Here is a 461,373-nt window from a genome sequence, read left to right as displayed (position 1 = left end):
GATATAATCAGGACGTCTGTTCTGATATTTCAGGTAGTAAGCATGCTCCCATACGTCCATTCCTAAAATTGGTGTTCCTTTAACCTCAGCAATGTCCATTAAAGGGTTATCCTGATTAGGAGTTGAAGAAACAACTAATTTTTTATCAGCACCAACGCTTAACCAAGCCCATCCTGAACCAAAACGAGTTGCACCAGCTTCAGCAAATTTAGTTTTGAAATCAGCGAATGAACCAAATGCAGCATTGATTGCATCAGCAAGCTCACCTTTAGGTTCGCCACCTTTGTTCGGGCCAATTACTTCCCAGAATAAAGAGTGGTTGTAATGACCACCACCATTGTTTCTTACCGCCGCAGGCTGTTTAGAAATATTTTTAATGATTTCTTCAATACTCTGATTTGCATCAGGCTTACCTTCTAAAGCTTTATTTAGATTTGTAACATAAGCCTGGTGATGTTTACCATGGTGAATTTCCATAGTTTGTTTATCGATATGCGGTTCTAATGCGTCTGTAGCGTATGGTAACGCAGGTAATTCAAAAGCCATATTATTATGATTTAAGTTTAAATATTTATTTAATTTATGTCTTATAGATCTTCACCTACAAGGCTTCAACAGCAAATATAACAAACGGGAGTTAAGTTTTGTTCAATCCTATGTCAAGTTTAGCTTCTTTTATTTTCGAAAAACTTTTTCATTAAAGTTCCACATTCCTGTGCCAAAACTCCACTCCGCAATACTGTCTTAGGATGCAGCAGGTTAGCATTTTTTGTAGTAAACCCTCTTTTAGGTTCGGGTGCACCATAAACTATTTTCCCAATCTGAGTCCAGTAACTTGCACCAGCACACATCACGCAAGGCTCAATGGTCACATACAAAGTACATTCTTTCAAATATTTCCCTCCAAGGGTTTGTGCCGCCGCTGTAAAAGCTTGCATTTCTGCATGAGCAGTTACATCATTTAACTGTTCGGTCAAATTGAAACCACGGCCTACAATACGGCCTCTACACACGACTATCGCGCCTATTGGAATTTCCTCGGCATCAAACGCCTTTTGTGCTTCTTGCAGAGCCAATCGCATGTAATGTTCATCTTCTGCACCAGGATTCTCTTCCTCTGAAAAATTGTAAAAACTCATGCTCCAAAGATAGCATTATATCATTTTACTCCCATTAGGCACTTTACCATTTAAGGTAGTCAAAACGATATCTCCATTTTCGTCTGCGAAACCGGTAACCAAAAACTCTGACATGAATTTACCAATCTGCTTTTTAGGGAAATTTACCACTCCTACAATCTGCCTTCCTATCAATTCTTCTTTTGTGTATAATGCAGTAATCTGCGCACTACTCATTTTAATACCAAAGTCTCCAAAGTCAACCTTTACTTTATAAGCCGGTTTACGTGCTTCCGGATAGTCTAAAACTTCTAAAATTGTACCTGCTCTTAGTTCGACCTTCTCAAAATCATTCCATGTTATTTCATCCATGAGCTAAAATTACAAATGCAAAAGCAATTAACCTAGGCTCAAAGCCGAACGGAACACAACGCTATCTGATACCAGTTTTTTTCCTTTTCAAAAAATTAGTTTCTCAGAGGAGACCTAGGCACTGTTGCCCTTCAGCAACAGATGCCAGACTCCGAAGAGAATACTAATTTTTTCTATTACTTTTGCTCCATGATCGATGTAATACTAAAAAAAGGCAAAGAGAAAGCTGCCGTACTGCGCCACCCATGGATTTTTTCTGGTGCTATTGATAGAATTAAAGGGAAACCAGTTAACGGTGAAATTGTGACAGTAAGATCGGCAGAAAGAGAATTCCTTGCCTATGCTTATTACAACGATCAATCAAGAGTTGCCTTACGCTTATTGGAATGGGATGAAAATACTACAATAGACAAGACGTGGTATGCACAAAAAATAAAAGATGCAATTGCAGCTCGTTCCCATATATTGGACTTTCAAACAAATACCTGCAGATTAGTTTTTAGTGAAGCGGATTTTCTACCTGGACTTATTGTAGATAAATATGCAGACTTTTTATCCTTACAGGTGCTGAGCGCAGGGATAGAAGCTGTACAAGGCGACATTATTGATATTTTAAGACAAGAGTTAAATCCTAAAGGAATATTCGACAAGAGTGACGCTGGCGCTCGTAAACACGAAAATCTGGAGCCTGTGCAAGGCTTATTATGGGGAGAAAATCCTCCTGAATTTATTGAAGTAAAGGAGAATGGGATTCTTTATCACATCAACATCGCTGATGGACAAAAATCTGGCTTTTATTGTGATCAGCGTGAAAACAGGCAAATCCTTGCGGCCTACACAAAAGACAAAATAGTCCTTGATTGTTTCTGCTACAGCGGAGGTTTCAGTTTAAATAGCTTAAAATATGAGGCGGCACATGTAACCAGTGTAGACAGCTCTGCTCTGGCTATTGAAACATTACAACATAATCTTGAGTTAAATGGCTTTAATAAGGAAAAGCAAGAATGCATTCAATCTGATGTAAACAAACAACTTCGTTTGTTTAAGGAAGAAGGAAAGACTTTTGATGTACTGGTACTAGACCCACCTAAGTATGCACCATCAAGATCAGCTTTAGACCGTGCTGCAAGAGCTTATAAAGATTTAAATAGGTTAGGCATGCATTTACTTAAAAAGGGGGGTATACTTGCTACATTCTCGTGCTCTGGCGCTGTAGATCTGGAAACTTTTAAGCAAATCATCGCATGGGCAGCATTGGACGCCGGCAGAGAGGTCCAGATCATTAAACAATTTCACCAACCCGAAGATCACCCTGTAAGAATTTCCTTTCCAGAGGGTGAATACTTGAAAGGATTATTATTAAGAGTATTGTAAGCTAAATGCTCCAATAAAAAACCCCTTTATCATTATGATAAAGGGGTTTTTTATTGGAGTCCTAAAGACTTTCATCATCAGGTAATTTATCATACTCTCCTTTTAAGGCATAATAGCCAAATATCACTACTCCAGCACAAATTGGGATGAAGATAAATAATATAATCCCCCATTGTAATGCTGTATTCGTTTTATTTACTCCTTCTTCTGCCAATCCTATTTTTTCAAAGGCCTGAAGAAATAAAAATATAATTGATGCCGGACCAAGTATGATCCAAACTAATCCTAATGCTTTTTTTAATGCGTTCATGAGCTGAATGTTTAATGGTTTTCTGAATCAGCCTCGTTATGATCAGGCCTTTTATTAGATAAATATACTGCACCAATTACTAAGCTTAATGCGGCAATACCAATCGGATACCATAAACCAGATAAAGGTGTAGAACCTGAGAAACTTGCGATAAGCGTAGCAATGAATGGAACAAGTCCACCAAATACACCATTGCCAATATGATAAGGTAACGACATAGATGTATATCTGATCTTAGTAGGGAACAACTCTACCAAAAACGCTGCTATTGGACCATACACCATTGTTACCAACAAAATCTGGAAGAAAATCAGGAAAACAAACTTCCAGAAAACAGGTGATGAAAGCTTCTTGTCTTTATGTACTTCGGGCAACTCAACTGCAGTTTTAGTCGCGTCTGCAAATTTAGTGTGAGATTGTACCTTTTGAAATGATGCTCCATTTAATAAGGTAACAGTAGAAGTAGTTGTAATCAAGCTATCGGCCGTTCCTGCAACAGCAGTCCGGGTTACTACAGGGTTTGTTACTTCAGCTATATCTCTTTGTTCGATTTTAGTAAAATCTGTATCGTCAAGAAACATCTGATATATTGGACGGTAAAATATTACGCCCAGTAACATACCAGTGAGCATAATCCACTTTCTACCTACCTTATCACTCCATGAACCAAAGATTACAAAGAAAGGTGTTGCAAATGCAATCCCCCATAAAAGGATGTATCTGGAATCATTAAAATCGACATGACAGGTGTTTTCAATAAAGGATTGTGCATAAAACTGCCCTGTATACCAAATCACCCCCTGACCCATCGTTGCACCAAAGAGCGCAAGAAGCACCATTTTAAAATTCGCTTTATTATTGAAACTCTCTTTCAGTGGGTTTTTGGATACTTTTCCTTCCGACTTTAACTTGCTGAAAGCAGGAGATTCGTGCATTTTCATCCTGATGTATATAGATACACCTACTAATGCAATTGAAAGTAAGAAAGGAATTCTCCAACCCCAGTCGGCAAAATTCTCAGCACCTACAATATTCTTAGTTAAAACAATAACTCCCAATGACAAGAATAATCCACCAGTTGCTGTTGTTTGAATCCAACTGGTAAAAAAGCCTCGTTTATTGGCAGGAGCATGTTCTGCAACATATGTAGCTGCACCTCCGTATTCTCCACCAAGGGCAAGTCCTTGAACTAATCTAAGAATAAGCACCAGAATTGGGGCTGCATATCCAATACTTGAATAAGAAGGAATTAGTCCGATCAGGAATGTAGAGCCACCCATCAATACTAGCGTAAGCAGAAAAGTATATTTTCTACCAATAAGATCTCCTAAGCGACCGAAAAATAACGCTCCGAATGGCCGCACAATAAATCCGGCGGCAAAAATGGCTAATGTGTTAATTAATGCAGATGCTCCAGCATCTGCGGGAAATAATTGTGATCCGATAATAAGGGCAAGACTTCCAAAAATATAAAAATCATACCATTCAATTAGCGTCCCCAAAGAGGAGGCGCCAATAACTTTAAAAATACTGCTTTGTTGTGGTTCTTGGCTCATACTTGGTTTAAAAGGTTTACTTAAAAAATAAATCTACAATTTATTCACCAATGATAAGCATAGCATTTTCATAAAAGTATTAAAGTTATTTTATTATTTTTCGGATTGTCGAAATAATCACCCTCTTTCTTTAACAATTTCGTATTATTATAAGGATCTCTTAAAATAGATTCCTTAAATTTTACTCCTCTTCTCTAAAAAATACTTTGTAATAGTTCATGGATTTATCATCATCAAAGCCTTTTTCAATGAGTTCCTTATCACCATGAATATAAATATGGAAGTTCTTATCTAGCTTTAAAACACTTTTATATGCTCTTGTCTGTTTTTTTACAGCAGCTCCTGAAATATCAAAGCTATCTGGAATCGGCTGATCAAACTCCTCTTCGAAGTTCTTCTTGTAATTCTTAAAAGACTCAATACCTTCGGCATTACCAATAACTTCATTAGAAAATTCATCCAGATCAAAGCTTTCCTTTTCTTTGAAATATTTCATGGATTTATTAAGTAAATCAATTTTATCCGCCTTTGAGATGTCAAACTCTTCGTCCAGTTTCTCTGTTACAAAGTTTTTGTATACTCCTAAAACACTTGCCGTCTGGTTAAAACTATCATTTCTGATTTTGAGTTTCAAAAACTCATCTTTCCAGTATATAGCATCCGCACTTCTCTGATCAATTACCGCAACTTTAAAACCTTCTTCCTTATCTGTGTTGAAGATTAAACATCCTTTATCCAGTTTATTAATATTGATCGCTTCTTGCTCATAACTTAATCCAAAACCATCCTGCTCGGGAAAAACCTTAAGGTAACTCTCCTTTGTTTCTGATTTGAAAATCCCAATAGCATCATGAAGCTCTCCTTCGATCTGTACATTCTCAAAGTAGGCTACGTAAAGCTCACCTGGTTTAATTTTGGGATGCCCTGAAACATCATACAGATATTTAGCCAGCTGTTTACTATTCTCGTGAAAAGTCTCGCCATTGGCAAATATCTCTGAAGCAAAATGATAAGCTTCGTTCAGATTTAAATCTCCGTTAGGATGGATAAAGCGGTATACTTCATTTACCTTCTCATATGGACTTAAAAAGTATTGTTGTAATAAATTACTTAAAGTAATGTCTCTGATCGCAATTGATTTCTCAGACAATACATAAAACTCATCCTCGGATTTGTTTCCGATACGGTGTATAGATAATTCGGCCAAAGAGGCCTCAAAAAAAGAAATCATTCAGAAAATTTACGCGTTGGTTTCGTTACTATTCGGTGTATTACGAAGTTCAACTGGTTTCTTCGCATTTTTCTTCATCTTCAAGTTCAACATTTCTACCAAAATAGAGAAAGCCATTGCAAAATAGATATATCCTTTTGGTATGTGTTGGTCAAAGCCTTCTGCCAATAGCGAAACGCCTATTAGTAAAAGGAAAGATAAAGCCAGCATTTTTACTGTAGGGTGGTTATTTACAAAATTACTAATAGCACTTGCCGAAATCATCATGATAATTACCGCGATAACAACAGCTGCAATCATAATTTCAACGTGGTCTGCCATACCAACAGCTGTAATTACTGAGTCTAAAGAGAATACAATGTCCAATAAAAGGATTTGTACAATCACTCCACTAAAGGAATATACTTTGCCTTTGATTTGCTTTTCTTCCTCACTTTCTAGCTTATCATGAATCTCATGGGTGCTTTTATAGATCAGGAATAAACCTCCAATAATCAAGATCAAATCACGACCAGATATCGCCAGTTTTTCCAGCCATTCTGAATCCTCTATATTTAAAATTCCACCCAGGTTAAATAAGGGTGCGGTTAGCGACATTACCCAGGTAAGGGACAAAAGTAGTAAGACACGGGTAATCATAGCTAAAGCTAAACCGATCTGACGGCCTTTCTTTTGCTGATGTTCAGGCAGCTTACCTGATAAAATAGAGATAAAAATAATGTTATCTATTCCTAAAACGATCTCAAGAACGGTTAGGGTTAATAATGAGATCCAGGCCTCAGGGCTACTTAAAAGTTCCATATTTAGATTTATGTGTACGAAGATAAAAAACAATATTATAAAATACGTCTACGTAAGCATACAAACATTACAATATTTTTAAAATATCATGTCTTCCTTGAAATATTTCTAATATAACAGCTTAAATTCATTGACGTTTGAAATATGTGGCTCAAAATGAATATTTTTGCCACCTAATACTTTAATAATAATGTTAAGAACAACTACTTGCGGCGCTTTAACCATTAAGAACCTGGGAGAAAATGTAACCCTGTGTGGCTGGGTGCAGAAATCAAGAGATTTAGGAGGAATGACTTTTATCGATCTTCGTGATAGATATGGCATAACCCAATTGGTTTTCAATATGGATGATAACCGTGAATTGTGCGAATCAGCCCGTAATCTAGGCCGTGAATTTGTAATCAAAGCAGTAGGACAAGTAGTAGAGCGATCTAACAAAAACCTTAAAATACCAACTGGTGAAGTGGAAATTAAAATTACTGCATTAGAAATACTGAATGCAGCCAAACTACCTCCCTTCATGATTGAAGATGAAACAGATGGTGGCGATGATTTACGCATGAAATACCGTTACCTGGATTTACGTAGAAATCCGGTTCGTAACAACATGATTTTACGTCATAAAATGGCTCAGGCCGTTCGTCGTTATTTAGACAAACTTGATTTTATTGAGGTAGAAACTCCTGTATTGATCAAGTCCACTCCAGAAGGAGCCAGAGATTTTGTGGTACCAAGCAGAATGAACGAAGGTCAGTTTTATGCTCTTCCTCAATCGCCGCAAACCTTTAAACAATTATTAATGGTTTCTGGCTTTGACCGTTATTTCCAAATCGTAAAATGTTTTAGAGATGAGGACTTACGTGCCGACAGACAACCTGAATTTACACAGATTGACTGCGAAATGTCGTTCATTGAGCAAGAAGACATCTTAAATACTTTTGAAGGACTGATCCGTACTTTGTTTAAAGAATTGAAAAATTTTGATTTGCCAGAGGTTCAGAGAATGCAATATGCTGATGCAATGCGTTTATATGGGTCTGATAAACCTGATACACGTTTTGAAATGCAGTTTGTGGAACTGAATGAGGTGGTTAAAGGAAAAGACTTCCCTGTTTTTGATAGTGCCGAGCTAGTAATAGGCATTAATGCGGCCGGATGCGCTGGTTATACCAGAAAACAGATGGATGAGCTGACCGATTTCATTAAACGCCCTCAAATCGGCGCCACTGGCCTGATTTATATGAGACATAATGAAGATGGCTCTTTAAAATCGTCGGTAGACAAGTTTTACAATGAAGAAGAACTTCAAAAATGGTCTGCAGCTTTAAATACAAAGCCCGGTGATTTGGTATTGCTAATGGCCGGCACAACAGATAAAGTACGTAAGCAATTAAGCGAGTTACGCCTTGAAATGGGTACCCGTTTAGGTTTACGTGATAAGAGCAAATTCAGTGCACTATGGGTTCTTGATTTCCCGCTATTGGAATGGGATGAGGAGTCAGAGCGTTACCATGCTATGCACCACCCTTTTACTTCGCCTAAACCAGAAGACATTTCTTTATTAGATACTGACCCAGGAAACGTGAGGGCTAATGCTTATGACATGGTGGTTAATGGCACTGAAATAGGCGGTGGTTCAATCCGTATCCACGACAGAGCCCTTCAATCATTAATGTTCAAACACTTAGGGTTCTCTACAGAAGAAGCTCAAAAACAGTTTGGCTTCTTAATGGACGCATTTGAATTTGGGGCACCTCCACATGGTGGAATTGCATTCGGCTTTGATAGACTATGCTCCATTTTTGCAGAATTAGATACCATTCGTGACGTCATTGCTTTCCCTAAAAATAACTCAGGAAGAGATGTTATGATCGATAGCCCTTCTACAATTGATGAAAAACAAATGAATGAATTGAAAATAAAATCAACTGTTTAATCTCTTAGATTAAGCACTATAATAAAAAACGCCAGACAATATGCCTGGCGTTTTTTATTAAATTTAATACGTTTCGCTATCTGGTGGAATGCCATAATCTACCTGTTGAGAAATTTCGGATCTCTTGGTCTTTTTAGAGCCTCCAAACCATGATTTCACAGAATTAAATATCGCAGATAAATGTTCAGCATCTAAAGCTTTACCAAATTTATTTGAAGCCAGACCTACAAGTGTTTTAGTTAAAAAACCTGAGCCTTTAAATATCGTACTGTTCATTAAAAAAGGCAGAAACATAGACATAAGACTACTACTGATATTAAATTTATCGTCTATTTTAAGGAAAGCCGAAGGGGTTGCATACTTTTTGATTAAGCTACCTAATGTAAACTGATTAATATAAGCTTTACTGTCTTTCAACAATAATTCGCCCTTTACCTGGTGCTCATATTTTAAGCTATTCACCATGGCATGCAATTCATCAATGTTGTTTATGTTATATCTTCTGATCATTTTCTTCTTCTTCCTTATCAGCAAGTTTGTTAAAATAATTTCTTATAGTAAAGTTAACTATCGCCTTTTCAATATATTTCTCTTTAGTATAGTACACAATAATCGCTAACACAAGATAAATTAAAGCGACACAACCAAAACCACGAGTAAAACTACCCAGTACATCAGATAGAAACAGGGCTAAGGTGAAAGTTCCAAATAAAAAGGCTAATACAAAACATACAATAACCAAAGCATTTGTTACAACATCTGCAAAAATCTTAGAAACCTTTTCTACCAAATAAAGTCTGGTATACTCTGTCCTGATTTCTATATAGTCCTTCGCATCTTTGATTAAATCCTCAATATTCTTTTCTTTATTTTCCTGCATCGTTAATTAGCTTTAGCTAGGTATTATTATATTTAAGCATGTTCCAAATCATCATCCACAAACTCTTCTCCCGTCTGATGAAGTTTGTTTTTAACAGAAGTAACCACTTTATCTTTTAAATTACCAAGGTTGTTGATTTCATCTATAGCTTTATCTTTAATTGAATCTCCAAGATCCTTTAAAGACTGGCTTAGTCTGTCTCTGGTTTCACTTCCCTTTTCAGGCGCAAAAAGTAACCCCAATGCGGTGCCGGCAGCCAAACCTACCAATAGTCCAACTAATACTTTCGAATTATCATTCATAACTTTTTAAATTTTTGGTTTAATAATATATTAATATTCCGCAACACCACTCTTATAACTTCATGTGTCGGGAAATTGTTTTTAATTTCTCCCTTTTTCCTCAATTGTAAAGCTTAGAGCTTGATTATTACACTATAAAATATATAGGTAAAACAATCATATAGGAATGAATAAGCATTGGTATTCCGATAATGATCACACCAATAACTAAGCCAATTAACGGTTCATTTAAGTAAAAACTATCAGCAAATTGTTATTTTTCAAGATTGATCGCTCTCATTTTATTATAAAGCGTTTTGCGATCAATATTCAGAATTTTAGCAGCTTTGGTTTTATTGAAATTAACTTCTCTTAAAACCTTCAAAATAGCCTCGTATTCTGCCTCTTGGGCAGCATTTTTAAGATCTCTAGGCCTTTCTGAACGTGACATAGTTGTTTCTATCGCATTTGCCTTTGCATAAGTTGAAATCTCTAAAGGAAGTGCTTTAAGTTGAATTTCCTGAGACTCCGTTAACAGGGTCGCTCTTCGAATTACATTTTTTAGCTCCCTCACATTACCTGGCCAATTATACGTTAAAAAACACTCCTCAACCTCTTGTGAAAAACCAAGTACACTTCTACTCAGCTCCTGATTCGCAACTTCAAGAAAGGTATTTGCAAAAATTAAAATATCTCTTCCGCGTTGACTTAAAGGTGGTAAATCAATGGAAAACTCATTAAATCGATGATATAAATCTTCCCTGAATTTTCCTTTTTGAATAGCATGAGCAAGATTTTCATTGGTTGCAACAATAATCCGAACATCAAGATCAATCTCTTTTGTACTTCCAATGCGCTTAATTTTACGCTCTTGAACCGTTCTAAGCAATGCTGCCTGAATGTCGTAAGAAAGATTTCCTACCTCATCAAGAAAAAGTGTACCCCCATTTGCCATTTCAAAATGGCCTATCTTGGTATATAATGCACCAGTAAAAGAGCCTTTCTCATGTCCAAAAAACTCACTACCAGCAAGCTCTTTTGTTAAAGAACCACAGTCCATCGCAACAAAAGGCATATCCCGCCTAGGACTATTCAAATGGATTGCTTTTGCAACCGATTCCTTTCCTGTTCCACTTTCACCAGTTAAAATTACACTGTAAGAAGTTGGAGCAACCAATTCAATTTGCTTTAACAAATGCTTTGAAGCACTACTTTGACCTGCGACAAAATTGTCTGACTGACTATATATCTGTTTTTGAATTCTATTTTTAGGCGCCTCTGAAGTATCTGCTGGAGGTCCAGCATTTAGTGCCATCTGTGTTTCTATTGATTTATTAATCGTATTCAGAATCTCATCAGGATATAAAGGCTTTGTGATATAATCATAGGCCCCTAGTTTAATCAACTCAACTGCCAGCTTTATATCTGAATATCCTGTTATAATAATAACCCCTGTCCTGGGGTATTTTTCTTTAATTTTGATGAGCATTTCTTTACCATCAGTATCTTCCAAGCGGTAATCGCATAACACTAAGTCATAATACTCTTTGGATAGATATTCCATCGCTGAAACACCACTAGTAGCTGTTGAGACACTAAATGAATTTCGAGTTAAAAATTTAGATAACAGGATCCCAATATTTATTTCATCGTCAACGATTAATATTTTTCTCATAGATATTTACTGAATATTGTTGAGATAAATATAGCTAGTTTTTTTGTTATGGGAAATATTTTCTACACATTTTGCAAATCCCTCCCCCAATGAACTCTATAGATTTCATATAAGCTATACAAAAAATTAAGAAAGAAAACCAATATTAAAGCTACAAAAGAGCCTATTTACCAGAAAAAACCGGCTTTCTCTTTTCTAAAAAAGCAGATGTACCTTCTTTAAAATCCTCTGTATTAAAACACTTGCCAAATTCATTGATTTCTGTTTCAAATCCATTTACATCAAAAGAGAAGGTTGAATTGACAGATTTTATGGCGGCCGCAACGGCTAAAGGAGCTCGTTGTTTAATCTTATTTAGAATTTCTTCAGCTTTTGCAATCAGGTCAGCCTGAGGTACTACATGATTAACTAATCCAATTTCTAATGCCTGATCCGCAGAAATCATATCTGCAGTTGCAATCATTTCAATAGCCTTTCCTTTACCAACAACCTGGGTAAGTCTTTGTGTTCCACCATAGCCAGGAATCAATCCTAATGATACTTCTGGAAGACCTAACTTTGCATTATCTGATGCAACACGAATATGACATGCTAAAGCAAGTTCTAACCCACCTCCCAAAGCAAAGCCATTAACAGCCGCAACTATAGGTTTAGGGCAATTTTCAATGGCATTAAAAACCTTTTCCTGACCTGTTCTTGCTAATGATTCTCCTTGCTCAGCATTATAACTTGAGAATTCAGATATATCTGCCCCTGCCACAAAAGCTTTTTCACCTGCACCTGTTAAAAGAATCCCTCTAATCTCATCCTGAGTTACTGCAAATGAAATCACATCCGATAATTCAGCAAGGGTTGCTTTATTTAAAGCATTAAGCTTTTGCTCTCTATTGATAGTGATGTATAAAATCTGCTCCTTTACTTCTGATAAAATGTTCTGGTATGCCATATTCTAAAAATTTCTATGTTCAGTAACCCAACTTTTAATATAATTCACAATAGATTCCATAGTTGTTCCCGGAGCAAATAGTTCTCCTACACCGATCTCTTTTAACTTTTCCATATCTCCCTCAGGTATAATCCCACCTCCGGTTAGTAAAACATCCGTAACGTTCTTTTGCTTCATTACCGCGATGATCTTTGGAAAAACAGTCATATGTGCTCCAGATAAGATGGATACTCCAATGGCGTCCACATCCTCTTGTAATGCAGCGTTTACTACCATTTCAGGAGTTTGGCGCAATCCTGTATAAATCACCTCCATACCAGCGTCCCTTAAAGAGGTAGCAATTACTTTTGCTCCCCTATCATGGCCATCCAATCCAACCTTTGCCACTAAAACCCGAATAGGTCTTTTTAATGCATTGCTCATATTTTATGCTAATAAGTAGGCTGTAAATGTAAGTAAATTAGCGGTTTTATGTTAACTTTGGCTAAAAATTTACAGCTTATATGAGTGAGGAAAAATCATTGAACTTTATTGAAGAGATCATTGAGAACGATTTGAATAGCGGAAAATACAAAACGTTAATTACCCGTTTTCCACCTGAACCGAATGGATACTTACATATCGGTCATGCCAAAGCTATTTGCTTAAACTTCGGTTTAACGCAGAAATACGGAGGCTATACTAATCTGAGGTTTGATGATACAAACCCCATAACCGAAAAAACCGAATATGTGGACAGCCAGCAAGCCGACATTAAATGGCTTGGATTTGAGTGGAAAAATGAACTTTATACTTCTGATTACTTTGACACGCTTTATGGCTATGCCATTACGCTGATTGAAAAGGGCTTAGCCTATGTTGACCATAGCACTGCAGAAGAAATGGCCACATTAAAGGGCACGCCTACTGAAGCAGGAAAAGATAGTCCTTACCGTAACCGTAGCATTGAAGAAAATCTGGATTTGTTTACACGCATGAAAAATGGTGAGTTTGAGGATGGCACCTGTACCTTACGAGCTAAGATCGATATGGCCAGCCCAAATATGATCATGCGCGATCCTGTTATTTACCGCATAAAACATGCGGAGCATCACCGAACAGGCAATAAATGGTGCATCTATCCGATGTATGATTTTGCACACGGTCAGAGTGATAGCATTGAAACCATTACACACTCTATTTGTACATTAGAATATGTTTCTCACAGAGAATTATACGACTGGTGTATAGAAAAGCTAGAGATTTATCCGTCAAAACAATATGAATTTGCACGTTTAAATCTGTCATACACCGTAATGAGCAAGCGTAAATTGCTACAACTGGTTAATGACGGTGTAGTAAGTGGGTGGGATGATCCGAGAATGCCAACAGTAAGTGGACTGAGAAGACGTGGTTACACTCCTGAAAGCATTCGTGAGTTTTGTGAGCGGATTGGTATTGCCAAACGTGAAAACCTAATTGAACTTAGCTTATTGGAATTCTGTGTCCGTGAACATTTGAATAAAATTGCTAACCGCGTAATGGCTGTTCTAGACCCAATAAAGTTGATTATCACCAATTACCCTGAAGGAAAAGAAGAGGTATTAATTGGGGAGAATAACCCTGAGGCTGAAGATAAAGGAGGGACCCGTGAAATCCCTTTCAGTAATGAGTTATGGATTGAGCGTGAAGATTTCATGGAAGAGCCGGCAAAGAAATGGTTCAGACTTGCTCCAGATGCAATGGTTAGACTTAAGCATGCCTACATTGTTAAATGTGAAAACTTTGTAAAAGACATTGATGGAAATGTAACGGAAATACACTGTAGTTATATCCCAGAGTCAAAAAGTGGTGAGGATACCAGTGGAATCAATGTGAAAGGAACAATCCATTGGGTAAGCACTAAACATGCAAAACGCGCGGAGATCAGAATGTATGATCGTTTGTTCTCCGTAGAATCTCCTGATGGCGAAGAAGGTGACTTTAAAGACTATCTGAACCCAAATAGCATAGAAGTAATCAAAGAGGCTTATATCGAGCCCTACCTAGCTACTGCCGATAAAGATGCAAGGTATCAATTCATCAGAAAGGGTTACTACTGCCTGGACAAAGATTCAACACCGGAGCATTTGATATTTAACCGTACAGTATCTTTAAAAGATGCCTGGGCGAAAGCGAAGAAATAAGTATAGAAAGTATTTAGATTTTAGTAGTTAGATTTGCCTAAGTACTAAAATCTAAATACTTTATAAATAAACCCCATGCCTCAATACTTCTTGTAAAGGTTAAACAAAATCAGCTTATCAGCAGGTGTAAGCACCTGACTTACGTCTGTTTGGACAAAATGCAGCTTAAATGAAGCTATTGCTGCAGGTAAATTACGAGTATCATATCCAATAATTCTCAATGCAAGCTCTGCATTAAAATCATCCGGAGGTAGGTTCAAAACATCATCATACCATAATCCAAACCCTTTCTTTGCCAAAATCTTCCATGGAAAATTTCTTGGATCATTCTTTCTTCCAGGGGCGATATCAGCATGTCCAATAAAATTGGCAACAGGTATATTATAACGTTTCTTTAATGCATCAAGCAGCACCAATAAACTTCTTATCTGGGCATCGGTAAAAGGTTGATCAATCCCATTATTATCTAATTCGATCCCGATAGATGAAGAATTCAGGTCGCTGGTATTACCCCATTTCCCTATTCCGGCGTGATTTGCACGGAGATAATCATTAACCATCTGCACTACTGCGCCGTCCTTTCCTACAATGTAATGCGCACTTACTTCACTTTTACCTTTTACTAAAAACGTATTGATAGTTTGTTGGGTGGAGTTTTGAGCAGTATGGTGTATGATCACAAAATTTGGTTTACGAATTCCAAAATTCACAGACCCAACCCAGGACTGAATTGTGGGATCTAGCCCAGGCACTTGTTGTGCTGGCGGGGGTACAGTCTTTATGATCTCAGAAAACCCCTTAGCCTTGTATTTATATATTTTTTCGGTAGCAGCATACTTACTGGTAGAACAGGATACCAATAAAAAGGAAGAAACAACCACTAATCCAACTTTCCTAAATTTCTTATAATGAGCCATATTGAATATATAGAAGATGTGAAATTACTATTTTTTACTATTTTAGTCGCAAATAATTCGATATATGAATCTCGTACCATCTTATTACGGCTTCATAACCAGGAAAAAATACAATATATGAAACACATTAACAAAGCAACTGCTTTTATTGCCGGGTGCTCAATTATTATGGGAATAGCCTCCTGCACTAACCCTCAGTCTACGAACCAAACTGCGACACATAATTCGGCAGAAGATAGCCTTCAAAACTATGTTAATGAACGATTAGGCATTTATGAAAAAGTGAAGTTAACCACAAACATCAATGATCTAACGGCTAATGAAAGAAAGATATTGCCCCTATTGATTCAGGCTGCCCAAATTATGGATGACTTGTTTTGGAAACAAGCTTATCCACAACGTGACAGTTTGCTTAGCACCATTAAAGATGAAAAAACAAAGGCTTTCCTCATGATCAATTATGGCCCTTGGGATAGACTAAATGGGGATAAACCGTTTGTTCAGGGCATTGGTCCTAAACCAGACGCAGCAACCTTTTATCCAGCTAATATGACAAAGGAGGAATTGAAAAAATCTGATGTGAAGGATAAATACGGCTTATATTCCGTAATCAAAAAGGATAGCACTGGTAAGCTTTCATCAGTTCCATATCATATTTTATATGCTACAGAGCTACAACAGGCATCAAGCTTATTAAAGCAAGCTGCACTTCTTGCTGAAGATGCTGGTTTAAAAAAATATCTCAATCTACGTGCTGATGCCCTGGTCACCGACAACTATACAGCGAGTGATTATGCCTGGTTAGATATGAAAACCAATAACCTTGATATTATTATTGGCCCGATTGAAAACTATGAAGACAAACTTTTTAATGCACGTGCTTCTTTTGAAGCTTATGTATTGGTAAAAGATAAGGTTTGGAGTAAAAAGTTAACAAAATATGTAAGCATGCTCCCTCAATTACAGCAGGGACTGCCTGTTGAGGCTAAATATAAAACAGAAAAGCCTGGCACTGACTCTGAATTGAATGCCTATGATGTAGTTTATTATGCTGGCGATTGCAATGCCGGATCTAAAACAATTGCGGTTAACCTTCCAAATGATGAGGTTATACAACAGAAAAAAGGGACAAGGCGTTCGCAGTTAAAGAATGCGATGAAAGCGAAATTTGATAAAATTTTGGTTCCTATCGCTAAAGAATTAATAGATAAAGATCAGCTTCAATACATCAATTTTGATGCTTTCTTTGCTAATGTAATGTTTCATGAAGTAGCACATGGCCTGGGTATTAAAAATACAATCACAGGTAAAGGTTTTGTTAAAGAAGCTCTTCAAGAGCAGTATTCATGGTTAGAAGAAGGTAAAGCAGATGTTTTAGGGCTTTATATGGTTACAGATCTGCTTAAAAAAGGAGAGCTCGAAGGTGATATAAAGCAATTTTACACGACCTATATGGCCGGTATTTTACGTTCAGTAAGATTCGGAGCTGCCAGCGCACATGGAAAAGCAAATATGCAATGCTTTAATTTTTTTAAAGAGAATGGCGCTTTCATTAGAAATGAAAATGGTACTTATCAGGTTGACTTTGCAAAATTTGAAAATGCAATGAACAAACTGAGTGGTCTAATTATAACACTACAGGGAAATGGAGATAAAGCAGCAGTTGAAAAAGTACTTCGTGAAAAGGCGATTATCACCACAGAATTACAAGCTGACCTGGACAAATTAACCAAAAAAGGCATCCCTGTTGACATTGTTTTTGAACAAGGAGTAGATGTTTTAGGTGTTAAATAGTTAAATGTTTTTGGATAATTATTTCAAGCTCTTCAATATCGAAGGGCTTGGATAAATATCCATCAGCTCCAGCCTGATCAGCTAGTGATTTTACATCATTATTTGCAGAAAAATAGATCACAGGAATGCTCTTCAAGAGAGGATCAGCCTTTAAGGCCTTTGTTGCATCCATACCACCAATATCTGGCAACCAGTTATCCATAAATATAATATCAGGCATATAAGCCATCACCTGATCTACTATGTCATTGGAAGTAGATGAGGTTTTAATATCGTAACCTGCATCCTCCAATATGATAGTACATAAATCCAGAATGTCAGTATTATCATCAAATACAAATACCTTTTTATTCTCAATCATTTATAATCAAATTAGGACATCAAATTAATAAATTCTGCCATATCAGCTATTGGCAACACCTCATCTATCATTACATTTAACCTTGCCTGCTCAGGCATATACGCAACCTGGGCAGTCTCAGGATCCTGAATTACGGCTCTTCCACCCCATGCTTTTACACTTTTCAAGCCGTTCACTCCATCTGAATTAGAGCCGGAAAGTAATATGCATACAAGATTCGTTTTATACACTTCCGCAGCTGTCTGAAAAGTCGCATCTATCGCTGGTCTTGAATAGTTTATTTTTTCAGAGTAATCTAATGAGAACGTTTCATCCTGCTCAACAAGTAAGTGATAGTCAGACGGTGCAATATACACATTACCCGCCACGATCTTCTCTTTTTCATCTACTTCCTTAACGTTGAGCTTGGTTCGGGTAGAAAGCAGTATGGGCAATAAAGAGTCTGCACCATGCTTTCTGTGCACCACAATAATAATTGGAAACGTGATATTTACATTTACATCTGGTAACACTTTTAATAATACTTCCAGACTCCCGGCTGATCCTCCAAAAATAAGTGCTTTACATTTTTTTCTCATTACCCTACTTTCCTCCATATTTTTTCTCCCTGCAAGCGTTTATATTTAGAGGAAACCCTGGAAAACTCAACCGTTTCTTTTGATCCCAATGCAAGATACCCCAGGTCTTCCAGACTTTCATCAAACAAGTCTAACACATTATGTTGCAGGTCACGGTCAAAATAAATCAATACATTTCTACAAAGAATCAATTGGAATTCATTAAATGAGTGATCAGAGACCAGATTGTGTGTCGAAAATATGATTTTCTTCTTTAATTCATCATCGAATTTTGCCAGAGAATAACTGGCGGTATAATACTTTGAAAAATCATCTGTTCCTCCAGACAATATATAATTCTCAGAATACTGTTTCATATGGCTCATTGCAAACATACTCTGCGCCGCTTTTTCAAGAACAGTTGGGTTAAGATCAGTCGCATAAATCAAAGACTTATGTAAAAGGTTTAATTCTTTTAAGATAATAGAGATGGAATAAGCTTCTTCACCAGTTGAACAACCAGCTAACCATATCCTTATGAATGGATAAGTCCCAAGTTTGGGCAAGACCACCTCTCTTAAAGTCCTAAAAAAAGAAGGGTCTCTAAACATTTCAGTTACATTAACCGTAAGCTGCTCTACAAATCGCTTAAAGTAAACCTGATCGTTTAACACCTTATACCTGAATTCAGCAAAACTCAAGGATTTATCTAAAGAATAAAGCCTTGAAATCCGTCTCTTTAAAGATGCCCTTGAATATCCAGTAAAATCATAGCCATACTGCTCCAAAAGGTCAGAAAGCAATAATTCTACATATTCATCTGTAATTAAAAAACTATCCAATGTTATTCAGTTAAAACGTAAAGGGCTAACAACTTAAGCAATTCCTCTACGTTAATTGGTTTTGCAACATATCCAACAGCACCAGCACTTAAACACCTTTCTCTGTCACCAAGCATTGCCTGAGCGGTAACTGCAATTACAGGAATGTCTTTAAATCGAGTACTGCTTTTCATTTTAGAGATCGCTTCATATCCATCCATCCCTGGCATCATCATGTCCATAAGTACCACGACAATATCCCTATCATTTGCCAGGATTTCAAGTCCTTCTTCTGCACCGATTGCAGAAAGACACTGATACCCCTTTGCCTTTAAGACCGCACTTAATGCAAAAATATTTCTGGGATCATCATCAATTATTAAAATCTTATTTTCAACCATATTTTTTCCAGCGTTTTATGATTAAACCTTATTGTAAAGCCAAACTCTTAATAACGAAATCAACTGATCTACATCCACAGGTTTGGAAATGTAATCAGAAGCGCCTGCCGCTATGCACTTTTCTCGATCTCCCATCATTGCTTTCGCTGTAACAGCTAAAATTGGCAATTGTTTGTAGGCAGGACTCTTTCTTATTTCCTTTGTCGTTTCGTATCCGTCCATCTCAGGCATCATCATATCCATAAGCACTATATCTACCATCGGATTATCCTTGAGCGTCTGAAGAGCTTCCTTACCATCAACTGCGGCAAGAACCTTCATTTTATGTTGTTCCAATGCTTTTGTTAAAGAAAAGATATTACGGACATCATCATCGGCAATCAAAACGGTTTTATTACTCAATACATCATACAATCCACCTAATTTCTCTGAATCAGATTTCTTATTTTTTTTATCACCCTCACTTTCTTCTACCAGATGAAGAAAAAGCCCTGCTTCGTCTAAAATTCTCTGATAAGAATGTGCGGTTTTAATCACGATCGAATCTGCATACTGCTTAATTCTGATCTCCTCCCCTTTTGAAAGGTTTTTTCCTGTAAATATAATAATAGGCAGATTTTCAAGTCCCGGACTCTTCTTTATGATATCCAAAGTCTCATAGGCATTTTTATCTGGTATTCCCATATCCAGGATTACACAATCCACTTCGTTTTTACTTAGCGCTCCAATACTTTGTTTTACATTATCTGCAACTTCTGTATGGATATTGTAATTACTCAAAAAGTAGCTTAACGCCTCTGCATGTTGCTTATTTTCTTCAACGATCAAGACCTTCCTGGGGTGTCGGCTAAATGCATCTTCAAGCTTTTCAAAAATCTGCTTAATGTGTTCTAAAGCAACAGGCTTATTGATAAAATCAATTGCCCCCTTCAATAAACTCTCTTTCTTAACCTCCATTGAAGACATAATATGGACAGGTATAGGCCGGGTTGCAGGATTTGATTTTAACTCTTCCATTACCTGCCAGCCATCTTTAACGGGTAACTGTATATCAAGTAGGATCGCTAAAGGCTGATAAATATTCGCCATTTCTACTCCCAGATCCCCACGAACCGCTACAAGGCCTTTATAATTCTTTTTACGTGTAAAACTTAGAAGTGTTTTCGCAAAATTAGTATCATCCTCAATAATGAGAATCACCCTATCTCCTGGCTGGATATCATTCCTGTCATCCTCAATCTCATTTGGGATATGATCCACAGTAAACCGCTCTGCTACAACTTTCTCTACCCTATCAACATAAATCGATTGAACAATATCTTCTGTTCTTTGATCAGGTTCAGCCTGATCTTCAAACACTTTACGAACCAAGGGCAGTGAAAGTGTAAACTCACTACCTACATGTTCCTTACTGGTCAGTTCAATATCGCCATCCAAAAGCTTAGCTAACTCTCTGCTTATAGAAAGGCCTAAACCTGTCCCTCCAAACTTACGCCTGGTAGATCCATCCGCTTGCTGAAATGCTTCGAAAATGAGTCCTTGTTTATCCGGAGAAATGCCTATTCCTGTATCTGTAACCTTAAATAAAATATTTTTGCCCGAGTCGTTCTTAGTTACTGTTAAAGTTACTTTTCCTGTTGAAGTAAACTTAATCGCATTTGAGAGTAGATTTTTAAGTATCTGCTCCAATCTCATTTTATCAGTATTGAAATTTTGTAATGATTCCTCTACATCAATAATCAACTGAAGATGCTTATTCTTCGCTATCGGATTAAATAGTGACCGCATATCAGTTGCAATCTCTGCGATACTGACATCTCTGAATTCAAGCTTCATTTTACCAGCCTCAATTTTTGAAAGATCCAGAATTTCATCGATCAAACCAAGTAACCCTTGTCCTGAGCTTTGTATAACTTCAGCATACTCAATATATTCTTTGTCAAGGTCTTTATTGTCTGACATTAATTTTGACAGCAACAAAATAGAATTTAATGGGGTTCTCAGTTCATGAGACATATTTGCAAGGAACTCAGATTTATACTTGGTACTCTGCTCCAATTGCTCTGCCTTTTGCTGTATGTCGATATTTCTTTCACGAATCAGTTGGTTCTTTTCTTCCAACAAACTAGTACGTTCTTCCAGTTCCTGATTACTTTGCAAAAGTTCTTCTTGTTGTACTCTCAATTCCTCTTCTGAAGTTTGAATTCTTTGAGTTTGAGCCTCAAGTTCTGCATTTAGCCCCTCAAGTTCGCGATGTTGTGCCTGTAATTCTTCTGCCTGCGCCTGTGTTTCTTCTAAAAACTCCTGCAACTTACTACGGTTTTGAGATACATGAATAGCAACTCCAATATTATTGGAAATACTATTCAGAAAGTCAATCTGCAACGGGGTATAAGTCTGAAGAGATCCAAATTCCATCGCTCCAATAACCTCTCCATCTCTAAAAATCGGGACAGCAATCACATTGCGTGGCTTTGTACTGCCTATAGTATAACTAATTGTTAATTCTCCTTCTGGAATATCATTAATTAAGATTGATTTTCTGGACTTGATGCATTGCCCGATCAACCCCTCTCCAATATTCAGCCGCTTTCGCTTTTCATCCTCCATCAGCGCATAACTCCCCGTTAATTGGAGTGTTTGAGCATCCTCCTCATGAAGGTATAACGCTGCAACCTGACTATGCGTCCGCTCTACAATTTCTTCTATGACATCCGTTGAAAGCTCTTTTACAGTCTTTTCACCAACCATTTTATCATTTAATGCCGCAACTCCAGATTGTAGCCACTCTTTATCAGCCAATAAAGTAAAGGAATACTGTAAAGATTCTGCCATAGTATTTAAAGAGATGGCCAAACTTCCCAATTCATCCTTTTCATTATTATCCAATCGGATCTGATAATCTCCACCTGAAATTCTATTTGCGACTCCTTGAATTGTAGCAATCCGACTATCCATTTCGTCATTCTTATCTTGTAATTCTTTCTGAAGTCGTGTACGGGTATTGAAATCGTAGGAAACTCTCCTATAAAAAAAGATCGTAATGATAATAGCAAGAAAAGCCGCTAAAATAATAAGAGAAGGAGTGTAACCAGCCAGCTTATTCATATTGGCTGTACGTAAATCCAGCAACCGTTCTTCCTCCGATTTCATCACTTTGATCAAATCTCTTGCTGTATCCATATAAGACTTTCCATTGATCAGTTCAGAAGTCGCAATAGCTCTCCCTCGTTCCTTATCCTCAATGGTTCGCTTTATGATATCCAATCTGCCATTAATGATCTCTTTCAGCTTCTGAACATTCCTTTGTTGAAATTCATTGTCAACAGTCTCCATCCTTATTTCTTCCAATAAACCTAAAGCACGCTGTTTTGCTCCATTATATGGCTCAAGAAAATCTTTCTCACCAGTTAAAAGAAATCCCCTTTGACCTGTTTCTGCATCGGTTAAAGCAGATATAACATTATCAAGTTTCGACATAACCTGATTGCTATGCTTAACCATTTCTGCACTTTTAATCAGACTGTTAATACTTAAGTACGAAGCTAAAGAGGTAATAAAAAGTATCAATAATGATAAACCAAGGCCAATTCGCAGATTATTCTTTATTTGTTTTTTACTCATAAGATTCCTTAATTTTATCCGCCTCATTAATCATATTTATTGGTATCGTAAAATAAAATTCAGAGCCTTCTCCTAATTTGCTTTTTACACCAATTTGTCCCCCATGCCTGCTAATAATTTCAGCAGATATATATAAGCCTATTCCCAGTCCCTGGAAATGGATTGCTGTCTCTTCTACTCTATAAAACTTTTCGAATACTGTTTGCTGCAGTTCAGGTATAATTCCAATCCCAAAATCACGCACCCCAAGGTATAACTGCTCTCCATTTACATATACGTTAATCTGAATTTCATTTGTACCCGGTGAATACTTTATTGCATTGGTCAGGAAATTAACTATTACCTGCTCTATCCTCATTTCATCAGCATAAATCTGTTCAGGAAAAGTCCCATTTATAACAATTTTGAACTCTGGATTTGCCTGATGAATAACCTCCAATACCCCATCCAACATTTGATCAAGTTCGAAATACTTTTTATTAAACTCTAACTTTCCACTCTCTATTTTAGAAATATCCAGAAGTTCAGCAATAAGATCATTTAATTTATCCAGTTGTACCTGCGCTTTAATCAAGTGCTTTTTTACTGTCAGAACATCTCCCTTATCAATACTTCTAGCCAACAACTGCACATACCCCTTTACGCTAGTGAGTGGTGTTTTTAATTCATGACTGGCTATACTTATAAATTCATCTTTTTTTCTTTCTGCTTTTTTTCTGAATTCAATCTCATCTAAAAGGGCTTTCTGAACTTCAATAAGTTTCCTGCTTTGTTCATAGATACGATAAAACGTCTTCACCTTTAGTAACAGGATATCCATATCAACCGGTTTGGTTATATAATCCAATCCCCCAGAAGAATATCCTTTAGTAATAAATTTAAGTTCGGTATTTGCTGCTGATAGAAATATGATCGCTGTTTCCTTTGCTTTACTATAGCCTGAAATTGCCTCGGCAACTTCAAAACCATCCATTCCTGGCATTTGTACATCTAAAATAATGAGCACATATTCATTTTTAAGCACCTTTTTTAGAGCTTCCTCACCAGAGGATGCTGTGTCAACTTCAAAATTATGTTTCTCCAGAACCTTCTTTAAAGAAATAAGGTTCTCAGGAGTATCGTCTACAATTAATATCATTATTAAAGATAAATAGGCGTTGAAATCAGAACCGGATAGCCTGTTATTTGTTTATGTTAAATCTATACAAGTTTAAACATATATACAACCTAATTTTTGCAAAAAAATTATAATTGTCCAGTATTAAATGTATCGCCTTGATTGAAATCGCCTGTATCAAAGCCCTTTTTGAACCAATGCATCCTCTGAGCAGAGGTACCATGGGTAAATGCATCCGGTACTACTTCACCTTGCGACTGCTGCTGAAGCTTATCGTCCCCAATTGCGTTTGCAGCCGTTAATGCTTCTTCAATATCTCCTTGATCTAATTTGAAGTTAGCGAGGTTTTGCGCATGATGCGCCCACAGACCAGCAAAGAAATCAGCTTGTAATTCCAGTTTTACTGATAACTTATTATATTCTACTTCACTCATTTGTCCTCTTGCTCTTTGTACTTTCTCGGATATGCCGAGCAGATTTTGTACATGGTGCCCCACCTCGTGTGCGATGACATAAGCTTGTGCAAAATCCCCTGCAGCACCAAAGCGATCCTTTAAATCCTTATAGAAAGTTAAATCAATGTATACTTTATGGTCTGCAGGACAATAAAAAGGACCAACTGCAGAGCTCGCATTGCCACAAGCAGACTGAACACTATTGTCGAACAATGTAAGAACCGGTGGTTCATATTCCCTACCTAATTCCTTAAATTGTGCAATCCAAACTGAATCTGTAGACTCAAGTACACCCGCAACAAACTTACCCTCTGCATCCTGAGGCACTCCTCTTGCCCCATCTACATTTTCCTGCTGTCCGATAGGAAGCTGATTAACCAGACCGGAAAAATCCTGTCCAAAAATAAGTCCAAGTACCACAACGACAATAGCTGCGCCACCGCCAAGTACTTTACCTCCACTCATTCCTCTTCTGTCATCAATATTACCACTGCCTTTACCGAACCATTGCATAGAAATTTATATTTAATTAGGTGAATTAAACTTTGCGGCAATTGTTATACCAAAACCAGAAGAAAGGATATTTAACTGAAAGTAATTATCGCTTTATGGATTCTTTTTATCGTTTCTACTGCACCAAGCGCAACAGCAATATCAAAAACTCCTGGTCCAAACTTCCCTCCAACAAGCATAATCCTAAATGGCAACATTAGTTCCCCAGGTTTAAAATTATGTGCTGCAGCTAACGTCTTAAACTTTTCTTCCAATTCTAATCCTGTAAGTCCGTCTACTATTTCCAAAGCATAAGCTTCAAAAAACTTAGCTTTCTCAATAGTCCACTTGGGCTTAACCGCATCTAAATCATATGATTCCGGCGCAACAAAAAAGTAAATACTTTGAGGCACGAAATCGGTTAAAAGATTACAACGGTCTTTAATTAGGTCAATAATACCCTTTAGATATTGGTCATCATTCAATGCTATCCCATGCTCGGCAAAAGCTTGCTTTACAACAGGAAGAAGTATTTCTGCAGTCGCATTTTTAATCCACTCATGATTATACCATTTAGCTTTTTCAAAGTCAAATTTCGCTCCTGCTTTACTAATTCTTTCTAACGAGAACTTATCGATAAGCTCGCTCAAAGAGAAGATCTCCTGATCGGTACCGTCATTCCAACCAAGCATAGCCAAAAGGTTCACAAATGCTTCCGGCATAAAGCCCAGCTCCCTAAATCCTTTAGTCAGATCTCCTGTTTTAGGATCCGTCCAGTTTTGAGCATATACTGGGAAACCTAACCTATCACCATCTCTTTTGCTCAACTTACCATTCCCATCTGGTTTTAAGATTAATGGTAAATGTACCCACGCGGGCATCTCATCTTCCCAACCTAAATATCTCCATAAAAGGATATGAATTGGTGCTGACGGAAGCCATTCTTCACCTCTGAATATATGACTGATTTCCATTGCTTTGTCATCCGCTACTACAGCAAGATGATAAGTCGGCATCCCGTCAGCTTTTAATAAAACTTTGTCATCAACCAGGTTGGTCTCAAAGCTGACATGTCCTCTAATAAGGTCTGTAAAGGATACCGTCTCATTTTCGGGCATCTTAATACGCACAACATGGGGAGTGTTAGTGGCCAGCAATGCAGCTACTTCTGTCTCATTAAGTGTAAGTGAATTCCGCATCTCTCCACGAGTTGCTAATCCATATGTAAAATTTGGTATCTCTTTTCTTTTAGCATCCAACTCTTCAGGAGTATCAAAAGCGTAATAAGCATAACCATCTTCAATTAATTGATCTGCATACTGTTTATAAGTTGCTTTACGCTCACTTTGACGATAAGGTCCGAATGCTCCTTCATTTGCAGGACTTTCATCGGGAACAATTCCACACCAATCCAGACAAGAGGCGATATACTCCTCTGCGCCCTCTACAAAGCGGGTTTGATCAGTATCCTCAATACGTAAAATAAACTTCCCCTTATGCTTTTTTGCAAACAGATAATTAAACAAAGCGGTACGTACACCACCTAAATGTAGTCCCCCTGTTGGGCTAGGGGCAAATCTTACTCTTACTTTCTTTTCCATGATTACGAGTTACAAAGATATATTTTTTAGTGCTTTAGCATTATATTCATCCAATTTTGTAATGCACACCGCATTAAGTGTGTATTTTCAACAAAAAATAACACTCAAACAGCTGATAATCAACGCATTGTTTATCACAAAACTATAACTTGTATGAGTCTTGTATGACTCTCTAATGACTCTCATATGAGTATAGATGAGTCCAACCCATTTAAAACCCAGTTACAAGGGGCTATTATGTCTTTTATTATTTAGGCTGTTTCGCTGCATTTTCAAATGCTATTTTGTAATTTGCCCATATATTAATATGAATCCATACGAGAAAAAGCGCCGCTGGAAATTCTTTCTACTCATCTTTGCCATTGTTATTGGCACTGCTTCTGTTTTTTACAGCGACTTTTTTGTAAAAAAAATGGAGCGTGAGGAGCAACTTCAATTCCAACTATATGTAAAAGTGACCGAACAATCGTTGGCCATGTATGATGACGATCGTTATACAAGTTTGATTGATCTTATCAGGACAAATACAAAATTACCTGTTATTATGATTGATTCTGAAGGGGCAATTTTGGCCTATCAGGGCCTTGATTCAACCAAAACCAATTATGAAGTAGAAAAACAACCCAATAAAACCTATGACCCCGGGTATTTTGCAAGAGAGCTTAATAAAATGAAAACTCAACATCCTCCTACCCCAATTATTGGACTGGACGGAACACGATGGTATATTTATTATAAAGATTCGGCAACCTTAACTCAACTTCGCTATTTTCCTTATATACAGCTGGCAGTGATTGGCTTGTTCTTAATTACTGCCTACGTAGCTTTTAGCTCAGCCAGAAAAGCAGAACAAGATCAGGTTTGGGTAGGTATGGCTAAAGAAACAGCACATCAATTAGGTACTCCAATCTCTTCTCTGATGGCATGGGTTGAACTGATCAAATCAAGGTTTGATGCTGAGGACGACCCTTTGATTGCAGAAATGGAGAATGACATCAAACGACTAGAGGTCATTACCGATCGTTTCTCTAAAATTGGTTCAAAACCTATTGTAGAAGACCATGTCGTTTATACTGTTATTTATAATTTTGTAGAATACTTTAAACTACGTACTTCCGATAAAATTGTTTTTAAAATTTCAGGTGATGAGCAAGTACGCGCACTGTTAAATGTCCCGTTATTTGACTGGGTGATTGAAAATCTACTTAAAAATGCTGCAAATGCGATTGAAAATGAGGGGCACATTACTATAGACATTATCGAAAATCTAGCTAAAGAGGAGGTTTTTATTGATGTCACAGATACAGGAAAAGGCATTACACGCTCAAAGTTTGATGCAGTTTTCCAACCTGGCTATACTACGCGCAAACGGGGATGGGGTTTGGGGCTATCACTAACCAAAAGAATTATCGAAAACTATCATAATGGACAAATCTTTGTCAAGGATTCAGAACTTGGCAAAGGAACCACCTTTCGTATCATTTTAAAAAGCAGCATTACTTATGAACCGACCACAAACACATGAGTATCCCGTATGGGCTGAACAATACATTAGCCTTGTAGAAGGAGATGTAATGGAATTGTTGAAAAGACAGGCTACTGAATTTTCTGATTTTATAAATAGCCTCATTGAAAAGGCAGATTATGCTTATGCCCCTGGAAAGTGGACAATTAAACAACTAATTGGACATATTATAGATACCGAGCGGATCCTCGTATATCGTCTTACCTGTTTTGCCAGAGGAGAAAACCATGCTTTACCTGGTTTTGAAGAAGATGATTACGTTGCTAATGCACATTTTCAGGACAGGAGTTTACTAAGCCTGTCAGAAGAGTTTGCTTTACTGAGAAAAGCGAATATGTATTTGTTTGAATCACTTTCAGAAAAAGAACTAAATAGAAGCGGAACAGCTTCTGAGAGACAAATTACAGCGCGGGCATTACTTTATGTTATTCCTGGCCATATCATTCACCATACACAAATCATTAAAAGCCGTTACTTATGATCTGGTTTTCTGAATTTAGTCCTGAACAGTTAAATGACCGCCCTAAAAATCACATGGGTGCTTTTCTTGATATTAAATTTACTCAAGTTGAGGAAGATGCTCTAACAGGGACAATGCCCGTAGATGAGCGCACACATCAACCAGCCGGAATATTGCATGGTGGAGCGTCTGTTGTATTGGCAGAAACACTGGGAAGTGTTGCTTCTTATATGTGTATTGATCCAGAAAAATATCAGGCTGTAGGTCTTGAAATTAATGCGAACCACCTTAGGCCTGTTAAGTCAGGTCTGGTTACCGGAATATGTAAACCTCTGCATATAGGCGCAAAAACCCATGTTTGGGAAATTAAAATTTACAATGATAAAGGAAAGATGAATTGTATAAGCAGGTTAACAGTAGCTATAATTAAAAAAGCCTGATTAAAATCCAGTTTTTTTGATCTAAATCGACTATTTTAATTCAATTGGTAGCTCGATTAAGGTTTTATCCCAACCAAAAACCATATTAGCGCCTACTGCATTCGTTGTAAAAGTTATAGAAAAGCTTTCTAAAGTTTTATCCAATGATTTAACAGGCACTTCTGTTCTTAGAACATCCTTAGTTTCATCATAAGTAAATGAACCCCAACGGTCTGTCTGTTTATTTACAATCATTACCCATTTATCCTTATTTGGAATAGCAAATAAGCTATAGGTACCCGGCTTAATTGTCTTGCCTCCTATTTTTACGCGCTTAAAAAACTTAATCTCAGTATTCTCATTGGCACCTAAACGCCATACTTTTCCATACTGCTCTAAAACACCAAAAATTTCACGCCCCTTTTTTGCTGGCCTCGAATAAATAACCTTAATCAAAGGCAATGAACCATCCTTAGCTTTTGCAGCATTAAGCGGAAAATAAACAATATCAGCAGGACTGGAATCAATCGGCGAAAACTTCAATTCCTGAGCTTTCGCCATAAAGGCAAAAAGTATAAATACTCCGATAAAACTTATTCTTTTCATTATAAATTGCCTTAAATGATTAAGAACTAAGACTAATACTCGCGTCCTTTAACGACACCGTTTAAGAAAACTGCACCGAATATAAAACCAATAATTCCACCTAAAATAGACCAACCGAAACTACAAGTTATAATTGCAGCAGTCAAAATACCAAAAAACAGGCCTAAAACGTAGTAAACCCAGTCTAAACTATTGTTGTTCTCTTCTTTAATCATTATAATAATACTTAGGCTCCAAAGATATTGATTTATTTTATAAAGCAGGATTACATGTCAGCTTTTCGTCAATTAATTGAAAAATATTCTTCACCAAACAAAATTAATCAATCGATTGATTAATTTTGTTCCCCATAAATCTTTTAATGGAAAAGACAGACAAAAAGGCAAGTATCCTTGAAGCAGCAGAAAGACTTTTCTGTGAGCTGGGTTACGAAGCGACATCAACCCGCCAGATCGCAAAAGAAGCCTCAGCAAACATGTCCATGATTAACTATTACTTCGGTTCAAAAGAAGGAGTTTTCATGGAAATCATGTCCAAAAGGGTTGCTGACTTTGGTTCACAACTTAATAGCATTAACGAAGAAAAACTTCCCAGCATGGAAAAGCTATTAAAAATAATCGAATGCTATGCAACAAGGGTAATGTCCAACCATAGGTTCCACAAGATGATGCACCGTGAGTTTTCACTTCCCCACAGGCCTGAAATGTTCTTAAAGATAAAGAATGCTATGGGGGCCAACCTCACGATCATAGAAGAGATTATCAATGCAGGCATCACTGAAGGAAGTTTTAAACAGGTAGATGTTAGAATGCTCATTGCAACAATAATGGGAACAATAAGTAATGTTGCTGTCTCTCCTGCAAAAATCACTTATGGAACAACTTTGGACATTAATAGAACCGAGGATAAAAAACTGATTACCTCCAGATTAATTGCTCATTTAAAAGACCTTATCGTCACCTTTTTAACTCCTAAAAATGACACGTAAATCAATCCGATTAGGCTTCTTAGCTTCTCTTATCCCAGGGATCCTTTATGCCCAGGAGATCAAAAAATTAAGTCTGCCAGAAGCTATAACTCTCGGGATAGAGAATAGCAAAAATTTAAAACTTTCACAGAATAGAGTCGATCAAGCTATTGCAAAACTAAATACGGTAAAGGACAACGTATTGCCTACCGCAAAGGCTTCTTTTCTGTACAATCATGCAGAAATTCCAACAAACACCTTAAGCATTGGAGGGGCAAATCCTATCCATTTACCAAAACTTGCTGATGCATTCGTCGGAACCGCATCTGTCGAAGAGCTCATTTATGGTGGTGGTAAATTGAGATATGCTGAGGAATCTACCCGACTTCTTACCGAAGTAGCAAGGCTTGACACCGACAAAAGCCAGGAAGAAATCAGCTATGCGATTATTAACACTTACTACTCCTTATTTAAAGTTATTCAAAGTAAAAAGGTTATAGCTCAAAATCTTGAATCAATTGATAGTCAGCTCAAACAGTCACAGCGCTTTTTTGAACAGGGAATTGTCACTAAAAATGATGTATTAAGATTTCAGCTTCAACAGGCAAATGTGTCGCTTACAGAGCTGGAAGCAGAAAATAACAGGAAAATCATCAACTACAACCTGGATGTATTACTTGGATTAAGCGAAAACACAGAAATCGAAATTGCCGATCCTTATGCTGCACTTAAAGCTACGGCTCCATTAAATTCCTATCTAGAAATGGCCTTTTCTGACAGGCAAGAGCTTAAACAACTTGAGCTACAGAACAAAGTGGCAGATGTGAACTTAAAGTCCGTTAAAGCGAATACATTACCAACAGTTGGTGTTGGTGCAAACCTATATTATATCAATCCAAGTGGAAAATTCATTCCTCCTACCGACCAATTCATTATGCCTGTGACATTGGGCGCTAACGTATCATGGAATATTGGAAATTTATGGACCAATAAGAACAAAGTTACTGAAGCAAGAATTCAGCAAAAAGAAATTGGCATACAGAAAAGCATTGTATCTGATCAGTTGAAAACAGAAATCAACAGGAACTATCAAAATTACCAGCTGTCTTTAAAAAAGATTAAAGTCCTTGAAACCGCAATTACTCAAGCCACAGAAAATGATAAGTTGCTCGCTTCAAAATACAAAAACAATGTTGCATCTGCTATTGATAGAATTGATGCGGAGACCTTACTATATCAGGCAAAAATCAATTTAGAACTTGCCAAAGCTGATGCTGGTCTAGCTTACTATACCCTACTAAAATCTACCGGAAAAATTTCTCAATAACCACTTAACAAATCAGGCAATGACAACTGAAAAGAAAAAAAAGAATAAAGTAATTCCAATCATATTAGGAACCCTCATCCTTATAGGTGCCATATTTGGCATTAAAGAATATATCTATTATAGCAAGCATGTTGATACTGATGATGCACAGATTGATGGAGACATCAGTCCGGTTGTAGCCCGTGTGGGCGGTTATGTAAAAGACATTAAATTCGAAGAGAATACAAAGGTTAACGAAGGTGATGTGCTCGTTACATTGGACGACAGGGATTATAAAATAAAGCTGGAGCAGGCAATTGCAGGCCAAAAAGGAGCTAATGCAGGAGTCGGAGTTTCTGAATCTCAGATTGTAGCAACTGCTGCCAATACCAGCACAGCAAAAGCTAATATTGAAGCTGCAAGGGTTAAATTAAATCTCGCTCAAAAAGATTACGAGCGATATTTCAACTTGGTAAAAGACGGCTCAGTTACTCAGCAACAATTTGATCAGGCAAAAGCTCAGAAAGAGTCTGCTCAGGCTGCTTTTACCGCTGCAAATGATCAATATCAGGCTGCGGTAAAACAAGTAGGTACGACACAATCTCAACTTGCAGTAAGCAACAGTGGTGTAAATCAACGTCAGGCTGATGTAGATTTTGCGAAACTACAGTTGTCTTATACAGAAATCAAAGCCCCAACTACGGGTATCGTCTCTAAAAAGAATATCCAGAAAGGTCAGTTGATACAACCTGGACAATCATTATTTGCGATAGTAAACGACAATAGCATTTATGTTACTGCGAATTTTAAAGAAACACAACTGGAGGATATAAAAGCTGGTTCTAAAGTTAGAATCGAGGTTGATGCTTACCCTAAAGAAGATGTGGAGGGGGAAGTTTACAACTTTGCTCCTATTACTGGTGCAAAAGGATCTTTATTGCCACCTGACAATGCTACAGGCAACTTTGTGAAAGTAGTACAACGAGTTCCTGTAAAAATAAAAATCACAAAAGCTCAAAAGGAAGTGCTTGAAAAACTTCGTCCTGGTATGAGCGTTAAGGTTTCCGTTTCTATAAAAGACTAACCGATGGCCGAGCAAGGTTTAAAAAAGTGGATCATTACTTTTACTGTGATCACAGCTTCGCTACTGGAGCTGATTGACACTACGATTGTAAATGTAGCAATTCCTCAAATACAAGGTAACCTGGGCGCAACACTTGAAGATGTAGCCTGGTTATCTACCGGCTATGCAGTTGCCAATGTAATAGTATTGCCCATGTCAGGATGGCTTGGGAGCCGTTTTGGACGTAAAAACTACTTCTTATTTTCGATTATTCTGTTCACCATAGCATCATTCCTTTGTGGAAATGCAACCAATCTTGAAGAACTTATAGCCTTCAGAATACTGCAGGGGCTTGCAGGAGGGGGGCTTATTTCAACAGCCCAGGCCATCCTAATTGAGACCTGGCCAAGAGAAGACGTAGGTATCGCCACAGCCTTATTTGGACTTGGAGCCGTAGTAGGACCGACAGTTGGCCCTACTATTGGCGGCTATTTACTCGAAATCAGTTCCTGGCCGCTAATCTTTTATGTAAATATTCCCGTCGGAATTCTTGCAGCGTATTGTACATACATGTTTGTCAGGGAGACCCCAAAAGACGGACAGGGTATGCCAGTAGATTGGTGGGGTATTCTTTTACTTGCTATAGCTGTAGGCAGTTTACAAACCGTATTGGAAAAAGGGGAAAGTGAAGATTGGTTTGCAACACCTTATATTACAGCACTAGGGGTGACTTCAGTCCTGGGTTTAATATTATTCATTTGGAGGGAACTAAGTACTGACCACCCGATTGTAAACTTTAAAATTATGCGCCACAGAAGCTTTTCCGTGGGGATGTTTACCTCATTTATACTAGGTTTTGGATTATACGGTTCTGTATTCGTATTCCCTGTTTTTTGCCAGAATCTATTGGGTTTTTCTCCCTTACAAACCGGAGAACTCTTATTCCCCGGAGGCTTGTGTACTATTGTAATGATGCCTTTTATTGGGATTATGCTGAAGAAAAACATACCTGCCCAGTTTATGGCCACTATAGGCATGTTCTTATTCTTCGTGTTCTGCTCTATGTTGAGCAAATCAACTTTACAATCAGGAACAGGTGATTTCTTTCTTCCCTTAATTATCCGTGGTGTTGGAATGGCATTGTTATTTGTTCCTTTAACTACGCTAGCTATTCAAGATCTGAAAGGGGCTGAAATAGGCCAGGGCTCTGGACTAAACAATATGATGCGCCAACTTGGGGGCTCATTTGGGATTGCTGCATTAACAACCCTCATACATGTACGCCAAGGCTTCCATAGGAGCAATCTCTTGGTTAATGTAAATGAGTATAACCCGGCCTTTAACGAACGTTTCAATGGATTTGTAAATAGTTTTATGGCTAAAGGATACAACTATCTGGACGCAAAAACGCTGGCGATCAAAGCAATTGAGGGTACCGTAACAAAACAATCCCTCCTGCTTACCTATAGTGACGCCTATTGGGTAGCGGGACTCATTTTATTATGTTCAATTCCTTTATTGTATTTGCAAAAGTTCAAAAAGAACGTTGCAGTTCCTGCCGATCTTCATTAAAAAAACGGCCGTTAGTTGTCTAACGGCCGTTTTACCTCAAAAAAATTAACAATTAAACTGCACAAATTAGCGCCTCCGCTAAAATATACATGTCCTTAAAAGACTTTATTGAATCTCTATATATCTAAGTTAGCAGTTTTTACAATCAAATCAAAATAATTTATTGCCTCATTAAGGGGTTATTTGGAACATTTTTGCTAGATTAAGCGCGAAAATATTTCGCCTAAATTATGATGCAAAAACAACGAGCAAAAGGTCAGAGAGAGTCTATATTTAATAATGAAGTCGTATCCCGGTTCGAACTTTATAATAGCCTCTTCCTTACCCTTCCGTTCTACAAAGTTAAAGACACCGGTACTTTATTACCCCTATTTATTAAATACTGCGAAGATGGAGTGAATAATCACGATACTCCTGCAGATATTATCAATGCATTTTTTAAGAAGTATACGCAGAACCACTCAAACAAGGACATTATCGACCTTCTTTTCCGCTTTATTCAATACATAGAGCGCCAGGTGGTACTATTTGATGCGGTAGAAGATGCTTCCTTTAATAAGTTAAATGCAGCTGACGAGCACAATGCTTTGTTATCTTACTTAAAGAAGGGTGTAGACAACAAAGCCCTGAATGATAAGATTGAAAAGCTGATAGATGAGTTTTCTCTTCGCCTGGTATTAACGGCACACCCTACTCAATTCTATCCTGGCAGTGTTCTTTCTATCATAACTGACCTTACTACGGCCATCAAGACCAATGATATTACAACCATCAACCTCTTGTTGCACCAGTTAGGGAAAACACCTTTTTTTAATAAGAAATCACCAACTCCGGTTGATGAAGCTTTAAGTCTTGCCTGGTATTTAGAAAACGTATTTTACTTTGCCGCAGCAAATATTCAATCAGAAATAGATAAAAGCCTGAATGATTATAACCTTGAGTCGAAAAAGATTGTAGAACTTGGATTCTGGCCTGGAGGGGATAGAGATGGCAATCCTAATGTACATACAGATTCCACTATACAGGTTTCCAAAATGTTACGCCAAATCCTATTCCGTTGCTATTACCGTGATTTCAGAAATCTAAAACGCCGAATTACGTTTAGAGGTGTTGAAGAACCAATTGCGATTATACAAGACGTTTTATATAAAAATGCCTTTGACCCGAACATTGCAATGGAGAATATTGCTGATTTCCTGATTGAAAATCTCAATAAAATCCTGACGACATTAAATGAAAACCATGATGGTTTATTTTCTGATCTGGTAACAGACCTGATCAGAAAAGTAGAGCTTTATGGTAGCCACTTTGCTTCATTAGATATCAGACAGGATAGCCGTGTGTTAAGAAATGTACACACTTTCTGTCGCCAAAGCAAGCCAATTGTTTCTCTTTTCCCAGAGAATTATAATAGCCTTTCTGAAGCGGAAAAGATTAAAAATCTTTCTTTCAAAAGCGCAAAGTTAAATTACTCGGACGCGAACGATCCATTGATTGATGATACACTGCAGACCATTGCAGAGATTAAGCAAATTCAAGAGAGCAGTGGAGAATTAGCCTGTCACCGCTTTATTATTAGTAATTGTCAGCAAGCAAGTGATATTCTTCAACTTATTGAGCTATTCCTTTGGAGCGGTTGGGAAGAAAATGACCTTTCAATAGACTTTGTTCCATTGTTTGAAACCGTGCATGATTTAGCTGATGCTGCTGAAATCATGGATACACTATATGCACATCCTTTCTACAAAAAACACCTGAAAAGAAGAGGAAATAAACAGCATATTATGCTTGGCTTCTCTGACAGTACCAAAGATGGTGGTTATTTAATGGCCAACTGGTCAATTTTTAACGCAAAAGTTTCTCTTACAAAAACAGCAAACGAGCATAACATCCAGCTTGCATTTTTTGACGGACGTGGAGGGCCTCCTTCACGTGGTGGTGGAAAAACACATCGTTTCTATGCCTCTATGGGTAAAGAGATTGCCAATAAAAACATACAATTAACCGTACAGGGTCAAACGATCAGTTCGCAATTTGGATCAATTGATAGCGCAGAGTTTAACATTGAGCAATTAATTAATGCAGGAATATCTGCAGGTATTAAAGAAACACACAACATTCTTTTAGATCCGCTGCACAAAGGATTACTTGATACCATGGCTGAAGACAGCTACGAGGCTTATGTTTCTTTACGCCAACATCCATTATTTTTAAGTTATCTGGAGAAATTCTCTCCACTCCCACTTCTATCTAAAATAACCATTAGCAGCAGACCGGTGAAACGTAGCTCTGGCGGTTCATTGAAACTGGAAGACCTTAGGGCAATTGGTTTTGTAACAGCATGGAGCCAATTGAAACAAAACATTCCAGGTTTCTACGGAATGGGGACCGCTTTAAAAAATCAGGAAGATCAAGGAAACTGGGATAAGGTGGTAAAAACATATGAGGAATCAGGGTACTTTAAAACCATTATCGACAACTGTATGATGTCGATGAGCAAATCTGATTTCTCTATCACTGCACATTTTGCGAATGATAAAGAATACGGTGCATTCTGGAAAACACTTTATGAAGAATTTAAGCTTTCTAAGGCAATGTTATTGAAGTTGTCGGGACATGCTACTCTAATGGAGAATTATCCCGTTGAAAAGACTTCTATTGCGGTTAGAGAAAAGATTGTTCTACCTCTTGTATTAATCCAGCATTATGCTTTGGAACAATTACAAAACGAAATAACTGACGAGGAGCAACAATCATACGAAAAATTAGCAATCAGAACGGTTTATGGTATTGTAAATGCCGGCCGAAACCTTGCATAATAAAACCAAACCGGCTAAGCCCGGTTTGATCATAAAAAAAGCGAACCATTGGTTCGCTTTTTTTATTGTTTTAATAGCTAAAATTAATGTCTACCTATCGATTGAGCCCATTACTTTTTGACCAAAGGCATTTAAAGCATCTTTTTCAAGGGCACCTGCTTTTACACTTTCATGTACTTCCAGTGCACCACAGATATTGGTAATCATTTCACCTGCTACATCAATTTCTTCCTCACTTACCCCCCTGAATTCACAAAAAGCTTCTAACACTGTAAGTGTTGCTTGAAGGTCTTCAGCTGTAGTATTTTGGAATAATTGTCTAATAACTGGAATCTTCATTATTTTATCTTATTAAATAGTTCGCCTAACATTTCTGCTTTGTTGGTTTGCACCTGATCAACTAATACACCTCCTTCGAAAGCCGCAAAAGTTGGTAAATTATCAACATTAGCAAGCTTACGTGAAGCAGGAAGTTTCTCCGCGTCCACCATTAAAAAAGTAACATCTTCGTTTTCAGCAGCTAATTTCTTGAATTTTGGTTTCATGATCCTGCAGTTTCCACACCATGATGCAGCATACTGAACCATTACTTTGTTGTTTTCAGCAACATATTGTTGAAGATTATCTTCTGTTAATTCTAAAAACATAATTCTCCTTTTTTTATTAGTTAGCGCTCAGGTATTCTGCAACGCCAGTTCTGTTAGCGCTCATTGCTTCTTTACCTTCTTCCCAGTTTGCAGGACATACTTCGCCATGTTTCTGAACGTGAGCATAAGCATCAATTAAGCGCAAATATTCTTTTACATTTCTACCTACAGGCATATCATTAACACTTTCGTGGAATACTTTACCAGTCTCATCAACTAAGTAAGTTGCTCTGTAAGTTACATTTGAACCTGTGAATGATTCATTTCCTTCTTCATCATATTCTACCTCTTGTTCTACAATACCTAAAATGTTAGCTAAGTGTCTGTGAGTATCCGCTAAGATTGGATAAGTAACACCTTCAATACCTCCATTATCTTTTGCTGTGTTTAACCAAGCAAAATGAACTTCGTTAGTATCGCAAGAAGCACCAATTACGATTGTATTTCTTTTTTCGAAATCAGGAAGAGCAGCCTGAAATGCATGTAATTCTGTCGGACAAACAAAAGTAAAATCTTTTGGATACCAGAATAATAAAACTTTTTTCCCTTTGCTTACAGCCTCTTCAAATATGTTGATTTTTAAATCATCGCCCATTTCGGACATTGCATCAATACTAACACTTGGGAATTTTTTACCTACTATTGCCATAATTATATTTTGTTTTTTATTGTTGATTTTTTGATAGTGCAAAGGTAAGGCTATACTTAGTCAAAAACAACCAAATCGCAGATATAACACATACTTAATCTTGATATGCATATAGACAAAAACTATTTCCCAGAACAACAAATTAGTTTTAGACTATTGCTCTTTAAGTGTTTTTTCAAAAAGTTTAAATACCCTTTTGTATTCATCAGTCCAGCTACCTGGAGTCACAAAACCATGATCCTCAACAGGATAAACTGCAAGCTCCCAGTTATTTTTCCCCAATTCAATCAACCGCTGTGAAAGTCTTACCACATCCTGAAAATGCACATTCACGTCAACCATCCCATGGCACATGAGTAAATGACCTTTAAAGCCTTCAGCAAAATAGATTGGAGAGCTTTGCTTATATGCCTTTTCGTCATTAAAAGGCTCATTTAAAATATTTGAAGTATAACCATGATTATAATGTGCCCAATCAGTAACCGATCTTAAAGCCGCTCCACTTGAAAAAACATCTCCCTCCTTAAACAAGGCCATCAAAGTGATAAAACCTCCGTAAGAGCCTCCATATAACCCCACATGCATAGGATTCACTCCGTACTTATCAACCAACACCTTAACACCATCTATCTGATCGGTCAGGTCCTTTCCTCCCATATGCCTGTAAATACCAGTTCTATGGTTTCTTCCATAGCCGGCGCTTCCTGTATAATCAATATCAATTACGGTATATCCGTTGTCAGCAAGCATGTTGTTAAACATATACTCTCTTGAATATTGGCTCCACCAATAATGCACGTTTTGTAAATACCCTGCGCCATGCACAAAAACAACTGCCGGGTGGTTAGGATGAGGGTTCTTTGCAGGGTAAACCCTGGCATACACATCGTCTCCATATCTGTTTTTAAAAGCAATAAGATCGGGCGTACGCCATGGATAAGAATCAAATTCAGACGTGGTTGATTTCGTTACCTTTACTGCCTTTGCGCCTGCCTTATTTGCTTGCAAATAAAGTTCCCAGGGCTTATCCATGTAAGAATAATTTATTGCCAGCCATTTTTCATCCGGAGATAAAAGCACTTGATTCCCTCCTTTCATGGTCGTTAACTGCTCCATTTTGCCCCCATCAACACTCAATTTATAAAAATGGGTAATTCCTGGATGCTCCTTATTTGCTTGAAAATAAAAGCACTTCTTATTCTTTGAAAGTTGCAATTCCTGCACCTCCCATTTCCCAGAGGTAAGTTGCTTTTTCTCACCCGTACGTACGTTGACGATATAGACATGTGCATATCCGGTAGCTTCACTCCTGTAATAAATCCGGTCTTCATCCAACCAGGCAACCTCTCCAGCTCCCGGCCCACCTATCCAGGCTTCATCACGCTGTCGGTCAATATTCTCAAGTTCCCCTGTTCTCGCATCTAGTTTTAATAACCACAAATCCTTATTGTCTTGGGCTAAAGCAAGTATTACCGCAGCGGAGCCTTTTTCATTCCAATATGGTCCTTTTAAGTCTATGCTTCGATCTACATTTCTCTCTTTCTCTTCCTCTAACTTTGTTGGATAATCTTTTAGATAATCAGGGAGGTCCTTTATTCCAGGAATCCTACGTATTTTAATTTTGTAAGTCGTATCATTATTGACATCATACACATAATTTTCTGATGATGGCAAAAGGCCTCCTACCTTTTTCCTTGTAACAAGATCCTCAGTATACCCGGAAGCAGTAACATAATTGGGTACAATAGTATTTTTTTCCGCCCGCGGACCAATACTAAGCTGGTAAGAAATATAAGAGGCATCTGGACTAACCACAATATTCTGAATCCCTTTATCGCCGATATAAATGGGCTTCAATTTGTGGGTCGAGTCAAGTTGGTTTCCACGCTTGGACTTTCCCTTATCTGCTGATCGAATCACCTCAAAAAGGACTTTTTGTTGCTGTTTTAACCAACTTTCCTGCTCTCCAGAAGTTTTTTCTCTAGTTTTACCTTCAGCCCTGACAAAATTAGTTAGCTGTTTTAATTCTGCTGTTCCAACATTAAGCTCAAAGACATTTTCATTCTTCTGAAAAACAACGTGGCCATTACGCAAAAAACGGGGATTGCTTTCGTACTCCAAGGTATTAGTAAGCCGCAAACCTCTTTTGTTTTTTACATCATAGGCATAAATATCGCCTCCTTTTTCTGCAATACCCCAGGAACGATCTGAATTATACTTGTAGCCCATTCCAACGGCTCTATCAGCAAACTTTCTATCTTCCTTTTTAAGCTTACCAGATGAAACATCCAAAACATAACATTCAGTGGTATCTTTTTTTTCTGGATTCCATTCAAAAAACAATGTTTTGCTATCTGAGGACCAACGGTACCCTGAAGGAGAAGGGCCAATCCATTTCTGATCCCTCATAATCTTCTCAACAGATAGTGGGGCCAGCTGCTGAGCCCCGGCAGAGGAAAACAGAAAACATAAAAAGACCGTTAAATATCTCATCAGTAAAATTTTATCTGATTACTCTTCCTGTTTTATCTATGCTTACTATAAATGGGTTCAAATACTCTTCAATTAATACAGCAAATTCCCTCCTATTGATCGATCTGTTCAGTTCATACTTTCCCTTAAACCGATATTGCTTCTCCCATTTCTTTTTGATCAGCTCCTTTGTGCTTTCAGGAGACTTATTCCCGACCATACAAACCAAACTAATTGTAGACCCCAAGGTCATGTTCTCCTCTTTATAGTCATCAAACCAAATCTGAGCTTTATAATAAAATTCTTTTATAGGTTCCTTTATTTCTGCTGTCGTCACTTCTTGATCTGGCATAAAAGCCGCTTTTCCATTTGCAAATCCTGCTTTCAAAAAACCCGACAAACCGACATATTGAATTGCAGCCCAGTTTGGATCATCATGATTAACATCGGCAAAAGGAACTACTGCAAGTTTATAATTCAGCAGCTCTTTCTGAATGATTTTAAGATCGGCAAGAGAGGTTTTTGTCCTGAAAAACACAGCATATGCGGCAACAGCTCCCGCTGCCTGCCCTGCGGCAATACTTTCATGCTTTCTATCCAGCATAATCAGATTTTCTTGTTCGGGAATCTGAAAATTGGATAAAGGAATAATATTAGCATTTGAATTCCCCAATTCATATCCTGCACTAAGGCTCAATCTATAAAGGTTATCATTATAATTAAATGTCCTCCATAATTTTTGCGCCATGTCAGGCAGGCCTGTACCGTCTGCATTCACCAAAACCTCAGCTTTAATCGTCCGCCCATCTGCAAGAGAAACATTCCAACCATTCCCAGAACGTCTAATGCTATTCGTCCCCTTAATATGAGCCCTTTTTATACTTCGTATTACGGTAAGGTTTTTAAGGCTATCTGCCCATGTTTTAAGCACTTCATTTGCCCTGACCTCATCAATTAGGATTTTACCCATATTATCAGTAATTGATTTTGAAACAGGCATCCTTTTCAAAAACTGAGCTTCCAGACCAGTGCTCATGCCTTTCCCTGATATTGAAATTTTCAATCCGGGTTCCTGAATCAGCATCACAGTTTTAACCCCTGATATTGCCGATTGAAAACCGGCTCCAATGGCATTACTCCCATTACCTATAACCAGCACTCCGGTTTTAATGGTTTGTCCTCCGGCAATCTGTGCAAACACCGAAACCAAGAAAACAATAAATAATCCCTTTTTCATCTGTATATTTAAGTCTTTATGATCTAATAAGATCAATTTAATGAATTTAACAAGCCCGCCATGACTCAAATGTTCGATTCTATTTTTGAAGCACAGCAAAAACATAAATATACGCTTAGAAACACCAATGCTGCACAAAGAATTCAAAAATTAAAATCTTTAAAAGCAACTATTGAAAGAAATGAGCACCATATCTATGATGCACTACAAAGTGATTTAAGAAAAAACCAGTTCGAAGCTGCAGTAACAGAAGTGATATTTATTTATGGTGAAATTGATTTTGCTATTAAGAATCTGCACAGATGGATGAAACCAACCCGTGCAGGAAAAAGCATGGCTAGTTTGATGGCAAAAAATAGAATCTATTATGAACCAAAAGGAGTTTGTCTTATTATTTCTCCCTGGAATTACCCTTTTCAACTCATGATGTCTCCCTTACTTTCGGCAATTGCGGCAGGTAACTGCGCTATATTAAAACCCTCTGAATTAAGTCCTGCAACAAGCAAAGTTATAAGCAAAATAATAAAGGAATGTTTTGATGAACAGGAAATATGTTGTTTTGAAGGCGACGTTTCTGTATCCACAGCATTGCTTAAATTCCCATTTGATCACATCTTCTTTACCGGAAGTCCGGCTATTGGTAAAATAGTAATGGAAGCTGCCGCAAAAAATTTAACCTCGGTAACATTAGAACTGGGAGGCAAATCACCAACAATAATCGATCAACAAGCTAATCTTAAAAATGCTGCAGAAAAAATCGCATGGGCTAAGCTTATCAATGCAGGGCAGACTTGTATTGCTCCCGATTATGTATTAATACCTAAGAACAGGCAAGAAGAGTTTATAAGAGAATACAGCAACGCAACCCAGCGAATGTTCTTTAAAAATCCACAGGAAATTAATGAAGATATATATGCAAAAATCATCAATCAAAAACATTTCAAGAGGATAGTAGCGCTCATAGATGATGCAAGAGCTAAAGGCGCAACAATATCTTTAGGGGGACAGCATCAAGAGGAGGTTCAAACGATAAATCCGACACTTCTTACAGAGCTTCCTGCAAATGCCAATATTATGGAAGAAGAAATATTTGGCCCGGTTTTACCCCTTATTACTTATAAACTGCTTGATGAAGCAATTGAAATGGTGAACAGCAAGAGTAAGCCTCTTGCCTTATATATATTTAGCGACAATGGTAAAAATGTACGTCACATTATCAAAAACACCTCTGCAGGCGGAACTTGTGTAAATGATGTCCTCATCCATATATCTAATCCAAAGCTCCCCTTTGGAGGAGTAAATAGCAGTGGAATGGGAAGTTGTCACGGCATTTTCGGTTTTAAATCCTTTTCTCACGAGAGAACTGTCGTTTTCCAGTCAGCAATGAACATGAGCAGCATGATTTATCCTCCATATGACCGTAAATCATGGGTCTTAAAACTATTAAAAAAAATCATGTAAGGCTAGCCAATCCTTACAGAGGTCATGGTTAACGAGCCACCTACAGCTTTATCATTAAATAAAGAAACATCTTCTTTAACATTTTGCAAACCAAGCGTATACATTAGAGGAAGGTAATGTTCAGGAGTTGGAATAGCAAGCATAGCTGCAGCACCCAAATTTTTATAGTTAGCAAGCTGCTGGTGCTCTTTGTTCAAGATTAAACTTTTAAATTTATCATTCATTTCCAAAGCCCAATCAAATCCACCACCATTGATCATTTCCCAACTCATCATACGAAGGTTGTGCACCATATTACCACTCCCTAAAATCAAAACCCCTTTTCTACGTAATTGATAAAGCTCTTTTGCCAGATTGTAATGATAGTTAGCGTCTTTTGTGTAATCAATGCTTAATTGTAATACTGGAATATTAGCTTCAGGATACATATGCTTTACAACCGTCCATGCACCATGATCAAGCCCCCAATCGTGATCTAGTTCAACTGCTGCACTATATACAAGGCCTGCGGTTTCCAATGCCAGAGCAGGATCGCCCGGTGCAGGATACTGCACATCAAACAAAGCTTGCGGGAATCCCCCAAAATCATGAATGGTTTTTGGGAAGTCCATTGCTGTAATGTGTGTACCACGCGTAAACCAGTGAGCAGAAACAACAAGAACAGCCTTTGGCTGTGGTATGTCTTTTGCAATACCAGCCCATTTTAAACTAAATTCATTGTCTTCAATTCCGTTCATTGGGGAACCATGACCAATAAACAAAACAGGCATTAACGAATCCTGTACAGGAAGCGCGCTGGTAAAATTATTGAACTGTGATAAATTTGACATCTCTTTAAAAATTAACCCTTTAAAAAACAAAAATCCCGCATTGTCATCCACCTGACAAATGCGAGATCCCTGCCTCCCCTTGCATTAAACAAGGCAGAATTTGTTAAGTGCCTTAGATCTTTTACAAATAATTACTTAGCCTGAACAAATTGCAGGTTTACTGTAATTTTAATATCCTTTGCAATCCCCGCTCCTGTTGGATCGTATTTAATATTATAATCCATGCGGTTAATGTTTGTTGTTGCAGTAAAGCCAGCTTTGGTATTTCCTTTATCATCTTTAATCGTACCACCATGGGTTACAGCAAATACAACGTTTTTAGTCACATCGCGAATGGTTAATTTTCCAGCTAACGCATAAGTGTTTCCTTTGATTTTCTTGAAAGCAGTACTCTCAAAAGTCATTTTTGGATATTTTTCAGCATTGAAGAAATCATCCGTTTTTAGGTGATTATCTCTCATTTCAACATTTGTACTAATACTGTTTACATCAACCGTAAAGTCAATTTTAGCATCTGTTAAATCTTCTTTAGCTGCAACAAATGAACCGTCAAATTTTTTGAATCCCCCTTCAACAAATGAAATTCCTGTGTGTTTTACAGAAAAGTTCACAAATGAGTGCATTGGATCTACAGTCCACTTCGTTTGTGCGAATGACGCAACACTGATTGACAATGCAACCAGGAATAAAAATACTTTCTTCATAATCTTGAATAATTAAGTTACAAAGCTATAACGAATTTCTTGCGTAATTGTTGACCTATGATAAGAAATTGTAAGCTTAGCAATTTATTTCAACTACCTAATAAAGCAGATTAACCTTAACTTAGCCGGGTAATTAAACTGAAAATGAAGAATTATTTAACCATAATGCTTTGCCTGTGCTTTATTTCAGCCTATTCAGCAAAGCCAAAGCATCAATACGTTAAAATTAAAACAGAACAGGGCGAATGTATCATCCGTCTTTATAATGAAACGCCTCTACATCGCGACAACTTTCTTAAACTCACTAAAAAAGGCACTTATAATGGGTTGCTTTTTCATAGGGTAATTAAAGAGTTTATGATACAAGGTGGCGATCCTGACTCAAAAAATGCAACAAAAGGTAGCTTGCTTGGGGAAGGGTCTGTTGGTTATACTGTTCCCGCAGAATTTAACGACAGTTTGTTTCATAAAAAGGGGGTGCTTGCTGCAGCCAGGGATAATAATCCAGAAAAAGCCTCTAGTGGTAGCCAGTTTTACCTGGTACAGGGTAAAAAATTCACAGATGAACAGCTCGATGCAGTGGAGACAAAACGACTGAAATTTAAAATCCCTGAATGGCAGAGGGCAATTTATAAAAACCTGGGAGGGGCTCCTCACTTAGACCGTACCTATACTGTTTATGGCGAGGTAGTAAAAGGCATTGACATGATAGATAAGATTGCTATTCTAGAAACTGATAAAAACAACAGACCTCAGAATGATGTAAAAATGACGGTTACCATTTTAAAACGTCGTGAGGCCAAAAAGCTAGAGAAAGAACTAAAAAAACAATCCAAAACTATTCCCGATCTTAAAACCGCTTAAAATCCATACTCACGATGAAGATTATTTCCTATAACGTTAATGGCATCCGCTCCGCCTCTACTAAAAACTTTTTTGGATGGCTACAAGCTACAGATGCCGACATGATCTGCTTACAAGAAGTAAAGGCAATGCCTTCTCAAATTCCGGAAATCATTGGATTAATAGAGCAACTCGGATACCATCATTACTGGTTCCCTGCCGAAAAAAAGGGTTACAGTGGTGTTGCCATCCTTACTCGCATCAAACCCAATCATGTAGAATATGGTTGCGGGGAAGAATGGATAGATAAGGAAGGAAGGATTTTAAGGGCTGATTTTGATGATTTCTCGCTAATGAGTCTTTATATGCCTTCTGGATCAAGTGGAGATGAGAGACAAGTGAAAAAGTATGAATTCATGCGTTTCTTTGACACCTATATTGCCGGGTTACGTAATGAATTCCCAAATCTGATCATTTCAGGCGATTATAACATCTGCCATACAGCCATAGATATTCATAACCCGAAATCCAATGCCAACTCTTCAGGATTCCTCCCAGAAGAACGTGAATGGATGGAATTGTTTTTAAATAATGGCTTTATTGATACCTTCAGACATTTTAATAAAGATCCCCATCATTATACATGGTGGAGCTTCAGGGCCAATTCAAGATCAAAGAACCTGGGTTGGCGCATAGATTATCATCTTGCTACACAACCGATGTTAGAAAGGCTTAAAAAAGTAACCATTCTTGCAGACGCTATTCACTCCGACCACTGTCCTGTTTTACTAGAGCTTAACGTATAATCATGTCAGCATTACTTATTACCAATATTGGAACCTTAGTTGGTATACATCCACAGAATACATTGATGTTAAGAGGGCAGCAAATGCAATCGCTTCCTATACTTGAAAATGCATGGATTTTATGTGAGGACGGAAAAATTTCTGATTTTGGAAAGATGGAGCGGATCCCTGAGCAGTTGCCCAATCACCTGGTTACACATAATGCTCAACAAGGATTCGTGTTCCCTTCATGGTGTGATTCCCACACACATATCGTCTTTGCCGCATCGCGAGAAGAGGAATTTGTGATGAAAATAGATGGTAAGAGTTATGAAGATATTGCTGCTGCCGGAGGTGGGATATTAAATTCCGCAAAAAAAATGCAGTCTGCATCAGAAGATGAGCTCTATCAATCTGCATCCAAACGCCTTTCTGATATGATCAATCAGGGAACCGGAGCTGTAGAAATTAAAAGTGGCTATGGATTAAGTACCGATAGCGAACTTAAGATGCTAAGGGTTATCCAGAGATTAAAGAACAATTTTAACATTCCAGTAAAGGCATCATTCCTTGCTGCTCACGCCTACCCTCCAGAATACAAAAATGACCACGAGGGATATCTTAAGCTAATTATCGACGAAATGCTGCCAAAAATAGCAGGAGAAGGTCTGGCTGATTATATGGATGCTTTTTGTGAACAAGGATTCTTTTCTGTTGAAGATACAGATCGGTTACTACAAGCGGGGGCAAAATATGGGTTAAAGCCAAAGATACATGCCAATCAACTTTCTGTGTCGGGCGGTGTACAAATTGGAGTAAAACATCAGGCTGTATCTGTTGATCATCTGGAAGTTACTGATCATGCGGTAATTGAAAGCCTGCAATCTAGTAATACCATTGCTACATTATTACCCTCTTGTTCTTTCTATCTCAATATCCCATTTGCCAATGCCAGAGGGCTGATGAATGCGAACATTCCGGTTGCAGTAGCGACGGATTATAATCCAGGATCTACTCCATCTGGAAATATGAATCTCGTTGTATCCCTGGCCTGCATTAAGCTCAGAATGCGTCCGGAAGAAGCGATTAATGCTGCAACTTTAAATGGAGCCGCAGCAATGGAGTTAAGTGAAATAACAGGAAGCATTGCAAAGGGTAAAACAGCCAACCTGTTTATCACAAGGCCAATGTCTTCACTTGCCTTTTTACCTTATAGTTTCGGTCAATCGCAAATACAGACGATCGTTTTAAATGGAATAATAAGTTAATGGAAGCCCTTAAAATATATACTGCATCCGATATTGCTTCTATAACAAATTGTCGCGAAGGAGAGGTTAAAATCGGCGAAAAGGTACAATACACCTCCTCTTTAGAGGAAATAAGCCAATCGAACGCTCCATTTGTCCTGATTGGCATCCCTGAAGATATTGGCGTTCGTGCAAATCAGGGCATTGCCGGCGCTGCTTCGGCCTGGCAACCGGCACTTAAAGCGCTTTTAAATATACAAAGCACTTCTTTTTTCACTGGAGAGGAATTACTTGTACTCGGTCACTTTGAATTTTCAAATCCTGAAACCGACAATTTAGAACATTTACAACAAAAGGTTTCAGAAATAGATGATGCCATATTTCCTGTTATTCAAAAAGTAATTGAAGCAGGTAAAACTCCTATTGTTATTGGAGGCGGGCACAACAATGCATATCCGATTATTAAAGGTGTATCACTAGCTACAAAAACACCAATTGATGTCGTTAACATCGATGCTCATGCGGATTTACGTCCAACCAACGGAAGGCATAGCGGCAACGGTTTCAGCTATGCAATAAAAGATGGTTTTCTAACCAGATATGGAATTTTTGGACTGCATCAGAATTATAACAACAATTCCATATTACAAGCAATTGACTTAAACCGTCACATTTATCCGGTATTTTTTGATGACCTTTTAAAAAGTGATCAACCAATTCTTTCTGCATGGAATAATCTTTTAACCAAAACAGGACAAGTTACAGGACTGGAGCTTGATCTCGATTGTATAGAAAATGTGTTATCAAGTGCAATGAGTCCTACAGGCTTCCATTTAAACGAAATCCGAAAGCTTATCTTAACAACTACTAAAAAACTTACGTATTTACATGTTTGTGAGGGCGCTGTAGCCTTAACTAATGGAAGGCAAGATCAAAATACCGCTAAAACGATCGCCTATATTATAAGCGATTTTATCAAGTCACAAAAATAGTATCTACCAAAAACAAATTGGCTGATCAAAAATGACCAGCCAATTTACTCTTACTATCTCCAGCGCGGTTAACTTAGTATTTCAACACCTTTATCTCTGTGCGCCTGTTTGCCTGATGCTCATCCTCGCTGCACTGAACACCATTCCTACAATGATTCAGTAAGCGAGCCTCCCCATATCCCTTGGCAACCATCCTGCTACGTTCTATACCTTTATTAACCAGGTAATTTACAGCCGCATCAGCTCTTAGTTGAGAAAGACGCAAGTTGTAAGCATCTTTACCACGACTATCAGTATGAGAAGAAAGTTCAATTTTCAATGTCGGGTTTTGCGACATTACATTTACCAGATTATCCAATATTCTTCCCGCCTCTTCCCTAATAAATGACTGGTCGAAGTCATAATGAATATTTTTAAGTACAAAAACGGCTCCTGCATCCAGGTTATTTATGCCAAGTTTCAAAGTAACATATAACGTTTTACTCCTATCTAGTCCTTTAGTCGTTACACTTTCAGTTTGTGAAAACTTACCGGCCTGATTGGCTACAATATTATAATCAGACTGTTGCTCAAGTTGATAAACAAACTTTGCTTCCCCATCCGAAATTTGTGTCATATTCTTACTATTAGAAGTATTCGTTAATACTGTACCAATACCTGGTAATTTAGAATTATCATTTGCCCTAACCGTTTCTCCAATTAATGTAAACCTTGGATCATCATGATATATCTCTTTATAAATTACATTATCAGACCTATCGAAATCAGGAATACCAATTGTTACTGGTTCAGCAGCAATTCCATTTTTTACAGCTGTAATCAGATAAACACCTTTCTCTGCACCCTTTATCCGTTCTGCCTGTCCATCAACATTACTAATCGATGTATGATCAATACTATTGTGTGATATTTTTACTGTAACCCCACTTAACGCCTGCCCGGTTTGCTTATCCTTAACCACCACCATAATATCTTTAGGAACTATATTTACAGGAGCTACGGTCTTAGTAACCGGAATTACAGGCGTAGCTTTCCGTTTGGCTCCAAATGTATATTTAACTCCAAGGCCAACATTAACCGCCTGTATAAATGTTTTTTGTGTAGTAGGTATTTCTTCATAATAGGTGTTTATGTTTGTAATTACTCCTGCTTTTTCTGTCAGCACATCAGAGGCTGTCAAAGCTTGTTTCACTTCATACTTTGTAATATGAAATTCGCTGGAATCGCTACCTAATTTCTTTCCGAAGGTTCTTAAATAATCAGCTTGCGCAAAAAGGCCCCAATTATCATTCAACGCATAAGATAAACGCAGTCCGCCCAAGCCCATCAAAGCTTTTGTAATCCGTTTAGGATTATCAGTATAATAAGTGTCAAACACACTTAATGCAGGTCCTACAGCCTGGTTGATATAAATAGATTGCTTGTATTGAGGGAATCCCTGGAACAAAACACCAGCTCTAAGAAAAGCTTCAAGGTCCACTTTACCAAACTTAGATTTGTAAGTAGGCCCAATACTAACCCCTATATGCTGAAAAGAGGCATGATTAATATAATCGGTAGCGATATAGCCATTGTCAAAAAATACACTGTCGAACTTTCTGATATCGTGATTTAAAAAACGTGCATCAATGCCAATTCCCCACTTATTCCCTTTAAAATACTGGTCAATCGCCAATCCTCCAAAATAGCCATTCTTAGTTCTACCGATCTCATTTTTGTAATTGCCCATTGGCATACTAAAACCTCCAAATGCAGAGATCTGCAATCGCCCTCTATTATTAGCAGAAGTATCCTGCTTTGTTTGTGCCCATGTAATTCCGGTTAATAAAACCGCAAATACCATAAATATTATCTTTTTCATAATGTTCTCCTTTAGTTTAAAATCAAACCATTTGGAGATATATCAGAAAGATTAAATATTTGTTACCCCCCTAAGGAGAAGAAGTTAAAAAAGGCCTATTGGCATTCCTTAAAACCGATATATGCGATCCGGTGTAATACAAGAATCCAACCTGACATCATGCTCATTTATGTCATCGATCCGATCAATAGGATCAAAAAATGAAAGACCAACTTTAAGGACATCAACACCTTGTAAAAACCGGTCATAAAAGCCCTTTCCATACCCAACACGATAACCTTGCAGATCAAAAGCCAACATCGGTATGAGAACCATATCTACAACCCCGGAATGCAGCTCCCCCATATCAGGCTCCAGAATGCCATAAATATTCTTCACAAGCTCATTTTTCCCCTTATACACATAATTTATCATCAAAGAGCTTTTAAAGTCAGCCTTGGGCACTATAATACGCATTTCAGGATAATGAGCCGTTAACCAATCAATAATCAAAAAAGTATTTGGTTCATTTTTCTCAGCAATTGGAAGAAAAACATGAATAACTTTAATCGAAGAAAGATCTAAAGAAGAAAAAAGATCCAGTAAACGCTTACTGTAAGCATCAACCTCTTCTTCAGAAAGCGCCTTTCTTTGTACCTCTGCTAATTTCCGGATCTCTGCTTTAGTCATTAAACAAATATAACAATTAACCTAAAAGCTTCTTACAGAAAGCCTGCATCATACATTAACGAAATCTGCATCATACATGAAATGACCTATTTACCCCGAAGCATTTCTTTTTTGCATCCAATTTTTGCACCCAAGAAAATTCAATATTGTGCTGACGAGGCCTAGGAATTTTGCCTTCTTCAGGCAAAGGTTCCAGCCTCAGAGGCACATATTGAATTTTCACGCAAAAAAGAGCATAAAAAAGATGGCTTCGGGAACCACTCCGAAGCCACAATCAACCTAAACCTAAAACTAAACTATGAAAATTCTTATTTTACTCTTTCAACATAGTCACCATTGCGTGTATCAATCTTAACTTTATCGCCCTGATTGATAAACATTGGGACTTTTATTTCAACTCCTGTCTCTACAGTTGCATATTTCAACGCATTTGTAGAAGTATCACCTTTAACTGCAGGCTCCGAGTACGTAACTTCTAATTCAACATGTGAAGGTGTCTGTGCCATAATTGGCTCTTCACTTTCAAATGCTACGATAACGTTCATTCCTTCTTTCAGGAAACGAATACTTTTACCGAACAACAATTTTGGAATATTAAACTGTTCGAAAGTACTGTTATCCATTACCACCAGTGCTTCACCATCTTCATACAAATACTGGTAATCGCTGGTTTCAACACGGCAAATCTCAACTTCTTCATCAACACGGAATCTATACTCAACCAATTTACCGGTTTTAACATTCCGCATTTTAGCTTGATAAAAAGCCCGTAAATTTCCTGGAGTACGGTGTAGAAACTCTTCTACTTGTACCAATTCTCCGTTAAAACGAAGGATATTACCACTTTTTACTTCTGATGCTTTTGCCATTTCATTTGAAATAAAGCCCAAACTTTCGGCCTTTTTTCGTGCCGCAAAGGTAAAGACTATTTATTAATTATACAATAGTAATTTAAAAATATTTTCACAAAGGTATTTTAACCGCTGAAAAGCCTCTTTCACACCCAATTTCAAATATAAAATTACTTATTTATAATCCGTCAAATGAACAAAATGGTTACAAAAGGAATACTCAGATTCCTGATTTGATCCGATAATCAGCATTCTTTCTGCTGAAAATTGTTCAATTAATTGAAGATACCAGGCCATTCCCTGTTTATCCAGATTAGAGGTAGGTTCATCCAACAAAAGAACAGGAGTATCTGAACAGCAAGCAAGCACAAGCTTGGTGCGTTGCTTCATACCCGAAGAGAAGTATTTTAAAGCCTTATCCTGTGATTTCGCCAGTCCAAGCAGGTCCAACACCGCGGCTGCGTCCATCCCTTTGTAAAAAGCCTTAAATTTAAAATGAAATCGAATTGTTTCCTGAAGTGTAAACTCTTCGATCAGATCCAGGTAAGGTGCCGCAAAACTAATATCCCGATAAATTTCTTCTACCGGGATATCAGCATCAGCCTTATAACTTATTGACCCCTCAGATGGGGATAGATTGCCATGTAAAACACTTAGTAATGTTGACTTCCCAGAACCATTAGGTCCTAAAACAGCATATTTCTCTCCAGCAAGAAATTCGTAGTTTACATTCCTAAAAATCCATTCCTGATTAAACCGCCGTCCAACGTTTCCTAAGCTGATTGTCATTTAATAAGTACCTTAACTTCCAGAGCCAAAGCCTTTCATTACACCGCGGTTTGAATTCCTGATGAAATCTACAATTTCATCCCGGATTTCCGTAGGGGCAAATTCAGCTTCTATCATATCCAGAGCCTTGGTAACATTGTTATGTTTCACAAATAAAACCCTGTAAATTTCTTGTATCTCATTAATCTTCTCAGAAGAAAACCCTCTCCTTCTCAAACCTACAGAATTGATTCCTGCGTAGGACAAAGGCTCTCTGGCCGCCTTAACATAAGGAGGCACGTCTTTTCTAACCAATGAACCACCAGTAACAAATGCATGTGAGCCCACCTTAACAAACTGATGTATAGCAACCAATCCCGCAAGAACCACATAGTTTCCAATAGTAATGTGACCTGCCAGTGTTGTACTGTTTGAGAAAATACAATAATCGCCTACCTCACAATCATGCGCGATATGCGAATAAGCCTGAATAAGACAGTTACTGCCAATAACAGTCTTCCACTTATCCTTTGTGCCACGATTAATCGTAACACACTCCCTGATTGTTGTATTGTCGCCAATTTCAGCAGTAGTTACCTCACCGGCAAATTTTAAATCCTGTGGCACACCCGAAATTACCGATCCGGGAAAAACCCTACAGTTCTTTCCTATCCTGGCACCGTCCATGATCACTACATTAGAGCCAATCCAGGTCCCCTCACCTATCTCAACATCTTTATGAATTACCGCAAAAGGTTCAATAACTACATTATCGGCTATTTTTGCCTGAGGATGTATATACGCTAAGGGTTGTATCATGTAGTTTCGTTTTCTTTTACTTTTACGATCTGGGCCATCATTTCTGCTTCGACCACAACTTTTCCACCTACCATTCCGACACCTTTCATTTGCGCAATTCCCCGTCTGATCGGTTCCATTAAATCGCACCTAAAAACAATCGTGTCACCAGGTAAAACCTGCGCTCTAAAACGAACATTATCAATTTTAAGGAACAAGGTTAAATAATTTCTGGGGTCTGGAACCGTGCTAAGCACCAATATCCCTCCTGTTTGGGCCATGGCTTCGATCTGAATAACACCTGGAAAAACTGGTGCACCAGGAAAATGTCCCTTAAAAAACTCTTCATTCATGGTCACATTTTTCAAACCAACAACATGGGTTTTACTCAATTCCAAAATTTTGTCAATAAACAAAAATGGTTGACGATGAGGAAGAATGTCCATAATCTGAACAATATCATATAGTGGCTTAACATTAGTATCATACACATGCTGAACCTTTTTATTCTTCTCCTTTTTGATAGCTGCTTTGATTTTTTTAGCAAAAGCCACGTTTGCAGCATGACCAGGTCTTGCTGCCATAATATGGCCTTTTAAATGAACACCAACAAGTGCAAGGTCACCAATCATATCCAGCAACTTATGTCTTGCCGGCTCATTCTGATGCCTTAATTCCATATTATTCAAAATACCCTGAGGGGCAACTTCGATTGCTTTGCGTTTGAATATTTTGGCAAGGTGATCTAATTCTTCCTTAGTAACTTCCTTATCTACAATTACAATTGCATTATTCAAATCACCTCCTTTAATCAGGTTATTTTGCAACTGATATTCTAATTCATGCAAAAAGCAAAATGTTCTGCAAGAAGCAATTTCTTTCTTAAATTCAGCAATGCTGGATATTCCTGCGTGCTGACTCCCTAAAACAGGTGAATTATAGTCAATCATACAAGTGAACCTATAATCATCCAAAGGCATTGCAACAATCTCAACCTTTCTATCAGGCTCAGTATAAGTTATGTTATGAGGAATCTGGAAATATTCTCTATCCTGGCTCTGCAACTGTACCCCGGCACTTTCCAAAGCATCCAGGAACTGAATAGCACTCCCATCCATAATAGGTGTTTCGGGTCCATCAAGTTTTATCAGCACATTATCCAGGTCCATCCCTACTAAAGAAGCCATAACATGCTCAACTGTACTTACACTAGCACCATTTTGAGAAATTGTAGTTCCTCTGGCAGTATCAGTAACATTATCACAATCCGCATCTACAATCGGACTTCCAGGAAGGTCAATTCTTTGAAATTTGAACCCGTAATTTTCCGGTGCCGGACAAAATGTGAGCGTAACATTTGCTCCGGTATGCAGGCCAACACCTTGTACCGAAACCTCGTTCTTTATGGTCTTTTGTTTAACGTTCATTATTATTTTGATATTGTACTGTTTTGTTCGATGATCAAGTTAAGCTCCTTAATTTTGGATTCAAGGCTGGCTATTCTTTTTTCAACGCTAGGCAATTGCTTAAAAATCACAGATGCACGCATCCAATCTCTTAAAGGCTGGGCAGGGCTGCCATGCCATTGTTTATTTTCTTCTGTTGTATTAAAGTTTATTCCTGCTTGTGCACCAATCTGTGTGCCTTTAGCAAGTGTAAGGTGACCGGCAATTCCCACTTGTCCGCCAATAAGGGCATGCTCGCCTACTTTTGTACTACCAGAAATTCCAGTCTGCGCTGCCACAGCACTATGTTCACCTAAATCAACATTATGTGCAATCTGAATTAGATTATCCAGCTTAACGCCTTTTCTGATAAAAGTAGAACCCATTGTAGCTCTGTCTACAGCTGTATTGGCGCCAATCTCTACATCATCTTCGATCACCACATTACCAATTTGGGCAATTTTAGAATACGTTCTGTCAGCTTGTGGAGCAAATCCAAAGCCATCACTACCAATTACAGTATTCGAATGGATAATTACATTGTTGCCCAGGACCGAGCGGTTATAAATTTTTACACCGGGGTGTATACAGCATTTTTTTCCTACAATGCTATCAGCACCAATAAATACCTGAGCAGAAATTTTTGAACCATCCCCAATTTCTGCATTTTCAGAGATATAACTAAATGCCCCGATAAATACATTTTTACCGATTTTTGCAGTCGGATGAATAAAAGATGGTTGTTCTATACCAACTTGTGAATTATTTTGGTTGATCACCTCATTATACCTCTCCAGTAAAACCGAAAAAGCGCTATAAGGATCTGCAACACGGATCATTGTACTGTTGACCGGCTGAGAAGGCAAAAAATCTTTTCCTACAATTACCACTGACGCATTTGTCTGATATAAATAGTTCTCGTACTTAGGGTTAGATAAAAAGCATAAAGAACCTTTCTTACCATTTTCTATTTTGGAAAGCTCACCAACCTGAACGTTTTCATCCCCTTCAATGGTACCATCTATAAACTCACTTATCTGCTTGGCAGTAAATTGCATTTTACAAAGTTATATGTTAAATTGATATGAACAAATAAACCTATTTAGGTTATTGACTAGTTTTAATAATCAACAGTATAAAAAACGGGATTAAATGCCAGTTATTTTGTTAAAAAGTGCTAAATAATTCTTGGATAGCACAGTATGTGTTTCTTTACAGTTTTGTCTAAAGATTCTAAGTTAGATAAATCCGAGGCCTTCGCAATATCTATGATCGTATTGTTTTTCAACAGAATATTAATATTGCCACTCCCAGCATTATACGCCCGGTTTCTAATGATATCGGTAAATACAAAATAGCAAATATCCGTTTCGTTCAAATTTAAAAATACCCCCATCCGCTCGCGTAAATCTTTCACCCGGTTTTCATCGGGTTCATCGTTACTAATTTCTACCTTATAAAGATTTCTTTGCGTAAGCATTGCGCAAAGCTTCGATAAAATACTATCAGAATGGTCTACCCACACTTTTACTGAAGCAAAAATATCCTGATCATCCAATTTGGAGAACTGTAGCAAATGCTCTTCTGTTGAGAAGAACTCGATTTCAGTAATATCGTTTTTTAAAAAATGCTGTAACGCTGGGGTGGCGAATAAAGTCTCCCCACGTGAGGCAAGTTTTTTAGCACGTTCCAATATTTTTACCAGTAACATCTCACCAGCAATTACTGTTTTATGCAAATAAACCTGCCAATACATCAACCTTCTGGCAATAAGAAACTTCTCAATCGAGTAGATCCCCTTTTCTTCAATCACCAGTTGATTATCCAATACATTAAACATCTTAATGATGCGATCAAAGCTGATTACTCCTTCGCTAACCCCAGTAAAGAAGCTATCCCGGTTCAGGTAATCCATCCTATCCAAATCCAGCTGACTCGAAACAAGCTGAGGAAGGAAATGCTTATGATAATCACCCGTAAAGATTTTAATAGCAAGTGTTAATCGTCCCTTAAACTCCTCGTTTAGCTTTTCCATCATAAACATGGAAATGTCCTCATGTTTTATCCCATTCACCAGAGTATGCTCCAATGCATGAGAAAAGGGGCCATGTCCAATATCATGAAGTAAAATTGCAATCGTAGCCGCCTCCTCTTCTTCAACGGTAATATCATGCCCTTTCCCTCTAAGGACTTCAATAGCAAGGCTCATCAAGTGCATCGCGCCTAAAGCATGATGAAACCTGGTGTGCAAAGCTCCAGGATATACAAGATGGGTCATCCCCAATTGCTTGATATACCTTAGTCTTTGAAAATATGGATGCGAAATCAGATCAAATAAAACTTCAGAAGGAATATTTATGAAGCCATATACCGGATCATTGATGATTTTCTTTTTGTTCAAGACTTAAAAATAAATTATACGGTACAAAAATTGCTATTTTTATCCACAACTAAGAAAGAGATGACTCTTTTTGAGGAATTATTTTTACAGTATACACATACGATGATGCAAGAAACAAAGATTCTTTGGGCCGATGATGAGATCAACTTATTAAAACCACATATATTACTATTAAATGAAAAAGGATATCATGTAACCACTTTTACAAATGGGAATGATGCCCTTGAAGCATTTGGGAAGGAGCATTTCGACCTGGTTTTTCTCGATGAAAATATGCCGGGCTTAAGTGGATTGGAAACCCTTACTGCCATCAAAAATATCCGAAATGATGTTCCAGTAGTGCTCATTACAAAAAGCGAAGAAGAAAACCTGATGGAAGATGCCATCGGCTCCAAAATAGACGATTACCTGATTAAACCAGTGAACCCTAAACAGGTTTTACTGACTATTAAAAAGATCATCGATAACAAAAGACTGGTAAGTGAAAAAACTTCTATGGCTTATCAGCAAGACTTCAGACGTTTGGGGATGACCCTTAACGACAAACTGAGTTATGAAGAATGGGTTGATGTTTACAAAAAACTAGTATTCTGGGAATTGGAACTGGAGAAACTGGATGACCCTCAGATGCATGAAATCCTAACAATGCAGAAGTCTGAGGCTAATACTCAATTTTCTAAATTTATTGAAGACCATTACCTGGGTTGGGTAAATGGGAAAGGAACGGCTCCATTACTGTCTAACGACCTTCTAAAAAAGAAAGTATTTCCGCTGATCAACAGCACGACTCCCGTTTTCTTTATCCTGATTGATAACCTCCGTTATGATCAATGGCGAATCATAAATCCATTGATTACCGAGTTCTTTAGGATGGATGAAGAGGATACTTATTCGAGTATCCTGCCAACAGCAACGCAATATGCAAGGAACGCCATTTTTTCTGGCCTTATGCCACTCGAAATGGAAAAAAGATTTCCTGGACTATGGCAGAATGACGACGATGAAGGTGGTAAAAATATGCATGAAGGAACTTTCCTTGCTGACCAGATTAAACGTAGTCTGCGTAAGGACTGCAAGTTTAGCTACAACAAAATTCTGACTTATGATGATGGAAAAGCTTTAAATGAGCAAGTAAACAATTTATTGCAAAATGAGTTCAATGCCATTGTATACAACTTTGTAGATATGCTTTCTCATGCTCGTACAGATATGCAAATGATCAGAGAACTGGCCAATGATGATGCGGCATATCGCTCATTAACACTTTCCTGGTTCGAGCATTCACCACTAATGGATTTGCTTAAAAAGATCTCTCAGAAGAAAGTAAAACTTGTAATCACTACAGACCATGGTACAATAAGGGTTAAAAACCCGAGCAAAGTAATCGGAGATAGAAATACCAATACCAACTTACGTTATAAGCAGGGTAGAAACCTGAATTATAATGCAAAAGAAGTATTTCTGATTAAAAATCCACACGAAGCACAACTGCCAAAGATCAATATCAGTTCTAATTATATCTTTGCCAAAGAGGACAAATACTTTGTATATCAGAACAACTACAATCAGTTTGTAAACTATTATAATGAGACCTTTCAGCATGGGGGAATATCACTTGAAGAGATGATTATACCCATTGCTACATACAGTTCAAAGTAAGGGACCTTCAGTAATTTTTAGCCGAAATGTTTTAAATTTGCTGTAGCATGAATAGTATAAAAATTGAAGTTAACGGACTTACAGAGCTCGAAAACGCCGCACAACAGATTGTCTCCTTTGCAGGTGAAGAACAGATCTTCATCTTCGAGGGTGAAATGGGTGCTGGAAAAACAACATTAATCAAGTCGCTTGCAAAAGTACTTGGGGTAACTGAAGTGGTCACCAGCCCTACTTTTTCTATTGTAAATGAATATGAAGCAAACGGAGATATTATCTATCATTTTGATTTTTATAGAATTAAAAATCTTCAGGAAGCGTATGACATAGGCTACGAGGAGTATTTTTATTCTGGAAATAAATGTTTCATAGAATGGCCTGCTAAAATAGAGTCTCTAATACCGGAACACTATTTAAAAATTGAAATCGATGTTATAAATGAAAATACCAGGTTATTGTCCATTTCGAAAAATTAAAATCAAACATGCTTAATTTCAGGTATTTTGCTTAAATTTCAGTCCAAATTATAACTAATAATGGCTACAGGATTACGCGAAGGTATGGCCTCTATTGCTCAAAAAGGGATGATACAACCAAAAGAGGCAATGGCAAAAATAGATGAGAAGAATAACAGTTTGTATATTGGCATCCCAAAAGAGATTTCATTCCAGGAAAACAGGATTGCTTTAACGCCTCTTTCGGTAGCCCTTTTGGTAAACAACGGCCACAAAGTAATTATTGAAGCCGGCGCTGGTAATGGAGCAAACTTTTCAGACAATAATTATAGCGAACAAGGAGCAATCATAACTTTCAATAAAAAGGAAGTATTCGATGCCGACATTATCGTCAAAATAGCCCCACCAACAATTGAAGAAATCGCACTAATGCACAAAGGGCAGACGCTGATTTCTGCCTTGCAGATGGGAAATCTTAAGGAGTCTTATCTAAAAGCGTTATTAAGTAAAAAGATTAATGCTCTTTGTTTTGAAAACCTGAGAGACGAGGGAAGTATATTAAGTGTGGTACGCTCCATGAGTGAAATTGTGGGTGCGACGTCAATTCTTATCGCCGCGGAGTACCTGAGTAATGTAACCGGAGGAAAAGGCTTGATGCTGGGCGGCTTTACAGGAGTGCCCCCAACAGAAATTGTTATTTTAGGTGCAGGGACCGTAGGTGAATATGCTGCACGTACGGCCATATCTCTTGGCGCAGAGGTGAAAGTGTTCGACAGCTCTCTCTATCGGCTCAGAAGACTTCAAAACAACCTCGGGACCCGTGTGTTTACGTCTGTTATGCAACCCATCGTATTGGATAAAGCCATTACCACCTGCGATGTAGTAATTGGTGCCATTCGTGCATCGCATGGCAGGAGCCCATGTATTGTAATGGAGGAAACTGTGGCGCGAATGAAGCCGAATTCTGTCGTGATTGATATCAGTATTGATCAGGGTGGTTGTTTTGAAACCTCAGAAGTTACAAACCATAAAGACCCTGTTTTTAGAAAACATGATGTCATTCATTACTGTGTCCCTAATATCGCATCCCGAGTTCCAAGAACAGCTTCTTATGCATTAACGAATATCTTTACTCCCATTCTGGTTGATATAGGTGATATGGGCGGGCTGATGAACCTAGTATGGAGCAAGCCTGGCATTAGGGAGGCCTTATACATTTATCAGGGGCACCTAACCAGTAAAGATCTGTCGAACATGTTTAATTTGCCATATAAAGACATAGAATTACTCGTAGCTGCAAATCAGTAATCCACTCAGCATGATGAAAAAAATCTTCCTGCTTTTATTAGCCGGCTGCTGTATTTCTGTTTATGCACAAAAAAAAGAGCTGAATCCTTACGGTTTAAAGGTAGAATCCTATACCGATTATTTAAAATCCTGCAAAGAGAATAGCAATCATCAATTGCTCGAACTTAAAAATCATATCCCTGGACTTGTCCTCGATATCAAATATGCAACTACTGATAACTTTATGAAGCGCAGAATGTACCCTCAGGCTCGTGCATTCGCCCGAAAACCTGTAGTATTACAACTACAAAAAGTACAGGCAGAGCTTAAAAAAAAGGGTTACGGACTAAAAGTTTTTGATGCTTACCGTCCTTACAGGATTACGGTTGCCTTTTATAAAGAAGCGTCAAATAAAGCCTTTGTAGCCAATCCGAATAAAGGATCAAGGCACAACCGTGGATGCGCAGTAGATCTTACATTAATCGATCTAAAAACGGGCAAAGAGCTTAAGATGCCAACCACATACGACAGCTTTGCAGAACAGGCTTCAGTAACTTATAATAAATTACCTGCACAGGTTATAAAAAACAGGGAATTCCTCATCCAAATCATGCGGAAATTTGGGTTCCGAGTATTACAAAACGAATGGTGGCATTATGACTTTATTGGCTGGCAGGCTTATTCCCTGATGGACATACCTTTCCAAAAATTATAAATTCCAGAGCATTAATATTTTTCGTGTATATAGGTCATAATTCTGGCCATCTCTTTTCTTACTTCAGTCGTTGGTACAACAAAATTGTTATTCATAAAAGAAAAGATATAGGTTTTCCCGCTTTTCGTAAGCACATAACCACTCTGATTGTGCACACCAAAAAGGGTGCCTGTTTTCCCAAAAACAAATGGTTGATTGGTCTTAGGATAGGTATTCCTTAATGTCCCGCTCTTACCTCCCGCAGGCAGCAGATCATACAATCTTTCTGGATTATTTATCTCTGTATAAATCAGCTCTAACACTTTAACCATATCTCTGGGGGTAAACAAATTATATCGTGAAAGACCAGAGCCATCTACCCAAATGGGCTTATCCGGAAGCTCTGATAGATAGGTCTTCAAAACATGATTAATGACCTTATTTGTGTTCAATTCTTCACCAAGCTGATTCCCATAGACTAACAACAACTGCTCGGCAATAAAATTATCACTTGGTAACATCAACTCCTTCAGCACCGAATCTCTCTTTAAATTATATACTGTTTTTGCATTGAGCGGCATTTTTCTGTTGGTCACAGTCACCTGCTTATTCAAAGTGTCTGACAGCAGGGACAACGTAGTTGGGAGATTAACCTTATAAGGTATTTGCTGTCGGTAACCTTCCTTAAGGGAAACATTAGGATACTTAAATTGGTTGTCGATAAAGTCTCGGGTCACTGTAAAGGCTTTCTTACTTGATAGTGAATCAACGACAAAGCAATCTCTAAACACAGCTGGAAAAAACACAGGTTTACCATTCCGACTAGTCACACTGACCAAATTATCCATGATAGGCAATTCATTGATTTCAGCCTGGTAATAGTCATTATAGTCATCCCATTGCCACCCACTTCCATAAAAATGACCAGTATATCTGCCAGGAGCATAGAAAAGCTTTTTGTTGCTAAGTCTCAAAAAATCAGCAGCCTTGGTTCCTTTCAACTTGCTTTGCAAAAATGAAGGATCACCAGTCCCCCAAAAAATCAAAGAATCCCCCTCTTCTATATACCTAAGCGAAGGAATCGAATCAGAGATCATTTTCAATCCTGCATAAAAGGTAAAAAGCTTGGTATTGGACGCTGGAGTAAAATATTGATCTGCATGTTTCTCAAATAGCATTTTTTTTGCAGACATATCGTATAATGCAAACCCCACATAATATTGCTTCAACACTTCAGAATGTTTAAAAACCTTTTTTAAATTCTTTGAAACCTGTCTTTCGGTAGAACAACTCATTAAAAAAATAAGCCCGAATACAGCAAGATATTTACTTGCGCATCTAATCATACTGCTACTAATTTATTAATTTAGTTTAATGAAATTGTTAATGTGTAACATTAATTTTAATAAACTCAGGGTGTATGTATGTCTCCTGATGATACAAATTTGCACAGTCTTAACCACCAAAGGCCAACAGTTTCACTTCAAGGGAGATAAAAATAAGGATGCAATCTCGTTTACTCTGGTTAAAAACCTGATTATAGTCCCCCTTTATATCAACAACAAGGGCCCTTTCAACTTTATTCTAGATACTGGTGTAGGCCCTCTGATCATAACTGATCCAACTTTAATTGACAGCATTGGTATTAAAATATCCAGATCCATCAAAATATCCGGACTAGGCAAAGGCAACGAAATTGATGCTTATGTTTCAAATGATATCGCTGCACAATTAGGGAAAGCCTCCATCAATAACATCCCTACAGCTATCCTTAAAAAGGATATTTTTGGTCTATCCAATTATCTCGGAATGAAAATTTATGGTCTTTTAGGCTATTATTTCTTTAATAGCTTTGTGGTCGAGATAAAATATACTTCAAAGAGATTATTGTTCAAAAACCCTAGCGCAGGTGGAAAAATTAAAGGAGAAAGAATTCCTATTGAACTCATTGGAAACAAACCCTATATAAACATAAATATTGAAAGCCCAAGTTATGGTGAAATAAGTATAAAAACATTGGTAGACAATGGTGCTAGTCATGCTATTTCATTAGAGAGATTAAATGAAAAACCATTCCCCGTTCCCTCAAATGCTATAAAAGCTAATTTGGGTGTAGGTATGAGCGGCCCAATTGATGGAAGTATCGGACGGTTAACCTCGTTAAAAATAGGGAGTTTTAAACTAAAAAATGTACTGGCATCTTACCCCATATATGATGACGTTGCTGCAAAAGTCTTCCTTAGAGATAGAAACGGCAATCTGGGTGCAGATGTATTAAGTAGGTTCAACATCGTATTCGACTATGAGGATAAGTCCATGTATATAAGGAAAGGGTCCCAGTTTAATCGTCCTTTTGAACATGATATGTCGGGGTTAGAAGTGTACGCTCAGGAGAATAAATCTTTACATTACTATGTAAGCAGAATAGAACCTGGTTCACCTGCCGAAATCGCGGGAGTGATGGTCGATGACGAGATCGTATCCATAAACTTTGTCCCCGTTGCCAATTATAAATTAAATGAAATAAATACCCTTTTTAAGTCTGCAGACGGCAAAAACATCATTCTCACGATCTACAGAAACAATGAACTAATAATCAGGGTTTTTAAGCTTAAACAAAGAATTTAAAGGATTGTTATACCTTTGCCTTAAACGAATACCTTTACCATTACATGACGAAATCCGGCATCCTAACTATCGCAGCAGGCATTTTACTGTTGATCAGCAGTTGTACCAGTAATTCTAAAGAGCCTTCAAAATTCAGGGGGCGCATATCTTTTGACTCCATTATGGGGATAAAATTTTATGAAGTAAAGCGTCGGTTTAGTACCGGTCTTTCTTTTAATGAACTAGGATTTCAGCAAGAACCAACCTGGATCATTCAATTTAAAGATCCTGATACAATACAAGCTTATAGCCCGCAGAAAAAGCGTATGCAGAGCTTTTACTTCCACTATGATCATGGGGATGTGTATAATTTTGCCAAGGAATGGTTCAGAATCAAAAAGATCAGTAAAGACAGTATGGTCTTCCAAAGACTCCATGTAACTGGGCGTGAGATATCAAAAGATATACGTTCGGATGTGAACATTACCTGGTACTCAGAAAATTACATCAACAATGTGCTTAAAACAACAGTAGGGGAATTACAAAAAACAACTAAGGCCGATACACTCTATATCAAAGAGCTCTCAGAAAAGTCTAACAGAAACCCAGGCAACGTGGATAGCGCATTTGCCGGCCGGCAACCCGTTCAGTTTATCCCACTAAGCGACATGATCAGTGTAAAGAAAATCAGCAGCGTTGATAAATTGAATGGAAAAACAGAATCCTACGATTACCTTTTCCCTAAATATCGCATTGATATCGTAAAAGCTTATGACGATTTCGGCTATGAGTTCTCTGCGGTGGTGGATGAAAAAGGAAAGATCTATCTGGGCAAATTCAGGGTAAATCAACCCGAAAACTATGAGCCTAGAAAGAAAACATTGGAAGCCATAATTAACGTTTACCTACAAAATCTTTTAAAAACAATTCCTGGAGAAACCCTTGGAATTCAGCACTCAAGCGAAATTAATTTGATCGTTACAGGACGTAAAAACAAAGCTTAAAATCCCATTCTATTTTATATTTATCAAAAAATGAAGCGTTTGCACATTATAAAAAAATAATATGTACCTTGCACACTTAATTTTTAATAAATAATACAATGCAAGAAGGAACAGTAAAATTTTTTAATGTAACTAAAGGTTTCGGATTTATTATCCCTGCAAACGGTGATAGCGAAATCTTTGTACATTCAACAGGCCTTATCGACGAAATTCGTGAAAACGATAAAGTTGAGTATGACGTAGAAAGCGGCAAAAAAGGGTTGAATGCGATTAATGTTAAAGTAATCTAGATTATTAAAAACATAAATTGTACAGCATCGCGGATAACCCGCGATGCTTTTTTATTTTACAAGCTTTATTTGCGGCTTTTAATAAGCTCTAAAAGCATTTCAGGTTCGTTAGTAGTAATAAACTCAACCTTATTGTCTAACAGCCATTTCATATCGGCAGCATCATTTACAGTCCAGGCATTTATAGTCAATCCTAATTCTTTTGCTTTAGCAAACCACTCTCCCTTTTTATAAACTGAATAATGGTAATCTGCTCCATAAAAACCATCTTGTTTTAGTTTCTCTAAAGATACATTTCCAGCCAGATAGGATACATTTGCCTGTGTATCCAACTTTTTTATCTGCTCCAGGATTGGATAGCTAAAGCTAATATAATCAACCCATGGGCGAGCTTTAAGCTGATGTACCATTGCAACAACTTTAGCTGTTAAAACCTTATCATATTCAGCACCAGTTTTAGACGGCTTAATCTCCAGAATCAATCTGGTCGTTTTTTGCTTCAATCCTGCCTTTAGATAGCTCTCTAACGTAGGAATATACTCTCCATTTGAAAGTTGCTTTGCCTTCAACTCTTTGTAAGTAGATTTTTCAATATGAATACCAAAAAAATCATGATCATGGTTTACAACCAAAACGCCGTCTGCAGTCATGTGTACATCAAACTCAGAACCATGGCAACCAATACGAACCGCCTCGTTTAATGCAGCAATGGAGTTCTCAGGGAGTCCTTTTGCTTTAAAAGCACCTCTGTGTGCAATCACCTCATTTTTGCTCCAAGTATTAACTGCTTTCATTTTCTTCTGCGCAAAAGCGCCATTTAGTCCTATTGAAGTAAGGATAAGTCCAAATAATAAATGTTTCATGTGTGTGTTTTTTTTACTAAAATATCATTTTATAAATAATAATCCAGTTTTGATATAGTTAATAAATCGATAAACTTTAATTAAAACATTAGATTATATCTCTATTTTTATCAAAAAACTGCCCTTGAACAGGGCTATAGGAAAAAATAAATGAACAGTAACTACGAACTTTTAGTTTCTAAAATTAACGAGTTTACGCAAAAGTTTTACCTTAATAAACTTTTGCGTGGCAGCATTTATGCCCTGGCATTACTATTGGCGTTGTACCTGCTTATATTTGTGTTTGTTTACTATTTCCAGCCTGGGGCTATAATAAAAACCAGTTTGTTTTTTGGATCAATAGCACTGGCAGCACTAATCATATCAATTCTTGTCCTTAAACCTGCATTCGCATATTTTAAGCTAAGCAAAAACCTAAGTATAGAAGAAGCCTCTGCTATTATTGGTAATCACTTTTTTAATGTAAAGGACAAATTGCTAAATACCTTGCAACTCAAAGTGATGGCAGATGAATCTCCAGGAAACAGTACACTCATTCTTGCAGGGGTAGATCAGAAAATAGCAGAACTTAACCCAATACCTTTTTCAAGCGCAATAAAGTTGGCAGAAAACAAGAAATACATCAAGTATTTTCTTGCTCCAGCAACAGTAATATTATTGATTGCACTCATCGCTCCTGCCATTCTAAAAGAAGGAACCAGCAGCTTTGTACAGTACAATAAACAAATCTTACCAAAAGCACCGTTCGATTTTCAATTGTTAACGAATAAGCTTATCGTGGCACAAGGTGATGATATAGACTTAAAGCTAAAGTTAAACGGCAATGAAATTCCGCAGGAAGTGTATGTTAATGATGGGATTAACACCTATAAACTTGAAAAAGAAAATACCACCATATTTAATTATACGTTTAAAAACCTGCAAAAGAACCACAAAATAATTTTCCAGGCAGGAGGATTTAATTCTGTTCCTTATACAATTGAAGTAAAGCTCCGACCTTCAGTAATCAACATTACGGCAAATCTGGCCTACCCGGCATACCTGAATAAAAAAAATGAAAGCATTCGCAATGCCGGAGATTTGTTAATCCCGGAAGGAACCCGTGTTACCTGGAAAATGGAAACAAAAAATAGTAATAAGCTGACTTTTAATATTGGCAGTAAAAACCTGATTTTAACGGCATTAAATAATGTTTTTTCTTATACAGGGGTCATAAGAGAAAGTGCTAAATATGGTATTGTGCCTCAAAACCAATTCATCCATAGTAAAGACTCTCTTAATCATCAAATTAATGTGATTAAAGATGATTTTCCAGGAATTACTGTAACGGAAACCCCTGATTCCCTAAGTAGCAAGGCTCGCTATTTTAATGGAAATATTACAGATGACCATGGATTTACGTCTCTTAAATTTAAATATATCATCAAGGAAAATAACAAAACAAAAATGACAGTAAGTAAAGCCATTCCTGTAAAAAAAAACAGGCATGACGATGCTTTCTTCTTTGTCTGGGACCTAAATGAACCGCTGATTAAACCTGGTCAAAGCCTGGAGTACTATTTTGAAGTTTCCGATAACGATGCTGTAAATGGTCCAAAAACCACGAAATCAGAGCTTAAGGTATATGAGATTCCAAGCTCTGGAGAAATAGCTGAAAGAATAAACGAAAACAGCCTGGCATTAAAACAAAAAATGGAAAAAACCATTAAACTGGCTGGACAGGTTGAGAAGGAAAGCAAGAAGATGGGAGAAACGTTATTGGATAAAAAACAGATCTCCTTTGATGACAAAAAACAGATTGAACAATTGCTCGAAAAGCAAAAACAATTAGAACAAGCTGTAAAAGAGATCAATGATCTGAACAAAAAAAACACAGTCGAAAAGGAAGAAAATAACCTGCTTAAACAAGAGCTTGCCGACAAACAGAAACAGATTGACGATCTGTTTAAGAATGTATTGGATGAGAAAACCAAAGCATTGCTGGAGAAATTGCAAAATCTGATGGACCAGAACAATAAAGACCAGACGAGGCAAGAATTGTCTAAAATGCAAATGGATAATAAATCGCTGAAAAATGAGCTTGATCGCATTTTAGAGTTATATAAACAACTGGAGTTTGAGCAAAGTCTGCAAAACAATATAGATCGTCTGAATGATCTGGCCAAACAGCAAAAGGACCTGGCAAAGCAGAGTTTAGAAAAGAACACAGCTCCTGATGATATAAAATCAAAACAAAAAGAGTTGTCAAAATCACTTAATGAAATTCAAAAAGAGCTTAAAAAACTGGATGAAAAAAACCAGGAATTAGAACGCCCCAATTCTTTTAGTGCTCCTGAAAAAGAAATGAATGACATCGCTCAGGAGCAGAAAAACAGTGAAGAACAACTAGATAAAAAGGAAACCAAAAAAGCCGCTGAAAGTCAGCAAAAAGCTGCTGAAAAAATGGAACAGCAAGCAGATAAATTGAAAAAGATGCAGGACGACTCTGCGGAAATGGAAAACAATTTAAATGCACAAGAGTTACGTCGTTTACTGGAGAATCTTCTAAAAACCTCGTTTGACCAGGAAAAAGTAATGCTCAACTTAAGGAGGTTGAATAGCTCCGACCCACAGTATACCAGCAATGTTCAGAAACAAAGGGAAATAAAAGATAATATGAAAGTGATTGCTGATAGCCTTTATTCGCTAAGTAAGCGTGTTCCTCAAATAGAAAGCACGGTAAATGAGGAAATGCAAAAAATCAACTTTAATATCGACAAAAGTTTAGAAAACCTGGGTGAAAGAAATACCTCCGGTGCCAATAAAAATCAGCAATATGCAATGACCTCCGTAAATAATCTGTCGTTGATGCTTAGTGAAGCACTTAATCAGCTACAAGACATGATGAAGAATAGTAAGAGCGGCGGCAAAGGAAAGAAAAAGCAAAGCATGAAACAGTTGCAACAAATGCAGCAACAACTGAACAATAACATGCAAAAAGCCCGGGATCAGATGCAAAAAAATGGTAACAAAGGAGCTGTACCCAAAGGCACAATGAGTGAAGAATTTGCTAAAATGGCTCAACAACAACAGATGATCCGGGAGGCATTACAAAAAATAAACAGAGAAGAAAATAAAGACGGAAAAGGCGGACTGGGAAACCTCAATCAAATGATTCAGGATATGAAAGCCACCGAGGCAGAATTAGTGAATAAAAGGCTGGAACAAGAAACTATGAATCGTCAGAAAGAATTGCTGACCAAACTTTTAAATGCAGAAAATGCCCAGCACGAACAAGATCAGGATGCAAAAAGAGAAAGTAAAGCAGGAAAAGATTTCCCTCCATCCTATCAGAAAATGCTGGATAAATTTAAAGCTAATGAAAAAAATGAAACAGAATGGTTGCAAAAATTACCACCAAATCTAAACCATTATTATAAAAATAAAATCACCGAATATTTTAAATTGCTAAATTCGGGGCAATAAATTATATCTGATGAGTAAGGCAAGTATCAATTTTTTTAATGAAGAAACCAGTTATATCCTTAAAAATAAAAGAGCAATCAAAGCCTGGGTGGCAGCAACGATTGCAGAAGAAGGGTATGTTTTACAAGAACTAAACTTCATTCTTTGTTCAGACGAGTATTTACTGCGTATAAATCAGGAATATCTTGATCATGATACTTATACCGACGTGATAACTTTTGATAACTCTGAAGAGCTTAAAACCATTGTTGGAGATATATTTATAAGTATTGATCGAATAAAAGAAAATGCTGCTACATTTAAGCATGCTCTTGCCCAGGAATTGTGCAGGGTTATTATCCATGGTACGCTTCACCTTCTCGGATACAGAGATAAAAGCAAAGCAGAAAAGTTAAAGATGACAGAAAAAGAAGACCATTATCTCTCGCTTTTATTTAAAGATTAAAGACCAAATACCAGAGCTGCTAAAAAAAGCAGCAGCAAAAACAACTAAGCGTAGAAATAGTAAAGATAATTACCACAACCAGAAATTTTCGCGAAAACATAATAATTCTTAATTCAATTTCCAATAAAAATCCTAAGTTTTTAAAGGATTTCAGAGCTTAAAAAATCTTTTAAGTTTAAAAAAACGCAAGAACTCATACACGTCGTTTTTAGCCGTTTTAACGCGACTTAGTTAGTTTATGATAAAGACATTAGACTATCGCCTGTTTTTCGCTCAGAAAAGCCCTAATGAAGCGACTTTTCAGCTTCGCCTATACCCAAAATCGACAGGCGGAAAGCATCGACTCTAAATATAACATTTTTGTTACATTTGGTTTGCTAAAACAATAAAACTTCTACGTCGTAGATTCAAAGCTTCCAATTATATACCACAAATAATTATTGCTTACTTTTGTAGTAATTTCTTATCATAATATCGTTAAACACAGACTTTGAGCACACTTATTGCAGCCGAAAACTTAGGCCATGCCTATCACGATGAATGGCTATTCAAAAACTTAACCCTGGGCATCCAAACCGGGCAGCGCGTAGCGTTGGTGGGTATTAACGGTGCTGGAAAAAGCACCTTACTAAAACTTCTTGCCGAAAGGTTCAGCCCACTGGAAGGAAAAATTGTAAAGAATAAATCTGTTAAAATAGGCTTTCTAGATCAAGAACCTAGTTTTACTGATGGTTATTCTATTAGCGATTTCATCTTTTCACTGGAAAATAAACAGCAACAGCTGATTAAAGAGTATGAGGAATTAATTGAAGATCCTAACCCGGATGAGAAGAAACTAAACCGCTTGTATGAGGAACTTAGTGAACATAATGCCTGGGAATACGAGCATGAAATAAAAACTATTCTGAGCAGAATGGGTATCACTCATTTACAGCAAAAGATATCTACCCTATCTGGCGGACAGAAGAAACGGCTGGCATTAGCTAAACTGTTGATCGAAGACCCTGAAATTTATGTATTAGATGAGCCTACCAACCATTTGGACATTGACACCATAGAATGGTTGGAGAAATTATTGACATCAGGTAATAAAACATTGTTATTGGTCACTCACGATCGTTACTTCCTGGACAATGTCTGCAATACTATTGTAGAGCTTGACAGAGGCAAGATTTACAATTACAATGGAAATTATGCTTACTTCCTGGAAAAGAAATCAGAAAGAGAAGCAGCTGATGAAAGCACCTTTCAAAAAAACAAAAACTTACTTAAAAAGGAGTTAGAATGGATGAGAAGAATGCCTGCAGCACGTACAACAAAATCACAATCCAGAATTGATGCCTTTTATGATCTTGATGCAAAAACAAAACAAAGATCTGATAATCAAAAAGTTACTTTAAATGTTAAAATGTCAAGACAAGGAAATAAAATCCTTGAACTTGATCATATCGGGCAATCTTTTGATGATAAAACCATTATTAATGATTTCAGTTATACATTTAAACGTGCGGACCGCATTGGTTTAGCTGGTAAAAATGGAACAGGCAAATCTACTTTACTAAATATCATAACAGGATACTTAGTGCCAGAAAAAGGAAAGGTAAGTACTGGCGAAACCACTGTATACGGATATTATAAACAAGGCGGTTTGTCTTTTAATGAAAAAGAACGCGTAATTGATATTGTAAAATCTGATGCCGAATATATAAAAATGGCAGATGGTCAAACCATATCTGCTTCACAACTTTTAACATTATTCTTATTCCCCCCTAAAAAACAACATGGGATGGTTGAGAAATTAAGTGGTGGTGAAAAGAAACGTTTACACTTGATGAAAGTTTTGATGCAAAATCCAAACTTTTTAATTCTAGATGAGCCAACCAATGATTTGGATATTGACACATTAAATGTCTTAGAAGAATTCCTTGAGAATTTCCCAGGTGTCCTAATTTTAGTTTCTCACGATAGGTATTTACTTGATAAAATGAGTGAGCAATTATTCATTATGGAAGGTAATGGTGACGTAGCAATTTATAATGGAAATTATTCAGAGTATAGGATTAGCTTAGATACGGCAAAAGAAAAACCTGAGCAAAAACAAAAACAAAATTCTACCCCTTCTACTCCAACTGCTCCAGTAAAAAAATTAAGTTATAAAGAGCAGCAAGAAATCACTGAACTGGAATTAAGAATTGCAGAAGTTGAAAATCAAATAAAAGATTTAACGTTATCTCTTTCAAATATTGACAGTGCAAATTATTTGGAACTTCAAAATAAAACACAAGAGATAGAAAATTTAAACACCGAATTGGAACAAATAACAGAGCGTTGGTTGACCCTTTCGGAACAATAGTAATAACTGATATTCCTAATCGTTTAAAAGGATAAAAGTCTGGTAAATTAATTTTATAATTCAAATGTTTCACGTGGAACGATTCTTAAATTTCAAGTACAAGCTCTATACGTTCCACGTGAAACACTTAAAATAAAAAAACGAAATGTTTAAAGAATATGATGTAATCGTTGTAGGCGCAGGCCATGCAGGTTGTGAAGCAGCGGCAGCAGCGGCTAACCTTGGTTCCTCCGTCCTACTCATCACAATGAACATGGAAACCATTGCGCAGATGAGTTGTAACCCAGCAATGGGTGGAGTCGCAAAAGGTCAAATTGTACGAGAAATCGATGCTATGGGTGGTTATTCTGGTATTATAAGTGATAAAACTACATTGCAGTTTAGAATGCTCAACTTATCTAAAGGTCCTGCGATGTGGAGCCCAAGAGCACAAAATGACAGAAAAAAATTTGCAGAAGAGTGGAGACTAGCCCTAGAGCGTACACCAAATGTAGACTTCTGGCAAGACATGGTCAGTAGCCTAATAATCAAAAATAATACTGTTGTTGGTGTTAAAACTTCTATTGGTGTTGAGATAAAAGCAAAATCTGTTGTATTAACTAATGGTACCTTCCTCAATGGATTAATCCATATTGGAGAAAAGAAATTTGGAGGAGGCAGAACAGGTGAAAAAGCTGCGACTGGCTTAACAGAACAACTTACAGAATTAGGATTTGAAGCGGGCAGAATGAAGACCGGCACTCCTCCTCGTATTGATGGTCGCTCGTTGAACTATTCATTAATGGAAGAACAATGGGGCGATGAAAATCCAGGTAGATTCTCCTATACAAATGTAGAGCGATCAAAGGAACAACGATGCTGCTGGATTACTTATACCAATGGAAAAGTTCATGAAACTTTAAAAGAAGGATTTGAGAAATCTCCAATGTTTACCGGTCGTATTAAAGGCCTTGGTCCTAGATATTGTCCATCAATAGAAGATAAAATTAATCGCTTTGCAGAACGCGAAAGACACCAGATATTTGTTGAACCAGAAGGTTGGAATACTTGTGAAATCTATGTAAATGGCTTCTCTACTTCCTTGCCAGAAGATGTACAATATCGCGCATTAATTCAGATTCCTGGATTCGAAAACGCTAAGATGTTTAGACCTGGATATGCCATTGAATATGACTTTTTCCCACCTACACAGCTGCAACTAACCCTTGAAACCAAATTAATCAGTAATTTATTCTTTGCTGGTCAGATAAATGGTACAACTGGATACGAAGAGGCTGCTAGTCAGGGTTTTATAGCCGGAATCAATGCCCATCAGAAGATATATGACAAACATGAACTAATTCTGAAAAGATCAGAGTCTTACATAGGTGTTTTAATAGACGATCTGGTTACAAAAGGTACTGAAGAACCTTATAGAATGTTTACTTCAAGAGCAGAACATCGCCTATTATTACGTCAGGATAATGCAGATATCAGACTATCCCCTATTGCACATGCCTTAGGATTAATCAATGATGAACGCCTGGAAATTGTCAATAAAAAAATTGAAAACTCTGATGCAATTGTTGCTTTTGCAAGAAAACAAAGTGTAGATATGATTGCAACTAATGACATGTTGGAAAATCTAGGTACTTCCCCTTTGAACCAAAATGTCAAAATAATTAGCTTACTAAGCCGACCTCAGGTAGGTATTAATGATGTAAGAAAAGTAAGTACTGCTCTAGATAATTTACTCAAAGACTTCGACCAAGAGACCATTGAGCAAGCTGAAATCAAAATAAAATATGAAAGCTATTTTGAGAAAGAACAGGAAATTATAAACAAAATGCAAAAGATGGAAGATAAAGACATCAATCCAGATTTTGATTATTCGCAATTGGTATCTTTATCAAAAGAAGCGAGAGAGAAATTATTAAAGATAAAACCGAGAACTTTAGGTCAGGCATCCCGAATTTCTGGAGTTACTCCTTCTGATATCTCAGTTTTAATGGTTCATATCAGCAGATAATAGATAAAAATAAACAGAAAATACATAAACTACTGATTTATAATAAATTATATGAATATTGTACATCTTTAAAACAGACTTCATTAAATAAGATATAAGGACGTTTTAGAATTCCTGAATGATATTCATTAAAAACATATTAAAATTAAATACAGCGCAGCTAAATGGCTAAAAAACGAATTATAGAAAACTTAAGGAATTTTATTACCCTTTTTTCGATAAGCATAGTATTTTATGCTTGTGCGAGTATTCAGCAACCCCAGGGAGGGCCAAGAGATACTGAGCCTCCTAAGATTTTGAAAATTACTCCAAAAGATCTTAGCGTAAATTTTACCTCAACAAAAATTGTTGTAGAATTTGATGAGTATTTTAAAATCCAAAATGAATTCAAAGAGTTTAGTGTATCTCCTGAAATGGAGCGCCCTCCTATTCTAAAAACAAAGGGAAAAAAACTCGAAATAAGTATTCAGGATACTTTGGAAAAAAATACTACATACACACTGAATTTTGGTAAAGCAATAGCGGATGTAAATGAAAGTAATATAGTTAAAAACTTTACTTATGTCTTTTCGACGGGCCCACAACTCGATTCATTAAGTATAAAAGGCCAGGTAACCAATTCGGTTACCGGATTACCTGAATTAGATGCTGTTGTATTTATATTTCCTTTAAATAGAGATACCCTCTTTGGAAAACAAAAACCATCTATCTTTACCACGACAGATAGCAGTGGTAATTATTCATTAAACAACCTTCGAAAAGATACTTACAAAATATATGCTCTTAAGGAAAAGAATGGAGACCGGATCTATCAGCAAGCCTCTGATGAAATAGCTTTTATCAAAGATTCTATAGTTCTTGATTCCGTTAAATCAAATGTGAACCTTGCCCTTTTTAAAGAAGATGCAAGCACATTTAGAATAGTTGACAGAAGACTTAATACCGATGGAAGCTTGAGCTTATCCTTTAACCAAAAGCTTAAAAAACCAGAAGCAGTGGTTACTGATCCTCCTAATTTAGATGCTACAAAACTCATAAAATTCAGTAAGAACAATGATTCATTAAAGGTTTGGCTAAAGGATCTTAGTTTTGATTCAGTTAAAGTAGCTATTAAAGAGGACGGTAAAGTCTTACAAACTGCTAATTTTACCAGGGGTAAAAAAGAAACTTATACCAGGGTTTTAACTGCAACAGATAATATAGAAGGACGATTATTAAACCCAAATAAACCTTTAAAGCTTACCTTCAACTTCCCTATTGAAAGTACAGATATCACTAAAATAACACTACTTGAAGACTCTGTTGATCGAAAAAACTTTACACTGGTAAAAGATACATCTGACCTCCTCTCCTACTATTTAACTTATCCATGGAGGGCCAAAAAAAATTATGATATTAAGTTTAGTGATGGTGCATTTACAGCCATTTTTAATGCCAAAAACAAAGAGTTTAATAAAACTTTTACACTAGCAAGCAAAGATGACTATGGAACACTTATAGTAAAAATTGTTCCACCTGAAGCTAATAAAAGTTATATTCTAGAGGTACTCAATGAGGCTAAAGGCGTTGTAAACACCTTAATAGTAACAAAGGATACCACAGTTAGATTTGCTAATTATAAAGCCGCAAAATACTGGCTTAGAATAAGCTATGATACCAATAAAAATGGTAAATGGGATACTGGTAATGTAACCCTGGGTTTGCAGCCCGAAAAGATATGGAATGAACCAAAAGAACTTTCCATCAGAGCTAACTGGGAAAGAAATGAAACGGTAACTATTCCTAAGGAATAATTACCTGAACCAGTCTGAATACATGATATAATTATCTGGTAGTTTATTCAATAAAGCCCGTTGCTCTTCAGTAATGGGTTTTATTTTTTTTGCTGGAGTTCCGGCATAAATAAATCCACTTTCACAACGTGTATTTTCTAAAACCACTGAGCCAGCTGCAATAATACAATATTCATCAACCAGTGCATTATCCATAATAATGGCACCCATACCTACCAAAATATGATCTTTAAGTATACAACCATGTACTATAGCATTATGTCCTATAGACACTCTGTTACCTATAATTGTAGAGGCTTTAAGATACGTAGCGTGAATTACTGCACCGTCTTGTATATTGGTCTCATTTCCAATAGTAATACTGTTTACATCGCCTCTAATTACTGCATTGAACCAAACTGAGCAATTATTACCCATCAAAACATCACCAACTATTGTTGCATTTGGTGCTATAAAACAATCATTACCCCATTTGGGATTTTTATCTTTAACCGGTAATATCAATGCCATATCTTAAAAAATTGTATCTGTTAATTGTGAGGAATGTGTTGGATAATCTGTAGTATAATGTAATCCTCTACTTTCTTTTCTAACCATTGCTGCTTTTATCACTAAAAAAGCTACTTGTATTACATTACGAAGCTCACAAAGCTTAACAGAAACCTTGTTTTTTTTATAAAATTCTTCTGTTTCTCCATGCAATAAAGCTAATCTACGCATAGCTCTTTCTAATCTGAAATCTGACCGGACAATACCTACGTAGTCACTCATTAATTTCTGTGTTTCACGTAAATTATGTGTAACCAGAATATCCTCATCTGACTGCGTTACACCATGCGCATTCCAGTCAGGAATATGGTCTGGAATGATATTATCTTTAAATACTTTAATAGCATCTTCATATATGCGGTGCGCAAATACAGGAGCTTCCAAAAGCGAATTTGAAGCCAATCTGTTCGCTCCATGAAGACCTGTAGAAGAACATTCACCACAAGCATAAAGGTTTTTTATAGAGGATCTACCGTGTTCATCGACCATAATTCCCCCACACATATAATGTGCTGCTGGTGTCACTGGTATTAAATCCTTGGTCATATCTATGCCAATTGATAAACATTTAGCATATATATTAGGAAAATGCTCTAAAATATCTGATTTTTTACGGTTTCTTATATCAAGGTAAACAAAGTCCTCTCCAGATTTCTTCATTTCAGCATCAATAGCACGGGCTACAATATCACGTGGCGCTAATGACCCGCGCTTATCATATTCGTACATAAATTCATCTCCATTTTTTCTTCTTAATACACCACCAAAACCTCTGACAGCCTCCGAAATTAGGAATGCCGGATACTCTCCAGGGTGATATAATGCTGTTGGATGGAACTGAATAAACTCCATATTCCTAACTTTTCCTTTAGCACGATAAACCATTGCCATACCATCTCCGGTGGCAATTACAGGATTTGTAGTGCTTGAATAAACATGTCCCGCACCACCAGACGCCATGATAGTCACACGTGCTAAGATCTTTTCCACATCGTTACGCTCTGTATTAAAAGCATATATGCCATAACAGTTGATATCTTCGGAACTCTTATCCACATGCTGTCCCATGTGGTGTTGTGTAATTAACTCCAAACAAAAGTAATGTGTTAATATCTCTATGTTCTTATTTTGATGAATCTGCCTTAATAAAACGCTCTCAATCTCATATCCAGTAACGTCCTTATAGTGTAATACACGGTGTTCTGAATGCCCTCCTTCTTTAGCTAAATCATATACTCCAGTACCATTCTTATCGAAGTTAATACCATAATCTATGATCTCCTCAATCCGTTGAGGTCCCTCTTTTACAACGATTTCCACAATCTTCTCATCACACAAACCATCACCCGCAATCAAAGTATCCTCAATATGTTTCTCAAATGAATCATCTTTATCCACAACAACAGCTACCCCACCCTGGGCATACTTTGTATTGGATTCATCCTCGTTTGATTTAGTAACAATTAAAACTTTACCATGCTGAGCTGCTTTTAAAGCGAAACTAAGACCGGCAATACCTGATCCAATAACCAGAAAATCTACTTCTCTCATTCTTATACTATTGTATTTCAATTTATTATAAGGAATTCCTTTACCTCTTCTAATCTCTATATCTTGTTCTAATCACTAAAATCAACCCTTTAATCCCTCTTTGTTAACAACGTTGATATTAATGTTGATTACTTGTCTATAGAAACAGAACAAATATTTTTGAATGTTTAAAGCTAAGCTAAAAACATAATTTGCCACAATATTTCAACTACTTTTCGTCACGATCCGTTAGTTTATTAACGTTTTACACACAAACTAACAATAAACATATTCATATTGATAAAAAAATGGGCATATAAATATCTCATTGAAAATCAGCAGATATTTTGAATCAAAATGTAATCTAAATGTTAGTAAATTGCTAACAACTCAATTATCAGCATAAAAAAATGATATTTACAAACAATATCAACAGACTAATAAACAATAGAAATCTATTTATATTAAAATAATTATAATTTATTGAAGTGTTTAAACTCCGTACCTTTACAAAATCAGAAAAAAACTTTTTTGTTTTAAAATTGAAAACTGAAAGGTTGATAACTGAAATAAAATGTGGAGTAGAGATTAAAAAATTGGATATTATATCAAGATAAAATGGACACCTTAGCCGAATTAAATAGAAAAGGATATATCGAAGAGCATATTGATCCAACGTTGGATCTCTTTGATGAGATTGAGAAATTAAAAAAGGAAAAAAATGCTATTATCCTGGCACATTACTATCAGGAACCTGATATACAGGATATTGCAGATTATATTGGAGATAGTTTGGGACTTTCTCAGGAAGCTGCTAAAACAGAAGCTGATGTAATTGTTTTTGCTGGAGTGCATTTTATGGCAGAAACGGCAAAGATACTTTCTCCAGAAAAAAAGGTTCTATTACCGGATTTAAAAGCTGGATGTTCATTAGCAGATAGCTGTCCACCTCATTTATTCAAGAAATTTAAAGAAAAATATCCAGATCACCTGGTCATCACTTATGTGAACTGTACAGCTGAACTAAAAGCATTGAGTGATATTGTTTGTACTTCTACAAATGCTGTTCAGATTGTAGAAAGTTTACCTAAAGATCAGAAAATTATTTTCGGGCCAGACAAAAATTTGGGTGCCTGGGTTGCGAAAAAGACTGGTAGAGATTTGGTTTTATGGAATGGTGCCTGTATGGTTCACGAAATTTTCTCAAGAGAAAAAATTACTAAGTTAAAAGAGCGTCATCCTAATGCCAAGTTTATTGCGCATCCGGAATGCGAGGAATCTGTGTTACAAATGGCAGACTATATTGGCTCAACCACAGGATTATTAAAATATTCTATCAATAGCGATGCTCAGGAATTCATTGTAGCAACAGAAAGTGGAATCATTCACCAAATGGAGAAAGCTAATCCACTCAAAACTTTCATTCCGGCACCTCCAAACAACAGCTGTGCGTGTAATGACTGTCCATATATGAAAAGAAATACACTTGAAAAGCTGTATTTGTGTATAAAAAATGGTTTACCAGAGGTAACTGTACCTGCAGATATCATTGTACAAGCGCGTAAACCAATTGAAAGAATGTTAGAAATATCTGCTAGTTTGGGTCTATAAGCTATGTGGATAAAGTGTTAATTTACTGAAATAGAATAAGATAATGTTTGAGAATAAAGAACGTACAGATATTGCTGAATTAGGGGAATTTGGATTGATCAAACACCTGACAGAAACTTTTAAAGTAAAACATGAAAGTAGCCTAAAAGGAATTGGTGATGATGCAGCGGTTTTAAATTTTAAAGATAAGGAAGTACTGGTTTCAACAGATTTATTGCTTGAAGGAATACATTTTGACTTGGCTTATGTTCCACTTATTCATTTGGGATACAAGGCTATACAGGTTAATTTAAGTGATATTTATGCAATGAATGGAATAGCTACCCAGGTTACTGTTTCTATAGGTTTGTCAAGTAAATTTCCTTTAGAAGCTGTTGAAGAAATTTATAAAGGAATCCAGCTTGCTTGTGATCGATTTAACATTGATTTGATTGGTGGTGATACATCGACAAGCAAACAGGGATTAGTGATAAGTGTAACAAGTATTGGTTATGCTGAGAAAGGTACTGTTTGCTACAGAAATGGTGCTCAGGAAGGTGATCTTTTATGTGTTTCTGGTGATTTAGGTGGGGCTTATGTAGGTTTACAGATATTGGAGAGAGAAAAACAGATTTTTCTGGAAAACCCTAAAATTCAACCAGATCTGGAAGGAAAAGATTATATCATAGAACGTCAGTTAAAGCCTGAGGGTAGACGTGACATTGTGGATTTATTGGCACAAATGGACATCGTCCCTACGGCCATGATTGATGTTTCTGACGGCTTGGCTTCAGAGGTTTTACACATCTGTCAGCAATCTGAAAAGGGTGTTACTTTGTATGAGGAAAAAATTCCTATTGATCCAATGACTTATGAAACTGCAAGAGAATTAGGGCTTGATCCTACTGTTTGTGCATTAAATGGTGGTGAGGATTATGAATTGCTATTTACCATAAAACAAGCTGATTACGAAAAATTGAAACATGATGTAGACATCAGTATCATCGGTCATATCACCGAGAAAAATGAAGGTTGCAAAATGATTTCAAAATCTAATGTGGTACATGAATTAAAAGCACAAGGCTGGAATGCCTTTAAACTATAAGTCTTCATCTGAAGATAAAACAGGATCTAAAAATTTGGTGTCAATTTGCTTTGTTGCTTTGGCACCTAATTTTTTGATCTTCTCAGAGGTCGTAGAAAGATTACCTGAGCCTGTGGATAACTTGTTAATTGCTTTATCATAAGCATCTTGACTCAGCTTAATATTACGGCCTATACCTTCCATATCAGCAAGGAATCCAACAAATTTATCATACATACTTCCACTTAAACGAGCAATTTCAAGGACATTTCTATTTTGTCTTTCTTGTTTCCATATACTGGAAATAGTACGTAATGTAGCCAGTAATGTAGATGGACTAACAATAACCACTTTTCTATCCCAGGCATAATTGAAAAGTTCTGCATCTTTTTGTACAGCAATTCCAAAGGATGATTCGATTGGAATGAATAACAATACAAAGTCAGGAGAATTGATTTGATATAATTCCTGATAGTTTTTACCAGATAAGCCTTGGATATGAGTTTTAATGGAAAGAATATGCTGTTTAATATGTAATTCTCTTTCCTCATCTGAATCCGAATTTACAAATCGTTCATAAGCTATTAAAGAGACCTTAGAATCGACTACAATATGTTTCTCGTCTGGAAGGTCAATAATAACATCTGGTTGCATTCTACTGCCTTCTGATGAGCTTAAACTAGTTTGAATACGGTACTCTCTATCTTTAGTTAAACCCGATCGTTCTAAAACCCGTTCAAGGATAACTTCTCCCCAGTTTCCTTGTTTTTTCTGGTCGCCTTTTAATGCTTTCGTTAAATTATTAGCATCCTCCTGAATCTGTTTACTTTGATTCATTAACTGAGATATCACCCCTTTTAGGATATTTCTTTCATCAGATTCGGCTTTATATACTTTGTCTACCTTTTCCTCAAAAGCTTTTATATTTTCTTTTAAAGGATTTAATATGATATCCAGATTAGCCTTGTTTTGTAAGGTAAATTTATTTGTTTTGTCGTCGAGAACTTTATTTGCTATATTTTCAAATTCCAGTTTAAAACGTTGTTGTAATTCAGCAATATATTTTTCCTGCTCATTATGTTTTTGCTGCTGAGCCAATAGGTTTTCTTCTGCTTTTATGGTTTTACTACGTTCGGACATAAACGTTAAACGAAGGTCATTTAGTTCATCCTCAGTCTTTTGTTTTTCTTCCTTTAAGTAATTTAAAGCTTTCTGATGTTCTTGTTCTTTTAACTGTAGTAAAGCTTCAAGATTATTATTTACAGCAGGTTTCTTGAAAAATAGCACGATAATGAGTACTAATATTATGATCAATATTGATATTAAAATAGCTTCCATACTAATATTTTTATCAAAAGTGATTAAATTATATGGAATTATCAAATGTGTACTAATTGATAGTTATTTTCATTATTGAAATTAAATAGATTAAAAAAATTAGTACCCTGACTATCAGCTGAGACTCTATATAGATAATTATAAGTGATTTATAATCATTTTAAAAGAAATAGGAATACTTTTTGATATAAATTATAAAGGGAATGATTAGTTATATAAAATGGGAACATATATTGTATTGATTATCCCGATCCTGATTATTAGCATGTTTGTGCAGTGGAGGTTTAGAAATAGGTTTTCCAAATATGCCGAAATGCAGTTAAATTCAGGTTTTTCGGGGAAAGAGATAGCGGAAAAAATGCTATTTGATAATGGAATATTTGATGTGAAAGTAATGAGTACAGATAAAGCTTTATCTGATCATTATAATCCTGAAGATAAAACAGTCAATTTGAGTACTGATGTCTTTTACGGACGTAGTGTTGCAGCAGCAGCTGTTGCTGCTCATGAATGTGGACATGCTGTTCAGCATGCTAAATCATATCATTGGTTGCGGTTACGTTCTAATATGGTTCCTGTAGTTAGCATTACTTCCAATCTTTTGCAATGGGTATTAATTATAGGAGTTTTACTGATTGCTTTTACCTTTAATCCTATTGTTTTAGGGATTGGAGTGATTGGACTTACATTAATTACTATATTCAGTATAATAACCCTGCCTGTCGAGTTTGATGCCAGTAAAAGAGCTTTAATATGGCTTAAAAACAATAAAGAAGTATTGTATTCCAATGAAGAACACATACAGGCAAAAGATGCTTTATGGTGGGCGGCAATGACCTATGTAGTGGCTGCATTAGGATCACTTGCAAATTTGATTTACTATGCTTCTATCCTATTTGGCAGAAATAAATAGTTTAATTTAAGCGGTAAGGGACAATGAGTTCAAATTCAGGAATAGCAACGGTGAATTCTTTGTTATCTGCTAATCTTTGCATTAAATAATTGCCACTCATGCTACCTATATCCGTACTTAAATTACAAGCAGAAACATAAGAATGTCTTTCTCCAGGTTCAATAACAGGTTGTTCTCCTACTACGCCTTCACCTTCAACTTCTCTTTGGTTGCCATTGGAGTCAAAAATGAACCATTGTCTTCTTTTAAGCTGAACAGTATAGTCTGTTAAGTTTTCTATTGTAATACGATAACCAAATAAAAAATGGTTGTTCACCGGGTCAGAATGATCTTCCTGGTAAGTTGTTTCAACCGATATTTTTACACCTAAAGTAATAGCTGTTACCATTTTAACGCTTATTTATTAAATCTTAGTTTTCAAAAATCAGGCCATTTCGCCATTTGGGCAAAGATGTTGATATTTATCAGCTATTTCATCTAAAATACTATGTATTGTTTCAATGTTCTCTTCCTTAACTAATTGCATCCTATAGGATTTGAAGTCGGGCATTCCTTTAAAATAATTAGCATAATGTCTTCTCATTTCAAAAATACCAACTCTTGGCCCTTTCCATGCAATGGATTTATCAAAATGAGTTCTGCAGACTGCTACACGTTCTTCAATAGTTGGTCCCGCCAGAATTTCTCCTGTGTTAAAAAAGTGTCTTATTTCTCTGAATATCCATGGGTAACCAATAGCAGCTCTACCAATCATAATTCCATCAACTTCATATTCCAATCTCCAGTCAGCTGCTTTCTGAATACTATCTACATCACCGTTACCAAAAATTGGAATTTTAATTCTTGGGTTACGTTTAATTTCACGTATTAGTGTCCAATCTGCCTGGCCTTTATATAATTGAGCACGTGTACGGCCATGAATAGTTAAGCCTTGTATTCCAATGTCTTGTAAACGTTCAGCTACTTCTTCAACATTTTTAGTAGTATCGTCCCAACCTAGTCTGGTTTTAACAGTTACAGGTAAATGAGTAGCTTTAACAACAGCTTCTGTCATCTTTACCATTTTGTCTATATCCTGTAGCAATGCAGAACCAGCACCTTTACAGGCTACCTGCTTCACAGGACATCCATAATTGATATCCATTAGATCCGGCCCTGCGAGTGTAGCTATTTCAGTAGCCTCACGCATGTGATCAATTTCACTTCCAAATATCTGAATACCAATTGGTCTTTCATATTCAAAAATATCAAGTTTGGCCCTGCTTTTTGCAGCATCTCTGATCAATCCTTCTGAAGAAATGAACTCCGTGTACATCATATCTACCCCACTCTGTTTGCAAACAAAACGGAACGGAGGGTCACTCACATCTTCCATCGGAGCGAGTAACAAAGGGAATTCTCCCAAATCAATATTTCCTATCTTTACGGACATTTCTCTATCTTCAAACCAAATTTTTCGGTACAAAGGTACAAATTATAGGAATAATGAACTCTATGCAAAATACAAGGGAAGAAAACGGGCCTCTGGTACAAATAATGATGTTGGTTGTTTATGCTATTCTAGGCATGATTGTATTTTCTATCATAGGTTTTGGCCTCGTATATTTACAATACGGTGGCAGTATTTTAACTGATATATCCTGGTTATCAAGTGGTGAAGAGTATTATATTGCTGCTCAAAGGATATTATTATCTACACAACAGATAGGTCTTTTCCTTGTACCTGCTCTTTTACTAGCAAAAACAGAAGGTCAAAAAACCAATGTATTTTACGGATTTAAAAAACCTAAAATTGAATTATTATTACTGGTTATTGTATTGATGATTTGTGCTGTTCCTCTTTTGGAATTAGTAACTCAGTTCAATAAGAATATGGTATTTCCAGAAGCTTTAAAAGGTGTCGAAATATGGATGAAAAATGCCGAAGATCAGGCAATGAAAACCACACTTGCATTGTTAAAAATGGAAAATATTGGTGTTTTTATCATCAATATTGGGATGATTGCTTTATTGCCTGCTGTTGCTGAGGAGCTGATGTTTAGAGGAGGTTTGCAACGTGCATTTGGACGTATGTTTAGCAATCCACATGCAGCTATTTGGTTTTCTGCATTCATATTCAGTGCTATTCACATGCAATTTTACGGATTTATGCCACGTCTTTTGTTGGGAGCAACCTTTGGATATTTGTATTTCTGGAGTGGTAGTTTATGGTATGCCATGTTTGGACATTTTGTAAATAACGCTTATGCTGTATGTGCAGCATGGTATATGCAAAAAAACAATATACCTTTGTCGGAAGCAGATAAAACTTTGAATATTGCCTGGTATGGATATATTATTAGTGCGATATTAACCTTTTTACTATTTCGATATTTTAAAACAAAAACTGAATGAAAACAAGAGCAATAACTGCTTTCTTTTTTACAATTGTAATGTTAGGATCCATCTTTCTAGGTGGTTATACTTTTACCTTTTTTTATCTCATTTTAAGTCTTGCAGCGCTGTTTGAATTTTTCAATATGATTAAGACAGCTGGTATCAAACCACATAAGTATTTTGCTTTATTTGTATCGGCACTAATATTTTTAATTACGGCAAGTTATCAGTTATTACAGCTTGAAACGAAGTTTATGCTGTTAATTATACCTGTTATTTTCTCTGTATTTATTGCAGAATTATATAAAAGAGATAAATCTCCATTTACAAATATTGCTTATACCTATGTGGGTATTATTTATGTAATTATTCCATTTTGTTTTTTTTATTCTTTAGGATTCATACAGAACCATGCAACATATAATTATCATTTGCCACTATCTTTCTTACTGATGCTCTGGGCTAGTGATACTGGTGCATATTTGTTTGGAATGAAGATGGGAAAGACAAAATTATTTGAAAGACATTCGCCTAAAAAATCCTGGGAAGGCTTTTTTGGAGGTGTTTTGACCAGTGTATTGGTATCTTATATTATATCATTGTTCTTTACAGAACTGAGTCCTTTTGTATTAGGAGGAATGGCAGTATTGATTGTCTCATTTGGAACACTTGGAGATTTGGTTGAATCCATGCTGAAGCGTAGTCTGGATGTAAAGGATTCAGGAAACATACTGCCAGGCCATGGAGGCTTTTTAGATCGTTTTGACGGTCTTTTAATTGCTGCACCTATCGTTTATGTATATCTGTATCTAATTCTTCACTAGAGCTCTTTATTTCAGTTTTATATTAAAATTGGGATGAAACAGTAATAAGGCTTTGTCTTGGTCTGTTCCAAATCCATAAAAACTCAATGATAATATTATACTAAATCCATTTTTATATAGTAAAACATGGACCTAATGTGGAGGTACTATGGACCTACTATGGACTTACTATTATGAATATATATGCAATTGCTTAACTGTTAAGTTGTTACGTCGGTTTAAATATTGATAAAATTGCAGAATTTTCGAGATATTAATTAATATCTCTTCTTTTTTAAAGGCTCTAACAGGTATTCTAAACCATTCAATTTGATTTCATATAATGTAGCAATCATCTCTCCAAGCTTTCCCGAAGGAAAGCCTTCTTGTTGAAACCATACGAGATAAGATTCAGGTAAATCGCACATGATACGTCCCTTATATTTGCCAAAAGGCATTTGCATGGTAACCAGGTCTTGTAATAGCTTTGGATTCATTTTAACAGTTTAGTTGACTACCATTTGCAGCATTTCTACAGCTTCATCAACCGTATTAAGGTTATCAAAAGCAATACGCAATGAATCTTTGACTTCTTTAAGATTACATATACGTGGATGCATTTGTGCAAAGTGCAATATTTTATTGAACATTATTGAATCAAAAAATGCCGATTGTTTATCAGAGATAAAATAGCCACGTAAAACCCCTTTTTTGAAAGTTATCTTTTCAAAAGCTAGTTTTTTAGCCACCCACTGTAACCTTAATACATTTAGCATCGTTTTTACTGGCTTTGGCACGGGTCCAAAACGATCTTTTAAAGAACTTTCAAATGCTTTTAATTGCGTTTCATCTTCAATTTTTGAAAGTTCTGTATAGAGATTATACCTTTCTGTAATATTGGTTACATAATCATCAGGAATGTAAAGTTCCAGATCTGTATCAATCTGAGTAAAATTAACGAATGGACGAAGTGGTTCTTCTTTAAAAAGATCTTTAAACTCATCCGTTTTAAGCTCCTGAATGGCTTCATCAAGAATTTTATGATACATCTCGAAGCCTATTTCAGCGATAAACCCACTTTGTTCTGCGCCTAACAGGTTTCCACTACCACGGATGTCTAAATCCCTCATCGCAATATTAAAGCCGCTCCCAAGGTCTGAAAACTCTTCAATCGCACTAAGTCTTTTACGAGCTTCAGAAGTTAAGGTTGATAATGGCGGACTCAACAAATAGCAGAAAGCTTTTTTATTTGACCGGCCTACCCTGCCCCTCATCTGGTGAAGATCGCTTAAGCCAAACATATGAGCATGGTTAATGATTATGGTATTGGCATTTGGGATATCTAACCCAGCTTCAATAATGGTTGTGGCTACTAATACATCCTTTTCACCATTAATGAAATCAAGCATTACGTCTTCCAGCTGATCGCCGTCTAATTGTCCATGTGCAATTCCAATACGTGCTTTAGGTACCAAAGTTTTAATCAATCCACCCAATTGTGGTAAGTCATTAACCCGGTTATGGATAAAAAACACCTGCCCACCCCTATCTAACTCATATTGTACAGCTTCCTGGATCAATTTGTCGTTAAAAACATGTAATTCTGTATTTACAGCTTGTCTGTTAGGTGGCGGCGTACTCATGATAGATAAATCTCTAGCCCCCATTAAAGAAAAATGCAATGTCCTTGGAATAGGTGTTGCAGTAAGCGTTAAAGTATCTACATTTACACGTAGAGCCCTTAATTTTTCTTTCGAACTTACACCAAATTTCTGTTCCTCATCAATAATCATGATGCCCAGATCTTTGAATTTTACATCTTTGCTGAGCAACCTATGGGTTCCGATGACAATATCGACTTTACCTTCGGCCAGCTTGGCTAAAGTTTCTTTTATTTGTTTGTTGGTTTTGAAACGATTAATGTAGTCAACAGTACATGGAAACTCTTTTAACCGCCCTGAAAATGTTTTGAAATGCTGCAGAGCAAGAATGGTTGTTGGAACTAAAACAGCAGCTTGTTTACCATTTGCAACTGCTTTAAAAGCAGCTCTTATGGCTATTTCTGTCTTACCAAAACCAACGTCCCCACAAACTAGCCTATCCATTGGGTGTGGGGCTTCCATATCTTTTTTAACATCAGCAGTAGCTTTTTCCTGATCTGGAGTATCTTCATAAATAAAAGAAGCTTCCAATTCAGTTTCCAGGTATCCATCCGGACTAAATGCCGTACCTACCTGAGATTTTCTTAAAGCATATAGCTTAATCAGATCACGGGCAATGTCTTTAACTTTTTTTTTAGTGGTTTTTTTGAGTTTGTCCCAGGCTTCAGTGCCTAGTTTGTTCATTTTTGGAGCGGTTCCCTCCTTACCACTATATTTTGCGATCCGGTTTAAAGAGTTGATGTTTACATACAGGAGGTCATTATCGGCATATACCAGCCTAATCATTTCCTGCGTTTTACCATTTACCTCTACCTTTTCAAGGCCAGCATATTTTCCTATTCCATGGTCAATATGCGTTACAAAATCACCAGGTTTCAGATCTCTTAATTCCTTTAAGGTAATGGCCTGACTACGTTGATAACCTCTTTTGAGTTTATACTTATAAAAACGATCAAAAATCTGGTGATCAGTATAAAAAGCTAGTTTTTGCTGTGCATCAATAAAACCTTCTCTCAAAGGAATATTTACCGGGGTAAATTTTGCTGTTTTATCAATGTCGTCTAGAATGGCATATAAACGTTCAGTTTGCTTAACAGAAGAACTGAAAATAAAGTTGTGTATACCTCCTTTTTCATTCTCTTTAAGGTTATGAATAAGTAGGTTAAAATCTTTATTAAAAGAAGGCTGAGGTTTGGTTTCGAACTGAAAAATATGCTCTGTCTTATAGAAAAACTGTTTTCCGAATTCAACCAAAGCAAAATCATGGAACATATCCCCCATCATTTTCTCGTCAGTAAAGGCAAATTTAGGATCTATCCAATCCTGATTTTCCTCTTTTTCTTTTGCAGGAAGTGCTTTCCAAAGTTCAACAGCTTTTTTATAGCCGCTTTTTACAATATCTAAAGTGAATTCTACATCCTTAAACCATAATTGAGTGTCCTTTTCAATATAGTCAAGAATGCTGATGTTATTTTCTGTAAGGTATTTAGACTGTACATTAGGGATAATAGTCAGCGTTTTTACATCCTCAACTGAAAGCTGACTTTCAATTTCGAATGTCCGGATGCTTTCTACAATATCTCCAAAGAACTCAATGCGGTAAGGCAGATCATGAGAGAATGAAAATATATCAACAATACCTCCCCGAATAGAAAACTGTCCGGGTTCATAAACAAACTCTGTCCGATTGAAGTCGTAATCTATCAGAAATTCATTAATGAAATCGATACCTAATTTAGCATTCAGGCTAATTTCAAGTGTGTTTTTCTCTAATACCGCTCGATCTATTACTTTTTCAGCAATAGCTTCAGGATAAGTAACAACTATTTTTCCATATTCAGATTGATGGTTCAACTCATTCAATACCTCTGCTCTTGCCAGTACATTTGCTGTGTCCACCTGTGTAAAATCAAAGGCTTTACGGAATGACGATGGAAAAAGTAATACTTCCTTATCCAGAATGCTTTCAAGGTCGGCCAGAAAATAAGAAGCTTCTTCTCTGTCAGGAAGAATAAATAACTGAGGTTTATGTAATAAAAAATACGAAGCAATTGCAATTGTTGCATCGGCGGAACCTACTAAGCCTTTCAGCTGAAGTTTAGAGCCTTTGCCCGCATTAAGAGCTTTCGCCAATGCTACAATACGCTCGTCTGTTTTGTATCTGTTAATCAGGTCGCGAATATTCACAATACAAATGTAGGATTTATGATGGTTTTTAGATGTAACAATATTTCAACTCCTTAATCAAAGGGATAAAGGGAGTGAGGAAGATAAATATTTGAAAGAAGTGCATACCTTTAAATTTTTAATGCAATAAGATGAAAATATTAATGCGTATGCCTTTTGAACTGCTTTTCTGGACAATAGCTTTATTGTTGTTGGGGACTGCAGATTTGCATACACATGGAGGTGATGAGCATTTTACCCTTTGTCCATTGTCGAATATGGGTTTTAACTGGTGTCCCGGATGTGGTATAGGTAGGTCGATAGGGCATTTGCTTCAGGGTAATTTTCAGGCAAGCATGAACGACCATTGGTTTGGCATTCCGGCATTGATGATTATTTTGAACCGGATAGTGGTTCTGATTAAAATAAAATTGAAAAACCGAAAGGTATTAAACTTAAAATATAAGGAGGAAAGATATGTTTGATTCACCGTTTATGTCGCTACCAGGCATCTCGCCACAGGAATTTTCTTATTTGCAAAGTGCAACTACAGGATTTAGCGAGCAACAGTTAAGGGCGTTTTTAATGGTTTACAGCGGTAAAAGAAGAAACCCGGATGATATGATTTTGTATTGTATTCTTGGCTTCTTCGTTTTTGGTTTATCCAGGTTTTTGGTTGGACAAATTGGTATGGGTATTTTATACTTTTGTACCGCAGGATTGTGTTTTATAGGTACAATTATAGATCTGATTAATCACAAAAGTCTGGCTTACGAATACAATCAAAAAATGGTATTTGAAAGTCTGCAATTGGTAAGAATGGGTAACCTGCAATAATTAAAATCTATTGTATATTTACAGATTATGAGGTTATCTGTTTTAATAAAGCACCTGGAGGCCTTTGCTCCATTAAACTATCAGGAGGATTATGACAACTCAGGCTTGATTGTAGGAGATCCAAATGAGGAAATTCAGGGAGCATTAGTTGCTTTAGATTGTATAGAAAGTATTGTTGATGAGGCTATTTTACATAATTGTAACCTGATCATTACGCATCATCCAATTGTTTTTAAAGGGCTGAAAAAGATTACCGGTAAAAACTATGTAGAGCGGATAGTACTGAAAGCAATAAAAAATAATATTGCTTTATATGCGATACATACCAATCTGGATCACGTTGCATATGGCGTAAATGGCGTAATTAGTGGCCGTTTGGGTTTAAAAAACACGAAAATTTTAAGTCCTAAGACTGCAATTTTAAAGAAACTAGTCACTTTTTGCCCAGTTGCCCAATCTGAAGTGCTCAGGGATGCTCTTTTTGCTGCCGGAGCTGGTAGTATTTCTAACTACAGCGAATGTAGTTTCAATGCTGAAGGATTCGGAACATTTAAAGGTGGAGAAGGAGCAGATCCATTTGTGGGTGAGGTAGGGATTCAGCATCAGGAACCCGAAGTTCGAATTGAAACTATTTTTAAAGTTCAGGACGAAAGAAAAGTAATGCTTGCCTTATTTGAGCATCATCCTTACGAAGAAGTTGCTTACGATATTTATCCATTAGATAATAAACTGGATAATGTTGGTGCAGGAATGATTGGCTGGCTGGAAGAAAGCCTTGATGGGTATGAGTTTTTAAGAATGGTAAAAGATAATATGGATGCAACTGTAATCAGGCATACCCAGGTTTTACCTAAAAAGGTTCGTAAAGTGGCCGTATGCGGGGGTTCAGGTAGCTTTTTGCTTAAAGAAGCCATTGCTGCCGGGGCAGATGCCTTTGTTACAGCTGATTTTAAATACCATGAGTTTTTTGATGCTGATGAAAAATTGTTGATCGCAGATATCGGACACTTTGAAAGTGAACAATTTACATCCGATTTGTTGATAGATATTATTCAAGAAAAATTTCCTAACTTTGCAATCCGTTTAACGGAGCATAACACAAACCCAATAAATTATTTCATTTAATGGAACAAACTGTAGAGCAAAAGCTAAAAGCATTATACGAATTACAAACCCTGCATACCCAGATTGATAAAATACGTCAGATTCGTGGTGAACTTCCAATGGAAGTTGCCGATTTAGAGGATGATGTTGCAGGTCTGGAAACCCGTATTCAAAAATTCAAAGGTGAGTTGGATGATACGGAGGATGCAATTGTAACACGTAAAAATATGATCAAGGATGCTCAAGGCCTGATCAAAAAGTACGAGACTCAATTAAAAGACGTTAAAAATAACCGTGAGTATGATGCCTTAACTAAAGAGGTGGAGATACAAACGTTAGAAATTCAGGTTTGTGAGAAGAAAATCAGAGAATTCGGATTTGATATTACATCAAAAACTGAAATCTATGATAAAGCTTTAGCTGATTTAGAATCAAGAAAAAAAGATCTTGAGATTAAAAAAGGTGAGTTGGAAACTATTACAGCAGAAACTGAAAAAGATGAGCAAGGTTTACTTAAGAAAGTAGATAAAGCTGAAACTCAGATTGACGAAAGACTATTAGTAGCTTATACAAGATTAAGAGGCAATGCTAATAATGGATTAGCAGTTGTTACGATCGATCGTGATTCATGTTCAGGATGTTTCAACCAGATTCCACCTCAGCGTCAGTTAGATATCCGTCAGCGTAAAAAAATCATCGTTTGCGAGCATTGCGGTAGGATTTTAGTTGATGAGGCTTTAACACAAGAAGTTACATCGGCTTAAAAAGCATTCAAAATATATAAAAAAGGTCAGAAATTCCATCTGACCTTTTTTTGTGCTTAAATTTAGTTGGAATTCATACATCAGTACTTAAATATGCGTTATAGCTTTATTTACGGCTAAAGAAAAGAGAAATATGCAGAGACCCTTTTTACGAAAGAATGTTTGTTTAACATTTTTCCTGTTGCTTTTACCAGGAGTATTGTTTGCTAAATTTGATTTTAATGCGAATTGTCAGAAAGCTTATGGGTTAATATTTGAGCTGAAGCTGAATGCTGCGAAACAAATCATAGCTACTGAAAAGAAGGTTAATCCGCGCAATTCTTTTGTGCCTTTACTGGAAAATTATATTGATTTTTTTCAATTGCTGACTATGGCTAGTAAAACTGATTTCGATCGCTTAAAAGGGAATAAAAGCATACGGTTGAATCAAATAGAGGACGATACAGAGCAATCGCCCTATAGTTTATATGCTCAGGCTGAAATTAATCTCCAATGGGCATTAATAAGAGCCCGTTTTGGTGAGCAGTTTAATGCAGCTTTAGAAATTAAGAAAGCAAACTCGTATTTGCAGGATAATGCTAAGAAATATCCTGGGTTTCCATTAAATGCAAAAGGACTGGGGATAGTTAATGCGGTGTTGGGAAGTTTGCCCGAAGGGTTTATGAAGCGGACACTTTCTACCTTTGGTATTAAAGGCGATGTTAAAACTGGAGTGGCCATGATGCAAAAACTGGCATCAAGTTTACCTAAGTCTGTTTATGAGCCATTTTACGAAGAAGTAGTATTTTACTATTCATTTGTTTTAGTAGATGTTGCCCATAGTGCGAATGCGTACGCAGAAATGACGAAATATCTTGAAAGGGTGTCTGACTCCAGTTTATTGAAATCTTATCTTAAAGCGTACGTGAGTACTAAAAGAGGGCATAATGAAGAAGCAATAACTACCTTAGCAAATAGACCATCCGGGCAGCAGTATCAGCCTTTCCCATATCTGGATTATTTAATGGGAATTGCGAAGCTGAATAAACTTGATTTAACTGCTGCAAGTTATTTCAATCGGTTTTTACAAAGCAATAAAGGAGTAAATTATATAAAAGATGCTTACCTGCATTTGGGCTGGATTGAATTGATTTCTGGTGATACAAAAGGGTATGCTCAGTTTACAACAAAAGTAAAAGGCTCTGGATATGCTTTTAATGAAAGGGATAAACAAGCAATGAATGAAGTTAACTCAGCAATACCGAATACAGCTTTGTTAAAGGCTCGGTTACTATTTGATGGTGGTTATTACACCAAATCGCTAGAGGTGCTTTCGGGGATTAAAGAAACGGATTTAAATCTGGTTAAAGATAGGACAGAATATTTTTATAGACTAGGCAGGAACAATGATGAACTGGGCAAAGAAGATGCAGCCCTTGAAAATTACCAGAAGGCCGTTAATTATGGGAAGGGGCTTAAAGCATACTTCGCTGCAAACTCTGCTTTATTTATGGGTAAGATTTATATGAAAAAAAGAAATTATAATCAAGCCAAAGCAAGCTTCAATACGGCCATCAACATGAAAGGCCATCAATATGAAAACAGTATTGAAAGCGAGGCAAGGGATAGCTTAAAATCGATAAATTAGAAGCGATATACAAAGGCATTTATGTGCATTCCTGCACCTACAGATGTAAATATGGCATATTCACCTTTGGTTATTTTATATCCTTCGACTTTACCTTTTCTCACCAGATCTAATAGGGTAGGAATGGTCGCTACGGAGCTATTTCCAAGCCATGAAATGGTCATTGGGACTAAGTTTTCAGGAACAGTATCCAGTCCATACAACTTAAATACACGCTTCATAATGGCATGGTCCATTTTACCATTTGCCTGATGAATAAAGACAATTTTAATATCTTCTATACTAATTCCTGCTTTATCTATAGCTTTTTTTACTACCTGAGGAACAGTTGTTACTGCGAATTCATAAAGCTTTCTGCCATTCATTTTTAGATAGGCATTGCCATTTTGTTCATCAGGATTATTACTCTTGCCCATAACTAGCAAAGAGCCATGAGTAGCAGCATAAGTTTGAGTTTTGTGTGCAATGATTCCTAGAGGTTCTTCGTCTTCTTGTGCTTCAAAAATAACAGCGGCTGCACCATCAGAAAATATCATGCTGTCACGATCATGTGGGTCAATTATCCTGGAAAGTGTTTCTGCACCGATTACCATCACACGCTTAGCATCTCCGCTTTGGATCAGATAATTGGCCTGAATTGCGCCTTGAACCCAGCCCGGACACCCAAAAATAAGATCATAAGCCACGCAATCCGGATTTTCTATTTGTAAGGCCTGTTTTATTTTTGCTGCAAGTGAGGGCAGAATATCCATGCGGTTGCTGCCGCTTTTAACATCCCCAAAGTTGTGACAGAATATGATGTGATCAAGTGTTTCTTTATCGATTTTTGCATCGTCAATTGCGCTTTGTGCGGCAATCGCAGCAATGTTACTGCTAATTTGATCTTCATCAATATAACGACGCTCGTTAATTTCAGTGATTTCTGAAAATTTACTGATAATCTCAGTGTTTTCTTTTTCCAGTTTTACGCCATTGTCGTAAAATGAAGCGTTTAAAAAGGCATTTCCAGAGATGATGTTTTTAGGAATATAGCTTCCGGTACCCGTTATAACCGAGTGTAACTTTGTTTTAATGCCCATTTTGAACCGTATACTGTTTTGGTGTACAGTATAAAATTAAGATTAATTTATTAGATTAAGAAAAATCGTCAATTAAAAATACGAATAATTCCTTAGGGCCGTGTGCACCGAGAACTAAAGTTTTCTCAATATCTGCTGTTCTGCTTGGTCCTGTTATGGTACTGATCATAGAAGGGATTTCTGTACCATATTTATTTTTGATGAGTTTAAACGCATCTTTCAGATCCATGACCATTTGACCGGTCCGAGCAATTACAATGTGATGATGTGGAAATATGCTTAACCTTCTGCCTGCTGCATTCTGATTAGAGACCATAATAGAGCCATTACGGGCAATTAAAGCTTCGCAAAGGGTTATTCCAACCTCTGCCATTTCGAAGTCTTTATCGGTTTGATAAAAAGGAAATTCATAAGTAGCAAGGAGGTCCTGCAATTCAGGTTCCCAGCAATAGATTTTCCTCCAGTTAAACCTTTCGGCAAGCTGAAGTATATTTTCAATAAATTCTATTCCGTTTTCGCAGTAAATGAAGTTTCCTGAAACTGCTGTAAGTTGCTCTGCAAATAAGATTTCAGGATACTCCCTGTGATCTTCATTTTCAGAATAAAGAGGGGTGTCTTCTAAATTCGGATAAGGGTTGTCTCTTCTTTCGAGAAGAGCTTTTCTTATCTTTTTTAGCATGAGCTCTTTTGAAGAAATGTTTTCCTGCATAAAAAAATGGATTTGCTGCCGTTTTTTTAAACGGCAGCCCCATAAATATTATAATTAAGATTCTGTTTGTGCCGGGTTTATGGGTGTTGCAGGGTCGGCTGGACTTACACCGTCATGCACTAATCCTTCAGCAGCAGGTTTTTGATCACCCGTTCCATTTACAAACTCATCGTAAGTAGTACGATTGTCGAAAGGACGTTTGCCAAGAATTTCCTCTAGATCCGCCTGGAAAAGAATCTCCTTTTCTATCAATTTTTGAGCTAGTTTTTCTAAACCATCTCTCTTTTCTGTTAACAAGTCTTTTGTTCTTGTATATACTCCTTCAATAATCAAACGAACTTCATGGTCAATCATTTCTGATGTTTTTTCAGAGTAAGGTTTGTTGAAGTTGTATTCATTTTGCGGATCATGGAAAGAAACGTTACCAATTGTGCTGTTCATACCATAAATGGTAACCATAGCATAGGATAGCTTAGTAATTCTTTCAAGGTCATTCTGTGCTCCTGTTGATATTTTACCGAAAACGATATCTTCAGCTACACGTCCACCCATAGTCATACACATACCATCAGTTAACTGCTCTGTAGTATATAGGAATTGCTCTTTTGGTAAATACTGCGCATAACCAAGAGCTGCAACACCACGAGGAACTATAGATACTTTTACCAATGGATCTGCATGTTCCAGGAACCAGCCTGCAATAGCATGGCCTGCTTCGTGGTAAGCTACTATACGTTTCTCTTCCGGAGAAATGATTTTATTTTTCTTCTCTAAACCACCGATAACACGATCAATTGCATCCTGGAAATCCTGCATATCTACAAACTCCTTGTTACGACGAGCAGCAATTAAAGCGGCTTCATTACAAACATTTGCAATTTCAGCACCTGCAAATCCTGGTGTTTGTGCCGAAAGTTTTTTGGCATCAACAATTTGATCCGTTTTAATTGGTTTAAGGTGAACTTTAAAGATCTGTTCACGGCCAACTAAATCAGGTTTATCTATTGATATCTGTCTGTCAAAACGTCCCGGTCTTAATAATGCAGCATCAAGAACATCAGGACGGTTGGTTGCAGCAAGAATAATAATTCCCGAATCTGTACCGAAACCATCCATCTCAACCAATAACTGGTTTAATGTATTCTCACGTTCATCATTGCCACCCATCATACTATTTTTGCCACGGGCACGTCCAATAGCATCTACCTCATCAATAAAAATAATACAAGGCGCTTTATCCTTCGCTTGTTTAAACAAATCGCGGACACGTGATGCTCCAACACCTACAAACATCTCTACGAAATCAGATCCTGATAGAGAGAAGAAAGGTACTTGTGCCTCACCTGCAACTGCTTTTGCCAATAGTGTTTTACCAGTACCAGGAGAGCCTACTAATAAAGCTCCTTTAGGGATTTTACCACCAAGGTTGGTATATTTTTTAGGGTTTTTAAGGAAATCGACAATTTCCATTACCTCTGTTTTGGCTTCTTCAAGACCTGCAACATCATTAAAAGTAACATTTACCTGACTTTCTTTATCAAATAGTGTTGCTTTAGATTTTCCGATATTGAAAATCTGACCACCACCACCACCGGCACCACCACCCATACGGCGCATGATAAAAATCCAGAACCCAATAAACAATAATACAGGAAGGATAATAGTTAAGAACCAAGAGTTAAATGAACTCTGTCTGGTTTGCTTTTCAGCACGGATTTGTTGATCAGGAGGGACATTCGCCTGAGATGCTTTTAGATCAGCGTCTAGTCCGTCCATTGTTCCTGCATTAAAATAAACGGTTGGTCCCTCTGCGGTTCCAAAGTTATTTTTGCTTAAATATTGCTTATATTTTTCTTCTTTCAGCTTGTCCTTTTTAATAAAGACTTCGGCTTTAATTACATCTTCATGTTTATAGGCTATAATTTTCTCTACATCACCAGGGATCAACATTTCTTTTTCAAAGGTCTGGTAAGAAATGGTTTTAGCGGTATCACCGCTAAACATAACCTGTAGCATGATCAGACCTAAAATAATAGCGGCGTATACCCAAAAGATGTTGAATTTAGAACCTTTTTGAGGTTTCTTAGGAATATTAGGGATTCTCTTAATCAACTTGGGCTTCGTATTTGGATTCTCTTTCATTATAATTCAAAAAATGGGGTTATATGATTATGCGCTTTGATAGGACGTAGACAAGGCATCACCCCAAAGGTCTTCAATTCCATAAAATTCGCGCTTTTCAGTTTTAAATATGTGTACTACTATGTCAAAATAATCAAGGATAATCCAGTCAGCATGATCCTGACCTTCTTTTCTCCAAGGGTTCGTTTGCGTATTTTTATAGATTTCTTTTTCTACGCTGTCGGCAATTGCTTTTACTTGAGTTGCGGAATCTGCGTTGCAGATGATAAAGTAATCAGAAACAGAGCTGTTGAGTCCCCTTAAGTCTAACCTTACAATGTCGTTTCCTTTTTTTTCCTGTATGCCATGTACAGCGATCTCTGAGAGGAATGTAGAAAGGTTTCCAATTTTCTTTTTTACCATTAAAATGTTTTAATTTTGATAAACAAATATACAATCAACTTGCAAAATAACACTTTTTCAACATTATTTGTTGGTCAAAATTTGATTAGATTATCTGAGGTTGATTCTACTAATAACTTTTTAAAGGATATGGTGTCAAATTCCGAGCCATTACCCGAGGGGACTGTTATTATGGCAGACTACCAGTTTGCCGGCAGAGGGCAGCAGGAGAATACCTGGTATACAGAGCCTGGAATGAACCTTACTTTTAGCCTGTATTTATGTCCTTCATTTTTGCAAATAAAGGATCAATTTATGCTTAATATGGCTGTAAGCATAGGTATTAGAGATGCTCTTAGGGGTTTTTTGGGGCCTATGTTAAAAGTGAAATGGCCGAATGATTTGTATTATAATCAGCAGAAGATAGGTGGAATTTTAATAGAAAATATATTGTCTGGAGTCAGTTTTAAAGCAAGTATTATTGGAATCGGTATCAATGTAAACCAGTTAATTTTTGACCCAGCGCTCCTAAATAGAGCGACATCTGTTTGCAAAATTTTACAACGGGATGTTAATCTAATGGAGCTTTTAAAAGAAATATGTAGCCATGTGGAGTGTCAGTACCTAAAATTAAAATCAGGAAGCTTTAATCTTTTACAGGATAATTACCTTAAAGGGTTGTATAGATTTAATGAAAATGGGCTTTACCAATATGAGAACAGAATTTTTGAAGGGGTAATTACTGGCATTGCCCCTGGAGGGCTACTGGTGATTCGAAGCAATGGCATTGAAAAGCAATATAATTTTAAAGAAGTAGAATTTTTGAACAACATATAAAGATTATAACTATTTTCACGGCCTTGTAATGCAAAAAGCTTAAATCGTCTTTAAAATAAATGAACAAGATTAAAAATATTGGAGTATTAACTTCAGGGGGTGATGCTCCCGGAATGAATGCTGCCATTAGGGCAGTTGTTAGAGCGGCAATTTACTACGACTTAAAAGTTACAGGAGTTTTAAGAGGATTTGAAGGGTTGGTTCATGGTGATTTCATTGAAATGGACCGTAAGTCTGTTGCTAATATTATTCAGCGTGGCGGGACAATTTTGAAAACTGCACGTAGTGATGCTTTCCGTACTCCTGAAGGACGGGAGCAAGCGTATCAGCAATTGTTGAAACATAATATAGATGGATTAGTAGTCATTGGTGGTGATGGAACTTTTACAGGAGCCAACCTTTTTGCTTCGGAGTTTAATTTTCCAATTGTTGGATTGCCTGGTACCATTGATAATGACTTACAGGGTACAGATTTTACAATTGGTTATGATACTGCAATTAATACGGTAATCAATGCTGTAGATAAAATCAGAGATACTGCAGAATCACACGATCGATTATTTATCGTAGAGGTAATGGGTAGAGATTCAGGGCTGATCGCGTTAAGGAGTGGAATTGGAGTAGGAGCAGAAGCAATTCTTATTCCTGAAACAAACATGGGAGTTGACGGATTAATTAACCGATTGGAGAATGGGCGTAAGGATAAAGCTTCAAAAATTATTGTGGTTGCTGAAGGAGATGAGATGGGAGCGTTTAATGTTGGAGAGGTCTTAAAAAAGAGATTCCCAAATTATGATATAAGAGTTTCTATTCTAGGTCACATTCAACGTGGAGGAAGGCCGAGTTGCATGGATAGGGTATTGGCTAGCCGTTTGGGGGTTGCTGCCGTTGAAGGATTGGTGAGCGGCAGTTCTGGCGTGATGGTTGGACAAGTCAATAGAGAATTGGTGTTTACTCCTTTTGATCATGCTATAAAACATATAGATGCCCAGGAAGTTAGTCCGGCCTGGTTAAAGCTGGTGGAGATTTTATCATTATAACAAGAAGAGAGCCCATTCGGGCTCTTCTTGTTTTATTCTCTTTTTAATCTTCGATGATTACTGCTGTCCCTGTTGCTGCAACCATTAACATGCTACCGCCACTACCTACAGTTTCGTAATCCAGATCCACACCAATAATAGCATTTGCACCTAATGCTGCTGCATGTTGTTGCATCTCATTAACAGCGGTTTGTTTCCCTTCTCTTAGCACCTGTTCGTAAGATCCTGATCTTCCACCTACTATATCGCGGATTCCTGCGAAAAGGTCTTTGAAAATGTTAGCACCTATTATGGTTTCTCCACTTACAAGGCCGATATATTTAACTACTTTTTTACCTTCAATGGCATTTGTTGTTGTAATTAGCATAGTGATTATTTTTAATTTTGACTTCTTTAATGATTTAATGTTACACTGAATTTAGTGAAAAAGATTTTTAAACTGTTGCATCTTGTTAATCATTAGTATTTTACTTACTTTTGCATCCCCGCAAGCATGAAGCTCCGGGAACTATGTTGAATACATAAACAAAAAGAAGAAATGGCAACTAAAATCAGATTGCAAAGATTCGGTAAAAAAGGGAAACCTTTTTTCCACGTAGTGGTAGCGGATTCCCGTTCACCAAGAGATGGTAAATTTATTGAGCGTTTAGGTTCTTATAACCCAAACACCAATCCTGCAACTATCGAAATTAATTTTGACAAAACTTTAGACTGGGTAAACAAAGGTGCTGAACCTACGGATACTTGTCGTGCTATCCTTTCTTACAAAGGTGTTTTATACAAAAAACACTTAGAAGGTGGTGTTAAAAAAGGAGCATTAACTGCTGAACAAGCTGAAGTTAAATTCGCTGAGTGGTTAAGTGCAAAAGAAGGTCGTATCGAAGGTAAAAAAGATGGCTTAACTAAATCTAAAGATGAAGTTAAAAAAGCGGCTTTAGCTGCTGAAGCTAAGAAAAATGCTGATCGTGCTGCTGCTCTTGCAATTAAAAATGCACCTGTAGTTGAAGAAGTTGTTGCTGAAGAAGAAGTAGCTGTTGAAGCTGCTGCTGATGAGGCTCCTGCTGCTGAAGTTGCTACTGAAGAAGCTCCGGCTACTGAAGAGGCTGCTCCTGCTGCTGAAGAAAACAAAGAAGAAGCATAGTATTTTTTATGCTGATTGGATAGCGAAGGATTCATTCTTATGAATTTCTTCGCTATTTTTATTTAAAGTATATGACACAAGAAGAAGCGTTTTACATAGGGTATATAACCAAGACAAAAGGGTTAAAAGGAGAGGTTCAGTTATTTTTTGAATATGATGAGCCGGAGTTGCTGGATTTGGATGTGGTTTTTGCTGAGATAAATGGTAAAATGGTGCCGTTTTTTGTGTCGGCCTGCAAGTTGCAAAACAACAATACAGGAAACCTTTATTTTGATGATGTTGATCATATAGATAAAGCGCAAGTATTAGTTAAAAAGAAGATTTATCTGCCATTAACTAAAATGCCAGACCGTTCCGATGATGAATTTCATTATTTTGATTTAAAAGGCTTTACCGTTTCGGATGAAAAACAAGGAGAGCTAGGAGAAATCATTGATGTGAACGAATATCCTCAACAATTTGTTGCTACAGTATTATATAAAGGAACTGAGGTTATGTTTCCATTAAACGACGATATGATTGTGGAGATTGACGAGGATGAAGAGACTTTATTAGTCGATTTACCAGAAGGCTTATTGGATATATATCTGTCAAATTAATTTAACTTTACAAAATGCGTTTCGACATTATATCTGTTTTACCTGATCTATTGGTAAGTCCATTTGCCCATTCTATACTTCAGAGGGCACAAAAAAAGGAAATTGCTGAAATTGTTGTTCATAATTTAAGAGATTATGCAACAAATAAGCAGAAAAGTGTAGATGATTATCCTTATGGAGGAGGAAGTGGCATGGTGATGTCTATTGATCCGTTTGCACGTTGTATAGAAGCACTTAAGGCAGAGCGTACGTATGATGAAGTGATCTTTATGAGTCCTGATGGAGAAACTTTCAATCAGACTATTGCAAATGAGCTTTCTGGTAAAGGAAATATTATGATCCTTTGCGGGCATTATAAGGGCATTGATCAGCGAATCCGTGATTTATTTGTTACGCGTGAGATCTCCATTGGTGATTATGTTTTGTCGGGAGGGGAATTGCCTGCTGCGGTGCTTGTTGATGCAATCGTTCGGTTAATTCCCGGAGTGCTGAATGATGAAACCTCTGCTTTGTCTGACAGCTTTCAAGGAGAGTTGCTTGATGCTCCGGTTTATACCAGGCCTGCTGATTGGAGGGGACATAGGGTTCCAGACGTTCTGTTAAGTGGTCATGAGGCTAAAATAAATGAATGGCGCCATGAGCAGGCATTAATCCGCACTCAAAATCGCAGACCGGATCTTCTTGAAGATTAATTATTCAGGGTGTTTGCGTAAAATATTTCGTCAAAATCACTAATTATTTTGAGTTATATTCGTTAATATTCATAAAATATTTTGTTGTTCGGTTTGTTTTTATTAAGTTCACACTAAAAAAAGATAGTAAGAACTAACCAGACCATTTTATGCATAACAAAGCTAGAAAGTATAAGATCAACGATTTTTTGTTACGATTGCCTGTTCCTTTATATAGAGAGGCTGTAAAAATAATCCCAGGTGTTTTAGGGGTTTCTACCAATACCTTTCATAATTACAAAATATTTTGATTAGTGATTTTCAAGACATTCCGCATGAAAAGGTGATTTTATTTGAAAAGTTATTTGAGCTGAAGGAGGGAGAGCTAATTAATAAAGAGCTAAAGTGCAAACCATTAACAGAGCTTTTACAACAAGAAGGATGGATCAGGTAAATAAGTATAAATACAAGATAAATGAATACTTATATAGCTTAAATGTTTACGAGTATTCTGCTGCTAGGAAGATCATTCCAAGAGAGCTGGATATTTCTTCGAATACTTTTCATAACTACCGGAGTATTAAGCTTGGTTCTGCAACTGACATTCCATACGAGATCGTGAGAAAAATGGAAATTCTTTTCAGTATGAAAAGAGGAGGATTGGAGAATTCGGAGATCACTGCAAAAAAATTAAAAACATTAATTTACGAACGTCAAGGTTCATAGACAGGTCAATATGGCTTTTTTTAGGCTCATACCTTATGTTTTTAATTAAATTGATTGATCAAGCCTTTTATTTTGAATTGTGGAAATGTTAAAGAATGTGGAAAAAAATAAAAAAGGCTTTTATTTTTAAAATATATTTCCTAATATTGCAGTCCGATTTTCAAACAACAAAAAGTCGGCTTAATAGCTTAAAATCATGGATTTAGTAAAATTTGTTGAAGAGCAGGTAATCGCAAAAAATGAGTTTCCTGCCTTCAAATCAGGAGATACAGTGAGTGTTCACTATAAAATTCGCGAAGGTAATAAAGAACGTATTCAAATTTACCAAGGCGTAGTATTGCAACGTAATAGCGTGGGCGCAAGCGAAACGTTTACCGTTCGTAAAATGTCTAACGGCGTAGGTGTAGAGCGTATATTCCCTATTAACTCTCCTAATATCGCTAAAATCGAAGTGAACAGCCATGGTAAGGTTCGCAGAGCAAAATTATTCTATTTGCGCGAATTAACTGGTAAAGCAGCTCGTATCAAATCTAAGAGAATTTAATTTTTCTAACAAAAGATATATAACCTCACCGATCATGTCGGTGAGGTTTTTTTGTTTGTATATATTTGCGCCAACTAACTTAAATATATAATGAAAGAACTGTTAAAAAAATTTGAGGAGAAACGTCCTGAGATTGTTTTTGAATGGAAAGACAAGGATTCTGAGGCTGAAGGTTGGGTGGTCATCAATTCCCTTCGTGGCGGTGCTGCCGGAGGTGGAACCAGGATGCGTAAAGGATTAGATAAAAGAGAAGTAGAGTCTTTAGCAAAAACTATGGAGGTTAAGTTTACCGTATCTGGCCCACCTATTGGGGGTGCTAAATCAGGAATAAACTTTGACCCTGCTGATCCAAGGAAGAAAGAAGTACTAGAGCGTTGGTATAAAGCAGTAATGCCTCTGTTAAAGAATTATTATGGCACAGGTGGAGATTTGAATATCGATGAGATTCATGAAGTTATTCCTATTACCGAGAATTATGGTTTATGGCATCCTCAAGAAGGTGTAATCAATGGGCACTATCATGCCAGAGAAAACGAACGCATCCATCAGATTGGGCAATTGCGCTATGGGGTATCAAAAGTACTTGAAGATTTAAACTATACTCCTGATGTAAAAAGGAAATATAAAGTTGCGGATATGATTACGGGCTTTGGTGTAGCTTCATCAATAGCGCATTTTTACGGCATCTGGGGAGGTGAACTTTCTGGTAAGAGAGCTGTTATTCAAGGATGGGGGAACGTTGCTGCCGCTGCTGGTTATTATTTGGCGCAGAATGGTGTGAAAATTGTTGGTATTATAGACCGTGTTGGAGGACTGATTAAGTCAGATGGCTTTAGCAAAGAAGAAATAATAGATTTGTTTAACAACAGGGTTGGAAATACTTTGGTTTCTTCGGATCTTATTTCATTTGAAGAAGCAAGTAAGCAGATCTGGAATGTAGGGGCAGAAATATTTGTTCCTGCGGCAGCATCACGGCTTGTGCAGCAAGCGGAGGTTGATCAGCTGATTGCCGGTGGCTTGGAGGTGATTGCTTGTGGTGCAAACGTTCCTTTTGCGGATAAGGAGATTTTCTTTGGAAGCATCATGGAACATGTTGATGAGCATGTTGCTGTAATTCCTGATTTTATTGCAAATTGTGGTATGGCGAGGGTTTTTGCATATTTGATGCAAAAGAATGTAGAAATGAGTGATGATGCTATTTTTACAGATGCTTCTAGTGTAATTTTTGCCGCCATGAAAGCAGTATATGATGAGTCTGACGCAAAAACACAGCTTTCTAAAACAGCATTTGAAATTGCGTTGAAACAATTAATTTAGATATAAAGTGGATAATCAATTTTTTGAACAAATTTTCTGGGGCAATACCATTAAGCAATATTGCATTTTTGTTGTAGTTATTTTACTTGGACTGCTGTTCAAAAGATTGGTATCCAGGTTTTTTAGTCTTGCTCTTTTTAAGATTTTTAAAAAGTTTGCAGAAGATATAAGAGGCGAAACGTTTGTTTCTTTGCTTATAAGGCCGATAGAGTCGTTTATTACATTTTGTACCATATACATTGCGATTAACAATCTGACGCATCCGCTGAATCATGTATTATGGCATAGAGCTAAGACAAAGGCAGCTGTTACTATTGGTGATTTTTTGGATAAGATCTTTCTGTTCCTGATTATTCTTTCTATTTTCTGGATTATTCTTAGGATTATTGATTTTATAGCCTTTGTGCTTAAGCATAAGGCATCCATTACGAATAATAAAGCAGATGATCAATTGGTGCCTTTTTTAAAGGAGTTGACTAAAACATTGATCTGTTTTTTGGGCTTTTTTGTCCTGCTGGGCTTTGTTTTCGAAGTAAATGTGCTGACGTTGATTACTGGTTTGGGGATTGGGGGTATTGCAATCGCACTTGCTGCAAAAGAGAGCCTGGAAAATCTGATCGGTTCGTTTACGATATTTCTGGATAAACCATTTACTGTTGGGGATGTAGTAAAGGTAGATGGTATAGAGGGGACGATTGAAAAGGTAGGTTTTAGAAGTACCTGGTTGATTAGCCCGGATAAAACAACTATTGTTATTCCAAATAGGGCAATGATTGACGGTGTGCTTGAAAACGTTACATTGAGGAATTATAGAAGGGTAAACTTCCATGTGGGAATTGTTTATGAAACGGACAGTGCTGATATTAAAGAGATCATTAAAGCCATTGGAGACTTCCTGACAGCTCATCCAGATACAAAGGATGGTTATGCTACGTTTGATGGTTTCGGCGATTCTGCTTTAAATATTCAGGTGGTTTACCTGGTAAATAACATGGACTTTAATAAGTATGTCAGGGTAAAGGAAGAGATTAATTTCAAGCTGATTGACATTGTTAAAATGTACAGGTCTGACTTTGCCTATCCAACACAAAGATCAATTTCGGATCATTAAATTTGTATCAGGACAGTATTGCGTATTAAAAAAGGCGGGTAAAAATTTTTACCCGCCTTTTTTAATGATTGTGATGCTGTGTTACGAAAGCTCCGCTAGAACGGTAATCCCGCCTTTTACGACCTGATTAAGTTCTAGGTTAACCTTGGTGCCAACCGGCAAAAAGATGTCGACCCTGGAGCCGAATTTGATAAACCCAAACTCTTTGGTTTGCTCTACCTGATCACCTTCTTTCACATACCATACTATTCTCCTTGCTAATGCTCCAGCAATTTGTCTGAATAAAACAGGAGTTCCATTTTTATGTTCAACAACTACTGTTGTTCTTTCGTTTTCTGTTGATGATTTGGGATTCCAGGCAGCTAAATACTTTCCAGGATGATATTTGAAAAATTTAACTACGCCAGAAATAGGATTTCTATTGATGTGCACATTTACCGGCGACATGAATATAGATACCTGCAGTCTTTTGTCCTTAAAGTATTCTCCTTCTTCGGTTTCTTCAATAACTACAACTTTTCCGTCGGCAGGACAAATTACCAGATTTTCTCCATTGGTAAAAGTACGTGAAGGGTTTCTGAAAAATTGAAGTACAATAATAAATAGTGCGAATGAGAGGATATAGATTAACCACTTTAACCAGGTTATGTCTGCATATCTGTAATCAATAAATGCATTCAGGATAAAAATAAAAAGAACTGATAATGCGATGGTGGTGTAACCTTCTTTGTGTATGGTCATTGGTATTGCTTAAATGTTTATTTGCGACAAAATTGTGAAAAAAAAACTACATTTATAGTAAATGAGAGGGAACAGTTTTTTCCCGATAGATATCTTTGAGGTTTCTTCCAAGTCCATCATAGTCCAAACCATAACCTACTACAAACTCATTTGGGATTTCAAAAGCGGTATACTCAAGTTCTTTTATAGGTGCAATTAGCGCATCTGGTTTTAATAATAATGTGCATGCTTTTACTGATGCAGGGCCTTGCTTACGGACCTCGTCCAGTACATAATTAAGTGTTAGGCCCGTGTCTACAATATCCTCTACAATAATTACATCACGGTTATGAAGGTTATCTGGGAGTCCGAAAGCTTGTTTAACGATTCCTTTACTAGCAGTTCCTTCATATGACGATACTTTTATAAAGCCAATTTCGCAGGGAATCTCGATCTCCCTCAACAGGTCTGCCATGAAGAGAAAACTGCCATTTAATACCCCAATAAATATAGGACACTTGTTTTCATAGTCGACATTCATTTGTATGCCGATTAGTCGTGTGCGTTTACTGATATTGTGCTTTTCTAAAAGGATTTCAAAGGGTTTATCCTGTATTTGAATTTGATTGGTCATATTTTAATCCTAAAACGGAGCACTTTTCTCCTGCTCTTTTTCTTTTTTTCGTTGTTCCCTACGTTCTTGCCTCAATTCCCTTTTCGATTTGGTTGTATCAGCTTTAGCGGGTTGTACGTTTGTGGTGTCTTTCTTATGGCGACCAAATAAGCGGTCGAATAAGTTTTTTGAGGCATCCTGAGTTTCAATAGCAGGTAGTGGATCATCACTATCTAATTCATTGGTATCAATGCTTGTGGAGTCTGGTAATATGTATTTCCTCAGGCCTTCGCGTAAGCGAACGTTATAAAAGCCGTAACCACTGCTATCTACAGGGGTTAGTCCTCTTCCGGCCATAATCTTTCCTATAAATTTAAAGTAAGGATAAAGGTAGTCTTTAAGCCCTCCATCATCTTTAAATTTGTATAGCGCAATCTTAGGTCTGGGAACGATATTAGCCAGAAATATACCCTCTCCAATATTAAGGTCGGAAGGTCGTTTACCAAAGTAATATCTTGTTGCTTCACCGATTCCGTAAATATTCTGACCCATTTCGATGATATTGAAGTAAACCTCCAGCATACGGTTCTTGCTAACTAAATTGTTATTTTCTATTAACCATACAATGAGAATTTCTTCAGCTTTACGGGAAAGTGTTTTTTGTCGACTCAGAAAGACATTTTTTACCAGCTGCATAGAAATTGTACTGCCACCTCGGACAAACTTCTTTGCTTTAAAGTTTACTGCAAAAGATTTCCGGATTGATTCCTGTACAAATCCTTTATGACTAAAGAACGAGGGGTCTTCGGAAGTGAGGATGGCATTTTTAAAGTTGCTCGAGACCTCAGAGAGTGAAACATAGTTCGGATTAGCAGGACCAATCAGGATATCACGCATTGGCTTACCACGCTCATATGGGGTATAAATAAAGTCTTTGTTTATTTTCTGCAGGTCCGTTTTGCCCCACTTCAGGATTTTAAAGTTTGTTGGTGTGAGTGCAGAAGTAAACCTTACACTATCAGGTAAGGCGCTATCAAGGTAAAAATTAAGGTCATAGCGGATTTTTCCTTTTACCTGCATGCCATCCAGTGATTCGAATAAGCCCTGTGGAAATGCGCTCAAAACTTCTTGTGCATCTTGCTCAGGTGCGTGAAGTTTTACTTCATAGATTTTATTAGGTGAAAGTGTATATTTCAAATAGGGGTGAATTGCAGCTTTCTTTAGGAATACTGTAGACGTACTATCAAGTGCGATGTAATTTTTCCCAATCAGCATATCTGCATCAATTTTAGCATCAGCAATTACGATATCATTTGAAGCGATTTTTGGATGATTGATCAATAAGTTTTTAATTGACCAGGAGCCCGATATTTTAAAGTCATTACCACTATAGTCTGCATTTTTCATTTCCGTCCGCACTGTATCGAAACTAAATTTTGCGCGTAACTTTCTTTCAAGATAAGGGAGTTCTACTTTTTTATTATCAGCAAAAAGCATAATGTCCATTTGTTTCTTTCCTGGTTTGACAATACCATTGATATGCCAGGTCGACTCCCTGTCGTTCACTAAAATTGTTGAATTTAATTCGCCGTCATCAATAGTAGCACGAGTCGTTAGAAATGTAAGTTTTGCTGTGTCATTATCATTCACATTCAACAAAAAGTCTTTAATCGTCATGTTATCTGGAATCTTATAGAGAACCTGATTGAGCAGGTCATGTGCAAGATTAGATAGATCAGCTTTTGTTTTCTTTTCTGTATCATCCTTCTTTTTCCTTTTCAGGAAAAAATCAAGATTGCTTATGGTGTCACGGAAAACAATATTTAGCTTCCCTGTATGTAAATCAATCTTTGAGAGTTTCACATCACCAAAAATTAAAGGAAAAAGTTTGACACCAATGGTCATGTCGGTTATTGTACTTAACGTGTCTCTATCTTTCGGAACTACGGAAATATTTTTCATGTGAACGGTGCTGAGCCCGTTAAAACCATACTCAGCGATTTTCACATTTAACCCGTAATCTTTGTCTGCTTTACTTATGGCTTTAGCCATCATTTTTTTCAAGAGGGCTTCCCTCTTGTTATAGGCAATAATTCCGGTAATGGTCAGCAAAAGAAGAAATACCCCCAATACCCACGCTCCGGCTCTAATGTACTTTTTAGGGATGTTTAATTTAGGAAGATGCATGCTATAAAATAGATTTTATTGCTAACGTTAAACTCAAATGTTTATTTCGTGTTAAAATTACAATAAAAAGGGGCATTTAAAATTTATTATGGAGGTCTTTTGTTAAATTTGGCTAATGATTATTAGCCCAGAACAAGTTTTAGCAGCTTTGCGAAATGTTGAGGATCCGGATCTTAAAAAAGATCTGGTGACTTTGAACATGATCAAAGATTTAAAAATATCCGGAAAACAAGTAAGTTTTACTCTGGAATTAACTACTCCTGCCTGTCCGATGAAGGATATGCTGAAAAATGCATGTTTAAATGCTGTTAAGCATTTTGTGAGTCAGGATGCCGAAATCGACATCAACATTACTTCAAGAGTGACTAAGCCGATGGATACGACCCAACTGAAAGCGATCAGGAATATTGTTCTGGTTTCTTCAGGTAAGGGAGGTGTAGGTAAATCTACTGTTGCCAGTAACCTGGCGATTACCCTTGCTGCTGACGGTGCGAAGGTTGGGTTGATTGATGCAGATATTTATGGCCCTTCAGTGCCGATTATGTTTGATCTTGTTGGTGCAAAGCCTTCGGCAAGGGAGACTGAAGACGGTAAGACTTTGATTATGCCGATTGAAAAATATGGCATTAAATTACTCTCTCTGGGCTTTTTTGCAGATCCTGACCAGGCTGTACCATGGCGAGGACCAATGGCTTCAAATGCTGTAAAACAGCTTTTTAATGATGCCGATTGGGGTGAACTTGATTACCTTATTGTCGATCTCCCTCCAGGTACAGGTGATATTCATATCACAATTACTCAAAGTTTTCCAATTGCTGGTGCAGTGATTGTAACAACTCCGCAACAAGTTGCTTTGGCTGATACGCGTAAAGGCCTGTCTATGTTTAGGATGCCGGGAATTAACATTCCTGTTTTGGGAGTGATAGAGAATATGGCTTATTTTACTCCTGAAGAATTGCCAGAAAATAAGTATTATATTTTTGGGAAAGATGGCGGGAAAGAGCTTGCAAAGTCATTCTCTGTGCCTTTCCTTGGTGAGATTCCCATAGTACAGAGTATTGGTGAAGGGGGAGATAAAGGGGTGCCTGCAGCGCTGGACCGTACAAATAAAGTGGCGATTTCTTTTGCTGAAATTGCAGGTAAGGTCGCTCAACAAATTGCCATAAATAATGCTCAAACAATGGGCGATCTTTCTTTGACAGTTTAAAAAGCTGTTAAATGAGGAAAAAAATCACTATTTTTATATTTTAATTTACCGAAAATGAATTTAACAGAACAAGTAGAGCAGGCATTAGAAACTATCCGACCATATTTAATCGCCGATGGCGGGGATGTTGCTATAGAAGAGATTACGGCGGAAAATGTAGTTAGATTGAAATTATTGGGTAACTGTGGATCATGCAAAATGAGCTTTATGACCATGAAAGCAGGAATTGAACAAGCTATTCTTAAAGCTGTACCTGAAATTACTGCGGTTGAAGCAATTAACCTGGCTGAACCCGTTTAAAATGATTTAACACAATTTAACTAGCCGTTTTATTTATAACAGCTATTTTTGTAACATGAAGTATGCATTAACCATTATATTGTTTCTTTTTGTTTCCTCTGTATTTGCACAAAATACAGGAGACAAACCATTGATTCAATTTACGGGGATTATTACCGATGTGGATAGTAATACGGTGGTGCCTTATGTTACGGTTACGAATTTGACGAATAAAGAGCAGCGTTATGCTGCAAATTATAAAGGGTATTTCTCCTTTATTGCTCATCCTGGAGATACGATCTTATATACAGCAATTGGTTATAAAGACCTTTTGCTGGCTATTCCATCGCAAATTAATGATAGCAAATATACAGCTATGATTAAAATGAAAGCGGAAATCGTAAATCTACCTACCGTGCGAGTGTACCCATGGGCTACAGTTGAAGAATTTACCAGAGACTTTATGTCAATGAAGATTGCTGATGACGATTATGTAATTGCAGCAAGAAATCTTTCCCCATCAAGTCTTAGCGGTTTAATCATGACCCTTCCAAGGGATGGTGGAGAGATTCAAAGCATCAACAATAGGTTAAACCATGATCGTGCTTTAAACAAGAACATGGTTCAGACCAATCCATTACTAAATCCTTTTGCCTGGGGTAAACTAATGCAGTCTATCTTTAAAGGAGATAAAGCAAGGAGCGAAAGTAATTAACGCTTCCTGTTCTGCTGTGGAAAACGCATCTTGTAATCAGCCTTAACATTTCCTTTAGAAATTGCCTCCAGCCTGCTTTTCAGCATTCTTTTGCGCAACAGGCTTAATGTATCTGTAAACAGTTTTCCTTCGATATGATCGTATTCATGCTGTATAACACGTGCAGGCATTCCTGTAACGGCTTCTTCATGTTGTACCCAGTTTTCATCATAGTATCTGATGCGGATATTAGGCTTACGCATAACATCTTCCCTGATGTCTGGAATACTTAAGCAGCCTTCGTTGAAAGCCCATTCTTCCCCTGTTTCTTCAATGATTTCTGCATTGATAAATACTTTCTTGAATTTGTCTTTATCGTCTTCATCTGCGCCGGTATCAACGATAAACAAGCGTATAGGTAACCCTACCTGTGGAGCAGCCAAGCCAACGCCATGCGCATTGTACATTGTGTCGAACATGTTGCTGATTAACTGTTTCAGATCCGGATAGTTCTCCTCAATAGGTGTACAAACTTTTTTAAGGACTGGATCTCCGTAGGCTATAATGGGTAATTTCATAGTACAAAAATACAAAATTACCCTAAAGGATAAAAAGTTAGAGACGTAAGATTACTTTCATCTAATATTTCGTTAGCAATATTTGCCATATCAGTAGTGCTAACGGCCTGAATCTTTTTAAATACAGTTTCTAAAGAATCAATATTATCGTAGTCAATCAAGCTTTTAGCCATAGCTACAATCAATCCAATACGGTTCTCTTCGCCTAATGCAATTTGACCAATAAACTTGTTTTTTGCCTTTTGAAGTTGAACCTCTGTTAGCGGATTGTCTTTTATTTTTTTAAATTCTTTAAGAATAAGTGACCATGCTTTAGCTACTTTTTCTTTATCAGTTCCAAAATAGAGGCTAAAAATTCCGGTATCGCTTAAGGGGCTGTAACCTGTTTCGATTGTGTAAGCAATTCCATATTTTTCCCGGATTTGCAAGTTCAATATAGAGCTCATTCCAGTACCACCAAGCAGATTGTTTAACAGCAATAGGCCTGTTTTATACGGGTGGTGTAAGGAATAAGCTTGTGCACCCATCATAGCGTGGGCCTGTTGAATAGGTTTTTGATAGGTCTGAGTTACTACAGGGGCCAATGCAGGAGCAGTTCTGGTTTGGGTATGTAAATTTGGCGGGATGTCTGCATAATGCCTGGAGCCGATTTTCACCACTTTATTTAAAGGGTAATTCCCTAGCACTGCAACTACAATTTTATCCGTATGGTAATTGTCTTTAATAAACTGTTTTATATCTTTTTTACCAAGCTTATTTACACTCTCTGTAGTGCCCAGGATGTTTCTGCCTAGCGGGTGACCGGCAAAAACAAGGTCTTCAAAATCATCGTAAATGGCTTCTTCTGGTTGATCTAAATAGGAAGCTATTTCATCGAGGATAACACTCTTTTCCTTTTCTAATTCATCTTCCGGAAAGGTAGAGTGAAATATAATATCATTAAATAGTTCCAATGTTCTATCAAGATATGGATTCAGGAAGGAAGCGTGAATACAAGTATATTCTTTAGTGGTATAGGCATTTAAATCTGCTCCAACGCTTTCAAGCCGGTTTAAAATCTGATTTGTATTGCGTTTCTCGGTACGTTTAAATACCAGGTGCTCTATAAAGTGAGCCAGACCGGATTGTTCTGTTTTCTCATCTCTGGAACCACTATTTATAATGATACAGGCATGTGATATTGCAGATGCTGAAGGTACATGAAGTAAGCGGATGCCATTAGGCAAAGTATGAACATTGTATTCCATTAATGGGCAAAGGTAAGGGAAATTATATCATGCGATTATAATTTTATTTGAACTGTCATTTTGACAACAATCTGAGTTTGGAATGAGCATTGATAAGGCTGTTATGTACTTAAAAATGAGTTTATATATGAGCATAGAAGAAAAAGGAAGTATTTCCATTCATACGGAGAACATTTTCCCGATTATCAAGAAATTCCTGTATTCAGACAACGAGATCTTTTTAAGAGAGCTTGTATCAAATGCCGTTGATGCGGTACAAAAAATTAAACGTTTAGCTGCGCTAGGACAATACAGTGGTGAGCTGGGTAATCCTCTGGTAGAGGTTGCGTTAGACGAGGAGAAAAAGACCATTACAATTACTGATAATGGTTTGGGAATGACAGCTGAAGAGATTAAAAAATACATCAACCAGGTTGCCTTTTCAGGAGCGAGCGAGTTTGTTGAGAAATTTAAAGATGCAAAAGACGCAAATGAAATCATCGGTAAATTCGGTTTAGGCTTCTATTCTGCATTTATGGTTGCTGATTTGGTGGAGATTCAAACGCTTTCTTACCAGGATGGTGCAGAGCCTGCACGTTGGGTATGTGATGGTAGTACTGAATATGAAATTACTGCAGGTAACAGAACTACAAGAGGAACGGAAATCATTTTACATGTTAATGCCGAATCTGAAGAGTTCTTAAGCAAATATAAACTGGAAGAGATTCTGGATAAATATGGTAAGTTCTTACCTGTTCCAATTAAATTTGGTACCAAAACAGAACAAGAACCAGATGGTGAAGATGAGGAAGGAAAGCCTAAAACTAAAAGTGTAGAGGTTGACAACATCATCAATACAACTAACCCAATCTGGACTAAAGCACCTGCAGATTTGTCAGACGAAGATTACCTTTCGTTTTATAAGCAACTGTATCCTTTCTCGGAAGAACCTTTGTTCTGGATTCACTTGAACGTTGATTATCCTTTTAACTTAACGGGGGTATTGTATTTCCCTAAGGTGAAGAATGATTTTGATATGCAGCGCAATAAAATCAAGTTGTTCTCACGTCAGGTATTCATTACCGACGAAGTAAAGGATATCGTTCCGGAGTTCCTGATGTTGTTGCATGGGGTAATTGACTCACCAGATATTCCATTAAACGTTTCAAGAAGCTTTTTACAGGCAGACAGCAATGTGAAAAAGATCAATAGCTATATCACTAAAAAGGTTGCGGATAAGTTACAGGAACTGTACAATAAAGACCGTAAAGCTTATGAAGAAAAATGGAGCGATATTGGTCTGTTTGTGAAATATGGTATGGTTAGCGAAGAGAAATTCAATGAGAAAGCGAAAGACTTTGCGTTGTTGACAAATACAAAAAAAGAGTACTTCACTTTTGAAGAATATCGTGAGAAGGTAAAAGATACCCAAACGGATAAAAACGGGCAGGTGGTTTACATTTATGCGAATGATCCGGCTAAACAGGATAGTTTTATTCAGTCGGCCAATAAAAAGGATTATGACGTGTTATTAATGGATTCTCCGATAGATAACCATTTCGTGCAGCACTTAGAGCAGAAGCTTGAAAAAACGTCTTTAAAACGCGTAGATTCTAGCGTTGCCAGTAAGCTGATTGATAAGGATGAGAATGTAGAATCGGTATTGACAGAAGATCAATCTAAAAAGGTTGCTGAAATATTTGATAAAGCTATTAATAAACCAGGGTATCAGGTTGAGATTGTTGGTTTGAATCCTGAGGAATTGCCAGTTACTGTTACGATGGATGAATTTATGCGTCGTATGAAAGATATGGCTGCAATGGGAGGAGGAATGGGCTTTTATGGAAATATGCCGGATAGCTACAAAGTAGCAATCAATGGGAACCATAAACTGATCGGAAAGATCATTGCTACTGATAATGAAGATGAGCAACGTTTACTGGCTAAACAGGCCGTAGATTTGGCTTTACTTGCACAAGGTATGTTGACTGGAGCAGATTTAACGGCTTTTGTTAGCAGAAGTGTTGAGTTAATTTAAAAAATAACCATTCTCTTCGAAGTCTGGAATCTTTGCCCTGAAGAAGGGCAAATTTCCTATGTCTTATGTGAGAAGGTGATTTTTTCTTGAAGAAAAGCGTGGTGCATATTGCAGCACGCTTTTTTTTATTCTTGTTACCTGTTATCTATAAGATACTTTGCAAATCAGCTGGAGAATAATTTATCGACTTTAGAGTTTTATTGTCGTTGGATCTGTATACCAGAAACAAAGAGTCCTCTTCTTTGTGATAGGCATCGCATTGTTGTGTTGCTCTGTAATGTTGTATGGTTTGGTTGGCTTCTTCTTCTGATTTACAGGCCTTACTCATGTTGGAACGGTGTACTTCATCAAATAGAGATTTGAATTTATCAGCCAGGCCAAACTCTAGTATTGCACCTGAAAGTACATATTGCAGATCGCAGAGGGCATCTGCAACTTCAACAAAGTCATTTGTTTCGATGGCTTGTTTCAATTCATTAAGCTCTTCTGCTAATAGTGAAACCCTCAAGTTTGCTCTTTCAATAGCGGGAATTCCTGGTGTTTCTTTTATCGGGTGCTTAAATGTTTTATGGAATTCTGCAACCTGATTTAGTGAATTTGCTTCTTGCATTTTTTATAGATTATGTTGTTAGTTAAAATTACAATATTTATTCAGAATCAAAATTAAGGATAATAAAAATAGAGGAGCCTGTAGCGTTTTTAAAGTAAGTCTCGTTTTATAGGAAAAAGAGTGTTAATGGCCATTAACCTATAGTCATAATGAAAAACATATACTTCTTAATGAAGTAACCTTTAAAAGAGATGAAGATGAAAAACGTGAATTTAAAAACAATATTTAAAACCTTTATTGCTGTTGCTGCTATATCAACAGTTTTTGCGGCTTGTTCTAAAGATAAATACGAACCTCAGCAAGTTGCAGGCCTTTCTGTTATTGATGCTTTTCCGGATACGATGTCTTTAGATTTTTATATTGATCAGACAAGAGTAAATAATAAAAGAGGATTGAAATTTAATGATAAGATTGATTATTTAAATCTTTTTCCTGGATCAAGAACTTTAAGTATAGCCAAAAGAGATGGTCGTAATGCTTTGGCTCATGAGAGATTTAATATGGCCCCAGGGGTAGGGTATTCCCTTTTTATTTTGGATACCGTAAAAACAAATGAAAAAAGATTCTTAAGAACGGAAGATGATTTAAGTGCTCCAGCGGCAGATAAAGCAAAAGTTCGTTTTATCAATCTATACAATGCGATGACTAGCGCGGTTGGAGCTGGTCTTGAACTTGGAATTGAAGGAAAGGATACTGATTTGTTTACTGAAAAAGCATTTTATGAGTATACAGATTTCACTGCCGTTGATCCGGGAGAAAGCATTACTTTCAATATCAAACAAGGAGGGGTAGTTAAAACTACTTTGCCAAATGTTAAAATTGAAAGAGGTAAAATCTATACCATCTATGCGAAAGGGAACTCTGCAGCAACAATAGATAGCTTAAAATTAGGAGCAGCAATTTACACACACAAATAATATCTACCTATATTTGAGGATATTCTGTTGATATAATGGGATATCCTCTTTTAAATTAGATAAATATGCCGATGGACTATTTATAAACCTAACCCTTAATTGCTGAAATAAATAATGCTCAATTTTGAGAACGCGATAGCGGGGTGTTTAAGGAACGACAATAAGAGTAAAGAGATGGTATATAAATCATTCTATGGCTATTTAATGGGTGTTACTTTACGCTATGTGGATGATAGAAATGATGCGGAAGAGTTGGTTAATGATAGTTTTATTAAGGTTTTTAAGAGTATAAGCCAATTTAATGCACCAAAATCAGGCGATCAGATGTTAAAAGCTTTCAAAGGCTGGATTGCCAGAATTTCATCACGTACGGCAATAGACTTTTTAAGGAGCAAGCGGACTTTTTTATATGTGGATGATATTGTGGAAGAACAGCAACCTGTGACCGAGCTGAATGCTATCTCTCAGTTAAATGTACAGGATATCATGAGACTTCTGAATCAGTTGCCTGAAACACATAAATTGATTTTTAATATGTACGAAATTGAAGGCTATTCACATGAAGAGATTTCAAAGTTACTATCTATGCCCGAAAGCTCATGTAGGGTTTATTTAACAAGAGCAAAGAACAAGTTGAGAGAACTTTATAAAAACTCCCTGTTGAATTCATATGATCCGACAACAATTCAAAATACCCGAAGGATATGAAACCGTTAAATGAAGAGCTATTTGCTCATATTAAGGAACGTTTAACGGAACACGAGGAGGTTTATACACCTGGTGCATGGGAGCGGTTTGAGAAAAAGGGAAAGAAAAAGATCGGGTGGATCTGGATGGCGAGTTTAAGTAGCGCTGCTGCAGTATTGTTAATTGGTTTCGCGTTATTTTATACTGGTGGTAATATTCAGGATAAAACTACACCGCAACATGTGAAGAATGATCCGACTGAACAAAAGAAGGAAGTGACGCCGGATATGGCTCCAGAGGTATCAACTCCAGCAGTTGAAAATTTAAAAAAGGAATTAACAGAGAATAAGAATATAGTTGAACAAAGGATAAGGAATAATGTGCCAGGGAATGTTTTAATCGTTAAATTAAAGCAGCCTGTTAATTCGAAATCAATCATTCCTATGGTACAACCTGCCAATTCATTTGTGCAGGGGCCTGTGATAAATACAGATTCTCTTAGTACCTCAAATAAAAAGGATCAATTAGACAAAGCCGTTGTTTCGGAAGGAATTGCGAAAGTGCCTGTGAAAAAGATTGATACTGTTAAAGAGAAAAAACCACGTAGTTTTCAGGAGTTTTTGGATGCTGAAGTAAAGTCTAACAGTGCTGTCGCTGCATTAAAATCTACCAATAAAAAGGGCGATAAATGGGAAATGGGATTGATGGTTGCACCTTCTATAGGGAATGCTAAAAAGCTCAATATGGGATACGGTTTAAGTATGGATTATGCTTTGTCTGACAAGGTTTCGATAAGTTCTGGAATCTCGTATAATGAAGTTGGTGCAACGAAAAGCATGTCGACTGGTGGTGGGCAGATGAATGCTCCGTCTGAACCTGTAGCAATGGTTCAGGAAACTAAAAGCCTGAAATCTGTTGATGCAAACCTGGTTGGGATAGATATTCCATTAGGGGTTAAATACTATCTGTCTAAAAAGTTTTATACCAATCTTGGCGTATCTGCTTTTGCTGTTTTAAATCAGAAACAGAATAATAATTATTTGAAGAGCGGAGTGGAGTATGCTCCAGCCGCTGAGCAGATTGGGAATGCTGGATTTAAAGCATTGTTTCAAACAAGGGAAGTTTCAGAACCAGTACCTTCTGGAGAAATCAGAGGGGGTAAATATTTAGGTTTCTATAATGTTTCTTTTGGTTTTAAACAACCAATATCTGGAAGTAAAGCTTTGTCTGTAGAGCCATTTATGAAGTTACCTATGAAAGAGTTTACAAAAGAAAACCTGTACCTAATGGGCACAGGTGTAAGGATAAAGTTTGATTTCTAAATTTATTCTTCTTTTAGTTCCTTTAATAAGTTTTCGATCTCTTTAGCATATTTCATATAATAGGATTTTAACCAATAAATAGCGCAAAGGTGTAAAAAGGCATAAGTTCCTATTGTTGCAATTGTGAAATACAAATAGAATGAGTTGCTGGAAACAGTAGTTTCGATTAACTGGATAAAGTGTTCATACTTACTATTGATTAATAAAAGGCTCACCTGAACAAATGCAAAGGGGAACATCATATAGCAAAATAGCTTATACAACTCCATGTTGAGTTTTATATCATAATTAACTTCATATAGCGCATCTTTTGTACTTAAAGAAACCTTACTGATCCTTTTGTAGAAGAAATAAAAACGCCCGAAGAAGTAGATGCAGGTTATCACAAGTAAAATATAAACTGCATAGAAGGGAGTGTAAAGTATCGGTTTGAAATGGAAGATTTGTGGGAAAAATCCAAGTAAGACAACCGCTGCAATTTGTGTAATAAGTTCATTCTTCATGTTCCTTTTAATCTTGTCAAGCGGTAACTCAGCCCGTTTAAGCTCTTCAACCTTATTTGGTATTGTTATGTTTGAACTGGATTCTCTATTCCAGGCAGATTTTATATCGTCAAAATTCATATCCTTGTTTTTTTATAAGTTCTTTTAATTTGTTTTTTGCTCGGTTTAGTTTTACCCTTGCATTTCCCTCGCTAATGCCCAGATTTACTCCTATTTCCCTGTGCGAATAGTCTTCAAGGAAATAGAACATCAATGCTTTCTCTATTTTATCTAGTTGCTGTAAAGCTTTATAAAAGTGGGCTAGTTGTATTTCTTTTGTTTCTGCATCATCTATAGGGATTTCTATTTCCTTACCAATTGTTTCATAAAGATCTTCTTTTCGTTTTTGCTTTTTGAAATATACAATAGCGGTATTTAAGGCTACACGGTACATCCATGATGAAAACTTGCTTTGGTGGTTAAAGGAGTCGTACGATTTCCATAGCTGGCAGATGATTTCCTGGAAAAGATCTTTCTGATCATCTTCATCATCCATATACATCTTTGAAATCTTGTGTATGATGCCTTTATGGGTTTCTATCTGTTCAAGAAATTCTTTCTCTCTTGTTTTCAAACCTTAATTCGATATTGGTTTCACAATATAACCCTGCGCTTTCAGTAAGTTTAGGATACCTTCTTTTCCTGGCAAGTGACCAGCTCCTACAGCAAAGAAACAGCCTTTGGTTTTTATCATATCGGGGATCTGCTTTGCCCATTTTTCATTTCTTATTTGCAACATCCATTTATCGCTATCCTCAGTACTACCAAAGCGTTTATCCTTTAATATTTTATCTAGCTTATTTAGATCTTCCGCTTTATAAGCATCAATCATTTCTACAAATACGGATTTATAATCATCAAAATTAGCAATTTGTTTAACCAGCATATCATCTGTAAATGCTTTTGAAAAGTACTCTGTTTGTTGCTTTACGGTTTCTAATGCGCATAATTGTTTATGCTGAGCTTTCGCTAAATTAATAAATTCAAATTCGTATGATTTAATCTCTGTGCAAGGAAGTGTTTTTGATATAACAAAGCTAGTTAATGCCATTAATGTTAACTGATCCATTGTTTTTAACTTTGCTCCTGTCTTTAAAGTCAGAATAGAATCTAATAATTTGTATTGTTCAGGACTTAGTTTTTTACTTAAGGGGACGGTCGACATCATAGATTTTTGAAGGTCTGCTATTTCTGTCGGATTTGTAAAGTCTAATTCCATTACTAGTGACTCAGATTTTTCCAGGGCTTTTTTCGTCTTATCTTTAATGATAAAATCTGGACCACATATCATATGAATGGTTCCATAAATATAAGAAGGCTTAGTTAGTCCTTTTCCACTTATTTCCCATAATAGTGATTTTTCTGCCGGCTTTTCCTGCGCTTTTAAATGAATAGTAAATAGAAGTGTTGCAATAACTGCGATGGTGCTTATTAGATTTTTCATAATATAATGTTTTTAGGTTTTACGATTTTTATTGTGTTTTCGTAGAGTAAGTATCTAGGAGTTAACATTCGTTACAAGTTTTTTAAAAAAAGAATCAATCTGTTTGTAAGTGGCTGATTTTTAGCTGCATATTCTTTTTGTCGAAGCCGGGTTATGATATATTAATGTAACAATTTGATTAAATTAACAATGGAATGTCAAAAGCCATCCTGTGCTGGAGGCTTCAGAAGATATTCTCGTAACTTTACAAAAAAGCGCTTACCTATAGATGAGAAGAATTTTGAATAAAAAGAATATTATAAATGCCTTGTTTATTGGCTTCTTGCTGGTGCTTATTTTTGTGCCATCGGCAAAAGCATTAATGATCAGGGGCTTGATGGAGATTGGATTATTTAATCCAGGGACAGAAAAACCTAAAGAGACAGCACTTACTTCAGAAGTAAAAGATTTATCGGGGATTCAATTTAAAGATGCTTCAGGAAACATAGTGGATTTAGGGACTTTGAAAGATAAGGTTGTCTTTTTAAATTTTTGGGCCACCTGGTGCCCTCCTTGTTTGGCCGAAATGCCCTCTGTAAATAAGCTATATGAGCAGTTTAAAAATGATAAAGATGTAGTTTTTATTATGGTAGATGCTGACAGCGACCTTGCGAAATCACAGAAATACATGGATAAAAAAGGATATGGATTGCCATTGTATCAGGTTGCAAGTAATATTCCCGAAGTAATTTTTAAGGGTTCGCTACCGACTACAGTCGTATTTGATAAAAAGGGGCGGATTTCTTATAACGAAGCTGGAGCTGCTAATTATGCAAGTGATAAGTTTATTGAATTTATAAAGGAATTAAAGGCGAGTAACATTTAGACCTGGATTTGCGTCTTATATATAACTCTTGTCTGATTTAATTAAATAGTATGAGGATGAAAAGGAATTTGATTTTTATAATGAGTTGCGTTGTAGGGCTATACTTTACAACTAACGGTTATGCACAAAAAACAGATCTTTTAAAAGATCAGAATCCCAGGCATCAGGAAAGTCGTGCGAAATATATGAACCTTGCCGATTCTTTAACCAGAAATCAGGGTACGACTGTCCAGGAAACTTATAAAGCCTACGATTGGTATGAAGCCAGGGAAGAGCGCAGAAAATTGAGAAAAGAAAGAAACTTTCAATTGAATCTGAATGGTGGATATTATTATAACAGTCCGTACTTTTATCCTTCGATAAGCTATGGTAATTACGGCTTTGGTGGCCGTTTTGGTTATGGCGGTTACATTGGTTATGGATGGGGAAACAGTCGCCCATGGGGTTGGTAAATAGATAATAAAAACTTTATATTCATAAATATGCAGATTAAAAAGATAATGACTATCGCGGCGATTGCCGTTTCAGGAGTGATCATATCATCATGTTCACGTCAGGTTACAAGAGTAAATACTGACCAGGCAATTGATGTAAGTGGGAATTGGAACAATACCGACTCCAGGTTAGTAGCGGAAGAGATGACTCAAACTGTTTTAGGTGGTAAATGGTTGTCTACTCACCTGGAAGAGAAACAAGGTAAAAGACCTGTTGTTGTGGTTGGCGTAGTAAAGAATAAAAGTCATGAACACATTGATGCAGAGACATTTGTTAAGGACGTAGAACAGTCATTCGTTAAAAGTGAACGCGTTAGATTGGTGCAAGGAGGAAAAAAGAGAGAAGAGCTTCGTGCGGAAAAAGCGGATCAGCAGGATAATGCTTCTGTATCAACAATGAAGAAATTCGGGTTAGAAAATGGTGCAGATTATATCCTTCAAGGATCTATTAACTCTATCGTAGATTCTCATAAACGTAAAAAGGTAGTTTATTATCAAGTTAATTTAGAGCTAACAGATATTCAAACCAATGAAGTGGTATGGATCGGAGATAAGAAAATAGCTAAATACGTTAAAAATTAGTCGGCATTTTACTGACTAAATATAATATGGTACAAATTCGCAGGAATATTCTTAGAGCATCATTCTTATCAGGACTGGTGCTCTTTCTTTTTGGCTGTTCTAGCTACAATGATATGATTGCGTCTTATTATAAGCAGATTTCTGCTGGTAATTATGCTGAAGCGGTAAAGGAATTGGATAAGAATAAGCTCTTACAGAAGCCACGGAATAAGCTTTTATTCCTAATGGAAAAAGGGAAAGCAAGCCACCTTTCTGGAGATTTTGAAACAAGCAATCAATATTTTAATGAGGCTGATCAGTTGCTTGAAAATGGGATGGGCGGAGCAATGGACGCGGTAGTTGGTACTTTAGTGAATCCAATGACACAGCGTTATAAAGGAGAGGATTTCGAGAAGTTTATGATCCACTATTATAAAGCATTAAATTATGTATATCTGAATAAAACAGAGGATGCTATTGTTGAAGCCAGAAGGATTACCTTGCAATCACAGGAACAAGGGGATAAATTTAATGATAAGGACAACCGGTATTCGAAAGATGCATTCTCCTTAATGCTTCAGGGATTAATTTACGAACATGACGGTGATGTTAACAATGCCTTTATTGCCTACAGAAATTCAGTAGAGGTTTATTTGAAAAGCAAAGACCAAACCTATTATGGCATAAAAATGCCTGAAGCGCTTAAACGAGATGTCTTAAGGATGGCCGATTATAATGGATTTACCGCAGAATTGAGCCGATTTGAAGATCTCTTTAGTATGAAGTATAGTCGGACCCAGGTTCCCGAAGGAGGTGAATTGATTTTCTTCTGGGAGAATGGTATGGCTCCAATCAAGCAACAGGAAGAGCTTTTTTTCTCGTTGATTAAAGGGAGCAATGGTGATTTGTTTTTTACTAATCTTGGAGGAACTATCGTTATTCCTTTTTATCACGAATACAGCAACAGTAATTTCAGTTTGAATGGTGTTGAAAGTCTTAGGGCTACCTATCCTAAGTATGTTGCGCGCAGTCCTTATTATAGTTCAGCGACTTTAAGTAACGGAGAACAAACCATTTCATTTGAAAAAGCTGAAGATATCAATGAGCTGGCTTTTAAAACCCTTGACCAGCGTTTTATGAAAGAGATGGGAAAAGTGCTGACTCGTTTAGCTGTTAAAAAGAGTGCTGAATATGTGCTAAGACAAAGTGCAAAGGGTAGTGGCAAAGATGGCAAGAACAATTCTTTGTTAGAAGGTCTTGGCGTGGGTATGCAGCTATATAGCTTGCTTTCAGAAAAGGCGGATACCAGAAACTGGCAATCTTTACCTGCAAATATCAGTTATACACGTATTCCTTTACAAAAAGGAAGTAATACCATTACCCTGAAGTTAAAAAGCGCTTCAGGAGCAGATGAAACAAAAACAATAGAAATCACCGGAACGGGAAAGCTTCAGTTTTATAATTATTCGACTTTACGCTAACCGTTTTTAATACAATAAATAAAAATTACAATGCAAGAACCATTTGACATTACTATAGGAACAACTGATTATGCCATATTTCCAGAGGGCAATGATGTTTATGTAGTTTATAAAGACGGGAAAGAATATGTTCAGATTCAAAAGGATACTGAAGAACAATGGTTAAAGCTAGATGATGAAACAGCTTTGCCTCTATTTGAGCCTAATGAAGAAATAAATGCTATAGGTAAAGCCATCATGGCTTATGTGCCGGAAGAAGAGGATGAAGAGAGCGATGAAGACGATGATCTTTTAGATTAACCAGTCCAGCTGTCGCGATCCAGGCTGCGGTAATGTATCGCTTCAGCTAAATGCTCCAATTTAATTTCTTCACTTTCTGCAAGATCAGCAATGGTTCTTGATACTTTTAAAATACGGTTATAGGCCCTGGCTGAAAGACCAAGTTTCTCCATTGCTGATTTAATTAGATGCTGTCCGGTATTACCTATCTGGCAAATATTTCGCACCATATTTGGGCTCATTTGCGCATTGTAGTGTAGATTGTTGTTTGTTCTGAATCTATTTTCCTGTATTCCACGTGCAGCAATTACCCGACTTCTTATATCGACACTTTTTTCCGTCTCCGTATCAGATGTTAATTCGTTAAAATTTACGGGAGTAACTTCTACATGTAAATCGATGCGGTCCAATAAAGGACCAGAGATTTTGCTAAGGTATTTTTGAACAATACCAGGGGCACAGATGCATTCTTTTTCCGGATGATTATAAAAGCCACAAGGACAAGGGTTCATTGAAGCAATGAGCATGAAACTGGCCGGGTATTCTACACTCAGACGGGATCGTGAAATGGTTACACAGCGGTCTTCAAGTGGTTGCCTCATTACTTCCAGGACGCTGCGTTTAAACTCTGGCAATTCGTCTAAAAATAATACGCCATTGTGTGCAAGCGATATTTCACCTGGTTGGGGGTTTACACCACCACCCACCAGTGCCATATCTGAGATTGTGTGATGAGGGCTTCGAAAAGGCCGTTCTGTCATCAATGATTCAGCTGCATTTAGTTTACCTGCAACAGAATGAATTTTGGTTGTTTCTAAGGCCTCACGAATATTTAATGGAGGTAATATTGTTGGCAGGCGCTTGGCTAGCATGGTTTTTCCCGCACCTGGTGGTCCAATCAGAATTAAGTTATGTCCTCCAGCCGCTGCAATTTCAAGTGCCCTTTTTATATTTTCCTGTCCACGGACATCAGAAAAATCCTGCTCATAATTGCTGATGTGATTTAAGAAATCATTTCTTGTATTAACTAATACAGGTTCTTTTTTTACAGAACCATTAAAAAAGGAAACAACTTCTTTTAAGTTTTGAACCCCATAAACCTCCAGATCACTTACAATTGCCGCCTCTCTTGAATTGTCTTTTGGGAGAATGAAACCTTTAAATCCGGCTGCACGAGCTTGTATTGCTATAGGTAAAGCGCCTTTTATAGGCTGTAATCCCCCGTCTAAAGAAAGTTCGCCCATGATGAAGTATTTTTCTACCTCTAAGCTTTCTATTTGTCCAGAAGCGGCTAAAATGCCTATGGCAATAGGGAGGTCATATGCTGAACCTTCTTTTCTAATATCCGCAGGGGCAAGGTTGATTACAATTTTCTGTCTGGGCATTTTAAGGCCGGCAGACTGTATCGCGCTTTCTACCCTTCTCAAGCTTTCCTTAATGGCATTATCTGGCAGCCCAACAATGTGATACCTATTTCCTCCGCCTATACTTACTTCAATGGTTATGGTTAAGGCGTTTACACCAAAAACGGCGCTCCCATAAGTTTTTATCAGCATAATTAAATTTTAAATGTCACCTTGTGAATCTATGCTGATTTGATATTACGTTGGTAAGGAATGAGGATTTATATTTTAAAGGGCATAAAAAATCCCAGCCTGTTATTGGCCGGGATCGGTTAGGTTGTTATTATATTCTAGCGCTGTGGCATTTTAGGCATGTTCTTCATCATCCTTGCTGCGGTAGCAGGGTTAGAGAATTGCTTCATTACCTTACGCATATCCTCGAACTGTTTAATCAGTTTCGTTACTTCTTCAATTTTATTTCCAGAGCCCTTAGCGATACGTAAGCGTCTGCTTTGTTGAATGCTATCCGGGTTCTCACGTTCAAATTTCGTCATCGACTGTATGATGGCTTCCACATTTTTAAAAGCATCATCTTCAATGTCAACATTCTTCATCATTTTGCCAACACCAGGAATCATACCCATCAGATCTTTCATGTTACCCATTTTCTTGATCTGTTGTATCTGGTTGTAAAAATCGTTGAAGTCGAATTTATTCTTACGGATTTTCTTTTGAAGTTCTGCCGCTTCTTTCTCGTCGAACTGCTGTTGCGCACGCTCAACAAGGGAAACCACGTCACCCATACCTAAAATACGTGAAGCCATCCTTTCTGGATAGAATACATCCAGGGCTTCCATCTTTTCGCCGGTACCAATAAACTTAATTGGCTTGTTTACTACCGATTTAATAGATAAGGCAGCACCACCACGAGTATCACCATCTAATTTCGTCAGCACCACCCCTGTAAAATCAAGACGGTCGTTAAACGCTTTTGCTGTATTAACCGCATCCTGCCCGGTCATGGCATCAACAACAAACAGGATTTCGTGCGGTTTTGTACTTTCTTTTACAGCAGCGATTTCATCCATCATCTGCTCGTCTATCGCTAAACGGCCTGCTGTATCTATGATGATTACATTATTGTTTTGTTTTTTTCCCTCAGCAATACCCTCCATTGCGATACCTACGGGATCTTTAGACCCTATATTAGCATAAACAGGGACACCAATTTGCTCTCCAAGAATCTGTAATTGATCAACCGCTGCAGGTCTGTATACATCACCCGCTACCAATAATGGTTTCTTCCCTTTGCTTTTTAAGAAGTTGGCTAGTTTTCCGGTAAAGGTGGTTTTACCAGCACCGTTTAGACCTGCGATTAATATGATGGTAGGGTTTGCTTTCAGGTCAAGCTCAGTAACTTCGCCACCCATCAGGGCGGTAAGTTCATCGTTCATTACTTTTGTAAGTAACTGACCTGGTGAAACAGCTGTGAGTACGTTTAAGCCTAAAGCTTTTTCTTTTACCTCATCGGTAAAGCTTTTGGCTGTTTTATAGTTTACGTCGGCATCTAATAAAGCCTTACGGATCTCTTTCATGGTCTCTGCCACGTTGATCTCTGTAATGCTTCCTTGTCCTTTTAAAACTTTAAACGCACGATCTAGCTTATCCTGTAAATTTTCAAACATTTTCTTTAATGCTTAGTGTTCAATTTTTTGTAGCCCCAAAGGTATTAATTTTGGAGGTAAATTTTGGTTTAATAAAAAAGTATTAGCGAGGGAAGACAAAGGTTACGCCAAGTGCCAGAGTTTGACTTCCTTGAATCTTAGTATCATTGTCGCGGTCAAATAAGCCTACTCCAGTGAGTGAAACATTCATCAGTCGGTTTAACTTAGAGGTTATGGAAACATCAAGACGATGATCTATGTTTACCAGAGATCTGTCGTAAGGAATAAACATCTGATACCTTGATTTAAGCATTGTGTTAGTGAAAACCTCTTTTTCGAAGTTCATTACGATCTGAAAAGCGAGCTCATTTTTAAATTTCTTGCCAAAATCTACACCATACTTTGTCTCTGCCTTTTTGTCTTTTGCCGGATTAAAGGGGTCGTTCGCATCCTTGGTAATATATACGGCAGTATCTAACACAAATGTTTGCCTCGCACTACCAGTACCAATTCTAGTAGAGAAGTATTTACTAGGCTTGTACTCAAAACCGAAAGATTCTGTGAGGTAACCTGGTGCCATAAACTTTGAAATCAAGTTTGGAAATTCATTACCCTCTGCATTTTTGGAATATGCAAAACCAGAGTCAAACTGCGATTCAAAGTTAATCGAACCGAAGAAATACCAGTTTTTAGATAACTGAATTGCTGCTTTGTTATCCCAGAAAATCCGGTCACGAGTTTTCTTTTGCAACTGGTCTTTGTTTTTAACCTTACCATATTCCAAAATCAGTTCGCTCACATAGCTATAGCTATCTTTAGAATACTCAGCTTTGTAGTTTACTAAACCAGCAACTGCAAGTGAATTTACACCCCCACCTTTCCAATTGTTTGAGAAGGTTGCCTGGTTTACGTTAATTCCTACAGAAGTTCTGGTTTTCCAGTAGTTTACCTTAGCATCTACTACTATAGGATTTATCTCCACTGTTTTAAAAGGAATGGTTCCAGTTCTTGATGGCAGTGGACTGCGTTTCAGTTTAATGTCGAGACCCTTGGTATTAATCGGAATAGTATCGATCTCTTGAGCATATAAGCTAGTCGTACCGGTAAAAGCTAATAATAAGTAGGTATAAAAACTCTTCATTAGTACAAAGAAAAACAAAAAACTGAGGTATTAAAAGTTTAATAGTAAACTAATTGGATAAATGGCATTAAAAGTAGGTGTTTTAGAAATAGTTTATCCAGGAGAAAAACTTTCTGCTTTTTAGGTAATTAAGGTTCTGATCGCAGGCGTAAGCTTCTTTTTCAAATGAGATATTTAAGTATGCACGGTAATGATTTCTGTATTTGATCAGGTTGATTACATAATTGATCAGGTACAAAAGATAAAAAGGGATTATCAGTAATTCCAGTTGTTGTCTAAGATGTATCCTTTCATGATTTATCAATACCAGATCTTCTTTTTGAAATTTATTCTTTAAAAGAATGAATGGATAAACAGCCATTGCATTGGCTGGGATTTTTGAAACGATTAAAAAGAAAGCTTTCAAAACTTTTCTATGTTTACTTTGGGCAATGGAGGCAGTTTAAATGCGGAGGGATTACGTTTATAATTGGCGTAGTTATTTCTTAGATAAACTACAAAAGCATAATCGGAGGCGCTGAGGACAAAATCATACGATGGGCGGTATTGCTGCATAAAGTCTTCCGCTTCAAAATCACCAATCTGTAATACCCGTTTTACAAAATCAGGCTTAAACCTATAATCGATAATTGCTTCACGATAATCTCTCTCAATTATTTTTTGCAAATGGCGTGCATTCTTACCCTGACGACTTAATAGATTGTAAATAGCATCTATACCCAATCCTGCGCCACCCAGGCCAAGGTTCAGTAAATCCTTTGCTTTCCCTTTGTCTAATGCGTACTTGTATTCTTTTAACGTTTTTTCATGGCGTTGCATGGGTGTAAATTTATCACCCACAATGGCGACTTCCCGAAGAGGAATTCCAAAAGATTTTAATTGAAAATAAATAGAATTCTGATTATGAATAACGACGGTGTCTAATGCATAGCCCTGTAAAACGGCAAATAGCGTATCCCCTTGTTTAGCTTTAATGTTAAACTCTCCCTTTGGGGTATTATAAATCCCCTCATCATTAGCTGAGTTGTAAATGTAAACCTTTGCCAGTCGAAGTTTAGAATCCTTATCTACGACAAAGCCCCTCACAGTTGGTTGCTGTGCCAATGCTTTAAACATTAAGCAGTAAAAAAAGAGTAAAAGGCTATAAAACTTCATTCAAATACAAAACTACAAGATAAGGCTATCTGTGTAATAATATTAACATTATTTAACTAAGGTGATTGTTTGACCAATTTTTATTCCAGTATCACTAATTCCGTTTAATGACTTTAACTCCTCTATCGTAATGTTGAATTTTTTAGAGATGTTGTAAAGTGTGTCTCCTTGTTTAACGGTGTAAGTGCTAGGTTTAAAGATAGGAGCGGTATTGTTTTGAGTAGTACTGTCTCTGACAACAGGAGCCGATATTCGTAAAGTATCTGGTGTTTTAACAACTTGTTTTGAAGGTGGTGTTTCAACTGGGGTGAATTTCTCTTTTTCTTTAGGGATATTGGCATTGATCTCTGAAAATACTCTGTCTTCACGTCTTATTTTATCTTTTTCAGATTCAGGTTGGTCATATTTATAAAGCTGGTAACGGTCGATCAGGTTAATCAGGAGATCCGGGTACTTAGGGTTTGTAGCATATCCAGCTTGTTTTAGGCCACGGGCCCAGTTTTTATAGTCGTTCTTATCCAACTCAAACAAGAAGCTGTAGCGTTTTCTTTTTAGAAATTCAGAATGATCCTTGTACGATTCTCTTGCGTCCTTGTATACTCTAAAACAGTCGTCTGCTTTGTCATCGTCTTTATAATAACCTTTTCCTTTCCAATCAGAGGTGCATTTGATACCAAAGTGGTTATTTGCATATTTAGCAAGTGAGCTATTGCCATTTCCTGACTCAAGGATTCCTTGTGCTAAAGTGATGCTGGCAGGAATGCCGTATTTATTCATCTCTTCAATGGCGACATCTTTAAAGGACTCAATATAATTTAATGTGGTATATGATTTTGCATTAGGATTTGCTTTGTTAGCGGCTTTTTCGATCTGCTTGTTGTTGTTACTGTATTTTCTGGATTTACAGGCAGTTAAAAATACAATCGAAAGGAGGGCTAGGGCTAGGAATTTATTGTTCATTATAATTTAAGTTTTTGTCCGGGTTTAATAGCAGCGCTTTTCAATCCGTTTTTTTTCATGATGGCAGTTGGGGTGGTTCGACGAGCCTTAGCGATGGAGTATAGACTATCGCCGCGTTTAACCATGTAAGTTTTGGAGGACGTTGTAGATTTTGATTTATGGGATACAGGTTCTGGTGTCGCAGCTTCTATATAGTCCTCAGGTCGCTCATCATACTCGTATAGATTATTTTTCTTTATAATTCCAATGATCTGTGAAGCCCAGCTTCTGCTTCTGGCATATCCGCCTCTTTGTATCCCTCTTGCCCAGTTTTTATAATCATATTGATTATACTTATCAAAGAGTTGCTTGAAAGATGTCCTGCTTTTTAAGAAATCCAGAAAATGTTCGTAAGATTCATTAACAGTTGGATAATCTTTATAAGCAGAGCGGATTTCAGTATTACTATTGGTTCCCTTTATGCCGAAATGGTTGTTTAAGTAGCGTGCAATTTTACTTGTTCCGGCAGCTGATTCATGAATGGCTACAGCAAGAATAACACTAGCGGGTATTTTATATTCACGCATCAGGGCCTGAGCTTGTTCTGCATAAGTCTCAATATACTCGTCAGTGGTTTGGGCTTTTACACTAAAACTGAAGCAAGTAAATAATAGTGAAATAACCAGTGCTGTTTTTATCATATTTACTTTTTTCTGATGACAAATAATCCGTCCCTAACAGGAAGAATAAGTTTCTCTACACGGCTGTCTGCTAAAATCTTATCGTTAAAAGTACTGATATTTTTAGTGTCCTTGTCTTGATTGGTGTTCAGTACTTTTCCACTCCATAGTACATTATCAACAATGATGAGTCCGCCAGGACGTACCCTGTCAAAAACCATGTCGTAATAAGTACCGTTGTTTTTCTTATCAGCGTCAATAAACACAAGGTCAAATGTCTCATTTAAGCCATTTAGGGTTTCATTGGCATCGCCGAGAATGTATTTTATTTTGTTATTGTACTCAGATGCGGCAAAGTTAGCCCGAACCATTTCTTCCAGCTCTTCATTGATGTCTAAGGTATATAGGATTCCATTTTCATTCAATCCTTCAGCGAGACATAGTGTAGCATAACCTGTAAATGTGCCAATCTCCAAAATTCTTGATGGGCTAACCATTTTGCTGAGCATACTTAAAACACGACCTTGATAGTGTCCGGAAAGCATTCTCGGCATCAGAACCTTAAGGTTCGTTTCCCGGTCTATCTTTTGCAGTAATGCGTTCTCAGGTTCGCAGTAATTGAGCAGCAGTTGCTGCATATCGTCATTAATTAAACTCATATTTAAATTCAATTCGGAACTATGCTCTCATTAACGATGCTGTTCCATAAAATATTGCAAAATGATGGTTGCAGATATGGTATCAACCCTTTCTTTATTTCTGCGATCTTGTTTTTTTAACCCGCTTTGCATAATGGTTTCATGTGCAAGCTTTGAAGTAAATCTTTCATCTATCCAATGTTGTGGAATATTAGGGAAAGTTTTTTTAAGTGTCTTAGCAAAACCCTTTACGTGTTGTGCAGAGTCAGAAGGCGAGCCATCCATTTGCTTTGGATCACCTAAAACAAAAGCTTCAACCTCTTCTGCCAGCAGGTATTTTTTTAGGTATTCAATAATATCTTTAGGATGTATAGTGTCCAGTCCCGTTGCTATAATCTGCAGGGGGTCGGTAACGGCTATTCCGATACGCTTGGTTCCATAATCAAATGCAATAATTCTGGGCATGTGGGCAAAGATAAGTAAAATCATAAAGTGGCGGACTAGTCAATTCAAGTTGCTCTAAAACAGCCTTGAATCTGCCTTTTTATTGGTGTGAGCAAAAGGATAGCAAAACAATAGCAAAAGAAAAGCAAAAGGGTAGCAAAAGAAATATCGAACAAAAAATGTTATTTTGCACCAAATGCAATTTAAAGAGATCGTCGGACAAGAAAATATAAAACAGCAATTGATACAAACGGTTGCTGAAAACCGGATTAGTCATGCTCAATTATTTCTGTCGTCAGAAGGAAGCGGAGCTTTGCCTTTAGCTATTGCTTATGCACAATATATCAATTGCTTGGATAAACAAATTGATGACAGCTGTGGGGTCTGTTCTTCCTGTCGTAAGTACGAAAGATACATCCACCCTGATCTGCATTTTTCTTATCCTTTCTTCGCTTCCAAAGATGTGAAAACAGCCGTGGATGTCTTGGAAGAATGGAGAAGTATGTTACTCGCTGATGCTTATTTTGATATGGACATCTGGCGTTCTAAATTGAGTGCAGAGAATAAACAGGCTAACATCAACATTGCTGAATGTCATGATATCATTAAAAAATTAAGCTACAAGGCTTTTGAGGCAGAAACTAAGGTGCTGATCATGTGGTTACCTGAGTATTTGGATAAAGAAGGGAACTCCTTGCTAAAGATTATTGAAGAGCCACCTCAAAATACTTTATTTATCCTGGTGGCAAATAATCAGGAACAAATCCTTTCTACACTTTTATCGCGGACTCAGATCGTTAAAATTCCTAAGCTTTCTCACGCAACAATAGAGACTTATCTGATGGATGGGCACGGGTTGCCAGAAAATCAAGCTACGGAATACAGTTTCCTGGCAGATGGAAACTTAATAGAAGCGAAATCGCTTGTTGCCAATACGCATAATGAGAATGCAGATAAATTTGCGGAGTGGCTGCGAATGGGGTATGGGAACCGTGTGTTGGATTTAACTGTATTTGTAGAACAAGCAGCAACATGGGGACGTGAAAATCAGAAAAACTTTTTAAAGTATGGGATCAGTTTTTTACGTGAATGTAGTTTGTTGCTTAGTGGGGCTGATGAATTGGTGAAATTGCCTGCCAGGGCATTGGAAACAGCTAAAAAACTATCTACACATGTTTTGGATCTGAACATGGCTGATGCAATTATTGCAGAACTTGAAAAGGCACATTACCATATTGAACGAAATGCTAACCCTAAAATTCTGTTTTTAGATGTATCTTTACAATTGGTTAAAATAATCAAATTTAAAACGTTCCCGAAAGGGACTCAATATATATAATTAATTATGGGATGTGGAAGTTGTTCTACAGGAGGCGGTTGCGCCCCCGCAGGCTGTAAAAGTAATGGCTCTTGTGCCACTGGCGGATGCGGAAAAATGGAAGTTTACGATTGGCTGTCGAATTTAGACATGCCCTCAAATTATAAGCCTTTTCAGGTAGTAGAAGTTAAATTTAAAGGAGCAAGGAAAGAGTTCTTTGTAAATAATGATAACATTTATCTTGAAATTGGAGAACTGGTAGCAGTTGAAGGGCCGACTGGTGGTTATGATATTGGCCATGTTTCACTTACCGGAGAGTTGGTAAGGATACAAATGAAACGTCGTAAGACGGCCGTAGATCAGGTAACAAGAAAAGTTTATAGAAAAGCGACAGAGGCAGATGTTGAGAAATGGAAAGTTGCAAAGGCTATGGAGTGGGAAACGATGCATAAAGCTCGTACACTGGCCCTTGATTTACGCTTATCTATGAAAATAAGTGACGTTGATTATCAGGGAGATAAAACCAAAGCGACTTTCTTTTATACTGCTGAAGGTCGTGTAGATTTTAGGGAACTGATCAAAAAGATGGCTGAAACTTTCCGTATAAGGATTGAAATGAGGCAGATCGGGATGAGACAAGAAGCAGGTAGATTAGGTGGGATAGGTTCATGTGGGCGGGAGCTTTGTTGTTCTACCTGGTTAACGAACTTTAAAACGGTGTCTACAGCTGCAGCCAGGTATCAAAACTTATCTTTAAATACCCTGAAATTAGCCGGACAATGCGGTAAATTAAAGTGTTGTTTAAACTACGAATTGGATACTTATTTGGATGCATTGAAAGATATTCCGGATCGTATTGAAAGTTTACAGACTGAAATAGGAGTCGCAAGACATCAAAAAACAGATATATTTAAGAAATTAATGTGGTTTAGTTATCCGAATACGGAAGACTGGATTCCTTTAAAGGTTGACCGTGTAAAGGAGATCATGGCCATGAATAAGAAAGGACAAAAGCCTAATAACCTTAAAGAAGAAGCTGTTGAGTTAACTCCTGCTGCGGTGATTGATAAAATTCCTGATTATGAAAATGTAGTTGGACAAGACAGTTTAACCCGTTTGGATGATAAACCTCGTAATAAGGGGAATAAAAATAACAATAGGAATAACAATCAGAATCGCAACAAAAAGAATACAGAACGACCTGATAGAACTGACAGGCCTCAGCAAGGTAAAAACAAGCAGGATATAGCGAAGAAAGAGAATGTTGGTGGACAAGGGCAACCAAAGGCCCAACTTCAGCCAAAGCCTAAAGTGGCTCAAGTAACAGAGCAGTCCGGTGCAGAAAAACCTGCAGGGAACAGAAATAACAGGAATAGGAATAATCGTAGAAAAAAGCCCTCGGATAAGCCTAAGAATGAAGAATCGTAGTTTTTTTGTTTTGTTTGCTGCCATTTTTTTGCTATTGTTTGGCGGCTGTGATACGAGCAATATTGCAGATATAAATCATACTATGCCTGCTCGAAACTGGAGCTATGCAGATAAGGTTAAGGTTGTTGTTGATATTACAGATAGCAATAAAGCGTATAATATTTACTTTAAACTGAGACATACTTCAGATTACCGTTACTCTAATATTTTTGTGCTGTTGAATTTGAAAACAGCACAAAAAAAACGTAATAGGCGTTATGAATTTAAATTGGCACAGGCCGATGGAGCATGGAATGGCTCAGGCTCTGGAAACGTATATTCTTATACTTTTCCGTTGCTGACCAATTTTAAATTCCCTGCTCCAGGCAAATATGAGCTGGAATTAGAACAAAATATGCGGGATAATCCTTTGACGGAGATTAGTGATGTAGGAATAAAAGTGGCTGTAGTGAACTAGCTTATAATAGCGGTAAAAGCTGTTCTAGTGCCATTCCTCTTGATCCTTTTAAAAGAACCAAACTGTTATTTATAGGGTGTTTAGTGATAAACTCCCGGGCATCTGCAGGAGTTGTGAAGAAGTGTCCCTTATAGTCTTGTTTTGCGCCCTGAAAGTGTTTGCCTATAAAAATAAGCGTATCTATATGTAGTTTCTCTGCTTGTTGAATGATGAATTGATGTTGTGCAAATGACTCTTCACCTAGTTCAAACATGTCTCCTATAATAACGGTTTTATGATTACTGCTCAATGATTCGATATTATTAAGCGCGGCTGCCATACTACTTGGATTGGCATTATAAAAATCGCAGATAACGGTGTTGGTAGCGGTTTTAGTTATTTGAGAGCGGTTGTTATTAGGTTGATAATGAGATAAACCCGTATTAATATCAATAGGAGAAACTTCAAAAAAGTGTCCAATGCAAATTGCGGCTAATATATTTTCAAAGTTATAAGTGCCCGTTAAATGTACTTCTGTCTTGAATGAGTCTGCACCACTGGTCCATGAAAGGTCTATAAAAGGATCTGATTTAATAAGCTTGCCTGAAATGGTGTTGCTTGCATCCGTACCGTAATAAATCACTTTTTGTAATCCTGCTTTTTCAATCATCTCGATGATATAGGTGCTATTCCTATTTGCAAAAGTGATGCCCTGGTGCTTTTTAAGATAGTCGAACAGTTCCGCTTTCCCCTTTTTCACGCCTTCGAATCCACCAAAACCATCAAGGTGAGCCATGCCTATGTTGGTAATCAGACCATGGGTTGGTTGTGCAATGCTGCAAAGAAATTCGATTTCCTTTTGATGGTTTGCACCCATTTCTATAACGGCTAATTCTGTTTGCTTTGTAATAGAAAGGATAGATAGCGGGACGCCAATATGATTGTTTAAATTGCCTTTTGTGGCAAAGGTTGAGTATTTCTGCGAAAGAACAGCATTAATCAGCTCTTTGGTTGTGGTTTTGCCGTTGCTACCTGTTAATCCAATAACAGGAATGTTGAGCTGATCACGATGGTATCTGGCTAAGTCCTGCAATGCTGTTAGTACATCTGGCACGAGAATGCACTTTTCGTTTACTTGATAAGTTTTATCGTCTATAATTGCATATGCAGCACCTTGTTCAATGGCTTGAGCAGCGAAAGTGTTCGCATCAAATTTATCTCCTTTAAGCGCAAAGAATAAGCAGCCATCAACAATACTCCTGGTATCAGTGCAAACTGTTGGATGGTTGAGATAGTTTTGATATATAGATTCGATGCTAAACATATACATATTAATGTGTGAAGCTGTAAAAATAACCAGATGAACGAGAAACAAAAAATATTCTTTAGTACTTTAGGTATATTAATTCCTTGCTATGAAAGACTTCCGGATTCTCTTTGTGTTTTTATTGCTAGGTTGGAGCTCTATAAAGGGGCAGGTAAAGTCGCCAGACGAGTTTTTAGGCTATCCGCTGGGTTCTAAATTTACACCGTATGATAAGGTTTTGGACTATTTTAATTATCTGGGCAAATCTGGAAAGAATATTAAAGTTATCAGTTATGGTAAGAGCTATGAAGGGCGCGAGTTGCTAGTTGGAATTGTGTCGGCAAAGAACAATATGGAGAAGCTTGAACAGATTAGACAGCATAATAAAAGCCTAAGTAGAGCAGAGAAAATTCAAATCAAGGGCTTTAAACCGCCTGCTATTGCATGGCTAAGCTATAATGTGCATGGTAATGAAGCGAGTTCGACTGAGGCTGCTTTGAGAACCATTTATGCCCTTGTGGAGGCAAAAACATCAAATATTCAGAATTGGTTAGCAAATACCGTAGTTATTATTGACCCCTGTTTAAATCCAGATGGTCGTGAACGGTATGTCAATTACTTTAACAGTGTTGTTGGGGTTAAGCCTAATCCCAATCCAATGGCAAGAGAACACATTGAACCCTGGCCAGGTGGTAGGTCTAATCATTATTATTTTGATCTTAATCGAGATTGGGCCTGGCAATCGCAAATTGAAACCCAACAAAGATTGCTTTTGTATAAGGAATGGATGCCTGAGGTACATGTTGATTTTCATGAACAAAATTATAATGAGCCTTATTATTTCGCCCCTGCGGCCGAACCCATTCATCAGGATATAACCCCATGGCAAAGGGAGTTCCAGATTATTGTAGGAAAGAATAATGCAAAATACTTTGATCAGAAGGGCTGGAAGTATTTTACCAAAGAGCAGTTTGATTTATTGTATCCTTCTTATGGAGATACTTATCCTTTATATAATGGCGCCATAGGCATGACCTATGAGCAAGGAGGTATAGGAGCAGGATTGGCCGTTGTTACCTTGGATGGTGATACTTTGACATTGAAAGATCGAATAGACCATCATTTTACAGCAGCAATGGCCACACTGGAGACGGTATCTAAACATTCCGATAAACTGGTAAATGAATTTAAAGGGTATTTTGAAACGGCAATGGTTAAGCCTCCAGGTCTTTTTAAAAGCTATATAGTTAAAGGTCAGAATCTAGGTAAAATAAGACGTCTCGCCGAATTGTTAAGACGTAATGGAGTAGAGTTTGCGTATGGAGGCATGGAGTCGGGAAGCGGTTATAGTTATGAAACAAGAAAAACAGGGAATTTTACAATAGACCGTAATGATCTTATTATAAATCTTCAGCAGCCTTCGGCAGTTTTAGCCAATGTGCTTTTTGAGCCACAAACTACAGTTAAGGATTCAAATACTTATGATATTACTGCATGGGCGCTTCCCTATGCTTTCGGTTTAAATGCTTATGCAAGTCAAGCATCTATTAAAGGGAAGTATGAAGCGCTTGAAATACCCAAAAGTATGGTCATCTCAGGTCAGAAACCTTATGCCTGGCTTTTGCCTTGGGAATCAGTAGAAGATGCGAAGACCCTCATTGCATTGCAAGCCGCAGGGATTAAAGTAAGACTTGCAGAAGAAGGCTTTACTGTAGGCGGTAAATCTTTTCCAATTGGATCGTTGCTTATATATAGGACTGAAAATGAACGATTGGTTAAAGAGCTCCCTGTAAAAATCGCGGAGATTGAAAAAATACATAAGTCTTTATTTTTCCCGGTAATGGGTGGTTATGTTGATCAAGGTAAAGATTTTGGGTCCTCTGCTTATCCTGTATTGAATGTTCCAAAAATTGCTGTTGTAACTGATCCTGAAATTTCGGCTCAGAGTATGGGTGAGGTTTGGCACTTTTTGGAACAGGAACTGAGGTGTCCGGTTATGGTTATTGGTCTTGATGATATAGGAGCTCTTGATATTAATAAGGTGAATACTTTGATTTTACCTGATGGGAATTATGGTGATGGGTTGGGGGAGAAATTGCAAGATTGGATAAAGATTGGTGGTAAGTTGATTTTACTCGAAGACGCGATATTAAGTGCAATAGGGAGAAAGCCTTTTGAGATCCAAAAGAAAGAGTTTTTAAAAGATGAAATTTCGTTGGAGGAAGTTCCTAAATACGTAAGTCGTAAGCGAGCTAATTTATCAAATGTTATACCTGGGGCTATTTTTAAAGTCGACCTTGACTTGAGTCATCCGATCTCTGTGGGTCTTGGGAATAATTATTATACATTGAAAACAGACGATAGGCTGTATGAGTTTCTGAAATCAGGATGGAATACGGGAGTTTTAAAAGGTGATAGCTATGTAGCGGGCATAGCTGGTGCTGGAGTTATTAAGAAGCTGGATAATGGGATGCTTTTTGGTGTTCAGCCATTAGGAAAAGGGACGATAATCTATTTTGGAGCGAATGCTCTTTTTCGTTCATTTTGGGAGAATGGAAAGCTGTTGTTTGCTAATTCTATTTTTCTGGTGAATTGATCTTTTGTTGTTAATAGGTAAATCTAGGGTTTTACTAGAGTTTGGATTTTATTAAAATAGTGTTTATCAAAAAAAATGAGGTTAAACGTTAAAAACTGTTAAATATTCTGTAAAGCTAATGATACAGTTATAGTTGTGATTTTTAGTTTCGTTTAAGATTGTTTATTCGAAATAATATTTTGAATAAATACCTTTTCTCGAATATTGTTGTTATAAATTTGTGTCATTTTTTTGTCATAAACAGATAGTCTTTTGTATGCACCTTATGCTTGCATATCATATTTGGTATATTTGATTATTATTAACTAACCTAAATTTTAATTTTTTATGAAAAAACTTCTACAAAGTTTGTTCATTTTGGTGTTCGTTGCAGGAGCTGCGATGGCACAAGATAGAACAATTACTGGTACAGTTACAGGAAAGGATGACGGGCTACCAATCCCGGGAGTTTCTGTAAAAATTGTTGGTACTTCGACAGGTACATCAACAGATGCAAGTGGTAAATACGCCCTTAAGGTTGCATCGGGGCAAAAATCACTCGAATTTTCTTCTATTGGATATTCAACGCAAACAGCTGCTATTGGTTCGAGTAATGTGGTAAATGTTACTTTGACTACGGATGCGAAGCAATTGGGAGAGGTTGTGGTAACAGCTTTGGGTATCAGCAGAGAGAAAAAGACCTTAGGATATTCAGCGACACAGGTTGGATCTGAAGAAATCACAAGAGCAAATCCGACTAATCTTGTCTCGGGATTGCAGGGAAAAGTTGCAGGAGTGGATATCTCTTCAACTTCTGGTCAGCCCGGAGGATCTAGTAAAGTGATTTTGAGAGGTTTTTCTTCTATAGCTGGAGATAATCAACCTCTATATGTGATTGATGGAGTCCCAGTTAACAACTCTCGTCCTGGACAAGCTGCCCGTGCCAATAGTATTGGAGATCTGCAGGAAAATTATGACTTTGGTAATGCCGCAAATGATATCAATCCAAATGATATCGAAAGTATTAGTATCTTAAAAGGCGCTGCGGCTAGTTCTCTTTATGGTTCAAGAGCATCTTCAGGAGTTATTTTGATCACTACTAAAAAAGGTAAAGCAGGGCAATTAAAAGTTGATTTTTCTTCAGCTGCATCTTTTACCCAGGTATCCATTGTTCCTGATCTTCAGGATCAGTATGGGCAAGGATTTGCGAAACAGGCTTATATTGCAGAAAATGGTAGCTGGGGAGGAAAACTGGATGGTGTAGTGAGACCTTGGGGTTCCGAAATTGATGGAGAACGACAAGAAAAGCCATTTTCTTTTGTTAAAAACAATTTTAGAGATGCATTTGATACTGGAAAGGAGTTTAATAATAATATTTCCTTAAGCGGAGGTAGTGATGTTTCTACTTTTCATTTTTCTTATGGAAATGTGTATAGTAACGGGATTCTACCTGGTGCAAATGATACTTATAAGCGAAATTCCCTTAGCTTAAATGGTTCTTCTAAGTTTAGTAAAGTAATCTCATTGAGTGCATCTGCAAATTATATTGGTAAAAATACCAGAGCTGTACAAACAGGACAGGCCGTTTCAGGGATTGGTTCATCTTTTTATGAAGATATATTGCAAATTCCAGTGGATTTTCCAATTAAAGCATTTAAAGATTACAATAACAAATTTTATGATGTAGACGGATATTTTAGCCCATTTGCTCAGAACCCATATTTTTCAGTATTTGAAAATGGTTCTACTTTTAAGAGTGATCGATTCTATGGTAATGCAGATTTGAAAATTAAAGCAAATGACTGGCTAACGTTTCAATTGCAACAAGGTATTGATGTAAATAATATTTCGGATAAAATCTGGAATGCAAAAAATAATCCAACACCTGGCAGCTGGAATGGTGGTGGGAATGATGAAGAAGTTGTCAGACAAGAAAGTGTTGGTAATGTAATTGAGGGCTCTGAAAAGTATTTTGAATTTGATTCTAAAATAAATGCATTATTCAATAAAAAGTTCAATGCTGATTTTGATATAGATGGTTTGATCGGATTCAATTTTAATAATAGAGGTTCTAGAGTGCTTTATACAGGAATAGAGGATTTGGCAATTCCGGGTTTCTATCAAATTGAGAATTCTGCAAATAGCCCAGTGTCCACACAAAATTCTACTGAAAGACGTTTGTTTGGGTTATATGCTTCTGCTACTTTGGGATATAAAAGCTTTGCATATTTAACTTTAAATGCCAGAAATGACTGGAGTTCAACTTTGCCACCTGATGGTAGAAGTTATTTTTATCCGGGAGCAAATTTATCTATACTACTTTCTCAAGTGGTAGATTTGTCAAGCGCAAAAATCAGTTTGCTGAAACTTAGAGCTGCTTATGGAAAAACAGGAAGTGATACGGATCCTTACCGAGTTTTTAATACTTTAACAAAAACGGATGTAACTCTTGGCTTTGGAAATATTACTTTTCCAATTGATGGTGTTCCAGCTTATAGTGTTTCTAATACTTTGAATAATCAATTTTTAAAACCAGAAATTAGTACAGAAGCTGAATTTGGAGCTGAATTGAGATTTTTTGATAATCGTTTAGGGATAGACTTCTCTTACTATAGTCGAAATACAAAAGATCAGATTTTACCAATTGTATCAGCTCCTTCTACCGGAGTAAATTTTAGAGTGGTAAACTTTGGTAAAGTAAGGAACAGGGGTGTAGAGATTGCACTGAATGGCACGCCTGTTAAAACCGATAGCTTCACATGGGATATTATGTACACTTTCACAAGAAACAGAAATATGGTACTTGAGCTTCCTGATGGATTGGATAAGGTTACCATTAATACAGCTTATGATGCACAGTTTGTGGCCAGAGTTGGACAACCTTTAGGTTTGATTGAAGCTCCTGTGGCTAAGTTAACACCAGATGGAAGAACTATAGTAAGTACTACTGGGTTTCCTGTTGTAGCCGCAGATCTTGTTTCTTATGGTACGAGTCAAAGGGATTTCGTTATGGGATTGAATAACAGTATCAGATATAAGGACTTTACTTTAGGTCTTGTCCTAGATTTTAAAAAGGGAGGAGTATTCTATTCAGGTACAGCTGATTTGTTAAACTTTGTGGGTAACTCTGCTAACACTTTGTATAATGACAGAAGAACTTTTGTAGTTCCAAATTCGGTTACAGAGGTCAAAGATGCATCTGGAAATGTTACAGGATATGCTGAAAATACCACACCAATAAGTGAAACTAATTTTTATGATTATTTCTACACTGGTAACGGAAAGGCCAGAGCTTATAAAGACAGAATACTAGACAAAACCTTTTTGAAAGTCAGAGAGCTGACTTTAAGCTATGCATTGCCTGCTGCAGTTGCACGTAAAATTGGTGCAAATAGGGCTTCTTTAACTGCTTATGGCAGAAATTTACTTACCTGGTTGCCAAAAGAGAATAGAGTTATCGATCCTGAGGTTTCTAATTATGGCAATGATTTGTTTAGTGAATTAGGAGAATTTAGGAGTGGACCTTCTACACGCAATTTTGGTCTTTCTTTAAACGTAACATTTTAACGGTCTACAATTATGAAAAAGATATTTAATTATAAACATATAATAGTGCTCTCGGCTCTGTTTTTGGCATCGAGTTGTAATAAACTGGATATCAATAATAGTCCTAATAACCCAAAAGTTGAGGATGCTACCATGGAAACTTTGTTCCCTTCAGGAGTGATGTCTAGTGTCGGACGTATCAACGGGGATCTTTCAATTATAGGGGGAATGTGGGCGCAATTTTGGACTCAGAATAGTGGATCAAGTCAATTCCGTACAGTGGATGCTTATAATTTAAGTAATACTTCCAATTTTATTAATGGAGCATATACTGAGTTATATAGCGGTGCATTGAATGATTATAGATTGACTTTAGAAATTGCTAATGATAAGCAGGAATGGCATTATAACTTAATGGCCACAGTGATGAAGGCTTATACCTATCAAGTTTTGGTTGATCTTTTTGATAAAGTTCCTTATACTGAAGCTTTGCAGCCTACGGTATATGTGCAACCAAAATTTGATGATGGATATACTATTTATAAGTCTCTAATCGCTGAAATTGATGCAGCTTTAGCAAAAGATTTTCAAAGTACAGATTTGACTGATGCTCAGATGAAGACGGATCTTCTATTTAAAGGAGATATGGATGGCTGGGTTAGATTCGCCAATACACTTAAGCTTAAGATGTATCTTAGAATGGTAAATGCTAAACCTACAGAGGCTGATGCTGGGGTAAAGGCTCTATATGCAAGTAATGCTGAGTTCTTGGAAGGGAACGCCGGAGCGGACGTCTTTGTGAACACGCCAAATAAAAGTAATCCTTTCTTTGAATATAACTTTAGAAGATTAAATACGCCTGATAACTTAAAAGCAAGTAAAACATTAATTACCTGGTTGACAAAAAATGCTGATCCAAGGGATAAAGCTTATTTTGTAACAGACGATGGTGTCATTGTTTCAGCTCATCAAGGAGATTATTTGACTACTACAAATGGTGCAACTAATCCAACTATTAAATCTACTGACCCGGCATGGTTGATTAGCGAAGCGGAGTCTTATTTTATGCAGGCAGAAGCTTTGGAACGTTATTTTGGAGGTGTCGGAGCGAAAGCCATGTATGATAAGGGGGTGACAGCTGCCTTTGCACAGGTGGGTTTAACACCAGGGGCTCTGTTGACTGGTGTATACGCTTATCCAGGTGGTAGTTTAGATACTAAAATTGAAGCAATCATTGTTCAAAAATGGGCTTCGCTATTTGGATCTCATGCACTTGAGGCTTTCTTAGAGCAAAATAGAACTGGTTATCCCAAAATTAGCCCTGTTTATTCTAAAGATCCGTCTTATGCAACTACTTATGCTGGACAATTAGTTTACTCTCCGAATGGTGTTACGGGGCCAGGAAATTTTCCAAGAAGATTTGTATTCCCGGATAATGAAAAAAGTAGAAACTCAAATACACCTGCAGAAGTACCAATTTATACCAAAGTTTGGTGGGGTAAATAATATGGTCTTGTTATAAATTTTAGAATACGAAAGATGAAAAAGAATATATTTATAAATACAACTATTGTTTTAATAATGGTTGTACTCGCGTCCGCTTGTAAGAAGGATGTGCCTGCTGGAGGAACTTCCATGGAAAAAATGGCTGGTGATTGGTATGTGCAAGTGAATAATCAAGGAACGTATTATTCGGTGCTGTCATTCAATACTTCAGCAGACGATGGGAAAGAGATGTGGATTCAGACATCGGGAACGATAAAGTCCGGAAGTACAGTAATTGCTGTTAAAGGGAAGATTCCTGTAAATTTGAATGATCAGAGTTTTTCTGGGACTAATATTGCAAACATTGCATCAACTAAAACTACCATTCCAACATTTAGTGTTGCAAATGGAAAAGTTGTTACTAATGGAACAGTTGCTCCAATTTCTAAAGCAGTTGCAGATTTGATTTCCTTCGATTTGATCGTAAATGGAGTCAGCTATAAAGTTGAGGGATTTCATAAAACGGGCTTTTTAGAAGATTTTCCTCCGTTTTAATTGATAAAAAGCTGCATTTCGGCAGTCAAGGTCGGGAGATTTTTCTTCCGGCCATTTTTATTTAAAGATTATGTTATTAGCAGGATTGAGCGACTAAAATTTTATCACCTTGATTGATTAACTTTATATCTTTTCCCACTACCAAAGCCCTATTATCATCTATATGCCCCACGGGGAAGTTAAAACATACCGGATAATCATATTCCTTTACTAAGTCCCATATCACTTGCTCAGGGCTAGCCCCAAAAGGAATGGACTCGGGTGGTTGTTCATTAAAAGCACCAACAATCAGACCTTTTAATTTGTCCAGTTTTCCTGCGCGCTTTAACATCCGCATCATTCTATCTATAGCATACTCGTGCTCACCAACATCTTCAATAAACAAAATCTTATCAGTATAATCTATTTCCGAAGCCGAACCCTGCATCATCACCATCAACGTTAAATTTCCACCAATTAAAACCCCTTTGGTCTTGCCGGTTCTGCCAGGAAAGGTGGGCGTATATTCATAATGAAGTTGTTCTCCAAATAAGGCTCCGTGCATTGAAGCTAATGATTCTGGTGTTGCATCAGCAAAGGTGTAAGGCATCTGTCCATGTATGCTTTGTATGTTTAATGTTGCCAATATATGCGAAATCAATACTGTAATGTCACTAAAACCAACAATCCATTTAGGATTGGCTTTGAATTTGTTAAAATCTAGCTCGTCAATAATTCTGATAGTACCATACCCACCTCTCCCAGCAATAATGGCTTTAATTTCCGGATCGTCGAGAAATCTTTGTAAGTCGGCAGCCCTTAGAGAATCATCTCCGGCAAACTGATGGTGCGAAGCATTTACAGTTTCTCCTATGATAACTTCCAGTCCCCATGTTTCAAGAATTTTTATCGCCTTATCAATACTGCTTGGCAGTTTCTTCGCTGGGCAAACTATTGCAATTTTATCTCCTTTTTTTAAATATGGGGGTTGGGTAATCATTGGCAAATCTAATTTTAGCTAAAATAATCAAAATAACTATATGCTAATTCCATTCCTGTGTAAAACGCTTATCTTTGCCAAAATAATAGAAATAGTTTTGGATAACAGTAAGATAAAAAGATATACCGTTACGGCCGCATTGCCATATACTAACGGACCGGTACACATAGGACATTTGGCAGGTGTTTATTTACCAGCAGATACATATGTACGATACCTGCGTTCCAATAAAAGGGATGTTAAATTTATTTGTGGCTCTGATGAAAATGGTGTTCCTATTACGCTAAAGGCTAAAAAAGAAGGTGTAAGCCCACAGGTTGTGGTTGATAAGTATCATAAAATCATTGGCGACTCTTTTAAAGAGTTTGGAGTTTCTTTTGATATTTATCACAGGACATCTTCTTTAATGCATCACCAAACAGCTTCTGATTTTTTCGAAACATTATATAAAAAAGGAGTTTTTACTGAAGAGGTTACGGAGCAGTATTTTGATGAAAAAGCGCAAACATTTTTAGCTGATCGCTACATCACTGGAACTTGTCCTAAATGTGGTAATGAGAATGCTTATGGAGACCAGTGTGAGAACTGTGGCAGCACATTAAATGCTACAGATTTAATCAATCCGAAGTCGACATTATCTGGTGAACCTCCAGTAAGAAAAGAAACAAAAAACTGGTTTTTACCTCTTGATAAATATGAAGATCAGTTAAGAGAATATATTGATAGCCATAAGGAATGGAAACCAAATGTTTTTGGACAATGTCAATCATGGTTAAATGCAGGTTTACAGCCTCGTGCCATGACACGGGATCTTAACTGGGGTGTAAAAGTCCCTGTGAAGGATGCTGAAGGGAAAGTCCTTTATGTATGGTTTGATGCCCCAATAGGCTATATATCGGCTACTAAAGAGTTGTTTGACTATGCCCGTCTGGATGTATGGAATCCTAAAGCAGAAGAATACTACATCAATCAAAATGAGGTAGAAAAAGGAAACTGGGAACAGTACTGGAAAGATGAAGAGACTAAACTGGTACATTTTATCGGAAAGGATAACATCGTTTTCCATTGTATAATTTTCCCTGCAATGTTAATGGCGCATGGGGATTATATCCTTGCTGATAACGTTCCTGCAAACGAGTTCTTAAACCTTGAAGGACAAAAAATATCGACCTCTAAAAACTGGGCCGTTTGGTTAAACGAATACCTTGTAGAGTTTAAGGATAAGCAAGATGTATTGCGTTATGTTTTAACGGCTACGGCGCCAGAAACTAAAGATAATGATTTCACCTGGAAAGATTTTCAGGCTAGAAATAACAATGAGTTGGTAGCTGTATTCGGTAATTTCATCAATCGCGTGGTGGTATTAACCCACAAGTATTTTGATGGAAAAGTGCCGATGTGTATGCATGTTACTCCTGAAGATCAGCTGGTAATTGATGAATTGGCTGCGGCACCTGCAAAAATTAGTGCTTCTATTGAAAACTATCGTTTCAGAGAGGCTTTAACAGAAGTGATGAACGTTGCACGTTTAGGTAATAAATACCTGGCGGATACTGAGCCATGGAAAGTGATTAAAACTGATGAAGACAGAGTGCGTACCATTCTGAACATCAGTTTACAGATCGCAGCAAATCTTGAAATATTAATCGAACCATTTTTGCCTTTCACAGCAGATAAATTGATGAAGATGCTGAATTATGGCGGACATACCTGGGAAGCTGCTGGTAAAATGAACCTTTTACATAGAGGACACCAGTTGAATGAACCTGTTTTATTGTTCGAGAAAATCGAGGATGAAGAAGTACAGGCACAAATAGATAAACTGAATCAGAGTAAGGTGGATAACACTACTGCTTCGGCTGTTGCAGCTCCTGCTAAAGAAGATATTCAATTTGAACAGTTTACAGCTGTTGATATTCGTGTTGCAACTATTGTTGCTGCAGAGAAAGTTGAAAAGACTAAGAAACTGTTAAAGTTGACACTGGATACAGGAATTGATCAGCGTACAGTAGTTTCTGGTATTGCCGAATATTATAAGCCTGAAGATGTGATCGGACAACAGGTAAGCTTAGTGGTTAACCTTGCTCCGCGTGAAATCAAAGGTATTGTATCTCAGGGTATGATCTTAATGTCGGAAGATGCAGACGGCAAACTTGCTTTTGTAGCACCAATCGCCAAACATATTAATGGCAGTGTAATCAGGTAATTTCACCTGGACCTGTGTCTTTGTTCGCTAATGCATTACCATCGTCAGCCTGTAATCGTAAAAATAACAGGCTGGCGATCGCTGTTAATACAGACATAGTCAGGAAAGTATACTTAAAGGCCGTCACTATGGAGGCTGACATATCTGTTATTTCATTTTGATATTTAGACAATAAGAAGGCCGCAACGGAGATGCCTAAACTCATCGATAGCTGTTGCATTACCATCAATAAGCTATTTCCTCCACTAGCCGTTTCTGTGTTGAGGTCAGATAAGGAAAGCGTGTTCATAGAAGCCATTTGAATGGAGTTCACGGCACCAAAAATCACAAGTAAAGGAATTAAGTTTGGTAGTGGAGTATCTGTTGAAATGAGGGCAAACAGACCTATTACTAATGCAATGATTAAGGTATTTATAATCAATGTTTTCTTATAGCCCAATTTCTTTACTATTGGTACGACCCAAGGTTTAACCAGTACTGATGATAGGGCTACTGGAATCAACATCATTCCAGATGCCATGGCCGAATGCCCAAGTCCTACCTGAAATAGCAAGGGTAAAAGCAAAGGCATTCCACCAATCCCTAAACGAGTAAAGAGGTTGCCAAAAACACCGATTCTGAGGGTTCTGATTTTGATCAGCTCCAGATCGATTATGGGATTACTTGATCTTTTGTAGTGTCGGTAGTAGCCATTCATCATTAAAAAGCCTAATAAAAATACTCCTGCTAGTGTCCAGCCGCCTATTACACCTTCTGAACCTAGTTCTATTCCTATGGTGAGCACGACCAATGAACCTCCAAAAAGAATCATGCCTATAAAGTCGAAGCCTTTGGTCAGGTGTTTATAATCTGGCATCGTCTTGCGGGCCCATATAATGCCCATTATGCCAATTGGAATATTGATAATGAAAATCCAATGCCATGAGGCAATATCTACTAACCAGCCGCCTAAAGTGGGGCCAATGATTGGGCCTACCATACCGGGAATAGTAATAAAATTAATAACGCCTAATAGCTTATCTTTTGAATAGGTGTATAATATGGCTAATCTGGCAACTGGTACCATCATTGAGCCGCCTACAGCTTGTAACATTCGAGCGGCAATAAGCTGAGGTAACGTCTGTGAAATTGCACAAGCTAAGGAGCCCAGGGCAAACAATCCAATGGCCCAAATGAATATTTTTCTTGAGCCAAATTTATCGGACAGCCATCCGCTTAGAGGAACCAACAGTGCAAGTGTAAGCGTGTAACAAACTACAATAGATTGCATTTGAGTTGGTGAACGATTTAAATTGTTCGCTATAGAAGGTAATGCTGTATTTAAGATAGTCCCATCCAAAGATTGCATGAAAATGGCCAATGCGGCTATCCATGGCAGATTTTTCTCATAAGTGTTAATGGTTTGGGGCATTCACAAACTTATTAATTTGTAGACTGGTTATTAAATAAACAAAGAAAAAGGAAGAATGTTAGGCGATTTTATCTCCTGTATGTTTTGTGTAAGCCATTATAAAAAAATGATTATGGCTCAAGTATTTTATTCCTATATTTGCGACCTGTTGTTTTAATTTTAGACAGCTTTGGTCCCGTAGTTCAACGGATAGAATAGAAGTTTCCTAAACTTTAGATATGAGTTCGATTCTCGTCGGGACCACTTACTTTGCCAGTAGTTATACATAACTGCTGGCTTTTTTCTTTCAAGGGGCTAGAAAAGGAACGAATTAATTTGAAGATGAGTTATATTGGTTCAGGGGAATGGGACTTTAGTAGCTTACTCTGCCCCTTTAGTAAATGATTGATTTAAAAAATGGCTGATTTTTACTATTTCTATTCAATCTAATGCCATATTTTTACAAGAATTCATGAGTATATATATGATTTTAAGCATATTAAATGAGACTTATATTCGTGTTTTAGAAAAGAAAATTAACCAATCGATTTTTGTTTATGAAGATTAGCAGTTTTTCGACTCACCTTTTTGCTGCCCTATGTAAAGACTTATAGTATAGTGGAAAGGGAAGAAAATGAAATCATTGCAGCTTGTTTTTCAACCACATGGTAATGGTTCCTGGTTGGAAGGATATTAAAATACCAATTATGCTGCTTGAAAATAACAAGTTTAAAAGGTAAATTATGAAGATTAAGAAAACATCCCGACGTGAAGCGATGCAGCAAATGGGCTTATTTGCTGCGGCACTGTGTAGCCTTCCTTTAGCTTCATGTGGTACTCCAGGTAAGAAATCAGAAGTTGATGCAGGGACAACAGTTGCTCCAATACCTTTTTTAATTCCTCCAAAAGCATCGCTTGAAGTTGGGCCTCTTGGTAGTAATATGAGGACATTGATTCGTAGCGCACAGACTAATACACAATTTTCTTGCGTAGAGGCCATTTTAGCGCCTAAGAAAATTGCAGGTTCTCCTCATAAACATGACCGGCTGGATGAACTGATGTATGTTTTTGAAGGAACTGCTTCGGTCTTAATGGGCGATAAGGTGGTCACAGTTCCTGCTGGAAGCTGGCATTTAAGACCCAGAGGGATTGTTCATGTAGTATGGAATTCGGGGAAAGAAAATTTACGACTAATTGACATGTATTTTAATCAAAATTTTGAAGATTATTTAGAAGAGTTATATCATAAGATTATACCGGAGGTAATTGAACGTAAAATATCTTTCGAAGATCCAGGTATTGCAAAACGCGTAGCTGAATTGGACAAAAAATTCGGACTTACTTACTATCCCGAAAAAAGTCAATCGATAATTGAAAAATACGGATTAAGCTAAGAAATAATCAGAATAAACTATTTCATAGGGCTCAAAGTTTTCTGAAGTTCCTCCGGGACCATGAATTTATTGTACATTAGAATATTGTATTTCTGTACCATAAATTAAAATTATGAGTCATTCTACCAGAAGGAATTTTTTGAAACAAACCACAGGATTATTAGGTGTCGCATTTGTTGGGACAGCGTTTAATTTTCCAAAAACAAATACCCCGTTATTATCTTTTTCAACTCTTGGCTGCCCTGATTGGGATTTTCAACGTATTGTAAACTTTGCTGCGGAAAGTAATTATAATGGAATAGAAGTTAGGGGAATAAAACGAGAATTGAATTTACCAAATTGTCCGGAGTTTAGTAGTCCCAAGAAGATACTTGCTTCTCGTAAAGTGGTTGAAGATAAAGGATTGAAATTTGTTGGACTAGGCTCATCGGCTGCATTGCATTATGGTGATCTTACTAAAAGGAATAAGAATTTGAGTGAAGCTAAGCGTTTTATTGATTTAGCACAGCAGTTGAATTGTCCCTATGTTCGCGTATTTCCTAATGACTTTCCTAAAGAAGTTGATAAGAAACAAGTTATTGATCTTATTTCGAAAGGGTTATTAGAGTTAGGAGATTATGCAAAGGGGAGTAAAGTAAAAGTGCTATTGGAATCGCATGGTGCAGTTGTTCATAGTGATGACCTTAGTGTAATCATGAAAGCTGCAAAGCATCCTAATGTAGGGATGATATGGGATATTGTCAATATGTGGGCGAAAACTAAAGAATCGCCTGTAAAAGTGTACGAAGTATTAAAAGATTATATTGATCATACACATATTAAGGATATGAAAATTGTAGATGGAAAGATTAAATATACCTTTTTGGGAAAAGGAGAGACTCCTGTATTTGAAGCGATTAATATTTTAGCCAAAAGTGGATATAAGGGGTATTATAGTTTTGAATGGGAGAAGATGTGGCATCCGGAATTGGAAGCGCCTGAAATTGCCCTACTGGATTATTCTAAAGTAATGAATGATCATTTTAAAAATATCTAACTGATCAGTACTGTAGTTCTTTAAGACCTCTTTCCTCTCGGATTATCTGTGCCGAATATTTTCATGATGATATGGGAGGATATTAAGTAGAATGATTATTTTGCGATAAAATAATATCATGTCGTCACACCATATCATCAGAGAGAAGCAAGAACCAGCACTTTATATTCACGAATTAGCTGCGTTTAACGAAGAGTACTTGGGCCAGCTATTAGAGTGGAGCCCTACTTTAATAGTTAATGATACCGAATACGAAAAGGTAATCAGCATGGGTTTAAAAGTTGATGCTGTTGTCAATTCTTCTGGCTTAAAAAGCGTTCAGGAAAATACCAAAATCATCGACGTTAAAGTTGAGCCATTGGATGCCGTGCTTGATTTTCTTATTACTGAAAAATATCAGGCTGTCAATGTAATTGATACTAAAAGTAATTTAAGAGAGTTGGGTAGTTATATTGATGAAATCAATATTGTTGTTTTTACTGAAACAGAAAAGGCTTATGCCATAAAATCCGGATTCAAAGTTTGGAAACCTAAGGGAAGTATCTTTAAAATTGAGGTAATGTCTTATTTCGAGACCAGTAACCTGATGCAGGAGGAGGATGGCGATTTTGTGGTTATTGATGACGGTTTTGTTGAGTTTATTTTTACCACATCATATTTGTTTATCAGTGAAGTGTTATGATCTTGTTGAGAAAGGGAAAGGAAGAGGATATAGAGAGCATACAGGATATTGCTTATAGGACATGGCCTCATGCTTATAGTAATTTGATTACCAATGAACAGATCGACTACATGCTAAAGAAAATGTATAATAAGGGAGAATTGCTGTCGCAACTTCAACAAGGTTATACTTTTCTGATGGCAGAAGAAGATGATAGAGATCTTGGCTTTGCTGTTTTTTCCATTATAGATTCAGCAAATCATATTTTTAAGTTGCATAAACTATATGTGTTGCCTGAAACTCATGGCATGGGAGTTGGGAAACTACTAATTAACGAGGTCGTAAATCTTGCGAAAAGAGCTGGAGGTGTGTCGTTGGAGCTGAATGTTAACCGAGAAAATAAAGCGGTAGCATTTTATCAGGGGGCTGGCTTTACAGTAAAGGAAACCGTAGACCTCGATATAGGTAACGGCTTCCTCATGAATGATTATGTGATGCACAAGCCCCTTTAGTCGTGGCTTTCTATAAGTCTTGGAATTCTACTTGGTGTATCTGTCCCTTTTATAATCGTAATTGCACTCTTAGCAATAGCCTTAATTGTAGCCAGAATATTCTGAGTATCTAATGTGCTATATTCGTCTTTTACGGTATGATAGAATGCGTCCGTATCAATTTGATCAGTGCTAATGGTATGAGCAGGAACACCTAACGCTGCGAGTGTAGCGTTATCACTTCTATAAAATAAGTTTTGGCGGATGTAGGGATCTGGGTGAAAGGTGAATTCTGTTCCAACCAGATTCTTTTGTAATATTTTACCAAAATCAGATTTATCAAAGCCTGTAATAAAGGCTGTATTCTTTCCAAACTTGCTTTCTTTTCCGATCATTTCTATGTTAAACATAGCTACTACATGATCTGGATTAAGTTTCTTAGAAAAATGCTTTGATCCAAAACCACCAATCTCTTCAGCTGTAAAGGCCACAAAGATGAGTGTACGCTCATTGTTATTTAATTTCTTGTAATATTTAGCTAGAGCAATCATTGCAGTGATACCTGAGGCGTCATCGTCAGCACCATTGGCGATACTGTCTTGCGCATCACCTTTCACAATTCCAAGGTGGTCATAATGACCAGAAAATATTACCAGTTCAGCAGCTTTCGATTTGCCGGGGATAATACCAGCTACGTTAAATGCCGGCTTTCCTTCAATTTCGAATGATTGTCTAAATCCAGTTTCGCCTTCCATGGGTTTTAATCCAATAGCTTTAAATTCTGATTCTATAAAGGACGCAGCTTTCTCTATTCCAGGACTGTATAGCCCTCTTCCTTCCATTTCATCACTGCTCAATGTTTTAATCAATCGATCTACATACTTTATGGTGATGATTTTATTGATGTCTTGAGCAAAGGTTAGCTGGGTAAAAAGTAAGGCAACTAATGTGTAAAGGGTTTTCTTCATTATTCGTATAATTTGTTTTTTCGTTTTTCAATTTCAGTACTTATGCGGGTATCATGTACGCCATCTATCACGGCGATTTCAAAATCTTTATCCTTATCTGATTCATAGGTCTGTGCTATTTCAATGTTCTGTACAGAATGATCATAAGGGCCTCTACTGCTCATCAATTTAACAAATACAGGCAAACATTCAAAGAATATAAATAGGAGCCCGATAAATGTTACTGCCAGGGCTGTGCTCGTATCTCGGCTACCGTCTCTGTTAAATTTGAGCTGTCCTAGTGCCCAATTTCGATCGGCAAAACCTGCTATGTTGGTTAAGCTGTCCAGTTGTTTTCCCGTATATAACTTTTCTGTCATCAGCCCATCAAATTCTTTACGTCCATCAACAAATTTTTCAAGGTTACGGACATAAGAAGTTAAAGTGTCCAAATCGCTTTCACGTTGTTTTAATTCTGCTTCTTTCCTCTTTGCATATGGGCCATAGCCCATTATGCCCGATGTTTCGGTTGTTTTATTGCCAAATATTTCAAAGTTAAGCTTTTGTCGGTCAGCTTTTATACCGCTGTCCATTGAATCCCTTTGTGCTTTGGCGTCATTTAGTTTGCCTATTTCTATGGCGTATTTATTCTCAAAAGCTGCGTTTAGTGTATCGATGTTTGATCGCTGGTTATTAAGATAGCTAACCTTAAGTCGTTCTTTAATCTCTTTATCAAATATTTTAAGTTCCAATGGGCGGGAAATTACAATCCCAATCATGATTGCTAATAAAATACGAGGTGTAGCTTGCAGGAGCTGTTTACCTGTACTTCCGCTTTTATTGATGCTGGAAACAATATATCTATCCATGTTAAAAATGGCTAGTCCCCATATAATTCCAAACAATAGTGCAAACAACACAGCTCCGGCATCTCCTTTAAAGACAAAATACATGGCATAGCCGCCAGATAGTGCTGCGAACAGGCCGGTAAAAAATATGGTGGCACCAATGCCTATATACTTATTGTGTTCTGTAGGGTGTTTTTCAAGTGTTGAAATATGTGCACCAGAACAAAACCAGAAGAAACGTGATATCGCGTTCATAATGGAAGAAAATCAAAGTTAAATAAAGACTAACTATTAAACGCGCAGCCCACTTAGTTGTTACAGAAAATCGTTCGCTCTTAATTGTATATTGCCACGACTTTGTATTTTTCTAGAAGTAAAACACCGTATGACACGTGATTTAATTATCTTTGAAAAAATCGAAATAACATGATAAAAGAAATAACCGTTCAGGAGCTGAAAGAAAAAATCGACAATAAAGAAGATTTTCAACTGATTGATGTAAGGGAAACTTTTGAGTATGACACTTCAAATCTTGATGGCTTGAATATCCCTTTAGGTGGTATTTTAATTGAGGCCGACCAAATCGCCCAAGATAAGCCTGTAATTATTCATTGCAGAAGTGGTAAGAGAAGTGCTGCAGCTGTAATGCAACTTGAGCAACAATTAGGTTTAACCAATTTATATAATTTAAAAGGCGGAATCCTTGCATGGCAGGAAGCTTTTGATCCTAACATGCCTGTATACTAATTATGGGAAAGAAGATTGCATTAAACGTTTTTTATAACCTGGGTATCATTCTTTCCATTTTTGGAATAACTTGGGGATATAACAATGCCCAATATTTACCAATAGCTCTATTTGTAGCTACTGGTGCATTTTTTGTTTACCTAAAGATAAAACTGGTAAAGGAAATGCGCAGTACACTTAAAAACAGGAATTAAATAAGGAAGGGTTTATCCCTTCCAATCCTAAACCTGCCAGGTCATTTAGCTGGTGTTTTCCATCTTCCATAATAGGTGTGGTAAAAGGATTGTTTTTAGTTAGCCAGGGGCCATCCAGGTCAGCCCAGTCGCATAAAGGGGCTAAGGCCATGCCTGCTTGTGTTGCGCAAGAAGTTTCACTCATACATCCTATCAATACTTTCATACCTAAAGATCTTGCTTTAAGAATCATTTGGTAGGCTTCATACATGCCGCCACTTTTCATTAATTTGATATTGATGCCATGGTAGGCTCCTTTTAATCCCTCCAAATCTGATAAACGTTGCACAGCTTCATCAGCTAATATAGGAATTGGGCTGCGACCTGTAAGCCATGCATTACCCTCCAAATCGGCCTTATCCATTGGTTGTTCAATCAATTGTACCCCATGGTCATGTAGCCAGTAAATGAGTTCTATTGCATCTTTCTTATTTGTCCATCCCTGGTTGGCATCTACATATAAAGGTAAATCGCTTACCCCTCTTATTGTATTAATGATTTCCTTGTCATTATCCCTACCCAGTTTCACTTTTAAGACCTTAAATCCCTTTGCATCAGCAATCTTTTCTTTGATGATCTCTGTGCTGTCAATACCTATGGTGTAAGATGTCAGAGGCATTTTTAAAGGGTCAGCACCGTAAATTTCATAACAGGGTTTATTCAGTATTTTTCCGTTGATGTCATTTAATGCAATGTCAATTGCCGCTTTAATTGCCGGATGGCCTTTTTCAAGGCTATCTAAGTAAGACTTTATCTCCTCAAAATTAAATGGAGAATTGAAGTATTTCCAATCTATCTTTTTCAAAAAAGCTTTTGAAGTTTCAACACTTTCGCCCATGTAAGGTACCATAGAGGCTTCACCATAGCCTTCAACAACGACGCCATTATGTTCATAAGATAGTCTGATTAGCATGATTGGGGTGCTTGTCCGCGAAAACTTAGCGATTGAGAAAGGGTGTTTCAGTTCCAGATTGTAAGCATTGCAAGCGATCTTCATGGCAAAAGTCTTTTGGTAATATAAAAGTTAAAAAAAGTGTACAAAAGCGAATGTAAAAATAATATGCCTAATATTGTGGCCAGTTATGAACAGCACCATATACCAACCTTTTAAAAACTTCGATTTTAAATATAAAAACTGCTTTTTAAGTGGAGATACCTTTAAGTCGCCTCTGGAAGAAATCAATATATTACCAGCATGGCTACTAGAGGTAGCAAAGTTTAGTGGGGAAGAACAAATCAAGCTGCTTGATGAAAGTGTAAGATCGTATAACACTTTAAAAGTTCCTTGCAATTCTGAGGTTTTAACCCAGTTTATACAACCTTTGGAATCTAAAATTTCTGCTGCTTTTGCTGAAGGGTATAAGGGGGTTTCTCATTTAGATGAAGCTGATCTATTTAAATGGATTGGAAAATTTATATATAGTCTGATCTACATTGAGATGAACGCTGCAGTAAGGCTGCAGCAACTAAGTGCTGATGGGGTGAATATGTCGCAGGGATTGATGCATAAATTTGGCAATCTAAATACCATGATTCAGAGTATATATAGAGAAGTGGTATTTGAAAACTTCATACCCTGGTCTATCGTTGTTGTTCCTTTGGAAGATAAGGACACAGCATTCAGTTTCAGAGACGAAATCAATACCCTTACATTTTCTTTAAAGCTAAAAGACTTTGCCATTATTGCTTGTTTGCAGGACAATGGCACGAATAAGAAATATCATCAGGAGTTATTAGAGCAAATCGGAACTAAACCTTTGTCTGCTCCTCAGTTTGAAGAACTTTGCGCACGCTTCTTTTACTCTGCATACCTGTTTAATCGCTTACCTGAATATGCAATTATGCCTGTTGAGGGGGCGATATATATTGATGCAATGCCACTAAAGGGTACATTGAATAAGCCATTGTTTGATCATTGGCAACATAAGACCTATGCACAGGTATTACAGGATTTCTGGAAACCATGGGGGCATAACTTGTTTGAGATCATTAAAGATCCTACAAAGCCTATTAGTTACTTTGAGCCATCAGCTTTACCAGAAACTAATTAGCCAATTTTGGCCATTAGTTGCATTAAGAAAGTTGGAATCGCTCCTGGAACCAATATGACCGTTATAATTAAGCCCGATAATGCACCAAAGAAGTGGGCATCGTGATTAATATTATCTCCGGCTTGTTTTGCAGCGTAGACACAATATAGTAGGTATAAAGGACCAAATACAATTGCCCAAATCGGAATTGGGAGTGGAAATATCATCATGGTTGAGAATGGGAAAAACAAAATACAGCTAAACAATACCGCGCTAATTGCCCCTGAAGCTCCTAAACTGTTATAACGAATATCGTTTTTGTGTTTAAGCACAGAGGGGATATCGCTGGCTATAAGGCTTATAAAGTAAATAATTCCGAAGTTTAATGATCCTATCGTACGCTCTAAAGTAGGCCCGAAAGAGAAAAGCGTAATCATGTTAAAGATCAGGTGCATCCAGTCGGCATGGATAAAGCCGCTGGTAATTAATGTATACATTTTATATCTCCTAGATACACTATAAGGATGCAGCATAAATTTTCCATATAAATTATGGTCATTAAAGGCATAAATACTTGTTAAAACAGTAACCAATAAGATAATTGATGTGACAGGCGTATTAAGGTATTCCATTGAAATGTTTTCAGTTTTAATATAAAGTTTTTGAAGAAAGACCTATCGATCCGAAGTGGTATCTAAAGCCGAGGGAAAAATAAGTATAAATATCGGGGTTGCCGTTTTTAAATGTAATAGAGGAGTCATCATAACCGTCTAAACCTTCCCCAAGAGTGATATTGCTTTGGTAGTTAACATTGATGCCGTATTTATAATATCCACTCCTGTTCATGAAGTTGAAATTGATTCCCAGGTTTAAAGGAATGTATAAGTCTTTTGATTTATCCAATCCAGGAAATGTAGAGCCATCACTTTTATTTATTCGCTGAATAAATTTCATGCTATTCATGATAACTCCCGCTCCTGCACCTATATAAAGTCCTTTTATTGCATTTGCAAACCCCGTTCGTTCGTAATCTATTAAGGCGCCAAGAGATACTTTTCCATTAAAGTTAAAGGCTTTGTAACGATTGGTAAATTGGCGTTTATAAGGATCTTTAAAGGCATCACCACCATTAATCTCTCCCATTTGTCCTTCAAAGCCTAAACTTATGAAAGGGCTGAAATAATAATCAAATGTTCCATAGCCTGCAGTGCCAAAATCGTTCTTTACCACATCTGCAAAAGATTGTGTAATTCCAACTCCTGCACCAATGGTCATTTTGTGAAAGTTTGACTGTGCCCGTGTATTAACACAAAGTAATAAGGCCAGTAACGAAGTTAAACCTAGTTTCAGATAGATCTTGTTTAAGTATGTGGTCAAAACTATAATCTTTATATAACTTTGTGCTTTTATAAGAGTATGCTAAAATATATAAATAAAAACAAATCCCTTCAAAACAGGTTCATAAAATACGTTCAGATAGATACGCAGTCCGACCCGACGTCACCAACTGTGCCGTCAACTGAGAAACAAAAGGACCTGGGTAGAGTTCTGGTAGCGGAATTATTAGACCTAGGTATAACTGATGCGCATCTTGATGAGTATGGTTATGTATATGCAACGATTCCTTCAAATACTGATAAAAAAGTTCCGGTAATCTGTTTTTGCTCGCACATGGATACTTCACCAGATTGCAGCGGTAAAAATGTGAAACCAATTATTCATGAAAATTACCAGGGACAAGATCTGGTATTGCCAGATGATAATTTGGTAGTGCTGAAAATGAAAGAACATGCTGACCTTAAAGATCAAATAGGTAATGATATCATCACTGCAGGCGGTACTACTTTACTAGGTGCGGATAACAAAGCAGGATTAGCTGAGATTATGGAGGCTGCAGCATTTTTAATGCAGAATCCTGAATTTAAGCATGGAGTTATTAAGATCTTATTTACCCCTGATGAAGAGATTGGTCGTGGTGTCGACAAGGTTAATCTTGAGAAGCTAGGAGCTGATTTTGCTTATACTGTTGATGGCGAAACTTTAGGCTCAATTGAGGATGAGACTTTCTCTGCCGATGGAGCTGTGCTGACAATTAAGGGGGTAAGTGCACATCCTGGTTTTGCTAAAGGGAAGATGGAAAGTGCGATTAAAATCTTGTCTGATGTAATAAGTTCGTTGCCGGCCGATTGTCTTTCTCCTGAATCTACGGAATTGAAAGAAGGCTTTATTCATCCAGTTGGTATTAGTGGTAATGTAGAAGAGGCGGAAGCTCGTTTTATTTTGCGTGCATTTAATGATGATGAATTAGCGGCAAATGGAGAATTGCTGGATGCTACCGTACAAAATATTATAGAGGATTTCCCAAGTTCTACTTATGAGTTAAAAATTACTGAGCAATATCGTAATATGAAACAGGTATTAGATCAGTATCCGCAGATTATTGAATACGGTATTGAGGCTATTAAGCGTGCAGGAATTACCCCTAAACAGCAAAGTATCAGAGGAGGTACCGATGGTTCTCGTTTATCGTTTATGGGCTTGCCTTGCCCAAATATCTTTGCCGGAGAACATGCTTTTCATGGGAAACAAGAATGGGCTTCTGTCCAGGATATGGAGAAAGCCGTTGAAACAATTGTTAATATTGCTGCAATCTGGGAAGAAAGAGCATAAGCTTGCACTTGTATAAAATTATTTTGCTAAAGACTAACGTGTGTTAATCAACACGCGTTAGTTTTGCTAAATATTGGTCAGAATCATCTTCAAAAATAATTTCTGCAGCCCATCCTGTGGCTTTCGCAATATCAATAAGGGTTTTCTGGTCTACATAGATCCATTTAAACCAATTGCCTTTTATACTTTTGTATTCGTATCTGAAGTTTATTTCACCAAAATAACCACTTTCAGGAAATGGGATTTCGAGGTATAAATAAGATAAGTCTGAACTATCAAAAACAAGCTGCCCATCTTTATTAATTAAATTTTTTGCTTGCTTTAAGAAGGCTTTTAAGCCAGGGATAGAGCCAGTAAGGCCAATGCCATTCATCATAAAAAGTAAGGTGTCAAATTTTTTCTCGCCATTTGCTACCTTATAGTTAAGGATATTCCCTTCTATTGCTTTTTTCAAGCCCCTTTGTTGCATAATGGTTACCGCAGAAGCTGAAATATCCATTCCTGTAATGTCAAAACCTCTTTTCTGAAGAATTAATGCATGACTGCCTACTCCAGCGCCAACATCCAGTACTTTTCCTTTGCAAAGTTCAAGGGCTTTCAGTTCCAGCTCCGGCATTTCATGCTCGTCTCTGAAATAAATGTCGACAGGCATTTCTTCTGGTTCATCATAAGAATTGTGTACCCATAGGGTTTCTGCCGGTGGTTTTAAAAACTGATCTTTTAAGGCTTCTCCAAAAACGTCCATGCGGCAAAGATAGAAAAGAGATTGTTTTAAAGCTCAAATTCCTGATGATACTCTGGGATAGATACGTTTTTAAATCCTGCATTTACAATGCGCTGGGCAAATTTTTGCTGGACATCATATTCGCCATGGACTAAAAACACTCGCTTTACTTTTTCTGGGTTCTGAACAGAAAGAAATTGTAAAAGATCTTCATAGTCACCATGTGCACTCATCGACTTAATAGATTGAACTTCGGCAAGTACATCATAATCTTGTCCGAAAAGCCATACCCGCTTTTGTCCGGCAATTAAACGACCTGCTAAGGAGCCTGGACTGGCATAACCTACCATGAGAATGGTGTTTTTGCGATCACTGATGTTATTCCTGATGTGGTGTCTTACCCTGCCGCCCTCGGCCATTCCTGATGAAGAAATGATCACGCAAGGTTGTGGATCATTATTTAGGGCTTTGGATTCGTCAACGCTTTCAATAAAGCGTAGCCCTTTAAATCCAAAGATGTCACGATCTACTTTCAGCACTTCTTTTACACCATTATTATATACATCGGGATGTTTTTTCAATACCTCTGTTGCTTCAAGGGATAGTGGACTGTCTACATAGTATGGTATGTTGGGTAATATCCCTTTTAATTCCAATGCATTTAAAGCGTATAACAATTCTTGCGTTCGACCAACGCTGAATGCAGGGATAATTACCTTCCCTCTTTTTTCCAGGCAAGTATGAGTAATAATTTTGCCAAGCATCGTTTCAATTGGTTCGAGATCGATATGTAGAGAGTCTCCATAGGTAGATTCCATGATAATGTAGTCTGCTTGCGGAAATCTTTGAGGGCTTTTTAATAGTAAGTCAACATATCTTCCAACATCACCACTAAAAGTAATCCGGGTTTGCTTACCATTTTCTTCTAAATGTAGGTGGATTGCAGCGCTACCAACAATATGTCCAGCATCGGTAAAACGGACTGATATATGTTCGTCTATTTTAAAATCCTGTTCGTATGGTATGGTTTTAAACTGTTGAAGAGTTTGTTGTACATCTTTATCATTATAAAGAGGCATCTCCTGATCTTCCTCTGTCTTCATTTTTCTGTTGGCATATTCCGCATCCTGCATTTGTATTTTTGCTGAATCAAGCAGAAGGATTTCTGCAAGATCTCTGGTTGGGGGGGTGCAAAAAATTGAACCATTGAAACCTTCTGCGACTAAACGTGGCAATAGGCCACAATGGTCAATATGCGCATGTGATAAAATGAGATAAGTGACCTTTTTAGGGTCAAATCCAAAGGATTCATTTAATTGATCAGTAATATCGCCCATACCCTGGAAAAGACCGCAGTCTAACAAGATTTGGGTACCATTAGTTAGTGTAATCAGGTGTTTGCTGCCTGTAACGGCACGTGCTGCACCATGGAAAGCGACTTTCATTAATCTTTACTATGCTCTTACTTTAGAAATGGTATCTTTTACTTGGTCAGTTACATCTGCTATTCTATCTTTTGAAGCATCTATTAGGTCACAAAACCAGTTAGATACCTTGTCTTTCATTTCTTCGTTTTTATCAGAAGCTAATATTAATGCTACTGCCGCGCCTAAGGCCGCACCTGCTAGTACGCCCGCGATTATTTTTGTTTCTTTCTTCATCTTAATACTATTTTGATTTTGTAAATGTGCGTATGCATTGGCATTGATACGCATTTGCTTGTAATATAAACAAAAATAGCGCCGAATAGTTTGGGGAAGGTGGATTCTATTGATATTTGTTTAAAATCTATTTACAAGTAACCCACATTTAGGTTTGCTTAGTTAAGTAAGTGATTGAAAGTATAAGCAATGAATGTAAGAAACACAAATTTGAGATAAAAAAAAGGTTGATCATCGTTTTATCAATGATCAACCTTTAAAATGATTGTAGTTGTTATTTTACACGCGTGCCCTCAAAACTGAATAAAGCATCTTGGAAGTTGTTTAATAATGTCATTTCTATATTTGAATCCGATAAGAACGCAAATGAAAGAGCTCTACTAGTCCCAGAGGTTGACATATAAGTCTTATTCATATCAATATAAAGGAAATTAGAAAAGGTAAGTTCTGTAAAAGAAGGATCGCCAATAGGCTGAACAACTACTTCGTTAGCCGCTTTTCTCGTTACTTTGACTTTTGCATTTGGATAATCAACAGAGCCAATTGATAGTTTTCCCTGGTAAGTTCCTTGTACCTCAGCTGATTTATCTGTGTTTTGAACCTCTTCTTTTTTCTTGCTGCAGGAAGTTACTAATACTGTAAATAATAATAAAACTGGTAATAATGCTTTTTTCATAATAAATAATTAGGGTTAAAAATGATTAACCGAGCCATCAGAAAAAATTATGCCAAAGGAGCTTAATTAGTTCATAGATTTTAAGATAAATTATGTGTTTAAACATTTAGATTATCTTTAATCGGCTGTAAATTAAAAAAGTAAGGGGAATAATATTTAATAAAGACAATCTGGGTTTTTGAAAGAAATTTTGGCGAGATATTGAGAAAATGAAATGATTCGTATATAAAAGGAAACAGGGACGATCTTTCGAAACGTCCCTGTTATAAAGATGGTCGATCCACCACAGATCAACCTAAACCAAACAAACTGCAACTATAACGGAGAATGTTGAGGAAAAGTTTGAAGAGTAAAAAATAAAAACATTTCAATGACAAAAGGAAAAATAACCATTCTTATTCAGAGCCTGGCATCTTTTGCTGAAGAAGCAAAAGCGCCTAAGGTCTCTTCAAAGAAGGTGATTTTTCTGTAAGCAGGGAGGCGAAGCAGGATGTATTGCTTGGGTGTTTTTGTTATAGAAGTGTGTCTGTTGGTTGTTGAGTTTGGTGTGATAGAATTTTTATACCGTCAAGTGTTTGACAATTAAATATTTCTATCTATCTTTGCAGTCCCTAAAAATTAGGGGGAATAAATAATTGTTTAACAAATTAAATACAAGCAAGTGAATACGTTAAGTTACAAAACTGTCTCTGCCAATGCAAAAACTGTTAACAAACAGTGGGTTGTTGTGGATGCTGAAGGCGAGATTTTGGGGCGCTTGTCATCGAAGATCGCTATGATCATCCGTGGTAAAAACAAGCCTGAGTACACCCCACACGTAGACTGCGGTGATAACGTTATCGTTATTAATGCAGACAAGATTAAGTTGACCGGAAATAAAATGAACGACAAAGTTTATATTTCTTATACTGGTTATCCAGGTGGTCAGCGTTTCATTTCTCCAAAAGAGTTAATGGCGAAACATCCTAAACGTGTTATTGAGAAGGCTGTGCGCGGTATGTTACCTAAAACTAAATTAGGTGCAAAATTGTACACAAACCTTTTTGTTTATGCTGGTGCTGAGCATCCTCACGCAGCACAATCACCAAAAACCATTAAACTTTAATTAAAGAAGAGATGTCAGTTACTAACACTTCAGGAAGAAGAAAAACTGCAGTTGCCCGTATCTACTTAAAAGAAGGCAACGGCACTATTACCGTAAATGGTAAAGATCACAAAGAATATTTCCCAACATTGCCTTTACAATACATTGTTAACCAATCATTCACAGTATCTGAATTAGTTGGTCAGTATGATGTAACTGTAAATGTTGCCGGTGGTGGCGTTAAAGGTCAGGCAGAAGCTGTTCGTTTAGCTATTGCTAAAGCTATTGTTGAATTAGATGCTGAGAAAAAACCAGCATTACGCGCTAAAGGGTTGATGACCCGTGATATGCGTATGGTTGAGCGTAAGAAACCAGGACGCAAGAAAGCACGTAAGAAATTCCAATTCAGTAAACGTTAATCTTAAGGAGACAAAACAATGGCAAGAACTACATATCAAGACTTACTGGATGCAGGTGTACACTTTGGTCACCTTACCCGTAAATGGAACCCAAAAATGGCACCATACATTTTCATGGAGCGCAATGGTATCCACATTATAGATTTAAATAAAACTTTAACTAAAACTGAAGAAGCTGCTTCAGCAATCAAACAGATCGTTAAATCTGGTCGTAAGATTCTTTTCGTAGCTACTAAGAAACAAGCTAAAGAAATCGTTGCAGAGCAAGCGAAAAAAGTAAATATGCCTTACGTAACTGAGCGTTGGTTAGGTGGTATGTTAACTAACTTTGCGACTGTACGTAAGTCAATTAAAAAGATGGTTACCATCGATAAAATGACTAAAGATGGAACTTACTCGATTCTTTCTAAGAAAGAGCGTTTAATGATCCAACGTGAGCGTATCAAATTAGAAAGCTTATTAGGTGGTATCGCGGATTTAAACCGTTTGCCAGCTGCTATCTTCTTAATTGACGTTAAAAAAGAGCACATCGCGGTTAGTGAAGCGTTGAAATTAAACATTCCAACTTTTGCAATGGTAGATACCAACTCTGATCCTTCTAACATCGATTTCCCTATTCCAGCGAATGATGATGCTACTAAATCTATTTTCTTAATTACTGATGTAATCATCAAAGCAATTGAAGAAGGTTTAGATGAGCGCAAACGCGAAAAAGACGAGGAAACTGAAAAAGAAGCGGTAGCTGCTAAAGCTGCTGCTGATGCTCCGGAAGCCGCTGCGCCAGGTGCAAGAAGAAAAAAGGTTGAAGCTGATACTACTGAAGAAGGTACAAGCGAAGAAGCTTAAATAATATAACGGGGTTGTGTATGGTGCGTTGCAGTTTATACTACAACAAGTCGTGCACAACCCTTATTTTTTGATCATAATTTAAAAGGAAATAAAATGTCTACAGTACAAATTTCTGCAGCTGATGTAAACAAATTGCGCCAACAAACTGGTGCTGGTATGATGGACTGCAAAAAAGCATTAATCGAAGCTAACGGTGATTTCGAAGCTGCGGTTGATTTTTTACGTAAAAAAGGAGCTAAAGTAGCTGCATCTCGTCAGGATCGTGATTCTAATGAAGGTGTTGTTATCGCTAAAGTTACTGCTGATGGTAAACGTGGTGTTGTAGTTGAATTAAACTGCGAGACTGACTTTGTTGCTAAAAATGCTGACTTCGTAGCTTTAGCTAACAAATTCGCTGATTTAGCTATCGATGCTAATCCTGCTTCAGTAGAGGAACTTTTAGCGCTTGAAATTGACGGACAAAAAGTATCTGATATTATCGTTGAAAATACAGGTAAAATCGGTGAGAAAATTGGTATTTCTAAATTTGAAACCGTTGCTAGTGATTTAGTTGTTCCTTACATCCACGGTAACTACCGTTTAGGTGTATTGGTTGCTTTAAACCAAGCTGTTGCTGGTGCTGAAGAAGCAGGTAAAGACGTAGCTATGCAAATTGCAGCTATGAACCCTGTTGCTTTAGATAAAGCTGATGTTGATGCTACTACTATTGAGCGTGAAACTGAAATTGCTAAAGATCAAATCCGTGCAGAAGGTAAGCCAGAAGAAATGGTTGAAAAAATTGCTGCTGGTAAATTGAATAAATTCTACAAAGACAATACTTTGTTGAACCAGGAATTTGTTAAAGATTCATCTAAAGATGTACGTAAATTCTTAAATGAAGTTGCTAACGGTTTAACTGTTGTTGCTTTCAAACGCGTACAATTAGGAGCTTAATATTTAATTAATTTTTTGAAAGAGGGCGTCTTTAGATGCCCTCTTTTGTTTTAGGGTAAAAATAAAAAGCAATAGCTGTTATTTACCCCAAGCCTTTTCCAGAAGTTCGAGCCTCTCTGGATTTATAGGGTCAAAGTCCTTCAGGTTATATACTTTAAATGGTTGTAATCCCGCTTTAGTGAGCTTTGCATTTTCAAGTTGTGCCTCTCCTGTTTTTTTGTATTCATTCTTTGTCAGGACCAGAAAGTCGACATACAGATATTCTATATTCTTATATTCTCCTGTGCTGCTTATCGAAATCTCACGGTCGGTATCAAATGAAACTTGTATAATGCGATCTTTCAACATCCAAACTACATAACCCTCATTGCCATAGTCTAATAAATAGGCCGCATAGTCCATTACTGGAGTGCTTTGTCTGGACATTTCCTTTTGCTCAGGTGTCATGTTCTTTGTAAATTCAGCCTCTACTTCAGCATTTTTTCGGTCATGCTCCTGCATTTCAAAGGTTTTTCCATATTTTTTGAAAAGTTTGTTCAGTAAAGAGTCTAACCCCGTTTTATGCTCGAATTTGGTTTTTCCAATTATTGCAGTAAGTTTTTTCTGGGCATCTGTTTCTAAAACCACCTGATTAAAATAAATAGAGTCAAACTGTGCAATGCTGTCGGTTACAATAGTTTTGAGTACATACCTTTCCTCCGGAAACTTGAAATAATGCTGGTCTCTGATAGGGCCGCTAAAATCTTCATTTTTACCATATAGAAATACTTCGTAATTATTTCCGTTAAAGCCGGTTTCTGTAGTGTCTAGTAGTTTAGAGACTAACTGTTCGATGTTTTCATTAAAAGTGACTTTTGCGAAGTCAAAGTTGCCACCTTTAGTTAAGATTGAAGGCTGTACAAAAGCAGCAGTTTTGTTTGGATTTTGCTTACAAGAAAGTAGAGAAATTGATAATAATGCAGGTAATAAAAGATAAAAGAAATAGGAGAAGCTACTTTTCATTGAGAAAGTTGTTTATAAGATTGATTCTACTTGTATTTTGAGCGTTTCGTCACTAAGATAATTATTGTACACAAATTTTCTTCACCTTATCTTTGGATACAACAACCGAAATATTATGATCGCAATTACCAACTGTAAGCTTCTTAAAGAAAATACATTGCTTTCTGATCAGACTGTACTGATTGAAAATGGAAGGATCGCTAAGATCTCTAATGAAAAGGTTCCTGATAGATTTCAACAGATTGATGCGGCTGGTGACTTATTATGTCCGTCATTTATTGATCTTCAGATTTATGGTGGAGGTGGGGCACTCTTTTCTGCTTATCCTACAGTAGACAGTCTAAGGAAGATGGATGATGACTTGATGAGTAAAGGAACTACGAGTTTTCTGGCTTGTGTAGCGACAAATACGATGGAGGTTATCTACCAATGTCTGGATGCTGCAAAAGAATACAGATCCAATACAAAAGGTTTTTTAGGCTTGCATTTGGAAGGTCCTTATCTAAACCCCAAGAAAAGAGGTGCACATATTGAAGCTTATATCCATAAGGCAGAACTTGATGAAGTAAAACGTTTGATTGAATATGCTGACGGCACTGTGAAAATGATGACCATGGCTGCCGAACTTCAGGATGATGAAGTCATTAATTATTTGTTGGATAATCAAGTGCTTTTGTCATTAGGGCATAGCGATGCTAATTTTGAGCAGGCTACGGAGGCTTATAACAAAGGATTTAAGACAACGACACATTTATTCAATGCGATGCCTTCGATTCATCACAGGGCTCCTAATTTACCTGTAGCGTTATTTAATCACTCTACTGCAATGTCAAGTATTATTGTAGATGGTAATCATGTTGACTTTGAAGTAGTGAAAATGAGTTATAAGCAGATGAAAGAACGTTTGTTTTTAATTACTGATGCAGTCTCAGCGTGTAATACTGGGCCTTATCAACATGCGCTTTCAGGGGATAAGTTTATTACTGCTGACGGAACGTTATCGGGATCAAATATCACTTTGTTGCAAGCTGTTCAGAATTGTGTGCAATATTGTGGAATTCCTTTAAATGATGCCATAGATATGGCTTCTTTATACCCTGCAAAACTGATGGGAATGGTTAATGAGCTAGGATCTTTGCAAATTGGAAATCGGGCTAACCTGCTGTTACTGACGTCGGAACTTGAGCTTAAGGAAGTATTTGTGGATGGTTTGCAAATTTGATCACTCATTAATTAAAACAATTAGTTATTTTTGGAGCCATGAAATATAAACGGATCCTGCTAAAACTAAGCGGCGAGTCGCTGATGGGCGAAAAGCAATATGGTATTGATAATGAGGTTGTAAGACAGTATGCTGAAGATATTAAAGCAGTACATGCACAAGGCCTTGAAATAGCAATCGTTATTGGTGGAGGCAATATTTTTAGAGGATTAAGTGCTGAAAAATCAGGTATGGATCGTGCTCAGGCAGATTACATGGGAATGCTTGCCACAGTAATTAACAGTATGGCATTACAGGATGCATTGGAAAAAGTAGGCCTTAAAACACGCTTACTTACTGCAATTAAAATGGAACAAATCTGTGAGCCATTTATCCGCAGAAGAGCAGTACGCCACCTTGAAAAAGGACGTATTGTAATTTTTGGTGCTGGTACAGGAAATCCTTATTTTACAACAGATTCTGCGGCAGCTTTACGTGCAATTGAAATTAAAGCAGATGTGGTATTGAAAGGGACACGTGTAGATGGAATTTATACAGCTGATCCTGAAAAGGATCCTGGTGCTGTAAAATATAAAGAGATATCTTTCAAAGAGGTTTACGCCAAAGGATTGAATGTAATGGACATGACTGCATTTACACTTTGTGAAGAGAATGAATTGCCGATTATCGTTTTTGATATGAATAAAACAGGTAATTTCATGAAAATCGCAAATGGTGATGAGATTGGGACACTTGTTAAGAACTGATGCTAAATAAATTTTATAATTTTGGTTAAATTTTACAAACGATGAATGACCTCATAAAGAAACAATTACAAGATGCCCAGGCAAACATGGACAAGGCGATTGACCATTGTGAATCTGAATTGACTAAAATCCGCGCAGGAAAAGCTTCTGCAGGAATGTTAGACGGCATATTTGTAGATTATTATGGTAGTGCTACTGCTTTATCTCAGGTAGCCTCTATCAATACACCAGATGCACGCACTTTACTTGTTCAGCCTTGGGAGAAAAATATGTTGGTGCCAATTGAGCGAGCCATCATGGAAGCAAACATTGGGATCAACCCTCAGAATGATGGTGTTGTAATCCGTCTGGTTGTTCCTCCTCTAACAGAAGAGCGTAGAAAGGATTTGGTTAAAAAGGTTAAAGAGGAAGCTGAACGTGGTAGAATTACTGTTCGCAATATCCGTAAAGATGCCAATGAGAAAATTAAAAAATTAAAAACTGAAAGTGTCTCTGATGATGAGATCAAAACAGGAGAAGGCGAAGTTCAGAAAATAACTGATGCTTACATCCTTAAGGTTGATAAGCACGCAGAAGCAAAGGAAAAAGATATCATGACCGTTTAATAACGGATTATAATCTACTTGTAAATAAAAGGGAATGAAAATAATGCTTCATTCCCTTTCTTTATTTTTGACAAATTTTTTGAATCATTTACGATCTTTACAACCTAATCTTTGCTCTTGTTGTTTAGTGCTTTTTGCCCCTTAATACAAACATATGAAGATTTTATTTAGCTATTTAAAAAACTATAAAGGACTAATATTTCTGGCCTTGTTTCTGGCCGCGGTTAACCAGATATTTTCATTCCTGGATCCTTATGTGTTTCGTTTGATTATCGATAAATATGTAACCAATTATAAAGATTTTACCACAGATGAGTTTATAAAAGGTGCTGGCGTACTTATCCTGTTAGCTATGGGGGCCGCAATGGTATCTCGTATTGCCAAAAACTTTCAGGATTATTATGTAAATGTAATTACGCAACGATTGGGGGCTCAGATTTATTCTGATGGTTTGGCACATTCACTTGAGTTGCCTTATCAGGTGTTCGAAGATCAGCGAAGTGGTGAGACGCTTGGGATTTTACAAAAGGTCAGAATCGATACAGAAAAGCTGGTGCAGGCAGCAATTAATGTTTTATTTACCAGTATTGTAGGAATCATCTTTGTTACCGTTTATGCTATCTCGGTTTATTGGGTAATTGCAGTAGTTTATTTTGCCGCGATTCCTTTGCTTGGCTTTTTAAGCTCTGTTTTAAGTAAGAGAATTAAGAAAGTACAAAAGACTATTGTTGCAGAAACAACATCATTAGCAGGCTCAACTACAGAATCGCTCCGCAATATCGAACTGGTTAAAAGTTTAGGTTTGGCAAAGCAGGAGATCAACCGCTTAAATACAACTACCATTAAAATTCTAGGTTTGGAACTTAAAAAAGTGAAGTATATCCGTAGTCTGAGCTTTATACAGGGAACTTTTGTGAACCTGTTGCGCAATGGATTACTGTTCCTGATGATGTACCTGATTTTTGCTGGACGGATTACGGTGGGCGAGTTCTTCTCTCTGTTTCTATATTCTTTCTTTATTTTTGGTCCGCTTCAGGAGTTGGGAAATATCATTAATATTTACAGGGAGACAGAGGTGTCACTCAATAATTTTGAGCGAATCATGTCAATGCCTAAAGATAAGAAACCAGACAATCCGGCGACATTGACAAAAATTACCGAGTTAGAGTTTGAAGATGTCGGCTTTAAACATCAATCAGCTACGACAAATGCATTAAATGGAATTAGTTTTAAAACCGGAATTGGTGAGACAGTTGCTTTTGTTGGCCCGTCGGGATCTGGCAAGACAACATTAGTTAAGTTGTTGGTAGGGCTATATGGTCCAAAATCAGGAGATATCAAATACAATGGCATCACAGGAAAAAATATAGACCTGGATGTGCTGAGGGAGAAAATCGGATTTGTAACCCAGGATACTCAATTGTTTTCTGGAACCATCAGGGAGAACTTACAATTTGTGAGGCCGAATGCTACAGATGAAGAATGTATGCGGGTATTGAAACAAGCTGCTTGTCAGAATCTTTTGGCAAGGGCAGATAAAGGCTTAGACACCGTGATTGGTGAAGGTGGTGTGAAAGTATCAGGAGGTGAGAAGCAACGTTTATCTATTGCCCGTGCATTGCTGCGCAAGCCGGATATTCTGGTGTTTGATGAGGCGACTTCATCATTGGATTCATTGACTGAAGAAGAGATTACAGCGACGATCAGGGAGGTGTCTGATATCGACAACCATATCACTATTTTAATAGCACACAGGCTCTCTACAATAAAACATGCAGACAGGATTTATGTGCTTGAAAAAGGTAATGTGATAGAACAAGGCACACACAATGAACTGGTTGCTCTGAATGGGTTGTATTACGCGATGTGGAGACAACAAATCGGAGAGCGCCTGACTTCAGCGTAATTTATCGGAATTTGAAAAGGGGCTATCTCACCTGATCGTAAAAATCAAGGTACGCCTCTCTCATATCTTCAGCCTGGTTTATGGCAGCAGATACCGCTATGCCAAAAATACCAGTGTTCATCAGCGGATCAACATCACTTAGGGTAACACCCCCAACTGCAAGTACTGGTAAATCAATGTTCAAATTTTTTAGGGCTGTCATTGCTTTTTCATAACCTTCAACACCTAATAGTGGAGCATTGTTAGGTTTGGTGAGAGTGGTGTAAAAGGGGCCATAACCAGCGTAATCTGCACCTTCCCGGGCTATACGAATTAATCCTTCAAGGGTAGTGGCAGAGCCGCCAATAGTCATGTCTTCTCCCAATTTTTCGCGTAATTTTCCAAAATCAGCATCAAAGTCTTCGATATGAAAACCCTGAATGTCGGCCTTGCCGGCTAAATGTATATGATCTGTAACGATCAGGGTAGCTCCCCAATCGTCACAGATTTCTGCAATAGCATTGATATCTTCCAGAAGTTCATCGTCATTTTTAGTTAAACAACGATACTGAATCCACTTGGCGCCAGCTGAGCAGGCAATTTGTGCTTGTTCAATATGACTAAGTTTTTGAATATCGTGTGTAATAAACTGTAGTTTCTCGATGTACTTCTTCATGATAATGTATACTGTTGGATTTAGAATTTTAGATTAAGCGAAAGTAGGAAATTTGTTCCAGCCTGTGGGAAGTAAAAGTTTTCAGTAACCGTAGCCCAAGGATAAATTGAGCTGTAGGTGTATCCGTTACTCTCGTATTTCTTGTCGAGGATGTTGTTAACCAATAAACCTACATTGATGTTTTTGATCCCTTTTAAGCTAAAGTCATAGCCAAGACGGGCATTGTTAACCCAATAAGCATCCAATTTGCGATTGTCATTTTGGGTGTTGTCCATAAACTGCTTGCTCACATATTTGCTTTGCCATGCCACAGCCAATCCTGCTAAAGGTTTGTATACCAGCTCTCCAAAAAGTACGGTGTTGGGCGAGAAAGAAATATCAGGGTTTGCATAGTTAGTGGCTTGTACATTGATCAGGTCAAAATTGGCATCATATTCAGATACATAATCGATGTAGTTTTTGATCTTGTTTCTGCTTAAAGCTGCATTGGCATTCACTGCAAACTTAGAACTGATGATGTAAGAAGCATCAAGCTCAACACCAATACGTGAGCTTTTGTCTACATTCTGACGGTAAGGATCACCCCCGTCATTCACCTCTCCGGTAAAAATCAGTTGATCTTTATAAAACATGCCATATACGTTAACACCAGCATTGAAATCAGTGTTTTTAATGCGATATCCTGCTTCAATATTATTTAGACGCTCTGATTTGGGCACAGCTAATCCTGCTTTTAAATTGATAAAATCATCGCGGTTTGGTTCCTTATTCGCAACGCTGAATGAAGCATAGAAATTACTTTCGGTGTTTAAGAAATAGGTAGCCCCAAATTTAGGATTAAAGAAGTTATAGGTATTGTGGAAATCAAGGGTATTGCGGTTTTTGTCCAGGCCAGTGATGTCATAACTAACATTCCTGTATTGCAGATCTGCAAATAAGCTTAATTCACTAATTGGGCTATAATTTACTTTTGCATAGGTGTTGAAATCATCCTTATCTCCATTGCCATCATAATAATGGTAGTCGTTGGTTGCAGTTGATGCATATTGAGCCCAAATGATTTCGCCAAAGTGTTTACCTCTGTATTGGTTGTATGCACCACCAAGTGTAAAGCTTAAATCAGATTTCGGTGTATAATTAAAGGCATAAGTTACGCCGTAAAAATCATTATCTAACCAGCGACGACGGACCAGGTCGGTCTTTGTCACGTCAATACCACCCACATTTGCATTAGGCAAACCATATTTTGTAAATTTCTGCTGGTTTTTATATTCTTCATAATAGCCTTTACCATCTGTATAATGCAAGGCTCCATTAAATGAGAATTGCTCATTAAACTGTTTGGCATATAAAGCCTGGTAGTGTGTTTGATTATAATTATCGTTCTGATCTTTATAGGTAAACTGATTATATGTTCTGTTGTTCGAGTTGAATAAGTTATCGCGATCAGCCTCAGTATAATATAAGTAATCTAAGTTGTTTTCGTAATGCGTTTGCAGTCCTGCTAAATCACCTCTCAATTTTGCTTCTGGAACGCCATTCCATGCCTGATAAGTTTTTTCTGAACCGCCAAATACGTTGATTCTTAATAGATCTGTTTTTCCGTGGTAAGCACCACTTAAGAAGTAGGACTTAAGATCAGCCGCGGCGCGGTCAATAAATCCATCAGATTTTATTCTGGATAAGCGCCCATCAAAACTCCATTTATTATCGATTAATCCCGTACCTAGTTTAACTGTGTTTTTTAAGGTATTAAATGAACCGAAAGTATTATTAAGTTCTGCATAGGCTACATCAGACGAGGATGTTGTTTGAATATTTACACTACCACCAAATGCACCAGCACCGTTGGTCGAGGTACCAACACCACGCTGAATCTGGATGTTGTCGACAGAAGAAGCAAAATCAGGCATGTTGACCCAGAAAACACCTTGACTTTCACTATCATTATAAGGAATGCCATTCACTGTCACATTTACCCTACTTGCATCACTGCCACGGATACGTATTCCTGTATAGCCCACACCTGCACCAGCGTCGGAAGTTACAATAACACCGGGCGTGTTGTTTAAGATAAAAGGTAAATCCTGACCGAAATTGTTTTTTTCAATTTCTGCTTTGTCGATGTTTTTGTAAGTTGTAGCCGATTTTTCTGTCGCCCTAGTGGCCTTTACAATCACTTCATCAGCAAGGAAAGCAGCTGGAATCAAGATAAAATCTAAAGTTTCATCAGCACTGATCTTTATTGTTTTTTCAATCGTTTTATACCCGATATAGCTTGCTGTAAAGGTATAATTCCCGGCCTTTAAATTGTCAAACTGATATTTTCCTTGTCCATCGGTAGTCATACCTGTAGCTTTATTTTTAAGCCTTATGGATGCTCCAGGTAGTGCTTTGCTTGATTTTTCGGATACTGTTCCTGAAATACTGAACTGAGCTGTTGCCAGAACCGGCAATAGCAACATCGCCATTACGGCAATCATTAATCTTTTCAATTTTTTAATTTTTAGTAAAACCACTGCAAGTAAGGGGTACTTACAGTCCAGTTAAACTCCATAACTCCAATCCCTACGCCGGCATTATCCGGATCAGGTGCATACATCTTTGTACAGATGTAATGGGTATGCTCTCAGCCTGTTTTTGTGTTTTAGCAAAACAAGGCACCCCCTTTTGATGTCGCAAATGTACTCGCTTATTTGATGAATACCAAGAAATGAAGTTTTTGTTACGTTGTAGAGATAAATTGATCAACTGCGGCAATTGCATTTTCCAGCCTGTTTTCTATTCCGCCAATAAGCTTGTAGTTTGCATTCAGCGCTTTGAGCTCTTGATGCCAGACATTCATAAAGTGTTCACGTTTATTAGGAAAATCACGTAAGGGGTCTTCTTGCCAGGGTAGGTCGATGTCCATTAAAAGGTATAAATCATAATGATATTTCGGAAGAGCCTCTGATACAATTTCTGGGGTTTCACCAAATACCTCATCACTCCATATTTTTACGGTAAGGAATGTCGTGTCGCAAAATATAAGGTCTTTTTGTGCAACTGCCAGTATTGATTCTTCAAGGGCAACTTGTCCGTGGAACATATTAATTTCATCCTGCAGATTACATGGTTCTGTTAGTGCTGCGCAATAATAACGTGCATATTCAGGTACCCACAAAGTGTTGTAATGTGCGGCCAGTTGCTGTGTAATGGTAGATTTTCCTGTACTTTCAGGTCCAACAATTGCTATCTTTTTAAATTGCTTGTTCACGGTAGTTCCTCCTCCAGTCTAAATATCCTTTAATAGCAATGACCACCAGAAACGCATAAAATATTGCGCTTAGGTTTAGGTTTTTATAGATGTATAATGGGATATAGCAAATATCAACAATAATCCAGAGTATCCAGTTTTGCAAAATCTTCCTGGTCAGTAACATTTGAGCAACAAAGCTCATAGCAGTACAGAAGCCGTCTTCATAAGGAACATCTGTATTGGTAAAGTGGTCGAGGAAAAGACCCAGTAAAGCAGATAAGACCAATATGGAAAGTCCTGCCAGTAACCATCCATTTCTGCTTAAGTTTTCGATTGGTTTATCATTGTTTACCTCTTTTTTCCTCCAATAGTACCATCCATATAAAGCGGTAAACAGAAAATAAAACTGAAGTGCCATATCTCCATACATCCTTGCTTCAAAAAAGACAAAAGCATAAGCAATTACACTGATGATAGATATGGGCCAACTCAAAATACTTTCTTTAGTTGCAAGATAGATACATGTGAAGCCAGTGATTACTCCCAGCCATTCAGGCCATGTAGTATGTTTAAACTGATCAACGATTAATTGAAGAAATTGATGGGCTTCAAATAGCATGGTCAAAAGTAATGACCTGATTTGATTAAAAAAACTGATATCAAATTTTATGAAACTTTAAAGCGCTGAGATGTATTAAAAAGTGCTAATTTGCGTTATCAAATAGAGCATTGTTTAAAGGGTGTATTAAAAACAATAAATAGATGAAAAGAACAGCTATAAATTATTTTATGATAACAGGACTAGCTATTATTCTGTTTTCTTTCTCTTTTATTAAAACTGGAAATATTCGTGGAAAAGTACTCCCAGCCGGAGCTGCATCAGAGGTTTTTGCTGTACTAGGTGTTGATACCTTAAAAACAACTGTTAGCAATGGGAATTTTGCTTTTCAAAATATTAAAACAGGAACATATACTATCCTTGTAAAAGCGATTTCGCCATATCAGGATGCATCTATAAAAAATGTGGCCGTAATAGATAGTGTAACTACGGATGTTGGAGTGGTTAAACTTCAGTAGTAAGAGTTTTATTCTTAGCGTATTAGCAGGTTTTCAAGGTCTCCTTTCGTATTTGTTATGGTTTTTTAAAAAATACCTTATTTTTAATGTGCAAAACTGTATCTTTGCATCCCGACAGATAAGTCGGAGCATTACATCCTATCACAGGAATACCTCTCAACTATTCTGATCAGAAACTGCATTTTTTACCACTATTTATAACATTAGACTTTTTAAAGCCTTATGCCTAAAGACACCTCCATACGCTCAGTACTAATTATCGGATCTGGACCTATCATCATTGGTCAAGCTTGTGAATTTGATTATTCAGGATCTCAAGCCGCATTATCATTAAAGGAAGAGGGGATCGAAGTATCGATCATTAACTCTAATCCTGCAACAATTATGACCGACAAGGTGATTGGCGATCATGTTTACCTTTGGCCTTTAACTGTGGATTCAATTGAGCAGATCTTACAAGAACGCAAAATTGATGCTGTATTACCTACAATGGGTGGACAAACTGCATTGAACCTTTGTATAGAGGCAGACGAGCGTGGGGTTTGGGAGAAATATGGAGTTAAAGTAATCGGTGTTGATGTTGCTGCAATCGAAAAAACTGAAAACCGTGAGGCTTTCCGCCAGTTGATGGTAGATATAGGTGTAGGGGTTGCTACTTCGAAAATTGCAAACTCTTTCCTTGAAGGAAAAGAAGCAGCGCAGGAAATTGGTTATCCACTTGTAATTCGCCCTTCATATACGCTGGGTGGTTTTGGTGGCGGTTTCGTGCACAAGAAAGAAGAGTTTGATCAGGCTTTACAACGTGGACTTGAGGCTTCTCCAACCCATGAGGTTTTGGTAGAGCAAGCGGTTTTAGGATGGAAAGAATATGAGTTGGAGTTGTTGAGAGATAGTAATGACAATGTGATCATTATCTGTTCCATCGAAAACTTCGATCCTATGGGTATTCACACAGGTGATTCAATCACAGTGGCTCCTGCAATGACATTATCTGATCGTTGCTACCAGGATATGCGTAACCAGGCTATCAAAATGATGCGTGCGATAGGAAACTTTGCTGGTGGTTGTAACGTACAGTTCTCAGTTAACCCTGATAATGACGAGATCATTGCGATCGAGATTAACCCAAGGGTTTCTCGCTCTTCAGCTTTAGCTAGTAAGGCAACGGGTTATCCAATCGCTAAAATAGCTGCTAAACTTGCTATCGGTTATAACCTTGACGAGTTAGAAAATCAAATTACTAAAACTACATCTGCATATTTCGAGCCTACACTTGATTATGTAATTGTGAAAGTTCCTCGCTGGAACTTCGATAAATTTAAAGGCGCAAACATGGAACTGGGCTTACAGATGAAATCTGTAGGAGAGGTAATGGCCATCGGACGTACTTTCATAGAGGCGCTGCAAAAGGCTTGTCAGAGTTTAGAAATTGGCAGAGCTGGCTTAGGTGCTGATGGTAAACATAATCGCAGTATTGATGAGATCATGCATGGTCTTGAGCATGCTAGCTGGAATCGTTTATTCTTGATTAAAGATGCAATGAGCATGGGTGTGCCTTTGGAGTCGATCCGTAAGGTTACACGTATTGATAAATGGTTCTTATCGCAAATCCAGGAGCTAGTGAACCTGGAGGTAGAACTGAAACGCTACTCATTAAACAATATCCCTAAAGATTTCTTCTTCACATTGAAACAAAAAGGGTTCTCTGATATTCAGATTGCTTACCTACTTGGGAATGTAACTGAAGATGAGGTTTATGAGCGTAGAAAATCATTAGGTATCAAACGAGTTTATAAAATGGTTGATACTTGTGCTGCGGAGTTCCCTGCACAAACACCATATTACTACTCAACTTTCGAGGAAGAGAACGAATCTCATCCATCTGATAAAAAGAAAATAATTGTATTGGGTTCTGGACCTAACCGAATCGGTCAAGGTATAGAGTTCGATTACTCTTGTGTACACGGTCTATTGGCGGCTAAGGAAACCGGTTTTGAAGCAATCATGATCAACTGTAATCCTGAAACTGTATCTACAGACTTTAACATGGCTGATAAATTATACTTTGAGCCAGTGTTCTGGGAGCATGTACGTGAGATCATTGAACTAGAGAACCCAGTGGGTGTAATTGTTCAATTGGGTGGTCAGACCGCCTTAAAGATGGCTGAAAAGCTGCATGAGAATGGTATCAAAATCATCGGAACTTCATACAATGATATGGATGTGGCTGAAGATAGAGGACGTTTCTCTGATTTGTTAAAAGAACTTGATATTCCTTATCCTAAATATGGCGTTGCAGAAAATGCTGAAGAAGCAATTGTTGTGGCAAATGAAGTAGGTTACCCGGTATTGGTTAGACCAAGTTATGTATTGGGTGGACAAGGGATGAGCATTGTGATAAACGATGAGGACCTTGAAAAGGCAGTAGTGAAATTATTAGGAGATCTTCCTGGTAATCGTGTATTGATTGATCACTTCCTGGATAGAGCAGAAGAAACGGAGTCAGACTCAATCTGCGACGGAGAAGATGTTCACATCGTAGGGTTAATGGAGCACATTGAGCCGGCGGGTATTCACTCTGGAGATTCTTTCGCTGTATTGCCACCATTCAGTTTGTCTGAAAAGGTAATGAACGATATGGAGACTTACTCTAAAAAGATTGCAAAGGCATTAAACGTAGTTGGATTGTTAAACATTCAGTTTGCAGTAAAGAATGAAAAGGTTTATGTGATCGAGGCAAATCCAAGAGCTTCAAGAACGGTTCCTTTCATCGCGAAGGCTTACGATGTTCCTTACATTAACATTGCGGCTAAAGTGATGTTAGGAGTGAATAAATTGAAAGACTTTACTATCGAGCGTAAGCTGGAAGGTTATGCAATTAAAGAACCGGTATTCTCTTTCTATAAATTCCCCGAGATAACTAAAGAATTAGGCCCGGAAATGAAGTCGACAGGTGAGTCAATCAGATTCATTAAAGACACGGAAGATCCATACTTCAGAAAATTAGTTAAAGATAAATCGATGTACTTATCGAAATAAAAAATAAGGGTTGTAACATTTGCTACAACCCTTACTCACTTTTAAAAAGCACCTTTTATAGGTGTTTTTGTTTTTTCAGGTATTCTGCCCATAGGGCATAAGCTTTCGGATTAATATGAATGCCATCATCAGTGTAATCTTTATTTAAAGCTCCCTTTGCATCCAGAAATATGTCATGGATGTTCACGTAGATAGATTTATAGACTTTTGCCATTTGAAATAGCGCTGTGTTATATTTTTTAATGGTGTCAGCTTTAAATTTATATCGTTCAGTTTTTAATAAATCATCATTCATAGGCAGGACACTTTGTATATAGATTTTTGTTGCAGGACTTCCAGCTAGAATTCCCTTAACTATTTTTTGATAATTTGATAATATCGTATCTACAGGGATTCCTCTTGCAATATCATTTACACCAATCAAGAGGAATACTTTCTCTGGTTTATATTTAACGATCTGGTCTAATCGAGCTAATATGCCAAAAGTATTATCACCACCAATCCCTCTGTTTTGGATAATTTTTCCTGGGAATAATTCGCTCCACATTCCACGTTCGGTGATACTGTTTCCAAGAAATACAATTCCTTTTTGAGTAGCCGGCAGATTTTCAAATAAATTCATTCTCCCATCGTAGTAGGGATTCTTATAACCCGTATTTACAGGTGCTTTGATTCCTAAGGCTTCATTTTGTTTCGCAATTTTTTGATGTAAAGCTGAGAGTTTAGTCTTTTGTTCAGGGTTAAGGATGTTACTATATTGCTGTCCGCCGAGCTTATAAGCTTCGGCATAAGCAGCTTTTTTTTGCTCTTCAGATAAAGCTGAGTTATTTCTCGCTTCCTTTAGTTTAGCATCGGTATTGGCTTTTACATCTAAAAGACTCTTTTGCTGCTCTTTGGTTGTACCTAAGGCATCTAGTGTTTCTTGTGAATAATAATTTAGAGATACCTTATTTTGGGCACTGGAAGTAAAGCCAATAAATAAGGCTAAGATAATGTATATGTATTTCATAAAATTAAAGTATCCCCCAGATCATATCTGGGGGCATTGTTGTTGCTATTGATTATTTATTTTCACTTTTTAACTTAGCAATATAAGCATTCAAGTTTTGTTTCTGCTCTTTGCTAAGTACCTCAAAATATCTTGTGCCTCCGGCTTTGTAAATGTCAGCATATGCAGCCTTTTTTTGTTCTTCATTTAAAGTTGCGTCATTTTTTACTGCCCTGATCTTCGTTTCATTCTCTACTCTGATCACAGCAATTTTGTCTTTTTGTTCCTGTGTGGCGCCTATAGCGTCTAGTGTTTCAACAGAATAGTAACTGAATTTAATTTTAGTCTGTGCATTTCCAAGCATGCAAACTGAAAGTAATAGCATTGTGAATAGTGTTTTCATAATTTTTGTTTTTTGGTTAGTGTTAAATTGATTTATGATGTGTGTTTATTTTACGGGGTATATTTAAAAAGGTTGATGCCGGAATTGTAGTATAGGTAACCATTATCATCTGTAGCAAGAGAGAACCCGGCTCCCTTAGTAAGAGTGGTTTTTGCTTTAGTCTTTACATTTAACTCAAATAAGTCGCCATACCCAACACCAAAAATTCTCCCGGAGGGATGTATGGTTAAGTAAGCATTTTTCCATACATGGTTTGCTTTTCTAGTTTCCGGGACATCGAAAAGTTCATGTTTACTGATGACATTCTGTGTTGAGGGATTAAAAATAAATAAGGTTCCATCTGCTATTCCCCAAATGTTTCCATCTGGACCTTTCATTACACATGTGATAGCTTTTGCATCAGAAACGGGGACAATTTCAAAAGTTTTAATTTTTTTTATTGGATCCCACCCAAATAGTTTGGCCTCTGTTGCAATGGGTTTTATACCAAGACCTCCCCAGATAGAGGTTCCTCCGATAATATCTTTACCAGTATAAGTTAAGCTAACAATTGAATGATTTTCGATCAGGTTTATGTATGGGGTTAGCTTATCGGTACTGGAATCGTATTCAACTAAAGCCCCACCATTTTTTCCATAGCCAGGAACTGTACCGAAATACATTTTACCCAATGCAGGAATACTTAGGTTTCCAAATGGACGATCTTGTCCTGATACATTTCCAATTAATTTAGGGTTACCATCAGCCATCGACCATGCTTTTTTTGTATCAAATCGATAAATTTTTGCACCACCATAAATTCCGAAAAAGATCTGATCATTTTGAAAACTGATACTCTCTGCCTGAGGAAGACCTGAATAATTCTCTGTTTTACCTGTTTTAGGGTTATAGGCTGCATTACTTCCAATCGGGTAGCCACTAGTCCATATTCTGCCATCACCACCTTTGGCGGTTGTCTGGATGTGTATAGGCAATGGAGGAACTTCTAGGTCAATTACATTTGCTTTTTTTGTGGCTACATTTAGCTTTACAAACTTCATATCTGACGTCAGTAAGTTTAATTCCTCGTCAGATGCCCAATATCTGGCAAGAGAGTTTTTGTAATTTCCTACCAGTACAGGTGTAGCTCCTGTCTTTGTAATTTCATAGGACCACAATGATGATGCGGTACTGAAATAAATCTTTTGATCAGCTGAAGACTTAGTTGCTGTTCTGGCACCAGCATTCTTTATCGGACTTTCATACTGAGCAGTTTTAAGGTTATAAACCAATGTTTTTCCTGTCATACTGGCTAACAGTCGATCTCCATCATTCAATCCTTTAATGATACTAAGTGTAGAAACAAACCCGGTAAGTCCACGGTCTTCAACGGGTAATATTTCTTTTTTCTGGCCAGTTCTGACATCAAGTTCTATTAAACCAGTATGAGAGCCTATACCAGCATAAATTTTATCATTTTCAGCATAGTATGCCAAGCCACGGACATAGTTTTCTGAAGGAATCAATGGGCCATTCCCTATATCTTTAAATCCATCATTCGGATGGTAACGCATTACTCTGCATCCAGGATAAGTTGCAATAAAAACTTCACCATTTTTACCAGCTACGATATCCCATGTATAAGATTCTGTAGCCAATGCTTTGCCTAATGACGTAGCCTTATTTGTTCCTGGCTCATGTTTGTATATTATCCCTTGATTTGAGACAATATATAAAATGCCATCTGTTGATCCGGCTATGGCCCAAGAACCTGTTACACCGGGTAAATTTAGATTGGTTTCTAATTTCCCTGATTTCTGGTCGTAACCCAATAATTTTGATGGAGTTCCGGTTTGGACAGTGTACAACCACACTTTACCTGATTTATCAGTCATAAAAGTACTTCCGTTAAGGGAAGACTGAAAGAGCTGAGGTCCTAAGTTTACTGGATTAACAGAGGTTTTTTTCGGGACTTCCTGTGAATGTGTTTTGTATGCTATACAAAGAAGTACAATGAGAAATTTGATAGCCGATTTGAACGTTTTAGTCATTTTATATATTTATTTAAGCCATTTGTTTAAAAATTTGATCCCTTGTTCCGGCATAGATTCATGCCCCCCTTCATGTAGGACGAGATCTATTTTATCTGGAATATTAAGCTTGATATAATCGGTCTTTGACTTGTTGTATTCTTCAAGCATTTTAGGCCAATTGGCAATGTTATCTTTCTTACCATGTTGTATCTGAATAGGCCTTGGACAGAGCATAGAAATAGCATCATAATCTGTAAATTCAGTTAGCCATCCTGTAAAAAATGCATTTTCTTCTTTAAGTAGGGCAAAGCTGCTATAGGATTTTGGGTCATTGACAGCCATTTTTTCCAGGCGATGATTGAACCAGCCTGCAATAATTCCTGTTTTAATTCTTGGTTCAAGAGGCATCCAGAACATAGTCGCCATACCACCATAAGATAGCCCCCACATACCAACACGCTCTTTATCAATTCCCGGTTCTTCCAGAATTACGTCAAGCATATTTTGCATTCTTGAAAATTCTATTCCTGGTAAACTGATATCTGCCAGACGTGATAAACGTTCAATGTTATTCCGCTTTTCTATACTTCTTAAGTTAAAGAGCGCAATAACGGCATAACCTGCTTTAACAAGTTCTGTAGCATAAGCATGATAGTTTGGTCCGTTTTCGAAGGTGGTTTCCGGGTAGCTGCCATTACCATGTTGTACAATAATAAGCGGTACTGGTTTGTTCTTTTTTGCTCCTTTTGGTAAAGCAAAGATCGCTTCAGCGGATATACCACCTAATGGTAATTCCACCCATTCTGCGTCAAGGTCACCAATTTTATAGGGTTTTCTTATTAATGGCCCGGTTTTCCTTAAAACCGGTGGTTTCAAGACTTTATTTCTCCATCTTTCTCTGTTTGGATCTACACTTCTTTCAAAAGCATATTGACTACTATAATCCTTGTTCCAGGCTTTGGCAGAGCGTTCAGGATACTCATTGATCAAGTAGTTTCTTAGGTAGGCTTCCAGCTTCTTTTCGTAATTATTCTGGCGCAACAGTTCATCATCTTTGCTTATGTATCGCGTGTAATCCTGTGCAAACAATGTTGACACGATTAATGCTAAGCATAAAGTGAGGTGGTATTTTAGAAGTTCGGGTTTCATTGTATGTTTTATGGTTGTGGTTCAATACTGTTTTTTAGTTCTCCATCGAATTTGATCGTACCGCTTGCCAAGGTTTGTTTTAACTTCAGGGAGAGGTTGTTGTGACGGTTAAATTTAAGTTCCCATTTTGTGCCAGCTGGGTCTGTTAACATTAAAATATCTTCATTAAGCCCCTTGATTAACCGGGTATTTATCATATTAGCAGGTTTGGCAGAAGCTGCCTGAAGCAAGTGTAGAAACCTTGTTTCCTGAACAGGGTTGGGTGGACTAACTTCTATTCTCCACTTTCCGGTAAGTTTTTGTTCTTTATCCCAATCGCTGCCTCCGGGTAATTCCCAGTTACGGCCAGAGGCTTCGAATTCTCTTCCTGGGCCGCCAATGACATTTGTATTCGCTTTTTCTGGCAACAAAGTGCGAACAAACAGGTGCCCGTCATGTTCGGTATACCAGGTTTTTGAATCTATTTGCATGGGCTTATTTTGAAAATGAAGGATAAACTCTTTGGTTTGATCTTCTTTAACAGAAGTTACACGGTCATAAATAACAAAAAGGTCTGGTTTAAGGTATACAAACTGACGGGTAACTTCTTTAGACTTTACTGCAGAATAGGCTTTTGTAGCATCACCTGCGGCATAAATAAAATCTTTTGTGCTTTGTAAGGCAATTGCCTTAGTATTGGTGTTGTTGTTTTGTCCGCCATGATTATAATAAATTTTACCATCAGGCTTATAGCTCCATGCTTTCCAGAAATGTGGCATTTCTTCTTTAGGCTCATGGATAAGTATGGTATTATGTGCCACACTTTGAGGCGCAAAATTGTGATGGTGATCGGTTTCAGTTCTGCTTCCTGCATCAAGGGCCAGGAAATTGTTTTTATATATAATAAAGCTTAATTCGTCGTAATGTTGATGGTTGGCATATTTAGAACCAAATCTAAAACTTGCATAGGTGTCGTGTTCAGCTTTTCCTGATCTCATCAGTAAAATACCAAAGCTATTGTTATAAAAATAACGGTTTCCAATAATTGGATCGGCTTTTATTGCATTCAGTTTCTCCGGATTAAAATTGCTAAGCAAAAAGGGTAAAAAGGGGAAAAGTTGAGTATTAATGATTCTTTTTTCTTTGGCGAGCCTGGATTGAAGTTCATAGCATATCTTCATCTTTTCAGGTTGCTTTTTGCTGTAGAAATGTATGGTTTGTGCAAGATGTGTATACATTTCATCCACAAACATGCTATTATTGCGGTGCTCAACATCTCCAATGCCATGAAATATCATTTTGTTGTTTTTGGTTACTTTAATAGCTGCCCAGTCAAACCAATTTCCATAATCCAGCATTTGTGTCCAACGTCCTGTAATATCTTCATTGAATGCAGATTGCCAGGTGTGCAGGAAATTGAAAGTAGTATATGGATAATTGATAAAAGAATAAGTAGGAGTAATGGTAGACAGAAGCCCCGATCCGGCAGAGATGTCATCACGCCAGTCCATCATATCTACAAACAGACCGGCTCCACGTCGTAACATTTTTTCAGCTAGGACATCATCAATACCATCCCCATATGCGGCTAAGCCTGCAAACCATTCTAAAGCCCCCTCTCCGTAGTTGCCATCTTTATGATTTCCAAGTGTTCTTCGAAACTTGAATCCACCACTGGGTTGCGCCAGTTTTATATAGTTTAAGATTGGTAAGAGTATTTCTTTGCGTTCGGTTTCGCTGAGGTCATTATAAAGCCAATCATAAGCGGTTAAAGCATTGATTCTAGTATTCCCTGTTAAATCTACCCATATTTCATTATCGGCACTCCATGAAAAAATATGATTAGCAAGCTTTAAATAACTTTTAGATTTTTGTAAGTATTCAGGTTTTTTGGTGATCAGGAAAGCTAGCGCTGCCTGGACAGCTTCATCTGCCCCGCTATAAGTAAAGGCATTCCTCGCCTGTAAACTGGCTTTTATAGGTTTTAATTTGCTGTTAGGACCATAGTTTGTAAACAACTCTGTTTTCAAGGTTACCGGCGCTTCTGCCGGTAACCCATCAACATATTTACAGAGCGCTTCGAATTCTGTCTTTAAATCTGTTTCAACACGTTGTTTTAAAATGTTTAATGATGTTTTATTGATAAACATCCTTGGATGACTTTTGTTAATCCTGCTAATCCACTGGCCGTTACTGAGTAATTGTGTTTTGTCTTGGCCAATGACCATTAGACTTGCAGATAGGAAGAAAAGTATCCCGGAAATACATTTTAAAACAAGGGTTTTACTTATCTCCATAATGGATGTTGGATTAGTTTTTTATTTAATTCTAATTCATAAGTAGGTGTGGGATAGATCGTATACTTACTGGATGCGTTTCTAAAAGTTAAGCTTTTCCAGCTTTCTGTAGGTAGTAAATCATTATTCATCTGGGCAAGTGTTTCTTTCATTGTCTCTACAAACATTCCCCAACGAATCAGATCTGCTCTTCGCAATGCTTCAAAACATAGTTCTCTGGATCTTTCATCTACTATAGCTTTAAAGAACTCGAATTTTCCCTTTCCAGGTGGTATATCATGAGCAGTATTATCATCATCATTATTCAATAAATGGCCAAAAGCTCTTCTTCTTACTAAATTAATGGCATCATATGCTTTTGTGGTTGGACCTCCATTTACTTCATTTTCAGCTTCTGCATACATTAACAATACATCCGCATAACGTAAAAGAGGGAAATTAATAGGTGTTTGTTGTTCTGCTTTTGGCAGTACAACTTCATATTCCCTTCTGTATTTGGCTGGGTAGCGACTATTTAGGTCTTTTGGGGCTGGATCAGGTAGTAAAATTTTCTCTCCTGTTGTAGCGTGATAATAAAAATTAGCAATGCTCCAGTCCTTTCTCAAGTCGTTCTTTTCATAAGTGTTGTACAGTTTGCTTGTAACCAGGATGCGTCCAAAGCCAAAACCTATTTTATTGGCCCCGGTGTTCCTGATCCCGATCCATGCGCCGACCCAACCTCCTTCTTGATTGACACCTGCATTGTTACCAAAAAACTCTACCTCCCAAATGCTTTCTTGATAATCATATTTATCAGCGGCGTATCGGATAAAAATATCGCTAAAGTCTGGATTTAACCTATGAGCTGCCTGGGTATCATCCATTACTTTTTTTGCCCAATAAGACGCTCGTTCAAATTTGCTAATGTCTTTAACTGGTTCACCTGCCATGTTTAAGCAAACTCTTGCTAATATTCCACGTACGGCAGATTTACTTATTCTACCACCAAACCCTATCTTTTGAATCGGATCAACCAGCTCCTCGGCTTTTTCCATATCTACTATAATCTGATCGTATACTTCTTTTTCTGTACTTTTAGGAATATCAATGTCATCCGGACTAGTTGTTGGTGTAAGTACCAGAGGTACGCCACCGAAATTCTGAACTAACAAAAAGTAATAATATCCTCTTAGAAATAAGGTTTCTCCACGGACACGATCTCTAAAACTTTCAGGTATTTCAGTGTTGCGGTCTATAGCTTGTAAAAATGAATTTGCCCGGGTAACACCAATGTAAAGGAAACGCCAAAAATCTCTGATTTCAGGGTCGTTTGCAGTATAATTGTGTACTGAAGGACCGGTAAGCGTAGCGTTAGAGTTATAAAAGCCCTCGTCGGCTTCAAAGTTATGTCTGCTGTGTAATTGTGCACCATATAATTTTGTCGAGCCTAACATATCATAAACTCCTGCCAAACCAAAATTTAAGTGTTCTTCATCTGTGTAATAGGTAGTTGGAGCGAAAAAATCTGTAGGCTCTGTGTCCAGAAACTTTTTACACGAACTTGCTGTAGTCAAAACAAGTAAGGTTAGAAAAAAATATATAAATCTCATTATCTTAAAGTTATGGTTGATTAAAATGTGGCATTAATTCCGAAGACAAAGCTTCTGGTGTGTGGATAAGCTGAATAATCCAGTCCTGGGGTTAAAACAGAATTTCTCACCGCAACTTCAGGATCAAAACCAGTATAATTGGTTAGTGTCCATAGGTTTTGCGCAGAAAAATTTACCCTCAAGTTGCTTATTAATAGAGGGTTGATAATATTCTTAGGTAGGTTGTATCCTACTGAAACTGTTTTTAATCTTAAGTAAGAGCCATCTTCTAGAACTCTTGTTGAGTTTCTGCCAACCGGACCAGCACCTGAAGTTCTGAAATAGGTATTGTTCTGATTCTCGGGTGTCCATCGGTTGCTATAGGATGCAAACTGGTTAAGGTCATATACATTGATTCCATTACCCTCAAAGATTAATCTGTTAGCATTGTAAATGGTATTTCCATAATTCCACTGCAAAAACAGATTCAAATCAAAATTTTTGTATGTGAAATTGTTATTGAAGCCTCCTGAATGAATTGGGAGAGACCTACCCATAAGGCCTTTATCCATGTCATTCACCGTTCCATCACCATTTACATCCATGTATTTTATATCACCAGGTTTTACATTTGCTCTTCCGCTGCCATTGTCAGCAATATCATCTTTAAGGACATATACGCCTGGAGAAGGTTCATTAAAATCAGCGTATTGGTAATTCCCTAACCATTGGTAACCATAAAACATACCTGCAGGCATCCCGACCTTAGAAAGGTATAATGACTCAGTGTAAGAGAAGTGGAATCCATTGTTTTTGAACATTTCATTCTGGTTTCTTGTTAGAGCGAGTATTTTATTTCTATTGAAACTGATGTTAAAGCTGCTTTCCCATGAAAAGTTTTTGGTTTTAATATTCTTTGTATTTATACTGATCTCTAATCCATCATTTTGTAATTCTCCTATATTCTCAAATACGTTAGGATAACCAGTTGCGTATGGTTTTTCCGCAAAAAGGAGCATGTCTTTCGTGGTACGTCTGTAAACGTCTACTACCAATTCAACACGGTTTTTGAAAAAACCTAAATCAAGCCCAATATCGGCCTGATGACCTGATTCCCATTTAAGTTTGTCATTACCCATTTCCGAAATAATAACTCCTTTTGTTGGCTCGGCATTTTCAAATGAGTATGCACTGGTAGCTGGGAATGCCAGTCTTTGTTGATAACTGAAATCACCTACCCTGTTATTGCCTGTAATACCATAGCTTGTCCGAAGCTTTGCAGCTGATATTACTTTTATTTTTTTCATGAAGTCTTCTTCACTAATATTCCAGGCGATTGCTCCTGAAGGGAAATAGCCCCATTTGTTTGCCGGAGGAAATTTTGAAGAGCCATCCATACGAAAGGTAGCGGTCAGATAGTATTTGGAATTAAAACTGTAGTTGGCGCGTCCAAAAAAAGAAGCCATAGTAGAGTTTGTACTACCTGCAATATTTTCCAATGGTTTACCCTCATCTAATCCAGACATACCCAGGTTTTCATTTGGAATTTTTATTACACTTAAGCCGTAATTTTTTGATTTGCTTTTTTGGGAAGAAAAACCCAGTAATCCATTTATTTTGTGTTTCTTGTTAAAAGTTCTGTTATAGGTTAGTGTATTTTCATTTGACCACGTTTCTGTGCTGAAATTAGCTACGCTTGCTTGCACGCCATTCTGGTTTTGAGGTATTTTTAATCCGCGAGGAGTTTTAGTGCTAAAAAAGCTCTCTGTTTCTCTGTCAACTGTGCTTATGTTTCCGGTGACTCTTAATACCAGATAAGGGTTAATGTTATAGCTCAAAAATGAATTGGCATTAAGTGATTTGAAGCCAGAAACCAAATAAGTGTTTTTTGCTTGTTTAACTGGGTTAACACGAACTTCATTCGGGTTATTCGGGTCTGCCTGGTCATCCAGGTCATCTCTTGTCAGATCAATATCTTCTCTTCCTGAGATAGGACGGTAACCGAATGCAGGGTAAAATATAGAGTTGGAATTTGTCGTTGCCCCACCGGCAAGTGTTGCAGCCTGAGCCCCATAGTTTTCAGTGAAAGCATAGTTAGCTGTAACACCTACTCTAAGTTTTTTACTTAAGTTATGGTCTAAAGACATTCTTGCTTGCCTTCTTTTAGAACCAGTATTGATGATTATGCCTTTTTGATTAAAAAGAGAACCGGATAAAGAATATCTGGTATCGGCATTCCCACCTCTTATAGCCATATCATACATCTGTGTCGGGCTGGTTTGAAAAAGACGGTCTTGCCAATTAATTCCCTCGACGCCATTATATGACTCCACATCTCTATTATTGGTAAAGTATCTGATTTTTGCAACTCCAGGGTTAAATTCCGCCTGATATTTTACAAACTCATAGGGATCCATAACATCAATTTTCTTTCTGATTTTCTGGAACCCAAAACTACTGTTAAAGCTAAGTTTGGGCTTACCTATCATACCCCTTTTTGTTTCAATAATGACAATGCCATTTGCCCCCCTGGAACCATATATTGCTGCGGAAGACGCATCTTTTAATATGTTTATTGTTTCAATTTCATTGGTGTTTAGACTGGAGGGATCAAAGTTTTCAACAGGGTAGCCATCTATAACATAAAGTGGGGAAGGATCCTGTGATAGAGAACCCGGACCTCTGATGACGATGTTTTGCATAGCGCCAGGCTGTCCATCACTTGAGGAAACACTGACTCCTGCAATACGGCCTGCAAGAGCCTGGGTAAAGGTAGTTACAGGAGCTTTGTTAAGATCCTCAAGGTTCACTTGCCCAACGGAACCTGTTAAATCTTTCTTGCTTACTGTTCCATAGCCTATAACTACTGTTTCGTCCAATGATTGGGCTGCTTGTTTAAGACTGATGTTAATCTGTTTTCTGTCGGCCACTTTAGTTTCTATAGTAACATATCCAATAGAGCTGAATATGAGTATAGCCTCTTTATTTGGAACGGTTATGTTATAATTACCTTGAACGTTAGATGATGTGCCTCCAGAAGCATTTTTAATGCGTATAGATACCCCTGGTATAGGGAGACCATTTTCGTCAGTAATTTTACCATTTATGGCAATAGTTTGCTGGGTAGGAGGAGCTGAAGGTATTGGCTTTCTGCTAACAACTATTGTTCTATTATTTATAACATAGTTAAATGGTTGATTGTTGAAACAGACGTTTAAGGCTTCTTTTAATGTGACATTTTTCAATTCCGCATGAATGGGTCTGGCTTCTTTCAGTAATTCAGAGCTTAGAAGAAAATTATATCCAGTCTGGACTTCAATTACTTTGATGACTTCTTGAAGACTGGCATTTTTTTTACTGAACGTTACCTTCTGAGCATAAGTTTCAGCTGAAACCTGCATTACTGTAGTAATCAAAATCAGGACTATTAGTCTCATAATGAGGAAATATTTTTTTGAACAAGCATTATTACAATAATGCAGTGCGGCATAAATTTTATACATTTAAACTCTGGTTTTTTTGGTTTGTACAGATCAATTCATAAGGCCATTTTGTTGCTCCTGGTATCTCTAGTACCAGGAGCTTTTTATGGCAATTACTTAATAATAGAGGTTAATCAGTAACGGTTACGTCAACGGTCTTGATCATGTTTGAAAATGTACCATCAAGATTCTTCTGTTTTACAATAAAATACGCTTTATATACACCTGATTCTGAATATACCTGTGTATAGGAAATAAGTTTGGTTCCTCCTGGAGATTTAATGGGTATCGGTTTATCACCTCCAGTCTCAACTGGCATGGGATAAATTGCTTTACTGACTACCCAGTGCTCTGTACCTGCAGGTGCATTTCTGTTTCCAAGTAAATAGAAGCGGTCTGCCGCCGACCAGGTGTACGTACCTTTTGTAGTCATATTTTGTTGAATTTCTATCAAACCTGAAGTGGTCTGATTGCTGAGTTCAACGGACTTATCATTTGTTACTTTATTTTTAAAACTAATTGCTTGTGCATAACAATAATATGGTAAATGCACTGAAGGGCTAGTTGGATTAAAGCTATTTACATATTTGAATGCAAAATACAGGGGCTTTCCTGGAACTACGTAATTAGATAAGTCTAATGTGCCCGAAGCCGTCCATTTATTGGCAACTGTTGGATAGGTGAAATCAATAGATGTCCAGGTTGAATTTGTGAGATCCGAATAAGAAGGTATTGGACCAGGATTATAGTCGTTAGATACCAAAAAATGAAAGTTTTTTAAAATCGGAAGAGGATTGATCAATGTGTTGAATGATATCGTAGGACTGTTAAAAACACCATCAATAACTCTGCTGTCTTTATATTCATATTGACGTAAGTACTCACCGGAATAGAAGTCTATAGACTCGGTATCTCCGGTAAAATAAAACCTCACCTGTTCTCCTTTCTTATAAGTGTCATTACTTATAGTTACGTTAAATGGCTCAAAATTGCCGGCAACTTCTTCTTTTGGTGTTGGCATTGCCAAGGGAATAAATTCAATTTCTTTATTGCAGGAGGTGGTGGATAAAACTACTCCTGATAAAAATAAGGTCAAGATTCTTCTCATACGCGGTTAGTATAATGGTTAGGGTTTGGTTAATTTGAGAGCGTTATTAAGTCGTTACTATGATTTTTTTTCTCTTTGTTTTGTTATCTGTTTGGATTTTAAAATGAACAATTCCTGTTAATTCCATATTTTTTAATAATTCTGATAAATCGTCTGAGCGGGAAACTTTACCATAGAATTTCTTGTCTTGAACATCGTCTTCATATTCAATATCTACATCATACCATCGTTCAACCTGCTCCATAATGCTTTTCAGTTCTTTGTTATGGAAAACAAAGTAGCCATTTTTCCAGCCTGTAACAGATTCCAGATCTGCTTGTTCTATTTTAAATCGGCCGTCATTTTGTGTTAATCCAGATTCTCCCGGTTTTAGAACGACTGACTGTGTTTTATTTTTCAATTGTACAGAGCCTTCAACTAAAGTTGTATTTACATCATCGTACGCTTCTACGTTGAAGTGCGTACCTAATACCTTTATTTCTGTGCCTTTTACAGAAATGCTAAAAGGACTGTTTTTATTTTTAGCAACCTCAAAATATGCTTCACCAGATAGTGTCACTTTGCGGGTATTTCCTTTAAATACTACAGGGAAACTTAATGATGATTCGGAGTTTAGCCATACTTTTGTTCCATCAGGTAATACAATTTGATATTCGCCTCCTCTGGGTATAGTAATTAAATTTTGTTCGACAGCATAACTTTGAGATACTCCACTCGTATTGTATACCAGTTTCCCATTTGACTCTTTGGAAATTACTGATTGACCTTGATTGGTTAGGATACCATTAGAGGCGTTGTCAAGAATAAGTCGAGAGCCATCACCAAGAGTAAGTACAGCTTTATTACTGCCGGAATTCATCTTTGTTTGCGAGGCTAATACTTTCTCTTGCTTATTTATTTTAGGGGAAGTCCAGAATAAGTAGGCTCCGATAGATAAAATACCAATAAGTGCTGCGGCAGCTGTGAAGGGATGTTTATACCAACTCAACTTAGGAGGCTGTGTATTGTCAATACTTTTCTTGAGTTGCTGATAAATGCGTGCATTTCTCTCTTTGTCTTTCTGGTTATCATGGACCTCAAGAAAATGAAAGTTTAAAGAATAATTATCCTGGTATGTGTCCAGAAGTTTTTGCTCTTCAGCTGTGCAAATACCTTTCAGGTATTTTTCATAAAGCAAAATATATTCTTCTTTCGTCATGGCTAAATTTTGTTTAATAAGTTTGGGAGCGATTTTGTTGTGCTATAAGAGTAGTGCTATTTTTAATCTGCTACACACATACTTTTCTAAAAAAAATATCCTGGTAAAAATTACTTCGGTATCATTAATAGAATTATGATAGTTATATGTACTTAATTAGCTGGTTTAAAAATATTCGAAATTTCTTTTAATCAATTTAAAATGTAATTTAGGCTCAAATCGTTTTAGAATGATCGCAGATGAAAACCTATGGCTAAAGATTAAAAATGATGACGAAAAATCATTTGCCATCCTTTTTTCGCGCTATTCATCTATAATATTTAATAATGTTTATTCCTATCTACAAGATAGGGAGGTCTGTGAGCAAATTGTTCATGATGTATTTTTATCACTTTGGAAAAACCGAAAAACACTGATTATAAAATCATTTAAGGCTTATACAATTTCTGCAAGCAGATATATTGTTTATAAGCATATCGTGGCAAATAGGAAATCAAATCTTAGTTATGAAGAAGATCTATCAATATATTCCGGTCCTTCTTCCGAAAATGCAGGCTATTATAATTTGGCCTATACAGATCTTGAAGAAGAACTGCATCACCATCTTGATAGACTTCCCAAAAGATGTAGAGAGATTTTTCTAATGAGCCGGAAGAACTTATTAAACAATGATGAGATTGCGCTGAAATTGGGAATCTCAAAACGCGCTGTAGAAAATCAAATCACCTATGCTTTAAAGTATCTTCGCGGCTCCTTAAAGGATATTTCTATCCTGTTAATTTTGATTGGATTATAGATTATAACTCCATAAGTTTATACCTCTTTGGAAATATAGTTCTCCGTTTATTCCCAAAGTCAGACAAACCCCTCCACTGCTAGAGATTGTAGTTTTTGCTTTGGTTGTTGGATCTAATTCAAATAATTCTCCATAAGCTAAACCAAAGATTCTTCCAGTTGGGTGCATTACCATAGATGCATTTCTCCAAACAGTGGTGTTTTTTGTGGCCTGACTAACTTGAAACAAATCATGAGTTGAATCTACTACGCCAGTAACTGGGTCAAAGATAAAGAGCGTGCCATCAGCCATACCCCAAATTTTACCATTTGGTCCTTGCATCAATGCTGTTATCGCTTTAGCTCCGGTTACAGGAACAATTTCAAAAGTTTTAATTTTGGTAACAGGGTTCCATCCAAAAAGTTTAGCTTGGGTTTGCGTTGGTTGAATGCCCAATCCACCCCAAACGGAAGTTCCTCCTATAATTGTACTGTTTGCATAGTTTAGGCTAACTATAGATTGATCCAGTACAATGTTTGCGTAACTGATGATCTTGTCATCACTTGAATTATATTCTATTAGTGAACCGCCCAGAATTCCATACCCGGGTACTGTACCAAAGAACATTTTTCCAAGTGTAGGGACGCTTACGTTGCCAAATGGCCTGTCCTGACCAGTAACGCTTCCTATTAATTTAGGGTTAGCGCTTGTCATAGACCATGGGTTATTGCTATTATAGCGATAGATTTTTGCACCCCCATATATGCCAAAAAATACCTGATCTCCTTGGAAGCTTATACTTTCTGCCTGTGGTAGCCCATTATAGTTAACTGTAGTCCCAGTTGCAGGATTGTAAAGTCCGTTGCTTCCGATTGGGTAGCCACTTGTCCATACTTTGCCATCTGGTCCAGCGGCCGTAGTTTGTATTTGGATTGGTAAAGGGGGAATATTCAAATTTGTGGAGGTCGTTGAGCCATTACTTACATTGACTTTAACTATTTTCATTTCGGGGTTGAGCAATGTTAATTCTTGATTTCCAGACCAATATCTGGCCAGTGAATTTTTGGTGCTGCTTACAAGAACCGGAACTGCTGTGGGTTGAGTAATTTCATATGATAGTAAACTAGATGATGTACTGTAATATATTTTTTGGTTAGTGGGTGATTTAATAGCAGTGTTTGCTATTGCTGTAGGTATATTTTTTTCAAATAGACCCGTTTGAATATTATAGACCAAAGTTTTATTGTTACTTGGTGTTCCTGTTATAGAGGCTAATAAGCGGTCGCCCCCTGTTAACCCTGTAATTACTTTTAAGTAGTAAACAAATCCTGTAAGGCCTCTATCTTGAGCTGGTAGCATTTCTCGCTTTTGTCCGGTTCTTGGATTTAATTCGATCAAGCCAGTATGTGAACCTACTCCCGCATAGACCATATCAGTTGGTTCATGGTATTCCACACTTCTTACATAATTCTCTCCGGTTATTAATGCTCCTGACCCTACATCTGTGAAACCACTACTTGGATGGTAACGATATACCCTACAACCTGGGTAGGTACCTATAAAGATTTCCCCATTTTTACCTGTAGCAAGGTCCCATAGGTAAGTTTCTGTGGCTGCAGGTTTTCCTATAGTTGTTACAGTTTGAGTAGTCTGGTCATAACGGAGGAGAATTCCTTGATTGCTGGCAATGTATACGCTATTGTCTGTCGCTACTGTCATTGACCAGGAGCCAGTAACGCCCGTTAAAGGTAAGTTTACAGCAAGACTGGCTGTTGTCCCATTGTAGCCAATTAATCTAGCTGGAGACCCGGTTTGAATGGTGTAAAACCAGCTATTGCTGGCATTGTCTGTTGCATGTGTACTTCCGTTGATGGAAGACTCGAATACTTGAGGGCCAAGATTAACCAAGCCAGCTAAAGTTTGGCTAGCAGCCAGCGATGTCGTTACTGGTTTATTGAGGATCTCTTTTTCAAGGGATGTACAGTGTACGTTTAATACAGCAATACATAAATAACTGAGGTTTTTTAAAGTCCTGTGCATAAGTTTTAATTTGGTTAAGGGATTAGAATATAGTTATATGTGCTAATTTTATTCTACAACACACATACTTTTTTGAAAAAAATCTATGGCACAAGACAAAGATTTTAAAACAAAAAAATCCTCGTTACCTGACGATAACGAGGATAATCATCCCTATTGTTTTGTTAAAATTCATAAATGAACGCTAACGTGAATACTTAGACAATTAATAGGCCGTTTTTTAAAAGATTTCTCTTTATAAGATAATCGTCTGTTAAACAGCGTTATATGTAGATTTATTTTTTTTGTTCATTATGTCAATTGGGTAAAATAATGCTCGTTGCGTGTATGGCTGAGGCTTTAGCACCTCAATTTTCTACAATTTATCCAAAAAGGATGGAGAAGACATCTTCTATTTTACTTACAGCTGTTAATTCAATTTTAAATCTCTCAATGACTAAACCTTTCATGTTATAGTTTGATATGAAGATACGTTCAAAACCTAATTTTTCAGCTTCGGATATTCGTTGTTCTATTTTATTCACTGCCCTGATTTCACCCGACAGTCCAACTTCGGCAGCAAAACATATTTTCGACGGAATAGAAATCTCCTCATGAGAAGAAATAATAGCGACCATAATTGCTAGATCAATTGCTGGATCTTCTACTTTAATCCCTCCTGCAATATTTAAAAATACATCCCGTGTACTCAATCTGAATCCGCATCTTTTCTCCAATACTGCAAGCAGCATATTCATTCTTCTGGTGTCAAATCCATTTGAAGAACGCTGAGGGGTTCCATAGGCGGCAGTGCTAACCAAGGCTTGTGTTTCAATTAACATTGGCCTGGCGCCCTCTAATGTAGCTGATATTGCAATTCCGCTTAATTCTTCATCACGTTGAGAAAGCAATATTTCTGAGGGGTTTGAAACCTGCCTTAATCCTGTACTGTGCATTGCGTAAATACCCAATTCTGCTGCAGCGCCAAATCTGTTTTTAATTGAACGCAATATTCTATACACATGATGTCTATCCCCTTCAAATTGCAAAACAGTATCAACCATATGTTCTAGTATCTTTGGTCCAGCAATAGTGCCATCTTTTGTGATGTGACCGATTAGAAAAACAGGTGTATCGGTTTCTTTTGCGAAACGTAATAATTCGGCAGTACACTCTCGGACTTGTGAAACACTTCCAGGGGTAGATTCAATATGTGCTGAATGCAATGTTTGTATCGAATCGACAATAATAATATCCGGTTCTAGCGACTCAATCTGCTTAAATATGTTTTGAGTAGAAGTTTCAGTAAGAATATAACAATCAGCTGTGGGCCGATCAGTGATTCGCTCAGCACGCATTTTTATTTGCTGTTCACTTTCTTCACCAGAAATGTATAAAATCTTTTTGCCCGGGATGTTTAATGCAAGCTGTAACATTAAGGTTGATTTCCCAATTCCCGGCTCACCACCTATTAAAGTTACCGAACCTGGAACAAGCCCTCCACCAAGTACCCGGTCTAACTCAACATCACCTGTTAAGATCCGTTCCTCTGTAATGGATTGTATTTGATCTACTTTATTAGGTTTGCTCACTCTTTTGCTTTCTGAGCTGGTTTGCCAGCTTGGAACTTTACTAGTAGGTTTTTCAATTACTTCTTCAACAAAAGTATTCCATGCATTGCAGGAGGGACATTTACCCAGCCATTTTGCGGATTCGTATCCGCAACTCTGACAAAAATATGCCGATTTCGTTTTAGCCAAATGATTTAACTTTTAGGGTTAATATTGAAAATTACCTTATTGAAGGGGTTTATACCATTGTGATGGTGGCGTTCAATAGGGACATACGAATTTAGGCTAAAATTTAGAAATATGCGGGAGATAAAGAACTGTTTAAAAAAACAGGCCTGAAGTCTTTAATGAAATCAGGCCTATTTAAACAAAATACATTGTTATTATAATTTGATCTCTTCGTCTTTTGAAGAAATAAAATGGAATTCAGTGAGATTATAAGATGGCACAGCCTTAACCTTTATACGCTGTCCAAATTTAAAGAACCATTTCCACTGCAAAGAAATCAATCCTTTTTTAATGTATGCTTCGATGTATGGGTGTACACAAAGCGTAATATTTTTTTCGTTTTGCTCCTGCAAAATATAGGTCAGATTGTTTTCAATGTCATCCATTAAAACAATACTTGCCTTGATTTCTCCCGTACCGTCACAGGTAGGACATTTCTCGCTGGTTACGATGTTCATCTCCGGTCTTACACGCTGACGGGTAATTTGAACAAGTCCGAATTTACTTGGAGGGAGTATGGTATGTTTAGCGCGGTCCAACATCATCAGATCTCTTAAGTGATCGAACAATATTTTTCTGTTTGCCGGCTTATGCATATCGATAAAATCGACAACGACAATACCACCCATATCACGTAAACGTAGTTGACGGGCAATTTCTTTAGCCGCCTCTTTGTTTACCTGAAGTGCATTCTCTTCCTGATTTTCTTTACTCGCAGTTCTATTACCGCTGTTTACGTCAACAACGTGTAAGGCTTCGGTATGCTCTACCACCAAGTATGCTCCACCAGCCAGGTTTACCGTTTTTCCGAAAGCATTTTTTATTTGCTTTTCGATACCGAAATGTTCAAATATAGGCTCCTTATGTTTGTACTGTTTAACAATTTTTTCCATTTCCGGAGATATCTCATGCACATAAGAGCGGATATCCTCAAAAAGGCTGTTATCATTTACATAAACATTCGTGAAGTCTGTACTTAAAATATCACGGATCAGCGTTGAAGTACGGTCCATCTCACCCCAAACACGTTTAGAAGGTTCTGCATCAGGTAACTTCTTAATGAAGTTTTCCCATTTTGCTACAGAATCAGTAAGATCTTTTTGCAATTCAGCAACACCTTTTCCTTCAGACACGGTTCTAATAATTACACCAAAATTCTTAGGCTTAATACTTTCGATAATCTTTTTTAAGCGATTACGTTCGGTATTGCTCTTAATCTTTTTAGAAATAGAGATTACATTAGAGAAGGGTACCAATACAATATATCTTCCTGCAATAGAGAGATCAGAACTTAAACGGGGTCCTTTTGTTGAGATGGGTTCTTTAGCGATCTGGACAGGTAATATAAGGTTTTTGTTTACCACCTCTGATATTTTACCTGCTTTGTTAATGTCCTCTTCTAATTTGAAATTATCTAATAGTGTGCCATTAACGGAGCCGTTACGCTTAATTTTAGTAAGCTTTATTAAAGATTGAACTTGAGGACCAAGATCGAAATAATGCAAAAATGCATCTTTTTCGTAACCAACATCAACAAACGCGGCGTTTAAGCCCGGCATAATTTTCTTTATGCGGCCTAAATAAATGTCGCCAACAGCGTAATTGTTATTGATCTGCTCCTTGTGAAGTTCTACAAGTTGTTTGTCTTCAACTAAAGCTATGGTTACTCCCGAAGGAGATGAATCTATAATTAGTTCCTTTACCAAAAGCTACAGATTTTAAAGCATTGCTGCTTTATTAACACATGGACAATAAAAAAAAACATTGCTACCAACAACTAAGGCTACGATCAAATCCTAGCCTTAGTTGTTGAGCAATTACATTAAGAAAAATTATTTTTTCTTATGTCTGTTTTTTCTTAAACGTTTTTTGCGTTTGTGAGTAGCCATTTTATGTCTTTTTCTTTTTTTACCGCTTGGCATAGTTTTAAATTTTAAATATTTTAAATCTGTTTATTATTTTTTGTTTTGTAATGCACTTACTTTATCGTCAATGAATTTTGATAAAGTTGCATTAGCAGCTAATTTCTTGCTTTCTAAATAAGCATTAATTGCTTCATTATTTTTTCCAAGATTCTCGTAAGAAGTACCTAAATAGAAGTAAGCTTCTGGAGAAGGCTTGATCGCAATAATGTCATTAAATCTTATGATTGCTTTGTCGAACTGACCTGACTTCATAGCGAAAGTTCCTAAACTCATATTTGCTTTTAAATTCTTAGGATCTTTTTTTACTACATCCATCAGCATGGCTATACCCTGCATTGGCATGCCCATACCATTAACGATGGTAATACCAAGGCCGCTTTTAGCGTCTGCGCTAGTCGAATCTATTGCCATTGCATGTGTATAAGCAGTGTTCGCTTTTTGTAACAATGCAGGTTGCAATAAACTATCGCGGGTATTTTCGAAAGCTTTCATAAACCTTTCACCTGTTAACAACCAGTTATTCAAGGTAGGCTCTTTCTCTGAAATGATTTCCAGATATAAAGCACTTGGAACTGCTTGCTCCAGATCATCCCATTTCTGAGCCAGTAATTTAGCTGCAGAAACTTTCTTGCTCTCTGAAGCTGTTTTAAAGGCGTTTTCTAATGAGGTGATCTCTGTTGAAAGGCTGGCGCTTAACATGTTTTTACTTGAAGTAGATACCTGTGTTAAATCAATAACAGCTGTTTCTGCCGGAGCCATTTCGCCGCCTGCAGGAACAGCTGCAGTAGTATCTTCTTTTGGTTTTACCAGACCTTTAATATCCCTCGTAAACAAAAATGCTACAAGCATCACTATTGCGCCTATTAATACAATTTGTTTGGAACGGATACTTTTTATCATGGCTATTAAGCTTCTACGCTAAGTTTTTTAGTGCTGTTTTTTACCTTGTCAACAAATACTTTTGCCGGTTTAAAGCTTGGTACAAAATGTTCTGGGATAATAATAGCGGTATTTTTAGAAATATTTCTAGCTGTTTTTTGTGCTCTCTTTTTTACAACAAAGCTACCAAAACCTCTAACATAAACATTTTCGCCACCGATCATACTGTTTTTGATGACCTTGAAAAATGCCTCAACGGTTTCTTGTACATCTACCTTTTCTATTCCTGTTTTCGTTGATATCTCTGAAATAATATCTGCCTTAGTCATATTTTTGTTTTTATTAATTTACTGTGTGTTGTATTTTATAAATGTTTTGGGGTTGCAAAAGTATTGCTTTTTAATGAGATAGGAAAATAAAAGATGATTTATTTGTCAGATCTTCGATCACCGGATTGCAAGTTTTACGAAAATCAAATATTTACACCGTAATTTTACCAGCATGAGTTTTCAATCTGAAGTCCTAAACTGGTATTTAAAATATAAAAGAGATCTGCCCTGGCGTGGAACAAATGACGCCTATGTGATCTGGTTGTCTGAGGTTATTTTACAGCAAACAAGGGTTGAACAGGGACTTCCTTATTTTAACAGGTTCTTGGAAAATTACCCTACAGTGGTTGACTTTGCTGCGGCAACAGAAACTCAGATTTTGAAACTGTGGCAAGGGCTGGGGTATTATTCTAGAGGTCGGAATATGCTATTTACGGCCATCCAGATACGCGATCAGCATGATGGTATATTCCCCACAAATTACGATTCACTGGTAAAATTAAAAGGAATAGGAGATTATACAGCGGCAGCTATCGCCTCATTTTCCGCAAATGAACGTAAAGCTGTGCTTGATGGAAATGTGTTCAGGGTATTGTCGCGTTTTTTTGGCATAGCAGAACCCATAAACTCCAGTAATGGCAAAAAGCAGTTCTTGACATTGGCCCAGGAACTTATCGAAGATCAGGATGCCTCGGTGTATAATCAGGCTATTATGGAATTTGGCGCATTACAATGCAAGCCAAAATCGCCTGATTGTAGCGTTTGTCCATTGCAATCCGAATGTTATGCTTATCAACAAAACAAGGTAAATGCATTGCCTGTTAAGTTGAATAAGTTAAAGAAGCGGACGCGCTATTTTAATTATTTTGTAGTTAGAGAAGAAGACAGGATTCTTGTGAAGAAGCGAAACTCTGGAGACATATGGCAAGAGCTTTATGATTTTCCATTGATTGAAACTGAGAAAAATTATCAGGAGGCATCCGCTAGTTTTTCTGAACAATTGCAAAAATTATTCGGGAACAATACTAATATCACAGCCTTAAGTCAGCAAAAACATTTATTGACACACCAAACTATATATGTTCAATTTTTTGGTTTAGATAATTATATCATTAACTTTAGTGAGGATGCAGATATAAAATGGGTTTCGCTGCAAGAATTTAATGAATTACCACATCCCAAAGTGATTGCCAATTTTATAAAAACTAATTTTAATTATTTAGAAAAACCATAATTCATGTCAGGCATTAACAAAGTTATTTTAGTTGGACATCTGGGAAAAGATCCTGAAGTCCGGCATTTAGACGGAGGCGTAACTGTTGCAAGTTTTCCATTAGCAACATCCGAGACCTATAATAAAGACGGGAAAAGAATAGAGCAAACGGAGTGGCATAATATTGTTTTGTGGAGAGGACTTGCTGAAGTTGCTTCTAAGTACTTGTCAAAAGGTAAACTCGTTTATATTGAAGGTAAATTACGTACACGCTCTTTTGAAGATAGAGAAAAGGTTAAGAAGTATGTAACAGAGGTTGTTGCTGAGAATTTTACTATTCTGGGTAGGAAAAGCGATTTCGAGCAAACGCCAATTAGTACAGAGAACACTACGCCAAAAAGCGAAACAGAGTATACTGATGTTACAGGTACACCTGGTACAACAGACCCATCCGGAGATTTGCCGTTTTGACTACGTTAGTAAAAGGCTGTATCTGATTGGATCGGATACAGCCTGACATTATTATTCTACAGTAACTGACTTTGCCAGGTTCCTTGGTTGGTCAACATTACAACCACGAAGTACGGCAATATGATAAGACAATAATTGCAATGGTATCGTTGCTATTAAAGGTAAAAACGCTTCACTTGCATCAGGTATTTCTATGCAATAATCAGCCATTTTTCTAACCTCAACATCTCCCTGAGTAACAATGGCAAGAACAATTCCTTTCCTGGCTTTTACCTCTTGGATGTTGCTGATCACCTTTTCATAAGATGAGTTTTTAGTGGCGATTACAACAACAGGCATTTCTTCGTCAATTAAGGCGATAGGACCATGCTTCATCTCCGCAGCGGGATAACCTTCGGCGTGGATGTATGAGATCTCCTTGAGCTTCAAAGCGCCTTCCAGGGCAACAGGGAAACCGCTTCCTCTTCCAAGGAACAGGCAATTTCTTGAGTCCTTGAATTTCTCAGAAATTTCCATAATCATCTCGTTAGATTGTAGCGCTATCTCTATCTTTTCAGGGATAGTATCCAACTCTGTTAGCAGCTCTACCATTTTAGAACGAGTTATAGTCCCTTTTTGTTGAGCCATATAGAATGCCATTAGCGTAAGCACAGTAACCTGGGCTGTAAAAGCCTTCGTAGAGGCTACGCCGATTTCAGGACCCGCGTGGGTATAAACGCCTGCATCGGTTAGTCTTGGGATAGATGCCCCAACAACATTACATACACCAAAAATAGTTGCTCCTTTTTCTTTGGCCATTTCAATAGCAGCCATTGTATCTGCCGTTTCACCAGATTGAGAAATGGCAATTACTACATCCTTTTCGGTAATAATAGGATTACGATACCTAAATTCAGAAGCATATTCCACTTCAACTGGGATGCGCGCATATTCTTCGATCAGATATTCACCAACCAATCCCGCATGCCATGAAGTGCCGCATGCCACTATAATGATGCGGTCTATGTTCTTTAATTTTTCAGCATATTCCTTAATCCCTCCAAGTTGCACTAGTCCCTCGTTTGGATATATACGTCCACGCATACAGTCTCTGATAGAACGAGATTGCTCAAAGATTTCTTTCAACATGAAATGTTCATAGCCACCTTTTTCAAGCATTTCCAGTTTTAGTTCTAACTCCTGGATGTATGGACTTTGGATAACATTATCCAGACGCTTGATCAATAATTCATCCCGCTTAATAAAAGCAATTTCATTATCGTTTAAATAGATTACATTCTTAGTGTATTCTACAATAGGAGTAGCATCAGAAGCAATGAAGTATTCTCCTTCGCCAACACCGATTACCATCGGACTACCTTTTCTTGCGGCAATTAATTGTTCTGGTTGATCTTCGTCCATCACCACAATTGCATAGGCTCCACTCACCTCATTAAGTGCTAATCTGACAGCTTCTAAAAGATCGGTATTGTCGTTTTTATAAATCTCTTCGATGAGGTGAACCAGGACTTCTGTATCAGTATCACTTTTGAATTCATGACCCCTGGTTAGCAGTTCTTCTTTCAGCGTAGCATAGTTTTCAATAATGCCGTTATGGATAATGGTCAGCTTGCCGTTGTTTGATGTATGAGGATGTGAATTTCTATCAGATGGTGCACCATGTGTTGCCCATCTGGTATGTCCGATACCAATCGTTCCTGATAAGTTCTTTCCTTCAGCAAAGTTTTCAAGCTCCTGTACTTTGCCGGCTTTTTTATAGATGTTTAATCCTGTGTTATTAATTAAGGCAATACCCGCGCTGTCGTAGCCACGGTATTCTAATCTTTTAAGTCCTTTAATGACAATAGGCCAGGCTTCTCTATGGCCGATGTAACCAACTATTCCACACATACAATAGGTTTTTGTTTAGTATAAAAAAATAATCCCCCGAAATTAATTAATCTCGGGGGATTTGACGATATATACAGATATATTTAATTGATCTGTGTATAATAAATGTTTAATCTCAATCTCTTGTCTGTTGGAGCGGCATTTTTCTTGTATGCGTTTATAACAGAGCGTGATGCTGAAGTCACAGGGGGGCTTATGTTGAATTCAGTTAATGAACTAGGAGCTAAGAAAGTTCCGTAGTCTTCAGTTTTACCGTCCAATAAATCCTGTACATAACTTGTAATGGTAAATATATATCTTCTGTTTACAGAATCGAAATAGCCACCGAATAAAAGTTCATTTCCAAGTGCTCTGGGATCTCCGTTGTAGACGCCCTGAATGCTGTTGTCATTATCAGGTACATTAGCTCTTTGTCCAGCTATGTCAAATCTGTATAAAGCAAGGCGCTGTGATGCGCTAAAAGGTAAAGCATCTGAGCCATTGCTTAAGTCGACCACTAATTCTGCTTTATTTACAATGATCTTTGTGTTTGGGCCACCACCGTTTTCCGGTTTTTTAGAATTGGCAAGAAAATCCTTTAAATAAGGGAAAGAAATTTTGTTTTTTAATCCAGCTAAAGCTTGTAAGTAGGTTACACTATAACTAGAATTAGGGTTGTTGTCCTCTACTTGAGTTTTTACATCTCCTATATAGGCATGTTTTATGGTTGCAGTAACAGGACCGGAGTTTCTTCCGATTGGAAAGGCTACCATTGCCGTATCTCTTGCAGTTGTGGTAGTTTTATTTTGTTTTTTATAATAAATTTCAAGTTTGCCCTCTGTGTTATAAAGATCCATGAACATAATTCCACCCTTACCAGCTGTTAAAGTTGGACTTACTTTAAGGCCTTTAAATGATTTAAAGAAGTTATTGGCAGTTGATCTGGTTATAGAATCCAGTTCAATAATATGAGTTTGAATATAGTTCTTGTTCAGGGGAATTCTGATCTGAGGGATTACTGATTTCAGGGTGTCAGGCCCCCCGCTTACAATATCAGTAACTTTAAATTTCGTACTTGGTTTGACTTTTCCAATATAGCTTCCTAATACATTCGCATCATCAGCAGGCCAATCTTTACTAGTCAGGTATGAAGTCTCTTTAGAAATATCATTTGTAAGCTGATTTACCTTAATGGTGAAATTAGAGGTTGTGGTATCTCCATAAAATTGAGGAGCGTATGGCAATACAAGTACAGCAGAGTCAATCGCAGGATCTTTACCAAAATCATAATACGTGTTACCAGGAATTCCCACTGCCATAGAAATACTGGCATTTGTAGTGCCAAAAGTATCGTCATTTAGAAAGCCTAATGGATGTCTAAGTAATCCGACACCAGATGTGGGATCATCCGTAAGAGTTTTTGATTTAACAGTTGTAGTGTCCATCAGTTTACCCTTGATTTCGAACTCGCTATCCAGATCCAATCCGATAGTATTGGAGTCTTTACAAGATGCAAAAAGAAAAAGACCTATCAACATGGTTAATAAGTCTTGTTTTGTAAATTTCATATATGATTTAATAATGCCTTAGTTTATGCTATTGAAGCCAATTCTTCACTTGAAATCTCCTCATACAAAGCATAGAAGTTTTCAAAATTTTCTGTTAAATTATAAGCTAAAGTTGGTTTATTAGAATCTTTAACAAATTTTAACACATTGCTATCTATGTTTTCAGCTGCTAATACAACTGCATCAGAGTAAGTTATCGCTCCAGTGTGTAAAGTGTTGCAGTCTGCATTCTCAAACATTTTAGTGTCATCAGCAGTCATAGAATTCATGATTGCCTTTTTATGCATATCAGCATTTAAAGTTTCAGTGAAGCAGTTCTCATAAATAGAGTAAACAACTTTTGAATTCTTAAAAGTAGGGTCGTTTTTATAAGTAGTCTTGATATAAGCGGGTACCAATGACGTCATCCAGCCATGGCAATGAACAATATCAGGAGCCCATCCTAATTTCTTAACTGTTTCTAATGCGCCTTTACAGAAGAAAATTGTTCTTTCGTCATTATCTGCATAGAACTTGTCTTCTTTGTCCCTAAATACATACTTGCGCTGAAAGTAATCTTCATTGTCAAGGAAGTATACCTGCATACGTGCAGCTGGAATAGAAGCAACTTTAATGATTAATGGGTTGTCATTGTCGTCGATAATGATGTTCATTCCTGACAAACGGATAACTTCGTGCAATCTGTTCCTTCTTTCATTAATATTCCCAAACCTCGGCATCAAAATGCGGATCTCAAATCCTTTATCCTGCATTGCCTGTGGTAATTGACGGGTAATTTCAGAAATCTTTGTGAGTTCAAGGAAAGGCGACATCTCGTGTGTAACAATCAGTAGCTTCGTTTTTGCCATCTCCATATTCTAAATAAAAATTTATGTTAAAGAAAAGATTATCAAGGGGCAAAGGTAAGCAAAATAATAACATTTATCAAGATTATACGCAAGATGTTTTGTTGGGAATGTATAAATAACCAACTTTGCACCCTGAAATTTTATACGCTGGTTTGAAAGTAATAAATACCATAGCGGCATTAAAGTCGTTGCTTGGGCCCATTAAGTTGGACCAACAGAAAGTTGCCTTAGTGCCTACCATGGGCGCCTTGCATAAAGGACATGTATCGCTGATTAACATAGCGCAGCAGCAGGCTGATGTGGTGGTTTGCAGTATATTTGTGAACCCAACGCAGTTTACCGACCCTAAAGATCTGGAGAAATATCCCCGGCCCTTGGAGCATGATATGAAGATGCTTGAAGAAGCTGGTTGCGATGTGGTATTTATGCCTTCCGTAACTGAAATGTATCCTGAGCCAGAGGTATGGCATATAGATCTTGGCCCTGCTGAATTCCTGTTAGAAGGGGAATTTAGAAAGGGACATTATCAGGGGGTGACGCAGATTGTAAAGAAATTATTCGATGCTGTAAATCCTGATGTTGCTTTCTTTGGTCAGAAAGACTTTCAGCAGGTTCTTATGATCAAGAATATGGTTGCGCATTTCAATATGCCGATTCAGATTGTGTCATGTCCGATTATAAGAGAAGATGATGGCCTGGCAATGAGCTCAAGAAATATTCACCTTTCAGCTAAAGACCGGACAAATGCACTTGTATTAAGCAAGGCATTATCTTTTGTGAAAGACAGTTTTTCAGATTGGAGTATCCCGGAATTGGTTGAAAAGGCGAAAGCGATTATCAATGATACTCCGGGTGTAGAGCTTGATTATTTCATTGTTGCTAACGGTGAAACTCTACTGCCAGAAAATGATAAAAGTCATCATGACATTGTTGCCCTTGTTGCAGCAAAGGTTGGTGAGACCCGTCTTATCGATAATATGATACTCAATTGAAAATAGATAAAACTACCCATTCATAAAATTAGTTAACTTTGCAACATGATTATCGAGATATTAAAATCGAAAATACACCGCGTTAGAGTAACACAGGCGGAACTGAATTATGTTGGAAGCATCACCATTGATGAGGATTTAATGGATGCGGCCAATATTATTCCTAACGAGAAAGTACAAATCGTAAACAATAATAATGGCGAGCGGTTTGAGACTTATGTGATCAAAGGAGCTCGCGGTAGTGGTACGGTTTGTTTAAACGGTGCTACAGCTAGAAAAGTTCAGGTAGGTGACATCCTGATTATTATGTCTTACGGTTCTTTGCCTATTGAAGAAGCTAAGAAATATCACCCTATTCTTGTATTCCCTGATGATAACAATCATTTATTGAAATAATTGTTATGCAGCCATAGTAATCTGCTTGATAATATATAAATTTGGCATAACTTATTATTTTACAATATTATTATGCTATTTCAATTAAGTGAAGAACAATTGATGATACAGCAGGCGGCAAGGGATTTCGCGCAGAATGAACTAAAGCCTGGCGTCATCGAGAGAGATGAGCATCAGAAATTTCCAACCGAACAAGTGAAAAAATTGGGCGAACTCGGATTTCTGGGGATGATGGTGTCAGAAAAATATAACGGAAGTGGTCTTGATGCGCTTTCGTATGTTTTGGTAATGGAAGAGCTGTCTAAAATCGATGCCTCAGCTTCTGTTGTAGTCTCTGTGAACAACTCGCTTGTTTGCTACGGTTTAGAATCTTACGGTTCTGAATTTCAAAAAGAAAAATATTTAAAGCCATTGGCTGCCGGAGAAAAGATCGGTGCTTTCTGTTTATCAGAACCTGAAGCTGGCTCCGATGCGACTTCGCAACAAACGACGGCTGAAGATATGGGGGATTATTATCTTTTAAACGGCACGAAAAACTGGATAACAAATGGTGGTACGGCCTCAACTTATCTGGTTATTGCACAAACAGATAAATCTTTAAGGCATAAAGGCATTAATGCTTTTATCGTTGAAAAAGATATGGAAGGTTTTACAGTGGGCCCCAAAGAAAATAAGTTGGGTATTCGTGGCTCTGATACCCATTCTTTGATGTTTAATGATGTTAAGGTTCCGAAGGAGAACCGTATTGGTGAGAATGGTTTTGGTTTTAAGTTTGCGATGAAAACACTTGAAGGAGGTCGTATTGGTATAGCAGCCCAGGCTTTAGGTATCGCTGCAGGTGCTTACGAACTTGCGCTGGAATATGCAAAACAACGCAAATCATTTGGAAAGCCAATTGCTGAACATCAGGCAATTGCTTTTAAGCTGGCTGATATGGCAACACAAATTGAGGCTGCCAGAATGTTGGTTTATAAAGCCGCGTGGTTAAAAGATCAAGGACAGCCTTATACACTTGCGGGTTCTATGGCAAAGCTATATGCGTCTAAAGTGGCAATGGATGTAACTGTTGAAGCAGTTCAGATTCATGGAGGATATGGATTTGTTAAAGAATACCATGTTGAGCGTTTAATGCGCGATGCAAAAATTACTCAGATTTATGAAGGGACCTCTGAAATCCAGAAAATGGTAATCTCAAGAGAGATCATTAGATAGAAAATAAAAATGTAATTAGGGCGGGTATTCAGATTGATCTGGATATCCGCCTTTTATTTTTTGGTTAATCTTTATCCGACCCTGCAATAGCTCCAAAAATTGCTTTTATGATTGCTATTACAATTGCAAGAAATGCTGCCGCCCAGAAATCGTTAACATGAAATCCACTCATGATATTGGATACCAATAAGATCATTAGTACAGAAATAATAAAGGAAACTAGACCAAGGGTTAAAAAATTAACAGGAAATGTAAGTATCCTTAAAATAAACCCTATGGTGGCATTTGCCAGTGCAATTAAGATGGCGGCAATAATTGCAGTTCCGTATCCGTCAATAGATACCCCAGGAACAAGTCGGGCGCCAATAAAAACAACGAGGCCCATGAGTAAGATTTCGATAATTAGTCTCATAATGATTAATTTAGTGATATGAATAGATGTTTATTACAGCATATAACTGTTTTGTTGTTTGCTTGTTTGCTGTTTGGCTGTTCTTCAACAAATAATAAGCCACTTTTGATCGACTTTTCTGCTGACAGTTCTTCAATTGTTTTCAATCATATAGATCGGGTAGGATTAAACCAGCTGCAAGAGTTTGGTGCTGACGACTCTACATTTAAAAGTCTTGTTTCAATTTTGGAAATGCCAGGCGTATTGGACACGACTTTTAAAGAGCATGCTATTAATGGAAAATTCCAGTTAACGGATAGTAATCTTGTTTTTATTCCAGAACGGTCTTTTGTAAAAGGGAGGGAGTATTTAGTGATTACACATTTGAATAGTAAGTTTGGCGATTTGAAAGCTCTGTTAAAAGGAGAGCTTTCCACTGGTGTTCGCCCTTTACAGAAGGCGCTGAGCAGGTGAGGAGTTCTTTAGTGTGCTTGATTTTGCATTAGCACTCATTTATTTCCGTCGCATTGAAATTGAACTAAAGCTGTGTAACGGCTTGACTATACTTCATAGTACATCCATAGTCCTTTTATATTATTTTCATACTAAGTCCATATTTTAATTATAAAACATGGACTTAGTATGGAGTTATCATGGACTTACTATTATGCATTGCCGAAGAAAATATTCAGTCTGTCTCCGTCAAGCCTTGTTTTACCCTCTTTTGGTATTTCCAAAAATATTTCATACATTTGCGCAGTAATAGAGGTAAGAGGGGGCAGAAGTCCCCTTTTTTCTGTTATTGGCAAATTGGTTATGCAGGTAGAAAAAAGAGTGATAGAATTAGTTGAAGAGAAGATTTCGGACAGGCCGGAACTTTTTTTAGTTGAGGTAAAAATGCTACCAAACAATAAGCTTATTATTCATGTTGACGGCGATGAGGGGATTAGTATCCAGGATTGTGCAGCCATTAGCAGACATGTAGGCTTTCATTTGGAAGAGGAAAATACGATTGAGAAAGCGTATAACCTTGAGGTTTCTTCTCCAGGTGTAGGTGAGCCGCTGCGATTGAAAAGACAATATGTTAAAAATATTGGTAGGGAGTTAAGTGTAAAACTAGCTGGTGGTGAGATCAAAGAAGGACAATTGTTAAGTGCTGATGACAACAGCATAACCATTGCTGCCAAGGTTAAAGAAAAAGGTAAGAAAGTTCAGTTGGTTGAAACCAGTATAAACTTTGATAATATAACAGAAACAAAGGTTTTAATTTCATTTAAATAAAAATGAGCAATATTAATTTAATCGATTCATTCCAAGAGTTTAAGGACTTCAAGAACATCGACCGTCCTACAGTGATTAGTGTGCTGGAAGAGGTATTTCGCAGTATGCTGCGGAAAAAGTATGGTACAGACGAGAATTGTGACGTAATTGTTAACCCTGATAACGGAGATTTAGAGATCTGGCGTACTAGAAAAGTTATGGAAGATGGCTTTTCTGAAGACGATGATTTAGAAATTGAATTGGCAGAAGTGAAACAATTAGATGCGGATATGGAAGTTGGTGACGACTACATTGAGCAGATCACTTTGGAAAGCTTTGGCCGCAGGGCTATTTTAGCTGCCCGTCAGACACTGGTTTCTAAAGTACTGGAATTAGAGAAAGACGAAATCTTTAAAAAATATAAGGATAGGGTTGGTGAGATTGTTACCGGTGAGGTTTATCAGGTTTGGAAAAAAGAAACTTTGGTTCTTGACGATGAAGGTAATGAGTTGATGATGCCGAAAACAGAACAGATTCCCGCTGATTATTTCAAGAAAGGGGATTCTGTACGTGCGGTGATTTTGAAAGTTGATATGGTTAATGCAACTCCGAAGATTATCATTTCAAGGATTGCTCCTGAGTTCTTACAGCGCTTATTTGAAATCGAGGTTCCTGAGATTTTCGACGGTTTAATTACAATTAAGAAAATTGTTCGTGAACCAGGAGAGCGTGCTAAGGTTGCCGTTGAGTCTTATGATGACAGAATTGATCCGGTAGGAGCTTGTGTTGGTATGAAAGGTTCACGTATCCATGGTATTGTTAGAGAGCTTAAAAACGAGAATATTGATGTAATTAACTTTACAAACAACATCTCACTATATATTACAAGGGCATTAAGCCCGGCAAAAATCACATCTATTAAATTAGATGATGAGACTAAACATGCTTCAGTTTATTTGAAACCAGATCAGGTTTCATTGGCAATTGGACGTGGTGGACATAATATTAAACTTGCTGGTAAATTGACAGGTTATGAAATTGATGTTTACCGCGAAGCAGGTGAAGAAGATGAAGATGTGGATATCGAAGAATTTTCGGATGAAATCGATAGCTGGATCATTGATGAGCTAAAGTCGATTGGTTGTGATACAGCTAAGAGTGTATTAGCACTTTCTGTTGATGAGTTGGTGAAACGTACCGATTTAGAAGAGGAGACCATCAAAGAAGTTATGAGTATATTAAAATCAGAGTTTGAATAAAACAAATGACATACTCATGAAATAAAGAAGAATAAACGTTACTTTTGTATAAGAATTAAGAAAAAAATAGGATATCAATGTCAGACGACAAACCAATAATTTTATTTAAAGCAGTTAAGGAACTTAACGTAGGCATTGCTACGGCCGTTGAGTTTTTAGAAAAGAAAGGCTTTTCTGTTGAGAATAAACCCACTACTAAGCTCTCCCGCGACATGTATAACGCATTGTTGAAAGAGTTTCAGGGCGATAAGATCGTAAAAGAAGAAGCCAATCAGATTGTTATTGGTAAAATTCGTCGTGATGAGCCTGAAGTAGTTGATAAAGTTGCTGAGGCACCTAAAAAGAATGTTGATTTTGAAAATGAGGGGATTTTAGTTAAAAACCTTCATTCTTATACACCTCCTGCTGAGAAGGCAGTAGCTGAAACCCCTGCTCCTGAGAAGGAAGAAGAGAAAGTTGATGAAGGTTCTTTACCTGGTGTGAAGATAGTAGGAAAGATCAATCTTGATGATTTAAATGCTAAAACACGCCCTGTTAAGAGAGAGGAAGCTCCTGCACCGGAACCTAAGGCTGAAACGCCTGTAGCTCCTGTAGCTCCGGTTGAAAAAGTACCTGAGCCGGTTAAGGAAGTAGAGAAGCCGGTTGAACAGCCTGTTGCAGAAATAAAACCTGAACCTGTTAAGCCTGTGGAAACACCTAAAGCCGAGGAGCAGCCAAAACCAGTTGTTGAGGCACCAGTGGTTAAAGCTCCTGAACCTGTAGTTGCGCCAAAAGTAACTCCTGAACCTCCTAAAGTTGAAAAACCTGAAGAAACTGAAGTGATCAAAGCACGTTCGGTAAAATTATCAGGACCAAACATCATCGGAAAAATTACCTTGCCGGTAACACCTGATCGTAAATCACAGCCTGTAGCTTCTTCAGGAGAAAGTGCTGATGCGAAAAGAAAACGTAAACGCAAGAAAACTCCTGGTGGACATCCTGGTCAGCAGCAGCAACATAGTGGTCAGAATCAGGGTCAAGGACAAGCGCCAGCACAAGGCGGACAACCAGGTGCTGCTAAACCTGCACCAACTTTTACTAACAGGCCAGATTTTAGAAACAATACTAATAATACAGCCAACAGGCCTAACTTTAGGAACAATAAACCAGGAGGACATTCTTCCGGACCAAAAGAAGAGCCTACGGAAAAAGAAATACAAGATCAGATTAAAGCAACACTTGCACGTTTAAGTGGAGCAGGTAAATCTGGTAAATTTGCTCAACGTGCTAAATTACGTCGTCAGAAACGTGATGATGTGGCTCATTCAGCTGATGAGGCAGCAATGGAGCAAGAGTTACAATCACGTGTACTTAAGGTTACTGAGTTTGTAACGGCAAATGAGCTGGCAACCATGATGGATGAGCCGGTTACAAAAATTATCGCGACTTGTATGAGTCTGGGTATGTTTGTTTCGATCAACCAACGTTTGGATGCTGAAACATTAACTATTGTTGCTGATGAGTTTGGTTACGAAATTCAATTCGTTAAACCGGATGATGAAAGTGACATCCTTATTGAAGAGGAAGATTCTGAAGAGGATTTATTACCAAGAGCTCCAGTTGTTACCATCATGGGACACGTGGATCATGGTAAAACATCACTACTAGATTATATTCGTAAAGCGAATGTGGTAGCTGGTGAGGCCGGTGGTATTACACAGCACATTGGTGCTTATATGGTAACTACTGCGACAGGTAAAAAAGTTACTTTCCTGGATACTCCGGGTCACGAGGCCTTTACGGCGATGCGTGCTCGTGGTGCGAAGGTTGCGGATATTGCAATTATTGTGGTTGCTGCTGACGATGCTGTGATGCCTCAGACAAAAGAGGCTATTAATCACGCGCAAGCAGCGGGCGTTCCGTTGGTATTTGCTTTCACAAAAATTGATAAACCAGGTGCAAACTCTGATAAAATACGCGAACAACTATCAATTATGAATATCCTGGTTGAGGATTGGGGAGGTAACTTCCAGTCTCAGGAGATTTCTGGTAAGAGTGGTTTGAACGTGGACTTACTTTTAGAAAAAGTTTTATTAGAGGCTGAATTACTTGACCTTAAAGCTAATCCGAACAAACGTGCTACAGGTAGTGTAATTGAAGCTACACTTGATAAAGGACGTGGTATTGTAACTACTGTTTTAGTACAAGCAGGTACTTTAAAGGTAGGTGACCCTATCCTTGCTGGTAGCTATAGTGGTAAAGTAAAAGCGTTATTTAATGAACGTGGTCAAAAGGTAGATAAAGCAGGACCATCGGTGCCTGTACAGGTATTGGGTATGCAAGGTGCACCTACTGCAGGTGATAGATTTAATGCGTTGGAGAGTGAAGTTGAAGCCAGAGATATTGCAAACAAACGTTTACAATTGATGCGTGAGCAAGGACTTCGTACTCAGAAACACATTACTTTGGATGAGATCGGTCGTCGTTTAGCTATCGGTAACTTTAAAGAGCTTAATTTGATCGTTAAAGGTGACGTGGATGGTTCTATTGAAGCACTATCTGATTCATTACTGAAACTTTCTACTCAAGAGATACAGATCAATATCATTGCTAAGGCGGTGGGTCAGATCTCAGAATCTGATGTATTGTTAGCTTCTGCATCTGATGCGATTATTATTGGTTTCCAGGTACGTCCTTCCCCTGGTGCACGTAAATTGGCTGAAGCGGAGCAGATTGACATTCGTTTATATTCTATCATCTATGATGCGATCAATGAGATCAAAGCTGCGATGGAGGGTATGTTGGCTCCTGAGTTTGAAGAGAAAATTACTGCGAACGTTGAGATTAGAGATACCTTTAAAATTACTAAGGTTGGTACAATTGCCGGCTGTATGGTATTAGATGGTACAATTACCCGTAACAGTAAGATCCGTATTGTTAGAGATGGTGTGGTAATTTACACTGGTGAACTAGCTTCTTTGAAACGTTACAAAGATGATGTGAAAGAAGTGTCAAGAGGTTACGAGTGTGGATTGAACATACAGAACTTTAACAATATTGAAGTAGGTGACATTGTTGAAGCTTACGAACAAGTTGAGGTGAAAAGGAAGTTGTAAAACTTTATACAATTATATTGTAAAGCGCATTGGAGAAATTAATCTTCAATGCGTTTTTTGTTATACATTTTTCTAGCTTTGAGGTAAAAAAGTATAAAGTTATAGTTGAAAGAATTATATCTCTTTTTTATAACTGACAACCATATTTTTCAAATAATGAATATAAAAAGGAGTATAACCAAAAGAGTAAATAAACTTTTTGGCTTAAATAAAACGAAGCCACTTGAGAAGCCTATCAGAAATTTATATAAGACTAACTATGATAAGAATGTATTGATATGTTATATAATAAAACCTTTTAGAGAGCCTAATGATTTTGCACATCAAAACTATATGACAGCTCATATCGTTGCTGAAAGCTTTTCTGAGCTTGGGTATAATGTTGATGTTGTGGACTACCAGGGAGGTTTCGATATAGATTATGAGTATTACTCCGTGATTTTCGGATTTGGTCGGAATTTCGAACAATCCTTTCATAGTAAGAAGAGAGAGATTCCAAGGATTCATTTTATAACTGGTGCGCATCCGGATTTACAGAATGCGATGAGTTTGCAAAGTGTAAATGATTTTTATAAGACATCTGGTTTATGGTTGCCGGAGCAAGGTAATATACTTTATGACAATTGCTATTATTCAACTTTTAATTCTGATTTTTCAATCATTTTAGCGCATGGCTTTATATTCGAGGATCATAAATCTAGAGTCAAAAGAAGATTACATTCTTTAAATAATAACATTTTAGGAGTGTTTAAGGACTTTAAACCGAAACAAGGGCGTAGTAACAGCTTTTTATTTCTAAGCGGTTCTCGTTTGGTTACGAAAGGAATATCGATACTACTTGAAGTAGCAAAAGAACGGAAGGATTTGAATTTTTATGTTGTTGTATTAGGTCTTGATGGAGAATTAAGGAGTTATTATCATGACCTATTATATGAGAGTCCCAATGTGTTTTTACGTCAAAATCTTCAAATGAATTCAGAGGAGATGAAACAGATTGTTGAAGATTGTAGTTATTGTATTGCACCAAGTTATACAGATGGGCTTCCTGGTGGTACTATAGAGCCTATGAGTGCTGGTTTAGTACCTATTGTAAGTAAATACTGTGGCTTTCCTGTAGAGAACTTTATTTTCGAAATGGAGGAATTATCTGCATTTGGTTTAAATGAAGCGATTAATCGTGCATTAGGCATGGATGATATGACTTATTTAAAGTCTAGTAATGAAGTTAAAGCATATGCTATAGAAAGTTACTCTGCTTCTAATGTGAAGCAGAGTCTATTGAAAATCTTACAGACGGAGCTTTTATAAGTTGTTTTGTGAGGATGGGCTTTTGAATTTACTTTTAATCCATCTTTTGAATTGTTTTTTTGGATGATTATGTTCCTTCCATTTCTCTTCTAATTTAAACTCATGTTTAGCAATTGCATAGTCGGCACCAGTGTCTGAAATCATGTCTTTTGGAAATGTAATTTCATCTATTTCTCCGAGTAGGATATTTGCAGATCTATCATTCGGATTCGTTGAATGTGTGGCGTCTGCTCTAAATCCAATATTGGTAATTAGGCTTACATTGGGGCAAACAGAAAGACCGTTATTTAAATAATTATGAATCGCCAATTGGTAATCCCATGTATCTATTTCACCCTTTTTAACACCATTAAACGCAATCATCCAGCTGTCAACAATAAAAGGATCGGAAAATATTTTGAAGAGTTGTTCTCGCATTTCTTCTTCTGTATGCCTACTAAGATTTTTGTCATAGTCCTGCCAAACTCTTCTCCAGCTTGCCCATCCCCAAACCTCTGTTCTTCTTGAAAAGAAAACGCTTGCTTCTCCCCACTTGGTTCCAAAATGTAAATTACATCCAGTAATGTGTCTGATACGTGTATCAAATCGATACTTTTCAAGTAAAGTGTCGCAATATTTAAAAAAGCTCTTTGAGGGTAGACAGTCATCTTCAAGGATAATTCCTTCTTCTTCTTGGTCAAAGAACCAGGTAACTGCGGATGCGACGGCTTCTTTGCAACCCAAATTTTCATTTCTATAAAGCGTTTTTACTTCACATGGCCAGTCAATATTATTCACGACAGCAATTGCTTGTTGGCAAAGATCTAGCTCACCTAATCTATTAGTTCTTGGACCATCAGCTGCAATATACAATTTAGGAGGTTTTGCATTTCTAATTTCCTCAAACACAGCTTTTGTCGTGTCAGGTCTATTAAATATTAAAAATAATACAGGAGATTTGGTACAGTAGTCTTTCATTATGTCGTGAAGATACAATGAATAATGTAAAATATATTGGAAATGCAGAGTATTTGTTAGCTATTAGATTAGTTCTGTTGGTCGAAGTGAGACTAAATCGTATACTTGCAGACTGCGTTTATGTTCGAGTAGTAAAATAAGATAATCCTATTAAAGAATTTTATGAAGAGTAAAATTACCGGTGGTGCAACGGAATTGGCATTTACTGCCAAGGTATTAAATAAATACGATGTAAAGTATTATAGATGTTTGGATACCGGATTTATTCAGACAGAGGATCCATTTTGGTTAAAAGAAGCTTATTCTTCTGCCATTACTAAATTGGATATTGGCTTGATTTCCAGAAATGAGGAATTAAGAAATAAGACTTTAAAATTGATTCAAACCTATTTTTCCCAGGACAAAAGGTTTTTGGATTATGCAGGGGGATATGGAATGTTTACTCGTATGATGAGAGATAAAGGATTGGACTTTTATCATCATGACATTTATTGTGAGAATTTATTTGCTAAGTATTTTGAATTATCTGACTGTATACAGCAGAAAGATTTTGAGGTAATAACGGCTTTCGAGGTATTTGAACATTTAGTAAATCCAATAGAAGAAATAGGCCGTATTGGAGATTATGGAGATAGTATCTTTTTTACTACTGTATTACAGCCCATGGAACTAGAGAGTATTTCTGATTGGTGGTACATCTCGAAAGAAACCGGGCAGCACATTGCTTTTTACACAGCTACTGCTCTTGAACATACTGCCAAAAGATTAGGGTATCATTTTTGGACTGATGGAATTAGTACACATCTTTTTACTAAGAAACTTTTAAATGGAAACCCGTTTATCGACTATAAGAAAGAGCCCTATTTGATTAGAACTATGAAGAGGAAACTCTCTCGTTTTGAAAGAAAAAATAATCCATGTAACAGAGAGTCATTGCTTCAAAGGGATTTTGATTATATTAAATCGAAATTATAGGGAGTTCTATTGAACCAGCTCTTTGTACAAATCAGTTGTTGCCTTCACGCATTTATCAAGTGTATATGATTGTAGTTTTAAAGCCCCAGAAGTAATTAAATCATTTTTTAGATCTTTATTCTCTTGTATTAGGGTTACCTGCTCTATAAGCGAATGTTTGGACTCAGCATCGAAATAAAGTGCTGCATCACCGGCGATTTCTGGAAAGCAGCTACAATTACTTAAAAGCACAGGGCAATTATTTTTGAATGCTTCAAGTATAGGAATACCAAAACCTTCATATTTGGAAGGAAAAATAAAACAAATGGCATTTTTATACAACGTATTAAGTTGCTTGTCTGTAGCAGCTAATTGAATGGTCTTCTTTAAGATATTATGCTCTGAAAGTAACTTGATTTCTTCCTCAGAAAAAGCCCCGCCAGCAACGACTAAATATAGAGTGTTATCTGTTTTAATAAGTTGAGCAAAAGCTTCCATCAGTAGGGAAAAGTTTTTGTAGCCCCCTCTGTTCCCTACAAATAGAATATACCTTTCAGGAAGATTTTCTACGATTTCGTAATCTAAATCATTACTGTTTATGCCATGAGGGATAACTTTTATCTTTTCTTCTGCTATACCAAGATACTTAATAATGTCAAGCTTTGTTGTTTCTGATATGGCAATAATTTTGTCTGCGGTATTAGCTAGAATCCTCTTCTGCTCTACAATTGGATCATCTATAGGGAAAAATTGAGGAAAACGTTCATGAATCATATCATGAATTGTAATTACCAAAGGTTTTTTTAGGTAGGAGAGATAATACGTATCATAATAGGTAGGATGGAATACGTCATAATTTCCTTGTTTTATCAAATGTTTAGAATATTTTTTATTTTTTTGATAAATTCCAGATTTTTTTCTTGTCAGTAGTTTGAAGATGCTCTTTCTGAGTGAAGATGAATCATCTTTATAATAATAGTTTATAGAGTAGAGTAATTTGCAGGTAACTGTTAATTCCCTGCTTGTCTCACAATTTTCTATGATATTAGTAAAGTATCTAGATATGCCACCATAAACCTGAAGACTAAATATTTGATGGTCAAAGAGGACTTTTATCATTACTTTTGCTGGAATCTATTAAAAGGAATAAATGCTTAACATTTCCCCAAAAATATCAATTATAACTGTTAATTATAATAATAAGACAGGATTAGCTAAAACTATTCAATCTGTGGTCAATCAATCATACTCCAATATCGAGTATATTGTAATTGATGGAGGCTCTGCGGATGGTAGTAAGGGCGTAATTAAAGCTCAGGAGCGCAAAATAGCTTATTGGATTAGTGAGGCTGACAGTGGGATTTATAACGCGATGAACAAAGGAATTAAGGATTCTACGGGAGAATATCTGTTGTTTATCAATAGTGGGGATGTTTTGGTCAATGAAAACATAATTCAGGAGGTGGTTGACCTTGGTTTAACAGCCGATCTGGTTTATGGGAATTTAGTTTTCGTGAATGGAGATAAGCGAAGAGAATGGTTTCCTACATCTGAATTGACATTTAATGTGTTCTTCAGAGAAAGCATACCTCATCCATCAACATTTATTAAAAGAACACTTTTCGATACAGTTGGGCTTTATAATGAGCATTATGCTATTGTGTCTGACTGGGAGTTCTTTGTGTTGGCAGTTTGCAAATTTAATTGCTCTTTCAAGCATATTGATAAATTTATTGCGCTATTCAATGAAGATGGGATTAGTTCTGGAGCAGACAACTATACAGCAATGAAGAAAGAGCGGGATAAGGTCATGAAAGAGCACTTTCCTCTCTTAATTAAGGACTATGAGGCTTTTGAAAAACTAGAGAAAGAAATGAAAAAAATCGAGTACTTTATTAATGCACGTGTTTTTGTAAAGAAGATGCTTAAGTCTATGAAGTTAGGGCCGAAGTGTTTTTAAGGAATTTATACTCTTACTTTTTGTTCAATTTTCTTCTTAGGTTCAAGGATTTTATTAAGCAGCTAAGAAATAAGAGGCGATTTTGTATCTGCTCGTAAAAGGCTTTAAATTTCTTAATGTTGCTGAGGCTTGTTTCGGCCATTAAGTGCTTATAAGTGTTAATTAATTCTTGTTTATTAAGATTAAGCGCAACATCTTTCTGATCATGCGTTAAATGCTTTGATTGTTGAATGAATTGCTTCATTCTGTTTCTCAGATAGCCTTCGCCTTCTTTAATTTTTGTGTCTTGCTGAGAAGCGCTAATGGAATGTGCCCTTACCAGCGCTAATGCTTCTGGATTATCCAAGTGTTCAAAACAATAATTATTTATGGCACATCTAAACCACAGGTCCCAGTCTTCCAAATAATCCATATGTTCTACAAAACCTTCTATTGTATTTAAAATTTCTCGCTTAAAAACTGGATTTTGAATTACTATTGGATTATTTTTTACAAGCTTAAGGACTAGTTCAAAGCCTTGTCCCTTCACTTCTTTACGCGTGCTGGTGTTGCTTAGGCTAAGGTCTGTGAAAAGTATATCTGGATGGTCCGTATGAAAGTAACGAGTGCGTACATTGACGAGATCAGCGTTTGGATGATTCTCGAGGAAATCAACTTGTATGTGTATTTTTGCGGTTGATACCAGATCGTCTGCATCAAGAAACTGGACGTATTTTCCTCGAATATGTTTCAGGCCTGTATTCCTTGCAACGGAGACACCACTATTTACCTGCCGCAAGTAAATAAAGCGGGAATCTTCCTGTACGAATTTGCTAACAACTATGCTTGTGTTATCTGTAGACCCATCATCGATAATTATAGCTTCCCAGTTCGCATATTGTTGGTTTTGAAGGCAGGATAAGGTTTCTGCTATCAAATGACCATAATTGTATGTAGGAATAATGATGGATATTATGGGACTAGTCATCTATAGGAGTTATTTCTTAAAAAGCTTTTGCTTCAACTTTTTAAATAAGGATTTCTTTTGCGAGTTATTTTTCGTGGTGTAATAATTAGGTAATGTAATGTACTGCTCATACTCATTGTTTTTTAATACTTCATGATACTTGATGAGCAATGGCTTGATATCTGGGCGCATTTCAAGATTAAATAATGCCCATTTAGAAATACCTAAGGGATTGTTATAATCCCAACCACTAAAGTGGAAAAAAGAAAGGCGACTAGTCTTATTCACCATAAATACACCTTCTTTCAGTATGATGGTACGCTCGTGTAAATTCCAGTAAGCAACATTTAACCCTTGATTTTGTTCGATATGGGCGTTTTTAAAATAAAGAGGGACAAAGTTGAGCCAAAGTTGCTCGCCATAGTATCCTCTTTTAAAATCGTATATACATTCCAGTACAGACCGTTCTCTAAGCCAGTTGATGTATTTATCTGTTTCTGCCGATTTTTTGAGCTTAAAAAATCCCCCGTTAAACAGACCTGCATTTAGCACTTCCAGTTCTTGCCTTTTCATTTCGATTGGCGGTGGGGTGGTAAAATGAGGGGTAAAAATAATATCATGCTCATTGAGGACACTTTCTGGCAAAGGACCAAAAAACAGCATGTCCGAATCTCCAAAGATAACTTGCGTTATTCCCGGTTTGTTAAGTAGATGTTTGGCAAATAAAACTTTTGCACTATTTGCCAGTTGCATCGGATTGTAGTTTTGAGTAATAAAATCAAATTCTTCTGCCGCTAATTCATGCAGTTGAAGAATGGGATATTTACTCATCAATTTATTTTGAGCTATAGTTTCTGGCGTTAAATAATCAGTGAGGCAAATGCAGACTTCAAATTCCGGATGTTGTTGTTTTACTGAATCTAATAAAGAAACTGCAAATGGGAGGTAATTGGTCGTTGCAATGGTGAAAAATAGCGTCATAGTTAAAATAGCTGATCTAATTTGTAATAACAAGATTTCTGGTCATAGCCGGATTCAAACGCTTCTTTCGCAAATAAGGTCTGTTCTTGATAGATTTCACGCTGCTGAAGTAGGCTAGTGATATGTCTGCTAAATTCTTCAGGTTCATCACTTACAAGGCATCCATTATTATTTTTATTAATAAGGCCATCCACACCTCTGGTATTACAAACTACAGGTAAGTGGTAGGAAAGCGCTTCTATAACCTTTATTTTTGTGCCTGTGCCTGATAGCATTGGGCATATTGCTACTTTGGTCTGATGGTAATAAGTCGTGAGCTCCTCAGCAAATGGAATAAGGGTGATATTTGGATGGTTTCTTTTAATTGATGCTGTGATTTGTCCTATAATACAGATGCTTAAAGATTGGGGTAAAAGTGGGTATACCTTTGATATGAACCAATTGGCGGCTTCTATATTATGAGGATTTTTACTCGCTATGTAGATGAGATCAAACTTCCGGTCTGCGACTGGAATCGAACTAGGAGAGGGGGCTTCAATCATCATAGGGGCCATGATAACCTCATTCTTACAAAATTGGCTAAAAAGATATTGCTCTTCTACGGAAATGGCTAGTACTTTATTGAAAAGAGAGAGTCTTCTAATTTCTTCTTTAAAAGAGGCGCCAATATCGAATTTATCTTGATTCTGAGCGGTTAAAAAATCATGTGTATCTAGTATCGTTTGTGCGTTTGTAATGTGCTTGTTGTTTTCAATTAAAGATGCCCAACTTGCATAGTTTAAAAACACATAGTCGTAATGGTTGTTTTTGATGATTTTGTTAAACGCTTTTTGTAAGCGGTAAGTAACTAACTCTGGGAAATTTACCGGGAGTATCCCCCATCTATTTTGATAAAAGAAATTTGGTAGCTTATAGCAAAAAAAATAGTAAAGCAAATTCTTCTTAGATGCCTTTCTGGGGAGTACCCAGGTGTTGTGTGCCAATCCGCTGTTTTCAAAATCAATGATGTCTTGGTTATTCCATTCTCCCCAATAATATTCACTTACAAAATCGACCTGATAACCTCTGGACTTAAAATAACGGAGGAAGCTTAGTGCACGGATCTTGTTGCCCGCATTTTTTTTTAATGGGTTATCGGGCATGAAGAATAGAATCTTTTTCATACTATTCTTCGAAGGTTTGCATGTCTATTAATCTCCGGTACAAACCGTCGTTTTTCATTAATTCATGGTGTGTCCCATGCTCTATTACAGTGCCTTTTTCAAGGACAATGATCTCATCAGCATTCTGTATAGTTGATAAACGATGGGCTATAATTAATGAGGTGCGGTTTTCCATTAATTTATAAAGTGCGTCCTGCACCAATTTTTCTGATTCGGTGTCAAGAGCCGAGGTAGCTTCATCCAATAACATAATAGGAGGATTGCCTAATACCGCTCTGGCAATACATAATCTTTGTTTTTGTCCACCAGACAAACGAATCCCTCTGTCGCCTACAAATGTATGATAGCCATTTTCAGCTTCAATAATGAAGTCATGTGCATTTGCAATTTTTGCGGCAGCTGTAACCTCTTCTAAAGTGGCATTGGGTTTGGCAAACGCAATATTGTTAAATATGGTATCATTAAACAGAATTGATTCTTGATTCACAAAACCCATTTGATTCCTTAGAGAGTTAGTATTAACATCTTTAACATTTATTCCGTCAATATAGATGTTCCCTTGTTGGGGATCAGTAAATCTAGGTACAAGATCCATTAATGTTGATTTACCACCTCCAGAGGGGCCTACTAAAGCAATTGTCTTACCTTTCGGGATCTCTATGTTTACTCGATTTAGCACTTGTCGTTCGCCGTAGGCAAAGGAAACATCTTTAAATGTGATTGCGTTTTGAAAAGAACTTATAGTGATAGCATTGGGTTTATCAATCAATTCCGGTTTAGTGTCTATAAGATCTAAAACTCGTTTGCCTGCAGCAAGGCCAGTATGGATAGCACTAAAAGCGTCTGTTAAAGCTTTTGCAGGGCGCATAACCTGGGAAAATATGGCAATATAAGCTATAAACTCTGCAGAGGTTAAAGTAGATTCGCCTGACAAGACTAATGAACCCCCAAAATATACAATTCCAGCCACCATCATGACACCTAAAAATTCAGATACAGGAGAGGCAAGTTGTTGTCTACGTACCATTTTTCTTGTAATATTTGAATAGTTTATATTTTCCTGATGAAATCTGTTTTTAACAAATTCTGTGGCATTAAAAGCTTTAATAATTTTGACGCCTGATAAAGCTTCGTCCAGATAGCCAAGCATAATCGCAAATGTCTCATGTGCTTTGGTGGCCTGTTGTCTTAAACGTTTTACTATTTTGGCGATGATGAATCCTGATAATGGAATGACTAATAAAGAAAAGAAAGTTAATTTAGCTGAGATGGTAAAAAGAAGGATAACATATACGATTAATGTAACTGGTTCCTTGAATATCACTTGTAAAGTATTGGTGACAGTAAATTGAACCACTTGAACATCGGAGGAAACTTTAGCAATAATATCGCCTTTACGTTGGCTGTTAAAGAAACCAATATGGAGGCTCATCACATTATCAAATACAGTTTTTCGTAGTTTTAGTAAAGTATGGATACGTAAGTCCTCCATTATTCTGTTGGAGAAGTATTTGAAAATGTTAGAAAATAATACAGAGATTACTATGACTATGCAGACGAACTTTAATGCGCCCTGTTTGCCATAATTAGCTATAGAATAATCTGTAATTTCCTTGAAGCGGGCCATAATATCCCACCATGATTTTTCTTCTAATGGAAGTGTTTTAGCCACTTTCGCTCCCGCCGAAGCATTATCACTATTAAACAAAGTATCTAATAAAGGAGCTAGTAAAGCTAGGTTTAAGGTGTTAAAAAGTATATAAAGAAGGGTTGCAACAATATAGGGTATTGCGAATTTTTCTATAGGTTTGGCGTAGGATAATAATCGAAGATAGTCTTTCATTAAAAATTTTAAAATTTTTCAAAGGTAAGCATTTGAGACCATCTTTTAGATCAATATTATTAATGCATGTCTGATAGTGTTTTGTATAGTTTGAGATATGATTTTGCAGTCTCATCCCAGCTGAAATGAGCCGCTCGTTCCTTTGCTTTTTGAGTCATATTTCCTGAACTGAAATCTATTAGTCCTTTTTTTAACACTTCTTGCATGCTTTCGGCTTCAAAATCATCAAAATAGTAGGCTGCATCAGCACCAATTTCGGGAAGGGAGGTGTGATTGGACAGAAAAATGGCTTTTCCATAATACATAGCTTCAATTACGGGAAGGCCAAACCCCTCTGCTATGGAGGGGAATAAGAAAGCTTCACAGTTTTTGTAATACCAGCTTCGCTCTTGGTTGGAAATAGAACCGAGAATTTTAACACGATCACTAACATCGTGTTTTTTTGCTTCTTCTATAATTTTATTGAGATATTCTTGAGAACTTAGGTTTCCAGCAATTATCAGCTCATAGTTATTATCTTGTAATAAAGCTGGAAGAACATGAAAATTTTTCTTAGGTAACACTGTTCCTATTGTAAATAAAAAAGGTTTTATGGGATTGTATTTTGGAGTATCAAAAGATGGATAGTCTTTAACAGTGCAACCATTATATATTACTAGTAGAGGTTTACCTTGGGTTTCAAATGCAGTTTGTACTTGCTTTGCAACAAAATTGGAAATGCAAACAATTATTGACGCTCTATCTATACGTGATTGTATCTGTCTAAGGTGTTTTTTTATTTTTGAAGGACGATCTTTTTTTTCGATCATAAAATTAAGATCGTGAATTGTTAAGATCATTTTAGTCCTGGATGATGTAGGAAGATATCTTGATACTTGGTTGCTAGAATGCCATACATCAAATTTTGAAGCTCCTGGAACGAAAATCTTATGCCAAGCCTTTTGAATTTTATAGTGTGCATCCTTTCCAAATATGTTTTTTTCAGAAGAAGGAATATAGGCGGTTATTTCCTGATTTGGGTACGAATTATCTATAAGTGCTTGTCCTAGGTCAGTACAAAATGTATGTAGTCCGGTATTTGGATATTTCAACCGCTCGCAATCGAATAAGATTTTAGTCATGGTATTTTAGTATTAAGATCATTTAACAATCTTATAGTTACGGTATTCAAACAGTCTAAGTCCGGTAAGGTCTTCGATTTTTTGTAGAACTTTTCTTTTAAGACTCATTTTTTGCTTTAACTGCTCCAAATCTTTAGCAAATTTCCAATTGGTTGCAGTAATGCGGTTTTGAATAACTTTAGGATGGGTGCCTTTGAATTTGAGTAATCGATCCGCATTTTCCATGGCAAAGGTTCCCTCGATGGGAAAATGTTGTTCCACCCATTCTTGGGTTTGATAGAATTGGTTGAAATTTCTGGCTTTCCCATACAGGGCCTTTGGGGTTTTTACCCACCCATAATGGTACACGAAAGCGTCAATTAACTTTACTTTTAGTTTTTTACCATTAATTCTGAAACCTTGTGCGTCTTTATAAGACTTGATGTCTGGTAGATTTTTTAGTACGCGTATTTCTCGTCTATACCAACGTCTGGACTCCGCATAGTAATCGTAGGAGCCATAAAAGTGTGTGTATTTTAAAAGTAAGCCTTCTATTTCTTGATCATCTAGAGTATCTCTCATTTCCTGTCTAATCACATCATGGTACTTTTCATGTATGCATTCATCACCTTGTATATAAATCATCCAATTAGTATCGGGTGAAATTGCTTTAATGGCTTTGTTCGTTTCTTCTGCAAAGGCTTGTCCACCTACCTGTAGTGAGTCATTCCAAATCGTATCGATTATTTTGATTTTATCAGGCGAAATTGATTTGATTAGTTCTGAAGTGTCATCTGTAGAATTGCCTAATGCAACAACAAACTCGTCGCACAAAGGTAAAACTGAACGAATGGCTTCGGCTATTGGGTAATCATTTATTATCGCATTTCTGATAAAGGTAAAGCCGGTGACTTTCATTGGATGGCTTGGTTTTCTATTAGGCATTTTCGATATTGAATCAAGTGTTTTTGGAGAAAGCGTTTAATAAATGTTGAATAAAATGTATTTCTTTGTAGCAAAGATAATTTAATTGATGCAAAACGAAGATTCTCTTATAAAAGGAATGCAGGAAAGGAGCTTCACAGCCTTGGCAAGGGCTATTACCATCGTTGAAAATGATATCCCGCCAGCAGCTCAATTATTAAGAAAAATTTCGGTGGAGAGAAAGGTTCCAGTGATCGGAATTACCGGGCCTCCGGGTGCAGGTAAAAGTACTTTGGTAAATGCAATTACAAGTCATTTTTCAAATGAAGGTAAAAGGATTGCCATTCTTGCGGTTGACCCAACATCCCCGTTTAACTTTGGTTCATTATTGGGCGACAGGATCAGGATGTCCCAGCAATTTAATAACCCAAATGTTTATATCAGATCGCTTGCAACCCGTGGTGCTCTTGGTGGGATATCTGCAAAAACAATTGAGATTGTAGATGTGATGAAGTCAGCAGAATTTGACTTGATTCTTGTAGAAACAGTAGGTGTTGGACAGTCGGAAGTAGAGATTGCTGGATTGGCCGATAAAACGGTTGTTGTTCTTGTACCAGAATCCGGAGATGAAATTCAACATATAAAATCAGGATTGATGGAGGTTGCGCAAGGGTTTGTGGTGAATAAGGCTGACAGAGAAGGGGCTGATTCGTTTGCCAACAATCTAAAGAAATTGGTTCATCAGCAACATCAGCATATTCCAATTTTTAAAACTGTAGCAGATAAAAACGAAGGTGTTATAGAATTGTGTAACTGGTTGCTTGAGCCCATAATGATTGAAAACAAGCGTAAATCATTTTTGCTTGCGGAAAAGGCATTTAAAATTATCCAGCATAATCGTATGAAAGATGTTGACAAACAAAAACTACATCATGCAATTAGCTTAGCAATGGAGAATGTCGATTTTAATATTTATCGTTTTACTGATGACTGGGCTTGATATGGCGTCTCTTAGCGATAGATTGTTTGTTGTCTTAAAAATAGGACTTGTTTGTATGACTGATTAGGACAATAATCAAAGTTACCCTGACCATTTGACGAAAAAAGAAAACATTCATGAAGTGTATTTTGAACACCATTTGATTCAGCGCCTTATTCAATGAAGTTTTAAAATGATAGGTAATAATTGCTTTAAATACGATAAAATAGTCTTGAGAGCTATAATTGTGGTTATTTAACGATGGGTTTTGAAGTTTGGAACGGTGTTTGTACAACTGTTTTGAGAATTTAAAAATTTGTTTAATTTTGCTACACAAAAAAATTATACATTTCTTAGATTTGTTTAACCTTAAAAAAGAAAATTATGAATTATTCTACTTTAAAAAAGGGTCTAGCAGCCTCTTTTGTAGCGTTATTAGGAGTTACGACTCTTGCTGAAGCTCAGGAGACTGCATCTTCAGCCAAGGTATTTGGTGGAAGAGGCCAGTACAGAACTTGGTCTATAGGTGTTAATGCTGGTGTTTTATCACCATTCATTGCAACTGGTGGATCAAATGACTTTAGTAACTTCGATGTTAACTTAGGTTACGGTATCTCATTAAGAAAACAATTAGGTCATGCATTTGGCTTAGAAGGTAACGTTTTCCGTGGTAAAGTATCTGGAACTAACAAAGATTTCCCAAGTTTAACTCCAAAAGAATTCTCTACTGAGATTGCTTATTCGGCTGACTTAAGAGGTGTTGTTAACGTAGCAACTGTAGATTTCTTACGTCGTGAGAATTCAGTTAACTTCTTCGTGACTGCTGGTTACGGTGTTGTTGCTTACAATCCAATTGTTGACGGTGCTGATAAAAAAGGTACATGGGGTGATGATGGCGATAAAGACAATATCAAAGAAGCTTACATTCCTGTAGGTGCTGGTATCAAATTTAAAGTGTCTGACCGTGTTTCATTTAACTTAGGTTATACTATGCACTTTATTGATGGCGATAACTTTGATGGTGTTTATGCTAAAGGAACTTCTAAAGATAAATTCTCTTACGGATATGCTGGATTAGAATTCTCATTAGGTTCTAGCTCTAAACCAAACTTGGATTGGGTTAACCCATTAGCTTTAATGTATGATGAATTGAAAGATCCATCTTTACGTAATGAAGTTGAAGCATTAAAAACTCGTGTATCTGCTGTTGAAAAATCTGTTGAAGATTTGAAAAAAGATAGCGATGGTGACGGTGTAGCTGATCAGTTTGATAAATGCCCAGGTACTCCAGCTGGTACTGCTGTTGATGGTTCAGGATGTCCTCTACCTAAAGCACCAGAGCCTACTCAAATTAACCAAGGTAACTTAACTGGTTTTGAAACTATCAACTTTGAATTCAACTCTTCAGTTTTAAAAACTGAGTCTTACCCTACTTTAGATAAATTATCTTCAGTATTGCGTGAAAACGGTGGTAAAGTAACTGTTAACGGTTATGCTTCAAGCGAAGGTACTGCTGCATACAACCTGAAATTATCTAAAGACAGAGCTAACTCTGTTAAAACTTACTTAGTTAACTCTGGTGTTAACTCTAGTCAAGTTGTAACTAAAGGATTTGGTGAAGCTAATCCAATCGCTTCTAACGATACTGAAGAAGGTCGTATCCAAAACCGTCGTGTTGAATCAGCTAGGAACTAATTATTTCTAATTATAATACGAAAAAGAGGGCTTCAGAAATGAGGCCCTCTTTTTTTTGTAATAATTGTCTCTCATAAAAGAGTATATACGACAGAGATAAGACTTTATTCATACCTTTGTATGATGTACTTGTTTAGGAAAAAAGATCCCAATAGACCTATTAATACCAATATTAAAATCATGCATATCATAAACACAATTGCTATTGTAATGTTTATTGGTGGTATTATATGGAAACTTATAGATTGGCTTTTACTAAGCTGATCACAGATTAAAATAAACTTAAACTCATGAAAAAGATCATTAACACAACTAATGCTCCAGCCCCTATTGGACCTTATAATCAAGCTGTGCTTGCTGGTGGATTTTTATTCTTGTCTGGTCAGATAGCTATCAATCCTGCTTCAGGAGAATTGGTGAAATCGACCATTGCGGAGGAAACACATCAGGTTATGAGAAACATTAAATCTGTATTGCTTGAAGCTTCTTATGGTTTTGAAGACATTGTTAAAACCACTATATTTTTGTCTGATATGGATCTTTTTGCTGCGGTAAACGAAGTGTATGGTTCTTACTTCGAAAAAGATTTTCCAGCGCGTGAAACTGTAGCTGTAAAAGGATTGCCGAAAGGAGTGAATGTGGAGATTTCAGTTACAGCGTTTAAAGGCTAAGTTTTGCCGAAATCTAATTTAAGGTATTTCTTTGCAGGGATTCTCTCATTTGCAATATGGGGGTTTTTCTCTATTCCGTTAAGAAATCTGCAGGCATATCCTTCAGAAGAAATTCTGTATTATCGTATTTTTACTTCTGTTGTTTTTATTTGGATTGCTATTCTTTTATTCAGGAGAAAGCAGTTGAAAGCGGATTTGACCTATTTCTCATCTATTGATACCAGAGCTAAACGTAATATCTTATTCCAACTTGTAGGTTCCACTTTATTGCTTACCTCTAATTGGTACACATACATTTATGCAGTTAACAATGTTAGTTTGCAATCTGCTGCTTTTGCCTATATGGTTTGTCCCCTTATAACGGCCTTTGGTGGTTACTTGATTTTAAAAGAGTCCTTATCTCGTCTAAAATTGATATCGCTAGGGATTGCCTTGCTTAGCATATTACTACTGGCTACTGGTTCATTGATTGAAGTAGTATGGTCTGTGGTTATTGCTACCTTGTATGCCTTTTATCTTATTATACAGCGTAAAATACAGCATTTGGATAAACTTAATGTATTGGCAGTCCAGATCGGCATCGCTGTGTTATTAATGCTGCCTCTTTACTTAATGAAACATGAAGGAATGCCTCAGGATATATGGTTTTGGGGTAACATATCTGTAATCGCTATATTCTTTACCCTTATTCCGTTGTTTTTGAGTTTGTATGCTTTAATAGGTATCCCCTCATCAACACTAGGGATAATTATTTATTCTAACCCCATCATTGCTTTTGCTGTTGCTATATTTTATTTTGGTGAAGAAGTTGACGTACATAAATTATTCGCTTATTCATTGCTTCTTATCTCTGTAATTATATTTAATTGGGGCATAATAAAAGATATCTTTACCTTTAAGAGAAAACCATAAAGATTTGTTTGCTTCTACTTTAGATACGACTATTGAATTTCTAAAGGGCGTAGGCCCTAAGCGTGCAGAACTCCTGCAAAAGGAACTTGGTATTTTTACATATAATCAGCTCCTGAATCATTTTCCATTCCGTTATATTGACCGAACGCGGTTTTATAAAGTTAATGAGTTAAGTCCAGATCTTCCCTATGTGCAGATTTTAGGTAGAATTACTGGTAAAGAACAAATTGGAGAAAAGCATAAAAAAAGAATTGTAGTACGATTAACTGATGAAACTGGCTCAATTGAATTGGTTTGGTTTCAAAGTTTGAAATGGGTCGATGAACATGTAATAAAAGGGAAGGTTTATATCGTATTTGGTAAACCTACAGTCTTTAATGGCAGCTTTAGTATTTCTCATCCTGAGCTGGAGACATATCCCAGGGCGGCGACAATGACAGGGAACCTTAGGTTACAACCTGTCTATAATTCTACTGAAAAATTAAAGAAGTTTTTTCTGGATAGTAAGGGTATTCAGAAGTTGCAGACTTTGCTAATTGAACAACATCTGGCTGAAGTTCGTGAAACAATTCCTCCATATATTCTTGAAAAGTACCAGATGATTTCAAGAAAGGAAGCTGCTTTAAATATTCATTTTCCAAAAGATGTAGCTATTTTAAAGAAGGCTGAGAACAGATTAAAATTTGAAGAGCTTTTTTTCATTCAGTTGCAGATGTTGCACAATAAGCAACTTAGAGAATTAAAGTTTAAAGGACATCTGTTCCCTGTAGTTGGTGAGCGTGTAAATACATTTTACAATGAAGTGCTACCTTTTGAGCTAACGGGGGCTCAGAAGAGAGTAATTAAAGAAATCAGACTTGATACTCAGCGTGGAATACAAATGAATAGGTTGGTACAGGGGGATGTTGGAAGTGGTAAAACAGTGGTGGCATTGATGAGTATGCTGTTGGCTAGTGATAATGGCTATCAGGCTTGCATGATGGCTCCTACAGAGATATTGGCCCGTCAACATTATGAATCTATCAGCTCGCTATTAAAAGATCGCCTGGTTAAAGTAGCCATTCTTACGGGCAGCACAACAAAAAAACAACGTACTGTTTTACATGCTGAATTGGAAGCAGGAGTAATAGATATTCTCGTCGGAACCCATGCCCTGATTGAAGACAAAGTTGTGTTTAAAAATCTGGGGCTGGTTGTGATTGATGAGCAACATCGTTTTGGTGTAGAGCAAAGAGCCAAACTGTGGAGAAAGAACACTGTACCTCCACATATATTGGTGATGACAGCAACTCCAATACCCCGAACATTGGCCATGACTTTATATGGGGATTTAGATGTATCGGTTATTGATGAGCTTCCTGCAGGTAGAAAGCCAATTGAAACCAAGCACTTATTTGAAGGGCAAAGGCTAAGAATGTTTGGCTTTATGAAGCGGGAGATTGCTAAAGGCAGACAGGTTTATGTAGTTTATCCTTTAATTAAGGAAAGTGAAAAATTGGATCTTCTGCATTTGGAAGCTGGAATTGAGCAAATGGGCTATCAGTTTCCCAGACCTGATTACCAGATTAGTATTGTTCATGGAAAGATGAGTAATGCTGATAAGCAATATGAGATGCAGCAGTTTATTGATGGTAAGAGCCAGATCATGGTAGCAACTACGGTAATTGAGGTTGGTGTGAATGTCCCAAATGCTTCGGTTATGATTATTGAAAATGCTGAACGCTTTGGACTTTCACAGTTGCATCAGCTAAGAGGAAGAGTTGGGCGTGGAGCAGAGCAGTCATTCTGTATTCTGATGTCAGGTAATAAACTGAGTGCAGATGGAAGATTGCGATTGGAAACAATGGTGAAGACGAATAACGGTTTCGAGATTTCAGAAATAGACCTTAAGCTACGTGGACCTGGTGATATTTCCGGAACACAGCAAAGCGGGGTATTAGATCTGAAAATAGCTGATCTTGCGACGGACCAACGCATTTTACAAGAAGCCAGAAACACGGTAATTGAGATCATCTCGGCAGATCCACATCTGGAACTGCCGGAAAATAGTTTGTTGAAAACCTATCTGTCTAAAAGACGGACAGGTATTGCTTTCGATAAGATTTCTTAATTAATCTTCGTCGCTACCAGGTAAAGAACCTGCTCCTGAGTAGGCTCCTTTGCGGATAACCGGCACACCTAGGTGTTTGTACAAGTCGTCTAATTGCATTAAACTACCATTGGTCAAATTGCCCAGAAATATAATTACAATGTTCTTTTCAAGATCACGCACATAAATGTGTCTGAATCCATGCCACCAACCTGTATGGTATACTACCTTTTTGCCTTTGTCACCATCAAATATGCGCCATCCGTAACCATAGTTGAAATGCCCTTTTACTGGCTTGTTACGTCCCTTATAAGCAGAATCTAGGCTTTTGTCAGTCAAGAGCCGGCCATTTCTTAAATATTTATCATACAATACAAGGTCATGTAATGTACTGTAAATGCCTTTATCCCCCACTGGGCCATCTAAAAAATTCTGCGCTACAGAATACCTCCAGGTTCTATCATGGCCAATTACATCAACTGGGATTTTTTCATACTCTGATTTAGAATATACATGTGTGTTTTTCATTCCGGCAGGTTTGAACACATGTTCTGCCATGTATTGCGAGTAACGTTGACCGGTCACCTTTTCAATGATTGCACCAAGTACCATAAAATTAGAGTTGTTGTAATGGAAACGGTTATTGGGCTTCGTATAAGGATTGGGTTTTCTATCAATGATCACCTGCATTGCTTCCTGGTTAGAAACTCCTTTTTTCATATCACGTTTTTCCTTGCGCCAGATGTCGTCAATAAAATATACATAATTCATCATTCCACTGCGGTGAGATAACAACAAGTCTATAGTGATTCCGTCATAAGGGAAAGCAGGATAGAACTTCTTGACATCGTCGGTCAGGTTTAATTTGCCAGCTTCTACTAACTGCATAATGGCAATCCCTGTAAAAGTTTTAGTGATTGATGCCAGTTCAAATTCAGAGTTTATTTTTAGGCTATCGCGAAGCAGGTAATTTGCCCAGCCTACTGCTTTTTCATATATGATTTTGCCATCTTTAGCAACCAACATGTTTCCATTGAAACCGTACTTTTTATGTAGGTTTTGTACAAAGCCTGCAATCCATTTGTCGCCTTTTGCAGGATTGTAAGCCAGATATAAACTGTCGGCCTTGTCGTCTTCAGGAACCCTTACCTTTTTATCGGCTTCAGCTTTTTTGGCCTTTTCTTCAGTGCTTGAACAAGATGAGAGTGACGAGAGGGATAAAATGGTTAGTGATAAGGCTAGAGTTAGCTGACGAAACTTCATGAAATATAATACAGATTAAAAGCCGAAAAATAAGGAATTTTACCCCTTAAAACGTAAAAGAGTTTTAAACATTGTTAGTTTTTATATTTTCTCTGACTTCTATTTAACATCTGACAATAAACACATCATTAAAAAGTATAAAAATCTTAAGTTTGTACAAGATTAAATTTAGAACAAAATGAATTTTAGAACCGAACACGATACGATGGGTGAAGTTCAGGTGCCTGCTGATAAATATTGGGGTGCTCAAACTGAACGTTCAAGAAATAACTTTAAAATTGGTCCTGAGGCTTCAATGCCTAAAGAGATTATTCATGCATTTGGCTATTTGAAAAAGGCTGCTGCATTGACCAATGCAGAATTAGGTGTATTAACACAAGATAAGGCAGATTTAATTGCTAAGGCTTGTGATGAGGTCATTGCTGGTAGTCTGGATGATCAGTTCCCATTAGTCATCTGGCAAACAGGCTCTGGAACACAGAGCAATATGAATGCAAACGAAGTTATTGCTTATCGTGCACATGTTTTAAATGGAGGTGCATTAAGCGATGAGAAAAAAGTACTTCATCCTAATGATGATGTAAATAAGTCTCAATCTTCAAATGATACATATCCAACTGCAATGCATATTGCAGCATATAAACAAGCTGTAGAAGTTACACTTCCAGGTTTGGAAAAGTTACATAAAACACTTGTTGCAAAATCTGAAGAGTTTGCTGATATCGTTAAAACCGGACGTACCCACTTTATGGATGCAACTCCATTAACGCTTGGTCAGGAATTTTCTGGTTATGCACAGCAGTTGGCTAATGGTATCAGGGCGATAAAAAATGCGTTGGTTATGATTAGTGAATTGGCTTTGGGTGGTACTGCTGTAGGTACAGGATTAAATACACCTAAAGGTTATGATGTGTTGGTTGCTAAAACAATATCCGGATTAACTGGGTTACCTTTTGTTACTGCACCTAATAAATTCGAGGCTTTAGCTGCGCATGATGCAATGGTAGAACTTTCTGGGGCTTACAAACGTATTGCTGTTTCATTAATGAAAGTTGCTAATGATGTAAGGATGTTAAGCTCTGGGCCTCGTTCTGGTATCGGTGAGATTATCATTCCAGACAATGAGCCAGGTTCATCTATTATGCCCGGAAAGGTTAATCCAACACAACCAGAAGCATTGACGATGGTATGTGCTCAGGTAATTGGAAATGATGTTGCAGTGAGCATAGGTGGTGCGACAGGCCATTTTGAACTGAATGTATTTAAACCGGTAATGGCTGCTAATGTTTTACAGTCAGGTCGTCTAATTGGCGATGCTTGTGTATCATTTAATGATCATTGTGCTGCAGGGATTTTACCAAATCTTCCTGAAATTAAAAAGCATCTTGAAAACTCATTGATGCTGGTTACAGCGCTTAATCCACATGTCGGCTATGAAAATGCAGCTAAAATTGCGAAGAAAGCACATAAAGAAAACAAAACTTTAAGAAATGCAGCTATAGAGCTGGGACTACTAACTGGTGAGCAATTTGACCAGTGGGTGCGCCCTGAGGATATGGTTGGCAGTTTAAAATAATTGCTGAATAGAGCATTGTATGGGTATGTTGAGATTGATGGTTTATTTGCTTCTTATTTTATGTGTGTCTGCATCATGTAGGAGATTACCAAACGTACAGGGAAGAGGAGAAGAGTTTTTACAAGGTGTATGGAATCAAGACAGTATAACAAATGCTGATAACTTGTTAAACTATACAAAACATAAATTTAAGTTTACCTGCGATTCATTTTACGTTGATCTTACAACACATTCCAAAGTAAATTATTATACTGATTCCTGTTTTAATAATGGAATTTGGAAAGAGTATGCAAAAGGGGTATATAAAGTTAGAGGTGACAGTTTATTTTTATCGGGTACTTATACTAAGAAAAATTATAAGCAGAAAGTGTCAGGCTGTTACCAAATAGGTCGGTATGAAAAGATTTTTTATATCAAATCTTCATCAGCAGATCAGTTGGATCTGGAAAGTGTGGGTAACCAGAGGGCATGCCATCTGGTTCTAAAAGAACATATAATTTGTGAACCTAAGGCATTATAAAAATAGGCTGTGTCATATGGATGGTACAGCCTGTTTTTATAAATAATCTATTTCAATGGAATTAAAGACAAAAATAATGAAAGGCAGTTTTAAAGTTATACTGGCTTTATCAATTGCTTTATATCTGCCCTTAAATGCTGGTGCATGGGGGATGCTTGGACATCGTATAGTCGGGCAAATTGCAGAAAAACACTTAAGTGGAAAAGCTGCAAAGGGAGTAAAGTCAGTACTTGGTAATGAGAGTTTGGCTATGGCGAGTAACTGGGGTGATTTTATAAAATCTGATCCGGCATACGATTATCTATACAACTGGCATTTTGTAAATCTACCTGCAGGTTTGGATAAACAAGGTATATTTGACTTATTGGATGCTGACAAGGAAGCTAATGTTTACAATAAGATTCCTGAGATGGTTTCCATTTTAAAGAATAAACAAAGCACTGAAGATCAGAAGAAACTAGCTATGCGCTTGCTTATTCATTTGGTTGGAGATTTAAATCAGCCGATGCATACAGGTAGAAAAGAAGATTTAGGCGGAAATAGAGCATCTGTACTTTGGTTTGGAGAGAAGTCTAATCTGCATAGGGTTTGGGATGAATCACTGATCGCATATCAACAATTAAGCTATACAGAATATGCCAATGCTATAAATTTTCCAACGGACAACCAGTTGAATACCTGGAAAAATAGTTCATTAAAAGATTTTGTATATGGCTCTTACCTGGCTAGTAATCGTATTTATGCAAATATTAAGCCTGATGAAAGGTTGAGTTATAAGTATAATTTTGATTTTGTAGACCTGTTAAATGAGCAGCTACTGAAAGGTGGGATCTGTTTGGCTAATATTCTTAACGATATTTATAAATAAAAAATGAAGATATTAATGGTTTGCCTTGGTAACATTTGTCGCTCGCCACTAGCTGAGGGTATTATGAGGCATCTTGTCAATAATGAAAAATTAAACTGGGAGATTGCATCTGCCGGTACTGGGGATTGGCATATAAATAAACCTGCTGATCATAGGAGTATTTCTGTAGCCAGGAACTTTGGGTATGACATTTCAAAACAAAGAGCCAGACACTTTAATACAAACATGTTTGAGCTCTATGATCATATCCTTGTAATGGACAAAAATAACCTTAAGGACGTATTAAGTATGGCGGCTGATGATGAGCAACGTAATAAAGTGCGATTATTCTTATCTGATGAAATGGAAGTTACAGACCCTTACTTCGATGACCGTTTGTTTGAACCTGTATTTCTGGAAATTGAAGAAAGGTGTAAACAATTGATTGAGGATTTTAAATAATTATTGACAATGGAGCAAACTACACCATTTAAGTTATTTATGATATTGCTTGGATGTAAGCCGTCTGGTAGGTATACCGAGCAACATGATGTGTTTTTTGCTATAGGAAGATCTATTGCAGATCTGAAAGATGAAATTGTTGACTTTTGGCCTGAGGCGAAAGGAAAAATACATATTGATGCCTGGAGGGAAGTTACAAAGGTTGATGGATACAGTCTGAGTATTGTGCCTTTTGAAAATGCTTTAGAGAGTAATTCTAATAAGTTGTTCTTTATCAATCTCGGTGGATATAAAAATGGTGAGTTTGATGAACTCCATTATAAAATGCTTGTAGTGGCTGAGACTTTGGGTGAAGCTAGCAAACTGGCCAAGGAATCAGCTTTTTATAAGCATACAGGATTTGAGGGTGCAGTATCTCATATTGATGATAAGTATGGTGTTGATGTTGACGATCTGTTCGATATTGCGGATGTACTTTCTGATACAGTAAAAAGTAAATTTAACATACAGATAGATTTGCTGACTAATGCTCCCGAAGACGTTCTGCATCTGGGCTATTTTCCTTTAAGTAAGGTCTGATTTTGTTCCTTTTTATTTAGTATACAGCCGTTTGACTAAATTTGTTATATCTTTGTGGTAATGAACAAAATCTGCTTATTAGTTATTGGCCTCTTTATTTTTAATCTGACTAAAGGTCAGACCGGACCCTTCTTGTCACAGCAAATCCCTCCATATAATGGAGCTGTAAATATTGTTACGTCTAATATAAATGAAAATGACGGAGATATTTATTTTGCTGATGCAGAGAAAAATGAACGGAGGGGTGACCTAAATGATGCAATTACCTTGTTTGGTAAGGCAGCATTTGAGTATAATAGCTCAAAAAAATTCACACAATATGGTTCTGCCTTATTACGTCTGGCAAATGTCCATTATTTGCTATCTCATTATTCAGAAGCAGAACAGGTAACGCTAAACGTGGCGCTAAAAAACTATTCAAAAATAGGGAGTAAAACAGGACAAATGGAATCTTATGCACAGCTTGGTAAAATATATTTTGCATCAGATAAGTTAACTCAGTCGTTATGGTTCTATACCCAGCAAGGTATATTAGCTAAACAGATTGGCGATAATAATGCTTATATCGATTCGGTATTGGGATTAGCACAAGTAAAAACAAAGAAAAAGGAATATACACTTGCTATTAAAGATCTGAATAGGGCCGAGTTGTTAGCCAAATCTTCAAATCTAAGTCGCTTTAAAAATCAGATCAGAGAAGCAAGAGCTCAGATTCCTGCTAAAGCAATAGCTAAAAAATAATTTTCAATACAATAAATTGAATATAAAAACAGTTTTTAATATAACTGACACTATAGTAAATTAAAACTTTTAGTATGTTTACAGAAAAGAGACAGTATTATTACTGTCTCTTTTCTGTTTATTTCTGAAATTGGTACCATATTAGTGCTATATATAAAAATGGATTTTAAAATAGTTAAAGAGATGTTGAAAAAGATATTACTGGTAACCTTTACTGCCGCCGTTCTTGCTTGCCATGCTTCCCCAAAACCACAGCCGATGGTAAAGGGTATAAGTAATATTGTACCTGATGAAAAGCAGGCGCTTGTATGTAAAGAAATTGTAACGCTAATTGAGAATTACAACTACAAAAAGATTAAAGTTAATGACTCTATCTCTTCATTGGTACTGGATAAATATATCAAGGAACTAGATCCTTATAAGAATTATTTCCTTGCTTCTGATATTAAGGAGTTTGAAAAATTCAGGTTTACATTGGATGATGATTTTCGTATCGGGGATCTAAACGCGCCATTTTATATATTCAACGTATATTTAAAAAGATACAATGAATTCTTAAGTTTTGCTTCAACAGAGATCAAGGCAAAGCAGAATTATAATTCGAATGACACTTATGTTTTCGATAGGGAGAAAATGCCTTGGGCTAAATCTAAGACTGAGTTGGACAACCTGTGGAAGAAAAGAGTTAAGTATGACCTTGTAAATCTTAAGATTGCAGGAACAGCAGATGCCAAAAATATTGAGACATTGACAAAGCGTTACGGAGCCCTTCAAACTCAGACTTCAAAGTTAAATAGTCAAGATGTTTTTCAAACAGTTATGGATGCCTTTACAGAGACTATCGATCCACATACAAACTATTTTAACCCCAGCAATGCACAGCAGTTTAATGAAGATATGGCCAGATCTTTTGAAGGGATCGGAGCAAAACTTCAACTTGAAAATGAAATATTAAAAATTGCAGAAGTTATTCCAGGAGGCCCGGCCTTTAAAAGCAAGCTTTTAAGTGCTGGTGACAGAATTATTGCTGTAGCACAAGGTAGTGCTGATTTTGAAGATATCATTGGTTGGAGAATTGACAATTCAGTTTCTAAAATTAAGGGGCCAAAAGGAACTAAAGTTCGCTTAAAGATCATCCCTGCTGGAAAGGAAATGTCATCTAAACCAGTAATTGTTGAGTTGACCAGAGAGAAGATTGTTATGGAAGAGCAATCAGCTAAAAAGAAAGTTCAGACAGTTTTATCTGATGGTAAACCATATAAAATCGGTGTAATCACAGTTCCAGCCTTTTATGCTGACTTTAAAGCCGCTAATGCTGGTGATCCTAATTATAAAAGTACAACCCGTGATGTGAGGTTATTGATAGATACCCTTAAAAACAAAGATAAAGTAGATGCTATTGTTATGGACCTTCGCGCAAATGGTGGTGGATCTTTAGTTGAAGCTATTGATCTTACAGGGCTGTTTATCGATAAAGGGCCTGTGGTACAAGTAAAAGATCTTAAAGGATCTGTAGAGGTTAGTGAAGACACTAATGCTGGAGTAGTATGGAGCGGACCTTTAGGTGTAATGGTAGATAGGTTAAGCGCGTCTGCTTCTGAAATCTTTGCAGGTGCAATTCAAGATTACGGAAGAGGAATTATCATGGGTACACAAACTTATGGTAAAGGAACGGTACAATCCTCTATTGATATGAACAGGTTGGTTAATCCATCTATTCTACAAAGATTAGCTGCATTAGTTAACAAGGGGGGTGTAACACTTAAAACAGATAATGGAGTTAAATTAGGACAGATCAACCTGACTATGGCTAAGTTTTATCGTGTAACAGGAAGTAGTACACAACATAAAGGTGTAATGCCCGACGTTGAGTTTCCTTCCTTGTACCCAATGGATAAAATAGGTGAAGATACAGAGCCGTCAGCTTTACCTTGGGATGAAGTAAGAAAATCAAATTTCACGCCAGTGGCCAATCTTACCCCTGTTAAATCTGAATTGGTTAAATTACATCAACAAAGAATGGATAAGTCTTTGGATTATAAAATGTTGCAAGAAGATCTTGCGGAAGCTAAGAAGAGTGGGGATGATACCTCAATATCTTTAAATGAAGCCAAATTGAAAGCAGAAAGAGATAGTGTAGAGGCTAAGAACCTTGCTAAAATAAATGCTTTAAGAGCTTCCAGAGGACTTCCTCCGGTTAAGAAAGGTGATAAAGTTAAGAAGGAAGAGAACTACGATTTTATACAGGATGAAAGCTTGAAAATTGTAGCGGATCTGATGAACCTAACAAAAACTAAAGGGAATGAGGTTGTAAAAACTAAAACAGAATTTTAACATAGATCGTTTTTTATCCTGAATAAATTTAAGATAAAATAAGACATAAAAAGGACAGAATCATTATGATTCTGCCCTTTTTATGTCCAGTAACAATCAGTATATTATTGTTGTTTCTTGTTATCTGTAGTTTTTTGCATTTGCATAGCCATCATCTCTTTCATAGTTCTGTTCATGCCTTCAGTTGATCCATCAAGGAAGATCACATTGCCTTCACTGTTCTCAGCGAATTGTTTTATAGATTCTGTCCACATCGTAAATAGAATTACAGAAATGTCAAGGTCAGCAGCTTCCATCTCCTGTGCAGCTTTAGTCATACCATGAGCAACTTCAGCTCTAAATAAAGCAATACCCTGTCCACGTAGTTGTGCTGCTTCACGTTCTGCAGCTGCCGCAATTTTAATGGCATTACCATCAGCTTCTGCACCTTTAGTTTTAGTGATTAATAGAGCCTGACCTTCATTTTCGGCAGCAGCCTTTAAGTTATTTGAGGCTACAACACGACTCATCGACCTCATAATTTCCTCGTCAAAAGTAATGTCGTTTAACTGAAGATCCTGTAAGTGATAACCCCAGGATTCTAATACCTGGTCAATTTGATGTTTTACATGCTCTACAATTTCATTACGTTGTGCAAGTACATTCGCCTGTTTCTGAGTGGCTACATAGGCTCTAATTGAACCCTCTATGGTACGAATCAATGCCTGCATTAAGTTAGTCGAATCGACAAACTTAAAAGCAACATTTTTAATAGTTTCTTCGTCGTGGTTGATTACGGAATAAAGCAGCATCGCTTTAAAATATACATTTGCCTGATCTTGCGTAACCGCCTGGAAAGATAATTCTACAGATCTATTCTGAATCGAGATACGGGAATGAATGGTTTCTATCAGAGGGATTTTTAAACTTAACCCTGGGCTTAATAGTCTTCTGTATTTTCCGAAAATTGTAATAACCGCAATTGTTCCCTGCTTAACAGTAACGAATGAGCTGAGAAGAATTACCAGAAGTAGAAAAATAATGATGTACGTGCTATACATAATATGTGTTTATGATTTGAAATATATGAGCTTTAAGATACAAAGAATTCCTGGGCTATAGAAGATTTAATGTGCTTTGTATTGAATTAGTTATATGGGCACAGATATTGTAATAGCATAGCATATTAAAACTAATTGCTATGAATGTTAAACGTACTTTTGGGACTATACTAACTATTTTAGGTATCATAGGTCTTATTTATGCAGGTTACGGTTTTGTAAAGCATAGCCTGCAGAGCAGAGAGCTAATCGTAGCTGGGATTATTGGATTGATATTTTTTGTATCAGGGATTGGCCTGGTTAAAAATACTAAGGACGAGTCTTAATCTTTCAATTGGATCCGGCCTGTTTTAGAGAAATCAAAACGATGCCCAGGGAAATCTGTATTCGTTAATAGTTTAATTTTATAGAAAGCAGCGTTTTCGGGGTCTAATTGCAGGCGGTTAATCTTGTCCTGTTTCACAGAGATAATATCGGCAAAAAGGAAATCACCTTTACTGTTTATTTTAAGCTGAACCAGTGGGGCAATTCCATTTGGACCTTTCAGGCTAAACATACCGTAAGTATTGAAGTTGCCAAGACTATAAGCAATAAACTTGTTTTTATAGACTTCAACAGCCCTTGTTACATGTGGGCCGTGACCTAATACTACATCTGCCCCAGCATCAATTACTGCATGTGCAAAAGCATGAACATCGCCACGGTTCTCGCCATAAAAGATTTCCTTTCTTTTTGGAACGTGTTCATGTTTAGCTCCCTCAGCACCACCGTGAAAAGAAACAATGACAATATCTACCTGAGTCTTTAAACGGTTTACCAATTGTTTTGCGCTATCAATTTTATTAATAGAAACGGTGTTCTCATTTGGCGCAAATGCACAGAAAGCATATTTTATACTGTCCTTTTCAAAAATACTAAAAGGATGAGATTGCAGACCAGCATATACAATGTTCAATGAATCCAGAATAGTGACTGTTTTTTTTCTGCCTGCAAGTCCAAAATCACCAACATGATTATTCGCTATGCTCAAAACATTAAAACCTGCATTCTTAATGATGCCAGCATATCGCTCAGGCATTCGGAATGCAAAGCAGCTATTGCTATTTGGGTCTTTACATTTAGTAGATTTTCCATTGTTTAAGAAGCAGCCTTCCAGGTTTCCGAAAACAATATCACCCTTTAAAAAGGAGTCTACTTCTTTAAAGCTGTTTACCCCATCGTCAGGAGGAAGATTGGTCTTTTCTGGGTAGGCAGATCCGATCATGATATCGCCTACTGCTGTAATGGAAAGGGTATCTGGGATTTTAAATTTTAGAGTATCTGTTGGTATTTGCTGTTTAAATTGTATTGAATCACTAGCTGTATTATTTGTACAGCTAAGCATAACAAAGATGCTTGTGGTAATTAAAAGGGCTGTGATTGGGGATTTCATTTTGCGATAGAGATAAAAAAAGTCCTTCTAAATTTAGAAGGACTAGTATTGTTAAAGGTTTTTATGGAAACTATTCCTGAATAAGGTCTTCCTTAACGCCGTCTAAAATACGGCCGCCTTTATAAAAATATCTTGAGTAATAAGGTTCATTTAAATTGCTGATCACTACCCCGCGGCTTGATGATGCATGAGCAAAGCGATTATCTCCAAGATAAATACCAATATGCGTGATGCTTCTGCTTTTTATTTTAAAGAATACCAGATCACCTTCTTTTAACTCATCTTTAGGTAAAGGGTCAACCATACTAAAAATATCACGTGAATTACGTAATATGGTAGTGTTGAAAACTTTATCATAAATTGCTTTTGTGAAGGCTGAACAGTCAATTCCCTTTTGTGTATTTCCACCAAATCTGTAAGGGGTACCAATCCATTCGTAAATGAATTTATACAATTTTACATTCGATGTAGCGTCTACGGCAACACCCATAACTTGTGAGAAGTATTGTGAAGCTAAATTATCAGGATCTGCTAATTTATTGGTTTCTTTTGTTTTTGTCTGTGCGTTGACTGCTGTAAGGCTGCAAAGACCGATTAAAGTAGAAAACAAAAACTTTTTTATCATGTTATACTGTTAAGTTTGGGTATTGAACACTTACACTTAAACGTACACCACTATGGGCTTATTGTTTGGATGGCAAACATATACATTTTACAAATGTTATCCAAATGTCAATACATTTATATTGAAAGTTATTAACATTTTAACAAACGACAGCTAAAATGTTGTGCCATATAACTTTCTGTTAGTAGCGTCTTAGCTGCAACATATGATTGCGTTCTTGATGATCTGTTTGCTTTTAATTTGTTAACTTAGGGATATGTGCTAATATTGACCCTGTTAGCACATATATTTACAATGTGAATTTATGTAACCATAGTGTGCATTTTACATCAATTACTTCTATATATTGCAATAAAAAAGTAGATTTGCTCTCGTAAAAAAATCAACACCCCAAAATGAGTGCAGTAGAAATAAATAAAGATACCTATTTGAAGTGGTTTGAGTCGATGTTGCTAATGCGCAAGTTCGAAGAGAAAACCGGTCAACTTTACGGACAACAAAAAATTCGTGGATTTTGTCATTTATATATCGGTCAGGAAGCGGTGGTAGCAGGTGCTATTTCTGCTATGCAGCAAGGAGATTCTATGATTACTACTTATCGTGATCATGCTCATGCACTGGCTTTGGGTGTAAGTGCAGACAGCATCATGGCCGAGATGTATGGCAAGGTGACTGGTTGTTCAAAAGGAAAAGGTGGTTCAATGCACATATTTAGCAAGGAACACCATTTCTATGGTGGACATGGTATTGTTGGTGGACAGATTCCATTGGGAGCGGGTATTGCATTTGCTGAAAAATATAAAGGCACAAGTAATGTTAATATTTGTTACATGGGTGATGGAGCGGTCCGTCAGGGTGCTTTAAATGAGGCGTTTAATATGGCTATGCTTTGGAAACTTCCTGTAGTATTCGTTTGTGAGAATAACTTTTACGCAATGGGAACCTCTGTAGAGCGTACCACTAACATGACTGATATTTACAAAATAGGTCTAGGGTTTGATATGCCATGTGCTCCGGTTGACGGTATGGATCCAGTTGCTGTTCACAATGCAATGGACGAAGCGATTCAACGTGCAAGATCAGGTGAAGGTCCAACTTTCCTTGAAATGAGGACATACAGATATCGTGGGCATTCAATGTCTGACCCAGCTAAATATCGTACAAAAGACGAATTAGAAGAATATAAAGCTCAAGATCCAATTGAGGCAGTAAGAGAAGTTGTTTTGAAAGAGAAATATGCAGATCAGGCCTGGATTGAAGAAATTGAAGCTAAAGTTAAGGATATTGTTGATCAAGCTGTGAAATTTGCTGAAGAGTCTCCATTCCCTGATGCATCAGAACTATTCAATGATGTGTATGTGCAACAGGATTATCCATACGTAAAAGATTAATTAAGAACGCATTTCAATAGATATTATAGAATGGCTGAAATAGTTAGAATGCCCAAAATGAGCGACACCATGACTGAAGGTGTGATGGCTAAGTGGCATAAGAAAGTTGGCGATAAAGTTAAAAGTGGCGATGTAATGGCCGAAGTGGAAACCGATAAGGCAACCATGGATTTAGAGTCATATTGGGATGGTACCATATTGTACATTGGTGTAGAAGAAGGTAAAGCTGTTCCCGTTGATGCTATTATTGCTGTTGTAGGTAAGGAGGGTGAAGACTATAAGGCTGCTTTAGCTGCTGAAGAAGGTGCTGCATCAACTCCTGCTAAAGAAGAAAAAGCTGCTGAATCAGTAGAAAAACCTGCAGAAAGTAAAACTGAAACTACTGGCGCTGCTTTATCAGAAGCAGACCTGGAGAAAATGGGTGTTACAGTAGTACGTATGCCTTTACTAAGTGATACAATGACTGAAGGCGTAATTGCTGAATGGCATAAGAAAGTTGGTGATAAAGTTAAAGATGATGATATCCTTGCTGATGTAGAAACCGATAAGGCTACTATGGAAGTAATGGGCTATGCTGCTGGTACTTTATTACATATAGGTGTAGAAAAAGGTCAGGCTGCGAAAGTTAATGGTATTATCGCCATTGTTGGGCCTGAAGGAACTGATATCAGTGGTATTCTTGCTCAGGGTGATGCTCCGGCTAAACCTGCTGCAGATAAAAGTGCTGATGCTCCTGTAGCTGAAAAAGCTGCTGAAGCTAAAGAAGAAGCTCCTGTGTCGTCTGGTAGTGGTGATCGCGTAAAAGCATCTCCATTGGCAAAAAGAATTGCGAAGGATAAAGGGATTGACCTTGCACAAGTTGCTGGTAGCGCAGATGGTGGTCGTATCATTAAAAAAGATATCGAGAACTTTAAACCTGCCGCTGCTACTGCTCCAGCTGCTGTCGCTCCGGCTCAAGGCGCTGCACCTGTTATTCCTCAATACGTAGGTGAAGAAAGGTTTACTGAGAAACCAGTATCGCAAATGCGTAAGGTGATCGCTAAGCGTTTAGCAGAAAGCTTGTTTACAGCTCCACATTTCTACTTAAATATTAGTATTGATATGGACAATGCAATGACTGCACGTACAGCTATCAATTCAGTATCACCAGTAAAAGTTTCATTCAACGATATCATCATTAAAGCTGTTGCTGTTGCTTTAAAACAACATCCAGCAGTTAACTCTTCGTGGTTAGGTGATAAGATCCGTTTTAATGAGCATACAAATATCGGTGTAGCAATGGCTGTAGAAGACGGTTTATTGGTTCCTGTGGTTCGTTTTGCTGATGGTAAATCGTTATCTCATATCTCAGCAGAGGTTAAAGAATACGGACAGAAAGCAAAAGCTAAAAAATTACAACCCTCAGATTGGGAAGGTTCTACTTTTACAGTTTCTAACCTGGGTATGTTCGGTATTGATGAGTTTACCTCAATCATTAACTCTCCTGATGGGGCGATTTTATCAGTTGGTGCAATACAACAAATTCCGGTTGTTAAAAACGGAGCAGTTGTACCAGGTAATGTAATGAAGTTAAGCCTTGGCTGTGATCACCGTGTGGTTGATGGCGCTACAGGTGCTGCTTTCTTGCAGACATTAAAAGGATTGCTTGAAGAACCAATTAGACTATTGGTTTAATCAAAATACATTAAATGTTTAAAAGGTTGTCTGTGTAAAGCAGACAGCCTTTTTTTATGCGCCTTAGTTTTGTACTTTTGCGCTTATGTCAAATATCAAACCCTCTTTAGCAAAAGGAACCAGAGATTTCTCCCCTCAGGAGATGGTAAAACGTAACTTTATTTTTGATACTGTTAAAACGGTTTTCCGTAAATATGGTTATGCCGAAATACAAACTCCATCTATGGAAAACCTTTCCACACTAACAGGGAAGTATGGTGATGAGGGTGATAAATTGATATTTAAGATCTTGAATAGTGGCGATTATCTGTCTAAGGTAAAACCGGACTTGTTGGCACAAGCCAATTCAAACTCCATAATTTCATCTATTAGTGAGAAAGCTTTAAGATATGATTTGACAGTGCCTTTTGCACGTTATGTAGTGATGCACCAGAACGACATTAGTCTTCCTTTTAAACGTTTCCAGGTGCAACCGGTTTGGCGTGCCGATAGACCTCAAAAGGGGCGTTACAGGGAGTTTTATCAGTGTGATGTGGATGTAGTAGGTTCTGATAGTTTACTTAACGAGGCTGAGTTTATCTTAATTTATCAGGAGGCTTTAAGCAACCTGGGTTTAAAAGATTTTACTATCAAAATTAATAACCGTAAAATATTATCAGGGATTGCGGAAGTAATTGGTAAACCGGAACTGATTATCGACATGACAGTAGCCATTGATAAACTTGATAAAATTGGATTGGATGGAGTAACCAAAGAATTGATTGAGCGTGGATTTACTCCTGAAGATATCGAGAAGTTAAAACCTGTCATTTTGCTGGAGGGCTCTAATGAACAAAAATTAGCTAGTTTAAAAACTGTATTGGCTACTTCTGCAACTGGTTTAACTGGTATATCAGAAATTGAAGCGGTATTCGAATATGTAAAAGCACTAATTAAAGCAGAGGCTTCACTTAAGCCTGATGTAGAACTTGATATTACGCTTGCACGTGGATTAAACTATTATACAGGTTGTATTTTTGAAGTAAAGACAAATGAGGCTGCCATGGGAAGTATTGGAGGTGGTGGCAGATATGATGACCTAACAGGGATGTTTGGTTTAAAAGGATTAACAGGGGTAGGTGTTTCTTTTGGTGCTGACAGAATTTATGACGTGTTGCAGGAATTGAATCTTTTTCCTGATTCTGTTGCTGCAGGTACTAAGGTTCTGATCAGTAATTTTGATAAGGAGGCCGAATTGTACGCGCTGCCGATCTTACAAGCTTTGCGTAGCGCCAATGTTTCTGCCGAGCTGTATCCGTCCTCAGCGAAACTTAAAAAGCAAATGAGCTATGCAGACGACAAGCATATTCCATTTGTAATATTAATTGGAAGTGATGAGATGCAAACTGGGCAGCTTACTTTGAAGAACATGCATAGTGGAGAACAACAAAAGTTATCAGTCGATGAAATTGTGATACTTTTGAAAACTGATTAAGCAGCTTTATCCATATACCTTTGTAGATTTTTTTTAGCGGTGGACCTGATCTTGTTTTTAAGAAAGCTGGTCCAGCCTAATAGTATTCCTGTCAGGCCAAGAGCCTGACTTGCCCATAGGTAGAAACTGAAGTGATCTGTATGTTTTATTATTTTTCCATTTTCAATCAGGAATGATGCATTTATATGGTTATGCACTTTTTTGCCTGTGGCAGAAAAAGTATACCATGCATCCCATACCGCTGTTGCACCATTTTGAGTTCCTTTAATATCCTTGAACTCGAGGCGCATATCTTTCCCGTTCATTATTAGCATCGCCCACATAGACTTTACCTCATCAGCATTCAAATTAGTAAATACGGGGTCGTTAAAACTAGCATTCGAAGCATAGAGGTCTTGCATCGCCTTTACATTTTTATCCTGAAAACTGGTGTAGAAATGATGAATCAATTGTTCGTTGCTATTCATAATCTTGCCCTTTTTACTAAATCTACTAAATTGATAGCGATTTACTATTTAATAGTTTGTTTGTAAAATATTATTTACAAATGACAAAAAAAGATTTTGGAGATGAAACCTTTTGCCATTTTTACTGTCATAATATTAGTTTTTAGTTTTAGGTAAATAAGGGGAGCAATTGTGGCGGTTGCTCTTCTTTTTTTATGAAAAGGTTTAGCATATTTTCTTTCTCGTGGTCATTTAAAGGCAATCTTGTAAATCAATTAAATCTACTTTTACAGATTTAATTAGCTTTGTAGGGAATTGGAGAAAAGGAGATTATATATAAATCATATCATTTCGGGTTTGTTGCTTTGGGTATTTGCCATAGCACTTACTCCTTTTGGGGCATTTCACCATCATGATCATCATGTTCATGAACATACTTGTTCATCAAATAGCACGAACTGCGGACATAAGCTGCATGTTACTACACAAACAGATCATTGTTTAATCTGTGAAGCCCATTTTGAAAAAAACTACACTACTTCAAAAGCTCATTTTCAGGTCTATCTGTTTAGTAAACCAGTTCAAAAGTTTTATGGTGAAGTAAGTAATTCCTACACCAGGCTCATCAACCTTGCGCTTCGCGGTCCTCCTTTTGTTTAAATTTCATACAAGGTTACAACATCCTTATTAGTTCTTAATTATCATTAAGACGGCTCCATATATACCTATGGGCTGGTCATGTCATTTAAACATTTTTTTTCAAATGAAAAGAGTACATCTTTTATACATAACATTGTGTCTGTTTTTTCCATTTCTGAGTTCAGCATCTAGTCTTGCTGAGGTACGTGGAAAAGTGATAGATGCATCCACACATAATCCATTAAGCGGGGCGACCATTTACATTACTGATTTAAAAGCTTATACTACTACCAATAACCAAGGTGAATTTATTCTTAGAAATATTCCTTCAAAAGGAAAATTTCTGCTCGAAGTACGTTTTGTTGGTTATAAAACCCATTCCGAGGCGATTGATTTGTCTGGACAAAGCAACCTGACTATTTCTTTGTATCCCTCTATAATTGAGAGTGCCGAAGTTGTAATTACAGGTTCACCATTTAGTTCAAAAAATAAAACGAACAGCTTATCTGTTGTTACTATAGCTAAAACAAACTTATTACAGTCTGGAGGTTCAAATTTGGTTGATGCTATTTCGAAAGTACCAGGGGTGTCACAAGTAAGTACCGGAGGTGCAATTTCTAAACCTATTATTAGAGGGTTAGGGTACAATAGGGTCTTAACAATGGTAGATGGTGCGAGAGAAGAATCTCAGCAGTGGGGCGATGAGCATGGGATAGAAGTAGATCAATTTGCGGCTGCAAGGGTAGAAATATTAAAGGGCCCGGCAAGTTTACTTTATGGATCCGATGCTCTTGGTGGGGTGATCAATGTGATTGACGATCTTGTTCCTGCTCCAGGAGTACACAATGGGACATTTAATTCAACATATAGCACTAATAACGGCCTTGCCGCTTCTTCCTTAATGTTACAAGGGAATGATGATGGATTTGTGTATCGTGGTCGTGCATCTTATAAAAATGCTTATGGATTTGGTTATAAAAATACTACAGTGCCAAATTCTGGATTTAATGAACTTAATTTTAATGGCATGATCGGTTTAAATAAAAGCTGGGGTTATTCCCATCTTACCTTCTCGCGTTTCCATACCAATGTTGGTTTGGTTGAAGAGGGACCAGATCAAAATGGGAATTACCTGAATGAGGATGGCGATGTGATTACCCAGTCTGAAGCTAGAGAAAGGAAGCTCAACCTTCCATATCAGGATATTACACATTATCGCACGGCATTAAATAGTAACTTCATTTTGGGTCAAGGACAATTGAAAACGGTATTTGCTTATCAAAGTAACATCAGGAAAGAGTTTGAAGAAAGTCTGCAGGAACCAGGTTTAGATTTGAACCTTAAATCCTATACTTATGATGTAAAATATAACTTTCCTAACTTGGGGCAATGGCAGCCAGCAATAGGTGTTCAGGGCATGTACCAGAACAATATTAATAGAGGGGATGAGTTCTTGATCCCTGATTATACTAGTAATAATATTGGTGCTTTTGCTTATTTGAAACGTAGCTTTACTAAAGGAGCAATTAATGCGGGTTTGCGTTACGATTACAAAAAGATGAATGGCGAAGCTTTAAACTTTGAGGGAGAGGAGATTTTTACAGGCTTTGACAATAAATTTTCTAACCTATCTGGATCGATGGGCTTTGCTTTTGAAATTGCGAAGGAACTGGTGATAAAGGGGAATATTGGTTCCGGTTTTAGAGCACCAAATATTGCCGAATTAGCTTCAAATGGTCGCCATGAAGGCACGTTCCGTTACGAAATTGGAAATAGTAATCTAAAGCAGGAAACCAGCATGCAGTTTGATCTAGGGCTAGAGTACACAGGTGAAAACATAAGTTTCGGCCTAAATGCTTATGCCAATCGGATCTTTAATTACATTTATGCAGGTAATTTTAATGGAGAAACGAAACCCTTTGAAAATGAAGATGGGAGTATTGATGTCTTACCCATTTACAGATATGTACAAACCAATGCTGATCTGCTGGGTGGTGAAGCATCGGTAGATTTTCACTTGATAAAATCCCTGCACTTCGAAAACTCATTCTCTTACACCAAAGGAATCAATCGTGCTACAGACCAGCCTCTGCCTTTTATTCCTGCGGCAAGCATCAATAATGAGGTCCGTTTCGAGCCAAGTATTAAAGGGTTGGAAGATAGCTACATTAAGGTTGGCGTAACAAATACCTTTAAACAGGCTAGATTTGATAATTTTGAAACACAAACAAATGGTTATACGCTATTAGATGCTGGTATTGGAACAAGTATTGCAACTAAGAAAGGATCATTTAATATTTGGGTAACGGGCCAAAATCTATTAAATAAAGTATACTATAATCATCTAAGCAGATATAAGCCTGTGGGGATTTATAATCCGGGACGCAATATTACATTCGGTATTGCTGTTCCATTTTTATAGGATTTTTATCCAAGAATTGGCCCTTGTTCTGATATTGAATAGTGATTGAATTATACTATATCTGAACAGGGTGCAAACAGGGTCTAAACAGGGTGATAACAGGGTCATTTATCTAATTGTTACACTGTTTAGACCTTCTTATATATACGTCTTTTCCAAACTGTTTACATCTCTTTTCAAATTTCATTTTATTCTCGGTTTCTTATTTTTTACACGCTTTAATTGTAATCTTTGGTTTAAATTACTCTCTAAAAATAAATTATGTGTAAGTTTAGATCTTTCAAAAATCATCATTGATTTAAAAACTACCTATGTTTATTAAAAGAATAACCTTTGCTCTATTTGTAATTTGTACTTCTACTTTAACGGTATTAGCACAAAAAACAGATACCTTATCTATAACATTAGAGAATGTTGCTTATGCTTATCCGGTAAAATACTTCCCGATTTCTATTGAGGGGCAGGATGTACGGATGGCTTATATGGATGTTGCACCTACTCAATTGTCTAATGGCAGAACAGTAATGCTCTTTCACGGTAAAAATTTTGCAGGCTATTACTGGTCAGGTGTGATAAAGTCTTTAACTTCAAGAGGGTTCAGAGTAATTGTACCAGATCAGATTGGTTTTGGAAAGTCATCTAAACCTTTTATACATTATAGCTTTCACCAGATGGCAGCATGGAATAAAGCACTGCTTGATGCTTTAGGTATTCAGAAAGCCAGTGTATTGGGCCATTCAATGGGAGGGATGTTGGCTACAAGATTTGCATTAATGTATCCGGAGCAGACGGAAAAACTATTACTTGAAAATCCTATAGGATTGGAAGATTATCGCAAATTTGTGCCTTATGTTTCTACCGATCAGCAGTATTCAAACGAATTGAAAGCTACAGCCGAAAGTGTTAGAAAGTATTACCAGAGCTCTTATTTTACGGTATGGAAGCCCGAGTATGAGGAGTTGGTTCGTATTGCTGCTGGTGTTACCAATAGTGCCGATTTTCCAAGAGCAGCTAAGGTTGCAGCGATGACTTATACCATGATATATGAGCAGCCAGTTGTCTATGAATTTATCAATGTAAGGGTGCCAACTGTTTTGTTTATTGGAAAGGAAGATAAAACAATTGTAGGGAAAGGTTTTTTAAGCCCTGATCAGCAAGCCTTATATGGTCAATACAGGTTTTTAGGGAAGCAAACTGCTACTAAAATTCCAGGGGCTAAAATTATTGAATTTGATGGGTGTGGACACATTCCGCATATTGAAATCCCAGCAGAGTTCGGTGTTGCTCTTTTAGGTAGTTTATAAGCTAATTATTTGCCCGATCTTGTAAAAAGGTTTGTGACAGGATCTTATACAACTCTGGATGCTTTGCTTTTAGTTGTGTTGGTTTTTCGAAAAAATATTCAGATACTACGGCAAAAAACTCAGCTTCATTGGTAATTGCGTAAGGATTAATATCTGATTTACCTTTTTCTATATTCTGCATTTCCTGATGAATCATTTTTACCCAGGGTATGGTGTATTCATGTTTCATTAGATAATCCGGGATTCCGTCTATTGCACCGTCTGATTTATCAAGCAAATGAACAAATTCATGGATTGCTGTATTTTCTTTATCAGTGACATTAGAAAATCCGTGGAACAGTGCGGCACGTGATAAGATCATTTGTCCGTTCATATAGCCCTCACCAACCATTCCCAAAATACTTCTTTCGGCACCCTCAAATTGAAAATCTTTGTTAAAAGTGTCGGGGTATAGGAGTACAGTTGATAGATTTTTATACTTCCAATCATCAAAGCCAAACACTGGTATAATAGCACTGGAAGCAATTAACATTCTATCTATAGGTTCAATTATTGTACCTACTCCTTCAATACGTATGTATGATAAAAAAGCAACTATCCTGTGTTCAAATTTTTGTTTATCAGCAGCATTCAGCTGCTGATAATATTGAACATGATTAATTAGCAGGTCGTGTTCCTGGTCGCTGAGTGAAATTATCGCAGCTATTTTTGACGTACGTGCTCGTAAAATAGTATAAACTATAATTATAAATATTGGAATGAGTAAAATAAGAGTAGTTGGCATTGGCTATGCTTCAAGAATCTCTAATTGCGTTATGATCTGATCCTCTGTAACCGGATAAGGGACATCATTTACGATAGCCTGATAAACAGCTTCAAACAATCCAATATAATTGCCATCCTCAGAGTCTACATAGCTCACCTGAGGATTTCCTTGATCATCTATAATGGTTAAACGGCCTTTACTTTCAGCAGGCTCTATTCCATAAACTGGATTACTAAGTTTCATTCCTTTTAGTAGTTGTTCCTCCTGGACATCGGATCTGCCTTTAACAAAAGAACCAGCTGAACCGTGTAGTACAAATGCTTTTTGTGGATCGGCTACCAATAAACTTGAAGTTAGGAAAATATTAAGATCGTTTGGATATGCCAGGTGTATCATGAAATAATCGTCAACTTTAGTATTTTCTCTATGTTTCCCAAGTACTTTATAAAAAGAGGATGGCTTACCAAACAGACTGATTGCCTGATCTAGCAAGTGAGGTCCAAGGTCATACAATAGACCACTCGCCGGATTTGGTTCTTCTTTAAAGGTTTTAGGACCAATGGCTTTCCTATAGCGGTCGTATCTGTAATGTACTTCATTGATTTGGCCCAATTGTCCACTTTCAACAACTTTTTGAATAGAGGTACAATCACTATCCCATCTTCTGTTGTGGTAAATAAAGATCTTTTTCCCCACACTTCTTGCCAGATCAAATAGTTCTTTTGCTTCTGCTGAGGTTGGTGTAAATGGTTTTTCGACCAATACATGTTTTCCGGCCTGGAGGCATCTGCGAGTATAATCAACATGAGTAAAGTTTGGTGTATTCACGATCACGAGTTCTATTTCCGGATCTGAAATCAGCTCATCAAAATTATCATAGCTTTTTACACCTGGATATTCTTGTACTGCATTTTTCTGATTACGTTCTAATACTGAGTGAAATTTGAATCCGGGGTGTGCATCAATAAATGGTGCATGAAACACTTTTCCCGACATACCAAAGGCCAATAAGCCTGTTACGATTGCTTTCTCCATAGCTCTAAAATTAGCAATAAGGTTTCAATTCTCATTCATTTATTATCACAAAGCTGGGCTTCGAAATTGTATCTTTGTACCATGAAGCCTGCAGAAACACATGCAAAATGGAAAGTTTTGCAACAAAAGATAGCACAGGAGTTTGACTCTGATATTCCTGACTTGAAGGTCGTACTGTTTTTAATAGGTGTTCAGGAACTTGGTAAAGGACCTGGCAAATACAGTAAGCGTCAAAAGGAAGAGCTAATGCATATTGCTACCTGTCGCTTGTTAAGCGAAATGGGATTCTATGAACTTGAAGGCTTAGATCAGGATGGTTGGCCCCATTGGACACTAGTAAAACCTGTTCCCTCTTTTGCAATGATGGAACAAGAGCTATTGTTAAAATCACTTGCCATTCATTATTTCGAAGATATCTACGGTTCATAGATCGACAAATTGAAAATGTAAAAAGCCCGTGTACTTAGTACAACGGGCTTTTACTTTTATAGGTAGATGTAAATAGACTAAATTATTTTCCTTGAGTTTTAGCTTCCTTTTTCAATTGATCATTGGCAACGATAACTACCTCAACTCTACGGTTTGCAGCTCTTCCTGCTTCTGTTGAATTATCTTCGATTGGCTCAGAAAAACCTTTTCCTAAAGTGATCAGACGAGATGCTGGTACACCTTGAGAAACTGCATATGCTTTAACAGCTGCGGCTCTTCTTTCTGAAAGTCCCATGTTGTAAGACTCAGTACCTTTATTGTCTGTATGGCCAATTACTTTAATATCTGTTCCTGGATATTGGTTAATTGAACTTGCTAATGATTTAACGTTTGTTTTTGCTTGAGCAGTTAAATCAGCCTTATCAAATCCAAATAGAATACCACTATCAAATTTAACAATGATACCTTCTCCCTCACGGATTACTTCTGCATTAGGAATAGCATTTTGTATTTCTGCAGCCTGTTTATCCATCCTTTTACCGATAAAACCACCAGCAGTACCACCTACAGCGGCACCTATGATAGCGCCAACAGCAGTATTACCAGCTTTTTTGCCAATAATTGCACCGATGACACCACCAGTAGCAGCACCAATACCTGCTCCTTTTTGTGTTTTTGTTAAACTATCGCAACCTTGAAATGCCATCGCACCAAGAGATAATGCTATACTAAATGTTGCTATTTTAAATTTTGAAGTCATCATAATTGTATTCATTTGTTATAAATTCGATTAGTCAAACCTAATGCCAAGATTTTTTGCTTAAGTATAAAAAGCTGTTCATTGGGAAATATGATGTACGAAATCCTCCAAACAATGATGAATGATATAAGATTGACCCAAAAAAAAGTGCGTGTGACTTTTTTGTGACTGTTTTTCTAGACACTTTTAGTTTATTCAGAAAAGTATTCTTTCAATTCCTCTAATGTGTTTTCGTCTTTATTGAAATCTTTTATAATTAGTCCTTTTTCTAGCAGGATAATTCTATCGCACACGTCGGTAACGTGGTTCAGATCGTGACTGGATATGATTGTCGTTATGGCCTGTTCTGTTTTAAGAGATCTAATTAATGTGATGAGACGGATTTGTGTCGTGGGGTCTAAATTGGCAAATGGTTCATCTAATATCAGCAATTCTGGTTTTTGCATGATAGCCGCTGCTATTCCAATTTTATTTTGATTGCCTTTTGAGAAATCTCGGATGTATTTGCCTCTGTTGACGATCTCTCCATTAAAAAACTCTTCGTACTGTTTCAGATAATCCATTACATGGACCGCAGTTAGATTATGTAAACTGCCGATAAATATAAAATATTCTTCTGGCGTCAGGTAGTCTATTAAAAAGCCTTCATCCAGATACGAAGCGGTATAATCTTTCCATCCATCATGGGTAGCTACATCTATTCCTTTTGATAATATTTTTCCATAAGTCGGTCGGATTAAATCGAGCAACATTCTAAATAATGTGGTTTTTCCAGCACCATTATTACCAACCAGACCAATTGTCTCTCCAACATTAATTTTTAAATCACTAATGTTTACAACCGTTCTGTTTCCGTAAACTTTTTTTAAGTCTGTAATTTCTAAGATCATAATTTTTATAGGCCTTAATCATTTAAAGGGCTTCATGTTAACGCTCTCTAAATCCTTCACCAATTTTATATTTTCTTTTATTCAATTCTTTTACGAGGAATGTTATCCAAAAGTTTCGGGTTGATAAGAAGATTATTCCAGCCAATCCTAAGCATGATATGCCCCAATAAGGATGGCCGTAATAAGAAAATGGCAGGTAAAACACATATGGTAGTACAAAGTATGGGATAACCATTATAAACTGACTGGCGCCAACACCCTGATTATTAAATGTGCCTCGTTTATTTAAGTCAATGGCTTTTGAATTCCTTGTAGCAAAATAAAGAATGATTATGGTTCCTATTCCAATATTATATAAATAGGTAGCAAGCTGAATGTACAGTATTTTCCAGCTGATGAGCCCATAGAGACAGGTAATTAGCATTACAATGGATGATATTGCTGTGAAGAATAAAAGCTTTGAAGTAATAAAGTCCTTAAGATTGATTTTATTTGCCATCAGACCATCAAAATGCGCAGCCTGCCAGCCAAACATAAACTGCCCATACATAGAAATACTAGTGCCCGTCATAAATACAGCAGCAAAAATGATTGTATTGATTCTATCCTGATCTATTAAGTCTTGTCTGTAAAAAATTAAGCCATAAAATAGGAAAAAAAGAGTCATGAATACCATAGTACGCGTCCTTTTATGCCTTAAAATAAGTTTAAGTTCCAGTGCTGTTAAGACTCCTACAGAACCAAATCTATCCAGAAAAGGATAATCTGTACTCATTTTTTTTACCTCAGCAGTATTTAATTCTTCTAGGTACATGTTCCTTTTTAAGTAAGCTTTATTTAGCATCAGGACAAGTATTGCTGCAATGGTAAAAGTAAAACCTGATATGGGATATAAAGCAATAAATCCGAATACAGCATTTGATACTGCTGAGATAGAAAAGATTTTGAAATATTCCATTGCTGCTACAACAGAAATTGCCAATACAACAAGTAAGATTGCTTTAATACTAAGTGTGGTTAGGCGTTTAACATACATAACTACATAGTTATTAAATATGCAGATGGATAAGATGGTGACGACATACATGAAAGCAGCAAAAACACTATGAATAGCAGCAATGGCTGTACAGCAAAAGGGAATAAATATAAATAGAGGTAAAATATTAAAAGCGGTGAATGAAGAGCGGATATTCAGAAAATTCACAAGCTTATCTCTTGAGATTTTTAGATGTAAATATGGCGCTACGCTCAATGTAGGTAATTCTTGTAGCTGCATGCGCATTATAAAGTCAACCGCAAAATAGTAAAGTATAAAACCATTAAATACAAAGATCGTGTCTTTACCTGGGAAGACTTTTTCAATAATCATTTCCATACCGACACCAATACCTATAGCTAAAACAAGTAGATATAATATGGCGAGTCCAATAAAAATATTTGCAGCGATACTGCTTCCTTTGTTTCTTGAGCGCCAGAAAGCTTTCCACTGATGACCTAAAAAGACTGCGAGCATATATTATAGGATTAGTAGTTGTATTTTGTTTTCCAGTTTTTTCTAAGCTGCTCCCTTAATTTTTCTTCAGCGGGATTACTTCCCGGGTCATACAATTTAGTTCCACTTAATTCCTCGGGTAGGTATTCCTGTGGCGCAAAGTTGCCTTCATAACCATGTGAGTACTTATAGTCTTTGCCATAACCAATGTTCTTCATCAATTTGGTTGGCGCATTCCGAATATGTAAAGGCACAGGTAAGTTCCCGGTTTGTTTAACCAAGGTTTGCGCTTTATTTATCGCTTCGTAAGCTGCATTACTTTTTACAGATGAAGCCATATAAGTTACAGCTTGAGATAAAATAATCCTTGATTCAGGAAAGCCAATCACGTTGACAGCCTGAAAGCAATTATTCGCTAATAATAATGCGTTAGGGTTTGCATTACCAATATCCTCAGAAGCTAGTATAACCAATCTTCTAGCAATAAACAATGGATCTTCACCACCTTCTATCATCCGGGCAAGCCAATAAACTGCCCCATTAGGGTCACTGCCTCTGATGGACTTTATAAATGCAGAGATAATATCGTAATGTTGTTCACCCGCTTTATCATATAAGGCCAAATTCTGCTGCGCATGGGCTAACACATTTTCATTGGTTAGCATTATTTTGCTGCCACCAATACCATTGATAGCAATTTCTAAGACATTGAGCAATTTCCGGGCATCTCCACCAGATAAACGAATTAAAGCCTCATGCTCTTTAATGTTGATCTTCTTGTCTTTGAGAATAACATCTTCTTTAATTGCCGTTTGCAATAGTCCAGAGAGTTCTTCTTCATTCAATGCTTTTAAGATGTAGACCTGGCATCGGGATAGTAAAGCTGAGATTACTTCAAAAGATGGATTCTCTGTAGTGGCACCGATTAAAGTTACTAAGCCTCTTTCTACAGCGCCCAGCAAGCTGTCTTGTTGCGATTTGCTGAAGCGGTGAATCTCATCAATAAATAGGATGGGTAGACCCATAAAGCTATCTTTAAGCGCAGCTGCTCTTTCTATCACATCTCTAATGTCTTTTACCCCGGAGTTAATCGCACTCAGGTTAAAGAAAGGACGGTCTAGCGTTTGAGAAATGATATAGGCAAGTGTTGTTTTGCCAACTCCCGGAGGTCCCCAAAAAATCATTGATGGAAGTTGTCCGCTTTGTAAGGCTTTTCTTAAAACTGCATCAGGTCCTACCAGGTGTTGTTGCCCCACATACTCGTCCAGATTCTGTGGGCGCATACGTTCGGCTAAAGGAGGGAGGTTTTGCATAAAAGTAAAGATACACAGAAACCTGTTTATCTTATTCTGCTTTTGGTTTCTTTTTCCAGAATTTACGTTTTGGCTTTCCACTAGCTGAACCAGATTTCTTTTCAGCTTTTAATGAATCTGGATCTACAGGCTTCTCCACAGGAGCCTCGCCAATATGTTCTGGTAACGGCATCCTGTCTACCTGTTTCTCAATTAGCTTTTCAATAAGAGCCAGTTTGCGTTTATCCCTATGGTTAACCAAAGTAATAGCAGTACCTTTAGTCGCTGCCCTTGCAGTACGTCCAATTCGGTGAACATAATCTTCTGCATCATGAGGAACGTCAAAATTAACAACCAGATCAATACCTTCTACATCAATACCTCTGCTCAGAACGTCAGTCCCAATTATGATGGGTAACTGTCTGTTTTTAAACTGCAATAATATAGCTTCTCTTTCTTTTTGACCGAGATCAGAATGGAAAGATTCGGCTTTAAGACCTAGTTTCCTAAATACTTTGCCAAGATTTTTAACTTTTTCCTTGGTAGAAGCGAAGACTATAATACTTTTATATTCATCTGTTTTTAACAGACTTGTAAGCAATGGTACTTTTTGTTCATCATGAACCATGTACACCTGTTGTGAAATTCCCTCTGCAGGTTTTGAAATAGCAAGGCTGATTTGTTCTGGGTGGTGCAATAAGCTTGCTGCAAGCTTTCTGATTTTTGGAGGCATGGTTGCGGAGAACATTACCGTTTGCCTTACTTTTGGAAGATAACTTACAATTTTCACAATATCATCATAAAAGCCCATGTCCAGCATTCTGTCTGCCTCGTCAAGTACCAGGTGCTGCAATTGATCAAGCTTTAAAACGCCCGATGAAAGATGAGATATCAAACGGCCCGGTGTGGCGATAATAATATCTACACCCTCACGCATTGATCTTTTTTGCTGTTCATAAGCAATTCCATCACCACCACCGTAAACAGTGAGTGAGCTTATATTTGTGAAATAAGAGAGCGCTTCCACCTGCAGGTCTATCTGCTGCGCAAGCTCTCTCGTTGGTGCTAATATCAATGTATTGTTATGACGTTCTTCTGTCCCTGCAATCATATTCATGATTGGGAGAAGGTAAGCACCTGTTTTTCCAGTTCCTGTTTGTGCACAGGCAATTAAATCTTTCTTAGCTGAGATAAGTGGAATTGCCTGTTGCTGGATTGGAGTTGCATTACGGAACCCCATTGCTAATAACCCTTCTAGTAGTTCAGGGTTAAAATTAAAATCTTTAAAATCCAATATACTTTTATGTTGTTAGTATTTACCCTATAAAAGTAAACTATTTATTTTACTTATTCTTATCTGCGTAACCAAACACCTTTTGTAAGAGAGGAGTAGACCTTGCTCCGAGTTGATCTCGGATTTTAAGTTCTTCTTGTGCAACCTGTATAAACATACCGTCAATAGCCTTTTGTGCTACGTAATCTGACAAATCTGTATTTAGAGGTTTTACCAATGGAAGTTTGTTGTACTGTCCAGTTGCATCCCCCCAATACTTCGTTGCTCCAACTTTTGCTAAACTAGTATTGATTACTGGTTTAAACTTTTCCATCAGCTGTGCTGTAGTTACTCTTTTAAAATAATTGGTTGCAGCATCTTGTTTACCTAATAATATGTTGGTTGCATCAGTAATAGTCATTTGTTTAATTGCAGATACAAAAATAGGCTTTGCTTCTTTTGCTGCATCTTCAGCTGCACGGTTCAGACTCAAAATTACATTGTCGGCAAGTTTGCCCATGCCAATGCTACGAAGTGTCTTTTCTACCTTTTGCGCCTCCGGAGGAAATAGGATTTTTACAGCCATATTTCCCATAAATCCATCTTTTGCTGAAAGCAAATCTGCCCCACGTGATGTGCCTATTTCAAGTGCTTGTTTAATACCGGAAGCAATTTCTAATGTACTTGGGCTTCCGGTTGTTGATCCTGCGCTGCCTGTTGCTTTTTTAAAGATATCTCCAATTTTCAATTGAGCTTGTGCCGGTAAATTAATTGCCAGGAAGCAGGCCAGAAAGGTAGTGTAAACAAGTTTAATGTGTTTCATTGTTGTCTGTTGGTTATTTTTCGATCGAAGATAGCAAATCTCCGGCCATTAATCTGGCAGATTTAACCAGTTTAATAAATTCAGAACGGTAACCTTCTCTGTCCGCCCCCATTGCTCCGGAAGCAGTTTGTATCACACGTTCAAATGAAGCATTTTGTTTAAAATCTGACTGCCTGATTAACATTCCAAATTCTGCAACACTAGTAGCAAAGCGAAAGTTGTTACTGGTGTTTATAAGAGGAGAGGAATGATCAACAACATTTTCTTGTATCATTTTGCTGGTATGGCCATTGGGATCTTTATACCTTAGTTTTACAGTTAACATCTCCCTGCTATTGCCATTGGTTTTGGTTTTTTTGTTTTCCTGATATTTTAAATCATCAATAGCACCAGCGAAACTACTTTTAACACCTGTTGGGATTATTTCATATAAAGCAGTTACTGTATGGCCAGAGCCCATTTCTCCAGCGTCTTTTGTGTCGTCATTAAAATCACGGTCTTCCAATAATCTATTTTCATAGCCAACTAAACGGTAAGCCTGTACTTTTTCAGGATTAAATTCAACCTGTAACTTGACATCTTTTGCAATCGTAAACAAGGTGCCGCCAAATTCGTTGATTAACACTTTTCGGGCTTCACTTATGTTATCGATATAGGCATAATTTCCATTGCCTTTGTTGGCCAGTGTTTCCATTTTGCTATCTTTTATATTGCCCATGCCGTAACCAAGTACGGTTAAATAGATACCTGTTTTACGTTTTTCCTCAATCAAAGTTTGCATGTCTTTATCGCTTGAAGCTCCTACATTAAAATCGCCATCTGTAGCAAGAATGACTCTGTTGTTTCCTCCTTTAATAAAGTTTTGTCCAGCCACTTTATATGCAAGTTCAATACCAGCACCACCTGCTGTTGAACCACCTGCACTTAAGGCATTCAAGGCTTCTTTAATTTTTGATTTATCGGAGCCTGCCGTAGCTGGAAGGACTAATCCAGATCTACCAGCATAAACAACTATAGCTACTTTATCTTTAGCGCGAAGCTGATCGGCCAAAAGTTTAAAAGAAGAAACTAATAAAGGCAGTTTGTTTGGCACATTCATAGAGCCGGAAACATCAATTAGAAATACAAGGTTAGAGGCGGGAAGATTGTCTGTCGCAATTTTCTTGCCCTGCAAGCCGATTTGTACTAGTTTATGCTTTGTGTTCCATGGTGCTGTTGAAATTTCTGTTATGATGTTTACAGGTGCATTTCCTTTGGGTTGTGGATATTCATAATCAAAATAATTGATCATCTCTTCTACCCTTACCGCATCTTTAGGTGGTAATGAGCCATTGTTTATAAAGCGACGTACATTACTATAGGATGCTGCATCAACATCAATGGAAAAAGTTGATAATGGATTTTTGAAGGGGTTTTGGAAGCCGTTTTCTTTAACTGTTGCATAGCTTTCAGTGTTTTGTTGGATATAAATACCCTTATGCACGGAAGACATTCCCCTAATAACTATGTTTTGAGCAGATCTTTGGGCGGGATCTGCTTTTTGCATCTCATATTGTGGTTCCTGACTTTTAATGACCATTTCTTTAAGCCTAAGGTTTGTGGCTTCGAGCTCGATATTTATGATTAATGAGTTGCCGATTTTTATAGTCTGAGTTTTGTAACCGATATAAGTAAACTTAAGTTGGCTGCTTTCATTTTCTATGGTTATCTTATATTTGCCATCCTTATTGGTTACAACATATTTTTTGTTGTTCATTGTACTGACTTGTACTCCCGGTATAGGTTGTCTGGACATTTTGTCAATAACTGTCCCGGTAATTACTTTCACTGAAGCGTGACTTTCCTGGAAGCCCATAAATATCAGTAGAACTAGAGGTAGCAATAATCTTTTCATTTCATTTTGTTTTGATTATGATGTTAGCTTTAAAGAATTTCCATACCAGTGTCAGAAAATATTTTTATACTTGAACAGATTATGCCTTAAATACCCATTGAAGTTTATAAAAAATAATACAGCTAAACAGGAGCAAGATGATGCTACTTTAATTGCACACTATAAAAATAGTGGCAATCTGGAGATGTTGGGTACTCTTTATAATCGGTATATGCATCTTGTTTTTGGGGTTTGCTTAAATTATCTGAAAGATGAAGAGCAAAGTAAGGATGCTGTAATGCAGATATTTGAAGAGCTTGTGCTGAAGCTAAGGGTTCATGAAGTTCAGAATTTTAAAAGCTGGCTACATGTGCTTACCCGTAACCACTGTTTAATGGCATTGCGCAAACAATCTAAAAATACTACGGTTTCAATAGATGATACTTTTGTGGAAAACACAGATTTTGTGCATCTTGATATTGATGATACAAAAGAGAAGAAGCTAACCGTTATGGAAAAGTGTATGGAAACACTTACTGAAGAGCAGCGTGTGAGTGTTGATCTGTTTTATTTGCAGGAGAAATGCTATAAAGAAGTTGCAGATATCACAGGGTATGAGTTGTTGAAAGTGAAGAGTTATATTCAGAACGGGAAAAGAAATCTTAAAATTTGTATAGAAAAGAATAACGGTGAATAAAGATTGGTTAGATATAGATGTTTTAGAGGATTACCTTGATGGTAAACTTGATGCTAAGACCATGAATAGGGTGGAGCGTGAGGCTTTAGAAGATCCTTTTGTGGCAGAAGCATTAGCGGGTTTAAGTACATCGCCTAAACGTTCTTTGCAGTCTATTTCTTTACTTCAGAAGCAATTGCATGAAAGGGTTGCTGAACATAAGAATTTTAAGAAGACTTCCGTAATTACCTGGCAGCGCTTAAGTATTGCTGCTGCTGCTGCGGTTATGTTTGTAGCAGTTAGTGTGATGTTCTGGTTGAAAGAAAATAACTATCAGAAAGAGTTGGCTGGCAGGGCTAAAAAGGTTGATGTGACTATTGCTCCCGTTACACCAGAAGTTGTGCCTCCTGCTGTTCAGTCTGCACCAGTTATAGCTAGTGAATCTGTTGATGAAATAAGAGAAAAGGAAATTGATAAAGCTGTTAAAGCGGCAAAAACGAACAGTTATGCTGCAAGAGTAAAACCAAAGGCAAGCTTGCCTCCTGCGGCTGCAGATCAGTTAAACGAAACTGTTGTTTCTGTTCATCCAGTCAAACCCAAGCATTTTGTTGAGTCATTGTCTGTTGCAGCGGCACCATTACAAATACAAACAAGAAATATAGATTCTTCAACTTTGAATGAGGTGGCAGTTGTAGGGTATGGTGCGCAAAAGAAAGTGAGTATTACAGATAGTTCCAGAGTTAATGCCGCGCTTTCAGGGCGGGTTGCCGGTGTGATGATCAGAGGATCGGCTAGTAGGGTTAACAAAGCTGTCCTGGTGTCGAACCCCATTGGCGGATGGGATAAATTATGGACTTACATTGACAAGAATAATGCTTTTAAAAATGAAGGTCTAATAGGCCAAACTGTTCAGCTAGAATTTAAAATAGGAAAAGACGGATCACCGGAAGATATAAAAGTGTTGAAAGTTGCCGATCAAAAATATGTACAGGAAGCAATAAGATTACTTTTAAATGGGCCTAAGTGGGAGCAACCTGCAAAGGAAAATGGCAAGATGACCTTTAAAATAGACTTCTAACAAAAATGCCAGTTTCATGATTATGAAACTGGCATTTTGTGTTATATGATTTTAAATTCTTAAAAGAAAAGGTGAATCACACTGAATAGGATTGCTGCAAGTGTTGCTGAAACTGGGATTGTTAATACCCATGCCCAAAGCAAACTTACTGTTACTCCCCAGCGCACTGCTGAAACCCTTTTTAACAAACCAACACCAACAATAGAGCCTGTAATCGTATGGGTTGTAGAAACCGGGATACCAAAGTGTTCTGTGATACCTAAAGTTACAGCACCAGCAGTCTCAGCTGCAACACCTTCAAAGGCGTTTACTTTAGTAATTTTTGATCCCATTGTTTTCACAATTTTCCATCCTCCGCTCATCGTTCCTAACGCAATGGCCGCATAACAGGAAATAGGAATCCATTCAGGCATTGCATCACCGGAATTCAATACATTACCCGCAACCATGGCAACATAAATGATACCCATAACTTTTTGAGCGTCATTACCACCATGTGTAAAACTTAATGCAGCAGATGAAATTAACTGAAGGCGTTTAAACCATTTCTCTGCCACTGATGGCCGGGCATTTTTTGAAATATGTAAAATTATAATGGATATGATTACTGATATGATCATACCAATTACGGGTGCAAGTACAATAAATGCCACAACTTTTAGAATTGGCGCAAAGTTAATGGCCGACATCACATCCGCGCCCATAGAAAACGCTTTTGCCATCCCTGCTCCCGCAAAGCCGCCTATTAGCGTGTGCGAAGAACTGGAAGGAATACCAAACCACCAGGTAAATAAGTTCCAGGCAATAGCTGCAAGGAGACCTGAAAGGATCACTTCAAGTGTAATAAAGTTTTCTACTACAGTTTTAGCAATGGTATTGGCAACTTTGTGATCTGTAAAATAAAAATATGCTGCGAAGTTGAATACTGCAGCCCACAATACCGCCTGAAATGGCGAGAGTACCTTTGTAGATACAATGGTTGCAATAGAGTTTGCAGCGTCATGAAAGCCGTTTATGTAATCGAAGGCAATGGCCAGGAAGATTACAACGACCAATAAAGTAGTTACCATTTTTTTAAAGGTTTAAGCATTCTTTACCAAAATAGATTCCAGCACATTCGCCGCATCTTCACATTTGTCTGTAGCCGTTTCTAAGGTTTGGAGCACTTCCTTTTGTTTAATCAGTTCAATGGCGTTTGTTTCAAATTCGAACAAACGTGCAATGGCAAGGTTACAAACATAATCTGCCTGATTTTCTCCACTGTTGATACGTACGCATGCATCTGCAATAACGCGGATGTTTTTGAAGCTTCTTAATTCTTTAATAGCTTTCTCAAGATCCGTACACATCTCTACCAATAACTCAGCAAGTTTAATCATTGCGTCGCCGATGTTAGTTACATTGTAAAGTTCTATGTTGCTGGCTGATGCATGGATATAATCTGCAATATCATCAACTGCACTAGCTAACGCATGGATATCTTCCCTGTCGAAAGGGGTGATGAAGTTCTTGCTAAGTTCAAGGAAAATAGAATGGGTAATGTCGTCGCCAACATGTTCCAGACGTTCTATTTCTTTAATGTGTTCTTTTCTTTTTTCCAGGTCTGTTGCACTTAACGCAAGCAATAAGGCCTGAGAAATCTTTAAAGCGTTGCTTCCAGCTTGCTCAAATAAGGGCTGGAATTTTTTGTCTTTCGGTGTGAAGAACTTAAAAATGCTGTTCATATTGATTTAAAATATGATACAAAAGTATGAGTGTAATGTTAACTTAGTGTTAAGTGTTAAGTTATTTTTACAAATACATCAGACTGTTAGCCAATCTTTTCAAGGGTAAAGGCAAAAGTAGTACCGATTTGTAAGGTACTTCTTACTGATATAATTTGCTCATGAGCCTCTAGAATGTGCTTTACAATGGCCAGACCGAGCCCTGTTCCGCCTTCTTGTCTTGATCTATGTGAATCTATTCGATAAAAACGTTCAAACAAACGTGCGAGGTGCTTTTCATCAATTCCGATACCATCATCTGTTACTTCTATCAGATACTGATCATGTAATTCGAAGATTTTTATGGCGGTCGACCCGCTTTCCTTCCCATATTTTAATGAATTATGAATCAGATTGATCAAAACCTGTCTGATTTTTTCGCGATCTGCTCTTACAAATGCAGGATGTGTGTACTTATCTTTAAATGATAGGGTGATGTGTTTTTTGTTTGCGGTGTCTTCAAGACCTTCCATCACTTCCCTAGCCAGTGGTACAAAATCAAAACGCTCATAGTTAATAGGTACCTCACCGGTTTCTAACTTTGATATGGAGTCGAGATCATTAATAAGGTAGCTTAATCGTTCTACATTCTTATCGGCTTTGTCCAGGAATTTGGCAGCCATTTCCGGGTCTTCATTCAAACAATCCTGAATAGTTTCTATATATCCTTGAATGGCAAACAGAGGTGTTTTAAATTCATGTGAAACGTTTGAAAGAAATTCTCTTCTGAATTTTTCCTGTTTTTTTAGCTCTTCAATCTCTCTTTTCTTTGCGCCTGCCCATTCTTTTACTTCCTGTTCAACATCATTAATTGGATCAGAACTTACGTATTCGCCTAAGGCATCTTTAAGGTCTTTACCCAGTTTTAAATTATGGATCATTTTATAGATCAAGACGATTTTCGAGTAAATATACTTCTCAAGTAAATAATAAAATACAATGAAACTGGTAATGAAAGTAACTGCAAAAGAGACTAGCATATAATACCAGCTTTGCTGGAAATAATAATTAACCAGACCGATAGAGAGACCCACTGCGAACGCAGCAATTAATACTAAAACACTTAATTTCATTCCTATAAATTTAAGGCAGGAGCATATGCTTGCCTGAGGAGCAATTTACAAGATAAAATTTTTATAAACCCATCTTTTCAGTAAGATATTTCCAATATCTTTTTGGCACATGCTGTACATGTAGTTTTGTGTTTTTTCGCGCGGCAATATTAGTACTTTTGAAATAGTCTTTCCATAATGTCGCATACAGTTTTTCATTGTCAGCCAGAATACTTGCTGCTGGGACTTGAAGTCTTTTTTCTTCATCATGGTTAAGGCTTATTTCTTCCACTCTATTAAGGTCGTAATATAAGCCGTAATGTCTGTTAAGGTCATAAATTAGCCATTTTTGATCTGCATACCGGTCTCTAAAATGGTTCATGATTAGAGGTAATACATTAAAATCCGGCTCTATACCACAGTAAAAAATACCATCTTCGGCATGCTGAAACCTTATAAAAGCTTCCATTCTATGCTTTTCCCTTTCTACTTTTCTGGAAATTTGGGAGAGGGAAAGTACGAAAGGGTTTCCATAATTGAAGGTTGCTCCATTAGGATTAAAGAAAATATAACAGCAAAATTCAAATAAGTGTTGATAGGCTTCTGTAGACTCTGAAAGAAATGTACAGTAAAAACGCCTCATCCAATTTTTATCTAATTTCTTTTGAAGTCCTTTCCATACTCTATCTGCCTTGTTACTGTCGTTGTATATTTTTAGTACTGGTCTGAAGACATCTGGTTGATGATGCTTTTCTAATTGAATTGAGATTTGTCCTGGTTTTCGTTCAAACCATTCAAATACAGCACAAAGAAGACTTTCTAGACTTCCATCGATTAAGTAAATCATTTTTCTTTAAAACAAGTTCAATTGTTGAGTATCGTTTTTTAGATATTTGCTCTGGCTTTCTGCTAATATGAATGATTTGATCTGAGTACCTTGATAGTCTTTAAGTTGATACGGAGTATCTGAACACCTGATAAAGTGTTTTGCTCTATTGTAAGCTACCCCGATTTTCTTGAGCTGATCAATCCTTAGTTTTCCGAACTTTCTCGCCTGTATTATCTTCTTAGCTGACTCTACACCGATACCTGGAATTCTCAGGATCATTTTATAGGCAGCAATATTGATATCAACAGGGAAGAACTGTAAGTTTCTAAGTGCCCAGCTAAGCTTTGGGTCTATGTCTGCATCTAATTGCGGGTTCGCATCATTTAATAGTTCATTGACATGGAAACCATAAAATCGCATTAGCCAATCGGTTTGATAAAGTCGGTTTTCACGAACGAGGGGAGGTTGACTACCAATCATAGGTAGGCGGTTATCATTACTTATAGGAATATACCCGGAGTAATAGACTCTTTTCAGTGAGAAATTCTTATAAAATACATCTGCCATTTGCATAATATCTTTATCAGTTTCAGGTGTGGCACCTATAACCATTTGTGTACTTTGTCCCGCAGGTACAAACTTTGGTGTGCTTTTGATTAGTTTTTTCTCATCCTTGAATTGTATAATTTGATTTTGAATAAGTGCTAATGGACGTTTCACATCCTCATGACTCTTTTCGGGCGCAAGGAGTTTTAATCCGCTTTCTGTAGGCATCTCAAGGTTAATACTCATTCTGTCTGCATATAAGCCTGCCTCTCTAAGCAAATCCTCACTAGCGCCAGGGATGGTTTTTAAATGAATATATCCATTGAAACGTTCTTCGAGTCTCAGCTTTTTAACTACTTTCAGCAGACGTTCCATGGTAAAGTCTGCATTTTTAAAGATTCCGGAGCTAAGAAAAAGCCCTTCAATAAAATTCCTTCTGTAAAAATTTATAGTTAACGAAACAACTTCTTCTACTGTAAAGGCAGCACGTTCTATATCATTGCTCTTTCTTGATACACAAAAAGCACAGTCGTAAATGCAATGATTAGTTAGTAAGATCTTCAATAAAGAAACGCATCGTCCATCTTCTGTATAAGTATGACAGATTCCAGAGGCATGACTATTACCAAGTCCTTTGTTGTCATTTTTTCTCGTTCCTCCACTAGATGAACAAGAGACATCATATTTGGCCGCATCGGCCAGGATGTTTAGTTTCTCTCTAATCCGTTCAGACATATCAGTATATTTTACTAACAAATGTAGTAAAATATACTAATTAATTTAGTTTAATAAAAACTGGGGATTAAACCTCTTGATAAAATTGCTCCAGGTAGGTAAGCATAAAATCATGGCGCTGTTGTGCTATTTTTCTACCTTCATCAGTCTTCATCAGATCTTTAAGTAGCAACAATTTTTCATAGAAATGATTGATTGTGGGCGAGGTTGAATTTTTATATTCTTCCTTAGTCATGTTTAACTGCGGTTTTATTTCAGGATCATAAAGCACCCTGTTTTTATACCCTCCGTAAGTAAAGGCTCTAGCGATACCAATTGCACCAATTGCATCTAATCTATCAGCATCCTGAACCACATCCATTTCTTTTGATTGAAATGTAATTATACCTAAACTACTTTTGTAGCTTAGGTTTCTAATGATTTGTTGTACATGTTCTATGACTTGAGGCGTGACATCAAGCGTGCTTAAAAATTCAACAGCTAATCTGGGTCCTATTTCTTCATCTCCGTTATTAAATTTCGCGTCTGCAATATCATGCAATAATGCTGCGAGTGCGACTACCAGATCGTCTGCTTGTTCAATTTTATTAATTGCAATTGCGTTTTTATAAACACGTTCTATATGGAACCAGTCGTGGCCTGCTTCAGCACCCGCTAAGGTTTCTTTAACAAATTGTATAGTGCGGTCAATGATTTGATTCATCGGAATTAGTTCTTATTCGGTATGTTTAACAGGTCTTTCATCTTCCGGTCTTCTGCTGCCATCATACAATTCGTATTCTAACATACGGCAATCCAGTTTACCATTATAAAATTCGATTTTACGTGCCGCTTTTAATCCGATTTTTTTAGCCAGATCAGGATTTCCAGTAAAGATGTATCCGAAATAACCTTTACAATGTTGCTTCATGAAGTCGCCCATACGTTTATAGGTAGCTTCCAGTTTAGAATGCACACCTAAACGTTCTCCGTATTCAGGGTTAAATACTACAACACCATTTCCGGTGTCTGGAACTTGTGTATCGGCAAAATCGCATACTTCAAAAGTAATTAACGTATCTACTCCGGCTGTTTTTGCATTTCTTCTGCTTACCTCTACCGCATCTTCAGATAAATCTGTTGCGAGGATTTGCAAGTCTACGTTTTTAATAACTTGATCTTTTAGGATTCTGCGTTCAGCGAAAAATACCTGTTCATCATAGCCCATAATGTGCATAAAACCATAATTCATGCGGAATAAGCCTGGGCGACGGTTCGTAGCAATTAAAGCAGCTTCTATAGCCAGTGTTCCAGAACCGCACATTGGATTCACAAATGGTGATTTCTGATCCCATTTAGTGCTTAATACTACTGATGCAGCCAAAGCCTCCAACATTGGTGCCTTTCCAGGGATTTTACGGTAACCATGTTTGGCCAGCGTTTCGCCAGAAGTATCAATAAATATATCTGCTTCACTATCCTTCCAGTATAAGTGAACTACTGCTTTGTTCGCATCGGAGCCGGAATTAGGGCGAATACCTTTCTTTTCCTTGATTCTGTCAACAATAGCATCCTTTACCTTTAAATTAGCAAATAATGGAGTTGTAATGGTTGGATTATCCACATTTGATGTTACTGAGAAATAACCAGAAAAATCAATCAGTTCTTCCCATGGCATTTCTACCATTTCCCTGTATAGTTCATCTGGATTATTTGCTTTAAAGCTTTTCAGGCAATATAATATCTGACTGGCACACCTTAAGTTCAGATTTAGCTTAATGCATTCTGTTAAGGTGATGTTCAGTTCCAAGCCCGTTGAAAAATCCCTTACGATTTCATAGCCAAGGTCTTCTACCTCTTTTATCAGATAAGAAGATAGGCGCTTGTTGCAGGTTATAATAACCTTATTTTTTGTGTGGAAAACTTGCATAATTTATTGTGCGAAGTTATCAATAAAAATATAGAGATTTGAACTTCGTAGTAGAATAAAAGAGTATTTGTTATGGAATTAAAAGGAAAAGTGCATGAAATCGGTGCATTACAGCAGGTGAGCGAGACTTTCAAGAAAAGAGACCTGATTATAGAATATGCAGAAAACCCTACTTATCCTGAATACATCAGGTTTGAGGCTTTACAAGATAAAACAGCTTTATTTGATAGCTTAAAACAAGGCGATGATGTAGAGGTTTCATTCAACTTACGTGGTCGTCCGTGGACAGATAAAACCGGAAAAACATCTTATTTTAACAGTTTAGTAGTATGGCGTATTAATGCGTTAACACCAGGCGCAGCCGCAGCATCTACTCCAGCATATGCACCACCAGCAGATTTAAATAGTGCACCAGGTGAGGAAGATGATCTTCCTTTTTAAGAGCTTTTTTAAAGTAAACAATTTACAGATTATGCCGGAAATATCTTCCGGCATTTTTTTTGATTAAACAACTGATTATCAGTGTTGTTTTTAGTCATGGTCTATTGCCTTTATGAGTCTCTAATGAGTCTCCTATGAGTATTGTATGACTTTGTATGACCTGGAGTCATTTAAAAGGCTATTCAGGACCTGCTTTTACACAGTTGATTTATATAGCTATATTATACTATTGATGCTTTATTAAATTAGGTATTTATTGAGGAGCTCAATTAGCTTTGCCAACCCTACTCCAAATTTCGTAGATTTTTGCTCCTTTACTGCTTAAACCACTATGGTGCCAATCGCCATTTTCCAACTTTCCATCAAAAATCAGAGAAGCACCCACGCGACTATTGTCTCTGGAAAAGAACTGAATGTTCTCTGTGTATTTACCGTCTTTAAAAGTGTAGCTACCACCTCCTGTTCCCGAAAATTGTTTTTTTGCGGGATCTATTGCTACCCATTGGAATTTGGTTCCAGTTAACAATTTGTAAGTTTGCCTTGTCCCGGTTTGATGTATGGCTGTTATCTTTCCGTCCTGCCTACGACCAGTAATGCGCCAGATGCCTGCCAGTTCAGCTTTTCCATTATCTACCCTTTGAAAGTTAGCCTCTCCTTGAGGTACAGAAAGAGAAAGCTGTGTCGCAGTAACAGAAAATGGTATTTCTTTGATGTTATCAACTCCGGTTGAATCAATGCTGTCGAATAATGCTTTTGTAACAATAGCATTGCCCTTTACCTCGAAATGACCGCCATCAGTCCCTATAAATTGATTTCCTTGTTGAACTGTATGAAAGTAGAAACCATCCTGGAAGAAAAGATGATGAAGTTTTTCGCCTTCATTAAATTCCCAGGCACCATTTAATAATTCGGTTGTTTGTGCTTTTAAGTTATTAAAAGCTGTGCTCAGTGTCAGTATGCAGATCAAAAATATTTTCATGATTTTTTAGTTAAACGGTTGATTATTATCACTAATAGGTCTAATAAATATAGTGATTTTGCTTCATCTCCGTGTTAAATTTTGTTAAATAAGGAAGCTTTGTGTGAATGCTTCTTTATTTTTGAGTATTCTATAATGAAGAAAAGAAGCCTTTGGTTAATTACCGGACTGATGACTGTAGCCTTGCTAGGGGTGTTTGTAATGCAATTGTATTACATCAGGGAGGCCTATTATCTAAAATCTCAGCTTTTTGAACAGGATGTAAAGCAAGCTTTGAATGCAGTGGCAAGTAAAGTGCAAAAACGCTATGCGGCTGTGCATATCACAAAAAAGGATTATGAGATCAGGAAAGAGAGAGAACAGGACTTTAGAGGTAAAGCACAACAGATCGTTGATTTTAAAGAGAAGTATAAAGAACAGGAGGCTAAACGTAAATTAGATCAGCAGAGAAGAATTGTTGCTGACCTGAACATGCGTGATAGTATAGTGAGGCGTACCTTTCTAAAGCCCGAGTTAATCAGTGAGGAGGTTTATCAGGAAATATCTAATCCTGAAAGTAAAGGGAGTTCATCGTTACAGGTTCAGGTTGATTTTGGTGTTGATGCTTTTGGAAATGTAAGTGGAAATGTAAATCAGACGGTCATATCTAGAAAGACGGCGACATTTTCTATGACACCAGGGCGGATTCCCGATAGTATCAGGTATCTGGCTGTAAATCCTAGGACACTAAATCCGATGACTGTTTCTATTGAGCGTATTGCACCGGAAACTGCATTGAAATTTAAAATGGAAGATCAGATTGCAGAGCAGAAATATAAGGTTGGCCTTAATGAATTGATGAAGGATACTCTTGCCTTAGAAGGGAAAGATCTGAATTATCTCGAGGATATAGCCAAAGAAATGCGGCAAGTATATGTCCCAATTAATCAGAGGGTATCCAGAGCATCGTTGGATACATTGATTAAAAAGGAATTACAGAATCAGAATGTAAATTCGACCTACGATTTTTGGTTAAAATTGGCTAATAAGGATTCAGTACTTTATCATAGGGCATCAAACCAATCCGAAGAGTTATTGCCTCAGAATACTTACCGTACAACTTTGTTTAGCAATGAGATTTTCCGTGATCCTGGGATGCTTTACTTATACTTCCCGAATAAAAACTCATTAATTTTAAGTAATATGTGGGCCACCATGGCCTCATCAGCGGCTTTGTTGCTTGTGTTGATTTTTATTTTCGCTTATACTATATATGCAATACTTAAGCAAAAGAAGATCTCTGAAATGAAGAATGATTTCATTAATAACATGACACATGAGTTTAAAACACCTGTAGCAACTATTATGATTGCCAGTGAGGCTTTAAAAGATCCTGAAATTGCTGAAGATAAGAATAGAATCAGCCGGCTTGCAGGGATTATATATGATGAAAATGTACGTCTGGGAAATCATATAGAACGTGTTTTGAGTATTGCAAGCTTAGAAAAAAAGGAATTGAAACTGGAACATAAAGATGTAAATATTCATGACTTAATTGCTGCTGTTGTAGATAGTATGAGCTTACAGTTACAAAAGAAAGATGCAAAAGTAAGCTTGAACCTAAATGCTGTTCATCCGTTTGTGTATGGAGATGAGCTGCATTTATCTAATGTTTTTTATAACCTAATTGATAATGCCAATAAGTATAGTGCAGAAAACCCTGATATTACAATTGAAACCAGAAGTACTGAAAGGACTTTGATCATAGAGATTGCCGATAAGGGAATTGGAATGACCAAGGAGCATTCAAAACGTATATTTGATCAGTTTTATCGGGTCCCAACAGGAAATCTCCATGATGTTAAAGGCTTTGGTCTGGGTTTAAATTATGTACAGGATATTGTAGAGCAGATGAATGGAACAATAAAAGTGCATAGTGAGAGAGATAAAGGGACCACGTTTGAAATAAGTTTACCACTAAACCATAACTGATGAAAAAAATTCTATTGGTCGAAGATGATCCAAACCTTGGATTGCTTTTGCAGGATTACCTTCAATTGAAGGGTAAATTTGAAGTAGTGTTATGCACCGATGGAGAAGAAGGATTGAAAGCATTTAGCAGACAAAGTTTTGATCTATGTATTCTGGATGTAATGATGCCTAAGAAAGATGGATTTACCTTAGGAAAAGAGATTAGAAAGATTAATCAGGAGATTCCCATAATCTTTGCCACAGCAAAAGCTATGATAGAAGATAAGGCTTCAGCTTATGATCTTGGCGGCGATGATTATATCACTAAGCCGTTTAGAATTGAAGAATTGCTGCTACGGATAAATGCCCTGTTAAAGCGTGTTGCTGTAAAAGAGTCTGTTAATCAGGAGCCTGAGCAAAATCAGTTTCAAATAGGGGATTATACTTTTGATTATACCACCCAATTGATACATTATAATGGATTGCAGCAAAAGTTGTCTACCAAAGAAGCTGAACTTTTGCGTTTACTCTGTCTTAAAAAGAATGCGGTTCTTACCAGGGAGGAAGCTTTGTTAAGCATCTGGCATGATGATAATTATTTCAATGGACGTAGTATGGATGTTTTTCTAAGTAAATTAAGAAAATATTTAAGAGATGATCCAAAAGTTGAGATTTTAAATGTACATGGTAAAGGTTATAAGTTGTTGGTAAATTAACTTACTTTACCCCCTATGAAAATCAAATTTCCCTCTATCAGTACTTTATGGTCAAGCTTTCTTAAAGTAGTTTTTCGATTTCCACTGCAAGTCTTGGTGGCCATTGCCGCTACAATTGCATGGTGTCTTGTGGTAGATACCTCAAAGCGAACTGAAGAAGAATTGATTCTATTCTTATGTACATGTAACCTGGCATTAACAGTTTTGTTGACTGTTGATTTATATGCTGAATCAAATAAATTTAGCGTAGCGAAGCAATGGGTGTTGCGTCTTATAGGCCTGCTTATCTGTGTCAGTCTGCATTTTATGTTAAAGCCTGCATTTTACCTGGCTGATGTATATCGAATTGCTCTCTTGGCATTTGCCTTTCATCTACTGGTTGCATATTCACCTTTCATTAATAAAGGCAGTGCAAATGGCTTTTGGCAATATAATAAAACCTTGTTTTTAAGGATTCTTACTTCAGCATTATATGCCGGGGTACTTTTTGCCGGACTTGCGATTGCGTTGGTAGCTATTGATGGGCTCTTTAACGTCAATATTAAATGGGAAGTTTACATGCGCCTTTTTGCTGTTGTTACAGCAGGCTTTATGACGATTTTTTTTCTTGCAGGAATTCCTTCAGATTTCGAAGAGCTTGATAAGGATGATAGTTATCCTAAAGGATTGAAAATATTTACGCAGTATGTGTTAATCCCACTTATGACTATTTACCTGGTTATTTTGCTGGTATATGAAGCTAAAATCATCGTCAATTGGGAGCTTCCCAAAGGGTTGGTGTCAACTTTGATATTGGGTTATGCTGTTTTTGGCATTCTTTCTTTATTACTCATTCAGCCTATTAAGGACAAAGAAGGAAATGGGTGGATAAAACTTTTCTCCAGGTTTTTCTATGTGATGATGATTCCCTTGGTGGTGTTGCTCCTGCTTGCAGTTTGGAAAAGAGTTGGTAGCTATGGAATTACGGAGTCAAGGTACATTCTTGTAATTCTTGCAATATGGCTTACACTAATCACAATATACTTTCTGTTTAGCAAAAAACAAAGCATTAAAATCATTCCTGTAAGTCTGAGTATTCTTGCAATATTATCCACATATGGTCCTCAAAGTGCCTTTTCAGTGTCTAAGTTTTCACAGGTGAAGCGGTTAAATATGCTGATGAAATCTAATGAAGAAGAGGATGTTAAACAACGTAGCGCAGTTATTGATTACTTGGTAGATAGGCACGGATTAACTGTGCTACAACCTTTCACAAAGGTAAATTTAAGGGAATTAGAGCATGAAATGGAGCTAAAAGATACTGCTCAATACCGTTATGCTATTAAAAGGAATAAGATAGATACTGCATATTCATTACTAAAAGTAAAACGCACAGAGTATGCTGCTAGTTTTGATTATAAGCAATTTGAGCCTGAAACAGGAACATTGACAGACATTAAAGGCTACGATTATTTAATTCCTATTGAATCTTATAACGATAAATTTTCTCAGAAAATTGGCAATGTTGAATTGCGTGTTGAGAGAGATAAACAGAGTAAAAGTACAAAGGTTATTGTCGGTGATACTGTTGTTGATTTTGACATATTAAAAATGTCAATAGAGGCGACGAATCTGCTTAAGGCGGGTAAATTAAAAGGTTCTGGAGGGAAATTTTATTTGCCAACAGAGTTGCTTTCTATTGTCCATAAGGTTGGTAATATGGAAGTGAAATTAGTTGTTACAACACTGAATACTACTATAAATGCAGATAAAAAGGAAGAGTTAGATCGTTGGTTTAATTATAATGGTTACCTATTAGTGAGGATAAAGTAGTAAGTTCTTCCTAGATTTGCAGTATGCTGAATTCAGAAATTGTTAATCCTGCTGATCTTGCGGCCAGATTTGTAAATTATACATCAAAACATATTTTTCTTACGGGGAAGGCAGGGACCGGTAAAACAACTTTTCTTAGAAGGTTAATTGGTCTGACACATAAAAAGGCTGTTATTGCTGCGCCTACCGGTATTGCAGCAATTAACGCAAATGGCGTAACAATACATTCCTTGTTTCAGCTGCCTTTTGGGGCTTATTTGCCAAAGCAGCCTGCTGCGGATGGAGATCATTACAATCAGCAATACAATACCCCGAAATCAATAGTTCGTCATTTAAATATGACTGCTGCAAAGCGTAAGGTATTAATGGATATGGAGCTGTTGATTATTGATGAAGTGAGTATGCTTCGTGCTGATTTACTTGATGCAATAGATATGGTGCTGCGTTACATCAGAAGGAACAATACAGCTAGTTTTGGAGGGGTGCAGGTGTTGTTTATTGGGGATTTGCATCAATTGCCCCCGGTAGTAAAATCTAATGAATGGACTTTACTGGGACAGTTTTATAAAAGCGCATATTTTTTTGATGCCCATGCTTTATATCATGAACCACCTATATACATAGAATTGGAAAAAATATACAGACAGGCTGATAATGTGTTTATTAACCTGCTGAATAATTTAAGAAATAATGAGGTAACGCAACAAGATGTCGCCTTGCTTGAAAAGTATTATCAGGCTGATTTTAAGCCTTCTCTGAATGATAAATACATCACATTAACGACTCACAACAACAAAGCTGATGCTTTAAATAAAGAAAGATTAGAGGAATTAAAGGATCCTTCATATTTATATGTGGCAAAGGTAGAGAATGAATTTAGTGAGTACTCATACCCCGCGGAACATATTCTGGAACTGAAAGTTGGTGCACAGGTGATGTTTATAAAAAATGATCCTACTGGTGAACAAAGATTTTTTAATGGCAAGATAGCAACTGTTATAGCACTTAAACCTGATATGATCGAAGTGCAGACAGAGGGTAATAATGAAAAAATTGTAATGGAAAAGTATAAGTGGGAAAACATACGGTATACCACTGATAAAGTTTCTGGAGAAATAAAGGAAGAACTGATTGGTACTTTCACGCAATACCCCTTGAAGTTGGCCTGGGCAATTACCGTGCATAAAAGTCAGGGTTTAACTTTTGATAAGGCTATTATAGACATTGGGAATGCTTTTGCTCCTGGGCAAATCTATGTTGCCTTGTCCAGATTGAGGTCTTTAGATGGCTTGATATTAACGTCTCTTATTTCAGGTTCCGGAATCAGACAGGATCAGAATGTGACTTTTTTCTCTAAGAATAAACAAGAGGTTACTACGTTGGAGAGCAGAATCCAGGAAGAGAGTGAAAACTTTTTGAGATCGTACCTCTTACAATGTTTCGATTTAACTCCGCTTGATAATTATGTTTATGAACATGTACATTCTTATACTAAAGACATAAATAAGTCGGCCAAACAGAAGCATGTAAAGTGGGCGGCACAATTGTTAAAAGAATTGAGTGAACTGAAGGGAAATGCCAATAAGTTTCTGGCCCAGATCAGGAGATTATATGAAGATAAATCTGAAGCAGGTTTGCAAACGCTACTAGAGAGGACTACTGCTGCGGAAAATTACTTTAATCCTTTGCTTTCTGATTTTTCTACAAGGATTTTTGAGCGTATGGAATTAGTAAAGCAGGATAAGCAGGTTGTCGCTTATTTAACCGAATTACTGGAGATGGAGGCTTTATTCTATGAGCAGGTAAAGAAGGTTCGTAAAGCGACTGGGTTGTTGAGTGCAACCATTAACGGTAAAGAGTTTACAAAGGATGACGTGAATGGTCTGTTAAGTCAGTCGGAAAGAGCTGCTCAAATGCAAAAGGTATTTGCGATGCCTGGAAAACTGGATTTTACAGAGAAAAAAGGGAAAGCTACAAAATCAGGTGCTACGAAATCAAAGGCAGTTAAAAAAGAAGCCGTGCCAAAGGCTGATACTAAAGAGTTATCGTTAATTCTTTTGAAGGAAGGAAAGACTATCGCTGAGATTGCTGAGGAACGTAAAATGGTTGTTGGTACTATAGAAGGCCATCTGGCACATTATGTTGCTTTACAAGAAATTTCAGCAAAGGATATTATTGGCTCGAAAAAGTTAGATAAAATTCTGGATGCGATTAAAGAATTAAAAACATTGCAGATGAACCCGATCAGGGAACGACTGGGTAGGGATTATTCTTTTGGTGAGATCAAGATTGGTGTAGCAGCACATTTGGCTGAAAGAGATTAAACTGAAAGGGAGTTAAAAACTTACCTCCCCTTCAAATACCTTTTCTGCTGGTCCCCCTAAAAAAACATGAGTAAACTGTTGGCCATCATAATCAAATGTTATGTTTAAGTTGCCTCCCAGAACCTTAACAGGGGTTTCGATATGCCCGGTTTTGCCTTGATGTTGTGCCATTGATAATGCTACTGCTGTAACTCCCGTTCCGCAAGCGTAAGTTTCATCTTCTACACCACGCTCAAAGGTGCGTACAAATAGATGATCGCCTTTGTCTTCCACAAAATTTACATTGATACCTTCTTTTTTATAGGTATCGTTATTGCGGATGGCTTTGCCGTTATTGTAAACGTCATAATTTTCCAGGTCTTCCTTTAGCGTTACATAATGTGGGGAGCCTGTGTTTAATACATATGAGTCTCCATCTTTGTTGATGATGTTAACATCTATCATTTGAAGGTCTACCCAATTTCCTGATTCTGAAATTTTGGCATAATGAGGTCCGTCGACTGCCAAAAAGTTTGTTTCCAGTCCAATAGCTCCAAGATGTCTGGCAAAAGCAACGATGCATCGGCCTCCATTTCCACACATACTGCCTGGTCGGCCATCAGCATTAAAGTAATGCATCTCGAAATCATACTGTTTATGAGTAGTTAAAAACATTAACCCATCTGCGCCAATGCCAAATCGCCTGTCACACAGTAGTTTTACGCGATCATAATCAATGTCTTTTAAAGGACTCATCCTGTGATCAATAAGTATAAAATCGTTTCCTGCTCCCTGATATTTATAGAAATGAATGTCCATCTTTATTATTTACTGCCTATTTAACATTTTTTAACAGTAATCATGACTGTTTACAGATGCAAATATCGGTGATATGGTATTAAATTTGAATAGATCAATGAAAGAAAAATATTTAAGTTTTCTTAATAGGTTAAATTTAAACTAATATATAAATGAAAAAGATAGGATTAATCGCGTTGGTTGCATTTATAGGTGGTGCAGCTGCAATTGGTGGCTACAAGTTGTTAGAGCAAAAAAATGACGGAATGCTGTCATTTGCGGATCAACAAAAGGTATTGTTCGCTAGTAACCCAAAAATATCATCAGCAGGTGCTGTTGATTTTGTAGAAGCAGCTGCGGCAGTTTCGCCAGCTGTTGTCCACATTAAAACATCATATACAGGTTCGGATTCGGGGCAAGGACGTTCATCATCTCCAATGGATATGTTTGAAGAATTCTTTGGTCGTGGTGGTCGTAAAATGCCTCGTGCACCAAGAGCAGCATCTGGTTCAGGTGTAATTTTAACACCAGACGGTTATATTGTAACTAATAACCATGTTGTAGATAATGCAGATAAAATCGAAGTCATATTATCTGACAGACGGAAAGTTAGCGCAAAAGTAATTGGTAAAGATCCAAACACGGATTTAGCATTAATTAAAGTTGAAGCAACTGATCTGCCTGTTGTGAAAATGGGTAATTCTGATAATGTTCAGATTGGTGAGTGGGTATTAGCAGTAGGTTTCCCTTTGGATTTACAAACTACCGTAACTGCTGGTATTGTAAGTGCTAAAGCCCGTAATATTGGAATTCTGGCCAGAAATCAACAACCCACAGAGGAAGAGTATGAAGAGTACCAAAGAACAGGAAAAGCTCCTGTAAACAATAGTATTGAATCATATATTCAAACAGATGCAGCAATTAACCCTGGAAACAGTGGTGGTGCATTGGTAAATGCTAACGGTGAGTTGATAGGCATTAATGCAGCGATTGCTTCTCAAACTGGAACAAACGTAGGCTATGGATTTGCTATTCCGGTAAACCTGGCTAAAAAAATTCTTGATGACTTTAGAAAATATGGTGCGGTTAAACGTGGTTATATTGGGGTAACGTTTTCTGCATTGGATGCAGATGCTGCAGAGAAATTGAATGTTAAAGATATCTCTGGTTTGTATGTAAATGAAGTACTTCCTGGGAGTGGTGCTGCTGCGGCAGGTATCCAAAAAGGTGATATCATTAAAAAAGTAGATGGAGCAGTTATTTATGATTCTCCTGATCTTCAGGAAAAAATTGGCCGGTTAAGTCCTGGCGATAAAGTAGAATTGACTTATTCAAGGAACGGACAGTTGAAAGATACAAGAGTAACTTTAAAAGGGGAAAGCAGTACTACACAGTCAAATGCAGTTGCAAAGGCATCTGGTAGTGCGAGCATAGAAAATCTAGGTGCTTCATTTGCCCCTGCCTCAGCACAGCTTAAAAGTAAATTTGGTGCTAAGAGTGGTGTTGTAGTGACTGCAGTAGAGCAAGGTAAAATCTTCGATTCGTTAGAGATTCCTAAAGGCTTATTGGTTACTGCAGTTAATGGAAGGCCGGTAAATAGTGCTAAAGATGTAGAACAAGCTTTGCCACAATCAAGAAACGGTATGACAACCATTTCGGGGGTAACAGCACAAGGTAACTTTACTTATTCTTTCTAAGTAGAATACTAAAATATAAAAACGGGGTATCTGAATAATCAGGTACCCCGTTTCTTTTTTAGGTAGAATTCATGAAAAATTACTTTTATCATCCAATTGTAATATTAGAATGTTTCTAAATAGCGTATTGTTGCTTGGAATTAACAAATTAATTCTTTTATTAAATACTTTTGCACATAATCAGAAATATAAAAACAATCTAATGGCAAGTTTCGGAAAGGCTTTTTCCTCATCAATTGGAAAAAAATTAATAATGGGCATTACGGGCCTGTTTCTCATTTCATTTCTTTTAGTGCATTGTTTTATCAATGCCTTGATTTTTGTAAATGATGGCGGGTTAACGTTTAACATGGGTGCACATTTTATGGGTACTAACTGGTTAATCAGAGCTATGGAAATCGTTTTATTCGCAGGCTTGCTTGCGCATATTATCCAGGGCTTCCGGTTGGTGTTTCAAAACCAGGCAGCACGCCCGGTTAAATACGCAGTTAACAATGGCTCGGCAAACAGTAAATGGTATTCTCGTTCAATGGGTTTACTAGGTACTTTGTTATTGATCTTCTTAATTGTTCACATCAACAAGTTTTGGGTGATGTCTCGTTTTACTGGTATTCCTACGATAGATGCGAATGGTAATCATGACTTATTTGCTGTAATGGTTGAAACCTTTAAAGATCCTTTATTGGTTTTACTTTATGTATTGGCAATGGTTTCACTGGCTTACCACTTATTGCATGGTTTTTCTTCTGCATTCCAGACTTTAGGATGGAACCATAAGAAGTATACACCAATTATCAAATCACTGGGAGTATGGTATTCAATCATCATTTCTTTGCTGTTCGCTTCTATGCCAATTGCAATGTACCTGGGGCTTATTAAATAATTTTAGATCTTAAAGTTTAAACAACATGGCAGAATTAAATGCTCATATACCTGAAGGAGAGTTAACAGAGAAATGGACTAAATTACGTTCTTCTATGCCATTGGTTAATCCGGCCAATAAAAGAAGCATAGAAATTATCGTAGTAGGTTCGGGGTTGGCAGGTGCTTCAGCAGCAGCTACCCTAGCTGAAATGGGTTATAAGGTTAAATGTTTTTGCTTCCAGGATTCACCGAGAAGAGCTCACTCTATTGCGGCTCAAGGTGGTATCAATGCAGCAAAGAATTATCAGAATGATGGTGATAGTACTTATCGTTTGTTTTATGATACCATAAAAGGTGGTGATTACCGTGCACGTGAGGCTAATGTACACCGTTTAGCTGAAGTTAGTGCAAATATTATAGATCAGTGTGTGGCGCAGGGTGTGCCTTTAGCGAGAGAGTACGGTGGTTTGTTAGACAACCGTTCGTTCGGGGGTACACAAGTTCAACGTACATTTTATGCTGCGGGTCAAACCGGTCAGCAATTGCTTTTAGGAGCTTATAGTGCTTTAGAACGCCAGGTAGGTATGGGTAAAGTGGAAATGTTTACCCGTCACGAAATGCTTGAAGTTGTAACGGTTGATGGTAAAGCACGTGGTATTATTGCCCGTAACTTACTAACAGGCGAGCTCGAACGTCATTCAGGACATGCTGTATTGCTTTGCAGTGGTGGTTACGGAAACGTATTCTACCTTTCTACAAATGCAATGGGTAGTAACGTAACGGCAGCATGGAAAGCGCATAAAAAAGGAGCTTTCTTTGGTAATCCTTGCTATACGCAAATTCACCCTACTTGTATCCCGGTTTCTGGTGACCACCAATCTAAATTAACCCTGATGTCGGAGTCGTTACGTAACGATGGGCGTATCTGGGTTCCTAAAAAGAAAGATGATACACGCAAAGCTTCAGAAATTCCTGAGGATGAAAGAGATTATTACTTAGAGCGCAGATATCCTGCTTTCGGTAACCTTGTTCCACGTGACGTGGCATCGCGTGCTGCTAAAGAGCGTTGTGATGCAGGTTATGGTGTGGGTAACTCTAAACTTGCGGTTTATCTTGATTTTAAAGCCAATACTGAGCGTTATGGCCGCATTGAGGCTAACGTACAAAATATTCATAATCCCGATAAAGAAACCTGTATGCGATTAGGCCGTGAGGTGATTAAGGAAAAATATGGTAACCTGTTTGATATGTATGCGCAGATCACTGGAGAAGATCCTTATGAATTGCCAATGCGTATTTATCCTGCGGTTCACTATACCATGGGTGGTTTGTGGGTAGATTATAACTTAATGACTACTGTGCCAGGCTTATATGCTTTAGGTGAGGCAAACTTCTCCGATCACGGGGCGAACCGTTTAGGTGCTTCTGCATTGATGCAAGGTTTAGCCGATGGTTACTTTGTAATTCCTTACACTATTGGTGCTTATTTATCTAAAGAGTTGGCTACAAAACCAATTCCTCAGGATCATCCGGCATTTGTAGAGGCTGAAGCTAGTGCAAGAGGAATTATCGACAAATTCTTTGCGATTAAAGGAACAAAATCTGTTGATCATTTCCACAAGAAATTAGGAAAGATCATGTGGGAAAAATGCGGAATGGCACGTAATGCTAAAGGTTTAACTGAAGCGATCGCAGAAATTCAGCAATTGCGTAAAGAGTTCTGGAGCGATGTTCGTGTGCCAGGAGAAGCGAATGAGTTTAACCCCGAGTTGGAGAAAGCAGGTCGTGTGGCCGACTTTATTGAATTAGGAGAGCTGATGTGTATAGATGCGCTAAACAGAAACGAATCTTGTGGAGGTCACTTTAGAGAAGAATATCAGACTGAAGAAGGCGAAGCAATGCGTGATGATGAAAACTACGCTTACGTAGCTGCATGGGAATATAAGGAAGGCGTGAAATTTGAGCTGCATAAAGAAGAGCTGAAATTTGAAAACATTAAGGTCGCACAAAGAAGTTATAAATAATAGCTAAGTACTAAAATCTCAATATCATGAGTACAGGAAATATGAATTTAACGCTGAAAATCTGGCGTCAAAAAAATACAAAAGCCAAAGGTAGTTTGGTTGATTATAAACTATCGGAGATTTCTCCTGATATGTCTTTCTTAGAAATGTTTGACGTATTGAACGAAGAATTAATTTCTAAGGGTGACGAGCCTGTTGTGTTTGATCACGACTGTAGAGAAGGGATCTGTGGTGCTTGCTCTATGTTTATCAATGGCAGGCCTCACGGACCAAAAGAAGGAATTACAACTTGTCAGTTACACATGCGCTCATTTAAAGATGGTGATACCATCGTTGTTGAGCCATGGAGAGCAAAGGCTTTTCCGGTAATAAAAGATTTAACTGTAGATAGATCTGCATTCGACAGAGTTATTGCAGCTGGAGGCTTTATTTCGGTAAATACAGGAAATGCACAAGATGCCAACAACCTTCCTATTCCTAAGGTGCAGGCCGATTCAGCTTTCGAAGCTGCAGCTTGTATCGGATGTGGTGCTTGTGTGGCTACTTGTAAAAATGCTTCAGCAATGTTATTCGTATCTGCAAAGATTTCACAGCTTGCACAATTACCACAAGGCCAGCCAGAGCGCTACCGTAGGGTTCAGAGTATGGTTGCACAAATGGATGCAGAAGGTTTTGGAAATTGTACCAATACAGGAGCTTGTGAGGCAGAATGCCCTAAAGGCATATCTTTAGAGAACATAGCACGCATGAATAGAGATTTTTATTCTGCAAAATTTGTATCTGAGGAAGATATTTAATAGTTTTATAGAACGAGACAAGGTACTACACGAAGAGACCCGGCCACATTGACCGGGTCTCTTTGCGTAGTACTTTTTGTTTATGCTACTCTTTCTTCTCTTGTAATTCGGAAGTTTTTTCTGGTATTTTGTTTTTCTTTGTGACAATAACAATCACCCCGTTAGCACCTTTTGTCCCATATAAAGCTGTTGCTTTAGCATCTTTAAATACATTTATTGATTCAATTGTTTTGGGATCTATATTTGCAATATTAAAATTATCAATAGTTTTTCCATCAACTATATAAAGTGGTTGATTCCCGGCTTTATCCCCAAACTTCATCTCTCCACTATTATTGTCACCAAAACTGACGCCCATATTATTTATAGGTGATGGATCTTTTTTGATTGTTGGGCTAGCTGTACTCTGAGATGTTTTATTTAAGTTAAAGCTGATTGGAATATTATATTTTACCCGTACAGCCTTGCCTTTTTGTATACCGGCAATCCATTTTGGTGATTCTTTTAATACACGCACTGCTTCTTCATCAGTGCCACTTCCCAGGCTTCGCATAACCGTAATGTCATTCAGCGTACCATCTTTTTCGACAATAAACGACAGAAAGACTTTACCTTCTACTTTGTTCTTGACTGCTTCAGTTGGATATTTAAGGCTTTTACTCAAATATTCATAAAACTTAGTCATACCCCCTGGAAACTGAGGTTGTTTCTCTATAGAAACAAAATCAAAGATCTTATTTTCTCCATCATTATTTGTTGGAGCATTAGTTTTGTTTCCGTATCCTATTACTACAATATCATTTAAAGCTGTGGTTACAACAACATCATTTAAAGCTGTATATCCCTTTAAAGGTGAAATTTTAGTATTTAGTATAGGCTCTTTGCTATTACTAAGTGAAAACTTAACTTTTAAGGTGTATTTACCATCTTTAATTGATTTGTATCCATCAAATAGGGCAATACATCTTAGCGCTTCTGCATCACAACCTCCTCCTAATTTTGTCACAATCCCTACATCTTCAAGTTGTCCATTTGCAACTGTGAATTTAATCATGGTAGTGCCTATGATTTTATCTCTTTGTGCCATTGAAGGGTATTTGATATTCATCTTTACAAATTTGTAAAAATCATCCCATCCAGTCATTTTATGTAGCAAGCCCTGAATAGAAGCTTGTTTTTCCTTTACCAATTTCGGTGTGATTGGTTCAACTGTAGCAGTCACTACATTATTGATCACTTCGAGTGGAGTGTTTAAAGGTATGTTATCGGTAACGCTTTGAATCTTCTCATTATCGCTAATCGTAGCTGAAGACATGATCAGGGCAATTGCAAAAAGGGGGATGAAGAGGCCATATTTAAGAATGGCTACTTTCCTTGATCTTTGTTTATGTAACATAAATATTCTTCTTTTTATTAATGATTTATTAAAAAAATTATTTGTTAATGTATTAACCGGGACGCCGAATGCACGGCTTAATAATAGCAAAGCGTACTCATCTTTACTTCCTTGAAATCTGGCTGCTTCATCGTCTGCAAGATATTCATGGATACTTTTAATTGAATTTTTGTAAAAGTAAATGATGGGATTAAACCAGGTAAAGATGTTTAATACTTCAAAAAAAATGACATCAACACTATGCCATTGGCGAATGTGTATGTCTTCATGTCTATGGATTGTATTAGAATGAGGTAAGCTGTTTCCTATTCTTTTACTGCGGAAGAATGAAAAGGCATCATCATCCTCTTGTCGCTTCATTTTTTTCTTCACCAACCATAGGTTAAATATGAATCTGGAGGCAAAAAATAAAGTGCCAGTCAGATAGACTAAAACGATGAGGTTGCCTATGCTTAAATCAGTACTTTTATCTTCAACAATGCTTACCTGACTCATTAATTGTCCTACACTTATATATACAGGTTGTACAACTGCTTGTTTGGTAAACCATTCAAATCTTAAATATGGAATAGCAAGGGATAATATGCCTGCAGAGACTAGATAGATTCGATTAAGGGTGAAATAAGTTTCTTTGTCTAACAATAACTTATAGAAGCCATAAAATACCACCAGGTAAATGTTGACTTGCAGTATGTAATGTGCCCAACTCATCTTGGTCTGTTTTTAATTTTATTAATCATTTTAAGAATTTCATCTACATCACTCAGGTCAAGCTTTTCTTCCTTTACAAAAAATGAGAACATGCTTTCTACAGAACTTTCAAAATATCCGTCCAATAGTTTTTCTGTTGCATGACGTTTATAATCTTCTTTACTGATCAAGGGATAATACTGGTGAGATTTACCAAAAGCCTCATGCCCAAGAAACCCTTTTGATTCCAGTATACGAATGATGGTAGATACGGTATTATAAGCCGGTTTAGGCTCAGGCAAAAGATCTACTACTTCTTTAACGAAGCCTTTTTCCAGTTGCCAGAGAATTTGCATGATCTGCTCTTCTGCTTTAGTTAAGTCCTTTAATTCCATATTTTATTCTGTTGAAAATTTTATATTGGCTTGTTATTCCGTTTAACGCGTATTTTGCGGTATAACTAAAATCTTAGTATAAATCTATAACTAATTTTTTAGTTTTCAAAATGTTCAACAAAAAAAATGGCGGTATCCACCGCCAGATTTATTATTAACTAAACTAAATTTTCTATGTAAGGGCCTGGAATGATGCATTCAGGTAAGAATGTACAGATCTATTGTCTGAAAAAAGGAATACTTACCTTTATAAAACTGTTCTGCGAGGCAGGTGTTTTTGATACTATACCCTCAGTTGGATTACTAGGTCCAGCCTTTGTAAAGGTTAATAATATCATTATAAAGACTGGTACCAGAAGCAATAAGAAAGGCGAAGTGTTTGCTAAAGTTTTCATATGTCTTTTATTAAGTTTTTAATTTCTTGTTGTTATTTGATGAAACAAATAGAATAATTAAAAACAGGCTGCTAAAATCTTTTAGACCAATTGTATAATTTCTTAGATAAACAGTAAAAAACGGAAGCTTTTGAAGAATCTTACCAATATTACCTGTTCGTAGAAGAAAAATGCCAGTTCGTCGATCACCTGCATTTTAAAATAATTAGATTTGTGTAATTTGATAGATCAAATCATAATTACTAACCGGTTTAAATGAAAAGCAAAGGGCCCTTAGCTGTACATCTTATATTTTGGATACTTATCCTATCTGTATTACTCTGGGATACTTTCGGCGCGCATGAACAACCGACATTGTATGAGGCAGGAGTTAGATTTGCTTATTTTGCTTTAATCAATCTGTCTATCTTTTATATTAATTATACACTGCTCATTCCGATACTGGTCAAGCAAAAGAAAAAATATGGCTTGTATATGGTTTCCATATTTATGCTCATTGGCGTTATGGTACTTATAAAAATCGTAGTGGCTAGTCTTAACAGTGATTTCTTTTTAAGTTACTTTGATGAGCGTACAGGTAAAATAGAGTACCTTGAACTGACTAAATATGTCGTGTTTTCCATCTTCGTATCGGGTTTTTTTGTCGTTGTAAGTGCTTTGTTAAAACTTGCTATAGATTGGTTTGGCAGTGAGCGGATTCAGCGTGACTTAGTGAGCGAAAAAAGAGATATGGAATTGCAGTTCTTAAAATCGCAACTTAATCCTCACTTCTTATTCAATTCATTAAATAATATTTATTCTCTTGCTTATCAAAAGTCAGAAAAAACAGCTGATGCTATTTTAAAACTATCTGAGATTATGCGTTATATGATCTATGAGAGTAACGATAGCTGGGTATCGTTGAGTAAAGAGGTTGCTTATGTTCAGAGTTATATAGAGCTGCAAAAATTACGTTTTAAAGATGGTGCAGCGGTAGAATTTACATTAAATGGAGAGATAGATGATCAGCCTGTTGTGCCTTTGATTCTGATCTCTTTTGTGGAGAATGCTTTTAAGCATGGCGTTGCTAATGACCCTAATGATCCAATCAGGATTAATATCATTGCTAATCAGAAGATACTGCATTTCAGTGTGAGTAATAAAAAGAATAAATACAATAAAGATATCATGGGTGGTGTGGGTTTGAACAATGTAGAGCGCAGATTACAGCTGCTTTATCCTGAACGGTATAAATTAAATATCGTAAATTCGGAAACTCATTATACTACAGAACTAATGCTTGATATATGACAAAGTTAAAATGTATTGCCGTTGATGATGAGCCATTAGCGCTGGATATTATTGAGGATTATGTTTCTAAAGTTCCTTTTTTGGAATTGGTTAAACGTACAGAAAATGCCATAGAGGCCTTGCAAATGGTGCAAGCAGGAGGGGTTGACCTGGTGTTTCTGGATATTCAGATGCCCGAACTTACAGGGATACAGTTTTTAAAGATTGCTAATGGTAAGGCAAGTTACATTTTAACTACTGCTTATTCTCAGTATGCATTGGAAAGTTATGATCTTAATGTATCGGATTATCTGTTAAAACCTATAGCTTTTGATCGTTTCTATAAAGCTGTGGAGAAAGTGCATGATCGCATGAAATCACAGCCTTCTTCTGGTTCAGCGATACAACCCTTATTTGGAGTTACATCTACACCTGCAGCTGTTGCCCCGGTACCCAACCCAATACAGGATTTTATTTTTGTAAAAACAGAGCATAAAATTCAAAAAATAGAACTGGATGATATTCTTTATATAGAAGGTCTGAAAGACTACATTTCTATCTTTACAAAGAACGAACGGATAATTACCTTACAGAATATGAAAAAGATGGAAGAAACCTTACCTAAGGATCAATTCATCAGGGTTCATAAATCATATATTATAGCACTGGATAAAATTGAAAGCATTGAACGAAGCAGAATTACTATATGTAGTAAAATTATTCCTATAGGTGATACTTACAGGGAGGAGTTTTTCAGACATATTGATAATAAGAATATTTAATTAAACCGCTTTAACCTGGTTTAGCTTAACTCTTATTGCATTTTCAGCATCCAGTACAATCTGTTCCGGATTCTTATCTGTTGTGTTTAAAGGAGGTAATACTGTCCACTTTAATTTTTCACCAAAGCTTAATGGGAACATTCCATATTGAACTAGTTTCCATGAGTTTTCAATCGCTACTGGTACAATCAGCGCATCGGGAACAACTTTTAATAGTGTAGCAATGCCCCCAACCTGGAAGGGTTTCATTTGCCCATCTTTGGCCCTGGTGCCCTCAGCAAATATCATGGCAGACCAGTTGTTTTCTTTCATGCGTCTGCCAAGTTTTATCAGTTCAGATACTGCCTGTTTGCTATCTTTACGGTTTATATTTGCTCCACCACCATATTTTAGGTTGTACGAAATAGAAGGAATCCCTTTTGTTAATTCAATTTTAGAAATGAATTTCACATGGAATTTTCTCAGGAACCAGATTAACCCTGGAATATCGTACATGCTTTGGTGATTGGCTACAAAGATAATAGGACGGTTAAGTGGTAAATTCTGGTCATTTACAAGAGTAATAGAGCTACCCATTAAGAGGTCGCTATATGTTAGAAAAAAATTAAGGGCATCAACAGAAGCTTTATGCGCTTTGTAACCAAAAAATCTGTAGCAAATCCACTGGATAGGATGAAAAACAACTAATGACAACCCGAAAAAGATGTAAAAAACCGGGCTGAAGATATAGCCAAAAAACTTGTTCATAAAATTAGTTCAGTAAGTATATGTTATAAGTGACCGTCCAGGATCAATATTTTTGTTTTTAAGATAGCAGCAATACTCATGCTGTCAGTAATTTCGCCATTCATTACCATCTGATAAGCTTCATCAAAAGGTAGTCTCTGTACTTCTAGCTGTTCTGTTTCTTCAGGAGATGATTTACCCTGATTAAGATCCCTTGCCATGTAAATAATGCCCAGTTCGTTACTTACTGAGTTAGATAAGTGAATGCGTTGCATTTCAGTCCATTCATTTGCCGTAAGACCTGTTTCTTCCAAAAGTTCTCGTTTTGCGCTTTCTAGTGGATCAGATTCAAGTGGTCCACCACCTTCCGGGATTTCCCAGCTGTATGCTTTTAATGGAAAGCGATATTGTCCGACAAGCCAGGTATTATGCTCTGCATCCAATACCATAATGCCAATTGCATAGTTTTTGAAATGTACTTCGCCATAAATGCCTTTACCACCAGATGGGTTAATTACATTATGCTCAGTTAATCCAATCCATTGATTTTCGTAAATCTTATGGCTGTCAATCGTTATCCAGGGATTATGCTGTTCCATGGGCGCAATATACGAAATTCTGTTTTTAGCCTGCTATTTGGGTTTAGGGACAGGAGGTACTTTTTTAATTTTTGTAAATCGATAGTTAACGCTCATCGTTACATTACTGGTGTTACGGGTGGTGAAGCTTTGAAGGTTAAAATTAAGACCTTCGCTATACAACATGTCGTTGCGCCTGCCAAATGGGTCTGAAATAGTTATGCGCGTACTCAGTCGGTTTTTAAGAAATGTTTTTCGGGCAGCCATACTGGTGGTAATTGAGCCTTTTGTTCGTCCTTGTGCATTTACATTGTTTGCATAATTTACATTGGCTTCAAATGCAGTTCTAAGAGGCAGCTGTATAGAGAGTCCCATGGCACTTCTTAAGCTCAACCCTGTTCTGTTCAAGGCTGAGTTTAGAGAAGACTTATAATTGCTTTGTGTGAGTGTTAAATTAGCATTAGTTGACAATTTTTTACTTGGCTTATAATTCCCAATCAATATTAATCCAAATATATCATTTGAACCTACATTATAGAAAGTTGTTTCGGAAGAGGCTACACCATTTACGACTTCTACAGATCGGTATCTTTCGATTACGCCACTGCTGGTAGAATATGATAGTCGGGGTGTGAAGGACCATGTTTCACCAAATACCCCAAAACTGATGTCCATTTGATGAGTATATGCAGGAACCAGACCTGGATTACCAAACGATATATTCAGAGGATCATTGTCATTGATTTGTGGATTTAAGGTATTTTCCCTTGGTCTGTTTACACGTACACTGTAAGTAGCGCCTATATTGTATCTTTTTTTGAAAAAGTGGTTTAAAGAAATATTTGGGAATAAGCTTAGGTAAGGTTTGATGTTATAGTTCGCACCAGAGGAGAGATCGAAATCTACATCAGTCAATTCAGCCCTGATCCCGGCTTTAACACCAAAACTTTTAGTTTTATAATTGTAAGAGCTATAGCCGGCAATTATTCTTTCATTGTATAAAAACTGATTACTGAGCTTTTGAGAAATTATATATTCATCCGTTGTAAAATTAAAGTCTCTAACCAGTAAATCATTGTCATTTTTCCGCTGTGTAAACATTAAACCTGCTTCAAACCGATCACGCTTATTAAATACGGGTTTGTCGTAATCCAGATTAAAAGTGAGCCCGCCATTACCTATATCAGTTCCAGTCTCTCTAAGTGATGGTTTGAGGGTGGTGGGTAAGGTATAATGTTGGTCTAGTATTCTTAAACTGCTGTTAGCGTTGTTATTATAGGTGATGCCAATTGTAAGTTTCTCTCCGCTCTCTTTTGCGGTCAAGCTATAATCAGCATTAAACACAACATTATAACTATTTCCATCAGCTATGCTCAATTGTTTACGTACCCGTCTTAAGTCAAGTTCTTCACTTAAGAAATTAAAATCAGTACCAGACCAGCTATCACTATTGTTGATGTTGAAGTTGGTGCTTACCCTTAAGTTTTGTGAAGGTGAAATGTCCCAATCAAGTCCAGCTCTGAAATTCCCTCCATTACTTTCACTTCTGCTGTCGGTATAATTATCGTAATAGAATGTAGTGTCTTTAACCAGATCAAAGTTTTCACGGTAAGAATTAGAATTACTTTTACCAATACCACTTCTATAAGCTGCACTTCCTGTTAATGAGTAGTTTTTACTGCGATAGGAGGCATTAGTGTTCATGTTTGTGTTACCTTGTACTCCGGCTGTAATACCAGCATTGCCATTAAAACCAATCGCAAAACCCCTTTTCATTACAATGTTGATAATTCCTTCTCCATCTCCAGAATACCTTGCAGGTGGGTTTGTCATGACCTCTATTTTTTGGATTGCATCAGAGGGTAAGACATTTAACAGATCTGCAATATTAGAAGTCATGTAATCAGATGGTTTACCATCAATAAAAATTCTTGTTGAACGTTTACCAGCAATAGTTGCATTCCCATCAATATCAACTTGTACCATTGGGACATTTTTAAGGATGTCATTTGCCGTGCTTCCTTCAGCTAATATAGATTTGTCTACATTATAAGTAATCATATCAGCGGCAAACTCAATAACTGGTTTTTCCGCTGTAATTGTAACTTCACTTAAATCATTCTGTTCGCTGCTTAGCTTTAAACTCCCCAGATCACGTTCAAGGCTTTTTTCGGCAATGATGACCTCATTAACAGTTAAACTTGCAAAGCCAACAAAGCTTACTTTAATTTTATAAGTTCCAGGTTTTAAGGCTTCGAATTTGAAAAGCCCATTTTCATCAGTTGAAGTTGTCCTTAATGGTTGTTCTGCACCTGCTTCATATATTGCTACTACTGCTGACGGAATCGGGAGTGCACCTTGCTGTTCAATGACCTTTCCGGTTATGATGCCCTTTTCAACGATAGCGTATGCATTAGTAACGCTTATCAGCAATAAAAAGCCAATTATAAAGGATAAATACTTTTTCAATATTGGTTAGGTTGGTTATGTTCGGTTTAAAATGACTCTTCGTCAGAACGCATTTCCTGCTGGTCTGATTTTTTATTCTTTTTAAAGTTAAAACTATTTTTACCAAAACGGTAAGAATATGTTAGGCTCATTACTGTACCTCTCATGTTACGCTTAAAGTCGGTAATAACACCATTTGCAGTAGTAGTCATGCTCCAGTTTCTGGTATTGAAAACATCTCTTACATTTAAGCTAAGTGAAGAGGCTTTATTCTTAAAATCGTATTTCGCACCAGCATCAACTACATACATCGCATTTCTTGTACCTTGTGCCATAATCTCTTTTGAACGGTAATCGCCTTTTACCTGTAAAGTGATATTATAAGGTAGCACGAAGTTGTTCGTTAAATTGGCGTTCCAGCTAAAGCCAGAACTTTCTACAGCACTATTTACAGGAATCCCATTTAATTTTCTTTGGTATAGGTTTGCGTTTCCTGTAACATTCCATGCTTTAGCTACATCAAAACGGCCAATAAGTTCCAATCCGCTTGATATCTCGCTAGCTAAATTTTGTGGTGTAACAAGGATATAATCATCAACATTTGTTCTGATTCGTTGGATGACGTCATTGGTTTGACGCACGTAAGCTGTGGAAATAAAAGTGATTTTTTTCCAGTATTTGCTATAACTCAACTCATAAGCATGAACATCTTCTGGTTTTAAGTTTGGATTACCCTGACGGCGAATGAGAGGGTCAGACACATCAACAAATGGATTGGTATCCCAGCCCCTAGGACGGTTAACACGTCTGCTGTAACTCAATTGCAGCTGCTGTTCCTTGTTCAGTTTTTGTGTTAAAAATATACTAGGATATAAACGTCTGTAATCTACTTTTCCAGGAGTATAACTTAAGGCACCATTTTCGTCAAAAGAACCAAGTCTGGTGTCAAGAACAGCATCTTCTGCTCTTAAGCCCACCTGATAACCAAAGTTTTTATATTGATTCTGATAGTTTACATATAAAGCATGAACCTGATCTTTACTATCGAAATTGTTAGTTAACGCATAATTCGGAACATAAAGATCGCTGGTATAATCATAGTTAGTAGAGAAAGTATTGTTGACTACATTCCTGATTTGACTGCGGTAACCCGTTTCAATTTTTCCGGTTTTGCTAACAGGTAGCGAATAATCTACTTGTATGTTGTAGCTGTTGTTAGTACCAGTTCCATCATTGATTTGAATTTCAATGGGATTGCTTACAGGAGCTCCATTATAAAAATACATATCCGTCGATAGGTTCTGATTACTATTATTTGTACCATTAGAATAGCTGAAATTGAAGGTCAGTTCTTCCTTAGGGTTTTTAAATTTCTGTACAAAGTCAAGGTTAAGGTCATAGGTATGTCCCCCGCCTTTATTGGTATTATTTCTATTGCTCAGGTCACGCGCAATATAATCTGGCTTCAGAATCTCAATATTTATGAACTCTCTCCTGTCATTGTCTCTTTGGTTAAAACCACCAGTGAAGCTAATAATACTTTTTTCACCTAAATAATAATCTAATCCAGCTTTTACGTTATGTCCAATGTCAGTTGATTTCGAGTCAGTGCTTTGATTTGCATAAGCCGTATCTGTTCTGAATGGGTTGTATGCTAGATTGTTATAACCACTTCCGAACCTATTTCCATTGCGGTAGCTATAGTTTCCATAAACGTTTATTTTGCTGTTTTGAAAACTCAAACTTGTATTTGCATTGTAATTGTCTCGATTCCCTGCAGTAAGTGCAACTGAGCCATTCAATCCTAATTTTTTGTTTTTCTTTAAAACAATGTTGATGATGCCAGATTGTCCTTCTGCATCATACTTTGCTGATGGGTTAGTAATTAGCTCTACTGTTTCAATGGAACTGGCAGGTAGGGATTGCAGAATCTGAGCTACATTGCCACCTGCTATCATAGAGGGTTTTCCGTCAATTAAGACTTTTACACCCGTAGAACCTCTAAGACTTATGTTTCCATCAATATCTGATTGTACCGAGGGAACATTCTGCAAAAGATCAGATGCAGATCCACCCTCACTTACTAAACTCTGGTCTACAGAGAAAACTTTTTTATCAATACCCAATTGCATAGTAGCTTTTTGAGCAGTGATGGCAACTTCCTTCAATGCTGTACCTTTGGCAGGTTTCATTTTAACTGTACCAAGATTTATATTATTGTGTGTGTCACTGATCGAAACGGAATCTCTAACCATAGTCTGGTAGCCGACATAGCTCACTTTAAAAGTGAAAGTACCTTTAGGAAGAGCATTTACTGTTAGATTGCCATTTACATCAGCCTGAACTCCCTTTACAACTGCTTTTGTTTTTCTGTCGATAACTATTGCTGATGCAAATGGAATGGTTTCATTGCTTTGAGCGTCAACAACTTTAGCGGTAATCTTTCCATCACCAGTACTTTGTGCATTTGCTTTTATTTGAAAAGTTAAGATAGCAAAAGTTAGAAGCAAAAAATTGCAGGCGTAATTCGTCATTAATGTGGTTCTTTTTTGTGTGTTTGTCTAAGATGGACAAAAAAACAATAACGAAGTTTAAAAAACGGGGCGTAACTATTTTATTACAAAGAGATTTTGTAGAGGTTAATAGTTGTAGTAATACTACAAACTTTAGTCAACAGTCGCAGTAAGTCCTTCTGACTGTAGTATTTTACGGTAAACTTCCATTTCTGTAAATGAACCTTCCAGAACTGCACACTTACCTTTAGTATGGACTTCCCATGCAATTTTTTCTGCTTGGCTTTCTGAGTAATCAAGATATTGCATCATACAATGAATAACATGCTCAAAAGTATTCACATCATCGTTCCAAAGAATTAAACGATGAACAGTTTTTAACGAACTTAATATTTCCTTTAGTGTAAATGTTTCCTCTTTGGTTTCTGTTGACATGCTACAAATTTAAGCTAATTTCAAAATAATGTTGTAGTTAAAGTTATTTTTGCTTAAAATTAGTAATTAAGCCAAGTATTATGTATCGTTCAAAGATCGCCGGAATAGGTTATTACGTTCCTAAAAATGTTTATACCAATACTGATTTATCACGATTTATGGATACCAGTGATGAATGGATACAGGAGCGTACTGGGATTAAGGAACGACGATTTGCAGATCGCTTAGAAGAAACGACTACTACAATGGGGGTTGAGGCGGCTAAAATTGCAATTGAACGTGCTGGTATTACTGCGCAGGATGTAGACTTTATCATCTTTGCTACCCTTAGCCCTGATTATTACTTTCCAGGCTGTGGCGTTTTGCTACAGCGCGAAATGAAAATGAAAGAGATTGGAGCATTGGATATCCGAAATCAATGTTCTGGCTTTGTATATGCTTTATCTGTTGCTGATCAATTTATTAAAACCGGTATGTATAAAAATATATTGGTAGTAGGTAGCGAAAAGCATTCATTTGCTATGGATTTTGAAACACGTAGCCGAAATGTTTCTGTAATATTTGGGGATGGTGCAGGAGCAGTTGTTTTGCAGCCAGCACAAAAAGAAGACCAGGGCATATTGAGTACACATTTACATAGTGATGGGGCAGATGCAGAGCTATTGGCAATGTTTTATCCTGGATCGAATGCCAATAAATGGTTGAAAGATAAGCCAGGTTACCCTGATCAGGAGCTTGGCGGCTTATTTATGACATCTGAACAATTGGAAAGTGGTGCTGCTTTACCTTATATGGATGGGCCTGCGGTATTTAAAAAGGCTGTGGTAAAATTTCCTGAGGTAATTAATGAGGCTTTAAAAGCTAACAAATTAACTGCTGCAGATATTGACCTGCTGGTTCCACATCAAGCTAATTTAAGGATCAGTCAGTATGTGCAACAATTGTTAGGCTTACCGGATAATAAAGTATTTAACAACATTCAAAAATATGGCAATACCACTGCTGCTTCTGTGCCAATAGCATTATGTGAAGCCTGGGAGGCTGGTAAAATTAAAGATGGAGACCTGGTATGTCTTGCTGCTTTTGGCTCAGGTTTTACCTGGGCAAGTGCTTTAATCAAGTGGTAAACTTAGTTTTAACTTCCCTTCGCCGATCTTGTCATTTGCTCAAAAGCATCCCACATTTCATTTGGGACAGCTTCTAATCCGTTAAACTGCCCAGCACCTTGCAACCATTCTCCTCCATCAATAGTGATTACTTCTCCGTTGATGTAACCAGAAAAATCACTAATCAGATAAGCAGCCAGGTTTGCAAGCTCCTGATGATCACCTACACGTTTTAAAGGTACTCTGTTTTTAAAATCAAACTTTTCAGCTAAATCACCAGGTAGCAATCTTTCCCACGCTCCTTTTGTAGGAAATGGGCCTGGTGCAATAGCATTGGTCCGGATACCATATTTACCCCATTCAACTGCTAGAGAGCGAGTCATGGCCAATACCCCACCTTTTGCACAAGCAGAAGGGACAACATAGGCAGATCCGGTAAAAGCATACGTAGTCACTATATTTACAATGCTTGCAGCTTGTTTCTCTTTAATCCAGTGTTTTCCAAAAGCCAGCGTACAGTTTACGGAGCCTTTCAGTACAATATCAATAATGCTAGAGAAAGCATTAGCCGATAAACGCTCCGTAGGAGAGATGAAATTACCAGCTGCATTGTTCAGGAGACTATCCACTTTGCCAAAGGTTTTTATGCTTTCGGCAAGCACATTTTCTACCTGATCATATTCTCTAACATCACAGGCCAAAGCAAGAACCTTTCCTCCGGTTTCCTGCTCCATCTCCTTTGCTGTTTTTTGGAGCACATCCAATTTGCGACTGGTGATAACCAGATTGGCACCTAGCTTAAGAAAGTAAGTACCCATTGCTTTACCAAGGCCTGTTCCACCTCCAGTAATCACTATAGTTCTACCTTTTAAGGCATCATCTCTTAACATAGGCTGATTAAACATATCTATTTCTTTTGAAGGTTATCAATAATAGTTTTTAAGATGTTTCTGGTTGTGGGTGCCCACCACTGCTGCAGCATTACCTTTAAAGCTTCAGACTGGTCAGCACTAGTACTGGCAATCAGATCCTTTCTAATACTCAGTTTACTTTGTTGCCAGGTGTTAGGCTCCATTGCCATATAATTCCTTATTTTGCGTTCCGCTGCGGTAATGATGCTGGCAGAATTTACCAGTTCATCTACCAGGCCAACTTTAAGTGCTTCTTCAGGTGTAAACAGTTTTCCTTCCAGTAAACTGCGAGAAGCAGTAGCAGAACCTAACCAAAAAGCATATAGATTAAAGATACTATTGGGTACGATAATGCCTACTGGAACTTCATTCAATCCAATAATGTATTTGCCTTCTGCCATAACTCTGTAGTCGCATGCCAATGCAATTACACATCCACCAGCAGGGCTATGACCATTAATGGCAGCTACCAAAGGCTTTTTAAAAGCAGTGATATTCGCTATGAAATTCAGGAACAGATGCCAGAATGATTCTGCTTCTTCCTCATTGTAATTGTAGAGCTCAATCAGGTCTAATCCAGCCGAAAAGAATGGCTCTTTTCCACTGATGATTACCCCGGCAATATTGGGATCTGACGATATATTATTTAATATGTCATTTAACTCTGTAATCATCTCACGATTCAAGGCATTTGATTTGCCCCTGTCAAGAGTGATCAGGCTTAAATGATCTTTTATATTTACTTTAATTGTATTCATAACATTCTTTACTTTACTTCATAGGTATATACCGCTCTGGCTAAACGGCCTGCCATATCTATTCCTTCTACTACAATTCTATAAGTTCCAGCCTCATCTGTATTGAAAAAGCTGAACTGACCTTTCCCGTCTGTATTGGTCAACAAGTGTGGTTGCCAATAAACTGTACTGCGTAAGTCGGCCCTGTTGTCTGGCTCGGTCGGAGAATATTTAGGCGAGTAGAATTGTCTGATGTGAGGATATCCTTTTGGTGCATAAGTCATGATTCCAGGGGCAAAGCTGGAAGATGAATAACCTCCCCCTCTTTTAGTGGTTATAATTAAGACACCACCACCACCTTGTGAACCATAAATTGCGGTATTACCAACGGATTTCAAAACTTCGATAGTCTCTACATCTGAAGGTATAATATTATCCAGGAAGTCTGAACCCACGTTCATGCCATCTAAAATGATTTGCATTGGGCTACCTGAAGACAGGTTTCTCATCAGGTAAGGTTCGCCATTTTGTATGATTAATCCTGCAACCCGGCCAATAAGACATTGTTCGAGCGTAACACAATTGTCCAACATATCGGAAGTCACTATAAAATCCGCACGTCCCGAACCGTTCAGGTTTGCTGAGGTTTCAGATGCTTTTCTCTGCTCAACAATGTTTACTTCCTTGAGCACCAGCGTTCGCTCCAGTAGCCCTCTTTTGGTTAACTCGTCGAAATAATTGTTGCTCTTTTTTAAATAGCCCTGAAGTGCTTCATTTACGTTTACTTCTATATCTCCAGTGTTTTTGTTTTTCGTTACGATTTGTCCTGGTACAATGTCCAACTTGATGTCCACACTCTTTTTGTTCTTGGCAGTTCTTCCCTGAACGATAAATTTAGTGCTATCCGAAAATATCAGTTTATCAAAATTGAATCTGCCTTGGTCATCTGTCAATGTATCAATAGCAAAAAAGCCACCTGAAGAAGAGAACAGTGAAACCTTGCTGTTTGGTAAAGGTTTACCACCATAGCTGGTGATGACACCGCTTATTCCCAGAGATTTTTCTGGTTTGAAGGAGTTTACCAGTGGCGTATTATTGATGACATTTTTCCATAAAATCCTTCTCCACCCTTGTGTAAGCATTAAAATGTCCAGATTCTGGGCAGTTTTTACATCGTTACTCAGGAAGTAATAATTTGGTGCTTCAACATAACCTGTAAGATCAGATGTGAGTAATAAACTTGTTAAAATATTGCTTTCATTTTCAGGATCTGGCTTTACAGATGCTGTATTTGTTACTGCTATAGAGTAGCTGCCACGCAAAGGTTTATCAGCAATTTTACCTGAAATAGTTAGATCTACTTTTCCTCTTTTTGTATAACTAGGTTTTAAATTTTCTATGGTGGTATTGATGCGGTCTTCCGTGTTGTTTATAAATGCAAGTCTTTCAGAAACAGGAATATTGCTGCCATTAAATAAGGTGAACTGCACAATTCCTGAAGGAAGGTCTTTTTTAGGAATACTGGCTGTTATAATTTGTTTCTGAGAGGGAGATTTTGTCGTAAAATAGATGTTCCCACCACTTTGGGCTATAAGTTTTAATTCTGTATTACCAATAAGATCGGCGCTTAACAGGATTTTTATTGCGATTTTATCTGGGTTATTGTTATTGATTGAAAGAACATAACCACTGGATTGTGCTTTAGTTATTGGGAACGTTTTTTCCGAACCATCTTTAAATTTAACCTTTGCAGAATAAGTTTTACCTGGTTGGGGATTTAATACAAGACTACCCATACCTCTGTGTTGAGTTTCAAAGCGGTTTATTTCAGTACCCTCGTTATCCAATACTGTACCGGATATGTCTTCGCCAATTCCTCTTGCATTTACCGCTTTTACAGCCAGACGGTTTGGTAGTGATTCAACAAAGTTGCCACCTTCAGGAAAAAACTGAACGTCTATAGCATTCGAAGTTGTTGTTATGGGAATATTCTTAACTATCTTTTCTTTATTGGGTAGTGTTAATGTTGCAATGATACTACCGGCTTTAGTATCCATTTGCTGATTATTAGTGAAGTTGATGTTTATTTCACCATTTGCATCAGTAATGGCTTTACCTTTAGCCAGGTTTTTATTGTTCATCTGGACTTCATAAGTAACTTCATTATTGTTATATGGTTGTCCGTTTTTATCTGAAAACTGAATTCTCGCATTTACTTTTTCATAATCCTTTTCAGTGCTGAAATTGTAGGCTGTTTTAGTGAATACTTTATTGGCCCATGAGTTTCCGATTTTTACGGTTTTATCAAAAAAGTATTCTGGGCCGGCATTCCTCATCCACTGCGTATATGCTCTTATTCGGTAATTGCCTTCAGATAAAGTATCAGGTAATTTAAAATCTCCCCATGTGATGCCAGATTCCAAGGGTAGTTTTAATTGTGTTGCTATTTTGTTTTGCTCGTTGATCAATTCTACATATAATGCTTTGCTGATGTTTGTTGGTTCGTAGGTTTGAGCATTAATTACATAGGCTTTAAACCAGATATCATCTCCTATGGCATAATAAGGTTTGTCCAGGTGAAGATGTACTTTTTCTTGTGCATTGGTTTTAGCGTATTCCTGGTAGCGCTTTACGAGAGCAGAAAAGGGATCTTGTGCCAGTTTGCTGGAAAATGAGAAACAGATTCCTAACATCAATAAAGCAGGAATAACGAGTTTAAGTTTCATAAAATGAGCATAAATAAGAAAGCCTCAATATACAAATATTGAGGCTTTCTTATTAGAAAAATATATTGTAATTTTTAGAACTTATTCTTCCACATCATGCTTTCTACAGGCTTAGTGGTTTTGTTATTATATTTTGCATTGCTTTTTGTGTTGTATAAAGTTTCAATGTTGCCTTCAACAACAAAATAAATGAGCTGTCCGATTGGCATGCCTGCATAAATGCGGACAGGTTGTGTACAAGAGATTTCTAATGTCCAGGTATTGCAAAAACCCACATCTCCTTTTCCTGCTGTTGCATGGATGTCAATGCCTAGTCGGCCAGTACTCGATTTTCCTTCAAGAAAAGGCACATGGGCATGAGTTTCTGTATATTCAAGCGTTACACCAAGATATAGGGTTCCGGGCTCCAGCACATATCCATCTTTAGGAATTTCAAAGTGTTCGATTTTATTATGCGACTTTGCATCTAACACCCTGTCTTTGTAGGTAGCAAGGTATTTACCCAGATGTACATCGTAGGAGTTGGTTCCAAGGTTTTCAGCCTTAAATGGCTCAATAATAATTGTGCCTTTATCTATTTCTTCAAGAATTCGTTTGTCAGACAGGATCATTTTTCGGTGTTATGTATAGTTATTTAAAGATAATGGGCCCTGCATCATATGCTTATCGGTGATTATAAGTCAGGAAGTTTTGCAGGTTTATCTAATTTGGACGAAATTATGATTAATTTAAGATACTTTTGCATTGTTTTCTAAAATAGAGATGCCTGTAGTTTTTAATAAAAATATTGACGAAGAGACCATACTTGCTGTATGGAAAATCGAGGAAACCGAAGCAGAACTGCTTTCTGGCTTACAGTTGAAACAACATGAACTTGATTTTATTTCTTCATTGAACAATGGTAAGCGCCTGTTGCATTGGTTGAGCACCCGTGTATTATTGAGGACAATGCTAAACACATCTGAATATATTGATTGCAGGATGGATGAGCATGGCAAGCCCTATCTTCCTAATCTAGAATATCATATTTCTTTAAGTCACTCTTATGATTATGCTTCTGTGATTATTGGGAAAACTAAAAAAGTGGGAGTTGATATTGAGCTGATCAAGCATAAGATAAAAAGTATTAAGCATAAATTTCTGTCGGATATTGAACTGGCACAAAAACAAATTGGCGACAATATTGATGGTTTATACGTTTGTTGGGTTGCTAAAGAAGCAATTTATAAATGGAATGGGACTAAAGGGTTGGAGTTTAAGCGCGATATTTATATTAAGCCCTTTAAATTAAGAAATGAGGGAGAGTTGACGGCTATGGTACATTTGCCTCAGGGAACGAGAGAACTTACTGTTCATTACTTTAAGACCCAGGATGGCTATATGCTTGGCTACGTGGTAGCATAATAATTGCAAGATGAATAAGAATGTCGAATTTATTGACTGGGGACTTACGGATTACCAGGATGCATGGACAAAGCAAGAAGCCATTTTTGATAAGACCGTTGCTTTAAAGATTCAGAACAGGACTAATAATACTGAACTTGACACGCCAAATTACCTGATTTTTTGCGAACATCCTCATGTTTATACGCTTGGTAAAAGTGGTAAACCTGAAAACTTATTGCTGGATGAGCAGGGATTGCAGAAAAAAGAAGCCACATACTATAAAATTAATAGGGGTGGTGACATTACTTATCATGGCCCCGGACAAATCGTAGGCTACCCGATATTAGACCTTGATAATTTCTTTACAGACATCCATTTGTATTTAAGGACACTTGAGGAAGCGGTTATTTTAACATTGGCAGATTATGGTATTACTGCAGGTCGTTATGCCGGGTTTACTGGGGTATGGCTGGATGCGGATAATGAAAAGGCCCGCAAAATATGTGCAATGGGAGTAAGGTGTAGTCGTTGGGTTACTATGCATGGATTTGCATTTAATGTGAATACTGATCTGGATTATTTTAAAAATATTGTTCCTTGCGGTATTGATGATAAGGATGTCACCTCTATGAATAGGGAGTTAGGTGCACAGCTTGACATAGAAGAAGTTAAGTCAAAGTTGAAATCTCATATTGCATCTTTATTTGAAATGCAGATAGTTTGAAAGGATGATTTGAGTCATTAGCATGTAAAAACATAGTTTTGATTTTTTATTACAAATCTTATCTTTACTAGATAAACAATAAAAAAAACAACAAACTATGGATTACAACTCGGAGTATTCAGCGGCTGGAGCAGGCATTGGCGCTGGGGTAATTATTTTTTACCTTGCCATACTAGTATTAGTATATGCAGGACTATGGAAAATTTTTGTAAAGGCTGGAAAACCAGGCTGGGCAGCAATTATTCCTATTTACAATTTAATTGTTCTTATTGAGATAGTAGGAAAACCAACTATATGGATACTTTGGTTAATTATTCCATGTGTGAATATTGTGTTTGCAGTTTGGCTTTACAACCTATTAAGTAAGAGTTTTGGGAAAACAGAAGGTTATACAGTAGGTATGATATTACTCCCTTTTGTGTTTATTCCATTGCTTGGTTTTGGTGATGCTCAGTATCAAGGGCCATCAGCTGCTGAAGCGCAGAATAGATTTAACCCTAACGATCCTTTTAATAAAAACAATCCTTTTGGCGGGAATAATCCATTCGGTGGAAACAATCCGTCTGGGACAAATGATCCGTTTAATCAACCACCAACAACTCCAAATGCATAATTGCTGGTGCTAAGTACATATATATTATCCGCCTGGTCTTTTTTATTAGATCAGGCGGATAATTTTTTCCTGCCATGTCCATTTAAGGTGTTAACAGGGTTTGATTGTCCTGGCTGTGGTTTTCAACGCTCTTTTTTAGCACTTTTAAAAGGTGATTTTCAGGAGAGCTTTCAATTATATCCTGCAACAGTTCCCCTACTTCTGACTTTTATCATCGTATTGCCTGCAAAGTATTTTACAAAGAGAGATGTTTCTTTATTGATTAAAATCGCATTTTTAATTACCGGAGCGCTTATTTTAATAAGCTATGTATATAAAATGATTTATGGGCATCATCATTGACATTAGAATTTTATGAACAAATCAGTATCCTATCTTGCTTTGGGTGACTCTTACACCATAGGTGAAGAGGTGGCCATAGAAAATAGCTTTCCATATCAATTGGCTAATGTTTTGAGTAAGAGAGGCTTTGTCGTAAATAGACCTGAGATTATAGCAACTACAGGCTGGACAACCAGTGAATTGCAGAATGCAATTGCTAAGTCAAGCTTAAATCAGAAATTTGATATAGTAACTTTACTTATTGGTGTAAATAATCAATATAGAGGGGAATCTTTAGTGTCTTACCGGAAAGAATTTAAGGCTTTATTGCAAACAGCTATAGACTTTACCAATGGCAATAAAGCCCGTGTATTTGTATTGTCGATTCCGGATTGGGGGGTAACTCCTTATGCTTTTAATAGCGGACGAGATCAGGAACTCGTAACCAAAGAAATAGATGCTTTCAATGCAATTAATTATGAGGAAACCACTATTTTAGATGTAAGCTATACGGATGTTACTACTTCATCACGTAAGGCAGGTTCAGAAACTGACCTTTTAGCTAAAGATGGATTGCACTATTCGGCAAAAATGTATGCTGAATGGGTTGAGCTTCTTAAGCAAGGGGTAATCAAAGTAATTTAAATGGCAATTGCTGTATGGTAATTATAGTCTTGAACCACTGTTTTTAAAAAATCCATTTCATTCATTCCGGCGGGTATGCTCACTGAAAGTAAGGCCGCTACTTTTGCAGACATTGTATAAATAAGATCCGTATTATACGTTTTATAATAAGTTGCAATCACTTCGTGAACTAACTCTATATCTCTGTCATTAAGCATACTGGTATTATTAAATACAGGTATGTATTCTTCCTCAACAGGATGAAAAGCAATATGATTAAAATCGGCCTGAGGTGAGGTTTTGATAACTGCAGTTCCAGCTACAATATCACCTATTCGCTGTTTTTTATCTGATGCAGCGATACAGATTAATCCTCCAACCTGTGCTGTTAAGTATAAATCAACCAAGCGAAACAGCCAACGGATAAAGTATTGACCAATACTTGCCTGGCTTCCGTCAAGGCTAATCACTTTTATTTTCATGATACGTTTACCAATGCTTTGACCATTCATGAAAATTTCACAAATGAGGTGATAGAAAACAAAGCTTGCAAAGTAAATAATGATGATTGTTAGAATTACAGATGGACTGCTGTTTAATAAACCCGAAACTCCACCTATCGCGGCCAATAATACAAAAACGATATATAGACCAATAAATATACCCAGATCAATTAATCTTGCGACAATGCGTTCACCTAATCCCGCAACGGGATAGTCAATGTCAACATGTTGACTAGTGTTAACTTTTATTGTTTCCATATAAGTTCAAATATAATATTGATGTTGAATTAATTGTTGTAAAATGTTTTTTTGTGCTATTTTAACGGAAAATTAACACCTTATCAATTTTATGAGAGAAGCATTGTTTGTGAAGCAGAATTCTGGGAAATGGAAATCCTATGAGCAGTTGAAAACGAGCAATCCTGATGAACTAGCTGAGCGGTTTATTGATATTACCAATGACCTGGCTTATGCAAAAACATTTTACCCTAAATCTAAAACCACAGTTTATTTAAATGGACTGGCCTCTATTCTGCATCAGTCTATCTATAAGAATAAAAAGGAAAAAGCAAATCGCTTTGCCATCTTTTGGAGATATGAGCTGCCAGTTTTGTTTTTTACCTATCGTCGTCAATTACTTTATTCTCTTATTTTTTTTGCCGTTTCATGCGCCATCGGTGTTTTGTCAGCCAAATATGATGATGCTTTTGTAAGACTGATTATGGGCGATAGTTATGTGAATATGACCAACGAAAATATTGCAAAAGGTGATCCTTTTGGTGTTTATAAACAACAGGGGCCAGTTTCTATGTTTCTTCAAATCGCCGCCAACAATATTTATGTTTCATTATTGATGTTTGTTAGTGGGATTTTCATCTCCATTGGGCCTGTTTTTATGCTGTTAAGAAATGGAATTATGCTAGGTTCCTTTCAATATTTCTTTTTTAGTAAAGGTCTTGGTGCTGCTTCGGTACTAGTAATCTGGATTCATGGAACCTTAGAAATATCTGCAATTGTAATGGCTGGTGCTGCGGGGTTGGTACTTGGCCACGGACTACTTTTCCCTAAAACTTATACCCGTTTGCAAGCCTTTAAAAATAGTGCAAAGGACGGGACAAAAATGGCATTAGGAATTGTCCCGATACTGATCGTTGCAGCTTTTTTTGAAGGTTTTATAACTCGTCATACAAATATGCCCTTATGGCTAAGTATAGGTATTTTAGGAGGATCATTTATTTTCATCATCTGGTATGTGATCATTTATCCATCACAGTTAAATCAACGTAATCAAAATAATTATTATGTCACAACAAATTGAATTTAAGAAGCTTAGGGATTTCGGAGGAATCATAGGTGATACTTTTCTTTTCATCAAGCAGAACTTTAAACCGTTATTAAAGGTATTCCTTTATTTATGCGGGTTTTTCATCCTGGCGGGAATTGTCGCCTCTGCAATGCATGAGATATCCATGCAAAATACTCCTGCGGTACAAAATGGCCCTTTTTCATCCAGAAATTTTTCTGATATTCTAAATTGGAATTATTTTCTGATGATCTTTGTTTCAATTGGAAGTTATACCGCCATCACAGTTTCAATATTAAGTTTTATTGCCTTATATATTCAAAAGGGTAAAGTGGCTCCCAGCCCGGAAGAAGTATGGGCATATTTTAAATATTACTATTTCAGGACTTTTTTTAGTAGCCTGGGAGTTGGATTATTTGCCTGTATAGCCTTTTTGTTTTGTATCGTCCCTGGGATCTATGTTTGGCCTGCTATGTGTTTATTTTATCCAATTATGATTCTGGAGAATGCTAGTTTTGATTATTCATTTGGCCGTGCATTTAAATTACTTAAGGATCAGTGGTGGAATACAGCAGCAGTTATACTTGTTATTTATTTCATTACTTATGCTTGTATGATGATCCCTGCTATCCCTGGGATGCTCTTTACCATGATTGGCACTTTTATTCCAGCTGTTAAGGAATGGAATAGTGCATTGATTATAATTGGTGCTATCTTTCAAAATCTTACTTATGTCTTTATGATAATTCCGGCAGTAGGAATTGCATTGTGTTATTTTAACCTGGTAGAAGTACAGGAAAGTGCAGGTTTGATGGATCGTATTCATCAATTTGGAGAAGAAAAGAATGAGAATCCTCCTTTAGAAGAATATTAATGCAAAAGACGCTCATTTTAATTTTTCTGGGTTTTATTTTCTCAGTAGTCTATCCCGCTGTAGCCCAGGTGAAAAGGGAAGTTTTAAAGGAAGCCCAGATCAGAAATGACAATTCCAGAGTTGATCTTAGAAGCTTTGATCTTCAGAAAATAAAAGATTACAGCCTCCAAAAAGAATTTCGTTATGATCAGTCAGTTTCGGTTGATACCAGTTGGTGGAATCGTTTTTGGAGCTGGATTTGGAAGATGATCAATGGAGCTTTAAGTAACAAGTATTCTGGAGATTTTGTTAAGTATTTGGTTATTGCTGTTGTTTCTGCATTAATCATTTTTAGCTTGACTAAGATTGCTGGATTGGATTTGATGATCTTCTCCAGAAAGTCTAAAGCCGTTGATGTTCCTTATGGTGAAGCAATGGAGAACATTCACGAGATCGACTTTAATGATGAGATTAATAAGGCAGTTATTAACGGGAACTACAGACTTGCCGTTCGCTTATTATATCTGCGTTCGTTAAAGTTGCTTAATGATCAGGAGTTAATCGACTGGCAGCCTGAAAAAACAAATCAGACTTATATTGATGAAATTGAAGATCTCGAAAGAAAACAGGAGTTTAAAATGCTGACGCTTCGTTTTGAATATATCTGGTATGGTGATTTCTCTATTGACAAGGAAATATTTAAAGTACTTAAGGGAAGTTTTGAACGATTTAATGTGAAAGCACTATGAACGGATTGAAACGGTATTTGATTTGGAGTGCTATAGTCATGATTGGTTATTTGGTAGCACAGTATTACAAGCCCAAACCTACAAATTGGACAGCTACTTATTTAAAAGAGGACAAAATACCTTTCGGCACTTATATCTTATACCAGGAGCTAGGAAAAATTTTTCCAAAAGCAGAGATTGCTCCCTCAAGACTGCCTGTTTATAATAATTTAAAAGACAACGAGTTCGTCAATTCTAATTACCTTTTTATTGCGGGGAGGGTAAACATGGATAAGTATGATTATCTGGAGCTTGTTAAGTATATGGAAAAGGGCAATAATGTTTTCATTGCAGCCTATGAGTTAAGTGATTTTTTAACTGATACGTTGAACCTGACTATGAACTCTGTATATGATTATGCTCATAAAAATGGTACTCCTATAAACTTCGTAGATCCAGCTTTAAAAGGTAAAAGGGATTATATTTTTAATAAAGGTCTGGGCGATCAGTATTTTAGTAAGGTAGATACCATAAGGGCGAGTGCTTTAGGAAGAAATGCTGATGGAGAGATCAATTATGTAAAATATACATTTGGTAAGGGTGGCTTGTATCTATTGCCAAGTCCGCAATTGTTAAGCAATTACAATATTTTAAATCCTTCGGGAGCAACCTATATATCCAAAGTGCTTTCTTTCTTACCGGATGCAAAACACGTAATATGGGATGAAAACAATACCAAAGGTACTATTGATGATTCCTCTGTTTTACGCGTATTGTTTAATAATGACAACCTGCGTTGGGCTTATTATCTGGCCATTTCAGGCTTATTGATATTTGTATTATTTGAGATGAAACGTAGACAGCGTATTATTCCTGTTATTGAGCCTTTAAAAAATACTTCTGTTGAGTTTGTTGAAGTTGTTGGTAAGGTCTACTATCAACAACGGGATAACCGCGACATTGCACACAAAAAGATTACCTACTTTTTAGAGCACGTGAGAAGCAATTATCGACTAAAAACTACAGTGCTGGATGAAGAATTTATATCAGATCTTATTCTTAAGTCTGGTATAAATGAGGAGATAGTGCGTAAGCTAATAGAGATGATAAATAGATTGAATGGTGCAATTGTGATTGACGACCATGCACTTATTCAGTTGCATAAATTAATAGAGAAATTTAATAAACAAGCCCGATAATTATGGAAGCAGAAATGTTTAACCAAAGAACTGACCTTACACAACTTAATACTGCCGTAACAGAAATCAGGCAAACCTTGGGCAGGATCATTGTAGGCCAGAAAGATACGATCGACTTTTTAATTGCTGGGTTATTGGCTGATGGCCATGTGCTTTTAGAAGGTGTGCCCGGTGTAGCGAAGACTTTAAGTGCCAAGTTGATTGCCAAGAGTATTGATGCTTCTTTCTCAAGGATTCAGTTTACACCAGATCTAATGCCTTCGGATGTGATTGGTACTTCTGTTTTTGACCCACGTTCTTCATCATTTGAATATCGTAAAGGACCTATATACGGACATATTGTATTGGTGGATGAAATTAACCGTGCCCCTGCAAAAACGCAATCTGCTTTGTTTGAGGTGATGGAGGAGCGACAAATTACGGTTGACGGACACACTTACCCTATGGATGAACCTTTTATGGTATTGGCGACCCAAAACCCAATTGAACAGGAGGGGACGTATAGATTACCTGAAGCACAGTTAGACCGGTTTTTGTTTAAAATAGAGGTTAAATACCCAACGCTTGAAGAGGAAACGACTATTTTACTAAATCAGCATCAGCGTAAGCTTGATGATGAGCTTAAATCAGTTAAGGCTGTTTTAAGTGTTGAACAGATTAAAGCATGTCGGGCAATTATAAGGACTTTACATGTAGAGCCTAAATTGATTGAATACGTGGCAAAGATTACGCATGAAACCCGTAATAATAAGTCTCTCTATCTTGGTGCTTCACCACGTGCATCGTTAGCGATGATCAATGGAGCGAAGGCTTTTGCTGCCATGCAGGGACGCGATTTTGTTACACCGGAAGATATTATAAAGGTAGCGCCAGTGGTTTTATCGCACAGAATTATGCTGACTCCAGATAAAGAAATGGAAGGCTTAAGCACAAATGATATTGTAATGCAGATTATTCAGAAAATAGAAGTACCTAGATAAAGCCATAATTTGAGACAATTTTTTATAAAATATTACAAAGACCTTTTTCTGGGCAAAAGATTTTTTGTCGGGATAGGGCTGTGTGTAAGTTTATTTCTTTTTTCTTTCTTTCTGCCCTGGCTTGGTGATCTGCCTGGTGTAATTTTCCTGGTGTTTGTGCTACTCGTATTAATTGATGGGATTTTGTTGTACCGCACAAAACGAGATGTATTTTTACGAAGGGATATTCCAGAAAGGTTAAGCAACGGAGATGAAAATGAGTTAAAGATTTATATAGAAAACTTCTATCCCTTTAGTATTCATATCGGTATCATTGATGAGATTCCTTTTCAATTTCAAAAAAGAGACCTATGGTTTAAAAGTAACTTAAAAGCAGGTGAACGTAAAACCATCATTTACACTTTAAGGCCGACTAAAAGAGGGGAGTATGTCTTTGGTCAGACTCGTTTGTATGTGCAGTCGCCTTTAGGTCTTGTATCGCGCAGATTTAACATTGGAGATGAGGCTACAGTCCCTGTTTATCCATCTTTTTTACAGTTACGGAGGTACGAATTGATGGCCATATCAAACAGATTAACAGAATTTGGTATTAAAAAGATAAGAAGATTAGGCCACAGTATGGAGTTTGATCAGGTGAAGAACTATGTGCAAGGAGATGATTACCGTACCGTAAACTGGAAAGCTACCGCAAGAAAGGGTGAGCTGATGGTGAATTCCTTTACAGATGAAAAGGCTCAGCATGTATATTGCGTCATTGATAAATCGAGGTCTATGAAAATGCCTTTTGAAGGTTTGAGTTTACTGGATTACGCTATAAATGCCAGTCTGGTACTTTCTAATGTTGCGCTTGTAAAGCAAGACAAGGCTGGTTTGATTACTGTGGCGGAGCAAATTGGAAATGTGGTTCCTGCAGATCGGAGACCTACACAGTTGGGCAAAATAATGGAGGTGCTTTATAAAGAAAAAACAAGATACCTCGAACTTAATATGGAAGCTTTGTTTACCAGCGTACGAGGAGTATTAAGACAAAGGAGCCTGGTTGTATTATTTACCAATTTCGAGAGTATGTCTGCATTGAACAGGCAGCTTCCATATTTAAAGCGTATAGCAAAGTATCATTTACTTCTTGTTGTATTTTTTGAAAATACAGAACTTAAAGAAATCACACAGAAGCAGGTGCAGGATGTTGAAGATATTTATATCCAGACCATTGCCAATAAGTTTGCTTATGAAAAGAAGTTAATGGTTCGGGAAATGGCTAAACATGGGATACTTAGTATCCTTACACCTCCTGATCAATTAACGATAAATGTAGTAAACAGATATCTTGCCATTAAAGCACAGCAGAAAATCTAACTTGTTTTTAAATGCTGCAGGCTTTAATTACTCTTAAACTAACATTCAGGTAAGCTGATTGGGATATTTGTAGCCAAACCGCCATCCGATGTCTCTTTATATTTAGAGTTCATATCCAGTGCAGTTTCCCACATCGTATTTACAACCGCATCAAGACTTACTTTCGCTTTGTCTGGATTACTTTGTAATGCCAGTTGGCAAGCTGTGATTGCTTTGATAGCCCCCATAGTGTTCCTTTCAATGCAAGGAATCTGTACCAGGCCGCCTATAGGGTCGCAGGTTAAACCCAAATGATGTTCCATAGCAATCTCTGCTGCCATCAATACTTGACGCTGTGAGCCTCCTAAACACTCTGTAAGCGCTGCAGCTGCCATGGCTGATGATACACCGATCTCCGCCTGACACCCACCCATTGCAGCTGAAATTGTAGCTCCTTTTTTAAAAATACTGCCGATTTCAGAAGCACAAGCAATAAATTGTGTGATCTTTTCGTCCGTATAGCCGTCGCAAAAAGCAATATAATATTGTAAAACTGCAGGGATTACACCAGCAGCGCCATTTGTTGGAGCAGTAACAACTCTACCAAAAGAAGCATTTTCTTCATTTACGGCAAGTGCAAAGCAGCTTACCCAATCTAATATATAATTGAAATCATTTCCGCCACTTCTGATAGCCATAATCCAGCTCGTATAATCTGTATAAACGCTATTGCCAATTAATCTCTTATTTAATGCTGCAGCCCTTCTACCTACGTTTAGTCCCCCAGGTAAAAAACCAGAAGTATGACAACCCCTGTAAGTACAGTCTTTCATCACTTTGAAATGCTGCATAATACCTTTCCTGGTTTCTTCCTCTTTCCGCCATGATAGCTCGTTCTCCATTACAATCTCGGAGACTTTAAGACCAGTAGATAAACACCAGTGAAGTAGCTCACTTGCTTTATCCACAGGGAATGGGAGGTCTACCTGTTCTTTTTCATTTCCTGTTTCTCCTTCTTTTACCACAAAGCCACCACCTACAGAATAATAGGTTTCAGAAAAGGCTTTTCCATTGTTTAAAAATGCCTGGAAAGTAACTGCATTAGGATGAAATGGAAGACTTTCCAAGAATAGAAAGATCATGTCATCACTATATTTAAAGGAAATCAATTGTTCGCCGGAAAGGGATAGCAACTGATCATCTTTAATTGAAGCAATGGTCGAATCAATTGCATTTACATCGAATGTTACGGGATCTGCACCTGTAAGGCCTAACAGGATGGCAACATCAGTTCCGTGACCAATTCCTGTTTTGGCCAGAGAGCCGTATAACAAGACTTTCACTTGTTCTACCTGAGTCAGCAATTCTTCTTTCTTTAGCGAAGCTGTAAATTGCTGCGCTGCTCTCCATGGCCCCAAAGTGTGGGAGCTTGATGGACCAATACCTATCTTAAATATATCGAATACCGAGATTTGTTCCCTTTGCATAAATACAAATCTACTATAGTTTGATCATATTTTTTATACGTTACAGGAATGATACGACTTAAAAGTCGAAAGCAATGATGTTTTTATCCTGAAGCATTCTATCTACAAATGTTTTATGGTTTTTCGGACTCCCAATCGCGATCCATGTACCACTGATAATACCATTTGCAAGCTCCTGTTTCCCCCTGGAAAGCTTTAATTTGGAAGTTTTAATGTCGTTCTCGTATTTTTCAAGACTTTCACCTTCATAACGTTTAACAATGCGATATATTCTTTTTGTAAAACGACGTTCAGCCATTTCCTCTAAAAAAGGGAAAATGAGTAGGGCCAGCAATACCACTACAGTTACACCTATGGCCTGCTCGAAGTAGCCAGACCCAATGGCCATACCAATTGCGGCTACAATCCAAATTACACAAGCAGTTGTGAGGCCTTTTACCTGGTTGTCCTCCTTAAAAATAACACCTGCTCCGAGGAATCCGATTCCGGTAACAATGTTGGAAGCAATTCTGTCGTGACTACTTATTCCTATTTTTACAGAAAGTATAGTGAAAAGGGTTGAACCAAGACCAATCATAATCATGGTTTTTAATCCCGCCTGCTTACTTCTGAACTCTCTTTCAGCGCCAATCAGACCACAAAGCAGAGTTGCCATTAAAAACTTATTTACCTCACTCTGTGTGAGGAAATGATTACTATCGAGAATGTTTTCCATATCAGTTTATAGAGTCTAATATAACAAAGATTTGCATCTAATTATTATATCTTCATCAATAGAAATCGTAACATCTCAGACCGTTAAATTTGTTATATCCCGAATTATTAGGGAAATATTTTTCGTAACCAATACTTCCTTCTGTTGTTCCACTGGTATTGGTATAATTGATTTTTGATGTTGTAGCATCATGGCTGATTCCTAATCTTAGCTTCTCGCCATTTCGGTTTCCTTTTAGCAAATCAAATATCAATGAAACAACTACGGCATCAGGGCCATTCTGACCACCGCTACGGTACCATAACCCTGCATTAAGTCCTTTAAATTTAAACTGTGCTCCGGCGCTTAAAGACGAAGAGCTAGCCTGTTTGTAATAAACAACAGACGGAATCAGGTATGAGCCTTCATCCTGATAATAAGTGCCACTGCTCAGTGGTAATCTAAAACTCGCATTGGCGGTAATACGCATAGGCAATTTAGCTACAGTGCCACTAAAGGATTCATCTGGTTGATTGATATGATGTACAGCAACTCCCGCCATTAAGTTCCTAAATACAATATTTGTTCCTGCTGCTGCATCGAAAAAGATTTTGTTGTCTACATCTGGTGGTTGTGCTGCGGATACGGTTCCTGGAATATAACCCAGGCGCATATCAATCTGATCGGAGAATACGAGTTTGCTCCAGTCTATCTGTCGGTTGGTAAAGCCTGCCTGTATACCAAATGAAGCAACAAAATCATCACCGCCTACACTGTAAGAATAAGTCGCTGCGGCATTGTTTTTTACCAGAAATGCTGTTCCCTCGCTGCTGCGGTTAAACATTATTCCAACACCGCCCCCAAATTTAGAGATGTTCATGTCTGCAGATGCTGTGATGTAAGATAAATCACCACTAAGCCCTGACCATTGATTTCTGTAAATGAGATTCATCCTGATATCCCCTTCAAACTGCCCTGTTAAAGAAGGGTTAAGATAAATTGGGGCATTAAAAAACTGTGAGTATACATGATCCTGGGCTAAAGCCGGTAGGCTCATCACAGTGGTTAATAAAGCTGTCATATATTTTAATCTCCCGCTCATCCTTTATCTGATTAAATGTATTGCACCTGTTCGTTTCGGTGGAGTTTTGTCGTAGGTCATGCCTTTCCACTCGGTTCCGTTGACCATCTCCACATCAATTTTCCAGTAATAAACACCTTGTGGCATAGGTTGACCTTTAAACGTGCCGTCCCAGGCCTCTGCCGGTCTGCCTTCATCTAGTAATGAAGTTTCCCATACGATCTGTCCCCATTTGTTAAATACGCTGAATCTCCAGGTTTTTATACCGGAACCTTTTGCCCTGAATAATCGGAGCTCAGGAATCTCGCCTCCAGGAATGAACGAGTTGGGTACGAATAAATACCCAGGAACGCCTTTAATGGTTACGTCTTTAAAGGTTGTAGTATGACAATCTTGTTGATTAGTCACTTTTAAGGTGACTCTATATGTACCAGTATCCAAGTAGGTATGGGAAGGGTTTTTTAATTCCGAAGTTGTTCCATCTCCAAAATTCCATTCCCAAGTGATAGGGTTGTTGGTGCTTTCATCTTCAAATTTGAACGTATAATTAGGGATACTGATCACAGTTGAAGGCACTACATTAAAGGCTGCTTGTGGGGGCGGTACAATGCGGATGTATTGGGGTTTTTCCACTTCCGTTTTACAAGTTAGCTGATTTGTAGCAATTAATTTTACGGTATAATATTCTTGGTCTCCGGTGTAAGTGTGTGTCGGTTCAAAGTCTGATGAAGAATTACCATCTCCAAAATCCCATAGGTAACTGTTGCCAAGTCCACCTACACTATTATTTTTAAATTTAACTACAAGTCCAGGGCAACCTAAGGTCTGATCTGCTTCGAAATCTGCCTGTGGCTGTGCAAATACTTCTACGTCCTTTGTGTCCGTAATTTTAGAACAAATGTTATAGGCAGTCATGGTCACAGTAAATTTTCCACTTCTCCTATAAGTATGTGGAACGATACCAGGAGCAAAGGTAGTTTGGATCGGACTTCCATCACCAAAATCAAATTCAAATCTGCTTGCGCCAGTAGAATTGTTTTCGAAATTTACGATATGAGGAGCACACCCTCTTATTTCATCCAGCTTAACATGAAGAACAGCAATCATGTTTTGAGGGAATACACGTATAGTCTGTATTTTTTCATTAGTACCGCATTCGTTTACGGCAGTCATTTTAACATTGAATACAGTAGTTTCTGTTACATCGTAAACAAATTCCAGAGGAGACTTGTCATCTTTCTCTATTATTTTAGATCCATCACCATAAACATCATAATAATATTTGTTTGTGTTTCCGGGAGAAGTATTTATAAAGGTGATTTTATAAGGAGAACAAACTTCTACTTTATCTGGCGTAAATACTGCTTTTGGTTTTGCTTTTACGAGTATGTCTCTTGTTACTGGACTGGTTCCACAATCGGTAATAGCTTTTAAGGTGACTGTGTAAATAATGTCTTCTCCACTAGGATCTGGTTCAAAAGTCATGGTAGGATGCACTGCTGTAGAGAACTGTCCATTTCCAAAATCCCATTCAAATCTGGCTCCGGCTGTTAGTAATGATGTATTGGTAAAGTTTACAGGAAAAGGGCCACAAAATTCGTCATCACTAACATTAAATGAAGCTTGTACCGCCTGATTGGTACTAAAAGTATGACTCATTTCATCAGTTGAACAGCCCAACTTGCTGGTAACCACTAATCGGACAATTACAGATTTGCCACTGCTTTCAATGGTATATCCTGGGAAATTCGGGCCAGTTGTGGTTTGGATTACGCCATCAACATTTATATGCCAGGTATAAGTATCATTTCTATCTGGATAAGGAACTACTTGAATAGGTAAAGTAAAAGGGAAGCAATCGGTATCTTTTAGTCCCCAGGTAAATTCAGCTTTAGCATTTGGCGTAACAGTTTTGATTATGGCATTACTAATGCTTTCTAAGGAACCGCTACATTCAACTGTGCTCACTATACGTCTGTAATGAGTAGTTTGTGTTAGTGCTGGAGGTTGATAGTCGGGGGTTATAATGTTTGGGATACTTGTCCAGTTACTTCCGTCAAGACTACTTTCCCATCGATAGAAGAAATGATCATCTCCTCCAGTCGGAAGAGTTCCAGTGATTAACATCGGTATTAATCCACTACAAATAGTTTGATTGTTAGCAATGTTATTATTTCCTATAGGTGGCTGAATGGTAATTGGAAGTTCATTACTAATGGATGTGCAATTTCCACTGTTTACTGTTCTTCTGAAACTGGTGATTCCAGTGGTAGTAAGTATTATAGTTAAATCTTTCGCTGTTTTTCCTGTCATTACTTCCCATGGACTGCCGTTAATCTGACTTTCCCAAATGTATTGGTACTGGCCTTCTTCACCGCCTGTTGGTAGATGTCCGACAATAGTTATCTGCTGACCGTTACAAACTATTGCGTTTGATGTAGTAAGGCTATTCAGATCAATAGGTTTATTGTTGCGAATAGTGACTTCATCTTCAGTTGGGTTACATGGTGCATTTCCGGTGATTGTCCATTTAAATATATAGGTAATTCCTGGCAAGAGGCCAGTTACAGAAGCTTCAGAATTTAAGCCAGGGGTAATCACTGCATTTGGATCACCGCTAACCATCGTCCATATACCTGTTTCTCCAGAAGCTATAGGATTCCCTTTTAGTAATACAGAGGTTTCATTACATAAAATCTGATCAACGCCAGCATTAGCTCTGGTTGTTGGAGGAGCAACAGAGATTGTTGTAGATGTTGAGTATGCTATTGTACATCCTTCATTTTGGACAATAGCTCTGAACTGTGTGGTAGTGCTTAAGTCGGTATAGCTATAAGTTGAAGCTGTGTTTACACCTGGAACATCTTGCCATGTAGCTCCATTGTCAGTCGACATTTGCCATCCTAAAACAGAACCGTTATTTCCACTTAGGGTAATTGTGCCTGTATTGTCGTTTTGACAAACTGTTTGCGCACCAGTAGTAATTCCAGGGACAGTAGGAATATTTACAGTAATAGTCACCTGACTCTCGGTGCCAGGACAAGCCCCTGTGGGAGAGATGATCCACTTAAATATATACACCCCATTTGCTTGTAGTCCCGTAACTGTAGACTCAAAATTTGTGTCATCGGTAATTTGGGGGCTTCCTAAAGATGCAGAAACAAGCTCCCATTTTCCGGTTCCTACATTAGCTTTATTTCCCTTTAATTGGTAAGTTTCTGTATCGCAGATACGCTCGTCTCCTCCGGCATTGGCTACGGTAACTGCTGGATCTACGGTTATAGTAACTGTAGTTGGAGTTCCTTCACAATCATCACCAGAGTATGACCTTATAGTATAGGTAACTGTTCCTGGTAAAAAGGAATTATTCAATAATGCTTCATTGATGGTAAAACTATTTTTTCCCCCTATTAATGAAGTTGAGCCTGTTCCATTGGTATTCCCTGTAATGTCGGCGGATGAAGCATCGCTAGTCCAGGTAAATCGAGTTGGAATGTCTGAGGTTAATACTATTCCTGCTGAATTACTATGGCAAATGGTTTTATCGGCGACAGGATCTACCATAGGTTTTGGAGTAACGGAAATAGTTACCTGACTCTCGGTGCCAGGACAAGTTCCTGTAGGGGAAATAACCCATTTAAAAATATACACCCCATTTGTTTGTAGGCCTGTGACTGTAGATTGAAAGTTTGTGTCATCGGTAATTTGGGGGCTTCCTAAAGATGCAGAAACAAGCTCCCATTTTCCGGTTCCTACATTAGCTTTATTTCCCTTTAATTGGTAAGTTTCTGTATCGCAGATACGCTCGTTTGGTCCTGCATAGGCTACAGTAACTGCTGGATCTACGGTTATAATAACTGTAGTTGTAGTCCCTTCACAATCATCAGCAGAGTATGATTTTATAGTATAGGTGACTGTTCCCGGTAAGAAGGAACTATTTAATAATGCCTCATTGATGGTAAAGCTATTTTTCCCCCCTATTAATGAAGTTGAGCCTGTTCCATTGGTATTCCCTTGAATATCTGTTGAAGAAGGTACACTAGTCCAGGTAAACCGAGTAGGGATATTTGAGGTTAATACGATCCCTGATGGATTATTATGACAAATTGTTTTGTCAGTTATTGGATCTATCACCGGTTTTGGAGTAACAATAACTGTAAAAGTAAAGGGGACACCAATACATGTTGCTGTGGATGGTGTAATGGTATAAACTACTACAGCATTTTGAGTAGTGCTGGTGTTTGTAATGGTTTGATTAATGGCTCCATTACCTGCAAGGCTAAAGCCTGTTGCATTTCCATCCTCATTTGTTGCAATCCACGTAAAATTACTTCCTGGTACTACTGAAGTTGGTATAAATGTTACTGCTTTCTCAGTACAAATTGTTGTGGTTCTAGATGGAAGCGGATTTGTTGTAGTATTATTTGGAGTAATAGTTACATCGATGGATTCCTCAACTATCGCACAAGGTGCTTGAAGGCCAGTATTTACCTGTAATCTGATATGGGCTGTTCCTGCAATACGTTCAGCCGTAGTTGGTGTATAAACTGCTTTTAGATGATCACTAGGGTCTGGGTATGCAAATGTGCCATTCCCAATCCAAAGGTACCTAGTCTGTGCTGTTCTATTCGTTATGTTCCCTTGTAAATTTATGTCGGCATCATAACAAATAGGATTAGGTGAGGCAATTATGCCAGGTACCGGAGATTCATAGATATTAATAACCTGCGTTTCAATTCTGGTGTTACAGCTGTTTTTGAATGTGAGTTTTACGGTATAAGTGCCGTAATCAGAGAAGTTTATAGTCGGATATTTACTATTGGCATTGCTGGTACCCACAAAATTGTATGCTCCAGGTCCAAGGACTTCCCATATATAAGTATCCACTTGTGGTGATGGATTATCTACACTTCCAGTAATAATCGTCCTTGTAATTGTTGCGTTTGGATCAAATGTTAAAGGACCTGTCTGGCAAATTTTAGCCTCATCAGATAAATCGACTATAGGGTCACTATCAACAATCACCTCCTGAACGGTGCTGGTCACCTCACAGTTCCCAGATTGTATTGTTAAAGAAATGATGTATCGGCCTATCTGGTTAAATTTAAACTGTGGTGTGGGGCTGTTTTTATCAGTACCATTCAAATATGCTACGACTGAAGGACCAGTTACATTCCAGGTATAAATTGGAACTGCCGTTAGGCAGCTATTATCTAGTACTGAGGTGTTTTCAGGAGTAAGAGTTCCAGGAATTAAACAAATTCTATTTACTGGTATTATAAAGTCAGGTTTTGGAGGGTTTTGAATACAAATGGTTCTTTCAATCGGTTCAGCCTGACAGACGCCTCCAACTGATCTGGATTCCAGTCTGATCCGTTTTATTCCGGGTGTCGTGAAATTATAGGTTAAATTAAAGTCATTACTTACTTCAACTCCATCAACGAACCAGGTATAGCGCATGGTGCTTGGTGCACATCCCGGTGCGTTGGCGATTGGGTTTTCTCCTGCAACAGATGTATTATTGAAAGTTACACTGCCTAAACAGGCAACCTCTGGTCGATCAAAGGAATTTATAGGTCTCGTAATTACTCTGGCAGGAGTTGAAAGAGGCCGTCCAATAGCGTTACAAAACGGGCTTATTACGCCCACATTTACTGCAAAAGCATTGTAAAATGTTTGAGCTCCAGAAGTGTAAGATAACCCACAGGAAGATCTGTTAAAAAGATGACTAACGCGAAAATTTTGATCAACAATGTCACAGTAAGTATATTCACTTGGTACTGTTCCATCACCCCAGTCTATTTTGTAAATGTTACCCGGAAAGTTCTGTTTGATATTTGGCCCCACTTCATATTCAAATTTTCCTTCAGGAAAACATACATTTATTCCTCCCGAGGTTTCAAATGCCGTAACCACTGGGTTGTTAATTAAAATGTAGGCCTTTGTACCTATCGAGCCATCTGGCATTATCGCTTTTGCAAACAAGGTGTAATGTGTCTTTGCAGCATTGAATGTCTTATAGCTGGCGTCGCCTGTACTCGTGAAAGTTAAGGTAGCTGATATTGTATTTGGGAATGTTGATTCATTTATAACGTCAACAATAACATTATTTGTTAAAGATTCATTCGTAAATTCGAAATCATTAGGTGTATTATTATCCACCTCACATAAACCAAACGTCCTCGGATTATCACTTGGTTTTGTTTCGGAGTCGATAATTGGATTAGCAATTTGTCCTGTTTTGATTTCAAAAGGAATAGAGTTTCCGGAGATAAATACAGGATTTGTAGATTTGATTCTAAGCGCATATCCGGTTCCAGCCGGCGTTCCGGGGGGAATTACACCGTTTACATAAGTTGTATAAAAACCATTATAGGAGCCAATACTACCAGGTATTTCTGTCCCATCAGGACTCACAAGATAGAGCTCGAAATTATTACCAGGCTTTATACAAGTATTTTGCAAAGTGAAAGTTGTGGCAATACTTGATCCCGGGCTATATGGACCAAGTTCAACTCTGCCTATATTAATCTGAGAAAAAACCTCAGAAACCTGAATAAAAAAGAGAGCAAGTGTAAAAAAGAGTAAATGTCTTACCATATATACAGGATGCTGTATAAAAGTAATTAATTTTTTGTTTGAATTAAGAGTTTTAGAATAAAATGATAGGAATAAAAAAAAACCACAGGAAATTCCTGTAGTTTTTAAAATATTTAACGAGTGGTTAATGATTACATCATACCACCCATGCCGCCGCCACCCATTGGAGGCATACCGCCACCTGCAGGAGCTTCTTCTGGATCATCAGCCAATACAACTTCTGTTGTCAACAACATAGCTGCAATTGAAGCTGCGTTCTCCAATGCTACACGACCAACTTTAGTTGGATCGATAACACCAGCTGCAATTAAGTTTTCATAAACATCTGTACGTGCATTATAGCCAAAGTCAGCTTTACCTTCTTTAACTTTCTGAACTACAATAGATCCTTCAATACCAGCATTCTGGCAGATCTGACGTAAAGGCTCTTCAATAGCACGACGAATGATTTGGATACCTGTCGTCTCGTCATCATTTGTTCCTTTCATACCTTCTAATGCTTCAATAGCACGGATGAAAGCAACACCACCACCAGCAACAATACCTTCTTCAACCGCTGCGCGAGTTGCATGTAAAGCATCATCAACACGGTCTTTTTTCTCTTTCATCTCTACTTCAGAAGCAGCACCAACATAAAGAACAGCAACACCGCCAGCTAATTTAGCCAAACGCTCTTGTAATTTTTCTTTATCGTAATCAGATGTAGTAGTCTCAATTTGAGCTTTGATCTGGTTAACACGCGCTTTGATATCGTCAGACTGACCAGCACCATTGATGATAGTAGTGTTGTCTTTATCAACAACAACTTTCTCAGCAGTACCTAAATAAGTAAGGTCAGCATTTTCTAATTTATAACCTCTTTCTTCAGAAATAACAGTACCACCAGTTAAGATAGCGATGTCTTCTAACATAGCTTTACGACGGTCACCGAAACCTGGAGCTTTAACAGCAACAACTTTCAGAGAACCACGGATCTTGTTCACTACCAAAGTAGCTAATGCCTCACCGTCTAAATCTTCAGCAATGATCAATAGAGGCTTACCAGTTTGAACTTGTTTTTCCAAAACAGGTAATAATTCTTTCATGTTGCTGATCTTTTTGTCATAGATCAAAATGTAAGGGTTTTCTAATTCCGCTTCCATTTTATCAGCATTGGTTACAAAATATGGAGATAAGTAACCACGGTCAAATTGCATACCTTCAACTGTTTTAACTTCAGTTTCAGTTCCTTTTGCTTCTTCAACAGTAATAACACCATCTTTACCAACTTTACCCATTGCCTCTGCAATTAAAGCACCAATAACCTCATCATTGTTAGCTGAAATAGAAGCTACTTGTTTGATTTTGTTATTGTCTTCACCTACAGTTTGTGATTGAGTTCTAAGGTTTTCAACGATTGCAGTAACCGCTTTGTCGATACCACGTTTCAAATCCATTGGATTTGCACCAGCAGCAACGTTTTTAATACCAGCAGTAACTATTGCCTGAGCCAATACAGTTGCAGTTGTAGTTCCATCACCTGCAATATCCGCAGTTTTAGAAGCTACTTCTTTAACCATTTGAGCACCCATATTTTCAATTGGGTCTTTCAACTCAATTTCTTTTGCTACAGTAACACCATCTTTAGTGATTGCTGGTGAACCAAATTTCTTGTCAATAATTACGTTACGTCCTTTTGGACCTAAAGTTACTTTTACAGCATTAGCCAAAGTATCAACACCTCTTTTCAGAGCGTCACGGGCTTCTACATTATATTTTACTTGTTTTGCCATTGTTTTAGTAGTAAGTATCTGCCGGTATTTCTCAGGATTTTCCTGATATACCTGTCGATACTATTGTTTAATGATTAATTAATTTGTGTTTTTAGCTATATAGCCCTCGACGGGGCATGCCAATCATTTAATATCCAGGTACTAAGAAAGTACAGCGTAGATATCGCTTTCGCGCATGATCAAATAGTCTTTACCATCAATAGGAAGCTCTGTGCCACCATATTTACCATAAAGTACAACATCACCTACTTTAACAGATGGTTTTTTACCTTCTGAATCTTCGTCTGAAACGGATACAACAGTTCCTTTGGATGGTTTTTCTTTTGCAGTGTCAGGAATGTAGATTCCAGATGCCGTCTTTTCTTCTGCCGCAGCAGGCTCAACAATAACTCTGTTTGCAGAACCTGAAATGGGTTTAAGGTTTAAAGCCATAACTTGATATTAGTTTATTTTTTAAGTTAAAATTTAAAACGTATTAACTACTCGGCTTTCGTACATCAGTTTTTATGCCAATACAAATATGCTTGACAAATTTGCACTGCCTTGTCAGCTATAAGATTTTAACAATGAGTTTTTGTGTCAGAGTGGCAGAACACAAAAAAGCCCGGTATAATTTATACCAGGCTTTATCTTAAACTTTAAAAGTTCTATTTCTTTGTTGTATCTGCTGCTGCAGGAGCGTTAGCAGGAGCCGTTCTACTTCCAATTGGAGAAGGTGCAACTGTTTTGTCTAAATGTTCCTGGATTTTTGATGGAGCTCCACTACCTGAAGAACCTCCAGATTTAGCAATTGTGGTGATCGATAATGAAAGCACAACAATTAATGTTAATAATACCCAGGTGCCTTTTTCAAGAACATCGCCTGTACGTTGAACGCCGAACATGTTGCTGCCCGCGCCACCACCAGTAGCTAGGCCACCGCCTTTAGGATTTTGTATTAATACAAATAAGCCTAGAGCAACGCAAACAATGATTAATAAAATAATTAAAAAAAGCATAATATGTTATATGGTTAAATTTTCTTTTCTATAGATTGGATAAGGTCGGCAAAGTAACGGCTTTTTTCTGGAAACTTCAAACTTAATTTTTCATAAGTCTCTATAGCCTTGTCGTAAAGCATTTGCTCAATATAAATTTTTGCTAGTGTCTCGGATACCAGATCATTATCATCCTCGGCACTTTTTTTAGCTTTATTCTCATTATCTATCTGCTCTGGTTTTGGCGGACTGATTTGAGGATCTTTTTTAATGAAGTTTTCAATGATCTCATCTCCCTTACTAGGATTTCTGAAGTTTTCTGTAGTGTAACCTTCTTCATCGCTATTAAAAGGACTTTGCAGATGGAATATGTGTTCTACATACTGATGCTGCAATTCACCAGGCCTTTGCATATTTGCAGGCTGTGTTTCTCCTTCTTGCTTTCCCTTTTTAGGAGAAGCATAAGGCTGGAATATTTGTTGATGTTCTTTCCTGGTTTTGGCCAGCCACCATAAGAATGTATAAGGAAGTTGATCATCATCATATTTACTGATCACAATAGGTTCTTCCTGTTTTGTAGGTTCCGGTGCTGGTGAAGCTTTGAAATCAGGATGTTCCTGATCTGGGATCACTGTCTCTGCTACAAAATTCTCCTGAAAGGCAAAGAAATCTGAAGAGACAATATTTTCAATAACCATATCATCAACCTCTTCTTTTTCTGCTGATGATCCTGGGCCGTTATCAATCTCCTGAGATTTGAAATTGTTTAAGTCAATCTCGGTGATTTCTTCGAAAACTTCCTGATCATCAGTTTCTTGTTCTGCTTGGGGCTCAAGTTGAACTTCATCTATTGCGGATACCTCAATAGGTTCGGGTTGATCGCTAGTTTGAGCCGGAGAAAGATGAACGATATTAAAATCGGTACGTGCAGATTCTTTATCACCATGTAAGAAATGATGAAGTTGCTGCCCATTGGTATATAAAGCGGCTGTTGCCAGATTGTTATTTTGTTCTGGCGACTGTAGCGTAGCTCTGGCAATTAATAAGTGTAACGGCTGAAAATAAGGATATAGCAATGCTAAATCTTTTAACACAGGAGCATTTTCCCTGGTTACACTTTCAGGCTTGGAAAGCCATTCCGCCAGTTGTTGTTTGATATCTAATTCCTGCTCCACGTTGCTAAGTTAATAATTGATCTTTAATTAGCCTACCATTGTGCAAAAGCCCTGTTAAAAATATCCTCTGTAAGCTGAGCAGTAACGTCTTTAATTAATCCTTGTTCCATAGATTGAAGACTTCCTGTTAGCTTAAATACTTTATATCTTGAAAATGTCTCTTCAAAACTCTGTTTAGGATTCAGGTTGTTCGTATATTTTACAGAAACAGAGATGGTGAGTCTGTTTGCTCCTGCTACAGGATTATTGTTATCAGTGATCGCTTCTGGTGTAACACTGTATCCCGTAATGTTTCCAGAGAAAACACCATGAGGATCATTTGCATTAATACTTAAACTGGTTTGATTACGTATCCTTGTTTTTAGTTCTTCAGTAAACTGTGAACTTAAGTATGGTACTACCAGGGGAGCATTGTTTTCAAAAACCTGTACATTGACAGTCTTCATTTCTGCAGGAATTGAAGCTCCGTTTAAGGCGATCTTACATCCGCTAAGTGCAATGGCCAACAAAAACAATATGGATAATCTTTTCATCTTAATTTAAGTTCAGTTCTTTAATTTTTCTGTATAAAGTACGTTCTGAAATACCTAATTCCTGTGCAGCAAATTTGCGTTTACCTTTATGCTTTTTTAATGCCTTTTTAATCAGATCAGACTCTTTGTCTACAAGTGAAAGAGATTCTTCTACCTCTTCTGCATCTTGTGTGTAGTTGTAATCAACTGGTGAACTCTGAGATGGATTCTTGATAGTCAGGGTAGCTTCATGTCCATCTGTCTGATCTACATCCTGATAAAGCTGATTGATATAATGCGGGTTATCAGCAATTATATGAGCTGTGTTTCCTCCACTTTGAATAATTTCGGCAACTAACTTTTTCAGTTCCATCATGTCCTTCTTCATGTCAAAAAGGACTTTATAAAGAATGTCTCGTTCTGTAAAATCTTCCTTCCCTGGATTGTTTATTGCCATAGGTAAATTGGCCGCACTTTCATTTGGGATGTAATTTAATAATGCAGAGGCACTTACATTTCTTTCTTTCTCCAGCACACAAATCTGTTCAGCTATATTCTTTAGCTGCCTTACGTTTCCTGGCCAGCTGTAATTGCTTAAGATTTGTATCGCTTCAGGCTCAAGTTGTATACCCGGACTTCTATATTTATCACTGAAGTCGGCAGAGAATTTTCTAAACAACAGATATATATCTTCTTTTCGCTCATGAAGTGCGGGTATGCGTAGTGGAACTGTGTTTAACCTATAATACAGATCTTCACGGAATTTGTTCGATTTAACCCTATTGTATACATCTACGTTTGTTGCAGCAATAATACGTACGTCGGTTTTTTGTACTTTGGATGAACCTACACGCAGGTATTCACCACTTTCAAGGATTCTTAATAAACGTGCTTGTGTACCAAGGGGCAATTCTGCAACTTCATCTAAAAAAATAGTCCCCCCATTAGCAACTTCAAAGTAGCCCTTACGGGCTTCGTGGGCACCTGTAAAGGAGCCCTTTTCATGTCCGAAAAGTTCTGAATCGATAGTTCCTTCAGGAATAGCACCACAGTTTACGGCAATGAAAGCTCCATGCTTGCGAGTACTCAATTGATGAATGATATGCGAGAAAACCTCTTTACCACTACCACTTTCTCCTGTTATTAATACAGACATATCAGTTGGTGCAACCTGTCTGGCTATATCTATCGCACGGTTTAGTAGCGGAGAGCCTCCTATAATTCCAAAGCGGTTTTTAATATCTTGTATATCCATTTAAAGTGTCTCTTTGGCTTGTTTAAGATTGTTTCTCTTCATCAACCACTCTTCCTATTAAAGTAGCAGACGTGCAACTTTCTATATAAACATACGCATATGTTCCTGGTTTTACTTTTTCTGTAACTGGAAAAACAACCATTGCATTTTCGTCATTTCTACCCCTATATTCTTTTTCAGATTTTTTAGAAAAGCCTTCGATTAATACTTTCACTGTTTTCCCAACAAATTCTTGTAAACAGGCTAAAGAGTCTTCTTGTTGCTTTTTGAAAATCTCTGCTAAGCGGCGTGCTTTTACATCCTCCGGTACATCATCCTTATACTTACGTGCAGCCAAGGTTCCAGGACGTTCTGAGTAAGAGAAAGTATATGCAAAATTATACCTGGCATAATGCATGATGCTTAACGTATCCTGATGCTCTTCCTCGGTTTCAGTACAGAAACCAGCAATAATGTCTGCAGAGATCGCACAACCTGGTATAATACGTCTAATCGCATCAATCCTGTTCATGTACCACTCACGTGTATAAGTCCGATTCATCAAGGCTAGAATCCTTGAGTTACCAGATTGCACGGGAAGATGTATATAATTGCAAATGTTGTCGTACTTTTTTATCGTATACAATACTTCATCGGTAATGTCTTTTGGGTGAGAAGTAGAAAAACGAATTCTTAATTCCGGACTAATTTCCGCAACCATGCTCAGTAATTGAGCAAAGTTTACTTCAGCATGCTCAATCCCGGCTTTTAAACGGTGGGTAGGTAGTTCGCTTTCTTTACTTAGCGCATCTAATAATGCATCACCGGTTAATGTATTGATTTCGTCTTTAAGGTCGTCTGATTTTGTTTTTTCAGTTTGAGATTGACTCCACTGGTAAGAATCAACATTTTGACCTAATAAAGTTACTTCTCTATATCCACGATCGAAAAGATCTTTTGCTTCTGCTAAGATAGAATGCGGATCACGGCTCCTTTCGCGCCCCCTTGTAAAGGGTACTACACAAAATGAGCACATGTTATCGCAGCCACGCATAATAGAAATAAAAGCAGTAATGCCATTTCCATTTAAACGAACCGGACTGATGTCTGCGTAAGTTTCCTCACGGGATAACAATACGTTAATCGCTTTATGACCGCTTTCTACCTCACTTAATAATTGTGGAAGTTCACGATAAGCATCAGGACCAACGACTACATCAACCAACTTTTCTTCTTCAAGAAATTTTGATTTCAGACGTTCAGCCATACAACCTAGTACGCCTACAATCAATTTAGGGTTCCTGCGTTTTTCAGCACCGAATTGCGACAGCCTGTTACGTACGCGCTGCTCTGCATTTTCACGAATAGAGCAGGTGTTTATAAATACGACATCAGCCTCTTTATAGTCACCGGTAGTTTCAAAGCCTTGATCTAATAAAATAGAAGCGACAATCTCACTATCAGCAAAATTCATCTGGCAACCATAGCTTTCAATATACAGTTTCCTTCCATTACGCACTAAAGGTGCATCTATAACCAAAGCTTCTCCCTGGCGTTCTTCATCGTGTGTTTTATCTGTAAGCTGTAAATCAATCATAAATGGTTAACATTATTATGGGCATCAAAAATACAGAATTTAATTTAAAAATGACAGATTGGCAGTAATGGAAATGCCACAAAACATTTTTGTGGCGTCGAAATTGTTAGAACTGGTTATATGCATTGGTTTTTTTACAAAAATGGCTCGGGGAAGTATAGACCTAAAAAGTGGGTAATTGTACTTCTAATATTGATTTTTATCAGTTCTGTAGGGTTTTTATTACTTATGTTAAGATGGAAACCGATGATCTCTCAAAAACTTAAAGATGGAGTGTATAATCGCTCTTTTCATCTTTATAAACTCGATTTTGAAGACATTAGTATGAATGTCCTAACTGGGACTGTAGCGCTTCACGAAGTGTCCTTAATTCCAGATACTTCTGTTTATAATCAGCTTAAAGAACTAAGAGTTGCTCCAGCTAATTTGTTTCATGTAAAGCTTAAAAAACTGCAATTAAATAGGGTTGCCTTGTTGACTGCATATTTTAAAAGAGATGTAGAGATAAAGTCGATCATTATGGATAATCCATCGATCAATATGACTCATTATACTATTAAGAAACCTCCTGTTGAGATCAATGAAGATAAAACGCTATATGAGCTTATTTCTAACAGGGTCAAATCTATTGATGTTAAGGCCATCAAAATCATTAATGCAGATTTCGATTATATTAATGGAGATAATGGAAGGAAAATGCATGGTGTTAAAAATTTAAGTATAAACGTTAATGAGTTCCGATTGGATTCAGTTTCTCAGTTTGATACCACAAGATTCTATTATGCAAAGGATATAGGAATGAAACTGATAGGGTATAAATCATTAAGTAAAGATAAAATGTATACCATTAAAGTTGATACAATCAGCGGTTCCGCACTGCGTAAAGGTGTCGATATTAAGGGACTCCAAATGATTCCAATGCATCCGGATCTTACTTTCACGCGTAAATATCGTTATGGAAAGGACCGTTATGACCTCAAGTTTAATACAATCAGTTTGGAGGGTGTGAACTTTTCTCTACTAAATGCAGAAGGAAAACTACAGGCAGATTCTTTGAAAATAGGGCCAGCAACAGTAAATATTTTTGTTAATCGAGAGTTGCCTCCTCCTCCGGGTTTAGACAAAGTAAAGAACTTTCCTCACGTCGCGTTAAAACGTTTAACTATCCCAACTATTATTAATGTTGTGGAATTAAAGAATATTGACCTTGCCTATACAGAATATAACCCCATTAGTCAGAAAAGAGGAACAGTATATTTTCAGAATCTAAGTGGAGAGATTGCTAATGTTACCAATGATACCCTGGCACTTGCTAAGAATAATCATGCGGTAGCAAATCTTACTGCTCTAGTGATGAAAACAAGCCGTATAAATGTACAGATAGATTTTAATCTTACGGATAAGAATGCTGCATTTAGCTATAATGGGAATGTAGCACCAATGAATTTGCAGGTTTTAAGTCCTATGGCACAAAATATGGGCCTTGTCGGTATAGAAAGTGGGAAAATGCAGAAAGCCGATTTCAATATACGTGCTAATGCAAAAGGCTCTTCTGGTACAGTTCATTTTTACTATACTGATCTTAAAATCAACTTGCTGAAAGAAGGGGAATTGGGAATGCCACCAAAAAAGAAAGGTTTTTTGTCCTTCCTGGCTAACAAGGTGCTGATAAAAGATGCAAATCCCAGCAAGGATGAACCTGCACGAACGGCAAATATTACCTTTGAAAGAACTCCGGCAGCATCTTTCTTTAACATGATGTGGAAAAGCATTTTTATCGGAATGCGTGAAACGGTAGGCCTCGCAGTCGTTCCTGTTAAAACACCTGAACAGGCCATGGAGAAAATTAAGGAGAAGAAGGAAGAGAGATTAGAACAAAGAAAAAAGAGTAAAGAAAAGGAAGCAAAGATTAAAGATTAAGCGCCTTGTCTCTTCCCGCTAAATATGTATATTAGGCTAAACGACTTACTTGCTTATGGCCGTAGAAGCTGGAAAGAAATATATGATCTTAAGATGGTTTGCTGCTTCTTTGCTGTTCGTAGCGTTATTGCTAACAGCTTTTACATTGTATTTGGGAGCTAAACTTAAACCTATTTTTACATCCAAGATAAAGGAGTTGGTTCTGGAAACAACAGATAGCCTTTATCGAATAGAGTTTTCGGGGGTTAATGTCAATGCACTTACTGGAATATCATCATTAACGGATGTTACAATTATGCCGGATACTGCGGTTTACCATCGCATGATTACCACCAGAAAAGCACCTAATAATCTGTATCATATAAAACTTAAAAAACTGGCTATCCGCAATTTCCATCCCTGGCGTTTATGGAGGGATAAACGGTTAAATATTGACCTTCTGTTGTTTGATAACCCATATGTTGAAATGGTGAACAGGCAATTTGATTTTAATGATCAAAAACTCCCTCAACCTAAGCAATCTCCTTATGATTACATTTCAAAATATCTTAAAGAACTGCGTATTCAAACTGTAGATTTTAAGAATGCAAGTTTTAAATACGTTAATAATAATGGTGAAAAACCTGAAATTGATGCTATTGAAAATTTAAATGTAACGCTTAAGGATTGGCTTATAGATGCTAATTCTGCTAAGGATGAGAGTAGGATTTATCTCCTAAAAGATGTGGTCATCAACCTGAATAATTATAGTTATTCAACTCCCGATAGCTTATACTACATTAAATTTAACCAACTTGATTTCGCTTCTTCTTCCGGGATATTAAATGTTAAAAACTTTAATGTAGAGCCGCGTTATTCAGAGCGCGAGTTTGGAAGTGATTTGGGGTACGCGAAAGATCGGTATAACATGCAGATCAGTGATATTGGTTTTACAGGAATTAATTTACCTCTGTATATATTAAAACACGAATTGTTTGCTAAAGAAATGAATATTGCAAATGGGTCTCTGGCAGTAGTAAATAACAATACGTTACCTAGAAAAGTAGAGATCAAAAAGGGGCAATTTCCGCATCAATTACTTCAAAGAGCTCAGGATAAACTAAGTATAGAAAAGCTGAACATAAAGAATGTTGACATAAGTTACGCGGAGTTTGATAAGGATGGACAAAATAAGGGTATTGTTACTTTTGAACGAACCTGGGGAACAATTTCTAATGTAACCAACGACGAGAAGATTAAAGCCAAAAATCACTTTATGGAAGCTAATCTGAGCTCTTCACTAATGGGATCGGGTAAATTGAATGTGGATCTCAAGTTTGATCTTACTGCAAAGAATGGTGATTTTTCTTATTCCGGAAGCTTAAATAATATGGAGGGAAAAGCGCTAAATCGTATTACCAGGCCTCTTGGATTAGTGAAGTTTAATAGTGGATATATTAATAAACTGGAGTTTGATATTCAGGCTAATGACCATTTGGCGAAAGGGGAAGTGACCTTTGCTTATAAGGACCTTTCTGTGTCGCTATTAAAGAAAGCAAAAGGGGAGGGCCGACTTGTAAAACAAGGGTTGATGTCTTTTCTTGCAAATGCATTAATCATCAGGTCTGATAATCCTGATGCTAATGGAGTATTGATTAAAGCTCCGGTTATGCACGAGCGCATAGAAACAGCTTCTTTTTTTAATTTTATCTGGAAAACGCTACTTCAGGGAGTAAAATATAGTGTAGGACTTACTCCACAAAAGGAAAAAGAGATAAAAGCTAAGATAGCTAGCTTTGAAAAGAGAAAAGCGGATAGGCAAGAGCGTATTAAGAGGAGGGAGCAACGTCTTAGGAAAAGGGATTAACGAAATAAAGGATAAGGATTAAAATAAAATAGGCGCCATTATTCAAAGGCGCCTATATATTCTTTATTTGTAATCTATAGATTACAAAACCCAATTCCAGCCAAACTCGTCTGGAATTAATCCGTAACGGATGTCGTTAAGGGTTTTAGCAATTCCTGCAGAGATAGTGCGTGTTGAAGGATCAGTTAGCGTATAAACTTTACCCTGGTAACCAATCTGTCCAATAGGTGTAACGGTTGCTGCTGTTCCTGCTGCAAAAGCATCAGTAAGGCTTCCATTTTCAATACCTTCAATGATCTCTTTTACACTTATACGTCTTTCCTCAACTTCAATACCTGCTTTTTTAGCCAATTGAATAATTGTATCACGGGTTACACCATCTAAAACAGTACTTCTAACTGAAGGAGTTACCAATTTACCATTGATCACAAAGATCAGGTTAGCTGTTCCAGCTTCTTCAATATATTCATGAGATGCAGCATCAGTCCAGATCAATTGATCAAAACCTTCTTTTTGAGCTTCAGCAAATGGGAATAAGGAACGTGCATAGTTTCCAGCAGTTTTGGCATAACCAACACCACCATCATCTGCACGTGTATATTCTGTTTCAATTTTAACTTTTAATGCTTTGCTGTAATATGGACCAGTAGGTGTAGTTAACAAAGCAAAGATATATTTATCAGAAGGCTTAACCCCTAGATAAGGGTCGGTTGCAAACATTACCGGACGAATGTATAAAGAATAATCTTCTTGTGCAGGAACCCATTTTTCATCAATATCGATCAATGCTGCAATACCTTGCATAAAGATTTCTTTAGGAATAGCTGGCATAGACATACGTGCGGCCGACTTATTGAAACGCTCAAAGTTTTTCTCTGGTCTGAATACACTGATTTTACCATTAGCCTGACGATATCCCTTCATACCTTCAAAAATAGCTTGTCCATAATGTAACGCAGAAATAGCCGGACTCATTGGGATTGGACCATAAGGCAGGACCTGTAGGTTTGACCACTGGCCGTTATCATATTCCGCAATAAACATATGGTCAGAAAATACCTTCCCAAAAGGCAACTGAGAAAAATCAGTTACTGTAAGTCTGCTGTTTTCAGCTTTTGTGATCGTTATATCAAGTGTATCATTCATTGTAGTAGTAATTACTTATTGCAAATTTAACAAAAATTGCCTTCACAGTGGTCATTATTAGTGAGATATTTATTCATTTGTTAATGAATAAAGCCGCCCATATGTAGCCATCAAAAAGTTTAACCGGGTGTCGGCCTATTACATTACACTTTTTGATATCAAGGTTCTCAGCTAAAAGTACTGTATTTCTTAAGTCGGCTTCATCTGCGGTTTCTTTTACCTCAAAACATCTTTCCTGATCCAGGATGAAATCAATTTCTTTTCCAGTTTTCAACTGATAATAGTTAATAGCTCCCTTGTGGTGTAGCTGGTTAAAAATGGCGTTTTCAAAAAGGGCACCACTGCCTGCTTCACCAGAAATTGAGGCAATCCCATTATCTAGAAAATATATCTTTTTTGCCTTGGTGATTTCTCTGTCTGGGCTTTTTGACAATACAGGTATAGTGCGGATTAAGTAACTTTGTTCCAATAAATCCATGTAGTTCTCTACAGTATATCTGGATATACCTGTTAAGCTGGTTAACTTAGATATATCTAGTTTTGTGCCTATTCGTATTGATAATAGTTTTATTAACTTGTACAGATTGGTGGGATTTCTGATATCGGAGAGCAGAGCTATATCAAAATTGATGTAGCTACTGATGATATCCTGTATCATGTCTTTCTTTTCATTAATAGAGTTTGATAAGACAACCTCAGGAAATCCCCCGTAATTGATATAGGTTTCATAATAACCTTTTAGCCTCTCATACTCTGTCCGCACAAATTTTTCTGCACTATTTAATGTAATCTTTGTCTCCAGAACCCCATTGAATGAAAGTAATTCAGTAAAACTAAGTGGGTAAATATTGGATTTCATCAATAACAATTAATACCTTTTCAGTGAAATTTGCACCCCGTTGAGTTAGAGAATAGATGATGGTCTCATAGTTGATCTCCGAAAACAAAAGACGATTATCCATTCGTTCTAAGTCAAAATAATATTTTTGAGCTATTGACGATTCCATCATCAATTGTTTTACCAATGTGGTTTTTCCCGTACGTCTCATTCCCGTTAAAACAGTGATCTGTTTTTTGTCGAGATGGGCATAAAGAGAAGGATAAACGCTCCTTTTGTGAAAATTCCTAGTACTATTTTGTAAATGATTTGCAAATATAGTAACACTATTTTATAAATGTATTTTGAAAATAGTATTACTATTTATGTTTTTTATTTGTAAAATAGTATAAATTGTTGTTAGCGAAGTTCCTTTAAAACACTAAGCACCCAGCCCTTGCCCCATTCTTCCATTTGCTCTTCAGTCCACAAAAACGGATAGAAAATTCTTTTTTGAAAGCGCGGAGGCAAGTATTTTTGCCAGTTGGTACCACCGGTTGCTGCAATATCAACAGGATCGCGCTCCAAATACCTGACTGCAGATTTATAATGCGATAATGGCCATTCCACGTTTACAAATAAATCAAGCTTTCTCAGTTCCTCGGCCAGGGCAGTTACATCATACCCCTCACCATGAAATTTATGGTAAAGTGCACTAAAATTACTTTGCTGCCTGTCCTTTATAAGTTGTAAAAACTGAGCTGCGTATTTATTGATAAACTGTTTTAGTGTAAGCGTTTGTTTACCGGTTGCTAATTCTGTAGCACCAAATTTCCAGTATATGTATTCAAACTGTTCTTCAATTGTAGCATTTGCCAGCTCTTCTCTTTTGCTCTTATCTATTAATCGGCTAAAATCTGAGGCAGAAATTTCAATCATCCGATATTGACCAGACTGAAAGCCACTTGCTGGTAATAAAGACATACGGAATTTCAGAAATTGATCCTTTTCCATTCCATCAACCATGACTTCAAAAGAAGTCGTTAATGCATTAAAGTAAGCATTAATGCGTTTTACTCTTGTAGTAAAAAACTCAACAGTTAAATCTGGATGTTCTGCTACCTGTTTAAACTCATGTAAGGAAAGCTTAAAGTAAAGCTCCGTAATCTGATGGTACATGATAAAGATCTCTTCATCTGGGAAGGGAGTCTTTGGATTTTGCAGACTTAATAAGGTATCGAGGTGGATATAATCCCAATAAGTTAAAAAATCTGCATATAATAAACCGTCCAGGTAAGATGCCATATCCTGCCCCATGGCAGCATACTTTTCCTGTAGCTTATCCAGTTTTTCTTTAATCTGTGGTGTAAGTTCCATTTAATAAGTTAGTTTACCACAAATGTAAGGAATGGATGGCTTACCCTGTTAATACAGTACCCTGAATTTTATAGTATGTTCAATCTTCTTTAAGAATTTAAACAATTGCTTATCGTATTCCGTGTTGATGTCAGTAATTACATAACCAATGCTCGAATTGGTCATCAGGAACTGACCAACAATATTAATATCGTGATAAGCAAAAGCGGTATTGATTTTCGCCATAATCCCAGGTACGTTTTTATGGATGTGGATCAGCCTGTGTGACTTATCTATTCTCGGCAATTGCAGATTCGGGAAATTACTACTCAAATGTGTGGTGCCAGTATTCATGAAGTCGATTATCCTTTTAGGAATAAACATATTGTTATGTGGGTTACCTTTAGGGTCATCAAAAACCACAATTCCCTGTTCGGTACACTTCTGCAGATCGATCTTGTTTTTTGAATTTCCAAGATAACCAATCGTCTTTAATGTAACAGCTCTTTCTAATTGGTTTTTTGTTATTTTTTCTCCATCAGCAAGTAACATCATATGTACATCCGCAACATATTTCTCTTCGAAGCTGGTCTTATGACGGATAGAAAAACCATCTTTCTTCAATAGCTCAATACTTTTAGGATCTACTTCACCGATAATCAAGCATAAAATCCTGTTTTTGGGGTAGGAGATAGCTCTAGGCAGATTATTAACATATAAGAACTCATCAAAACTCGGAGTAACGTGATCTGCTCTTTCAACGATGCTTTCTCTGGAAATATTTTCAGTAAAAGCATAGAATTTTTTAATTAAGCCACTCTCACGAAGCTGAAAATCAGAGTAACCATCACCAATGCCGTACAAATCGCCTTCAAGGTTCATTTGCTGCATTAGTTTTACTTTTCCACCCTCTTCACTTAAAGGATTGGAATGGTCATAATCTATAATTTTTCCATCTCCAGTAGTTACAAAAGTATTGGCATAAATGTTCTCTTTTTTAATGTGATACTGACTTACAACCGGGGTAATAAACTCTTTAAAACCACCAGAAACAATGAGTACTTCGTCAGCATGTTTTTTAAAGAACTCAGCATTACGTGAAAATGAAGCAGATACTTTCTTTTTAAGTACTTTGATCAGTTGTTTCAAATGATCTTCTGTAGCTTCCAGCAGCTTTACCCTTTGTGCCAAACTTTCACCAAATGAAAGCTTTCCTTCCATTGCAAGATTGGTGTAGTCTTCAATTTTTTGAAAAATAGCGTCCTTTTCAGGATGCTTACTTAGAGAGATTCTTGCAAGCTCATCTAAAGCTTCAACTTGGGTAAATGTACTGTCAAAATCTATGATGTAAAAATTCTTCTGCTTCATCCTTTAAGGAGTAATGGTATTAGGTGGTTATATGGTGCTAATAATTGCCTCAAAGATAGGAAACGATTATGGTTTTTTGCCAAAATTGGAAGAAAATGAATAAAACGCTGATACTTTCGTAAGAATTAATGAAAAATGTAATTCAGATGGAAATTAAGAATGCTGTTTACAAATCTCTTCTATACTTTGTTTTAGCGGTTTGAAATTTATACCAATGGTTTTTTTAATCTTTTCATTGCTGTAGAGACTTTCATTTAGGCTGCTTCTGGCTGCATCACTGGTTAGTGAGGCTGGTTTTCCTGTAAATAAGGAGCCTAGTTTAGCAGCTCTCCAGGCAATGTTTAACATCCATGGTTTTGCTTCTTTAGATGGAGCTTTAACACCATACCCTGCAGCAATTTCTCCGAAAAATTGTTTGTAATGGTAATTTTCTGAAGAGATGGTAAAACGTTCAGCGGTTTCATTACTGTTCATTAAAGCAATCATGCATTTGGCAACATCTGTGACATCAACAATTCCTGTTGCACCTCTTGTATAATAAGAAAGGCCATCTTTTACCAGTTTGAAGATCGCGCCGCTACCTTCAAAACCCGCTCCTTTGCCAATAATTACACTCGGATTTACAATAACGGCATCAAGTCCTTCGGATATCCCCCTCCAGACTTCCATTTCGCCTTCATATTTAGAAATTGCATAAGAATGAGCTTTAGCGTCATACTCCCAGAAATCCGCTTCGGTAATTAATGCACCTTTTTTAGCATTACCTAAAGCGGCAACAGAGCTAACGTGCAGTAACCGGACATTCAATTCCTGGCACAAATTCACAATATTGCTGGTTCCTTCAATATTAATCTTAAGCAACTTTGCTTTGTCTTTTGGGTTAAAAGAAACAAGGGCGGCACAATGGTATACCTGGTCTACACCATCGAATGCTTCTTCAAGATCAGATAGATCATTAATGTCGGCAATTGCCCATTCAATCAGCTGGTTGTCCTTAAGTAAATCAGGAATAACAGACTGTTTACGCTTCAATGCTTTGAGCTTTATGCCTTGGGCAGTTAACTGATGAATAAGCTCAGCTCCTAAAAACCCAGTGGCACCGGTAACCAATATCATTTCACTTTTTTTAGGATGTTCATTAATATATGCGCCCAAAAATAGATATTTGATGGCATACATTATATTACAATATGTCTTTATCAGATTTTTTTTCTCCCGTAAACCCCGATGATTTTACACCAAAACAGGGATTCTATACCAGTCAGCTAGGTTTAAAGGTTGGATTCTTTACCGATAAATTCCCTGATCTGGAGGGAAAAGAATACGATATTGCCATTTTTGGGGTACAAGATGATCGTGCCGCAGTAAATAATGAAGGCTGTGCGCTTGCCCCGGACTATTTTAGAGCACAATTTTATAGCTTGAATGAGGGAGCATTTACTACCCGCATAATCGATTTGGGAAACATTAAAGCAGGAGCTTCCATCTCTGATACTTATATCGCGCTAAAGATGGTTGTTTCTGAACTGATCAAATTAGATATTGTACCGATTATTATAGGCGGGGGACAAGACCTGACCTATGCGCAGTATCTTGCTTATGAGAGCCTGGAGCAAAAGGTAGATCTGGTAGTAGTCGACAGTAAGTTTGATCTTGATGAAGAAGATCAGGATGGTCTTGCAGCCAAATCAGATACTTATCTGAACAAAATACTTTTACATCAACCAAATTATCTGTTCAATTTTAGCAATATTGGTTATCAGACTTACTTTGTGAATCAAGATAGCTTAAAGGTGATGAGCAAGCTTTATTTTGATGTTCACCGTCTGGGAGAATTTTCTAATGATATTACCATTACTGAACCTATAATCCGTAATGCAAGTATGATCAGTTTCGATATGGGGGCTATACGTTCATCTGATGCAGGAGCCAATGCTAATGCCAGTCCTAATGGCTTTTATGGGGAACAGGCCTGTGCTATTGCCCGTTATGCTGGGATGAGTGATAAGTTAACTTCCATTGGTTTTTATGAGTTTAACCCTGCTTTTGATCAGAATGGACAGACTGCAATGCTTCTTGCACAAATGGTCTGGTATTTTGTGGATGGATATTATAACCGTAAAAAGGATTTTCCGTTAACGCCGAAATCTCATTACATAATTTATAGGGCAAGCCTGAACGATGGATCAGGGGAAATGCTTTTTGTCAAAAGTAAAAAATCTGATCGCTGGTGGATGCAGGTGCCATATCCGACAGGAATGTCTAAAAATGAACGCTTTCATCTTGTGCCTTGTCGTTACGACGATTATACCACTGCTGTGAATGGTGAAATGCCTGATCTTTGGTGGCGAACCTTCCAAAAGCTACTATAATATTACAATAAACTATGCGTTATATTTTAGGTCTATTCTTTACATTTGAACTTAGAATAACCAAACTTATTATTTCAAAAAAGAATACTATGAAGAAGATCGCATTGATCGCCGCTTGTTTATTGCCTGTTGCCGTAATGGCTCAAGGCCAAGGAAAATTCACCGTCAACGGTAAGGTTGGCAACTTAGGTTCGCCTGCAAAAGCATATTTGGCTTATGGCCCAAGAGCCAGCCAGGTTATCGATTCAGTAAATATTGTTGGAGGTAAATTTGCTTTTACCGGTTCAGTAGCTGGAGTAACACAGGCCTCAATTAGGATTAAACATGATTCAGCTCCTGCACAACGTGGTGTAGCGACTGATGCGATCATGCTTTACCTGGAGCCAGGTGCAATACAAGTTGTATCTACTAAGGATTCTGTAAAATATGCAACTATATCTGGTTCAAAAGTAAATGATGATAATGCAAAATATAAAGCATTAACTAAGTCGGCCAGCGAAAAAAATATGGCGTTAATGAATGAGTATTATAGCAAAACACCAGAACAACGCAAGGATGAGGCTTATATGAAGACTGTTTATAGTCGTGATGAAGCTATCAGAAAAGAAATGGATGCGCTGAACAAACAGTTTTATGCTGCTAACTTAAATTCTTATGTAGGTTTAGTAGCTTATAAACAAACTATGGATATTGATGCTGATCTTAAGGGAACAGAAGCAGAATTCAATAAGTTTTCTGCTGCAGTAAAAGCATCTGATCTGGGTAAAAGTATTGCTCAGGAAATTGCTTCTGCACAAAAAACAGGTGTAGGTCAAATGGCTATGGATTTCACACAGAATGATGTGAATGATAAACCGGTTAAATTATCTGATTTCCGTGGAAAGTATGTATTGCTTGACTTCTGGGCTTCATGGTGTGGTCCATGTCGTGCTGAAAACCCTAACGTAGTAAAAGCTTTTAATGCTTTTAAAGATAAAAACTTTACTGTTCTAGGGGTTTCATTGGATAATCCTGGTAAGAAACAAAATTGGTTAGATGCTATTGAAAAAGATGGTTTAACCTGGACACAACTATCTGATTTGAAAGGTTGGGATAATGCAGCTTCAAAAATGTACGGTGTACGTGGTATTCCTGCAAACTTCCTAATTGATCCATCAGGTAAAATCATCGCTAAAAATATTAGAGGTGAGCAATTGCAAACAAAACTTGCAGAGATTCTAGGAAAGGGAAAATAAGCATTTTCCTTTCACAAATGTAAAAAAGGGCGAATAGCTCGGGTTTTCCGGGCTATTCGCCCTTTTTTGTTGATTTACTAATGTATTATTTAAAGGAATGAATACAGGATAACTACAAGATAATCACTATCTAACTACTAGGTTGCGCTACCCTTGAGCTACCCTTGCGATAGGGTTAAACTACCTTAGGGGTATCTCAACGGTAGCGTAACGGTAGTTCAAGGGTAGCGCAACCCTGTATTCATCCTGTAATTATATACTTATCATCTTGTAATTATTTCAAGGTCTGGTAGGTTTTATAACACTTTCTTGTGTAGTTTGCTTTGTTCTATGCTTAATGTAGTTTTGGTTTTGAGATTGATAATCTTTAAATTGCGCAGGTAGAAAGACAAGATTATGAGAAGATATATTTTAGTTGTAGCGTTGTTGTTAGCTGTTAATTTGCATGGAAAAGCACAGCAACCAAAGATGCCTACAGCTCAGGAGATGACTGTTAAGAATGTAGACGAGTTGGAAAAGAGACTGAAATTAACTCCAACTCAGAAAAGTGTAATTTATAATTACGTATTCGATATGTCTAAGCAGCAATTGGAGCTAATTAAAAGGCAACAAGCCGGTACATCAAAGGAAGATGACGTAACTAAGTTCTATAAGCTTCAGAATGATACAAATGATAACATCAGGACAATCTTAAAAGGAGATCAGTTACCAGAGTTTGAAAAGGTATTAGAAGATCGCTTGAATGGTGGTAATACTAAGAAAAAGAAGAAAAAAGGTAAGAAAGGAAAAGAAGAGGAAGAAGAAGTGGTTACAGGGATTTCCGGATTGAAATTGAAACCTTAATTTTATTCTGTCTTTTAAAGATATAGAATAGCATAAACTTAAAAGGGTCTAAACAATTAGCTTAGACCCTTTTCTTATTTAAGATACCCTGTTTTATACCAGGTCAAATCCGATATCTTCTCTAAAGTATTTACCGTCGAAATAAATGCGGGCTGCGTCAGCTGTTGCTGATTGTAAGGCTTCGAATTGACTATCCTGCAAGCTTGATATCGCTAAAACACGTCCGCCATTAGTTTTCACTACGCCTCCTTCAAGTGCTGTTCCAGCATGGAATACATGAGACTGACGTACATTTTCAATTCCACTGATCGCTTTCCCTTTTTCGTAATCACCTGGGTATCCACCGGCAACTATCATTACTGTTGCTGCATTTTTAGGGCTGATGTTTAATTTATAGTCTTTCAGTTTTCTCTTCGCCGTAGCCATGAATAGTTCTACAAGATCATTTTCAATTCTCAACATCACGCTTTCCGTTTCCGGATCACCCATGCGGCAATTGTATTCTATAATCATTGGTTTGTCGCCAACTTTAAATAAACCGAAAAATATAAAGCCCGTATAATCAATTTTGTCCTTTTTAAGACCATTAATTGTTGGTTTGATGATGCTTTCTTCTACAGCATCAAGGAACTTTTTGTCGGCAAATGGAACTGGAGAAACAGAACCCATACCTCCTGTATTTAAACCAGTGTCAGCCTGACCAATCTTTTTATAATCTTTTGCTTCTGGTAAAATTACATAGTTGTCGCCATCAGTAAGTACAAATACCGAGAGCTCAATTCCTGTTAGATATTCTTCTATTACAACAAGTGAGCCTGCTGTACCAAATTTACCTCCAAGCATCAATTGCAATTCGTCTTTAGCCTCAGCTACAGTCTGACAAATAACTACGCCTTTACCAGCGGCTAATCCATCTGCTTTCAATACGATTGGTAAACTATGGTTCTCCAGGTAAGCCAGCCCTTGCTGCAAAGTTTCGTTGGTAAACGATTCGGATGCAGGTGTAGGGATGCCATGGCGTGCCATAAATTGTTTAGAGAAATCTTTACTACCTTCCAGAATGGCGCCTTCTTTTTTCGGGCCTATTACGGGGATTTTTGACAGCTCATCATCATTGATAAAGAAATCGTGAATTCCATTTACAAGAGGCTCTTCAGGACCAACAACTACCAGGTCTATGTTTTCTTTAAGGACCAGCGCTTTTACAGCATCGAAGTTATTGGGATTAATGTTTATGTTTTTACCATAAGCATTTGTGCCGCCATTACCTGGTGCGATAAACAGTTGTGAGCATTGCGAAGACTGGCTGATCTTCCAGGCAAAAGCACTTTCTCTGCCGCCGGAACCTAATAATAAGATATTCATCTATGTCTGATTTGTTGTTTTAATTGTGATGCAACGTGTATCGACAGCAAATATACCGCTTTAGCTAAATTATTACAGTTTATTTCAAATAATGAAGTCTTATGCCAAAGTTATAACTGCAAAAAGACCGGCAGCTGAAATAATAACCCATAAAACAGTTCCTTGTAAAAAAGGATTTAGGCCAATATTTTTTAATGTTTTAATTGGTAAGCCTGAACCAATGAGGAATAAGGTTAGGCTTAATAATGCTTTTGCTAGAGGTGTTGTATAATGTCCTGATTTTGCAAAGAAAGGAATATATGTGTTTGCAACAATAGCCAATATAAATAACCCGATAAAATACGGAATCTGAATTTTAGTTTTATCTGTTTTAAACAAATAGGTAGCAGCAAGAGATACAGGGATGATCCACAATGCTCTTGCTAGTTTAACGGTTGTCGCGATTTGTAAGGCCTGTTCCCCGTATTTGCTGGCTGCACCAACAACAGAACTGGTGTCATGTATAGAAATTGCACACCATAGACCAAACTGTGATTGCGATAAACGGAAGTAATGACCGATGGTTGGGAATATTACTAGGGCTAGCGCATTGAGTATAAACACTGTTCCTAATGCTATTGAAATTTGTTTCTCATTTGCTCTGATTACTGGTGATAATGCTGCGATAGCACTTCCTCCACATATTGCTGTTCCAGCAGAGATTAGCGAAGATGTCTTTAAATCAATTTTTAAGGATCTGCCGATGAAATAGCCTATGGTAAGTACAATAAATATAGACGCAATCGTAAATAATATTCCCTCCTGACCAGATTTGATTACGCTTGATGCGTTCATGCCAAAACCAAGGGCAATAATAGAAATCTTTAATAATTGCTGGGTTGCCTTTTGACTGGCTGTTGAATAGGGATGGGGTATGAGTTGTGCAAATAGTATTCCTAGTGTTAAGGAAATTACAGGCGTTATAAAAGGGCATAAGGACAGGAGCGCAGTGACAATAAAGGCTGTTTTTTGAATGAGGTTTTTTTTTGAGGACTCCATAAATCTTGCTTATTTCGAAAGCAAAATTACCTCGGTTATGTGGTGGATTATTATTCCTAATGCCTATGGCTTATTACTATAAGTTATAATGAAGCATAGCAAACCTCATCATTTTATTAACAATCGGGTTTTGGTTGCCCTGGAGATGAATAAGATAGAAATTTCTTGTTATACTGAGCCCCTTGATTTCTATGATACGTAATTCTCCATTCAAGAGCTCCTGGCTGATTGAATGTATCGACAGAAAGGCTATTGCCGATGAATGCATCAGGTAAGATTTTATACTTTCGGTATTACCCAGCTGAATCTCAATAGGTAAATCAGCTGTTCGTAGTCCTATTGTTTTTAGTGAATGGTCCACCACTTGTCTTGTGCCCGATCCTTGTTCGCGTATAATAAATTGGTAGGAAGGAAGTGCTGATGGATCAATTTCAGAAGTTTTTGCTAATGGATGATTTTTATGGCAAACCAGGACAATCTCGTCTTTTATGAAATCTGTATAACTAATTTCCTGGTTTTTTGAACGACCTTCTACAATGCCTAGTTCAATTTCTTTGTCAATTAAAGCACTCTCTATTTGTTCTGTATTACCTGTAAGTAATTTTAACTCTATCTCATTAAACTTTCTCTTAAAACCCGCAAGTATTGGGGCAATGATGTATTGTGAGATGGTGGTGCTTGCTCCAAGATTAAGTAGTCCTTTGTGTTTCTGTAAGAGGCTGTTCATGTCGAAATCCATCGACCTATACATGTTAAGGATGATTTCCGTATGATTTAATAATGTTTCTCCAGCCAGAGTAAGTTCAATTTTATTTCCCTTACGTTCAAATAGTTTGTTGTTGTATTGTTGTTCCAGTTCGCGCACATGCTTAGTAATAGCAGGTTGGCTGATATACAGTTCTTCTGCAGCTTTTGAAAAACTGAGCCTTTTGGCAACGGTATGAAAAACTGTTAAACGGAAGTCGGACATGGTTTTTGTGTAAAAAAGCTAATTGGTTGGCAATATCGGTAATAGTATTGTCGATAATATCCATATGTGGATATTATGAAAGATTTCGTTAAATTTGCAATGAACAACGTAGGCTTAACTATGAAAGAAGTAACCATAAAATATAAAAGTAATAAAACCCTGGAGGCTTTAAAAGATCTTGGGAAATATTTAGGGTTTTCTGTTTCTGAAGCTACCTCTCCGAAAAGTAAAGAAGATTTTTATATAAATGGCGTTAAAGTAATACCTGGTGACGAATCTATCGACGTTTCAGAGCTTCATGAGATTTTTACAGGTAAAGGATTAAATGCACATCAATTAAGATCTTCCGGATGGCAAAGGAAAGAGTGATTTGTGATACAGATGTATTAATTGATTACTTTGATATAAGCCAAAAACGCCATCAGGAAACGAAATACCTGCTAGAACAAAATATTGGATTTTCAAATGTTTTAATATCGTCTATTACAAAAATGGAACTGATATTAGGGGCGACAAATAAAGCTGATCTTAATGCAATTAGTAAAAAAATTAACAGATTCAGCGTTCTGTTAATCAATGAAGCTATAAATCTAAGGGCAATTGATCTCGTACAAACTTATAGATTGAGTCATGGTCTTGCACTGGCTGATGCGATCATTGCTGCTACGGCAATTCAAACAGAATTGGAGTTATTTACCTATAATACGAAGGATTTTAAGTTTATATCGAAGCTTTTATTATTTCGTAAAAAATGACGATGAGCTATTCTTTATAATAATGACTAATGAGTTATAATAACATTTTAACTATCCTTAATTTCATTATGTAAAAGATTAAAATTAGATTTGGCTCCTGAAACATTGCATGATAACTAAAAAAACAACTCTTTTATGAGGCATATTGTTACCTTATCGTTAGTCTTTTTTAGCTTGACCCACCTTGCAAAGGCGGAGCGGGCTGAGAGCATGCGTTTGGTAACTAAGTTTTGCAATAGTCAGCTTTTAAATAAAGATGCGTCAACAATCAGGTTAAAACAGGTTGATGACGAACACCATCCTTTCTTTTTATCTTACAGCGCACTTACCTCAATAGGTATATTACCTGAGAAACGGATAGAGCAACATAGAATTAATAACTATGTAATAGTAGACCTTACGATAAAGGAACAGACTAAAAACAATAGCCCATAATTCCCTCCTTCATTAAATTAATACATACGCTAAATTCTGAAGTATAGGATATTTTGTACTTTTAGCACCTCGCAACTGACATTGTGGCTTATTATGCTGCATGGCTTGGTTGTTGTAAATTGATCACTTTTAAGAAAAAACAAACACAAAACATAATATGTTAGGATTTTTAACCAAGGTATTTGGAAGCAAATCAGAAAGAGATATAAAGGCATTACAGCCTATAGTTATCAAAATAAATGAAGAATATGCGAAGTTATCGTCATTAAGTAACGACGAGCTGCGTAATAAAACAATATACTTTAAGGATGTTATTGCTAAAGCATTAGCTGATATTGATGGTAAAATTGCAGCGTTAAAAACAGATGCAGAAGGTAGTGAGTTGTCGCTCGTTGAAAAAACAGCGATTTATGATCAGATCGATGCATTGATTAAAGATCGTGATAAAGAACTTGAAGTCGTATTACAACAGATCTTGCCAGAAGCTTTTGCTGTAGTTAAGGAGACATCAAGACGTTTCTCTGAAAATGAAACGCTGGAAGTTACGGCTAGCCAGTTCGATCGCGATTATGCTGCTCGCAAAAAGAATGTAGTTATACAAGGTGATAAGGCACTTTGGGCTAACAAATGGGAAGCCGCAGGTGTAGAAGTACACTGGAATATGGTACATTATGATGTACAGTTGATCGGTGGTATGGTATTACACGGTGGTAAGATCGCTGAGATGGCAACTGGTGAGGGTAAAACTTTAGTAAGTACATTGCCAGCTTACCTGAATGCTTTGTCTGGACAAGGGGTACACATTGTAACGGTGAACGATTACCTTGCTCGTCGTGACTCTGAGTGGAATGGCCCTCTATTTGAGTTCCATGGTCTTTCGGTTGATTGTATCGATAAGCATGAGCCTAACTCGCAAGAGCGTAGAGATGCTTATCTGGCTGACATTACTTATGGTACTAACAATGAGTTTGGTTTTGATTATCTGCGTGACAACATGTCGCAGACTCCAGACCAACTAGTGCAACGTAAATTGCACTTTGCAATGGTGGATGAGGTCGATTCAGTTTTAATTGATGATGCACGTACACCTTTAATCATTTCAGGGCCTGTACCTTTTGGAGATCAGCATGAGTTTCATGAATTAAAACCAAGGATTGAACGTTTGGTAGCTGCACAAAGAGAATTTGTAACGAAGTCTTTAAATGAAGCTAAGAAATTAATTAATGACGGTAAAGCCGGGACTGAAGAGGGTGAAGGTGGTTTAGCATTGTTGCGTGCACACCGTGGTTTACCTAAAAATAAAGCATTGATCAAGTTTTTAAGTGAAGGTAATGTTAAACAAACCTTATTGAAAACTGAAAACCATTATATGGCAGATCAGTCGAAGAATATGCCTAAAGTAGATGCTGAACTGTTTTTCTATATTGACGAGAAAAACAATCAGGTGGAGCTTACTGAAAAAGGTATTGAGCTGATCACCAAATCTGGTGAAGATCCTCATTTCTTTGTATTACCTGATGTAGGTACTGAGATTGCTGATATTGAAAAATCATCATTAAGCAGCGAAGAAAAAATTGCTCAGAAAGATGCTTTAATGCGTGATTATTCGATCAAGGCTGAGCGTATTCACTCTGTGAATCAGTTGTTGAAAGCTTATACCTTATTTGAGATTGATGTAGAATACATCGTTGATGAAGGAAAGATCAAGATTGTTGATGAGCAGACGGGTCGTATTATGGATGGCCGTCGTTATTCAGATGGTTTACACCAGGCAATTGAGGCCAAAGAGAATGTTAAAGTTGAGGATGCCTCGCAGACATATGCAACGGTAACTTTGCAGAACTTCTTTAGAATGTACCATAAGCTATGTGGTATGACTGGTACTGCTACAACTGAAGCAGGTGAATTCTGGTCAATCTATAAACTGGATGTAGTGGAAATACCTACGAACAGAGTTATTTCAAGAAAAGATCATCAGGATTACGTTTACCGTACGGTACGTGAAAAATATAATGCTGTAGCAGAAGAAATTGTAAAACTAACTGAGGCAGGTCGCCCGGTATTGGTAGGTACAACTTCTGTTGAGATTTCGGAATTGCTGAGCAGAATGCTTAAACTTCGTGGAATCAAACACAACGTATTAAATGCGAAGATGCACCAGAAAGAGGCAGATATTGTTGCCGAAGCTGGTCAGGCTGGACAAGTTACCATCGCTACCAACATGGCTGGTCGTGGTACCGATATTAAATTAGGCCCAGGGGTTAAAGACGCTGGAGGTTTAGCGATCGTGGGTACAGAGCGCCATGAGTCTCGTCGTGTTGACAGACAGTTACGTGGTCGTGCCGGTCGTCAGGGTGACCCAGGTTCATCTCAGTTCTTCGTGTCTCTTGAAGATAACTTAATGAGGTTATTTGGTTCTGAAAGAATCTCAAACATCATGGTTAAAATGGGTATTGAAGATGGTGAGGTAATTCAGCACTCGATGATTACCAAGTCTATTGAGCGTGCACAGAAGAAAGTTGAAGAGAATAACTTTGGTATTCGTAAGCGTTTGCTGGAATATGATGATGTAATGAACTCACAGCGTTCTGTAATTTATGCTAAACGTAGAAATGCCTTGTTTGGTGATCGTCTGGATGTAGACATGAGCAATATGGCTTTTGATGTTGCAGAAGACATCGTGAGTGAATATAAAGAAGAAGGTAATTACGAAGGCTTTAAGCTGGAAGTAATTAAAAATTTCTCTGCTGATACTTCAATTGATGAGAATGAATTTTTATCAAAAGGTGTTCATCATTTAACAGATAAATTGTTTGAAGAAGTTTCGGCTTTTTATACAAGAAAATCTGATGCCATCATTGCTCAGGCAATGCCGGTATTGAACCAGGTGTTTGAAGAACGTGGTGAGCAGATTGAACAGATTGTTGTTCCGTTTACTGATGGATTGCGTAGCATACAGGTTCCTGTTGGTCTTAAAAAAGCAATAGATAATGGTGGGCGTGAAATCACGAAGTCATTTGAAAAAACAATCGTACTTGCATTGATCGATGAGTCCTGGAAAGAGCATTTACGTGAAATGGATGAATTGAAACAATCGGTGCAGAATGCGGTTTATGAGCAGAAAGATCCATTGATTATCTATAAAATGGAAGCATTCAATTTGTTCAAAAATATGCTTAATGCAGTGAACAAAGAGGTCGTAAGCTTCTTATATAAAGGTGGTATTCCAATACAAACAGATCCTAATGATGTACGTGAGGCACAGGCCCCAAGACCAGCATCAAGCAGATTAACTATGTCTAAACCAGAGTTCGGACAACCAACAGGCGGTGCTGATGGGATGGAAGATACCCGTGAACTTGCCCCTCAACAGCCAATTCGTAAAGAAGTAACTGTAGGTAGGAATGAGCCATGCCCTTGTGGAAGTGGAAAAAAATTCAAAAACTGTCACGGAGCAGGATTGTAATTTGTAATAAACATATAGAATGCCGAGTTTTGTAAAAAATTCGGCATTCTTTTTTTAATCCCCTTGATGAAGAAAATATTAACTGTTTTATTGTGTTGTTTGTCCACTGTTGCTGTTGCCCAGAATAAAGGGACTGTATCTGTGGTAAAAGATCCTTTAATCGACAGTTTAATTGCCAAACGTATTGAATTGAATCTGAAACCGACTACAGCTCCTGTAGCAGTAAGTACGGGTAAGCCTGGGAGAACAATTGTATCTCAAATGGGCTACAGGGTACAGATTTTTTATGGGTCTGACAGACGTGAGGTTTTTAACGAACAAAGTAGATTCAATAACATCTATCCTGAATTAAATACTTATATCACCTATAAGCAACCCAATTACTATTTACGGGTTGGTGATTTTAGAACGCGGCTGGAAGCACAGCGTTTTATGAATGAATTAAGAGGAACCTTCCCTACCTTGTTTATTTTCAGGGAAAAGATTAATGCACCTAACTTAAACTATAACAATGATTAAAGACAAGATTCAGGCACTTTCAGGTAATATATTTGAACAGGTTGTAGGCTTTCGCCAGCACTTACATGCTAATCCGGAACTATCTTTTAAGGAGTTTCAAACCTCGGCTTTTATTAAAGGTATTTTGACAGAATGGGGAATTCCATTTACTGAAATGGCCAATACCGGTGTTGTCGGTTTAATTAAGGGAGATTTACCTTCGGATAAAATAATCGCTCTTCGTGCGGATATGGATGCATTACCAATTCTGGAGGCAAACGATAAGCCTTATGCTTCTAAAAACCCAGGAGTAATGCATGCCTGTGGTCATGATGTACATAGTTCTTCATTGTTGGGTACAGCCTATATATTAAACACTTTGAAGGCGGAGTTTGGTGGTACAGTGAAACTAATATTTCAGCCAGGTGAGGAGATTTTGCCAGGTGGGGCAAGCATAATGATTAAAGAGGGAGTGTTAGAGAATCCAAAACCTCAGCACATCTTAGGACAACATGTAATGCCACTAATTGATGCAGGTAAGGTTGGCTTCCGTTCTGGTATTTATATGGCTTCAACAGATGAAATTTATGTAACAGTACGTGGTAAAGGTGGACATGGGGCTCAACCACATCAAAATATAGATCCTGTGCTAATTACTTCGCATATCATTGTGGCTTTGCAACAAATTGTGAGTAGAAATGCCGATCCTCGTCTCCCATCTGTTCTTTCATTTGGAAAGGTGATTGCTAATGGCGCAACTAATATTATTCCTAATGAGGTGAAGCTGGAAGGGACTTTCAGAACACTAAATGAAGAATGGCGTAAAGAAGCTAAACGACTGATGAAGAAGATGGCAGAAGGTATTGCCGAGAGTATGGGCGGAAGCTGTGAATTTAACATCATGGATGGTTATCCATATTTGATTAATGAGGAGAAAGTGACGGCTAATGCTCGTGCTGTTGCTGAAGAATATCTTGGCAAAGAGCATGTGATTGATTTAGATATCTGGATGGCTGCGGAAGATTTTGCTTATTATTCTCAAATTACTGATGCTTGTTTTTATAGGCTAGGTACAGGAAGTAAGGAGAAAGATACCTGCTATTCAGTACATACACCTAATTTCGATATTGATGAGGATGCGTTAAAAGTCTCGACCGGTTTAATGGCTTATATGGCGGTTAAACAGTTGGGTAATTAATGAGGGGAATAACTTTTCTTATAGCTTTTTTACTAGTTTGTTTTGATGGTTTTAGTCAGGTCGTTCCTCGTTTTAATCCTGATACGATACAAACTATTCAATTGGATTCTGCAGTAAACATTACTGCAGAACGTTTAAGTGCTGAAACTTTTATTCGTGCGGTAACTACCGATACCAGTTTTTATCAGTCGTTCCGAAACATGAAAAAGTATGCATTTACGGCTGAAAATAGCATTTTCACTTATGATAAAAAGAATAAGGTGAAAGGGAAGCTGTATCGTAAAATCAGAAGAAATTCGAAAGCTCCATGGATAACTTATCTTTCTAAACAAGATACAGGTCATGTTTTTAAGAAAAACGGAAAATACGAACTGTATACAGTTGAAATGTTCGACTATATCTTTATGAATGCTTATCAGTCGGCCTATACATCAGGTTCTGGAATAGGGAAGGCGGAGAATGCAAATGCCGGTTATAAGGAGAAATTGAAGACCTTAATATTTTCTCCCGGACGTCCGGTTAAAGGACTACCTTTTATTGGAGATAAGACGGCAATTTTTACGGCGAATATGCGACAGTATTACGATTATAACTTCTATAGTGCGACTTACCTGGACTCAATTCCTGTTTATCGATTTAAGGTTACGATAAAACCAGATTTAAATAAGGGAACTAAAGACGGATTGATGATTAAAGAACTGACCACAATTTTTGATAAACGTAGTTTTGAAATTTTGGGCAGATATGTAGATATGAAGTACAGTAATATGCTGTTTGATTTTAATGTACAGATGAATATTGAAATGCAGTATTTTGGCGAAGAGAAACTGCCTGCAAAAGTTAGTTACCAGGGGAATTGGAATGTGCCATTAAAGAAGCCAGAGCGTGCCAGCGTATTGGTACTGCAAAAGGATTACCGCTTAGAGAAGTAGCTTCCTGCAATGGATTTTTCTTAACTTTACAAGATTAAAGAATAGGCTAAGAATATGATAAATCAGGATACCATTACCAAAATTATGGACACTGCTCGTATTGAGGAGGTTGTTGGTGATTTTGTTGCGCTAAAAAAGCGGGGTTCCAGTTTAATCGGTAACTGCCCATTTCACAATGAAAAAACACCTTCTTTTAATGTTTCAGTAACCAAAGGAATATACAAATGCTTTGGTTGTGGTAAAGGGGGGGATTCGGTCCATTTTATTATGGATCACGAGAAGTACTCTTATCCTGAAGCACTAAAATACCTGGCAAATAAGTATAATATTGAAGTAGAGGAGACGGTGCAGTCTCCACAAAATATTGAAGCCCAAAATGCACGGGAGAGTTTATACATTGTTTCTGAATATGCTGCAAGCTATTTTGCTAATGAATTATGGACGGGAAATGATGGCCGCGCAATTGGGTTAAGTTATTTCAAGGAGAGAGGTTTCAGAGAAGATATTCTAAAGAAGTTTCAGATCGGTTATTCGCCTGATAATTGGGATTCTTTAATCCAAAATGCAATTGGGGCAGGTCATAAGGAAGAATACCTGGAAAAAACAGGTCTCGCCATTCGGAATGATAAAGGGAAGCTTTACGACAGGTTTAGAGGTCGGGTTTTGTTCCCTATCCATAACTTTACAGGTAGGGTAATAGGATTTGGCGGACGTACCTTAAAAACGGATAAAAATGTTCCTAAATATGTTAACTCCCCGGAAAGTGATATTTATCATAAGTCGAACGTGCTTTATGGCTTGTATCATGCTAAAAAGGCGATTCGGGAATTCGATAACTGTTATTTAGTTGAAGGTTATGCGGATGTACTTGCTGTTCATCAGGCGGATATTGAAAATGTGGTGGCCTCATCTGGTACTTCATTAACTACAGAACAGATCAGACTGATTGGTAGGTTTACACAGAATGTAACTATTCTTTATGATGGTGATGCTGCAGGAATAAAAGCCTCCTTGCGTGGATTAGATATGATCCTGGAAGAAGGGCTTAATGTTAAAGTCGTTCTTTTCCCAGATGGACATGATCCTGATTCCTATATGCACCATGTAGGCTCCGGAGCATTTAAAAAGTATATTGAAAATAATAGGGAAGACTTTATCCTGTATAAGGCTACAATGTTGCTTAAAGAAGCAGGTACAGATCCTATTAAAAGAGCTGGTGTAATCAGGGATATCATTGAAAGTATCGCTAAAATTCCGGATGAGATTAAGGCTGCTGTTTTTGTAAGGGAATGTAGTACTTTGTTACAGGTTGAAGAAAGAACATTGCTTTCAGAACTCAACAAAATCAAGGTTGCTAAGTTTAAAAAAGCTTCAGCAAATTCTCCAAGCCCACAGACGAAATCTTTTCAGCAGCATCAGAATAATTATCAACCTTACGAGGATGGCCCACCTGAGAATCTTTTTGAGAATCCTGGAGGCCCGTATGAACCATCGGAACCTGCAGAACCAGCAAATAATGATCAGATACAGGAGCGTGAAATCGTTAGGTTATTGCTCGCATTTGGACACGAATTGGTGAATTGGGATAAAATCGATAATATGTATATTGGATCGTTCATTATACAGAATCTTACGGATGTTGTATTCAAAGATAAGCTCTGTAACAGTATCATTCAGAGTTACAGAGAAGAGATAGATAACGGACACTTACCTGTAGCAAGTCAGTTTATAAAAAGTAGGGACAGGGATATTGCCGATCTTGCGATTACACTTTCCACTTCGCCTTATAGTTTAAGCGAGAACTGGGAAAAAAAGCATGATATCTATGTGAAAGATGAAAGTGAGAATCTTAAAGCTACTATTTTGGGTGGTTTGTTTCACTTGAAAAAAACGAAGATAGCAGGGATATTAACAGATATCTCCAATGAGATAAAAACAGAACAAGATCCTGTAAATATGGAAATTCTGTTACAGAGGTTTATGGCGATGAAAGGAGTTGAGCGAGAGATTTCCAAACATTTAGGCATCACTATTTTGAAATAGAAATGGCAGCACACAATGATCTTGGTAAACGGGGAGAAGAGATAGCGACCGCTTATCTGGAAAACCAGGGTTACAGGATTCTAGATGCCAATTGGAGATGTGCAAGAGCTGAAATTGATCTGATTGCTAATCAGGAGGGGACGATTGTTTTTGTGGAAGTTAAGACCCGTAGCTCCATTGAATATGGGCAACCTGAAGAATTTGTGAATTATAAAAAAGAGCGTCAGCTTGAGTTTGCTTCTTCAGTTTATATTGACATGAAAAATCATCAGGGAGAGATTCGTTTTGATATTATTGCAATTGTTTTTGAAAATGAACACCTTTATAAAATTAATCATATTGAAGATGCATTTTGGCCAAGTTAAAAATACGTTTAAAGCAATGACTCTAATTTGCTTGTTGTTTAGTTTATTGTTTACTATTTCCTGCAATGAGAAATCATCTGCACCGAATATATCATTTAAAATGCCTGAGCAAGGGCAGGCTTTTGGTGTGGGTGAAGAGGTGAAAATTGCGCTGGATGTGCCTGAGGGAACTAGTATCACTGAGGCTACTTATCTAATTGACGGTAAGGAAGTAGGCAAAAAGAACAATGCTGATGAGATCTCAGTAAATACTGCAGGTCTTTCATTGGGCTATAAGTTGATTACAGCTGTTGTTGATAATGGTTCGGTAAAAGATACACTTACGATCAATATTGAGCTTAAATCCTCTGTTAAGCCAGATTTGTACAGTTATCAGATTGTCAATACATACCCACATGACACCTCTGCTTATACACAAGGGTTGGAGTTCCATAATGGCCGCTTTTTAGAAAGCACAGGACAAAAACTACATTCTTCTTTACGTTGGGTAGATGTGACTACAGGTAAAGTATTGCAGCAGGTTAAACTGGATGACCAGTATTTTGGTGAAGGTTCTAGTTTAGTTGGCGATAAAGTAGTGATGTTGACCTGGGAGAGTCGGTTAGGGCTGGTATTTGACGCCAAATCATTTAAACAATTATCTACTTTCCCATATGGGGTAAGTATGCAAGGTTGGGGTCTTTGTTTTGATGGTAATCAGCTGATTAAATCTGATGGGACTAATAAAATCTGGTTTCTGAATAAAGACACTTATAAAGAAGAAAGTTCGATAGTTGTTTATGATCATAATGGCCCTGTCGATTCATTGAATGAGCTGGAATATATTGATGGGAAGATATACGCCAATGTATATACCTATAACTATATTGTGGTTATTGATCCTAAGACTGGGATTGTAGAAAAGCAAATAGACTTTTCAGGCTTACTTCCTGCTGATTATTTTAAAGATGAGGACGAGAAAGCAAATAATGTGTTGAATGGTATTGCATGGGATAAGGTGGGCAAACGTCTATTTGTTACAGGTAAAAAGTGGCCTCATATGTTTGAGGTGAAGCTGCAGCCTAAGAAATAAAATGATGATAAAATATTTGTCTTTTTTACTCTTATTTATAGCCGGTAACTTCGTTGTTCAGGCGCAGGCAATCAATTATGATGAAAAGGAGGTTCCGAAATATACACTCCCGGAAATATTAAGATTCAACAATGGTAGCCCAGTTAATACCATAAAAGAATGGGAAACAAGAAGGCGTCCTGAGATTCTATCAATGTTTGAAGAGTATGTCTACGGTAAAGCTATTCAGCATAAAAACAAAGTTAAATATGAGGTCCTATCTATAGATAAACAAGCTTTAAATGGGGCAGCTACACGTAAAGAGGTTACTATATTTTTATCTGAGGACCGCACGAAAAAATTGAATCTGTTGTTGTATTTGCCCAATAAGAGCAGTCGACCAGTACCGGTGTTTTTAGGCTTAAATTTCGCAGGTAATCAGAGTATTAATTTAGATCCTGGAATTTCGATTACAAAAAACTGGACTCGCTATGCCAAAAGAAAGGGATATGATGATAATGGGTTTGCAAATGAACAAAGTCGTGGATGGAATTCAGAAAGGTGGCCCGTTGAGGATATTATTGCAAGGGGGTATGGACTCGCAACAGCCTATTATGGAGATCTGCAACTAGATCGTAAAGACATCGATTCTTTGCCGGAAAGCTTCCATAAATGGTTTTATGAAAAAGATCGGGAGCAGCTTAAAAACAATCCAGGCGGGGCGATTAGCATTTGGGCCTGGGGACTAAGTCGTGCCTTGGATTATCTGATTAAGGATAAGGATGTTGATGGAAGTAAAGTAGCTGTAATAGGTCATTCCAGATTAGGTAAAGCTGCGCTATGGGCAGGAGCATTGGATGAACGTTTTGCAATGGTTATCTCCAATAATTCAGGAGAAGCAGGGGCTTCAATAACCCGACGTAAATTTGGAGAAACTATAGAGGTGGTCAATAGAGCTTTTCCGCATTGGGTATCCTATAATTTTAAGAATTATAACTACAAAGAAGATCAGTTGCCTGTTGACTTCCATGAATTAATGGCACTCATAGCGCCAAGACCTTTGTATGTAGCTAGTGCTGCCAAGGATTTATGGGCAGACCCAAAGGGAGAATATTTGTCGCTTTATTATTCAGGACCAATTTATAAGATGTACGGTAAACAGGTATTTACAAGCCTAGAACCACCTATGGTAGATCAGCCTATACAAACAGGACAGTTTGGATATCATAACCGATCAGGAGTACATAATATTACGTCTTATGACTGGGGAAGATATCTCGATTTTGCTGATAAATTTTTTATTTCTTTTCCTTAGGCTCACTCATGTAGCCGTTGAAAGATATGGGTTGTCTGTTGTTACTGTTCACATTTAGGGTAGCATAACCATTCTCTGAAACATTTAATACCATAGACTCAGCTGCTTTTGTGTCTTTAAACTTCATCACAATTTGCCATGAACCTTTTTTCTTTTTGTCAGCTTTATAAGTGAAGTCCTTAGACTTGAATTTGATACCTGAGTCGTCGGGATTCATTGTTGCAGTATAAGCTCTACCGTAGTAAGGTAAATAAGCTTCAATACTATCTTTATTCACAACTAATTGGTACTGACTTCCAGAAAGCTGAATATTTCCAGCTCCCATGCTTCCCGGCATTCTACTCAGTACTTTATTCACATCATGATTTGCCATAGGCATTGCTGAACTAGCATTAAATACATAGTTCTGGTTTTCAATGATTTTAATGGTAGTTTCCTTGTCTGTTTGGGCATTCACCTGCATCGTTATGAACAATGCAGCAAAAGCGAAAATATTTCTTATTGTTTTCATCTGTATATTTTTTTAGTTTGTTTAATAACAATTAATGTTTAACATTTTTATTAAGATGCCTGCATATGTTATTTTCCATAAAATATGCAGGTTCTTTTGTCATTTATTTATTAGAACAAAATCCTTTGTAAAGGTTTAATTTACTGATATTGAAATATATAAAAGAAATATTTGCTTTTTGAATTACCTCCAGCTTTTATATTGATTGATCAAACCGTTGGTAGAGCCGTCATGAGATGTTACTTCAGCATCGCCATCAAGTTCGGGTAATATGCTTTTAGCAAGTTGTTTACCAAGTTCTACTCCCCATTGATCAAAACTGAAGATATTCCAGATGATACCTTGAACAAATATTTTATGTTCGTAGATAGCAATTAGATTTCCAAGGCTATAAGGGCTAACTTTTTTCAAAAGGATGGAGTTTGTAGGTCTGTTTCCTTCAAATACTTTAAAAGGAGCCAGCTTTTCTATCTCAGCATCAGACATGCCGTCTTTCTTTAATTCAGCAACAACCTGCTCTTTTGTTTTTCCATTCATCAATGCTTCAGTTTGTGCAAAGAAGTTTGACAATAAGATAGGGTGGTGGTTACCAATTGGATTTAAACTTTGTGCTGGTGCTATAAAGTCGCAAGGGATAATACGCGTACCCTGGTGAATAAGCTGGTAAAATGCATGTTGTCCATTAGTGCCGGGTTCGCCCCAGATAATTGGACCCGTCTCATAAGTCACATCATTACCATTGCGGTCTACATGTTTACCATTACTTTCCATATCTCCTTGTTGGAAATATGCTGCAAAACGGTGCATGTACTGATCGTAAGGAAGGATTGCTTGTGTTTCAGCATCGAAGAAATTGATATACCAAATACCCAATAAAGCCAATATAACAGGTACGTTAACTTCAAACTCAGCATTTTCAAAATGTTGGTCAGCAGCATGTGCACCAGCAAGCAATTGTTTGAAATTATCATAGCCAATGCTTAACGCGATTGGCAATCCAATTGCACTCCACAATGAATATCTACCACCTACCCAGTCCCAGAACTCGAACATGTTGTCAGTATCAATTCCAAAAGCTGCAACATCTTTTGCATTGGTTGATAAGGCCGCAAAGTGCTTAGCAATATCTTCTTTAGAACCACCGTTTTCAATAAACCAGTCGCGTGCTGTATTTGCATTTGTCATGGTTTCTTGCGTCGTAAACGTTTTTGAAGCAATCAGGAATAAAGTCGTTTCTGGATCAACTGATTTTAATGTTTCAGCAATATGTGTTCCATCAATATTGGAAACAAAATGCATGTTAAGGTGATTTTTGTAAGCTTTTAATGCTTCTGTAACCATTACTGGCCCCAGATCAGAACCTCCAATGCCGATATTTACGACATCTGTAATAGCTTTGCCGGTATAACCTTTCCAGTTACCTGAAATAATTTGGTTACTGAACTTCTCCATTTTGTCAAGTACACTGTTCACTTCAGGAACAACGTTTTTTCCATCTACCAGGATTTCTTCGTTACTCAAGTTGCGTAATGCGATGTGGAGTACTTGTCTACCCTCAGTCTGGTTGATCTTTTCACCACTAAACATTGCCTTAATTGCCTCATCAAGTTTGCACTCTCTTGCTAACTGAATAAGCAATGCAATTGTAGTGTCATCTATTCTGTTTTTTGAATAGTCTACCAGAATATCTTCAAATAAAAGGGAGAATTTTTCAAATCGGCCCTCATCTTCCGTAAAAAGATCTTTTATACTTTTCTTGTTGATGTCGATGAAATGATCTGCAAGGTATTTATATGCAGCGGTTTCCGTAAAATTTATAGTAGGAAGCATAATTAAAAAATGTTATATTTATTTAACGATACAAGATAGTAAAACGTTTAAAAAAGAGACCTATGTTAGAAAATTTAAGTCAGTTGGTAAAAGAAAATGTTCAGGATGCTATTGTAAACAATGGTGATATTCCGAACGAAAAAAATGAAGCTGCTATTTCTGCGGCTTCCGGGTCGATTGTTGATGCCCTTAAGCAACAATTGTCTTCCGGGAATGTGGGTAATTTATTAGATGCTTTTAAGGGCGGAAATGCGGAAGGAAGTGTAGTAGCACAGGAGGCCGCATCGGGTTTTACAGATAAATTAGCAGCGATGGGTATTAATATGGATGCGGCAAAAAATATTGCAGCCTCAGTTATTCCTTCTATTGTAGGGAAGCTTGTGAACAAAACAAATGATCCAAATGATAGTTCTTTTAATATTCAGGATCTTATAGCTAAAGTTTCAGGGCCCGATGGGAAGTTTGATCTTTCTGATGTGACCAGGATGTTTACAGAAAAAACAGATGTAAATGGAGATGGCAAGGATGATGGAATAATGGATAAGTTAAAAGGCCTTTTTAATTAAAGGAGTGCAAAATTTTCAGGAAACAGGCTATATCAAAAAATGAATTAAAAGGATATAGCCTGTTTTGTTTTATATCCTATATTTGTGAAATGACTAAAGAACATATTCAGGATTTAAGGGACAGAGTAGCGTCGCTGAGGAGGTATCTTTGACGTCGAAAACCGACTAGAGGATATTCGTATTGAGCAGGAACTTACCCTGCAGCCTAATTTTTGGGATGATCCAAAAAAGGCCGAAAAACATATCGCAGAGATTAATTCCAAGAAAGTTTGGACAGATGCCTGGCAAAAGGCGAATGCCTTGCTTGAAGATACATTAGTGCTTTTTGATTTTTTACAAAGTGGAGATGCTTCTGAAGAAGAAATGCAGGAGCAATATGATCTTTGTTTAAAAGCAATCGAAGATCTCGAGCTTAAAAACATGCTGAAAAGTAAGGAAGATCAGCTTCCTGCAGTAATGCAGATCACGGCAGGTGCTGGTGGTACGGAAAGCTGTGACTGGGCTTATATGTTGATGCGGATGTATCTGATGTGGGGAGAAAAGAATGGATATAAAGTAACTGAGCAGGATTATCTGGAAGGGGAGATTGCCGGTGTGAAGACTGTTACTTTACAGTTTTCCGGTGAATTTGCTTATGGATACCTAAAAGGTGAAAATGGAGTACACCGTTTAGTTAGGATTTCTCCATTTGATTCAAATGCCCGCAGGCATACTTCTTTTGCTTCAGTATATGTTTATCCCCTTGTAGATGACACCATAGAAATTGAAGTTAAAGATTCTGAAATTGAGTTTGAGACTTTCCGTTCTGGTGGTGCAGGCGGACAGAATGTGAATAAGGTAGAAACTGCTGTACGTTTACATCATAAACCATCTGGTATTATCATTAAAAACCAGGAATCAAGATCTCAACTTCAGAATAAGGAAAATGCCATTCGCTTGCTAAAATCTCAGTTATATGAGATAGAAATGCGCAAGCGTATGGAAGCAAGTGCATTGATAGAAGGTAGTAAGAAGAAGATAGAGTGGGGATCACAGATAAGAAGTTATGTATTGGATGACCGGAGGGTTAAAGATCATAGGACAAACTTCCAATCATCTAATCCGCAGTCTGTATTAGACGGTGAACTAAATGATTTTTTAAAGGCCTATTTAATGGAGTTTTAAATGAAATATATAAGCGCATTATTCATGACAGTATTGTTATCTGCAAATGGTTTAATGGGGCAGCAGGTATTGCCGCTTTATTCGGGTGCTATTCCCGGGGCGAAATCAACTCCTGCGGATTATCAGGAGGTAACCACTATGCGTGGAGAAAGAGGCCCTGGTATTACAAAAGTGTCTGTACCTACATTAACTTTATTTAAGCCTGTGAAGGGCCAGGCGAATGGAACGGCAGTGATCATTTGTCCGGGTGGTGGTTATTCAGGGCTGGCAATGGGCCATGAGGGATATCAGGTAGCAGAAAGATTTGCTGCTATTGGAGTAACGGCCTTTGTATTGAAATACAGATTGCCAAGTGATGCGATTATGACAGATAGATCTATAGGTCCACTCCAGGATGTAGAACAAGCTATCTATAATATAAGAAAGAATGCGGCTAAATGGAATATCGATCCTGTTAAAATTGGAGTGATGGGATTTTCGGCAGGTGGGCACCTGGCATCAAGCTTAACTGTTCATTATAAAGATGTCAAGATTGAGAATAAAGAGGGGGTCAGTTTACGCCCTGATTTTTCAATTCTGATTTATCCTGTGATTTCATTTACTGAATCAGCACATACTGGCTCTGCAAAGAATTTAGCAGGTACTGACGAGAAGATGCTACAGTATTTTTCAAATGATAAGTATGTGAATGCAGAAACTCCTCCAACTTTCATGGTACATGCCAACGACGATAAGTCTGTTCCTGTAGAAAATAGCATTATGTTTAATCTGGCGTTGGTAAAAGCCAAAGCGAAAGCAGAGTTGCATATCTATCAGGCAGGAGGCCATGGTTTTGGTATGAAAAACCCGACCACTACTGAAGACTGGTTTCTAAATCTTGAAGGCTGGTTAAAAGGCAATAAGTTTTTATAAAAGGCTTTTACAGGTTGTCACCGTTTAGGATTTCCTGTAATTGCTTTAATTCGACCACTTTTTCTGTTGAACCTAGATTTTCATAAGCAGAAATTAGGTTTCTGATGATTCTTCTGATGATTTCTACATTGCTGCATGGAGCGTAGAAACCGGGCAATGGATCCAGGTTTAATTGACGCAGAAACTGATCTACATCGTGCTTTCCAAAGATTGCCCCCTTATTGAAAGCATTGATATAAAACAGCACCCCAAATTCATGCTCTTCCTTTCTGCTTTCGTCAATATAACCAAGTATAAAATGTTGAGGTAGATTTACTCCATATACTGGGATATCTAATTTTTGGGCAAGGGTAGAGTAAATAATTGCGAGGGAAATCTGATTTCCTTTTTTGCTTTCAATTACCTGACTGATATATGAATTTTGAGGGTCGTGATGGTTCTTCGTATTTCCGCTAAAGCCATACACATTATAGAATACATGATTGATGAGCTTTATTTTTTCTATTGAACTCATCTCATATTGAAGATCTAGCCAGATTTCTCTTTTAATCTCTTCTATTTGAATAATCAACTTCTGTTCATCAAGATCTGGGTATTGGTAACGATTAATAACTAAGGCTCCTTTTAATAAATCAAAAGCTCCACTATGATACCATAAATTAAGGTCTTCTTTTACACTGTTAAATTGAATTTTGTGCACAATGTTTTCTATGCGTTCCTGCAATAAAGAATCAAGCGAATGCTCCCACTCGTTTTCGAGGAAATCTACAACCTGTGTTCCATATTCAAGTAAGCGTTTCTCCACATGCTCATAAACTTCCAGATCTGGATCATCGAGGAGTTTTACTAATGCATTTATTTCTTTATTATTTTCCATTAAACATGCAACTTTGAATGCCTATTTTTGTGGCTATGATTTTTAATTTTATCGTCGACTTTTTGAAGCACCGTTTGACTGCTAAAAGCAGACACGGGACGCATTCCCCATTTGTATATAAACTTACCGATGAGGTAATTTACGATTTTAAGTCCAAAATAGATTACAAAAGTATCGAGGAACAGCGAAAAAAACTTTTAAATGACGATTCAATTGTTACTGTTACAGACCTTGGAGCAGGTTCTCACCTTAATAAGAACAGGACTAAGCAGGTAAAGGAGATTGCTAAGAATGCATTAAAAACTCCCCGCCTTGCACAGTTGATTTACCGCCTGGCTAAAGATGTTAATCCGGATAATATTATTGAACTTGGAACTTGTTTAGGTATAACTACGTCTTATTTAAGTAAGGCTTGTCCCGATGCACAGGTCTTAACTATTGAGGGCTGTCCGGAAACAGCTAAAGTAGCTGATGGGAATTTTAAGGAATTAGAGCTGAAGAACATTGAGCTTCAGGTTGGCAATTTTGATACGCTATTGCCAAAAGTCATAGCGGGAAAAGATCAGCTGGACTTTGTTTACATTGATGGAAATCATAGAAAAGAGGCTACTTTGAATTACTTTAAATGGTGCTTGCCGAAGGTGCATGAAGGATCATTACTCATATTTGATGATATATACTGGAGCAAGGGAATGAAAGAAGCCTGGGAAGAGATTAAGCGCCATCCTGATGTTATGGTTACTGTTGATTTGTTCTGGATAGGGTTGGTTTACTTTAGAAAAGGACAAGTTAAAGAACATTTTAAGATCAAGTTTTAACACTGTTTTTTAAAATGCCTCTGCCAGACTGATGTAAAATCCTGTCTGGCGTTTTTCATTTGCCCGTTTTTCACCAATCCCATAATCTAAACGGACGCTGAGCCCTTTTTCAGGATCAAAGAAATACCTTCCTCCAGCACCATAAGAAGGTTTAAAATTTTTAATAGCGAATCCTCCGTTTTCGAATACTTGTCCACCACCACCGAATACAGCTGCACCAAAACGATTATTATACCGGTACCTTAGTTCGGCTTGTGCAGCCAGGAGATTCCTGTCCCGATAACGGCCAGTATAGTAGCCTCTCATCATTTCATCATTACCCATTTGTGGCAATAGATAGAATGGAGGAGTCTTACCTTGTATAGAATGGAAAAGTCCGTTTACACCTAGTACTAATTTTGGAGAGAGTGACCAAAAGTTTCGGACATTGGCTTTGATTAATGCGCCTGTGAAGTTTTCTCCTCCCCAAAAGTCAGGTGCATATTGTAGGGATAATTTTGCCATTAAGCCTTTAGTGGTGTAATTATTCGAATTTCTTGTGTCGTAGGTCTGGGAAATGCCTGCGTAAAAAACTGAGCCACCTGTTTTATGCAGGATAGATTGGTCGTTTGTGAATATTCCACCTATTTCCTGATCATTAAAATGGTAATTTTCAAAGCCTATAGAAAGACCGGTGTACATATTTGGCGATACTTTCTTTTCTGCTTCGATTACGACTTTAACTGAGCTTTGTACCAATCTGTCTTTATTGGCGTCCTGTGTTTCATTTCCTATACCATAAAAATCAAATGGCATTCTTTTAAAGCGGACTTCGGAAATGTAGTGATATTTATTCTGTTTACTCCATATATCACTTTTTAAGGAAACGTTATATTGTCCTTTCGTAGAGACAGAAACAAGACCCGAAAAATTGGAGCTTCTGTTACTGAGGTCTTTTCTGTCCAGGTAGGTTGAATAAAGGAGGCCTGCGCCAAATTCAAAGCCTATTTCCTGAGAATACCTTAGTATTGGAACAGGCATAAAGCTAGCTCTACGCGATGAATCTGTTTTATTAGATAAATATCTTTCAATAAGTTTCTTTTGCCCTAATGCGTTTGTTGCAATTAAAACGAATATAGTGCAAATCGAAATGTTCTTCATCGGCCTGAGGTAATGTAAAGTTTTAGTAATGCGATCAGTTCAGCAACTTTGAGGCCATATCTTAAATGTTTTGAAAAATTGACTAAAAAAAGCCTCGACTGTTTGTTTACCAAAGTCGATATAAATGGGTTGAAAACAGGGGTTTTGCTGTAGTTTTATGTAAGTAAATATAGTATTTGCAAAAGATTATTACTGAGTTAGTGTAACAGTATGGATTGTATAGCCAATTGATCGGTGTAAAAGGGCCGAAATTGAGTAAAATATGCTATGTTTGCACCATTAAAAAAATAGATAAATAGATCAAGATGAGTACAAGAGGACCTATATCTCAGTTTATGGAGCGTAATTACCTCCATTTTAATGCTGCGGCCATGATGGATGCTGCTAAAGGGTATGAAACACATTTAGATGAAGGAGGTAAAATGATGATTACGCTCGCCGGTGCAATGAGTACCGCTGAGCTGGGGATTTCATTGGCGGAAATGATTCGTCAGGATAAAGTATCCATCATTTCATGTACAGGAGCTAACCTGGAAGAAGATATCATGAACCTTGTTGCGCACTCACATTATAAACGTGTTCCTAATTACCGCGACTTAAGTCCGCAGGATGAATGGGACTTGTTAGAAAACCACTATAACAGGGTAACTGATACATGTATCCCTGAAGAAGAGGCTTTCAGAAGATTACAAAAGCACATTAATAAAATCTGGAAAGATGCAGAAGAAGCTGGTGAGCGTTATTTCCCTCATGAGTTCATGTATAAGATGCTATTAAGTGGTGATCTTGAACAATACTATGAGATTGATCCTAAAAATTCATGGATGCTTGCTGCAGCGGAGAAAAATCTTCCGATTGTAGTTCCTGGATGGGAAGATTCGACTATGGGTAATATTTTCGCTTCTTATGTAATGAAAGGGGAAGTAACTGCAACTACTGTAAAGGGTGGTATTGAGTATATGGGATATTTATCAGATTGGTATATTAAAAACAGTTCTGGTAAAGGTGTAGGTTTTTTCCAGATAGGTGGTGGTATTGCCGGAGATTTTCCGATTTGTGTAGTACCTATGCTTTATCAGGATATGGAAATGCCTAACATTCCTTTCTGGAGTTATTTCTGCCAGATATCTGACTCTACTACTTCTTATGGGTCATATTCAGGAGCAGTACCAAATGAGAAAATCACATGGGGTAAACTAGATATTAATACTCCAAAGTTTATAGTGGAGTCTGATGCGACGATAGTGGCACCTCTGATATTTGCATGGATATTAAAAATGTAATTTGAATTTGCAAATCCTGTAATGGGATATTGCATGCAAAGGGTCACCAGTTTTAGAAAAAATTGGTGATTTTCTTTGTTTAAAGCAATAAAACGACATTATTTAGATTGGTTATAAATTGTATTTACTGTCATTTATTTGTCATTGGTACGTTAATAAATTTTACTTTTGTGGACGTTTTGGTGAAGACCCTAAGTTTAAACATCATAAACGGTTATAAAGTTTTTTAAAAAATAGCATAAAATACTCATTATGAGGGATATCTCATTGATCATTAGAAGAGTTTGGAAGTCGGCATTCATGTTTACGGCTCTATCTGTTTTAATCGTTTCTGCAACGAAAGCACAAGATGTAGTAGAGGGAAGAAAATTATTTAAAGATAAATGTGCTTCTTGTCACCAACTGGATCGTAATAGTACTGGTCCGGCATTAACTCCAAAGTTGAAAGAATTGGATGAAGCATTTGCAATCCAATGGATCAGAAACTGGAAAGTTTTAGTTGATGCTGGTAATCCTGTAGCAATTGAAGCAGCAAAGTTCTCTCCGGCGGAGATGACTGCGTTTCCAACTTTAACTGACGATCAGATTAAAAACATCATCGCTTATGCACAAGCTGGTGAGCCTAAGCCGGCAGTTGACCCAAATGCTCCAGTAGCTGGATCAGGTTCTACTGGTTTTTCTAGCTGGTCTATCGCAGGTATTGCATTGATTATAGTAATCTCTATAGCAGTACTGATTGTTTTAGGTCGCGCTGTGAAAATGCTGGAGCGTTTGATCTTAAAGAAACAGGGTGTTGAAATTGTGGAGGAAGAAAATCTTTCTTTCGCAGCTGGCACACGTAAATTATTTAAAAACAAGAAGTTTGTATTCTTCTTTATCCTGTGCTTAATTATAAGCTTAGGTTCATTCGGATGGATGGGAATGTGGAATACTGGTGTACATACAGGATATCAGCCGGTACAACCAATTAAATTCTCTCACGAATTGCACGCTGGTGTTAATCAGATTGATTGTCAATATTGTCACGCCGGTGCATTTAAATCTAAAAATGCTACTATACCTTCAGTTAACGTTTGTATGAACTGTCACAAGTCAGTACAGGCGACTGAAAAATATAACGGTGAGATCTCTCCTGAAATTCAGAAGATCTATACTGCTATAGGTTACGATCCAAATACGCTTACTTACGATAAATCGAAAGAAAAGCCTGTTGAGTGGGTACGTGTACACAACTTGCCTGACTTTGCTTACTTTAATCACTCACAACACGTTGTGGTTGGTGAAGAAGCGATCAGAAAAGAGAGAGGTTTAAAACCTAATGAGCCTGTGTGTTTCGCATGTCATGGTCCGGTTGATACGATGGAAGAAATTTATCAGTATTCTCCGTTAACGATGAAATGGTGTGTTAACTGCCATAAAGATGCTGAGATTTCAGGTAAAGACAACGCTTTCTATGCTAAAGTGATTGAAGCCCATGAGAAAATCAAAAAAGGCGAGAAAATTACTCCTGCATTGCTAGGTGGTTTAGAGTGTGGCAAGTGTCACTATTAATAGAGTTTAATAACAAAGAACGTTCGATAACAGTAATATAGCTAAATGGAAAGCAATAAAAAATACTGGAAAGGCTTAGAAGAGTATAACAACACTCCGGATTTTGTTCAAAACAACAAAAACGAATTTGCTGAGCCCCTTCCAATAGAAGATGTTTTAAATGAAGCAGGGTTAAGTACCGTGACTCCTCGCCGCGACTTTTTAAAGGCATTGGGCTTTGGATTAGGTGCGGTGACACTAGCGGCATGTCAGACTGCCCCGGTTCATAAGGCAATTCCTTATGTAATTAAACCTGAAGAGGTTGTGCCGGGTATTCCTAACTATTATGTGTCAAGCTTTAAAGGTCAACCGGTTTTAGTTAAAACCAGAGAAGGAAGACCAATCAAGATTGATGCAAATACAAATGCAGGTGTATTTAACCGTGGTACTGATGCTCAGGCACAGGCTTCAGTTTTAGACTTGTATGATGTATCTAAACTTAGATCTCCATTGGTAAAGGGTGCTGATGCAACCTGGACTAAGGTAGATGAGTTTGTTAAAGGTGAGTTGAACAAAGCTCAGGCTTCTGGAAAGAAAATCCGTATTGTTTCATCATCAGTGAACAGTCCGTCAACTAAAGCAGTTATTGCTGATTTCGCTGTAGCTTATCCTAATACTAAACACGTTCAGTATGACGCGGTTTCTTATACAGGAATTATTAAAGCAAATGAGAATAGCTTTGGTAAAGCAGTGGTTCCTAAATACAAATTTGATCAGGCAGACCTGATTGTAAGTTTTGGAGCTGACTTTTTAGGTACCTGGATTAGCGGTGAAGAATTTACTGCTCAGTATGTATCTAACAGAGATCAAAAATCGTTGAAAAAAGGCAAAATGTCTCGTCACTTCCAATTTGAGGCGGGCATGAGCTTAACAGGTACAAATGCAGATACACGTGTTCCGATTAAGTTATCGGAAGAAGGTCCTGCTTTAATTGCCTTATATAATGCCATCACAGGTTCTAATTTAGAAGGTGCTGCATTGCCTAACAACACAACTGCTGATAAGGCATTGAAGTTGGTAGGTAAAGAACTTTTACAAAATAAAGGTAAAGCACTTGTAGTTTCAGGATCAAATGATGTTTCTACACAGATCCTTGTAAATGCCATCAACTCCGCTATCGGTAGTTATGGTACTACAATTGATTTAGATAATCCTTGTAAGCTTTATGCAGGAAATGATGCAGAATTTGCTGAATTCATTAATGAGATGAACAGAGGTGAAGTTGCTGCTGTTTTATTCCTGGATAGCAATCCTGCATACGATGTAGCAAACGTGAAAGCGTTTACTGATGCTTTAGCAAAAGTTGCATTGAAAGTGTCTTTCTCTGACCGTAAGGATGAGACGGCTACTTTATGTGATGTAGTTGCAATGAACCATAACTATCTGGAATCATGGGGTGATGCAAGTTCATACGAAGGTGTTTACTCTATTGTTCAACCAACAATCAACCCTGTGTTTAACTCACGTCAGGCAGAGGAAAGTTTATTGATCTGGTCTGATAATGTAGTTAAAGAATACTATCAGTATGTGCGTAACAACTGGGAGAAAAGCATTTTACCCACTGTAGGATCTACCTGGAAAGATGTTTTACAAAAAGGTGTATTTGCTAGTGCTGAAAAAGCTGCTGGTACTTATACTTTTAGTCTTTCATTGGCTGCAGTTGTTCCTGCAATCATTGCTAATAGTAAGTCTCTGGCTAAAGACATTGAGTTACAAGTTTACTCAAGTGTACCGATGCGTGATGGTAAACATGCTAACAACGCATTCTTACAAGAACTTCCTGATCCTGTTTCTAAAGTAACCTGGGATAACTATGTTGCTATAGCTCCTAAGTATGCTGAGAAATTAGGATTTAAAGAATTTGATATTGTTTCAGTAAAAGCTGATAACGGTTACAGCATTGACTTACCTGTATTAATTCAGCCTGGTCAGGCACCTGGTACTGTTTCGATAGCATTAGGTTATGGTCGTACCAATGCAGGTAAAGCAGGAGACAATGTTGGTAAAAATGCTTATCCATTTGTAAGCTTTAGCAATGGTACTCTAAAGTATGCTACTACAGTTAAATTAGCAGCAACAGGCGGAAGAGAAGAGCTTGCTCAAACACAAACACACTACTCTTTTGAAGGAAGAAATGTAATCCGTGAGGCTACATTTGCTGAATACAAAAAGAATCCAGCTGCTGGTTCAGGTAATGACCACGCTAAGCATAAAACTTACGATTTATGGGATAAATATGAGACACCAGGTAACAACTGGGTAATGGCAATCGATTTGAATGCTTGTACTGGTTGTGGTTCTTGTATTGTTGCTTGTAACGTTGAGAATAACATTCCTGTTGTAGGTAAGGATGAAGTACGTAAGCGCAGAGAAATGCACTGGTTACGTATTGACCGTTATTACAGTTTCAATCAGGATGCTTCTGCTGCCACTGAACATGCAGGTCATGGACATGGTAATGGCATTAGCTCTGTAACTAAAGAGAAAGAGATTGCTCACCTTAAAGAAGAGCAAATGAACAATGTATCGGTTGTACACCAGCCAATGCTTTGTCAGCACTGTGATCATGCTCCTTGTGAGACTGTTTGTCCGGTATTGGCAACTGTTCACTCGTCTGATGGTTTAAACCACATGGCTTATAACCGTTGCGTAGGTACACGTTATTGTGCAAACAACTGTCCATATAAAGTACGTCGTTTCAACTGGTTTAACTACTGGAATGATTCACGTTTTGATAACTATTTGAACAATGAATTTACTCAGTTGGTACTTAACCCTGATGTAACAACACGTTCAAGAGGTGTTATGGAGAAATGTTCGATGTGTATCCAACGTATCCAGGGAGGTAAATTGCAGGCGAAAATTGAAAAACGTCCGTTGAAAGATGGCGATATCAAAATGGCTTGTCAACAAGCTTGTTCTGCGAATGCAATCATCTTTGGTGATTCCAATGATCCAGAATCGGAAGTTTCAAAAGCATTACGTAGTGAGCGTACTTACTATGTACTTGAAGAGATCAACGTACAACCGGGTATTGGTTATATGACGAAAATTAGAAATACAGATACAACAGTACAAGCGTAAGCGGATAGCTGATATTAAAAGAAATATAAATTATGTCAGGACATAACGAATCAATATTAAGAGAACCACTAATCACCGGTAATGATATCACGTATGCTAAGATTACGGATGATATTTTAATGCCGGTTGAAAATAAGCCGAATAAGGCTTGGTGGATAGGATTTATCGTAGCATTGTGTGGAGCTTTACTTTGGGTGGTAGCTGTTAGTTACACCTTCTGGTTTGGTATCGGTGCTTGGGGATTAAATAAAACAGTAGGATGGGCTTGGGACATCACCGGTTTCGTATGGTGGGTTGGTATTGGTCACGCAGGAACATTGATTTCTGCAGTACTATTACTCTTCCGTCAGAACTGGCGTAACTCCATCAACCGTTCTGCAGAGGCGATGACGATTTTCGCTGTTATTTGTGCGGCGACGTACGTAGTATCTCACATGGGTAGACCTTGGTTAGCTTACTGGGTACTTCCATTACCAAATCAGTTCGGATCATTATGGGTTAACTTTAACTCACCATTAGTATGGGATATGTTTGCGATCTCTACTTACTTCTCGGTATCACTTTTATTCTGGTATACAGGTCTGTTACCTGATATCGCGACTATCCGTGACCGTGCAACAGGTACAAAACGCAGAATTTATTCTATCTTATCATTCGGATGGACAGGAAATGTGAAAACATGGCAGCGTTTTGAGGCTGTATGTTTAATCTTAGCTGGTATTTCTACACCACTAGTACTTTCTGTACACACAATTGTATCCATGGACTTTGCTACCTCGGTTATTCCGGGATGGCACACAACAATCTTCCCTCCTTATTTCGTGGCTGGGGCGATCTTCTCAGGATTTGCGATGGTGTTAACCTTATTATTGGTTGCGCGTAAAGTATTAGGTCTTGAGAACTACATCACTATGTTCCACATTGAGTCGATGAATAAGATCATCATCTTAACAGGATCGATCGTGGGTGTGGCTTATTTAACTGAGTTTTTCATTGCATGGTATTCAGGTTCTGAATATGAGCAATATGCATTTATCAACCGTTCAACTGGTCCTTACTGGTGGGCATACTGGATGATGATGACTTGTAACGTAATCTCACCGCAGTTGTTGTGGTTCAAAAAGATTCGTACCAGCATCGCTGCTACCTGGATTTTATCTATTGTAGTAAACATCGGTATGTGGTTTGAGCGTTTTGTAATTATTGTAACTTCATTACACCGCGATTATGTTCCTTCAAGTTGGGCAATGTTCTATCCATCATGGGTTGACGTGAGTGTGTTTGTTGGTTCAATTGGTTTGTTCTTTACTTTGTTCTTATTGTTCTTAAGGGTATTGCCTTCAATTGCAATTGCAGAGGTTAAATTGTTGCTGAAGAGCGCAAGTGAGCAAGAGAAAATGAGACAGATAAAAGAAGGTCATCTTGATCCGACCCACGTATCAGAATATGTAGAGTCGTTAGAGAAATTTGATAGTGTTAAACAAGAAGATTACGCAAAAATATAACAATGAATAATATCAAATATATTTTAGGCAGTTTTGGTGATCCTGATGAAATGATGCATGGCATCGATAAATTGCAGGAAAACAACATTAAAATACATGATGTTTATACGCCAATGCCTATTCACGGCATAGAAGCCAAACTAGGAGTTAAGCGTTCAAGATTGGATATTGCAGCTTTCTTTTTTGGAATAACTGGAACATGTACCATGCTTTCATTTGTATATTTCGCGACAGTTGTAGACTGGCCAATTAATATCGGTGGTAAGCCTCACTTTCCTTTAGCGGATTTTATTCCAATTACTTTTGAGCTAACTATTTTATTTTGTGCTTTTGGCCTGGTTGGTTCTTATTATGCATCGACTCACTTATTTCCGGGAAGAGCACCTAGAGTAATGGACTTAAGAGCAACTGACGATAGGTTTGTTATTGCAATTGATGCAAAAGAAAATACAGAGCACAGTAAGATTGATGAATTATTAAAGGAAGCTGGTGCTTTGGAAGTAAAGCATAATGAAAGGAAATATGTTAGCTATGAATAAGAGTAAAATAGTTGTAGCCTCATTTTGTATTCTTGCTGGAACTGTTATATTTTCAGCATGCAAGGATAAAAGAAGCACAGGTTTAGAATACGCAAGGAACATGTATGATCCGCTTGCTCCTAACCCGGACCAACCGCTTTCTACTACAAATGAAGATTTGAAGAGTTTTAAAGGACAAACTGCTCAGACACCTCCAGCACATACTGTACCGGTAGGGTTTGATAAGTATGATCTTCCAAATACTAAAGAAGGTTATGAGGCATCAAGTGCGTTAGTTAACCCACTTGCATTAACAGAAGCGAACCTGGAGTCAGGAAAACATTATTTCACTGTATTTTGTGCTCCATGTCATGGAGAAAAAGGTGATGGTCAAGGTCACCTGGTAAAAATCGAAAAGGTTAGTGGAATTCCTTCATATCATGGCGATGCAGCTTCTTCTCGTGGTGGTCTGATGAAAGACTTAACAGGGGGAAAAATTTATCATACAATTATGTATGGTCTAAATAATATGGGATCACATGCCTCTCAACTATCTCCAGAAGAAAGATGGAAAGTAGTGATGTATGTTCAACAATTACAACAAATACAATAGAAAAGAATAATAGATGGGAACTCACAATTATAATTTAACTGAGCAGTTTGAGTTTACAGGCAAAGCTAAAACTTTAAGTATAATCGCTATTGTAATCGGTTTAGCGGCTATAGGTTATGGTTTTTCAGCTAAGGCGCTTCATGAGCGTACTTTTGCTAATCTTTTGCTGATGGCTTATTACTTTGCTTGTGTTTGTATGTCAGGAGCATTCTTCCTGGCTGTTCAATTCGTTGCACAGGCTGGTTGGTCTGCGTCAATTTTAAGGGTACCTGAGGCTATGGCTAAAGTGTTACCTATAGCGGTAATCATTTTGCTTATAGTAATGGGAGCAGGTTTGTATACTCACAATTTGTATCACCACTGGCATGCTGATGGATTAACTGATCCAAACAGCCCTAACTATGATAAATTAATCGATGGTAAATCTGCCTTCTTGAACGTACCGTTCTTTATGGGCCGCCAGATTGTATTTTTAGCAATCTATAGCTTCTTTGCTATGTATTTAGCTAAGTTGTCTAATAATGAAGATTTAGAAGGTGGTTTAAACTCTTATAGAAAGAGCTTTAAATACTCTTGTATCTTCCTTGTAATTTACGGATTTACTACTCCAATCTTTGCATTCGATACAGTGATGTCATTAGAAGCACACTGGTTCTCAACTATGTTTGGTTGGTATAACTTCGCAGCAATGTGGGTATGTAGTTTGGCAATTATTGCCATCATGTTGATCCTGTTAAGAAAAGCAGGTTACATGAGCTGGGTAAATAATAGTCACTTACACAACTTGGGTCAGTTTATCTTCGGATTTTCTATATTCTGGACTTATGTATGGTTCGCACAGTTCCTTTTGATTTACTATGCAAATATGCCGGAAGAGACAGTTTACTTCTACAAAAGATTTGAACACTATGAGTTCTGGTTTTACCTGAACCTTGTATTGAACTTTTTAGCTCCGGTATTACTGTTAATGGACAGGGATAACAAGAGACAGGAGAACATATTATTGACGGTATCCATCGTTGTTTTATGTGGACACTGGGTTGATTATTACCAGATGATTATGCCAGGTACAGTTGAAGAACACCATGCTTTTGGTTTCATCGAGATTGGTACTGCAGTAGGTTTTGTAGGATTGTTTACTTTTACAGTATTAACTGCTCTAAGTAAAAAACCTTTGATTCCTAAGAATCATCCATTTTTACAAGAAAGTTTAAATCACCATTTGTAGTCCGGTGATTTTTATAGAGAATAAAAAATAATAATATAATAGAAGTACAGCGTTACTACTTTTAAGGAAATGAGTTTAAGAAAATTTATAAGTAACAAATCAATAGCGGCACTAGCAGTAATCTTATCTGCATTTGCAAGCACCAGCGTATTTGCACAAGCTGCAGCCGCTGAGGCCGCTACAAAGCCCGTAGATATGGGGCCGGTTTATAAAACGGCAATATTTTATACCCTGGCATTTTTACTGCTATGCTTGTTCATAGCAATAATTGGAAAAGCATTAAAGGTATATGAATTGACCCGTGAGGCTCAGGACAAACCTAAAGGTATTAACTGGAATACGGTTAACGCTGTGCTTTTTGCATTGTTCCTTATCGTAGGTTTATATGGGGTATATTGGGAATATACAGTTCATGGTAAAATGATCTTACCTGAGGCAGCATCAGAGCATGGTAAGAAAATTGATCAGATGTTCAACGTGACGTTGATCATGACTACTATCGTGTTTATTTTAACGCATATTATTTTATTTGTTTTTACTTATATATATAGATATAATAAGAAAAGAAAAGCATACTACTATCCTCATAACAATACTATTGAGCGTATCTGGACAATTGTACCAGCATTGGCTTTAACAGTATTGGTATTAATGGGATTCCTTACCTGGAGATCAATTTTCTTTAAAATCGAGGATCCTAATAATAAGCCTATCAATATTGAAGTGATTTCTTCACAGTTTGCATGGTCTATTCGTTATGCTGGAGCAGATGGCGTTGTAGGTAATAAAAACTTTAAATTAATTACTGCTACAAATGGAATTGGTATCGATTTCAAAGATAAAAACGCTTTTGATGACCAATCGGCAGATGAAATGGTAATTCCAATTGGTAAACCAGTGCGTTTAATATTAGGTAGTAAAGATGTAATTCATAGTTTTTACATGCCGCACTTTAGAGTACAATTGAATACTGTACCTGGTATGACTTCCTACTTTGAGTTTACTCCAACGATCACAACAGAGGAGATGAAAGCTAAAACCAATGATCCAACATTTAAATATTTATTTTTATGTAACAAGATCTGTGGAGACGGTCACTATAAAATGCAAAAAGAAGTTAAAGTTGTTTCTATGGAAGAGTATGAGGCTTGGTTAAAAGAGCAGCCAACTTATTTAACTGATGATTTGAGAAAAGAATTTAACATACCTGTTAGTTCTGCAGCTGTTACTGTACCTGCAGATTCTGCAGCAAAGGATACTTCAGCGGTTAAAACAAAACAATTAGCTTTAAATAATTAATAATACTGGAATAGCACATTATGTCAACTATATCATTACACGATACACATAACCACGATAACCATGATGATCATGGGCATCACAAAGAGACCTTCTTAACGAAGTATGTCTTTAGTCAGGATCACAAGATGATCGCCAAGCAATTCCTGATAACAGGTATTATTATGGCTGTTATTGCAATGGGCTTGTCAATCTTGTTTCGTTTACAACTTGCATGGCCAGATAAGGAATTCCCTATTTTGGAGACTTTCTTAGGAAAGTGGGCTGAAGGCGGACGTATAAAGCCAGACTTTTATCTTGCACTTGTAACTATACATGGTACCATTATGGTATTCTTTGTATTAACAGCTGGATTGAGTGGTACATTTAGTAATTTATTAATTCCACTTCAGATTGGTGCAAGGGATATGGCTTCGCCATTCCTGAACATGCTTTCTTACTGGTTTTTCTTTGCTGCTTGTGTAATCATGATGGGTTCATTCTTTATACAGACAGGACCTGCAAGTGCTGGCTGGACGGTTTATCCTCCTTTATCAGCTTTACCAACAGCGATTTCCGGATCTGGTTTAGGTATGACTTTGTGGTTAATCAGTATGATCCTTTTTGTTGCTTCCTCGTTAATGGGCGGTATCAACTATGTGAGTACAATATTAAACATGCGTACTAAAGGTATGGATCTTTGGAAAATGCCATTGACAATCTGGGCATTCTTCTTAACTGCAGTTTTAGGTATTTTGTCTTTCCCTGTATTGGTAGCTGGTGTTGTATTGTTAATCTTCGATAGAAGTTTCGGTACAAGTTTCTATCTTTCAGATATCGTGATGGGTACGCAGATTCTTCCTAACGAAGGTGGGTCTCCAATTTTATGGCAACACTTATTCTGGTTCCTTGGACACCCTGAGGTGTACATTGTAATTATGCCAGCGATGGGATTGTCTTCAGAGATCATGTCTGTGAACTCTAGAAAACCTATTTTCGGTTACCATGCGATGATTTATTCATTGATTGGTATTACTGTTCTTTCATTTATCGTTTGGGGTCACCATATGTTTGTAACGGGTATGAACCCATTACTGGGTGGTGTGTTTATGATTACCACGTTGATTATTGCTGTTCCTTCAGCGGTTAAAACCTTTAACTGGTTGGCTACTTTATGGAGAGGAAATATCCGATTTACACCAGCTATGTTGTTTGCTATCGGAATGGTTTCTTTCTTTATCTCAGGTGGTTTAACTGGTATCTGGTTAGGTAACGCATCATTGGATATTACCTTGCATGATACATACTTCGTAATTGCTCACTTCCACCTTGTAATGGGATCGGCAGCTATTTTTGGTATGCTTGCGGGTGTTTATCATTATTTCCCTAAAATGTTTGGAAGATTGATGAGTAATAAATTAGGTTATCTACACTTCTGGATTACCTTTATTTGTGCTTATTTGGTATTCTTCCCATTACACTTTTTAGGTCTTGATGGTGTGCCACGTCGTTACTACGCATTTACTGAGTTTGAGTTTATGCAGAAATGGGTTACTGTAAATATCTTGGTTACATGGGCTGCGATTATCGCAGGATTAGCTCAAGTTGCTTTCTTATTCAACTTCTTCTATTCTATCTTTAAAGGTAAGGTTTCATCGCAAAATCCTTGGGAGGCTAATACTTTAGAGTGGACTACACCAGTAGAACGTATACATGGTAACTGGCCAGGAGAAATTCCTACGGTATACCGTTGGCCATACGATTATAGCAAGCCAGGAGCAGAGCAGGATTTCATCCCTCAGACAGTTCCTTTCTCGCAAACAATGAGTTCTAACATGCCTCATGATTTTGAAGGTAATGTTGAGTCTGAACGTATACAAAAGGAATGGGAATCTAAAAACCCTCCTGCTGATGCGTCAAAATTAGACTAATATATAGTATCTAATACAATGAGGTATCTGCAGTAAGTGAATACTTACCACAGATACCTCATTTTTTTTAATCTATCACATACCATGGTTCTTAAATCTGAAAATAGATTTATCAAGCTAAACCTTATTACAATAGTTGTAACCTTACTTGTCATATTAGCAGGTGGAGTTGTACGTAGTACGGGTTCAGGTATGGGCTGTCCAGATTGGCCTAAGTGTTTTGGGCAATACATACCACCGACACATGCTTCTCAGCTTCCTGCTGATTATAAAGAAAAATATGTTGCGGAACGTGTTGCAAAAAATGAACGCTTTGCTAAAACCCTGGAAAAAATGGGTAAAGGACATTTGGCAGATAGCATCAGACATGATGAATCTATACTTCAACCTGAAACATTTAATGTAGCAAAAACCTGGACTGAATATATAAACAGGTTAATGGGAGCAATTACGGGGTTTTTCTTACTAGCTTTAGCCGTTTCTGCATTTAGATATAAGAAAAGAGCGATAAGAATTCCTGTTCTTAGTATTTTAAACGTTATTACAGTTGGCTTTCAAGCGTGGTTAGGCTCTATAGTTGTTTCGACAAATTTAATGCCTTGGATCGTTACGGTACACATGCTTTTGGCATTGGTCATATTAGGTATTTTGGTATATACCTATAATTATGCAAAACAACTTGATCAACAACCTACTGTTGTAATGGGACAGTTGGTATGGCTTAAGGTATTAATCTTTGGATCGATTGTTTTGAGTACTATACAAATCGTAATAGGTACTGAAGTTCGTGAAGCTATTGATTCGATTTCAAAACAGATGATGTATAGCGGACGGAATACATGGGTTTCGAAAGTAGGAGATATGTTTTCTTATCATCGCGATCTGGCACTTTTGGTACTGGTTATAAATATCATAATTTATAAAATTGTGAAAGATAGATTTAACGGAAAGACTGTAGCATTAAGCATTGGTAATAGTATTGGAATAGTTTTAATTATTCAGATTGCAACAGGCTTAATATTGTCTAACTTTGCGCTTCCACCTTATGCACAGGCTATGCATATTTTGTTTTCAACTGTTTTATTTAGTCTACAATACTATCTGTATTTGTTGGTTTACAGATCAAGTACTTACAACCAACAGAATTAATTTATAAAAAAATTGAAAAGGTTTTTCTCAGATTTCTCTAAGCTCATAAAATTCAGGTTAACGTTCCTGGTAGTGTTCTCTGCGTCAGTTACTTTTTTGATTGGCTCACAGGTGCCTATAGAAGGGGTTATTCCTGGAATTAATTGGACTAACTGGATAATTCTGATTATAGGTGGTTTTTTAGTAACGTCTGCTGCAAATTGCTTTAATGAAGTGATTGAAGTGGATCTCGATAAATTGATGACGAGGACTAAAGATCGTCCCATGCCAGCTGGGCATATGACCACTGGTCAGGGTTTAGTTTCTGGACTGGTTATGGGGTTGTTAGGTACCTATTTATTAGGAAGATTAAATATTGAAACAGGTTTATTATCGGTATTCTCTATTTTTCTTTATGCCTTTGCTTATACGCCAATGAAGCGTAAGTCTCCAATTGCTGTATTTGTAGGTGCAATTCCTGGGGCTTTGCCTCCATTGATTGGATATGTGGCTGCTCATGGTAAAATTGATCAGATAGCCGTTATTTTGTTTTTGATTCAATTTGTTTGGCAGTTTCCTCATTTTTGGTCTATTGCCTGGGTATTGGATGATGATTATAAAAAGGCTGGATTTAGACTTCTGCCTACTACTAAACGTGATAAGGTAAGTGCTTTCATCACATTTTTAAGTACTTTAATATTGATTCCTGTTAGTTTACTACCGACTTTCTATGGCTTCGGTGGTTATTACATCGCAGGGGTTTCATTGTTGGCAGGATTAATTTTTGCCTGGCTAGGATTTAAGTTGTTGGTGAAGATGGATTTGGACAGTGCCAGAAAGGTGATGTTTTGCTCATTTTTTTACCTGCCATTGGTCCAGTTAGTTTTGTTATTTGATTTTATAGCTAAATAATTTTTTAAATGGTACACACATTAAAAGAAGAGGGTTTAAAGATGGATGTGGCTTTTAATGCTAAGCCCCGAAAGTTTGTGGTTTGGTTATTTGTAGTTTCATCAACAATTATGTTTGGTGGCTTTACAAGTTATTATATCGTGTTTGCCGCATCCAAGGGCAAAGGGCATGGTATTGTATTGCCTGATGTATTTATATACAGTACTGCAATTTTATTGCTGAGTAGCTTATGTTTATTCATGGCGAAAAAGGCATTGAAGAACGCAAACATTGGCCAGCAGAAAATGCTGCTTTGGGGTACATTGTTGCTAGGTACCACTTTCTGTTATCTGCAGGTTGATGCCTGGGGAACATTATTTAATACTGGTGCTGCATTTGTGAACAACAATGCTGCTATTTCTATGATTTATGTAGTTTCAGGAATGCACCTTTTACATATCTTCCTTGGTTTAGGCTTTATATTAAGTAGCTTATTTGGGGCTTATAAAGGGATTTCGTTAGAGAGGAACACATTCCGGATGGATATTGCCTCTATATTTTGGCATTTTATAGATATATTGTGGATATATCTTTATGTTTTTTTACTTTTGAACAGTTAGAATTTTTAACAAACTATTACTATTTACAAAAATGAGTTCATTATCACAATTAGATCAGGTAAAAACCACTCCCTGGAGTGGTGGCCGCTCGCCGTGGTCGGTAGAGTACGGCAAAATAATGATGTGGTTTTTTCTGGTTTCTGATGCATTCACATTCTCTTCATTGTTGGTTTATTATGGTGCGCAGCGCTTTAGTAAATTTACCTGGCCAGATCCGGATCTGGTTTTTCAATCGGTTCCAGGTTTAGCTGAAGGCGGCTACCCACTCGTATTTGTGGGAATTATGACGTTCATCCTGATCATGAGCTCGGTAACTATGGTACTGGCTGTCGAGGCTGGTCATAGAAGATCTAAGAAAGAAGTAACCTGGTGGATGGTAGCTACTATTATCGGTGGTTTTATGTTTCTTGGTTGTCAGGCAGCAGAATGGACGCACTTGTTCCATGAAGGATTTAGCTGGGGTAAAATACCTCCAATGGAGACTTTAAAACATTTATTTACTGGTGAGGTATCAGAGGTATCTGCATTGCAATTTTCTAACTTGTTCTTCACAATTACAGGATTCCACGGTTTCCACGTATTTACGGGCGTAGTTATTAATATCATCCTTCTGTGTATGGTTGTTAATGGAACTTTTGAAAAACGCGGTCATTACTTAATGGTAGAAAAGGTAGGCTTATACTGGCACTTTGTGGATTTAGTATGGGTATTCGTATTCACCTTCTTCTACTTGGTTTAATTATATAAGGATAATATTATGTCGGAATTACATACAGATCACGCTCATGGCGAACATGCACATGGCGATCACGGAGGATTAGGTAAAAAGAAAATATGGCAGGTGTTTTTTATTCTGCTAGCACTTACAGTAGTTGAGTTTATCATTGCTCTTTGGGCAATTCCAGCTGGACATATGAGTCAGCATATTGGAAACTATGTTTATATCATATTAACTCTATTTAAGGCTTATTACATCATTGCATACTTTATGCACTTAAAATATGAAAAGGTTGGACTCATACTATCTGTGTCAATAGTTTTCCTTTTCATTGTGTACTTTATTGTATTGATGCTAATTGAGGGAGACTTTTTGCATCTTCACATGCCGCTAGTTTAATGAAGGGTTCTTCAATAAAAAAAATATTAATCCTGGTAACCATTTTAGCGTTACCAGGATTTTTATATAATATACTTAAAGAAGAGGGCAAAAATAGGTATAAGCCACTTGCCATTTTTGGCCCTAAAAAAGTCGCTTCTACTGTCCATTCCGTTAGAGGAGAGCAAATACCTGATACTATTTATCATAAACCTGACAACTTCAAACTGGTAAATCAGAAAGGAGATACTGTTAGTCTGGAAAGCTATACTGGAAAAATTCAGGTTATTAATCTTTTTTACACCAAAGGTAACACAGAAGCCGTTCAGATTGCCAATAAGGCGATGAAGGATCTGGAGAATCATTATAAAAAGAACAATGTGGTTAATTTTATCGGGCTTACAATTGATCCGGAAAATGATAACCCGGAAGTATTAAAAACCTATGCAGATAATATAGGTGCTAAAGCTGGAAAATGGGATCTGTTAACAGGAGATAGTACAACTATTTACAACCTTGTTAATAAAGGTTTGCGCATTGATGCGCATAAAGAAAAGGCAGGTACTGAACAGAAGTTTGTGTACAGCAACATGTTTGTTTTACTCGACTACCAACACCGTATCCGCGGCTACTATGAAGCTACCAGTAATGAAGACTTGTCGAAATTAGATGACGAGATCAAGGTACTGATCATAGAAGAATTAAGAAACAATAATGATGGACGTTAGTCTGTATATGATATGATGGATAACAAAAGCTCAATTGAGCAGAAATACAATAAATGGATCATATTGCTCTCTATAATTATTCCTGTGGCAGTAGCCGTCTTATTTTTTGTTAAGATTCCTAACGCTACACCATTACCATTTTTACCGCCGATTTATGCTACTATAAATGGCTGCACAGCAATTTTGCTTGTTATAGCAGTTATAGCTGTAAAGAACGGAAAGCTAAAGCTACATGAGACCTTAATGAAATGTGCTATTGGCTGTTCAATCTTATTTCTATTGATGTATATTGCTTATCACATGACTACACCTTCAACTAAGTTTGGAGGAGAAGGTACGATCAGATACATCTACTTTTTTATCCTATTAACACATATCCTCTTGTCTATTGCTATTATACCAATGGTATTGATAACTTATGTTCGTGCTCTTGCAGAGCGTTTTGACAGACATAAAAAGATAGCAAAAATAACCTTCCCATTGTGGCTGTATGTTGCTGTGACCGGTGTGATTGTGTACTTAATGATTTCTCCTTATTACCTGCACTAGTTCCTTTAGAGTTACAACTTTTTTAATTTAAGTAATTTTTTAAATTGAAGCTTAGGGTTCCTTTTTTTTATCTGTTTTGATTTAGTTAGTACCGGTATAAATTGTACTTTAGTATTTAACGACTCACTACTGCAGTATTTTGATATGGGAACACCTAATAGGTTAGCATCAATAATTACCGGAAAAGACTTACTGTTATTAATTGAGGGGGGAGATACAGATGTTTTTACTGAGTTCTATCTGGATAATTTTAAGAAACTAATATTAGTGTCTGAAAAGTATGTAAAAAGTATTCCTGTTGCTGAAGAAATTGTTCAGAATATTTTTTTAAAGATTTGGGAAGATAAAGAGCTCCTTTTAAACATAGATTCTATAAAAGGATATTTATACAGAAGTACAACAAATTCTTCAATCAACCATTTAAATAGAGAAAAGAGTCTCGAGAAACACCATTTAAAGATTGCTGATAGTCTTTCAACTGAAAAGATCGATGATCTTGATGAGGAAAATGAAATGATTGTTTTGCTTTATAAGGAGATTGAATTGTTGCCCGAAAAATGTCGTGAGGTGTTTAAATTAAGCAGACTTGAGAAAATGAAGTATAGAGAGATTGCTTTAAATCTTAATATTTCTGAAAAGACGGTCGAAAATCACATGGGGCATGCTTTGAAAGTCTTAAGATTCCGTGTTTTAAACCATGCGAATGGTGCTTCACAAATTAGTAAACCTCGTTATTTATCTATTTTAAGTACCTTCTTGTACTAATCCGTACAGTCCTAAAAAATAAATATCAAATAATTATTTTTTTCTAAAAAAGGACTAGGGGTTTTAGCTCCGTTATTTGTCATTGTATAAAAGGAGCATACATGGATCATCAATCAAGATTTCAAGATATTGTCCTGAGGCATTTAAATGACCCGGAAAACCAGGATTTACTGGAAGAGGTTGATCGTATGAGAAGCTTATCTGTTGACCGAGAGAAGGAGTATCAGGATATAAAAAGGCTTTGGGAACTTTCTGCTCGAACTACTTCTTTATATGCGTTGGATGAGCAGCGTTCTGTGAGAAACTTAAAAGCAAAAATGGGCTTAACTGCCATTGGGAAATCAAGAAAGTTGTATGGCTGGTTAAGTACAGCTGCTGCCGTTCTATTAGTAGCAGGAATATCAACCTGGTATTTGATTGAACAAGGCAAGACAGAGTTTCTGATTAAGGAGACAACAGCCGGGGTAATAGATTCAGTCGTACTTGCAGATGGCTCAAGAGTATATCTGGCCGAAAATACTACGGTTCGTTATCCACAAAAGTTTAAGGAAGACATCCGACCTGTTGTTTTAGTTCGTGGCCAGGCTTTCTTCAAGGTAACAAAAGATGCGAAGCACCCATTTCAGGTTAGCATAAACAACTCTGTGGTCAAAGTTCTTGGAACCTCATTTAATATTAATTATACCATTGATAAAATAAACCTTTCTGTAAAAACGGGGAGGGTAATGTTTACACCTAATACTAAAAGTGAGTCATCTATCCTTAGTGCCGGCGAGGCACTTACTTATGATTTGAACAAGAATCTACTAAGTAAAGAAAATGGTCTGAATTCAACTAGTTGGCTAACACATGAGCTTCAGTTTGTGGATATGCCCTTAGAAGAAGTTTGTAAGCAGCTGAGTGACTATTACAAAGTGAAAGTTGTTTTACTCGCAGAAATGGCTAATGCTAAAAAATTAAATGCCAACTTTTCGAACAATAGTATAGACGAAGTTCTAAAGGTTCTTAAACAAATATATCCAATTCAAATAGAAAAAAATGACAGTACTATATATGTAAAAAATCTTTAAATCATCCTAATATCAACTATTAACTAACCTAAATTAACATTCATTTATGAAGAACAACTACAAAAGAACCATGTGGGGGTTGAAGTATTTCGTGCAGGGCATATTTATATTTGCGTTCCTCTGTATGTCGTCTGCCCGTGCCGAAAGGGTACAACGGGAAGTACTTAAGGCGGTGTCCTTAGAAAATTATCTTAAAAAAATTGAGTCTGCTTACAAAGTTAGCTTTGTTTACGATGCGACCCAAATTAGCAAGTCCATGAGCATTGATGCTCCCGAAAAGTTAATTTCTATTCGTTCTGATCTTGAACCTTTAGAGGCAAAAGGAATTACTTACAGCATTATTGGTAAACAGGTCATTCTAAAAAAAGTATCTGTTTCTGCTACTAATAAAGATCTAATCATTAAAGGACGTGTTACTTCTTCAAAAGACAAAGAACCCGTACCTGGTGTTAGTGTGAAAGAAAAAAACGTAGTAAATGGTGTTTCTACTGATGGTAATGGCTACTACCAAATTAAAGTTAAAGAAGGAGCTACACTAGTTTTTTCTGCAATTGGCTACAAACAAAGAGAAGTGCCCATTGCTGGAAGAATATCAATTGATGTATCTCTGGAAGAAGATGTAAGTCAATTAAAGGAAGTAATGATTTCTACTGGTTATCAAGAGCTAAACAAAAAGCTATTTACAGGGTCATCAACTAAGATAAAAGCTGTTGACGCAGAAAGAAGTGGTATTCAGGATGTCAGCAGAATGCTGGAAGGGCAAGTTGCTGGGGTATCAGTACAAAACGTTTCCGGTACTTTTGGAGCGGCACCAAAAATTCGTATTCGTGGTGCATCATCCCTAAACGGGGATAATAAACCACTTTGGGTGGTTGATGGAATTATGCTTGAGGATTTGGTAAATATTTCTAATGAGCAATTATCCAGCGGAGATGCGGCAACATTAATCGGTTCATCAGTGGCAGGATTAAACCCTGATGACATCGAAAGTTTTGAAATTTTGAGAGATGCCGCTGCTACTGCTATGTATGGTGCGAGAGCAATGAATGGTGTTGTTGTTGTAACTACTAAGAAAGGTAAAAATACTGAGGGAAAGGCTGTAATTTCTTATTCAGGGAATTTTACTACTTATCTGAAGCCAAATTACAACCAGTTTGATATCATGAACTCTGCAGATCAGATGCAAGTTTATCTGGATATGGAAAATAAAGGTTGGTTAAGACATTCAGATGTTTCTAGATCTGAAAATGGTGGCGTATATCGTAAAATGTATGATTTGATGTATGATTACGATCCAGTTACTGGTCAATTTGGATTGAGAAATGATGCTCCGAGTCGTTTACAATTCTTAAATCGTTATGCTAATGCTAATACAGATTGGTTTGATGTTCTGTTCCGTAATTCTTTGATGCAAGATCATTCAATAAGTATATCATCTGGTACAGCAAAGTCAAAATTTTATGCTTCAACAAGTTTTTTACATGATAACGGTTGGACAGTTGCAGATGGTGTAAAACGTTTTACGGGGATGTTAAGAGGTAATTTTGATATTACAGACAGGCTACAGGTAGAAATCTTATCGCAAGGATCAATCCGTGATCAGCGTAGTCCAGGAACAGTAAATAAAGAAGATAACACGGTTTTGGGACAGGTTGATAGAGATTTTGATATCAATCCTTTTAACTATGCACTAAATACTAGTAGAACGCTTACACCTTATGATGTGTACGGGAACAAAGAATATTTTGTTCAGAATTATGCGCCTTTTAATATTTTACAGGAACTGGAAAATAATAGTATTAAGACAACATTGATAGATCTAAAGATTCAGGGGGGATTGAAGTATAAGATTATTGATGGCCTGAAATATGCATTTACAGGTGCTTATAGATATGTAAAATCTGATAGAGAACATAGTATAACTGAATATTCGAATGCTGCAAATGCGTATCGTGCATATTATAACAGTAATGTAATTGAAAATAACAAGTTTTTATATAAAGATCCATCAAAACCTGGTTCACTACCAAGTATTGTATTACCCGGGGGAGGTTTTTATAATGTGACTTCAAATGGTTTAGTTAATTATTTTATGCGTCATGATTTGGAGTATGATAAGATATTTAAAGAAGATCATTACTTAAATATTCTAGGTGTTGTTGAAATGAGGTCTAATGATAGACAGGATCGTTTTAGCAATGGAGTAGGTTATCAATTTGATAATGGTGGTATACCATTTATAAATTCCGATTACTATAAACAGGCTATTGAAGCCAACTCTTATCCTTATGGAATGGGAATGGCCTATGAGCGTTTCTTATCTTATGCGATTAAGGCAGCTTACTCTTATAAAGGAAAGTATAGTTTTAATGCAACGGGACGTTATGATGGATCTAATTTACTTGGTGACTCACCAACTGCACGATGGTTACCTACTTGGAACGTATCTGGGGCATGGAACCTTCATGAAGAGGATTTTTTCAAAAAGCAGGACGTGCTAAACAGGGCAACGATCAGGGCGACTTACGGATTAACTGCGAGTACTGCAAATGCTAAAAATTCAAGTATGATTTTGAGAAATCAAACTACAAGAAGAACGGACGATATTGATAAAGAGCCCTCAATTTATATAGATGGTTTAGAGAATTCTGAGCTTACTTGGGAGAAAACTTATGATACAAATCTTGGCTTTGATCTAGGCTTTCTTAAAAATAGATTTTCAGTATCAATCGATCTTTATAATCGTAATGGCTTTGATCTGATCGGGCTTTTTCCAACTGCTGGTATTGGTGGCGAAGGATTAAAGAATGCCAACTATGCAGATATGAAGTCTAAGGGTATTGAATTTACATTAAATGCTAAAGTGATTGACAGGGACATATTTAAATGGAGTACAAACTTAAACTTTGGTTACCATAAAGGCAAAATTACTCGTTTAGACTATGATCCGACAATATTTCAGTTGGTTACACCAACAGGTGGTTCGAGACTTGGCTATCCACAAAGTGGCTTATTTTCCATTGTTTTTGATGGCTTAGACCATGACACTGGGGTTCCAACATTTATTGATGAAACGGGTCAAGGAAAATCTACGGATGTTTATTTTCAAAGTAATGAATTACGTTACTTGAAATACGAAGGACAGGTTGATCCGAAGATTACTGGTGGCTTTTCTAATAAGTTTACTTACAAAGACTTTACATTATCAGCTTTAGTGACATTCAGCGCTGGTAATAAAGTAAGATTGAATCCCAATTTTAGTGACAGTTATACCGATCTGACGGCCACATCTAAAGATTTTTTAAGTCGTTGGACAAAGCCTGGTGATGAACAATTTACCAATGTGCCAGCAATAGCAGATAAGTTTGTTGTGGGCAATTTTGGAGGTACAGAGCGGCCTTACAATGCCTATAATTATTCATCTGTGCGGGTCGCCGATGGTGGTTTTGCAAGGCTGAAACAAGTTATGCTGTTTTATCAGTTGCCTAAAGCATGGTCTTCAGTTATAGGGGCTACAAATGCATCTGTTGGTTTGGTTGGAAATAACGTTTGGCTAATATATTCTGATAAACGATTAAATGGTCAGGATCCAGAGTTTTTTGGTTCTGGTGGTGTAGCTATGCCTATTCCTAGACAATACACTTTATCATTAAAGGTTGGATTTTAAAAATATAGATCATGAAATCAATAAGATATCAATATATCATACTAGTTGCGATGGTGGTTTTCATGGCTTCTGGATGTAAAAAATTTCTGGAAAAGACTCCAGATTTAAGGACACAGTTAAACTCAAAAGAAAAGGTAGCACAACTTTTAGTGTCTGCATATCCTAAAGCAGAAAGCCTCTCGTTTATGGAGAATTCTTCTGATAACGCTGAAGATAAAGGACCTAGAACTGATTATAGGACTAATAGTTCTGTTGAATCGTGGACAAAGGCTTATTTTTGGGAAGATTTTGAGAACGGGGTAGATGTTGGTGGTTCAACAGATAATTACTGGAACGAAACTTATTTAGCTATTGCTTCTGCTAATACCGCTTTAAAATATATAGATGAACATCCTGAAGAGACTGATCTCCGACCATATAGAGGGGAAGCATTATTAGCTCGGGCTTATGCTCATTTTATGTTGGTTAGTTTATATGCACAAATATATAAACCAGGTCAGGCTAATGAATCACCAGGCATCCCATTTGTAACGGAACCTGAGATTACAGTTTCTCCTCAATATAAAAGAGGTACAGTTGCAGAGGTTTACGATAAAATTGAGCGCGATTTAACAGAGGGGCTGGCATTAGTTGATAACTCAGTTTATAAGGTTGCTCAGAAGTACCATTATAATCAGAATTCGGCCAATGCACTTGCAGCAAGGTTCTACTTGTTTAAAGGAGATTATGCTAAAGTTATTGAGCATACAAACAAAGTACTAATAACTCCAGACCAGGCGAAAGGAATGTTAAGACCATGGAATAGCACATATGCAGCAATGAGTGCTGGTGTTATGCAAGTTGAATTTACCAAGTCTTCACAGAATTCTAATTTATTATTGGGAGAGGCTAATTCTGTATGGGCAAGAAATTTTCAAATCCGTTATGGATTATGGAAAACTGTTACCAATACTGTGCTATTCGGACCAAATGTTTCTGGGGGTAATTACGCTTATAAATCAACCCCATATGTTGATCCCTTTTGGACCACAAGTAAAATCAATGAATTATTTTTTGAATCAAAAATTGGTTCAGGATTTGGTCAACCCTATATCATGACTCCTTTGCTTACCGCGGATGAGTTGATCATGAACAGGGCTGAGGCTTATGCATCAAGTAATCAGTTTGATCAGGCATTGCAAGATATTAATACTTTTCTAAGTACCAGGATTACAAATTATAATGCGACTACTCATGCTGTTACATTAGCTAAGATTGCTACTTTCCATAAAATTACTGACCCAAAAGAAGGTTTAATTAAAACAATCTTGGATTTAAAAAGAGCTGAATTTGTAAGTGAAGGGTTACGTTGGTTTGATATCATAAGGCATGATCTTACGGTAAGACACAACATTGTTGACCAGAATGGAGGGAATACATTCATAGAACTTAAACCGGGTGATCCGCGTAGGGTTTTCCAATTACCAATTCCTGCAACTAAAGCAGGTTTAGCACTTAATCCAAGATAAATTAACGATTATGAAGAAGATATTTTTATATATGATTTTGCTATTAACAGTAATAGCATCATGTAAAAAGGAGAAGGATTTAAATGTTGATATTACTAAATCAAATTTAGATACTTATGCAAAAGGTAGCCTGGATGAATGGTTGGATAACAATTTTTTAAATCCTTATAATATTGAGGTGTTATATCGTTTCGACAGATATCAGGCTGATATTAGTAAAGAAGTAGCTCCTGTAAAAGAGGATAAAGTTCAGCCAATTATGGAAGGAGTAGACGCCGTTTTTATTAAACCATACTTAGAAATGACTGGTAAAGGGTTTCTACTGCCATTATTGCCTAAAGAGATTGCGCTGTTTGGGAGTGGAGAATATTCAGATAATCAGTTGACTTTGGGAACAGCTGATGCTGGAAGACAAATCAATTTATACGTAGTTAATTCCTATGATAGGAATAGTTTTGAAAGTGTGATGGGAACTCCAGAACGACCTGCTGCATTTCATACTATGCATCATGAATTTGTTCACATCTTAAATCAGAATATTCCCGTTCCACCATCTTTTGAAGATATTTCAGGTAATTATGTCGGTGCTTCCTGGGTTGGGGCAGCTAATCCAACCTCTGTTGCCCGGAACTTCGGTTTTATTACCAGATATTCAAGAAATAATAAAAATGAAGATTTTGCGGAAATGGCCTCTACTTTATTGGTTGGAGGACAAAATCAATTTGAGTGGTATTTGAATCAGGCAACTGACCCTACTGCAGTAACGAAATTGAGAAAAAAGGAACAAGCAGTAGTTGATTACTATAAAAGCTCATTTGGTTTAGATTTCAGAACATTACAGGATAAAGTTAGAACGGCAATAGAAACTTATGCTCCAGTAACAAAATTACCTCTTTCTTTCTGGTTAAATGAGGGATCATTCAAAGGCTTTACTGCAGATAGAACAGCACCCAATCAAGCTCCTGCATTTACTGCAGCATATGCCAATGCCGCTGCTTTAGTGCTTGCAGCACGGCCAACTCTTCCACTTACATCCACTGTTGAGCTTGTATTTACTGACGTTACAGCTAATCGAACAAGGATGATTTTAAAATTTGTAGCAGGTGGTTTCGCTTTTTGGTATGATTTAACGGCTACCATAACTGTAGGAGATCCTGGGAGTGTAAAATTAGCTTTGGCGGCAACGCAAGGGACAACCCCACCTTATGTTAATGGAAAACTTATAGAAGTTCAAATGAAACCTATTTTGGATTATTTTACAACTAAGACTTTTACAATCAGCTGGGTTGAAAATATTTTTCCGGGGTCGAAAAATGCAAGAATGGGATTTTTTGATAGTACAACCGGCCAATTAGCATTTCATGCCACTATTCAACGATAACCTATTGTAAATTAAACTTTAGATTTAACATGAGAAAAATATTTATAATGGGTCTTTTTGCATTATTGATAATGCAGGCCTGTAAAAAAAATGATCAAGAATTGATCGATGGGAAGAGACCAGAAGAACGGGTGGCTGCTGACCTTGAAAAATATAGGAATGAACTTGTTAACAGTCCGAATGGCTGGGTAGCATATTTGAATACCACTATTGTAGGGGGAAGTTATAACTTCTACATGTCTTTTGACAAGGATAATAAGGTTATAATGCGGGCTGATTATGATGAAGATGCAGCATTAGAAAATATTCAAAGTACCTATAGAATCAAACAAGTAATGGCACCTTCTATTATTTTTGATACTTATACATTATTACATCTTTTACAAGATCCCGATGATGAATCTTTTGATGGCAATTATGCTGTGGGATATGGATCTGATTTTGAATTTGAAATCAGAGAACAAGTTGGAGATACCATTAAATTAATAGGTAAAAAAAGAAAAGCACCATTGATTTTAATAAAAGCCACAGCAGAGGAAAAAGCTTTTTATACCAGTAACCAGTTTTCTGATAACATTGCAGGGATTACACAATATTTGAAAGATAATCCTTTCACCTATTTTCTTGATCCAAAGGATGGAAATAGGAAAATTCAGGTTTCTATCAGTCCTGATGTAAGATCGAGAGCATTTTCATTTATTTCACTAATGGGTACTTCCGTTGTTAATAATACTGGAATCTTCTCCTTTTCTGATCAGGGCATAAGATTACCAAGCCCTATAAAAGAAGCTGGACTTATATTTACTGATGTAAAATGGGATTCTGGGGCGAAAAAGCTGTTCTTAGTGACCACAGCTGGGGATAAAATAGAACTAATCGTTTCCCCTGTACCTGTATTGCCATTAAGTGCAGTTTTGGGATCGGCTTATACTTCTGTTAATCTACCTAATGCCACAACTTTTCCAGGCTGGGGAACAGATTTTATCACAAGAAGGGCACAAGTTATTACCAGAATAAGAAATGCAGGCATTAATGTTGGCGGAGCTGCAGTAACTTTAGGGGCGATGTCATTTTCATTTAATAGTGTATCTAAATTAATGATTGTAAGAATGAATACACCATTTGGTACAAGCTCTCTTAACATAACATACCCCTACACCTATACAAAAGATAATAATGGTACATTTAAATTTACCATTGTTCCAGATTTTGATGGAAATTCTGCTTTCTTTTATAATAACGTTAATAAACCATTGGGGCCAATACTTGATGAAAGAATAAATGTAGATAGTTTCAAACTAGATTATTTTTTACATCCAACAACAGGTGCGGTTTTAGGCCAGTTTATAAGCATTGAACATCCTGATTTTATGTTTACGGGAACATTACAATAATAAAAATCTACCTATGTTCTCTATAAGCCTCACCATATATCGGTGGGGCTTTTTTATGACACAATTTTTAATTAGCTTCATATGTTAATCTGTATATTTGCCAGCAACAGAGCTGCTAAGGCCTGCTTTTAGGAATTTAAGAATAATAGTTTCGAATGAAAAGGATCGCATTTGTCTTCATATTTATTGTGTTGTCTGCCATTTCTGTTAGTAACACAGCCAATGCGCAATGCGCAATGTGTTCTGTAAATGCCGAACAAGGCACTAAAAATGGTAATACACAAGGCAAGGGGTTAAATACAGGGATTTTGTATCTTTTGGCCATTCCTTATGTTTTGATTACAGGTGTAGGCGTTTTATGGTATATGAAATATCGTAAAAAAGCGACTCAGAGCGTTTCACATTTGTAAAATCTTCTTTCTACAGCATTTTGTAATGCTGGTATCCCGTTAAAAATGGAAAAAAAAACATCCAAATTGTATGCTATAGTCAATGGCAAGTGTCCGCATTGCCGAAGAGGTAATATTTTTACAGGTAGTTTATACGGTTTTAATATTCAACATACTAATACTTTTTGCCCACATTGCAACCAACGCTATGAAATTGAACCAGGCTATTTTTATGCAGCCATGTATATAAGCTATGCAATGAACTGTGCCGAATTGATTACCCTGTCTATAGCCACTTATATTTTATCAGGAGGTTATCTTGAATTTGATGCTTTCTGGTTATATGTAGGTGTTATTTTTGGAGGGACTGTGATTTTATCTCCATTCAATTATCGATATTCCCGGGTGATTTTATTACATTGCCTATCTCCAAAAATAAAGTATAACGCCTATTACGATAAGCCATGATCAAGCCAGAAACACTTGACTTTATAACAGACGTAGTTGCAAATAACAATCGCGAATGGTTTGCTGAAAACAAAGAAAGGTACGAAATTGCCAAATCTGATGTATTGGCTTTTGTTGATCAGCTCATTCCAGAGCTTGCAGCAGCAGACCCGGCATTTTCTGCAGAGACACAATCGAAAAAGTGTTTGCTACGAATTTATAGAGATGTACGGTTTAGTAAGAATAAAGACCCTTATAAGAATAATTATGGGATTTTTTTCGCCGTTAAAGGTAAAGGCGTAAATGAACCAGGGTACTATCTGCACATTCAGCCTGGAGCTTGTTTTTTTGCAGCCGGATTTTGGATGCCTGAGGCAACAGATCTAAAAAAAATAAGAGAAGAGATAGATTACAATACCTCAGAATTTCTGGAAATCATAGAAGCAAAAGATTTTAAAAATACCTTTCAGTTAAGTCAGGAAGACAAATTGAAAAAGGCACCTAAAGGCTATGAAACCGATCATCCTCAAATAGAGATTTTGAAATTAAAAAGCTTTATCGCAACTTTTCCTATTAAGGACGAAGAATTTTTTAAACCTGGAATCGTTAATAAGTTGAAAAATGCTTTTAAAAGCGTTTATCCTTTTATCGTATTTTTGAGAAATGCTGTACAGCAGTAGTACTAAACACAAATAAACCATCACCTGCTTTAAAAGCTTAACCAGCTTTGCAGATATAATCCTTTAATAACCAATTACAATAATGAAGAAAATCAGTTTATTTTTATTTGTTGCACTGTTGGCCAGTGCATTTAGCTCTTGTGTTATCTTATCTCCACAAAAATATAAATCACTGTTAGCTAAGCAAGATTCTTTAAATAAGGGCTGGAATGAGTCGCAATTAATGAATGAGGATTTAGAAGGGCTGATCTCTAAATTGAGAAAAGATACTACAGGATTAAGTAGTGCCTTAAAAGATTTAAAGGGGCGTTATTCGGAAATGGACGACAACTATAGTAAGTTGCGTAGTAATAGTTCTAATGAGATCAATAAGCTGAGCTCAGACCTTAAGAAACGCGAACAAAGACTGAAGGAAGTAGAAGAGATATTGCGCAAGCGTGATGCAGCTACCAATCAGCTAAAAGAAAAATTACAAAAAGCTTTGCTTGGCTTCACTAAAAATGGTTTGACGGTTGAAATTCGTAATGGCAAAGTGTACGTTTCATTAATGGACAAATTGTTATTCCCTTCTGGTAGTATCATTATTGATGAGAAAGGTAAACAGGCACTTAGTCAGTTAGCTGATGTACTAAAACAACAACCGGAGATCAATATAGCAGTAGAGGGGCATACCGATTCTCAAAAGATCACTAACCTTGGACAAATCAAAGATAACTGGGATTTAAGTGTTTTACGTTCTACTTCTGTAGTAAGATATTTAACAGAAGTAAGTAAAGTTGAGCCAGTGCGTATGACAGCGACCGGCAAAGGCGAATTCCAGCCTCTAGGTCCAAATACTTCGGCTGAAACAAGAAGTAAAAATAGAAGAATTGAGATTGTACTTTCTCCAAAATTGGATGAATTATATGATCTGATCAAACAATAAAAGATAGAAAATAACAAGCATAAAAAAAAGATGAAGAAACCCTTCATCTTTTTTTATGTAGTATAATTTAGATGGTTTAAAATGGACTTTTAAATTCTTTGAAGCTATCCAATTCCTGGTCTTTATCCGATAATAAAAACGCTGAACCAGGCATATACTTAGTCCATTCTATATTTAGTTCAGGATCATTCCACATGACGCCTATCTCTGAATTTTTATCATAATAATTGCTCACCTTATAAGTGAAAATTGTTTGATCCTCCAGTGTCAAAAAACCATGTAAAAATCCGGGCGGTACCCAAAGTTGTTTGTGGTTTTCTCCACTTAGTTCAATAGTAAAATGTTGGCCATATGTTGCTGAATCCTTTCTAATATCTACAGCAACATCTAATACGCTACCTTGTAAAACTCTAACCAGTTTTCCTTGTTCAAAAGGCCTGTTTTGTGCATGTAAACCGCGAAGGGCTCCCTTTTGCGAAAAAGATTGATTATCCTGTACAAATGCTACATCAATTCCGGCTTCAGCATACAGTTTAGCACTGTAACTTTCATAAAAATATCCTCTGTTATCTTTCCATACTTTTGGTTCAATAACCAGAAGACCTTCTAGTGGTGTTTTAGTAATTTGCATATTTAATTAGGCGATATATTCCATTAATGTACGAAAGGAAACCGCTTTATTTTCAAAGATAACCTGAGCTTCTTTCTGTAGGGCGGGTGCAAAGTTTTGTTGGTAATCCAGATAATCTGCCATATGCTCCACAACAAACTGAGCACAATAAGTGACACCCTCATTTGGGGAGTCCAGTACCCTTAGAAGCCTGTGTGATACAAATTTTCCTGATGCCATAACACTTGGGATGTGTACATCTTCCATCCATTTCAGCCAGCTATCAGCTACTGTGTCATCAATTATTGAAGTTATATTGTATAAAAGCATAGCGCAAAGATAATACTAAGTGCCAACATTATCACCGCGAAGTTTGCGGAAACGCTTACGTGCTTCAGCAGTAAACATACTGCCAGGATAATCATTGATTAATTTTTGATATAGCTTTTTTGCTTGTTCCAAATCCTTTAAGTTTTTTTCATAAAGATCAGCAAGAGTAAAAAGCCCATCATCTGTCCAGATGCTGGTTTCATGTTGTTCTGTTAGTATTGTAAGAACCTTTAGGGCCTGATCAATCTCATTATTCTTAATATAGATTTTTGATTTTGTCATCAGGATATCGTCCGCGAGACTGTTGTTCGGAAAAGCAATATTTATACTGTCTAATTTAGCAAGTGCCTGGCTTGAAAGGTTCCTAAATTGCAGCATCTCTGCATCAGCATACATTTTAAGTGCATTGCTATCTAAGGTCGATTGAAGATTGTCCGATATCAGCAAGCTAAGGTTTAAAGCATCGTTGGCTATCAGTTGAGACGTTGAAGCCTTTAAAACATCAGCTTGCGATTTTGCATATTCAAAATTACCCTGATAGAAGGAAAGTTTGGCTGATCGATACCTTGCCTCGTTACCAATATCCTGGTTTTCAAATTGCTTCGCTACCTGTTCATAAATTAAAAAGGCCTCCCAGGGTTGCTTAGTCAGAATGTATATATCTCCAAGTTCAAGTTTAACCTGTCCCATTTCTGTTGCCTGAATATCTGTTATGGTTAGTATGTTTTCAAGTATTTGCTCAGCTTTATTCAGATCCTTAAGGTAATAGGCCTGTAGATTGGCCATTCGTTTTAATGCAAAAAGTGTCTGCCGGTTTTTCCCATATTCATCAATGATACTTTGGTAGGCCATTGCAAGTTCAGCAATTGCATTTTTATCAAAATGCCCACCGATTGCAAGTTGATATTTTGCATTAATCATTTCAACTTTTGCTGGCAGGTAATATGGGTTTTCTTTCCCTTTGCTTATTAAATATTCAAAAGCCTTTATTGCTGTAGTCCAGGCCTTATTTTCAAGGAATGTATTACTGGTATTAAACAAGGTTGCACCATTATCCTTTAACCTCTTATCTTGTGCAATAAGCTGTCTCAATGCCATTTCATAGTCCTGTTGTTGCAAATATTGCCAAATCAGTAATTTGGTGTAAATTTCAGTTTGCGGTTCTTTTTGTATTTTCTTTAATAATGCTGATTGCAAAACCTGATAATCAGTATTGTCTTCAAATACGGATGATAATACACTTTCCGCCTGAGGTAAAAGCTGAGGCATTTCTGGTAATGCATTCAGATATTCCTGTAAAAGCATGTTTTTATCCTTTTTAAAGCGATAAATACTTAGAAGTTCATACGTGAAAGGCTTGTTGTCATTAAGCACTTTTCTTCCCTGTAGAAAAGTAGATGCCGCCAGATCGTAAGCCTTAAAATTGTAAAAGTAATTGGCAATCTCCCTGATTTTAAATTCATCAGCGGGTAGGTTGCTGATAACCTGGGCATAAAGTTTATTCGCAGATTCTACTTGTCCTTTATCCTGATAAACCCTGGCCAGGGATATGTTGTACTGAATATTCCTGGCATCCTGTCTGCTCAGTTTTTTAACCAGTTTCTCAGCTTCATCATATCTTTTTAAGTTCAGTAATGAATTAAAATAAAACTCAAAATAAGTGTTACTCTTTGTTTTGTTGAATAGTTTTTCGAATAATACAACAGCCTGTTGATATTGACCTTGCTGGTAGTGCTGATACGCAAGGGCCTCATCAACGTTGTCTTGCGCCAGACAAAATACCGAACTGAAACAAAATATAAAGACAATTGATATTGATTTCATTAAAGGGTAGTTAAATCAGGAGTTTAAAATTAACGATTTTAATACACATTAGCCAGTTTGGTTCAAATGATAGTTTATTAATTTGTATATTTATTTATCAAAATAAGAATAATCCTTTTTAAGTATAATAAGCATTTTTTTTATGATCGTTGCCGGGCATTAAAGGAGGTTCAATCTGACTTAATGACAAAGCTGATTTTTAGAGGGACCTTGCTCGTACCTCGTTCGGGTTTGTTCGATCAAAACCCAACTGATATAGGTCGCAAATAAGAACAATATTAAAGCTATTTAAGACTATCCTATTCGGGGCATTCAGCATCTAAAAAAAATCACTTTTTCTCCTTTTTAACATTGCATCCTACTTCAGGAAACTAATATCCTTTCTGCAACCTGCATCAAAAAAAATACATGCCTCCCAACTCTGCATCATGCTTCAGTGAAAAATCACCTTCTCTGAAGAGGCATAGGCGCTTTCCGATTCTTCTTCGGAAAGATGCCAGCCGAAGCAGAGAACGGTTATTTTTCCTTTTAAAGTAACAATGTTAGTGTATTCCCCCTTTACAAAGATCGTGTTGCGTAGCTTTGTAAACTTGTTAACGATATGATTGAATTTAAAAGGTACTTTTTCTTTATTCTGGTAGCGCTTACAATTGCTTGTCAACAGCAAAAAGAAACCAGAATTATTCCTGTTGATGATTTTTTTAAATCACAGGGGAAAGTAGCGTATAGGTTGTCCCCGGACGGAAAAAAGCTCTCTTACCTTAAACTACAGGGAGCAGACAGAAATATATACATTGAAGATATAGAAACCGGGGAAGGAAAAACCATAACTCAACTCAAAGGAAAAAATATTGGTTTCTATTTTTGGGTAAGCAATAATGAACTTATTTATTATAAGGAAATAGATGCAGGTACCAATCAGTCCGATGTGTACATTATTGATAAGGAAGGAAACAATGAACGTCAACTTATAAGTAATGAAAAGAGCCGTTTAAGGATTATTGAAGATCAACTGATCGATGATAAATATTTACTTGTTTCTTCAAATAAAAGAGATTCGACGGTGTTTGATGTTTATCGTTTAAATGTACGGGACGGTAGTATGGAAATGGCAGCCAGAAATCCTGGGAACATTATTGATTGGCGTACAGATGCGGAAGGAAAGTTAAGGCTTGCTATGAGCAGTGATGGCGTGAATACGACCATCTTATATAGAGCTAATGAGAACCAGCCATTTAAATCTGTATTAACCAGCAATTTTAAAGATACTTTCTGGCCTGTTGCTTTTAGTCATAGTGAACCGAATATTATTTACGCTATATCAGACATAAACCGTGATAAAACTGCTTTGGTTGAAGTTGATTGTAATACAGGAAAGGAAGTTAAAAACCTTTTTTGTAATGATACTTTGAATATAACGGAAGCGCAGTATTCGCGGAAAAAGAATAAAATGTCTTTCGTGGTATACGAAACCTGGAAAAAGGAGAAGCATTTCCTGGATGATTCTGTAAGGAAGGTATACCAGAATCTAGATAAATTGCTTCCAAAAACCGAAACCAGGATTTTTGACAGAGATGACGCGGAAAATATATTTATTTTAAGAACATTTACAGACCGTAACCCTGGTTCTTATTATCTTTATTTTGCAAATACAGGAAAGCTGCGAAAGTTAAGCGATTTTAATTCATCAATTCATGAAGACGAAATGTCTGAAATGAAACCGATAAGTTTCCACGCCAGAGATGGATTACTGATTCATGGATATTTAACTACTCCTCTGAATAAAAAAGCTGAAAATCTGCCTGTAGTAGTATTACCTCACGATGGTCCGGTGGTAAGGAATTTATGGGGTTATAATCCTGAAGTTCAGTTTTTGGCAAATAGGGGTTATGCTGTATTTCAGGTGAACTTCAGAGGGTCTTCGGGATATGGCAAAAGTTTTGTAGCTGCTGGGTTTAAAGAATGGGGTGGCAAAATTCAGGATGATATTGATGATGGAGTGAAATGGCTGATTGATCATAAAATTGCCGATCCTAAAAGAGTAGCATTGTATGGAACTGGCCTGGGAGGCTATATTGCATTAAATGGACTTTGCTTAAGTAAAGATACTTATGCATGTGCGGTTTCAAATTCTGGAGTAATTAACCTTTTCACTTACTTAAAATCGATACCACCATACCGTAAACCCATTTTACAGATGTACTATGAAATTATCGGGAACCCCCTTACTGATATCGATAAATTGCGCCAGGTTTCACCTTTGTTTATGAGTGATAAAATTAATGCACCAATATTGCTTGCTCAGGATATTAAAGATCCTAATAACAACTCTGGTGAAACGATGCAATTTGTTAAAAATCTAAAGAAACGCAATGTTAGCGTGACTTACATTGAAAATGATGGTGATATTTTTGTAGGTAAGAATGAGGCAATCAGGCATAGGTTCTATACTTCTTTGGATGAGTTTTTAGAATTTAACCTGAAAAGGAAGTAAATTCATTATATGGCTTTAGAGAAGAAAGGCGTTTACCGTAAGAATTTTTCATTGATACTTACTTTCATCATTCTGATGTCTGTTTTGTTTCTACTCTCTTTAGGTCTTGCTTATAGGTTTAGTACAAAATACATTGAAAATGAATTTGTGTCTGAAAAGGTAAATGTCCTTGAGCAAAGCATAAAACCTTACAATGACTTTTTTCAGAAGAAGCTTCCTGAAGTTTCCTTTTATAATGGTTACCTGGATTCAGCAACGGCAGCACATTTTGTTGATACAGTTTTGCTGGAATATCCATTTGTATCTAAAGTAATTTTTTATGATTCAGAAGTTAGCAATTTGCCAGTTAGTGATGGTTTGAATACAGGTAAATTCTCTTTTGGGCCAAAAAATATCTATCAGTTCGGAAGTCTGGTCCCCATTGATTCTGTCGAACTGTTTTCAAGAAATAACACCAGGAATTTTATAGTTGGTAATGAATTTAATACGCTTGCACTAAAGCTGGCATCCTATATTGAAAGTTTGGATACTGCTAATATTCCAAACCAAGATGAACTGTTTAGCAATTTTAGTACTGTACGTGCTAATAAAATTACCTATCTCAATATCCCCAGATTTGAAGATTTAAAGGTTTATAAGGAGATGATGAGAAAGCAATTGTCTCCAAGTCCGGTTTATCAACAAGACATGCTTTCTTTTCAGTTAGATCCATACAAGCTAAAAATTATCAATACCCGGCCAGATCTATATCAATTTATCAGAATTGAGCAGCTTACTTACGATCCGCTGGATACGACCGAAGTATATTTAAGTACAGAGATCACTTTGCCAGGTCCGTTTTCGGATTATAAGCTTTACTTTATTTCTTCGAAATCAGTGGTAGAACGTGAAATATTTAATTACTTCTTACCCATTGCATTAGGTACTTTCTTCTTTTATGGTCTATTGGTTTTGGTTGCCGTTTTAATTTATCGAAACCTGAACATTAACCAGAAAATGTTCAAGTTGCAATACGATTTTGTGAATAACCTGACACACGAATTCAAAACCCCTGTCAGTGTGATAAAGATTGCAGGTAATAATATTAAAAGTGCCAGTTCATTAAGCGAACGGGAGCTTAAACTATACGGGAAAATCTTAGATGAAGAAGCCGATAAATTAAATGGTTTAATGAACAAGCTATTGGCTTTTACTCAGATTGAAAATAGGTCAATACAACTAAATCGTGATGAAATCAGAATTGTTGATTTTCTTGAAAGTACTGTAGAATCTCATTGTTTAAAACATCCTGACTTTAAGCTTACTTATGAGGTTAGCGGATTTAGTACATTCGTAACAGATCCGGTGTTACTAGGCTCCTTGTTTGATAACCTGGCAGAAAATGCCTATAAATATTCACCACCTGAACGGAAGAGGTTACACATTAGTGCAAAGTTAATTAAGGGGAAAGTGGTGTTTAGGTTTACAGACCAGGGGATCGGTATTCCTGCATCAGAAATAAATAATATATTTAAGAAGTTTTTCAGAATTCAGAATCAGTATAACCAAAATGGGAGTGTGGGACTTGGGCTTGCTTTTTGTAAGGAACTGGTTAACTTCATGGAGGGAGAAATCACCGTGAAAAGTAAAGTAAATAAAGGATCTGAATTTAAAATTGTATTACCATATAATGATTAAAGCATATGTCTAAAGGAATTAAAATACTGATAGTTGAAGATGATGAGAACTTACGTTTTTTAGTAGTACATCGCTTAAAAGCTGAAGGTTATGAAGTTTTGGAAGCTGGAGACGGTGAAGCCGCAGAACGGATGATTATGACGGATAAGCCGGATATTGTATTGCTGGACTGGATGCTTCCGGGTAAACAGGGTGACGCAGTATGTGAAAGCGTACGTAAACAGGGCTTTGATAACCTGATTATCATGATGACAGCAAAGGCACAGGACGTAGATAAAATTGATGCATATAACTTCGGTGTTTCTGATTATGTAACCAAACCTTTTAATATGGACGTATTGGTTGCGATGTTGGACAATAAAGTGAAGTTTATTCTAAATAATGAACGTTCTGAAATCCACCGCTTCGGAAATATGGAACACCATCCAAATGTTCACACTTTATTTAAAGATGGTAAAAAAATAGAGTTGACTATTTTAGAAAATAGAATTCTGCTTTATTTCTTACGTAATCCTAATAAGGTCATTAACAGAGATGAACTGATGCTTGTAGTTTGGGGCTATAATTCTGATGTAAACACACGTACTTTAGATATGCATATTGTGCGTTTACGTAAAAAGATTGAACAAAACCCTGATAATCCACAGTTGTTGCAAACAGTTAGGGGAGTAGGGTATCGATTTAATCCTGCTTCTTAAAACTTTAAGCTGACTAACACAAGTATCAGGTATTGTAAAAGCATTGTTCCATCCAGGTAAAAGAAATAATAATATTCATTTTTCCTGATACTTGATTTCAAAATTAGCCAGCCAGTTAAAAGCAAGGTTAATGTTAAGGCTATATTGTCTGCGTTTAAGTTCTTATCGAACAAGAAAAGCAGTAAAAGATAGCCACCTAACAGGACCTGACAGAAGATATATGCTTTTTTTTCGCCAAGCATTACAGGAATCGTTTTCAATTCATAAAGCTTGTCCTGAAATAGGTCACGGATATCAAAAGGGATCGTTATTGCTGCTATAAATAAAAAGCGCTTGGAGACAAGTAGCAATGTTTCCGCTGTAGAAATGTTGATCTCTAGGTTGTGTTCCAGTTCGACAATAGGAAGCAGTACACAACTGACTGACCATACCAGGGCAATTAGGAATAGTTTGATACCTGGGATATTTCTAAGTCCTATTTTTTGATGGTTAAGCGTTAAAAATGGGATATTATAACCCAATGCAAGAACAGAAGTAAAGATCATCAGTAACTTTGCCTCAATACTCAGATAAAGTAGTCCCAGAGGGATTAGACAGAGCACTGAAATTAAGGTAATGGATATAATGAGCCGGTGATGAGAAAAAATCCATCTTACCCTCACAAAAGGTGAGTTCTCGGGCTTTTTAGGCTTAGATAGCAACATACTGAAGTTGTAAACGCTAAGCGTACCAAAAAAGAGGATCGCCAGAATGTATTTGTCAGGCTTAACATTTAGCAAATGATAAGTCACCATTCCTTGAGCAACGGCACATATGGCAATAAATAAATTGCTGAAAAGCAGGAAATCCAGAATTGGCAACAGTATTTTCTTTACCATGCGCAGCTAAGGGTTTGAATTAGGCTCGTTTCAATTCAAATATCGTTATTTCCGGTAAAATTCCAACCCTGCCCGGGTAGCCTAAAAACCCATATCCTACGTTTACATAAAGCTGCTGATGTTGTTCCTGATACAAACCTGCCCATTCTTTGTAAATATATTGAACAGGGCTCCATTGGAAATCTTTTGTTCTAACACCAAACTGCATCCCATGGGTATGACCACTAAACATGGCATCTATTTGTGGATACTTTTCAAGGACCTGACCACGCCAATGCGATGGATCGTGAGATAGCAATAATTTTACAGGAAGATCATCCGTGTCTTTCACCGCAAGATCCATTCGTCCGTATTTAGGGAATCGGCCCATACCCCAGTTTTCTATACCTAGAATCCCGATTTCTTCACCATCAACTTTTAATCTGCGGTGTTCATTCATTAATAAATCCCAACCCATTAATTCATGAATTTTTATGAGATCCTGGAGGTTTTTAGCTTTAGCTGCAGATGGACCTCTGCCATAATGATAGTCACCATAATCATGATTTCCAAGTGTAGAATAAACTCCCAAAGGGGCTTTTAACTTTGCAAAGATATCCTGATAATTACGCATTTCATCGGTTTTATCATTCACCAGGTCACCTGTAAAGAAAATGAAATCAGGTTTTTCGCCAAGCAACATCTCTACACCACCAAGAACTGCTTTACGGTTGTAAAAACTACCTGAATGAACATCAGAAATCTGTGCCATTTTTATCCCGTCAAATGCCTTAGGTAGGTTGGGTAAAATTAACTTCTGGCGTTTTACTTTATAGTCATAAGCTCCATAAGCAATTCCCCAGGTTAGTGAGGTTAATGGAACAGCAGCAGTAAGCATTCCAGCTTTCACAAGAAAGGCAGACCTACTTATTGGTTCTGCTCCATTTGTCGCCACTGTAAGTGATTTCTCTGTTTTTTGATTTTTCTTCTTTAATCTTAACAACTTGATTACCCCTCTTCTCAAATCGTCAATCAGTAAAAATGGAAGCATAGCTACTTTGCAGACTACCGTCAAGAAGAACGCAACCATAATTACTGCTCTTAATGACAGATAAATGTTTAAGTATATGCCTGCAAAAATTCCAATCACCAAACCAAAGGTATAAGTCCACCATAGGATAGTAAATATCTTTTTTGTTTTTGGGCTCCATTTTTTGAATACAGATAAAATGGCCCTATAACAATAGTAGTCGAATATTAATAGGAAGACAGATAGAAAGATGATTAGGGGTAACCGGCCCATAGATATGTATTTGTGTTTTTAAATTAAAAAGATGTGTTAGTCTTCACTTTCAGAATTGATGTTAAACAGGCTGTCAAACATATCAGAAAAGCCATAACCACTATCCAGGTATTTTTTGCTCAATTGTGAATATTCAGCCAGACCGTGTAAAGCCAATTCCATCAGCAGATAATGCTGGTTTTCCGTAGCCTTGGGATGTAAATTACTGATTAACTCTTCTAAACCGTCTACTTTAAGCAGTTCTTTTTTATATTGAGCTGAGCTCAGATCATCAGAAATATCTAGCGTATTCCCTTCTGTAAACCATTCAATCACCCTCAGATAAGGGTTTGCAGCTTTCTGTTTGATAGCCTTTCCCGGATCTGGAAAATATCTTGGATAAAGTTTTTTTATGGCTTTGCCGATTAGGGTATGTGCAACCTTAGATGCTCCTTCAAGTTCCCCTTCATAAACCAGTTCAATTTTTCCTGTTATAGCGGGGATAATTCCAATTAGGTCCGACAACCGTACTTCTGTATTTTTTTCTCCTTTGATAAGCATTCTTCGCTCTGCAGTACTCATCAGGTTTTCAAATGCAGAAATAGTTAGACGTGCTGATACGCCAGATTTCTGATCGATGAACTCACTACTTCGTGCTTCAAAAGCGACCTGCTCAATAAGGTCTTTTATCAATGTGTCAACATGGATGTTTTTACGTTGCTCCGGACTAAGTTTTGCTTCCTGAGCAGTAATCTCCCCAGATATCTGAAGTGTTTTTGGATAATGGGTAAGAATTTGGCTTTCGATCCTGTCTTTCAATGGCGTTACAATTGAACCACGATTGGTATAATCTTCAGGGTTGGCTGTAAATACAAATTGAATATCTAAGGGGAGGCGTAATTTAAAACCTCTGATCTGAATATCCTTTTCCTGAAGCATATTAAATAAAGCAACCTGTATTCTTGCTTGTAAATCGGGGAGTTCATTAATTACGAATATGCTGCGGTGTGCTCTGGGTATCAATCCGAAATGGATAACTCGCTCGTCGTTGTAGGTTAGTTTCAAATTAGCAGCCTTAATTGGGTCTACATCACCAATAAGATCAGCTACAGTAACATCTGGTGTAGCAAGTTTTTCTGTATAACGTTCAGAACGGTGTTGCCAGCCAATTGCAGTATTATCACCATGTATTAATATCTGTTGTTTAGCATACCATGAAATGGGATGAAGAGGATCATCAAAAATCTCGCTCCCCTCAACATATGGTATGTATTCATCTAGTAAGTTCACCATTAAACGCGCAATACGTGTTTTTGCCTGTCCGCGTAAACCTAGTAAGAGTATGTTGTGGCGCGATAGAATTGCGGTCTGTAATTCAGGAATTACGGTATCATTATAACCTAAAATACCCTCAAACCCTTCAGACTTAGTTTGAAGCTGTTTGATCAGGTTTTTACGGAGCTCATCTTTTACAGATATTGATTTATATTTTGAGGCCTTAAGTTCGCCCAGAGTTTTTATGTTTTTGTAATCCATGTGTTTTTTATCCTTAGGCGATTATCTTACTGTTTTTCTTCTATTTTTAATATAGTCTTCAAAAATATACTCACCCAATCCTGTTAAAGAGCTGTAAAATGCTCTTCCTCCATTAATTTGGGTAAATTCTCTTACAAACTGTTGTAAGTAAGGGTCTTGAGCAATCATAAAAGTTGTGATTGGAATTTTGAGCCTTTTGCATTGAGCTGCCATATTCAAGGTTTTTCCGATCACTTTCCTATCTAGTCCCATGCTATTTTTATAGTATTGACCATTTTCTTTTAAGCAGGTGGGTTTACCATCTGTAATCATAAAGATCTGCTTGTTATGTGTTTTACGTCTTCGTAATAAGTCCGCCGCAAGTTCAAGGCCAGCAAAGGTGTTGGTATGGAAAGGGCCAACTTGCAGATAAGGCAAATCCTTAACTGTAATTGGCCAGGCATCATTGCCAAAAACTACAATGTCTAAGGTGTCTTTAGGGTAGCGGGTTTTGATTAATTCAGCAAGTGCCATTGCTACTTTTTTGGCCGGAGTAATGCGATCCTCACCATACAAGATCATGGAATGAGAAATGTCGATCATCAATACGGTTGAGGTAAGGGTTTTATAATCCTTTTCTTCCACTTCCAGATCACGTTCCGTTAAAGTAAAGTTTCCAATACCATGATTAATCTGAGCATTGTGGATAGAGGCTGTCATGTCAATCTGATCTAGGCTATCGCCAAATGAATATTCCCTGCGATCAGCATTCTTTTCTTCACCTATACCAGATATATTGCTGTTATGGTTACCCTTGCCGGCTTTTTTCAGCTGCCCAAAAATCTCTTCGAGGGCCGATTGCCGGATGGTTTGTTCTGCTTTTGCTGTAATGTTTAAATCACCGTTTGCTGGATTTTCTTTGATATAGCCTTTTTCTTTCAGCTCATCTATAAAGTTTCCCATACCATACTCATTGTTGGTCAGGTTATACTTCTTGTCCAGTTCATTCATCCAAGAAAGAGCTTCGCCGGCATCACCCGCAGTATAATTCAGCAGTTGTGTAAACAGCTTTAGTAACTCATCAAAGCCTCCCTTTGGTAAGTGTTCAGGCTTAAAGTCAGAAAAATGAAACCCTCTCATATACTCAGTATAAACGATTTATCGAAGGTAAAAGTTTGCGGTATTAATAATGTTATAGTGTTGTAAAAATACCGCTATTTACTTATTTTGGATTTCCCTGCGCCAGAGCACTTTCGGCTCTTTTAACAGCCAGACGTTCCCTCCATTTAGCATAAGGAGCTTTAAATGCCATTTTCAATACGCTGTCAACCCCGCCTTTAATAGCAAGATTAAAAACACTTTGTGCTTTTCTGGTAAGCGAGGCATCCCAGGCCCTAAGGCTTAGAGAAAAAGAACCATCTAAATACTTCATCCAATGCCACATACCCGTTGGCATAAACAAAGTGTCTCCGTGCTCCAGGAATACTTCGTAACCCTCTACGCCTTTTAAAGCAGGGAATTTCTCAAAATCAGGATTAGCTACATCATAGTCTTCCAATGCATATGTCGCATTAGGTATGCAATAGAGTCTTTTCTTCCATTTATTGTCGAACAATATGATGTGCTTTCTGCCACCAAAATGGGTATGAAAAAGGTGAGGTAAATCGATATCGTAATGTAAAAAAGTAACAGAGTTAGAACCTCCAAAGAACATTGCAGGCATACTTTCAATAAAGCCACCCATCAAGTCTTTAGGAATTACAATGTCATTGATCAGGTCTGGATGGTGTTTAAAAAGATTAAAAAAGAAAATGCGCAATTCTGTTGGCTCTCTTTTAATCAGGTCAAGATAATCTCCAAATTTCATTTCTGCTACTGAAGCATTGATCGGTTTAGATGGATCTGCTTTTGAATTGTCCATCAGACTAACCTTTAAATCTCCACCTATCTCTTTCAGGTAATCAGTTGTCCACTTCTCCCTTGCCGGCCAGGATTTAGTTAAGCCTTTAATGATCAAAGGACGACGTGCATCCAGATAGTTTTTTTTAAAATCAGCAGGGCTGATGCTCTCTACGGTATCTACCGGCTTTAAAATAAAGCTCATATCTTTCCTATAAGATACTTGTGAACTGCTTAATGCCAATCCCCGATCTCATTTGTAACAAATGTATATTAAAATTTACAAATTAATATACCATAGAATTAGATATGACGCTACTTTCATGAAGGCCAATGATTGCTCAATGCCTTGTTCGCTCTTCTTATTGCCAGTTCTTCCTTCCAGGCCATGTATTTATCTTTAAAATTCGCTTTCATGAAATCATCAAACTTCCGTTGGATAGTCAGATTATATAAGCTTTTTGCTTTCACTGCCCATGATTTATCCCATGCACGGAGGCTAATCGAAAAGGAGCCGTCCAGATATTTCATCCAGTGCCAGTATCCAGTTGGCATAAACAATGTGTCTCCATGTTCCAAAAATGCTTCTATACCTTTAACACCTTTTAAAGCTGGGAATCTTTCAAAATCAGGATTTTCAACATCGTAGTCTTCCAATGCATAAGTAGCATAAGGAATTTGGTATAAACGTTCTTTCCATTTGTTCTCAAACAAAATAACATGCTTTCGACCATTAAAATGGGTATGAAATATATGAGCCATATCTATATCATAATGCAAAAAGGTAACTGAACCTTTTCCACCAAAGAACATGTTGGGGTAGCTGTCCAGGAAGCCTCCCATTAAATCTTTTGGAGCCCTATAATCTTCCAGGAGTTTAGGAGCCTGTTTAATAGGATCGAAAAGAAAAATACGTAGATCGGTAGGAGTATTTTTGATTAACTCAATATAATCTTCAAACTTCATTTCAGCTGCCGAAGCATTGATTGGTTTAGAGGGATCGGCTTTAGAACTGTCATAAAGCGGAACCATCTTGTCGCCAACAACTGCCTTCATGTAATCGAGAGTCCATTTATCATGGGCAGGCCATGTTTTAGACATATTCTTTATGATCAGTGGTTTGCGGGTGTTCAGATAGTGTTTCTCAAAATCTGATTTGCTGATGTCATTAACGATATCAATAGGAGTTAATTCGAACTTCATATAAATAAGGTGTTAAGATTAAGCTAAATTAACAAACAATAAATCCGATGCCAATGTTGGTTTAAAAAATTAAAAACAACTGACAATTGGACGGAATTAGTCAGTTCTTATGCAGGCGTGATGTTTTTAGGACTTTACTTGGTTATGCGATAACAACAATCTGAGTTAAAATTGATAAAATTGCATAATCATTGAAGCAATTGTCGGTAAGAATAAAATGATCATTCACAGTACCTATACAGATCAGAATTTATTAGCCTTGTTAAGGAGGGGGGATCATAAAGCATTTACTGAAATTTATAAACGGTATTGGTCTGTACTCTATCTTCATGCAAGGCATATGCTTAGGGAAGAAGATCAGGCAAGAGATGTAGTTCAGGAGGTCTTTACAATGATGTGGAATAAGCATTCGGAATTCCAGCCTACTATTAATTTAAATGCATACCTGTATAAGTCTGTTCGTAATAGGATTTTGAATATCATCCGTCATGGTAAAATAAAGGAAAATTATCTGGCTGACCTGGGCGATTTTGTTGATCGGGAAGTCGTACAAACAGATGAATTGGTTCGTTACAATGATTTAAAGCGTTTGATAGAGAAGGAAATTTCAAATATGCCTCCAAAAATGCGAGAGGTCTTTGAAATGAGTCGGCGAGAGGGACTTTCACATGCTGAAATTGGAGAGCGGCTTGGTATCTCAGATTTAACCGTAAAAAAGCAGGTGAGTAAGGCCGTAACGATTTTGAGAAAGAAGTTTAAAATACCTCTTATCTCATTGGTTATTTTGTTGAGGATACTCCCATGAAAGAAGTTAGGTGTCTTAACAGTATAAATTATAAGGACAGTATTCTAAAATGATGAACCAGGAAGTAGTCGAAGAGCTTTTACAAAAGTATTTAGATGGCAATTGCGATGTCAAAGAAAGAGCAATTGTGGAGTCTTGGTACAACACACGTGGGGAAAGGAATGAGGTGTTTAATTCTTCAGAAGATCTGAATCTTGTTCAGGAATTAATTTGGAAGGATATTGTTAAATTTTCTCCTGTACCTAAAAGGAAGCTTTTTACGTTTAATCGAATAGTAGCCGCAGCCTCATTAACTATAATAATAGGGTTGGCATTTTGGTTTTATACCTTCCGGGATGAGCATAGCAATAAAAATTTAATCTCATCTTATGTCAATGATATTGCACCTGGTCGTAATAGAGCTATTTTGACATTGGATGATGGTAGTGTAATCAATTTAAGTGATGCGCAGACTGGGGTTGTTGTTGGCGAAAATGGACTATCCTATAATGACGGAACTGAAGTGGTTAACACTGTGGGGGGCTCATCGAAATCGGCTTTGAAAATGAAGTTGTTGAAAGCAAATACACCTAGAGGTGGACAGTATCAAGTGGTATTGCCTGATGGTAGTAGCGTATGGCTTAATGCTGCAAGTGAATTGAAGTTCCCTTCAACATTTACAGGAGCAGCTAATCGACAAGTAGAGTTAAGCGGAGAAGCTTATTTTGAAATTGTTAAAGATAAAGCTCATCCTTTTGTTGTGGTATCTAAAGGGCAGGAAGTTACTGTGCTTGGTACCCATTTTAATATTAATGGATACGTTGATGAGGCTAATACAAAAACTACTGTTTTAGAGGGCTCTGTAAGTGTGGCTGTATTAAGTGATGCTCATCATGCAAGTGTTTCCAAAGTGATTCTAAAACCTAACCAACAAGCAGTGCTTAGCGGTTATAAAAACTTGACAGTTAATGAGCTTGATGCAGCTAATGTGGCTTCCTGGAAAAACGGGAAGTTTACTTTTAACAGCGAATTACTTGGTAGTATCATGAAACAGGCTGAACGCTGGTATGATGTGGAAGTTATATTTCAGGATGATGTTAAGAATTTAAGACTCACAGGGTCCATATCGAGATTTGAAAGTATATCAGGTCTATTAAAGGTCTTGGAAGCAACCAACGAAGTCGATTTTATAATTGAAGGGAACCGAGTGATTGTAAAAAAGGCGAAGTAGTTTCTACTTTTTTTATGCCCAAAAATCTATTTTTTTATTTTTCAAATACATGTACTCCTTACATGTGGGATAAGTGTTCTATCAATAACAATGAACTAAAACCAAACTAATTTACTATGACCAGAATTTTACGAAAACGGAATTGATTGCCAAATAGGTAACTCATTATAAAGCCGGACAGTGGTTCGAAGCACCGCCCGGCAAGATTTGAGTTCACCTTTCCAAAGACAAGCAAAATGGTGCCTTTGGATCAAATAATTGTGGAACTATTGTATATCACTCAAACCAAGTCAAACTTAGGGAATATTGAGCATTAAATCAATGTTTATGGATGCTCAGCACCCCCTCAAGTAAGGCTGCAAACTATGCAAAGTATGAAATTGAATAATTTCAATTTAACCCTGTCACCTCTGTGGCAACAAACAAAAAAAATACTATTGATTATGAAACTAATCATAATTATCATGACTTTTTGTCTTTTACAGGTAAGCGCTGTCACTCGTGCCCAGCGGATTACTATCTCAAAGACTAATGTTTCTTTAAAAGCAGTATTTAAGGAAATAAAAGAACAAAGTGGATATGATATTGTTTATGCTGATTATTTATTGAAAAGTGCTAACCCAGTTACGGTCAATCTAAAGAATGTAACTTTAAAAGAGGCCATTTATGAAAGTTTGAAAGGACAGAAATTAGCATTCGAAATCCTTGATAATACTGTTGTTATCAAAAAGGAAAAGCTTACAATTGGGGATAAAATTAGTGCTTTATTCACTGCAATTGATGTGCGTGGCCAGGTGTTGGATGAGAAGAACGAACCGCTAGCAGGAGCAATTGTAAAAGTTAAAGGAACCAATAAGGTTACGACAACCAATAGCAAAGGCGATTTTGAATTTAAGGGAGTAGATGAGTCGGCGCTTTTGGTAGTTTCATTTATTGGCTATCTACAACAGGAAGTTTCTGTAAATCAATCTCCCATTACTATTCGCTTAGCGATAAATCAACAGCAGTTAGAAGAAGTGTCGGTAATCGTATCTACCGGTTATCAGCAAATTCCAAAAGAAAGAGCTACTGGCTCTTATGGGGTAGTTACTCAGAAAGATTTGGTGGGTAAGTTGCAAACAAATATTCTGGATAGATTGGAAGGGCAAGTTGCTGGATTAACTTCTTATAAGGGTGCCATTCAGGTGAGAGGAAAATCCACACTCGCAGGTATTACAGCTCCTCTTTATGTGGTTGATGGTATTCCATACGAAGGAAGTTTGGATGCAATTAATCCTGCAGATATTGTGAGTGTTACAGTGTTGAAAGATGCTACGGCGGCTTCCATTTATGGTGCAAGGTCAGCAAATGGGGTTATTGTGATCACTACAAAAATGGGAACAGCGGGTCCGTTGAGAGTTGCTTACAATGGGAGTGTTAAATTTACTCCACTTCCTGATACGGATTATAATAATTTGTTGACAAGTAGTGAGTTCGTTGATTTTCAACAAACGCTGTTCAAAACGGATCCAGGATCTATTTCTGGAGGTTTTTATGTGAATGAGGTACGTCAGTTGTTTTTTGATTACAAAAATGACTTAGATAATCCAGAGTTGAAAAGGAAATTGGATGTTTATCGGAATAGAGATAGAAGGGGGCAGCTTGTAGACGAATTTCTAAGAAAAAATTCGGCAGAGCAACAGCATAACTTGTCCCTTTCAGGTGGAACTGCAAAACATCGTTATGCTTTCTCTGCAAACTATTTACAAGAAGCACCGTACGAAAGAGCCCAAAGCAATGATCGGATTGGCTATAACTTTAAAAATAGCTTGGATATTACTTCTTGGTTGCGTTTAGATGCAGCTGTTTTAGGAAGTATCAGAAGAGCGGATTATAGCAACGGATTTTTGGGAATGAGTGTGTATACTGGAGCATCAAAGGCTTCGTATTTACAGTTTAAGGATGAAAATGGAAACCAATTGCCATGGTATCAGGCGAAGTCTCAAGGGGAACTGGATAGGTTAACAGGACTTGGATTGTTGGATGAAAGTTATTATCCGATTCAGGAATTAAACAATCAACGTTTTGAGTCTAATGATAAATATCAGAATTTTAATGTTGGACTTAATTTTAAACTTGTAGATGGACTGACATTAGATTTAAAATATCAGAAAGAATTAGGAACTAGTTTCCAAAAGCAATTCTATAATAAAGATTCTTTTTTTGTTAGAAACATGATCAATAACGCCACCCAGATTAAGAATGGAGAGACTATTCTGAATATCCCAACAGGTGGACAGATTAAAGAAACTCGTGGTGATCGTGATTCACATACCATGCGGGCTCAATTGAACTACAATAAAATGATCAGCAATGAACATGAATTTGTAGTCATTGCAGGCGCGGAACAGCGTAAGGTTAAAACATCATCTACAGGTATGTATAAAGTTGGATATGATGATAATAGCCTTTCTTTTAAGGCGATAGATGAAAAGTCTATGGCAAATTTAACGGGTACGGAAGCTTTAGGAGGCAGGTTCGCTTATAATAGTATGGGTACAGGTTTTTTCCAGAGTGAGAATCGTTACGTGTCGTTTTACGGAAATGCTTCATATACTTACAACCGTCGTCTTACGGCTAGTGCAAGTATTCGTATGGATCAATCCAACTTGTTCGGAACAGATCCAAAATACCAGTATCGTCCATTATGGTCTGCGGGTGTTTCGTATTTGATTTCGGAGAATCAGCTAGATTGGTTGGATCGTTTATCAGCCAGGGCAACTTATGGTATCAATGGTAATATCGCTAAAATGAGTGGGCCTTATTTAACAGTGACTGAATCAGGTATAAATGATTATATCAATGAGCCTTCATCGCAAGTGACTTTTCCTCCAAATTCGGGCTTAAGATGGGAAAAAACACGGGTAACCAATCTTGGGGTAGACTTTAGTGTACTTAGATCGGCATTGACTGGTAGTATTGAGTTTTACAATAAAAATACAACCGACTTGTTGAGAACAAAAGTTTCTGATCCTACCTATGGCTGGACAGCACTGACCGTAAATTATGGGGATATGTATAATCGTGGCTTAGAGATCTCTTTAAACTCCAGAAATATAGCAAGCAAGAATTTTACATGGAGAACAGGGATGAATTTCTCCTATAATAAAAACAAGTTAACAAGAATAGAAAATACAAATGGTGCGCCAATTTTTTATGTACAAGCAGATCAGATTAGGGAGGGAAAGCCAATAAATGGACTATACTCTATACGTTGGGCTGGACTTGACAATACTGGGGCACCTCAGGGATATGATAAGGATGGAAAAATTGTGAAATCATTTGCCGACTTTAAGCTTGAGGATCTTCAATATGAAGGAACAACAACTCCTCCTTTTGCAGCTTCTTTATCGAACAGGTTTAAGTATAAGAATTTTGACTTATCGTTCATGTTCGTTTATTATGGTGGTCATGTAATGCGTGGTATGTTTGGAGACTATATTGTTGGAACAGGACTTTCAACTAATTCGGATAGGCTGACGGCTAATTTTTGGCAAAAGACTGGGGATGAATTAGATCCATCTAAATCGCCAGCTTATAAAGCAAACGCAAGTGCTAACATGAAAAATATATGGTATGCCGCTGATAAGCATGTAGAAAAGGCAGATTATATTAAATTACGTGACATCTCTATTGGTTACGAATTGCCAGAGAAACTAATCCGCAAGTACGGAATGAGCAATATGCGCATCTCTGGTCAGGTGCAAAATGCTTGGCGTTGGGCTGCCAACAGTCAGGGTCTGGATCCTGAAGTTTGGAATGGTAGCGCGTTGTCGCCTAGCAGAGGTTTATTGCCTCCAACTACTTACACACTTGGATTATCCTTAAATTTTTAAACGCTGAAATCATGAAAAAAATAACATTAGCATTATCGGTATTGTGTCTGTTTTTAATGCCCTCATGTAAAAAATATCTGGATATTAAACCTAAAGGAATCCAAATCCCAGAGTTTTACGATGATTATGTAAAACTGCTCAACCATAAGACAATGATGGTTGCGGATAACCCTTATGTAGTTTATCTTACAGATGATATTTTACTGGGTGATTTATCGGTGCCTTTTGGACGTTACGATCAGGCGCAGGAAAATCAAAAAAACTTGTACTCTTTTGCCTCTGGAGCAATATTTAGTGATGGTGCTGACGATTATTTATGGCAAAGTGCCTATAAAAGAATCTACACTTTTAATGTGGTGATTAATAATGTGCTAAATGTCCCAGATGGTTCTCCAAAAGAAAGAGAAGCCTTGGCTGCAGAAGCTAAAGTAGGTCGCGCATTTGAATATTTAATATTGGTGAATACTTATGCGCTCGATTATAATTCGCAATCGGCTACCACCGATTTGGGGGTTCCCTTAGTGCTATCTGAAGACATCAATAAAGTATATAAAAGAAATACCATTCAAGAAGTTTACGATCAGATTCTTAAAGATTTGAACGCAGCTTTGCCTCATTTATCTGCAACCACTCCGCATCGTTTTAAACCCTCTAAACAAGTTGGTAATGCATTTATGGCTAAAATGTATTTATACATGGGAGATTATGAGAATGCAAGAATATTTGCCGAGAAAGCATTGCTGGACAATAATCAGTTGACAGATATGACTAAGTATAGCATAAAAACTACTAGTACTGGAATAGGTTTTGGTAGGATTTATAACGCAGTAACTGAAGATGTTTATCCTGAAGCGAAAGATAATGCAGAGAGCATCTACGCAAGATATGGTGATGGGTTTATTGGCCTTTCGAGAAATGTTTATGCAAGTGAAGATCTGCTCGAAACGTATAAGCATAATTTACCTACAGGAGCAATTGATCAGCGTAGAGCACTTTTCTTTGCTGATAACTCTTTTAAACTTAACAATCAGACTTACAGTTTTCTTGGCAAAAGTATGTGGGTTCCTTATGTGTTGTTTAATTCTGGATTTAATACTTCGGAACTGTTCTTAATCGCAGCTGAGGGCTACGCTCGAAAAGGGGATGCTGCAAATGCATTAGCACAGTTAGATAAGTTGCGCGATATGAGGATTAAGGGTAATACCAATTTGCCATTGGTAGACGCAAAAACTGCCTTGAAAATCGTATTGGAAGAAAGACGCAGGGAATTTGCCTTTGCTGGAAGTACACGCTTGATTGATCTGAAACGGTTAAATAGAGAAGCAGATTGGAAAAAGGATATTGTACATACAGCGGGTACAGAAACCTGGACACTTAAGGCCAATGATGCAAAATATATTTTGCCTTTACCACCAAAACTAATCAGTGTTAATCCAGGCATTCCTCAGTACAACAGGAATTAATATTCAATTCGATTAATGACAAAATTATATATGCAGTATAAGGTTTTATTCCTATTTCTTCTGATTGCAAATGTCGCATTTGGACAATCTAAAAAAACACTAGATCAAACAACTTATAACAGTTGGAAATCTCTTACAGGCGAGAGTATTTCGCCAGACGGAAAATGGTTCGGGTATGAGATTAAAAACAAGGCTTCTTACCAGGTCCTACTTTTAGGTAATCAAGTTAAGTTGGATACCATCTATCGAGGTGCTAATTTGCAATTCAGTTCAGATTCCAGGTTTTCTACTTATATCACAACTTCTGATTCCACGGGTAAGAACAGAGCATTTGTGTTGCGTAACATGCTGACCGGGGAAGTCGTTGATTTTAAAGGCCCCTCATTTATAATGGCTAGTTTTATAAAATCATCTCCAAGTTTGCTTCAATTGATTCGCAAAGGAAAGGTCGACTCACCAGTAGTGGCTAAACCCGGATTAACTAAACCAGTGTTAGTTAAACCAGGATTAGCGACAAAACCTACAAAGGTTACGAGCCTGAATTGCCTGGTGCTTTACAATCCCGTGTCTAAAGATTCTGTAGTTTTCGAATCTGTGATGAAGCATAAATATTCTGATGATTATAAATACCTGATGCTTTTGCAGAAGGAGAAAAACTTAACAAGATTAAGCTTATATCATATTCCTTCAGGTCAAAAGAAAACAGTAGCATCAGGAAATATAAATTATACTTTAGCTACTTTTTCTGAGAACACAGATCGTTTGGCATATCTTTCAGAAAGTATTGTTGCAAAGGATACACTCTACAAGATCTATATTGTAAAAACAAAAGGTGGACAAATACTGGATTCGGTAAGTAATTTAACGAAAGGCCTGCCCTTAGGTTATAGGTTGTCAGGTAATGAACAACTTAGCTTTTCGTCGAATGGAGAAAAAGTGTATTTCAAAGCCAGACCAAATGTTGTAAAGGATACAGTGATTAAAAAGAAAGCGCTGGTTGATATCTGGAAATGGGATAATGCAACGATCCCACCTATGGATAAAAGAGGTGTAGGGATGAGATCAAGTGATTTTTACCAGTACTTTATCAGCAGCAGAAAAGCCGTGCAATTAAGTGATACTGAAGTACCTTATTTGCAATTTCCATCCGGTGATGATGAAAGTATATCTATTGCTTTTAGTGATTTGAAATATCAGCGTTTGGTAGGCATTGAGGCAGGCAAGCTTTATGATTCTTATATCGTTGATATGAAGACTGGCAACCGTAAACTCGCGTTGGAGCGGAAATATTATACACCAAAAATCTCTTACGATAAGCAGTACATTAGTTGGTATGAGCCTGCTGATAGTGCTTGGTATAGTATGAATACAAAGACATTAGAGAAAAGAAACCTGACAAGGGATATTAAGGATATTTTTTACAATGATGAACTGGATATGCCAATGCACTCTACTCATTATGGTGACGCTGGTTGGGATTCAGAAAATCATTGGTTCTTGGTGCATAGTAAACATGACTTGTGGAAAATAGATGCATCGGGTAAAAATGCAGCTGTTTGTCTAACTCAGGAAATTGGTCGCAAACAAGGGATTGTTTTCAGATATATAAAACCGAAAAAAACTGAGCGTTACATTGATCTGAGCAAAACTCAATATTTCACAGCTTTTCAATCAAAAACGAAGAAAGATGGATATTATGTGCTTAAGCCGGGTGGAATTTTCGAAAAGTTGGTGTTGTCCGATCATACTTACGGCGGACTGGAGGTCTCAGAAAATGGAACTGCTTGCCTTTGGAGGAAGGGAGATTTTACTGAATATCCTGAATTATATTATTCTGATCTGAATTTTAAGGATATAAAAAAGGTATCTATTACTAACCCTCAACAGAAGGAATATAACTGGGGGACTTCCGAATTGGTTGAATGGGAAAGCTTTAATAAAGACTCTTTACAAGGGATTTTAGTGAAGCCAGAGAATTTTGACCCGAATAAAAAATATCCAATGGTTGTTTATTTTTATGAAAAAAGAAGTGACCTGTTACACCGTTATAATCCACCTCTGGCTATAAAATCTGTAGTAAACTGGTCATATATGGCGAGTAATGGCTATTTGGTTTTTATTCCAGATGTAGTTTTCAGAACTGCTGAACCTGGCGCAAGTTCTTATGATGCAATTGTGAGTGGTGTACAATCGCTAACGACGCGTTATAATTTTATCGACAAGGAGCGTATAGGTATTAATGGACATAGTTGGGGAGGTTATCAGTCAGCATATTTAATTACTAAAACAAATATTTTTAAAGCAGCAGTGGCTGGAGCAATAGTATCTAATATGACTAGCGCTTACGGAGGTATTCGTTGGGAAACCGGTCAAAGCAGGATGTTTCAGTATGAACATACTCAGAGCCGTATGGGTGTGACACTGTGGGATAATCCATTGGCGTATATGCGCAATTCGCCGTTATTTGGTCTTCCAAATATTAAAACCCCTGTTCTCATGATGCATAATGATCAGGATGGATCAGTACCTTGGGAGCAAGGGATTGAGTTTTTTAACGGACTACGAAGGTTAAATAAACCAGCGTGGATGCTGAATTATAAGGGCGAAGGTCATTTGCTGCAGAAGAAAGAAAATCTGGAAGATTTTACAAGAAAAGTAATGGGTTTTTTTGATTATTATCTTAAAGATGCATCAAAGCCAGATTGGATGTAAATAAATAAAATGATAAAAAAGCCCTTAAAAAATGGTTACATTTTTTAAGGGCTTTTTTGCGTAAGTGTATTTTTTTATTTTTAGCTTTAATCCTTATCACATTTTTGTTGTCATACCGTTATAAATCAAATAGAAGACATTGTATGAAAACTCCAGCCAAGGTTATTAGTTCATTTGTAATTGTCCTTTTTTTAACCGTCTTGTTTACTGCTTTTAAGAACGAAAAAGTAGTTGCGGTAAAATCTTCATTCCCCTATAAGCAGGCAGGGCTAAATGAACGACAGGCGGCAGCACATCTTTTAAGTCGATTTACTTATGGTGCAAGAGCTGAGGATATTGATGAAGTAGTTAAAATGGGACTGGAAAAATGGTTTTTGCAACAGCTGGATGGAAAGATCGAGGATGAACAGTTGAATAAAGCATTAAGTCAATATTCTGATATCAATCTCACCAATACAGAAGTAGAAAATATATACCCACGTCCTGGACAGGCGGTCCGTTTGGCCGTTAAAGAAGGCTTTATTGATAAGGACTCTGTAAATAAGGGAGACGGGAAAGAATACAGACAACAATTGAAAGCTTATATGGACTCAAAAGGTTATAAGCCTCAGGGAGAACTTTTCAGACAGTTATTCAATCAAAAAATATTAAGAGCTACTTATACCAACAACCAATTACGGGAATTACTAACCGACTTCTGGTTTAATCACTTTAATGTTTCGATAACCAAAAGTCAAAGCGCACCATTTATCCCATCTTATGAACGGGATATCATTAGGCCAAATGTTACCGGCAAATTTCAAACTTTATTACTTGCTACAGCCAAATCTCCTGCAATGTTAATGTATCTGGATAACTCATCAAGCAGTGGACAACCTACAGAGGATAATGATGGAATGGATATGCAGATGGGGGGAAGTATTGCTAAGAAGCGTAATGATACCAAAGTGAATGTTGGTGTGAATGCGGCAGGATTAAAAAGTGCACAACAAAAAGCTCCACAGAAAAAGAAAGCAGGAGGCTTAAATGAGAATTATGCTCGTGAGGTAATGGAGTTACATACTTTAGGTGTGGATGGAGGATATACACAAAATGATGTTACACAAGCTGCAAGAGTATTAACAGGTTGGACTATTGCGCCAATGGGCTTGAACGGATATGGTTCTCCAGCAAAAAATCTGATAGAGAAAGTTGGTGAAAGTACGCTGGAGAAACGCGGATTTGTTTTTGATGGCGACTTTATATTTATGCCTACGAGACATGATAATGGTGAAAAAGTAGTCTTAGGTAAACGCTTTGAAGCTGGTAGAGGATATGATGAAGGGGTAGAGCTTCTAACTATGCTCGCGCATCATCCCTCTACTGCAAAGTTTATTTCAACCAAGATTGCTACGCGTTTTGTCAATGATAATCCTCCGGCTTCTTTGGTTAATAAAATGAGTAAAACATTTACCAAATCTAATGGTGATATTAAGCAGATCATGTTGACGATGGTTTCTGCCCCTGAATTCTGGACTAAAGAATCATTACGTGAAAAAACTAAGTCGCCATTTGAATTGGCCATAAGTGCAGTTCGGAGTTTAAATGCCGACCTTACTCAGCCTTATCAGCTTTACAGCTGGATTAATAAAATGGGACAAAGGTTGTACTATTATCAGGCGCCAACTGGATTTCCAGATAAAGGTCAGTATTGGATAAATACCGGCTCTTTATTAAATAGGATGAACTTTGGTCTTGCGTTGGCTACTCAACGTATTCCTGGCATCAAAATTAATCTGGCTGCTTTAAATAATAATCGTGAGCCTGAGAGTGCGGAGGCAGCATTGAAAGTGTATTGTAAGCTGATTATGCCTGAAAGAGATGTGGAAGAAACGGTAAAACGTTTAAAACCGATGCTAAATGATCCCGATCTGGCTGCAAAAGTAGAAACTGCTGCGGCTAAGGCCAGTCCTCCGCAAAAAATGGATAGCATGTCAACAGATATGCAAATGATGGAGTCATCCAATAAATCAGAAGCTAAAGCTGCAAATAAAGGCTATGGTAAGAAAGCAATTAAAGTTGTTAATGCAACAGGAACCAATACCATGTTGGCGCAAGTCGTTGGCGTAATCATAGGTTCTCCTGAATTTCAACGTAAATAAATCTTAAAAACAGTATCATGACATCAAGAAGAGGATTTATAAAAGCAGGTGGACTTGCTTTATTTGGCATTGGGTTAGGCGGTATTCCTGGATTTTTAGCAGAAGCAGTAGCCGGAACTAAAGCACCAGGCTTGTTTAAAAGGAAAAAAATAATGGTCTGCATCTTTCAAAGAGGTGCAATGGACGGCCTTATGGCTGTTACACCATTTACAGATAAGTATTTAAAGGAGGCAAGACCAACATTGTTTATGTCAGCCGCAAAGGGTAAAACCCCATCGCTGATAGATTTAGATGGAAGATTTGGTTTACATCCTTCAATGGCAGCTTTTGAACCCCTGTTCAGGGATAAACGACTGGGGATTGTTCATGGTATTGGTTCACCAAATACTACCCGTTCGCACTTTGATGCACAGGATTATATGGAATCTGGAACTCCGTTTAGAAAGGGTACCGATAGTGGCTGGTTAAATCGTGCTGTTGGTTTGCTTGGCCATGATGCAGCAACACCTTTCCAGGGGGTAAGTTTAACTTCTTCATTACCACGTTCATTTTATGGTGAAAACCCTGCAGTGGCCATAAGTAACCTGCAGGATTTTAATATTCAGATGAGAGGTAATGTTAAGGGTGCAAATATGGCGGCTAAAAGCTTTGAAGATTTGTATGATACCACCTCGTCTGGCCTGTTAAAAGAAACAGGGAAGGAAAGTTTCGATGCGATAAAAATGCTTCAAAAAGTAGATGTAAAAAATTATAAACCAGCAAACGATGCGGTATATCCGAATACTGCGCTGGGCAATTCTTTAAAACAGATTGCCCAGTTAATTAAAATGGATGTAGGTATGGAAGTTGCATTTGCTGAATCTGGAGGATGGGATACACACTATAATCAGGGTACTGATACAGGTATATTTGCCAGGAATGTTGGTGATTTAAGCAATAGCATCATGGCATTTTGGACAGATATGGGCACTTTGCAGGATGATGTAACTGTAATGACGATGACTGAGTTTGGACGTACAGTAAAACAAAATGGAACAGGTGGTACAGATCATGGCCGTGCATCATGTAACTTTATTTTAGGTAATGGGGTAAGTGGCGGGTTAGTACATGGTTTGGTTAATCCATTATCTGTCGAGAACCTGGAAGATGGTCGGGACCTTGCAGTAACGACAGATTTTAGATCTGTTTTTAGTGAGGTAGCGGATAAGCATCTTAATATTTCTAATGATAAAGTACTATTTCCTGATTGGGATGGCCGTAAAATAGGCGTAATGAGGTAAGTTGTTTTTATGTTACTTTTTTTATCATTAGTTTAGCTAAGTGAAAAGAATCCTTTTACCCTTATTTGCAGTATTTGTTATTGCCGCATGTAACCAGAAAACCACTAATACTGATTCTGAAACCGCAGACTCTACAGGAGTCGCAAAAGCAGATTCTACTTGTTGTAGCGCCAAACTACCTAAACGCTTCGGAGTTATACCCGGAGTAGACTCACTGGGTGCCGGCGATAAGCAAACAAAGGCTTCTCATGATGGAATGAAGTTTATTCCCGCCGGAGAATTCATGATGGGGGCTTCAGATAATGAAGGTAGACCTGATGAATATCCTGCTCATGAAGTAGCTGTTAAAGGTTTCTGGATAGATGAAACGGAAGTCACCAATGCACAGTTCGCTCGTTTTGTAAAAGCTACTGGCTATGTTACACTGGCAGAACGTAAGCCAGATTGGGAAGAATTAAAGAAGCAGTTGCCTCCAGGAACACCAAAACCAGCTGATGAATTGCTGCAGCCAGCCTCATTAACCTTTAAAAAACCAACTAATCAGGTAAATATTAACGATGTTTCACAGTGGTGGGCATGGACTGAAGGGGCAAGCTGGAAACATCCGCAAGGACCTAAAAGCAATATTGTTGGGAAAGACAATTATCCGGTTACACAGGTTTCCTGGGAAGATGCTGCCGCTTATGCAAAATGGGCAGGTAAGCGTTTACCTACAGAAGCAGAATGGGAATATGCGGCCAGGGGTGGACTTAAAAATAAAAAATACCCATGGGGTGATGAAGACCTTACTAAAGGCAAGATCAAAGCAAATACCTGGCAGGGAGAGTTTCCTTATAATGACTTAAAAACAGATGGTTTTTCAAGCGTTGCCCCGGTAAAATCATTCGCCGCAAATGGCTATGGTTTATACGATATGTCTGGCAATGTGTGGGAATGGACAGCTGACTGGTATACTTCAGATTATTATAAAACAGTTAAAGGCAAGCAAGATAACCCTAAAGGACCGGCAAAAAGTTATGATCCAGAGGAACCTACAGTTCCTAAAAAGGTGATCAGAGGTGGTTCTTTTATGTGCCATTCCTCTTATTGCAAGGGGTATAGAGTAAGTTCTAAGATGAAATCTTCTATTGATACGGGGCTAGAGAATACAGGGTTTAGGTGTGTTGCTGATTAACGTAACATACTATAGGTAATTTCTTTTATCTGGTTTTACCGGGTAACCTGTGCTGTTCTCATATATTTTGAAAATCTGAGTGGAAAGAAGCGTTTAAACAAAACACCTTTCACCTCTTTTTTACCAATATATATTTCTTCTTTGTTTTGTTTGATGGCGGCCAGGATTTGCTGTGCACAGTCTTCAGGCAATACACCATTGTTCTGCCCCTCGTCCATTTTGCCTTGAGGTGTCCCATTTGCTGTTAAAGCATTTAAAGATACATTCGTTTTAATAAAGCCAGGACATACGATGGTGATTTGGATATTTTTGTCAAACACTTCAGAACGTAGAGAATCGAAATAGCCATGCAAAGCATGCTTTGAAGCAGCATATGCAGAACGGAATTTTGTTCCGAATTTGCCTGTTAGGCTACTGATGCAGACAATTTTGCCCCCGCCATGATTGATCATGTTTGGTAACACCGCCTTACTTAGTACTACTGTTCCCCAGAAGTTTACATTCATGAGGCGTTGTTCAGTTTGTAAAGTGGCTTCTAAAGCCAATGCTCTTTGACTAATCCCTCCTGAATTAATTAGGATATCAACATGCCCATAAATGCGAATTGCATCTTCTGCTTTTCCTGTTAATGTATCTGTTTGCTCCAGATCTAAAGGAAGTACATGGATATTTACCGGGCTTTTACAAGCGCTTTTAACTCTGTATAACTCATCTCTGTTACGTGATGAAATAATGAGTTTAGCTCCCGCATTGCTACAGGCGTAAACTAATGCTTCACCAATGCCAGAAGATGCTCCTGTAATCCAAACAACTTTATTATTCATGTTTAACATATTGATGCTTTAAAGATGGTCATCCTGAATCAAAAATAACTCAGATGCAATGTAATCTGCAAATAATTTACCTTCCTGTGTCAGAACGAGGTGATTGTCCAGATTGTTTAACCATTGTTTCTCAATAAATGGTTGTATCGATTTTAAAGTGTCGTTCAAAAATAGTTTTCCAAAATCTGCAGCTATTTTATTTAAGTCGGTCCCCCACATCGTACGTAATGAAGTCATAATGTATTCATTAAACCGGTCATAATCAGTTAACTCCTCTACAGTTTCTGCAAGTTCTCCATTTAGGAGGTGTTTTAAATAATGAGCGTTATTTGGGATGTTAAGATAGCGGGTCAGTCCATCAAAACCGTGCGCAGAAGGACCAATTCCTAAATAGGGTACACCTCGCCAGTAATTGGTATTGTGAACAGCATATTTCCCAGGCATACTAAAATTCGAGATTTCATATTGCTCATATCCACCAGTTTTTAATTTTTCTATCAGCGTTATAAATTGTGACGCACTTTGCTCATCATTTACCGGTGGCTGCAATCCTTTTTTGATAGATTTAGCAAGAACAGTTTTAGGCTCTACAGTTAATGAATAAGCTGACAAATGCGGTGTTTGTAATTCTATAGCTTTATTGATATTACTTAACCACTTCATATCAGTTAATAGTGGGTAGCCGTAAATCAGGTCAATGCTCAGGTTTTCAAATCCGGCATCCTGACTGCGTTTTACACAGTCTTCAGCTTCTCTGGCATTATGGGCGCGGTTCATCCAGATCAGATCTTCTTCAAAAAAGGATTGGATACCTATGCTGAACCTGTTCACAGGAAGCGTTCTTAGATCTGCTATTTTCTTAGCATCCAGGTCATCGGGATTGGCCTCAATAGTAATCTCGGCTCCTGAATGAACTGAGAAGTTTTTAATAATGGTATCAAATATTTTTTCGAAGTTTTTATATGGAAGTACAGAAGGAGTACCGCCACCAAAATAGATGCTACCTATCTGATCGGTTATTCTGCCTTTTTTAAGTATGATTTCCTTACATATCGCATCGGTCATTTCATCTACATATTTTAATGAGGTGCTGAAATGAAAATCGCAATAGGTGCAGGCTTTTTTGCAAAATGGGATGTGGATATAAATTCCGGACATTTGACAAAAGTAAGATATAAAAATAAGATATGTATCAATGGATTAATTCCATGGTAGTTATAATATATTCATATTAACTGTGTGGTTTTTTCAAAATACAGTGCAAAGGGTAATAAGAATAAGTTGAAAATAGGTGGAAAGATAATCTTTAAGATCATGTCGAGCCAGATTTAAATGATTTTGAACTGTCTTTTGAGGAATGTTTAATTGGATGCTGATTTCCTTTGTAGATACATCATCAATAAAATGCAGTTTGAAAATCTGACTTCTTTTTGCAGGTAGTGTTTTTAACCAATTGTTTAAAATTTGTTCCAGTTCTTCCTTTTTAAAATCTGAATCAGCATTATATGAAGATAAAGCCATCGCCTCAAAAGGCTCTACAAAGTGTGGCAATGTCCTGTTTTTAGCAAGCAATGTGTATGTCTTGTATCTAACAGCCGTATGAAGATAAGGTAGAAGGTCTGATATTTTTTTTATAGTCCTCTTGTTCCAGATGTCTACAAAAATATCCTGAACTATTTCCTTGCTGAGGTCTCGGTCTTTCAATCTCTTATAGGCAACATTATATACCGAAAGCCAGTGTCGCTCATATAACTCATCAAATGCAGAATAATTACTACCCTTTATTAAAAGCAACAATTCTGGGTCTGTAAGATTGGCATATGGGGTCATTCTGATGAGTATCGGCAGCCGAATATAAGGTGGAAATCACATCTTTAAAAGAAAATCATCTTTTTTCGGGAGATTTTGATTTTTTGTAGACTATATATTAAAAGCCCCGTATGCCTAAACATCAAAAGCAAAAATATCTTGCCCAAATTGCTAAAAAGGTTCTAAATAAGTCGTCCAGTACCATAGAACATAAGTTCTTGAATGAATATTATGACAGCTTCGATAAAATCCCCGATGTTTCCGATTCTCTGTCTAAGGAGGAGCAACTTTATTTGAAACAGGAAATAAAGATGGTTATTAATACAAAATTGAGTGTAGATAAACGGTCAAAATATCGCAAATTATACGTTTGGATGGTATCTGCTGCTGCGATTATTATTATTGGTAGCATTAGTTTTTACAGCTTCTTTTATACAGATCAGGTTTCACCTGGAGATAGTGAATTTGTTTTAAATGATATCAATGCCGGAGGAAATAAAGCTATTTTGACATTGTCAGATGGTACCAATGTGTTATTAGATACGGTTAAAAGTGGAATTATATCAGGACAGCCTGATATAAAAATCACTAAATCATCCGATGGACAACTGGTCTACACTTATACTGCTGCTTCAAAACATAATTCCATATCGGCAAATGATTTATACAATACAATCTCAACACCAAAAGGTGGACAATACCAGATATTGCTCCCTGATGGTACCAAAGTATGGTTAAATGCTTCCTCTTCTCTGCGTTTTCCCATTCGGTTTGCGAATAATGAACGTAGCGTATCTCTTTTTGGGGAAGGATATTTTGAAGTGGTACACGACAAAAAGAATCCATTTGTTGTAAAAACTATTAATCAAATGGTAAAAGTATTGGGCACACATTTTAACATAAACAGTTATAATGATGAGCAGTTTGTTAAAACTACCCTATTAGAAGGTGCAGTACAAGTTTCGCAATTGTCTGACAATGGCCAATCTGAGCTACTTAGACCAGGTGAACAGGCTATTAGCAATGACAAAGATATATTCGTTAAGTCGGCAGATATTGAAAGTGTTGTTGCCTGGAAGAATGGTGATTTTGTACTTCGGAATGAAGATTTTAAAGCCACAATGAGGAAGATAGCACGATGGTATGATATAGAGGTGGTTTATAGTGCAGATGCACCAGAAGACCTTGAGCTGGGAGGCTGGGTTTCCAGAAATAAAAATTTATCAGCTGTATTAAAACTAATGGAATTGACAGGGAAGGTTCATTTTAAAATAGAAGGAAGGAGGGTTACCGTGACCAAATAAAGGACCATTGGTAATGCTATAAAAAGCCGGAAGTGCTTGCTACACATTCCGGCAAAAGTTTGGCATTATGACTATAGAATTTAAATTGTATTAACTCTAATCAGCTAAGTACCTGTATCCTCAAACAGCAGGTCTTCAGCTTAACCAAACCTAACAAACTTAGGTAAAATTGTTTCATACAGCAATTTTGCCAATCGCTTTTTTGATAAGAAAGTTTGTTAAAAAACTACGAAGTAAGATGTATAAAATTTATACAAATAAATCCGGGATGTTTAAAGAGCATATCCATAAAATAATGCTGATTATGCGGCTAACCACTTTTCTCCTATTTCTTTCTTTTCTTCAGGTAAGTGCTACATCCTTGGCTCAAAGGATCACTTTAAATGAGAAAAACGTGACTCTGGAAACTATTTTTAAGGCAGTAAGAGCACAAAGTGGCTATGACTTTCTATACGATAGAAAGATCATCAGTCAGACCAATCCGGTAAACATCAACGTTAAAAATGCCAGTGTTGAAGATGTGCTGGAAAAATGCTTTGTTAACCAATCTCTGAATTTCACCATTCAAGAGAAGACCGTCGTGATCACAGAGCAGAGAAAATCGATGGCTGAAAGCATAACTGGACTTTTTTCGCAATATGAAATTAAGGGGGTAATAACAGATAATAACGGTAAACCTCTACCTGGTGCTTCTGTAAAAATCAAAGGAACGAATACTGCCGTAATCACGGATGGCAATGGACAATTTAAATTTAACATTACCGACAATGCTGCTGTACTCGTTATTACTTATGTGGGTTACCAAACCAGGGAAGTAAATACCGCAGATAGATCTGGCTTAATTTCTATCATTTTGCAAGAGGAAGAGAATAAGCTCAATGAGGTAACCATCAATACAGGTTATCAGGTAATATCCAAGGAACGGAGCACTGGATCCTTTTCTAGCCCAGATGTAAAAGTTCTCGCCAGTAGAAGTACTAGCATGAATATATTGGACCGTTTAGATGGTCTGGTTCCTGGCTTGTCAATGAGCAATGGGACTAATAAGAACTTTTATCCCGTTATGTTAAGAGGTCTTACCTCGATAAATGGGGCAACCCAACCTTTATATGTGGTTGATGGAATTCCTGTAGATAACTTTAATCAGATCAATCCGAATGACGTAGAAAATATTACCGTACTTAAAGATGCTACAGCATCATCAATATGGGGAGCAAGAGCATCTAATGGTGTGATTGTGGTGACTACCAAAACCGGTAAGAAAAACACAAATGGAATAGAGGTGAATTACGACTTCTTTTATAGTTTCCGTGGAAAACCGGAGATAGATGTGTTTCCAAGGTTAAAAAGTTCGGAATATATCCAAACTGTTCAGGAATTATATAACATGCCTGGTTATATACGTGCAGGAGCGACCGACTGGGCAACTATCAATGTCGCAGATGTTACTAGTGGGAAGAATTTTATTCTCCCACATGAATACCTGCTTTATGGACAACAGAGCAGTATTCCTTCTAGCTACAAAAGCTCCAGCCTTCAGGACTTAGCGGTATTTAACAATGTACAGCAGATTAAGGATCAATGGTACCGAAAAACCGTGCTTGAAAACCATACAGCTTCCATATCAGGATCATCAGATAAATATGCTGTATACGCTTCATTGGGTTATACAAATGACCAAAGCCCTACTCCTGGCGCAAAAGACAAAAACTATCAGTTGAATGCCCGTCAGGATTATAAGTTTAATAAATGGTTGGATATGTTTTTAACTACCAATCTAACTTATAACAATACTTACACGAAAAGGGCAATTGCCCCAGATAACCGCTTTGTGCCTTATGCATCTTTTGTAGATGAACAAGGTAATGGACATGATATTTCATGGATTAATATGAGCGATGCATTAAGAACATCGTATGAAAATAAAAGCATTGGACTTCCTAATATTGGGAAGTTAAATTTATCATACAACCCTCAAAATGATTTTGACTCTGGATTTACGAAAGGAACCAGCTACAATACAAGGCTGTTAACTGGTGTAACTGCAAAACTTTTAAAAGGACTTCGTTTTGAAGGAACTTATGGAGCAGTATTAAACAATACACAAACAGAAATATATGATGATGCTAGCGGGTATCTTGGTCAAATAGAAATTGCAAAGATGACGGTTACCACTCCGGCACTTAAATCCTTTGTGCCGACAACAGGTGGCAATTACGCTAATGTAAATGGGCAACGAAGAAACTGGACTATCAGGAATCAATTTGCTTATGATAACAACTGGGACAACTATAAACATCAGTTGACTGCAATAGTTGGGATTGAAATTCAGAAGCAGACTTTTTCACAGGTACAAACCCGACTCAGGGGGTATGATCTCGACATCTTATCTTACAAACCGATAGATTATAACACGACCAGTTTAGGTCTTGCAAATACCATTATCAATACGAACGGTACTTATAGAGTAAATGATATTTTTGCTCAGAGTTACCTCGACACCCGATTCCGTTCTTACTATATGAACGGTGCATATACCTACTCAGGAAAATATACGGTTAACGCCAGCACCCGATATGACCAGTCTAACCTATTTGGAGCAGACGTTGCTGCCCAAGCAAAACCGGTATGGTCAGTTGGTGGAAGCTGGTTGCTTTCTGGGGAGTCTTTTATGGATCAAGTTAAATGGGTTAATCGTTTAGCAGTAAGAACAACCTATGGTATTACTGGAAACTCCCCGATCCCGGGATCGGGGGGCTCGTATGATATCCTGGGAGCTGGCTTTGCACTTGGTGCTCCAGCAGGATTGGTTACACCATTAAAAATCATTACTCCCGGAAACAGTAAACTCACCTGGGAACAAACACAGAGTTTTAATGCCGGGATAGACATAAGTGTGCTAGATGACAGATTAAGTGGCTCAATCGATATTTATCATAAACATACGACCAATCTATTAGGATTTGTACCTCAAAATGCCTTTACCGGATATGCATCGGTTTATGGTAATGCCGGTACAATAAACAATAAAGGAGTAGAAATAACCTTAAATTCGGTGAATATTAGAAATGATAATTTCTCCTGGTCCAGCCAGCTCAACTTTGCATTTAATAAAGGAAAGGTTGTTTCGCTTAATTCTGAATATCCTATTGTATTTGCCAATACAGTTATTAAAGGGGCTTCTGAACAGTATTATCAACCGCAAACTTTGGGTTTAATAACAGGCTATCAGCCCTTTAGTTTATTTGCCTACAAGTATGCCGGATTAGATGCTGTTGGTGATCCTCAAATCCATTTAGCCAATGGTACAATTACCAAAAGTCCAGGTATTGCAAAAATGGAAGACCTCGTAAATATGGGCTCCACAAATCCATTGGTAACCGGCGGATTCAATAATCTGTTTCAATACCGTCAATTTAGTCTTGGCTTTAATATGGTGTTTAATCTGGGTTTTGTACTGCGAAGAGATGTTAATGAATTCTATACAGGAAGAATTATTGGTAATTCTTTCATTACAGGGAATATCCATGCAGAATTTGAAAATAGATGGAAAAAGTCAAATGATGAACTCATTACAAATATTCCTGCATTTGATCCTTCTGCAGACAGAGCTTCCAGAACTGACTTAAATTACTACGCTGCAGCAGATATTAATGTAGTTAAAGGTGACTACATCAAAATGAGAGACATCATATTCTCTTATCAGTTACCTAATTCGATCTTGAAAGATTTGAAAATTAAGAATCTTAGTTTGCGCGCTCAGCTTAATAATGTAATGCTTTGGCGTGCAAATAAATACGGTATAGATCCTGAATTCTACAATGGGATAGGAAACAGTAGTGCGATGTATGTAACGGGCTTACGTTCTGTTCCTGTTAATCAGAAAACCATTACACTTGGCGCACATCTTACCTTTTAATTGCATACCGAACTATAATAAATAATTAAAAATGAAAAACTATATATACATATTTATTCTGTTGCTGTTTGCTTCCTGTACAAAAGATTACTTGGAAGTAAAGCCAAAAGGAAACCTTATCGCAGATAAACTTGCAGATTATAACGATTTGTTGGAGGACAACACTTTTGTTTATCTTTCTACAGATGCTTTTTTTCTGAATGCCCAACATATCCTTGGAGATGATGTCGCTGCATTAGAGCCGCATTATAACAATGCTGCTTATTTCGGTACTGCAGGAACGCGTAATCAAAAGCTGTTTGAATGGCAAGATGATATTTACTTACCTAATGAAGACATGTATGAGGTAGAAGGAATGTACAGACGAATTTATACCGCCAATAAAATCATTGATGAGGTTCCTCAAGCAAAAGGGGACAATGAATTTTTAAAGAAACAGTACCAATCAGAAGCCAAAGCGCAACGTGCATTTGCCTATTTTATATTAGTAAATTATTTTGGAAAACCATATGTAGCTTCAACTGCTCAAACCGCGCTTGCTGTACCACTTATATTGAAAAATGATTTTGAAAGAAAGGATTTTACGCGCGCTTCCATTCAACAGGTTTATGACCAGATCATCAAGGATCTGAACGAAGCCATTCCTAATTTGCCATTGGTACAAACAACTGCCAACCGTTTCACTAAAGCCGCGGCAGAAGCTTTACTTGGAAAAGTATATATCTTTATGGCAAGACCTGCTGATGCCTTACTGCAACTTAAAAATGCAATTGAGCATTTACCTACAGCATTTTCTACAGGTGGCGTTTTCAGCTGGGTAAATTACAATACTGCAACGATATCAAATGCGCCAGCAGGTTATGTGTTTATTAATGCCAATGTGAAATCAATAGCCTCACAAGGAAATGGGTATCCCGAAACTTTAAATGCTCAGCTTGTTCCAGGGGTAATGTGGATGGGGCGTGCCGCACCATTGATTATTGCACCGGAAACTTATGCGTTATATCAACCTGGGGATTTACGCCTGCAACTATTCAGTAATACCTACGCTGTAACTGCTCCTGGTCCGACACAAACATTGCCTTCTGGTCTTTACCGCTCGCGTGCAGGCTTTTTTGGTAATTCAATAGGTATTCAATTGCCTGATGTTTATCTGCTAAGTGCTGAGGCTAAGGCGCGTACTAACGATTTGGAAGGTGCACGTGAAGACCTATTAACATTGCGTAACAATCGGATGCCGACAAACCTTGCTGCAACAGGTATTCCAACTGATCAGACTCTGATGATTAAATTTGTAATTAATGAACGCCGAAGGGAATTTGCAACAATGGGATTGCGTTGGTTTGACATGAGAAGATTATCTGTTGATCCATTGTTTAATCAGAGTTTTGATTACAAGCATGAAGTTTATACAAGTACAGGTATAATAAAGAGTACTTATAAACTAAAGTACGAGAGATTAGAACTTAAGTTTTCTGAAAAGTTGATGCTTTCATCCCCTGGTTTAATCAATAACCCGTAGTTTAATTAACTAAATTATTATGAAAAAAAATATTATATTTTTTATCCTTTTAGTTTCATTTGGCCAAATTGTGTCTGGGCAAAAAAAAGACGGATATTTTAGTATACAGGGTGACCTCTCTGAAATTAAAACTAAATTCAAAAAAGCGGTTCTATTATATCCGCTTCCAAATGAATACATAACTGATACTGCAACGATAGTAGATCAGAAATTTAGCTTTTCAGGGAAAGTCCCATATCCTACTATGGCATCTATAAAATATTTAAAGGAAGAAAAGGGCCCTTCTAATGTGCCGTTCATATTGCCGATTTTTTTGGAGAGTGGATCCATTAAAATTAATGCTGTTGATGGTCAGTTAAATCATATTAAGGTATCAGGATCAAGTAGTCATAATGAATTTGAAACACTTAAAATTAAAAACGACTTATTTTTAAAAGATGTTATTGAGCCTTTGGGTAAAAGAATAAAGGAGGTAAGTGTCTTAAAAGACACTGCTAAACTTGCTGAATTAAGAAAACTTCTCTTGGAAGAAATAAATAGAAGTAGAGAGTCAATCTATCTTGGCTATGTGAAAGAAAATCCAACATCAGTAATTATTTATTATTGTCTTATAGAAGGAGGGGGAATACCTTTCAGTCCCGCAAGAATAAAACCTTACTTTGAAGGGCTTGCGGCAAAGGAAAAGCAATCTATACAAGGGAAATCTATTCGTGAAATTTTTGAAAGCGGAGTTAGGGTAAAGCCTGGTAACCAGGCTCCTGATTTTACACTTAACACTCCTACTGGAAAGGATACGACTTTATCTTCATTAAAAGGGAAGTACGTTTTTATAGACTTTTGGGCAAGCTGGTGTGCTCCATGCAGAAAAGAAGTCCCGAATGTGTTAAAGGCTTTTTCGAATTATAAACAAAAAGGCTTTGAAGTATTAGCTGTCTCACTAGATGAACCAGGCTCCCGAGATAAATGGATTAAGGCCATACATGCAGATCAAAGTTCCGCATTTATCCATGTAATTAATAGGAAAGGATCTATAAATGATGTGGCCAAAAAATATGGGGTTTCACAAATCCCTGCAAGTTTTTTAGTTAATCCTGAGGGTAAAATTATTGCTGTTAACTTGAGGGATGAAGAGCTGCATAAGAAACTTGACGATATTTTTAAATAACCTTATCACAGCGAATAAATATATATTATCATTCGTACTTTAGTCAAAAAATAGGATACTAAATGACAGAATGCAACTTTAGCAAATTAGTCTTTCAAGTACATCAAAATAGGAAACTGCGGATACCAACAGATGTTCCTGCAGATTTTGATTATCTCGAAAATGTATGGTTAAGCTTTTATGGGCTTGGAAAATTTGAATTCTATTCTTTTTTGTATTCTGAGTGTAAGGACTTTGAACATTTTAAAGAATGGGTTATTAAGCTTAAAGGAACGCAATTTGTTCATGCTGCGGATCAACAATTTAAAAAATGGGAAGCTACAAGGAATAACTTAGATATAAATGGAGGGATTGTTCCTAAGGTATTGAATGCTGACCAGATGAAATTCTGGGAACAGAATGGTTATTTAGTAGTCCCCAAAGTTGTCGATGATCTAAAGTGTGACAAGGTGAGACAAAAAATCTGTCGATACTTGAATATACATTTAGATTTTCCAGCAACCTGGTATATGTCCCATCCGGATTGGCAAGGAATTATGGTTCAGTTATATCAGAATGAAGATATGGAAGCAATCAGGCAAGATCTTGAAATACGTAAAATATTTGCAGATCTTTATAATAGTGATCAAATCATTCCTAATACAGAAAAGGTGGGTTATAATCCCCCGGAAGTTGAAGGTTGGGAGTTTAAACATGGTGAATTGCATTGGGATCTTGATTTGTCCAAGACTGTTCAATTTGGTGTACAGGCACTTGTTTATCTGGATGACGTTCCGGTCGAGAGGGGAGCATTGCAAGTTGTGCCTGGTTTTAATAATAAGTTTGAGGATTGGATAAAGGATTTCACTTCTTTAGAGAGGGCACATACATATATGCGTTTAACAGAAACATCTGTACCTGTTCCTGGTGAGAAAGGCGACTTAATTCTTTGGCGTAATACAATTCCTCACGCTGCGGGTAAAAATCAATCAAATTTGCCTCGTTTTGTTCAGTATGTGAGCTTTACTAAAGTATAATATTTGTTTGTTAAAAAGAAAACCTGGACTTGTATGGCAGGCCCAGGTTTTAAGGATAATTAACCAACAGAAGTTAGTAGTCTGAATACCTCATTTTTTTGCGTTAAAGTAGCGTATTCACTCATCCCTGATATGCTGTAATTATGTTTTAAACTAGTGATGGTATTGAATTGATTAAATTCATAGGTTAATTCGCCAACAGTTTTTCCTTTTGAGCCTGCCTGGCTAATGAGTACATCATATTTATTTGCATTTTTCAATGAACGCGCGACTTTTGCAACTTTGCATATTTCTCCACCTATAATTAAATCAATGTATTTAGAGGCTTCTGCGAGTTTTTTATCATTGTAGTTTTTTTGATCCTGGCCAAATTGTGTCAAACAGATTATCAGGTCACATTGTAAATCTTTTTTAAGTTTTCGTGCGGTATCATTTACCGCTTGTATTGGTTCGCTCACTTGTATCCCTGGAATAGAAATGTAATTACCGACTCCAGTAATTCCAATTTTAATTTTTCCGACATTAAAAGTGAAGTAAGGTTTTATTCTGGAGGATAATATCGTATTACTAAATTTGTAATTACAGTTCACCATTTCAAAATCCATGATGGGTAAAATGGAAGCAAGTTGTTCTTGTCCCATATTTAGCTCGTTAAGGCCTGGCGTTGTAGCAAAATAGCCCATTTTATTCATTCGCTTTATGATTTCTATATGTTCATTTAGCTCACTTCCTAACTTTAGAAAGTTTCCTGAATCGATTTTTAAAGTGCTTTTATTGCGTCTAAGAAAAATCTGGTCTACTTTTTTTAGTCCGCCAAACGGACCAGCTGTAGGAGCAAGATGACCTGAAAGGTCAGAGGTATGTAAGATGGAGAGTGTATTTCCTAAAGAGACCTCCTTTTTTTTATAAAATGAACTTGCTGCCTCTAATGAGCTTCCTAATAGGATGCAGCTTGTCAGGATAGAAGAATTTTTTAAGAATGACCTACGTTTTGATACCATGGGATTACTTTTATAAAGGCAAAAGTTAGAAAAAAAATCAACAAACGGAATAAAAAATATTTTATTGTACAATATTTTATTTTTTTTTCTAAGTTTATATCCAAAATCAATTCCTATCGTCTTAATTAATGAAAATTCTCATATTTACGAATAGTTCACTGTTCGTTAAAATAGTTTCAGAATTAGTCAAACATGCTCAGCTTGTTGGGATAGTTATCCCTGAGATGGAAAATCATGATCTGTTTAGCACTATTGAATATGCTGATAATCAGAGCGTTCCATTGCTAAAAGTGAGTGATGCCGATTTGCAGGAAACGGATAAGGTAGACTCATTTATATTGAATACAGGATGTTCTGTTTCTCTTGTGATGACTTTTCCGTTTAAATTACCTGAACGGATTCTGAATATTTCGGGAAAAGGAATGTTTAATGTGCATTTTAGCAAGCTCCCATCATATAAAGGGGCTGATCCTTTATTCTGGCAATTGAAAAATGGCTTGAAAGAAGTTAGTCTGAGTATTCACAAAATGACTTCAGAATTTGATGAAGGACCAATTTCCTTTAGTAAGGAATTGCTTTTGTTTCCAGGTGAGAACTATGGTTTGGTGAAAACAAGGTTAGCTTTACTAATGCTAAATAATCTTAGAGAGATCCTTCAGAATATTTTAACAGGAAAATATATTGCAGTTACATCTTCTGTTCGAAATAGTTATTACAAACGGCCGCGAGTTGAAGATCTCACAATTAATTGGGAAAAGCAGTCAGCACAGGAGATTGAAAATCTTGTAAACGCTGCGAATCCTATTTACAATGGTGCGATTACATATTTACAAGGACAGCAAATCCAAGTTCTAGAGGTGTCAGGAGTCGACGGGGCTTTTGAGCCTGGTACAATTCTTCCTGGTACTATATTTCATATTGATCAATATCATGGGCCAATGGTGTATACAGCTGATAGGCAGTTGTTATTGCTTAATGTTGTTGCAACTGAGAATGGGGTTTTCAGCGGCAAAAAATTATGTGCAATGGGCTTGAAACAAGGAGATGTGTTTAAGAATTTAAATTAAAATTATAATAAGGAATAAATTAAAACGAAAATTTATGGAAGGAACTATAGGAGAAATCAAAATGTTTGCAGGAAATTTTGCACCAAGAACCTGGGCTTTTTGTCAAGGGCAAATTATGCCTATTGCTCAAAATACCGCACTTTTTTCAATTTTAGGTACAACATATGGTGGAGATGGGCAAACGACTTTTGCGTTGCCAAACCTTGCTGGAAGAGTACCAGTTGGAGCGGGGCAGGGGCCAGGATTAAGTTATATTGATTTAGGAGAAGTGTCTGGTAGCGAAAATGTAAGAATTACAATTAATGAATTGCCGGGACACACGCATATCGCGACCTCAAATGTAACCTTAAAGGCAAGTGGTTCGCCAGCCAATACTGCTATTCCAGTAGCAGGGACTGCATTGGCTGCAGCTAAAGATATTAATACAGATGCTGTGTCAATTTATTCTACAGGAACACCTGATGTTAATTTAAATCCTGCTTCGGGAGCAGTTACAACAACAGTTCAACCGATTGGAAACAATCTACCTTTTTCTATCAGAAATCCTTATTTAGGAATGAACTATATCATTTGTTTGAACGGTATTTTCCCATCAAGAAATTAATTTTTGACGTTTATAATTGGTACGCAATTACCAAAATTGTATGCCAATTATACTTACAATTACGCTTTGATCTAAGATAATGCTATGAGAAATTTTACTAAACTGCTCCTGCTTTGCTGTTTATTCCTTTGTGGATTTAAAGGCAACGCACAGGTTACTACAGGAGATATCGCCATAATTGGTTTTAATGGAGTTAACAATCCAGCAGAACTGGCAATTGTTACCCTGGCAGCAATCCCTTCAGGACAAACTATTTATATTACAGACAGAGGTTGGAAGGCTGAAGATGGCTTTCATACAAGCAATATTACTGTAGAAGGGTTAATTGCCTGGACTATAACAACGCCAATTCCTGCTGGAACTGTATTTAAAGCTTCTATTACAGCTCATTTAACAACTCCAACAGTTGCTGGATTAGAGGCATATGGTACATCTGTTGTAACTGGGTGGTCAAGTTTAGTAACGGCATCAGGAGGTGATAATTGGTTTGTTTATACTGGGTCAACAGAGAGTCCATCATTTGTTTATGGATTTGCCAATTGGGCAACCAATACACCAGGGGGTGGGGCAAATGGTCCATGGCAGAGTTCTGGTACCGTAACAGCAACTTCTTCTTACCTTCCACCCTCTTTAGCAGGAAATTTTTCTCCGGCTTTTACTGGGACGACACTTCATGGCGATTACATTATCTATACGGGACCTATTGTAGGTACGAAGGATCAAATATTAGCGAATTTGGCGGGAACTGGTAACTGGACGACTAGCGAGACTACTCCTGCTATGCTGACTCCCGAAGATCCTGCAGGTGGTTTTCCTGGTACTCAACCTATTTTTCAGCTTCCTCCTTCAGTTGCAAAAGTAACTTCGACTACAGAAGATAAAGCTTATGGAATTGGTGCTGAAATATCTATACAAGTTGTTTTTTCTGTACCTGTTACTGTAACAGGGGCTCCAACATTAGCCTTAAATAGTAATGCTATTGCAAGTTATGAATCTGGTAGCACCACAAAAACACTCAATTTCAAGTATGTTATAGCTGCTGGTCAAAACTCACTAGACCTTGATTATGTTAATACGACATCATTGTCATTAAATGGAGGATCTATCCTGGATGAAGATGGAAATATTGCAATACTCACTTTACCTTTGCCTGGCGCGACTGGCTCACTAGGGCTAAATAAAGCAATTATTATTGATACTCAGGCTCCAGTTGCACCGTCTATACCAGTATTGGCTGCCGCAAGTGACAGCGGGGTTTCTTCTACGGATAAAATAACCAACGTAACTACACCTGTAATTACCGGAACGGCAGAATCAGGTTCTACAGTAACATTGTACGATACCGATGGAACAACCGTACTTGGCTCGGGAGTAGCTAGTGGTGGAAATTGGTCGATCACAACGACAACCCTGTCCCAGGGAGCTCATACTCTTACTGCAAAAGCAAGAGATGCTGCAGGAAATATAGGTATAGCCTCTGCAGGATTAGTCATTACGATTGATACGACTTCACCAACACTGGTCATTAGTAGCAACGTGTCGATCTTAAAATCAGGAGAAACAGCAACCATAAGTTTTACCTTTAGCGAAGATCCGGGATCTACATTTACATGGGACGGTTCAAGCGGTGATGTTGTTGTTAGCGGAGGGACTTTAGGTGCGATTTCAGGTTCAGGTTTAGTACGAACAGCAACATTCACACCATCAGAGAACATCAATATGGGAAGTGTGAGTATTACTATAGCAGCAGGTTTGTATACAGACATAGCAGGGAACAATGGGGCAGCAGGTAATACACCTTCTTTAACTTTTGATACGCAGGCTCCGTTAGCACCATCTATTCCTGTATTGGCTGCAGGAAGTGATAGTGGTATTTCTGATACTGATAAAATAACTAATGTCACTACACCTGTTATTACGGGAACTGCTGAAATAGGCGCTACTGTTACTTTATATGATACAAATGGTACAACTGTTCTTGGTACAGCTGTCGCTACGAATGGAAATTGGTCAATCACCAGCTCGACTTTATCTTCAGGAAATCATACCCTTAGGGCAAAAGCTACAGACGTGGCTGGAAATATGGGTGTTGCATCAGCAGGACTATCTATCACGATTGATACGACTTCACCAACACTGGTCATTAGTAGCAACGTGTCGATCTTAAAATCAGGAGAAACAGCAACCATAAGTTTTACCTTTAGCGAAGATCCGGGATCTACATTTACATGGGACGGTTCAAGCGGTGATGTTGTTGTTAGCGGAGGGACTTTAGGTGCGATTTCAGGTTCAGGTTTAGTACGAACAGCAACATTCACACCATCAGAGAATATCAATGCTGGAACCGCGAGCATTACTGTAGCGGCAGGTTCATATACTGACGTGGCAGGAAACAATGGAGCGGCAGGTAATACACCTTCTTTAACTTTTGATACAGAAGCTCCGTTAGCACCATCTACGCCAGTATTGGCTACAGCGAGCGACAGTGGAACATCTTCTTCTGATAATATAACTAATGTAACTAACCCTGTTATTACGGGAACAGCTGAAATAGGTGCCACTGTTACTTTGTATGATACAGATGGTATAACTGTACTTGGTACAGCTGTTGCTGCGACTGGAAATTGGTCAATCACCAGCTCAAGTCTATCTTCTGGAAGTCACACTCTTACCGCCAAGGCGAGAGATATTGCTGGAAATACAGGTGTTGCCTCAGCAGGACTATCTATCACGATTGATACAACTTCACCAACGTTAGCCATTACCAGTAATGTGTCTACCTTAAAATCCGGACAAACTGCAACTATTGCATTTACCTTCAGTGAGAATCCAGGAATAACATTTGTTTGGGATGGTTCAAGCGGTGATGTTGTTGTTAGCGGAGGGACTTTAGGTGCGATTTCAGGTTCAGGTTTAGTACGAACAGCAACATTCACACCATCAGAGAACATCAATGCTGGAACCGCGAGTATTACTGTAGCGGCAGGTTTGTATACTGATGTGGCAGGAAACAATGGAGCAGCAGGTGTTTCACCAGCATTAACTTTTGATACACAGGCTGCAACTTTAACAGCGGTAAATATTGTTTCCAATAATGCAATAGGTACACTTGCCACAGTTGGCAATACCGCTAAACTGACCTTCACCTCAAGTGAAGCACTACAAACACCTGTAGTAACAATTGCAGGAAATACGGTAGTGCCAACTGCAGTAGGTAACAATTGGACAGCAAACTATATTTTTAATAGCACTGATATTGAAGGTCCCGTTACCTATAATATTGCTTTTAATGATCTTGCAGGTAATGCCGGTATTCCTGTTTCAACAGGAACTGGTACTATAATCTTTGATAAATCTGGACCAGCAATTCCTAATGATTTAACTGCGACATCTGGTGATGCACAGATTGAATTAAACTGGACTGGCAATACTGAAACCGACCTGGCTAAATACCGTATTTTATATGGAACAACGGCTAATCCTACTACAGCATTACCAGATATTACAGCTGGGACAACAGTCTTTACACATACAGGATTAACTAATGGCACTACTTATTATTACCGTATCCAGGCTATTGATAAAGCAGGAAACATTGGGGCAACTAGTAGTGCAAATGTTACAGCAGTGCCAAAGGCAAATCAAACGATTACTTTTAATGCCATTGCTGCTAAAACCTATGGAGGTGTATCTTTTCAATTGGGTAATGCCAATTCATCAGCTCGATTAACTGTGGTTTATACTGCTACAGACCCATCAATAGTTAGTATCACTGGAAATACTGCTACTATTTTGAAGGCTGGAAGTACAGTAATTACTGCTACTCAGTCAGGAAATGGAAGTTTTAATGCGGCCGTACCTGTTCTTCAAACATTATTAGTTAATCAAAAAACCTTGACTATTACAAGTTCTAATCGTAATAAAGAATATGGAGTTTTATTAACTATGAGTGATTTTACCGGGACTATTACAGGTAATCTGAGTGGTGATAATATTAGTGTCACTCGGAACAGTACAGGTGCAGGCATTACTGCAACTACAGCAAGTACTTATCCAATTATCGCAACCCTGGTTGATCCAAATAATAAGTTAGCGAATTATACTGTAACGAATACGCCTGGTGTATTGACGGTTAATCCGAAAGTTCTGACTATTACTGCTTCGCCTAGAGCTAAAACTTACGGTGATGTTGTTAATTTTACTGGAACAGAGTTTACTCAAACAGGACTAATCAATGGCAATACAGTTACCTCGGTAACTTTGAGTAGTAATGGTGCGATGGCCACGGCATCTGTAGCAGGTTCAACTTATCCAATTATAATTTCGACTGCAACAGGAACAGGCCTGAATAACTATATTATCAATTATGAAAATAGTGAATTAACTGTTAATAGAAGAAATCTAACCATTACGGCTGACTCTAAGGAGAAATTCGCCGGTACTGCAAATCCAGTGTTTACGGCTAGTTATACCGGTTTTGCAAACGGGGAGACCAACTCGGTATTAACAACTCAACCAATATTTACAACTTCTGCGGTTACAAATAGTCCTATTGGAGATTATCCGATAACTGTTAGTGGGGCTGCTGCTGCAAATTACACCATCGGTTACATGCCAGGCAACCTGAAAATAAAACCTGGAGCGCCAACAAGTATTACGTTGGCAGGTGTAACACTTTACGAAAATAGTGTCGCAGGGACTAATGCAGGTACGTTAAGCAGTACTTCTGATGATCCAAGTGCAGTATTTACATTTACACTGGTTTCTGGAACGGGTGACACAGATAATAGCTTATTTGCCATAGCTGGAAATAAGATCAATACAGCATCGGTACTTGATTTTGAAAACAAAGCAACTTATAGCGTACGTGTAAGAAGTACCACGCAGTATGGTTTAAGCCTGGATAAAGTAATGACAATTGCTTTAAGTAATGTTAATGAAATTCCAACACTTGCTACAATTGCTAATCAAACCATTTGCTTTAATACAGCTGTACAAAATGTTGCTTTAACGGGCATTACAGCCGGACCTGATGCAGGACAAACAACTACATTATCTGTTAGCAGCAATAACCCCGAATTATTTGAAAATTTAAATGTTTCAGGGACTGGTACTACCGGAACGCTTGGCTACCGCATTAAAGCTGGGGCTGTAGCAGGAACAGCAACTGTAACAGTAATGGTGAAAGATGACGGTGGAACAGCCAACGGTGGGATAGATACGTACAGTAGAACTTTCGTAATTACCGTAAATGCCTTGCCTGTTGTTTCAATCAACAGTAATAAAGGGATGGTAATTAGTAAGGGGGAATCTGTATTGTTAAGTGCAACCGGAGGAGCCAGTTATACATGGGCAAGTCATAGCAGTATCATTGGTGGACTAAGCTCTGCAACAATTGAAGTAAGGCCACGTGAGACTACGACTTATACTGTAACTGTTACTAATGCCAGCGGTTGTTCAGAAACCAAAACCTTTACGCTTACTGTACAAGAAGATTACGAGAAAGTGAAAGCGACCAATATCCTTTCTCCAAATAATGATGGTTACAATGATAAGTGGAAAATTGACAACATTGACTTTTATCCTAATAATGAGGTGAAGATTTTTGACAAGGCGGGTCGTATGATATACAGTAAAAAAGGTTACGATAACAGTTGGGATGGAACTTTTAATGGTACTGCTCTAGCTGAAGGGACTTATTATTATATCATTGATTTTGGCACTAATAGAAGAGCATTTAGAGGCTTCATCACAATAGTAAGAAACGATTAAGGAATTCCGAGAAATGAAAATCATATCTAAAACATTACTACTTATGGCCATTATGGCCATAAGTAGTTCAACACTAAAAGCACAGTTAAATCCATTGTCAGCACAGTATTATACTAATCAGTATTTGATTAATCCTGCATTTGCGGGGGCTGGACAAGGCTTAAAATTGAATGGAGCTTATCGTAAATTGTGGAGTAATGTTGAAGGCTCACCATTAACCCAAAGTCTGACCGCCGATTATGGCTTTAATAAATTAGGCCTCGGCTTAACCATAAACAATGAGAGTGAAGGTTTGCAAAGACAAACCAGAGTAGTAGGTAGCTATGCCTATCACCTGAAGTTAAGTGAGGATAATCACCAATTACACTTTGGGGTGTCACTGGGATTCTTGAGCCAGCGTCTGGAAAATGAAGATGCTTATGGTGATCCTAATGACCCATTGGTAGGGCAGTACAATGATCGCAGAACCTACCTGGATGGAGACTTTGGGATTGCCTATACTTCAAATAAATTAAATGTCCAGGCAGCAATTCCTAACTTAAAAAGCATATTGAAAAAGGATGTTATCAAATTAGCGGATGTAGCAACTTTTTATTCAGCTGTGAGCTATAAAATAGGGATCAGTGAAGGCCCTGAAGGAGTAGATGTAGAACCTAAAATTGCTTATCGTGGCGTTAAGGGATTTGATAATATCTGGGATGCTGGTGCGCAACTCAGTATCGCCAATAAACAGGTGTTTTTACTGGGTATGTACCACAGTACAGAGAGTGCAACTTTTGGCTTAGGAATGGATTACAAAAAGAAGTATCTGATTAGTGGAACATACACGACTCAAACCTCCGCATTAAGTTCTTATACCAATGGAAGTTTTGAGTTGAACCTTCGGATAAATTTAAATAAGTAATTCGTGACTGATCATAAGGAACTGAAATTGATTCTATCTTTCCTGAAAGAGATAGAGATTACAGTTATTGAAAGAGAACTGTCTGAACCAACATTTTTGCCTGGTTTAAGCCTTGGACCTAATTGTATATATGTTGATTATTCCAGGTTACTTTATCCCGGTGATCTTCTCCATGAAGCTGGACACCTTGCTGTTGCTACAGGTGAACAGCGTGGTAATATTGGCAACATATCAGCCGATAAGAACTGGCCAACGGAAGGAGAAGAATTAGGTGCTATATTATGGTCTTATGCAGCGCTGAAACATATTGGTATTCCTGAGCAGATTGTTTTTCATGAAAATGGTTATAAGGATGATTCGCAGTGGCTGATTGATAATTTTAGTAATGGAATTTATATTGGTCTGCCATTTTTAGAATGGACAGGAATTGCGCTGGGAAAAGAAAGGGCTGAAAAGGAAGGTAAACCAGAATTTCCCTTGGTTTTAAAATGGATTAGAGATTAAATGAATGTCTAAACCTATATATGTTCTTGGAACGGGCCTTTCCCATGATGGATCTGCTGTTTTGCTCAAAGATGGGAAAGTATTTGTAGCAATAGAAAAGGAAAGGGTTTCCCGACGTAAGCATGATGGGGGAAATGATTCATTAGCCATACAGTACTGTTTAGATGCCGCGGGTATTACCTTGGATGAAGTGCAGCTTGTAGTACAATGTGCAAATTTTGAAACACCTGCCGCTGAACGTTATCAAGGAAAAAGATTATTCCACAATAATCAGCCAAATTTATTCTCAATCTCACACCATCTTGCTCATGCTTATAGTGCTGTAGGAACATGTCCTTTTGAAGAGTGTGTAGTTATGGTAATCGATGGTGCTGGGAGTCCTTATCCGCAGTGTATTGATATCGATAAAGCTGAAGTTCTACCAAGGGACCTGGCTGTTCTTAGTAAACAAAAATTCTGGTGTGAAAAGGATAGTTTCTATTTTTTTGACGGGTACCAGTTGTTACCTGTTTTCAAAGATTTTAGTGAGTTTGATACACCTTCGAATAGCTTTTTTTATCATCAAACAACTAAACACTCTATTGGGGGTTTCTACTCTAGTATCAGCAAGTATGTATTCCGTGATATGGATGATGTAGGAAAGTTGATGGGCTTAGCTCCATATGGGAAACCTGGACGTTGGCCAAGCTGTGCATTTGAATTTAAGGATGGTCGTGTATTTGTTGGAAACGAATGGCAGCACTTTTTTGATCGACCTTGTAAAGATGAAAAAGACTTTAAAAATAATTTTCAATACTATGCTGATGTAGCACGCTGGGCTCAGGATAATGTTGAATTGGCTGTCGTTTTTTGTTTTAAAGATCGTTTGTCCAGGTTTCCACATGAAAATGTTTGCTTTTCTGGTGGAGTAGCTTTAAACGCGGTTGCGAATGCACGATTGTTAAAGACAAAGGAAATAAAGAACCTTTATCTTGAGCCTGCTGCGGGAGACAATGGTATCGCATTAGGTTGTGCCTACTATGGATGGATGGTACTTTTAAATCAGAAAAAAGTACTTCATAATGGAGATACCTGCTTTGGGAAAACTTATGCTGAATCAGAAATTCTTAAAACAGCTAAAGATAGTGGGATGGTATTTGAAACTAAGCAGATAGAAAAAGAGCTCCTCATGGATGTAGCCAGGTTTCTCGCTGACGGTAAAACTGTAGCCTGGTTTCAAGATGGCGCAGAATTTGGCCCTCGTGCATTAGGACATCGGAGTATTCTGGCACATCCTACTATAAACGGTTTGAAAGACCATATTAATAAAAATATTAAATTTAGGGAAGACTTCAGACCTTTTGCTCCTGCTGTTCTAGTAGAATATGCCAGTGAATACTTTGAAAGTGGAAGGCCAAGCCCTTACATGATCCTTGTTGATCTGGTTAAAAAGGAGTATGCAAATCAGTTGCGGAATGTAATACATGTGGATGGAACAGCTAGAGTTCAAACTGTAGATAGGATATGGAATAGTCGTTTTGCGGCTCTTTTAGATGAATTTAAACGATGTTCAGGGATACCAATTTTGCTGAATACCAGTTTAAACAAAAAAGGGATGCCAATTGTAGAAACACCTGAAGAAGCCATTGCCTTCTTTATTGAAACAGCACTTGATGTACTGGTACTCGGAAATGTGATTTTTAAAAAAGATTTAGGATTAACGTTTAAAAAAATGTCAGATAAATTTGCAGACAATGGGCCTATTAAACAATTAAAACTCCCTTTTGAATTTAATGTTTCCTTACTTCAAGCAGAAATGCAAAGTATTCAAGATAACATTTGGATTGCCCATTACAATAAGAATGACTATGATGGATCATGGACTAGTCTTGCCCTATATTCAAAAGATGGGATGGCCTCTACTATTTATGCTTCAATGGACAATAATTCTACTCTAAAGGCTACAGAAATAATAGGTTCATGCAAATACCTGCAAGAAGTTCTTGAAGTTTTTAAATTTGAAAAAGTTGCAGTAAGATTAATGCGACTGAATGCAGGGGCAGTGATTAAGCCACATAAAGATCATGCTTTAGGTTATGAGGATGGTGACTTTCGCTTACATATTCCAATTGTAACAAACCCAGATGTCAATTTCATGTTAGGTGGAGAACGGATTGTGATGAATGAGGGCACATGTTGGTATATCAATGCAAATGAAGAGCATGCTGTGAGTAATAATGGACTAACAGATCGGATTCATTTGGTTATCGATGGGAAAAGAAATGAATGGACTGATGATATATTTTTTTCACTTGCACCAGAATCTTCTTTTCAAAAAGTTGAGAGAAAAATGTCCTTAAAAGAGCAGGAACAAATGATTGAAGAACTGAAACGTATGAATACGCCTGCTGCAAATGCTATTATAGCACAACTTCAAAATTCATTTCCATAGATTTTAAAAAATTTAAATCTAAGATCAAATGATCTGTTTTTTTACTTAGATTTAACTTATGAGGAACTTGAAGGAGCTTTCTGATATGGAACTATGTGCATTGCTTGTTGAGAGCGATAATCATGCCTTTGAAGAAATCTTTAATCGTTATTGGTCTGTCTTATATTCAGCCGCTTATAAACGCTTAAAATCTCATGAAAAGACTGAAGAAATCGTTCAAGATTTATTTACCCTTTTGTGGTCTAAAAGAGAGAATATTCGAGTTCATACTTCATTGTCTGGTTATCTTTTGACCACAGTACGCTATCTGGTACTCAATTATTTTCAAAAAGAATCAGTAAGGGAATCTTATAAAAATTCTCTGGATCTTACCTATGCATATGACAACTCTACTGAGGATACCATTCTTCTTAATGATTTAAAAAGAAATCTTGAAATAGAAGTTAACAACCTTCCTCCGCAATGTCGGTCTATCTATGAACTTAGTCGTAACGAGCATATTGTTAACAGTGAAATTGCAACATTGCTCAGTATCTCCGAAAAAACAGTAGAAGGCCATCTGACAAAGGCTATCAAGCGATTAAAAGTCAGGCTTAAAACGCATACTGCTGGAATCATCATTGTAGTAATCTCATTGTTTTAATTTTTTTTCTCTATTGAGCAAGGGTTAGGGGAGAGCAAACTGTCTATATAAGTAAGCAACAAACTGAAAGTATAGAAAAAGCTCCATATGAATGATGATGTTTTACAAAAATTAGTTAAGAAGTATTTGAATGATGAATGCAACCCGCAGGAAATTCGTAGACTTCATGAGTGGTATAATTCTTTTGATGAGGATCAGGATATTATTGCTTTTCTAACTCCCGAACAATTACAGAAGCTTAGACAGCGTTTAATTTCGCGCATCAGGAAGAATATCTCTGCCGACTTGGAAGCAAGTCAAACAATAGTCAACAGAAATAGAAGCTCAAAGAAAAATATCTATCTGATAACCGGAATTGCAGCAACGGTATTATTGGTATTGGGCTTATTTCTCTTTAGGAGTAGCGATACTATATCTCCGTTGAGATCTATGTCAGAAGAAATAGTTGTCTTTAATACTTCAAAAAGTATTCAAAAGGTGATGCTTGAAGACAGTAGCATTGTATGGTTGAATCCGAACAGCAAAATTGTGTATCCAAGAAAATTTCTGGCAGCCAGTAGGGAACTTCATATGCATGGTGAAGCATTTTTCGAAGTCACTCCTGATGCTAACAGGCCCTTTATTATTTATAGCGACAATATAGTTACCAGGGTATGGGGAACCAGTTTTCTTGTGAGGTCAGTTGAAGGTGCTCAGGAAGAAGTCTCGGTGGTCACAGGAAAGGTGTCCGTACGTCTTCAAAAACAGGATGATGATGCTCAGATCATGTTAACGCCTGATCAGAAAGCTACCTTTTTTAAGGCTGATAATGTCTTGAAGAAGGGAGATGAGCTTAAAAAATCTCCTGTACGAATCTGGCAGAAAACAACCTTATCTTTTGATAATATGCCACTTAGAGATGTACTTAAAACACTCAATAAAAAGTTCATGATGAATATCAATAGTACAGATGAATTACTTCTTAATTACTCCTTAACAGCAGATTTTACAGATCAGAGCCTGCCTGCAATTTTGGAAATGCTGGAAAAATCCCTGAATCTGAAATATGAAATAGATGATAACCAAATAATTTTAAACAACTAAACTAAAAGAACCAATATGATTAACAAGAAGATTACTTCTAAACCTAAAATCCGTAGTGCTTTGCTCCGGAATAGGAGGGTAGAATTTACCTGGTCAGTTTTAACTGAATTGTCTCATTTTAACAGAAAAAACTAATGATCTTATGAAAATTAATTTACAAAAAAATAATACATGGTCTAGAATTATGAAGAATACACTAAGACAGTTAATCATAGCAGTCGTATTCACTGGTATTTCTTTTGCCAAAGAAATTAAGGCCCAGACTGTATTGGACAGACCGGTAACAATATCGGTTGCTGATGATAGATTAGAAGTTGCCTTAAGAGTATTGGAGCAAAAAGCTGATGTTAAGTTTGTTTACAGCAAGGATGTAATCAAAATAGATCAGAAAGTTTCTCTTTCCGTTAGTGGCCAGAAACTAGGTTCAGTACTTGACAGACTGTTGAATGCCAATGGGATTTCATACGAGGTATTTGATGATCGGATTGTGCTTGGAAAGCGTGTAACTAAAGATCCGGCTGCGTTGGTTAACCTGGAACCTGTAATTGAACAAACTCAACTTAAGGTCACAGGAAAAGTTGCAGATAAGGACGGACTGCCACTGATTGGTGTTAGTGTCAAACTAAAGGGGACTAAAATTGCCGTAAGCACCGATGCAAATGGTAGTTATGCACTTAATTTACCTGATGGAAATGGTACATTGGTTTTTACCTATATCGGTTATGTAACGCGTGAGGTGCCAGTAAATAATCGGACTTCTATTAATGTGAGCCTGGAAGAAGATTCCAAATCCTTAGATGATGTTGTTGTTGTGGGCTATGGAACTCAGAAGAAAACTAACCTTACCGGATCGGTTGATGTTGTTTCAGGCGAACAATTAGCAAACAGACCTGCAGCAAAAGTTGCGGATCTTTTGAAGGGGACGTCACCGAATCTTAACATTTCAATGAATTCGAGAGGAGGAGAGCCAGGAGCATCCAGTAATTGGAATATCAGGGGGATCGGTTCGATTAATGGAAATGCAAGTCCTCTGATTTTAGTTGATGGTGTGGAGGTCGATTTCAATAACATTGATCCGGAATCTATTGAAAGTGTATCTGTTTTGAAGGATGCATCAGCATCAGCAATTTATGGTTCAAGAGCGCCTTTTGGTGTGGTTCTGATCACAACTAAAAAAGGTAAAAAGGGTGAAAAGGTCAATGTTCAATATAACAATAACCTGTCATTTGCATCTCCGGCAAAAAGAATCAGTCAGGAAAACTCTTTGACCTGGGCAACTGCCTATAATCAGGCCAGTGCAAATGCCGGGCTTCCTCCAACCTATCCAAATGAACAGATGGAACGCATTAAAGGCTACCTGGCAGGTACGTATACGACTGAATATGATCCTAATAATCCGATTAATACCGTTTTTCTGGGCAGAAGAAATGGTAATGCCAACAACGACTGGGCAAGACAGATGTTTAGGGATTATTCATTTAATCAGAAACATAATGTTAATGTTTCTGGCGGCAGTGAGAATATACAATATTACATGGCAGGTGGATTTGTTAAGGATGAGGGGTTGTATCGCTACGGTAATGACATGTATGACCGGTATAATTTACTCGCCAATGTTGATGCCAGGATTACGAGTTGGTTAAAAATGAATTCCAGCTTTAAATATGCAAAAAGCCATTCCGACTATCCATTAGGTATTACTACCGTGTTAAGAGAGCACACTTTTGGTGAATTTATTACCTGGTCTCCAATGACACCTATGTATAATATAAATGGTACCATACAAAATCCATTGGTAAGAATGATGCAGGATGGGGGAAGAGACAGAACAGAAACCAATGATTTACTTTTGGCACTTGGAGGAGAGTTTGAACCTGTAAAAGGTTGGAAAACGAATGTTTCATATAATCATAATGTTATAACAAGCAGAGGGGCTGTTAACCCTAAGCCAGTTTTGGTAGAACTTGGGGATGGTAAATTCGGGAACATCGGGAAGCCTGTTTCAAGTTATCAGGCTAGTTTCGCACAACCGACATATTCATTATTCAACGTAGTCTCTTCCTACGAAAAAACGATTAATGATCATTATTTTAAAATATTGGCAGGGTATGAGCAGGATTTAAAGACATATTATTATCTCTACGCAACGGGTGCAAATCTGATTACTGAGGGAGTACCATCCATAGTTACATCACTTGGTGAGAGAGATGCAAAAGACGAAATATATCATTGGTCAACACAGGGTGTTTTTGGCCGTCTGAATTATAACTTCAAAGAGAAGTTCTTGTTGGAGTTTAGTGCACGGTACAATGGCTCTTCGCGATTTGGAGAGGGGTCGAGATGGGGTTTTTTCCCATCAGCGTCTGCAGGATATAACATTTCCAAAGAAGATTTCTGGGAACCTATAGCTCCTTATGTGAATACTTTAAAATTAAGAGGATCATATGGATCATTGGGTAATCAAAACAATGATGATAACTATCTTTATTTGTCAAGAGTCACAGGTATTCCTAATACAAACTGGATCATTGACGGGCAAAGGCCTCCTTATATACTTCCCCCTGGTTTGCTTATACCAGGATTAACCTGGGAAACCATTACTACACTGAATTTTGGTTTAGATGCCGGACTATTTAATAATCGTCTTAGTCTGAACTTTGATTGGTACGACAGGAAAACAAAGGATATGATTGGACCAGGAGAAACACTTCCTTATATTTTGGGCACACCTTCACCACCTCGTAACAATGCATCCCTGGTGACCAAAGGTTTTGAATTGTCTGTTAGTTGGAATGATCGGATTTCTGCTGACCTTGCCTATAACCTAAGACTTACCCTGGGTGACAATAAGACGAAGATTTTAGAGTACAACAATCAAAAAGGATTGATTGATACCTGGTATAAAGGTAAAAACTACGGCGAGATCTGGGGTTTTGTGACAGATGGTCTGATTCAGACTCCGGGAGAGTCTATGCCAGATCAGTCTAAGCTTGGTACCGCATGGGGGCCGGGCGACATGAAATATAAGAACCTTACCATAGGTGATAATGCTATTACCGAGGGATCTAGAACATTAAATGATCATGGAGATTTAACAATTATCGGTAATACTTCTCCAAGATTTAATTTTGGTTTTACCGGAGGTATTAACTGGAAAGCTTTCGATTTCAATATGTTCTGGCAAGGTGTAGCAAAACAAGATTATTATCCTCATGCTAATTCAAGTTTGTTTTACGGTCTGACTGCAGCGTTCTCATCATCTTCAATCCTTAAAGATTCTCCATCATTAGATTATTGGAGGCCTGCTGATGAAACAAATATCCTTGGACCGAATACAGATGCTTATTTTGCAAAGCCTTATTTTAATGCTCAACAAACGAATAAAAATCGCTGGGTTCAATCCAGATATGTACTTAATGGGGCATACATGAGGTTAAAAAATGTTACGATAGGCTATACATTGCCTCATAAATTTGCAAATAAAGTGTTCATGCAAAAAGCCAGGGTTTTTGTTTCCGGAGAAAATCTGTTGACATTTACCAGTTTACCTAAGACGCTTGATCCTGAAACGGTATTTGCTAACAATAC

Annotated in this window: 402 protein-coding genes, 1 tRNA gene and 1 riboswitch (2 of these 404 only partly in view); of the genes, 217 read left to right on the top strand and 186 right to left on the bottom strand. The window is 37.2% G+C overall.

What is annotated here, in order from left to right; all coding sequences use genetic code 11:
* The 3 genes from WC623_RS04890 to WC623_RS04880 form a co-directional block, all read right to left on the bottom strand.
* A protein-coding gene (locus WC623_RS04890) for a superoxide dismutase (RefSeq protein ID WP_372848527.1) crosses the window boundary here: on the bottom strand, window positions 1-546 show its 5' portion. It extends 60 nt beyond the left edge of the window; only the first 546 of its 606 coding nucleotides appear in the window; it begins with the start codon at window positions 544-546; the stop codon falls past the left edge of the window.
* A 119-nt stretch (window positions 547-665) separates the two neighbouring features.
* Window positions 666-1,139: a nucleoside deaminase gene (locus WC623_RS04885; protein WP_372848525.1), complete on the bottom strand. Its 474-nt coding sequence runs from the start codon at window positions 1,137-1,139 to the stop codon at window positions 666-668.
* A 15-nt stretch (window positions 1,140-1,154) separates the two neighbouring features.
* Window positions 1,155-1,490 carry a tRNA-binding protein gene (locus WC623_RS04880; RefSeq protein ID WP_349783694.1) on the bottom strand — a complete coding sequence of 112 codons (336 nt, stop codon included), beginning with the start codon at window positions 1,488-1,490 and terminating at the stop codon, window positions 1,155-1,157.
* 189 nt (window positions 1,491-1,679) lie between these two features.
* Between WC623_RS04880 and WC623_RS04875 the strand changes: the two genes are divergently transcribed.
* Window positions 1,680-2,864, top strand: coding sequence for a class I SAM-dependent rRNA methyltransferase (locus tag WC623_RS04875; protein ID WP_372848523.1), 1,185 nt, complete (start codon window positions 1,680-1,682; stop codon window positions 2,862-2,864).
* A gap of 61 nt (window positions 2,865-2,925) precedes the next feature.
* Here WC623_RS04875 and WC623_RS04870 read toward each other — a convergent pair whose 3' ends face one another.
* The 4 genes from WC623_RS04870 to WC623_RS04855 form a co-directional block, all read right to left on the bottom strand.
* On the bottom strand, window positions 2,926-3,174 hold the full coding sequence (locus WC623_RS04870) for a DUF6814 family protein (protein ID WP_372848521.1): 249 nt from the start codon (window positions 3,172-3,174) through the stop codon (window positions 2,926-2,928).
* Between the two features lie 11 nt (window positions 3,175-3,185).
* Window positions 3,186-4,730 (bottom strand): MFS transporter, encoded by a 1,545-nt coding sequence (locus tag WC623_RS04865; RefSeq protein WP_372848519.1) that lies wholly within the window; start codon window positions 4,728-4,730, stop codon window positions 3,186-3,188.
* A 181-nt stretch (window positions 4,731-4,911) separates the two neighbouring features.
* Window positions 4,912-5,961 (bottom strand): nucleoid-associated protein, encoded by a 1,050-nt coding sequence (locus WC623_RS04860; RefSeq protein WP_372848517.1) that lies wholly within the window; start codon window positions 5,959-5,961, stop codon window positions 4,912-4,914.
* Window positions 5,962-5,970: 9 nt separating this feature from the next.
* Window positions 5,971-6,762: a TerC family protein gene (locus WC623_RS04855; protein ID WP_372848515.1), complete on the bottom strand. Its 792-nt coding sequence runs from the start codon at window positions 6,760-6,762 to the stop codon at window positions 5,971-5,973.
* A 190-nt stretch (window positions 6,763-6,952) separates the two neighbouring features.
* Between WC623_RS04855 and aspS the strand changes: the two genes are divergently transcribed.
* Window positions 6,953-8,698, top strand: a complete 1,746-nt coding sequence (gene aspS, locus WC623_RS04850) for an aspartate--tRNA ligase (protein ID WP_372848513.1) — start codon at window positions 6,953-6,955, stop codon at window positions 8,696-8,698.
* Window positions 8,699-8,761: 63 nt separating this feature from the next.
* On the opposite strand, the gene WC623_RS04845 is transcribed toward aspS, so the two are convergent.
* From WC623_RS04845 to WC623_RS04820, 6 genes are all read right to left on the bottom strand, one after another.
* Window positions 8,762-9,208, bottom strand: a complete 447-nt coding sequence (locus WC623_RS04845; protein ID WP_372848511.1) for a hypothetical protein — start codon at window positions 9,206-9,208, stop codon at window positions 8,762-8,764.
* A complete protein-coding gene (locus tag WC623_RS04840; protein WP_372848509.1) occupies window positions 9,192-9,578 on the bottom strand; it encodes a phage holin family protein in 387 nt (128 codons plus the stop codon). Before WC623_RS04840 ends, WC623_RS04845 begins: the two co-directional genes overlap by 17 nt.
* Window positions 9,579-9,610: 32 nt before the next feature.
* Window positions 9,611-9,880: a YtxH domain-containing protein gene (locus WC623_RS04835; RefSeq protein WP_372848507.1), complete on the bottom strand. Its 270-nt coding sequence runs from the start codon at window positions 9,878-9,880 to the stop codon at window positions 9,611-9,613.
* 253 nt (window positions 9,881-10,133) lie between these two features.
* Window positions 10,134-11,534, bottom strand: a complete 1,401-nt coding sequence (locus WC623_RS04830) for a sigma-54-dependent transcriptional regulator (RefSeq protein WP_372848505.1) — start codon at window positions 11,532-11,534, stop codon at window positions 10,134-10,136.
* A 163-nt stretch (window positions 11,535-11,697) separates the two neighbouring features.
* On the bottom strand, window positions 11,698-12,480 hold the full coding sequence (locus WC623_RS04825) for an enoyl-CoA hydratase/isomerase family protein (protein ID WP_372848503.1): 783 nt from the start codon (window positions 12,478-12,480) through the stop codon (window positions 11,698-11,700).
* Between the two features lie 3 nt (window positions 12,481-12,483).
* Window positions 12,484-12,903 (bottom strand): cobalamin B12-binding domain-containing protein, encoded by a 420-nt coding sequence (locus WC623_RS04820; RefSeq protein WP_372848501.1) that lies wholly within the window; start codon window positions 12,901-12,903, stop codon window positions 12,484-12,486.
* 80 nt (window positions 12,904-12,983) lie between these two features.
* Between WC623_RS04820 and WC623_RS04815 the strand changes: the two genes are divergently transcribed.
* A complete protein-coding gene (locus WC623_RS04815) occupies window positions 12,984-14,645 on the top strand; it encodes a glutamine--tRNA ligase/YqeY domain fusion protein (protein ID WP_372848499.1) in 1,662 nt (553 codons plus the stop codon).
* 80 nt (window positions 14,646-14,725) lie between these two features.
* On the opposite strand, the gene WC623_RS04810 is transcribed toward WC623_RS04815, so the two are convergent.
* Window positions 14,726-15,562, bottom strand: a complete 837-nt coding sequence (locus tag WC623_RS04810) for an N-acetylmuramoyl-L-alanine amidase (protein WP_372848497.1) — start codon at window positions 15,560-15,562, stop codon at window positions 14,726-14,728.
* A 117-nt stretch (window positions 15,563-15,679) separates the two neighbouring features.
* Here WC623_RS04810 and WC623_RS04805 point away from each other — a divergent pair, with 117 nt between their 5' ends.
* Entirely contained in the window at window positions 15,680-17,356 is a 1,677-nt protein-coding gene (locus WC623_RS04805; protein WP_372848495.1) for a Zn-dependent hydrolase, read from the top strand.
* Here the strand turns inward: WC623_RS04805 and WC623_RS04800 are convergent.
* The 8 genes from WC623_RS04800 to gltX form a co-directional block, all read right to left on the bottom strand.
* Entirely contained in the window at window positions 17,349-17,717 is a 369-nt protein-coding gene (locus tag WC623_RS04800; RefSeq protein ID WP_372848493.1) for a response regulator, read from the bottom strand. The two genes, WC623_RS04805 and WC623_RS04800, sit on opposite strands and share 8 nt — an antisense overlap.
* An 11-nt stretch (window positions 17,718-17,728) precedes the next feature.
* Window positions 17,729-18,295 carry a chemotaxis protein CheB gene (locus tag WC623_RS04795; protein ID WP_372848492.1) on the bottom strand — a complete coding sequence of 189 codons (567 nt, stop codon included), beginning with the start codon at window positions 18,293-18,295 and terminating at the stop codon, window positions 17,729-17,731.
* Window positions 18,295-19,116, bottom strand: a complete 822-nt coding sequence (locus tag WC623_RS04790; protein WP_372848490.1) for a protein-glutamate O-methyltransferase CheR — start codon at window positions 19,114-19,116, stop codon at window positions 18,295-18,297. The genes WC623_RS04795 and WC623_RS04790 overlap by 1 nt, the downstream gene beginning before the upstream one ends.
* A 2-nt stretch (window positions 19,117-19,118) precedes the next feature.
* Complete coding sequence (locus WC623_RS04785; RefSeq protein ID WP_372848488.1) at window positions 19,119-19,496, bottom strand: response regulator; 378 nt, start codon at window positions 19,494-19,496, stop codon at window positions 19,119-19,121.
* A 21-nt stretch (window positions 19,497-19,517) separates the two neighbouring features.
* On the bottom strand, window positions 19,518-23,120 hold the full coding sequence (locus tag WC623_RS04780) for a response regulator (RefSeq protein WP_372848486.1): 3,603 nt from the start codon (window positions 23,118-23,120) through the stop codon (window positions 19,518-19,520).
* Window positions 23,113-24,258, bottom strand: a complete 1,146-nt coding sequence (locus WC623_RS04775) for a response regulator (protein WP_372848484.1) — start codon at window positions 24,256-24,258, stop codon at window positions 23,113-23,115. The genes WC623_RS04780 and WC623_RS04775 overlap by 8 nt, the downstream gene beginning before the upstream one ends.
* A 107-nt stretch (window positions 24,259-24,365) precedes the next feature.
* Window positions 24,366-25,205, bottom strand: coding sequence for a neutral zinc metallopeptidase (locus WC623_RS04770; RefSeq protein WP_372848482.1), 840 nt, complete (start codon window positions 25,203-25,205; stop codon window positions 24,366-24,368).
* 71 nt (window positions 25,206-25,276) lie between these two features.
* Window positions 25,277-26,785: a glutamate--tRNA ligase gene (gene gltX / locus WC623_RS04765; protein ID WP_372848480.1), complete on the bottom strand. Its 1,509-nt coding sequence runs from the start codon at window positions 26,783-26,785 to the stop codon at window positions 25,277-25,279.
* Window positions 26,786-27,092: 307 nt separating this feature from the next.
* Here gltX and WC623_RS04760 point away from each other — a divergent pair, with 307 nt between their 5' ends.
* The 3 genes from WC623_RS04760 to WC623_RS04750 are packed head-to-tail and all read left to right on the top strand — an operon-like array spanning window position 27,093 to window position 29,210.
* A complete protein-coding gene (locus tag WC623_RS04760; RefSeq protein WP_372848478.1) occupies window positions 27,093-28,310 on the top strand; it encodes a sensor histidine kinase in 1,218 nt (405 codons plus the stop codon).
* Window positions 28,288-28,791: a DinB family protein gene (locus WC623_RS04755; protein ID WP_372848476.1), complete on the top strand. Its 504-nt coding sequence runs from the start codon at window positions 28,288-28,290 to the stop codon at window positions 28,789-28,791. Before WC623_RS04760 ends, WC623_RS04755 begins: the two co-directional genes overlap by 23 nt.
* Window positions 28,788-29,210: a hotdog fold thioesterase gene (locus tag WC623_RS04750; protein WP_372848474.1), complete on the top strand. Its 423-nt coding sequence runs from the start codon at window positions 28,788-28,790 to the stop codon at window positions 29,208-29,210. Before WC623_RS04755 ends, WC623_RS04750 begins: the two co-directional genes overlap by 4 nt.
* A 30-nt stretch (window positions 29,211-29,240) precedes the next feature.
* Here the strand turns inward: WC623_RS04750 and WC623_RS04745 are convergent, their stop codons facing one another.
* Both WC623_RS04745 and WC623_RS04740 read right to left on the bottom strand, forming a co-directional pair.
* Window positions 29,241-29,795 (bottom strand): DUF2911 domain-containing protein, encoded by a 555-nt coding sequence (locus tag WC623_RS04745; RefSeq protein ID WP_372848472.1) that lies wholly within the window; start codon window positions 29,793-29,795, stop codon window positions 29,241-29,243.
* A gap of 32 nt (window positions 29,796-29,827) precedes the next feature.
* Window positions 29,828-30,010 (bottom strand): hypothetical protein, encoded by a 183-nt coding sequence (locus WC623_RS04740; protein WP_372848470.1) that lies wholly within the window; start codon window positions 30,008-30,010, stop codon window positions 29,828-29,830.
* A gap of 146 nt (window positions 30,011-30,156) precedes the next feature.
* On the opposite strand from WC623_RS04740, the gene WC623_RS04735 reads away from it, so the two are divergent.
* The 5 genes from WC623_RS04735 to WC623_RS04715 all read left to right on the top strand — a co-directional run bounded on the left by WC623_RS04735 (window position 30,157) and on the right by WC623_RS04715 (window position 37,522).
* Window positions 30,157-30,783, top strand: a complete 627-nt coding sequence (locus tag WC623_RS04735; protein ID WP_372848468.1) for a TetR/AcrR family transcriptional regulator — start codon at window positions 30,157-30,159, stop codon at window positions 30,781-30,783.
* Window positions 30,773-32,089: a TolC family protein gene (locus tag WC623_RS04730; protein WP_372848466.1), complete on the top strand. Its 1,317-nt coding sequence runs from the start codon at window positions 30,773-30,775 to the stop codon at window positions 32,087-32,089. The genes WC623_RS04735 and WC623_RS04730 overlap by 11 nt, the downstream gene beginning before the upstream one ends.
* A gap of 19 nt (window positions 32,090-32,108) precedes the next feature.
* A complete protein-coding gene (locus WC623_RS04725) occupies window positions 32,109-33,152 on the top strand; it encodes an HlyD family secretion protein (protein ID WP_372848464.1) in 1,044 nt (347 codons plus the stop codon).
* 3 nt (window positions 33,153-33,155) lie between these two features.
* Window positions 33,156-34,703 (top strand): DHA2 family efflux MFS transporter permease subunit, encoded by a 1,548-nt coding sequence (locus tag WC623_RS04720; protein WP_372848462.1) that lies wholly within the window; start codon window positions 33,156-33,158, stop codon window positions 34,701-34,703.
* Between the two features lie 230 nt (window positions 34,704-34,933).
* Window positions 34,934-37,522, top strand: a complete 2,589-nt coding sequence (locus tag WC623_RS04715; RefSeq protein ID WP_372848460.1) for a phosphoenolpyruvate carboxylase — start codon at window positions 34,934-34,936, stop codon at window positions 37,520-37,522.
* Window positions 37,523-37,612: 90 nt separating this feature from the next.
* On the opposite strand, the gene WC623_RS04710 is transcribed toward WC623_RS04715, so the two are convergent.
* The 5 genes from WC623_RS04710 to WC623_RS04690 all read right to left on the bottom strand — a co-directional run bounded on the left by WC623_RS04710 (window position 37,613) and on the right by WC623_RS04690 (window position 42,527).
* A complete protein-coding gene (locus tag WC623_RS04710; protein ID WP_372848458.1) occupies window positions 37,613-37,861 on the bottom strand; it encodes a hypothetical protein in 249 nt (82 codons plus the stop codon).
* Window positions 37,861-38,169, bottom strand: a complete 309-nt coding sequence (locus tag WC623_RS04705) for a thioredoxin family protein (RefSeq protein ID WP_372848456.1) — start codon at window positions 38,167-38,169, stop codon at window positions 37,861-37,863. The genes WC623_RS04710 and WC623_RS04705 overlap by 1 nt, the downstream gene beginning before the upstream one ends.
* A 16-nt stretch (window positions 38,170-38,185) precedes the next feature.
* Window positions 38,186-38,818, bottom strand: a complete 633-nt coding sequence (locus WC623_RS04700; RefSeq protein WP_349783763.1) for a peroxiredoxin — start codon at window positions 38,816-38,818, stop codon at window positions 38,186-38,188.
* A gap of 153 nt (window positions 38,819-38,971) precedes the next feature.
* A complete protein-coding gene (locus WC623_RS04695) occupies window positions 38,972-41,311 on the bottom strand; it encodes a prolyl oligopeptidase family serine peptidase (protein ID WP_372848454.1) in 2,340 nt (779 codons plus the stop codon).
* Between the two features lie 10 nt (window positions 41,312-41,321).
* Entirely contained in the window at window positions 41,322-42,527 is a 1,206-nt protein-coding gene (locus tag WC623_RS04690) for a hypothetical protein (protein ID WP_372848452.1), read from the bottom strand.
* A 60-nt stretch (window positions 42,528-42,587) separates the two neighbouring features.
* Here WC623_RS04690 and WC623_RS04685 point away from each other — a divergent pair, with 60 nt between their 5' ends.
* On the top strand, window positions 42,588-43,988 hold the full coding sequence (locus WC623_RS04685) for an aldehyde dehydrogenase family protein (protein ID WP_372848450.1): 1,401 nt from the start codon (window positions 42,588-42,590) through the stop codon (window positions 43,986-43,988).
* Between the two features lie 2 nt (window positions 43,989-43,990).
* On the opposite strand, the gene ygiD is transcribed toward WC623_RS04685, so the two are convergent.
* Window positions 43,991-44,818 carry a 4,5-DOPA dioxygenase extradiol gene (gene ygiD, locus WC623_RS04680; RefSeq protein WP_372848448.1) on the bottom strand — a complete coding sequence of 276 codons (828 nt, stop codon included), beginning with the start codon at window positions 44,816-44,818 and terminating at the stop codon, window positions 43,991-43,993.
* Window positions 44,819-44,949: 131 nt separating this feature from the next.
* Entirely contained in the window at window positions 44,950-45,522 is a 573-nt protein-coding gene (locus WC623_RS04675; RefSeq protein WP_349783771.1) for a YceI family protein, read from the bottom strand.
* Window positions 45,523-45,666: 144 nt separating this feature from the next.
* On the opposite strand from WC623_RS04675, the gene WC623_RS04670 reads away from it, so the two are divergent.
* From WC623_RS04670 to WC623_RS04655, 4 genes are read left to right on the top strand one after another with little or no spacing between them, the layout of a single operon-like run.
* On the top strand, window positions 45,667-46,386 hold the full coding sequence (locus WC623_RS04670) for a peptidylprolyl isomerase (RefSeq protein WP_372848446.1): 720 nt from the start codon (window positions 45,667-45,669) through the stop codon (window positions 46,384-46,386).
* 14 nt (window positions 46,387-46,400) lie between these two features.
* Window positions 46,401-47,171 (top strand): exodeoxyribonuclease III, encoded by a 771-nt coding sequence (locus WC623_RS04665; RefSeq protein ID WP_372848444.1) that lies wholly within the window; start codon window positions 46,401-46,403, stop codon window positions 47,169-47,171.
* Window positions 47,172-47,173: 2 nt separating this feature from the next.
* Entirely contained in the window at window positions 47,174-48,418 is a 1,245-nt protein-coding gene (gene hutI / locus WC623_RS04660) for an imidazolonepropionase (protein WP_372848442.1), read from the top strand.
* Window positions 48,418-49,389: a formimidoylglutamase gene (locus tag WC623_RS04655; protein WP_372848440.1), complete on the top strand. Its 972-nt coding sequence runs from the start codon at window positions 48,418-48,420 to the stop codon at window positions 49,387-49,389. Before hutI ends, WC623_RS04655 begins: the two co-directional genes overlap by 1 nt.
* Before the next feature lie 73 nt (window positions 49,390-49,462).
* Here WC623_RS04655 and WC623_RS04650 read toward each other — a convergent pair whose 3' ends face one another.
* From WC623_RS04650 to WC623_RS04615, 8 genes are all read right to left on the bottom strand, one after another.
* Window positions 49,463-51,250: an OmpA family protein gene (locus tag WC623_RS04650; protein ID WP_372848438.1), complete on the bottom strand. Its 1,788-nt coding sequence runs from the start codon at window positions 51,248-51,250 to the stop codon at window positions 49,463-49,465.
* 108 nt (window positions 51,251-51,358) lie between these two features.
* The gene (locus WC623_RS04645; RefSeq protein ID WP_372848436.1) at window positions 51,359-51,919 is read right to left on the bottom strand and encodes a 5-formyltetrahydrofolate cyclo-ligase; all 561 of its coding nucleotides are present in this window, start codon (window positions 51,917-51,919) and stop codon (window positions 51,359-51,361) included.
* Between the two features lie 308 nt (window positions 51,920-52,227).
* Complete coding sequence (gene efp, locus WC623_RS04640) at window positions 52,228-52,788, bottom strand: elongation factor P (RefSeq protein ID WP_372848434.1); 561 nt, start codon at window positions 52,786-52,788, stop codon at window positions 52,228-52,230.
* 156 nt (window positions 52,789-52,944) lie between these two features.
* A complete protein-coding gene (locus tag WC623_RS04635) occupies window positions 52,945-53,559 on the bottom strand; it encodes an ATP-binding cassette domain-containing protein (protein WP_372848431.1) in 615 nt (204 codons plus the stop codon).
* Between the two features lie 12 nt (window positions 53,560-53,571).
* Window positions 53,572-54,357: an acyl-ACP--UDP-N-acetylglucosamine O-acyltransferase gene (gene lpxA, locus WC623_RS04630; RefSeq protein ID WP_074611404.1), complete on the bottom strand. Its 786-nt coding sequence runs from the start codon at window positions 54,355-54,357 to the stop codon at window positions 53,572-53,574.
* Window positions 54,354-55,763, bottom strand: coding sequence for a bifunctional UDP-3-O-[3-hydroxymyristoyl] N-acetylglucosamine deacetylase/3-hydroxyacyl-ACP dehydratase (locus WC623_RS04625; RefSeq protein WP_372848429.1), 1,410 nt, complete (start codon window positions 55,761-55,763; stop codon window positions 54,354-54,356). Before WC623_RS04625 ends, lpxA begins: the two co-directional genes overlap by 4 nt.
* A 2-nt stretch (window positions 55,764-55,765) precedes the next feature.
* Window positions 55,766-56,839 (bottom strand): UDP-3-O-(3-hydroxymyristoyl)glucosamine N-acyltransferase, encoded by a 1,074-nt coding sequence (lpxD, locus tag WC623_RS04620; protein WP_372848427.1) that lies wholly within the window; start codon window positions 56,837-56,839, stop codon window positions 55,766-55,768.
* 119 nt (window positions 56,840-56,958) lie between these two features.
* The gene (locus WC623_RS04615; RefSeq protein WP_372848425.1) at window positions 56,959-58,182 is read right to left on the bottom strand and encodes an HD domain-containing protein; all 1,224 of its coding nucleotides are present in this window, start codon (window positions 58,180-58,182) and stop codon (window positions 56,959-56,961) included.
* Between the two features lie 105 nt (window positions 58,183-58,287).
* Between WC623_RS04615 and WC623_RS04610 the strand changes: the two genes are divergently transcribed.
* From WC623_RS04610 to WC623_RS04595, 4 genes are read left to right on the top strand one after another with little or no spacing between them, the layout of a single operon-like run.
* Window positions 58,288-59,841 (top strand): PglZ domain-containing protein, encoded by a 1,554-nt coding sequence (locus WC623_RS04610; protein ID WP_372848979.1) that lies wholly within the window; start codon window positions 58,288-58,290, stop codon window positions 59,839-59,841.
* 47 nt (window positions 59,842-59,888) lie between these two features.
* A complete protein-coding gene (gene tsaE, locus WC623_RS04605) occupies window positions 59,889-60,314 on the top strand; it encodes a tRNA (adenosine(37)-N6)-threonylcarbamoyltransferase complex ATPase subunit type 1 TsaE (RefSeq protein ID WP_372848423.1) in 426 nt (141 codons plus the stop codon).
* A gap of 60 nt (window positions 60,315-60,374) precedes the next feature.
* The gene (locus WC623_RS04600) at window positions 60,375-61,601 is read left to right on the top strand and encodes an alanine dehydrogenase (protein ID WP_372848421.1); all 1,227 of its coding nucleotides are present in this window, start codon (window positions 60,375-60,377) and stop codon (window positions 61,599-61,601) included.
* 10 nt (window positions 61,602-61,611) lie between these two features.
* Complete coding sequence (locus WC623_RS04595; RefSeq protein WP_372848419.1) at window positions 61,612-62,295, top strand: M15 family metallopeptidase; 684 nt, start codon at window positions 61,612-61,614, stop codon at window positions 62,293-62,295.
* A gap of 11 nt (window positions 62,296-62,306) precedes the next feature.
* On the opposite strand, the gene WC623_RS04590 is transcribed toward WC623_RS04595, so the two are convergent.
* Window positions 62,307-63,620 carry a D-alanyl-D-alanine carboxypeptidase/D-alanyl-D-alanine-endopeptidase gene (locus WC623_RS04590; protein WP_372848417.1) on the bottom strand — a complete coding sequence of 438 codons (1,314 nt, stop codon included), beginning with the start codon at window positions 63,618-63,620 and terminating at the stop codon, window positions 62,307-62,309.
* 88 nt (window positions 63,621-63,708) lie between these two features.
* On the opposite strand from WC623_RS04590, the gene WC623_RS04585 reads away from it, so the two are divergent.
* The 3 genes from WC623_RS04585 to WC623_RS04575 all read left to right on the top strand — a co-directional run bounded on the left by WC623_RS04585 (window position 63,709) and on the right by WC623_RS04575 (window position 66,175).
* Window positions 63,709-64,902 (top strand): aspartyl protease family protein, encoded by a 1,194-nt coding sequence (locus tag WC623_RS04585; protein WP_372848415.1) that lies wholly within the window; start codon window positions 63,709-63,711, stop codon window positions 64,900-64,902.
* A gap of 44 nt (window positions 64,903-64,946) precedes the next feature.
* On the top strand, window positions 64,947-65,885 hold the full coding sequence (locus tag WC623_RS04580; protein WP_372848413.1) for a hypothetical protein: 939 nt from the start codon (window positions 64,947-64,949) through the stop codon (window positions 65,883-65,885).
* Between the two features lie 98 nt (window positions 65,886-65,983).
* Window positions 65,984-66,175 (top strand): cold-shock protein, encoded by a 192-nt coding sequence (locus WC623_RS04575; protein ID WP_008241764.1) that lies wholly within the window; start codon window positions 65,984-65,986, stop codon window positions 66,173-66,175.
* Window positions 66,176-66,240: 65 nt separating this feature from the next.
* Here WC623_RS04575 and WC623_RS04570 read toward each other — a convergent pair whose 3' ends face one another.
* Window positions 66,241-67,038, bottom strand: coding sequence for a glycerophosphodiester phosphodiesterase (locus tag WC623_RS04570; RefSeq protein ID WP_372848411.1), 798 nt, complete (start codon window positions 67,036-67,038; stop codon window positions 66,241-66,243).
* 150 nt (window positions 67,039-67,188) lie between these two features.
* On the opposite strand from WC623_RS04570, the gene WC623_RS04565 reads away from it, so the two are divergent.
* From WC623_RS04565 to WC623_RS04545, 5 genes are all read left to right on the top strand, one after another.
* A complete protein-coding gene (locus WC623_RS04565) occupies window positions 67,189-70,503 on the top strand; it encodes a hypothetical protein (protein WP_372848409.1) in 3,315 nt (1,104 codons plus the stop codon).
* Window positions 70,504-70,513: 10 nt separating this feature from the next.
* Window positions 70,514-70,948, top strand: a complete 435-nt coding sequence (gene ybeY, locus WC623_RS04560) for an rRNA maturation RNase YbeY (protein ID WP_372848407.1) — start codon at window positions 70,514-70,516, stop codon at window positions 70,946-70,948.
* Between the two features lie 490 nt (window positions 70,949-71,438).
* Window positions 71,439-73,301 carry an ABC-F family ATP-binding cassette domain-containing protein gene (locus tag WC623_RS04555; RefSeq protein ID WP_372848405.1) on the top strand — a complete coding sequence of 621 codons (1,863 nt, stop codon included), beginning with the start codon at window positions 71,439-71,441 and terminating at the stop codon, window positions 73,299-73,301.
* Window positions 73,302-73,446: 145 nt separating this feature from the next.
* Window positions 73,447-75,309, top strand: a complete 1,863-nt coding sequence (gene mnmG, locus WC623_RS04550) for a tRNA uridine-5-carboxymethylaminomethyl(34) synthesis enzyme MnmG (protein WP_372848403.1) — start codon at window positions 73,447-73,449, stop codon at window positions 75,307-75,309.
* Between the two features lie 164 nt (window positions 75,310-75,473).
* On the top strand, window positions 75,474-77,102 hold the full coding sequence (locus tag WC623_RS04545) for an Ig-like domain-containing protein (protein ID WP_372848401.1): 1,629 nt from the start codon (window positions 75,474-75,476) through the stop codon (window positions 77,100-77,102).
* Here WC623_RS04545 and WC623_RS04540 read toward each other — a convergent pair whose 3' ends face one another.
* Both WC623_RS04540 and nadB read right to left on the bottom strand, forming a co-directional pair.
* Entirely contained in the window at window positions 77,103-77,612 is a 510-nt protein-coding gene (locus WC623_RS04540) for a gamma carbonic anhydrase family protein (protein ID WP_372848399.1), read from the bottom strand.
* Between the two features lie 3 nt (window positions 77,613-77,615).
* A complete protein-coding gene (nadB, locus tag WC623_RS04535; RefSeq protein ID WP_372848397.1) occupies window positions 77,616-79,202 on the bottom strand; it encodes an L-aspartate oxidase in 1,587 nt (528 codons plus the stop codon).
* Window positions 79,203-79,799: 597 nt separating this feature from the next.
* Between nadB and nadA the strand changes: the two genes are divergently transcribed.
* A complete protein-coding gene (gene nadA / locus WC623_RS04530; protein ID WP_372848395.1) occupies window positions 79,800-80,792 on the top strand; it encodes a quinolinate synthase NadA in 993 nt (330 codons plus the stop codon).
* Between the two features lie 43 nt (window positions 80,793-80,835).
* Complete coding sequence (thiL, locus tag WC623_RS04525; protein WP_372848393.1) at window positions 80,836-81,876, top strand: thiamine-phosphate kinase; 1,041 nt, start codon at window positions 80,836-80,838, stop codon at window positions 81,874-81,876.
* Here the strand turns inward: thiL and WC623_RS04520 are convergent.
* Window positions 81,871-83,193, bottom strand: coding sequence for a DNA recombination protein RmuC (locus WC623_RS04520; RefSeq protein WP_372848391.1), 1,323 nt, complete (start codon window positions 83,191-83,193; stop codon window positions 81,871-81,873). The genes thiL and WC623_RS04520 overlap by 6 nt on opposite strands.
* A gap of 220 nt (window positions 83,194-83,413) precedes the next feature.
* On the opposite strand from WC623_RS04520, the gene WC623_RS04515 reads away from it, so the two are divergent.
* The gene (locus tag WC623_RS04515; RefSeq protein WP_372848389.1) at window positions 83,414-84,106 is read left to right on the top strand and encodes a zinc metallopeptidase; all 693 of its coding nucleotides are present in this window, start codon (window positions 83,414-83,416) and stop codon (window positions 84,104-84,106) included.
* A 1-nt stretch (window position 84,107) separates the two neighbouring features.
* Here WC623_RS04515 and apaG read toward each other — a convergent pair whose 3' ends face one another.
* Window positions 84,108-84,494 carry a Co2+/Mg2+ efflux protein ApaG gene (gene apaG / locus WC623_RS04510; RefSeq protein WP_372848387.1) on the bottom strand — a complete coding sequence of 129 codons (387 nt, stop codon included), beginning with the start codon at window positions 84,492-84,494 and terminating at the stop codon, window positions 84,108-84,110.
* Window positions 84,495-84,530: 36 nt separating this feature from the next.
* Complete coding sequence (gene dusB / locus WC623_RS04505; protein ID WP_372848385.1) at window positions 84,531-85,538, bottom strand: tRNA dihydrouridine synthase DusB; 1,008 nt, start codon at window positions 85,536-85,538, stop codon at window positions 84,531-84,533.
* A gap of 53 nt (window positions 85,539-85,591) precedes the next feature.
* On the opposite strand from dusB, the gene WC623_RS04500 reads away from it, so the two are divergent.
* Together WC623_RS04500 and WC623_RS04495 are read left to right on the top strand one after the other, a co-directional pair.
* Window positions 85,592-86,500, top strand: coding sequence for a lysostaphin resistance A-like protein (locus WC623_RS04500; RefSeq protein ID WP_372848383.1), 909 nt, complete (start codon window positions 85,592-85,594; stop codon window positions 86,498-86,500).
* Window positions 86,497-87,306: a phosphatidate cytidylyltransferase gene (locus WC623_RS04495; protein ID WP_372848381.1), complete on the top strand. Its 810-nt coding sequence runs from the start codon at window positions 86,497-86,499 to the stop codon at window positions 87,304-87,306. Before WC623_RS04500 ends, WC623_RS04495 begins: the two co-directional genes overlap by 4 nt.
* Window positions 87,307-87,563: 257 nt before the next feature.
* On the opposite strand, the gene WC623_RS04490 is transcribed toward WC623_RS04495, so the two are convergent.
* Both WC623_RS04490 and mfd read right to left on the bottom strand, forming a co-directional pair.
* Entirely contained in the window at window positions 87,564-87,782 is a 219-nt protein-coding gene (locus WC623_RS04490; RefSeq protein ID WP_372848379.1) for a DUF3820 family protein, read from the bottom strand.
* Between the two features lie 9 nt (window positions 87,783-87,791).
* Entirely contained in the window at window positions 87,792-91,133 is a 3,342-nt protein-coding gene (gene mfd / locus WC623_RS04485; protein ID WP_372848377.1) for a transcription-repair coupling factor, read from the bottom strand.
* A gap of 131 nt (window positions 91,134-91,264) precedes the next feature.
* Between mfd and WC623_RS04480 the strand changes: the two genes are divergently transcribed.
* The 5 genes from WC623_RS04480 to WC623_RS04460 all read left to right on the top strand — a co-directional run bounded on the left by WC623_RS04480 (window position 91,265) and on the right by WC623_RS04460 (window position 95,444).
* Window positions 91,265-91,597 carry a DUF2752 domain-containing protein gene (locus tag WC623_RS04480; protein ID WP_372848375.1) on the top strand — a complete coding sequence of 111 codons (333 nt, stop codon included), beginning with the start codon at window positions 91,265-91,267 and terminating at the stop codon, window positions 91,595-91,597.
* Window positions 91,590-91,949 carry a TM2 domain-containing protein gene (locus WC623_RS04475; RefSeq protein WP_372848373.1) on the top strand — a complete coding sequence of 120 codons (360 nt, stop codon included), beginning with the start codon at window positions 91,590-91,592 and terminating at the stop codon, window positions 91,947-91,949. The genes WC623_RS04480 and WC623_RS04475 overlap by 8 nt, the downstream gene beginning before the upstream one ends.
* Window positions 91,950-91,976: 27 nt before the next feature.
* Window positions 91,977-93,074, top strand: a complete 1,098-nt coding sequence (locus WC623_RS04470; protein ID WP_372848371.1) for a Nif3-like dinuclear metal center hexameric protein — start codon at window positions 91,977-91,979, stop codon at window positions 93,072-93,074.
* Window positions 93,074-93,817 carry a zinc ribbon domain-containing protein gene (locus WC623_RS04465; RefSeq protein ID WP_372848369.1) on the top strand — a complete coding sequence of 248 codons (744 nt, stop codon included), beginning with the start codon at window positions 93,074-93,076 and terminating at the stop codon, window positions 93,815-93,817. Before WC623_RS04470 ends, WC623_RS04465 begins: the two co-directional genes overlap by 1 nt.
* A 133-nt stretch (window positions 93,818-93,950) precedes the next feature.
* A complete protein-coding gene (locus tag WC623_RS04460; protein WP_372848367.1) occupies window positions 93,951-95,444 on the top strand; it encodes a tol-pal system YbgF family protein in 1,494 nt (497 codons plus the stop codon).
* On the opposite strand, the gene WC623_RS04455 is transcribed toward WC623_RS04460, so the two are convergent.
* The 4 genes from WC623_RS04455 to rsfS are packed head-to-tail and all read right to left on the bottom strand — an operon-like array spanning window position 95,441 to window position 99,776.
* Window positions 95,441-96,523 carry a 3-oxoacyl-ACP synthase III family protein gene (locus tag WC623_RS04455; RefSeq protein WP_372848365.1) on the bottom strand — a complete coding sequence of 361 codons (1,083 nt, stop codon included), beginning with the start codon at window positions 96,521-96,523 and terminating at the stop codon, window positions 95,441-95,443. The genes WC623_RS04460 and WC623_RS04455 overlap by 4 nt on opposite strands.
* A 55-nt stretch (window positions 96,524-96,578) precedes the next feature.
* The gene (locus WC623_RS04450) at window positions 96,579-97,232 is read right to left on the bottom strand and encodes a lactate utilization protein C (protein ID WP_372848363.1); all 654 of its coding nucleotides are present in this window, start codon (window positions 97,230-97,232) and stop codon (window positions 96,579-96,581) included.
* Window positions 97,233-97,286: 54 nt separating this feature from the next.
* Window positions 97,287-99,374 (bottom strand): ATP-dependent zinc metalloprotease FtsH, encoded by a 2,088-nt coding sequence (gene ftsH / locus WC623_RS04445; protein ID WP_372848361.1) that lies wholly within the window; start codon window positions 99,372-99,374, stop codon window positions 97,287-97,289.
* Between the two features lie 27 nt (window positions 99,375-99,401).
* Window positions 99,402-99,776, bottom strand: a complete 375-nt coding sequence (rsfS, locus tag WC623_RS04440; protein WP_349783814.1) for a ribosome silencing factor — start codon at window positions 99,774-99,776, stop codon at window positions 99,402-99,404.
* 15 nt (window positions 99,777-99,791) lie between these two features.
* Here rsfS and WC623_RS04435 point away from each other — a divergent pair, with 15 nt between their 5' ends.
* Window positions 99,792-100,592: a biotin--[acetyl-CoA-carboxylase] ligase gene (locus WC623_RS04435; RefSeq protein WP_372848359.1), complete on the top strand. Its 801-nt coding sequence runs from the start codon at window positions 99,792-99,794 to the stop codon at window positions 100,590-100,592.
* A 59-nt stretch (window positions 100,593-100,651) separates the two neighbouring features.
* A complete protein-coding gene (pfkA, locus tag WC623_RS04430) occupies window positions 100,652-101,632 on the top strand; it encodes a 6-phosphofructokinase (RefSeq protein WP_372848357.1) in 981 nt (326 codons plus the stop codon).
* Window positions 101,633-101,675: 43 nt separating this feature from the next.
* Here pfkA and WC623_RS04425 read toward each other — a convergent pair whose 3' ends face one another.
* Window positions 101,676-101,999 (bottom strand): heavy metal-binding domain-containing protein, encoded by a 324-nt coding sequence (locus tag WC623_RS04425; RefSeq protein ID WP_349783817.1) that lies wholly within the window; start codon window positions 101,997-101,999, stop codon window positions 101,676-101,678.
* Between the two features lie 171 nt (window positions 102,000-102,170).
* Here WC623_RS04425 and WC623_RS04420 point away from each other — a divergent pair, with 171 nt between their 5' ends.
* From WC623_RS04420 to WC623_RS04390, 7 genes are all read left to right on the top strand, one after another.
* Complete coding sequence (locus WC623_RS04420; protein WP_372848354.1) at window positions 102,171-102,773, top strand: 30S ribosomal protein S16; 603 nt, start codon at window positions 102,171-102,173, stop codon at window positions 102,771-102,773.
* A gap of 71 nt (window positions 102,774-102,844) precedes the next feature.
* Window positions 102,845-103,372 carry a ribosome maturation factor RimM gene (rimM, locus tag WC623_RS04415; RefSeq protein WP_372848352.1) on the top strand — a complete coding sequence of 176 codons (528 nt, stop codon included), beginning with the start codon at window positions 102,845-102,847 and terminating at the stop codon, window positions 103,370-103,372.
* Between the two features lie 14 nt (window positions 103,373-103,386).
* Window positions 103,387-104,064 carry a tRNA (guanosine(37)-N1)-methyltransferase TrmD gene (gene trmD / locus WC623_RS04410; RefSeq protein WP_372848350.1) on the top strand — a complete coding sequence of 226 codons (678 nt, stop codon included), beginning with the start codon at window positions 103,387-103,389 and terminating at the stop codon, window positions 104,062-104,064.
* Window positions 104,065-104,448: 384 nt separating this feature from the next.
* Complete coding sequence (locus WC623_RS04405) at window positions 104,449-104,769, top strand: hypothetical protein (protein ID WP_372848348.1); 321 nt, start codon at window positions 104,449-104,451, stop codon at window positions 104,767-104,769.
* A gap of 196 nt (window positions 104,770-104,965) precedes the next feature.
* Window positions 104,966-105,313, top strand: a complete 348-nt coding sequence (gene rplS / locus WC623_RS04400) for a 50S ribosomal protein L19 (protein ID WP_349783823.1) — start codon at window positions 104,966-104,968, stop codon at window positions 105,311-105,313.
* A 90-nt stretch (window positions 105,314-105,403) separates the two neighbouring features.
* A complete protein-coding gene (locus tag WC623_RS04395; RefSeq protein ID WP_372848346.1) occupies window positions 105,404-106,630 on the top strand; it encodes a Glu/Leu/Phe/Val dehydrogenase dimerization domain-containing protein in 1,227 nt (408 codons plus the stop codon).
* Between the two features lie 7 nt (window positions 106,631-106,637).
* Window positions 106,638-107,741, top strand: coding sequence for a mechanosensitive ion channel family protein (locus WC623_RS04390; RefSeq protein WP_372848344.1), 1,104 nt, complete (start codon window positions 106,638-106,640; stop codon window positions 107,739-107,741).
* An 81-nt stretch (window positions 107,742-107,822) separates the two neighbouring features.
* Here the strand turns inward: WC623_RS04390 and WC623_RS04385 are convergent, their stop codons facing one another.
* From WC623_RS04385 to WC623_RS04375, 3 genes are read right to left on the bottom strand one after another with little or no spacing between them, the layout of a single operon-like run.
* Entirely contained in the window at window positions 107,823-108,482 is a 660-nt protein-coding gene (locus WC623_RS04385; RefSeq protein WP_372848342.1) for a phosphatidylserine decarboxylase family protein, read from the bottom strand.
* 52 nt (window positions 108,483-108,534) lie between these two features.
* Complete coding sequence (hpt, locus tag WC623_RS04380) at window positions 108,535-109,095, bottom strand: hypoxanthine phosphoribosyltransferase (RefSeq protein ID WP_372848340.1); 561 nt, start codon at window positions 109,093-109,095, stop codon at window positions 108,535-108,537.
* Between the two features lie 9 nt (window positions 109,096-109,104).
* Window positions 109,105-111,261 (bottom strand): transglycosylase domain-containing protein, encoded by a 2,157-nt coding sequence (locus WC623_RS04375; protein WP_372848338.1) that lies wholly within the window; start codon window positions 111,259-111,261, stop codon window positions 109,105-109,107.
* 115 nt (window positions 111,262-111,376) lie between these two features.
* Between WC623_RS04375 and WC623_RS04370 the strand changes: the two genes are divergently transcribed.
* Genes WC623_RS04370 through WC623_RS04360 form a run of 3 tightly spaced genes read left to right on the top strand, consistent with a single transcriptional unit; the run spans window position 111,377 to window position 113,462 of the window.
* Entirely contained in the window at window positions 111,377-112,468 is a 1,092-nt protein-coding gene (locus WC623_RS04370; RefSeq protein WP_372848336.1) for an Mrp/NBP35 family ATP-binding protein, read from the top strand.
* A gap of 54 nt (window positions 112,469-112,522) precedes the next feature.
* A complete protein-coding gene (locus WC623_RS04365; RefSeq protein WP_349783830.1) occupies window positions 112,523-112,768 on the top strand; it encodes a NifU family protein in 246 nt (81 codons plus the stop codon).
* 55 nt (window positions 112,769-112,823) lie between these two features.
* A complete protein-coding gene (locus WC623_RS04360; RefSeq protein WP_372848334.1) occupies window positions 112,824-113,462 on the top strand; it encodes a hypothetical protein in 639 nt (212 codons plus the stop codon).
* Here the strand turns inward: WC623_RS04360 and def are convergent.
* Window positions 113,459-114,019, bottom strand: a complete 561-nt coding sequence (gene def, locus WC623_RS04355; RefSeq protein ID WP_372848332.1) for a peptide deformylase — start codon at window positions 114,017-114,019, stop codon at window positions 113,459-113,461. The two genes, WC623_RS04360 and def, sit on opposite strands and share 4 nt — an antisense overlap.
* Window positions 114,020-114,036: 17 nt before the next feature.
* Entirely contained in the window at window positions 114,037-115,266 is a 1,230-nt protein-coding gene (locus tag WC623_RS04350; RefSeq protein ID WP_372848330.1) for a M16 family metallopeptidase, read from the bottom strand.
* 127 nt (window positions 115,267-115,393) lie between these two features.
* On the opposite strand from WC623_RS04350, the gene htpG reads away from it, so the two are divergent.
* Complete coding sequence (gene htpG, locus WC623_RS04345) at window positions 115,394-117,283, top strand: molecular chaperone HtpG (RefSeq protein ID WP_372848328.1); 1,890 nt, start codon at window positions 115,394-115,396, stop codon at window positions 117,281-117,283.
* 145 nt (window positions 117,284-117,428) lie between these two features.
* Here htpG and WC623_RS04340 read toward each other — a convergent pair whose 3' ends face one another.
* Window positions 117,429-117,893, bottom strand: coding sequence for a hypothetical protein (locus tag WC623_RS04340; protein WP_372848326.1), 465 nt, complete (start codon window positions 117,891-117,893; stop codon window positions 117,429-117,431).
* Window positions 117,894-118,090: 197 nt separating this feature from the next.
* Between WC623_RS04340 and WC623_RS04335 the strand changes: the two genes are divergently transcribed.
* The 3 genes from WC623_RS04335 (at window position 118,091) to WC623_RS04325 (ending at window position 120,819) form a co-directional block, all read left to right on the top strand.
* Window positions 118,091-118,810, top strand: a complete 720-nt coding sequence (locus WC623_RS04335) for a DUF4397 domain-containing protein (RefSeq protein WP_372848324.1) — start codon at window positions 118,091-118,093, stop codon at window positions 118,808-118,810.
* A gap of 114 nt (window positions 118,811-118,924) precedes the next feature.
* A complete protein-coding gene (locus WC623_RS04330; protein WP_372848322.1) occupies window positions 118,925-119,518 on the top strand; it encodes an RNA polymerase sigma factor in 594 nt (197 codons plus the stop codon).
* Window positions 119,515-120,819 (top strand): hypothetical protein, encoded by a 1,305-nt coding sequence (locus WC623_RS04325; RefSeq protein ID WP_372848320.1) that lies wholly within the window; start codon window positions 119,515-119,517, stop codon window positions 120,817-120,819. The genes WC623_RS04330 and WC623_RS04325 overlap by 4 nt, the downstream gene beginning before the upstream one ends.
* A gap of 2 nt (window positions 120,820-120,821) precedes the next feature.
* Here the strand turns inward: WC623_RS04325 and WC623_RS04320 are convergent, their stop codons facing one another.
* The 3 genes from WC623_RS04320 to WC623_RS04310 are packed head-to-tail and all read right to left on the bottom strand — an operon-like array spanning window position 120,822 to window position 122,805.
* Window positions 120,822-121,442 (bottom strand): hypothetical protein, encoded by a 621-nt coding sequence (locus WC623_RS04320; protein ID WP_372848318.1) that lies wholly within the window; start codon window positions 121,440-121,442, stop codon window positions 120,822-120,824.
* Window positions 121,432-121,935: an RNA polymerase sigma factor gene (locus tag WC623_RS04315; RefSeq protein WP_372848316.1), complete on the bottom strand. Its 504-nt coding sequence runs from the start codon at window positions 121,933-121,935 to the stop codon at window positions 121,432-121,434. Before WC623_RS04315 ends, WC623_RS04320 begins: the two co-directional genes overlap by 11 nt.
* A gap of 3 nt (window positions 121,936-121,938) precedes the next feature.
* On the bottom strand, window positions 121,939-122,805 hold the full coding sequence (locus WC623_RS04310; RefSeq protein ID WP_372848314.1) for a TraB/GumN family protein: 867 nt from the start codon (window positions 122,803-122,805) through the stop codon (window positions 121,939-121,941).
* 268 nt (window positions 122,806-123,073) lie between these two features.
* Between WC623_RS04310 and WC623_RS04305 the strand changes: the two genes are divergently transcribed.
* The 5 genes from WC623_RS04305 to WC623_RS04285 are packed head-to-tail and all read left to right on the top strand — an operon-like array spanning window position 123,074 to window position 126,506.
* Window positions 123,074-123,670: a TlpA family protein disulfide reductase gene (locus WC623_RS04305; protein WP_372848312.1), complete on the top strand. Its 597-nt coding sequence runs from the start codon at window positions 123,074-123,076 to the stop codon at window positions 123,668-123,670.
* Between the two features lie 56 nt (window positions 123,671-123,726).
* Entirely contained in the window at window positions 123,727-124,122 is a 396-nt protein-coding gene (locus WC623_RS04300) for a hypothetical protein (protein WP_372848310.1), read from the top strand.
* 30 nt (window positions 124,123-124,152) lie between these two features.
* Complete coding sequence (locus WC623_RS04295; protein ID WP_372848308.1) at window positions 124,153-124,746, top strand: penicillin-binding protein activator LpoB; 594 nt, start codon at window positions 124,153-124,155, stop codon at window positions 124,744-124,746.
* A 26-nt stretch (window positions 124,747-124,772) separates the two neighbouring features.
* Window positions 124,773-126,206 carry a COG3014 family protein gene (locus tag WC623_RS04290; protein WP_372848306.1) on the top strand — a complete coding sequence of 478 codons (1,434 nt, stop codon included), beginning with the start codon at window positions 124,773-124,775 and terminating at the stop codon, window positions 126,204-126,206.
* A 30-nt stretch (window positions 126,207-126,236) separates the two neighbouring features.
* Window positions 126,237-126,506 carry a hypothetical protein gene (locus WC623_RS04285; RefSeq protein ID WP_372848304.1) on the top strand — a complete coding sequence of 90 codons (270 nt, stop codon included), beginning with the start codon at window positions 126,237-126,239 and terminating at the stop codon, window positions 126,504-126,506.
* On the opposite strand, the gene WC623_RS04280 is transcribed toward WC623_RS04285, so the two are convergent.
* From WC623_RS04280 to ruvX, 9 genes are all read right to left on the bottom strand, one after another.
* Entirely contained in the window at window positions 126,503-128,041 is a 1,539-nt protein-coding gene (locus WC623_RS04280; RefSeq protein ID WP_372848302.1) for a YifB family Mg chelatase-like AAA ATPase, read from the bottom strand. The two genes, WC623_RS04285 and WC623_RS04280, sit on opposite strands and share 4 nt — an antisense overlap.
* Before the next feature lie 137 nt (window positions 128,042-128,178).
* Window positions 128,179-129,513 carry a signal recognition particle protein gene (gene ffh / locus WC623_RS04275; RefSeq protein ID WP_372848300.1) on the bottom strand — a complete coding sequence of 445 codons (1,335 nt, stop codon included), beginning with the start codon at window positions 129,511-129,513 and terminating at the stop codon, window positions 128,179-128,181.
* Window positions 129,514-129,595: 82 nt separating this feature from the next.
* Window positions 129,596-130,633: a DUF3078 domain-containing protein gene (locus WC623_RS04270; RefSeq protein WP_372848298.1), complete on the bottom strand. Its 1,038-nt coding sequence runs from the start codon at window positions 130,631-130,633 to the stop codon at window positions 129,596-129,598.
* Window positions 130,634-130,715: 82 nt separating this feature from the next.
* A complete protein-coding gene (locus WC623_RS04265) occupies window positions 130,716-131,039 on the bottom strand; it encodes a hypothetical protein (RefSeq protein WP_372848296.1) in 324 nt (107 codons plus the stop codon).
* Window positions 131,036-131,749, bottom strand: coding sequence for a hypothetical protein (locus tag WC623_RS04260; RefSeq protein WP_372848294.1), 714 nt, complete (start codon window positions 131,747-131,749; stop codon window positions 131,036-131,038). The genes WC623_RS04265 and WC623_RS04260 overlap by 4 nt, the downstream gene beginning before the upstream one ends.
* 87 nt (window positions 131,750-131,836) lie before the next feature.
* A complete protein-coding gene (locus tag WC623_RS04255) occupies window positions 131,837-132,748 on the bottom strand; it encodes a glucosaminidase domain-containing protein (RefSeq protein ID WP_372848292.1) in 912 nt (303 codons plus the stop codon).
* Window positions 132,748-133,428, bottom strand: a complete 681-nt coding sequence (locus tag WC623_RS04250; RefSeq protein ID WP_372848290.1) for a glucosaminidase domain-containing protein — start codon at window positions 133,426-133,428, stop codon at window positions 132,748-132,750. Before WC623_RS04250 ends, WC623_RS04255 begins: the two co-directional genes overlap by 1 nt.
* A 2-nt stretch (window positions 133,429-133,430) precedes the next feature.
* Entirely contained in the window at window positions 133,431-134,066 is a 636-nt protein-coding gene (locus tag WC623_RS04245) for an O-methyltransferase (RefSeq protein ID WP_372848287.1), read from the bottom strand.
* A 30-nt stretch (window positions 134,067-134,096) separates the two neighbouring features.
* Window positions 134,097-134,510 carry a Holliday junction resolvase RuvX gene (ruvX, locus tag WC623_RS04240; RefSeq protein WP_372848285.1) on the bottom strand — a complete coding sequence of 138 codons (414 nt, stop codon included), beginning with the start codon at window positions 134,508-134,510 and terminating at the stop codon, window positions 134,097-134,099.
* A gap of 175 nt (window positions 134,511-134,685) precedes the next feature.
* Between ruvX and WC623_RS04235 the strand changes: the two genes are divergently transcribed.
* From WC623_RS04235 to WC623_RS04225, 3 genes are read left to right on the top strand one after another with little or no spacing between them, the layout of a single operon-like run.
* Window positions 134,686-135,828 (top strand): ATP-binding protein, encoded by a 1,143-nt coding sequence (locus tag WC623_RS04235; protein WP_372848283.1) that lies wholly within the window; start codon window positions 134,686-134,688, stop codon window positions 135,826-135,828.
* Between the two features lie 6 nt (window positions 135,829-135,834).
* Window positions 135,835-137,235 (top strand): stage 0 sporulation family protein, encoded by a 1,401-nt coding sequence (locus WC623_RS04230; RefSeq protein ID WP_372848281.1) that lies wholly within the window; start codon window positions 135,835-135,837, stop codon window positions 137,233-137,235.
* Complete coding sequence (locus WC623_RS04225; protein ID WP_372848279.1) at window positions 137,222-137,692, top strand: gliding motility lipoprotein GldH; 471 nt, start codon at window positions 137,222-137,224, stop codon at window positions 137,690-137,692. Before WC623_RS04230 ends, WC623_RS04225 begins: the two co-directional genes overlap by 14 nt.
* A 1-nt stretch (window position 137,693) precedes the next feature.
* Here WC623_RS04225 and murF read toward each other — a convergent pair whose 3' ends face one another.
* The gene (murF, locus tag WC623_RS04220) at window positions 137,694-138,995 is read right to left on the bottom strand and encodes a UDP-N-acetylmuramoyl-tripeptide--D-alanyl-D-alanine ligase (protein WP_372848277.1); all 1,302 of its coding nucleotides are present in this window, start codon (window positions 138,993-138,995) and stop codon (window positions 137,694-137,696) included.
* 91 nt (window positions 138,996-139,086) lie between these two features.
* On the opposite strand from murF, the gene WC623_RS04215 reads away from it, so the two are divergent.
* The 4 genes from WC623_RS04215 to WC623_RS04200 all read left to right on the top strand — a co-directional run bounded on the left by WC623_RS04215 (window position 139,087) and on the right by WC623_RS04200 (window position 147,138).
* Entirely contained in the window at window positions 139,087-141,573 is a 2,487-nt protein-coding gene (locus WC623_RS04215; protein ID WP_372848275.1) for a M14 family metallopeptidase, read from the top strand.
* A 327-nt stretch (window positions 141,574-141,900) separates the two neighbouring features.
* On the top strand, window positions 141,901-145,119 hold the full coding sequence (locus WC623_RS04210) for a SusC/RagA family TonB-linked outer membrane protein (RefSeq protein WP_372848273.1): 3,219 nt from the start codon (window positions 141,901-141,903) through the stop codon (window positions 145,117-145,119).
* Window positions 145,120-145,131: 12 nt separating this feature from the next.
* The gene (locus WC623_RS04205) at window positions 145,132-146,604 is read left to right on the top strand and encodes a SusD/RagB family nutrient-binding outer membrane lipoprotein (protein WP_372848271.1); all 1,473 of its coding nucleotides are present in this window, start codon (window positions 145,132-145,134) and stop codon (window positions 146,602-146,604) included.
* Window positions 146,605-146,637: 33 nt separating this feature from the next.
* Complete coding sequence (locus tag WC623_RS04200) at window positions 146,638-147,138, top strand: lipid-binding protein (RefSeq protein ID WP_372848269.1); 501 nt, start codon at window positions 146,638-146,640, stop codon at window positions 147,136-147,138.
* A 76-nt stretch (window positions 147,139-147,214) separates the two neighbouring features.
* Here the strand turns inward: WC623_RS04200 and WC623_RS04195 are convergent, their stop codons facing one another.
* A complete protein-coding gene (locus WC623_RS04195) occupies window positions 147,215-148,117 on the bottom strand; it encodes an LD-carboxypeptidase (RefSeq protein WP_372848267.1) in 903 nt (300 codons plus the stop codon).
* Between the two features lie 97 nt (window positions 148,118-148,214).
* Between WC623_RS04195 and metG the strand changes: the two genes are divergently transcribed.
* Window positions 148,215-150,323, top strand: coding sequence for a methionine--tRNA ligase (gene metG, locus WC623_RS04190; protein WP_372848265.1), 2,109 nt, complete (start codon window positions 148,215-148,217; stop codon window positions 150,321-150,323).
* Here metG and WC623_RS04185 read toward each other — a convergent pair.
* Window positions 150,316-151,734 (bottom strand): DHA2 family efflux MFS transporter permease subunit, encoded by a 1,419-nt coding sequence (locus tag WC623_RS04185; protein WP_372848263.1) that lies wholly within the window; start codon window positions 151,732-151,734, stop codon window positions 150,316-150,318. The two genes, metG and WC623_RS04185, sit on opposite strands and share 8 nt — an antisense overlap.
* A gap of 171 nt (window positions 151,735-151,905) precedes the next feature.
* On the opposite strand from WC623_RS04185, the gene WC623_RS04180 reads away from it, so the two are divergent.
* The 5 genes from WC623_RS04180 to WC623_RS04160 all read left to right on the top strand — a co-directional run bounded on the left by WC623_RS04180 (window position 151,906) and on the right by WC623_RS04160 (window position 155,316).
* Window positions 151,906-151,977: transfer RNA gene (locus WC623_RS04180), tRNA-Arg, on the top strand.
* Between the two features lie 479 nt (window positions 151,978-152,456).
* The gene (locus WC623_RS04175) at window positions 152,457-153,107 is read left to right on the top strand and encodes a cupin domain-containing protein (RefSeq protein WP_372848261.1); all 651 of its coding nucleotides are present in this window, start codon (window positions 152,457-152,459) and stop codon (window positions 153,105-153,107) included.
* A gap of 112 nt (window positions 153,108-153,219) precedes the next feature.
* Entirely contained in the window at window positions 153,220-154,143 is a 924-nt protein-coding gene (locus WC623_RS04170; RefSeq protein ID WP_372848259.1) for a sugar phosphate isomerase/epimerase family protein, read from the top strand.
* A gap of 118 nt (window positions 154,144-154,261) precedes the next feature.
* The gene (locus WC623_RS04165; protein ID WP_372848257.1) at window positions 154,262-154,825 is read left to right on the top strand and encodes a thiamine pyrophosphokinase; all 564 of its coding nucleotides are present in this window, start codon (window positions 154,262-154,264) and stop codon (window positions 154,823-154,825) included.
* Window positions 154,822-155,316, top strand: coding sequence for an N-acetyltransferase family protein (locus tag WC623_RS04160; RefSeq protein ID WP_372848255.1), 495 nt, complete (start codon window positions 154,822-154,824; stop codon window positions 155,314-155,316). Before WC623_RS04165 ends, WC623_RS04160 begins: the two co-directional genes overlap by 4 nt.
* Here WC623_RS04160 and WC623_RS04155 read toward each other — a convergent pair.
* The gene (locus WC623_RS04155) at window positions 155,313-156,263 is read right to left on the bottom strand and encodes a M20/M25/M40 family metallo-hydrolase (RefSeq protein WP_372848253.1); all 951 of its coding nucleotides are present in this window, start codon (window positions 156,261-156,263) and stop codon (window positions 155,313-155,315) included. The genes WC623_RS04160 and WC623_RS04155 overlap by 4 nt on opposite strands.
* On the bottom strand, window positions 156,263-157,345 hold the full coding sequence (locus WC623_RS04150; protein ID WP_372848251.1) for a DUF4407 domain-containing protein: 1,083 nt from the start codon (window positions 157,343-157,345) through the stop codon (window positions 156,263-156,265). Before WC623_RS04150 ends, WC623_RS04155 begins: the two co-directional genes overlap by 1 nt.
* 174 nt (window positions 157,346-157,519) lie before the next feature.
* Here WC623_RS04150 and WC623_RS04145 point away from each other — a divergent pair, with 174 nt between their 5' ends.
* Window positions 157,520-157,837, top strand: coding sequence for a rhodanese-like domain-containing protein (locus WC623_RS04145; protein ID WP_349784722.1), 318 nt, complete (start codon window positions 157,520-157,522; stop codon window positions 157,835-157,837).
* A 2-nt stretch (window positions 157,838-157,839) separates the two neighbouring features.
* Window positions 157,840-158,031: a DUF6358 family protein gene (locus WC623_RS04140; RefSeq protein WP_372848249.1), complete on the top strand. Its 192-nt coding sequence runs from the start codon at window positions 157,840-157,842 to the stop codon at window positions 158,029-158,031.
* Here WC623_RS04140 and WC623_RS04135 read toward each other — a convergent pair.
* Window positions 158,015-159,067, bottom strand: coding sequence for a dipeptide epimerase (locus tag WC623_RS04135; protein ID WP_372848247.1), 1,053 nt, complete (start codon window positions 159,065-159,067; stop codon window positions 158,015-158,017). The two genes, WC623_RS04140 and WC623_RS04135, sit on opposite strands and share 17 nt — an antisense overlap.
* Window positions 159,068-159,152: 85 nt before the next feature.
* On the opposite strand from WC623_RS04135, the gene WC623_RS04130 reads away from it, so the two are divergent.
* On the top strand, window positions 159,153-160,121 hold the full coding sequence (locus WC623_RS04130) for a hypothetical protein (RefSeq protein WP_372848246.1): 969 nt from the start codon (window positions 159,153-159,155) through the stop codon (window positions 160,119-160,121).
* On the opposite strand, the gene WC623_RS04125 is transcribed toward WC623_RS04130, so the two are convergent.
* Complete coding sequence (locus WC623_RS04125; protein ID WP_372848245.1) at window positions 160,118-160,732, bottom strand: rhomboid family intramembrane serine protease; 615 nt, start codon at window positions 160,730-160,732, stop codon at window positions 160,118-160,120. The two genes, WC623_RS04130 and WC623_RS04125, sit on opposite strands and share 4 nt — an antisense overlap.
* 16 nt (window positions 160,733-160,748) lie before the next feature.
* Complete coding sequence (locus WC623_RS04120; RefSeq protein WP_372848244.1) at window positions 160,749-161,477, bottom strand: outer membrane beta-barrel protein; 729 nt, start codon at window positions 161,475-161,477, stop codon at window positions 160,749-160,751.
* A gap of 39 nt (window positions 161,478-161,516) precedes the next feature.
* On the opposite strand from WC623_RS04120, the gene pepT reads away from it, so the two are divergent.
* Window positions 161,517-162,770, top strand: a complete 1,254-nt coding sequence (pepT, locus tag WC623_RS04115) for a peptidase T (RefSeq protein WP_372848243.1) — start codon at window positions 161,517-161,519, stop codon at window positions 162,768-162,770.
* A 43-nt stretch (window positions 162,771-162,813) separates the two neighbouring features.
* Here the strand turns inward: pepT and WC623_RS04110 are convergent, their stop codons facing one another.
* The 4 genes from WC623_RS04110 to WC623_RS04095 form a co-directional block, all read right to left on the bottom strand.
* On the bottom strand, window positions 162,814-163,515 hold the full coding sequence (locus WC623_RS04110) for a class I SAM-dependent methyltransferase (protein ID WP_372848242.1): 702 nt from the start codon (window positions 163,513-163,515) through the stop codon (window positions 162,814-162,816).
* Window positions 163,516-163,541: 26 nt separating this feature from the next.
* The gene (locus WC623_RS04105; protein ID WP_372848241.1) at window positions 163,542-164,939 is read right to left on the bottom strand and encodes an MBL fold metallo-hydrolase RNA specificity domain-containing protein; all 1,398 of its coding nucleotides are present in this window, start codon (window positions 164,937-164,939) and stop codon (window positions 163,542-163,544) included.
* Between the two features lie 9 nt (window positions 164,940-164,948).
* Window positions 164,949-165,155: a YtxH domain-containing protein gene (locus WC623_RS04100; protein ID WP_372848240.1), complete on the bottom strand. Its 207-nt coding sequence runs from the start codon at window positions 165,153-165,155 to the stop codon at window positions 164,949-164,951.
* 274 nt (window positions 165,156-165,429) lie between these two features.
* Complete coding sequence (locus WC623_RS04095) at window positions 165,430-165,831, bottom strand: hypothetical protein (RefSeq protein ID WP_372848239.1); 402 nt, start codon at window positions 165,829-165,831, stop codon at window positions 165,430-165,432.
* Between the two features lie 661 nt (window positions 165,832-166,492).
* On the opposite strand from WC623_RS04095, the gene rplM reads away from it, so the two are divergent.
* The 4 genes from rplM (at window position 166,493) to tsf (ending at window position 169,116) form a co-directional block, all read left to right on the top strand.
* Window positions 166,493-166,936, top strand: a complete 444-nt coding sequence (gene rplM, locus WC623_RS04090) for a 50S ribosomal protein L13 (RefSeq protein WP_372848238.1) — start codon at window positions 166,493-166,495, stop codon at window positions 166,934-166,936.
* A gap of 11 nt (window positions 166,937-166,947) precedes the next feature.
* On the top strand, window positions 166,948-167,334 hold the full coding sequence (gene rpsI, locus WC623_RS04085; protein ID WP_084288523.1) for a 30S ribosomal protein S9: 387 nt from the start codon (window positions 166,948-166,950) through the stop codon (window positions 167,332-167,334).
* A gap of 18 nt (window positions 167,335-167,352) precedes the next feature.
* Window positions 167,353-168,180, top strand: a complete 828-nt coding sequence (gene rpsB / locus WC623_RS04080; protein WP_372848237.1) for a 30S ribosomal protein S2 — start codon at window positions 167,353-167,355, stop codon at window positions 168,178-168,180.
* Between the two features lie 96 nt (window positions 168,181-168,276).
* Complete coding sequence (gene tsf, locus WC623_RS04075) at window positions 168,277-169,116, top strand: translation elongation factor Ts (RefSeq protein WP_372848236.1); 840 nt, start codon at window positions 168,277-168,279, stop codon at window positions 169,114-169,116.
* 78 nt (window positions 169,117-169,194) lie between these two features.
* Here the strand turns inward: tsf and WC623_RS04070 are convergent, their stop codons facing one another.
* Window positions 169,195-170,118 (bottom strand): hypothetical protein, encoded by a 924-nt coding sequence (locus WC623_RS04070; protein WP_372848235.1) that lies wholly within the window; start codon window positions 170,116-170,118, stop codon window positions 169,195-169,197.
* Between the two features lie 115 nt (window positions 170,119-170,233).
* On the opposite strand from WC623_RS04070, the gene nagA reads away from it, so the two are divergent.
* From nagA to WC623_RS04050, 4 genes are all read left to right on the top strand, one after another.
* A complete protein-coding gene (nagA, locus tag WC623_RS04065; RefSeq protein WP_372848234.1) occupies window positions 170,234-171,340 on the top strand; it encodes an N-acetylglucosamine-6-phosphate deacetylase in 1,107 nt (368 codons plus the stop codon).
* 38 nt (window positions 171,341-171,378) lie between these two features.
* The gene (gene pyrH / locus WC623_RS04060) at window positions 171,379-172,086 is read left to right on the top strand and encodes a UMP kinase (protein ID WP_372848233.1); all 708 of its coding nucleotides are present in this window, start codon (window positions 171,379-171,381) and stop codon (window positions 172,084-172,086) included.
* A gap of 41 nt (window positions 172,087-172,127) precedes the next feature.
* A complete protein-coding gene (gene frr, locus WC623_RS04055; protein ID WP_372848232.1) occupies window positions 172,128-172,691 on the top strand; it encodes a ribosome recycling factor in 564 nt (187 codons plus the stop codon).
* A gap of 154 nt (window positions 172,692-172,845) precedes the next feature.
* A complete protein-coding gene (locus WC623_RS04050; protein ID WP_372848231.1) occupies window positions 172,846-174,597 on the top strand; it encodes an ABC transporter ATP-binding protein in 1,752 nt (583 codons plus the stop codon).
* 22 nt (window positions 174,598-174,619) lie between these two features.
* Here the strand turns inward: WC623_RS04050 and WC623_RS04045 are convergent, their stop codons facing one another.
* The 4 genes from WC623_RS04045 to pnuC form a co-directional block, all read right to left on the bottom strand.
* Entirely contained in the window at window positions 174,620-175,252 is a 633-nt protein-coding gene (locus tag WC623_RS04045; protein WP_372848230.1) for a thiamine phosphate synthase, read from the bottom strand.
* Window positions 175,253-175,272: 20 nt separating this feature from the next.
* Window positions 175,273-177,735 (bottom strand): TonB-dependent receptor, encoded by a 2,463-nt coding sequence (locus tag WC623_RS04040; protein WP_372848977.1) that lies wholly within the window; start codon window positions 177,733-177,735, stop codon window positions 175,273-175,275.
* A gap of 65 nt (window positions 177,736-177,800) precedes the next feature.
* A riboswitch (TPP riboswitch) is annotated at window positions 177,801-177,931 on the bottom strand.
* A gap of 46 nt (window positions 177,932-177,977) precedes the next feature.
* Entirely contained in the window at window positions 177,978-178,508 is a 531-nt protein-coding gene (locus WC623_RS04035) for an AAA family ATPase (protein ID WP_372848229.1), read from the bottom strand.
* Window positions 178,492-179,109: a nicotinamide riboside transporter PnuC gene (gene pnuC / locus WC623_RS04030; RefSeq protein WP_372848228.1), complete on the bottom strand. Its 618-nt coding sequence runs from the start codon at window positions 179,107-179,109 to the stop codon at window positions 178,492-178,494. Before pnuC ends, WC623_RS04035 begins: the two co-directional genes overlap by 17 nt.
* Window positions 179,110-179,252: 143 nt before the next feature.
* Between pnuC and WC623_RS04025 the strand changes: the two genes are divergently transcribed.
* Entirely contained in the window at window positions 179,253-179,567 is a 315-nt protein-coding gene (locus WC623_RS04025) for a carboxypeptidase regulatory-like domain-containing protein (protein WP_372848227.1), read from the top strand.
* Window positions 179,568-179,789: 222 nt separating this feature from the next.
* Window positions 179,790-182,606, top strand: a complete 2,817-nt coding sequence (carB, locus tag WC623_RS04020; protein WP_372848226.1) for a carbamoyl-phosphate synthase large subunit — start codon at window positions 179,790-179,792, stop codon at window positions 182,604-182,606.
* Window positions 182,607-182,661: 55 nt separating this feature from the next.
* Here the strand turns inward: carB and WC623_RS04015 are convergent, their stop codons facing one another.
* The 9 genes from WC623_RS04015 to WC623_RS03975 form a co-directional block, all read right to left on the bottom strand.
* Window positions 182,662-183,615: a GDSL-type esterase/lipase family protein gene (locus WC623_RS04015; protein WP_372848225.1), complete on the bottom strand. Its 954-nt coding sequence runs from the start codon at window positions 183,613-183,615 to the stop codon at window positions 182,662-182,664.
* A 52-nt stretch (window positions 183,616-183,667) separates the two neighbouring features.
* The gene (locus tag WC623_RS04010; protein WP_372848224.1) at window positions 183,668-183,997 is read right to left on the bottom strand and encodes a hypothetical protein; all 330 of its coding nucleotides are present in this window, start codon (window positions 183,995-183,997) and stop codon (window positions 183,668-183,670) included.
* Window positions 183,998-184,047: 50 nt separating this feature from the next.
* Window positions 184,048-185,871: a hypothetical protein gene (locus tag WC623_RS04005; protein WP_372848223.1), complete on the bottom strand. Its 1,824-nt coding sequence runs from the start codon at window positions 185,869-185,871 to the stop codon at window positions 184,048-184,050.
* Window positions 185,872-186,036: 165 nt separating this feature from the next.
* Entirely contained in the window at window positions 186,037-187,158 is a 1,122-nt protein-coding gene (locus WC623_RS04000; RefSeq protein ID WP_372848222.1) for an alpha/beta hydrolase family protein, read from the bottom strand.
* Window positions 187,159-187,166: 8 nt separating this feature from the next.
* Window positions 187,167-189,434 carry a heparinase II/III family protein gene (locus WC623_RS03995; protein WP_372848221.1) on the bottom strand — a complete coding sequence of 756 codons (2,268 nt, stop codon included), beginning with the start codon at window positions 189,432-189,434 and terminating at the stop codon, window positions 187,167-187,169.
* Window positions 189,425-191,023, bottom strand: coding sequence for a RagB/SusD family nutrient uptake outer membrane protein (locus WC623_RS03990; protein WP_372848220.1), 1,599 nt, complete (start codon window positions 191,021-191,023; stop codon window positions 189,425-189,427). Before WC623_RS03990 ends, WC623_RS03995 begins: the two co-directional genes overlap by 10 nt.
* 20 nt (window positions 191,024-191,043) lie before the next feature.
* Window positions 191,044-194,439, bottom strand: coding sequence for a TonB-dependent receptor (locus tag WC623_RS03985; protein ID WP_372848219.1), 3,396 nt, complete (start codon window positions 194,437-194,439; stop codon window positions 191,044-191,046).
* A 175-nt stretch (window positions 194,440-194,614) separates the two neighbouring features.
* Window positions 194,615-195,592 carry a DUF5017 domain-containing protein gene (locus WC623_RS03980; protein ID WP_372848218.1) on the bottom strand — a complete coding sequence of 326 codons (978 nt, stop codon included), beginning with the start codon at window positions 195,590-195,592 and terminating at the stop codon, window positions 194,615-194,617.
* A gap of 46 nt (window positions 195,593-195,638) precedes the next feature.
* Window positions 195,639-196,790: a FecR family protein gene (locus WC623_RS03975; protein WP_372848217.1), complete on the bottom strand. Its 1,152-nt coding sequence runs from the start codon at window positions 196,788-196,790 to the stop codon at window positions 195,639-195,641.
* Between the two features lie 229 nt (window positions 196,791-197,019).
* Between WC623_RS03975 and WC623_RS03970 the strand changes: the two genes are divergently transcribed.
* Complete coding sequence (locus WC623_RS03970) at window positions 197,020-197,586, top strand: RNA polymerase sigma factor (protein WP_372848216.1); 567 nt, start codon at window positions 197,020-197,022, stop codon at window positions 197,584-197,586.
* On the opposite strand, the gene WC623_RS03965 is transcribed toward WC623_RS03970, so the two are convergent.
* The 5 genes from WC623_RS03965 to WC623_RS03945 form a co-directional block, all read right to left on the bottom strand.
* Entirely contained in the window at window positions 197,581-199,605 is a 2,025-nt protein-coding gene (locus tag WC623_RS03965; RefSeq protein ID WP_372848215.1) for a hypothetical protein, read from the bottom strand. The genes WC623_RS03970 and WC623_RS03965 overlap by 6 nt on opposite strands.
* A gap of 362 nt (window positions 199,606-199,967) precedes the next feature.
* Window positions 199,968-201,344 carry a DNA repair protein RadA gene (gene radA / locus WC623_RS03960; RefSeq protein WP_372848214.1) on the bottom strand — a complete coding sequence of 459 codons (1,377 nt, stop codon included), beginning with the start codon at window positions 201,342-201,344 and terminating at the stop codon, window positions 199,968-199,970.
* Window positions 201,345-201,538: 194 nt separating this feature from the next.
* Window positions 201,539-203,089: a ribonuclease E/G gene (locus WC623_RS03955; RefSeq protein ID WP_372848213.1), complete on the bottom strand. Its 1,551-nt coding sequence runs from the start codon at window positions 203,087-203,089 to the stop codon at window positions 201,539-201,541.
* A 249-nt stretch (window positions 203,090-203,338) separates the two neighbouring features.
* On the bottom strand, window positions 203,339-204,208 hold the full coding sequence (locus WC623_RS03950) for a tetratricopeptide repeat protein (protein ID WP_372848212.1): 870 nt from the start codon (window positions 204,206-204,208) through the stop codon (window positions 203,339-203,341).
* 5 nt (window positions 204,209-204,213) lie between these two features.
* Window positions 204,214-204,516, bottom strand: coding sequence for an HU family DNA-binding protein (locus WC623_RS03945; RefSeq protein ID WP_349783920.1), 303 nt, complete (start codon window positions 204,514-204,516; stop codon window positions 204,214-204,216).
* A 172-nt stretch (window positions 204,517-204,688) separates the two neighbouring features.
* Between WC623_RS03945 and mutY the strand changes: the two genes are divergently transcribed.
* The gene (gene mutY, locus WC623_RS03940) at window positions 204,689-205,750 is read left to right on the top strand and encodes an A/G-specific adenine glycosylase (RefSeq protein ID WP_372848211.1); all 1,062 of its coding nucleotides are present in this window, start codon (window positions 204,689-204,691) and stop codon (window positions 205,748-205,750) included.
* 3 nt (window positions 205,751-205,753) lie between these two features.
* Window positions 205,754-206,200: a single-stranded DNA-binding protein gene (locus WC623_RS03935; protein WP_372848210.1), complete on the top strand. Its 447-nt coding sequence runs from the start codon at window positions 205,754-205,756 to the stop codon at window positions 206,198-206,200.
* Between the two features lie 51 nt (window positions 206,201-206,251).
* On the opposite strand, the gene glmS is transcribed toward WC623_RS03935, so the two are convergent.
* The 3 genes from glmS to WC623_RS03920 form a co-directional block, all read right to left on the bottom strand.
* The gene (glmS, locus tag WC623_RS03930) at window positions 206,252-208,090 is read right to left on the bottom strand and encodes a glutamine--fructose-6-phosphate transaminase (isomerizing) (protein ID WP_372848209.1); all 1,839 of its coding nucleotides are present in this window, start codon (window positions 208,088-208,090) and stop codon (window positions 206,252-206,254) included.
* A gap of 83 nt (window positions 208,091-208,173) precedes the next feature.
* Window positions 208,174-209,637, bottom strand: a complete 1,464-nt coding sequence (locus WC623_RS03925) for a DUF4270 family protein (RefSeq protein WP_372848208.1) — start codon at window positions 209,635-209,637, stop codon at window positions 208,174-208,176.
* Between the two features lie 23 nt (window positions 209,638-209,660).
* On the bottom strand, window positions 209,661-210,485 hold the full coding sequence (locus WC623_RS03920; protein WP_372848207.1) for a glycogen/starch synthase: 825 nt from the start codon (window positions 210,483-210,485) through the stop codon (window positions 209,661-209,663).
* Window positions 210,486-210,637: 152 nt separating this feature from the next.
* Between WC623_RS03920 and panC the strand changes: the two genes are divergently transcribed.
* The 3 genes from panC (at window position 210,638) to WC623_RS03905 (ending at window position 213,085) form a co-directional block, all read left to right on the top strand.
* Window positions 210,638-211,477 (top strand): pantoate--beta-alanine ligase, encoded by an 840-nt coding sequence (gene panC / locus WC623_RS03915; protein ID WP_372848206.1) that lies wholly within the window; start codon window positions 210,638-210,640, stop codon window positions 211,475-211,477.
* Window positions 211,478-211,522: 45 nt separating this feature from the next.
* A complete protein-coding gene (panD, locus tag WC623_RS03910) occupies window positions 211,523-211,873 on the top strand; it encodes an aspartate 1-decarboxylase (RefSeq protein ID WP_372848205.1) in 351 nt (116 codons plus the stop codon).
* Between the two features lie 72 nt (window positions 211,874-211,945).
* Window positions 211,946-213,085, top strand: coding sequence for an acyl-CoA dehydrogenase (locus tag WC623_RS03905; RefSeq protein WP_372848204.1), 1,140 nt, complete (start codon window positions 211,946-211,948; stop codon window positions 213,083-213,085).
* 64 nt (window positions 213,086-213,149) lie between these two features.
* Here the strand turns inward: WC623_RS03905 and WC623_RS03900 are convergent, their stop codons facing one another.
* Window positions 213,150-213,497, bottom strand: a complete 348-nt coding sequence (locus tag WC623_RS03900) for a phage holin family protein (RefSeq protein ID WP_372848203.1) — start codon at window positions 213,495-213,497, stop codon at window positions 213,150-213,152.
* Between the two features lie 18 nt (window positions 213,498-213,515).
* Between WC623_RS03900 and WC623_RS03895 the strand changes: the two genes are divergently transcribed.
* From WC623_RS03895 to WC623_RS03875, 5 genes are all read left to right on the top strand, one after another.
* Window positions 213,516-213,950 (top strand): hypothetical protein, encoded by a 435-nt coding sequence (locus WC623_RS03895; protein WP_372848202.1) that lies wholly within the window; start codon window positions 213,516-213,518, stop codon window positions 213,948-213,950.
* Window positions 213,951-214,292: 342 nt separating this feature from the next.
* Complete coding sequence (gene rimP, locus WC623_RS03890; RefSeq protein WP_372848975.1) at window positions 214,293-214,757, top strand: ribosome assembly cofactor RimP; 465 nt, start codon at window positions 214,293-214,295, stop codon at window positions 214,755-214,757.
* Between the two features lie 2 nt (window positions 214,758-214,759).
* Window positions 214,760-215,995, top strand: coding sequence for a transcription termination factor NusA (nusA, locus tag WC623_RS03885; protein WP_372848201.1), 1,236 nt, complete (start codon window positions 214,760-214,762; stop codon window positions 215,993-215,995).
* 77 nt (window positions 215,996-216,072) lie between these two features.
* Window positions 216,073-219,090 carry a translation initiation factor IF-2 gene (infB, locus tag WC623_RS03880; protein ID WP_372848200.1) on the top strand — a complete coding sequence of 1,006 codons (3,018 nt, stop codon included), beginning with the start codon at window positions 216,073-216,075 and terminating at the stop codon, window positions 219,088-219,090.
* Window positions 219,091-219,246: 156 nt separating this feature from the next.
* Window positions 219,247-220,398 carry a glycosyltransferase gene (locus tag WC623_RS03875; RefSeq protein ID WP_372848199.1) on the top strand — a complete coding sequence of 384 codons (1,152 nt, stop codon included), beginning with the start codon at window positions 219,247-219,249 and terminating at the stop codon, window positions 220,396-220,398.
* Here WC623_RS03875 and WC623_RS03870 read toward each other — a convergent pair.
* Window positions 220,393-221,355, bottom strand: coding sequence for a nucleotide-diphospho-sugar transferase (locus WC623_RS03870; RefSeq protein ID WP_372848198.1), 963 nt, complete (start codon window positions 221,353-221,355; stop codon window positions 220,393-220,395). The genes WC623_RS03875 and WC623_RS03870 overlap by 6 nt on opposite strands.
* 162 nt (window positions 221,356-221,517) lie before the next feature.
* Here WC623_RS03870 and WC623_RS03865 point away from each other — a divergent pair, with 162 nt between their 5' ends.
* On the top strand, window positions 221,518-222,330 hold the full coding sequence (locus tag WC623_RS03865) for a class I SAM-dependent methyltransferase (protein WP_372848197.1): 813 nt from the start codon (window positions 221,518-221,520) through the stop codon (window positions 222,328-222,330).
* 6 nt (window positions 222,331-222,336) lie between these two features.
* On the opposite strand, the gene WC623_RS03860 is transcribed toward WC623_RS03865, so the two are convergent.
* A complete protein-coding gene (locus tag WC623_RS03860; protein ID WP_372848196.1) occupies window positions 222,337-223,428 on the bottom strand; it encodes a glycosyltransferase family 4 protein in 1,092 nt (363 codons plus the stop codon).
* 31 nt (window positions 223,429-223,459) lie between these two features.
* Here WC623_RS03860 and WC623_RS03855 point away from each other — a divergent pair, with 31 nt between their 5' ends.
* Window positions 223,460-224,269, top strand: coding sequence for a glycosyltransferase family 2 protein (locus WC623_RS03855; protein WP_372848195.1), 810 nt, complete (start codon window positions 223,460-223,462; stop codon window positions 224,267-224,269).
* 13 nt (window positions 224,270-224,282) lie between these two features.
* Here the strand turns inward: WC623_RS03855 and WC623_RS03850 are convergent, their stop codons facing one another.
* Genes WC623_RS03850 through WC623_RS03825 form a run of 6 tightly spaced genes read right to left on the bottom strand, consistent with a single transcriptional unit; the run spans window position 224,283 to window position 231,247 of the window.
* Entirely contained in the window at window positions 224,283-225,236 is a 954-nt protein-coding gene (locus WC623_RS03850) for a glycosyltransferase family 2 protein (RefSeq protein ID WP_372848194.1), read from the bottom strand.
* 9 nt (window positions 225,237-225,245) lie between these two features.
* Window positions 225,246-226,196: a hypothetical protein gene (locus WC623_RS03845; RefSeq protein WP_372848193.1), complete on the bottom strand. Its 951-nt coding sequence runs from the start codon at window positions 226,194-226,196 to the stop codon at window positions 225,246-225,248.
* Window positions 226,197-226,198: 2 nt separating this feature from the next.
* On the bottom strand, window positions 226,199-227,359 hold the full coding sequence (locus WC623_RS03840) for a glycosyltransferase (RefSeq protein ID WP_372848192.1): 1,161 nt from the start codon (window positions 227,357-227,359) through the stop codon (window positions 226,199-226,201).
* 1 nt (window position 227,360) lies between these two features.
* Window positions 227,361-229,202 (bottom strand): ABC transporter ATP-binding protein, encoded by a 1,842-nt coding sequence (locus tag WC623_RS03835; RefSeq protein ID WP_372848191.1) that lies wholly within the window; start codon window positions 229,200-229,202, stop codon window positions 227,361-227,363.
* Between the two features lie 59 nt (window positions 229,203-229,261).
* Complete coding sequence (locus WC623_RS03830; protein ID WP_372848190.1) at window positions 229,262-230,323, bottom strand: glycosyltransferase family 4 protein; 1,062 nt, start codon at window positions 230,321-230,323, stop codon at window positions 229,262-229,264.
* Window positions 230,324-230,341: 18 nt separating this feature from the next.
* Window positions 230,342-231,247 carry a glycosyltransferase family 2 protein gene (locus tag WC623_RS03825; RefSeq protein ID WP_372848189.1) on the bottom strand — a complete coding sequence of 302 codons (906 nt, stop codon included), beginning with the start codon at window positions 231,245-231,247 and terminating at the stop codon, window positions 230,342-230,344.
* A gap of 88 nt (window positions 231,248-231,335) precedes the next feature.
* Here WC623_RS03825 and meaB point away from each other — a divergent pair, with 88 nt between their 5' ends.
* From meaB to recG, 6 genes are all read left to right on the top strand, one after another.
* Window positions 231,336-232,226, top strand: a complete 891-nt coding sequence (gene meaB, locus WC623_RS03820) for a methylmalonyl Co-A mutase-associated GTPase MeaB (protein ID WP_372848188.1) — start codon at window positions 231,336-231,338, stop codon at window positions 232,224-232,226.
* 363 nt (window positions 232,227-232,589) lie between these two features.
* Window positions 232,590-233,900: an OmpA family protein gene (locus tag WC623_RS03815; RefSeq protein WP_372848187.1), complete on the top strand. Its 1,311-nt coding sequence runs from the start codon at window positions 232,590-232,592 to the stop codon at window positions 233,898-233,900.
* 120 nt (window positions 233,901-234,020) lie between these two features.
* On the top strand, window positions 234,021-234,164 hold the full coding sequence (locus WC623_RS03810; protein WP_372848185.1) for a DUF6728 family protein: 144 nt from the start codon (window positions 234,021-234,023) through the stop codon (window positions 234,162-234,164).
* 26 nt (window positions 234,165-234,190) lie between these two features.
* Window positions 234,191-234,571: a RidA family protein gene (locus tag WC623_RS03805; protein ID WP_372848184.1), complete on the top strand. Its 381-nt coding sequence runs from the start codon at window positions 234,191-234,193 to the stop codon at window positions 234,569-234,571.
* Between the two features lie 3 nt (window positions 234,572-234,574).
* Window positions 234,575-235,483, top strand: coding sequence for an EamA family transporter (locus WC623_RS03800; RefSeq protein WP_372848183.1), 909 nt, complete (start codon window positions 234,575-234,577; stop codon window positions 235,481-235,483).
* Between the two features lie 4 nt (window positions 235,484-235,487).
* Window positions 235,488-237,593 carry an ATP-dependent DNA helicase RecG gene (recG, locus tag WC623_RS03795; protein WP_372848182.1) on the top strand — a complete coding sequence of 702 codons (2,106 nt, stop codon included), beginning with the start codon at window positions 235,488-235,490 and terminating at the stop codon, window positions 237,591-237,593.
* Here recG and WC623_RS03790 read toward each other — a convergent pair whose 3' ends face one another.
* Window positions 237,594-238,835 (bottom strand): serine hydrolase domain-containing protein, encoded by a 1,242-nt coding sequence (locus WC623_RS03790; protein ID WP_372848181.1) that lies wholly within the window; start codon window positions 238,833-238,835, stop codon window positions 237,594-237,596.
* 178 nt (window positions 238,836-239,013) lie between these two features.
* Here WC623_RS03790 and fumC point away from each other — a divergent pair, with 178 nt between their 5' ends.
* The 7 genes from fumC to WC623_RS03755 all read left to right on the top strand — a co-directional run bounded on the left by fumC (window position 239,014) and on the right by WC623_RS03755 (window position 245,894).
* Window positions 239,014-240,411 carry a class II fumarate hydratase gene (gene fumC / locus WC623_RS03785; RefSeq protein WP_372848180.1) on the top strand — a complete coding sequence of 466 codons (1,398 nt, stop codon included), beginning with the start codon at window positions 239,014-239,016 and terminating at the stop codon, window positions 240,409-240,411.
* Between the two features lie 64 nt (window positions 240,412-240,475).
* Window positions 240,476-240,931, top strand: a complete 456-nt coding sequence (locus tag WC623_RS03780; protein ID WP_372848179.1) for a fumarate hydratase — start codon at window positions 240,476-240,478, stop codon at window positions 240,929-240,931.
* 55 nt (window positions 240,932-240,986) lie between these two features.
* A complete protein-coding gene (locus tag WC623_RS03775) occupies window positions 240,987-241,799 on the top strand; it encodes a S1/P1 nuclease (protein WP_372848178.1) in 813 nt (270 codons plus the stop codon).
* A gap of 3 nt (window positions 241,800-241,802) precedes the next feature.
* Window positions 241,803-242,240, top strand: coding sequence for a low molecular weight protein-tyrosine-phosphatase (locus tag WC623_RS03770; RefSeq protein WP_372848177.1), 438 nt, complete (start codon window positions 241,803-241,805; stop codon window positions 242,238-242,240).
* A gap of 9 nt (window positions 242,241-242,249) precedes the next feature.
* On the top strand, window positions 242,250-242,819 hold the full coding sequence (locus tag WC623_RS03765) for a DUF1543 domain-containing protein (RefSeq protein WP_372848176.1): 570 nt from the start codon (window positions 242,250-242,252) through the stop codon (window positions 242,817-242,819).
* 60 nt (window positions 242,820-242,879) lie between these two features.
* Window positions 242,880-243,560 (top strand): tetratricopeptide repeat protein, encoded by a 681-nt coding sequence (locus WC623_RS03760; RefSeq protein WP_372848175.1) that lies wholly within the window; start codon window positions 242,880-242,882, stop codon window positions 243,558-243,560.
* A gap of 159 nt (window positions 243,561-243,719) precedes the next feature.
* Window positions 243,720-245,894: a carboxy terminal-processing peptidase gene (locus WC623_RS03755; RefSeq protein WP_372848174.1), complete on the top strand. Its 2,175-nt coding sequence runs from the start codon at window positions 243,720-243,722 to the stop codon at window positions 245,892-245,894.
* Window positions 245,895-245,998: 104 nt separating this feature from the next.
* On the opposite strand, the gene WC623_RS03750 is transcribed toward WC623_RS03755, so the two are convergent.
* Window positions 245,999-246,934: an SPFH domain-containing protein gene (locus WC623_RS03750; protein WP_372848173.1), complete on the bottom strand. Its 936-nt coding sequence runs from the start codon at window positions 246,932-246,934 to the stop codon at window positions 245,999-246,001.
* Window positions 246,935-247,074: 140 nt separating this feature from the next.
* On the opposite strand from WC623_RS03750, the gene WC623_RS03745 reads away from it, so the two are divergent.
* A complete protein-coding gene (locus WC623_RS03745) occupies window positions 247,075-247,260 on the top strand; it encodes a hypothetical protein (RefSeq protein WP_372848172.1) in 186 nt (61 codons plus the stop codon).
* Here the strand turns inward: WC623_RS03745 and WC623_RS03740 are convergent.
* Window positions 247,257-248,318, bottom strand: coding sequence for a CapA family protein (locus tag WC623_RS03740; protein WP_372848171.1), 1,062 nt, complete (start codon window positions 248,316-248,318; stop codon window positions 247,257-247,259). The genes WC623_RS03745 and WC623_RS03740 overlap by 4 nt on opposite strands.
* Before the next feature lie 118 nt (window positions 248,319-248,436).
* Window positions 248,437-248,991, bottom strand: a complete 555-nt coding sequence (locus WC623_RS03735; RefSeq protein ID WP_372848170.1) for a C40 family peptidase — start codon at window positions 248,989-248,991, stop codon at window positions 248,437-248,439.
* A 395-nt stretch (window positions 248,992-249,386) separates the two neighbouring features.
* Here WC623_RS03735 and pdhA point away from each other — a divergent pair, with 395 nt between their 5' ends.
* The 3 genes from pdhA to hisS all read left to right on the top strand — a co-directional run bounded on the left by pdhA (window position 249,387) and on the right by hisS (window position 253,530).
* The gene (gene pdhA, locus WC623_RS03730; RefSeq protein WP_372848169.1) at window positions 249,387-250,382 is read left to right on the top strand and encodes a pyruvate dehydrogenase (acetyl-transferring) E1 component subunit alpha; all 996 of its coding nucleotides are present in this window, start codon (window positions 249,387-249,389) and stop codon (window positions 250,380-250,382) included.
* 30 nt (window positions 250,383-250,412) lie between these two features.
* Complete coding sequence (locus tag WC623_RS03725; protein WP_372848168.1) at window positions 250,413-252,056, top strand: 2-oxo acid dehydrogenase subunit E2; 1,644 nt, start codon at window positions 250,413-250,415, stop codon at window positions 252,054-252,056.
* Window positions 252,057-252,141: 85 nt separating this feature from the next.
* A complete protein-coding gene (gene hisS / locus WC623_RS03720) occupies window positions 252,142-253,530 on the top strand; it encodes a histidine--tRNA ligase (protein WP_372848167.1) in 1,389 nt (462 codons plus the stop codon).
* Here hisS and WC623_RS03715 read toward each other — a convergent pair.
* Window positions 253,527-253,997 carry a nuclear transport factor 2 family protein gene (locus tag WC623_RS03715; protein WP_372848166.1) on the bottom strand — a complete coding sequence of 157 codons (471 nt, stop codon included), beginning with the start codon at window positions 253,995-253,997 and terminating at the stop codon, window positions 253,527-253,529. The two genes, hisS and WC623_RS03715, sit on opposite strands and share 4 nt — an antisense overlap.
* 294 nt (window positions 253,998-254,291) lie before the next feature.
* On the opposite strand from WC623_RS03715, the gene WC623_RS03710 reads away from it, so the two are divergent.
* From WC623_RS03710 to WC623_RS03700, 3 genes are all read left to right on the top strand, one after another.
* Window positions 254,292-254,636, top strand: coding sequence for a hypothetical protein (locus WC623_RS03710; RefSeq protein WP_372848165.1), 345 nt, complete (start codon window positions 254,292-254,294; stop codon window positions 254,634-254,636).
* A 103-nt stretch (window positions 254,637-254,739) separates the two neighbouring features.
* Window positions 254,740-257,037 carry a TonB-dependent receptor gene (locus tag WC623_RS03705; RefSeq protein ID WP_372848164.1) on the top strand — a complete coding sequence of 766 codons (2,298 nt, stop codon included), beginning with the start codon at window positions 254,740-254,742 and terminating at the stop codon, window positions 257,035-257,037.
* A 311-nt stretch (window positions 257,038-257,348) separates the two neighbouring features.
* Window positions 257,349-258,341, top strand: a complete 993-nt coding sequence (locus tag WC623_RS03700) for an alpha/beta fold hydrolase (RefSeq protein ID WP_372848163.1) — start codon at window positions 257,349-257,351, stop codon at window positions 258,339-258,341.
* A 1-nt stretch (window position 258,342) separates the two neighbouring features.
* Here the strand turns inward: WC623_RS03700 and WC623_RS03695 are convergent, their stop codons facing one another.
* Window positions 258,343-259,125, bottom strand: coding sequence for a zinc-dependent peptidase (locus tag WC623_RS03695; protein WP_372848162.1), 783 nt, complete (start codon window positions 259,123-259,125; stop codon window positions 258,343-258,345).
* 3 nt (window positions 259,126-259,128) lie between these two features.
* Window positions 259,129-260,142 carry a Gfo/Idh/MocA family oxidoreductase gene (locus WC623_RS03690; RefSeq protein ID WP_372848161.1) on the bottom strand — a complete coding sequence of 338 codons (1,014 nt, stop codon included), beginning with the start codon at window positions 260,140-260,142 and terminating at the stop codon, window positions 259,129-259,131.
* A gap of 81 nt (window positions 260,143-260,223) precedes the next feature.
* Here WC623_RS03690 and WC623_RS03685 point away from each other — a divergent pair, with 81 nt between their 5' ends.
* Window positions 260,224-260,571 carry a hypothetical protein gene (locus WC623_RS03685; protein ID WP_372848160.1) on the top strand — a complete coding sequence of 116 codons (348 nt, stop codon included), beginning with the start codon at window positions 260,224-260,226 and terminating at the stop codon, window positions 260,569-260,571.
* An 82-nt stretch (window positions 260,572-260,653) separates the two neighbouring features.
* On the opposite strand, the gene WC623_RS03680 is transcribed toward WC623_RS03685, so the two are convergent.
* The 7 genes from WC623_RS03680 to WC623_RS03650 form a co-directional block, all read right to left on the bottom strand.
* The gene (locus WC623_RS03680) at window positions 260,654-261,334 is read right to left on the bottom strand and encodes an OmpA family protein (RefSeq protein WP_372848159.1); all 681 of its coding nucleotides are present in this window, start codon (window positions 261,332-261,334) and stop codon (window positions 260,654-260,656) included.
* 188 nt (window positions 261,335-261,522) lie between these two features.
* Entirely contained in the window at window positions 261,523-262,221 is a 699-nt protein-coding gene (locus WC623_RS03675; protein WP_372848158.1) for an ABC transporter ATP-binding protein, read from the bottom strand.
* A gap of 37 nt (window positions 262,222-262,258) precedes the next feature.
* On the bottom strand, window positions 262,259-263,734 hold the full coding sequence (locus tag WC623_RS03670; RefSeq protein ID WP_372848157.1) for a DUF5687 family protein: 1,476 nt from the start codon (window positions 263,732-263,734) through the stop codon (window positions 262,259-262,261).
* Between the two features lie 11 nt (window positions 263,735-263,745).
* A complete protein-coding gene (locus WC623_RS03665; protein ID WP_372848156.1) occupies window positions 263,746-265,026 on the bottom strand; it encodes a replication-associated recombination protein A in 1,281 nt (426 codons plus the stop codon).
* A gap of 31 nt (window positions 265,027-265,057) precedes the next feature.
* Window positions 265,058-266,299, bottom strand: coding sequence for a DEAD/DEAH box helicase (locus tag WC623_RS03660; protein WP_372848155.1), 1,242 nt, complete (start codon window positions 266,297-266,299; stop codon window positions 265,058-265,060).
* Between the two features lie 49 nt (window positions 266,300-266,348).
* Window positions 266,349-267,101 (bottom strand): DUF4197 domain-containing protein, encoded by a 753-nt coding sequence (locus WC623_RS03655; RefSeq protein ID WP_372848154.1) that lies wholly within the window; start codon window positions 267,099-267,101, stop codon window positions 266,349-266,351.
* Window positions 267,102-267,114: 13 nt separating this feature from the next.
* The gene (locus tag WC623_RS03650; protein WP_372848153.1) at window positions 267,115-268,995 is read right to left on the bottom strand and encodes a von Willebrand factor type A domain-containing protein; all 1,881 of its coding nucleotides are present in this window, start codon (window positions 268,993-268,995) and stop codon (window positions 267,115-267,117) included.
* A 97-nt stretch (window positions 268,996-269,092) separates the two neighbouring features.
* Between WC623_RS03650 and WC623_RS03645 the strand changes: the two genes are divergently transcribed.
* Entirely contained in the window at window positions 269,093-269,671 is a 579-nt protein-coding gene (locus WC623_RS03645; protein WP_372848152.1) for an RNA polymerase sigma factor, read from the top strand.
* Complete coding sequence (locus tag WC623_RS03640) at window positions 269,664-270,728, top strand: hypothetical protein (RefSeq protein ID WP_372848151.1); 1,065 nt, start codon at window positions 269,664-269,666, stop codon at window positions 270,726-270,728. The genes WC623_RS03645 and WC623_RS03640 overlap by 8 nt, the downstream gene beginning before the upstream one ends.
* Before the next feature lie 59 nt (window positions 270,729-270,787).
* On the opposite strand, the gene WC623_RS03635 is transcribed toward WC623_RS03640, so the two are convergent.
* From WC623_RS03635 to WC623_RS03605, 7 genes are all read right to left on the bottom strand, one after another.
* Window positions 270,788-271,798, bottom strand: a complete 1,011-nt coding sequence (locus tag WC623_RS03635) for an anion permease (RefSeq protein ID WP_372848150.1) — start codon at window positions 271,796-271,798, stop codon at window positions 270,788-270,790.
* Between the two features lie 12 nt (window positions 271,799-271,810).
* Complete coding sequence (locus WC623_RS03630) at window positions 271,811-272,452, bottom strand: DUF47 domain-containing protein (RefSeq protein ID WP_372848149.1); 642 nt, start codon at window positions 272,450-272,452, stop codon at window positions 271,811-271,813.
* 86 nt (window positions 272,453-272,538) lie between these two features.
* Entirely contained in the window at window positions 272,539-273,564 is a 1,026-nt protein-coding gene (locus tag WC623_RS03625; RefSeq protein ID WP_372848148.1) for a sensor histidine kinase, read from the bottom strand.
* 61 nt (window positions 273,565-273,625) lie between these two features.
* Window positions 273,626-274,390 (bottom strand): TIGR03915 family putative DNA repair protein, encoded by a 765-nt coding sequence (locus tag WC623_RS03620; protein ID WP_372848147.1) that lies wholly within the window; start codon window positions 274,388-274,390, stop codon window positions 273,626-273,628.
* 6 nt (window positions 274,391-274,396) lie between these two features.
* The gene (locus WC623_RS03615) at window positions 274,397-275,653 is read right to left on the bottom strand and encodes a putative DNA modification/repair radical SAM protein (protein ID WP_372848146.1); all 1,257 of its coding nucleotides are present in this window, start codon (window positions 275,651-275,653) and stop codon (window positions 274,397-274,399) included.
* Window positions 275,654-275,720: 67 nt separating this feature from the next.
* Window positions 275,721-276,356 (bottom strand): HD domain-containing protein, encoded by a 636-nt coding sequence (locus WC623_RS03610; protein ID WP_372848145.1) that lies wholly within the window; start codon window positions 276,354-276,356, stop codon window positions 275,721-275,723.
* Window positions 276,357-276,368: 12 nt separating this feature from the next.
* Complete coding sequence (locus tag WC623_RS03605; protein WP_372848144.1) at window positions 276,369-277,562, bottom strand: class I SAM-dependent RNA methyltransferase; 1,194 nt, start codon at window positions 277,560-277,562, stop codon at window positions 276,369-276,371.
* Between the two features lie 72 nt (window positions 277,563-277,634).
* Here WC623_RS03605 and WC623_RS03600 point away from each other — a divergent pair, with 72 nt between their 5' ends.
* Window positions 277,635-278,003, top strand: coding sequence for a DUF3127 domain-containing protein (locus tag WC623_RS03600; protein WP_349783990.1), 369 nt, complete (start codon window positions 277,635-277,637; stop codon window positions 278,001-278,003).
* Between the two features lie 265 nt (window positions 278,004-278,268).
* Here the strand turns inward: WC623_RS03600 and WC623_RS03595 are convergent, their stop codons facing one another.
* A complete protein-coding gene (locus WC623_RS03595) occupies window positions 278,269-278,982 on the bottom strand; it encodes a hypothetical protein (RefSeq protein ID WP_372848143.1) in 714 nt (237 codons plus the stop codon).
* A gap of 135 nt (window positions 278,983-279,117) precedes the next feature.
* On the opposite strand from WC623_RS03595, the gene WC623_RS03590 reads away from it, so the two are divergent.
* The 4 genes from WC623_RS03590 to WC623_RS03575 are packed head-to-tail and all read left to right on the top strand — an operon-like array spanning window position 279,118 to window position 285,784.
* Window positions 279,118-280,953 (top strand): sensor histidine kinase, encoded by a 1,836-nt coding sequence (locus WC623_RS03590; protein ID WP_372848142.1) that lies wholly within the window; start codon window positions 279,118-279,120, stop codon window positions 280,951-280,953.
* Complete coding sequence (locus WC623_RS03585) at window positions 280,953-281,648, top strand: response regulator transcription factor (RefSeq protein ID WP_372848141.1); 696 nt, start codon at window positions 280,953-280,955, stop codon at window positions 281,646-281,648. The genes WC623_RS03590 and WC623_RS03585 overlap by 1 nt, the downstream gene beginning before the upstream one ends.
* Before the next feature lie 15 nt (window positions 281,649-281,663).
* Window positions 281,664-283,460 carry a DUF4153 domain-containing protein gene (locus tag WC623_RS03580; protein WP_372848140.1) on the top strand — a complete coding sequence of 599 codons (1,797 nt, stop codon included), beginning with the start codon at window positions 281,664-281,666 and terminating at the stop codon, window positions 283,458-283,460.
* 23 nt (window positions 283,461-283,483) lie between these two features.
* Entirely contained in the window at window positions 283,484-285,784 is a 2,301-nt protein-coding gene (locus tag WC623_RS03575; RefSeq protein WP_372848139.1) for a helix-turn-helix domain-containing protein, read from the top strand.
* A gap of 12 nt (window positions 285,785-285,796) precedes the next feature.
* Here WC623_RS03575 and dapF read toward each other — a convergent pair whose 3' ends face one another.
* Window positions 285,797-286,582, bottom strand: coding sequence for a diaminopimelate epimerase (gene dapF / locus WC623_RS03570; RefSeq protein ID WP_372848138.1), 786 nt, complete (start codon window positions 286,580-286,582; stop codon window positions 285,797-285,799).
* Between the two features lie 152 nt (window positions 286,583-286,734).
* On the opposite strand from dapF, the gene WC623_RS03565 reads away from it, so the two are divergent.
* The 4 genes from WC623_RS03565 (at window position 286,735) to WC623_RS03550 (ending at window position 291,943) form a co-directional block, all read left to right on the top strand.
* A complete protein-coding gene (locus WC623_RS03565) occupies window positions 286,735-288,258 on the top strand; it encodes a Do family serine endopeptidase (RefSeq protein WP_372848137.1) in 1,524 nt (507 codons plus the stop codon).
* A gap of 202 nt (window positions 288,259-288,460) precedes the next feature.
* Window positions 288,461-289,141 carry a succinate dehydrogenase cytochrome b subunit gene (locus WC623_RS03560; protein ID WP_349783998.1) on the top strand — a complete coding sequence of 227 codons (681 nt, stop codon included), beginning with the start codon at window positions 288,461-288,463 and terminating at the stop codon, window positions 289,139-289,141.
* A 25-nt stretch (window positions 289,142-289,166) separates the two neighbouring features.
* Window positions 289,167-291,146, top strand: a complete 1,980-nt coding sequence (locus WC623_RS03555) for a fumarate reductase/succinate dehydrogenase flavoprotein subunit (RefSeq protein ID WP_372848136.1) — start codon at window positions 289,167-289,169, stop codon at window positions 291,144-291,146.
* Window positions 291,147-291,172: 26 nt separating this feature from the next.
* A complete protein-coding gene (locus WC623_RS03550; protein WP_316816960.1) occupies window positions 291,173-291,943 on the top strand; it encodes a succinate dehydrogenase/fumarate reductase iron-sulfur subunit in 771 nt (256 codons plus the stop codon).
* Between the two features lie 85 nt (window positions 291,944-292,028).
* Here WC623_RS03550 and WC623_RS03545 read toward each other — a convergent pair whose 3' ends face one another.
* Entirely contained in the window at window positions 292,029-294,050 is a 2,022-nt protein-coding gene (locus WC623_RS03545; RefSeq protein WP_372848135.1) for a TonB family protein, read from the bottom strand.
* Entirely contained in the window at window positions 294,047-294,424 is a 378-nt protein-coding gene (locus WC623_RS03540) for a BlaI/MecI/CopY family transcriptional regulator (RefSeq protein WP_372848134.1), read from the bottom strand. The genes WC623_RS03545 and WC623_RS03540 overlap by 4 nt, the downstream gene beginning before the upstream one ends.
* A 650-nt stretch (window positions 294,425-295,074) precedes the next feature.
* Here WC623_RS03540 and WC623_RS03535 point away from each other — a divergent pair.
* Together WC623_RS03535 and WC623_RS03530 are read left to right on the top strand one after the other, a co-directional pair.
* Window positions 295,075-296,109, top strand: a complete 1,035-nt coding sequence (locus WC623_RS03535; RefSeq protein ID WP_372848133.1) for a sensor histidine kinase — start codon at window positions 295,075-295,077, stop codon at window positions 296,107-296,109.
* Complete coding sequence (locus tag WC623_RS03530; RefSeq protein ID WP_372848132.1) at window positions 296,106-296,870, top strand: LytR/AlgR family response regulator transcription factor; 765 nt, start codon at window positions 296,106-296,108, stop codon at window positions 296,868-296,870. The genes WC623_RS03535 and WC623_RS03530 overlap by 4 nt, the downstream gene beginning before the upstream one ends.
* Here the strand turns inward: WC623_RS03530 and WC623_RS03525 are convergent, their stop codons facing one another.
* The 5 genes from WC623_RS03525 to WC623_RS03505 all read right to left on the bottom strand — a co-directional run bounded on the left by WC623_RS03525 (window position 296,871) and on the right by WC623_RS03505 (window position 303,570).
* Window positions 296,871-297,617 carry a lysophospholipid acyltransferase family protein gene (locus WC623_RS03525; RefSeq protein ID WP_372848131.1) on the bottom strand — a complete coding sequence of 249 codons (747 nt, stop codon included), beginning with the start codon at window positions 297,615-297,617 and terminating at the stop codon, window positions 296,871-296,873. It lies immediately after the preceding gene.
* 23 nt (window positions 297,618-297,640) lie between these two features.
* Window positions 297,641-298,195 (bottom strand): NUDIX domain-containing protein, encoded by a 555-nt coding sequence (locus WC623_RS03520; RefSeq protein ID WP_372848130.1) that lies wholly within the window; start codon window positions 298,193-298,195, stop codon window positions 297,641-297,643.
* 33 nt (window positions 298,196-298,228) lie between these two features.
* Window positions 298,229-300,643: an outer membrane beta-barrel protein gene (locus WC623_RS03515; protein ID WP_372848129.1), complete on the bottom strand. Its 2,415-nt coding sequence runs from the start codon at window positions 300,641-300,643 to the stop codon at window positions 298,229-298,231.
* A gap of 26 nt (window positions 300,644-300,669) precedes the next feature.
* Window positions 300,670-303,156: a TonB-dependent receptor domain-containing protein gene (locus WC623_RS03510; RefSeq protein WP_372848128.1), complete on the bottom strand. Its 2,487-nt coding sequence runs from the start codon at window positions 303,154-303,156 to the stop codon at window positions 300,670-300,672.
* A 132-nt stretch (window positions 303,157-303,288) separates the two neighbouring features.
* Entirely contained in the window at window positions 303,289-303,570 is a 282-nt protein-coding gene (locus tag WC623_RS03505) for an ATP-dependent Clp protease adaptor ClpS (RefSeq protein ID WP_372848127.1), read from the bottom strand.
* An 80-nt stretch (window positions 303,571-303,650) separates the two neighbouring features.
* Here WC623_RS03505 and WC623_RS03500 point away from each other — a divergent pair, with 80 nt between their 5' ends.
* Window positions 303,651-304,697 (top strand): 3-oxoacyl-ACP synthase III family protein, encoded by a 1,047-nt coding sequence (locus WC623_RS03500; protein WP_372848126.1) that lies wholly within the window; start codon window positions 303,651-303,653, stop codon window positions 304,695-304,697.
* An 8-nt stretch (window positions 304,698-304,705) separates the two neighbouring features.
* On the opposite strand, the gene WC623_RS03495 is transcribed toward WC623_RS03500, so the two are convergent.
* The 4 genes from WC623_RS03495 to dcd form a co-directional block, all read right to left on the bottom strand.
* On the bottom strand, window positions 304,706-305,581 hold the full coding sequence (locus WC623_RS03495) for an SDR family oxidoreductase (protein ID WP_372848125.1): 876 nt from the start codon (window positions 305,579-305,581) through the stop codon (window positions 304,706-304,708).
* 2 nt (window positions 305,582-305,583) lie between these two features.
* Complete coding sequence (locus tag WC623_RS03490) at window positions 305,584-306,345, bottom strand: enoyl-CoA hydratase/isomerase family protein (protein WP_372848124.1); 762 nt, start codon at window positions 306,343-306,345, stop codon at window positions 305,584-305,586.
* Between the two features lie 8 nt (window positions 306,346-306,353).
* A complete protein-coding gene (locus WC623_RS03485) occupies window positions 306,354-309,050 on the bottom strand; it encodes a TonB-dependent receptor plug domain-containing protein (protein WP_372848123.1) in 2,697 nt (898 codons plus the stop codon).
* 74 nt (window positions 309,051-309,124) lie between these two features.
* Window positions 309,125-309,661 (bottom strand): dCTP deaminase, encoded by a 537-nt coding sequence (gene dcd / locus WC623_RS03480; protein ID WP_372848122.1) that lies wholly within the window; start codon window positions 309,659-309,661, stop codon window positions 309,125-309,127.
* 151 nt (window positions 309,662-309,812) lie between these two features.
* On the opposite strand from dcd, the gene WC623_RS03475 reads away from it, so the two are divergent.
* From WC623_RS03475 to WC623_RS03455, 5 genes are all read left to right on the top strand, one after another.
* Window positions 309,813-310,454 (top strand): 4'-phosphopantetheinyl transferase superfamily protein, encoded by a 642-nt coding sequence (locus tag WC623_RS03475; protein WP_372848121.1) that lies wholly within the window; start codon window positions 309,813-309,815, stop codon window positions 310,452-310,454.
* Between the two features lie 10 nt (window positions 310,455-310,464).
* Complete coding sequence (lipB, locus tag WC623_RS03470; RefSeq protein ID WP_372848120.1) at window positions 310,465-311,160, top strand: lipoyl(octanoyl) transferase LipB; 696 nt, start codon at window positions 310,465-310,467, stop codon at window positions 311,158-311,160.
* Between the two features lie 97 nt (window positions 311,161-311,257).
* Window positions 311,258-311,773 (top strand): DUF5684 domain-containing protein, encoded by a 516-nt coding sequence (locus WC623_RS03465; protein ID WP_372848119.1) that lies wholly within the window; start codon window positions 311,258-311,260, stop codon window positions 311,771-311,773.
* Window positions 311,774-311,779: 6 nt separating this feature from the next.
* Window positions 311,780-312,115 carry a DUF2752 domain-containing protein gene (locus WC623_RS03460; protein ID WP_372848118.1) on the top strand — a complete coding sequence of 112 codons (336 nt, stop codon included), beginning with the start codon at window positions 311,780-311,782 and terminating at the stop codon, window positions 312,113-312,115.
* 12 nt (window positions 312,116-312,127) lie between these two features.
* Entirely contained in the window at window positions 312,128-312,739 is a 612-nt protein-coding gene (locus WC623_RS03455; protein ID WP_372848117.1) for an SGNH/GDSL hydrolase family protein, read from the top strand.
* On the opposite strand, the gene WC623_RS03450 is transcribed toward WC623_RS03455, so the two are convergent.
* Window positions 312,736-313,479 carry an RDD family protein gene (locus WC623_RS03450; protein ID WP_372848116.1) on the bottom strand — a complete coding sequence of 248 codons (744 nt, stop codon included), beginning with the start codon at window positions 313,477-313,479 and terminating at the stop codon, window positions 312,736-312,738. The genes WC623_RS03455 and WC623_RS03450 overlap by 4 nt on opposite strands.
* Before the next feature lie 91 nt (window positions 313,480-313,570).
* Here WC623_RS03450 and WC623_RS03445 point away from each other — a divergent pair, with 91 nt between their 5' ends.
* From WC623_RS03445 to WC623_RS03420, 6 genes are read left to right on the top strand one after another with little or no spacing between them, the layout of a single operon-like run.
* The gene (locus WC623_RS03445) at window positions 313,571-314,539 is read left to right on the top strand and encodes a stage II sporulation protein M (RefSeq protein WP_372848115.1); all 969 of its coding nucleotides are present in this window, start codon (window positions 313,571-313,573) and stop codon (window positions 314,537-314,539) included.
* Window positions 314,523-315,398 carry a hypothetical protein gene (locus WC623_RS03440; protein ID WP_372848114.1) on the top strand — a complete coding sequence of 292 codons (876 nt, stop codon included), beginning with the start codon at window positions 314,523-314,525 and terminating at the stop codon, window positions 315,396-315,398. Before WC623_RS03445 ends, WC623_RS03440 begins: the two co-directional genes overlap by 17 nt.
* The gene (locus tag WC623_RS03435) at window positions 315,398-316,126 is read left to right on the top strand and encodes a hypothetical protein (protein ID WP_372848113.1); all 729 of its coding nucleotides are present in this window, start codon (window positions 315,398-315,400) and stop codon (window positions 316,124-316,126) included. The genes WC623_RS03440 and WC623_RS03435 overlap by 1 nt, the downstream gene beginning before the upstream one ends.
* On the top strand, window positions 316,123-317,304 hold the full coding sequence (locus tag WC623_RS03430) for a DUF4350 domain-containing protein (RefSeq protein WP_372848112.1): 1,182 nt from the start codon (window positions 316,123-316,125) through the stop codon (window positions 317,302-317,304). The genes WC623_RS03435 and WC623_RS03430 overlap by 4 nt, the downstream gene beginning before the upstream one ends.
* Before the next feature lie 2 nt (window positions 317,305-317,306).
* Window positions 317,307-318,284 (top strand): AAA family ATPase, encoded by a 978-nt coding sequence (locus WC623_RS03425; protein WP_372848111.1) that lies wholly within the window; start codon window positions 317,307-317,309, stop codon window positions 318,282-318,284.
* A gap of 9 nt (window positions 318,285-318,293) precedes the next feature.
* On the top strand, window positions 318,294-319,640 hold the full coding sequence (locus WC623_RS03420; protein ID WP_372848110.1) for a DUF58 domain-containing protein: 1,347 nt from the start codon (window positions 318,294-318,296) through the stop codon (window positions 319,638-319,640).
* Window positions 319,641-319,678: 38 nt separating this feature from the next.
* Here WC623_RS03420 and WC623_RS03415 read toward each other — a convergent pair whose 3' ends face one another.
* The 11 genes from WC623_RS03415 to WC623_RS03365 form a co-directional block, all read right to left on the bottom strand.
* Complete coding sequence (locus tag WC623_RS03415; RefSeq protein ID WP_372848109.1) at window positions 319,679-321,106, bottom strand: L-serine ammonia-lyase; 1,428 nt, start codon at window positions 321,104-321,106, stop codon at window positions 319,679-319,681.
* Window positions 321,107-321,164: 58 nt separating this feature from the next.
* Window positions 321,165-321,821, bottom strand: coding sequence for an MgtC/SapB family protein (locus tag WC623_RS03410; RefSeq protein WP_349784029.1), 657 nt, complete (start codon window positions 321,819-321,821; stop codon window positions 321,165-321,167).
* Between the two features lie 55 nt (window positions 321,822-321,876).
* Window positions 321,877-322,881 (bottom strand): PorP/SprF family type IX secretion system membrane protein, encoded by a 1,005-nt coding sequence (locus WC623_RS03405; protein WP_372848108.1) that lies wholly within the window; start codon window positions 322,879-322,881, stop codon window positions 321,877-321,879.
* A gap of 24 nt (window positions 322,882-322,905) precedes the next feature.
* Window positions 322,906-329,481, bottom strand: coding sequence for a PKD domain-containing protein (locus WC623_RS03400; RefSeq protein WP_372848107.1), 6,576 nt, complete (start codon window positions 329,479-329,481; stop codon window positions 322,906-322,908).
* A gap of 131 nt (window positions 329,482-329,612) precedes the next feature.
* Entirely contained in the window at window positions 329,613-331,253 is a 1,641-nt protein-coding gene (gene groL, locus WC623_RS03395; protein WP_349784032.1) for a chaperonin GroEL, read from the bottom strand.
* A 141-nt stretch (window positions 331,254-331,394) separates the two neighbouring features.
* Entirely contained in the window at window positions 331,395-331,685 is a 291-nt protein-coding gene (groES, locus tag WC623_RS03390) for a co-chaperone GroES (RefSeq protein ID WP_349784033.1), read from the bottom strand.
* A 215-nt stretch (window positions 331,686-331,900) separates the two neighbouring features.
* A complete protein-coding gene (gene secG / locus WC623_RS03385; RefSeq protein WP_372848106.1) occupies window positions 331,901-332,251 on the bottom strand; it encodes a preprotein translocase subunit SecG in 351 nt (116 codons plus the stop codon).
* Between the two features lie 14 nt (window positions 332,252-332,265).
* Window positions 332,266-333,405, bottom strand: a complete 1,140-nt coding sequence (locus WC623_RS03380) for a hypothetical protein (RefSeq protein WP_372848105.1) — start codon at window positions 333,403-333,405, stop codon at window positions 332,266-332,268.
* Between the two features lie 32 nt (window positions 333,406-333,437).
* The gene (locus tag WC623_RS03375) at window positions 333,438-333,938 is read right to left on the bottom strand and encodes an LptE family protein (RefSeq protein WP_372848104.1); all 501 of its coding nucleotides are present in this window, start codon (window positions 333,936-333,938) and stop codon (window positions 333,438-333,440) included.
* Window position 333,939: 1 nt separating this feature from the next.
* Complete coding sequence (locus tag WC623_RS03370; protein ID WP_372848103.1) at window positions 333,940-335,172, bottom strand: sigma-54 interaction domain-containing protein; 1,233 nt, start codon at window positions 335,170-335,172, stop codon at window positions 333,940-333,942.
* A gap of 22 nt (window positions 335,173-335,194) precedes the next feature.
* Entirely contained in the window at window positions 335,195-336,748 is a 1,554-nt protein-coding gene (locus tag WC623_RS03365) for a MiaB/RimO family radical SAM methylthiotransferase (protein WP_372848102.1), read from the bottom strand.
* 228 nt (window positions 336,749-336,976) lie between these two features.
* On the opposite strand from WC623_RS03365, the gene WC623_RS03360 reads away from it, so the two are divergent.
* Together WC623_RS03360 and WC623_RS03355 are read left to right on the top strand one after the other, a co-directional pair.
* On the top strand, window positions 336,977-338,668 hold the full coding sequence (locus tag WC623_RS03360; protein ID WP_372848101.1) for a hypothetical protein: 1,692 nt from the start codon (window positions 336,977-336,979) through the stop codon (window positions 338,666-338,668).
* A gap of 55 nt (window positions 338,669-338,723) precedes the next feature.
* Complete coding sequence (locus WC623_RS03355; protein ID WP_372848100.1) at window positions 338,724-340,514, top strand: hypothetical protein; 1,791 nt, start codon at window positions 338,724-338,726, stop codon at window positions 340,512-340,514.
* A gap of 81 nt (window positions 340,515-340,595) precedes the next feature.
* Here WC623_RS03355 and WC623_RS03350 read toward each other — a convergent pair whose 3' ends face one another.
* The 6 genes from WC623_RS03350 to WC623_RS03325 form a co-directional block, all read right to left on the bottom strand.
* The gene (locus WC623_RS03350; RefSeq protein ID WP_372848099.1) at window positions 340,596-341,660 is read right to left on the bottom strand and encodes a branched-chain amino acid aminotransferase; all 1,065 of its coding nucleotides are present in this window, start codon (window positions 341,658-341,660) and stop codon (window positions 340,596-340,598) included.
* 73 nt (window positions 341,661-341,733) lie between these two features.
* Window positions 341,734-342,519 carry an ATP-binding protein gene (locus WC623_RS03345; RefSeq protein WP_372848098.1) on the bottom strand — a complete coding sequence of 262 codons (786 nt, stop codon included), beginning with the start codon at window positions 342,517-342,519 and terminating at the stop codon, window positions 341,734-341,736.
* Window positions 342,494-342,709 carry an AAA family ATPase gene (locus tag WC623_RS03340; protein ID WP_372848097.1) on the bottom strand — a complete coding sequence of 72 codons (216 nt, stop codon included), beginning with the start codon at window positions 342,707-342,709 and terminating at the stop codon, window positions 342,494-342,496. Before WC623_RS03340 ends, WC623_RS03345 begins: the two co-directional genes overlap by 26 nt.
* Before the next feature lie 188 nt (window positions 342,710-342,897).
* A complete protein-coding gene (locus WC623_RS03335) occupies window positions 342,898-343,854 on the bottom strand; it encodes a tryptophan 2,3-dioxygenase family protein (RefSeq protein WP_372848096.1) in 957 nt (318 codons plus the stop codon).
* Between the two features lie 48 nt (window positions 343,855-343,902).
* Window positions 343,903-345,201: an HAD-IB family phosphatase gene (locus WC623_RS03330; protein WP_372848095.1), complete on the bottom strand. Its 1,299-nt coding sequence runs from the start codon at window positions 345,199-345,201 to the stop codon at window positions 343,903-343,905.
* Window positions 345,202-345,354: 153 nt separating this feature from the next.
* Entirely contained in the window at window positions 345,355-346,317 is a 963-nt protein-coding gene (locus WC623_RS03325; protein WP_372848094.1) for an NAD-dependent epimerase/dehydratase family protein, read from the bottom strand.
* A gap of 74 nt (window positions 346,318-346,391) precedes the next feature.
* Between WC623_RS03325 and WC623_RS03320 the strand changes: the two genes are divergently transcribed.
* From WC623_RS03320 to WC623_RS03310, 3 genes are all read left to right on the top strand, one after another.
* A complete protein-coding gene (locus tag WC623_RS03320) occupies window positions 346,392-347,573 on the top strand; it encodes a formimidoylglutamase (RefSeq protein ID WP_372848093.1) in 1,182 nt (393 codons plus the stop codon).
* Between the two features lie 89 nt (window positions 347,574-347,662).
* A complete protein-coding gene (locus WC623_RS03315) occupies window positions 347,663-348,808 on the top strand; it encodes a redoxin domain-containing protein (protein ID WP_372848092.1) in 1,146 nt (381 codons plus the stop codon).
* Between the two features lie 396 nt (window positions 348,809-349,204).
* Entirely contained in the window at window positions 349,205-349,651 is a 447-nt protein-coding gene (locus WC623_RS03310; protein ID WP_372848091.1) for a hypothetical protein, read from the top strand.
* A 93-nt stretch (window positions 349,652-349,744) separates the two neighbouring features.
* Here WC623_RS03310 and purD read toward each other — a convergent pair whose 3' ends face one another.
* The 3 genes from purD to WC623_RS03295 form a co-directional block, all read right to left on the bottom strand.
* Complete coding sequence (purD, locus tag WC623_RS03305; protein ID WP_372848090.1) at window positions 349,745-351,016, bottom strand: phosphoribosylamine--glycine ligase; 1,272 nt, start codon at window positions 351,014-351,016, stop codon at window positions 349,745-349,747.
* A gap of 99 nt (window positions 351,017-351,115) precedes the next feature.
* Window positions 351,116-352,054 carry a YeiH family protein gene (locus WC623_RS03300; protein ID WP_372848089.1) on the bottom strand — a complete coding sequence of 313 codons (939 nt, stop codon included), beginning with the start codon at window positions 352,052-352,054 and terminating at the stop codon, window positions 351,116-351,118.
* Between the two features lie 76 nt (window positions 352,055-352,130).
* Window positions 352,131-353,024, bottom strand: a complete 894-nt coding sequence (locus WC623_RS03295; protein WP_372848088.1) for a LysR family transcriptional regulator — start codon at window positions 353,022-353,024, stop codon at window positions 352,131-352,133.
* Between the two features lie 75 nt (window positions 353,025-353,099).
* On the opposite strand from WC623_RS03295, the gene WC623_RS03290 reads away from it, so the two are divergent.
* From WC623_RS03290 to WC623_RS03240, 11 genes are all read left to right on the top strand, one after another.
* On the top strand, window positions 353,100-353,393 hold the full coding sequence (locus WC623_RS03290; protein ID WP_372848087.1) for a hypothetical protein: 294 nt from the start codon (window positions 353,100-353,102) through the stop codon (window positions 353,391-353,393).
* Window positions 353,375-353,779 carry a PIN domain-containing protein gene (locus tag WC623_RS03285; RefSeq protein ID WP_372848086.1) on the top strand — a complete coding sequence of 135 codons (405 nt, stop codon included), beginning with the start codon at window positions 353,375-353,377 and terminating at the stop codon, window positions 353,777-353,779. The genes WC623_RS03290 and WC623_RS03285 overlap by 19 nt, the downstream gene beginning before the upstream one ends.
* Before the next feature lie 135 nt (window positions 353,780-353,914).
* Window positions 353,915-354,214, top strand: a complete 300-nt coding sequence (locus WC623_RS03280; protein ID WP_372848085.1) for a hypothetical protein — start codon at window positions 353,915-353,917, stop codon at window positions 354,212-354,214.
* 157 nt (window positions 354,215-354,371) lie between these two features.
* Window positions 354,372-357,680, top strand: coding sequence for a preprotein translocase subunit SecA (gene secA / locus WC623_RS03275; RefSeq protein WP_372848084.1), 3,309 nt, complete (start codon window positions 354,372-354,374; stop codon window positions 357,678-357,680).
* Between the two features lie 66 nt (window positions 357,681-357,746).
* Window positions 357,747-358,199 (top strand): SPOR domain-containing protein, encoded by a 453-nt coding sequence (locus WC623_RS03270; protein ID WP_372848083.1) that lies wholly within the window; start codon window positions 357,747-357,749, stop codon window positions 358,197-358,199.
* Window positions 358,192-359,376, top strand: coding sequence for a M20 family metallopeptidase (locus WC623_RS03265; protein ID WP_372848082.1), 1,185 nt, complete (start codon window positions 358,192-358,194; stop codon window positions 359,374-359,376). The genes WC623_RS03270 and WC623_RS03265 overlap by 8 nt, the downstream gene beginning before the upstream one ends.
* Complete coding sequence (locus WC623_RS03260; RefSeq protein ID WP_372848081.1) at window positions 359,376-360,308, top strand: hypothetical protein; 933 nt, start codon at window positions 359,376-359,378, stop codon at window positions 360,306-360,308. The genes WC623_RS03265 and WC623_RS03260 overlap by 1 nt, the downstream gene beginning before the upstream one ends.
* Before the next feature lie 54 nt (window positions 360,309-360,362).
* Entirely contained in the window at window positions 360,363-362,351 is a 1,989-nt protein-coding gene (gene dnaG / locus WC623_RS03255) for a DNA primase (RefSeq protein WP_372848080.1), read from the top strand.
* A gap of 2 nt (window positions 362,352-362,353) precedes the next feature.
* Window positions 362,354-362,716, top strand: a complete 363-nt coding sequence (locus WC623_RS03250; RefSeq protein WP_372848079.1) for a YraN family protein — start codon at window positions 362,354-362,356, stop codon at window positions 362,714-362,716.
* A gap of 16 nt (window positions 362,717-362,732) precedes the next feature.
* A complete protein-coding gene (locus WC623_RS03245; protein ID WP_372848078.1) occupies window positions 362,733-363,788 on the top strand; it encodes a glutaminyl-peptide cyclotransferase in 1,056 nt (351 codons plus the stop codon).
* Between the two features lies 1 nt (window position 363,789).
* Window positions 363,790-365,082: an acetylxylan esterase gene (locus WC623_RS03240; RefSeq protein ID WP_372848077.1), complete on the top strand. Its 1,293-nt coding sequence runs from the start codon at window positions 363,790-363,792 to the stop codon at window positions 365,080-365,082.
* On the opposite strand, the gene WC623_RS03235 is transcribed toward WC623_RS03240, so the two are convergent.
* Together WC623_RS03235 and pgi are read right to left on the bottom strand one after the other, a co-directional pair.
* Window positions 365,066-365,593: a DUF4251 domain-containing protein gene (locus WC623_RS03235; RefSeq protein WP_372848076.1), complete on the bottom strand. Its 528-nt coding sequence runs from the start codon at window positions 365,591-365,593 to the stop codon at window positions 365,066-365,068. The two genes, WC623_RS03240 and WC623_RS03235, sit on opposite strands and share 17 nt — an antisense overlap.
* Before the next feature lie 183 nt (window positions 365,594-365,776).
* Window positions 365,777-367,423 (bottom strand): glucose-6-phosphate isomerase, encoded by a 1,647-nt coding sequence (gene pgi, locus WC623_RS03230; protein WP_372848075.1) that lies wholly within the window; start codon window positions 367,421-367,423, stop codon window positions 365,777-365,779.
* A 62-nt stretch (window positions 367,424-367,485) separates the two neighbouring features.
* Here pgi and WC623_RS03225 point away from each other — a divergent pair, with 62 nt between their 5' ends.
* The 3 genes from WC623_RS03225 to WC623_RS03215 all read left to right on the top strand — a co-directional run bounded on the left by WC623_RS03225 (window position 367,486) and on the right by WC623_RS03215 (window position 370,065).
* Entirely contained in the window at window positions 367,486-367,989 is a 504-nt protein-coding gene (locus WC623_RS03225; protein ID WP_372848074.1) for a hypothetical protein, read from the top strand.
* 89 nt (window positions 367,990-368,078) lie between these two features.
* Window positions 368,079-369,153, top strand: a protein-coding gene (prfB, locus tag WC623_RS03220) for a peptide chain release factor 2 (RefSeq protein WP_372848073.1) whose coding sequence is annotated in 2 segments (ribosomal slippage) — window positions 368,079-368,138 and window positions 368,140-369,153 — 1,074 coding nt in all. Because the reading frame shifts where the segments join, the coding sequence is not laid out codon by codon here.
* Window positions 369,154-370,065 carry an alpha/beta hydrolase gene (locus WC623_RS03215; RefSeq protein WP_372848072.1) on the top strand — a complete coding sequence of 304 codons (912 nt, stop codon included), beginning with the start codon at window positions 369,154-369,156 and terminating at the stop codon, window positions 370,063-370,065.
* Window positions 370,066-370,072: 7 nt separating this feature from the next.
* Here WC623_RS03215 and WC623_RS03210 read toward each other — a convergent pair whose 3' ends face one another.
* Window positions 370,073-370,942, bottom strand: coding sequence for a transglutaminase-like domain-containing protein (locus WC623_RS03210; protein ID WP_372848071.1), 870 nt, complete (start codon window positions 370,940-370,942; stop codon window positions 370,073-370,075).
* Between the two features lie 17 nt (window positions 370,943-370,959).
* Here WC623_RS03210 and WC623_RS03205 point away from each other — a divergent pair, with 17 nt between their 5' ends.
* Window positions 370,960-371,760 (top strand): O-methyltransferase, encoded by an 801-nt coding sequence (locus WC623_RS03205; RefSeq protein WP_372848070.1) that lies wholly within the window; start codon window positions 370,960-370,962, stop codon window positions 371,758-371,760.
* 9 nt (window positions 371,761-371,769) lie between these two features.
* On the opposite strand, the gene WC623_RS03200 is transcribed toward WC623_RS03205, so the two are convergent.
* Window positions 371,770-372,900: a BamA/TamA family outer membrane protein gene (locus tag WC623_RS03200; RefSeq protein WP_372848069.1), complete on the bottom strand. Its 1,131-nt coding sequence runs from the start codon at window positions 372,898-372,900 to the stop codon at window positions 371,770-371,772.
* Window positions 372,901-373,205: 305 nt separating this feature from the next.
* Here WC623_RS03200 and WC623_RS03195 point away from each other — a divergent pair, with 305 nt between their 5' ends.
* The 26 genes from WC623_RS03195 (at window position 373,206) to WC623_RS03070 (ending at window position 403,168) form a co-directional block, all read left to right on the top strand.
* Entirely contained in the window at window positions 373,206-374,183 is a 978-nt protein-coding gene (locus WC623_RS03195) for a deoxyhypusine synthase family protein (protein WP_372848068.1), read from the top strand.
* 252 nt (window positions 374,184-374,435) lie between these two features.
* The gene (locus WC623_RS03190; RefSeq protein WP_372848067.1) at window positions 374,436-375,734 is read left to right on the top strand and encodes a c-type cytochrome; all 1,299 of its coding nucleotides are present in this window, start codon (window positions 374,436-374,438) and stop codon (window positions 375,732-375,734) included.
* 45 nt (window positions 375,735-375,779) lie between these two features.
* A complete protein-coding gene (locus tag WC623_RS03185; protein WP_372848066.1) occupies window positions 375,780-378,857 on the top strand; it encodes a TAT-variant-translocated molybdopterin oxidoreductase in 3,078 nt (1,025 codons plus the stop codon).
* Between the two features lie 32 nt (window positions 378,858-378,889).
* Window positions 378,890-380,362 carry an NrfD/PsrC family molybdoenzyme membrane anchor subunit gene (nrfD, locus tag WC623_RS03180; protein ID WP_372848065.1) on the top strand — a complete coding sequence of 491 codons (1,473 nt, stop codon included), beginning with the start codon at window positions 378,890-378,892 and terminating at the stop codon, window positions 380,360-380,362.
* A gap of 2 nt (window positions 380,363-380,364) precedes the next feature.
* Window positions 380,365-380,901: a DUF3341 domain-containing protein gene (locus tag WC623_RS03175; protein WP_372848064.1), complete on the top strand. Its 537-nt coding sequence runs from the start codon at window positions 380,365-380,367 to the stop codon at window positions 380,899-380,901.
* Window positions 380,894-381,493, top strand: coding sequence for a cytochrome c (locus WC623_RS03170; RefSeq protein WP_372848063.1), 600 nt, complete (start codon window positions 380,894-380,896; stop codon window positions 381,491-381,493). The genes WC623_RS03175 and WC623_RS03170 overlap by 8 nt, the downstream gene beginning before the upstream one ends.
* 13 nt (window positions 381,494-381,506) lie before the next feature.
* Window positions 381,507-382,721 carry a quinol:cytochrome C oxidoreductase gene (locus tag WC623_RS03165; protein ID WP_372848062.1) on the top strand — a complete coding sequence of 405 codons (1,215 nt, stop codon included), beginning with the start codon at window positions 381,507-381,509 and terminating at the stop codon, window positions 382,719-382,721.
* A gap of 69 nt (window positions 382,722-382,790) precedes the next feature.
* The gene (locus WC623_RS03160) at window positions 382,791-384,020 is read left to right on the top strand and encodes a cytochrome c oxidase subunit II (protein WP_372848061.1); all 1,230 of its coding nucleotides are present in this window, start codon (window positions 382,791-382,793) and stop codon (window positions 384,018-384,020) included.
* Window positions 384,021-384,040: 20 nt separating this feature from the next.
* Window positions 384,041-385,930 carry a cbb3-type cytochrome c oxidase subunit I gene (locus WC623_RS03155; protein ID WP_372848060.1) on the top strand — a complete coding sequence of 630 codons (1,890 nt, stop codon included), beginning with the start codon at window positions 384,041-384,043 and terminating at the stop codon, window positions 385,928-385,930.
* Window positions 385,931-386,014: 84 nt separating this feature from the next.
* Window positions 386,015-387,079 carry a heme A synthase gene (locus WC623_RS03150; RefSeq protein ID WP_372848059.1) on the top strand — a complete coding sequence of 355 codons (1,065 nt, stop codon included), beginning with the start codon at window positions 386,015-386,017 and terminating at the stop codon, window positions 387,077-387,079.
* 12 nt (window positions 387,080-387,091) lie between these two features.
* A complete protein-coding gene (gene cyoE / locus WC623_RS03145) occupies window positions 387,092-387,970 on the top strand; it encodes a heme o synthase (RefSeq protein ID WP_372848058.1) in 879 nt (292 codons plus the stop codon).
* 8 nt (window positions 387,971-387,978) lie between these two features.
* Window positions 387,979-388,569, top strand: a complete 591-nt coding sequence (locus WC623_RS03140; protein ID WP_372848057.1) for a heme-copper oxidase subunit III — start codon at window positions 387,979-387,981, stop codon at window positions 388,567-388,569.
* Window positions 388,570-388,600: 31 nt separating this feature from the next.
* Window positions 388,601-389,308: a cytochrome c oxidase subunit 3 gene (locus WC623_RS03135; RefSeq protein ID WP_372848056.1), complete on the top strand. Its 708-nt coding sequence runs from the start codon at window positions 388,601-388,603 to the stop codon at window positions 389,306-389,308.
* An 18-nt stretch (window positions 389,309-389,326) separates the two neighbouring features.
* Window positions 389,327-389,686 (top strand): cytochrome C oxidase subunit IV family protein, encoded by a 360-nt coding sequence (locus tag WC623_RS03130; RefSeq protein ID WP_372848055.1) that lies wholly within the window; start codon window positions 389,327-389,329, stop codon window positions 389,684-389,686.
* Entirely contained in the window at window positions 389,686-390,393 is a 708-nt protein-coding gene (locus WC623_RS03125; RefSeq protein ID WP_372848054.1) for an SCO family protein, read from the top strand. Before WC623_RS03130 ends, WC623_RS03125 begins: the two co-directional genes overlap by 1 nt.
* A gap of 12 nt (window positions 390,394-390,405) precedes the next feature.
* A complete protein-coding gene (locus WC623_RS03120) occupies window positions 390,406-390,942 on the top strand; it encodes a DUF420 domain-containing protein (RefSeq protein WP_372848053.1) in 537 nt (178 codons plus the stop codon).
* A gap of 144 nt (window positions 390,943-391,086) precedes the next feature.
* The gene (locus WC623_RS03115) at window positions 391,087-391,707 is read left to right on the top strand and encodes an RNA polymerase sigma-70 factor (RefSeq protein ID WP_372848052.1); all 621 of its coding nucleotides are present in this window, start codon (window positions 391,087-391,089) and stop codon (window positions 391,705-391,707) included.
* A gap of 101 nt (window positions 391,708-391,808) precedes the next feature.
* Window positions 391,809-392,777, top strand: a complete 969-nt coding sequence (locus WC623_RS03110; RefSeq protein ID WP_372848051.1) for a FecR family protein — start codon at window positions 391,809-391,811, stop codon at window positions 392,775-392,777.
* Window positions 392,778-392,823: 46 nt separating this feature from the next.
* Window positions 392,824-396,444, top strand: coding sequence for a SusC/RagA family TonB-linked outer membrane protein (locus WC623_RS03105; protein ID WP_372848050.1), 3,621 nt, complete (start codon window positions 392,824-392,826; stop codon window positions 396,442-396,444).
* An 11-nt stretch (window positions 396,445-396,455) separates the two neighbouring features.
* On the top strand, window positions 396,456-397,952 hold the full coding sequence (locus WC623_RS03100; RefSeq protein ID WP_372848049.1) for a RagB/SusD family nutrient uptake outer membrane protein: 1,497 nt from the start codon (window positions 396,456-396,458) through the stop codon (window positions 397,950-397,952).
* Between the two features lie 10 nt (window positions 397,953-397,962).
* Window positions 397,963-399,333 carry a substrate import-associated zinc metallohydrolase lipoprotein gene (locus WC623_RS03095; protein WP_372848048.1) on the top strand — a complete coding sequence of 457 codons (1,371 nt, stop codon included), beginning with the start codon at window positions 397,963-397,965 and terminating at the stop codon, window positions 399,331-399,333.
* 29 nt (window positions 399,334-399,362) lie between these two features.
* Window positions 399,363-400,727, top strand: coding sequence for a DUF4302 domain-containing protein (locus WC623_RS03090; RefSeq protein WP_372848047.1), 1,365 nt, complete (start codon window positions 399,363-399,365; stop codon window positions 400,725-400,727).
* A 155-nt stretch (window positions 400,728-400,882) separates the two neighbouring features.
* A complete protein-coding gene (locus tag WC623_RS03085) occupies window positions 400,883-401,137 on the top strand; it encodes a hypothetical protein (RefSeq protein ID WP_372848046.1) in 255 nt (84 codons plus the stop codon).
* 45 nt (window positions 401,138-401,182) lie between these two features.
* Window positions 401,183-401,584 carry a DUF983 domain-containing protein gene (locus WC623_RS03080; protein WP_372848045.1) on the top strand — a complete coding sequence of 134 codons (402 nt, stop codon included), beginning with the start codon at window positions 401,183-401,185 and terminating at the stop codon, window positions 401,582-401,584.
* The gene (locus WC623_RS03075; protein ID WP_372848044.1) at window positions 401,581-402,243 is read left to right on the top strand and encodes a DUF2461 domain-containing protein; all 663 of its coding nucleotides are present in this window, start codon (window positions 401,581-401,583) and stop codon (window positions 402,241-402,243) included. The genes WC623_RS03080 and WC623_RS03075 overlap by 4 nt, the downstream gene beginning before the upstream one ends.
* 82 nt (window positions 402,244-402,325) lie before the next feature.
* The gene (locus tag WC623_RS03070; protein ID WP_372848043.1) at window positions 402,326-403,168 is read left to right on the top strand and encodes an OmpA family protein; all 843 of its coding nucleotides are present in this window, start codon (window positions 402,326-402,328) and stop codon (window positions 403,166-403,168) included.
* A gap of 76 nt (window positions 403,169-403,244) precedes the next feature.
* Here WC623_RS03070 and rfbC read toward each other — a convergent pair whose 3' ends face one another.
* From rfbC to WC623_RS03055, 3 genes are read right to left on the bottom strand one after another with little or no spacing between them, the layout of a single operon-like run.
* Window positions 403,245-403,799: a dTDP-4-dehydrorhamnose 3,5-epimerase gene (gene rfbC, locus WC623_RS03065; protein WP_372848042.1), complete on the bottom strand. Its 555-nt coding sequence runs from the start codon at window positions 403,797-403,799 to the stop codon at window positions 403,245-403,247.
* A 6-nt stretch (window positions 403,800-403,805) separates the two neighbouring features.
* Window positions 403,806-404,108 (bottom strand): DUF4286 family protein, encoded by a 303-nt coding sequence (locus WC623_RS03060; RefSeq protein ID WP_372848041.1) that lies wholly within the window; start codon window positions 404,106-404,108, stop codon window positions 403,806-403,808.
* Window positions 404,109-404,123: 15 nt separating this feature from the next.
* Window positions 404,124-405,932 (bottom strand): tetratricopeptide repeat protein, encoded by a 1,809-nt coding sequence (locus tag WC623_RS03055; protein WP_372848040.1) that lies wholly within the window; start codon window positions 405,930-405,932, stop codon window positions 404,124-404,126.
* 601 nt (window positions 405,933-406,533) lie between these two features.
* Between WC623_RS03055 and WC623_RS03050 the strand changes: the two genes are divergently transcribed.
* The 3 genes from WC623_RS03050 to WC623_RS03040 are packed head-to-tail and all read left to right on the top strand — an operon-like array spanning window position 406,534 to window position 410,801.
* Entirely contained in the window at window positions 406,534-408,426 is a 1,893-nt protein-coding gene (locus WC623_RS03050; RefSeq protein WP_372848039.1) for a prolyl oligopeptidase family serine peptidase, read from the top strand.
* Between the two features lie 9 nt (window positions 408,427-408,435).
* A complete protein-coding gene (locus WC623_RS03045) occupies window positions 408,436-410,103 on the top strand; it encodes a sensor histidine kinase (RefSeq protein WP_372848038.1) in 1,668 nt (555 codons plus the stop codon).
* Window positions 410,104-410,108: 5 nt separating this feature from the next.
* Window positions 410,109-410,801 carry a response regulator transcription factor gene (locus WC623_RS03040; protein ID WP_372848037.1) on the top strand — a complete coding sequence of 231 codons (693 nt, stop codon included), beginning with the start codon at window positions 410,109-410,111 and terminating at the stop codon, window positions 410,799-410,801.
* Here WC623_RS03040 and WC623_RS03035 read toward each other — a convergent pair.
* From WC623_RS03035 to WC623_RS03010, 6 genes are all read right to left on the bottom strand, one after another.
* Window positions 410,798-411,679 (bottom strand): hypothetical protein, encoded by an 882-nt coding sequence (locus WC623_RS03035; protein WP_372848036.1) that lies wholly within the window; start codon window positions 411,677-411,679, stop codon window positions 410,798-410,800. The two genes, WC623_RS03040 and WC623_RS03035, sit on opposite strands and share 4 nt — an antisense overlap.
* A 19-nt stretch (window positions 411,680-411,698) precedes the next feature.
* Window positions 411,699-412,961: a metallophosphoesterase gene (locus tag WC623_RS03030; protein WP_372848035.1), complete on the bottom strand. Its 1,263-nt coding sequence runs from the start codon at window positions 412,959-412,961 to the stop codon at window positions 411,699-411,701.
* Between the two features lie 36 nt (window positions 412,962-412,997).
* Window positions 412,998-414,476 carry a magnesium chelatase gene (locus tag WC623_RS03025; protein WP_372848034.1) on the bottom strand — a complete coding sequence of 493 codons (1,479 nt, stop codon included), beginning with the start codon at window positions 414,474-414,476 and terminating at the stop codon, window positions 412,998-413,000.
* Window positions 414,477-414,497: 21 nt separating this feature from the next.
* A complete protein-coding gene (locus WC623_RS03020; protein WP_372848033.1) occupies window positions 414,498-415,595 on the bottom strand; it encodes a VWA domain-containing protein in 1,098 nt (365 codons plus the stop codon).
* Between the two features lie 82 nt (window positions 415,596-415,677).
* Window positions 415,678-416,559, bottom strand: coding sequence for a cupin-like domain-containing protein (locus tag WC623_RS03015; RefSeq protein ID WP_372848032.1), 882 nt, complete (start codon window positions 416,557-416,559; stop codon window positions 415,678-415,680).
* Window positions 416,560-416,675: 116 nt separating this feature from the next.
* Window positions 416,676-417,557 carry a cupin-like domain-containing protein gene (locus WC623_RS03010; protein WP_372848031.1) on the bottom strand — a complete coding sequence of 294 codons (882 nt, stop codon included), beginning with the start codon at window positions 417,555-417,557 and terminating at the stop codon, window positions 416,676-416,678.
* A 217-nt stretch (window positions 417,558-417,774) separates the two neighbouring features.
* On the opposite strand from WC623_RS03010, the gene WC623_RS03005 reads away from it, so the two are divergent.
* The 8 genes from WC623_RS03005 to WC623_RS02970 all read left to right on the top strand — a co-directional run bounded on the left by WC623_RS03005 (window position 417,775) and on the right by WC623_RS02970 (window position 432,217).
* A complete protein-coding gene (locus tag WC623_RS03005; RefSeq protein WP_372848030.1) occupies window positions 417,775-418,362 on the top strand; it encodes an RNA polymerase sigma factor in 588 nt (195 codons plus the stop codon).
* Window positions 418,363-418,411: 49 nt separating this feature from the next.
* Window positions 418,412-419,572 carry a FecR domain-containing protein gene (locus WC623_RS03000; protein ID WP_372848029.1) on the top strand — a complete coding sequence of 387 codons (1,161 nt, stop codon included), beginning with the start codon at window positions 418,412-418,414 and terminating at the stop codon, window positions 419,570-419,572.
* A gap of 443 nt (window positions 419,573-420,015) precedes the next feature.
* Window positions 420,016-423,447, top strand: coding sequence for a SusC/RagA family TonB-linked outer membrane protein (locus WC623_RS02995; RefSeq protein WP_372848028.1), 3,432 nt, complete (start codon window positions 420,016-420,018; stop codon window positions 423,445-423,447).
* Window positions 423,448-423,458: 11 nt separating this feature from the next.
* Window positions 423,459-424,910, top strand: a complete 1,452-nt coding sequence (locus WC623_RS02990; protein WP_372848027.1) for a RagB/SusD family nutrient uptake outer membrane protein — start codon at window positions 423,459-423,461, stop codon at window positions 424,908-424,910.
* 15 nt (window positions 424,911-424,925) lie between these two features.
* Window positions 424,926-427,622 carry an alpha/beta hydrolase family protein gene (locus tag WC623_RS02985; protein ID WP_372848026.1) on the top strand — a complete coding sequence of 899 codons (2,697 nt, stop codon included), beginning with the start codon at window positions 424,926-424,928 and terminating at the stop codon, window positions 427,620-427,622.
* A gap of 143 nt (window positions 427,623-427,765) precedes the next feature.
* Window positions 427,766-429,763, top strand: a complete 1,998-nt coding sequence (locus WC623_RS02980) for a DUF1800 domain-containing protein (protein WP_372848025.1) — start codon at window positions 427,766-427,768, stop codon at window positions 429,761-429,763.
* A 17-nt stretch (window positions 429,764-429,780) separates the two neighbouring features.
* The gene (locus tag WC623_RS02975) at window positions 429,781-431,043 is read left to right on the top strand and encodes a DUF1501 domain-containing protein (RefSeq protein ID WP_372848024.1); all 1,263 of its coding nucleotides are present in this window, start codon (window positions 429,781-429,783) and stop codon (window positions 431,041-431,043) included.
* 40 nt (window positions 431,044-431,083) lie between these two features.
* Window positions 431,084-432,217: a formylglycine-generating enzyme family protein gene (locus WC623_RS02970; RefSeq protein WP_372848023.1), complete on the top strand. Its 1,134-nt coding sequence runs from the start codon at window positions 431,084-431,086 to the stop codon at window positions 432,215-432,217.
* 35 nt (window positions 432,218-432,252) lie between these two features.
* Here WC623_RS02970 and WC623_RS02965 read toward each other — a convergent pair whose 3' ends face one another.
* The 3 genes from WC623_RS02965 to WC623_RS02955 form a co-directional block, all read right to left on the bottom strand.
* Entirely contained in the window at window positions 432,253-433,041 is a 789-nt protein-coding gene (locus tag WC623_RS02965; RefSeq protein WP_372848022.1) for an SDR family oxidoreductase, read from the bottom strand.
* A gap of 18 nt (window positions 433,042-433,059) precedes the next feature.
* Window positions 433,060-434,199, bottom strand: a complete 1,140-nt coding sequence (hemW, locus tag WC623_RS02960; protein ID WP_372848021.1) for a radical SAM family heme chaperone HemW — start codon at window positions 434,197-434,199, stop codon at window positions 433,060-433,062.
* A 90-nt stretch (window positions 434,200-434,289) separates the two neighbouring features.
* The gene (locus WC623_RS02955) at window positions 434,290-434,871 is read right to left on the bottom strand and encodes an RNA polymerase sigma factor (protein WP_372848020.1); all 582 of its coding nucleotides are present in this window, start codon (window positions 434,869-434,871) and stop codon (window positions 434,290-434,292) included.
* 110 nt (window positions 434,872-434,981) lie between these two features.
* Here WC623_RS02955 and WC623_RS02950 point away from each other — a divergent pair, with 110 nt between their 5' ends.
* The 5 genes from WC623_RS02950 to WC623_RS02930 all read left to right on the top strand — a co-directional run bounded on the left by WC623_RS02950 (window position 434,982) and on the right by WC623_RS02930 (window position 443,776).
* On the top strand, window positions 434,982-436,154 hold the full coding sequence (locus tag WC623_RS02950; protein ID WP_372848019.1) for a FecR family protein: 1,173 nt from the start codon (window positions 434,982-434,984) through the stop codon (window positions 436,152-436,154).
* A 238-nt stretch (window positions 436,155-436,392) separates the two neighbouring features.
* Window positions 436,393-440,073, top strand: a complete 3,681-nt coding sequence (locus WC623_RS02945) for a SusC/RagA family TonB-linked outer membrane protein (RefSeq protein WP_372848018.1) — start codon at window positions 436,393-436,395, stop codon at window positions 440,071-440,073.
* 31 nt (window positions 440,074-440,104) lie between these two features.
* On the top strand, window positions 440,105-441,595 hold the full coding sequence (locus tag WC623_RS02940; protein ID WP_372848017.1) for a RagB/SusD family nutrient uptake outer membrane protein: 1,491 nt from the start codon (window positions 440,105-440,107) through the stop codon (window positions 441,593-441,595).
* A 19-nt stretch (window positions 441,596-441,614) separates the two neighbouring features.
* Entirely contained in the window at window positions 441,615-442,760 is a 1,146-nt protein-coding gene (locus tag WC623_RS02935) for a redoxin domain-containing protein (RefSeq protein WP_372848016.1), read from the top strand.
* Window positions 442,761-442,822: 62 nt separating this feature from the next.
* Window positions 442,823-443,776, top strand: coding sequence for a phytanoyl-CoA dioxygenase family protein (locus WC623_RS02930; protein WP_372848015.1), 954 nt, complete (start codon window positions 442,823-442,825; stop codon window positions 443,774-443,776).
* A 59-nt stretch (window positions 443,777-443,835) separates the two neighbouring features.
* Here the strand turns inward: WC623_RS02930 and WC623_RS02925 are convergent, their stop codons facing one another.
* Window positions 443,836-444,777 (bottom strand): hypothetical protein, encoded by a 942-nt coding sequence (locus WC623_RS02925; protein ID WP_372848014.1) that lies wholly within the window; start codon window positions 444,775-444,777, stop codon window positions 443,836-443,838.
* A gap of 128 nt (window positions 444,778-444,905) precedes the next feature.
* On the opposite strand from WC623_RS02925, the gene WC623_RS02920 reads away from it, so the two are divergent.
* The 9 genes from WC623_RS02920 to WC623_RS02880 all read left to right on the top strand — a co-directional run.
* Window positions 444,906-445,844, top strand: coding sequence for a methionyl-tRNA formyltransferase (locus WC623_RS02920; protein ID WP_372848013.1), 939 nt, complete (start codon window positions 444,906-444,908; stop codon window positions 445,842-445,844).
* Between the two features lie 34 nt (window positions 445,845-445,878).
* The gene (locus WC623_RS02915) at window positions 445,879-446,448 is read left to right on the top strand and encodes a phage tail protein (protein WP_372848012.1); all 570 of its coding nucleotides are present in this window, start codon (window positions 445,879-445,881) and stop codon (window positions 446,446-446,448) included.
* A gap of 84 nt (window positions 446,449-446,532) precedes the next feature.
* Window positions 446,533-452,220, top strand: coding sequence for an Ig-like domain-containing protein (locus tag WC623_RS02910; RefSeq protein ID WP_372848011.1), 5,688 nt, complete (start codon window positions 446,533-446,535; stop codon window positions 452,218-452,220).
* A gap of 13 nt (window positions 452,221-452,233) precedes the next feature.
* A complete protein-coding gene (locus tag WC623_RS02905; protein ID WP_372848010.1) occupies window positions 452,234-453,124 on the top strand; it encodes a PorP/SprF family type IX secretion system membrane protein in 891 nt (296 codons plus the stop codon).
* A gap of 3 nt (window positions 453,125-453,127) precedes the next feature.
* On the top strand, window positions 453,128-453,628 hold the full coding sequence (locus tag WC623_RS02900) for a hypothetical protein (protein WP_372848009.1): 501 nt from the start codon (window positions 453,128-453,130) through the stop codon (window positions 453,626-453,628).
* A gap of 4 nt (window positions 453,629-453,632) precedes the next feature.
* Window positions 453,633-456,059, top strand: a complete 2,427-nt coding sequence (locus WC623_RS02895; RefSeq protein WP_372848008.1) for a carbamoyltransferase C-terminal domain-containing protein — start codon at window positions 453,633-453,635, stop codon at window positions 456,057-456,059.
* 58 nt (window positions 456,060-456,117) lie between these two features.
* Window positions 456,118-456,702, top strand: coding sequence for an RNA polymerase sigma-70 factor (locus WC623_RS02890; protein WP_372848007.1), 585 nt, complete (start codon window positions 456,118-456,120; stop codon window positions 456,700-456,702).
* Between the two features lie 87 nt (window positions 456,703-456,789).
* A complete protein-coding gene (locus WC623_RS02885; protein WP_372848006.1) occupies window positions 456,790-457,785 on the top strand; it encodes a FecR family protein in 996 nt (331 codons plus the stop codon).
* Between the two features lie 184 nt (window positions 457,786-457,969).
* Window positions 457,970-461,373: the 5' portion of a TonB-dependent receptor gene (locus tag WC623_RS02880; protein ID WP_372848005.1), read on the top strand. The gene runs 70 nt beyond the window's last position; the window shows 3,404 of its 3,474 coding nt (coding positions 1-3,404); it begins with the start codon at window positions 457,970-457,972; the stop codon falls past the right edge of the window.

The sequence above is a fragment of the Pedobacter sp. genome, from assembly GCF_041645105.1.
GTDB lineage: Bacteria > Bacteroidota > Bacteroidia > Sphingobacteriales > Sphingobacteriaceae > Pedobacter.
This window is presented reverse-complemented; position numbering and strand designations above follow the sequence as displayed.

Excerpts from the sequence above, each read along its gene's own strand:
- WC623_RS03520 (WP_372848130.1), bottom strand. The coding sequence starts at position 298,195 with ATGGAACAGCATAATCCCTGGATAACGATTGACAGCCATAAGATTTAC.
- WC623_RS02910 (WP_372848011.1), top strand. The coding sequence starts at position 446,533 with ATGAGAAATTTTACTAAACTGCTCCTGCTTTGCTGTTTATTCCTTTGT.
- WC623_RS03455 (WP_372848117.1), top strand. The coding sequence starts at position 312,128 with ATGAACAAATCAGTATCCTATCTTGCTTTGGGTGACTCTTACACCATA.
- WC623_RS04175 (WP_372848261.1), top strand. The coding sequence starts at position 152,457 with ATGAAGATTAAGAAAACATCCCGACGTGAAGCGATGCAGCAAATGGGC.
- WC623_RS03790 (WP_372848181.1), bottom strand. The coding sequence starts at position 238,835 with ATGAAGTTTCGTCAGCTAACTCTAGCCTTATCACTAACCATTTTATCC.
- WC623_RS04300 (WP_372848310.1), top strand. The coding sequence starts at position 123,727 with ATGAAAAGGAATTTGATTTTTATAATGAGTTGCGTTGTAGGGCTATAC.
- WC623_RS04025 (WP_372848227.1), top strand. The coding sequence starts at position 179,253 with ATGAAAAGAACAGCTATAAATTATTTTATGATAACAGGACTAGCTATT.
- WC623_RS03925 (WP_372848208.1), bottom strand. The coding sequence starts at position 209,637 with ATGAAATTTACAAAACAAGACTTATTAACCATGTTGATAGGTCTTTTT.
- WC623_RS04320 (WP_372848318.1), bottom strand. The coding sequence starts at position 121,442 with ATGAATTTTGACGATATAAAATCTGCCTGGAATAGAGAATCCAGTTCA.
- WC623_RS02965 (WP_372848022.1), bottom strand. The coding sequence starts at position 433,041 with ATGAATAATAAAGTTGTTTGGATTACAGGAGCATCTTCTGGCATTGGT.
- WC623_RS02905 (WP_372848010.1), top strand. The coding sequence starts at position 452,234 with ATGAAAATCATATCTAAAACATTACTACTTATGGCCATTATGGCCATA.
- WC623_RS04785 (WP_372848488.1), bottom strand. The coding sequence starts at position 19,496 with ATGGTTGAAAATAAGATTTTAATAATTGATGATGATCCCAGAAATATT.
- WC623_RS03475 (WP_372848121.1), top strand. The coding sequence starts at position 309,813 with ATGCCTGTAGTTTTTAATAAAAATATTGACGAAGAGACCATACTTGCT.
- murF (WP_372848277.1), bottom strand. The coding sequence starts at position 138,995 with ATGTTTAGCATCGAATCTATATATCAAAACTATCTCAACCATCCAACA.
- WC623_RS03175 (WP_372848064.1), top strand. The coding sequence starts at position 380,365 with ATGAATAATATCAAATATATTTTAGGCAGTTTTGGTGATCCTGATGAA.
- WC623_RS04670 (WP_372848446.1), top strand. The coding sequence starts at position 45,667 with ATGAAGAATTATTTAACCATAATGCTTTGCCTGTGCTTTATTTCAGCC.
- WC623_RS03725 (WP_372848168.1), top strand. The coding sequence starts at position 250,413 with ATGGCTGAAATAGTTAGAATGCCCAAAATGAGCGACACCATGACTGAA.
- WC623_RS03635 (WP_372848150.1), bottom strand. The coding sequence starts at position 271,798 with ATGGTAACTACTTTATTGGTCGTTGTAATCTTCCTGGCCATTGCCTTC.
- WC623_RS03405 (WP_372848108.1), bottom strand. The coding sequence starts at position 322,881 with ATGACAGCTTTATTAACCACTGTGATGAGCCTACCGGCTTTAGCCCAG.
- WC623_RS03055 (WP_372848040.1), bottom strand. The coding sequence starts at position 405,932 with ATGAAATCAATATCAATTGTCTTTATATTTTGTTTCAGTTCGGTATTT.
- WC623_RS03560 (WP_349783998.1), top strand. The coding sequence starts at position 288,461 with ATGGCAAGTTTCGGAAAGGCTTTTTCCTCATCAATTGGAAAAAAATTA.
- rpsB (WP_372848237.1), top strand. The coding sequence starts at position 167,353 with ATGGCAAGAACTACATATCAAGACTTACTGGATGCAGGTGTACACTTT.
- WC623_RS03850 (WP_372848194.1), bottom strand. The coding sequence starts at position 225,236 with ATGACTAGTCCCATAATATCCATCATTATTCCTACATACAATTATGGT.
- WC623_RS03760 (WP_372848175.1), top strand. The coding sequence starts at position 242,880 with ATGAACAAAATCTGCTTATTAGTTATTGGCCTCTTTATTTTTAATCTG.
- WC623_RS03860 (WP_372848196.1), bottom strand. The coding sequence starts at position 223,428 with ATGATAAAAGTCCTCTTTGACCATCAAATATTTAGTCTTCAGGTTTAT.
- WC623_RS03350 (WP_372848099.1), bottom strand. The coding sequence starts at position 341,660 with ATGAATGATACACTTGATATAACGATCACAAAAGCTGAAAACAGCAGA.
- pyrH (WP_372848233.1), top strand. The coding sequence starts at position 171,379 with ATGAAATATAAACGGATCCTGCTAAAACTAAGCGGCGAGTCGCTGATG.
- WC623_RS03010 (WP_372848031.1), bottom strand. The coding sequence starts at position 417,557 with ATGAAGTTCGAATTAACTCCTATTGATATCGTTAATGACATCAGCAAA.
- WC623_RS04305 (WP_372848312.1), top strand. The coding sequence starts at position 123,074 with ATGAGAAGAATTTTGAATAAAAAGAATATTATAAATGCCTTGTTTATT.
- ffh (WP_372848300.1), bottom strand. The coding sequence starts at position 129,513 with ATGTTTGAAAATTTACAGGATAAGCTAGATCGTGCGTTTAAAGTTTTA.
- WC623_RS04395 (WP_372848346.1), top strand. The coding sequence starts at position 105,404 with ATGAAAGAACTGTTAAAAAAATTTGAGGAGAAACGTCCTGAGATTGTT.
- WC623_RS04285 (WP_372848304.1), top strand. The coding sequence starts at position 126,237 with ATGCAAGAACCATTTGACATTACTATAGGAACAACTGATTATGCCATA.
- WC623_RS04690 (WP_372848452.1), bottom strand. The coding sequence starts at position 42,527 with ATGAAAAAGGGATTATTTATTGTTTTCTTGGTTTCGGTGTTTGCACAG.
- ruvX (WP_372848285.1), bottom strand. The coding sequence starts at position 134,510 with ATGCCCAGAATTATTGCATTTGATTATGGAACCAAGCGTATCGGAATA.
- hpt (WP_372848340.1), bottom strand. The coding sequence starts at position 109,095 with ATGACCAATCAAATTCAAATACAGGATAAACCCTTTGAAATCCTTTTA.
- pepT (WP_372848243.1), top strand. The coding sequence starts at position 161,517 with ATGCTAAAATATATAAATAAAAACAAATCCCTTCAAAACAGGTTCATA.
- WC623_RS04340 (WP_372848326.1), bottom strand. The coding sequence starts at position 117,893 with ATGCAAGAAGCAAATTCACTAAATCAGGTTGCAGAATTCCATAAAACA.
- WC623_RS04230 (WP_372848281.1), top strand. The coding sequence starts at position 135,835 with ATGGGATGTGGAAGTTGTTCTACAGGAGGCGGTTGCGCCCCCGCAGGC.
- WC623_RS03090 (WP_372848047.1), top strand. The coding sequence starts at position 399,363 with ATGAGAAAAATATTTATAATGGGTCTTTTTGCATTATTGATAATGCAG.
- WC623_RS04170 (WP_372848259.1), top strand. The coding sequence starts at position 153,220 with ATGAGTCATTCTACCAGAAGGAATTTTTTGAAACAAACCACAGGATTA.
- WC623_RS03260 (WP_372848081.1), top strand. The coding sequence starts at position 359,376 with ATGAGGGGAATAACTTTTCTTATAGCTTTTTTACTAGTTTGTTTTGAT.
- WC623_RS04260 (WP_372848294.1), bottom strand. The coding sequence starts at position 131,749 with ATGTTTAAAGCATTGGCACAGCAACCAACTGTGAGGGGCTTTGTCGTA.
- WC623_RS03775 (WP_372848178.1), top strand. The coding sequence starts at position 240,987 with ATGGAATTAAAGACAAAAATAATGAAAGGCAGTTTTAAAGTTATACTG.
- WC623_RS04195 (WP_372848267.1), bottom strand. The coding sequence starts at position 148,117 with ATGATTACCCAACCCCCATATTTAAAAAAAGGAGATAAAATTGCAATA.
- WC623_RS02890 (WP_372848007.1), top strand. The coding sequence starts at position 456,118 with ATGAGGAACTTGAAGGAGCTTTCTGATATGGAACTATGTGCATTGCTT.
- WC623_RS03340 (WP_372848097.1), bottom strand. The coding sequence starts at position 342,709 with ATGAGACGTACGGGAAAAACCACATTGGTAAAACAATTGATGATGGAA.
- WC623_RS03825 (WP_372848189.1), bottom strand. The coding sequence starts at position 231,247 with ATGCCTAATAGAAAACCAAGCCATCCAATGAAAGTCACCGGCTTTACC.
- WC623_RS02950 (WP_372848019.1), top strand. The coding sequence starts at position 434,982 with ATGCCTAAACATCAAAAGCAAAAATATCTTGCCCAAATTGCTAAAAAG.
- WC623_RS03525 (WP_372848131.1), bottom strand. The coding sequence starts at position 297,617 with ATGAACAAGTTTTTTGGCTATATCTTCAGCCCGGTTTTTTACATCTTT.
- WC623_RS03935 (WP_372848210.1), top strand. The coding sequence starts at position 205,754 with ATGTCAGGCATTAACAAAGTTATTTTAGTTGGACATCTGGGAAAAGAT.
- WC623_RS03080 (WP_372848045.1), top strand. The coding sequence starts at position 401,183 with ATGGAAAAAAAAACATCCAAATTGTATGCTATAGTCAATGGCAAGTGT.
- WC623_RS03435 (WP_372848113.1), top strand. The coding sequence starts at position 315,398 with ATGCAAAAGACGCTCATTTTAATTTTTCTGGGTTTTATTTTCTCAGTA.
- WC623_RS04675 (WP_349783771.1), bottom strand. The coding sequence starts at position 45,522 with ATGAAGAAAGTATTTTTATTCCTGGTTGCATTGTCAATCAGTGTTGCG.
- WC623_RS03235 (WP_372848076.1), bottom strand. The coding sequence starts at position 365,593 with ATGAAAACAATAAGAAATATTTTCGCTTTTGCTGCATTGTTCATAACG.
- WC623_RS03170 (WP_372848063.1), top strand. The coding sequence starts at position 380,894 with ATGAATAAGAGTAAAATAGTTGTAGCCTCATTTTGTATTCTTGCTGGA.
- WC623_RS03975 (WP_372848217.1), bottom strand. The coding sequence starts at position 196,790 with ATGACGAAAGAAGAATATATTTTGCTTTATGAAAAATACCTGAAAGGT.
- WC623_RS03605 (WP_372848144.1), bottom strand. The coding sequence starts at position 277,562 with ATGCAAGTTTTCCACACAAAAAATAAGGTTATTATAACCTGCAACAAG.
- WC623_RS04015 (WP_372848225.1), bottom strand. The coding sequence starts at position 183,615 with ATGAAATACATATACATTATCTTAGCCTTATTTATTGGCTTTACTTCC.
- WC623_RS03360 (WP_372848101.1), top strand. The coding sequence starts at position 336,977 with ATGTTAAGATGGAAACCGATGATCTCTCAAAAACTTAAAGATGGAGTG.
- WC623_RS03045 (WP_372848038.1), top strand. The coding sequence starts at position 408,436 with ATGGCTTTAGAGAAGAAAGGCGTTTACCGTAAGAATTTTTCATTGATA.
- efp (WP_372848434.1), bottom strand. The coding sequence starts at position 52,788 with ATGGCAAAAGCATCAGAAGTAAAAAGTGGTAATATCCTTCGTTTTAAC.
- WC623_RS03920 (WP_372848207.1), bottom strand. The coding sequence starts at position 210,485 with ATGGCAAAAACGAAGCTACTGATTGTTACACACGAGATGTCGCCTTTC.
- WC623_RS04540 (WP_372848399.1), bottom strand. The coding sequence starts at position 77,612 with ATGGCATTGATATTACCGGTTAAAGATAAAAATCCCAAATGGGGTAAT.
- WC623_RS03495 (WP_372848125.1), bottom strand. The coding sequence starts at position 305,581 with ATGTTTAATCAGCCTATGTTAAGAGATGATGCCTTAAAAGGTAGAACT.
- glmS (WP_372848209.1), bottom strand. The coding sequence starts at position 208,090 with ATGTGTGGAATAGTTGGTTACATCGGCCATAGAGAAGCCTGGCCTATT.
- ygiD (WP_372848448.1), bottom strand. The coding sequence starts at position 44,818 with ATGTCAAATTTATCACAGTTCAATAATTTTACCAGCGCGCTTCCTGTA.
- WC623_RS03745 (WP_372848172.1), top strand. The coding sequence starts at position 247,075 with ATGAATGTTAAACGTACTTTTGGGACTATACTAACTATTTTAGGTATC.
- WC623_RS03050 (WP_372848039.1), top strand. The coding sequence starts at position 406,534 with ATGATTGAATTTAAAAGGTACTTTTTCTTTATTCTGGTAGCGCTTACA.
- WC623_RS04515 (WP_372848389.1), top strand. The coding sequence starts at position 83,414 with ATGGGAACATATATTGTATTGATTATCCCGATCCTGATTATTAGCATG.
- hemW (WP_372848021.1), bottom strand. The coding sequence starts at position 434,199 with ATGTCCGGAATTTATATCCACATCCCATTTTGCAAAAAAGCCTGCACC.
- WC623_RS04810 (WP_372848497.1), bottom strand. The coding sequence starts at position 15,562 with ATGGCTCATTATAAGAAATTTAGGAAAGTTGGATTAGTGGTTGTTTCT.
- WC623_RS04110 (WP_372848242.1), bottom strand. The coding sequence starts at position 163,515 with ATGGACGTTTTTGGAGAAGCCTTAAAAGATCAGTTTTTAAAACCACCG.
- WC623_RS03755 (WP_372848174.1), top strand. The coding sequence starts at position 243,720 with ATGGATTTTAAAATAGTTAAAGAGATGTTGAAAAAGATATTACTGGTA.
- WC623_RS04360 (WP_372848334.1), top strand. The coding sequence starts at position 112,824 with ATGAAGTATGCATTAACCATTATATTGTTTCTTTTTGTTTCCTCTGTA.
- WC623_RS03105 (WP_372848050.1), top strand. The coding sequence starts at position 392,824 with ATGAAGAACAACTACAAAAGAACCATGTGGGGGTTGAAGTATTTCGTG.
- WC623_RS04225 (WP_372848279.1), top strand. The coding sequence starts at position 137,222 with ATGAAGAATCGTAGTTTTTTTGTTTTGTTTGCTGCCATTTTTTTGCTA.
- WC623_RS03190 (WP_372848067.1), top strand. The coding sequence starts at position 374,436 with ATGAGGGATATCTCATTGATCATTAGAAGAGTTTGGAAGTCGGCATTC.
- WC623_RS03845 (WP_372848193.1), bottom strand. The coding sequence starts at position 226,196 with ATGACGCTATTTTTCACCATTGCAACGACCAATTACCTCCCATTTGCA.
- nagA (WP_372848234.1), top strand. The coding sequence starts at position 170,234 with ATGATCGCAATTACCAACTGTAAGCTTCTTAAAGAAAATACATTGCTT.
- WC623_RS03210 (WP_372848071.1), bottom strand. The coding sequence starts at position 370,942 with ATGGAAAATAATAAAGAAATAAATGCATTAGTAAAACTCCTCGATGAT.
- WC623_RS03200 (WP_372848069.1), bottom strand. The coding sequence starts at position 372,900 with ATGAAGAACATTTCGATTTGCACTATATTCGTTTTAATTGCAACAAAC.
- WC623_RS03225 (WP_372848074.1), top strand. The coding sequence starts at position 367,486 with ATGTTAGAAAATTTAAGTCAGTTGGTAAAAGAAAATGTTCAGGATGCT.
- WC623_RS04880 (WP_349783694.1), bottom strand. The coding sequence starts at position 1,490 with ATGGATGAAATAACATGGAATGATTTTGAGAAGGTCGAACTAAGAGCA.
- WC623_RS04465 (WP_372848369.1), top strand. The coding sequence starts at position 93,074 with ATGGAACAAACTGTAGAGCAAAAGCTAAAAGCATTATACGAATTACAA.
- WC623_RS04165 (WP_372848257.1), top strand. The coding sequence starts at position 154,262 with ATGTCGTCACACCATATCATCAGAGAGAAGCAAGAACCAGCACTTTAT.
- rfbC (WP_372848042.1), bottom strand. The coding sequence starts at position 403,799 with ATGCAAATTACTAAAACACCACTAGAAGGTCTTCTGGTTATTGAACCA.
- WC623_RS03690 (WP_372848161.1), bottom strand. The coding sequence starts at position 260,142 with ATGGAGAAAGCAATCGTAACAGGCTTATTGGCCTTTGGTATGTCGGGA.
- WC623_RS03240 (WP_372848077.1), top strand. The coding sequence starts at position 363,790 with ATGATGATAAAATATTTGTCTTTTTTACTCTTATTTATAGCCGGTAAC.
- WC623_RS02915 (WP_372848012.1), top strand. The coding sequence starts at position 445,879 with ATGGAAGGAACTATAGGAGAAATCAAAATGTTTGCAGGAAATTTTGCA.
- groL (WP_349784032.1), bottom strand. The coding sequence starts at position 331,253 with ATGGCAAAACAAGTAAAATATAATGTAGAAGCCCGTGACGCTCTGAAA.
- WC623_RS03450 (WP_372848116.1), bottom strand. The coding sequence starts at position 313,479 with ATGGAAACAATAAAAGTTAACACTAGTCAACATGTTGACATTGACTAT.
- fumC (WP_372848180.1), top strand. The coding sequence starts at position 239,014 with ATGAATTTTAGAACCGAACACGATACGATGGGTGAAGTTCAGGTGCCT.
- groES (WP_349784033.1), bottom strand. The coding sequence starts at position 331,685 with ATGGCTTTAAACCTTAAACCCATTTCAGGTTCTGCAAACAGAGTTATT.
- WC623_RS03565 (WP_372848137.1), top strand. The coding sequence starts at position 286,735 with ATGAAAAAGATAGGATTAATCGCGTTGGTTGCATTTATAGGTGGTGCA.
- WC623_RS03270 (WP_372848083.1), top strand. The coding sequence starts at position 357,747 with ATGAAGAAAATATTAACTGTTTTATTGTGTTGTTTGTCCACTGTTGCT.
- WC623_RS04000 (WP_372848222.1), bottom strand. The coding sequence starts at position 187,158 with ATGAAACCCGAACTTCTAAAATACCACCTCACTTTATGCTTAGCATTA.
- WC623_RS03330 (WP_372848095.1), bottom strand. The coding sequence starts at position 345,201 with ATGAAGCAGAAGAATTTTTACATCATAGATTTTGACAGTACATTTACC.
- WC623_RS03705 (WP_372848164.1), top strand. The coding sequence starts at position 254,740 with ATGAAAAGAGTACATCTTTTATACATAACATTGTGTCTGTTTTTTCCA.
- WC623_RS03865 (WP_372848197.1), top strand. The coding sequence starts at position 221,518 with ATGAAGAGTAAAATTACCGGTGGTGCAACGGAATTGGCATTTACTGCC.
- WC623_RS04855 (WP_372848515.1), bottom strand. The coding sequence starts at position 6,762 with ATGGAACTTTTAAGTAGCCCTGAGGCCTGGATCTCATTATTAACCCTA.
- WC623_RS04335 (WP_372848324.1), top strand. The coding sequence starts at position 118,091 with ATGAAAAACGTGAATTTAAAAACAATATTTAAAACCTTTATTGCTGTT.
- WC623_RS04455 (WP_372848365.1), bottom strand. The coding sequence starts at position 96,523 with ATGGGCATTAAAACAAAGTTACACTCGGTTATAACGGGTACCGGAAGC.
- WC623_RS04735 (WP_372848468.1), top strand. The coding sequence starts at position 30,157 with ATGGAAAAGACAGACAAAAAGGCAAGTATCCTTGAAGCAGCAGAAAGA.
- WC623_RS03120 (WP_372848053.1), top strand. The coding sequence starts at position 390,406 with ATGATGGATAACAAAAGCTCAATTGAGCAGAAATACAATAAATGGATC.
- WC623_RS03485 (WP_372848123.1), bottom strand. The coding sequence starts at position 309,050 with ATGAAACTTAAACTCGTTATTCCTGCTTTATTGATGTTAGGAATCTGT.
- rimP (WP_372848975.1), top strand. The coding sequence starts at position 214,293 with ATGCAGGTAGAAAAAAGAGTGATAGAATTAGTTGAAGAGAAGATTTCG.
- WC623_RS03185 (WP_372848066.1), top strand. The coding sequence starts at position 375,780 with ATGGAAAGCAATAAAAAATACTGGAAAGGCTTAGAAGAGTATAACAAC.
- WC623_RS04255 (WP_372848292.1), bottom strand. The coding sequence starts at position 132,748 with ATGAACAATAAATTCCTAGCCCTAGCCCTCCTTTCGATTGTATTTTTA.
- secG (WP_372848106.1), bottom strand. The coding sequence starts at position 332,251 with ATGCTTTTTTTAATTATTTTATTAATCATTGTTTGCGTTGCTCTAGGC.
- WC623_RS03600 (WP_349783990.1), top strand. The coding sequence starts at position 277,635 with ATGGAATTAAAAGGAAAAGTGCATGAAATCGGTGCATTACAGCAGGTG.
- WC623_RS03070 (WP_372848043.1), top strand. The coding sequence starts at position 402,326 with ATGAAGAAAATCAGTTTATTTTTATTTGTTGCACTGTTGGCCAGTGCA.
- htpG (WP_372848328.1), top strand. The coding sequence starts at position 115,394 with ATGAGCATAGAAGAAAAAGGAAGTATTTCCATTCATACGGAGAACATT.
- WC623_RS03685 (WP_372848160.1), top strand. The coding sequence starts at position 260,224 with ATGAAGCCTGCAGAAACACATGCAAAATGGAAAGTTTTGCAACAAAAG.
- WC623_RS04280 (WP_372848302.1), bottom strand. The coding sequence starts at position 128,041 with ATGCTGATAAAAACTTATGGGAGCGCCGTTTTTGGTGTAAACGCCTTA.
- WC623_RS03280 (WP_372848085.1), top strand. The coding sequence starts at position 353,915 with ATGAGGCATATTGTTACCTTATCGTTAGTCTTTTTTAGCTTGACCCAC.
- WC623_RS03740 (WP_372848171.1), bottom strand. The coding sequence starts at position 248,318 with ATGCTTAGCTGTACAAATAATACAGCTAGTGATTCAATACAATTTAAA.
- WC623_RS02980 (WP_372848025.1), top strand. The coding sequence starts at position 427,766 with ATGAAAACTCCAGCCAAGGTTATTAGTTCATTTGTAATTGTCCTTTTT.
- WC623_RS03695 (WP_372848162.1), bottom strand. The coding sequence starts at position 259,125 with ATGCCAACTACTCTTATTTTACTCATTCCAATATTTATAATTATAGTT.
- WC623_RS04570 (WP_372848411.1), bottom strand. The coding sequence starts at position 67,038 with ATGAAACATTTATTATTTGGACTTATCCTTACTTCAATAGGACTAAAT.
- WC623_RS04650 (WP_372848438.1), bottom strand. The coding sequence starts at position 51,250 with ATGAAAAAGATAATATTTATGGTATTTGCGGTTTTATTAACCGGAATT.
- WC623_RS04740 (WP_372848470.1), bottom strand. The coding sequence starts at position 30,010 with ATGATTAAAGAAGAGAACAACAATAGTTTAGACTGGGTTTACTACGTT.
- WC623_RS04580 (WP_372848413.1), top strand. The coding sequence starts at position 64,947 with ATGACGAAATCCGGCATCCTAACTATCGCAGCAGGCATTTTACTGTTG.
- WC623_RS03060 (WP_372848041.1), bottom strand. The coding sequence starts at position 404,108 with ATGCTTTTATACAATATAACTTCAATAATTGATGACACAGTAGCTGAT.
- WC623_RS04205 (WP_372848271.1), top strand. The coding sequence starts at position 145,132 with ATGAAAAAGATATTTAATTATAAACATATAATAGTGCTCTCGGCTCTG.
- WC623_RS03835 (WP_372848191.1), bottom strand. The coding sequence starts at position 229,202 with ATGAAAGACTATCTTCGATTATTATCCTACGCCAAACCTATAGAAAAA.
- WC623_RS02945 (WP_372848018.1), top strand. The coding sequence starts at position 436,393 with ATGTATAAAATTTATACAAATAAATCCGGGATGTTTAAAGAGCATATC.
- WC623_RS04490 (WP_372848379.1), bottom strand. The coding sequence starts at position 87,782 with ATGAATCCAAAGCTATTACAAGACCTGGTTACCATGCAAATGCCTTTT.
- WC623_RS03335 (WP_372848096.1), bottom strand. The coding sequence starts at position 343,854 with ATGGAACTTACACCACAGATTAAAGAAAAACTGGATAAGCTACAGGAA.
- WC623_RS04245 (WP_372848287.1), bottom strand. The coding sequence starts at position 134,066 with ATGAGTTTAATTAATGACGATATGCAGCAACTGCTGCTCAATTACTGC.
- WC623_RS04725 (WP_372848464.1), top strand. The coding sequence starts at position 32,109 with ATGACAACTGAAAAGAAAAAAAAGAATAAAGTAATTCCAATCATATTA.
- WC623_RS04820 (WP_372848501.1), bottom strand. The coding sequence starts at position 12,903 with ATGAGCAATGCATTAAAAAGACCTATTCGGGTTTTAGTGGCAAAGGTT.
- WC623_RS04005 (WP_372848223.1), bottom strand. The coding sequence starts at position 185,871 with ATGACTGATAAATCAGGTAAAGTGTGGTTGTACACTGTCCAAACCGGA.
- lpxD (WP_372848427.1), bottom strand. The coding sequence starts at position 56,839 with ATGCAATTTACTGCCAAGCAGATAAGTGAGTTTATAGATGGTACCATT.
- WC623_RS04745 (WP_372848472.1), bottom strand. The coding sequence starts at position 29,795 with ATGAAAAGAATAAGTTTTATCGGAGTATTTATACTTTTTGCCTTTATG.
- WC623_RS02920 (WP_372848013.1), top strand. The coding sequence starts at position 444,906 with ATGAAAATTCTCATATTTACGAATAGTTCACTGTTCGTTAAAATAGTT.
- WC623_RS03510 (WP_372848128.1), bottom strand. The coding sequence starts at position 303,156 with ATGACGAATTACGCCTGCAATTTTTTGCTTCTAACTTTTGCTATCTTA.
- WC623_RS03620 (WP_372848147.1), bottom strand. The coding sequence starts at position 274,390 with ATGATTTACTTAATCGATGGAAGTCTAGAAAGTCTTCTTTGTGCTGTA.
- WC623_RS04775 (WP_372848484.1), bottom strand. The coding sequence starts at position 24,258 with ATGATATTAATTGTAGACGATACTCCTGAGAACCTTATTTCTTTAAAG.
- WC623_RS03410 (WP_349784029.1), bottom strand. The coding sequence starts at position 321,821 with ATGGAAAACATTCTCGATAGTAATCATTTCCTCACACAGAGTGAGGTA.
- WC623_RS04755 (WP_372848476.1), top strand. The coding sequence starts at position 28,288 with ATGAACCGACCACAAACACATGAGTATCCCGTATGGGCTGAACAATAC.
- WC623_RS04185 (WP_372848263.1), bottom strand. The coding sequence starts at position 151,734 with ATGCCCCAAACCATTAACACTTATGAGAAAAATCTGCCATGGATAGCC.
- WC623_RS04290 (WP_372848306.1), top strand. The coding sequence starts at position 124,773 with ATGGTACAAATTCGCAGGAATATTCTTAGAGCATCATTCTTATCAGGA.
- WC623_RS04875 (WP_372848523.1), top strand. The coding sequence starts at position 1,680 with ATGATCGATGTAATACTAAAAAAAGGCAAAGAGAAAGCTGCCGTACTG.
- WC623_RS04665 (WP_372848444.1), top strand. The coding sequence starts at position 46,401 with ATGAAGATTATTTCCTATAACGTTAATGGCATCCGCTCCGCCTCTACT.
- WC623_RS03445 (WP_372848115.1), top strand. The coding sequence starts at position 313,571 with ATGAGAGAAGCATTGTTTGTGAAGCAGAATTCTGGGAAATGGAAATCC.
- WC623_RS03950 (WP_372848212.1), bottom strand. The coding sequence starts at position 204,208 with ATGATAAAAAGTATCCGTTCCAAACAAATTGTATTAATAGGCGCAATA.
- apaG (WP_372848387.1), bottom strand. The coding sequence starts at position 84,494 with ATGGTAACAGCTATTACTTTAGGTGTAAAAATATCGGTTGAAACAACT.
- WC623_RS03300 (WP_372848089.1), bottom strand. The coding sequence starts at position 352,054 with ATGGAGTCCTCAAAAAAAAACCTCATTCAAAAAACAGCCTTTATTGTC.
- WC623_RS03195 (WP_372848068.1), top strand. The coding sequence starts at position 373,206 with ATGAGTACAAGAGGACCTATATCTCAGTTTATGGAGCGTAATTACCTC.
- WC623_RS03465 (WP_372848119.1), top strand. The coding sequence starts at position 311,258 with ATGGATTACAACTCGGAGTATTCAGCGGCTGGAGCAGGCATTGGCGCT.
- WC623_RS04625 (WP_372848429.1), bottom strand. The coding sequence starts at position 55,763 with ATGAACGTTAAACAAAAGACCATAAAGAACGAGGTTTCGGTACAAGGT.
- WC623_RS03440 (WP_372848114.1), top strand. The coding sequence starts at position 314,523 with ATGTCACAACAAATTGAATTTAAGAAGCTTAGGGATTTCGGAGGAATC.
- WC623_RS03165 (WP_372848062.1), top strand. The coding sequence starts at position 381,507 with ATGGGAACTCACAATTATAATTTAACTGAGCAGTTTGAGTTTACAGGC.
- WC623_RS02995 (WP_372848028.1), top strand. The coding sequence starts at position 420,016 with ATGAAACTAATCATAATTATCATGACTTTTTGTCTTTTACAGGTAAGC.
- WC623_RS04800 (WP_372848493.1), bottom strand. The coding sequence starts at position 17,717 with ATGATTGAGAATAAAAAGGTATTTGTATTTGATGATAATACTGACATT.
- WC623_RS03970 (WP_372848216.1), top strand. The coding sequence starts at position 197,020 with ATGATCGCAGATGAAAACCTATGGCTAAAGATTAAAAATGATGACGAA.
- WC623_RS04750 (WP_372848474.1), top strand. The coding sequence starts at position 28,788 with ATGATCTGGTTTTCTGAATTTAGTCCTGAACAGTTAAATGACCGCCCT.
- WC623_RS03840 (WP_372848192.1), bottom strand. The coding sequence starts at position 227,359 with ATGAAAAAGATTCTATTCTTCATGCCCGATAACCCATTAAAAAAAAAT.
- WC623_RS04705 (WP_372848456.1), bottom strand. The coding sequence starts at position 38,169 with ATGTTTTTAGAATTAACAGAAGATAATCTTCAACAATATGTTGCTGAA.
- WC623_RS03900 (WP_372848203.1), bottom strand. The coding sequence starts at position 213,497 with ATGAGACTAATTATCGAAATCTTACTCATGGGCCTCGTTGTTTTTATT.
- WC623_RS03580 (WP_372848140.1), top strand. The coding sequence starts at position 281,664 with ATGAAAATCAAATTTCCCTCTATCAGTACTTTATGGTCAAGCTTTCTT.
- dcd (WP_372848122.1), bottom strand. The coding sequence starts at position 309,661 with ATGATCCTGTCTGACAAACGAATTCTTGAAGAAATAGATAAAGGCACA.
- dapF (WP_372848138.1), bottom strand. The coding sequence starts at position 286,582 with ATGGACATTCATTTCTATAAATATCAGGGAGCAGGAAACGATTTTATA.
- carB (WP_372848226.1), top strand. The coding sequence starts at position 179,790 with ATGCCTAAAGACACCTCCATACGCTCAGTACTAATTATCGGATCTGGA.
- WC623_RS04200 (WP_372848269.1), top strand. The coding sequence starts at position 146,638 with ATGAAAAAGAATATATTTATAAATACAACTATTGTTTTAATAATGGTT.
- WC623_RS04425 (WP_349783817.1), bottom strand. The coding sequence starts at position 101,999 with ATGCTAATTACAACAACAAATGCCATTGAAGGTAAAAAAGTAGTTAAA.
- ftsH (WP_372848361.1), bottom strand. The coding sequence starts at position 99,374 with ATGAAAGAGAATCCAAATACGAAGCCCAAGTTGATTAAGAGAATCCCT.
- frr (WP_372848232.1), top strand. The coding sequence starts at position 172,128 with ATGAATGACCTCATAAAGAAACAATTACAAGATGCCCAGGCAAACATG.
- WC623_RS03715 (WP_372848166.1), bottom strand. The coding sequence starts at position 253,997 with ATGAATAGCAACGAACAATTGATTCATCATTTCTACACCAGTTTTCAG.
- thiL (WP_372848393.1), top strand. The coding sequence starts at position 80,836 with ATGTTTGAGAATAAAGAACGTACAGATATTGCTGAATTAGGGGAATTT.
- WC623_RS03545 (WP_372848135.1), bottom strand. The coding sequence starts at position 294,050 with ATGAGTTGGGCACATTACATACTGCAAGTCAACATTTACCTGGTGGTA.
- WC623_RS04730 (WP_372848466.1), top strand. The coding sequence starts at position 30,773 with ATGACACGTAAATCAATCCGATTAGGCTTCTTAGCTTCTCTTATCCCA.
- WC623_RS04450 (WP_372848363.1), bottom strand. The coding sequence starts at position 97,232 with ATGCAGGAAAACATTTCTTCAAAAGAGCTCATGCTAAAAAAGATAAGA.
- WC623_RS03125 (WP_372848054.1), top strand. The coding sequence starts at position 389,686 with ATGAAGGGTTCTTCAATAAAAAAAATATTAATCCTGGTAACCATTTTA.
- WC623_RS04695 (WP_372848454.1), bottom strand. The coding sequence starts at position 41,311 with ATGAGATATTTAACGGTCTTTTTATGTTTTCTGTTTTCCTCTGCCGGG.
- WC623_RS04635 (WP_372848431.1), bottom strand. The coding sequence starts at position 53,559 with ATGACAATCAGCTTAGGAAACGTTGGACGGCGGTTTAATCAGGAATGG.
- WC623_RS04870 (WP_372848521.1), bottom strand. The coding sequence starts at position 3,174 with ATGAACGCATTAAAAAAAGCATTAGGATTAGTTTGGATCATACTTGGT.
- WC623_RS04590 (WP_372848417.1), bottom strand. The coding sequence starts at position 63,620 with ATGATTAGATGCGCAAGTAAATATCTTGCTGTATTCGGGCTTATTTTT.
- WC623_RS03075 (WP_372848044.1), top strand. The coding sequence starts at position 401,581 with ATGATCAAGCCAGAAACACTTGACTTTATAACAGACGTAGTTGCAAAT.
- hisS (WP_372848167.1), top strand. The coding sequence starts at position 252,142 with ATGTCAAATATCAAACCCTCTTTAGCAAAAGGAACCAGAGATTTCTCC.
- WC623_RS04600 (WP_372848421.1), top strand. The coding sequence starts at position 60,375 with ATGGCTACAGGATTACGCGAAGGTATGGCCTCTATTGCTCAAAAAGGG.
- WC623_RS03870 (WP_372848198.1), bottom strand. The coding sequence starts at position 221,355 with ATGAAAGACTACTGTACCAAATCTCCTGTATTATTTTTAATATTTAAT.
- WC623_RS03205 (WP_372848070.1), top strand. The coding sequence starts at position 370,960 with ATGCCTATTTTTGTGGCTATGATTTTTAATTTTATCGTCGACTTTTTG.
- WC623_RS03295 (WP_372848088.1), bottom strand. The coding sequence starts at position 353,024 with ATGTCCGACTTCCGTTTAACAGTTTTTCATACCGTTGCCAAAAGGCTC.
- WC623_RS03750 (WP_372848173.1), bottom strand. The coding sequence starts at position 246,934 with ATGTATAGCACGTACATCATTATTTTTCTACTTCTGGTAATTCTTCTC.
- WC623_RS04865 (WP_372848519.1), bottom strand. The coding sequence starts at position 4,730 with ATGAGCCAAGAACCACAACAAAGCAGTATTTTTAAAGTTATTGGCGCC.
- WC623_RS04815 (WP_372848499.1), top strand. The coding sequence starts at position 12,984 with ATGAGTGAGGAAAAATCATTGAACTTTATTGAAGAGATCATTGAGAAC.
- WC623_RS04105 (WP_372848241.1), bottom strand. The coding sequence starts at position 164,939 with ATGAAAGTCGCTTTCCATGGTGCAGCACGTGCCGTTACAGGCAGCAAA.
- WC623_RS04495 (WP_372848381.1), top strand. The coding sequence starts at position 86,497 with ATGAAAACAAGAGCAATAACTGCTTTCTTTTTTACAATTGTAATGTTA.
- WC623_RS04010 (WP_372848224.1), bottom strand. The coding sequence starts at position 183,997 with ATGAAAACACTATTCACAATGCTATTACTTTCAGTTTGCATGCTTGGA.
- WC623_RS04500 (WP_372848383.1), top strand. The coding sequence starts at position 85,592 with ATGAACTCTATGCAAAATACAAGGGAAGAAAACGGGCCTCTGGTACAA.
- WC623_RS04130 (WP_372848246.1), top strand. The coding sequence starts at position 159,153 with ATGAACAGCACCATATACCAACCTTTTAAAAACTTCGATTTTAAATAT.
- WC623_RS03550 (WP_316816960.1), top strand. The coding sequence starts at position 291,173 with ATGAGTACAGGAAATATGAATTTAACGCTGAAAATCTGGCGTCAAAAA.
- ybeY (WP_372848407.1), top strand. The coding sequence starts at position 70,514 with ATGAGTAAGGCAAGTATCAATTTTTTTAATGAAGAAACCAGTTATATC.
- WC623_RS04760 (WP_372848478.1), top strand. The coding sequence starts at position 27,093 with ATGAATCCATACGAGAAAAAGCGCCGCTGGAAATTCTTTCTACTCATC.
- WC623_RS03020 (WP_372848033.1), bottom strand. The coding sequence starts at position 415,595 with ATGAGAGGGTTTCATTTTTCTGACTTTAAGCCTGAACACTTACCAAAG.
- WC623_RS03025 (WP_372848034.1), bottom strand. The coding sequence starts at position 414,476 with ATGGATTACAAAAACATAAAAACTCTGGGCGAACTTAAGGCCTCAAAA.
- nadB (WP_372848397.1), bottom strand. The coding sequence starts at position 79,202 with ATGAGAGAAGTAGATTTTCTGGTTATTGGATCAGGTATTGCCGGTCTT.
- WC623_RS02985 (WP_372848026.1), top strand. The coding sequence starts at position 424,926 with ATGACAAAATTATATATGCAGTATAAGGTTTTATTCCTATTTCTTCTG.
- WC623_RS03000 (WP_372848029.1), top strand. The coding sequence starts at position 418,412 with ATGATGAACCAGGAAGTAGTCGAAGAGCTTTTACAAAAGTATTTAGAT.
- WC623_RS03430 (WP_372848112.1), top strand. The coding sequence starts at position 316,123 with ATGAACGGATTGAAACGGTATTTGATTTGGAGTGCTATAGTCATGATT.
- WC623_RS03095 (WP_372848048.1), top strand. The coding sequence starts at position 397,963 with ATGAAGAAGATATTTTTATATATGATTTTGCTATTAACAGTAATAGCA.
- WC623_RS03735 (WP_372848170.1), bottom strand. The coding sequence starts at position 248,991 with ATGATAAAAAAGTTTTTGTTTTCTACTTTAATCGGTCTTTGCAGCCTT.
- WC623_RS04270 (WP_372848298.1), bottom strand. The coding sequence starts at position 130,633 with ATGAAGAGTTTTTATACCTACTTATTATTAGCTTTTACCGGTACGACT.
- WC623_RS03505 (WP_372848127.1), bottom strand. The coding sequence starts at position 303,570 with ATGTCAACAGAAACCAAAGAGGAAACATTTACACTAAAGGAAATATTA.
- WC623_RS04770 (WP_372848482.1), bottom strand. The coding sequence starts at position 25,205 with ATGCAATGGTTCGGTAAAGGCAGTGGTAATATTGATGACAGAAGAGGA.
- WC623_RS03015 (WP_372848032.1), bottom strand. The coding sequence starts at position 416,559 with ATGAGCTTTATTTTAAAGCCGGTAGATACCGTAGAGAGCATCAGCCCT.
- WC623_RS03115 (WP_372848052.1), top strand. The coding sequence starts at position 391,087 with ATGGGAACACCTAATAGGTTAGCATCAATAATTACCGGAAAAGACTTA.
- WC623_RS04575 (WP_008241764.1), top strand. The coding sequence starts at position 65,984 with ATGCAAGAAGGAACAGTAAAATTTTTTAATGTAACTAAAGGTTTCGGA.
- WC623_RS03595 (WP_372848143.1), bottom strand. The coding sequence starts at position 278,982 with ATGAAAATATTTTTGATCTGCATACTGACACTGAGCACAGCTTTTAAT.
- WC623_RS03160 (WP_372848061.1), top strand. The coding sequence starts at position 382,791 with ATGAGTTTAAGAAAATTTATAAGTAACAAATCAATAGCGGCACTAGCA.
- WC623_RS03310 (WP_372848091.1), top strand. The coding sequence starts at position 349,205 with ATGAGAAGATATATTTTAGTTGTAGCGTTGTTGTTAGCTGTTAATTTG.
- WC623_RS03030 (WP_372848035.1), bottom strand. The coding sequence starts at position 412,961 with ATGGGCCGGTTACCCCTAATCATCTTTCTATCTGTCTTCCTATTAATA.
- WC623_RS03315 (WP_372848092.1), top strand. The coding sequence starts at position 347,663 with ATGAAGAAGATCGCATTGATCGCCGCTTGTTTATTGCCTGTTGCCGTA.
- WC623_RS03540 (WP_372848134.1), bottom strand. The coding sequence starts at position 294,424 with ATGGAATTAAAGGACTTAACTAAAGCAGAAGAGCAGATCATGCAAATT.
- WC623_RS04845 (WP_372848511.1), bottom strand. The coding sequence starts at position 9,208 with ATGATCAGAAGATATAACATAAACAACATTGATGAATTGCATGCCATG.
- nadA (WP_372848395.1), top strand. The coding sequence starts at position 79,800 with ATGGACACCTTAGCCGAATTAAATAGAAAAGGATATATCGAAGAGCAT.
- WC623_RS03855 (WP_372848195.1), top strand. The coding sequence starts at position 223,460 with ATGCTTAACATTTCCCCAAAAATATCAATTATAACTGTTAATTATAAT.
- WC623_RS03325 (WP_372848094.1), bottom strand. The coding sequence starts at position 346,317 with ATGATATTGGTTACCGGTGCCACTGGGTTTTTAGGAGCTGAGCTTATT.
- panD (WP_372848205.1), top strand. The coding sequence starts at position 211,523 with ATGATTATCGAGATATTAAAATCGAAAATACACCGCGTTAGAGTAACA.
- WC623_RS02895 (WP_372848008.1), top strand. The coding sequence starts at position 453,633 with ATGTCTAAACCTATATATGTTCTTGGAACGGGCCTTTCCCATGATGGA.
- WC623_RS03355 (WP_372848100.1), top strand. The coding sequence starts at position 338,724 with ATGGCCGTAGAAGCTGGAAAGAAATATATGATCTTAAGATGGTTTGCT.
- WC623_RS04470 (WP_372848371.1), top strand. The coding sequence starts at position 91,977 with ATGAGGTTATCTGTTTTAATAAAGCACCTGGAGGCCTTTGCTCCATTA.
- WC623_RS03675 (WP_372848158.1), bottom strand. The coding sequence starts at position 262,221 with ATGATCTTAGAAATTACAGACTTAAAAAAAGTTTACGGAAACAGAACG.
- WC623_RS03585 (WP_372848141.1), top strand. The coding sequence starts at position 280,953 with ATGAAAAAAATTCTATTGGTCGAAGATGATCCAAACCTTGGATTGCTT.
- hutI (WP_372848442.1), top strand. The coding sequence starts at position 47,174 with ATGTCAGCATTACTTATTACCAATATTGGAACCTTAGTTGGTATACAT.
- WC623_RS04780 (WP_372848486.1), bottom strand. The coding sequence starts at position 23,120 with ATGAGTAAAAAACAAATAAAGAATAATCTGCGAATTGGCCTTGGTTTA.
- WC623_RS04420 (WP_372848354.1), top strand. The coding sequence starts at position 102,171 with ATGGCAACTAAAATCAGATTGCAAAGATTCGGTAAAAAAGGGAAACCT.
- infB (WP_372848200.1), top strand. The coding sequence starts at position 216,073 with ATGTCAGACGACAAACCAATAATTTTATTTAAAGCAGTTAAGGAACTT.
- WC623_RS04040 (WP_372848977.1), bottom strand. The coding sequence starts at position 177,735 with ATGATTGCCGTAATGGCGATGTTGCTATTGCCGGTTCTGGCAACAGCT.
- gltX (WP_372848480.1), bottom strand. The coding sequence starts at position 26,785 with ATGGAAAAGAAAGTAAGAGTAAGATTTGCCCCTAGCCCAACAGGGGGA.
- def (WP_372848332.1), bottom strand. The coding sequence starts at position 114,019 with ATGAAATTACCCATTATAGCCTACGGAGATCCAGTCCTTAAAAAAGTT.
- WC623_RS03665 (WP_372848156.1), bottom strand. The coding sequence starts at position 265,026 with ATGCAAAACCTCCCTCCTTTAGCCGAACGTATGCGCCCACAGAATCTG.
- WC623_RS04295 (WP_372848308.1), top strand. The coding sequence starts at position 124,153 with ATGCAGATTAAAAAGATAATGACTATCGCGGCGATTGCCGTTTCAGGA.
- WC623_RS04565 (WP_372848409.1), top strand. The coding sequence starts at position 67,189 with ATGAACAGTAACTACGAACTTTTAGTTTCTAAAATTAACGAGTTTACG.
- WC623_RS04070 (WP_372848235.1), bottom strand. The coding sequence starts at position 170,118 with ATGAAAAGTAGCTTCTCCTATTTCTTTTATCTTTTATTACCTGCATTA.
- WC623_RS03985 (WP_372848219.1), bottom strand. The coding sequence starts at position 194,439 with ATGAGACTAATAGTCCTGATTTTGATTACTACAGTAATGCAGGTTTCA.
- WC623_RS03555 (WP_372848136.1), top strand. The coding sequence starts at position 289,167 with ATGGCAGAATTAAATGCTCATATACCTGAAGGAGAGTTAACAGAGAAA.
- WC623_RS03610 (WP_372848145.1), bottom strand. The coding sequence starts at position 276,356 with ATGAATCAAATCATTGACCGCACTATACAATTTGTTAAAGAAACCTTA.
- pnuC (WP_372848228.1), bottom strand. The coding sequence starts at position 179,109 with ATGCTATTTGAAGCCCATCAATTTCTTCAATTAATCGTTGATCAGTTT.
- WC623_RS04595 (WP_372848419.1), top strand. The coding sequence starts at position 61,612 with ATGATGAAAAAAATCTTCCTGCTTTTATTAGCCGGCTGCTGTATTTCT.
- WC623_RS03490 (WP_372848124.1), bottom strand. The coding sequence starts at position 306,345 with ATGAATACAATTAAAGTAAATATAAAAGATCATTTAAGCCTGATCACT.
- dusB (WP_372848385.1), bottom strand. The coding sequence starts at position 85,538 with ATGTCCGTAAAGATAGGAAATATTGATTTGGGAGAATTCCCTTTGTTA.
- WC623_RS02975 (WP_372848024.1), top strand. The coding sequence starts at position 429,781 with ATGACATCAAGAAGAGGATTTATAAAAGCAGGTGGACTTGCTTTATTT.
- rpsI (WP_084288523.1), top strand. The coding sequence starts at position 166,948 with ATGTCAGTTACTAACACTTCAGGAAGAAGAAAAACTGCAGTTGCCCGT.
- WC623_RS02925 (WP_372848014.1), bottom strand. The coding sequence starts at position 444,777 with ATGGTATCAAAACGTAGGTCATTCTTAAAAAATTCTTCTATCCTGACA.
- WC623_RS03150 (WP_372848059.1), top strand. The coding sequence starts at position 386,015 with ATGGTTCTTAAATCTGAAAATAGATTTATCAAGCTAAACCTTATTACA.
- WC623_RS02935 (WP_372848016.1), top strand. The coding sequence starts at position 441,615 with ATGAAAAAAAATATTATATTTTTTATCCTTTTAGTTTCATTTGGCCAA.
- WC623_RS03875 (WP_372848199.1), top strand. The coding sequence starts at position 219,247 with ATGAATATAAAAAGGAGTATAACCAAAAGAGTAAATAAACTTTTTGGC.
- mutY (WP_372848211.1), top strand. The coding sequence starts at position 204,689 with ATGAGTTTTCAATCTGAAGTCCTAAACTGGTATTTAAAATATAAAAGA.
- tsf (WP_372848236.1), top strand. The coding sequence starts at position 168,277 with ATGTCTACAGTACAAATTTCTGCAGCTGATGTAAACAAATTGCGCCAA.
- WC623_RS04215 (WP_372848275.1), top strand. The coding sequence starts at position 139,087 with ATGAAAGACTTCCGGATTCTCTTTGTGTTTTTATTGCTAGGTTGGAGC.
- WC623_RS03670 (WP_372848157.1), bottom strand. The coding sequence starts at position 263,734 with ATGCTCGCAGTCTTTTTAGGTCATCAGTGGAAAGCTTTCTGGCGCTCA.
- WC623_RS03085 (WP_372848046.1), top strand. The coding sequence starts at position 400,883 with ATGAAAAGGATCGCATTTGTCTTCATATTTATTGTGTTGTCTGCCATT.
- WC623_RS04250 (WP_372848290.1), bottom strand. The coding sequence starts at position 133,428 with ATGATAAAAACAGCACTGGTTATTTCACTATTATTTACTTGCTTCAGT.
- WC623_RS04150 (WP_372848251.1), bottom strand. The coding sequence starts at position 157,345 with ATGAACGCGATATCACGTTTCTTCTGGTTTTGTTCTGGTGCACATATT.
- WC623_RS03320 (WP_372848093.1), top strand. The coding sequence starts at position 346,392 with ATGTCTTTATCAGATTTTTTTTCTCCCGTAAACCCCGATGATTTTACA.
- WC623_RS02955 (WP_372848020.1), bottom strand. The coding sequence starts at position 434,871 with ATGACCCCATATGCCAATCTTACAGACCCAGAATTGTTGCTTTTAATA.
- WC623_RS03245 (WP_372848078.1), top strand. The coding sequence starts at position 362,733 with ATGACTCTAATTTGCTTGTTGTTTAGTTTATTGTTTACTATTTCCTGC.
- WC623_RS02930 (WP_372848015.1), top strand. The coding sequence starts at position 442,823 with ATGACAGAATGCAACTTTAGCAAATTAGTCTTTCAAGTACATCAAAAT.
- pdhA (WP_372848169.1), top strand. The coding sequence starts at position 249,387 with ATGAGTGCAGTAGAAATAAATAAAGATACCTATTTGAAGTGGTTTGAG.
- WC623_RS04095 (WP_372848239.1), bottom strand. The coding sequence starts at position 165,831 with ATGAAAAAAGCATTATTACCAGTTTTATTATTATTTACAGTATTAGTA.
- WC623_RS03290 (WP_372848087.1), top strand. The coding sequence starts at position 353,100 with ATGAAAGATTTCGTTAAATTTGCAATGAACAACGTAGGCTTAACTATG.
- WC623_RS03040 (WP_372848037.1), top strand. The coding sequence starts at position 410,109 with ATGTCTAAAGGAATTAAAATACTGATAGTTGAAGATGATGAGAACTTA.
- WC623_RS03615 (WP_372848146.1), bottom strand. The coding sequence starts at position 275,653 with ATGTCTGAACGGATTAGAGAGAAACTAAACATCCTGGCCGATGCGGCC.
- WC623_RS03965 (WP_372848215.1), bottom strand. The coding sequence starts at position 199,605 with ATGCACAGGACTTTAAAAAACCTCAGTTATTTATGTATTGCTGTATTA.
- WC623_RS03425 (WP_372848111.1), top strand. The coding sequence starts at position 317,307 with ATGGAAGCAGAAATGTTTAACCAAAGAACTGACCTTACACAACTTAAT.
- WC623_RS02990 (WP_372848027.1), top strand. The coding sequence starts at position 423,459 with ATGAAAAAAATAACATTAGCATTATCGGTATTGTGTCTGTTTTTAATG.
- WC623_RS04545 (WP_372848401.1), top strand. The coding sequence starts at position 75,474 with ATGGCTAAAAAACGAATTATAGAAAACTTAAGGAATTTTATTACCCTT.
- WC623_RS04330 (WP_372848322.1), top strand. The coding sequence starts at position 118,925 with ATGCTCAATTTTGAGAACGCGATAGCGGGGTGTTTAAGGAACGACAAT.
- WC623_RS03575 (WP_372848139.1), top strand. The coding sequence starts at position 283,484 with ATGCTGAATTCAGAAATTGTTAATCCTGCTGATCTTGCGGCCAGATTT.
- WC623_RS04835 (WP_372848507.1), bottom strand. The coding sequence starts at position 9,880 with ATGAATGATAATTCGAAAGTATTAGTTGGACTATTGGTAGGTTTGGCT.
- WC623_RS04710 (WP_372848458.1), bottom strand. The coding sequence starts at position 37,861 with ATGAAGATTCCAGTTATTAGACAATTATTCCAAAATACTACAGCTGAA.
- WC623_RS04840 (WP_372848509.1), bottom strand. The coding sequence starts at position 9,578 with ATGCAGGAAAATAAAGAAAAGAATATTGAGGATTTAATCAAAGATGCG.
- WC623_RS04715 (WP_372848460.1), top strand. The coding sequence starts at position 34,934 with ATGATGCAAAAACAACGAGCAAAAGGTCAGAGAGAGTCTATATTTAAT.
- WC623_RS04585 (WP_372848415.1), top strand. The coding sequence starts at position 63,709 with ATGATACAAATTTGCACAGTCTTAACCACCAAAGGCCAACAGTTTCAC.
- WC623_RS04135 (WP_372848247.1), bottom strand. The coding sequence starts at position 159,067 with ATGAAGATCGCTTGCAATGCTTACAATCTGGAACTGAAACACCCTTTC.
- WC623_RS04830 (WP_372848505.1), bottom strand. The coding sequence starts at position 11,534 with ATGAGAAAAATATTAATCGTTGACGATGAAATAAATATTGGGATCCTG.
- WC623_RS03215 (WP_372848072.1), top strand. The coding sequence starts at position 369,154 with ATGAAATATATAAGCGCATTATTCATGACAGTATTGTTATCTGCAAAT.
- WC623_RS03250 (WP_372848079.1), top strand. The coding sequence starts at position 362,354 with ATGGCAGCACACAATGATCTTGGTAAACGGGGAGAAGAGATAGCGACC.
- WC623_RS03500 (WP_372848126.1), top strand. The coding sequence starts at position 303,651 with ATGTATCGTTCAAAGATCGCCGGAATAGGTTATTACGTTCCTAAAAAT.
- WC623_RS03135 (WP_372848056.1), top strand. The coding sequence starts at position 388,601 with ATGAGTTCATTATCACAATTAGATCAGGTAAAAACCACTCCCTGGAGT.
- WC623_RS04685 (WP_372848450.1), top strand. The coding sequence starts at position 42,588 with ATGACTCAAATGTTCGATTCTATTTTTGAAGCACAGCAAAAACATAAA.
- WC623_RS03535 (WP_372848133.1), top strand. The coding sequence starts at position 295,075 with ATGAAAAGCAAAGGGCCCTTAGCTGTACATCTTATATTTTGGATACTT.
- WC623_RS04365 (WP_349783830.1), top strand. The coding sequence starts at position 112,523 with ATGAATTTAACAGAACAAGTAGAGCAGGCATTAGAAACTATCCGACCA.
- lipB (WP_372848120.1), top strand. The coding sequence starts at position 310,465 with ATGAATAAGAATGTCGAATTTATTGACTGGGGACTTACGGATTACCAG.
- WC623_RS03765 (WP_372848176.1), top strand. The coding sequence starts at position 242,250 with ATGGAGCAAACTACACCATTTAAGTTATTTATGATATTGCTTGGATGT.
- dnaG (WP_372848080.1), top strand. The coding sequence starts at position 360,363 with ATGATAAATCAGGATACCATTACCAAAATTATGGACACTGCTCGTATT.
- WC623_RS04860 (WP_372848517.1), bottom strand. The coding sequence starts at position 5,961 with ATGATTTCTTTTTTTGAGGCCTCTTTGGCCGAATTATCTATACACCGT.
- WC623_RS04045 (WP_372848230.1), bottom strand. The coding sequence starts at position 175,252 with ATGAAGAAGTACATCGAGAAACTACAGTTTATTACACACGATATTCAA.
- nrfD (WP_372848065.1), top strand. The coding sequence starts at position 378,890 with ATGTCAGGACATAACGAATCAATATTAAGAGAACCACTAATCACCGGT.
- WC623_RS02940 (WP_372848017.1), top strand. The coding sequence starts at position 440,105 with ATGAAAAACTATATATACATATTTATTCTGTTGCTGTTTGCTTCCTGT.
- WC623_RS03655 (WP_372848154.1), bottom strand. The coding sequence starts at position 267,101 with ATGAAACACATTAAACTTGTTTACACTACCTTTCTGGCCTGCTTCCTG.
- WC623_RS04155 (WP_372848253.1), bottom strand. The coding sequence starts at position 156,263 with ATGAAGAAAACCCTTTACACATTAGTTGCCTTACTTTTTACCCAGCTA.
- aspS (WP_372848513.1), top strand. The coding sequence starts at position 6,953 with ATGTTAAGAACAACTACTTGCGGCGCTTTAACCATTAAGAACCTGGGA.
- rimM (WP_372848352.1), top strand. The coding sequence starts at position 102,845 with ATGACACAAGAAGAAGCGTTTTACATAGGGTATATAACCAAGACAAAA.
- WC623_RS04375 (WP_372848338.1), bottom strand. The coding sequence starts at position 111,261 with ATGCATCTTCCTAAATTAAACATCCCTAAAAAGTACATTAGAGCCGGA.
- WC623_RS03005 (WP_372848030.1), top strand. The coding sequence starts at position 417,775 with ATGATCATTCACAGTACCTATACAGATCAGAATTTATTAGCCTTGTTA.
- WC623_RS03415 (WP_372848109.1), bottom strand. The coding sequence starts at position 321,106 with ATGCAAAGGGAACAAATCTCGGTATTCGATATATTTAAGATAGGTATT.
- WC623_RS04610 (WP_372848979.1), top strand. The coding sequence starts at position 58,288 with ATGCAAGAAACAAAGATTCTTTGGGCCGATGATGAGATCAACTTATTA.
- WC623_RS03995 (WP_372848221.1), bottom strand. The coding sequence starts at position 189,434 with ATGGAGATAAGTAAAACCCTTGTTTTAAAATGTATTTCCGGGATACTT.
- WC623_RS03265 (WP_372848082.1), top strand. The coding sequence starts at position 358,192 with ATGATTAAAGACAAGATTCAGGCACTTTCAGGTAATATATTTGAACAG.
- rsfS (WP_349783814.1), bottom strand. The coding sequence starts at position 99,776 with ATGGTAAAAAAGAAAATTGGAAACCTTTCTACATTCCTCTCAGAGATC.
- lpxA (WP_074611404.1), bottom strand. The coding sequence starts at position 54,357 with ATGATACAACCCTTAGCGTATATACATCCTCAGGCAAAAATAGCCGAT.
- WC623_RS04210 (WP_372848273.1), top strand. The coding sequence starts at position 141,901 with ATGAAAAAACTTCTACAAAGTTTGTTCATTTTGGTGTTCGTTGCAGGA.
- WC623_RS03810 (WP_372848185.1), top strand. The coding sequence starts at position 234,021 with ATGATGTACTTGTTTAGGAAAAAAGATCCCAATAGACCTATTAATACC.
- rplS (WP_349783823.1), top strand. The coding sequence starts at position 104,966 with ATGGATTTAGTAAAATTTGTTGAAGAGCAGGTAATCGCAAAAAATGAG.
- WC623_RS03100 (WP_372848049.1), top strand. The coding sequence starts at position 396,456 with ATGAAATCAATAAGATATCAATATATCATACTAGTTGCGATGGTGGTT.
- WC623_RS03895 (WP_372848202.1), top strand. The coding sequence starts at position 213,516 with ATGAATAGATGTTTATTACAGCATATAACTGTTTTGTTGTTTGCTTGT.
- WC623_RS04050 (WP_372848231.1), top strand. The coding sequence starts at position 172,846 with ATGAAGATTTTATTTAGCTATTTAAAAAACTATAAAGGACTAATATTT.
- WC623_RS03905 (WP_372848204.1), top strand. The coding sequence starts at position 211,946 with ATGCTATTTCAATTAAGTGAAGAACAATTGATGATACAGCAGGCGGCA.
- purD (WP_372848090.1), bottom strand. The coding sequence starts at position 351,016 with ATGAATATCTTATTATTAGGTTCCGGCGGCAGAGAAAGTGCTTTTGCC.
- WC623_RS03625 (WP_372848148.1), bottom strand. The coding sequence starts at position 273,564 with ATGAAATTAAGTGTTTTAGTATTAATTGCTGCGTTCGCAGTGGGTCTC.
- WC623_RS04885 (WP_372848525.1), bottom strand. The coding sequence starts at position 1,139 with ATGAGTTTTTACAATTTTTCAGAGGAAGAGAATCCTGGTGCAGAAGAT.
- WC623_RS03140 (WP_372848057.1), top strand. The coding sequence starts at position 387,979 with ATGGTACACACATTAAAAGAAGAGGGTTTAAAGATGGATGTGGCTTTT.
- WC623_RS04825 (WP_372848503.1), bottom strand. The coding sequence starts at position 12,480 with ATGGCATACCAGAACATTTTATCAGAAGTAAAGGAGCAGATTTTATAC.
- WC623_RS03990 (WP_372848220.1), bottom strand. The coding sequence starts at position 191,023 with ATGAGATTTATATATTTTTTTCTAACCTTACTTGTTTTGACTACAGCA.
- WC623_RS04475 (WP_372848373.1), top strand. The coding sequence starts at position 91,590 with ATGTTTGATTCACCGTTTATGTCGCTACCAGGCATCTCGCCACAGGAA.
- WC623_RS04100 (WP_372848240.1), bottom strand. The coding sequence starts at position 165,155 with ATGAAGAAAGAAACAAAAATAATCGCGGGCGTACTAGCAGGTGCGGCC.
- nusA (WP_372848201.1), top strand. The coding sequence starts at position 214,760 with ATGAGCAATATTAATTTAATCGATTCATTCCAAGAGTTTAAGGACTTC.
- tsaE (WP_372848423.1), top strand. The coding sequence starts at position 59,889 with ATGAATAGTATAAAAATTGAAGTTAACGGACTTACAGAGCTCGAAAAC.
- trmD (WP_372848350.1), top strand. The coding sequence starts at position 103,387 with ATGCGTTTCGACATTATATCTGTTTTACCTGATCTATTGGTAAGTCCA.
- WC623_RS03370 (WP_372848103.1), bottom strand. The coding sequence starts at position 335,172 with ATGGATATACAAGATATTAAAAACCGCTTTGGAATTATAGGAGGCTCT.
- WC623_RS04805 (WP_372848495.1), top strand. The coding sequence starts at position 15,680 with ATGAAACACATTAACAAAGCAACTGCTTTTATTGCCGGGTGCTCAATT.
- WC623_RS03375 (WP_372848104.1), bottom strand. The coding sequence starts at position 333,938 with ATGAAAAGATTATCCATATTGTTTTTGTTGGCCATTGCACTTAGCGGA.
- pfkA (WP_372848357.1), top strand. The coding sequence starts at position 100,652 with ATGAACAAGATTAAAAATATTGGAGTATTAACTTCAGGGGGTGATGCT.
- secA (WP_372848084.1), top strand. The coding sequence starts at position 354,372 with ATGTTAGGATTTTTAACCAAGGTATTTGGAAGCAAATCAGAAAGAGAT.
- WC623_RS04310 (WP_372848314.1), bottom strand. The coding sequence starts at position 122,805 with ATGAAAAATCTAATAAGCACCATCGCAGTTATTGCAACACTTCTATTT.
- WC623_RS04350 (WP_372848330.1), bottom strand. The coding sequence starts at position 115,266 with ATGGAATACAATGTTCATACTTTGCCTAATGGCATCCGCTTACTTCAT.
- WC623_RS03365 (WP_372848102.1), bottom strand. The coding sequence starts at position 336,748 with ATGATTGATTTACAGCTTACAGATAAAACACACGATGAAGAACGCCAG.
- WC623_RS03680 (WP_372848159.1), bottom strand. The coding sequence starts at position 261,334 with ATGATGACTTCAAAATTTAAAATAGCAACATTTAGTATAGCATTATCT.
- WC623_RS04645 (WP_372848436.1), bottom strand. The coding sequence starts at position 51,919 with ATGACTAAAGCAGAGATCCGGAAATTAGCAGAGGTACAAAGAAAGGCG.
- WC623_RS04325 (WP_372848320.1), top strand. The coding sequence starts at position 119,515 with ATGAAACCGTTAAATGAAGAGCTATTTGCTCATATTAAGGAACGTTTA.
- WC623_RS03630 (WP_372848149.1), bottom strand. The coding sequence starts at position 272,452 with ATGAACAGCATTTTTAAGTTCTTCACACCGAAAGACAAAAAATTCCAG.
- WC623_RS03400 (WP_372848107.1), bottom strand. The coding sequence starts at position 329,481 with ATGGTAAGACATTTACTCTTTTTTACACTTGCTCTCTTTTTTATTCAG.
- WC623_RS04480 (WP_372848375.1), top strand. The coding sequence starts at position 91,265 with ATGAAAATATTAATGCGTATGCCTTTTGAACTGCTTTTCTGGACAATA.
- WC623_RS03110 (WP_372848051.1), top strand. The coding sequence starts at position 391,809 with ATGGATCATCAATCAAGATTTCAAGATATTGTCCTGAGGCATTTAAAT.
- WC623_RS04720 (WP_372848462.1), top strand. The coding sequence starts at position 33,156 with ATGGCCGAGCAAGGTTTAAAAAAGTGGATCATTACTTTTACTGTGATC.
- WC623_RS03285 (WP_372848086.1), top strand. The coding sequence starts at position 353,375 with ATGGCAAAGGAAAGAGTGATTTGTGATACAGATGTATTAATTGATTAC.
- WC623_RS04700 (WP_349783763.1), bottom strand. The coding sequence starts at position 38,818 with ATGGCAATAGTAGGTAAAAAATTCCCAAGTGTTAGTATTGATGCAATG.
- WC623_RS03945 (WP_349783920.1), bottom strand. The coding sequence starts at position 204,516 with ATGACTAAGGCAGATATTATTTCAGAGATATCAACGAAAACAGGAATA.
- WC623_RS03980 (WP_372848218.1), bottom strand. The coding sequence starts at position 195,592 with ATGAGAAGAATCTTGACCTTATTTTTATCAGGAGTAGTTTTATCCACC.
- WC623_RS03035 (WP_372848036.1), bottom strand. The coding sequence starts at position 411,679 with ATGGTAAAGAAAATACTGTTGCCAATTCTGGATTTCCTGCTTTTCAGC.
- WC623_RS02885 (WP_372848006.1), top strand. The coding sequence starts at position 456,790 with ATGAATGATGATGTTTTACAAAAATTAGTTAAGAAGTATTTGAATGAT.
- WC623_RS04460 (WP_372848367.1), top strand. The coding sequence starts at position 93,951 with ATGCAGAGACCCTTTTTACGAAAGAATGTTTGTTTAACATTTTTCCTG.
- WC623_RS04520 (WP_372848391.1), bottom strand. The coding sequence starts at position 83,193 with ATGGAAGCTATTTTAATATCAATATTGATCATAATATTAGTACTCATT.
- WC623_RS03830 (WP_372848190.1), bottom strand. The coding sequence starts at position 230,323 with ATGACTAAAATCTTATTCGATTGCGAGCGGTTGAAATATCCAAATACC.
- mnmG (WP_372848403.1), top strand. The coding sequence starts at position 73,447 with ATGTTTAAAGAATATGATGTAATCGTTGTAGGCGCAGGCCATGCAGGT.
- WC623_RS03805 (WP_372848184.1), top strand. The coding sequence starts at position 234,191 with ATGAAAAAGATCATTAACACAACTAATGCTCCAGCCCCTATTGGACCT.
- WC623_RS04125 (WP_372848245.1), bottom strand. The coding sequence starts at position 160,732 with ATGGAATACCTTAATACGCCTGTCACATCAATTATCTTATTGGTTACT.
- WC623_RS04235 (WP_372848283.1), top strand. The coding sequence starts at position 134,686 with ATGCAATTTAAAGAGATCGTCGGACAAGAAAATATAAAACAGCAATTG.
- WC623_RS04385 (WP_372848342.1), bottom strand. The coding sequence starts at position 108,482 with ATGACCATACACAAAGAAGGTTACACCACCATCGCATTATCAGTTCTT.
- WC623_RS04655 (WP_372848440.1), top strand. The coding sequence starts at position 48,418 with ATGGAAGCCCTTAAAATATATACTGCATCCGATATTGCTTCTATAACA.
- WC623_RS03815 (WP_372848187.1), top strand. The coding sequence starts at position 232,590 with ATGAATTATTCTACTTTAAAAAAGGGTCTAGCAGCCTCTTTTGTAGCG.
- WC623_RS03155 (WP_372848060.1), top strand. The coding sequence starts at position 384,041 with ATGTCAACTATATCATTACACGATACACATAACCACGATAACCATGAT.
- WC623_RS03130 (WP_372848055.1), top strand. The coding sequence starts at position 389,327 with ATGTCGGAATTACATACAGATCACGCTCATGGCGAACATGCACATGGC.
- meaB (WP_372848188.1), top strand. The coding sequence starts at position 231,336 with ATGCAAAACGAAGATTCTCTTATAAAAGGAATGCAGGAAAGGAGCTTC.
- WC623_RS03700 (WP_372848163.1), top strand. The coding sequence starts at position 257,349 with ATGTTTATTAAAAGAATAACCTTTGCTCTATTTGTAATTTGTACTTCT.
- WC623_RS04370 (WP_372848336.1), top strand. The coding sequence starts at position 111,377 with ATGATTATTAGCCCAGAACAAGTTTTAGCAGCTTTGCGAAATGTTGAG.
- pgi (WP_372848075.1), bottom strand. The coding sequence starts at position 367,423 with ATGCTTCCTACTATAAATTTTACGGAAACCGCTGCATATAAATACCTT.
- WC623_RS04795 (WP_372848492.1), bottom strand. The coding sequence starts at position 18,295 with ATGAGAAAAAAATGTAAAGCACTTATTTTTGGAGGATCAGCCGGGAGT.
- WC623_RS03345 (WP_372848098.1), bottom strand. The coding sequence starts at position 342,519 with ATGAAATCCAATATTTACCCACTTAGTTTTACTGAATTACTTTCATTC.
- WC623_RS04160 (WP_372848255.1), top strand. The coding sequence starts at position 154,822 with ATGATCTTGTTGAGAAAGGGAAAGGAAGAGGATATAGAGAGCATACAG.
- WC623_RS04140 (WP_372848249.1), top strand. The coding sequence starts at position 157,840 with ATGGGAAAGAAGATTGCATTAAACGTTTTTTATAACCTGGGTATCATT.
- WC623_RS03530 (WP_372848132.1), top strand. The coding sequence starts at position 296,106 with ATGACAAAGTTAAAATGTATTGCCGTTGATGATGAGCCATTAGCGCTG.
- WC623_RS03590 (WP_372848142.1), top strand. The coding sequence starts at position 279,118 with ATGAAGAAAAGAAGCCTTTGGTTAATTACCGGACTGATGACTGTAGCC.
- WC623_RS03650 (WP_372848153.1), bottom strand. The coding sequence starts at position 268,995 with ATGAAAAGATTATTGCTACCTCTAGTTCTACTGATATTTATGGGCTTC.
- WC623_RS03770 (WP_372848177.1), top strand. The coding sequence starts at position 241,803 with ATGAAGATATTAATGGTTTGCCTTGGTAACATTTGTCGCTCGCCACTA.